412 protein-coding genes, 8 tRNA genes, 4 pseudogenes and 1 riboswitch (2 of these 425 cut by a window edge) are annotated in these 455,025 nt (G+C 68.2%); of the genes and pseudogenes, 175 read left to right on the top strand and 249 right to left on the bottom strand.

Annotated features, from left to right (window positions below):
* Both DDE10_RS03170 and DDE10_RS03165 read left to right on the top strand, forming a co-directional pair.
* Positions 1-346, top strand: the 3' end of a protein-coding gene (locus DDE10_RS03170) for a tryptophan halogenase family protein (protein WP_114951240.1). It extends 1,178 nt beyond the left edge of the window; the window shows 346 of its 1,524 coding nt (coding positions 1,179-1,524); the start codon falls outside the window, past its left edge; the stop codon is at positions 344-346.
* On the top strand, positions 343-1,794 hold the full coding sequence (locus DDE10_RS03165) for a tryptophan 7-halogenase (RefSeq protein WP_114951239.1): 1,452 nt from the start codon (positions 343-345) through the stop codon (positions 1,792-1,794). Before DDE10_RS03170 ends, DDE10_RS03165 begins: the two co-directional genes overlap by 4 nt.
* A 19-nt stretch (positions 1,795-1,813) precedes the next feature.
* On the opposite strand, the gene DDE10_RS03160 is transcribed toward DDE10_RS03165, so the two are convergent.
* Positions 1,814-3,055 (bottom strand): glycoside hydrolase family 172 protein, encoded by a 1,242-nt coding sequence (locus tag DDE10_RS03160; protein ID WP_114951238.1) that lies wholly within the window; start codon positions 3,053-3,055, stop codon positions 1,814-1,816.
* Positions 3,052-4,077 carry a glycoside hydrolase family 43 protein gene (locus DDE10_RS03155; RefSeq protein ID WP_114951237.1) on the bottom strand — a complete coding sequence of 342 codons (1,026 nt, stop codon included), beginning with the start codon at positions 4,075-4,077 and terminating at the stop codon, positions 3,052-3,054. The genes DDE10_RS03160 and DDE10_RS03155 overlap by 4 nt, the downstream gene beginning before the upstream one ends.
* Positions 4,078-4,208: 131 nt before the next feature.
* Between DDE10_RS03155 and DDE10_RS03150 the strand changes: the two genes are divergently transcribed.
* On the top strand, positions 4,209-5,267 hold the full coding sequence (locus tag DDE10_RS03150) for an aldose epimerase family protein (RefSeq protein WP_114951236.1): 1,059 nt from the start codon (positions 4,209-4,211) through the stop codon (positions 5,265-5,267).
* 15 nt (positions 5,268-5,282) lie between these two features.
* Here the strand turns inward: DDE10_RS03150 and DDE10_RS03145 are convergent, their stop codons facing one another.
* The 11 genes and pseudogenes from DDE10_RS03145 to DDE10_RS03095 form a co-directional block, all read right to left on the bottom strand.
* A complete protein-coding gene (locus DDE10_RS03145; protein ID WP_114951235.1) occupies positions 5,283-6,029 on the bottom strand; it encodes a FadR/GntR family transcriptional regulator in 747 nt (248 codons plus the stop codon).
* Positions 6,030-6,199: 170 nt separating this feature from the next.
* Positions 6,200-6,847, bottom strand: coding sequence for an HdeD family acid-resistance protein (locus tag DDE10_RS03140; RefSeq protein ID WP_162806245.1), 648 nt, complete (start codon positions 6,845-6,847; stop codon positions 6,200-6,202).
* A gap of 305 nt (positions 6,848-7,152) precedes the next feature.
* Positions 7,153-7,920 (bottom strand): nucleoside triphosphate pyrophosphohydrolase, encoded by a 768-nt coding sequence (mazG, locus tag DDE10_RS03135; RefSeq protein WP_114951233.1) that lies wholly within the window; start codon positions 7,918-7,920, stop codon positions 7,153-7,155.
* Between the two features lie 72 nt (positions 7,921-7,992).
* The gene (locus DDE10_RS03130) at positions 7,993-8,589 is read right to left on the bottom strand and encodes a retropepsin-like aspartic protease family protein (protein WP_114951232.1); all 597 of its coding nucleotides are present in this window, start codon (positions 8,587-8,589) and stop codon (positions 7,993-7,995) included.
* Positions 8,586-9,350 (bottom strand): MBL fold metallo-hydrolase, encoded by a 765-nt coding sequence (locus DDE10_RS03125; protein WP_114951231.1) that lies wholly within the window; start codon positions 9,348-9,350, stop codon positions 8,586-8,588. Before DDE10_RS03125 ends, DDE10_RS03130 begins: the two co-directional genes overlap by 4 nt.
* Before the next feature lie 12 nt (positions 9,351-9,362).
* Positions 9,363-10,139 (bottom strand): TatD family hydrolase, encoded by a 777-nt coding sequence (locus tag DDE10_RS03120; RefSeq protein WP_114951230.1) that lies wholly within the window; start codon positions 10,137-10,139, stop codon positions 9,363-9,365.
* Between the two features lie 20 nt (positions 10,140-10,159).
* Positions 10,160-11,752: pseudogene (gene metG, locus DDE10_RS03115) on the bottom strand (methionine--tRNA ligase); the annotation flags it as partial.
* 30 nt (positions 11,753-11,782) lie between these two features.
* Complete coding sequence (locus DDE10_RS03110; protein ID WP_114951228.1) at positions 11,783-12,769, bottom strand: DNA polymerase III subunit delta'; 987 nt, start codon at positions 12,767-12,769, stop codon at positions 11,783-11,785.
* Positions 12,766-13,383 (bottom strand): dTMP kinase, encoded by a 618-nt coding sequence (tmk, locus tag DDE10_RS03105; protein WP_114951227.1) that lies wholly within the window; start codon positions 13,381-13,383, stop codon positions 12,766-12,768. Before tmk ends, DDE10_RS03110 begins: the two co-directional genes overlap by 4 nt.
* Positions 13,380-14,555 carry a D-alanyl-D-alanine carboxypeptidase family protein gene (locus DDE10_RS03100; RefSeq protein ID WP_114951226.1) on the bottom strand — a complete coding sequence of 392 codons (1,176 nt, stop codon included), beginning with the start codon at positions 14,553-14,555 and terminating at the stop codon, positions 13,380-13,382. The genes tmk and DDE10_RS03100 overlap by 4 nt, the downstream gene beginning before the upstream one ends.
* 23 nt (positions 14,556-14,578) lie before the next feature.
* Positions 14,579-15,673, bottom strand: coding sequence for a lytic murein transglycosylase (locus tag DDE10_RS03095; RefSeq protein ID WP_284734412.1), 1,095 nt, complete (start codon positions 15,671-15,673; stop codon positions 14,579-14,581).
* 220 nt (positions 15,674-15,893) lie between these two features.
* Here DDE10_RS03095 and DDE10_RS03090 point away from each other — a divergent pair.
* The 6 genes from DDE10_RS03090 (at position 15,894) to DDE10_RS03065 (ending at position 25,587) form a co-directional block, all read left to right on the top strand.
* Positions 15,894-15,983: transfer RNA gene (locus DDE10_RS03090), tRNA-Ser, on the top strand.
* A 407-nt stretch (positions 15,984-16,390) separates the two neighbouring features.
* Positions 16,391-16,876: a YfiR/HmsC family protein gene (locus DDE10_RS03085; protein WP_162806243.1), complete on the top strand. Its 486-nt coding sequence runs from the start codon at positions 16,391-16,393 to the stop codon at positions 16,874-16,876.
* Positions 16,877-16,878: 2 nt separating this feature from the next.
* Positions 16,879-18,936 (top strand): TonB-dependent receptor plug domain-containing protein, encoded by a 2,058-nt coding sequence (locus tag DDE10_RS03080; RefSeq protein WP_114951223.1) that lies wholly within the window; start codon positions 16,879-16,881, stop codon positions 18,934-18,936.
* Entirely contained in the window at positions 18,936-21,251 is a 2,316-nt protein-coding gene (locus tag DDE10_RS03075; RefSeq protein ID WP_114951222.1) for a response regulator, read from the top strand. Before DDE10_RS03080 ends, DDE10_RS03075 begins: the two co-directional genes overlap by 1 nt.
* A 14-nt stretch (positions 21,252-21,265) precedes the next feature.
* The gene (locus DDE10_RS03070) at positions 21,266-23,509 is read left to right on the top strand and encodes an EAL domain-containing response regulator (protein ID WP_284734411.1); all 2,244 of its coding nucleotides are present in this window, start codon (positions 21,266-21,268) and stop codon (positions 23,507-23,509) included.
* A 77-nt stretch (positions 23,510-23,586) separates the two neighbouring features.
* Entirely contained in the window at positions 23,587-25,587 is a 2,001-nt protein-coding gene (locus tag DDE10_RS03065) for a response regulator (protein WP_162806240.1), read from the top strand.
* 78 nt (positions 25,588-25,665) lie between these two features.
* Here the strand turns inward: DDE10_RS03065 and DDE10_RS03060 are convergent, their stop codons facing one another.
* The 3 genes from DDE10_RS03060 to ftsZ form a co-directional block, all read right to left on the bottom strand.
* Positions 25,666-26,037: a response regulator gene (locus DDE10_RS03060; protein ID WP_284734410.1), complete on the bottom strand. Its 372-nt coding sequence runs from the start codon at positions 26,035-26,037 to the stop codon at positions 25,666-25,668.
* 205 nt (positions 26,038-26,242) lie between these two features.
* Positions 26,243-28,828: a PAS domain-containing protein gene (locus tag DDE10_RS03055; RefSeq protein ID WP_114951218.1), complete on the bottom strand. Its 2,586-nt coding sequence runs from the start codon at positions 28,826-28,828 to the stop codon at positions 26,243-26,245.
* Positions 28,829-29,032: 204 nt separating this feature from the next.
* A complete protein-coding gene (gene ftsZ, locus DDE10_RS03050) occupies positions 29,033-30,457 on the bottom strand; it encodes a cell division protein FtsZ (protein WP_284734409.1) in 1,425 nt (474 codons plus the stop codon).
* A gap of 262 nt (positions 30,458-30,719) precedes the next feature.
* Here ftsZ and DDE10_RS03045 point away from each other — a divergent pair, with 262 nt between their 5' ends.
* The 8 genes from DDE10_RS03045 to DDE10_RS03010 all read left to right on the top strand — a co-directional run bounded on the left by DDE10_RS03045 (position 30,720) and on the right by DDE10_RS03010 (position 39,094).
* Positions 30,720-31,190 (top strand): hypothetical protein, encoded by a 471-nt coding sequence (locus DDE10_RS03045; RefSeq protein WP_162806238.1) that lies wholly within the window; start codon positions 30,720-30,722, stop codon positions 31,188-31,190.
* Positions 31,191-31,199: 9 nt separating this feature from the next.
* On the top strand, positions 31,200-31,631 hold the full coding sequence (locus DDE10_RS03040; RefSeq protein WP_114951215.1) for a hypothetical protein: 432 nt from the start codon (positions 31,200-31,202) through the stop codon (positions 31,629-31,631).
* A gap of 218 nt (positions 31,632-31,849) precedes the next feature.
* Positions 31,850-34,636 carry a cyanophycin synthetase gene (cphA, locus tag DDE10_RS03035; protein ID WP_284734408.1) on the top strand — a complete coding sequence of 929 codons (2,787 nt, stop codon included), beginning with the start codon at positions 31,850-31,852 and terminating at the stop codon, positions 34,634-34,636.
* A 1-nt stretch (position 34,637) separates the two neighbouring features.
* Complete coding sequence (locus DDE10_RS03030) at positions 34,638-35,510, top strand: isoaspartyl peptidase/L-asparaginase family protein (RefSeq protein ID WP_284734407.1); 873 nt, start codon at positions 34,638-34,640, stop codon at positions 35,508-35,510.
* On the top strand, positions 35,507-36,319 hold the full coding sequence (locus DDE10_RS03025) for a cyanophycinase (RefSeq protein WP_114951214.1): 813 nt from the start codon (positions 35,507-35,509) through the stop codon (positions 36,317-36,319). Before DDE10_RS03030 ends, DDE10_RS03025 begins: the two co-directional genes overlap by 4 nt.
* A gap of 108 nt (positions 36,320-36,427) precedes the next feature.
* Positions 36,428-37,618: an acyl-CoA dehydrogenase gene (locus DDE10_RS03020; protein ID WP_114951213.1), complete on the top strand. Its 1,191-nt coding sequence runs from the start codon at positions 36,428-36,430 to the stop codon at positions 37,616-37,618.
* A 12-nt stretch (positions 37,619-37,630) separates the two neighbouring features.
* Positions 37,631-38,755, top strand: a complete 1,125-nt coding sequence (locus tag DDE10_RS03015) for a CaiB/BaiF CoA transferase family protein (protein ID WP_114951212.1) — start codon at positions 37,631-37,633, stop codon at positions 38,753-38,755.
* A gap of 84 nt (positions 38,756-38,839) precedes the next feature.
* Positions 38,840-39,094: a hypothetical protein gene (locus DDE10_RS03010; protein ID WP_114951211.1), complete on the top strand. Its 255-nt coding sequence runs from the start codon at positions 38,840-38,842 to the stop codon at positions 39,092-39,094.
* Positions 39,095-39,123: 29 nt separating this feature from the next.
* On the opposite strand, the gene DDE10_RS03005 is transcribed toward DDE10_RS03010, so the two are convergent.
* On the bottom strand, positions 39,124-39,705 hold the full coding sequence (locus DDE10_RS03005; protein ID WP_114951210.1) for a GNAT family N-acetyltransferase: 582 nt from the start codon (positions 39,703-39,705) through the stop codon (positions 39,124-39,126).
* The gene (gene rpmE, locus DDE10_RS03000; protein WP_114951209.1) at positions 39,702-39,932 is read right to left on the bottom strand and encodes a 50S ribosomal protein L31; all 231 of its coding nucleotides are present in this window, start codon (positions 39,930-39,932) and stop codon (positions 39,702-39,704) included. Before rpmE ends, DDE10_RS03005 begins: the two co-directional genes overlap by 4 nt.
* Before the next feature lie 104 nt (positions 39,933-40,036).
* A riboswitch (cobalamin riboswitch) is annotated at positions 40,037-40,235 on the top strand.
* 94 nt (positions 40,236-40,329) lie between these two features.
* Between rpmE and DDE10_RS02995 the strand changes: the two genes are divergently transcribed.
* The 4 genes from DDE10_RS02995 to DDE10_RS02980 are packed head-to-tail and all read left to right on the top strand — an operon-like array spanning position 40,330 to position 44,660.
* Complete coding sequence (locus DDE10_RS02995; RefSeq protein WP_114951208.1) at positions 40,330-42,186, top strand: TonB-dependent receptor plug domain-containing protein; 1,857 nt, start codon at positions 40,330-40,332, stop codon at positions 42,184-42,186.
* Positions 42,176-42,997 carry an ABC transporter substrate-binding protein gene (locus DDE10_RS02990; RefSeq protein WP_162806235.1) on the top strand — a complete coding sequence of 274 codons (822 nt, stop codon included), beginning with the start codon at positions 42,176-42,178 and terminating at the stop codon, positions 42,995-42,997. Before DDE10_RS02995 ends, DDE10_RS02990 begins: the two co-directional genes overlap by 11 nt.
* Positions 42,994-43,962 carry a FecCD family ABC transporter permease gene (locus tag DDE10_RS02985; protein ID WP_114951206.1) on the top strand — a complete coding sequence of 323 codons (969 nt, stop codon included), beginning with the start codon at positions 42,994-42,996 and terminating at the stop codon, positions 43,960-43,962. The genes DDE10_RS02990 and DDE10_RS02985 overlap by 4 nt, the downstream gene beginning before the upstream one ends.
* On the top strand, positions 43,959-44,660 hold the full coding sequence (locus tag DDE10_RS02980; protein ID WP_114951205.1) for an ABC transporter ATP-binding protein: 702 nt from the start codon (positions 43,959-43,961) through the stop codon (positions 44,658-44,660). Before DDE10_RS02985 ends, DDE10_RS02980 begins: the two co-directional genes overlap by 4 nt.
* 58 nt (positions 44,661-44,718) lie before the next feature.
* On the opposite strand, the gene fabZ is transcribed toward DDE10_RS02980, so the two are convergent.
* The 14 genes from fabZ to DDE10_RS02910 form a co-directional block, all read right to left on the bottom strand.
* Positions 44,719-45,207, bottom strand: coding sequence for a 3-hydroxyacyl-ACP dehydratase FabZ (gene fabZ, locus DDE10_RS02975; protein WP_114951204.1), 489 nt, complete (start codon positions 45,205-45,207; stop codon positions 44,719-44,721).
* Positions 45,207-45,830: an OmpH/Skp family outer membrane protein gene (locus DDE10_RS02970; protein WP_114951203.1), complete on the bottom strand. Its 624-nt coding sequence runs from the start codon at positions 45,828-45,830 to the stop codon at positions 45,207-45,209. The genes fabZ and DDE10_RS02970 overlap by 1 nt, the downstream gene beginning before the upstream one ends.
* Positions 45,830-48,553 carry an outer membrane protein assembly factor BamA gene (gene bamA, locus DDE10_RS02965; protein WP_114951202.1) on the bottom strand — a complete coding sequence of 908 codons (2,724 nt, stop codon included), beginning with the start codon at positions 48,551-48,553 and terminating at the stop codon, positions 45,830-45,832. The genes DDE10_RS02970 and bamA overlap by 1 nt, the downstream gene beginning before the upstream one ends.
* A gap of 76 nt (positions 48,554-48,629) precedes the next feature.
* Positions 48,630-49,760, bottom strand: coding sequence for an RIP metalloprotease RseP (rseP, locus tag DDE10_RS02960; protein WP_114951201.1), 1,131 nt, complete (start codon positions 49,758-49,760; stop codon positions 48,630-48,632).
* The gene (locus DDE10_RS02955) at positions 49,757-50,923 is read right to left on the bottom strand and encodes a 1-deoxy-D-xylulose-5-phosphate reductoisomerase (RefSeq protein WP_114951706.1); all 1,167 of its coding nucleotides are present in this window, start codon (positions 50,921-50,923) and stop codon (positions 49,757-49,759) included. Before DDE10_RS02955 ends, rseP begins: the two co-directional genes overlap by 4 nt.
* Positions 50,920-51,783, bottom strand: coding sequence for a phosphatidate cytidylyltransferase (locus tag DDE10_RS02950; protein WP_114951200.1), 864 nt, complete (start codon positions 51,781-51,783; stop codon positions 50,920-50,922). The genes DDE10_RS02955 and DDE10_RS02950 overlap by 4 nt, the downstream gene beginning before the upstream one ends.
* Entirely contained in the window at positions 51,780-52,448 is a 669-nt protein-coding gene (locus tag DDE10_RS02945) for an isoprenyl transferase (protein WP_114951705.1), read from the bottom strand. Before DDE10_RS02945 ends, DDE10_RS02950 begins: the two co-directional genes overlap by 4 nt.
* A gap of 83 nt (positions 52,449-52,531) precedes the next feature.
* Complete coding sequence (frr, locus tag DDE10_RS02940; protein ID WP_114951199.1) at positions 52,532-53,089, bottom strand: ribosome recycling factor; 558 nt, start codon at positions 53,087-53,089, stop codon at positions 52,532-52,534.
* Positions 53,076-53,816 carry a UMP kinase gene (gene pyrH / locus DDE10_RS02935; protein WP_114951198.1) on the bottom strand — a complete coding sequence of 247 codons (741 nt, stop codon included), beginning with the start codon at positions 53,814-53,816 and terminating at the stop codon, positions 53,076-53,078. The genes frr and pyrH overlap by 14 nt, the downstream gene beginning before the upstream one ends.
* Before the next feature lie 282 nt (positions 53,817-54,098).
* Positions 54,099-55,049, bottom strand: a complete 951-nt coding sequence (tsf, locus tag DDE10_RS02930) for a translation elongation factor Ts (protein ID WP_114951197.1) — start codon at positions 55,047-55,049, stop codon at positions 54,099-54,101.
* Between the two features lie 134 nt (positions 55,050-55,183).
* Positions 55,184-55,942 carry a 30S ribosomal protein S2 gene (rpsB, locus tag DDE10_RS02925; protein WP_114951196.1) on the bottom strand — a complete coding sequence of 253 codons (759 nt, stop codon included), beginning with the start codon at positions 55,940-55,942 and terminating at the stop codon, positions 55,184-55,186.
* A gap of 280 nt (positions 55,943-56,222) precedes the next feature.
* On the bottom strand, positions 56,223-56,669 hold the full coding sequence (locus DDE10_RS02920; protein ID WP_114951195.1) for a hypothetical protein: 447 nt from the start codon (positions 56,667-56,669) through the stop codon (positions 56,223-56,225).
* Positions 56,670-57,009: 340 nt separating this feature from the next.
* A complete protein-coding gene (gene pssA, locus DDE10_RS02915) occupies positions 57,010-57,888 on the bottom strand; it encodes a CDP-diacylglycerol--serine O-phosphatidyltransferase (protein WP_114951194.1) in 879 nt (292 codons plus the stop codon).
* 2 nt (positions 57,889-57,890) lie between these two features.
* Entirely contained in the window at positions 57,891-58,628 is a 738-nt protein-coding gene (locus tag DDE10_RS02910) for a phosphatidylserine decarboxylase (RefSeq protein ID WP_114951193.1), read from the bottom strand.
* Between the two features lie 281 nt (positions 58,629-58,909).
* Between DDE10_RS02910 and DDE10_RS02905 the strand changes: the two genes are divergently transcribed.
* The 3 genes from DDE10_RS02905 (at position 58,910) to DDE10_RS02895 (ending at position 62,672) form a co-directional block, all read left to right on the top strand.
* The gene (locus DDE10_RS02905) at positions 58,910-60,130 is read left to right on the top strand and encodes an NADP-dependent isocitrate dehydrogenase (RefSeq protein ID WP_114951192.1); all 1,221 of its coding nucleotides are present in this window, start codon (positions 58,910-58,912) and stop codon (positions 60,128-60,130) included.
* A gap of 207 nt (positions 60,131-60,337) precedes the next feature.
* Entirely contained in the window at positions 60,338-60,802 is a 465-nt protein-coding gene (locus DDE10_RS02900; RefSeq protein WP_114951191.1) for a nuclear transport factor 2 family protein, read from the top strand.
* Between the two features lie 67 nt (positions 60,803-60,869).
* The gene (locus DDE10_RS02895) at positions 60,870-62,672 is read left to right on the top strand and encodes a cation:proton antiporter domain-containing protein (protein ID WP_114951190.1); all 1,803 of its coding nucleotides are present in this window, start codon (positions 60,870-60,872) and stop codon (positions 62,670-62,672) included.
* A gap of 64 nt (positions 62,673-62,736) precedes the next feature.
* Here the strand turns inward: DDE10_RS02895 and DDE10_RS02890 are convergent, their stop codons facing one another.
* Positions 62,737-63,201: a hypothetical protein gene (locus DDE10_RS02890; protein WP_114951189.1), complete on the bottom strand. Its 465-nt coding sequence runs from the start codon at positions 63,199-63,201 to the stop codon at positions 62,737-62,739.
* Positions 63,202-63,283: 82 nt separating this feature from the next.
* Positions 63,284-65,944: an alanine--tRNA ligase gene (gene alaS / locus DDE10_RS02885; protein ID WP_114951188.1), complete on the bottom strand. Its 2,661-nt coding sequence runs from the start codon at positions 65,942-65,944 to the stop codon at positions 63,284-63,286.
* Positions 65,945-66,056: 112 nt separating this feature from the next.
* Between alaS and DDE10_RS02880 the strand changes: the two genes are divergently transcribed.
* Both DDE10_RS02880 and DDE10_RS02875 read left to right on the top strand, forming a co-directional pair.
* A complete protein-coding gene (locus DDE10_RS02880) occupies positions 66,057-67,085 on the top strand; it encodes a Vgb family protein (RefSeq protein WP_284734406.1) in 1,029 nt (342 codons plus the stop codon).
* Positions 67,082-67,465, top strand: a complete 384-nt coding sequence (locus DDE10_RS02875) for a c-type cytochrome (RefSeq protein ID WP_162806233.1) — start codon at positions 67,082-67,084, stop codon at positions 67,463-67,465. The genes DDE10_RS02880 and DDE10_RS02875 overlap by 4 nt, the downstream gene beginning before the upstream one ends.
* Before the next feature lie 6 nt (positions 67,466-67,471).
* Here DDE10_RS02875 and DDE10_RS02870 read toward each other — a convergent pair whose 3' ends face one another.
* Positions 67,472-68,725 (bottom strand): family 8 glycosyl hydrolase, encoded by a 1,254-nt coding sequence (locus DDE10_RS02870; RefSeq protein WP_114951186.1) that lies wholly within the window; start codon positions 68,723-68,725, stop codon positions 67,472-67,474.
* 2 nt (positions 68,726-68,727) lie between these two features.
* Positions 68,728-69,441: a hypothetical protein gene (locus DDE10_RS02865; protein ID WP_114951185.1), complete on the bottom strand. Its 714-nt coding sequence runs from the start codon at positions 69,439-69,441 to the stop codon at positions 68,728-68,730.
* A 239-nt stretch (positions 69,442-69,680) separates the two neighbouring features.
* Here DDE10_RS02865 and DDE10_RS02860 point away from each other — a divergent pair, with 239 nt between their 5' ends.
* Positions 69,681-71,705: an elongation factor G gene (locus DDE10_RS02860; protein ID WP_114951184.1), complete on the top strand. Its 2,025-nt coding sequence runs from the start codon at positions 69,681-69,683 to the stop codon at positions 71,703-71,705.
* A 29-nt stretch (positions 71,706-71,734) separates the two neighbouring features.
* Here the strand turns inward: DDE10_RS02860 and DDE10_RS02855 are convergent, their stop codons facing one another.
* Together DDE10_RS02855 and DDE10_RS02850 are read right to left on the bottom strand one after the other, a co-directional pair.
* Positions 71,735-73,075 carry a dicarboxylate/amino acid:cation symporter gene (locus DDE10_RS02855; RefSeq protein WP_284734405.1) on the bottom strand — a complete coding sequence of 447 codons (1,341 nt, stop codon included), beginning with the start codon at positions 73,073-73,075 and terminating at the stop codon, positions 71,735-71,737.
* 107 nt (positions 73,076-73,182) lie between these two features.
* On the bottom strand, positions 73,183-74,418 hold the full coding sequence (locus DDE10_RS02850; RefSeq protein ID WP_114951183.1) for a dicarboxylate/amino acid:cation symporter: 1,236 nt from the start codon (positions 74,416-74,418) through the stop codon (positions 73,183-73,185).
* A gap of 201 nt (positions 74,419-74,619) precedes the next feature.
* Between DDE10_RS02850 and DDE10_RS02845 the strand changes: the two genes are divergently transcribed.
* Complete coding sequence (locus DDE10_RS02845; RefSeq protein WP_114951182.1) at positions 74,620-75,273, top strand: LysE family translocator; 654 nt, start codon at positions 74,620-74,622, stop codon at positions 75,271-75,273.
* 28 nt (positions 75,274-75,301) lie between these two features.
* On the opposite strand, the gene DDE10_RS02840 is transcribed toward DDE10_RS02845, so the two are convergent.
* Positions 75,302-75,949 (bottom strand): glutathione S-transferase family protein, encoded by a 648-nt coding sequence (locus tag DDE10_RS02840; protein ID WP_114951181.1) that lies wholly within the window; start codon positions 75,947-75,949, stop codon positions 75,302-75,304.
* Positions 75,950-76,035: 86 nt separating this feature from the next.
* On the opposite strand from DDE10_RS02840, the gene DDE10_RS02835 reads away from it, so the two are divergent.
* The gene (locus DDE10_RS02835; RefSeq protein WP_114951180.1) at positions 76,036-77,259 is read left to right on the top strand and encodes a multidrug effflux MFS transporter; all 1,224 of its coding nucleotides are present in this window, start codon (positions 76,036-76,038) and stop codon (positions 77,257-77,259) included.
* An 85-nt stretch (positions 77,260-77,344) separates the two neighbouring features.
* On the opposite strand, the gene recA is transcribed toward DDE10_RS02835, so the two are convergent.
* The 8 genes from recA to dapA all read right to left on the bottom strand — a co-directional run bounded on the left by recA (position 77,345) and on the right by dapA (position 86,363).
* Positions 77,345-78,370 carry a recombinase RecA gene (recA, locus tag DDE10_RS02830; RefSeq protein ID WP_114951179.1) on the bottom strand — a complete coding sequence of 342 codons (1,026 nt, stop codon included), beginning with the start codon at positions 78,368-78,370 and terminating at the stop codon, positions 77,345-77,347.
* Between the two features lie 251 nt (positions 78,371-78,621).
* Positions 78,622-79,476, bottom strand: coding sequence for an alpha/beta hydrolase (locus tag DDE10_RS02825; RefSeq protein ID WP_114951178.1), 855 nt, complete (start codon positions 79,474-79,476; stop codon positions 78,622-78,624).
* A gap of 1 nt (position 79,477) precedes the next feature.
* Complete coding sequence (locus tag DDE10_RS02820) at positions 79,478-79,834, bottom strand: response regulator (RefSeq protein ID WP_114951177.1); 357 nt, start codon at positions 79,832-79,834, stop codon at positions 79,478-79,480.
* A gap of 36 nt (positions 79,835-79,870) precedes the next feature.
* On the bottom strand, positions 79,871-82,291 hold the full coding sequence (locus DDE10_RS02815; protein WP_284734404.1) for a hybrid sensor histidine kinase/response regulator: 2,421 nt from the start codon (positions 82,289-82,291) through the stop codon (positions 79,871-79,873).
* A 2-nt stretch (positions 82,292-82,293) separates the two neighbouring features.
* Positions 82,294-84,360, bottom strand: coding sequence for a M13 family metallopeptidase (locus tag DDE10_RS02810; protein WP_114951176.1), 2,067 nt, complete (start codon positions 84,358-84,360; stop codon positions 82,294-82,296).
* Positions 84,361-84,418: 58 nt separating this feature from the next.
* Entirely contained in the window at positions 84,419-84,979 is a 561-nt protein-coding gene (locus tag DDE10_RS02805) for a DUF2062 domain-containing protein (RefSeq protein ID WP_114951175.1), read from the bottom strand.
* Between the two features lie 17 nt (positions 84,980-84,996).
* Positions 84,997-85,479, bottom strand: a complete 483-nt coding sequence (gene smpB, locus DDE10_RS02800; RefSeq protein WP_114951174.1) for an SsrA-binding protein SmpB — start codon at positions 85,477-85,479, stop codon at positions 84,997-84,999.
* Entirely contained in the window at positions 85,479-86,363 is an 885-nt protein-coding gene (gene dapA / locus DDE10_RS02795) for a 4-hydroxy-tetrahydrodipicolinate synthase (RefSeq protein WP_114951173.1), read from the bottom strand. The genes smpB and dapA overlap by 1 nt, the downstream gene beginning before the upstream one ends.
* A 187-nt stretch (positions 86,364-86,550) precedes the next feature.
* Between dapA and DDE10_RS02790 the strand changes: the two genes are divergently transcribed.
* From DDE10_RS02790 to DDE10_RS02780, 3 genes are all read left to right on the top strand, one after another.
* Entirely contained in the window at positions 86,551-88,497 is a 1,947-nt protein-coding gene (locus tag DDE10_RS02790; protein ID WP_284734403.1) for a lytic transglycosylase domain-containing protein, read from the top strand.
* Between the two features lie 39 nt (positions 88,498-88,536).
* The gene (greB, locus tag DDE10_RS02785) at positions 88,537-89,022 is read left to right on the top strand and encodes a transcription elongation factor GreB (protein ID WP_114951172.1); all 486 of its coding nucleotides are present in this window, start codon (positions 88,537-88,539) and stop codon (positions 89,020-89,022) included.
* A gap of 201 nt (positions 89,023-89,223) precedes the next feature.
* The gene (locus DDE10_RS02780; protein WP_114951171.1) at positions 89,224-90,255 is read left to right on the top strand and encodes a S66 peptidase family protein; all 1,032 of its coding nucleotides are present in this window, start codon (positions 89,224-89,226) and stop codon (positions 90,253-90,255) included.
* A 51-nt stretch (positions 90,256-90,306) separates the two neighbouring features.
* Here DDE10_RS02780 and DDE10_RS02775 read toward each other — a convergent pair whose 3' ends face one another.
* The 5 genes from DDE10_RS02775 to DDE10_RS02755 form a co-directional block, all read right to left on the bottom strand.
* Complete coding sequence (locus DDE10_RS02775; RefSeq protein ID WP_114951170.1) at positions 90,307-90,681, bottom strand: hypothetical protein; 375 nt, start codon at positions 90,679-90,681, stop codon at positions 90,307-90,309.
* On the bottom strand, positions 90,678-91,160 hold the full coding sequence (locus DDE10_RS02770) for a hypothetical protein (protein WP_114951169.1): 483 nt from the start codon (positions 91,158-91,160) through the stop codon (positions 90,678-90,680). The genes DDE10_RS02775 and DDE10_RS02770 overlap by 4 nt, the downstream gene beginning before the upstream one ends.
* Positions 91,161-91,263: 103 nt before the next feature.
* Positions 91,264-91,980 carry a CPBP family intramembrane glutamic endopeptidase, BDIM_20840 family gene (locus tag DDE10_RS02765; protein WP_114951168.1) on the bottom strand — a complete coding sequence of 239 codons (717 nt, stop codon included), beginning with the start codon at positions 91,978-91,980 and terminating at the stop codon, positions 91,264-91,266.
* 61 nt (positions 91,981-92,041) lie between these two features.
* Positions 92,042-93,175 carry a helix-turn-helix domain-containing protein gene (locus DDE10_RS02760; RefSeq protein ID WP_114951167.1) on the bottom strand — a complete coding sequence of 378 codons (1,134 nt, stop codon included), beginning with the start codon at positions 93,173-93,175 and terminating at the stop codon, positions 92,042-92,044.
* Between the two features lie 54 nt (positions 93,176-93,229).
* Positions 93,230-93,697: an Lrp/AsnC family transcriptional regulator gene (locus DDE10_RS02755; RefSeq protein WP_114951166.1), complete on the bottom strand. Its 468-nt coding sequence runs from the start codon at positions 93,695-93,697 to the stop codon at positions 93,230-93,232.
* Positions 93,698-93,827: 130 nt separating this feature from the next.
* On the opposite strand from DDE10_RS02755, the gene DDE10_RS02750 reads away from it, so the two are divergent.
* Positions 93,828-94,442 (top strand): glutathione S-transferase family protein, encoded by a 615-nt coding sequence (locus tag DDE10_RS02750; RefSeq protein ID WP_114951165.1) that lies wholly within the window; start codon positions 93,828-93,830, stop codon positions 94,440-94,442.
* Positions 94,443-94,515: 73 nt separating this feature from the next.
* Here DDE10_RS02750 and DDE10_RS02745 read toward each other — a convergent pair whose 3' ends face one another.
* Positions 94,516-95,796, bottom strand: coding sequence for an epoxide hydrolase family protein (locus DDE10_RS02745; RefSeq protein ID WP_114951164.1), 1,281 nt, complete (start codon positions 95,794-95,796; stop codon positions 94,516-94,518).
* A gap of 245 nt (positions 95,797-96,041) precedes the next feature.
* Here DDE10_RS02745 and DDE10_RS02740 point away from each other — a divergent pair, with 245 nt between their 5' ends.
* Entirely contained in the window at positions 96,042-96,482 is a 441-nt protein-coding gene (locus DDE10_RS02740; protein ID WP_114951163.1) for a winged helix-turn-helix domain-containing protein, read from the top strand.
* 29 nt (positions 96,483-96,511) lie between these two features.
* Here DDE10_RS02740 and DDE10_RS02735 read toward each other — a convergent pair whose 3' ends face one another.
* From DDE10_RS02735 to aspS, 3 genes are all read right to left on the bottom strand, one after another.
* Positions 96,512-96,904, bottom strand: coding sequence for a hypothetical protein (locus DDE10_RS02735; protein WP_114951162.1), 393 nt, complete (start codon positions 96,902-96,904; stop codon positions 96,512-96,514).
* 53 nt (positions 96,905-96,957) lie between these two features.
* Positions 96,958-97,737 carry a polyphosphate kinase 2 family protein gene (locus DDE10_RS02730; RefSeq protein WP_114951161.1) on the bottom strand — a complete coding sequence of 260 codons (780 nt, stop codon included), beginning with the start codon at positions 97,735-97,737 and terminating at the stop codon, positions 96,958-96,960.
* Between the two features lie 80 nt (positions 97,738-97,817).
* On the bottom strand, positions 97,818-99,635 hold the full coding sequence (gene aspS, locus DDE10_RS02725; protein WP_114951160.1) for an aspartate--tRNA ligase: 1,818 nt from the start codon (positions 99,633-99,635) through the stop codon (positions 97,818-97,820).
* Between the two features lie 204 nt (positions 99,636-99,839).
* Here aspS and rnd point away from each other — a divergent pair, with 204 nt between their 5' ends.
* Together rnd and DDE10_RS02715 are read left to right on the top strand one after the other, a co-directional pair.
* Complete coding sequence (rnd, locus tag DDE10_RS02720) at positions 99,840-101,021, top strand: ribonuclease D (protein WP_114951159.1); 1,182 nt, start codon at positions 99,840-99,842, stop codon at positions 101,019-101,021.
* The gene (locus tag DDE10_RS02715) at positions 101,018-101,329 is read left to right on the top strand and encodes an I78 family peptidase inhibitor (RefSeq protein ID WP_114951158.1); all 312 of its coding nucleotides are present in this window, start codon (positions 101,018-101,020) and stop codon (positions 101,327-101,329) included. The genes rnd and DDE10_RS02715 overlap by 4 nt, the downstream gene beginning before the upstream one ends.
* 26 nt (positions 101,330-101,355) lie before the next feature.
* Here DDE10_RS02715 and DDE10_RS02710 read toward each other — a convergent pair whose 3' ends face one another.
* Genes DDE10_RS02710 through DDE10_RS02695 form a run of 4 tightly spaced genes read right to left on the bottom strand, consistent with a single transcriptional unit; the run spans position 101,356 to position 106,886 of the window.
* Positions 101,356-102,846, bottom strand: a complete 1,491-nt coding sequence (locus DDE10_RS02710; protein WP_114951157.1) for a Ppx/GppA family phosphatase — start codon at positions 102,844-102,846, stop codon at positions 101,356-101,358.
* Positions 102,847-102,861: 15 nt separating this feature from the next.
* Positions 102,862-105,030, bottom strand: coding sequence for an RNA degradosome polyphosphate kinase (locus DDE10_RS02705; protein ID WP_114951156.1), 2,169 nt, complete (start codon positions 105,028-105,030; stop codon positions 102,862-102,864).
* 1 nt (position 105,031) lies between these two features.
* Positions 105,032-105,652: an HdaA/DnaA family protein gene (locus DDE10_RS02700; protein WP_114951155.1), complete on the bottom strand. Its 621-nt coding sequence runs from the start codon at positions 105,650-105,652 to the stop codon at positions 105,032-105,034.
* Between the two features lie 13 nt (positions 105,653-105,665).
* Positions 105,666-106,886: a heavy-metal-associated domain-containing protein gene (locus tag DDE10_RS02695; RefSeq protein ID WP_114951154.1), complete on the bottom strand. Its 1,221-nt coding sequence runs from the start codon at positions 106,884-106,886 to the stop codon at positions 105,666-105,668.
* A gap of 116 nt (positions 106,887-107,002) precedes the next feature.
* On the opposite strand from DDE10_RS02695, the gene purM reads away from it, so the two are divergent.
* Genes purM through DDE10_RS02680 form a run of 3 tightly spaced genes read left to right on the top strand, consistent with a single transcriptional unit; the run spans position 107,003 to position 109,344 of the window.
* A complete protein-coding gene (gene purM, locus DDE10_RS02690) occupies positions 107,003-108,097 on the top strand; it encodes a phosphoribosylformylglycinamidine cyclo-ligase (RefSeq protein ID WP_114951153.1) in 1,095 nt (364 codons plus the stop codon).
* On the top strand, positions 108,090-108,698 hold the full coding sequence (gene purN, locus DDE10_RS02685) for a phosphoribosylglycinamide formyltransferase (RefSeq protein WP_114951152.1): 609 nt from the start codon (positions 108,090-108,092) through the stop codon (positions 108,696-108,698). Before purM ends, purN begins: the two co-directional genes overlap by 8 nt.
* Complete coding sequence (locus DDE10_RS02680) at positions 108,691-109,344, top strand: hypothetical protein (RefSeq protein WP_114951151.1); 654 nt, start codon at positions 108,691-108,693, stop codon at positions 109,342-109,344. The genes purN and DDE10_RS02680 overlap by 8 nt, the downstream gene beginning before the upstream one ends.
* A 42-nt stretch (positions 109,345-109,386) precedes the next feature.
* Here the strand turns inward: DDE10_RS02680 and ndk are convergent, their stop codons facing one another.
* From ndk to DDE10_RS02665, 3 genes are all read right to left on the bottom strand, one after another.
* Positions 109,387-109,809, bottom strand: a complete 423-nt coding sequence (gene ndk / locus DDE10_RS02675) for a nucleoside-diphosphate kinase (protein WP_114951150.1) — start codon at positions 109,807-109,809, stop codon at positions 109,387-109,389.
* 63 nt (positions 109,810-109,872) lie between these two features.
* Positions 109,873-110,598: a TonB-dependent receptor gene (locus DDE10_RS02670; RefSeq protein WP_114951149.1), complete on the bottom strand. Its 726-nt coding sequence runs from the start codon at positions 110,596-110,598 to the stop codon at positions 109,873-109,875.
* Between the two features lie 93 nt (positions 110,599-110,691).
* A complete protein-coding gene (locus DDE10_RS02665) occupies positions 110,692-112,164 on the bottom strand; it encodes a leucyl aminopeptidase (protein WP_284734460.1) in 1,473 nt (490 codons plus the stop codon).
* A gap of 228 nt (positions 112,165-112,392) precedes the next feature.
* Between DDE10_RS02665 and DDE10_RS02660 the strand changes: the two genes are divergently transcribed.
* From DDE10_RS02660 to rsmA, 4 genes are all read left to right on the top strand, one after another.
* Positions 112,393-114,597 (top strand): LPS-assembly protein LptD, encoded by a 2,205-nt coding sequence (locus tag DDE10_RS02660; protein WP_284734402.1) that lies wholly within the window; start codon positions 112,393-112,395, stop codon positions 114,595-114,597.
* An 88-nt stretch (positions 114,598-114,685) separates the two neighbouring features.
* Positions 114,686-115,978, top strand: coding sequence for a peptidylprolyl isomerase (locus DDE10_RS02655; protein ID WP_284734401.1), 1,293 nt, complete (start codon positions 114,686-114,688; stop codon positions 115,976-115,978).
* Position 115,979: 1 nt separating this feature from the next.
* On the top strand, positions 115,980-116,969 hold the full coding sequence (gene pdxA, locus DDE10_RS02650) for a 4-hydroxythreonine-4-phosphate dehydrogenase PdxA (protein WP_114951146.1): 990 nt from the start codon (positions 115,980-115,982) through the stop codon (positions 116,967-116,969).
* Entirely contained in the window at positions 116,966-117,814 is an 849-nt protein-coding gene (gene rsmA, locus DDE10_RS02645; protein WP_284734400.1) for a 16S rRNA (adenine(1518)-N(6)/adenine(1519)-N(6))-dimethyltransferase RsmA, read from the top strand. Before pdxA ends, rsmA begins: the two co-directional genes overlap by 4 nt.
* A 21-nt stretch (positions 117,815-117,835) precedes the next feature.
* On the opposite strand, the gene DDE10_RS02640 is transcribed toward rsmA, so the two are convergent.
* The 5 genes from DDE10_RS02640 to DDE10_RS02620 form a co-directional block, all read right to left on the bottom strand.
* Positions 117,836-118,357: a tetratricopeptide repeat protein gene (locus tag DDE10_RS02640; RefSeq protein ID WP_114951145.1), complete on the bottom strand. Its 522-nt coding sequence runs from the start codon at positions 118,355-118,357 to the stop codon at positions 117,836-117,838.
* 32 nt (positions 118,358-118,389) lie between these two features.
* A complete protein-coding gene (locus tag DDE10_RS02635) occupies positions 118,390-119,568 on the bottom strand; it encodes an RsmB/NOP family class I SAM-dependent RNA methyltransferase (protein WP_114951144.1) in 1,179 nt (392 codons plus the stop codon).
* Between the two features lie 21 nt (positions 119,569-119,589).
* A complete protein-coding gene (gene guaB / locus DDE10_RS02630) occupies positions 119,590-121,044 on the bottom strand; it encodes an IMP dehydrogenase (RefSeq protein WP_114951143.1) in 1,455 nt (484 codons plus the stop codon).
* Positions 121,045-121,061: 17 nt separating this feature from the next.
* On the bottom strand, positions 121,062-122,570 hold the full coding sequence (locus DDE10_RS02625; RefSeq protein WP_114951142.1) for a M28 family peptidase: 1,509 nt from the start codon (positions 122,568-122,570) through the stop codon (positions 121,062-121,064).
* Positions 122,571-122,661: 91 nt separating this feature from the next.
* The gene (locus tag DDE10_RS02620; RefSeq protein WP_114951141.1) at positions 122,662-123,471 is read right to left on the bottom strand and encodes an HpcH/HpaI aldolase/citrate lyase family protein; all 810 of its coding nucleotides are present in this window, start codon (positions 123,469-123,471) and stop codon (positions 122,662-122,664) included.
* 75 nt (positions 123,472-123,546) lie between these two features.
* Here DDE10_RS02620 and DDE10_RS02615 point away from each other — a divergent pair, with 75 nt between their 5' ends.
* Together DDE10_RS02615 and DDE10_RS02610 are read left to right on the top strand one after the other, a co-directional pair.
* Positions 123,547-124,527, top strand: a complete 981-nt coding sequence (locus DDE10_RS02615) for an SPFH domain-containing protein (protein ID WP_114951140.1) — start codon at positions 123,547-123,549, stop codon at positions 124,525-124,527.
* Entirely contained in the window at positions 124,524-124,979 is a 456-nt protein-coding gene (locus tag DDE10_RS02610) for an NfeD family protein (RefSeq protein WP_284734399.1), read from the top strand. Before DDE10_RS02615 ends, DDE10_RS02610 begins: the two co-directional genes overlap by 4 nt.
* On the opposite strand, the gene DDE10_RS02605 is transcribed toward DDE10_RS02610, so the two are convergent.
* Positions 124,945-125,484, bottom strand: a complete 540-nt coding sequence (locus DDE10_RS02605; protein WP_114951138.1) for a MarR family winged helix-turn-helix transcriptional regulator — start codon at positions 125,482-125,484, stop codon at positions 124,945-124,947. The genes DDE10_RS02610 and DDE10_RS02605 overlap by 35 nt on opposite strands.
* A 131-nt stretch (positions 125,485-125,615) precedes the next feature.
* Here DDE10_RS02605 and DDE10_RS02600 point away from each other — a divergent pair, with 131 nt between their 5' ends.
* Complete coding sequence (locus DDE10_RS02600) at positions 125,616-126,035, top strand: SRPBCC family protein (RefSeq protein ID WP_114951137.1); 420 nt, start codon at positions 125,616-125,618, stop codon at positions 126,033-126,035.
* 23 nt (positions 126,036-126,058) lie between these two features.
* Here DDE10_RS02600 and DDE10_RS02595 read toward each other — a convergent pair whose 3' ends face one another.
* From DDE10_RS02595 to DDE10_RS02585, 3 genes are all read right to left on the bottom strand, one after another.
* The gene (locus DDE10_RS02595; RefSeq protein ID WP_114951136.1) at positions 126,059-126,931 is read right to left on the bottom strand and encodes an alpha/beta fold hydrolase; all 873 of its coding nucleotides are present in this window, start codon (positions 126,929-126,931) and stop codon (positions 126,059-126,061) included.
* 113 nt (positions 126,932-127,044) lie between these two features.
* Positions 127,045-127,896 carry an ATP-grasp domain-containing protein gene (locus tag DDE10_RS02590; protein ID WP_114951698.1) on the bottom strand — a complete coding sequence of 284 codons (852 nt, stop codon included), beginning with the start codon at positions 127,894-127,896 and terminating at the stop codon, positions 127,045-127,047.
* Positions 127,897-127,950: 54 nt separating this feature from the next.
* A complete protein-coding gene (locus tag DDE10_RS02585; protein WP_114951135.1) occupies positions 127,951-129,075 on the bottom strand; it encodes an AI-2E family transporter in 1,125 nt (374 codons plus the stop codon).
* A 167-nt stretch (positions 129,076-129,242) separates the two neighbouring features.
* Between DDE10_RS02585 and DDE10_RS02580 the strand changes: the two genes are divergently transcribed.
* Together DDE10_RS02580 and DDE10_RS02575 are read left to right on the top strand one after the other, a co-directional pair.
* Positions 129,243-129,539: an autorepressor SdpR family transcription factor gene (locus DDE10_RS02580; RefSeq protein ID WP_114951134.1), complete on the top strand. Its 297-nt coding sequence runs from the start codon at positions 129,243-129,245 to the stop codon at positions 129,537-129,539.
* Positions 129,536-129,925 (top strand): ammonium transporter, encoded by a 390-nt coding sequence (locus DDE10_RS02575; RefSeq protein ID WP_284734398.1) that lies wholly within the window; start codon positions 129,536-129,538, stop codon positions 129,923-129,925. The genes DDE10_RS02580 and DDE10_RS02575 overlap by 4 nt, the downstream gene beginning before the upstream one ends.
* A 62-nt stretch (positions 129,926-129,987) precedes the next feature.
* On the opposite strand, the gene DDE10_RS02570 is transcribed toward DDE10_RS02575, so the two are convergent.
* Both DDE10_RS02570 and DDE10_RS02565 read right to left on the bottom strand, forming a co-directional pair.
* Positions 129,988-130,449, bottom strand: coding sequence for a hypothetical protein (locus DDE10_RS02570; protein ID WP_284734397.1), 462 nt, complete (start codon positions 130,447-130,449; stop codon positions 129,988-129,990).
* 78 nt (positions 130,450-130,527) lie between these two features.
* Complete coding sequence (locus DDE10_RS02565) at positions 130,528-132,177, bottom strand: phosphoenolpyruvate carboxykinase (RefSeq protein WP_114951133.1); 1,650 nt, start codon at positions 132,175-132,177, stop codon at positions 130,528-130,530.
* A 148-nt stretch (positions 132,178-132,325) separates the two neighbouring features.
* Between DDE10_RS02565 and DDE10_RS02560 the strand changes: the two genes are divergently transcribed.
* The 16 genes from DDE10_RS02560 to DDE10_RS02485 all read left to right on the top strand — a co-directional run bounded on the left by DDE10_RS02560 (position 132,326) and on the right by DDE10_RS02485 (position 151,463).
* Complete coding sequence (locus DDE10_RS02560; RefSeq protein WP_114951132.1) at positions 132,326-133,033, top strand: response regulator transcription factor; 708 nt, start codon at positions 132,326-132,328, stop codon at positions 133,031-133,033.
* Positions 133,020-134,585, top strand: a complete 1,566-nt coding sequence (locus DDE10_RS02555; RefSeq protein ID WP_284734396.1) for a sensor histidine kinase — start codon at positions 133,020-133,022, stop codon at positions 134,583-134,585. Before DDE10_RS02560 ends, DDE10_RS02555 begins: the two co-directional genes overlap by 14 nt.
* Positions 134,582-135,022 carry an HPr kinase/phosphorylase gene (locus tag DDE10_RS02550; RefSeq protein ID WP_114951130.1) on the top strand — a complete coding sequence of 147 codons (441 nt, stop codon included), beginning with the start codon at positions 134,582-134,584 and terminating at the stop codon, positions 135,020-135,022. The genes DDE10_RS02555 and DDE10_RS02550 overlap by 4 nt, the downstream gene beginning before the upstream one ends.
* Position 135,023: 1 nt before the next feature.
* Positions 135,024-135,992 (top strand): RNase adapter RapZ, encoded by a 969-nt coding sequence (rapZ, locus tag DDE10_RS02545; protein ID WP_284734395.1) that lies wholly within the window; start codon positions 135,024-135,026, stop codon positions 135,990-135,992.
* Positions 135,993-136,400: a PTS sugar transporter subunit IIA gene (locus DDE10_RS02540; RefSeq protein ID WP_114951129.1), complete on the top strand. Its 408-nt coding sequence runs from the start codon at positions 135,993-135,995 to the stop codon at positions 136,398-136,400.
* On the top strand, positions 136,397-136,663 hold the full coding sequence (locus DDE10_RS02535; RefSeq protein ID WP_114951128.1) for an HPr family phosphocarrier protein: 267 nt from the start codon (positions 136,397-136,399) through the stop codon (positions 136,661-136,663). Before DDE10_RS02540 ends, DDE10_RS02535 begins: the two co-directional genes overlap by 4 nt.
* 41 nt (positions 136,664-136,704) lie before the next feature.
* Positions 136,705-137,502: a TrmH family RNA methyltransferase gene (locus DDE10_RS02530; RefSeq protein ID WP_114951127.1), complete on the top strand. Its 798-nt coding sequence runs from the start codon at positions 136,705-136,707 to the stop codon at positions 137,500-137,502.
* A 58-nt stretch (positions 137,503-137,560) separates the two neighbouring features.
* A complete protein-coding gene (locus DDE10_RS02525) occupies positions 137,561-138,241 on the top strand; it encodes an META domain-containing protein (protein ID WP_114951126.1) in 681 nt (226 codons plus the stop codon).
* A 67-nt stretch (positions 138,242-138,308) separates the two neighbouring features.
* The gene (locus tag DDE10_RS02520; RefSeq protein WP_162806231.1) at positions 138,309-138,707 is read left to right on the top strand and encodes a hypothetical protein; all 399 of its coding nucleotides are present in this window, start codon (positions 138,309-138,311) and stop codon (positions 138,705-138,707) included.
* A gap of 70 nt (positions 138,708-138,777) precedes the next feature.
* Positions 138,778-140,448: a formate--tetrahydrofolate ligase gene (locus DDE10_RS02515; protein ID WP_114951124.1), complete on the top strand. Its 1,671-nt coding sequence runs from the start codon at positions 138,778-138,780 to the stop codon at positions 140,446-140,448.
* Positions 140,449-140,607: 159 nt separating this feature from the next.
* Entirely contained in the window at positions 140,608-143,226 is a 2,619-nt protein-coding gene (locus tag DDE10_RS02510; protein ID WP_114951123.1) for a winged helix-turn-helix domain-containing protein, read from the top strand.
* Positions 143,227-143,423: 197 nt separating this feature from the next.
* Entirely contained in the window at positions 143,424-145,601 is a 2,178-nt protein-coding gene (locus DDE10_RS02505; protein ID WP_284734394.1) for a TonB-dependent receptor, read from the top strand.
* 13 nt (positions 145,602-145,614) lie between these two features.
* Positions 145,615-147,690, top strand: coding sequence for a hydantoinase/oxoprolinase family protein (locus DDE10_RS02500; RefSeq protein ID WP_114951121.1), 2,076 nt, complete (start codon positions 145,615-145,617; stop codon positions 147,688-147,690).
* Positions 147,687-149,429: a hydantoinase B/oxoprolinase family protein gene (locus DDE10_RS02495; RefSeq protein ID WP_114951120.1), complete on the top strand. Its 1,743-nt coding sequence runs from the start codon at positions 147,687-147,689 to the stop codon at positions 149,427-149,429. Before DDE10_RS02500 ends, DDE10_RS02495 begins: the two co-directional genes overlap by 4 nt.
* Positions 149,430-149,472: 43 nt before the next feature.
* A complete protein-coding gene (locus DDE10_RS02490) occupies positions 149,473-150,615 on the top strand; it encodes a pepsin-like aspartic protease (RefSeq protein WP_162806229.1) in 1,143 nt (380 codons plus the stop codon).
* Positions 150,616-150,653: 38 nt separating this feature from the next.
* Positions 150,654-151,463 carry an avidin/streptavidin family protein gene (locus tag DDE10_RS02485; RefSeq protein ID WP_114951118.1) on the top strand — a complete coding sequence of 270 codons (810 nt, stop codon included), beginning with the start codon at positions 150,654-150,656 and terminating at the stop codon, positions 151,461-151,463.
* 56 nt (positions 151,464-151,519) lie between these two features.
* Here the strand turns inward: DDE10_RS02485 and DDE10_RS02480 are convergent, their stop codons facing one another.
* A complete protein-coding gene (locus DDE10_RS02480; protein WP_114951117.1) occupies positions 151,520-152,980 on the bottom strand; it encodes a DNA recombination protein RmuC in 1,461 nt (486 codons plus the stop codon).
* Between the two features lie 101 nt (positions 152,981-153,081).
* Between DDE10_RS02480 and DDE10_RS02475 the strand changes: the two genes are divergently transcribed.
* Complete coding sequence (locus tag DDE10_RS02475) at positions 153,082-153,561, top strand: hypothetical protein (RefSeq protein ID WP_162806227.1); 480 nt, start codon at positions 153,082-153,084, stop codon at positions 153,559-153,561.
* Between the two features lie 281 nt (positions 153,562-153,842).
* Here DDE10_RS02475 and def read toward each other — a convergent pair whose 3' ends face one another.
* The 4 genes from def to DDE10_RS02455 all read right to left on the bottom strand — a co-directional run bounded on the left by def (position 153,843) and on the right by DDE10_RS02455 (position 161,344).
* Complete coding sequence (def, locus tag DDE10_RS02470; protein ID WP_114951115.1) at positions 153,843-154,394, bottom strand: peptide deformylase; 552 nt, start codon at positions 154,392-154,394, stop codon at positions 153,843-153,845.
* A gap of 145 nt (positions 154,395-154,539) precedes the next feature.
* Positions 154,540-159,111 (bottom strand): beta strand repeat-containing protein, encoded by a 4,572-nt coding sequence (locus DDE10_RS02465; protein WP_162806225.1) that lies wholly within the window; start codon positions 159,109-159,111, stop codon positions 154,540-154,542.
* Between the two features lie 279 nt (positions 159,112-159,390).
* The gene (gene recR, locus DDE10_RS02460) at positions 159,391-159,987 is read right to left on the bottom strand and encodes a recombination mediator RecR (protein ID WP_114951113.1); all 597 of its coding nucleotides are present in this window, start codon (positions 159,985-159,987) and stop codon (positions 159,391-159,393) included.
* 103 nt (positions 159,988-160,090) lie between these two features.
* Positions 160,091-161,344, bottom strand: coding sequence for a DUF763 domain-containing protein (locus DDE10_RS02455; RefSeq protein WP_114951112.1), 1,254 nt, complete (start codon positions 161,342-161,344; stop codon positions 160,091-160,093).
* A 258-nt stretch (positions 161,345-161,602) separates the two neighbouring features.
* Here DDE10_RS02455 and DDE10_RS02450 point away from each other — a divergent pair, with 258 nt between their 5' ends.
* Positions 161,603-162,016 carry a DUF6491 family protein gene (locus tag DDE10_RS02450; RefSeq protein WP_114951111.1) on the top strand — a complete coding sequence of 138 codons (414 nt, stop codon included), beginning with the start codon at positions 161,603-161,605 and terminating at the stop codon, positions 162,014-162,016.
* A 62-nt stretch (positions 162,017-162,078) separates the two neighbouring features.
* Here DDE10_RS02450 and DDE10_RS02445 read toward each other — a convergent pair whose 3' ends face one another.
* The 4 genes from DDE10_RS02445 to DDE10_RS02430 form a co-directional block, all read right to left on the bottom strand.
* A complete protein-coding gene (locus DDE10_RS02445; RefSeq protein WP_114951110.1) occupies positions 162,079-162,480 on the bottom strand; it encodes an EF-hand domain-containing protein in 402 nt (133 codons plus the stop codon).
* A 222-nt stretch (positions 162,481-162,702) separates the two neighbouring features.
* Positions 162,703-163,692 carry a ribonuclease Z gene (locus DDE10_RS02440; RefSeq protein WP_114951109.1) on the bottom strand — a complete coding sequence of 330 codons (990 nt, stop codon included), beginning with the start codon at positions 163,690-163,692 and terminating at the stop codon, positions 162,703-162,705.
* Between the two features lie 10 nt (positions 163,693-163,702).
* A complete protein-coding gene (locus tag DDE10_RS02435; RefSeq protein WP_114951108.1) occupies positions 163,703-164,632 on the bottom strand; it encodes an oxygenase MpaB family protein in 930 nt (309 codons plus the stop codon).
* 89 nt (positions 164,633-164,721) lie between these two features.
* Positions 164,722-165,234: a GNAT family N-acetyltransferase gene (locus DDE10_RS02430; RefSeq protein ID WP_284734393.1), complete on the bottom strand. Its 513-nt coding sequence runs from the start codon at positions 165,232-165,234 to the stop codon at positions 164,722-164,724.
* Positions 165,235-165,499: 265 nt separating this feature from the next.
* Between DDE10_RS02430 and DDE10_RS02425 the strand changes: the two genes are divergently transcribed.
* Complete coding sequence (locus tag DDE10_RS02425) at positions 165,500-165,703, top strand: hypothetical protein (RefSeq protein WP_114951107.1); 204 nt, start codon at positions 165,500-165,502, stop codon at positions 165,701-165,703.
* Between the two features lies 1 nt (position 165,704).
* Here DDE10_RS02425 and DDE10_RS02420 read toward each other — a convergent pair whose 3' ends face one another.
* From DDE10_RS02420 to DDE10_RS02410, 3 genes are read right to left on the bottom strand one after another with little or no spacing between them, the layout of a single operon-like run.
* Positions 165,705-168,080 (bottom strand): TonB-dependent receptor, encoded by a 2,376-nt coding sequence (locus tag DDE10_RS02420; RefSeq protein WP_114951106.1) that lies wholly within the window; start codon positions 168,078-168,080, stop codon positions 165,705-165,707.
* On the bottom strand, positions 168,067-169,050 hold the full coding sequence (locus DDE10_RS02415; protein WP_114951693.1) for a FecR family protein: 984 nt from the start codon (positions 169,048-169,050) through the stop codon (positions 168,067-168,069). Before DDE10_RS02415 ends, DDE10_RS02420 begins: the two co-directional genes overlap by 14 nt.
* 39 nt (positions 169,051-169,089) lie before the next feature.
* Complete coding sequence (locus tag DDE10_RS02410) at positions 169,090-169,605, bottom strand: RNA polymerase sigma factor (protein WP_114951105.1); 516 nt, start codon at positions 169,603-169,605, stop codon at positions 169,090-169,092.
* A gap of 372 nt (positions 169,606-169,977) precedes the next feature.
* Between DDE10_RS02410 and DDE10_RS02405 the strand changes: the two genes are divergently transcribed.
* The 3 genes from DDE10_RS02405 to truA all read left to right on the top strand — a co-directional run bounded on the left by DDE10_RS02405 (position 169,978) and on the right by truA (position 172,589).
* Positions 169,978-170,670, top strand: a complete 693-nt coding sequence (locus DDE10_RS02405) for an outer membrane protein (protein WP_114951104.1) — start codon at positions 169,978-169,980, stop codon at positions 170,668-170,670.
* Positions 170,671-170,898: 228 nt separating this feature from the next.
* Entirely contained in the window at positions 170,899-171,804 is a 906-nt protein-coding gene (gene fmt / locus DDE10_RS02400) for a methionyl-tRNA formyltransferase (RefSeq protein ID WP_114951103.1), read from the top strand.
* Complete coding sequence (gene truA, locus DDE10_RS02395) at positions 171,801-172,589, top strand: tRNA pseudouridine(38-40) synthase TruA (protein ID WP_114951102.1); 789 nt, start codon at positions 171,801-171,803, stop codon at positions 172,587-172,589. Before fmt ends, truA begins: the two co-directional genes overlap by 4 nt.
* 9 nt (positions 172,590-172,598) lie before the next feature.
* On the opposite strand, the gene DDE10_RS02390 is transcribed toward truA, so the two are convergent.
* The 12 genes from DDE10_RS02390 to DDE10_RS02335 all read right to left on the bottom strand — a co-directional run bounded on the left by DDE10_RS02390 (position 172,599) and on the right by DDE10_RS02335 (position 188,357).
* Positions 172,599-174,530, bottom strand: coding sequence for an XrtA/PEP-CTERM system amidotransferase (locus DDE10_RS02390; protein ID WP_114951101.1), 1,932 nt, complete (start codon positions 174,528-174,530; stop codon positions 172,599-172,601).
* A 2-nt stretch (positions 174,531-174,532) separates the two neighbouring features.
* Entirely contained in the window at positions 174,533-176,107 is a 1,575-nt protein-coding gene (gene xrtA / locus DDE10_RS02385; RefSeq protein ID WP_114951100.1) for an exosortase A, read from the bottom strand.
* 77 nt (positions 176,108-176,184) lie between these two features.
* Complete coding sequence (locus DDE10_RS02380) at positions 176,185-177,402, bottom strand: TIGR03087 family PEP-CTERM/XrtA system glycosyltransferase (RefSeq protein ID WP_114951099.1); 1,218 nt, start codon at positions 177,400-177,402, stop codon at positions 176,185-176,187.
* Positions 177,399-178,466, bottom strand: coding sequence for a FemAB family XrtA/PEP-CTERM system-associated protein (locus DDE10_RS02375; protein ID WP_114951098.1), 1,068 nt, complete (start codon positions 178,464-178,466; stop codon positions 177,399-177,401). Before DDE10_RS02375 ends, DDE10_RS02380 begins: the two co-directional genes overlap by 4 nt.
* Positions 178,463-179,314, bottom strand: coding sequence for an XrtA system polysaccharide deacetylase (locus DDE10_RS02370; protein WP_284734392.1), 852 nt, complete (start codon positions 179,312-179,314; stop codon positions 178,463-178,465). The genes DDE10_RS02375 and DDE10_RS02370 overlap by 4 nt, the downstream gene beginning before the upstream one ends.
* Before the next feature lie 7 nt (positions 179,315-179,321).
* The gene (locus DDE10_RS02365) at positions 179,322-180,443 is read right to left on the bottom strand and encodes an ExeA family protein (protein WP_114951097.1); all 1,122 of its coding nucleotides are present in this window, start codon (positions 180,441-180,443) and stop codon (positions 179,322-179,324) included.
* 25 nt (positions 180,444-180,468) lie between these two features.
* Entirely contained in the window at positions 180,469-182,166 is a 1,698-nt protein-coding gene (locus DDE10_RS02360) for a hypothetical protein (protein ID WP_114951096.1), read from the bottom strand.
* Entirely contained in the window at positions 182,156-183,106 is a 951-nt protein-coding gene (locus DDE10_RS02355; protein WP_114951691.1) for a P-loop NTPase family protein, read from the bottom strand. Before DDE10_RS02355 ends, DDE10_RS02360 begins: the two co-directional genes overlap by 11 nt.
* Positions 183,107-183,114: 8 nt before the next feature.
* On the bottom strand, positions 183,115-184,644 hold the full coding sequence (locus DDE10_RS02350; RefSeq protein WP_114951095.1) for an XrtA system polysaccharide chain length determinant: 1,530 nt from the start codon (positions 184,642-184,644) through the stop codon (positions 183,115-183,117).
* Positions 184,645-184,697: 53 nt separating this feature from the next.
* A complete protein-coding gene (locus DDE10_RS02345; RefSeq protein ID WP_114951094.1) occupies positions 184,698-185,345 on the bottom strand; it encodes an XrtA/PEP-CTERM system exopolysaccharide export protein in 648 nt (215 codons plus the stop codon).
* A 265-nt stretch (positions 185,346-185,610) separates the two neighbouring features.
* On the bottom strand, positions 185,611-186,846 hold the full coding sequence (locus DDE10_RS02340) for a pyridoxal-dependent decarboxylase, exosortase A system-associated (protein ID WP_114951093.1): 1,236 nt from the start codon (positions 186,844-186,846) through the stop codon (positions 185,611-185,613).
* The gene (locus tag DDE10_RS02335; RefSeq protein WP_114951092.1) at positions 186,843-188,357 is read right to left on the bottom strand and encodes an acyl-CoA ligase (AMP-forming), exosortase A system-associated; all 1,515 of its coding nucleotides are present in this window, start codon (positions 188,355-188,357) and stop codon (positions 186,843-186,845) included. Before DDE10_RS02335 ends, DDE10_RS02340 begins: the two co-directional genes overlap by 4 nt.
* Positions 188,358-188,417: 60 nt before the next feature.
* Between DDE10_RS02335 and DDE10_RS02330 the strand changes: the two genes are divergently transcribed.
* Genes DDE10_RS02330 through DDE10_RS02320 form a run of 4 tightly spaced genes read left to right on the top strand, consistent with a single transcriptional unit; the run spans position 188,418 to position 191,213 of the window.
* Entirely contained in the window at positions 188,418-189,422 is a 1,005-nt protein-coding gene (locus DDE10_RS02330; RefSeq protein WP_162806222.1) for a GNAT family N-acetyltransferase, read from the top strand.
* 32 nt (positions 189,423-189,454) lie between these two features.
* Positions 189,455-189,733, top strand: coding sequence for an acyl carrier protein (locus DDE10_RS02325; RefSeq protein ID WP_114951091.1), 279 nt, complete (start codon positions 189,455-189,457; stop codon positions 189,731-189,733).
* A complete protein-coding gene (locus tag DDE10_RS23300) occupies positions 189,730-190,404 on the top strand; it encodes an alpha/beta hydrolase family protein (RefSeq protein ID WP_162806220.1) in 675 nt (224 codons plus the stop codon). The genes DDE10_RS02325 and DDE10_RS23300 overlap by 4 nt, the downstream gene beginning before the upstream one ends.
* Complete coding sequence (locus DDE10_RS02320) at positions 190,389-191,213, top strand: hydrolase 1, exosortase A system-associated (RefSeq protein WP_162806218.1); 825 nt, start codon at positions 190,389-190,391, stop codon at positions 191,211-191,213. Before DDE10_RS23300 ends, DDE10_RS02320 begins: the two co-directional genes overlap by 16 nt.
* A 37-nt stretch (positions 191,214-191,250) precedes the next feature.
* Here DDE10_RS02320 and trxB read toward each other — a convergent pair whose 3' ends face one another.
* A complete protein-coding gene (gene trxB, locus DDE10_RS02315) occupies positions 191,251-192,231 on the bottom strand; it encodes a thioredoxin-disulfide reductase (protein ID WP_114951089.1) in 981 nt (326 codons plus the stop codon).
* 143 nt (positions 192,232-192,374) lie between these two features.
* Between trxB and hppD the strand changes: the two genes are divergently transcribed.
* The 5 genes from hppD (at position 192,375) to DDE10_RS02290 (ending at position 197,562) form a co-directional block, all read left to right on the top strand.
* The gene (gene hppD, locus DDE10_RS02310) at positions 192,375-193,445 is read left to right on the top strand and encodes a 4-hydroxyphenylpyruvate dioxygenase (RefSeq protein WP_114951088.1); all 1,071 of its coding nucleotides are present in this window, start codon (positions 192,375-192,377) and stop codon (positions 193,443-193,445) included.
* A gap of 47 nt (positions 193,446-193,492) precedes the next feature.
* Positions 193,493-194,290, top strand: a complete 798-nt coding sequence (locus tag DDE10_RS02305) for a nucleotidyltransferase domain-containing protein (RefSeq protein ID WP_284734391.1) — start codon at positions 193,493-193,495, stop codon at positions 194,288-194,290.
* On the top strand, positions 194,287-195,549 hold the full coding sequence (locus DDE10_RS02300) for an alanine racemase (protein WP_114951086.1): 1,263 nt from the start codon (positions 194,287-194,289) through the stop codon (positions 195,547-195,549). The genes DDE10_RS02305 and DDE10_RS02300 overlap by 4 nt, the downstream gene beginning before the upstream one ends.
* A gap of 94 nt (positions 195,550-195,643) precedes the next feature.
* The gene (locus DDE10_RS02295; protein WP_114951085.1) at positions 195,644-196,213 is read left to right on the top strand and encodes a hypothetical protein; all 570 of its coding nucleotides are present in this window, start codon (positions 195,644-195,646) and stop codon (positions 196,211-196,213) included.
* Between the two features lie 125 nt (positions 196,214-196,338).
* Positions 196,339-197,562, top strand: a complete 1,224-nt coding sequence (locus DDE10_RS02290) for a cupin domain-containing protein (RefSeq protein ID WP_114951084.1) — start codon at positions 196,339-196,341, stop codon at positions 197,560-197,562.
* 80 nt (positions 197,563-197,642) lie between these two features.
* Here DDE10_RS02290 and DDE10_RS02285 read toward each other — a convergent pair whose 3' ends face one another.
* The 3 genes from DDE10_RS02285 to DDE10_RS02275 form a co-directional block, all read right to left on the bottom strand.
* Entirely contained in the window at positions 197,643-197,978 is a 336-nt protein-coding gene (locus DDE10_RS02285; RefSeq protein WP_114951083.1) for a hypothetical protein, read from the bottom strand.
* A 69-nt stretch (positions 197,979-198,047) separates the two neighbouring features.
* The gene (locus DDE10_RS02280; RefSeq protein WP_114951082.1) at positions 198,048-198,437 is read right to left on the bottom strand and encodes a hypothetical protein; all 390 of its coding nucleotides are present in this window, start codon (positions 198,435-198,437) and stop codon (positions 198,048-198,050) included.
* A gap of 39 nt (positions 198,438-198,476) precedes the next feature.
* Positions 198,477-198,553, bottom strand: a tRNA-Met gene (locus DDE10_RS02275).
* Positions 198,554-198,731: 178 nt separating this feature from the next.
* Here DDE10_RS02275 and DDE10_RS02270 point away from each other — a divergent pair.
* On the top strand, positions 198,732-199,154 hold the full coding sequence (locus DDE10_RS02270; RefSeq protein WP_114951081.1) for a DUF3775 domain-containing protein: 423 nt from the start codon (positions 198,732-198,734) through the stop codon (positions 199,152-199,154).
* A gap of 47 nt (positions 199,155-199,201) precedes the next feature.
* Here DDE10_RS02270 and DDE10_RS02265 read toward each other — a convergent pair whose 3' ends face one another.
* A complete protein-coding gene (locus DDE10_RS02265; protein WP_349356528.1) occupies positions 199,202-199,678 on the bottom strand; it encodes a 2'-5' RNA ligase family protein in 477 nt (158 codons plus the stop codon).
* 28 nt (positions 199,679-199,706) lie between these two features.
* A complete protein-coding gene (locus DDE10_RS02260; RefSeq protein ID WP_114951080.1) occupies positions 199,707-201,617 on the bottom strand; it encodes a potassium transporter Kup in 1,911 nt (636 codons plus the stop codon).
* A gap of 159 nt (positions 201,618-201,776) precedes the next feature.
* On the opposite strand from DDE10_RS02260, the gene ald reads away from it, so the two are divergent.
* Positions 201,777-202,880, top strand: a complete 1,104-nt coding sequence (gene ald / locus DDE10_RS02255) for an alanine dehydrogenase (RefSeq protein ID WP_114951079.1) — start codon at positions 201,777-201,779, stop codon at positions 202,878-202,880.
* Positions 202,881-202,901: 21 nt separating this feature from the next.
* Here ald and DDE10_RS02250 read toward each other — a convergent pair whose 3' ends face one another.
* The 8 genes from DDE10_RS02250 to ccmC form a co-directional block, all read right to left on the bottom strand.
* Positions 202,902-203,270, bottom strand: coding sequence for a glyoxalase superfamily protein (locus DDE10_RS02250; protein WP_114951078.1), 369 nt, complete (start codon positions 203,268-203,270; stop codon positions 202,902-202,904).
* A gap of 75 nt (positions 203,271-203,345) precedes the next feature.
* Complete coding sequence (locus tag DDE10_RS02245) at positions 203,346-204,041, bottom strand: tetratricopeptide repeat protein (protein WP_114951077.1); 696 nt, start codon at positions 204,039-204,041, stop codon at positions 203,346-203,348.
* Positions 204,041-204,448 carry a cytochrome c-type biogenesis protein gene (locus DDE10_RS02240; RefSeq protein WP_114951076.1) on the bottom strand — a complete coding sequence of 136 codons (408 nt, stop codon included), beginning with the start codon at positions 204,446-204,448 and terminating at the stop codon, positions 204,041-204,043. Before DDE10_RS02240 ends, DDE10_RS02245 begins: the two co-directional genes overlap by 1 nt.
* Positions 204,449-204,483: 35 nt before the next feature.
* A complete protein-coding gene (locus DDE10_RS02235; RefSeq protein WP_114951075.1) occupies positions 204,484-205,014 on the bottom strand; it encodes a DsbE family thiol:disulfide interchange protein in 531 nt (176 codons plus the stop codon).
* Positions 205,011-206,939 carry a heme lyase CcmF/NrfE family subunit gene (locus DDE10_RS02230; protein ID WP_114951074.1) on the bottom strand — a complete coding sequence of 643 codons (1,929 nt, stop codon included), beginning with the start codon at positions 206,937-206,939 and terminating at the stop codon, positions 205,011-205,013. Before DDE10_RS02230 ends, DDE10_RS02235 begins: the two co-directional genes overlap by 4 nt.
* Complete coding sequence (gene ccmE, locus DDE10_RS02225; protein ID WP_114951073.1) at positions 206,936-207,373, bottom strand: cytochrome c maturation protein CcmE; 438 nt, start codon at positions 207,371-207,373, stop codon at positions 206,936-206,938. The genes DDE10_RS02230 and ccmE overlap by 4 nt, the downstream gene beginning before the upstream one ends.
* On the bottom strand, positions 207,363-207,500 hold the full coding sequence (locus tag DDE10_RS02220; RefSeq protein ID WP_114951072.1) for a heme exporter protein CcmD: 138 nt from the start codon (positions 207,498-207,500) through the stop codon (positions 207,363-207,365). The genes ccmE and DDE10_RS02220 overlap by 11 nt, the downstream gene beginning before the upstream one ends.
* Entirely contained in the window at positions 207,497-208,219 is a 723-nt protein-coding gene (gene ccmC / locus DDE10_RS02215; RefSeq protein WP_114951071.1) for a heme ABC transporter permease CcmC, read from the bottom strand. Before ccmC ends, DDE10_RS02220 begins: the two co-directional genes overlap by 4 nt.
* A gap of 134 nt (positions 208,220-208,353) precedes the next feature.
* Here ccmC and DDE10_RS02210 point away from each other — a divergent pair, with 134 nt between their 5' ends.
* Both DDE10_RS02210 and DDE10_RS02205 read left to right on the top strand, forming a co-directional pair.
* Entirely contained in the window at positions 208,354-209,274 is a 921-nt protein-coding gene (locus DDE10_RS02210; RefSeq protein WP_114951070.1) for a DMT family transporter, read from the top strand.
* Positions 209,275-209,509: 235 nt separating this feature from the next.
* Complete coding sequence (locus DDE10_RS02205; protein ID WP_114951688.1) at positions 209,510-210,490, top strand: SDR family oxidoreductase; 981 nt, start codon at positions 209,510-209,512, stop codon at positions 210,488-210,490.
* A gap of 153 nt (positions 210,491-210,643) precedes the next feature.
* Here the strand turns inward: DDE10_RS02205 and DDE10_RS02200 are convergent, their stop codons facing one another.
* The 16 genes from DDE10_RS02200 to lon form a co-directional block, all read right to left on the bottom strand.
* Positions 210,644-211,693 carry a Glu/Leu/Phe/Val dehydrogenase dimerization domain-containing protein gene (locus DDE10_RS02200; protein WP_114951069.1) on the bottom strand — a complete coding sequence of 350 codons (1,050 nt, stop codon included), beginning with the start codon at positions 211,691-211,693 and terminating at the stop codon, positions 210,644-210,646.
* Between the two features lie 30 nt (positions 211,694-211,723).
* Positions 211,724-211,800 (bottom strand) — tRNA-His (locus tag DDE10_RS02195).
* A gap of 143 nt (positions 211,801-211,943) precedes the next feature.
* Positions 211,944-212,621: a response regulator gene (locus DDE10_RS02190; protein WP_114951068.1), complete on the bottom strand. Its 678-nt coding sequence runs from the start codon at positions 212,619-212,621 to the stop codon at positions 211,944-211,946.
* On the bottom strand, positions 212,618-215,305 hold the full coding sequence (locus DDE10_RS02185) for a sensor histidine kinase (RefSeq protein ID WP_114951067.1): 2,688 nt from the start codon (positions 215,303-215,305) through the stop codon (positions 212,618-212,620). Before DDE10_RS02185 ends, DDE10_RS02190 begins: the two co-directional genes overlap by 4 nt.
* A complete protein-coding gene (kdpC, locus tag DDE10_RS02180; RefSeq protein ID WP_114951066.1) occupies positions 215,302-215,892 on the bottom strand; it encodes a potassium-transporting ATPase subunit KdpC in 591 nt (196 codons plus the stop codon). Before kdpC ends, DDE10_RS02185 begins: the two co-directional genes overlap by 4 nt.
* Before the next feature lie 10 nt (positions 215,893-215,902).
* Positions 215,903-217,945 carry a potassium-transporting ATPase subunit KdpB gene (gene kdpB / locus DDE10_RS02175; protein WP_114951065.1) on the bottom strand — a complete coding sequence of 681 codons (2,043 nt, stop codon included), beginning with the start codon at positions 217,943-217,945 and terminating at the stop codon, positions 215,903-215,905.
* 13 nt (positions 217,946-217,958) lie between these two features.
* The gene (gene kdpA, locus DDE10_RS02170) at positions 217,959-219,677 is read right to left on the bottom strand and encodes a potassium-transporting ATPase subunit KdpA (RefSeq protein WP_114951064.1); all 1,719 of its coding nucleotides are present in this window, start codon (positions 219,675-219,677) and stop codon (positions 217,959-217,961) included.
* 12 nt (positions 219,678-219,689) lie between these two features.
* Entirely contained in the window at positions 219,690-219,779 is a 90-nt protein-coding gene (locus DDE10_RS02165) for a potassium-transporting ATPase subunit F (protein WP_114951063.1), read from the bottom strand.
* Complete coding sequence (locus tag DDE10_RS23705) at positions 219,776-219,898, bottom strand: hypothetical protein (RefSeq protein ID WP_284734390.1); 123 nt, start codon at positions 219,896-219,898, stop codon at positions 219,776-219,778. Before DDE10_RS23705 ends, DDE10_RS02165 begins: the two co-directional genes overlap by 4 nt.
* Before the next feature lie 652 nt (positions 219,899-220,550).
* The gene (locus tag DDE10_RS02160) at positions 220,551-220,865 is read right to left on the bottom strand and encodes a DUF167 domain-containing protein (RefSeq protein ID WP_284734389.1); all 315 of its coding nucleotides are present in this window, start codon (positions 220,863-220,865) and stop codon (positions 220,551-220,553) included.
* Entirely contained in the window at positions 220,862-221,155 is a 294-nt protein-coding gene (locus DDE10_RS02155; protein ID WP_284734388.1) for an usg protein, read from the bottom strand. The genes DDE10_RS02160 and DDE10_RS02155 overlap by 4 nt, the downstream gene beginning before the upstream one ends.
* Before the next feature lie 77 nt (positions 221,156-221,232).
* Complete coding sequence (locus DDE10_RS02150) at positions 221,233-222,774, bottom strand: ABC transporter permease/substrate-binding protein (RefSeq protein WP_114951060.1); 1,542 nt, start codon at positions 222,772-222,774, stop codon at positions 221,233-221,235.
* Entirely contained in the window at positions 222,771-223,526 is a 756-nt protein-coding gene (locus DDE10_RS02145; protein WP_114951059.1) for an ATP-binding cassette domain-containing protein, read from the bottom strand. Before DDE10_RS02145 ends, DDE10_RS02150 begins: the two co-directional genes overlap by 4 nt.
* 52 nt (positions 223,527-223,578) lie before the next feature.
* Positions 223,579-223,653, bottom strand: a tRNA-Val gene (locus tag DDE10_RS02140).
* Between the two features lie 121 nt (positions 223,654-223,774).
* A complete protein-coding gene (locus DDE10_RS02135) occupies positions 223,775-224,050 on the bottom strand; it encodes an HU family DNA-binding protein (protein ID WP_114951058.1) in 276 nt (91 codons plus the stop codon).
* 361 nt (positions 224,051-224,411) lie between these two features.
* On the bottom strand, positions 224,412-226,823 hold the full coding sequence (lon, locus tag DDE10_RS02130) for an endopeptidase La (protein ID WP_114951057.1): 2,412 nt from the start codon (positions 226,821-226,823) through the stop codon (positions 224,412-224,414).
* Positions 226,824-227,030: 207 nt separating this feature from the next.
* On the opposite strand from lon, the gene DDE10_RS02125 reads away from it, so the two are divergent.
* The 3 genes from DDE10_RS02125 (at position 227,031) to DDE10_RS02115 (ending at position 231,646) form a co-directional block, all read left to right on the top strand.
* Positions 227,031-227,546: a hypothetical protein gene (locus tag DDE10_RS02125; protein ID WP_114951056.1), complete on the top strand. Its 516-nt coding sequence runs from the start codon at positions 227,031-227,033 to the stop codon at positions 227,544-227,546.
* Positions 227,547-227,554: 8 nt separating this feature from the next.
* The gene (locus tag DDE10_RS02120; protein WP_284734387.1) at positions 227,555-228,283 is read left to right on the top strand and encodes a COG3904 family protein; all 729 of its coding nucleotides are present in this window, start codon (positions 227,555-227,557) and stop codon (positions 228,281-228,283) included.
* A gap of 273 nt (positions 228,284-228,556) precedes the next feature.
* Positions 228,557-231,646, top strand: a complete 3,090-nt coding sequence (locus DDE10_RS02115; RefSeq protein ID WP_114951055.1) for a DUF3857 domain-containing protein — start codon at positions 228,557-228,559, stop codon at positions 231,644-231,646.
* A gap of 72 nt (positions 231,647-231,718) precedes the next feature.
* On the opposite strand, the gene clpX is transcribed toward DDE10_RS02115, so the two are convergent.
* The 7 genes from clpX to DDE10_RS02080 all read right to left on the bottom strand — a co-directional run bounded on the left by clpX (position 231,719) and on the right by DDE10_RS02080 (position 240,370).
* The gene (clpX, locus tag DDE10_RS02110) at positions 231,719-232,975 is read right to left on the bottom strand and encodes an ATP-dependent Clp protease ATP-binding subunit ClpX (protein WP_114951054.1); all 1,257 of its coding nucleotides are present in this window, start codon (positions 232,973-232,975) and stop codon (positions 231,719-231,721) included.
* A gap of 87 nt (positions 232,976-233,062) precedes the next feature.
* The gene (gene clpP, locus DDE10_RS02105; protein WP_114951053.1) at positions 233,063-233,701 is read right to left on the bottom strand and encodes an ATP-dependent Clp endopeptidase proteolytic subunit ClpP; all 639 of its coding nucleotides are present in this window, start codon (positions 233,699-233,701) and stop codon (positions 233,063-233,065) included.
* A gap of 139 nt (positions 233,702-233,840) precedes the next feature.
* Positions 233,841-236,684, bottom strand: a complete 2,844-nt coding sequence (locus DDE10_RS02100) for a TonB-dependent receptor domain-containing protein (protein ID WP_114951052.1) — start codon at positions 236,682-236,684, stop codon at positions 233,841-233,843.
* Between the two features lie 323 nt (positions 236,685-237,007).
* The gene (locus DDE10_RS02095; RefSeq protein ID WP_114951051.1) at positions 237,008-237,988 is read right to left on the bottom strand and encodes a glycosyltransferase family 2 protein; all 981 of its coding nucleotides are present in this window, start codon (positions 237,986-237,988) and stop codon (positions 237,008-237,010) included.
* A 224-nt stretch (positions 237,989-238,212) separates the two neighbouring features.
* Positions 238,213-239,790 carry a trigger factor gene (gene tig / locus DDE10_RS02090; RefSeq protein ID WP_114951050.1) on the bottom strand — a complete coding sequence of 526 codons (1,578 nt, stop codon included), beginning with the start codon at positions 239,788-239,790 and terminating at the stop codon, positions 238,213-238,215.
* A 58-nt stretch (positions 239,791-239,848) separates the two neighbouring features.
* Positions 239,849-239,931, bottom strand: a tRNA-Leu gene (locus tag DDE10_RS02085).
* A gap of 181 nt (positions 239,932-240,112) precedes the next feature.
* Complete coding sequence (locus DDE10_RS02080) at positions 240,113-240,370, bottom strand: hypothetical protein (protein WP_114951049.1); 258 nt, start codon at positions 240,368-240,370, stop codon at positions 240,113-240,115.
* 162 nt (positions 240,371-240,532) lie between these two features.
* On the opposite strand from DDE10_RS02080, the gene DDE10_RS02075 reads away from it, so the two are divergent.
* Positions 240,533-242,185, top strand: a complete 1,653-nt coding sequence (locus DDE10_RS02075; protein ID WP_114951048.1) for a M28 family metallopeptidase — start codon at positions 240,533-240,535, stop codon at positions 242,183-242,185.
* Between the two features lie 101 nt (positions 242,186-242,286).
* Here the strand turns inward: DDE10_RS02075 and DDE10_RS02070 are convergent, their stop codons facing one another.
* Genes DDE10_RS02070 through DDE10_RS02060 form a run of 3 tightly spaced genes read right to left on the bottom strand, consistent with a single transcriptional unit; the run spans position 242,287 to position 245,320 of the window.
* Positions 242,287-243,255 carry a polysaccharide deacetylase family protein gene (locus DDE10_RS02070; RefSeq protein ID WP_114951047.1) on the bottom strand — a complete coding sequence of 323 codons (969 nt, stop codon included), beginning with the start codon at positions 243,253-243,255 and terminating at the stop codon, positions 242,287-242,289.
* Entirely contained in the window at positions 243,252-244,115 is an 864-nt protein-coding gene (locus tag DDE10_RS02065; protein WP_114951046.1) for a cupin-like domain-containing protein, read from the bottom strand. The genes DDE10_RS02070 and DDE10_RS02065 overlap by 4 nt, the downstream gene beginning before the upstream one ends.
* On the bottom strand, positions 244,112-245,320 hold the full coding sequence (locus tag DDE10_RS02060; protein WP_114951045.1) for a GNAT family N-acetyltransferase: 1,209 nt from the start codon (positions 245,318-245,320) through the stop codon (positions 244,112-244,114). Before DDE10_RS02060 ends, DDE10_RS02065 begins: the two co-directional genes overlap by 4 nt.
* Before the next feature lie 169 nt (positions 245,321-245,489).
* Between DDE10_RS02060 and DDE10_RS02055 the strand changes: the two genes are divergently transcribed.
* On the top strand, positions 245,490-246,320 hold the full coding sequence (locus tag DDE10_RS02055; RefSeq protein ID WP_284734386.1) for a phytanoyl-CoA dioxygenase family protein: 831 nt from the start codon (positions 245,490-245,492) through the stop codon (positions 246,318-246,320).
* Positions 246,321-246,360: 40 nt separating this feature from the next.
* Here DDE10_RS02055 and DDE10_RS02050 read toward each other — a convergent pair whose 3' ends face one another.
* The 12 genes from DDE10_RS02050 to DDE10_RS01995 form a co-directional block, all read right to left on the bottom strand.
* Complete coding sequence (locus tag DDE10_RS02050) at positions 246,361-247,995, bottom strand: long-chain fatty acid--CoA ligase (protein WP_114951043.1); 1,635 nt, start codon at positions 247,993-247,995, stop codon at positions 246,361-246,363.
* Positions 247,996-248,119: 124 nt separating this feature from the next.
* Positions 248,120-251,731, bottom strand: coding sequence for a DNA polymerase III subunit alpha (gene dnaE, locus DDE10_RS02045; RefSeq protein ID WP_114951686.1), 3,612 nt, complete (start codon positions 251,729-251,731; stop codon positions 248,120-248,122).
* Positions 251,732-251,806: 75 nt separating this feature from the next.
* A complete protein-coding gene (locus tag DDE10_RS02040; RefSeq protein WP_114951685.1) occupies positions 251,807-252,529 on the bottom strand; it encodes an ABC transporter ATP-binding protein in 723 nt (240 codons plus the stop codon).
* A gap of 8 nt (positions 252,530-252,537) precedes the next feature.
* Complete coding sequence (locus DDE10_RS02035; RefSeq protein WP_114951042.1) at positions 252,538-253,788, bottom strand: lipoprotein-releasing ABC transporter permease subunit; 1,251 nt, start codon at positions 253,786-253,788, stop codon at positions 252,538-252,540.
* Positions 253,789-253,936: 148 nt separating this feature from the next.
* On the bottom strand, positions 253,937-255,241 hold the full coding sequence (gene proS, locus DDE10_RS02030) for a proline--tRNA ligase (protein ID WP_114951041.1): 1,305 nt from the start codon (positions 255,239-255,241) through the stop codon (positions 253,937-253,939).
* A 485-nt stretch (positions 255,242-255,726) separates the two neighbouring features.
* On the bottom strand, positions 255,727-256,278 hold the full coding sequence (locus tag DDE10_RS02025; RefSeq protein ID WP_114951040.1) for a hypothetical protein: 552 nt from the start codon (positions 256,276-256,278) through the stop codon (positions 255,727-255,729).
* 75 nt (positions 256,279-256,353) lie between these two features.
* Positions 256,354-256,767 (bottom strand): hypothetical protein, encoded by a 414-nt coding sequence (locus DDE10_RS02020; RefSeq protein ID WP_284734385.1) that lies wholly within the window; start codon positions 256,765-256,767, stop codon positions 256,354-256,356.
* A 152-nt stretch (positions 256,768-256,919) separates the two neighbouring features.
* Entirely contained in the window at positions 256,920-257,825 is a 906-nt protein-coding gene (locus tag DDE10_RS23700; protein ID WP_284734384.1) for a hypothetical protein, read from the bottom strand.
* Positions 257,822-260,473 carry a hypothetical protein gene (locus DDE10_RS02010; protein ID WP_284734383.1) on the bottom strand — a complete coding sequence of 884 codons (2,652 nt, stop codon included), beginning with the start codon at positions 260,471-260,473 and terminating at the stop codon, positions 257,822-257,824. Before DDE10_RS02010 ends, DDE10_RS23700 begins: the two co-directional genes overlap by 4 nt.
* Entirely contained in the window at positions 260,470-261,276 is an 807-nt protein-coding gene (locus DDE10_RS02005) for a fimbrial biogenesis chaperone (RefSeq protein ID WP_114951039.1), read from the bottom strand. The genes DDE10_RS02010 and DDE10_RS02005 overlap by 4 nt, the downstream gene beginning before the upstream one ends.
* 187 nt (positions 261,277-261,463) lie before the next feature.
* Positions 261,464-262,234, bottom strand: a complete 771-nt coding sequence (locus tag DDE10_RS02000) for a hypothetical protein (RefSeq protein WP_114951038.1) — start codon at positions 262,232-262,234, stop codon at positions 261,464-261,466.
* 92 nt (positions 262,235-262,326) lie between these two features.
* Positions 262,327-262,854: a hypothetical protein gene (locus DDE10_RS01995; protein ID WP_114951037.1), complete on the bottom strand. Its 528-nt coding sequence runs from the start codon at positions 262,852-262,854 to the stop codon at positions 262,327-262,329.
* 323 nt (positions 262,855-263,177) lie between these two features.
* Between DDE10_RS01995 and DDE10_RS01990 the strand changes: the two genes are divergently transcribed.
* On the top strand, positions 263,178-263,783 hold the full coding sequence (locus DDE10_RS01990) for a helix-turn-helix transcriptional regulator (protein ID WP_114951036.1): 606 nt from the start codon (positions 263,178-263,180) through the stop codon (positions 263,781-263,783).
* 151 nt (positions 263,784-263,934) lie between these two features.
* Here DDE10_RS01990 and DDE10_RS01985 read toward each other — a convergent pair whose 3' ends face one another.
* The gene (locus DDE10_RS01985) at positions 263,935-264,177 is read right to left on the bottom strand and encodes a Rossmann-fold NAD(P)-binding domain-containing protein (protein WP_114951035.1); all 243 of its coding nucleotides are present in this window, start codon (positions 264,175-264,177) and stop codon (positions 263,935-263,937) included.
* A gap of 400 nt (positions 264,178-264,577) precedes the next feature.
* Here DDE10_RS01985 and DDE10_RS01980 point away from each other — a divergent pair, with 400 nt between their 5' ends.
* Positions 264,578-264,874 carry a hypothetical protein gene (locus tag DDE10_RS01980; protein WP_114951034.1) on the top strand — a complete coding sequence of 99 codons (297 nt, stop codon included), beginning with the start codon at positions 264,578-264,580 and terminating at the stop codon, positions 264,872-264,874.
* Between the two features lie 18 nt (positions 264,875-264,892).
* On the opposite strand, the gene DDE10_RS01975 is transcribed toward DDE10_RS01980, so the two are convergent.
* The 4 genes from DDE10_RS01975 to tpiA form a co-directional block, all read right to left on the bottom strand.
* On the bottom strand, positions 264,893-265,357 hold the full coding sequence (locus DDE10_RS01975; protein ID WP_114951033.1) for a DUF3833 family protein: 465 nt from the start codon (positions 265,355-265,357) through the stop codon (positions 264,893-264,895).
* Between the two features lie 114 nt (positions 265,358-265,471).
* Entirely contained in the window at positions 265,472-267,109 is a 1,638-nt protein-coding gene (pyrG, locus tag DDE10_RS01970; protein WP_114951032.1) for a CTP synthase, read from the bottom strand.
* A 183-nt stretch (positions 267,110-267,292) separates the two neighbouring features.
* On the bottom strand, positions 267,293-267,712 hold the full coding sequence (gene secG, locus DDE10_RS01965) for a preprotein translocase subunit SecG (RefSeq protein ID WP_114951031.1): 420 nt from the start codon (positions 267,710-267,712) through the stop codon (positions 267,293-267,295).
* A 130-nt stretch (positions 267,713-267,842) separates the two neighbouring features.
* A complete protein-coding gene (tpiA, locus tag DDE10_RS01960) occupies positions 267,843-268,595 on the bottom strand; it encodes a triose-phosphate isomerase (protein ID WP_114951681.1) in 753 nt (250 codons plus the stop codon).
* A 165-nt stretch (positions 268,596-268,760) separates the two neighbouring features.
* Between tpiA and DDE10_RS01955 the strand changes: the two genes are divergently transcribed.
* From DDE10_RS01955 to DDE10_RS01935, 5 genes are all read left to right on the top strand, one after another.
* Positions 268,761-270,704, top strand: a complete 1,944-nt coding sequence (locus tag DDE10_RS01955; RefSeq protein WP_114951030.1) for a peptidyl-prolyl cis-trans isomerase — start codon at positions 268,761-268,763, stop codon at positions 270,702-270,704.
* A 49-nt stretch (positions 270,705-270,753) separates the two neighbouring features.
* Positions 270,754-271,344 carry an anthranilate synthase component II gene (locus DDE10_RS01950; RefSeq protein ID WP_114951029.1) on the top strand — a complete coding sequence of 197 codons (591 nt, stop codon included), beginning with the start codon at positions 270,754-270,756 and terminating at the stop codon, positions 271,342-271,344.
* 54 nt (positions 271,345-271,398) lie between these two features.
* The gene (gene lexA / locus DDE10_RS01945; protein ID WP_114951028.1) at positions 271,399-272,067 is read left to right on the top strand and encodes a transcriptional repressor LexA; all 669 of its coding nucleotides are present in this window, start codon (positions 271,399-271,401) and stop codon (positions 272,065-272,067) included.
* A 91-nt stretch (positions 272,068-272,158) separates the two neighbouring features.
* Positions 272,159-272,560 carry an endonuclease domain-containing protein gene (locus tag DDE10_RS01940; RefSeq protein WP_114951027.1) on the top strand — a complete coding sequence of 134 codons (402 nt, stop codon included), beginning with the start codon at positions 272,159-272,161 and terminating at the stop codon, positions 272,558-272,560.
* Between the two features lie 210 nt (positions 272,561-272,770).
* On the top strand, positions 272,771-273,064 hold the full coding sequence (locus DDE10_RS01935; RefSeq protein WP_114951026.1) for a TFIIB-type zinc ribbon-containing protein: 294 nt from the start codon (positions 272,771-272,773) through the stop codon (positions 273,062-273,064).
* 46 nt (positions 273,065-273,110) lie between these two features.
* On the opposite strand, the gene DDE10_RS01930 is transcribed toward DDE10_RS01935, so the two are convergent.
* Entirely contained in the window at positions 273,111-275,240 is a 2,130-nt protein-coding gene (locus DDE10_RS01930) for a ComEC/Rec2 family competence protein (RefSeq protein WP_114951025.1), read from the bottom strand.
* A gap of 60 nt (positions 275,241-275,300) precedes the next feature.
* On the opposite strand from DDE10_RS01930, the gene gltX reads away from it, so the two are divergent.
* The 3 genes from gltX to DDE10_RS01915 all read left to right on the top strand — a co-directional run bounded on the left by gltX (position 275,301) and on the right by DDE10_RS01915 (position 279,650).
* Positions 275,301-276,755: a glutamate--tRNA ligase gene (gene gltX / locus DDE10_RS01925; protein WP_284734382.1), complete on the top strand. Its 1,455-nt coding sequence runs from the start codon at positions 275,301-275,303 to the stop codon at positions 276,753-276,755.
* 1 nt (position 276,756) lies between these two features.
* Positions 276,757-278,040: a citrate synthase gene (locus DDE10_RS01920; RefSeq protein WP_114951023.1), complete on the top strand. Its 1,284-nt coding sequence runs from the start codon at positions 276,757-276,759 to the stop codon at positions 278,038-278,040.
* 266 nt (positions 278,041-278,306) lie between these two features.
* Positions 278,307-279,650, top strand: a complete 1,344-nt coding sequence (locus DDE10_RS01915; protein ID WP_114951022.1) for a glycoside hydrolase 5 family protein — start codon at positions 278,307-278,309, stop codon at positions 279,648-279,650.
* Here the strand turns inward: DDE10_RS01915 and DDE10_RS01910 are convergent.
* The 6 genes from DDE10_RS01910 to DDE10_RS01885 all read right to left on the bottom strand — a co-directional run bounded on the left by DDE10_RS01910 (position 279,616) and on the right by DDE10_RS01885 (position 285,721).
* Positions 279,616-280,464 (bottom strand): class I mannose-6-phosphate isomerase, encoded by an 849-nt coding sequence (locus DDE10_RS01910; RefSeq protein WP_114951021.1) that lies wholly within the window; start codon positions 280,462-280,464, stop codon positions 279,616-279,618. The two genes, DDE10_RS01915 and DDE10_RS01910, sit on opposite strands and share 35 nt — an antisense overlap.
* On the bottom strand, positions 280,454-281,356 hold the full coding sequence (locus tag DDE10_RS01905; protein ID WP_114951680.1) for an ROK family protein: 903 nt from the start codon (positions 281,354-281,356) through the stop codon (positions 280,454-280,456). The genes DDE10_RS01910 and DDE10_RS01905 overlap by 11 nt, the downstream gene beginning before the upstream one ends.
* A gap of 95 nt (positions 281,357-281,451) precedes the next feature.
* On the bottom strand, positions 281,452-282,834 hold the full coding sequence (locus DDE10_RS01900) for a sensor histidine kinase (RefSeq protein ID WP_284734381.1): 1,383 nt from the start codon (positions 282,832-282,834) through the stop codon (positions 281,452-281,454).
* Positions 282,831-283,928 carry a DUF2336 domain-containing protein gene (locus tag DDE10_RS01895; protein ID WP_114951020.1) on the bottom strand — a complete coding sequence of 366 codons (1,098 nt, stop codon included), beginning with the start codon at positions 283,926-283,928 and terminating at the stop codon, positions 282,831-282,833. The genes DDE10_RS01900 and DDE10_RS01895 overlap by 4 nt, the downstream gene beginning before the upstream one ends.
* A gap of 118 nt (positions 283,929-284,046) precedes the next feature.
* Positions 284,047-285,249, bottom strand: a complete 1,203-nt coding sequence (locus tag DDE10_RS01890) for a hypothetical protein (protein ID WP_114951019.1) — start codon at positions 285,247-285,249, stop codon at positions 284,047-284,049.
* 169 nt (positions 285,250-285,418) lie between these two features.
* Positions 285,419-285,721, bottom strand: a complete 303-nt coding sequence (locus DDE10_RS01885) for an Hpt domain-containing protein (RefSeq protein WP_114951018.1) — start codon at positions 285,719-285,721, stop codon at positions 285,419-285,421.
* 70 nt (positions 285,722-285,791) lie between these two features.
* Between DDE10_RS01885 and DDE10_RS01880 the strand changes: the two genes are divergently transcribed.
* Positions 285,792-288,083, top strand: coding sequence for a coiled-coil domain-containing protein (locus DDE10_RS01880; protein ID WP_162806216.1), 2,292 nt, complete (start codon positions 285,792-285,794; stop codon positions 288,081-288,083).
* Between the two features lie 47 nt (positions 288,084-288,130).
* Here DDE10_RS01880 and DDE10_RS01875 read toward each other — a convergent pair whose 3' ends face one another.
* From DDE10_RS01875 to DDE10_RS01865, 3 genes are all read right to left on the bottom strand, one after another.
* Positions 288,131-288,391: a DUF1467 family protein gene (locus DDE10_RS01875; RefSeq protein WP_114951016.1), complete on the bottom strand. Its 261-nt coding sequence runs from the start codon at positions 288,389-288,391 to the stop codon at positions 288,131-288,133.
* Between the two features lie 8 nt (positions 288,392-288,399).
* Positions 288,400-290,037 carry a ribonuclease J gene (locus DDE10_RS01870; protein WP_114951015.1) on the bottom strand — a complete coding sequence of 546 codons (1,638 nt, stop codon included), beginning with the start codon at positions 290,035-290,037 and terminating at the stop codon, positions 288,400-288,402.
* A 95-nt stretch (positions 290,038-290,132) separates the two neighbouring features.
* Positions 290,133-290,912 carry a type III pantothenate kinase gene (locus tag DDE10_RS01865; protein WP_114951014.1) on the bottom strand — a complete coding sequence of 260 codons (780 nt, stop codon included), beginning with the start codon at positions 290,910-290,912 and terminating at the stop codon, positions 290,133-290,135.
* 173 nt (positions 290,913-291,085) lie between these two features.
* On the opposite strand from DDE10_RS01865, the gene DDE10_RS01860 reads away from it, so the two are divergent.
* The 8 genes and pseudogenes from DDE10_RS01860 (at position 291,086) to DDE10_RS01830 (ending at position 296,653) form a co-directional block, all read left to right on the top strand.
* Positions 291,086-291,412, top strand: a complete 327-nt coding sequence (locus DDE10_RS01860) for a TIGR02300 family protein (RefSeq protein ID WP_114951013.1) — start codon at positions 291,086-291,088, stop codon at positions 291,410-291,412.
* Positions 291,413-291,587: 175 nt separating this feature from the next.
* A tRNA-Ala gene (locus tag DDE10_RS01855) sits at positions 291,588-291,663 on the top strand.
* 439 nt (positions 291,664-292,102) lie between these two features.
* Positions 292,103-292,756 carry a (d)CMP kinase gene (cmk, locus tag DDE10_RS01850; protein WP_114951678.1) on the top strand — a complete coding sequence of 218 codons (654 nt, stop codon included), beginning with the start codon at positions 292,103-292,105 and terminating at the stop codon, positions 292,754-292,756.
* A 144-nt stretch (positions 292,757-292,900) separates the two neighbouring features.
* Positions 292,901-294,604 (top strand): 30S ribosomal protein S1, encoded by a 1,704-nt coding sequence (gene rpsA / locus DDE10_RS01845; RefSeq protein WP_114951012.1) that lies wholly within the window; start codon positions 292,901-292,903, stop codon positions 294,602-294,604.
* A gap of 209 nt (positions 294,605-294,813) precedes the next feature.
* Positions 294,814-295,092 carry an integration host factor subunit beta gene (locus DDE10_RS01840; RefSeq protein WP_114951011.1) on the top strand — a complete coding sequence of 93 codons (279 nt, stop codon included), beginning with the start codon at positions 294,814-294,816 and terminating at the stop codon, positions 295,090-295,092.
* 210 nt (positions 295,093-295,302) lie between these two features.
* Positions 295,303-295,388, top strand: a tRNA-Leu gene (locus DDE10_RS01835).
* 137 nt (positions 295,389-295,525) lie between these two features.
* Positions 295,526-295,717: pseudogene (locus DDE10_RS23695) on the top strand (DUF4172 domain-containing protein); the annotation flags it as partial.
* Positions 295,718-295,894: 177 nt separating this feature from the next.
* Entirely contained in the window at positions 295,895-296,653 is a 759-nt protein-coding gene (locus DDE10_RS01830; protein WP_284734458.1) for a Fic family protein, read from the top strand.
* A gap of 380 nt (positions 296,654-297,033) precedes the next feature.
* Here the strand turns inward: DDE10_RS01830 and DDE10_RS23295 are convergent, their stop codons facing one another.
* Positions 297,034-297,453, bottom strand: coding sequence for a hypothetical protein (locus DDE10_RS23295; protein WP_162806154.1), 420 nt, complete (start codon positions 297,451-297,453; stop codon positions 297,034-297,036).
* A gap of 87 nt (positions 297,454-297,540) precedes the next feature.
* On the bottom strand, positions 297,541-297,888 hold the full coding sequence (locus DDE10_RS01820) for a hypothetical protein (protein ID WP_114951008.1): 348 nt from the start codon (positions 297,886-297,888) through the stop codon (positions 297,541-297,543).
* A gap of 136 nt (positions 297,889-298,024) precedes the next feature.
* Between DDE10_RS01820 and DDE10_RS01815 the strand changes: the two genes are divergently transcribed.
* Together DDE10_RS01815 and DDE10_RS01810 are read left to right on the top strand one after the other, a co-directional pair.
* Complete coding sequence (locus DDE10_RS01815; protein WP_162806214.1) at positions 298,025-299,467, top strand: ABC transporter substrate-binding protein; 1,443 nt, start codon at positions 298,025-298,027, stop codon at positions 299,465-299,467.
* A gap of 2 nt (positions 299,468-299,469) precedes the next feature.
* A complete protein-coding gene (locus DDE10_RS01810) occupies positions 299,470-299,907 on the top strand; it encodes a DUF4112 domain-containing protein (RefSeq protein ID WP_114951006.1) in 438 nt (145 codons plus the stop codon).
* A gap of 19 nt (positions 299,908-299,926) precedes the next feature.
* On the opposite strand, the gene DDE10_RS01805 is transcribed toward DDE10_RS01810, so the two are convergent.
* Positions 299,927-300,358 carry a hypothetical protein gene (locus tag DDE10_RS01805; protein WP_114951005.1) on the bottom strand — a complete coding sequence of 144 codons (432 nt, stop codon included), beginning with the start codon at positions 300,356-300,358 and terminating at the stop codon, positions 299,927-299,929.
* A gap of 63 nt (positions 300,359-300,421) precedes the next feature.
* Complete coding sequence (gene nadC, locus DDE10_RS01800; protein WP_114951004.1) at positions 300,422-301,267, bottom strand: carboxylating nicotinate-nucleotide diphosphorylase; 846 nt, start codon at positions 301,265-301,267, stop codon at positions 300,422-300,424.
* A gap of 87 nt (positions 301,268-301,354) precedes the next feature.
* Here nadC and DDE10_RS01795 point away from each other — a divergent pair, with 87 nt between their 5' ends.
* The gene (locus tag DDE10_RS01795) at positions 301,355-301,795 is read left to right on the top strand and encodes a DUF6766 family protein (protein ID WP_114951003.1); all 441 of its coding nucleotides are present in this window, start codon (positions 301,355-301,357) and stop codon (positions 301,793-301,795) included.
* A gap of 14 nt (positions 301,796-301,809) precedes the next feature.
* Here DDE10_RS01795 and DDE10_RS01790 read toward each other — a convergent pair whose 3' ends face one another.
* The 16 genes from DDE10_RS01790 to DDE10_RS01715 form a co-directional block, all read right to left on the bottom strand.
* Positions 301,810-302,385: a DUF1003 domain-containing protein gene (locus tag DDE10_RS01790; protein WP_114951002.1), complete on the bottom strand. Its 576-nt coding sequence runs from the start codon at positions 302,383-302,385 to the stop codon at positions 301,810-301,812.
* A 42-nt stretch (positions 302,386-302,427) separates the two neighbouring features.
* A complete protein-coding gene (gene nadA / locus DDE10_RS01785) occupies positions 302,428-303,429 on the bottom strand; it encodes a quinolinate synthase NadA (RefSeq protein WP_114951001.1) in 1,002 nt (333 codons plus the stop codon).
* Positions 303,430-303,450: 21 nt separating this feature from the next.
* On the bottom strand, positions 303,451-304,194 hold the full coding sequence (locus DDE10_RS01780) for a DUF4230 domain-containing protein (RefSeq protein WP_284734380.1): 744 nt from the start codon (positions 304,192-304,194) through the stop codon (positions 303,451-303,453).
* Positions 304,176-305,042: an MBL fold metallo-hydrolase gene (locus DDE10_RS01775; RefSeq protein WP_114951000.1), complete on the bottom strand. Its 867-nt coding sequence runs from the start codon at positions 305,040-305,042 to the stop codon at positions 304,176-304,178. The genes DDE10_RS01780 and DDE10_RS01775 overlap by 19 nt, the downstream gene beginning before the upstream one ends.
* A 361-nt stretch (positions 305,043-305,403) precedes the next feature.
* The gene (gene grxD / locus DDE10_RS01770) at positions 305,404-305,730 is read right to left on the bottom strand and encodes a Grx4 family monothiol glutaredoxin (protein ID WP_114950999.1); all 327 of its coding nucleotides are present in this window, start codon (positions 305,728-305,730) and stop codon (positions 305,404-305,406) included.
* 23 nt (positions 305,731-305,753) lie between these two features.
* The gene (locus tag DDE10_RS01765; RefSeq protein WP_114950998.1) at positions 305,754-305,987 is read right to left on the bottom strand and encodes a BolA/IbaG family iron-sulfur metabolism protein; all 234 of its coding nucleotides are present in this window, start codon (positions 305,985-305,987) and stop codon (positions 305,754-305,756) included.
* Between the two features lie 13 nt (positions 305,988-306,000).
* The gene (locus tag DDE10_RS01760; protein ID WP_114950997.1) at positions 306,001-306,327 is read right to left on the bottom strand and encodes a DUF1476 domain-containing protein; all 327 of its coding nucleotides are present in this window, start codon (positions 306,325-306,327) and stop codon (positions 306,001-306,003) included.
* A gap of 94 nt (positions 306,328-306,421) precedes the next feature.
* Positions 306,422-307,417: an NADPH:quinone oxidoreductase family protein gene (locus DDE10_RS01755; RefSeq protein ID WP_114950996.1), complete on the bottom strand. Its 996-nt coding sequence runs from the start codon at positions 307,415-307,417 to the stop codon at positions 306,422-306,424.
* Positions 307,417-308,007, bottom strand: a complete 591-nt coding sequence (locus DDE10_RS01750) for a hypothetical protein (protein ID WP_114950995.1) — start codon at positions 308,005-308,007, stop codon at positions 307,417-307,419. The genes DDE10_RS01755 and DDE10_RS01750 overlap by 1 nt, the downstream gene beginning before the upstream one ends.
* 21 nt (positions 308,008-308,028) lie before the next feature.
* Entirely contained in the window at positions 308,029-308,622 is a 594-nt protein-coding gene (locus DDE10_RS01745; RefSeq protein ID WP_114950994.1) for a hypothetical protein, read from the bottom strand.
* Complete coding sequence (locus tag DDE10_RS01740; protein ID WP_284734379.1) at positions 308,619-309,467, bottom strand: N-acyl homoserine lactonase family protein; 849 nt, start codon at positions 309,465-309,467, stop codon at positions 308,619-308,621. Before DDE10_RS01740 ends, DDE10_RS01745 begins: the two co-directional genes overlap by 4 nt.
* Positions 309,461-310,438, bottom strand: coding sequence for an NAD-dependent epimerase/dehydratase family protein (locus tag DDE10_RS01735; RefSeq protein ID WP_114950993.1), 978 nt, complete (start codon positions 310,436-310,438; stop codon positions 309,461-309,463). The genes DDE10_RS01740 and DDE10_RS01735 overlap by 7 nt, the downstream gene beginning before the upstream one ends.
* 50 nt (positions 310,439-310,488) lie before the next feature.
* On the bottom strand, positions 310,489-311,145 hold the full coding sequence (locus tag DDE10_RS01730) for a CoA transferase subunit B (RefSeq protein ID WP_114950992.1): 657 nt from the start codon (positions 311,143-311,145) through the stop codon (positions 310,489-310,491).
* A 1-nt stretch (position 311,146) separates the two neighbouring features.
* Positions 311,147-312,058, bottom strand: a complete 912-nt coding sequence (locus DDE10_RS01725) for an HAD family acid phosphatase (RefSeq protein WP_284734378.1) — start codon at positions 312,056-312,058, stop codon at positions 311,147-311,149.
* The gene (locus tag DDE10_RS01720; RefSeq protein ID WP_114950990.1) at positions 312,055-312,762 is read right to left on the bottom strand and encodes a CoA transferase subunit A; all 708 of its coding nucleotides are present in this window, start codon (positions 312,760-312,762) and stop codon (positions 312,055-312,057) included. The genes DDE10_RS01725 and DDE10_RS01720 overlap by 4 nt, the downstream gene beginning before the upstream one ends.
* 127 nt (positions 312,763-312,889) lie before the next feature.
* Positions 312,890-313,189: an SCP2 sterol-binding domain-containing protein gene (locus DDE10_RS01715; protein WP_114950989.1), complete on the bottom strand. Its 300-nt coding sequence runs from the start codon at positions 313,187-313,189 to the stop codon at positions 312,890-312,892.
* A 124-nt stretch (positions 313,190-313,313) separates the two neighbouring features.
* On the opposite strand from DDE10_RS01715, the gene DDE10_RS01710 reads away from it, so the two are divergent.
* Positions 313,314-314,972, top strand: coding sequence for a thiamine pyrophosphate-binding protein (locus DDE10_RS01710; protein ID WP_114950988.1), 1,659 nt, complete (start codon positions 313,314-313,316; stop codon positions 314,970-314,972).
* A gap of 15 nt (positions 314,973-314,987) precedes the next feature.
* Here the strand turns inward: DDE10_RS01710 and DDE10_RS01705 are convergent, their stop codons facing one another.
* From DDE10_RS01705 to thiS, 4 genes and pseudogenes are all read right to left on the bottom strand, one after another.
* Complete coding sequence (locus DDE10_RS01705) at positions 314,988-316,964, bottom strand: protein-L-isoaspartate(D-aspartate) O-methyltransferase (protein ID WP_114950987.1); 1,977 nt, start codon at positions 316,962-316,964, stop codon at positions 314,988-314,990.
* Positions 316,965-317,063: 99 nt separating this feature from the next.
* Positions 317,064-317,456, bottom strand: coding sequence for a PIN domain-containing protein (locus DDE10_RS01700; protein WP_114950986.1), 393 nt, complete (start codon positions 317,454-317,456; stop codon positions 317,064-317,066).
* A gap of 5 nt (positions 317,457-317,461) precedes the next feature.
* Positions 317,462-317,704 carry an antitoxin gene (locus tag DDE10_RS01695; protein WP_114950985.1) on the bottom strand — a complete coding sequence of 81 codons (243 nt, stop codon included), beginning with the start codon at positions 317,702-317,704 and terminating at the stop codon, positions 317,462-317,464.
* Between the two features lie 26 nt (positions 317,705-317,730).
* Positions 317,731-318,724, bottom strand: a pseudogene (gene thiS / locus DDE10_RS01690) (sulfur carrier protein ThiS).
* A 51-nt stretch (positions 318,725-318,775) separates the two neighbouring features.
* On the opposite strand from thiS, the gene aroQ reads away from it, so the two are divergent.
* From aroQ to aat, 5 genes are all read left to right on the top strand, one after another.
* Positions 318,776-319,216, top strand: coding sequence for a type II 3-dehydroquinate dehydratase (aroQ, locus tag DDE10_RS01680; protein ID WP_114950982.1), 441 nt, complete (start codon positions 318,776-318,778; stop codon positions 319,214-319,216).
* Between the two features lie 90 nt (positions 319,217-319,306).
* Positions 319,307-319,795, top strand: coding sequence for an acetyl-CoA carboxylase biotin carboxyl carrier protein (gene accB, locus DDE10_RS01675; RefSeq protein ID WP_284734377.1), 489 nt, complete (start codon positions 319,307-319,309; stop codon positions 319,793-319,795).
* A gap of 39 nt (positions 319,796-319,834) precedes the next feature.
* Positions 319,835-321,181 carry an acetyl-CoA carboxylase biotin carboxylase subunit gene (accC, locus tag DDE10_RS01670; RefSeq protein WP_114950981.1) on the top strand — a complete coding sequence of 449 codons (1,347 nt, stop codon included), beginning with the start codon at positions 319,835-319,837 and terminating at the stop codon, positions 321,179-321,181.
* An 81-nt stretch (positions 321,182-321,262) separates the two neighbouring features.
* Positions 321,263-321,610: an arsenate reductase (glutaredoxin) gene (gene arsC, locus DDE10_RS01665; RefSeq protein WP_114950980.1), complete on the top strand. Its 348-nt coding sequence runs from the start codon at positions 321,263-321,265 to the stop codon at positions 321,608-321,610.
* Between the two features lie 69 nt (positions 321,611-321,679).
* Positions 321,680-322,393, top strand: a complete 714-nt coding sequence (aat, locus tag DDE10_RS01660) for a leucyl/phenylalanyl-tRNA--protein transferase (protein WP_114950979.1) — start codon at positions 321,680-321,682, stop codon at positions 322,391-322,393.
* 35 nt (positions 322,394-322,428) lie between these two features.
* On the opposite strand, the pseudogene DDE10_RS23690 reads toward aat, so the two are convergent.
* The 6 genes and pseudogenes from DDE10_RS23690 to DDE10_RS01630 form a co-directional block, all read right to left on the bottom strand.
* Positions 322,429-322,662 (bottom strand): annotated as a pseudogene (locus tag DDE10_RS23690) (DUF2155 domain-containing protein); the annotation flags it as partial.
* Between the two features lie 176 nt (positions 322,663-322,838).
* Positions 322,839-323,219 carry an NADH:ubiquinone oxidoreductase subunit NDUFA12 gene (locus DDE10_RS01650; RefSeq protein ID WP_114950978.1) on the bottom strand — a complete coding sequence of 127 codons (381 nt, stop codon included), beginning with the start codon at positions 323,217-323,219 and terminating at the stop codon, positions 322,839-322,841.
* Positions 323,220-323,230: 11 nt separating this feature from the next.
* Complete coding sequence (locus DDE10_RS01645; RefSeq protein ID WP_114950977.1) at positions 323,231-323,800, bottom strand: GNAT family N-acetyltransferase; 570 nt, start codon at positions 323,798-323,800, stop codon at positions 323,231-323,233.
* 13 nt (positions 323,801-323,813) lie between these two features.
* Positions 323,814-324,302 (bottom strand): DUF192 domain-containing protein, encoded by a 489-nt coding sequence (locus DDE10_RS01640; protein ID WP_114950976.1) that lies wholly within the window; start codon positions 324,300-324,302, stop codon positions 323,814-323,816.
* Positions 324,299-324,853: a cold-shock protein gene (locus DDE10_RS01635; RefSeq protein WP_284734376.1), complete on the bottom strand. Its 555-nt coding sequence runs from the start codon at positions 324,851-324,853 to the stop codon at positions 324,299-324,301. Before DDE10_RS01635 ends, DDE10_RS01640 begins: the two co-directional genes overlap by 4 nt.
* Before the next feature lie 99 nt (positions 324,854-324,952).
* Positions 324,953-325,495 (bottom strand): regulatory protein RecX, encoded by a 543-nt coding sequence (locus tag DDE10_RS01630; protein ID WP_284734375.1) that lies wholly within the window; start codon positions 325,493-325,495, stop codon positions 324,953-324,955.
* A gap of 181 nt (positions 325,496-325,676) precedes the next feature.
* Here DDE10_RS01630 and DDE10_RS01625 point away from each other — a divergent pair, with 181 nt between their 5' ends.
* The 7 genes from DDE10_RS01625 to rplA all read left to right on the top strand — a co-directional run bounded on the left by DDE10_RS01625 (position 325,677) and on the right by rplA (position 332,402).
* Positions 325,677-327,452: a fatty acyl-AMP ligase gene (locus tag DDE10_RS01625; protein WP_284734374.1), complete on the top strand. Its 1,776-nt coding sequence runs from the start codon at positions 325,677-325,679 to the stop codon at positions 327,450-327,452.
* 167 nt (positions 327,453-327,619) lie between these two features.
* Positions 327,620-329,959, top strand: a complete 2,340-nt coding sequence (locus DDE10_RS01620) for a putative bifunctional diguanylate cyclase/phosphodiesterase (RefSeq protein ID WP_114950974.1) — start codon at positions 327,620-327,622, stop codon at positions 329,957-329,959.
* Positions 329,960-330,127: 168 nt separating this feature from the next.
* Positions 330,128-330,203 (top strand) — tRNA-Trp (locus DDE10_RS01615).
* Positions 330,204-330,313: 110 nt separating this feature from the next.
* A complete protein-coding gene (gene secE, locus DDE10_RS01610; protein WP_114950973.1) occupies positions 330,314-330,511 on the top strand; it encodes a preprotein translocase subunit SecE in 198 nt (65 codons plus the stop codon).
* A gap of 17 nt (positions 330,512-330,528) precedes the next feature.
* Complete coding sequence (gene nusG / locus DDE10_RS01605) at positions 330,529-331,068, top strand: transcription termination/antitermination protein NusG (protein ID WP_114950972.1); 540 nt, start codon at positions 330,529-330,531, stop codon at positions 331,066-331,068.
* Positions 331,069-331,267: 199 nt separating this feature from the next.
* Positions 331,268-331,699: a 50S ribosomal protein L11 gene (rplK, locus tag DDE10_RS01600; protein WP_114950971.1), complete on the top strand. Its 432-nt coding sequence runs from the start codon at positions 331,268-331,270 to the stop codon at positions 331,697-331,699.
* Between the two features lie 4 nt (positions 331,700-331,703).
* Positions 331,704-332,402 carry a 50S ribosomal protein L1 gene (gene rplA, locus DDE10_RS01595; protein ID WP_114950970.1) on the top strand — a complete coding sequence of 233 codons (699 nt, stop codon included), beginning with the start codon at positions 331,704-331,706 and terminating at the stop codon, positions 332,400-332,402.
* 114 nt (positions 332,403-332,516) lie between these two features.
* On the opposite strand, the gene DDE10_RS01590 is transcribed toward rplA, so the two are convergent.
* Together DDE10_RS01590 and DDE10_RS01585 are read right to left on the bottom strand one after the other, a co-directional pair.
* On the bottom strand, positions 332,517-332,927 hold the full coding sequence (locus DDE10_RS01590) for a VOC family protein (protein ID WP_284734373.1): 411 nt from the start codon (positions 332,925-332,927) through the stop codon (positions 332,517-332,519).
* A 45-nt stretch (positions 332,928-332,972) separates the two neighbouring features.
* Positions 332,973-334,520, bottom strand: a complete 1,548-nt coding sequence (locus DDE10_RS01585) for an alpha-N-arabinofuranosidase (protein WP_284734372.1) — start codon at positions 334,518-334,520, stop codon at positions 332,973-332,975.
* A gap of 539 nt (positions 334,521-335,059) precedes the next feature.
* Here DDE10_RS01585 and rplJ point away from each other — a divergent pair.
* Together rplJ and rplL are read left to right on the top strand one after the other, a co-directional pair.
* On the top strand, positions 335,060-335,575 hold the full coding sequence (rplJ, locus tag DDE10_RS01580) for a 50S ribosomal protein L10 (protein WP_114950968.1): 516 nt from the start codon (positions 335,060-335,062) through the stop codon (positions 335,573-335,575).
* Positions 335,576-335,650: 75 nt separating this feature from the next.
* Positions 335,651-336,028 (top strand): 50S ribosomal protein L7/L12, encoded by a 378-nt coding sequence (gene rplL / locus DDE10_RS01575; RefSeq protein ID WP_114950967.1) that lies wholly within the window; start codon positions 335,651-335,653, stop codon positions 336,026-336,028.
* A gap of 88 nt (positions 336,029-336,116) precedes the next feature.
* Here the strand turns inward: rplL and DDE10_RS01570 are convergent, their stop codons facing one another.
* Together DDE10_RS01570 and DDE10_RS01565 are read right to left on the bottom strand one after the other, a co-directional pair.
* The gene (locus DDE10_RS01570) at positions 336,117-337,208 is read right to left on the bottom strand and encodes a phosphatase PAP2 family protein (protein ID WP_114950966.1); all 1,092 of its coding nucleotides are present in this window, start codon (positions 337,206-337,208) and stop codon (positions 336,117-336,119) included.
* Positions 337,209-337,255: 47 nt separating this feature from the next.
* The gene (locus DDE10_RS01565) at positions 337,256-338,710 is read right to left on the bottom strand and encodes a hypothetical protein (protein WP_162806212.1); all 1,455 of its coding nucleotides are present in this window, start codon (positions 338,708-338,710) and stop codon (positions 337,256-337,258) included.
* Positions 338,711-338,859: 149 nt separating this feature from the next.
* Between DDE10_RS01565 and DDE10_RS01560 the strand changes: the two genes are divergently transcribed.
* Positions 338,860-340,182, top strand: a complete 1,323-nt coding sequence (locus tag DDE10_RS01560) for an MFS transporter (RefSeq protein WP_114950964.1) — start codon at positions 338,860-338,862, stop codon at positions 340,180-340,182.
* 14 nt (positions 340,183-340,196) lie between these two features.
* Here the strand turns inward: DDE10_RS01560 and DDE10_RS01555 are convergent, their stop codons facing one another.
* Together DDE10_RS01555 and DDE10_RS01550 are read right to left on the bottom strand one after the other, a co-directional pair.
* Complete coding sequence (locus tag DDE10_RS01555) at positions 340,197-340,589, bottom strand: endonuclease domain-containing protein (protein WP_114950963.1); 393 nt, start codon at positions 340,587-340,589, stop codon at positions 340,197-340,199.
* A gap of 70 nt (positions 340,590-340,659) precedes the next feature.
* Positions 340,660-341,868 (bottom strand): hypothetical protein, encoded by a 1,209-nt coding sequence (locus tag DDE10_RS01550; protein ID WP_284734371.1) that lies wholly within the window; start codon positions 341,866-341,868, stop codon positions 340,660-340,662.
* A gap of 128 nt (positions 341,869-341,996) precedes the next feature.
* Between DDE10_RS01550 and DDE10_RS01545 the strand changes: the two genes are divergently transcribed.
* The gene (locus DDE10_RS01545; RefSeq protein WP_114950962.1) at positions 341,997-343,130 is read left to right on the top strand and encodes a cobalamin-independent methionine synthase II family protein; all 1,134 of its coding nucleotides are present in this window, start codon (positions 341,997-341,999) and stop codon (positions 343,128-343,130) included.
* A 33-nt stretch (positions 343,131-343,163) separates the two neighbouring features.
* On the opposite strand, the gene DDE10_RS01540 is transcribed toward DDE10_RS01545, so the two are convergent.
* Positions 343,164-344,060 carry an AraC family transcriptional regulator gene (locus DDE10_RS01540; protein WP_114951671.1) on the bottom strand — a complete coding sequence of 299 codons (897 nt, stop codon included), beginning with the start codon at positions 344,058-344,060 and terminating at the stop codon, positions 343,164-343,166.
* 144 nt (positions 344,061-344,204) lie between these two features.
* On the opposite strand from DDE10_RS01540, the gene DDE10_RS01535 reads away from it, so the two are divergent.
* Positions 344,205-344,930, top strand: a complete 726-nt coding sequence (locus tag DDE10_RS01535; RefSeq protein WP_114950961.1) for an SDR family oxidoreductase — start codon at positions 344,205-344,207, stop codon at positions 344,928-344,930.
* 54 nt (positions 344,931-344,984) lie between these two features.
* On the opposite strand, the gene DDE10_RS01530 is transcribed toward DDE10_RS01535, so the two are convergent.
* Positions 344,985-345,746 (bottom strand): NRDE family protein, encoded by a 762-nt coding sequence (locus DDE10_RS01530; protein WP_114950960.1) that lies wholly within the window; start codon positions 345,744-345,746, stop codon positions 344,985-344,987.
* Between the two features lie 228 nt (positions 345,747-345,974).
* On the opposite strand from DDE10_RS01530, the gene DDE10_RS01525 reads away from it, so the two are divergent.
* Entirely contained in the window at positions 345,975-346,148 is a 174-nt protein-coding gene (locus DDE10_RS01525) for a DUF1328 domain-containing protein (RefSeq protein WP_114950959.1), read from the top strand.
* Between the two features lie 63 nt (positions 346,149-346,211).
* On the opposite strand, the gene DDE10_RS01520 is transcribed toward DDE10_RS01525, so the two are convergent.
* The 8 genes from DDE10_RS01520 to DDE10_RS01485 all read right to left on the bottom strand — a co-directional run bounded on the left by DDE10_RS01520 (position 346,212) and on the right by DDE10_RS01485 (position 354,869).
* Positions 346,212-347,156 carry a fumarylacetoacetate hydrolase family protein gene (locus DDE10_RS01520; protein WP_114950958.1) on the bottom strand — a complete coding sequence of 315 codons (945 nt, stop codon included), beginning with the start codon at positions 347,154-347,156 and terminating at the stop codon, positions 346,212-346,214.
* A 14-nt stretch (positions 347,157-347,170) separates the two neighbouring features.
* The gene (locus DDE10_RS01515; RefSeq protein WP_114950957.1) at positions 347,171-347,740 is read right to left on the bottom strand and encodes a cupin domain-containing protein; all 570 of its coding nucleotides are present in this window, start codon (positions 347,738-347,740) and stop codon (positions 347,171-347,173) included.
* A 63-nt stretch (positions 347,741-347,803) separates the two neighbouring features.
* Positions 347,804-348,262 (bottom strand): hypothetical protein, encoded by a 459-nt coding sequence (locus DDE10_RS01510; protein WP_114950956.1) that lies wholly within the window; start codon positions 348,260-348,262, stop codon positions 347,804-347,806.
* Positions 348,259-349,416 (bottom strand): alpha/beta hydrolase family protein, encoded by a 1,158-nt coding sequence (locus DDE10_RS01505; protein WP_114950955.1) that lies wholly within the window; start codon positions 349,414-349,416, stop codon positions 348,259-348,261. The genes DDE10_RS01510 and DDE10_RS01505 overlap by 4 nt, the downstream gene beginning before the upstream one ends.
* A 3-nt stretch (positions 349,417-349,419) precedes the next feature.
* Complete coding sequence (locus DDE10_RS01500) at positions 349,420-350,322, bottom strand: VOC family protein (protein ID WP_114950954.1); 903 nt, start codon at positions 350,320-350,322, stop codon at positions 349,420-349,422.
* Between the two features lie 20 nt (positions 350,323-350,342).
* Entirely contained in the window at positions 350,343-351,458 is a 1,116-nt protein-coding gene (locus DDE10_RS01495) for an FAD-dependent oxidoreductase (RefSeq protein ID WP_114950953.1), read from the bottom strand.
* A gap of 2 nt (positions 351,459-351,460) precedes the next feature.
* Positions 351,461-352,438 (bottom strand): MBL fold metallo-hydrolase, encoded by a 978-nt coding sequence (locus DDE10_RS01490; RefSeq protein ID WP_114950952.1) that lies wholly within the window; start codon positions 352,436-352,438, stop codon positions 351,461-351,463.
* Between the two features lie 13 nt (positions 352,439-352,451).
* Positions 352,452-354,869, bottom strand: coding sequence for a TonB-dependent receptor (locus DDE10_RS01485; protein ID WP_114950951.1), 2,418 nt, complete (start codon positions 354,867-354,869; stop codon positions 352,452-352,454).
* Positions 354,870-354,983: 114 nt separating this feature from the next.
* Between DDE10_RS01485 and DDE10_RS01480 the strand changes: the two genes are divergently transcribed.
* Positions 354,984-355,883, top strand: coding sequence for a LysR family transcriptional regulator (locus DDE10_RS01480; RefSeq protein WP_114950950.1), 900 nt, complete (start codon positions 354,984-354,986; stop codon positions 355,881-355,883).
* 6 nt (positions 355,884-355,889) lie between these two features.
* On the opposite strand, the gene DDE10_RS01475 is transcribed toward DDE10_RS01480, so the two are convergent.
* Entirely contained in the window at positions 355,890-356,375 is a 486-nt protein-coding gene (locus DDE10_RS01475) for a MarR family winged helix-turn-helix transcriptional regulator (RefSeq protein WP_114950949.1), read from the bottom strand.
* A gap of 292 nt (positions 356,376-356,667) precedes the next feature.
* On the opposite strand from DDE10_RS01475, the gene ectA reads away from it, so the two are divergent.
* The 10 genes from ectA to DDE10_RS01425 all read left to right on the top strand — a co-directional run bounded on the left by ectA (position 356,668) and on the right by DDE10_RS01425 (position 366,629).
* Complete coding sequence (gene ectA / locus DDE10_RS01470; protein WP_432653696.1) at positions 356,668-357,144, top strand: diaminobutyrate acetyltransferase; 477 nt, start codon at positions 356,668-356,670, stop codon at positions 357,142-357,144.
* A gap of 15 nt (positions 357,145-357,159) precedes the next feature.
* Complete coding sequence (gene ectB / locus DDE10_RS01465) at positions 357,160-358,461, top strand: diaminobutyrate--2-oxoglutarate transaminase (protein WP_114950947.1); 1,302 nt, start codon at positions 357,160-357,162, stop codon at positions 358,459-358,461.
* 11 nt (positions 358,462-358,472) lie between these two features.
* Positions 358,473-358,877: an ectoine synthase gene (locus tag DDE10_RS01460; protein WP_114950946.1), complete on the top strand. Its 405-nt coding sequence runs from the start codon at positions 358,473-358,475 to the stop codon at positions 358,875-358,877.
* Positions 358,874-359,809: an ectoine hydroxylase gene (gene thpD, locus DDE10_RS01455; RefSeq protein WP_114950945.1), complete on the top strand. Its 936-nt coding sequence runs from the start codon at positions 358,874-358,876 to the stop codon at positions 359,807-359,809. Before DDE10_RS01460 ends, thpD begins: the two co-directional genes overlap by 4 nt.
* Positions 359,806-361,239: an aspartate kinase gene (locus DDE10_RS01450; RefSeq protein ID WP_114950944.1), complete on the top strand. Its 1,434-nt coding sequence runs from the start codon at positions 359,806-359,808 to the stop codon at positions 361,237-361,239. Before thpD ends, DDE10_RS01450 begins: the two co-directional genes overlap by 4 nt.
* A gap of 40 nt (positions 361,240-361,279) precedes the next feature.
* On the top strand, positions 361,280-362,515 hold the full coding sequence (locus tag DDE10_RS01445) for an MFS transporter (RefSeq protein WP_114950943.1): 1,236 nt from the start codon (positions 361,280-361,282) through the stop codon (positions 362,513-362,515).
* Positions 362,512-363,891 carry an MFS transporter gene (locus DDE10_RS01440; protein WP_114950942.1) on the top strand — a complete coding sequence of 460 codons (1,380 nt, stop codon included), beginning with the start codon at positions 362,512-362,514 and terminating at the stop codon, positions 363,889-363,891. The genes DDE10_RS01445 and DDE10_RS01440 overlap by 4 nt, the downstream gene beginning before the upstream one ends.
* Positions 363,892-363,952: 61 nt before the next feature.
* Entirely contained in the window at positions 363,953-365,200 is a 1,248-nt protein-coding gene (locus tag DDE10_RS01435) for a mechanosensitive ion channel family protein (RefSeq protein ID WP_284734370.1), read from the top strand.
* A 127-nt stretch (positions 365,201-365,327) separates the two neighbouring features.
* On the top strand, positions 365,328-365,831 hold the full coding sequence (locus tag DDE10_RS01430) for a DUF421 domain-containing protein (protein ID WP_114951669.1): 504 nt from the start codon (positions 365,328-365,330) through the stop codon (positions 365,829-365,831).
* 150 nt (positions 365,832-365,981) lie between these two features.
* A complete protein-coding gene (locus DDE10_RS01425) occupies positions 365,982-366,629 on the top strand; it encodes a glutathione S-transferase family protein (RefSeq protein ID WP_284734369.1) in 648 nt (215 codons plus the stop codon).
* 26 nt (positions 366,630-366,655) lie between these two features.
* Here DDE10_RS01425 and DDE10_RS01420 read toward each other — a convergent pair whose 3' ends face one another.
* Complete coding sequence (locus DDE10_RS01420) at positions 366,656-367,021, bottom strand: VOC family protein (RefSeq protein ID WP_114950940.1); 366 nt, start codon at positions 367,019-367,021, stop codon at positions 366,656-366,658.
* Between the two features lie 97 nt (positions 367,022-367,118).
* On the opposite strand from DDE10_RS01420, the gene DDE10_RS01415 reads away from it, so the two are divergent.
* The 5 genes from DDE10_RS01415 (at position 367,119) to DDE10_RS01395 (ending at position 373,488) form a co-directional block, all read left to right on the top strand.
* A complete protein-coding gene (locus tag DDE10_RS01415) occupies positions 367,119-367,676 on the top strand; it encodes a TetR/AcrR family transcriptional regulator (RefSeq protein ID WP_114950939.1) in 558 nt (185 codons plus the stop codon).
* Positions 367,677-367,747: 71 nt separating this feature from the next.
* The gene (locus DDE10_RS01410) at positions 367,748-368,278 is read left to right on the top strand and encodes a GNAT family N-acetyltransferase (protein WP_284734368.1); all 531 of its coding nucleotides are present in this window, start codon (positions 367,748-367,750) and stop codon (positions 368,276-368,278) included.
* A 69-nt stretch (positions 368,279-368,347) separates the two neighbouring features.
* On the top strand, positions 368,348-369,055 hold the full coding sequence (locus DDE10_RS01405) for an NYN domain-containing protein (protein ID WP_114950937.1): 708 nt from the start codon (positions 368,348-368,350) through the stop codon (positions 369,053-369,055).
* Between the two features lie 106 nt (positions 369,056-369,161).
* Positions 369,162-369,827, top strand: coding sequence for a dihydrofolate reductase family protein (locus DDE10_RS01400; protein WP_114950936.1), 666 nt, complete (start codon positions 369,162-369,164; stop codon positions 369,825-369,827).
* A 202-nt stretch (positions 369,828-370,029) separates the two neighbouring features.
* On the top strand, positions 370,030-373,488 hold the full coding sequence (locus tag DDE10_RS01395; RefSeq protein ID WP_284734367.1) for a class I SAM-dependent DNA methyltransferase: 3,459 nt from the start codon (positions 370,030-370,032) through the stop codon (positions 373,486-373,488).
* A 33-nt stretch (positions 373,489-373,521) separates the two neighbouring features.
* Here the strand turns inward: DDE10_RS01395 and DDE10_RS23290 are convergent, their stop codons facing one another.
* From DDE10_RS23290 to DDE10_RS01375, 5 genes are all read right to left on the bottom strand, one after another.
* Entirely contained in the window at positions 373,522-374,103 is a 582-nt protein-coding gene (locus tag DDE10_RS23290; RefSeq protein ID WP_162806209.1) for a hypothetical protein, read from the bottom strand.
* Positions 374,104-374,142: 39 nt separating this feature from the next.
* Entirely contained in the window at positions 374,143-375,021 is an 879-nt protein-coding gene (locus tag DDE10_RS01390) for an alpha/beta fold hydrolase (protein ID WP_114950934.1), read from the bottom strand.
* 288 nt (positions 375,022-375,309) lie between these two features.
* On the bottom strand, positions 375,310-375,858 hold the full coding sequence (locus DDE10_RS01385; RefSeq protein WP_114950933.1) for a VOC family protein: 549 nt from the start codon (positions 375,856-375,858) through the stop codon (positions 375,310-375,312).
* A 299-nt stretch (positions 375,859-376,157) separates the two neighbouring features.
* Positions 376,158-377,222: a 5-methyltetrahydropteroyltriglutamate--homocysteine methyltransferase gene (locus tag DDE10_RS01380; RefSeq protein ID WP_114950932.1), complete on the bottom strand. Its 1,065-nt coding sequence runs from the start codon at positions 377,220-377,222 to the stop codon at positions 376,158-376,160.
* A 22-nt stretch (positions 377,223-377,244) separates the two neighbouring features.
* Positions 377,245-378,045, bottom strand: coding sequence for a citryl-CoA lyase (locus DDE10_RS01375; protein WP_114950931.1), 801 nt, complete (start codon positions 378,043-378,045; stop codon positions 377,245-377,247).
* 289 nt (positions 378,046-378,334) lie between these two features.
* Between DDE10_RS01375 and DDE10_RS01370 the strand changes: the two genes are divergently transcribed.
* The 5 genes from DDE10_RS01370 (at position 378,335) to DDE10_RS01345 (ending at position 384,401) form a co-directional block, all read left to right on the top strand.
* Positions 378,335-379,480, top strand: coding sequence for a CaiB/BaiF CoA transferase family protein (locus DDE10_RS01370; RefSeq protein ID WP_114950930.1), 1,146 nt, complete (start codon positions 378,335-378,337; stop codon positions 379,478-379,480).
* A gap of 230 nt (positions 379,481-379,710) precedes the next feature.
* Positions 379,711-380,520 (top strand): IclR family transcriptional regulator domain-containing protein, encoded by an 810-nt coding sequence (locus tag DDE10_RS01365; protein WP_114950929.1) that lies wholly within the window; start codon positions 379,711-379,713, stop codon positions 380,518-380,520.
* Between the two features lie 525 nt (positions 380,521-381,045).
* Entirely contained in the window at positions 381,046-383,307 is a 2,262-nt protein-coding gene (locus DDE10_RS01355) for a TonB-dependent receptor (protein ID WP_284734366.1), read from the top strand.
* 13 nt (positions 383,308-383,320) lie between these two features.
* Positions 383,321-383,938 carry an NAD(P)H:quinone oxidoreductase gene (gene wrbA / locus DDE10_RS01350; RefSeq protein ID WP_114950927.1) on the top strand — a complete coding sequence of 206 codons (618 nt, stop codon included), beginning with the start codon at positions 383,321-383,323 and terminating at the stop codon, positions 383,936-383,938.
* A 28-nt stretch (positions 383,939-383,966) separates the two neighbouring features.
* Entirely contained in the window at positions 383,967-384,401 is a 435-nt protein-coding gene (locus tag DDE10_RS01345; RefSeq protein ID WP_114950926.1) for a nuclear transport factor 2 family protein, read from the top strand.
* 226 nt (positions 384,402-384,627) lie between these two features.
* Here the strand turns inward: DDE10_RS01345 and DDE10_RS01340 are convergent, their stop codons facing one another.
* Entirely contained in the window at positions 384,628-385,971 is a 1,344-nt protein-coding gene (locus DDE10_RS01340) for a hypothetical protein (RefSeq protein ID WP_114950925.1), read from the bottom strand.
* A gap of 473 nt (positions 385,972-386,444) precedes the next feature.
* Between DDE10_RS01340 and rpoB the strand changes: the two genes are divergently transcribed.
* The 4 genes from rpoB (at position 386,445) to DDE10_RS23280 (ending at position 395,889) form a co-directional block, all read left to right on the top strand.
* A complete protein-coding gene (rpoB, locus tag DDE10_RS01335; RefSeq protein WP_114950924.1) occupies positions 386,445-390,602 on the top strand; it encodes a DNA-directed RNA polymerase subunit beta in 4,158 nt (1,385 codons plus the stop codon).
* 142 nt (positions 390,603-390,744) lie between these two features.
* A complete protein-coding gene (rpoC, locus tag DDE10_RS01330) occupies positions 390,745-395,031 on the top strand; it encodes a DNA-directed RNA polymerase subunit beta' (protein ID WP_114950923.1) in 4,287 nt (1,428 codons plus the stop codon).
* Positions 395,032-395,105: 74 nt separating this feature from the next.
* Positions 395,106-395,252: a hypothetical protein gene (locus DDE10_RS23285; protein WP_162806207.1), complete on the top strand. Its 147-nt coding sequence runs from the start codon at positions 395,106-395,108 to the stop codon at positions 395,250-395,252.
* Between the two features lie 205 nt (positions 395,253-395,457).
* Positions 395,458-395,889, top strand: a complete 432-nt coding sequence (locus DDE10_RS23280; protein ID WP_162806205.1) for a hypothetical protein — start codon at positions 395,458-395,460, stop codon at positions 395,887-395,889.
* A 127-nt stretch (positions 395,890-396,016) separates the two neighbouring features.
* On the opposite strand, the gene DDE10_RS01320 is transcribed toward DDE10_RS23280, so the two are convergent.
* Entirely contained in the window at positions 396,017-398,659 is a 2,643-nt protein-coding gene (locus DDE10_RS01320; RefSeq protein ID WP_114950921.1) for a glycoside hydrolase family 3 protein, read from the bottom strand.
* Between the two features lie 31 nt (positions 398,660-398,690).
* Positions 398,691-399,431: a FadR/GntR family transcriptional regulator gene (locus tag DDE10_RS01315; RefSeq protein ID WP_284734365.1), complete on the bottom strand. Its 741-nt coding sequence runs from the start codon at positions 399,429-399,431 to the stop codon at positions 398,691-398,693.
* 146 nt (positions 399,432-399,577) lie between these two features.
* On the opposite strand from DDE10_RS01315, the gene araD1 reads away from it, so the two are divergent.
* Complete coding sequence (gene araD1, locus DDE10_RS01310) at positions 399,578-400,567, top strand: AraD1 family protein (protein ID WP_114950919.1); 990 nt, start codon at positions 399,578-399,580, stop codon at positions 400,565-400,567.
* A 149-nt stretch (positions 400,568-400,716) separates the two neighbouring features.
* Here araD1 and DDE10_RS01305 read toward each other — a convergent pair whose 3' ends face one another.
* Together DDE10_RS01305 and DDE10_RS01300 are read right to left on the bottom strand one after the other, a co-directional pair.
* Entirely contained in the window at positions 400,717-402,504 is a 1,788-nt protein-coding gene (locus DDE10_RS01305; protein WP_114950918.1) for an IlvD/Edd family dehydratase, read from the bottom strand.
* 10 nt (positions 402,505-402,514) lie between these two features.
* On the bottom strand, positions 402,515-403,654 hold the full coding sequence (locus tag DDE10_RS01300) for an aldose epimerase family protein (protein WP_114950917.1): 1,140 nt from the start codon (positions 403,652-403,654) through the stop codon (positions 402,515-402,517).
* A gap of 297 nt (positions 403,655-403,951) precedes the next feature.
* Here DDE10_RS01300 and DDE10_RS01295 point away from each other — a divergent pair, with 297 nt between their 5' ends.
* The 4 genes from DDE10_RS01295 (at position 403,952) to DDE10_RS01280 (ending at position 408,844) form a co-directional block, all read left to right on the top strand.
* Positions 403,952-405,268, top strand: coding sequence for a sugar MFS transporter (locus tag DDE10_RS01295; protein ID WP_114950916.1), 1,317 nt, complete (start codon positions 403,952-403,954; stop codon positions 405,266-405,268).
* Positions 405,269-405,270: 2 nt separating this feature from the next.
* Positions 405,271-406,887, top strand: coding sequence for an alpha-N-arabinofuranosidase (locus tag DDE10_RS01290; protein WP_284734364.1), 1,617 nt, complete (start codon positions 405,271-405,273; stop codon positions 406,885-406,887).
* 49 nt (positions 406,888-406,936) lie between these two features.
* Positions 406,937-407,905: an alpha/beta hydrolase gene (locus tag DDE10_RS01285; RefSeq protein WP_432653705.1), complete on the top strand. Its 969-nt coding sequence runs from the start codon at positions 406,937-406,939 to the stop codon at positions 407,903-407,905.
* Between the two features lie 141 nt (positions 407,906-408,046).
* Positions 408,047-408,844, top strand: a complete 798-nt coding sequence (locus DDE10_RS01280) for a hypothetical protein (RefSeq protein WP_114950914.1) — start codon at positions 408,047-408,049, stop codon at positions 408,842-408,844.
* Between the two features lie 90 nt (positions 408,845-408,934).
* Here DDE10_RS01280 and DDE10_RS23275 read toward each other — a convergent pair whose 3' ends face one another.
* From DDE10_RS23275 to DDE10_RS01245, 7 genes are all read right to left on the bottom strand, one after another.
* Positions 408,935-410,068 (bottom strand): hypothetical protein, encoded by a 1,134-nt coding sequence (locus tag DDE10_RS23275; RefSeq protein ID WP_162806203.1) that lies wholly within the window; start codon positions 410,066-410,068, stop codon positions 408,935-408,937.
* 175 nt (positions 410,069-410,243) lie between these two features.
* Positions 410,244-413,723 carry an indolepyruvate ferredoxin oxidoreductase family protein gene (locus DDE10_RS01270; RefSeq protein ID WP_284734363.1) on the bottom strand — a complete coding sequence of 1,160 codons (3,480 nt, stop codon included), beginning with the start codon at positions 413,721-413,723 and terminating at the stop codon, positions 410,244-410,246.
* 6 nt (positions 413,724-413,729) lie between these two features.
* Positions 413,730-414,407 carry a helix-turn-helix domain-containing protein gene (locus DDE10_RS01265; protein WP_162806201.1) on the bottom strand — a complete coding sequence of 226 codons (678 nt, stop codon included), beginning with the start codon at positions 414,405-414,407 and terminating at the stop codon, positions 413,730-413,732.
* A gap of 35 nt (positions 414,408-414,442) precedes the next feature.
* Positions 414,443-416,278 carry a DUF885 domain-containing protein gene (locus DDE10_RS01260; protein WP_114950912.1) on the bottom strand — a complete coding sequence of 612 codons (1,836 nt, stop codon included), beginning with the start codon at positions 416,276-416,278 and terminating at the stop codon, positions 414,443-414,445.
* A 17-nt stretch (positions 416,279-416,295) separates the two neighbouring features.
* A complete protein-coding gene (locus tag DDE10_RS01255) occupies positions 416,296-417,408 on the bottom strand; it encodes an alpha/beta fold hydrolase (protein ID WP_114951665.1) in 1,113 nt (370 codons plus the stop codon).
* A 97-nt stretch (positions 417,409-417,505) separates the two neighbouring features.
* Positions 417,506-419,704: a TonB-dependent receptor gene (locus tag DDE10_RS01250; RefSeq protein ID WP_114950911.1), complete on the bottom strand. Its 2,199-nt coding sequence runs from the start codon at positions 419,702-419,704 to the stop codon at positions 417,506-417,508.
* A gap of 68 nt (positions 419,705-419,772) precedes the next feature.
* The gene (locus tag DDE10_RS01245; RefSeq protein ID WP_162806197.1) at positions 419,773-420,756 is read right to left on the bottom strand and encodes a Leu/Phe/Val dehydrogenase; all 984 of its coding nucleotides are present in this window, start codon (positions 420,754-420,756) and stop codon (positions 419,773-419,775) included.
* Positions 420,757-421,063: 307 nt separating this feature from the next.
* On the opposite strand from DDE10_RS01245, the gene DDE10_RS01240 reads away from it, so the two are divergent.
* A complete protein-coding gene (locus tag DDE10_RS01240) occupies positions 421,064-422,203 on the top strand; it encodes a YkvI family membrane protein (protein ID WP_114950909.1) in 1,140 nt (379 codons plus the stop codon).
* Between the two features lie 242 nt (positions 422,204-422,445).
* Here the strand turns inward: DDE10_RS01240 and DDE10_RS01235 are convergent, their stop codons facing one another.
* Positions 422,446-424,287: a DUF885 domain-containing protein gene (locus tag DDE10_RS01235; RefSeq protein WP_114950908.1), complete on the bottom strand. Its 1,842-nt coding sequence runs from the start codon at positions 424,285-424,287 to the stop codon at positions 422,446-422,448.
* Positions 424,288-424,731: 444 nt separating this feature from the next.
* Between DDE10_RS01235 and DDE10_RS01230 the strand changes: the two genes are divergently transcribed.
* Positions 424,732-425,241 (top strand): hypothetical protein, encoded by a 510-nt coding sequence (locus DDE10_RS01230; RefSeq protein ID WP_114950907.1) that lies wholly within the window; start codon positions 424,732-424,734, stop codon positions 425,239-425,241.
* A 4-nt stretch (positions 425,242-425,245) separates the two neighbouring features.
* Here the strand turns inward: DDE10_RS01230 and DDE10_RS01225 are convergent, their stop codons facing one another.
* Positions 425,246-425,701: a hypothetical protein gene (locus DDE10_RS01225; RefSeq protein WP_162806195.1), complete on the bottom strand. Its 456-nt coding sequence runs from the start codon at positions 425,699-425,701 to the stop codon at positions 425,246-425,248.
* A 139-nt stretch (positions 425,702-425,840) separates the two neighbouring features.
* Here DDE10_RS01225 and DDE10_RS01220 point away from each other — a divergent pair, with 139 nt between their 5' ends.
* Positions 425,841-427,022 (top strand): glycosyltransferase family 4 protein, encoded by a 1,182-nt coding sequence (locus tag DDE10_RS01220; RefSeq protein ID WP_114950905.1) that lies wholly within the window; start codon positions 425,841-425,843, stop codon positions 427,020-427,022.
* Between the two features lie 18 nt (positions 427,023-427,040).
* Positions 427,041-428,549, top strand: a complete 1,509-nt coding sequence (locus DDE10_RS01215) for a helicase HerA-like domain-containing protein (protein WP_114950904.1) — start codon at positions 427,041-427,043, stop codon at positions 428,547-428,549.
* Positions 428,550-428,731: 182 nt separating this feature from the next.
* Here DDE10_RS01215 and DDE10_RS01210 read toward each other — a convergent pair whose 3' ends face one another.
* A complete protein-coding gene (locus tag DDE10_RS01210; RefSeq protein WP_114950903.1) occupies positions 428,732-429,070 on the bottom strand; it encodes a DUF2218 domain-containing protein in 339 nt (112 codons plus the stop codon).
* Complete coding sequence (locus DDE10_RS01205) at positions 429,067-429,702, bottom strand: PadR family transcriptional regulator (RefSeq protein WP_349356526.1); 636 nt, start codon at positions 429,700-429,702, stop codon at positions 429,067-429,069. The genes DDE10_RS01210 and DDE10_RS01205 overlap by 4 nt, the downstream gene beginning before the upstream one ends.
* A 121-nt stretch (positions 429,703-429,823) precedes the next feature.
* Here DDE10_RS01205 and DDE10_RS01200 point away from each other — a divergent pair, with 121 nt between their 5' ends.
* Entirely contained in the window at positions 429,824-430,591 is a 768-nt protein-coding gene (locus DDE10_RS01200) for a CDP-alcohol phosphatidyltransferase family protein (protein ID WP_114950902.1), read from the top strand.
* 17 nt (positions 430,592-430,608) lie between these two features.
* Positions 430,609-430,833: a DUF3072 domain-containing protein gene (locus tag DDE10_RS01195; RefSeq protein ID WP_114950901.1), complete on the top strand. Its 225-nt coding sequence runs from the start codon at positions 430,609-430,611 to the stop codon at positions 430,831-430,833.
* A 66-nt stretch (positions 430,834-430,899) separates the two neighbouring features.
* Here DDE10_RS01195 and rplS read toward each other — a convergent pair whose 3' ends face one another.
* The 4 genes from rplS to DDE10_RS01175 all read right to left on the bottom strand — a co-directional run bounded on the left by rplS (position 430,900) and on the right by DDE10_RS01175 (position 434,107).
* Positions 430,900-431,319, bottom strand: a complete 420-nt coding sequence (rplS, locus tag DDE10_RS01190) for a 50S ribosomal protein L19 (RefSeq protein WP_114950900.1) — start codon at positions 431,317-431,319, stop codon at positions 430,900-430,902.
* A complete protein-coding gene (trmD, locus tag DDE10_RS01185; RefSeq protein ID WP_114950899.1) occupies positions 431,316-432,062 on the bottom strand; it encodes a tRNA (guanosine(37)-N1)-methyltransferase TrmD in 747 nt (248 codons plus the stop codon). The genes rplS and trmD overlap by 4 nt, the downstream gene beginning before the upstream one ends.
* Positions 432,059-432,406 (bottom strand): hypothetical protein, encoded by a 348-nt coding sequence (locus DDE10_RS01180; protein WP_114950898.1) that lies wholly within the window; start codon positions 432,404-432,406, stop codon positions 432,059-432,061. Before DDE10_RS01180 ends, trmD begins: the two co-directional genes overlap by 4 nt.
* A 111-nt stretch (positions 432,407-432,517) precedes the next feature.
* Positions 432,518-434,107, bottom strand: a complete 1,590-nt coding sequence (locus DDE10_RS01175) for a serine hydrolase domain-containing protein (protein WP_114950897.1) — start codon at positions 434,105-434,107, stop codon at positions 432,518-432,520.
* Between the two features lie 92 nt (positions 434,108-434,199).
* Between DDE10_RS01175 and DDE10_RS01170 the strand changes: the two genes are divergently transcribed.
* Positions 434,200-435,120, top strand: a complete 921-nt coding sequence (locus tag DDE10_RS01170) for an NAD(P)/FAD-dependent oxidoreductase (protein ID WP_114950896.1) — start codon at positions 434,200-434,202, stop codon at positions 435,118-435,120.
* Between the two features lie 50 nt (positions 435,121-435,170).
* Here the strand turns inward: DDE10_RS01170 and rimM are convergent, their stop codons facing one another.
* Genes rimM through ffh form a run of 3 tightly spaced genes read right to left on the bottom strand, consistent with a single transcriptional unit; the run spans position 435,171 to position 437,819 of the window.
* On the bottom strand, positions 435,171-435,656 hold the full coding sequence (gene rimM, locus DDE10_RS01165; protein ID WP_114950895.1) for a ribosome maturation factor RimM: 486 nt from the start codon (positions 435,654-435,656) through the stop codon (positions 435,171-435,173).
* 3 nt (positions 435,657-435,659) lie between these two features.
* Positions 435,660-436,331, bottom strand: coding sequence for a 30S ribosomal protein S16 (rpsP, locus tag DDE10_RS01160; protein ID WP_114950894.1), 672 nt, complete (start codon positions 436,329-436,331; stop codon positions 435,660-435,662).
* Positions 436,332-436,358: 27 nt separating this feature from the next.
* The gene (gene ffh / locus DDE10_RS01155; protein ID WP_284734362.1) at positions 436,359-437,819 is read right to left on the bottom strand and encodes a signal recognition particle protein; all 1,461 of its coding nucleotides are present in this window, start codon (positions 437,817-437,819) and stop codon (positions 436,359-436,361) included.
* A gap of 225 nt (positions 437,820-438,044) precedes the next feature.
* Here ffh and dapF point away from each other — a divergent pair, with 225 nt between their 5' ends.
* Genes dapF through DDE10_RS01125 form a run of 6 tightly spaced genes read left to right on the top strand, consistent with a single transcriptional unit; the run spans position 438,045 to position 443,464 of the window.
* The gene (gene dapF / locus DDE10_RS01150) at positions 438,045-438,833 is read left to right on the top strand and encodes a diaminopimelate epimerase (protein ID WP_114950893.1); all 789 of its coding nucleotides are present in this window, start codon (positions 438,045-438,047) and stop codon (positions 438,831-438,833) included.
* Positions 438,830-440,179: a tRNA (N(6)-L-threonylcarbamoyladenosine(37)-C(2))-methylthiotransferase MtaB gene (gene mtaB / locus DDE10_RS01145; protein WP_114950892.1), complete on the top strand. Its 1,350-nt coding sequence runs from the start codon at positions 438,830-438,832 to the stop codon at positions 440,177-440,179. Before dapF ends, mtaB begins: the two co-directional genes overlap by 4 nt.
* Before the next feature lie 23 nt (positions 440,180-440,202).
* Positions 440,203-441,099: a signal recognition particle-docking protein FtsY gene (gene ftsY / locus DDE10_RS01140; protein ID WP_432653704.1), complete on the top strand. Its 897-nt coding sequence runs from the start codon at positions 440,203-440,205 to the stop codon at positions 441,097-441,099.
* Positions 441,099-441,752: an inner membrane-spanning protein YciB gene (locus tag DDE10_RS01135; protein WP_114950890.1), complete on the top strand. Its 654-nt coding sequence runs from the start codon at positions 441,099-441,101 to the stop codon at positions 441,750-441,752. The genes ftsY and DDE10_RS01135 overlap by 1 nt, the downstream gene beginning before the upstream one ends.
* A gap of 7 nt (positions 441,753-441,759) precedes the next feature.
* Positions 441,760-442,692 (top strand): ABC transporter ATP-binding protein, encoded by a 933-nt coding sequence (locus DDE10_RS01130; protein WP_114950889.1) that lies wholly within the window; start codon positions 441,760-441,762, stop codon positions 442,690-442,692.
* Between the two features lies 1 nt (position 442,693).
* Complete coding sequence (locus DDE10_RS01125) at positions 442,694-443,464, top strand: ABC transporter permease (protein WP_114950888.1); 771 nt, start codon at positions 442,694-442,696, stop codon at positions 443,462-443,464.
* A gap of 118 nt (positions 443,465-443,582) precedes the next feature.
* Here DDE10_RS01125 and DDE10_RS01120 read toward each other — a convergent pair whose 3' ends face one another.
* The 5 genes from DDE10_RS01120 to DDE10_RS23685 all read right to left on the bottom strand — a co-directional run bounded on the left by DDE10_RS01120 (position 443,583) and on the right by DDE10_RS23685 (position 447,294).
* Positions 443,583-444,209, bottom strand: coding sequence for a superoxide dismutase (locus tag DDE10_RS01120; RefSeq protein WP_114950887.1), 627 nt, complete (start codon positions 444,207-444,209; stop codon positions 443,583-443,585).
* Between the two features lie 245 nt (positions 444,210-444,454).
* A complete protein-coding gene (locus DDE10_RS01115) occupies positions 444,455-445,012 on the bottom strand; it encodes a tetratricopeptide repeat protein (RefSeq protein WP_162806193.1) in 558 nt (185 codons plus the stop codon).
* 130 nt (positions 445,013-445,142) lie between these two features.
* Positions 445,143-446,093 carry a transposase gene (locus tag DDE10_RS01110; protein ID WP_284734361.1) on the bottom strand — a complete coding sequence of 317 codons (951 nt, stop codon included), beginning with the start codon at positions 446,091-446,093 and terminating at the stop codon, positions 445,143-445,145.
* A complete protein-coding gene (locus DDE10_RS01105) occupies positions 446,081-447,091 on the bottom strand; it encodes a HEAT repeat domain-containing protein (RefSeq protein ID WP_114950885.1) in 1,011 nt (336 codons plus the stop codon). The genes DDE10_RS01110 and DDE10_RS01105 overlap by 13 nt, the downstream gene beginning before the upstream one ends.
* A gap of 71 nt (positions 447,092-447,162) precedes the next feature.
* Positions 447,163-447,294, bottom strand: coding sequence for a hypothetical protein (locus DDE10_RS23685; protein WP_284734360.1), 132 nt, complete (start codon positions 447,292-447,294; stop codon positions 447,163-447,165).
* Positions 447,295-447,732: 438 nt separating this feature from the next.
* On the opposite strand from DDE10_RS23685, the gene DDE10_RS01100 reads away from it, so the two are divergent.
* From DDE10_RS01100 to DDE10_RS01090, 3 genes are all read left to right on the top strand, one after another.
* Complete coding sequence (locus DDE10_RS01100; protein ID WP_284734359.1) at positions 447,733-448,794, top strand: phosphotransferase family protein; 1,062 nt, start codon at positions 447,733-447,735, stop codon at positions 448,792-448,794.
* Between the two features lie 634 nt (positions 448,795-449,428).
* Entirely contained in the window at positions 449,429-449,845 is a 417-nt protein-coding gene (locus DDE10_RS01095) for a hypothetical protein (protein ID WP_114950884.1), read from the top strand.
* 131 nt (positions 449,846-449,976) lie between these two features.
* Positions 449,977-451,359, top strand: coding sequence for a terminase large subunit domain-containing protein (locus tag DDE10_RS01090; protein ID WP_114950883.1), 1,383 nt, complete (start codon positions 449,977-449,979; stop codon positions 451,357-451,359).
* A 559-nt stretch (positions 451,360-451,918) separates the two neighbouring features.
* Here the strand turns inward: DDE10_RS01090 and DDE10_RS01085 are convergent.
* The 3 genes from DDE10_RS01085 to DDE10_RS01075 form a co-directional block, all read right to left on the bottom strand.
* Positions 451,919-452,104 carry a transposase gene (locus tag DDE10_RS01085; RefSeq protein ID WP_162806191.1) on the bottom strand — a complete coding sequence of 62 codons (186 nt, stop codon included), beginning with the start codon at positions 452,102-452,104 and terminating at the stop codon, positions 451,919-451,921.
* Positions 452,105-452,208: 104 nt separating this feature from the next.
* Positions 452,209-453,573 carry a DUF1593 domain-containing protein gene (locus DDE10_RS01080; protein ID WP_284734358.1) on the bottom strand — a complete coding sequence of 455 codons (1,365 nt, stop codon included), beginning with the start codon at positions 453,571-453,573 and terminating at the stop codon, positions 452,209-452,211.
* Between the two features lie 332 nt (positions 453,574-453,905).
* Positions 453,906-455,025: the 3' portion of a S9 family peptidase gene (locus DDE10_RS01075; protein WP_114950880.1), read on the bottom strand. It continues 851 nt past the right edge of the window; 1,120 of the gene's 1,971 nt are visible here — the last part of the coding sequence; the start codon falls outside the window, past its right edge; it ends in the stop codon at positions 453,906-453,908.

Below are 455,025 nucleotides of genomic sequence, written 5' to 3'. Positions count from 1 at the left end.
CCTGATCCTCCATTATCACGCGACGAGCCGGACGGATTCGGCCTTCTGGGACCATGTCCGGACCATGGCGGTGCCCGATTCGCTCCAGGAGAAGATCGAGCTGTTCCAAGTCGCCGGGCGGCTGGTCCGCTACACGCGCGGTCTCTTCCTCGAGCCGAGCTGGCTCGCCGTCTTCCTCGGCCAAGGCATCGTCCCGGCGAGTTGGGACCAGCGCGCCGAGGCGGTGGGCGAGGGGCCGCTCTCCGCTGCCCTCGACCGATTGCGCGGACGAATCGCAGAGGCGGTGGACAGGCTGCCCGATCATGCCGGCTTCCTTCGCGGTCCCGCGTGGGGCGGTGCCGCATGATCCGCCGCGACCGCGCCATCCGTTCGATCTGCGTCGTCGGCACCGGAATCGTCGGCCTTTCCGCTGGACTTGCCTTCGCGCGGGCGCTGCCCGGGATCGAAGTTACCCTGATCGAGTCGCCGGCCGATCCAGCGGCCCTGGCGGACCGATCGCCGGCGACGCTCCCGACCATCCATCTGTTCCACGCGGCGATCGGCTTGGACGAGCTCGATCTCATCCGCAGCGAGATCGCCCGTCATCGGCTGGGGGTCCGCTTCGAGGGCTGGCCGCCCGGCAAGCCGGCCTGGTCGCACGTCTTCGGAGACCATGGTCTCCCGGTGGACCGCATCCCGTTCCATCAACTTTGGCGGCGGCTTGAGGCGGCCGGAAAGGCACGGCCTTATCATCTCTATTCGGCCGCCGGCGCCCTCGCCGAAGCCGGCAAGTTCGTTCATCCCAGCGAAGACCCGGCCTCGCCATTCTCCCACTTCCTCTACGGTCTCTCCCTCGATCCGCAGGCCTATCGCCGCCGGTTGGCCGAGGCGGCTGCCGGTCTGCCGCGTTTTGCCGCCACCGGCTGGCAGGTCGAGCCTCGTGCCGACGGCGGCATGGCGGCGCTCGCACTGGACGGAGGGCAGCGGGTCGAGGCGGACCTGTTCGTCGACTGCACCGGTCCGAAGGCCGGTTTGCTGACAGCGGTCGGCGCGAGATTCGAGCCGTGGGACCAGTGGCTGCCCGGCGGACGCATCGTTTTCACCGAAGCGGCGTCGGCGGCGCCCTTGCCGGTGGACCTTATTCGCGCCGGATCGGACGGCTGGACCGCCGAATATCGGTTGCCGTCGCGCACATTGCACCTGTCGATGCACGATTTCAGCGCGCCGGACGGCGAGAGGGCAGGGGCGGCCTTCCGTCCCGGCCGCCGCCCCGAGCCGTGGATCCGCAACGTTCTTGCGCTGGGCGACGCGGCCGTGGCGCTCGATCCGCTCCACGGCGCGCCGCTTCATCTTGCCCAGGCGATGATCCTGCGCGCCATCGACCTGCTTCCCGGTCGAGACTGCCATCCGCTCGAGATCGCCGAGTTCAACCGCAGGACCGACCAGGAGGTGCTGCGGATCCTCGATTTCCAGACGCTCTTCTATCTACGCTCCGGCCGCACCGAGCCCTTCTGGGCCCGGATCGCCGAGGCCGCGCCGCCGCCTGGCCTCGGGCGCACGCTCGAGCAGTTCGCCCGGCGAGGTCGGTTGCCCTTCTTCGAGGAGGAGACGTTCGGGGACCAGGCCTGGGCGGCCGCGTTGCTCGGCCTGGGACTGCGGCCGGATGCGATCGACCCAGTCGCCGGCGGACCGGCGCTGGGACCGGTGGCCGATCATTCCGCGGCGCTGGCCGCGCGGCTGCAGGCGACGGTCGCCCGTTTTCCCGATTATCCGCGGCTGCTCGACCGCCTGCGCGCGACGCGCCGGCGCAGCTGACCGTGCGACACCGCCCCGCTCAGGGTTGCGCGGGCGGCGAAGGCGGTCGCAGGTCCGCGAGCCGCTCCGCCGCCGATGCGATCGGCGGCAGGCCGTTCTCGGGCCGATCCAGGTAGAAATAGGCGACGGCGGCGACGTCGTCGCTACGATAGTAATTGGTATGGCCATCGGGAAGCGACGGGTCCGACAGCGGCACGGGCGGCTGCCGCGTCAGCAGCTGCTGAAAATTGCTCCTGGAGCCGGGATCGATCGTCACCGGGATGAGCGGAGCACCGGCGCGCTGCAGGTCGAGCACGATATTCTTGCGGGCGCCGCCCATTTGCTGGAGCGCGACCTCGATCCCTTCGGCGAAGAAGATCGGATCGGGCACGTGGAACCGGTAGAAGGTCCAGCGGCCGCCGCCCTGCCAGGTCGCGACCGGCGCGCCCTGGTAGCGATTGACATAGGCGCCTTGGCCCCAGGCCGTGCCGATATAATCCTCGGTCCCGGTGCCGACCAGGGAGGCATGCTCGCCATCCTCGTCGAGGAAGATCTTCACTTCGCCTTCGCCCCACCAGGTGTCGCGATAGACAGGGTTGGTGAGGACGGTGACGCTTGCGCCGAGGAAGCGGCCGCGTCCTCTGATCCGGGGCAGGATCCGAAAGTCCCGCCCTAGGGTGGTCGCGCGGTCGCGGCTCCACCAGGCGTGGAAATAGAGAGCATCCTCGCTCTGCCTCTCCAGCCGGCGGAAATTGATGTCGTAGAAGATCAGGTTGACCTGGCGCGGCAATTCGTTGGTCACGACGATGCGTGCGCCCCGGCGGAAGGGCATCGGCAGGTAGGAGACGAAGGATCGACCTTCGGGGCTCGAGAGCAGCGCCGTCTCCATCGGCACCATCTCGCCGGCGCCATGAAGGAAGAAATCCCCCAGCGGGACCGAGACCGCCGGGCTACGGGCGCCGTCCCAGAAGATCTCGAGCTTGAGACCGCGTAGCGCGTCGGGGGCGCGATCCTCGATCGTCATCCACAGGCGGTCGATCGTGCCGGCGCCCTCGATGTCCGCGAGGACGAGCGACTGACCGACCGGGATGGTCTCGAAGGCATGCCCCTTGGCGCCGCGATTCTCCTGGCCGCCCGCGCCGGGCGTCGCCGCAGGATTTTCCGGGCTTGCCCAACGCGGAGACTCTCCCGCCCTGTACTCGTAGAGAGGGGATCCGTCGGTCTGTGCCGCCACGCCGGCGGAGGGCAGGAGTGCGAGCCACAGCCAGGCGAGACGGATCATCCATTCTCTCCCGGCCGCAGGCTTGGCGCGATCCGCGGCGTGTCGCCGTCCCAGCCGAGCGGCGCGATGTACATGTAGCGACGATTGTCGAAGCGCCGGCAGCCCCGCGTCGCGGCCCAGGCGTGGAATGAGATGAAATGGCGCCCGCCCAACTCGAACACGCTCTGATGGCCGGGCCCCGACAGACAGCCGGCCTCGCGGTCATTGTAGCTGTGCAGGATGGGATTCTCGGCGGCGTCGGTGCAGGGGCCCACCGGCCCGGAGCAGCGGGCATAGCCGATCGAATAGGGCGACAGGCGCTGATGGGTCTCCCAGCCGAAATGGTTGGCCGAGAAGAAGAGGATATAGCTGTCGCCTCGGCGGACCATCGTCGGCGCCTCGATCACATGCGCTTCCCAGTCGGTGTCGTTGCGCAGCAGCGCCACCGGATCGCCGATGACCTGGAGCCCGTCCGGCGACAGCCGCTGGACGAAGATGTCGGTCGGCAGTCCGAATCGCGGGTTGTTCCCGTCATTCTTGTAATAGAGGTAGAGCTGGCCGTCGGCATCGCGAAAGGCATGGGAATCGATCGTGCCGCCGGTCTCGGCCTGGCAGAGAACCGGCTCGGTCGCCTCGGAGACGAACGGCCCGAGCGGATCCGCGCTGAAGGCCGCGCCCAGGCACTGCAATTCGGACCGCCGGTCCTTGGCGGTGAAGTGGAGGACGAAGCCGTTCTCCACGGCGATCACCTCCGGGGCCCAGGTGAACCCCTCGCGCGCCCAGGGCGGGAGCGTCGGCATGGCGTCGTGGAGGCTTCCGTCCCGCTCGATCAGCTGCCAGTCGACGAGGTTGGTGGAGCGTGCCATCTGGACGTTGGCGCGGTGGCCCTGCGCGTTGGTCGCATAGGCCAGGAATGCGCCATCGTGCGGCAGGACGAAGGGGTCAGGAAAGTCGGTGCTGAAGACGGGGACGAAGGGCGGCTCGGCTTGGGCTGAATTTGCACCGGCCAGCAGGGCCAAGGCGAGCAGGAGAAGCTTTCGCACGATAAACTCCGATCGGCAGGTGCCCGGCGTCGGGACGCTGGCCCTGGTTTCAGGAGTCTATTATCATATTAAATGAGGATCGAAAGGGTGAGGGTGAAGATGGAAGGAAGGACGGCGCAAGGCACGGGCCGATGCTGAAGAGAGAGGTTTTCGGCACCGTCGACGGTGAGCCGGTGGAGCTCATCACGCTCTCGAACCGCCTCGGCATGCAAGTCGTCCTGCTGACCTACGGCGCCTCGATCCGCGCCGTGCACGTGCCGGATCGGGAGGGGAGGCTCGGCGATGTCGCGCTCGCTCCTGCCACGTGGCAGGACTATCTCGACAAGCCGCAATATTTCGGGCCGACGGTCGGGCGGGTGGCCAACCGCATCGCCGGCGGCCGCTTCGTCCTCGACGGCGTCGAGTATCGCGTGCCGGTGAATAACGGCCCGAACAGCCTGCATGGCGGAAGCCGCGGCTTCGACAAGGTGAATTGGGCGATCGTCGCCGAGGGACCGGGCGCCATGGTGACCCTGCGTCACGTGAGCCTCGACGGCGACCAGGGATTTCCCGGGGAATTGAAGGTAACCGCCACCTATCGGCTCGACGAGGCGGAGAATCGCCTCTCGCTCGACTATGCCGCCACTACCGACCGGCCGACGATCGTCAATCTTTCGAGCCACGCTTACTGGAATCTTGCCGGCGACGGCGCCGCTGCCGGCGCAATGGGCCATCGGCTGACCATGAAGTCGGACCATTATCTGCCCACCGACGCCAGCTCGATTCCGACCGGAGAGATCAGGCCGGTGGCGGGCACCGCCTTCGATTTTCGGGAACCGACAGAGATCGGCGCCCGCGTCCGCGACGGCAGCGACGAGCAGATCCGATTCGGTCGCGGCTACGATCACAATTGGGTGGTCGACCGCGACATCGCGGCCGAGCCCCGTCTGATGGCGCGGCTCGAGGACCCGGCGAGCGGCCGGGTAATGGAGCTCCTTTCCGATCAGCCGGGCCTGCAATTCTATTCCGGCAACTTCTTCGACGCCGGGACGGTGGGGAAGGCGGGTCGCCTCTATCGGATGGGCGACGGCGTCGCGCTCGAGCCGCAGATGTTCCCGGACACGCCGAACCAGCCCGCCTTCGGGTCGATCAGGCTCGCACCCGGTGGATCCTATCGCAACCGCATGGTCTGGCGTTTCTCCGCGCGGTGACCGCAAGCAGGCCTGTCAGCGACCGGCAACGGCCTTTCTCGGCTCCGGCTCAGGGGCGGCGGCTTCGGGCTGCGCGCTCGCCTCGTCGATCAGGCTCAGCACGTCGGCGATGAGCTTGCGCATGGCGGCGGCGGCGCGTTCGCCGTCGCCCTCTCTTATCGCGGCGAGCACGGCGCCGTGCTCGGCGATGTCGGCCGAGCGGCCGACGAAGCGATTGGTGAACTGGATCGACGTGTGCAGCGCGGTCCGGACCATCTCCTCGAACTGATGGAAGAAGGGATTGCCGGTGGCGTGGAGGATGGCGATGTGGAACTGGACGTCGGCCTCGAGCGGGTCGTCCTCGCCGGCCGCCGCGGCCTCCATCCGGCGGAAGCCCTCCTCGATCCCCGCGATCGCCTCGCCCGCGCCGATCCCGGCGGCAATCGCCGCGGCGGTCGGCTCGATGCCCAGCCGAAGCTGCGAGAAATGACGGAGCAGGTCGAGCGAGAATTTCCGTTGCAGCTGCCAGCGAAGCACGTCGGGGTCGAGCAGGTTCCACTTGTCGGGCGGTTCGACCACCGTTCCCAGCCTCGGCCGCGCGCTGAGCAGCCCCTTGGCGGAAAGCATCTTCACCGCCTCGCGGGTCACAGAGCGGCTGAGCCCGTAGGTCTTGGCCAGCTCGGCCTCGGTCGGAAAGCCCTCGTCATAGGCCCCGCCGACGATGGCGCGGCCCAGACTCTCCTGGAGGTCGTAGGTCAGGTTTCGTCCGGTGGGCGTACGCATGTCCGTCTCCGTGGGCGCCCGCAGCCGCCGTCGAGCGCATCCTATCCTCTGCGTCGGCGAAGGGAAGCGGCGAGAGCGGCTCATTGCCGGGGAGGGGCGGCGATCGCACGCCTCGCCCCCCTCGTCGCGGTCTCGCTCCGACGAGGGGTGGGGGACGTCGGACTTGGCGTTCAGCCTGGGAGAGGCGATGCGGCGCGATCGGGTTCGGGGTCGCGCCGGACGCTCAACGCGATCGAGACCAGGGCCACGCCTTCCATGATCAGCTCGATGGCGACGAACAGGCCGATCACCCACTGCCAGGACCGCCTCCAGGCGATCTGGGCTTCGGGCGATGCCAGGACTTCCGGCGAGGGCGGAAGGACGAGCTGATAGATGTAGAAGCCAAGGCCGATCGAAACGAGGCCGGTCGCGAGGATCACGATCTGCAATCCGCGATGGCCGCGCAGGCGGAAGGCCGACACCACGCGTACAAGGCCGGTGACCATCAGCGAGACGGCGATCACGAGCGTCAGCCAGAAAGCCGAAAAGGCCGGCATGAAGGCGAGCATCGCGCCGAACGCGATATAGACCAGTCCGACGATGACGTGCCAGATCAGCCCGGACCATTTCTTGTGGTGGAACGCGTCGAGGAGCTGGCCGAGGCCGGCAACCGCAGCGAGAATGCCGATCCAGAACAGGATGATGTTGGTAAGGGCGTAGGTCATGCCGAGGCCGATCACGCCGAGGACGATCATCAGCGCCCCCACCAGGAGCAGCCATCCTCGATTGACGCCCGCCACGGCGGTTGAAAGTCCCGGAGCGAAGGAAGAGCCGTTCATCTCATTTTCCTCCTGCTGGACGGTTTCGCGAGAGCGCGCTCGCGCCCGCATCAGGTCGGCCCCGCCGCGGCCGGTTGAGAACCTCCGGCGGTCCCGTCGGCGTTGCCATCCTTTCCCGACGGACGTGGCCGATGTCGTGGGGTCCGAGGCCGTGTGTCCCTAAGGCATCCAATCATTCTCCGGCCTGCGCGGATATCCGGGTAAGTACCGATCTTGGCGACACGGCGCGTGCTCGCGAAGGGTGCGGCGACGGCTGCCCCGGACTAAGAGGGCCGGTTCCAAGGCTCGCCTTCACTCAGCCGAACTCACACCATTGTCTTGGCCTCCTGCCAGAGCGCTTCCAGCTCTTCTATATCCATGTCTTTCAAGGACTTGATAGCTATCTTTTCCACCTGACGGAAACGCCGCTCGAACCGGGCCGTCGCCTCGCGAAGCGCCGTTTCGGGATTGACGTCAAGGTGGCGAGCGAAGTTGACGACGGCGAACAGCAGGTCGCCGACCTCGGCCGCGCGCTCCTCGTCGGTCTCGGCACGCTCGATCTCCCCCAGCTCCTCGTCGATCTTGAGGCGAGGTCCTTCCTGGTCCGGCCAGTCGAAGCCGACCCGCGCCGCGCGTCGCTGAATCTTCTCGGCGCGCTTGAGCGCGGGGAGGGCGAGCGCCACGCCGGCCAACGCGCTGCGATCCTCGTCGGCGACGCGCTCGGCCGCCTTGAGCGTCTCCCAGCCGGGACTTTGGGCCGCGTCGCCGAAGATGTGCGGATGACGGCGGACCATCTTGGCGGCAATGGCGGCGATGACGTCGCCGAGCCCGAAGGCGCCGAGCTCCTCGGCGATCCGGGCGTGGTAGACGACCTGGAGCTGGAGATCGCCGAGCTCGTCCTTCAGCGCCGCCATGTCGCCGCGCCGGATCGCATCGTCCACCTCATAGGCTTCCTCGATCGTGTAAGGCGAGATCGTCTCGAAGGTCTGCTCGCGGTCCCATTCGCAGCCGTTCACCGGATCGCGCAGGCGCGCCATGATCGCCGCCAGCTCGGCGAGGGCGGTCGAGGCCGAGGGGCTCTGTGCGCTAGGCATGCAAAAGTCCGATAATATACATTATGTAAAATCCGGATGGATCGGCAGGGCTGGAAAAGGCCCCCTTGCCGGTCACGATCGCATCACCAGCGTGCGCCCTTCGACGCTCCAGCTCGACAGGCTCGACAGGAAATTCATGCCGATCACGTTCATGTCGCCGAAGGCATCGGAGATATGGACGCCGACGTCCCGACGCTCGATCGTTCCGACCTTGAGCGTATCCGCGCGTCCTCGATCGACCATGACGATGCCGTTCGCGGTCCGCACCATCGCCTGGAAGCCCGTGCCCGGCGCGATGCCGACGCGGTCAGCGGTCTCGCGCGACAGGCTGGTCGTGGTGGCGCCGCTGTCGATCAGGAAGCGCACGGGCTCGCCATTCACCTCCGCGGTAACCCAGAAATGCCCGTCGGGCGCCTGCCGAATCCTTATCTCGCCGCCGGCGGTCTGCTCGACGCCGCCGCGGGTCTCGAGCAGCAGTCGGTTGCCGAGGGCCAGGAACTCGTCCTTCATCGTGAAGATGATGAAGGCGGCTGCGAAGATCAGCACCCATCCCGCCAGCATCTTCAGGCCCTGGGCCAGCGGGATCCGCCGCACGACCAAAGCGCTGCCGACGAGGACGAGGACGCCGAGGAGATAGAGGACGTGAACGGCTTGATCGCCGTCGCTCACAGGACGATCTCCTGATTGTCGTAGCCCGGCTCGACCCCCGCGGGCAGTTCGCCGAGCAGGCTGCGATAGTCCATGCTGTTGTCCATATGAGTCAAGATCGCCCGGCCCGGCCGAAGCCGTTCGATCCAGCCCAGCGCCTGCGCGAGATGGGGATGGGTCGGGTGCGGACGGCGCCGGAGCGTATCGATGACCCAGACGTCGACGCCTTGGAACAGTGAGGCCATGTCGTCGGTTAAGAGATTGAAATCGGTAGAATATCCGATGGACTTCCCACCGGCTTCGAAGCGCAGGCCCGCGCTGGTGATGGCGCCGTGCGGCTGGTCGGCGACGTCGATCGCGATCGGTCCGACGTCGAGCCTGTCGGGTAGCAGCCGGCCATCGACCATCGGCGGATAGCCGCCTTTCCCCTCGAACGCATAAGCGAAGCGGCTCGAGATCGTGTCCAGCGTCGCCTGGCGCGCATAGCCCGGGACCGGACCGCCGCGGTTGATGTAGATCCCGCGCAGATCGTCGATGCCGTGGCAATGATCGGCATGGTCGTGGGTCCAGATCACCGCATCCACCGTCGCCACCGCTGCATCGAGCAGCTGGTCGCGAAGGTCGGGACCGGTGTCGACGAGGACCTTCGTTTCCTCATGCTCGACCAGGATGGAGACCCGGCGGCGGCGGTTGCGCGGCTCGGCCGGATCGCAGGCACCCCAGTCGTTGCCGACCCTGGGCACGCCGAAGGACGTGCCGCAGCCGAGGATGCGCAGCCTAATGCCGACCTCCGCTCATATCCCCGCCTTGGTGAAGAGGCGTCTGAAATTGGCGCTGGTCGCCTCGGCGAGTGCCTCGATCGGCTCCCCGCGCAGCTCGGCGAGGAAGCGGGCCGTATCGGCGACGAAGGCGGGCTCGCACGGCCGCCCCCGATGCGGGACCGGAGCGAGGAAGGGCGAGTCGGTTTCGATGAGCAGCCGGTCCAGGGGCACGTCCCGCGCCGTCTCCTGGAGGTCGCGGGCATTCTTGAAGGTGACGATGCCCGAGATCGAAATGGAGAGACCGAGCGCGAGCATGCGTTCGGAAAAGGCGCGGCTGCCGGTGAAGCAGTGGATGAGAGCCGGAAAGGCCCCCTTCCCCATCTCCTCCTCCAGGATCGCGGCGCTGTCCTCTTCGGCGTCCCGGCTGTGGATGATGAGCGGCAGCTGCGTCTCGCGCGACGCGGCGATATGCGCCCGGAAGCTCTGCCGCTGCCGCTCGCGATCGCTATGGTCGTAATAGTAATCGAGCCCGGTCTCGCCGATGCCGATCACCTTGGGATGCGCCGCCTTGGCGACCAGGGTCTCGGCGTGGACATCGGGATGGAGATCGGCCTCGTGCGGGTGGATGCCGACCGACGCCATGACGTCATCCTCGCGCTCGGCGGTGCCGATCACGTCGTCCCATTCGCTGGCCCGGGTCGAGATGTTGAGCATCGCCTCAACCCCGGCGGCGCGGGCGCGGGCGAGCACGCCGGGCTGGTCGTCGACCAGGCCCTTATAGTTGAGGTGGCAATGGCTATCGACGAACATGTCTTCTCACCTGCTCCCGCTCAATTTCCCGCCGGCGCCTCGAGCCGCGGGAATATCGGCGCCGGCGCGGCCAGCCTGAAGCCCGAAGCGGCCAGCCGCTCATAGCTGCCGCCATCCTCCAGCGCGGCGAAGTCGCGTTCCCCTGCCGGAACGCCCATCGCATCGAGCAGCTTCGCGGAGGCGTCGGGGATGACCGGGGCGATGGCGACGGCGAGGTCGCGAATGGCGACGAACAAAGCGGCGAGCACGGCCTTCATCCGTTCCGGATCGCTCTTGCGCAGCGTCCACGGCGCCTGGCTGTCGATATATTGGTTGCAGGCGAACACCGCCTTCAGCCAGCCTTCGATCCCCTGCGACAGCTGCAGGCTCTCGAAATGCGCCGGAAGATCGCGGCGCGTCACGTCCGCGACCAGGGCCAGCAGCGCTTCGTCGGCGGGATCGCTCCTACCGTCCGTCGGTAGAACGCCGTCGCAATTCTTTGCGATGAAAGACAAAGTCCTTTGCGCCAGATTGCCGAAGCTGTTCGCAAGATCGGCATTGACCCGGTTGACGATCGCTTCCGGGCTGTAGCTGCCGTCCTGGCCGAACGTGACCTCGCGCAGCAGGAAATAGCGGAGCGGATCGACACCAAAGGCATTGGCGAGATCGTCCGGGTCGACGACGTTGCCGACCGATTTCGACATCTTCTCGCCGCGCGACAACAGCCAGCCATGGCCGAACACCTGCCTGGGCAGCGGCAGGCCCGCCGACATCAGAAAGGCGGGCCAGTAAACGGCGTGGAAGCGCACCACGTCCTTGCCGATGACGTGGAGATCGGCCGGCCAGAATTGTTCCCAGCTCGCTCCGCCCTCCGGATAGCCGATCCCGGTCAGGTAGTTGGTGAGCGCGTCGAGCCAGACATACATGACGTGATCGTCGCTGCCCGGCACCTTCACGCCCCAGTCGAAGCTGGTCCTCGAGATGGACAGATCCGACAGCCCGCCCTCGACGAAACGGAGCACCTCGTTGCGGCGGCTCTCGGGGCGGATGAAGTCGGGATGGTCGCGATAGTGCTGGAGCAGCCGGTCCTGATAGGCGGAGAGCCGGAAGAACCAGCTTTCCTCGACGGTCCAGTCGACCGGGGTGCCCTGGGGCGACAATTTCTCGCCGCTGTCCGCCTCGATCAGCTCCTTCTCGTCATAATAGGCCTCGTCGCGGACCGAGTACCAGCCCTCGTAGCGACCGAGATAGATGTCGCCGCGATCGGCCATCGCCTGCCACAGCGTCTGGCTGGCCTTGTGATGACCCGGCTCGGTGGTGCGGATGAATCGATCGAACGAGATGTTCAATCTCTCGTCCATCGCCTTGAACTGCGCCGACATTTCCTCGGCGAAGGCCGCCGGCGTGACGTCCCGCTCGCGCGCCGCCTGGGCCATCTTCAGGCCGTGCTCGTCGGTGCCGGTCAGGAAGAACACTTCCTTGCCGCGCATCCGCTGGAAGCGCGCGATCGCATCGGTCGCGATCGCCTCATAAGCATGGCCGATATGCGGCCGCCCGTTGGGATAGCTGATGGCGGTGGTGACGTAGAAGCGATCTGGCATGGCCGTGGCGACTAGCCGGGTTCGAAAGGGGGCGCAACAAAGCCACTTGCCAGGGACCGGCGATCAGGCGGCGCGGCGTTCCCCCTCGTGCGCGAGCGCCGCGAGCATCCCGCCCAGCTCGAACACCGTGCTCTGGACGTCGAGCGACAGGCGCCGCGCGCTGCCTGCGAGCCCGCTCGCACGCTCCCACAAAGCCAGCGCTTCGGCGAGCGCCGGACCGCGGCGCTGCTTCGCCATCGCCGCGATCAGCGACGGCGTTCGCGCGAGGAAGGCCTCGTAGCGCGGCTGCGCCGCCTTCCCGCTGAGCGCCGAAGCGAGCGCCGCCCGCTTGGCATTTGTCGGATCCCCCTCCTCCACCAGCGCGCGCATCGCCCGGTCGAGCGAGTCGATGTCGAGGCCGCGATAGGCGATCGCCCGTCCCGGTGCCCCCTCCCCCACGGCGACGAGGCCGGCAATCTCGGCCTCGTCGGCATCAGGCAAGGCGGCGCGCAGCGCCGACGCCATGACGTCATGGCCGAGCGGCGCCAGCCGCAATACCCGGCAGCGCGAGCGGATCGTCGGCAGCAGCCGCTCGGGTGCGTGGCTGACCAGCAGGAAAACGGTGCTCGGCGGCGGCTCCTCGAGATTCTTGAGCAGGGCGTTGGCGGCGTTGCGCTCGAGATCGTCGATCGAGTCGATAACCACCACGCGCCACGGCGACAGCGAAGATGTCGTCGCGAACAGGCGCTGCAGGCCGCGCACCTGGTCGACGCTGATGCTGCGCGCGAGTTCGGTGCCACCATCCTTGGTCAGCCGCTCCAGCCGCATCAGGTCGGGATGGCTGCCGGCGGCGGCGAGGCGCGCCGCGGGATGATCGTCGGGCACGTCCAAGCCGGTGCCGTGCAACGGCCCCGCCCCTTGCGCCAGCACCCGCAGCGCCGCCTTGTCGGCGAAAAGCGCCTTGCCGATGCCTTCGGCGCCGGCGATCAGCCAGGCATGGTGCAGCCGCCCGGCATCGAGGGCGGCGCGAAAGGCGGCGACGGCGTCGTCATGGCCGTAGAGCGGGGTCACAACAGATCCTCGAGGGCGCCGAGCAGACGCGCCGTCACCTGCTTCACGGCCCCGGACGCGTCGATCAGCCGGACGCGGTCGGGTTCGTCGGCGGCGATCTTCCGGAAGGCGGCGTCGACGGCGCGGTGATAGTCCGCCGAGCGTCCTCCGATCCGGTCGCTGCGGTGGTCGTCCCGGGCAAGCGCGCGCTCGATGCCTTCGGGAAGCACGAGAACCAGGGTACGATCCGGAAAACATTCGCCGATCCCGAAGCCGTTGATCGACCGCACCGCCTCCAGGCCGAGCCGACCGGCACCGCCCTGATAGGCCAGCGAGCTGTCGACGAAGCGATCGCTCAGGACCCACGAGCCGCTCTGCAGCGAGGGGCGGATGACCTTGTCGACATGATCGGCGCGGGCAGCCGCGAAAAGCAGGGCTTCCGCTTCGGCGCCCCAGCGATCGTCGGTGCCGTCCAGCAACAATCGGCGTATCGCCTCCGCCCCCGGGCTGCCGCCTGGCTCCCTCGTCTCGACCAGTTCGAGGCCGCGCTCGCGCAGAGCCGCCGCCAACGCCCTGACCTGGGTCGACTTGCCGACGCCCTCCCCGCCCTCGAGCGTGACGAAGCGGCCGATCACGCCAGGCCGAACAGATGCTTGAAGCCCGTCCAGATCCTGCCGAAGAAGCCTGCCTCGCCGATCGCCTCGGCAGCATGGAGCGGAGTCACCTGCGCCGGCATGTCGCCTGCCTGGACGACGAGGTCGGCGATATGCTGTCCCTGGGCGATCGGCGCCTTGACCGGCCCCTGGTAGACGATCCGGGCGCGGACATCCTGGCCGAGACCCGCCGGATACGTGACGGCGACCGCACGCGGCGCGACCAGCCCGACGGCCGCTTCGCTGCCCTGCTGGACCCGCGCCTCGCCGATGCGCTCGCCGGCATCGAGCAAGGGGCGCGACTGCCAGGCGCGGAAGCCCCAGTCCATGAACCGCACCGATTCGTTGGCGCGGCCGTTGAAGCTGTCGAGCCCGGCGACGACCATGACGATCCGCCGTCCGTCCTGCTCCGCCGACCCGGTGAAGCCGTAGCCCGCTTCTGCGGTATGGCCGGTCTTGAGTCCGTCGGCCCCGGCGACTCGGCCGAGCAGCGGATTGCGGTTGGCCTGGGTGATCGGCTGATTGCCGCCCATCGTGCGGCCCCAGGTGAATTCCCGAACCCCGTAATAGGCGCGATAGAGCCGCGGATGATTCCGGATCGTCGCGGCGGCAAGCGTCACGAGATCCCGGGCGGTGGTAAAGGTGACGCCATTGTCGGGCCAGCCGACCGGATTGCCCCAGTTCGAGTTGCGCAGGCCCAGCTCGCGCGACTCCCGGTTCATCAAGGCGACGAAGGCGGCCTCGGTGCCGGAGATGCACTCGGCAAGAACCACGGTCGCGTCATTGCCGGAAAGGGTGACGATCCCATGCAGCAGGTTCTCGACGCTCACTTGCTCGCCCGGCGACAGGAACATCGTCGATCCGGCCTCGGGCCCGTGCCAGCGCTGCCATGTCTCCGGCCGGACGGTACACATCCGGTTCGGCTGCAATTCGCCGCTGTCGATCAGCTCGAAGGCGACATGGGTGGTCATCATCTTGGCCATCGACGCCGGCGGGATGCGGCGATCGGCGTCCTTGGCGTAGAGCACCGCGCCCGAAGACAGGTCGAGCATGTAGGCGATCGGCGCCGGCGTTTCGAACGGCGGCGCCGCGGCCGCGGCCGGGAGGCTCAACCCTGCAAGAAAAAGAGCGATCGTCAGGGGCTTGCGCGTCATCTCTCTGTCAAAACCTCGATACTTCAGCGGGATACCGAATCGGCGAGCAGGCCGACGGTCAACGCGTAGAAGTTCGAGCAATTATAGTCGAGGATGGTGCGGTAATTGGTGGTGAGAAGATAGGCGGTCCGCCCCGGACCGTCGGGCTCGAGCAGGCTCGCCAGCGTACCGTCGGGCAGGCTGTTGGCGACGCCACGCCGGCGCCATTCTGCGGCGGATAGCCAGCGGCTGTGGCGCTCGTGCACCCGCGGGCAGCGCGGGGACTGCAGACGGGTGGCAATGGCGGCGCGGTCGAAGCCGGCGGGCACGCTGACCGCCACGCCCCAGGGGATTCCGGGGCGCCAACCGGCGCTGCGCAGATAGTTGGCGATCGAAGCGAGTGCGTCGAGATGGCTGCGCCAGATATCGGCGCGGCCGTCGCCGTCGCCGTCGACGCCGAGCCGGATATAGACGCTCGGCAGGAACTGGGACTGGCCGGTGGCGCCCGCCCAGCTGCCGACCAGCTGCGAGCGTGGGAAGCCCCGGTCCATCATCTTCAAGGTGGCGATGAACTCGCCCGTGAACAGGTCCCGCCGCCGGCCCTCGTAGGCGAGGCTCGCGAGCGAGTTCAGCAGGTCGAAGTCCCCGGTGATGCTGCCGAAGCTCGTCTCCTTGCCCCAGATGGCGACGAGCACCGACGGCGGCACGCCGTAGCGCCGGCCGATATCGTTGAGCCGCGCCGCATTCTCGGCGTAGCGCGAGCGGCCGCGGCTGGTCAGGGTCGGGGTGACGTGTCGCGCGAGATAGGGCGCGAATGCGGGGATCGCGCTCGAGCCGGCGGCGCCGCCGGGCTGGGCCCGATCGAGCTCGATCGTACGCGACGAGAAGGTGAGCGTCGGGAAGACGCGGTCGAGCGTTGCGCGGCTTACTCCGGCGCGCTGCGCCTCCGCCCGCAATTGCGGAAGGAAGGCCTGAAAGCCGGCCTGGCTGAGGCCGCTGCCCGACCCCTGCGCCTGCGCGGCCGCCTCGACCTCCACCTTGACCGGGCCCTCGCCGGATCCGCCTGGTTCGAAACGCGCGGCGGGCACGCCGATCACCAGCAGTGCCGATGCCACGATCAAAAGCTTACGCATGCTCATCCTCATCTGTCTTCGGCCTATATGGCAGGAGCTTGACCGGACGTGAAGGCGGGCGATCCCAGCGCGAACCGGCGATTTTTTGCAGCGCCTTGCCGCTGGGGACGAAGATGGCGTGCGCGCCCGAGCTTATGGTCGCGAAGGAAGGTCAGCCGGCCGCCTCGACGGCATAAGCCATCCCTCTTTGACATTTTTGGCGCCCCGGCGCTATCGCGACGCGCCCGGAGAGGTGGCCGAGTGGTTTAAGGCAGCGGTCTTGAAAACCGCCGTGGGTGCAAGCTCACCGTGGGTTCGAATCCCACCCTCTCCGCCAATCCGCGGCAAACACCCATGCCGAGCGTTCGCCGCAGTCGATGCCGCCGTGCCGGCGGTCTTTTCGGTCGACCCGCCATGGACCGGACGACCTTAGGGAACGCGCCGGGCCTACCCATCAGAGCCGGTGTGCAAGGAGATAGGAGGAGCCTTCGGCCACGTCTCGGCTTCACCCGGTCGATGCAAGGCCTCGTGCGCCGTCGGGCCGATCCATTCACGACCACGAGCCTTGGCCTCGCGAAGAACCGTCGCGGCGCGGCCCGGCACGTAAGTAGATATACCTAGACTAAGTCGCACTGAAATTTAGATTTTCTTCGTTAGCAATCGGGCTGCCAGTAGACACCAATCTCGGAGCCCGGGACGGCCGTGATACACTTTCGACTGCTCATCGCGTCCGCTGTGCTCGTCATGCCGACCCTCACAAGCAGCGCGGCCGCCCAACGCTCGGACAACACGATCCAGGTTCTAGGCCGTGCGCTCTCCTTTCTCGTTCCTCCCTTCTCGGGCTCGATCACGGTAGCCATCGTCTACGAGCCGGGCAATCAGGCTTCCGTCGCCGAGGCCGAGGCGATGCAGCGTGCGCTCCGCTCCGGGATAAGGGCCGGTGGAGTCACCCTGCGGCCGCGGATGGTGGCCTCGAACGCCTTGGCCCAGCTCGACGGCGCCCGCGTGGCGTTCGTCACGCGCGGCATCAATTATGGCCGGGTCTCTGCGGCTGCTGGACCGCGGTCCATCCTCACCGTCAGCTCCGATCGTCGCTGCGCGACCTCGGGCCAATGCGTCATGTCGATCAGCTCGGGGGGGAGGATCCAGATCCTCGTCAGCCGAGCGGCCGCCCGAGCCGCCAATCTTAGATTCAATACGAGCTTTCTCATGCTCGTCACGGAGGTTTGAAGATGCGCCGCACGTTTCCTCTGGGAGGAACCCGCCACTGGAGAGCGGCGCTGCTGGCATCGGCCGCGATCAGCGTCGCAGGGACGGCACGAGCGCAGGAGCTCGATCACCAAGGGCTCCAGGATCTCTTCGGCGAATCCGTGACGACGAGCGTCACCGGCCAGCCGCAACGGGCGTCCGACGCCCCTGCGGCGCTCCTCATCATCACGCGAGACGACATCAGGCGATCGCCCGCGCGCGATCTCGTCGATCTTCTGCGCGCCTATGCCGGCATCGACGTCTCCCGCTGGACGGCCAATCAGTCGGACGTCGCCGTGCGCGGCGGGGTGCAGCCGTTCAATCCCCGGCTGCTCGTCCTCGTCAATGGCCGCCAGGTCTATCTCGACCATTATGGGATGACCAACTGGGGCTCGATCGGCGTCGAGCTGGACGAGATCCAGCAGATCGAAGTCGTCAAGGGGCCGAACAGCGCCCTTTTCGGCTTCAACGCGGTTTCCGGGGTGATCAACATCGTCACCGTCAACCCGCTGACGACGCAGCGCGTCACGGCCTCGGCCGATATCGGCACCGAAGGCTATGCCCGCCTCTCCGGTTCCGCGGCCTTTGCGCTCGGCAGCGACTTCGGCGTCCGGCTCTCCGCCGGCTATAGTCGCTGGGACGAGCTGGACGCACTTGCGCGCTCCCCGCTCGCTCCTGCCAGCGATGCCGCCGAAGACCCGTTGCGGCTCCAGGTCGCGGGCGAGGTTTACGGCCAGCTCGGCGTTGGGACCCAGGCCGTGCTGAGCGGCCACTATTCCGAAACCCGGAGCAACGATTTCCTCCACGTCCTCCAGCTCAACCCGTCGCGCCAGAGGTTCCATGCGTTCGGCGGTCGCATCTCGCACGACCTCGGCTGGGGCGTTCTCGCGGCGACGGCCTACCGGAACGCGTCGGACATTCGGGGGCCGATCAGCTTCCCTCCGTTCGGTCTTCACTTGGACAATGAAGTCACCGTCCTGTCCTCGAAGCTCGTCGTCCCGGCGGGAACGTCCAACACCTTCGGGATCGGCACCGAATATCGGCACAACCGCCTGACGCAGCAGCCGGGCTATCCGGGGGCGACCGCCTATGACCTGTTGGCGGTCAGCGGCATGTGGGAGACCGCTCCGACCGAAGCGCTGACTCTCACCCTGGCGGGACGAGTCGATCATCTGCAGCTTCGGCAGATTGGCATCGTCGACCAGCCGACGATCTTCGACAAGACAGATTTCCGCCGATCGATCACCGAGTGGAGCCTCAATAGCGCTCTTCATTACCAGGTCGACGAATCGACGGCCTTGCGCCTGGTCGTCGCTCGTGGACTGCAGGCCCCTTCCCTGTTCGCCTTGGCCTCGCGCTTCGTGATCCCCACCCCGCTCCTGCCGGTGGTGGTCGCGGGCGACCCGTCGTTGAGCCCGTCAATCGTCTGGAGCGGCGAGATCGGGCTGTCGCACAGGATCGAGGCCGCGCAGATCCAGCTCGACGTGAACGCCTTCTTCAACCGTTCGGCCCACATCATGAGCACGCCGGCGGGCCAGATGCCGCCCCGCGCGACACCGCCCCAATATCCGTTCATCTTCTTCGACTTCGACAATGTGGGAAGCTTCCGCGCCCTCGGCATCGAGGCATCCGCGGCTCACCGGGGCGATAACGGCCTCTCCTGGCTCCTCGACTATACCTGGACCGAGTCCAGCCAGGAGCCGGCGCGACAATTCCAGGGCATACAGCTGCCGCTGGCGCTCGATCGCGCGACGCCCGAGCACAAGGCCAGGGTCCAGCTCAGCTATGAGCGGGGCCCTTGGCTGGGCACGGTCGCTGCGCGCTATAATTCCGCCACGTCGCAGGTCATCGCGCAGGGCTCGGGCTTGGAGCTCACGCGGCTTTCGCAAAGCCTCGCGGTCGACGCCAAGCTCGCCCTTCAGGTCGGCAGGAGCCTCAGCTTGGAGCTGAGCGGCGAGAATCTGACCGATGCCGCCTCCGTCGATCTGTCTCCTGTCCCGTCCGAGCGTCGCTTCTGGGCGACGGTGCGAGCGACGTTCTGATGCCGACCTTCATCGCAGCGGCGCCTGCGCTCGATGCCGCACGTCGCGTGCGTCGATTCTCGGATTGGCCGCTCATCGCCAAGTTCGGGGTCACGCCGGCGGTCGCGGTGCTGTTGCTGTTGGTCATGGCCGTGGTCCAGGTTTCTGCGCTGAGGAACGTCCAGGGGCACACCGACTATATCGTCCAGGTGGCGATGCCGGAGGCCGCTCGGCTGTCGGAGATCGCCGCCCGTTTCGAGACGGCCGACGCGGAGCTTGCCAGGCTCTTCATCAACGAGGCGGCCAATCCCGGCGCCGGCGATGTCGCCGCGCAAGCCGCCCGCATCAGGACGGATCTGGAGCATATCAGCGCGGACCTCGCCCGGCTCGAAGACAGCGATATCGGGCGGGCGAACCTGACTCAGCTCAAGGACGTCAGGACGAAGGTCGACGAATATTCCGCGACGGTGGACGTGGTCACGTCGATGCTCGGCGTGAACTTCGCCAGCGCGGCAATGATGCTCGAGCCGTTCCGCGAGAATGCGAAGCTTGTGTCGACGCGGATCGGCCAGATCGCCCAGCATGGCACGAACGAGGCTGCCCGTCGCGCCGAAGCCGTTCGTGCCCACGTGCTGGCGGTCGTCACCATCTTCAGCATACTCGCGCTTCTGGCCCTCCCCGCCATTGGCGCTGTCACCTTCATGGTCGGTTCGGCAACGGTGCGATCGATCCGAAAGATCGCCGACGCGACGTCGCGACTCGCCAACGCCGATTACGGAATCGAGATCACAAGTCTCGCGCGCCGCGACGAGTTGGGCGCGGTGGTGAAGGCTCTCGAAACCTTCAGGAACCAGGCATTGGAAGCCCAGCGCCTCGGCCGCGTCGAGCAGCAGAGCCGGGAGTTGGAGATTGCCAAGACCGCTGCGGAGACGGCCAGCCGAGCCAAGTCCGAATTTCTCGCCAATATGAGCCACGAGCTTCGCACCCCGCTCAACGCCATTCTCGGCTACGCGCAGCTGCTCGAACGGGACGGGGCGCTCGGCGAGAGGCAAACGATGGCGGCGCGCACCATCCACCAGAGCGGCTCTCACTTGCTCACGCTGATCACGGACATACTCGATCTGTCGAAGATCGAGGCCGGAAAGTTCGAGCTGTGTCCGGCCCCGATCAGCCTGCGTCCCTTCCTCCAGGGCATTGCCGACATGGTGAGAGTGCGAACCGAGGAGAAAGGGCTCGATTTCGACTGCAGCCTTCCGCAGGATCTCCCCGCCTATGTGACCGCCGACGAGAAGAGGCTGCGCCAGGTCCTGATCAACCTGCTGGGCAACGCGATCAAGTTCACCAGCTATGGGCAGGTCCGGCTGGAAGTCCAATCCCTTGCTACCGGAAGCGCGACCGCCACTCTGCGGTTCGCCGTCGCCGATAGCGGCGTCGGCATCGCCGAGGAGGAGCTGAAGTTCATCTTCCGCCGCTTCGAGCAGGTAGGCGACGCCGAACGGCGATCGGCCGGAACCGGCTTGGGCCTGAACATCAGCGGTCAGCTCATCGGGCTCATGAACAGCAAGATCCAGGTGTCCAGCCGGCTCGGTGAGGGCAGCCGCTTCTGGTTCGACGTCGAGTTTCCCCTGTCGTCCGTCGGCGATGACACGCCAGCCAACGCCCCGGATAGGATCACGGGCTATTCCGGCCGGCCGCGGACCATCCTCGTGGTCGACGACACGCAAGCGAACCGCGCCTATTTGGCGGACTCGCTCGGCCAGCTCGGGTTCCGGGTCAGCGAAGCCGAGAATGGACTCGATGGAGTCGAGCAGGCGCAGGCCCTGCAGCCGGACCTGATCCTCATGGACATCAGGATGCCTGTGATGGACGGCTTCGAGGCGACGCAAAAGATCCGCGAGCTGGAGTCCCTGAAATCGGTTCCGATCATCGTGATCTCGGCCAGCGCGACCCAGGACGTTCAGACTCGAAGCCTCGCCGCCGGGGCCAACGCATTCCTGACCAAGCCGGTCGAATATGACGACCTCGTCAAGGCCCTGGTCCAGCACCTCCGAATCAAGTGGGTCAGCAAGGGCGACGAAGAGGACAAGGCGGATCCCGGCCCGGATGCCGAAGAGATCGTCGAGATTCCCGAAGACCAGATCGAGTCACTGATGAAGATTGCGCTTTCGGGAAATATGAAAGCCATACGGAGGCAGGCTGATCACCTCAAGGAAATCGACGAAAGCTACCGTCCATTCGCTGACAAGATCCAGCAACTCGCAAGGACATACCAGTCATCAACGATTCTCAGCTTGATTGAGAAACATTCGAAGAAGAAGCAGATCGTCGAGCCATGAGCGGTACAACTACAATGCAGACGCCGAAAACTATCCTCATCGTCGACGATAATCCGATCAACCTCGGGGTACTCGTCGACCACCTCGAGGACCATGGCTACGAAGTGATCGTCGCGCAGGGCGGAGCGGAAGCGATCAAGCGGGCAGAATTCGTGCAGCCTGACCTGATCCTGCTCGATGTCATGATGCCGGGCCTCGACGGGTTCGAAACCTGCCGGAGATTGAAGTCGGGTGCGGCGACGAGCGCGATACCGGTCATCTTCATGACCGCGCTGATCGACATCCACGATAAAGTCGCGGCCTTCGCCGCGGGCGGCGTCGACTATGTCAGCAAACCGTTTCAGAACGAGGAACTGCTGGCGCGGGTTCGGACCCATATCGAGCTTCGCAGCGTCCAGCGCCGGCTGGCCGCGCAGAATCTGGAGCTTCAGAACGAGATGGGAGCAAGGCGCGCGGCCCAGTCGGCGCTGCGTGCCTCAGAGCTGCAATATCGACGCCTCTTCGAAACCGCCACCGACGGCATCCTGCTGCTGGACAGCCTTTCCGGCGAGGTAACCGATGCCAATCCGGCTTTCGTCGCCATGGTGGGATTGCCGCGCAATTTGCTGGTCGGCCGCGTGCTGAACGAGATCGGCAGCTTCCGCGCGGTCGGCGCAGCCAAATCATGCCTCTCGGACCTGCACGAATTCGGTTCGATCAAATATGACGACTGGGTTCTCCAATCCGGCGACGGATCGCCGATCGCCGTCGAGGTGGTCGGGAGCTGCTACGAAGCCGATGGCAGTCCCATCGTGCAGTTCAGCTTCCGCAACATCAGCGACCGCAGGGCCGCCGAGGCCCGCGCTCTCTACATGGCGCATCACGATGCCCTCACCGGCCTGCCCAATCGGCTTCTTCTCGCCGACAGGCTGAAGATGGCAATGGCGAACGCCCGCCGCAATCACAAGCGCGCGGCCGTGCTGATGCTCGACCTCGACCATTTCAAGCATATAAACGATTCGCTGGGCCACCATATCGGGGACAAGCTTCTCGAAGGCGTCGCCGCTCGTCTTCGCTCTTCGCTGCGAGCGACCGACACGGCCGCTCGCATCGGCGGTGACGAATTCGTCGTCATTCTGCCCGACCTCGAAAACGCGGAAGACCCCGCGATCGTCGCCGAGAAGATCCGTGGCCTCCTTGCCGACCCGTTCGTTATCGGAAACCTGGACTTGCGCATCGGCTGCAGCATCGGCGTGAGCGTCTATCCGGGCGACGGCGAAGATGGGGGCGCCCTGCTCCGGGCGGCCGACATCGCCATGTACCATGCGAAGGAAAGCGGAAGGAACACGCAACGCTTCTTCACGCCCGAGCTGAACGCCGCGGCCCAGCGCTGGCACCTGCTGTCGAACGATGTGCGGGGGGCGTGGTCGCGCGGCGAGTTCGTGCTTCACTACCAGCCGCAGATCTCGCTCGCGACCAAGACCGTTGCCGGCCTCGAAGCCCTGCTGAGATGGAACCACCCGACCGAGGGTCTCATCGCGCCGGCACAGTTCATCCCCATCCTCGAGGAGCTCGGGATGATGGCTGAAGTTGGCGCCTGGGTGCTTCAGACGGCCTGCCGGCAGAACGCGCAGTGGCAGCGACAGGGCATCCCGCCCGTGCGCCTCGCGGTCAATGTCTCGGCCCAGCAATTCTACCGGGGCGACATCGTGAAGACCGTGCAGGAATCGCTGAGCGCGGCGGGCCTGGAGCCGCACTGGCTCGAGCTCGAGCTGACCGAAAGTCTCAGCTTGGACGAAACCGACGTCACCGTCGGCACGATGCGCAGGTTGAAGGCGCTGGGAGTGACGCTTTCGGTCGATGATTTCGGAACCGGCTGGTCCTCGCTTTCCTATCTGCGCCGATTCCCGCTCGACCGGATCAAGATCGATCGGTCGTTCATGCGCGATCTCGCCACCCATTCGACGACGGCGACCGTGGTGCAGTCCATCCTGAACCTCGCGCGCAATCTCGGGCTCAACTGCGTCGCAGAAGGAGTCGAGACGACGGAGCAGCTCAGCTACCTGCAGGACGAACTCTGCGGCGAGATCCAGGGCTTCCTGTTCAGCGAGGCCCTGCCCGCTCATGACCTGCCAAGTCTGCTCACCTCGAGCGACTGGCTTCATCGCCTGATGTTGCGGCCCGAAGCCGAACAGGGGGCCGGCGTGCTCGCCAGCCTTGGCGAACGCGTGGGTTTCGCGACCCAGCTGACCGATGACCTCCGGGCGTCGGGGGCATGAACAACGTCGTTGATCACCCCGGCGCGGCCATTCGATTTCCTGGGATCAAAGATGCGGAAAAGCACGAGGGGGCGGCGATGAGCCATGCGGATTCAGCGGACGAGATCGTGCAGACGATCCTTATCGTCGACGACAACCCGGTCAATCTCGGCGTGGTCGTCGAACATCTCGAGGATCACGGCTTCGACATAGCCGTCGCGCAGGGCGGCGAAGAGGCCATCGGAAGGGCTGAGTTCGTACGGCCGGACCTGATCCTGCTCGACATCATGATGCCCGGGATCGACGGGTTCGAGACCTGCAGGCGCCTCAAGGACAAGGACGAGACCCGGGACATCCCCGTCATCTTCATGACGGCGCTGGCCGACGTCAACGACAAGGTCGCTGCCTTCGCCGCGGGCGGCGTCGACTATGTCGGCAAGCCTTTCCAGATCGAGGAATTGCTGGCTCGGGTGAAGATGCATCTCGAGCTGCGGAGGATCCAGAGAACCCTGCTCGACCAGAATCGGGAATTGCACGAAGAGATCGACGCGAGACGCGCCGCCGAAACGGCTCTGCGCAGCTCCGAGCTGCGCTATGGCCGCCTGTTCGAGGATGCGACCGACGCGATCGCCTTGATCGATCCCGAAACCGGCAGGGTGGACGAAGCCAATCCCGCCTTTCTCGCCATGCTCGGCTACGACCGCGCCGACTTGCTCGGTCGCCGCGACTGGGACGAATTGTGGCCGGACGAAACGCGCCAGTCGCTCCGTTCGGCGGTTGCCCGTGCGATGAAGGGCAGCACCGACCGCTTCTCGGCCTTCTGCCCGACCGTGACGAAGCAGCCGAAATGGTGTGATTTCGTGGTCACGCCGATCAAGACCGACGAGGGCGAAGTCGCCCAGATCCTCGCCATTGCCCGCGACGTCACCGAAGTTCGCGATCTCGAGGATTCCATCCGCCACGCGCAGAAGATGGAGGTGGTCGGGCAGCTTACCGGCGGCCTGGCGCACGACTTCAACAATCTCCTGGCGGTCATCATCGGCAATCTCGATCTCGTCGAGGAGGATCTCACCGACGAGACGCTCGCCGAGCCGGTCAGGGAGGCGATCGCTGCCGCACTGCGCGGACGCGATCTCAACCAGCAGCTTCTGGCATTCTCGCGTCGGCAGGCGCTCGCCCCTGTGTCGGTGAATATCAACGAACTGGTCTCGACCACGGGCAAACTTTCGGCGCGCACGCTCGGCGGATCGGTCGACGTGCAGCTGCAACTGTCCGATGCTCTCTGGTCCGCGAAGGTTGATCCGGCCCAGCTCGAATCGGCTATTCTCAACCTGCTGATCAACGGCCGCGATGCCATGCCCAATGGCGGCGCCATCGTCATCGAAACCGCGAATCAGACCGTCGGACCCGAGCAGCGTCTCTCGCGAGGGCTCGACCTCAGTCCCGGCACCTATGTCGTGATAACCGTAACCGATACCGGCGAAGGCATGTCGCCAGAAACCTTGGAGCGGGCGTTCGAACCCTTCTACACCACCAAGGGAGTCGGCGCGGGAAGCGGACTCGGCCTCAGCATGGTCTATGGATTCGTCCGGCAATCGGGCGGCCAGGTAAGGATCCGCAGCGAGGTCGGGCACGGCACCTCGGTTCAGCTTTACCTTCCCCAATGCCGGGACAGCATCACCGACCAGAGCGTCGACGATGAAGCCGAGGCCCTTTGCAGGGGCAAGGGCGAGACGATCCTGCTCGTCGAGGACGATGATGCCGTTCGGAAGGTCACGGCTCGGCAGCTCGAGCAGCTCGGCTACCGCGTCGTCATCGCTTCGAGCGGCGCCGAGGCCCTCGCCGCGATGGACGAGCATCCCAAGCTGGACCTGCTGTTCACCGACGTCGTGATGCCCGGGGGCATGAATGGTTTCGAGCTTTCTCAGGAGGCGACCAACCGATCGCCCGGGCTGAAGGTTCTCCACGCCAGCGGCTATACCGACAGCCTCGAGCTTCCGGTGAGGCCGAATGGCGAAACCGTGAGTCTTCTTCCCAAGCCGTATCGCAAGTGGGAAATGGCCGCCAAGGTGCGGGAGATCATAGACTGCGCAGCCTGATCTCTGCGAACCGAGGCAAAGATCGATTGGGCCGCTCCGGTTCCTCGCCTCGGCGGCCTCAAGGACGAAGCACCACGTTCAGCTCAGGTCGCCGAACAGGCGCTGAATCTTCGCTCTGAGGTCGGCTGCGCGGAAGGGTTTCACGACATAGTCGCTGACGCCGAGCGACACTGCCTTCTCGACGATCGAGCGCTCGCCCGATCCGGTTAGCATGATGACGTGCGGGTTGTTGGTGGCCGGGTCTTTCCGGATCCTGGCCAGAAGCTCCAAGCCGTCCATCTCCGGCATCGTGTAATCCGAGATGACCAACTGGAAGCGACCCGAGCGCGCGAGGGCGAGCGCCTCGACAGGGCTCGCCGTGCATCGAATTCCGGTAATGCCGAATCCCTCGAGAATGCGCTGAACCAAGGTTCGCATCTGTCCCTGGTCATCGACGATGATGACGTTCAATGCCGACGCTGAGGTCATGTCCGTTCCTGCGTTCCCGGCGATCCTTCCGCCTGTGCCAATTGTCCAGAAGCCTCATCGTTCCAGCGCCTGGGATTAGCCGGTGGTTCCCAGAACTCCAACCCACGTCCGTAGCGCGTCGGTACGTCGAGAATTTTCCCTGGCCCAGACGGGCGATTGCGAGGTCTCCCGAGGGGCATTTGTCAGCTCAGGCCGCTCGTGCCCGAGCCGCGTCGTCTCGGCCGCCTCGGTCGCCTCCTTGCAGCGTGAAGCCGATCGAGGTGCCGCCCTCCTGCCCCGGCTCCACCCACATGCGGCCGCCATGCGCCTCGACGATCGTGCGGCAGACGGCGAGACCGATCCCGGCTCCCTTCTCCTTGGTCGAGACGAAGGGCTCGAACAGCCTGAGCGCCACGCCTTCGGATATTCCGGGGCCGCGATCATCCACCCGGATCTCGACATCGCCTCGGACATTGACCGAGGCCTGGATGGCGATCTCGGGCCGGGTCGCCTCGTCCTTCATGGCCTCGATCGCATTGCGGATCAGATTCACCAGGACATGCTGGATCTGGACGCGATCGACGAGAACACGGTTCGCATTGCGCGGGATCGCAAGCTTCACCTGCACGGCGTTCTGCGGAAGGCCGGCGAGGGCGACACGGGCGGCATCGCCGATCAGTTGCGAGAGCGGCTCCGGCTGGCGTTCGAGGCGGATCAGGGCTGTCTTGTTCTGGATCCTGCGGACGATCCCGCCGGCGAGCCTGGCGCTCGTCTCGGCGCCGTCGAGCGCCGCCGTCACGTTCGGATCGCTGCCGGCCGGGCGGCGCGACAAAGCAAGCTTGAGGCCTTGGACGTAATTGGTGATGGCGGTGAGCGGCTGGTTGAGCTCGTCGGCCAGCGACGCCGCCATGGCACTTATCGCGCCGACCTGGGCGGCGTTGAGCAGTTCGGCCTCGAGCCGGCTGAGTTTCTCGGCCGATCGGGCCTCTTCGCTGTGATCGATATTGAGCCCGATCATCCGGCGACTTCCGTCCTCGTGGACGGCGAGCTTGCCCATGCCCATGATCGTGCGGACTTCTCCGCTCGGATGGACGACCCGGAAAGTGATCGAGAATGGCTGGCCGGTCGCCGCCGCCTCTTCGATGGCGCCGAGGGCTTCGTCGAGATCGTCAGGGTGAACCCGCGACTGCCATTCGGCGAGGTCCATTTCATCGGGTGCGTTCGACGAAAAGCCGAACATCGTGCGGCTGTTGCGCGACAGCAGCACGCGTCTTGTATCGAGATCATAATCCCACAGGCCGGCGCCGGCTGCGTCCTGAGCGAGCTTGATGCGCTCATTGGCCTCGACGATCCGCGCCTTCAGCGCCTTGAACGTGCCGATGTCGGTGCTGATCGCGACCATTCGGAGCGCGGCGCCGGAGACGGAATCGCGAGCGACCACCCGGCCGCGGTCGAGATTCCACTGCCACTGGCCGTCGCGCGCACGGATGCGATACTCGCACACGAAATTGTCCGTCCTTCCGGCCAGATGCTCGCGGATTCGATCCTTCAATCGGCCCTGGTCGGCGGGGTGGATGAGACGCAGGATCTGGCGAATCCCTGCCTCGAGCGGCATCTCGCCATAATCCAGGCGCTCGGCATAGCGGCGGGACAAGTGGATCTGGCCGGTGCGCAGGTTCCAGTCCCAGGTCCCGTCGCCCGACGCCTCGAGCGCGAGCCGCAGCCGCTCCTCGCTCTGGCGCAGCTCGGCATCGGCGGTGCGCTCACCGGTGAGGTCGCGAAAGAAGATCTGGAGCCCGCTCGGAATCGGCCGCACATTGACGGCGAACCAGCGGCTGCTGTCCGGGGAGAAGAACTCGAACGAAGCAGCGCAGCGTTCCTCGGCGGCACGCTGGAGCTCGGTCCCGGCGACCGTTTGGCGAAGTTCTGGAAGCAAATCCCAGACATTCTGGCCGAGGAGATCGGTGCCGTCCGACAGCGCCTGCCGGGCGTTGCCGTTCAGGAAGGTGACGTTGAATTGCCGGTCGAGCAGGAGCACGCAATCGGTCGAGCCTTCAAGGGCGTCGAGCACCGGCGGCAGCAGCTCGTCGAGAGGGCGTGGGGCCGCCGGCTGAACGGGTTTGCCACGGCGGCCGATCATCGGCGCGAGCGCGGCGGCGGTCGGTGCCTGCCCCTCTCCTTCCTGCTCGAGCGGCGTAAGCTCCGCGTCGAGCGCGATCCGGATCGCATCCGCCGCGGAATCGACGCCGAGATCCACCATCATCGTCGAGCGGTGCATTTCCACGGTACGCGGGCTCAGTCCGAGCCTGCGCGCCATCTCCTTGTTGGTCATGCCGGCGACGAGGCCGCGAAGGACTTGCATCTCGCGCTGCGACAGCGGCTGCAGGCGGCCCGCGGCCGCGCGCCGGGCCTCGTCGCGCTTCTTGCCCCGGCCGCCCCCGGCCAGAGCCCGCTCGAGCGCCGTGATGAGCGCTCGCTCCTCATAGGGCTTCTGGAGGAAATCGACGGCGCCGCTCTGAAGCGCCTGCACGGCGATGGTCACGTCGCCATGGCCGGTGAGCATGATCACCGGGACCGTCACGCCCGCTTCCGAAAGGCGATCGAGGACCTCGAGGCCGGAAAGGTCCGACATTCTGAGGTCCAGAAGAACGCACCCACCGTCGAGCTGCGCCTGTTCGAGGAACTCGCTGCCGCTCGCGTAGATGCGTGTCGAGTAGCCGTGGCTGGAGAGAAGAAAGCTGGTTGCGCCGCGGACTGACGGATCGTCGTCCACGATATGGATGGTTTGCGACATGACCTGGTGGAATCCCTGTAACAACGGCAGGAATATAGTTAATGCAGATCAGCGCTGTCGGAAACCTAGTGGAATATCTTACAGTGTTTGCCGCGTACCGTTCATCCGATGGTCATCGATTCTGTCCCTGGACAGTCATTGTTCCTGGTCTGTCTGAGCCATTACGGCCCCGGCACTGAGCCGGGGCCGTGATTGACCCTCCGATCAGGCGGCGTGGCGCCGATCGAGGAAGACCGGACCGCGGCGAGCGGTGACCGGATCGACCTCGCGACCGCGCTGGACGACGGCGCCGCGCGCGGCCATCGCCATCCGCTCGAACAGGCTCGGTCCGCGCATCGCCTCGGCGATCGCGCCCGGCGCCCGCGGTTGCGGCGGGCTCGGCGGCACCGGCCGCAGCAGTCGGTCGGCGCCGAGCAACAGCTCCTCCACCGGCTCCAGCTGCACCGCCTCGTCGAAATAGGCGCTCGTGGCAGGCTCCGGAATCTCGATCTCCGGCGGAGTCAGCACGATCTTCGGGGCGGGGACTGGCTCGGAAGCGGGGCGCACCCGCGCGACGGCGACCGGAGCCGGGGAAACTGCCGGTCTCGTCGAAGCGGGCGCCGGCTTGGCGTCGCGCACCAGCGCCCTCGCCGGCGCCTTTTCAACGATCTTCCTGAGCAAGGCAGCGTCGACCGCGGGCGCGGCGGCCGCCGCTTCGCCGTTGATGCCGGTGGCGACCACGGACACGCGAATGCGGCCTTCGAGCTCGGGATTGAAGGATGAGCCCCAGATGATGTCAGCCTCGGGATCGACGAGACCGCGGATATGGTTGGCGGCTTCATCCACCTCCATCAGGCGCATGTCCTGGCCGCCGCTGATCGAGATGAGCAGACCGCGGGCGCCGTTCAGTGATTCGTCGAGCAACGGATTGGCGATGGCGGCCTCGGCAGCGCGCAGGGCGCGGTCGTCGCCACCGGCCTCGCCGGTGCCCATCATCGCGCGGCCCATCTCGGCCATGACAGTGCGCACGTCGGCAAAGTCGAGATTGATGAAGCCCGGCATGGTCATCAGGTCCGTGACCCCGCGAACGCCCTGCTGGAGCACCTCGTCGGCCAAGTCGAACGCCTGCTTGAAGGTCGTGTTCGGGCTGGCGATGCGGAACAGGTTCTGGTTCGGGATGATGATCAGGCTGTCGACCTGCTGCTGGAGCGCCTGCAGCCCCGCCTCGGCGGCGCGCGCGCGTCGCTCGCCTTCGAACCCGAACGGCTTGGTGACGACGCCGACGGTGAGAATGCCCATGGCCTTGGCCGCGCGGGCGATCACCGGAGCAGCGCCGGTGCCGGTGCCGCCGCCCAGGCCGGCGGCGATGAAGCACATGTTGGCGCCTTCCAGGATCCGCTCGATCTCGGCGAAGGATTCCTCGGCAGCGGCGGCGCCGACTTCGGCCCGCGATCCGGCGCCGAGACCTTCGGTGGTGCGCCGGCCGAGCTGAAGAATACGATCGGCCGAAGAAGCGCGAAGCGCCTGCGCGTCGGTATTGGCGACGACGAACTCGACGCCGCTGACATTGCTGCGGATCATGTTGGCCACCGCATTGCCGCCGGCGCCCCCGACTCCGACGACAACGATACGCGGGCTCAGCTCTTCCATGCCCATAACTACTTCAATCATGTTGCCCCACTCCGAAGATGGTGTCGGCCACATGCCGACGCTGTTTTACGATGGATTAACCATATTGCGTTTGCCGGTTAACGGCATAGCCCCGTATGAATACTGGCGATGTACCGAGGGATTCCGGTTAACCGTAGAATCCCGGCCCCGTATCTATACGAATAGTCCCGGCAGCTCCGGCGTCATACCTGCCCCGTACGCGGCGTCGTGGTTAACGGCGCCCGGTCATGGGGTCGGGGACTTGGTTGAACATCCTTTCACCGGTAGCGGAGTAGCAGCGGTCGACGCCAGTGGCCGGCTGCGTCTGCCTTCGTCCGTACAGGCGACGATGAACCGGCGGGGCGCCGGCGGGACCCTGCTGATCGGCACGCATGACAGCGATCCCTGCCTCGTCGCCTATGAGCCGGCCTACGCCACTATCATCCATCTCGACATCGAGCGGCGCAGGATTGCCGAGCAGGCGGCCGCGCCGCACCTTCATCCTGCCCGCGCACGCCGGGCCTTCGGCTTCGTCGAAGCCGCCGATGTCGAGAGCGGCGCCGTCACCCTGCCCCCGCTGATGCGCCGCCGCGCGCGGATCGGCGGGAACGCGCTCATTCTCGGCACCGGCGGAACCTTCGAAATCTGGGATGCCGCCATCGCTCTCGAAAAAGGCGACGCGGACCTTCGCGAACTCGCCGCCTTCCATCTCGACACCAAGTTAGCTGCATAGGAGTTCCGAATGCGCCTCGACTGCCTGATTGGCCATCACAAGCCTCTCCCCGCCAACATCCGCAACCAGGGCTTCGAGTTCGGCACCTGCAGCCGCTGCGGCCGTGACATGGTGCGCTCGGGTCGTTCCTGGCGCGGGGTCCCGCGCGGCTTTCGCGTCGTCTGGCGCCAGTCGGCGCGCCGTGCCGCCGCCGCTCACGCCGCCGCTTCCGGGCGTCGCCGCCGCGGCGCCACACATGCGACCGGCCATGTCCCGGCACGCCGTCGGCCCGCCGGCCTGGCGCGCCGGGCCGTCGGTCTCGGCGATCTCCTGCGCGCCGCGATGCGGGTGCTTCTGTGGGCGGTCAGCGATAGATGGAAGGGTTTGTCCATGCGCGGCATCGGAATATGGATGCGCGCGCTGCCGGGCCGCGAAACCGCCCTTCCGCTGCCGCCCCCCTGAGACCCGCTCGGACATCGTTCGCGCCTGCTTTCGAAGAGGCCCGACCACCGCTCGTCCGACGCGGTAGTCGGGCCCTTATACCGTTGGGACAGGGCGGTTTTCTGATCTGGATCAAGACGATTGTTCCGGAACGCCAATGGTCGTCCGGCCGTTGTGCGCGATGAAGTCATTCGATCTGGCCACGGCCATGATCTTGCCTTTCATCCAGGGAGCTTTGCTTGTCGGACCAGTCCGTCTTCTTCGGCGCCTCGTCGGACGCCGTCACGCGCCTGCTCACCCAGCCGGTCCGGGTGCTCGAGACCGGCGTCTATCGGGGCCCTCATTATTACAGCCACACCCCGATGGTGCGGATCCAGCTCGACCTCGGCCGCATGGAAGACTGGCCCAGCGACAGGATCGAAGGCTTCGCCGATCGCCTGCTGGCGATGTTGCCGGGCCTCGACGCCCATGGCTGCTGCTTCGGCCGGCGCGGCGGCTTCGTCCGCCGGCTTCGCGAGGGCACCTGGCTTGGGCATATCTTCGAGCATGTTGCGCTCGAGCTCCAGACCATGGCGGGGGACCGCCTCACGCGCGGAAAGACCCGTTCGGTAAAGGGCCGGCCCGGCGTCTATAACGTCATGTACGCGTATCGCGACGAGGGCGTCGCCCTCGCCGCGGGACGCTGCGCGCTCGAGCTGGTCGATTCGCTCCTTCCGGCCGACCTTCGCGGGGTCGAGGACCTCGACCGAATCCATGCCGCGCAAGCCGAGTTCGACCTCGAGACGCGGCTCGCCGACCTTCGCCGGATGGTCAGGGACAGCAGCTTCGGCCCGACCACGCAGTCGCTGATCGACGCTGCACGCCGCCGCGGGATTCCCGTTATCCGTCTCGACGAGCGCAGCCTGATCCAGCTGGGCTACGGCTGCAGGCAGCAGCGGATCCGCGCCAGCATCACCGGACGTACCTCGCTGGTTGCGGTCGAGATCGCCGGCAACAAGGACCTCACCAAGAAGCTGCTTGCCGATTCGGGGCTGCCGGTCCCGCGCGGGACGGTCGTCCGCACGATCGAGGAAGCGTTGCGCCAGGCCAATCGGCTCGGCTTCCCGCTCGTCACCAAGCCGCTGGACGGCAATCACGGCCGCGGCGTCACCACCGGCATCGAAAGCGAGGCGCAGCTGCGCTTCGGCTTCGACCTTGCCCGACGCCACGGCCGCCAGATCGTGCTCGAGCAATATTTCCCCGGCCGCGATCATCGCATCCTCGTCGTCAACGGCCAGCTCGTCGCGGTCGCTGAGCGCGTCCCGCCGCAGGTCAAGGGTGACGGCACGCGCACGATCGCCGAGCTGATCGGCATGCTCAACGAGGATCCGCGCCGGGGCGAAGGTCATGAGAAGGTGATGACCAGGATCCGGGTCGACGAGCATCTGGTCGACCATATTGCTCGCGCCGGGTTGACGGTCGACAGCGTTCCGGCCGCCGGCGAGGTCGTCGAGCTTCGCGACACCGCCAATCTCTCCTCCGGCGGCAGCGCGATCGACCGTACCAACGATATCCATCCCGAGAATATCGAAATCGCCCGGCGCGCCGCCGCGATCATCGGGATCGACGTTGCCGGGATCGACTTCATCGCCCCCGACATCAGCCGTTCCGTCCGCGAAACAGGTGGCGGCATCATCGAGGTCAATGCGGCTCCCGGCTTCCGCATGCATCTTGAGCCATCGCAGGGCGCGCCGCGCGACGTCGCCAGCCCGGTCATCGACATGCTCTTCCCGCGCGGCTGCCGCGGCCGGATTCCGATCATCGCCATCACCGGCACAAACGGCAAGTCGACCGTCGGACGGATGGTCAATCATATCCTGCGCTATACGGGTCGCACGGTGGGCCTCACCTCGACGAGCGGCGTCTATGTGAACGACCTGCTCGTCGCAGAGGGCGATGCCACCGGACCGCGCAGCGCGAGCATGGTGTTGCGCGATCCCAGCGTCGAAGTCGCCGTACTCGAGACGGCACGTGGCGGTATCCTTCGCGAAGGCCTGGCTTTCGCCGAGGCCGACATCGCCTGCGTGCTCAACGTCGCCGCCGACCATCTTGGGCTCAAGGGCATCGAGACGCTCGAGGATCTCGCCCGATTGAAGTCGCTGATCACCGAGACGGTACCGCGAGACGGCACGACCATCCTCAATGCGGACGATCCGCTGACGGTGCGGATGGCGCGCCGTGCCGGCGGCAGCATCATCTGGTTCTCACTCCATGGCGGCGACGACATGCCCGAATGCCTGCGCCGCCACATCGACCGGGGCCGCACTGCGGTCGTGAGGGAGCCGGGCGAAGATGGCGGCTGTCTCGTCCTCCACAGCGGCGGCCGGCGCGAGGTGATCATGCCGGCAAGCGACATTCCGGCGACGATCCATGGCGCCGCCACCTTCAACATCGCGAATGCGCTCGCCGCCTGCGCCATCGCCGTCGCGCACGACGTGCCGCTCCTCACCATCCGGTCGGCCTTGTCGGGGTTCCGATCGAGCTTCGAGCAGAATCCGGGGCGGCTCAACGTCCATGACGCCCACGGCTTCCGGATCATCGTCGACTATGCACACAATGCCGCCGGCCTTTCCGCGATCGGCGACCTCATCGACGGGCTGCGCCACCGATATCAGCGGACGATCGGCGTCCTCTCCATCCCGGGCGACCGTCGCGACGAGGACATATTGGAGATGGGCCGGCTCGCCGCCGGCATCTTCGAGGAGCTTTATTTCCGGGAGGATCCGGGGACCCGCGGTCGCCCACGCGGGCAGATCATGAACCTGCTCAAACAGGGCGCGCTCGAATGTGGCGCCGATCCGGACCGTATCCGCCTCGTCACCGGCGAGCCCGAGGCGACCGAAGCGGCCCTGCGTGCCGGCCGGCCCGGCGATCTCATGGTGATCACGCCGACCGACGTCTCCGCGGCATGGAAGCAGGTTTGCGACTTTGCGCCCGCCGGGGCGACGGACAGCGCGGCCAGACGCCCTCTCTACGCGGCCGAATAGGATGATGCCGGGTCAGGGCAGATGGGCCCTCGCCGTCCACGGCGGGGCCAAGCTGATCGCGCCGGACGCGCGGGAAGGCAATCGCCGCGGTTGCCTGGCGGCCCTCGCCGCCGGGAGGACGGTGCTGACGCGCGGCGGCAGCGCGATCGACGCGGTCGAGGCCGCGGTCCGCATTCTCGAGGCCGATCCGACCTTCAATGCGGGCAAGGGGTCTGCGCTCACGGGCGAGGGCGAGATCGAGATGTGCGCTGCGATCATGAGCGGGGTCGATCTGGCGGTCGGGGCGGTCGGCGTGATCAAGGCGGTTCGACACCCGATCAGCGTTGCCAGGCTTCTCATGCCGGAGGACGAGATCCTCGTCGCCGGCCCCGGCGCACGGCGTTTCGCGGCCGAAAAAGGCGCCGAGCTGTGCGACCCCGAGGAACTGGTCGTTGAAAAGCAGCGCCGGGAGCTGGCCGAGCACGACACGGTCGGTGCCGTTGCGCTCGATACGGCAGGCAACCTGGCTGCGGCGACCTCCACCGGTGGCCTTCCCGGCGCGAAGCCGGGACGGATGGCCGACAGCGCCCTCCCCGGCTGCGGCTATTATGCGGACAATGCGATCGGCGCGCTGGCGCTCTCCGGCAAGGGCGAGGCGATCGCGCGGCTCGCCATCTCCTCGGAGGTCATCCGGCTGATGCCGGAAATCGGGCCGGAAGCGGCGCTGGAGCGCCCGCTGTCGAAATTGCCGCATCTCGGCGGCGACGGCGGCGGCATCGCCATCCGAAAGGACGGCGCGATCGGCTGGTGGCACAATAGCCCCCATTTCGCCGTTGCAACGGCAAGCGCCGCGCAGCCCGCCGGCCGCGTCTGGCTGAACAAGGACGAAGCATGACCGATTCGCGCCGGCAAGGCTGCCTGATCATCATCGGTGGAGGCGAGGACCGCGATCCGAAGGGGCGGCGGACCATCCTGCGCGAGGTCGCTCGAAAAATACACGGTGGCAAGCTGGTCCTCGCCACCGTCGCCAGCCATCAGCCGGAAGGCTATTTCGACGAGTATGAGACGGCATTCGGCGATCTCGACATCGGCGAGCTGGTCGAGCTCTATGTCGAGGATCGCTGCGAGGCCGGGGATCGCGACAAGCTCCTGGTGCTCGACGATGCCGCCGGCATCTTCTTCTCCGGCGGCGACCAGCTTCGCATCACCAGCCAGATCGGCGACAGCGGAATCGAGGCCAAGGTGCGGGCGCTGTTCGACCGTGGCGGCGTCATCGCCGGCACCTCCGCCGGGGCTTCGGTGATGAGCGACGTCATGCTTGTCCGCGGCACCAGCGCCGAGACCCATCGGATCGGTGATCTCCACATGGCGCCCGGCCTCGGACTGATCCGCGACGTCATCATCGATCAGCATTTTGCCGAGCGCGGCCGTTTTGGCCGGCTGATCGGCGCCGTCGCGCACAATCCGCGCATCCTCGGCATCGGCATAGACGAGGATACGGCGGCGTTGGTCGAAGGCGACCGCTTCGAGGTGATCGGCAGCGGCGCCGTCTATGTCGTCGACGGTGCGGGCGTCACCCACAGCAACGTTGCCGAGGCGGATCTCGATCGGGTCCTCTCCATGCACGGCGTTCGTGTCCACGTGCTCGGCACCGGCGACCGCTTCGACCTGCGCGAGCGAAAGCCGATCCCGGCACGCGAATAGCCTCGCGACGGGACGGCCGGCTGCGACCGCAGCCCGAAGTCCAGCCGCCCCCTTCCTTGATCGCCGCCGAACCGCTACCGCCCGCTCGAACTCGAGACGGGGAAGAAGATGGCGGAACCGACGATCAGGACCTTCGACTGGGCGGACCCCTTCGCCCTCGATGCGCAGCTTTCGGACGAGGAGCGGATGGTCCGCGACACCGCCGAGGCCTTTTCGCGCGAGAAGCTCCAGCCACGCGTCACCAGCGCCTATCTCGACGAGCGGTTCGACCGCGAGATCATGAGCGAGATGGGTGAGCTTGGCCTGATCGGAGCGACGATTGCGCCCGAATATGGCGGCGCCGGTCTCAATTATGTGAGCTACGGCCTGATCGCCCGCGCCGTCGAGCGCGTCGACTCGGGCTACCGGTCGGCCATGTCGGTCCAGTCCTCGCTCGTCATGCACCCCATCAACGCCTACGGCACCGATGAGCAGAAGCGGAAATATCTTCCGAAGCTGGCCACCGGCGAGTGGGTCGGCTGCTTCGGCCTTACCGAGCCCGATGCCGGCTCCGACCCCGGATCCATGCGCACGCGCGCCGGAAAGATCGACGGCGGCTACCGCCTGTCCGGCGCCAAGATGTGGATCACCAACTCTCCCATCGCCGACGTCTTCATCGTCTGGGCAAAGTCGGACGCGCATGACGGCCGGATCAAGGGCTTCATCCTCGAGAAAGGGATGAAGGGCCTCAGCGCGCCGAAGATCGGGGAGAAATTGTCGCTGCGCGCCTCGATCACCGGTGAGGTGGTGATGGACGGGGTCGAGGTGCCGGAGGAGAATCTTCTTCCCAATGTCAGCGGCCTCGCCGGGCCGTTCGGATGCCTCAACCGCGCCCGCTATGGAATCGCGTGGGGATCGATGGGGGCGGCGGAAGCCTGCTACGAGGCCGCCCGCCGCTATACGCTGGAGCGCAAGCAGTTCGGCCGTCCGCTCGCCGCCACCCAGCTCGTCCAGCTCAAGCTCGCCAACATGGCGACCGAGATTGCGCTCGGCCTGCAGGCGGCGCTTCGGGTCGGCCGCCGGATCGACGAGGGCGAGCTCGTTCCCGAGGCGATCAGCCTGATCAAGCGCAACAATGTCGGCAAGGCGCTCGACATCGCCCGCGTCGCCCGCGACATGCACGGCGGCAACGGCATCAGCGCCGAGTTCCAGGTGATGCGCCACGCCGCCAATCTCGAGACGGTGAACACCTATGAGGGCACGCACGACGTCCATGCCCTCATCCTCGGCCGGGCGATCACCGGCCTCGCCGCTTTCTGAAGCGAGGTCCGGATGGACAAGCCGCTCAAGGGCCTCAAGGTCGTCGAGCTCGCCCGCATCCTTGCCGGTCCGTGGGCGGGCCAGCTCCTCGCCGACCTCGGGGCGGAGGTGGTCAAGGTCGAGCGTCCCGGCTCGGGAGACGATACCCGGGCCTGGGGGCCGCCCTTCGCCGCCGACGGCGCCGCCGCCTATTTCCACAGCTGCAATCGCGGAAAGTGCTCGATCGCGATCGATCTCGAGGACGAGGAGGGGCAGGCCCAGGTGCGCGCGCTCGTCCGCGAGGCCGACATCCTGATCGAGAATTTCAAGGCGGGCGGCCTCGCCAAATACGGCCTCGATTTTGCCACTCTCGAGACGGTCAATCCTCGCTTGATCTACTGCTCGATCACCGGCTTCGGCCAGGACGGCCCCTATGCCGCCCGCGCCGGCTACGACTTCATGATCCAGGGCATGGGCGGGATCATGGACCTGACCGGGGAGCCCGAGGGGACGCCTCAGAAGATCGGGGTCGCCTTCGCCGACATCTTCACCGGCGTCTATTCGGCGACGGCCATCCTTGCCGCGCTGCGTGGGCGCGAAGAGACCGGGCGCGGCTGCCATATCGACATGGCCCTCCTCGACACCCAGGTCGCAGTGCTGGCCAATCAGGCGATGAACTATCTGGTGTCCGGCGAGGCGCCCCACCGCCTCGGTAACGCCCATCCCAACATCGCGCCCTATCAGACCTTCGCCGTGGCCGACGGTCACCTGATCGTCGCCGTCGGCAATGACGGCCAGTTCCGCCGGCTGTGCGCGCTGCTCGGCCGTCCCGAGCTCGGCGCCGACCCGCGATTCGCCACCAATTCCGACCGGGTCGGAAATCGCGCGGCGCTGACCGGCGCGCTCGAGCCGGCTATAGCCACCTATCGCCGCGATGATCTCCTCGCCGCCCTCGCCGGCGCCGGGATCCCGGCCGGGCCGATCAACGATGTCGCCCAGGTCTTCGCCGATCCGCAGGTTCTGGCGCGGGGCCTTCGGATCGATCGCGGCGGCATCCCCGGGGTCGCGTCGCCGATCGTGATCGATGGCCGGCGTCAGGTCGCGGACGCTCCCAGTCCTCCGCTGCCGCCAGGACCGCAGGGCAGCACGCACGACTGAAATGCAGCGCGAACAGGAAGTTGCGTTCGACTTCTGGTTCGTCTACCGCCCCCGTCTGCGTTCACCGGGGGTGGAGAATCATCTATGAGGAAGCTGGCTTTTCTGGCCGCGGGCCTGTTTGTTTCGACGGCTGCCTTGGCGCAGGATCAGAACGGAACGTCTGGTGAGGGCGGATCGCAGCAGCGCAATGAGGCGCAGCGGCCGACGAATGCCGAGAGCAATGCCGATAGCGAGCGTCTGATCTGCCGCATGGTCGCGCGGACCGAAAGCCGGCTGAGCCGGCGCCGTGAATGCCGCACCCGCGCCGAGTGGAACAATCTCAGCCATCTCGACGACTGAGGTGCGTCTGGTCGGTCCGCCGCGCCTGATCAGGCGCGGCGCCGCCGGAACAGTTCGATCGGCTCGCCGCGATAGGTCGCCGTCTCGCGCTCGCTGAAGCCGGCTTTCTCGGCGACACGGATCGAGGCGCCGTTACCGGCGTCGATGATCGCGACGACCTGCGGCGCGACCAGGGCCACATCGGCCCACTTGAGTCCGGCCGCGACCGCTTCGCTGGCATAGCCAAGGCCGTGCGCTCCCGGGGCGAAGATCCAGCCCATCTCGGGCAAGCCTTCGATGGACGGCTCCATCGCCCGCTTGAAATCGGCGAACCCGACCTGCCCGATCATGGCGCCGTCCTCGCGCCGCTCCACCGCCCAATAGCCGTAGCCGAGCACGGTCCAGAGGCCGGCAGCGCCGATGACGCGCCGCCAGGCCTCCTCGCGCGAAAGCGCCACGCCGCCGACGTGACGCATGACCAGGGGGTCGCTGAGCATCGCGGCCTGGGGCTCGAGATCCTCTTCGCGAAAGCCGCGCAGCACCAGCCGCGCCGTCTCGATCCGAGGCGCGGCACGATGGGGAATCCCGACCGTTTCCGGGCCGACGATCGGCCCGGAAGCGCCGATCGTCATTTCTTGCCGAGAGTCAGGCCGCCGAAGCGCTTGTTGAAGCGGGCGACCTGGCCGCCCTGATCGAGCATGCGGGAGCCACCGCCGGTCCACGCCGGATGCACTTTGGGATCGATGTCGAGCTGAAGCGTGTCGCCTTCCTTGCCCCAGGTCGAGCGGGTCTCGAACACGGTGCCGTCGGTCATCTGCACCTTGATCATGTGGTAATCGGGGTGGGTTCCGGTCTTCATGTCGTTGTTCTTTCGTGATTTTGGCTGGTTCCGACCAGCCTCGAGAGCAATCAGAGGGGCGATCTAGCGACTGCGGCCGAGATTGACAAGGTTCGGACGAACGCTCTAGCTCGCCGCGCGAAGGTGCCGCCCCTCGAAAGGCGGTGAAAATGGGAAGCCGGTGAGAATCCGGCGCTGTGCCCGCAACTGTAAGCGGAGAGCCCCTCCCCTCCAAGTGGGGAGCGAGCCATTTCGGGTCTTCCACCCGAGACGGCTCAGGCAAGGACCCGCGAGTCAGGAGACCTGCCTTCGCCGTCGTCCGCACCCGGCCGGGATCAGCCTGCGGTGCGTGGCGTCGGACGGCAACGGCCGTGCGGCTCCTCCGAGACGACAGTGAACGTCGTTGGAGGAACCGAACATGCTGCCTATTTCGATCATTGCTCTTGCCGCCGCGGCCCAGGCCGAGCCGGCGATCGTCGTCACCGCGTCTCGCGAGCCCTCGGCCGCGGACGCCGCACCGGCTTCAAGCACGATCCTGCCCGAACCCCTGATCGAGCGCCTGTCTCTGCCTTCGGCCGCCGACTTGCTCAGGCTGACCCCAGGCGTGTCCGTGGCGACCACCGGGCCGCGGGGAACGCAGACGCAGCTGCGCCTGCGCGGCGCCGAGGCCGGCCACACGCTGCTGTTCGTCGACGGCATCCGCTTCAACGACCCCGCCGCCGGCAACGAGCCGCGCTTCGAGCTGCTCTCGGCCGACCTCCTGGCGCGGCTCGAGATCGTCCGCGGACCGCAATCGGCTCTATGGGGCGCGGAGGCGCTCGGCGGGGTCATCGCGGCGGAGACGGCCGATCCCCTGCGCCGCCGCGGCTTCGACGGCCTTGCCGAATATGGAAGCCTCGACAGCGTCCGCCTGCTTGGCCGCGCCGCCCTTGGCAGCGAGACCACCGGCGTGACCGCCGCCGCCGGCTGGCAGAGCAGCGACGGCATAGACTCGTTCGGCGCCGGCGGTGAGCGTGACGGCTTCGATCAGCTCATGCTGAGCGCGAAGGCCGTCCACCATGCCGGCGCCGTCGAGCTGGGCGCGGTCGGTTACTGGATCGAGGGCCTCAGCGAGTTTGACGGGAGCGATCCCGTCACCTTCCTGCGCGCCGACACGCTCGACGAGACGGAGAACCGGATCGGCGCCGTTCGCGCCTGGGCGCGCGGGGAGTGGGACGACTGGTCGGCGCAGGCGGAGGTCGCCTATCTCGACAGCGCCAACCGCAATCGTCTCGACGACACGCCGGTCAATGCCACGTTCGGCGATCGGCTGAGCCTCGGCGCCCAGGTGACGCGGCAGATCGGCCGCCATCGGATGACCGCCGCGGTCGACCATCAGGCAGAGGATTTCCGCGCCCGTGACACCGGCTTCGGCGGCGCGACCGACCAGGAGCGCTCGCGTAGCCTGACCGGCCTGGTCGGCGAATGGCGGGCCGACTGGAACGACGTCGTCGCCACTGATCTCGCCGTGCGCCACGACAGCTTCAGCGCCTTCGCCGATGCGACCACCTTCCGCGCCGCCTTGCTCGTCCGCCCCGCCCGGGGCTGGGTCCTTCATGGCGCCTATGGCGAGGGGATCGCGCAGCCGACCTTCTACGACCTCTATGGCTTCTTCCCCGCCACCTTCGTCGGCAATCCGGCGCTCAGGCCGGAACGCTCCCGCGCCTGGGAAGTGGGCCTGCGGTGGCAAGGGCGGGACGTGAGCCTCGGGCTGACCGGCTTCAGCGCCCGACTGCGCGATGAGATCATCGACGTCTTCGACCCCGACACCTTCCTGTCCAGCACCGCCAACGCCGACGGCCGCAGCCGCCGGGACGGGATCGAGTTCGAGGCGGAATGGCGCCATGCCGAATGGCTTGTCCTCGGCGCAAACTACACGTTCATCGATGCCGGCGAGCAGCGCGTCTCCGGCACCGACCTGGTCAGGGAAGTGCGCCGCCCGCGCCATAGCGCCAACCTGGTCGCCCATGGCGAGAGCGGCCGCCTGCGCTGGGGAGCTTCGCTCGCCTATGTCGGAGCGCGCCGTGACACCGATTTCGATCTGTTCCCGGCTCGGACGGTGAGTCTGGGTGATTATGCGCTCGCCTCGTTGAATGTCGGCTGGCGCGTGCTGCCGCAGCTGGAGCTGTATGGCCGGATCGAGAATGCCTTCGACTCGGACTATCAGGACGTGGTGGGGTATAATACGGCGGGACGGACGGTGCATGCGGGTCTTCGCGTCGCTTTTGGCGATTAGCCTGGCGCTGGCGGCGGCGGCCTGCGACCCGGCCGTGCCGCCGGCCGCGGCCGTGCGTGCGGCCGCCCCGGTGCCCGCGGACCGGCCGATGCGCGTCGCCTCGCTCAATCTGTGCACCGACGAACTGCTGCTCGCGCTCGCCGCACCCGAGCAGATCGTCTCGGTGACCCATCTTGCCCGCAGCGAGGCGGAAACACCCTTGTGGCGGCTCGGGCGCCGCCATCGCCGCAACGACGGTACCCTGCTTTCGGTCGCTCCGCTCCGCCCCGACCTCGTCGTCACCGTGGGTGGCGGCGGACGCGATCGGCTGCGCATTGCCGAGCAGCTCGGCATTGCGACCCTCGACCTCCCCTTCTCGCAGAGCCTCGACGACGTCGAGCGGAGCATCAGGCGCGTGGCGGCGGCGCTCGGTCGACCGACGGCCGGCGAGGCGCTGCTGCAGCGGCTGGCGCGGCTCGAGGCCAGTCCCCCGGCGACGCGCCGCGACGCGCTCTGGCTTGGCGGAGGCGGGCGCACCTACGCCGCCCACGGCCTGGGCGCCGAGTGGATGGCGCTGGCCGGCCTCGCACAGCGACCGGTGACCGGCGATCGCGTCGGGCTGGAGACCCTCATCGTCAGCCCACCGGACGTGCTGCTGCGCAGCGACTATCGTGTCGGCCAATATTCCGGCGAACAGAAGTGGCTCGAACATCCTGCCGCCCGCCACGCCCGCGCCGGACGCACCCTCGCCACGGACGGACGGCGCTGGACCTGCATGGGTCCGCTCCTCATCGACGAGGTCGAGCGGTTGCGGCGGGAGCTCGCGCGGTGAGGGCCACGCTCTCCTTGCTCTCCTCGTTGCTGGTCGCGGCATTCCTCCTGTCGCTGCTGCTGCCTTGGGCGCCGCTCGCCGCCTTGTTCGAGCAGGATCGGGACCTCGCCTGGGGCGTGCTGGCCGAGCTCAGGCTGCCGCGCGCCGCGCTGGCGCTGATCTACGGCGCCGCGCTCGGCGCATCGGGTGCGGCGATCCAGGCGCTGTTCGCCAACCCGCTCGCGTCCCCGGACCTCACTGGCACGACCAGCGGCGCCGCGCTCGGCGCGGTGGTGACCGCCTACCTGATCGGCTTCTCTTCGCCGATCGCGCTGTCGGTCGGCGCGGTCGCCGGAGCGCTCGGCGCCCTGGCGCTGCTCCTGCTGCTCGCCGGCCCGCGCGCCGAGACCGCGACCCTGCTCCTCGCGGGGCTGGCGATCAGCGCGCTCGCCGGGGCCCTCACCACCCTGGCGCTGGCGCTCGCCCCCTCCCCCTTCGCATTCTACGACGCCTATGACTGGCTGATGGGTTCGCTCGCCGATCGCAGCCTCGCCCAGACCGCCTTTGCCGGTGTTCCGGCGCTGGTCATGATCGTCTGGCTGCTGCGGCTGGTCCGGCCGCTGGACAGCCTCGCGCTCGGCGAGGAGGTCGCCCAGTCGCTCGGGCACGACATATTGGGGCTGCGTATCCGCATCGTCTGCCTGACGGCCCTCGGGGTCGGGGCCTGCGTCGCGATTTGCGGCGCGATAGGATTCATCGGCCTGGTCGCGCCTATCTTCGCCCGACGACTCAGCCACAGTCATCCCGGCCGCGCAATCCTGCCCGCCGCCGCCATCGGGGCGCTGCTGCTCATCGCCGCCGACCTCGTCTCACGGCTGGCGCCGCTCGGCAGGACATTGCCGATCGGCGTCGTCACCGCTTTGCTCGGAGCCCCCTTCTTCCTGTGGCTGGTCGCCCATATGCGCTGGCGGCTCGGCGCGTCATGATGCGGCTCGAAGCGACCGGGCTCGCGCTGCCGGGGCGTCTCGACGAGACCGGGCTGACGCTCGCCGCCGGCGAGATGACCTGCCTCATCGGACCCAATGGCAGCGGCAAGACCAGCCTCCTCCACGCGCTTGCCGGCATCGGCCACCCGGCAGGCGAGGTGAGGATCGACGGCGCTGACCCCCGCCGTGCGATCGCGGCACGGCGCGCGCGGCTGATCGCCTACCTTCCCGCGACCCGAGAGCTTCGCTGGCCGCTGGCGGCGCGTGACCTCGTCCTTCTCGGCGGCGCCGACGAAGGGGAAGCCCTGGCGGCGATGTCCGACCTGGACCTCGAGGCGGTCGCCGACCGCCGCGTGGACCGTCTGTCGACCGGCGAGCGGAGCCGGGTCCTGATCGCCCGAGCGCTGGCGCCGCGGCCGAGACTGTTGCTGCTCGACGAGCCGACGGCGAATCTCGATCCGCTCTGGCAGATCCGGCTGATGGACATGCTGAAGCTCAGCCTGCGCGAGCATGACCAGACGGCGCTCGTCGCCATTCACGATCTCGACGCCGCCGCCCGCTTCGGCGACCGGCTGATCGTCATGGACAAGGGGCAGATCGCGGCGGACGGGACTCCTCAGGCGATCTTCGCCGGGCCGTGGATCGCGGATATTTTCGGGATCGAGAAGCGAGACGGCGTCTGGCAGCCGGCCGCGTGAGCTGAGGCTGCGCGCCGCTGCGGAGCGAGATGCCCTGGGCCGGGCCTGGTTTCGGCCCTCAATCCTTCGGCGGATCGGCGATCATCGCGGTGAAATTGGCCTCGGCGGCAAGCTTGTCGCCGATGAGGGCACGGCCTGCGAACTTGCAGACGCTGGCGCGCTTCTGGACGAACTCGACTTCCAGCCGGAGCAGAACGCCGGGTTCGACCGGTGTGCGGAACTTGGCGCCATCGATCGCCATGAAATAGACCAGCTTCCCCGTTCCCGAGAGTCCGAGCGATTCAACGGCGAGGACGCCCGCGGCCTGGGCCAGCGCCTCGACGATGAGAACGCCCGGCATGATCGGACGGTCGGGAAAATGCCCGGTGAAGAAGGGCTCGTTGATCGTCACCGCCTTGATGGCGACGATCTTCTCGTCGACGGTCAGTTCCTCGACGCGGTCGACGAGCAGCATCGGAAACCGATGCGGCAGCGCCGCCATCACCCGCCTGACGTCGAGCGGAGCTCGCGCGGACGGCGTGACGGCGGCGCTGGTCGGTTCCAGCATCAGCGGCCCTGCGGGCGCTGCTGCTGCTGTTGGGCCGGCTGCTGCGCAGGCTGTTGCTGCGGCGGCGGCGCGTTGACGTTGAACGCCGTCGAGTTGGCGTTCATCAGCTGCAGGACGGAATCGGTGATGTCGAGCGCCGGATTGTGGGCGAGCGTGGTGCTGACGTCGACGGCGAGGTTGGCGCCGCGCTGGCGGACGACCTGGCCGACCAGCGGGTCCATACGCTCCAGTATCTGCTGGACGACGAAGCTCTGATTGCGGCGCAGCTGCTCCTGGCGGGGGCCGAGCTCAGTCGCCGCGGCCTGCTGATTGGTCCGGAACGTCTGGATGCGCTGCTGGAGCGCCGCGTCGGGCTGGCCGCCCTGCGGCAGGGCGCGGAGCGCCGTCTCGATCGCCTGCTCCTCGGTCTGCAGCGGCGTGCTGAGCTGTTGGGCGCGCTGCTGGAACTGAGTGACCTGAGCCTGGAGCTGCTGCTGGGCGGCGACGCACTGCGTGCAGCTCTGCGCGATCCGGTCGCGATCGACGATGGCGACGATCGCCGGCGGGATGTTCTGCGCCTGGGCGGCCACGGGGGCGATCAGGGCAAGCGCGGCAACAGCCGCGCCGAAGGTGAGTTTGTTCATCAGAATGCGGTCCCTACGTTGAAAGTGAAGAGCTTGGTGTCGTCACCCGGCTCCGAGATGAGCGCCTTGGCAATATCGATCCTGAACGGGCCGAAGGGCGAATTCCAGTTGACGCCGAAGCCGACCGATACGCGCGGGCTCGGCGTGTTGCCGAGGAACACCTCGCGGAAGGGCTGGAGCACCTGCGTCTGCAGAAGATTGGTGCCGGCCGGGCAGCTCGCGCCTGTCGGAATCGGGGTCACCGTCGGGCTGGCGCCGCCGGTGGTGCACTGGCGCAGGCCCTCGGACGTCAGGACGTCGCGGAACAGCCGCGGATCGCCAGGCGGGATGTCGTTGGTGGCGGGGCGGCGAATGCCCCAGAGCGCGCCGACGTCGACGAAGATCGACGGGCGCAGTCCGAGGTCGCGGGCGCCGGCGCCGAGCGGGATCTCGAGCTCGGCCCGACCGAGATAATAGGCTCGGCCGCCGAGCGAGTCGTCGACGATGCTGTTGCGGTCGGTGTTGAAGGTCGGGTTGCCATCGTCGTCGAGGATCGGCGTTCCGTCGGGATTGGTCAGATAGAAGAGGCGCTGGATGCGCGGGCCGACGCCGCGAATGTCGAAGCCGCGGATCTGCGGGTTGCCGAGGAAGAACCGGTCTGTGAGGCGCACTGGATCGCGATTGGGGCCGCCATCCTCGAAGCTGTGGATGTAGCCCCCCTCGGCCGACACCGAGAAAATGAAGTTGTTCCAGACGTTCCAGTATTTCGCGGCGTTGAAGCGGCTGCGCAGATAGCGGGTGTCGCCGCCCAGGCCGGCGAAATCCTGGCTGAACAGCAGGCGCTCGCCGCGGGTCGGGCGGATCGAGTTGTTCAGGGTGCTGTAGAGCAGCGAATAGCCGACGCTTGAGGTCAGGCGATCGCCGATCACGTCGCACAGATAGCGGCCGGCGCGGAACGGATCGCAGACCGGCGGCAGCGGCCCTGACCCGTCGGGATCGGTGAAGAAGACGTCCTCGGACAGCGTCACCTCGTCGTAGACGAGGCCATAACGCAGGGCGAGGCTCAGATTCTCGGTGAGCGGCACGCCGGCGCGGAGCTGGCCGCCGGTGCTGACCTGCTCGTAGGTGGTCTCGCGATTGTTGTTGAAGAAGTTGAAGCTGTTCAGGTCGCGTCGGAAGATGTCGAAGCCGACGGCGATGTTGCGATCGAACAGATAGGGCTCGGTGAAGCCGAGCTCGATCGACTTCGAATAGCTCGAATAATTGACCGCGGCGCGCAGCTCCTGGCCGAGCCCGCGGAAATTCCGCTGCCGGATCGACAGGTTTACCAGGAACCGCTCGAGGCTGGAGAAGCCCGCGGAGAATTGCAGCTCGCCGGTGGCGCGCTCCTCGACGGCGACGCCGAGCACGACGCGGTCCGGCGCCGAGCCCTGCTCCTGGGTGATTTCCAGATTCTCCTGGAAGAAGCCGAGCGATTGGATGCGGTCGCGCGAGCGGCTGACCCGGACGCTGTTGAACGGATCGCCCTCGGCAAGGCGGAATTCGCGGCGGACCACCTTGTCCTGGGTGACGGTGTTGCCGCTGATGTCGATCCGCTCGACATAGACGCGCGGCGTCTCGGCGACCCGGAAGGTGATCCCCATGGTGAGGCCCTCGCGGTCGCGGTCATATTGCGGCCGCACGTCGGCGAAGGCGTATCCGAACAGACCGGCGAGCTCGTTGAGGCTGGTGACCGTGTCCTCGACCTGCTGGGCGTTGAACCAGTCGCCCTGCTCCATCGGCAGCGTGCGCTGGAGCTGCTCGGCGTTGAAGTCGCGAATGTCGCTCTGCACGCTCACCGGTCCGAACCGATAGCGATCGCCTTCCTCGACGACATAGGTGATGATGAAGTCGCGCCGGTCGGGCGTCAGCTCGGCGACGGCCGACACGACGCGGAAATCGGCATAGCCCTGGGTCAGATAGAATTGCCGCAGCTTCTGCTGGTCGAAGGCGAGGCGATCGGGATCGTAGGTGTCGTTCGACCCGAAGATGTTCCACCAGCGCGCCTCGCGCGTCGCCATCTCCTGGACGAGGCGGTTGTCGCCGAAGCGCTCGTTGCCGATGATGTTGATCTGGCGGACCTTCGAGCGCGGCCCCTCGTCGATCTCGAAGACGACGTCGACGCGGTTCTGGTCGAGCTCGACGATCTGCGGCTCGACCCGGGCGGCGTAGCGGCCCTGGCGCCGATAGAGCTCGATGATCCGGGCGACGTCGGCGCGGGCCCGGGAGCGGGTGAAGATCTGGCGCGGCGAAAGCCGGATCTCGGGGGCGATCTTGTCGTCCTTGAGCCGGCGATTGCCCTCGAGGATGATGCGGTTGATGACAGGATTCTCGCGCACCTCGACGACGATGTCGCCGGTGTCGACGCCACGGATCTGGACGTCGGCGAACAATTCTGTGGCGAGCAATTCCCGCAACGCCTGGTCGAGACGCTCGTTATTGTAGGGCTCGCCCGGCCGCAGCGCGGTGTAGGAAAGGACGGTCTCCGCCTCCAGGCGCTGATTGCCGGACACGATGAGGGTGCGGATGGTGCGGGCGGGCTCCGCCGCGACCGGCGAAGGCGCGGCGACGTCGGGGATCTGCGCCGTGGCCGCCGGCGGCGCGGTCTGGGCGCTCGCAGGCACGGCGAGGCCGCCGAGAACGGTGCCGACGAGGAGCGCCGCGCAATACTTCTTGCCTGTGGGAAATGCTTGGTTGGCCGTCACGCGTCCCCGCCCTTTGATTACTCACCGGCGGTCCGCCGGCCCGATCCCTGTCGTCGCTCGCCCTGCCCCAACAATCTCAGCCGATCAAGCCGCCAAGCCGGGTAAAGAGGCCAAAAGAGGCCAGGTCGTTGAACGTGACGAAAATCATCAGCGCCAGCAGCACCGCAAGCCCAGTCCTGAACGCCCATTCCTGGGCTTCGGCATTGAGTGGCTTACGCCTCACTCCTTCGATCGCGTAGAACAGCAGGTGCCCGCCATCCAGCAGCGGGATTGGCAAGAGGTTGATGAATCCGAGATTAATCGACACGACGATCATCAGCCAGAAGAAGTTGATCCAGCCGAGACTGGCCTGCTGGCCCGAGACTTCGGCGATCTTGAGCGGGCCGCCCAGTTCTTTCACCGAACGCTGCCCGGTCACCACCTGGCCGAGCGCGACCACCATCGTCTCGACCGTGTCGGCGGTGGCCTTGATCGCCGCGCCCGGAAGCTGGTGGAGCGGCAAGGTCGTATATTCGAACGAACTGGTCCTGAGGCCGATGACGCCGATCCGGGCCTCGTTGCCGAACTCGTCCCGCCTGACCTCCGCCCGCGAAACGGCATTCACCTCGACCCTCTGCCCTGCCCGCTCGACCACGAAGCGCATCGGCTGGTCCGGGCGCAAGCTGACATAGGAGACGAGGTCGGCGAAGGTATCGATCCGGTTGCCGTTCACCTCGAGCACCTCGTCGCCGGACGTGAATCCGGCAGCGGCAGCGGGACTGCCCGGCTGGACGTCGGAAACGATCGCCGCGCTCGATGGATAGCCCATCGTGGCGAAGACGATCATCAAGGCGACGACCGCGAACAGGAAATTGGTCAGCGGCCCGGCGAAGACGATGATGAAGCGCTGCCACACCTTCTTCGACTGGAAGGTCTCGGCGCGCTCGGCGGCGGGAAGCGCCAGCCACTCGTCGGACGGCGTGCTTGCCGGGTTCATGTCTCCCTTGAAGCGGACATAGCCGCCGAGCGGCAGCCAGCCGACCTTCCAGCGCGTTCCGCGCCGGTCGGTCCAGCCGAACATCTCGCGTCCGAAGCCGATCGAGAAGGCCTCCGCCTTCACGCCGAACCAGCGGCCGGCGAAATAATGTCCGAGCTCATGGATGAAGATGAGCGGCCCGATGACGAGCAGGAAGGAAGCGATCGTGAAGACCAAACCGGGGTTGTTCAAAGCGAGAACTTTCCTGCTGCATCGGCGGCGATCCGCCTGGCCTGCCGATCGATTTCGAGCACCTCGTCGATCGACGAAGGCGCGTCCGGATCGTAGCTTGCCAGAACCTCACCCACCACGGATGCGATATCGAGGAAGCCAAGCCGGCTTTCAAGGAAGGCGGCGACAACTATCTCGTTGGCGGCATTGAGAATAGCGGGCTTGGCACCGCCCTCGCGCAACGCCGTGCGGGCGAGGCCGAGCGCCGGGAAGCGCTCCAGGTCGGGCGCCTCGAAGCCGAGCGTCCCGATCCTGACGAGGTCGAGCCGCTCGCACTTTGTCTCCATCCGCTCCGGCCAGGCGAGCGTATAGGCGATCGGGATGCGCATGTCCGGCGCCCCCAATTGGGCGAGCACCGAGCCGTCGGCATATTCGACCAGCGAGTGGATCACCGACTGGGGATGGACGACGATTTCGATCGCCTCCTCCCCCACCGGGAAAAGATGGTAGGCTTCGATCAGTTCGAGGCCCTTGTTCATCAGGGTCGCGGAATCGACCGAGATCTTGGCGCCCATCGACCAATTGGGGTGGGCGACGGCTTCGGCCGGCGTCGCGCGGCGCATGGCCTCGAGGCTGCGGCAGCGGAATGGGCCGCCGCTCGCGGTCAGGATGATCCGCCGCACGCTCGTCGGATGCGCCCGGTCGAAGCATTGGTAGATGGCATTATGCTCGGAATCGACCGGTAGCAGGGTTGCGCCGCTGGCGGCGGCGGCGCGGGTCATCAGCGCGCCCGCCGAGACCAGGGCCTCCTTGTTGGCGAGGGCGAGCGTTCGGCCGTCCTCCAGCGCCCGCATCACCGGCTTGAGCCCGGCGGTGCCGACGATCGCCGCCATCGTCCAATCGGCGCCGGCACCGGCGGCGTCGATCGTCGCCGCCTCCCCGGCCTGCGCTTCGACGCCGGTGCCGGCGAGCGCGTCGCGCAGCGCCGGATAGGCCGCCTCCTCGCCGATCACCGCGAGCTGCGGCCTGAATGAGCGGGCGAGTTCGGCCAGCGCCGCCACGTCCCGGCCGGCTGTCAGCGCGACGATGTCGTACTTGTCGCGCTCGCCGGCGATGAGATCGAGTGTCGAGCGGCCGACCGATCCGGTCGCGCCGAGGATGGTCACGCTCCGCCGCTCGCTCACGCCGTCCACAGGCCCGCCATCAGCAGGAGCGTCGTCGCCAGCACCACCGCGAGCAGACCGTCCAGCCGGTCGAGGACGCCGCCATGGCCGGGAAGCAGCGTCCCGCTGTCCTTGACCCCGGCGCGTCGCTTTACCCAGCTCTCGTAGAGATCGCCCGCCTGAGCGATCGCCCCCATCGGCCCGCCGATCCATCGGAACAGCGGCTCGAGGTCGAAATACCAGGCGGTGAGCCAGCCGAGCAAGGCGGCGCCGGCGACGCCCCCGATCAGCCCCGCCCAGGTCTTGTTCGGGCTGATCCGCGGTGCGAGCTTCGGCCCGCCGATAGACCGGCCGGCAAAATAAGCGAAGATGTCGGTCGCCCAGGTGACCACGAACACCCAAAGGACGAGAACCTCCCAGACCCAGCTCAAGCTGACCATCGCGAAGGTCGGTATGCCGACATAGGCCATGCCGCCGATCATCGCGAGGCGGCGGCTGAGCAGGCCGATCAGCAGCGCCGCCAGCGCGACCGCGCCGAAGGCGAGCCAGTTCGGGCTCAAGGTCTGATCGTCGACGAACGCGACCATCGCCCCGCTCGCCGGATCGTACATCCAGTCGGCCGAGCCGGCGGGGTAGAGATATTCGGCGCCGACGAGCAGGATCGCCGCCAGCAAGGCAGCGCCGAGCCAGGCCCATAAGCGTGGCACGCGGTGCATGTCCGCCCATTCGACGATCATCACCGCGGCAGCGGCGGCAGCGAGCGCCCGGAACGGCCAGCCGCCGAGCCAGGTCGCCGCCACGGCGACCGCGATCATCGCGATCCCGGCGGCGAAGCGGGTCGGCAGGTCCGACCCCGGGACCGGCGTTCCGGCCTGGCTCACAAGCCGCCGTAGCGGCGCTCGCGCCGCGCATATTCGCTCAATGCCGCGCGCATCGCCTCGCCGTCGAAATCGGGCCACAGCGTGTCCACGAACAGCAATTCGGCATAGGCCGCCTGCCAGAGCAGGAAATTCGACAGCCTCTGCTCGCCCGAGGTGCGGATGAGCAGGTCGAGCGGCGGCAGGCCATGCGTGTCGAGCGCCGCCTCGATCCGCTCCTCGTCGATCTGGTCCGGCTCGAGCGTTCCGCGGGCGACCTCGCCTGCCAGCCGGCGCGTCGCCTGCACCAGTTCGCCGCGCGCGCCGTAATTGAGGGCGATGGCGACGGTCATCCGGTCATTGCCGGCGGTCCGTGCCACGGCATCGTCGACGAGCCTGGCCACGTCCGATTCGAACGCCTTGTGATCGCCCAGGATCTTGAGGCGGATCCCTTCCTTGTGAAGGCTGTCCAGCTCCTTCTGCACATAGAATCTCAACAAGCCGGTCAGGTCGCTGATCTCGGCCGCGGGGCGGCGCCAATTCTCCGAGGAGAAGGCGTAGAGGGTGAGGCATTCGACGCCCGCCTCGCCGGCGGCACGCACTGCCTTACGGGCCGCCTCGGCGCCTGCGCGATGGCCGGCCGAGCGCGGCAGGCCGCGCGCCTTCGCCCAGCGCCCATTGCCGTCCATGATGATCGCGACGTGGCGCGGGATCGCGGCGCCGGCCCCGGTCGCCTCCCGCCGCAGCTGCGTGTCCGGGCCGGCGGTCGGCGTCACCGCTGCAGAATTTCCTTGTCCTTGGCGGCTAGCGTCTGGTCGATCTCGGCGGTGGCCTCGTCGGTGAGCTTCTGCACCTCGGTCTCGCGGCGCTTGCGCTCGTCTTCGCTGATCTCGTTCTTCTTCTCGTCCTGCTTGAGCTGGTCGATGCCGTCGCGACGGACATTGCGCACGGCGATCTTCGCCTTCTCGCCATATTGGTGCGCGAGCTTCGACAATTCCTTGCGCCGTTCCTCGGTCATGTCGGGGATCGGCAGCCGGATATTCTGGCCGTCGATGATCGGATTGATGCCGAGGTTCGAGTTGCGGATCGCCTTCTCCACCGCGCCGACGTTGGAGCGGTCCCACACCTGCACCGACAGCAGCCGCGGCTCGGGCGCAGAAACCGTGGCGACCTGGTTGATCGGCATGTTGGAGCCGTAGACCTCGACCTGGATCGGATCGAGCAAGGCGGTCGAGGCGCGGCCAGTGCGAAGGCCGCCGAGATCGTGCTTCAGCGCCTCCACCGCACCATGCATCCGGCGCTGGATGTCGGCCTTGTCATAGCTGGGCATGGTTCCCTCCCTCATTCTGGACGATCGTGGCCGTGCCGCCCCCGCCGAGGACGCGGGCAAGGTTGCCACGTTCGCGGATGTTGAACACGACGATCGGAATATTGTTGTCGCGGCACAACGCAACCGCGCTCGCGTCCATGACCTTGAGATCCTCGGAGAGGACCTGGTTGAAGGTCACGCTCTCGTAGCGGCGCGCGCCGACGACCTTCTTCGGATCGGCGTCGTAGATGCCGTCGACGCTGGTGCCCTTGAACAGGGCATCGCAGCCCATCTCGGCGGCGCGAAGCGCGGCGGCGGTGTCGGTGGTGAAGAAGGGGTTGCCGGTGCCTGCCGCGAAGATAACCACGCGCCCCTTCTCCATGTGCCGCACCGCGCGACGGCGGATATAGGGCTCGGAGACGGTGGCCATGGGGATGGCCGACTGGACGCGGGTATCGACGCCGATCTTCTCGAGCGCGTTCTGGAGCGCCAGCGCGTTCATCACCGTCGCCAGCATGCCCATATAGTCGGCGCTCGCGCGGTCGAAGCCCTTGGCGGCGCCGGCAAGGCCGCGGAAGATGTTGCCGCCGCCGACGACCAGGCACAGTTCGTGGCCGTCTTCGCGCGCCGCCTTCACCTCGTCGGCCAGGCGGGCGACCGTGTCGGGATCGATGCCGAACTGGCCCTCGCCCATCAGCGCCTCGCCCGAAAGCTTCAGCAGGATACGGTTGAAGCGCGGGCGCGGCATGGGGCTGTCTTTCCCGGTCGTTCTGGGCTCGAGGGTGAGGATGGCGGGCACCTTAGTGCCAGTTCGGGCGGGGTGGAAGCGCTTTGCGCGGGCGGACGGGCACGCGGATGGCGCAGCCGGAAGTCAGCCCCTCCCCCCTTGCGGGGAGGATCGCGGCGGCTCTTTGATCCGCCCGGAGGACGGACCTGCCGCCGCGACGGGGTGGAGGTGCGCGGCGTGGCCGCGCGTCGGCCCCTTGGGGCGCCCCCCTTCCCGCCTCCCCCCAAAGGGGGAGGAGTAATGTCATGCCGCGCCGGCTTCCGCCTTCTGGCCGACGCCGGAAGCAGCCGCGACCTCGGCGGCGAAGTCGCTTTCCTTGCGCTCGATGCCCTCACCGAGCTGGAAGCGGACGAAATCGACCAGCTTGACGTCCTTGCCGAGCCGCTTCGCCTCGGCGGCGACGACGTCCTCGATCTTGGTCTTGTTGTCGATGACGAACAGCTGCGACAGCAGCGCATTCTCCTTGCGGAACTTGGCAAGCGCGCCCTCGACCATCTTCTCGACGATGTTCTCGGGCTTGCCGGACTCGGCCGCCTTCTCCTGCGCGATCGAGCGCTCGCGCTCGACCAGTGCCGGATCGAGATCCTCGCCGTGCAGCGCCAGCGGGTTGGCCGCGGCGATGTGCATGGCGAGCTGCTTGCCGAGCGCCTCGAGCGCGGCCTTGTCGCCCTCGCTCTCGAGCGCGACCAGCACGCCGATCTTGCCGAGGCCCGGCGCCGCCGCGTTGTGGACGTAGGAGACGACCACGCCCTGGGGCACCTCGAGCCGTGCGGCACGACGGATCGACTGGTTCTCGCCGATCGTCGCGATATTGTGGGTCAGCATCTCGGCGACCGTGCCGTGGCCCGGATATTGGGCGCGCGCCAGTTCCTCGACGTCGCCGCCGGTCGCCAGCGCGATCTGGGCGACATTGCGCACGAAGTCCTGAAACTGCTCGTTCTTGGCGACGAAGTCGGTCTCGCTGTTGACCTCGGCGACCGCGCCGATCGTGCCGACGACGGCGACGCCAACCAGCCCTTCGGCGGCGACGCGGCCGGCCTTCTTGGCAGCGGCGGCGAGGCCCTTGGTGCGCAGCCAGTCGATGGCGGCTTCCATGTCGCCCTGGGTTTCGCCCAGCGCCTTCTTGCAGTCCATCATGCCGGCGCCGGTGCGCTCGCGCAGTTCCTTGACGGTGGCGGCCGTGATCTCAGCCATGTCTCATATCCTCCAGGTCAAATAGCGTCGTTCGCCCCGAGCCTGTCAGAGGGCGCTCCTTCTCTCGTGAAGAAAAAGCGGGCTTCGACAGGCTCAGCCCGAACGGGGAGAGGCGCAGCCCCTCCCCTCATGTCTCAGGCGCTGGCCAGCGCCGCTTCGGCCGGCGGCTCGTCCATCGCGCCGATATCCTGGCCGCGGGCGGCGGCACCGCCCTGCTTGCCGGCGAGGACGGCGTCGGCGATGGCGTCGCAATAAAGGCGGATGGCGCGGCTGGCATCGTCATTGCCCGGCACCGGGAAGGCGATGCCCTGCGGGCTGACATTGGTGTCGAGGACGGCGACGACCGGGATGCCCAGCACGTTCGCTTCCTTGATCGCCAGCTCTTCCTTGTTCGCGTCGATGATGAACATGATGTCGGGAAGACCGCCCATGTCGCGGATGCCGCCCAGCGACATTTCGAGCTTGTCGCGCTCGCGGGTCAGCTGGAGGACCTCCTTCTTGGTGAGGCCTGCAGTGTCGCCGGCGAGCTGCTCCTCGAGCGACTTGAAGCGCTTGATCGAGTTCGAGATCGTCTTCCAGTTGGTGAGCATTCCGCCCAGCCAGCGATGGTTGACGAAATGCTGATTGCAGCGACGCGCCGCCTCGGCGATCGGATCCTGCGCCTGGCGCTTGGTGCCGACGAACAGCACCTTGCCGCCGGCGGCCGCGCTGGCGCGGACGAAGTCGAGGGCGCGCGCGAACAGCGGCACCGTCTGCGACAGGTCGATGATGTGCACCCCGTTGCGCTCGCCGAAGATGTACGGCTTCATCTTGGGGTTCCAGCGATGGGTCTGGTGGCCGAAATGCGCTCCGGCCTCGAGCAATGCCTGCATGCTGACGTCGGTGGACGCCATGTCGTTTCTCCTTCCGGTTCTACCTCTGCGGCGCCGAGAAGCCGGGCGTCCCGAAGGACCCTCCAGCCACCGGTATGATGGCATCCGCATGTGGAATGCGCGGGGACTTAAGGGCAGCGGCTCCGGAAATCAAGGTGATGGGAGCTACTCAGCAATCCGGTCGGCCCTCGCGCCGCTCGGCGGCGGCCCGGCCGCGCCCGGGCCGGTTACTTGAGCCGAATGGCGGAAGAGCCCTCCCCCGCGGGAACATCCGACGAGCTGGATATCGGGCGCCGAAGCGTCAGTGGCGCGAGTGCCGGTGCGAGAGGCCCCTGCGCCTGACCTCCTCGAGATGTCGTTGCTGCTCCTCCTTCGCCCATGATCGCGCGAGCGGCGAATCCGGATCGATCTTGGAGGTGCTCCGCGACGCGCTGCGCGATTCGGCCATGCGGTCCTTCCAGCCGCGGTGGTCGGCGGAGAGCCGATCCCGCGTCTTGCCCGCCGAAGCGGGCCGCCGGGGCGTCCTGGATGAGCGAGCGGCGCGGCTCAGCATCTGGACTGCGCGAACGCCACTGCAGATCGCGCAGAGGCCGCCGACCAGATAATAGATCCAAAGATTTTCGCTGTGCCGCACGTTGAGGGCAAGCCAGACCATGCCGCCGACGAAGAGGACCAGAACGAGGGCATGGACGATGAATGCCGTCGCTTCCTCCCTGTAATAGGTTCGGTCGGCGCGAAGCTTCGACATCTGTGCCCTTCATCCTCCTGGTGCGGACGTCCCGGCGCGTCGCACGTGGCCGCGACTGTCGCGCTTCATCCGCGCCAAAGGTTGCCCGAGCGCCGTTAAGAAGTGGTTCTCATCGGCCCACTTCACCCCCGGCGGCCCGTGTCAGGCGAGGTTTCACGTTCCGCTTGACAAGCGAACAAAAGGTGAACATTCTGTTAATTCAGGGTGCGGGCGGACCAAAAGGCCTGCTGAGCAGTTTCAACACGCTGACTTTGAAGGAGATTTCCGGTGGCCCATCTCGCCTCTATCCTGTTCTTCTCGGGCCTGCTGGTCGCGCTCGGCTTCGTCGCCGAGCAGATGCTCAGGGCGCATTGGGGGGCGATCGTCGCGGCGCTGGCTTATCCACGGAGTCCGGCGCGACCGGCGCCGCGTCCACGGGCGGCGCGGCGGGCGACGGCGAAGCCGCTGACGAACTCGCTGCCGCGGCGCGCAGCCGCCTGACCCGGGCATAGCTGGCGAGGCTGAAGGGGATCAGGGCAAGATAGAGGAAGGCCGCCGCGCTGAGCGCATGCCACGGCGCGGTGAACAGCAGGCCTCCGAACAAGGCGATGACGACGATCGCCTCGAGCCTGACGTTGCGCCGCAGCCGCAGCGAGGTCCAGGAGAAGGTGGCGACGCTCGAGATGACGAGGAAGGCGACGAGGGCGGCCCAGGGCGCGACCAGCCGGTAATCCTGGAGCCACGTCCAGCTACGGTCGCTGGCGAGCCAGAGATAGACCGGAAGCAGCAGCAGGCCCGCCCCGGCCGGTGCCGGCACGCCTGTCAGGAACCCGGCGGATTTGTGGGGCTGGTCTTCGGCATCGATGCGCGCGTTGAAGCGGGCGAGCCGTAGGGCCATGCACACGGCATAAGCGAGCGCGAACACCCAGCCGAACCGCGGCCAGTGCTGGAGTGACCACAGATGGAGGATGAGCGCCGGCGAGACACCGAAGGCGATGACGTCCGAAAGCGAGTCGAGCTCGGCGCCGAAGCGGCTCTGCCCCTTGAGCATCCGGGCGATCCGGCCGTCCATGCCGTCGAGGACGGCGGCGACGACCACGAACAGGATCGCGCGCTCCCAGTCTGCCGAGATCGCATAGCGGATCGCCGTCAGCCCCGAGCACAAGGCGAGCGCGGTGACGGCGTTGGGCGCGACGGCGCGCAGCGGGATGCCACGACGTTCCGTATCCCGCGGTGGCATGCTCACTGGGCGACGCCTTCGATCAGCTCGGAAACGCCGAGCCTGGCGATGATCGTCTCCCCGGCGACGGTGCGCTGGCCGAGCAGGACCTGCGAGGACGTACCCGACGGGAGATAGACGTCGACGCGGCTGCCGAAGCGGATCAGCCCGACCCGCTGCCCGGCGACCACGCGGTCGCCGGTCTTGATCCACGGCACGATTCGACGGGCCACCAATCCGGCGATCTGGGTGAAGGCCACCTTGTCGCCCTTCTCCCCCTGGACGAGGATGTGCTGGCGCTCATTGTCCTCGCTCGCCTTGTCGAGATCGGCGTTGAGGAACTTGCCGGCGATATAGACGACGCGGGTGATCGTCCCGCTGATCGGCGATCGGTTGATGTGGACGTCGAAGACGCTCATGAAGATCGACACGCGGATCATCGGTTCGTCGGCGAGCCCGTCCTCCCCGATCAGCTCGCGCGGCGGCGGCACCGTGGCGATCATCGTCACCAGCCCGTCCGCCGGTGCGACGATCAGCCCCTCCCCCGTCGGCGTCGTCCGGATCGGATCGCGGAAGAAGGCGGCGGTCCACAACGTCAGGCCGGCGGCGAGCCACCCGACCACGTCCCAGTCGATGATCCACCAGAACAGGACGGCGATGGCCGCGGCGACGACGACGAACTTGCGGCCCTCGGGGTGGACGCTCGGCATCCGATACCGGACGTTGGTAGTAACCAGATCGGGCTTTTCCAGCGATGTCATGGGAGACCTTTAGAACATCGTGCGGAAAAGTGGGAACCATGAATCGGCTATGGCCCGCCCGAGGTCCATAGCGATGTCCGGGGACACCGAGATCCGATCCTTTTCTCCAACAACGATGCGAGAACAGGGGACTAGAGCGAGCTGCGCGACTTCGATCGCGCAGGCGCACTAGGCGGAGGGGCGAAGCCAAACAACTACGCTCGGGGCCCTCGGTTGATCCCGCCGTCCTCACCGCCTACACGCGCCCCACACAACCCAAGGCAGGAAAGCGCATCTCCCACATGGCGAAGATCAAGGTGAAGAACCCGGTCGTCGAGCTCGACGGCGACGAGATGACCCGCATCATCTGGCAGTGGATCCGCGAACGGCTGATCCTGCCCTATCTCGACGTCGATCTCATCTATTTCGATCTCGGCGTCGAGAAGCGCGACGAGACGGACGACCGAATCACCGTCGAATCGGCCGAAGCGATCAAGAAGCATGGCGTCGGCGTGAAGTGCGCCACGATCACGCCGGACGAGGCCCGGGTCGAGGAATTCGGCCTCAAGAAGATGTGGCGCTCGCCCAACGGCACGATCCGCAACATCCTCGGCGGCGTCGTCTTCCGTGAGCCGATCGTCATCGACAACGTGCCGCGGCTCATCCCCGGCTGGACCGATCCGATCGTGGTCGGCCGCCACGCCTTCGGCGACCAGTACAAGGCGACCGACTTCCTCGTGCCGGGCCCCGGCAAGCTGACCATGAAGTGGACCGGCGAGGACGGCCAGGAGATCGAGCACGAAGTGTTCGACTTCCCCGGGTCCGGCGTCGCCATGGGCATGTACAATCTCGACGAGTCGATCCGCGACTTCGCCCATGCCTGCCTCAATTACGGGCTGCTTCGCGGCTGGCCGGTCTACCTGTCGACCAAGAATACCATCCTCAAGGCCTATGACGGCCGCTTCAAGGACCTGTTCGAAGAGATTTACGAGGCGGAGTTCAAGGACCGCTTCAAGGAAGCCGGCATCGAATATCAGCATCGGCTGATCGACGACATGGTGGCGAGCGCGCTCAAGTGGAGCGGCAAGTTCGTCTGGGCCTGCAAGAATTATGACGGCGACGTCCAGTCCGACCAGGTCGCTCAAGGCTTCGGCTCGCTGGGCCTGATGACCTCGATCCTGATGACGCCGGACGGCAAGACGGTCGAGGCCGAGGCCGCTCACGGCACGGTCACCCGCCATTATCGCATGCACCAGCAGGGCAAGGCGACCTCGACAAACCCGATCGCCTCGATCTTCGCCTGGACCGGCGGCCTCAAATATCGCGGCCGCTTCGACGAGACGCCCGATGTGGTGCGCTTCGCCGAGACGCTCGAGCGGGTCTGCATCGAGACGGTCGAGCAGGGCCAGATGACGAAGGATCTCGCCATCCTGATCGGCCCCGACCAAAGCTGGATGACGACCGAGCAGTTCTTCGAGGCGATCCGAGCCAATCTCGAAAAGGCGATGGGCAACTGGGCTTAGCCTCCTCTCTTTCTCCACTCGCGGGAGAGGGACAGCGGCGAAGCCGCAGGGTGAGGGAATGAAGTTGTAGCCGATCGGCGGCGGCCGACGCCGCCCGCCTGCCGCTTCCCTCACCCTTGCCCCTCTCCCGCATGGGAGCGGGGTGCCCCTTGCCCTCCTCCCCGACTCCCTGCACTCTTTGCGCGCAATCGGCGCAGGGAGGGGAAGATGAAGCTGAGACTGGCATATGTGGTCCTGGCGCTCGCGCTGGCGGCCCCGACGGCAACGCCGGCAGCGGGACAGGCGGCCGAGGCGTCGGCCCTCACCAACCGCCAGATCGTCGAAGGATTCATCGATCTCTTCTACCGCCAGGGACGTGTCCGCGAGGCGTTCGGGACCTATGTCCACGAGGACTATATCCAGCACAATCCGCTGGCGCCCGACGGCCGCGCCGCCGCCATCGCCGCGCTCGAGCCCTATTTCGCGAGCCAGCCCGACGCAGTGCGCGAAGTGCATCGGATCATCGTCGACGGCGATCTCGCCGCGGTCCATGTCCGCGCCAGGCAGAATCCGCAGGACCGCGGCTTCGCCATTGTCGACATCCTCCGGCTAGAGAACGGGAAGATCGTCGAGCATTGGGACGTCATCCAGGCCGTCCCGGAGCAGTCGGCGAATCCGCACCCGATGTTCTAGCCATACTGGGTCCGTTCGTCGGGCCCAAAAAGGCTGACAACAGGCCGACTTCCTGCATAAAGGTATCATGTCGACCGAATTCAGCGCTTCCGGCCTCAGCGACGCCCTCGTCGTGCTGGGGGCGGCCGGAATCGTCATCCCGACCTTCGCCCGGGTCCGGATCAGCCCGGTCATCGGCTTCATTCTCGTCGGGATCCTGGTCGGTCCTTCCGGCCTCGGCGCGATGGCGGCGGAGACGCCGTGGCTGCGCTTCCTCACCATCTCCAACCCGGAGGCGATCGAGCCATTTGCCGAGCTCGGCATCATCATGCTGCTCTTCGCGATCGGGCTCGAACTGTCCTTCCGCCGCCTGTGGGGGATGCGCCGTCTCGTCTTCGGGGTCGGCGCCGCCGAACTGGTGTTCGGCGCCGCGCTGATCGGCGTCTCCATCCACCTGCTCGGTACCAGCTGGACCGGATCGATCGCGCTCGGCCTCGCCCTTGCCCTCTCCTCGACTGCCGTCGTGCTGCCGCTGGTCGGCACCTCGAGCCCGGTCGGGCGATCCGCCTTCGCCATGCTGCTGTTCGAGGATCTGGCGATCGTGCCGATCATCTTCGGCCTCGGAGCGCTGGCGCCGCGCCAGCAGGGCGACCCCGTCTCGGGTCTGGTCACCACATTGATCGTCGGCGGCGCCGTGGTCGTCGCCATGCTCGTTCTCGGCCGGATCCTGCTGCCGCGCCTGTTCGCCCAGGCCGCGCGCACCAAGAGCCCCGAAATGTTCCTGTCGATCAGCCTGCTGGTCGTCATTACCGCGAGCCTGGCCACCGCCGCCGCCGGCCTGTCGCCGATCGTCGGCGCACTGATCGCCGGGATCCTCATCGCCGAGACCGAATATCATGGCGAGGTCGAGATCGTGACCGCGCCGTTCCGCGGCCTGGGCCTCGGCGTGTTCCTGATCAGCGTCGGCATGAGCCTCGATCTGCGCTTCATCCTCGGCGCCTGGCCGCAGCTCCTGCTCGCCCTCGTCGGCGTCATGCTCGCCAAGACCGCCGTCACCGCCTTCCTGCTGATGCGGCTCGGCGGTTCACGTCGGGCGGTGGCGGCCGAGGTCAGCCTGCTCATGGCCTCGCCGTCGGAGACGACGCTGATCGTGCTTGCCGCCGCGGCCGCGGCCGGACTGATCGGCCGTGACATTGCCGGCTTCTGGCAGATCGTCACCGCGATGGGCCTCACATTGACGCCGCTCCTCGCCAAGCTCGGCCGTTTCGCCGGGCGCCAGATCGAGGGCGACGGCGGCGGCGGCATTTCGCTCGCGCCTTCACGGGAGGAGCCGCGCGCGGTCATCCTGGGCTTCGGCCGCGTCGGACGCCTCGTCGCCGAGATGCTTTCGGTCCATGGCCGTCCCTACGTCGCCATCGATTCGAACATCGATGCCGTGACCGCGGCCCGGCGCGAGGGCTTTCCGATGATCTTCGGCGACGCCTCGCGCCCCGATTTCCTCGACCGGCTCAATCTCGGTCACGCGAGCGCCCTGATCCTCACCATGGACGATCCCGTCCAGGTGGTCCGGCTGGTCCGCAAGGTGCGCAGCTGGTGCCCGGGGCTCACCATCGTTGCCCGTGCCCGCGACGCAGAGCATGCCGCCGAACTCTACAAGGCGGGCGCCAGCGACGCGGTGCCTGAAACGCTCGAATCCTCGCTGCAGCTGTCCGAGGCGGTGCTCGTCGATCTCGGTATCGCGATGGGCCCGGTCATCGCCTCGATCCACGAGAAGCGGGCGGAGCTGCGTCAGCAGATCATGGAGATGGGGCAGATGGCGGAGGCGCCCCCGCAGCGCGGCCAGCGCCTGCGCGACCGCCTCGGCAAGAACGAACCCGAGGTCGCCGCCTAGAGCGATGAACCCACTCGGCTTGCTTCTCCGCAGGTGGCGGACACGCTAATCCCGAGGAAGCCGTTCACCTCTCACACCATTCCTGAAACCGCCTATGACGCAGCCGTGCCGAAAAACTCGCGGCCGCAAACCACATGGCGAAGCCGAGCCAATAGAAGTGGAAGAAGTGGTAGGTCGGTAGATAGTCGGGCAGGCGGAACAACTGCCAAGCCGATATTGCCAAGCCAAACAGCGCAAGGCCTTCCAGGACGGGCGACATATCGTCGTTCCAGAAGCTTCGTCGGTCAGGATCCAGCGCAACGGGGCCGAATGCGGCGAAGGCGAAGCGCGCGAAGGGGTAGGTCAGCAAGAGCAAGATCGGCCAGAAGACGAGCTCAAGCGGAAGGCCATCTCGGAAACACGCGCCTGCCGTCTCGCCCCCGCAGTGGTGACTAATCTCGGTCCAGCGGGAAAGGTGCCCAATGCCAAAGAGGCCGGACCAGAAGGCAAGTCCGATCGACCCCGCAACGATCCGGCTCCGTCGGCTCAACTCGAGGCGCCCTCAGCGCACCGTCGCGGACGCGGCTGGTCTGACGCGTCAACGATGCGGTCTGCGGCACGCCTTAGGGACATCAGGCTGCCACTGTCTCCATCTCGAGCATCGTCCGGATCGCGGCGAGCGCCTCGACCGCCCTGCCGCCGTCGGGGCCGCCGCCCTGGGCCATGTCCGGACGGCCACCGCCGCCCTGGCCGCCGACCGCCTCGACCGCCTTGCGGACGAGATCGACGGCGTTGCGGGTGCCGGTCAGGTCGTCGGTGACGCCGACGGCGATGCTGGCGCGGCCCTCATTGACAGCGACCATCGCCACGACGCCCGAGCCGACCCGTTTCTTGGCCTCGTCGACCAGGCCGCGAAGGCCCTTGGGATCCATGCCGTCCAGGACCTGACCGATGAAGCCGTGGCCGCCGACCTGTTCGGGCCCTGCCGCCTCGGCCCTGCCGCCGCCGCCGAGCGCCAGCGCCTTCTTGGCCTCGGCGAGCTCGCGCTCGAGCCGGCGCCTTTCCTCGACCAGGGCGGCGACCCGGGCCGGCACCTCCTCGGGCGCGGACTTGAGCGCAGCCGCCGCCTCCTTGAGCTTGTCCTCGCGCGCGGTCAGCCAGCGCCGTGCCGCCTCCCCGGTCAGCGCCTCGATCCGGCGCACGCCCGCCGCGACCGCGCTCTCGCCGACGATCTTGAACAGCTGGATGTCTCCGAGCGCGCCGACATGGGTGCCGCCGCAAAGCTCGACCGAGTAGCTGGCCTCTTCGCCCCGGCCCATCGAGAGGACGCGGACCTCGTCGCCATATTTCTCGCCGAAGAGCGCCATGGCGCCCGCCGCGATCGCCTCGTCCGGGGTCATCAGCCGGGTAGTGACCGGATCGTTCTCGCGGATGTGCCGGTTCACCTCCGCCTCGATCGCCTCGACGTCCTCGCGGGTCAACGCCTTGGGATGGGAGAAGTCGAACCGGAAATAGTCCGGCGCGACGAGGCTGCCTTTCTGGGTGACATGGGTTCCGAGCCGGTGGCGCAGCGCTGCGTGCAGGAGATGGGTCGCGCTGTGGTTGGCGCGGACCTTCGCGCGCCGCTCGGCATCGACCGAGAGATGGACGGCGTCGCCGACGGCGATCTCGCCTGACCGGATGACGGCATGATGAGCGTGGAGGCGGCCGAGCGGCTTGGAGGTGTCCTCGACGTCTGCCGCCAAGCCCTTCTCGCCGGTGATCGTGCCGGTGTCGCCCATCTGGCCGCCGCTTTCGCCGTAAAAGGGCGTCTGGTTGGTGACGATCGCGACCAGCTCACCGGCGCCGGCGCGCTCGACCCGCGCCCCGTCCCTGACGAGCGCGACGACGACACCCTCGCCATCATGGCCGGCATAGCCGGTGAAGTCGGTCGAACCTTCGGCCTCGGCGATGTCGAACCAGACCTCCTCCGAAGCCTTGGCGCCGGAGCCTTTCCATGCAGCTCGCGCTGCCTTCTTCTGCTCGGCCATGGCGGAATCGAAGCCGGTCCGGTCGACGGCAAGATCCTGCGCGCGCAGCGCGTCCTCGGTGAGGTCATAAGGGAAGCCATAGGTGTCGTAGAGCTTGAACGCGACCTCGCCGGCCAGCGTATCGCCCGGCTTCATCGCGGCCGTCGCCTCGTCGAGCAGCTTCAGCCCCTTGTCGAGGGTCTGGCGGAATCGGGTTTCCTCCAGCTTCAGCGTCTCCTCGATCAGCGGCTGCGCGCGGACCAGCTCCGGGAAGGCGGCGCCCATCTCGGCGACGAGGCTCGGCACCAGCCGGTGCATGAGCGGCTCCGCCGCGCCCAGGATGTGGGCGTGGCGCATCGCCCGACGCATGATCCGGCGCAGCACGTAGCCCCGGCCCTCATTCGCCGGCAGGACGCCGTCGGCGATGAGGAAGCCGGAGGCGCGCAGATGATCGGCGATCACGCGGTGACTGGCCTTGCGCTCGCCGTCGGTGGCGGTGCGGGTGAACTCGCCCGAGGCGGCGATCAGCGCCCTGAACGTGTCCGTCTCGTAATTGTCGTGGACGCCCTGCATGACCGCGGCGATCCGCTCCAGTCCCATGCCGGTGTCGATCGACGGCCGCGGCAGATCGCGGACGATCTGGTTGTCCTCCTGCTCGTACTGCATGAAGACGAGGTTCCAGATCTCGGTGAAGCGGTCGCCATCCTCGTCGGGCGAGCCCGGCGGACCGCCGGGGATGTGATCGCCATGATCGTAGAAGATCTCCGAGCAGGGGCCGCACGGACCGTTGTCGCCCATCGCCCAGAAATTGTCCTTGGTCGGAATGCGGATGATCCGGCTCTCGGGGAGGCCGGCAATCTTCCGCCACAGATCGAACGCCTCGTCGTCCGTGTGGTAGACGGTCGCGGTCAGCCGATCGGGCGAGATCCCCCATTCCCGGGTGATCAGGTTCCAGGCGAGCAGGATCGCCCGTTCCTTGAAATAGTCGCCGAAGGAGAAATTCCCCAGCATCTCGAAAAACGTGTGGTGGCGCGCGGTGTAGCCGACATTGTCGAGGTCGTTATGCTTGCCGCCGGCGCGCACGCACTTCTGCGAAGAGACCGCGGTCGAATAAGGCCGCGTCTCCTGACCGGTGAAGACGTTCTTGAACGGGACCATGCCCGCATTGACGAACATCAGGGTCGGGTCGTTCTGCGGGACGAGCGGCGCCGAAGGCACGATGCGATGCCCTTCGCGCCCGAAAAAGTCGAGGAAGCCGCGCCGGATGTCGTTGGTCGAAGTCATGGCGGGGATGTAAGCGACGCTCGCGGGTGCAGCAAGCGCGCATGCGGTGCCTTCCGGTCGCCTTGCCCGGGCGGTACAAGGCCGGAACAGTCAGCATCGGGAGAATCGCGACATGAGGTCCCTGCCCCTCATCGCCCTTATGACCGCCGCCTTGGCCGCTACGCCCGCCTGCGGCCAGGCCGCGCAACCGCCGGCCGCCGAGCCGGCCGCCACCCCGGCCGCGAGTGCGCCGCTGCCCGCCAATGTCCGGGTCTTCGAGGTGCCCGAGGGCAGCCGTCCGCACGACGTCGCGCCGGCGCCGGACGGGAAGATCTGGTATACCGGCCAGCGGCGCGGCACGCTCGGGATCCTCGATCCCGCCACCGGCCAGATCCGCGAGGTGCCGCTTGGCGAGGGATCGGCGCCGCATGGCGTCGTCCAGGGCCCGGACGGCGCCGCCTGGATCACCGACGGCGGCCTCAACGCCATGGTCCGCTATGATCCGGGCACCGATGAGGTCCGCGTCTTCCCGCTCCCGGCCGAGTTCCCGGACAGCAACCTCAACACGCCCGCCTTCGACGGACGCGGCCGGGTCTGGTTCACCGGCCAGAACGGCATTTACGGCCGGCTGGATCCGGCCAGCGGCGAGATGCGGGTGTGGCGCGATCCGGAGGGACGCGGGCCCTACGGCATCGCCGCGACGCCGGCCGGCGAGATCTATTACGTGTCCCTGGCCGGCAGCCATCTCGCCAAGGTCGATCTCGAGACCGGCGCGCCGACGATCATCGAGCCGCCGACGCCGCAGCAGGGCGCGCGCCGCGTGTGGTCGGATAGCCGGGGCAATCTGTGGATCTCGGAATGGAATGGCGGTCAGCTCACCCGCTACAGCCCTGCCACCGGCGAATGGAGGAGCTGGCGCCCGGAGGGCGAACGGCCCCGCGTCTATGCCGTCTATGTCGACGAGCGCGATCTCGTCTGGATCAGCGATTTCGGCGCCAATGCCGTCCTCTCCTTCGATCCAGCGACCGAGCGCTGGACGCGCTACCCCGGCAGCGGCGAAAATTCCAACGTCCGCCAGATCCTCGGTGCGCCGGGTAGGATCTACCTGCCCGAATCCGGGCTCGACCGGATCATGGTGGTGACGACGGCCGCCGCCTCGTGAGGCTCGCCGCCGCGCTGACCGGCGCCGCCTTGCTGGCGGGCGCAGCCTGCGGCGCCTCGCCTTCGACCGGCGCGCCGGACGGCGCGACCCTCTACCGCCGCCATTGCTACGCCTGCCACGCGCTCGAGCCGGGCCGCGACACGCCGGCTGGCCCGACCCTCCACGACATTTTCGGGCGCGCCGTGGCGGGCCGGGCCGCTTTCAACTACTCGCCCGCCTTGCGCCGGCTGGCCGCCCGGCAGCCGCACTGGACCGCATCGGCGCTCGACCGATTCCTCGCTGATCCGCAGGCGGTGGCGCCCGGCAACGAAATGGGGCTGGCTGGAATCGCCGACGAACGCGAGCGGCAGGCGCTGATCGACTGGCTTCGGGAGCGCTGAGGCGCGCTACCAGGCCCGGAACCGGCCCGAGGCGTGGAGCAAGGCGATGAACTCGATCATGCCGTTATAGTAGCGCCAGCGGCCGCGCGGCGGCTCCAGCGCCCATTGCGCCTCGACGAAGCGTCGAGCGCGGGAATGGCTGGCGGCGAGCGAGGCCGCGCCGTTGGCGGCGATCAAGGCTGACGATCGCTCGGCGCTGAGCGGCGTGCCGTCGATCCGGAACTGGTTGGCGTAACGGTCCATGCCCTGCGCCTCGAAGAAGGCCTGCAACCGATCGGTGCGCTCGATTGCGGCAGGATCGAGTCCCCACCAGGCATGATCGACCGACCAGTTCATCGCGCTTCGGAAGGCGTCGAAGCGGAAATCCTCATGCCCGTCGCGGACGTGCGGCCGGCCGTCGAACTCCGAATAATCGGGAGTGAGACCGGTTTCGGGGTGGGCGGCGCGTTCGAGCAGGAGCCGGCTGCGCCGCGCCGCCTCGTGCCAGAAGGCGCGATCCTCGTCGCGCCGCCCCTGCCATCCCGCCGCCCAGCGCGCCCACAGTTCGTAGAAGGCCGGCAAATGATAGGAAGGGTCGGTGAAGCGGGCGAAGCGGCCGTTCGGCACGAACACAACCTGGTGCGTCTCGCGGTCGAACATGTTGGTGACGCCGTCGACGACGCCGCCGTTCATCTCTTCCTTGTGAAGCATCGTATCGAGGATGGCGTTGGCCTGCGCCTCATAATCGTAGAGGCCGGCGCGGCTCCCCCAGCGATGCGCGGCAAAGAACAAGGCGGTTGCGAAATATTCCTCGCCGTCCGAGGCGGGCACGGCGTCGCGGGGACAGCCGCTGCGCGTGCATTGCCAGCGGAAATAGCCCTGGCGGGGCCCCGAGGCATAGCGCATGTGGCTGTAGGCCCAGTTCCACAGCGCGTCGAAGACGTCGCGCCGGTCCATCTGCACGGCGATCATCATGCCGTAGGACATGCCCTCGCTGCGGACATCGTCATTGCCGACGTCGAGGATATAACCGGTCGCACCGCTCGCGTTCGGGTCGCCGGGAAAGTAGACGCGGCTTTCCCCGTCCCCCTCGAACAGGGAGGACCAGTAGTGCCCCAGCTTCGCGTCTATCTCCGCCTCGCCGACTCCGAGATGCTCGGCGAACAGGTTGCGATAGCGGATGTCCGCGACCGTCCTGTACTCGGCCGAGGTGGGAGCCGGGGGCGTGGCGCAGGCGGAGAAGAAAGCCATGGCGACGAGGAGCATGACGCGGGCGCGCATGCTCAGTGCGCTGCTGTCGGCTTCAGCGTGACCCAGACCGCCTCGGCCGCGGCGATCAGCCTTCCGCCTTCATCGTGCAGGGCGGTACCGGCGCGATGCCGGCGGCCTTCGCTGCCGATCGGCCAGCCGGTGACGATGATCGGACGGCCGACCGGCGGCCGCGCCTCGATCCGAGCCGCCAGACGGCCAAGCAGAGCCAGCCCGGCCTGCGCCTGCACCGCGAAATAGCCGGGGCAATCTAGTGCCGCCCAGAGGAACTCGGAGCGGACCCTCCCCTCCTCGTCGGCCAGGTTCGAGGCCGGCGTCCACAAGGCGGCGACCGGAGGGGATCCAGGGTCGATCCTGCCGGGGAAGATGCGCAGCCCGTCGCCGGTGGCACGATCAGGCCCGCAGACGAAGCAGGCGGGAAAGATATGGTCGCAAAGGCCGGTAAAGCGCCTTTCCGCCATCCGCGCGGCATCGGCGGCCGGCGGCGGCGGCACGCCCACCATGACTTCCGCCTTGCGAGCGGTGGCTATCTCCACCTCGCCGTCGCGCAGGACGACCTCGTCGCCGCTCGTCTCCAGCGTCAGCGCCCGGCCCAGCGGCGGCGGCTTCCACAGGCTGACGACGCAGTCGCTGCCGCCCAGCGCTTTCGCCACCAGCCCCGCCGAATAGCCGCCATTGCCGCTGTCCGGCGGTCCGTGAAAGCGGCGATCGATGCGGATGTCGCGCATGATGGCAGCCTAAGCGGCGGCGAAGGCAAGGCCAAGAGGCGCCCGTGCCCTTCGGCGGAGTCGCTCGAGACGGGAATCGTCGCCGGCCCCTCCCCTTCGCCTGTTCCCGCCGCTTTTCAGCGAAACGTCGCGCCTTGCCCCTTGCACTTCCCGGCAAAGGGGTGAAGGCTGAGCCCTTCCCAAGGACGCGGCGCCGCGTCTTCTTCGCGGATCCGCCGCAGCGGACGAAGGAGACGATCATGCCCGGAAGAGCTGCAGGCACCAGAAATATCGCCCTCGTCGGGCCTGGCGGGGCGGGTAAGACCAGCCTCGCCGAGGCCCTTCTTTTCGCCGCCGGCGCGATCAGCCGCCAGGGATCGGTTGCGGACGGAAGCAGCGTCGGCGACGCCTCCCCGGAAGCCAGGGCCCGCGGCGGCTCGACCGAGCTCAACCTGATGCACTTCGATTATCTCGACGACCGCTATGCGCTGATCGATGCGCCGGGATCGGTGGGCTTCGCCGCCGATGGCGCGCTCGGCGTCGCGGCGTCCGACCTCGCCATCGTCGTCGTCGACCCGGATCCCGATCGCGCCCTGCTTGCCGAGCCCACGCTCCGCCAGCTGGAGTCGCTCGACATTCCCCACATCATCTTCGTCAACAAGATCGACCAGGCGCGTGGCTCGATCCAGACCCTGCTCGAGTCGCTCCAGCCGATGAGCGCGCGTCCGCTCGTTGCCCGATGGATCCCGATCCGCCAGGGCGAGAAGATCGCCGGCTTCGTCGATATCGCTCTCGAGCGGGCTTATTATTACCGCCCCGGGCAACCGTCCGAGCAGAAGGAGATTCCGGAGGATCTCGCCGATCGCGAAGCGCTGGAGCGGGCGCACATGCTCGAGCAGCTCGCCGATCACGACGACGTCCTGCTCGAGCAATTGCTCATGGACGAGGTGCCGGATCGGCAGACCGTCTTCGCCGATCTCAGCAAGGAGACCGGTCAGGGCCAGATCGTGCCGGTGCTGTTCGGCTCGGCGCTCAACGATTTCGGCGTCCGCCGCCTGCTGAAGACGCTGCGCCACGATGCCCCCGATCCGAAGGTGGCGGCGGAACGGCTGGGCACCGCCGCGGGCTGCGCCTTCGTCTTCAAGGTGTCCAACAGCGGCACGATGGGCCGGCTCACCTATGCCCGCGTCTTCGGCGGCGGTCTCAAGGAGGGAGCCGAGCTCCAAGGGCCCGACGGCCACTCCGTTCGGGTCGGCACGCTGTTCGCCGTCCAGGGCGACAAGACGGTCAAGCTGGGCGAGGCGCGCGAGGGCGACATCGTCGCCATCGCCAAGCTCGAAGGCGTCGGCGCCGGCGAGTGGCTGTCGTCGGGATCGGCGCCGTCCGTTCCCGAAGTCGCGCAGCCGACCCGCAATTACAGCCTCGCCATCGCCACCCGCGACCGCAAGGACGACGTCCGGCTGTCGACCGCGCTCCACAAGCTCACCGAGGAGGATCGGGCACTGCAGTGGGAGCAGGACGAGGCGCTTCACGAGACCCGCCTCAAGGGCATCAATGACGAGCATCTCAAGGTGACGCTCGAGCGGCTCAAGCGCCGCTACGGCGTCGCCGTCGACTCGCGCCCGCCCTCGGTCGGCTACAAGGAATCGATCCGCAAGACGGTCACTCAGCGCGGCCGCCACAAGAAGCAGTCGGGCGGCCACGGCCAGTTCGGCGACGCCGTCATCGAGGTGAAGCCGCTGCCGCGCGGCCAGGGCTTCCGGTTCGACGAGCGGATCAGCGGAGGCGTCGTGCCCAAGCAGTGGATCCCGGCGGTCGAGGCCGGCGTCCGCGACGCACTCGCCAAGGGACCGCTCGGCTTTCCCGTCGTCGACGTCGCCGTGACCCTGGTCGACGGCTCCTATCACAGCGTCGACAGCTCCGAGATCGCCTTCCGCACCGCCGGCCGGATCGGCATGTCCGAGGCGCTCGCCGCCGCGGCACCGCACCTGCTCGAGCCTGTGATGAAGGTGACGGTGGTCGCCCCGAACGGCGCGACGTCGCGGGTCACCTCGGCGATCGCCAGTCGGCGCGGGCAGATGCTCGGCATGGGCCCGCGCGAGGGCTGGTCGCGATGGGACCAGGTCGAGGCGCTGATCCCGGAGGCGGAAATGCAGGGCTTCGATGCCGAGCTCAGGTCGCTGAGCCAGGGCCTCGCCACCTATACGGCCGAGTTCGATCATCTCGCTGAGCTGAACGGAACCCTCGCCGAGAAGGTCGTCCAGCGCGAGCTGGAGCCGGCCTGAGCGTCACCCGTCGCGGCGCGTTCCGGGCTTCAGGACGGATGCGCCTCTGCGACCGCCGCTTCGTCGTCCATAGCTGACGCGGCGGGGCCTTCCTCCGCGGGTTCGCCGGCGGAAATGACCTGCGCCGCGACGAGATCGCCGATGACGTTGAGCGTCGTCCGGCACATGTCGAGGAAACGGTCGACGCCGAGGACGAGGGCGATCGCGGCGGGATCGATCCCGACCATCGCCAGGATGAGGGCGACGACGGGCAGTGAGCCCGCCGGCACGCCTGCCGTCCCGATGCCGCCGAGAATGCAGACCAGCATGACCAGCAACTGATCGCCGAGACTGAGCGGAACCCCGAAGAACTGCGCCAGGAAGATGACGGTGACGCCCTCGAACATCGCCGTACCGTTCTGATTGGCGGTGGCGCCCACGGTCAGGACGAAGCGGGCAACCCTCGGCGGCAGCCCCAGCTGCTCGTCCGCGACCCGCAGCGCCGTTGGCAGAGTGGCGTTCGACGAGGCGGTGGAGAAGGCCATCAAGCTCGCTTCCTGCGTTTGCCGGAAGAAGGTGATCGGGTTCTTTCGGCCCAGGGTCACGAGCAGCGCTGGGAAGACCAGGAACATCTGGATGCCCAGCGCCAGGAGCACGACTCCCACGTAAGCGGAGAGGCGCACGAGCAGCTCCCAACCGAAACTCGATGCCAGGTTGAACATGAAGCAGGCCACCGCATAAGGGGCGAGCTTGATGACGATGAGGATCAGCCGCATCGTCACGTCGAATAGGCCTTCGAACCCCAACTTCAGGGTGCGCGCGGCAGGCGTATCGGTCAGCAGGAGGCCGATGCCGAAGAAGAGCGCGAAGAACATGACCGACAAAATGGCGCTGTTGTTGCTCATCGCGGCGACGAGGTTGTTCGGGACGATACCGACGAGCGCTTCCACGCCGCTCGGCTGCTCCTGACCGGACTGCACGATCTCGTTTGCGCGCCCAGCCGACTGCGTCAGCAGCGATTCGGCAACCTCGCGCTCGACGCCTGCCCCCGGTTGGAGGAGGTTCACCACCGCAAGGCTCACGGCGACGGCGAGCGACGAGACCACAAGCGTATAAGCGAGCGTCCGTAGACCGACGCGCCTCAGTGACCGGACCTCGCCCATCTCCGAAATTCCGACGACGAGAGCGGAGAAGAGCAGCGGCACGACCAGCATGAAGAGCAGGTTCAGGAAAATGTCGCCGATCGGCGTCGTGACGTATTCGCGCGCGAAGCCCACCCATCGGGCGTCCGGCTGGGTCGAATAGACGATCAGACCAGCCACAAGGCCGACGACGAAGCCGACAAGCATCTTCAGATGAAGTGGCAGCCTGCGCGGCTCCGGCTTGTCCATCACGTCCTTCCTTCCCGACATCCCACGATAGGCCGGCCGGATCGGCCAAAGTTCAAATGCCGATCAGGTCGGTATCGATCCCGAGGGGCATGGCCAGAGGCGCCGCCCTAGACGTCGTCGGCCGATTCGAGCTCTTCGACGTTGAGGTCGCCGGTCATCCTCGCGACGGCGACCGCGACGGCGGCGTCCCCGGTGATGTTGGTGGTCGTCCGCATCATATCCATGATGCGGTCCACGCCGGCGATGAAGGCGATCGTCTCCAAGGGCACCCCGACGGTCGAGAATACCAGCCCCATCATGATCAGGCCGGCCCCCGGAATTCCGGCCGCGCCGATCGCGCCGAGCGTCGCGGTGATCATGATCATCAGATAGTCGCCGGCATCGAGCGTGACTCCGAAGATCTGGGCACCGAACAAGGTGGCGAGCCCCAGGTACATGGCCGTGCCGTTCATGTTGATGGTCGCGCCGAGCGAGATGACGAAGCTCGACACGCTGCGGCTGACCCCGAGGTTGCGCTGTGCGCAGCGAAGGGTGACCGGCAGCGTCGCATTGGACGAGGCGGTCGAATAGGCGACCGCCATCGCATCGATCATCCCGCGGAAGAAGTCGATCACACGCACCTTGGCGATGAAATGGATGATCGCCGAGTAGATGCCGAAGATGATCAGTAGACAGCCGAGATAGTTGAGCCCGACCAGCTTGGCGAGCGGGAGCAGTGCCTCGATTCCGAACGTGCCTGCCACCCAGGCCATGAGAGCGAAGACGCCGAACGGCGTGAGCTCCATCACCAGGATGGTCATCTTCTGCATGACGATGGCTGCCCCGTCCATGCCGCGGGCGACGAGGCTGCCTTCCTCGCCGGCCATGAGTATTCCAATGCCGAACAGCAGCGCGAAGACGATCAGCGGGAGCACATCGCCCCGAGCCATCGTGTCGACCGGATTTGCGGGTATCATCGCAAGAATCATGTCGGTGACGGACGTCGCAGCCGGCTCCGGCACGACCGTCCCCGCAGGCAGGGTCAGGGCCAGGCCGGTCCCGGGTGCAATGATCGTGCCCAGCGCCAGGCCGAGCGCGACCGAGGCGAAGCCGGTGATGACGAACAGCAGGAGCGCACGGCCGCCGACCTTGCCGAGCTTCCTGATGTCGCCGATCGCCGCGATGCCGGCGACCAGCGAGAAGAAGATCAGCGGCACCACCAGCATCCTGATCGCCCGGATGAAGAAATCGCCGATCCACTTGATGCTCTCGGCTCCCGGCCCCCAGATCCATCCCGTGACTATTCCGAGGACGAGGGCGGCGATCACGCGCTGCCAAAGCGGAATTGCAAACCAGGCCCTCATCCAATCTCCCCTTGTCCCGCCCCCGGCATTCCGGCGCGCAGGGGCAATCACTAGTGCAAGGCGCCCGGCGCGCAAGGGCGAGACGTCGGCCGGACACCGCGTACCCAGTGGCCCGGCTTCAGGGTCGGCACTGCCAGGGAGCCCGTGAGCAAGCCGAATTTCGAGGCTGATCGAGAAGCGGGCGGCTGCTAGACGGCGCCCATGCTCGAGCTAGCCGGAATCGCCCTCCTGCCGGACTGGCCGCTCTTCCTCGGCTTCGCGTTCGCGGGGCTGGCGCTGAACATCGTCCCGGGCGCGGACATGACCTTCGTCGCTGCCAGCGCCGCCCGCGGCGGGCGGCGGAACGGGATCGTCGCCGCCCTCGGCATCGGTGCCGGCGCGCTCGTCCACGTCGTCGCGGCGGTGCTCGGCCTTTCCGCCATCCTCGTTTCCTCGCAAGCTGCGTTCAACCTGATCAAATGGATCGGGGCCGCCTATCTGCTGTGGCTCGCCGTCTCGATGCTCCGGTCGCGTAGCGGCGTGTCCGCTGAAGGGACGGCGCCGCGCAGCTCCGGCCTTCGCCAGTTCCGGGCGGCGATGCTGGTCAACATCCTCAATCCCAAGGTGGCGCTCTTCTTCCTCGCCTTCCTGCCCCAGTTCGTCGATCCGGGTGCGGCCATCCCGGCGCTGCAGATCCTCTGCCTCGGCTTGTGGTTCGATCTGGTCGGAACGCTGGTCAACATCGGCGTCGCGCTCGCAGCCGCGAGCGCGGCGAGCAGGCTGAGCGCTCTCCAATGGGTCGGCCGCACCGCCCGCTGGGTGGCGGCGACGGCGATGGCGGGGCTGGCGGTGCAATTGGCGCTGAGCCGGCACTAACGATCCGCCCCGCATCGGGTGGCCCGACTCACCGATAGACGTAGGGGCCGCCCTTCTGAAGCGCCGCCGCATAAGCGGGGCGGGCATGGATGCGTTCGAGCCAGTCGATGAGATTGGGGCGCTCGGCGCCGAGCCCGGCGCGGTCGCGCGAGACTTCGAGCGGGAAACTCATCATGATGTCGGCGGCGCTGAACTCGTCGCCGGCGAACCAGGCGCGGTCGGCCAGCTCCCGCTCGAGCCAGTCGAGATGGCGCGCATACATGGCCAACAAAGGTGCCCGCGCCGGCCTGCCGAGAAGCCCGAGGCGACTGACCACGAGGAGGGCGAACAAGGGCGGCATCAGCGAGCCCTCGGCATAATGGAGGAAATGCCGGTAGCGCAGCACGGCCTCGCGATTGGCCGGTGGGCCCAAATGCCCTTCCGCCTTCTCGACCAGATATTCGACGATCGCGCCGGTCTCGGCGACCACCCGCCGCCCCTCCGACGCGGGCCCGGCGCCGGTATCCTCTATGACCGGCGCCTTGCCCAGCGGGTGCACCCTCGCCAACTCGGGGGGCGCCAGCATCGTCCGGCGGTCGCGCTGATAGCGCTGCACCTCGTAGGGGAGCCCCAGCTCCTCGAGCAGCCACAGGATCCGCTGGGAGCGGGAATTCTCGAGATGGTGAACGATGATCATGCCGGCGCTTTCATAAGTCGCCCGGGCCCAATAGGGAACTGCCGGGCCGCCCCGGCATATGCTCCCCGGCCTTGATGGATCCTGCAATGAGTCGCACTTCCCCCGCCCCATCCGACGCCCTGCGCCCCGGCTTCGCCGAGTTCGTCGTGCTGATGGCCGGGCTGATGTCGCTGAACGCGCTGGCGATCGACGCCATGGTGCCGGCGCTGCCGGCGATCGGCGAGTCGCTGGCGGTCGCGGCCGAGAATGACCGCCAGCTGGTCGTCGCCGCCTACATGTTCGGGTTCGGCACGACCCAGCTCATCTACGGCCCGCTGTCCGACCGCTTCGGCCGCAAGCCGGTGCTGGTCTTCAGCCTCGTCCTCTATATCGGCTTCTCGCTCGCCTGCGCGGCGGCGGCCAGCTTCACGCTGCTGATCGCGGCACGGCTCGCCCAGGGTGCCTCGGCGGCGGCGACCCGGGTGCTGGTCGTCTCGATCATCCGCGACCGCTACGAGGGGGCAAGCATGGCGCGGCTGCTCAGCCTCGTCCACCTCGTCTTCCTGATCATGCCGGTCCTCGCCCCGACCTTCGGCCAGCTGACCCTGCTGGTCGCGTCCTGGCGATGGATCTTCCTCGGCCTGGCCATCTTCGGCAGCCTGATGCTGGCCTGGGCGACGGCGCGGCTGCCCGAGACGCTGCGCGCCGAGCATCGCCGCTCGCTGTCGGCCGGAGACATAGCGAGGGCGGCGCACGAGACGCTCACCAATCGCCAGTCGCTCGGCTACACCCTTGCCTTCACGCTGATGATGGGGGCGCTGGTCGGCTATATCGTCTCGATCCAGCAGATCGTCTTCGACGTCTACGAGCGGCCCGAATTGATCGCCCTTGCCTTCGCCGGCATCGCCGTGCCGATGGCGGCCAGCTCCTATGCCAATAGCCGGCTGGTCGAGCGGATCGGCACCAGGCGGATCGCCCATCTCAGCCTGGTCCTGTTCACCGCCTTCGCGGCGCTCCACCTGGGCGTCGCCAGCTTCGGCGAGTCGTTCGCCGGCTTCATCCTCCTTCAGGGCCTGACGATGGCGGCCTTCGCGATCGGTTCGGCCAATTTCGGAGCGCTGGCGATGCAGCCGCTCGGCCATATCGCCGGCACCGCCTCGTCGGTGCAGGGCACGATCGGGACGATCGGCGGCGCGGCGATCGGGACCGCGCTGGGCCAGGCCTTCGACGGCACGCCCATGCCGCTTCTCGCCGGCTTCGCCGGCTTCGGCGCGGGTGCGCTGGTCGTCATCCTGCTGACCGAGCGCGGGCGGCTGTTCGGGATCGACTGAGCCGAGCCGAGACACGCCGAAAAAGGAAAGGACCGGCGCCGCCGATGAGCGGGCCGGCCCTTCCGTCAGTTCGGGAAAGAGAGGCTCAGACGTCGTCCTCTTCGGTCGGGCCGGCCATGAGCGCCTCGCCGACCTCTTCGGTCTTGCCGCGGATCGCCTTCTCGACCCGGAGTGCGATCTCCGGATTCTCCTTGAGGAAAGTTTTCGCATTCTCGCGGCCCTGGCCGATGCGGATCGAATCGTAGCTGAACCAGGCCCCCGATTTCTCGATCAGGCCCGCCTTGACGCCGAGATCGAGGATCTCGCCGAGCTTGGAGACGCCTTCGCCATACATGATGTCGAACTCGACCTGCTTGAACGGCGGCGCCAGCTTGTTCTTGACCACCTTCACCCGGGTCGCGTTGCCGACGATGTCGTCGCGATCCTTGATCTGGCCGGTGCGGCGGATGTCGAGGCGGACCGAGGCGTAGAATTTGAGGGCGTTGCCGCCGGTGGTCGTCTCCGGATTGCCGTACATGACGCCGATCTTCATTCGCAGCTGGTTGATGAAGATGACCAGGCACTTGGACTTGGAGATCGATCCGGTCAGCTTGCGAAGCGACTGGCTCATCAGCCGCGCCTGCAGGCCGACATGGGAATCGCCCATCTCGCCCTCGATCTCCGCCCGCGGCACCAAGGCGGCGACCGAATCGACGACGAGGATGTCGACCGCGTTCGAGCGGACCAGCGTATCGGTGATCTCGAGCGCCTGCTCGCCGGTATCGGGCTGCGAGACGATCAGATTGTCGATGTCCACGCCCAGCTTTCGGGCGTAGATCGGATCGAGCGCGTGCTCGGCATCGACGAAGGCCGCGACGCCGCCATTTTTCTGCGCTTCGGCGACGGCATGGAGCGCGAGCGTCGTCTTGCCCGAGCTTTCGGGACCATAGATCTCGACCACTCGGCCGCGCGGCAGGCCGCCTATTCCGAGCGCGATGTCGAGCCCCAGCGATCCGGTGGAAATGGTCTCGATCTCGATCGCCTCGCGCGAGCCGAGGCGCATCGCGCTCCCTTTGCCGAAGGCGCGGTCGATCTGCGCGAGCGCCGCGTCCAGAGCTTTCTGCTTATCCATATCGAGAACATTCCTGTCGGAAACGACTTTAAGTGACGCCACCATGGCTTGCTCCCCGTATTGCGTCCGCGCGATGGGTTCAACGCGTGATCACCTTGTACACAGTCTGTTCCACAGGAACAAGAGGGGAACTTATGGTGAGCCCATGCCGCTCCGGAGGCAGTGCCCGCCGCGCACTTCAAGGCTAGCAGCAAGCCGAATAAAATAATCGATTCCATCGCCGGCCCGCAGCCACGACTTCATGCACGCAATCAGGTTAAAGAGTTATCGCGTTGAATCCGCATATGCGTCAGCGCCTCCTTCATCGCTGACTCGAAATCCGGATGGACGAGGATGTCGTTGTGCCGAGCGCCCGGCAAAGTCGCGTCGAAGACGAGGCGGCCGACCGCATCGCGCAAGGCGTCGGTCCGTTCCGGCCGGACCAGCCGGTCGTCGCCGGCGGCGATGATGGCGACGGGTACCGACGAGCCGCGCAGCAGCTCGGCCGAGTTGATGTCGTGCCGGAAGAGGAGCGACACCGGCAGCCAGGGATAGAGCTGGCCGCCGGTGGCGGCGAGGGAATCGAACGGCGTCACCAGGATCGCGCCTGCGAGCGGGCGACGCGCGGCCAAGGCGGCGGCGACGCCGCTGCCGAGACTGACTCCGACCGCCACGATCCGGCCGGGACGGTAGCGGCGGACGAGCAGGTCATGGACGAGCGGCGCATCCTCGGTCAGTGCCTGCGCGGCCGCGATGCCCCCGCTCGGCGCATAGCCGCGATAGAAGAAGGCGGCGACGTCGTGATCCGGCTGAAGCTGGTGAACGATCTCGGCGACCCCTTGCGCGTTCGATCCGTTGCCGGCGAAGACCAGCAGCAACGTGTCGCTGCTCCGGCCGGCCCGCGCCGGGATGTGCAGGCCTTCCAGCCGCACGCCGTCGGCGGTGTCGAGGCCGAGCCTTTCGGCGCCGGGCGGCAGCGGGCCGGCGGGGGCCACCATGTAGGATGGAAACAGAAGGCGTTCCTGCTGGTGCCACATCGAGGCGACGACCGCGGCATAGGCGGCCACGACCAAGCTCAGCAGGATGAGGACCGAGAAGATCAGCGGCCGTCTCCTGCCGCGCGCCATCTCAGCCAGCCAGCGCCCGCTCCAGCGCCGGCTCGATCGCGTCGATCGTGTAGGGTTTGGACAGGACCGGCGCGCCGGAATGCTGCGCCGGCGGCGGCTCGACATGACCGCCGGTAGCAAGGACAAAGGGCTTGCCCGCCTCGACCAGCCGGTCGGCCACCGGCCAGACCTGCTTGCCGTCCTTCAACTGCACGTCGATGATGGCGACGTCGAAGCCGCCCTGCTCCACCCGCGCAATGGCCTCTTCGAGGCTCTCGCAGGTACCGACCACCTCGTGGCCCAGCGAATCGAGGAAATCCTCGAGCATCATCGCGATGAGCGGCTCGTCCTCGACGATCAGGATCGACTTCCCCGGCATGCCTCCGCCTTAGCGTCTGTTCCGCAAGAGAAAAGACTATTTTGCCGCTGCGCCTTCGGCAGCCAGCACGTCGCGCACCGTCTCGGCCAGCTTCTGGACCGAGAAGGGCTTGGCGAGGAAGGAGACGTTTGGAATGTCGATCGATTTCCTGAGCTGCTCCTCCGCATATCCGGAGATGAACAGGATGGGCAGCTCGGGATGGAGCTTGCGCGCGGCGCGGACGGTGGTCGGCCCGTCCATGGTCGGCATCACCACGTCGGAAATCATCAGGTCGACCTTGCCCTCGCGCTCCAATATCTCGAGCGCGGCCTCGCCATTCTCGGCGACGAGCACGGTATAGCCGTGGCGGACCAAGGCGCGCTCGGCGACGGTACGGACCATCGCCTCGTCCTCGACGAGCAGGACGGTGCCGCTGCCCCACAACTCGCCCGGCTTTTCCCTTGCCTTGGCGGCGGTCGGCGCCTCGCCCGGCTGGGCCCGGTGGACCGGCAGGTAGATGGTGAAGCTGGTGCCCTTGTTGGGCTGCGACTCGGCGAAGATGAAGCCGCCGGACTGCTTGACGATGCCGTAGACGGTGGAGAGGCCGAGTCCGGTCCCCTTCCCCACCTCCTTGGTGGTGAAGAAGGGCTCGAAGATCTTGCCGATGATGTGCGGCGGGATACCCGTGCCGGTGTCGCTGACCTTGAGGGCGGTGTAGTCGGCGATCGGCAGGATGTCGGTGCCCATCCGGCGGACGTCCTCGGCAGTGACGCTGTAGGTCTGCAACGTCAGCGTGCCGCCGCCCTCCGAGTCCTTGGCAACCATCGCATCGCGGGCATTGACGGCAAGGTTGACGATCACCTGCTCGAGCTGGCCGGGATCGGCCCGGACAGGGCCGAGGCCACGGCCATGCTTCACCTGCAGCGTGATCCGCTCGCCGAGCAGGCGGGTGAGAAGATGCGACACTTCGGCGACGACGTCGGGCAACTGGAGCACCTGCGGCCGTAGGGTCTGCTGGCGCGAGAAGGCGAGCAGCTGCCGGGTCAGGTTGGCAGCCCGGTTCGAGTTCGAGCGGATCTGCTGGATGTCGTCATAGTCGCTGTCGCCGGGCGTGTGGCGCATCAGCATGAGATCGCAGGTGCCGAGGATCGCGGTGAGGATGTTGTTGAAATCATGGGCGACGCCGCCGGCAAGCTGGCCGACCGCCTGCATCTTGGTGGCCTGGGCGATCTCGCGCTTGAGTCGCGCCTCCTCGCTATTGTCCTTGAGCGAGAGGAGAACGGCGGCGCTGCCGAGCCCGCGCGCGCCGGCGACGGTCATCGCCACCGGCTCCTCCGCATTGGAGCGCAGGCGAACGGCGAGGTCGCCGGAGAGCGGGCGTCCGCGGCCGAACCGCCGCACGGCATCCGAGACCGCCGCCTTGTCCTCGTCAACGACCAGGTCGCCCGGCCACGCCGGCCGCTCGTTGGCGGACAGGCCCGCCGCCTTGCGGAAGGCCTGATTGAGGAAAGTGAAGCGCCCGTCGGTATCGGCGAGCGCGAGACCGAGCGGAAGGCTGTCGAGCAAGGCGTGGATGTGGCCGTTCTCGTCCTCGCTCAGCCGCGCCCCCGGAATGTCGTCGAGCAGCAGGAAGAAGGAGAGGGAGTCCGGCGAGTCGGCGGTCGGCACCTGGATGATGCGCAAGGGCGGACCGCCCTTGCCCTCGGCCGCGAGATGGAACTGACCGCCCTCGGAGGCGGTGAGATAGTCGACCAGGTCTTTGCCCTGGACCGCTGCTCCTTCCTCGCCGCTGGCGCGGGCGGCGAAGGCACCGTTGGCGGCGTGGATATGACCGTCGCCGTCGGCGAGCACCAGCATCAGACCGGCATCACCGATCCGGCGACCCGCCTCTCCGGCCAGCAGCCGCTTCGCCTCGCTCGCCAAGGCCGGGCCTTCGACGCCGGTGAAGCGCCACAACAGATCCTCGCCGGCAGCGCGGACCTCGCCGCGAATGGCTCGACCGCCTGCATCGAATCGCGCGATCGCCGCGGCGCCGTCCCGGCGGGCGGCGCGCAACGCCTCGTGAAGGCGGGCGCGGGTCGCATCGACCTCGCAGACTTCGAGCGGCGAGGCGCCGCCGCCGAACCATTGTCCCCAGGCGGCATTGGCGCAGACGAGGCTGCCGTCGAGGGTCGTCATCGCCATCGCCGCGTCGCTGCCGGCCATGTCCAGTGCCGCCCGCAGGGCGACCCGGTCGATCCGTTCGATCGCCTCGGCTTCCGTAGCCGGACCCGCCGCTTCCGGCCGGCGAGCGAAATGGAGAAGGCCGGCGGTGCCCAGCAGCCCCGCTCCGAAGGCGCCGGCGAAGACGGGATCGCCGAGCGCCCACAGGAGCAAGGCGGCCGAGGCCAATGCCGCTGCGATCAGGACGAGGCCAGCGCCCGCGCGCCGGCGCGGCGCGGCGGTCGGAGGATGGATCAGGCCTGCCGCGCTTGCCACGTCTACCAGATGCTGACCCGCTGCCCGGGCGCCAGATAGAGCGTGTCGTCCGGATTGATCCGGAAGGCCGCATACCAGGGGTCGAGATTGCGGACGACCGCAGCCCGCTGCTCGGAAGGCGAATGCGGGTCGGTCAGCAGCCGCTGCAGCAAATTCTCCTCCCGATACTTGCGGCGCCACACCTGCGCCCAGCCCAGATAGAAACGCTGATCGCCGGTGAAGCCGTCGATCTCCCTCGCCTCGCGCCCGCCCAGCGCCATCCGATAGGCGTCGTAGGCGACGGTGAGCCCGGCGAGATCGGCGATATTCTCGCCCAGCGTCAGCCGGCCCTGGATGCGATGGCCGGGCAGCGGCTCATAGGCGTCATACTGGGTGACAACCTGGCCGGTCAGCGCGTTGAAGCGCTCGCGATCCTGAGGGGTCCACCATTCGCGCAGAGCGCCGGTCTGGTCGTAGCGGCTGCCCTGATCGTCGAAATGATGGCTGATCTCGTGACCGATGACGGCGCCGATCCCCCCATAATTAATCGCCGGATCGGCGTTGGGATCGAAGAAGGGCGGCTGCAGAATTGCCGCCGGGAAGACGATCTCGTTCCAGGTCGGATTGGCATAAGCGTTGACCGTCATCGGGGTCATGAACCACTCGCTGCGATCGACCGGGCGGCCGAGCTTGGCGAGGTTGCGCCGATATTCGAACTCGGTCGCGTTGAGGACGTTCTGGAGGAGGTTTTCGCGGCTGACCTGGACGCTGGAATAATCGCGCCAGCTCTCGGGATAGCCGATCTTGGGCGTGAAGGCGGCGAGCTTGGCTCGTGCCCGCTCGCGCGTCTCCGGGGCCATCCAGCTGAGGCCGGCGAGCCGGCGGTCCATCGCCGCGATGACATTGCGCACCAGCTCGTCGGCCGCCGCCTTGGCTTCGGGCGGGAAATGACGCTCGACATAGATGCGGCTGACGTCGTCCGACACCATCGACGTCACCAGGGTGACGCCGCGCTTCCACCGGTCCTCGATCTGCGGCGTGCCGTTGAGCACGGTGCCGTGGAAGGCGAAATGCGTGTTGACGAACTCGTCCGAAAGATAGGGTGCCGCATCGTCGACCAGCCGCAGCAGCAGATAGTCGTTGAGCACCCCCTGCGGCGTCTGCGCGATCAGGCGGGCGCTGCCGGCGAAGGCGCTCGGCTGCGACACCAGCAGGTTGGGCTGGTCACCGACGCCGATCGCGTCGAGGAATCGCGGCCAGTCGAAGCCGGGCGCGTTGGCGTTGAATTCGGTGCGAGCCCATTTGTTGTAGGTGCGCTCATCGTCGCGACTCTCGACGCGCGTCCAGTGGACCTCGGCGAGGCCGCGTTCGAAGCGCAGGACCGCAGCGGCCCGGGCGGCGGCGTCGCCCTCGCCGGCCAGCGTCAGCAGCTGGGCGAGATAGGCCTGATAGGCGTTGCGCTTCTCGGTGAAGGTCGCATCGTCGCGCAGATAATAATCGCGATCCGGCAGGCCGAGGCCGGACTGGCTCAGCCGCTGGATCATCTCGGTCGGAATGCGGTCGTCACTCGAGATGTAGCCGCCGAAGGGCCCGGTGACGCCACGGCGGAACAGGTTGCCGAGCTGGGTCGCCCACTGGCTGCGGTCGCGCACCGCCTTGATCTCGGCGATCAACGGCTGGATCGGAGCGATGCCGGCGCGCTGGATCGCTGCTTCGTCCATGAAGCTCGCATAGAAGTCGCCGATTCGTGACCCGGGCGTGCGCGCCGCTTCCTCGAGGATCGCGCGGGTCCGCGTCTTCGACAGATCGTCGAGCAGGGTGAACATGCCGTAATTGCTACGGTCGGCCGGTATCTCGGTCGCGCGCTCCCAATCACCGTTGGCGAAGGCGTAGAAATTGTCTCCGGGATCGACGCTGCGGTCCATGCCGGCGAGATCGAAGCCGAAACTGCCGATCTGCGGGGCGCCCGTGCCCGCGGGGGCGGCCGGTCCGGCGGCGGCCGCGGAGACGGTTTCGGGCTGGTCGGAGGGCGTGGTGTTGCAGCCGGCGAGGGCCGTGGAGGCGGCGAGGACGATCAGGATGTGGCGCATGAATGTTCCCGGAAATGTGGAGCGGTGAATGACGCCGGCGTTTAGCAGGAAGCCACCCTCATTCAATCGGCGCAGCCCGCCTCAGCGCGCGGCGCTTCCACTTTCGCCCGGTCCACCAGCGCCAGACCAGGATCGAGAGCAGATAGCCGATGAGCGCTGCCCCAAGACCGATGATGAACAAGCCCGAGATCAAGGCCGGCGCGGCATCGGAAAACGCCCATTTGAGCCAGCTGCCGACGCCCGCGCCGCGCTCGATCAGTGCGTAGAAGGAAGCGATGTCGGTGCGGAAGCCGAAGAAGCTGCCGAGCTCGAGCGAGGCGGCGATCAGAAAGGGCGTCGTCGCCGGATTGGTGAGGAAGGTCATCGCCGCGGCGACGGGGATGTTCGCCCGGAACGGAATGGCGAGCAGGGCCGATCCGACGATCTGGATCCCGGGAATGAGCAGGAACACGCCGACGAACAGGCCGGCGGCGACCCCGCGCGGAACCGAGCGGCGGGTGAAGCGCCAAAACTCGCTGTGCAGCACGCGCGTGCCGAAGGGCTTGAGCCAGCGGCTCTTGGCGAGCTCCTCGCGGTTCGGCGCGTTGCGCGCCACCCATTTGCTGATCCGCTCGACCATCTGATTTCGCGACGCGCCTATCCGTGTTGACGAAGGAGCCGCCCCTGCTCCCTCTTCCAGTCCTTTTCCTTCTCATATTCCCGCTTGTCGTGGTGCTTGCGGCCTTTCGCCAGCGCCAGTTCCACTTTCGCGCGTCCCTGAGAATTGAAATATATGGAGAGCGGGACGAGCGTCATCCCCTGGCGCGACACCGCGCCGAATAATTTCTCGATCTCGCGTCCGTGGAGCAACAGCTTGCGGGGCCGCTTGGGCTCGTGGTTGAAGCGGTTGCCGTGGCTGAACTCCGGGATGTTGGAGTTGATCAGCCAGGCCTGATCGTCCTTCACCTCGGCGTAGCTCTCCGCGATCGAGCCCTCGCCGCCGCGAAGCGACTTCACCTCTGTGCCGGTCAGCGCGATGCCGGCCTCGAACGTCTCCTCGATCGCATAATCGAAGCGCGCCCGCCGATTCTCGGCGACGATCTTCTTCTTGTCGAAAGTGGCGTGACGGGGGCGTGCCATCAGGAAGAACCCACCAGTCCTGCATGATCCAGCGCGGCGTCGACGGCACGGCGGCTCGCCTCGGAGGGAGGCGTCATCGGCAGTCGAGGCTCGGCGGGGAAATCGGGGTGGACACGGCTGAGCGCGTATTTGACCGGACCCGGTGAAGCGTCGCTGAACAAGGCAGCGTGGAGCGGATAGAGACGGTCCTGGAGCGCAAGCGCTTTCGTCCAGTCTCCGGCCAGGCAGGCCTCCTGGAATTCGCTGCACAGCCGCGGCGCGACATTGGCCGTGACCGAGATGCAGCCGATCCCGCCCATCGCCATGAAGCCCAAAGCCATGTCGTCATTGCCCGAAAGCTGGGCGAAATCCTCGCCGCAGGCGAGGCGTTGGGCGGTGACCCGGCCGAGGTTGCCGGTGGCGTCCTTGACCCCGACGACGGTCGACCGGTCGGCGAGACGACCCAACGTCTCGACCGAGATGTCGGCGACGGTGCGGCCGGGAACGTTGTAGACGACGATCGGCAGCGACGAGGAATCGGCCAAGGCGGCAAAATGGCGGTACAACCCCTCCTGGTTGGGGCGGTTGTAATAAGGCACGACGCACAAGGCGCCGTCGGCGCCCCGATCCTGCGCCGCCTTCATGTTCTCGCGCGCCGAGCGAGTGCAGTTGGAGCCGCAGCCGGCGATCACCGGGACCCGCCCGGCAGCCTGGTCGACGCAGACTTCGACCACCCGCCAATGCTCCTCGAAGCTCATCGTCGACGCCTCGCCCGTCGTCCCGCAGGGGACAAGGCCATGACTTCCTTGGTCTATCTGCCACTCGACGTGAGCCCGGAACGCCTGCTCGTCAAACGCTTCGTCGCGAAATGGCGTCACCAGAGCCGGGATCGAGCCCCTGAACATGGTCATCTCCTTCAACTCGGAACCCGGCATCGCCAAAGAAGAATCCGGCGGACATTCCGGGGAATGTTCAGGGTCTGATAAGGAGGGGGGCGTCATTCTGTCCAGCATGCACAAGAGAGCGGGTGTTCTTCTTCTCCTGGGGGTGTCGGTCGCAGCGGTCGCGGGAAGCGCCGTCGGGCCGATTCGCGTGTCCAATCCCGAACCGGCAGTCAGGCAGGCCTCCTTGCTACCGGTGGCGGCGGCCGTCGCGGCCCAAGCCGCGCCTGGCCCGTCGAGCGCGATCGCGTCCAGCATCGAGCGCTGGCGGAGCCTGCGCGGGAACGACAATCTTCCCTTCTCCTCTTACGCTTCCTTCCTGGTCGCCCATCGCGGCTGGCCCGGCGAGAGCGCGTTGCGCCGAGTCGCCGAGCGCCAGTCGGCCGAGCCCGGGGTTTCCTCGGCCGAGGCGATCCGTTTCTTCCAGGCCTTTCCGCCGCTGACCGCCACCGGCCATGCCGGCCATGCCTTCGCGCTTCTCTCCGGCGGCCGACCGGACGAGGCGCGCAATGCGGCGCGGGCCGCCTGGACCGCGGGCGTGCTCCCTGTCGCCGTCGAGCAGCGGATGCTCGGCGCATTCGGCGGAGCGCTGACGCCGCAGGATCATGATCGGCGCATGGACGCGCTGCTCGACAATGGCGACACCCAAAGCGCGCAGCGGACGCTCGCCTGGGTTTCGCCGGCGCGGCGACCGCTCTACGAGGCGCGACTGGCGCTCCAGGCCCGCGCGCCCGACGCCGCCTCGCGCGTCGCCGCTCTGGGCTCCGCCGGCGCCGGCGATCCCGGCCTGCTCATCGATCGCGCCAAATGGATGCGCGAGACCGGAAATTCGATGGGTGCGCGCGAACTCCTCGCCCAACCGCGGCGGCTGACGACGGCGCCGGCCAACCCCGAAAAATATATGGAGGCCCTGGTCACCATCGCGCGCGGCGCGGCCAACGACCGGCAATGGACGCTCGCCTACCAGATTGCGAGCCAGGTGGACGGCATCTACCCGACCGGCACCGACGTCAGTCAGAAGAGCTTCGGCGAGCGCGACGAATATACCAATCTGACCTGGTTGGCCGGCACGTCGGCCCTGCTCAAGCTCAACCGGCCGGCGGACGCGATCGGCATGTTCGAGCGTTATGCCCGGGCCGCGCAATCGCCGCAGACCCAGACGAAGGGGCTCTATTGGGCCGCCCGAGCGGCGAACCGCGCCGGCCAGACCGGCCAGTCCCGCACCCTGCTCGAGGAAGCGGCTGGCCATTACGACCAATATTACGGCCAGCTTGCCGCCGAGCGCCTCGGCCGCCCGCTGCCGGCGCCGACGCCGCCCGTCGCGGTGACGCCGAGCCCGGCGGAGCGCCAGGCCTTCTACAACCAGCCGATCGTCGCCGCCGTCCGCTATCTCGGGCAGATCGGCCAGTGGCGCGACCAGACCGACTTCGTCCGCGCGCTGGCCCAGCATGTCGACACCGACAATGAGCGGCTGATGGCGGTCCAGCTCGGCGAGCAGATCGGCCGGGTCGATCTCGGCGTGCTGGTCGCCCGCCAGGCGCGCACCGACGGCTCGTTCGAATATAAGCGCTGGGGATTCCCCGAGGTGCGGGTGCCGGCGGCCCAGCAACGCCACTGGACGATCGTCCACGCGATCACGCGCCAGGAAAGCCTGTTCGACCGCCAGGCGATCAGCCGGGCCGGCGCACGCGGGCTGATGCAGTTGATGCCGGGCACGGCCCGCGAGGTCGCCGGCCGGCTCGGAATCGGCTATGCGCCCGATCGTCTCACCGGCGACCCGGAATACAACGTGCTGCTCGGTTCGACCTACTTCAACCAGCTGCTGAACCAGTGGGGTGGCAATTATCCTCTGGCGGTGGCGAGCTACAATGCCGGCGCCGGCAATGTCCGCCGCTGGATCCGCGAGAATGGCGACCCGCGCACCGGCAGCATCGCGATGATCGACTGGATCGAGGAGATCCCGTTCTTCGAGACCCGCAACTACGTCCAGCGGGTTCTGGAGAATGCGGTCGTCTACGACCTCATGAATCCGAACCGGGCCGGCAGCCCTCCACAGAACCGCCTGTCCTACTATCTGGGCGAGCAGCAGCCGGGCTGAGCGTTCCCGGCGCGGGGGATCGGGGCTAGGGAAGGCGCGATGAGCGACCGCCCCAACTACATCACCCCCGCCGGCTATCGCCGGCTGCGCGAGGAATATGAGGCCCTGTTCGGCGGCGAGCGGCCGAAGCTGCTCGAGACGATCGCCTGGGCCGCGGCCAATGGCGACCGTTCCGAGAATGCCGATTATCAATATGGCCGACGGCGTTTGCGCGAGGTCGATCGCCGGATCAACTTCCTGTCGCGGCGGATGGCTGCCGCCAAGGTGACCGAGCCTGCCCGCCAGCCGGACCGGAGCCGCGCCTGGTTCGGGGCGACGGTGACCCTGGCCGACGAGGATGACAACCGCCGCACCGTCACCCTTGTCGGCGAGGACGAGGCCGACGCCTCGGCCGGCGCGATCAGCTGGTACTCGCCGATGGCCCGCGCGATCCGCGGCGCGGCGGTCGGGGATTTGCGGCGTGTGGTACTGCCGAGTGGCGAGAAGGAATATGAGGTGGTCGGGATCGACTATCCGCAGGGCTGAGACTAGGCGGCGTCTGCACCGAGGCAGCCGGCAGAAAGCGCCCCCGTGGCGCACCGTCGATGCGCGATCGATCACTCTCCTGTCCGCAATCTCTCCAGACCCGATGGGAATCGCCATGCGCCGGCTGCGTAGAGTGGCTAGGCTCGGCGGCTCCGACCGGAGAGAGTCGCGGTCGCGCGAGCGCTTTGATATGCGGCGTGGATGATCGATCGTCGAACCCTGATCCAGCTCCTCGGCGCCGCGATGGCGATGCCGGCCCCTGCTTTCGCGGCAACGCTTCCCGCCCGGCGCAAGCCGCCGCGCCTCCGGCCCGGCGACACGGTCGGCCTGGTCGAGCCCGCCGGCTTTACCGCCGATTCCTTCGATCTCGCCGTGGTCCTTGAAACCGTCCGGGCAATGGGTCTGGTGCCGCGGCCGGCGCCGCATCTGCTCAGCCGTTACGGCTATCTCGCCGGCCGCGACGAGGAGCGGGGCGGCGACCTGATGGCGATGTACCGCGACCCGGCGGTAAAGGCGATCTTTGCCGTCCGCGGCGGCTGGGGCTGCGCACGCATCCTGCCGCACCTCGATTTCGACGTGATCCGGGCCAACCCGAAGCTGCTGATCGGCTTCAGCGACATCACCGCGCTTCATCTCGCTCTGGCGGCCCGGACCGACTGCCCCACCATTCACGGGCCCAATGCCGCCAGCTCCTGGGGCGAGCTTTCGTGGGAATCCTTCCGCGGGCTCGTCTTCGAGGGAGAGACTCCGACCTACAGCACCCCGCCTGGCACCGAGGATCGCCTCGTCCAGCGATCGGGGCGGATCCGTACCTTCCGTCCGGGGCGGGCGACCGGGCCGCTCCTGGGCGGCAATCTCACCGTCCTCGCGGCGTTGGTGGGCACGCCTTACCTGCCCGACTTCGACGGCGCGATCCTCTTCATCGAGGATGTCGACGAGGCGGAATATCGGATCGACAGGATGCTGACCCAGCTCGCCCTCGCCGGCATCCTCGGCAAGGTCGCCGGCGTGGTGTTCGGCCAGTGCACCAGCTGCACGTCGCAAGGCTCTTCGACGGTCGGCTTCACCCTGTCGCAGGTGCTGGAGCAGCATCTGGCCCCGCTCGGCGTACCGGCCTTCCAGGGCGCCCTCATCGGCCATGTCGCCAACCAGTTCAGCATCCCGGTCGGTATTCCGGCCGAGATCGACGCGGAAGCGGGAACGATCCGGATCCTCGAGCCGGTCGTCGCCTGAACCCGTGGCCGCGCTGCCGCCGTGGAGGCGGCCGCCGACCTTCCTCACGTCTCAGCGCACGGCGATCCTGCGCAGCAGCCTGCCCTCGCGCGACATCAGGAAGGCGATGCTCGTGCCGCAGCTCGTGCAGCAGCCGCGCACATGCGCGTCCTGCGGAAGCGGCCGGCCGGCGACAAAATGGACCAGCAGCGCCTCCCCCTCGACCGAGGCATGGACCGAGAAGCAGTCGGGATCGCGATTGCGCTCCTGCGCGAAGAGGTCGAAGGCGCCGGAAAGCGCCGCCCTCCACTGCACCGACAGGCCAGCCACGACCTCGGGGCGGTCCGGCGGGCTCGGCGGCGACGCCGCTCCAACGAGCAGGAGCCAGGAGAAGGCGACGAGGATCGATCGACCCCGTGCCGCTGGTGCGCTCCGGCGCGAGGTCACGGACTGATCCAGTCCGCGTAACCGCCGAGATGGCGGTAACGCACCCATCCCGACCGGCACGGTCCGGAATAGGTTTCGGAGACCGAAGGCGCCGGCCCGAGGCCGCAGCCCGTCCGCTCGCCGGGCGCCTCGAAGACGATTCCGAACCAGTCGCCGCGGCGGATGCAGGCGAACACCGCTTCCCCGTCGGCAAGGCGGGCAAGCGCCCGCTCGCGTACCGAAGGTCCGGCGCGAACCGGGACGAGGCCATTGTGGCGGTCGGGGTTCATGATCGACGCGGTCGAGCAGGCGAGCGACGCGGCCGGGTCGCCGGCCATGATCGGCACCGGAACCCGGGGCGCCTGTCCCCGGGCAGTCGCCGGCATGCCCGCCAGCAGCAGCGCCGCCCACAGGATGCGGACCGGGTCTCGCCAGTGCCGTGTCTCGGGATGCGAGGGTGCGACGGCGGGCACTGCGATCGGCAGAATGGCGGTGGTCATCAGCCTTCCTTTGCCAAAACGACATGCCGCTCCGGCACGTGAACATGGGGTGAAGGTCGTGGCGGCGGCGAAACAAGGCCGCATGCCACCCAGGTCCGATCGTCTACACGGAAAGCAGGATCGAGTTTCCGAAATTGTGCAGGAAGACCGGAAGCAGGAGGCTGCCCGTCCGCACCCGCAGCCAGATTGCGATGAACGAGGGCAGCGCGGTCAGGGCCAGGGCCATCGGGTCGAGCGAGAAGGCACCGTCGGCATAGCCGAAGGCGTGGGTCATCCCGAACAGCAAAGAGGAGAGGATCGCGCCCCAGCCCCATTCGATCCCCAGGAACCGGACCCGGCCGGCGAAGGCTCGATCGAGCGCCAGCAGCAGGATGCCGCGATAGAAGATCTCCTCCTCGAGGCCCGGCATGGTGAGCTGGAAGGCGATTAGCTCGCGATCGGCTTCGCCGTTGGGAAAGGCCGCCGCGAGCGCGAGGAAGAAGGCGCAATAGAGGAGCACGACCGGGATGGAAGGCTTCAGGCTGCCGGGGGCATGGGCCAGGGTCAGTCCCACCTTGCGCCAGCCGAAGACCGGCAATGCCGCGATGGCCAGCGACGCCGCCAACGCGGCCAGCTTGCCCTGCCAGTTCCAGTCGCTCCCAGTGAACAGGTCGGGGATCGTGCCGTATCCGCGGGTGAGAAGGATGTCGTTCACGGCCACCAGCACGGCCGCGACCAGCAGCCAGCGCGGCGCGAATCCCTCGCGGTTGGACAGGCCGATCAGGCCTCCCGCCAGCAGGAGGAGACCCAGGGTCGCACCCAGTCCGATCAATCCGTTCACCCGTCCTCACCCCGTCGTCCAAGAGGACTTCCGACTAGCGGGCGACGGCCGGATCGGCTTCTCAAAACATGGCGGATCGCTGCTCGAAACCCGGCACGGGAGCCTTTTCACCTGCCGCTTCGTCGATTCCTTCCACTCGCGCCGCCTCGCGGAACCGGGAGGGCGCACACCCTTCCATGTCCCTGAAGACGCGGTTGAAGCTGGCGAGCGAGGCAAAGCCGCTGTCGAGCGCAACCGCGATCAGCTTGTCGCCGGATCGAAGGGGGTCGCGCAGGCGGCGGCGGGCTTCCGCCACCCGGTAATGGTTGAGGAAGGTGCGGAAGTGATCGAAGCCCAGTTCGTGGTTGATCAGCCGCCGGACGATTCGTTCCGGCGCGCCCATGCGCTCGACGAAGCCCGCAAAGGTCAGCTCGGAGTCGAGGAAGACTCTCTCCTCCTCGATCAGCGCCCTGAGCCGGGGGCGCAGCGCGTCCTCCTCAGGGAACATGTCCGCTCCGATCATCGGGGTCGTCGTCGCCGGAGGACCCACGATTCCGCCGAAGCTGAACGCCTCCGTCCGGATCGTCAGTAGCCGCGCCGCCAGCCACACACCGAAGCCGAGGATGGCGAGGTTCTGCGCCGACGAAAAGGCGATCGGTCGCCACGCGAAGCCGAACAGAACATCCGCCGCCAGGTCGACGAGGAGCTGGCCACCGAGCAGGATCGCAACCAGGATCCGGGCATCGTGCCGCCGCTGAACCAGGTCGCCGCCGCGTTCGGAGACCAGCCTCCAGACGAGATGGGCGACGATCGCGAAACCCAGGACGACGAGCAGATAGGACCAGTCGATGTCGGCCGCGGCGCTGCCGAAGAGCCCGCGGTCCATGGCCGCCATGAAGGCCCAGAGCAGGCCGACGGCCAGCACGGTGCCCCTGAGCCTGAACCGCGTGTCGAAGCAGGCCAGGCAGAACCACCAAAGGAAGACGACCGCGAAACCGCTGGCCAGATTGGCGGCCGCTCCAGCGACGCCGTCCGGGCGAAGCGAGGCCTCGGGCGTGTTGCCGGCGAGGAAACCGGAGAGGCAGAGAGCGAGCGGTGGAAACAGCCAGGCGGGCGCACCCAGCGCACGGCGCTGCCGGAACAGCAGCGACGCCAGGAGGAGGAGGATGGTGATCGCGCCGATCCGCACGGCGAGGTCGGCTTGCCCCAGGCTCATGAGTACCGGCTAGGGCATTCGGCGGACCGCAGCCATGGCCTTCGCGTCACCGCTCTACCTCTGGTCCACCGGGATACTCAGCCCGCGCTTGACGATACCCAAAGCGACATTCGTCGTGAACCGTCGGACATTGGCATTGTCGGCCACGAGGCGTCCCATGAGCGCATCGAAGCTCTCCGTATCCGGCGCCGTCACCACCGCCATGAAATCCGCTTCGCCGGTGACGTAATAGGCCTGCTGTACCTGCGGCTCGGCCGCGAGCCAACGGCGCAGCTGCGCAAGCAATTCCGGCCGCTCCCGCTCCACCTGAAGCGCGACGATGAAGAAGGTCGGTCGGCCGACCTGTTGCGGATCGACGACGGCGCAATCGCGAACGATCACGCCTTCCTCTCGCAGGCGGCGCAGTCGGCGCTGGATGGCGGAGACCGATAGCGCGACATGCTCCGAGAGGCGCTCGGCGGTCTGCGAGCTGTCCTCCTGGACGAGGTCGAGCAGCTGTCGGTCGTAGCGGTCGAGAACCATTTCGGCCGCATCATAGACCGCTTTCGCGGATTATCGCGGCACAATCGCCTCCGTCTTTGCCGTAGAACGGCATCGCCCAGGCTTATGGTCCTCTTCCTCTCAAGCTGCGACCATTCGAGGGAGAACCGGTTTGAAGCTTCTCTACCAGACGCACTCACCGTTCGCGCGCAAGGTCCTCGTCTTCGCGCACGAGGCCGGGCTCGCCGATCGTCTCCTGGTCGAGCCGCACGAGACGAGCCCCACCCGCTCGAACGACGCGGTGTTCGCGCTTAACCCGCTCGGCAAGGTGCCTGTCCTGGAGCGAGCCGACGGGCCGCCCATTTTCGACTCCGATGTCATCTGCGCCTATCTCGACACGCTCAACGAGGGCGAGAAGCTGATCCCGGCCGAAGGCGAGCGGCGCTGGCGGGGCCTGCAGATGCAGGCCGTCGCGCAAGGCATGGCGGACGCCGGTATCGCGGTCCGATGGGAAAGCGAGCGACGTCCGCCCGCTTTTCGCTTTGCACCGCTTCGGACCGGATACGAGCACAAGCTGCACATGGCCTATCGATGGCTCGATCGCGAGCTCGAGGTGCGCGAACGGCTGCATGTCGGGCATATCGCCCTGGCGACGACGCTCGACTGGCTGCTGTTCCGCGATCTGCCCAGCTTCCGCGACCACGCCATCTTGTGGCGCTGGTTCGTCGACATGACCGAGCGCCCGTCGATGCGGGCAACGCCGCTCCATGGCGAAACCCGCGACTAAGGAAGCAAGCGCCTGGGAAAGGATCTCGCGGCCTTTGCCCCGGTCTCGGCGAAATCTGCCGTCCGCGGCAGGTTCAGCGCAGCGGCCGGAAGGCGGCCCACAGGTCGGCGCTGAGCAGAGCGGGCTGTTCCCAGGCGGCGAAATGGCAGCCCACGTCGTGCCGGCTATAGTGGAGGAGCCGGGAATAGGTCCGTTCCGCCCAGCTGCGCGGGCATTGATAGAGCTCGTCGCGAAAAGCGCTGATCGCGACCGGGATCTCGACGCCGAGCGGCTGGAAGAAGACGGTCTTGTTTTCCCAATAGAGCCGCGCGGCCGAGATCGCGGTGTTGGTCAACCAGGTGACGGTGATGTTGTCGAGCACGTCGTCGCGGGTCAGGCCCTCGTTCTCTCCATCGAAGACGCGGGCGATCAGCTCGTAGCTCTTGAGATCGTGATCGAGGAACCAGGCGGCGAGCCCGATCGGCGAGTCGGCGATCCCGTACAATGTCTGCGGCCGGCTTCCCATTTCCTGCGCGTAGGCAAGGCCATGGGTGAAGAAGAAGTCGAGCCGTTCGAACGCGAAGAGCTCATCGGCCGACAGGCCGGGCGGCGGCGTGTGGCTGGGCAAGGCCTGCCAGATCTCGGGCGGCACGGCCGACGGCATGTTGGTGTGGATGGCGACCAGCTCCGGCGGCCGCTGCACGCCCATCGTCTCTGTGACGAGCGCTCCCCAGTCGCCACCCTGCGCGACGAAACGGTCGTAGCCGAGGCGCCGCATCAGCGTCGTCCAGGCGCGGGCGATACGCGGCGGATCCCAGCCGGTCCCGGTCGGCCGGGCCGAATAGCCGTAGCCAGGCATGGACGGGATGACGATGTCGAAGGCATCCGCGGCGCTTCCGCCATGCGCGGGCGGATCGGTCAGCGGCCCGATGATCTTCAACTGCTCGACGATCGAGCCCGGCCAGCCGTGAGTGACGATGAGCGGCAAGGCATCGGGATGCGGCGAGCGGACGTGGATGAAGTGGATGTCCAGTCCGTCAATCTCGGTGAGATATTGCGGCAGGGCGTTGAGCCGGGCCTCGCACCGACGCCAGTCATAGTCGGTCGCCCAGTAAGCGGCGAGCTTGCCGATGACGCCGAGCTGAACGCCCTGCGTCGCGTCTTCGACGGTCTCCCGATCGGGAAAGTTGGTCGCGAGGATCCGGCGACGAAGATCCGCGAGCGCTTCGTCATTGGTCTCGACCCGGAAGGGACGGATCGAAGCGCCCGGGTCGCGCACGTCGCCGCCGATCGCGAAGGCCGGCGGAGCCGCGGAGTCGTGGACCGGTGCGGCGGAAGTGGCGGGAAGCGTATTTTCGGGGACGGAACCGGACATGGCGCTACTCCTCGTCGGCAAGGGACAGGCGGGGGCCTGCCGGTTCGGGAAATGCGCTCATCCCCGCCGCCGAGCCCAGTTAGTCGGCATTTGCCGGCGTTAGATCGAATGAGCCCGACCGCCATCGGGCGTCGTCGGCGGCCCGGTCAGCGGCGGGACTGTCCTCGTCCCGGCGTTCGAGCTATGTTGACGACGAAGGCCCAGCGGTGCGAGCCGGCTCCGTCGGACCCGCCTGGAGACGGGACATGCCTCGACAGACGCCCTTCGCCCCCGCCCCTCCGATCGTTGCTTCTGAGCCCTTGGCGGCGGATACCGGCCCGCCGGCGCCGATCGGCTTCAGGGATCTCGTCGCCATTCCTGCGGCGCGGCTGCTGCTGCGGCGGCAGCGGCCGGTCAAGATCGGCGGACGCGCCTTCGACCTGCTCATCGTGCTGCTCCGCTCCCGCGGGTCGGTCGTCTCCAAGAACCGGATCATGCAGGCGGTGTGGCCGGGCACGTTCGTTGCCGAGGGCAATCTCCGCTTCCAGATGGCGATGCTGCGCAAGGCGCTCGGCCACGACCGCGACCTCATCAAGACCGTGATCGGCCGGGGCTACATGCTCGCCGACGAGCGTCGGCCCGAACCTTCGCGCAGCTGGACGCTCCAGCCGATCCGGGTCAGCTGGTGGCCGCTTCCGGCCCGCTGAAAGCCTCCGGGGTCGCCGGGTCGGCCTCCCTATCGCACGTAGCGGCCGGCGGCGGCGACCAGAGCGGTGCGGATCTCCGGGTCGGTGATGCGCATGTCGCGATCATGGTCGGCATAGCGCCGGAACCAGATATTGGCGCGGTGGGCGATCTCCTCGCTGACGAAGCCCTCCGCCGAATCGTAGAAGCCGACGGTGACGATCGCCCGACCCTCCTCGGTCTCGGTCAGCCAGGGATCGAGCAGGGGGACACCGGGGCCGCGCAGGTCGCCGCCATAAGCGCGCCGCTCGCCCGCCCAATCGCCCCCGTCATAGGCATAGCCGCCATAAGGACCGCCACCGCCATGATAGCCGTCGCTGACGCACCCGGCCGTCATGGCCGCGGCGGCTCCGACCAGGATCATCCTCATTGCGCGCAGCCGCATCGCCGGCCTCCCTGTTCTTGACGTTCAGGGCGGGTCTACCACCTTCCGCCGGCTCAATCGCGCCCTTGCAGAAGCTCGGCGGCGACCTGTTCCATTTCGGGACGGATAGGCGGCGGCTCGGCCGGCAGAGCGGCGCCGAGCGCGTCGGCGACATGACGCAGCGCGGCCATCCGTGCCGCCTTCTTATCATTCCCGTCGACGAGGCTCCACGGCGCCCAGCGCGTGTCGGTGCGGTCGAACATGTCGCGCAGCGCGTCGAGATAGGCCTTGCGCCGGCCGCGGTTGCGCAGATCCTCTTCGGTGACCTTCCACCTTTTCCACGGATGAGCGAGGCGGGCGCGGAAGCGCGCGTCCTGGGTCTGCTGGGTGACGTGGAAGAAGAGCTTGACGATCAGGGCCCCGTCGGCGGCGAGCTGCGCCTCGAACTCGTTGATCTCGTCATAGGCGCGGCGCCACTCCGCATCGGTGGCGAAGCCCTCGACCCGCTCGACGAGGACGCGTCCGTACCAGCTCCGGTCGAAGATCGCGATCTCGCCGGCGCGCGGCAGCCGCTGCCAGAACCGCCAGAGATAGTGGCGGGCCTTCTCCTCCTCGGTCGGCGCGGTGATCGGCCACACCCGATAGCTTCGCGGATCGCATTCCGCCGTCAGCCGCTGGATCGCCCCGCCCTTCCCGCTCGCGTCCCAGCCTTCGACCACGACGATCGCGCGGCGGCCATGGACATGGTTGGCGACGAACAGGCGGGAAACCTCTTCCTGGAGGTCCTTCAGGTCCTTCCTGTAGTCCCCTCCATAAGAGTCGCCGGCTTCATAGTCCCAGAGATTGATCGGCATCGGGCCGGCATATCGGCTCGGACGGCGATTGTCGAAGACCGTTTCCCCTCCCTGAAACCAGGGAAGGGAGATAGCGTGACCTATTCCGGCGCCACCGATCGCGCCGGGTCCTTGTCGGCGGTGCCCGAGGGCGGCACCAGGCGGATGTGGAGCTCGCGCAGCTGCTTGGCCGTGACCTCGCCGGGAGCGCCCATCATCAGATCCTCGGCGCGCTGGTTCATCGGGAAAAGGACGACCTCGCGCAGGTTCGGCTCGTCCGCGAGCAGCATGACGATGCGGTCGATTCCCGGCGCCGACCCGCCGTGAGGGGGCGCGCCGAACTTGAAGGCGTTGATCATGCCCGAGAAGTTGGTGTCGACATCCTCGCGGCTGTAGCCGGCGATCTCGAACGCCTTGTACATGATGTCGGGCCGGTGGTTCCGGATCGCACCCGACGAAAGTTCGACGCCGTTGCAGACGATGTCGTACTGGAATGCCAGGATATCGAGCGGGTCCTTCGTCTCCAGCGCCTCGATCCCGCCCTGCGGCATCGAAAAGGGATTGTGGCTGAAATCGACCTGCTTCCGCTCCTCGTCATATTCGTACATCGGAAAGTCGACGATCCAGCAGAAGTCGAACCGATTCCTGTCGATGAGCCCGAGCTCCTCGGCGACGCGGGTTCGTGCCGCGCCGGCGAGCTTGGCCGCCTGATCGGGCTTTCCGGCGGCGAAGAAGATCCCGTCGTCGGGGCCGATGCCGAGCGTCTCGACCAACCGCCGGGTCGCCTCCTCGCCATGATTCTTGGCGATCGGCCCGCCGAGCTCGCCGCCCTTCTGGGTGATGTAGCCCAAGCCGGCATGGCCCTCCGAACGAGCCCATTCGTTCATGTCGTCGAAGAATTTTCGGCTCTTCTCTGCGGTGCCCGGAGCGGGGATGGCGCGGACGATGCCGCCGCCTTCGATGATGCGGGCGAAAAGGCCGAAGCCGGAGCCGCGGAAATGGTCGGTGACGTCGGAGATCAGGACCGGATTCCTGAGGTCCGGCTTGTCGCTGCCATATCTGAGCATCGCCTCGCGATAGGGGATGCGCGGGAACTGGCCGGCCGGCGTCACCGAGCGGCCGTCGGCGAATTCCTCGAAGACGCCGGCGAGCACCGGCTCGATCGCGGCGAACACGTCCTCCTGCGTGACGAAGCTCATCTCGAAGTCGAGCTGGTAGAACTCGCCCGGCGAGCGGTCGGCGCGGGCGTCCTCGTCGCGGAAACAGGGCGCGATCTGGAAATAGCGGTCGAAGCCGGCAACCATGAGCAGTTGCTTGAACATCTGGGGCGCCTGCGGGAGCGCGTAGAACTTGCCCGGATGGACGCGGCTCGGGACGAGATAGTCGCGCGCGCCCTCGGGGCTCGACGCGGTGAGAATCGGCGTCTGGAATTCGGTGAAGCCCTGGTCGATCATCCGTCCTCGGATCGAGCTGATCACCCGGCTGCGCAGCATGATATTGTTGTGGAGCCGCTCGCGCCGCAGATCGAGATAGCGGTAGCGAAGGCGGATCTCCTCCGGATATTCCTGGTCCCCGAAGACCGGAAGCGGGAGCTCCTGCGCGGCCGATTGCACCTCGACCGCGTCGGCATGGATCTCGATCTGGCCGGTAGCGAGGTTGGGATTGGCCGCTTCGGCGTCGCGGCGGACGACCTCGCCTTCGACGGTGATCACCGATTCGACCCGCAGTCCCTCAAGCGTCTTGAAGGCTTCGTCGGCGACGTCGCTGACGATCTGGGTGATGCCGTAATGGTCGCGCAGGTCGACGAACAGCAGATTGCCGTGGTCGCGCTTGCGATGGACCCAGCCGGAAAGCTTGACCCGGGTACCGACATGCCCCTCCCTGAGCTCGCCGCAATTGTGAGTGCGATAGGCGTGCATCGATCCCGGTCTTTCCTTCGGTGTGGCTGAGAATGCGCGCCGCCACGGCCGCGCAGGGGCGCTGCTAACAGCTCCGCGCCCTCATTTGTCAAGGCGGCGATCGCCCGGCGAGAGCATCCACAGGCTCGAAAAAATGCGGTCGAGGGAAACCGCACCGCGCAAGGCGCTTTGTCAGACGGGGACGCGCCGCTATGAGGGCCGCCAATGCACATCCATCCCCTGATTACCGACACAGAGACCCTCGAGAAGCTCTGCGAACGTCTCGCCCGTGCCGACTTCGTCACTGTCGACACCGAATTCATGCGCGAGAATACCTATTGGCCCGATTTGTGCCTGTTCCAGGTCGCGAGCCACGAGGAGGCGGCGGCGATCGATCCGAAGGCCGAGGGGCTCGACCTCACGCCCCTGCTCAACCTGCTGGTCAACAACGAGCATGTGCTCAAGGTCTTCCATGCCGGCGGCCAGGACATCGAGATCATCTTCAACCTCACCGGCGGCACGCCGCATCCGATGTTCGACACGCAGATCGCGGCAATGGCGCTCGGGCTGGGCGAGCAGGTCGGCTATTCCAATCTGTGCGAATCGCTGCTCGGCCGCAGCCTCGACAAGGGCGCCCGCTTCACGGACTGGGCCCGCCGGCCGCTCGACCGCCGCCAGATCGACTATGCGATCGGCGACGTCACCCATCTGGCCGAGCTCTTCCCGAAGATGCTCGAGCGCCTCAAGCGCACCGGCCGGGGCGAATGGCTGGACCAGGAGATGGAGCGCATCTCGAACCCGGCCAATTATGTGAACGACCCGGGCCAGGCCTGGAAGAAGGTGAAGATCCAGAGCCGCAAGCCCGAGGTGCTCGGCCGGCTGAAGGCGCTCGCCGCCTGGCGCGAGCTCGAGGCGCGTTCGAAGAACCTGCCGCGCGGCCGGATCATGAAGGACGAGACGCTCGCCGACGTCGCCATGCATCCGCCGGCCCGGCAGGAGGCGCTCGGCCAGGTCCGCGGCCTCAGCGCCGCCTGGAAAGGCAATGACATCGGCGCGCGGATGATGGAGGTGCTCGTGAATGCCGATCCGCTGCCGGCTTCGGAGCTGCCGCCGCGCGAGGAGCGCTCGCCCGGACTGGGCCGTGAAGGCGCGCTCGTCGCCGACCTGCTCAAGCTCCTGCTCAAGATCCGCGCGCGCGAATCCAACGTGGCGCCGCGATTGGTCGCCCGGTCGGAGGAGCTCGAGCAGCTCGCCGCCGGCCGTCGCGAGGGTCTCGGCATCCTCCAGGGCTGGCGCTACGAGGAGTTCGGCCGCGACGCGCTCGACCTCGTCGAGGGACGACTCGCCTTCGCGATACGCGGGGGCAAACTGGTCATGACCCGAACCGAAGCGGAGACAATCGCATGAGACGAGCAGCAGCCGCGATCCTGGCGATCGGCGCCCTGACGATGACCATGGCCTGCACCACCGTGCCGGCGGAAGGCGAGGCGACCCCCGCCCCCGGCGGCGGCGGGACCTGCCAGGCCGACCAACTGGGCGATCTCGTCGGGCGGGCGCCGACGAGCGAGCTTGGCGCCGAGGCGATGCGGAGGAGCGGCGCGCGGGCGCTGCGCTGGATCCGCCCCGGCGACGCGGTGACGATGGATTTTCGCGAGGACCGGCTGAACATCCACCTGGATGCCGAGCACAAGGTGGAGCGCCTCGCCTGCGGTTGAACGCGCGCCGCGGGCCCCTCTAGACCCTAATTCCGTCTCGTGCGCCCGGCGTCGCGCCCGATCACCTTCTCCGGCTTCAGCCCCATCGCCGTAGCCAGCGTCTTGAGCCGGCGTTCGACGGTCTCGCCGATCAGCGCCGCTTCGCCCGCCGCGATCGTCAGGACCAGCCGGTCGCCATCGCGACTTAGCCGCGAGCGCTCGAGCCCGATCTCGACGCCGCCGCTGAGCCGCTGGCCGAGCCGGATGGCATAGCCCCAGTGCGACGCCCGCTCGAGCGACTCCGCCGGGCACAAGGCGGCGACCTTGGGATAAGGGAGCCGGCTGCCGCCGCCGAAGCTCGAGAACAGGGCCTGGGCGAGCATCACCCGGCCCGGCGCGTCGATCGCCACCCAATTGCCGTGCAACGCCATGTCGATTCCGCGCTCGGCGCGGAAGTCGGGATGCGCCGCCCAGGCAATGTCCGCGAGCAGGCAGGCGGCGAGACGCAGCCGCGCGCGCTCCGGCGGATCGTCGAAGACGGGCGCCAGCCAGGCATCGAGCCGCTCGCCATGCTGGACGAAGCGGCCGAGCCCGGCACCGACGTCCCGCGCGGCTTCGACCAGCGGATCGAGCCCCTGCTGCGCCGGCTCCAGGTCGTCGAAGAGCAGCCCCTCACGGATGCCGAAGCTGGACACGATCAGTCTGTCGGGCCGCAGGATCCGGATGAGTGCCTCGAGCAGCTGGTTGGCCCGCGCCAGCGTCGGGATTCGGCCGGCGGACAATGCCGGGATCGCCCGCAGCTGCTCGCGCGACATCCGGGCGATCTCTTCGCGAAGCTCGGCGGGCCGCGCCGGCGCCATCACATGCTGGTGTGTGATCGGCAAAGGATGGCCCGACACGCCCATCTCGACCGTAGCGAGAGCGCGCCAGCTGCCGCCGACCAGGTAGAAAGGACGCCCTTCCGCCGCCCGATCGAAGCCGGCGGCGGCGACCGACTTGGCGATTCTCTTGGCGAAGGTCGCCTCGCCGACTTCGGCGACCCGGTCGAGCTTGAGCACGCCGAGAGGCAGCGAGGCGCTGCGGCGGATGCGCCGCCCCCGCAGCTCGACCAGCTCGAGGCTTCCGCCGCCGAGGTCGCCGACGATCCCGTCGGCATCCGGGATGGCGGAGACCACGCCGAGGCCAGCCATTCGCGCTTCCTCGTCCCCGCTCAGGATTCGCGGCTCGAAGCCGAGCGCACCGACCCGGTCGAGAAAGGCGTCGCCGTTCGCGGCCTCGCGCACCGCGGCAGTCGCGACGACGCGCGTCCGCACCACGCCCATCTGGCGGGTCAGCAGCCTGAACCGCTCGAGCGCCGCCAGCGCCCGCGCCTGCGCCCCCTCGTCGAGCAACCCGGTCTCGGCAACGTCGCGGCCGAGACCGGCCATCACCTTCTCGTTGAAGATGATCGAGGGAATCCGCTTGGCGCCCGAATAGACGACGAGCCGGACGGAGTTGGAGCCGATATCGACGATGGCGACGGGACTGGAGGCGAACATGGCGACGGGCGAACGTCAGTGGCCGCGCGGAAGCTGCAGCTTCCGGGGAAAGGCGCCGCGCGACCGCAAGGCCGCACCGCGGCCGGATAGCGATGGGTTCGTCATGAAATAGTGGTGAAGATTGAACGGCTTGGCATCGTCGCCCGGGTTCAGCCGATGATAGAAGCCTTCCGCATCGAGACGCCAGCTCTGCTCGTTGTCGATCATGTTGGCGACCATCACCTGGTCGAGGATCTGCGCCTTCACCGTCTCATTCTCGATCGGCACCGCGATCTCCACCCGCCGGTCGAAATTGCGCGGCATCCAGTCGGCCGAGCTCAGATAGACATCGGCGCCCGGATTGGGCAGCTCGCCGCCATTGCCGAAGCACCAGATCCGGCTGTGCTCGAGGAAGCGGCCGACGATCGACTTGACCCGGATATTGTCGGAGAGACCTTCCACGCCCGGGCGCAGGCAGCAGATCCCGCGCACGACGAGGTCGATGTCCACCCCCGCCCGGCTCGCCTCGTACAGACGGTCGATGATGTGCGGGTCGACGAGCGAATTCATCTTCGCCCAGATGCCCGACGGGCGCCCGGCCCGGGCATGGTCCGCCTCGCGGTCGATCAGCTCGGCCAGCCGGTCGCGAAGCCTGGCCGGCGACATGGCGATCAGTTCGAGACCGCGCGGCTCGATATAGCCGGTGATGTAGTTGAAGATGTGAGAGACGTCGTGGCCGACGCGCGGATCGGCGGTGAAGAAGCTGAGGTCGGTATAGATGCGCGCCGTCACCGGATGGTAGTTGCCAGTGCCAAGATGGCAGTAGGTGCGGTAGCCGGCTTCCTCGCGCCGCACGACCATCGACATCTTGGCGTGGGTCTTCCATTCGATGAAACCGTAGACCACCTGCACGCCGGCGCGCTCGAGCGCCGCCGCCCACATCAGATTCTGCTCCTCGTCGAAGCGCGCCTTGAGCTCGATAACCGCGGTGACCGACTTGCCTGCCTCGGCGGCGTCGATGAGCGCTCGGACGACCGCCGATTGCTTCCCGGCGCGGTAGAGCGTCTGCTTGATCGCGACCACGTCCGGATCGCCCGCCGCCTGGCGCAGGAAGGCGAGGACCACGTCAAAGCTCTCATAGGGATGGTGGACGAGGATGTCCTTGGCGCGGATCGCCGCGAAGCAGTCGCCCCCATATTCGCGGATGCGCTCCGGGAAGCGCGGCGAGAAAGGAGGGAATTTGAGGTCCGGCCGATCCTCCTCGACGAGCAGCTGGAGATCGGCGATGCCGAGGAAGCCCGTCGATTCGAAGACCAGGGCCTCGCTCGCGTCCAGCCCTTCGCGGACCAGGGCGACGAGTTCCTCCGGCATGTCGGCGGCGAGCTTCAGGCGGATGACGCGGCCGCGCCGGCGGCGCTTGATCGCGGTGCGGAAGTAGCGGACGAGATCCTCCGCTTCCTCCTCTATCTCGATGTCGCTGTCGCGGATGATGCGGAAGGCGCCGCCGCCGCGAAGCTCATAGCCGGGAAAGAGCGTCTCCACCTGGCGGCGGATGACCGTCTCGATCGCGACGTAGCGAACCGCGCTGCCGGGAAGCCTGATGAAGCGCGGCAGCGTCGAGGGCACCATCAGCAACTCGCGGATCGGTTCCCCATCGGCGATCCGTCGCAGGTCGAAGATCAGCGAAAAGCCCTTATTCGGGATGAACGGGAAGGGATGCGCGGGATCGATCGCCTGTGGTGTGAGGACCGGGAAGATGTGATGGGCGAAATGGCGTTCGAGCCACTCCCCTTCCTCCCCTTCCAGCTCGTCGGAACCGACCACGGCGACACCGGCCTCGCGCAACAGGCCGCGCAGCGCCGACCACACTTCCTGCTGGGCCGCGGTCAGCGCGTCCGCCTCGGCGGCGATCGCCGCCAGCTGCTGGCCCGGATTGAGCCCGTCGGCCGACCTTTCCTCGACCTCGAGCAGCTGCTGCGCCTTCAGTCCGGCGACGCGGACCATGAAGAATTCGTCGAGATTGTTTCCGGAGATGGAGAGGAAGCGCAGTCGCTCGAGCAGGGGATGTGCGGGATTCGACGCCTCCTCCAGCACCCGGCGGTTGAAGGCGAGCCAGGAAAGCTCGCGATTGAAGTAGAGGGGCTCGCGCTCGGAAGGGCTCGCCGTCGTGGCGACCTCGGCAGGCGGAAGGGCGGGCCGGTCCATTTCAGGCGCGGTTCCGCGCGCGGCCGATCAGCCCGGCTTCTTCCAGCGCTCGCTTCGCCAGCGGCACCGTCATGCGCCGATGATGGGAAAGCGTTACCTGGTCCAGCACGTCCACGACCTCCAGCGCTGCCACGTAGGTCCGTTCGATTCGGGGAACGAGATATTCCGGCAGATCGGGCGGCGCGGCGATCCCGCGATCGCCGAGCCGCTTGACGACGAGCTGGCCGAGCAGCGCGTCGTCGGGCGGACCGATCTCGACCTGCGGCGTGGCGGCGAGCCGCGAAGCCAGATCCGGCAACGCGATGGACCAGCGCGGCGGCGGCGCGTCGGCCACGACCAGCAGCGGCTTACGACACGACTGAGCCTCGTTCCAGGCATGGAAGAGCGCCTCCTCGTCATGGCTTTCGGCATTGTCGAACAAGCGCCCGCCCGTCTTGCGGACGAAGATCCGGCCAAGAAGGCTCCGCCCAGACTTGCGCGGCCCCGTCAGCAAGGTCGCCATCACGGGCCAGAGCGCCCAGCGCCGCAGATGCTCGAAGGCGGCGCGGTTGCTCTCGGAAAGCAGGAAATCCTCCTCCCGGTCCGCCACCGGCCAATCGAGCGGCAGCGCGATCTGGTTCACCGATGCCCTTTCCTCAGCGGCTGATCCGCAGCGTATTGCCGCCGACCGCCTGGACCTGCCAACCTTGCGACTGGAGCGCCGCCTGCAGCGCGGCGGCATCTCCCGTATAAGTCACCCGCATGATCGAGGTTCCGCCCAGCGCCAGGCTGGTGGTGATGGCCGAGGTCACGCCGTTGACCCGGCTGACCGAGACCTCGGCGTTCTGCACCGATCCCGGATCCGGCGTCTCGACCTGGATGTTGAACGTCGCCGCGGGGGCGGACGGCAGGGTCGTCGTCGGCTCCGGCAGATCGAGGTCGATCACCGACTCCTCGATTTCCCGGCGCACCTCCGGCTCGATGATGACCAGGCTCGGATCGGGTAGCAGCAGCCCGGCGCCGAGCGCGCGCGCGTAGATCGCGTCCATCCGACGCACGCCTTCGTCCATCATCCGCGGCAGTTGCTCGCTGCCGGCGGCGCGAAGCGCGAACCGCCCGAGCACCTGGCCGTCAGGGCCGAAGCGCGCGGTGAAGGTGGCGATCGCCGGACCGCCGGGATAAAGGCGTCGCAGGGCGACCTCGGCAACGAGGATGTCGGCGGCGCCATATCGGTCGAGGACCATCCGCCACCAGCCGCGGCCGCGCCGACCGGTCTGGGCGCGGTTGAGGAGCAACGGATCGACGCCGGCGCCGGAGGTGCGGACATAGTCGATCGGAGAGCCCGCGGTCCTGAACTGCGCCCAGGCGCGCTGCCATTCGTTGCGGAACTCGAAGCTGTAGGGCGTGCTGCCGGTCGTCATCACCGGGATGACCAGCAGCGGTGCCGAGCGGCGCACCAGGCCCTGGACGCCGAGCATCTGCCCGGTGCGGGCTCGGTCGAACAGCACGCCGAGGCGGGCGATGTAGCGCGTCGGGCCGATCTGCTCCTGCTCGATGACGATCCCGGAGACGATGGAATTCAAGACCGATTCGGTCAGGCGCGGCGCCTGCGCGGCCGGACGGCCGGTGGTGCGCGACCACAACATCTTCCAGCCCTCGGCCTGAGCGCGGCGCCAACCCTCGACCCGCGCTCGCTCGGAATCCTCGGCGGAGACGTCGACCTCGATGCCGTTGACCTCGAGATTGCTGGTGCTGTCGATCGGCGGAATCCCGCGATCCGCGCCTTCCAGCTGCGCCTGAACCATCACGGTTCCGGCGACCAAAAGAACGAGGGCGACCGGAATCGCCAGAGCGGGAATAGTGCGAAGACGCTTCACGGGCGCCTTTTGGCCGGTTGATCGGTCGAAGCCAAGCCGCTTCTCGGCTCTCCGCCTGCGCGCAAGGGGGCAAAAGCGCTTTCCGTTTCGGCGAGAACCCCGTTAAGCGGCAGCGGATGAGCGAACCGGAATCCTACACCTACGCCAAAGCAGGCGTCGACATCGCCGCCGGCAACGCCCTCGTCCGAGCGATCGCGCCGCTGGCCCGGGCGACGGCGCGGCCGGGCGCGGACGCCTCGCTGGGCGGCTTCGGGGGCTTCTTCGACCTCAAGGCCGCAGGCTTCCGCGATCCGCTGCTCGTCGCCGCCAATGACGGCGTCGGCACCAAGCTCAAGCTGGCGATCGATCATGACCGCCATGGCGGCGTCGGCATCGATCTCGTCGCGATGTGCGCCAACGACCTCGTCGTGCAGGGCGCCGAGCCGCTCTTCTTCCTCGACTATTTCGCGACGGGCAAGCTGGAGCCGCAGGTCGCCGAACGGGTCATCGCCTCGATCGCCGAGGGTTGCCGCATCGCCGGCTGCGCGCTGATCGGCGGAGAGACGGCCGAGATGCCGGGCATGTACGCCGCCGGCGACTATGATCTGGCCGGCTTTTGCGTCGGCGCCGTCGAGCGGGGCGAGGCGCTGACCGGAGAGCGCGTCGCCGACGGCGACGTCATTCTCGGCCTCGCCTCGTCGGGCGTGCATTCGAACGGCTTCTCGCTGGTCCGGCGGCTCGCCGCCGACAAGGGCTGGAAGCTGGACCGGCCGGCCCTGTTCGACCAGGAAAGGCTGCTCGTCGACGCGCTGATGGAGCCGACGCGGATCTACGTGCGCTCCCTGCTCCCGGCGATACGCGACGGACGGATCGCCGCGCTCGCCCACATCACGGGCGGCGGCCTGCTCGAGAACGTGCCGCGCGTCCTGCCCGACCATCTCCATGCCGATATCGATGCCGGGAGCTGGCCGCAGCCGCGGCTGATGGCCTTCCTCCAGGCAGAGGGGAAGATCGAGCCGCCGGAAATGGCGCGGACGTTCAATTGCGGCATCGGCATGGTCGCCATCGTCAGGCCTGATGATGCCGCCTCGGTGACGGCCGCTCTGGCGCAGGCCGGCGAGACGGTGTTCGAGGTCGGCCGGGTCGAATCCGGCGCGCGCGGCTGCACCGTGTCCGGAAGGGCCGGAACCTGGTTCGGCCGCGAGGCCTGGAGCGCCGCCTTCCATGGCTGACAAGGTCCGCGTCGCGGTCCTCATCTCCGGGCGCGGATCGAACATGCTCGCGCTCGCCGAGCATAGAAGGCGCGATCACGACCGCTCCTACGAGATCGTCCTCGTCGCCTCGAACGTTCCGGAGGCCCGCGGGCTGGTGCTGGCCAGGCGGCTCGGGATCAAGACCTGGTCGCTGAGCCACAAGGGCCTCGATCGCCGCGCCTTCGACGAGCAGCTCGATGCCGCCCTGCGCTCCAACGAGGTCGAGCTGATCGCGCTTGCCGGCTATATGCGCCTGCTCTCGCCGGAATTCGTCGAGGGGTGGGAGGGGCGGATCCTCAACATCCACCCTTCCCTGCTGCCGCTCCACAAGGGGCTCGACACCCACCGGCGGGCGATCGTCGCCGGCGACGAATTTGGCGGCTGCTCCGTCCATGTCGTCACCGCGGATCTCGATTCCGGCCCGGTGGTGGCCCAGGAGCGCGTTCGGATCCTGCCGCGCGACGATGCCGACAGCCTTGCCGAACGGGTGCTCGAGGTCGAGCATCGTCTTTATCCGAAGGCGCTGGAGGACTATGCGAGGGCGCTGCGGGCGGCCGAGGAGGAGGCGCAGGATGAGTGACGAGCCGCCTCTGCCCGATCCCGCGACCGCTCCCACTCCGGCGAGCGAGGCAGCGCGGGTCCGCCGCCGCTGGCTGACCCTTGCCGAGATTCTGGGCGTCACCGCGGTGGTGATCTCGGGCCTCACCTTGTGGAACAACTACCAGCAGCGCACGGCCGAGGAGACGGAGCGGGTCGAGGCACGGGAGAAGAGCCGGGCCGCGTCGCGGACCTTGCTGCTCCGCGGAGTTCCCGATCGGACGGGATCCCGGCTCAGCCTCGCCCCGGCCGACGCGGCGCAGACCGTCCAGACCCAGACGATCGCTTTTCCCGCCGCCCTCGAGGTCGCGCTGGTCGAGACGGTCAGCGACGCCCGCATCGAGGCCGCGTGGTTCCGACGGCCGCTGGTCCGCGCCGCCGACGATGCCGGGCGGCAGCGCGGCGACCTCCGGCTGCCCGTGGCGATCACCACCCGCTTCTTCAGCGGCGGATCGGTCCATGAGGACGTCGCCATCTACGACGTCGGCTATCGGATCGAGGAGGGCGGCCTCCTCAATGGTGACGATGTGCGACTGCGCGGCCTGTCGCGGGTCGAGTCCGTCGCGCCCGCGCAGGCACAGGCGCGGCTGGACGCCCTGTGGCACGCACGGCGGCCCGCGCAGGACTGACCCGAGCGCCGCTCCCCGCGATGGTGCGGGGAGGCGTCCGGATCAGCCGACGATTTCTTCGGGCTTGAAGAAGAAGTCGATCTCGATCTTCGCATTTTCGAGGCTGTCCGAGCCATGGACGCTGTTTGCCTCGATCGATTCGGCGTGGGTCTTGCGGATCGTGCCCTCGTCGGCATTGGCCGGATTGGTCGCGCCCATCACCTCGCGGTTGCGGGCGACCGCATTCTCGCCTTCGAGCACCTGGACCACGACCGGGCCGGAGGTCATGAAGGTGACGAGATCGTTGAAGAAGGGCCGCTCCTTGTGGACGGCGTAGAAGCCCTCCGCCTGCTCCTTCGTCATGTGGATGCGCTTCGAGGCGACGACGCGCAGGCCGACCTCCTCCAGCATCCTGGTGATGGCGCCGGTGAGGTTGCGGCGGGTCGCGTCGGGCTTGATGATCGAGAAGGTGCGTTCGGTCGCCATGGCCGAGAAAGCTCCGTGTCTGGAGGGACGTGAATCGGCCGGGTCTCTAGAGAGCGGGGCGGGTCAGGGCAAGCCGCTCTGGTCCGTCGGAACGACGACGATATTGTAGGGCACATAGAGGAAGATCTCGGTGAGGCCGGCACGCATCCACTCCACCGGCCGGTCGAGCCCACTTGCGGTGACCGCATAAGCGGGACCGAAGCGCGCCGCCGTCGCCCGTGAATCGGCGGCGATGAGGTCGAGTATCTGTCCGCGATACTGGTCCGGGCCGACGACGGAGAGAGTCAGATCGCCCGACGCGCGCATTTCGGCGCGGCCATACGGGGGGACGGCCCGAACGAAACGCTGGATACGATCGATCGCGGCGGCGGCGTCGCCGCCGGCCCCGAGCCGGACCTTGGCGAGGAAATAGACCCGGTCAGTGTCCGGGCGACCGTCGTTCAGCAATTGCAGGTTGCGGTGATTGGCGAGGGTCAGCGGCTCGAGCACGAAATTGCCGGTCGCCAGCTCGACGCCCGATCGGCCGGCAACCTCGATCGCGCTGCGGACCATCGCCCATATCTCCTCGCGCCGCCGATCGGAGTCGCGGGTATCGCCGGCGATGGTCACCCCCATCACCGCAAAGTCGGCGGTGCGGCGTAGACCGATCGCAGGCCGGCTCTCTTCGAAATCGTCAGCCTCGCGGCGCGCGCCGGTGACGACGACCTCGGCCTCGGCGAGTTCCTGCGCCACCGCCTGGGCGGGCGCGAGCAGGACCAGCAACGAGGCCAGACGCGCGACCAGGATCATGACCCCCTCCCCCATCGACGGCAAGGAATGTCGCGCGCGCCGGCGCTGCGGTCAATGGATACTTCCCCGCCGCCGGAGAGCGGGAAATGGCCCTCAACCCTCGTGATTGTCGGCGATGTAGCGGTCGAGCAAGGCCACTCCGAAGCCGGTCGCGCCCTTGTCGTAGAGGTGCGCCGGCTTGTCGGCCCAGACGGTGCCGGCGACGTCGAGATGGGCCCATTTGACCCCCTCCTCGACGAAACGGCCGAGGAAGCAGGCGGCGGTGATCGAGCCTCCTTCCCTCCCGGCACTGTTCTTCATGTCGGCAATCGGCGAGTCCATGATCTTGTCATAGGCGTCGCCCATCGGCAGCCGCCACAATTTGTCCCCGCTCTGCAGCCCCGCCTGGGCGAGCCGGTCGGCGAGTCCGTCGTCATTGGCGAAAAGACCCGCATATTCATGGCCCAGGCTGATGATCATCGCGCCGGTCAAGGTGGCGAGATCGACCATCACCTCGGGCTTGTGCTGGCGCTGGACCCAGGTCATCGCGTCGGCAAGGACGAGCCGTCCCTCGGCGTCGGTATTGATCACCTCGATCGTCTGACCGGACATGGAGGTGACGATGTCGCCCGGCCGCTGGGCATTGCCGTCGGGCATGTTCTCGGCGAGCACGCACACGCCGACGACATTGGCCCTGGCCTTGCGCGTCGCCAGCGCGAGCATCGTTCCGGCGACCGCGCCGGCGCCGCCCATGTCCCACTTCATCGCTTCCATGCCCTGGGCCGGCTTGATCGAGATGCCGCCGGTGTCGAAGGTGATGCCCTTGCCGACGAAGGCGACGTTGCGCTTCGAGGCGTCGGCACCGTTCCAGCGCATCGCCAGCAGCCGCGGTGGCCGGACCGATCCCTGGCCGACGCCGAGCAAGGCACCCATACCGAGCTTGGCCATCGCCTTCTCGTCGAGCACCTCGATCTCGACTCCCAATCCCTCCAGCGCCTCGCGGCAGCGTTCGACGAACGTCTCGGGATAGAGGATGTTGGCCGGCTCTGTGACGAGGCGGCGGGTGAGGTCGAGCCCCGCCAGCACCGCCCGCTCTCGCGTCCACTCCGCCTCGGCGCCTGCGTCGGCGCCGACGATGATCACTTCCGTCAGCGTCGGCTGCTGCTTGCGACCGAGCCGGGTACGATAGACGTCATGCCGCCAGCTGCGGGCGGCCGCGCCGAAGGCGAGCCGCGCCGCCGAGCGGCCGTCTAGTCCGGTCGCGTCGACCACCAACCGCGTCTCGCCCGAGGTCAGCAGCCGCGCGGTCAAGGCGCCGCCGACGCGCTCGTGGATCGCCGGCTCGTTGCGCTTGGTGCCATAGCCGACCAGCAGCAGCCGTCGGGCCGTTTGGCCTTCGTCGATGAAGGTCTCGGCGATCGCGCCGACCTCCCGCTCGAAACGCTGCGCCTCGGCCGACCGCGCCGCCAGCGTCCGCGCCGCCTCGTCTAGGTCGGCGAGCCGCTCGTGCAGCATGTCCTCGCTGCGCACCGGAACGGCAAGGGCGTAGGCGCCCTCGGGACGCTTGGCGGCGAAACTGACCTTGATCACTGAGCTTGTCTCCCTCGGAGCGGCTGCGACGGCATCGTACGGGATAGGGGAACGCTTTTCCCGCGACAGCGATGCGACAACCCATTGCTGAAGCGGACGCTTCGCCCGCTCCAGAGATTGCGCCGCCATTGCAGGCGGCGGCCTCAGGTGCAATAGGCTGCGCTCGCTTGAGCAAGGGCGGGCACGCCTTGCCTCTTCAGGGCCGGACCCAGAGCAGCGGGATTTGTGACGACGCTTCGACTGATCTGCCGTACCGCGCTGCCGCTGCTGCTCGCCATTCCCTTCGCGGCGGCGGCGCAGGAACCGGCCGCGCCGGTGAGCGAGACTCCCGACCAGATCGCGTTCAGCGCCGATCAGCTCGCCTACGACCAGAATGCCGACATCGTCACCGCTTCCGGCGCGGTGCGGATGAACCGCGAGGGCTATCATCTCAGCGCCGACAGCGTTTCCTGGAACCGGGTGAACGGCGAGGTTCGCGCGGAGGGGGACGTGCGCATCATCAGCCCGGCCGGCGACGTCGCTTATGGCGACAGCGTGCTGCTCGAGGACAATCTGCGCGACGGCATGGTGCAGAATCTCCTGCTCGTGCTCGAAGATGGCGGCCGGCTGGCCGCGGTCCAGGCGCGCCGGGAGAATGGCTATACCACCCTCGAGCGCGCGGCCTATTCGCCCTGTACCGTGCTCGGGCCGGACGGATGCCCGAAGGAGCCGACCTGGCAGATCAATGCGGTGCGCGTCGTCCATGATCCGGTGCGCCATCGGATCAGCTACGAAGGCGCCAGCCTCAACCTGTTCGGAACGCCGATCATCGCCCTGCCCGGCCTTTCGCACCCCGACGGAAGCCAAGGCGGCGGCAGCGGGCTCCTCGTTCCCGACATCCGGTTCAGCCGCCGCAACGGCTTCGAGGTCAGCGTTCCCTATTATCTGCGCTTCAGCCCCAACCGCGACGCGACCCTGACGCCGCACGTTTATTCCGACGTGCTGCCGATGCTGGAAGGCGAGTATCGCGAGCTGAACTCGCTCGGCGCGTTTCAGCTGCGCGGCTACGTCACGCACGGCTCGCGCCTGCCGATCGACGATCCCTCGCCCGACCGGGACGAGGGAGTCCGTGCCTATGTCGAAGGCAATGGCCGCTTCCAGCTGAGCCCGACCTGGACCCTGACCGCCGCCGGACGCTACGTCACCGACCGCACCTTCCTGCGCCGCTACGACATCAGCCGCGACGACCGGCTGCGCTCCTTCGTCGAAGCCGAGCGGATCACTGCGAACAGCTATATCTCGGTCGCCGGCTGGGCGTTCCAGGGACTGCGGATCACCGACGTCGCCGGCCAGCAGCCGATCGCCATCCCCGCAATCGACGCTCGTTGGCGGCTCGACGATCCGCTCGCGGGCGGCCAGATCGAGATCCAGGCCAACAGCCTCTCCATCCTTCGCCCCGAAGGTCAGGACAGCCAGCGCGCCTTCGCCAGCGCGCGCTGGGAACGGCGGGGGATCACCTCGCTCGGCCAGGAGCTGGTGCTCACCGCCTTCGCCCGCGGCGACGTCTACCACGCCAACGATACCGAGCTGACCCAGACGGTCATCTATCGCGGCGAGGAAGGCTGGAACGGACGGTTCATCGGCGCCATCGCCGCCGACCTGCGCTGGCCATTGGTCGGCGAGTTCCTGGGCGGAACGCAGCGGCTGACGCCGCGCCTACAGTTCGTCGCCTCGCCGCCGACCGAGAATCTCGACATTCCCAACGAGGACGCCCGCTCGGTCGACCTCGAGGATTCCAACCTGTTCGCGCTCAACCGCTTCCCGGGCTATGATCGCTGGGAGGACGGCGTCAGGATGACCTACGGTGCCGACTGGGCGGTCGACCTGCGCGGCCTGTCGGTGCGCACCAATATCGGCCAGAGCTACCGGCTCAGCACCCGCGAGACGATCCTGCCCCCCGGCACGGGCCTGTCCGACCGCTTTTCCGACTTCGTCGGCCGGACGACGGTCCGGATCGGCCGCCGGGTCAGCTTCGTCCACCGTTTCCGGCTCGACAAGGACAATTTCGCGATCCGCCGCAACGAGATCGACGCCACCGTCGGCGGCCGCCAGACCTATGCGACAGTGGGTTATCTGCGCCTCGACCGCGACATCAATACTTCGATAGAGGACCTGCGCGATCGCGAGGAGGTCCGCGTCGCGGGGCGCGTCCGGTTCGCAGGCTACTGGTCGGTGTTCGGATCGGCGGTCGTCGATCTGACCAGCCGGCGGGAGGACATCTTCTCGTCCGCGGACGGATTCGAGCCGGTCCGCCATCGGCTCGGCATCCTCTACGACGACGATTGCATCGAGCTTGGCGTTACCTGGCGGCGCGACTATGAGACCACCGGGGACGCGCGACGGGGCAACACCTTCCTGTTCCGTGTCGCGTTGCGGAATTTGGGCCGCTAAGCTGTGGTTCAGCAAGGATTATGCAGGACTGGGGCCTGCCTTTATTGGAGGAATGATGAAGCTCGGTAGGTTCCCAAGAGCGGCCATATTGCTGTCTGCGCCCCTGCTGTCGGTGATCGCCGCGGCTCAAACCAGTCCGGGAAGCACCGGCCTCAACCTCCCGTCGGACATCCGGTTCGTCGGCAACCAGGAGCCCGGCGTCCGCAAGGCGACGGCGATCGTCAACGGCGAAGTCATCACCGAGACCGACATCGACCAGCGCCTGTCGCTGCTCATGGGCCCCAATCGCGACCAGCTCCCGGCCGAGGAGCTGCCGATGGCGCGCGCCCAGGTGCTGCGCAGCCTGATCGACGAGACGCTGCAGATCCAGGCCGCCGCCGGCGAGGAAATCACCGTCACCGATGCCGAGGTGAACCAATATTACGCCCGCTTCTCGCAGAGCAACAACCAGACGCCGGAGCAGATGTCCGCTTCGCTTCGCCAGCTCGGCTCCTCCGAGCGCTCGATGAAACGGCAGATACGCGGGGAGCTGGCCTGGCAGCGGCTGCGCGCCCGCTGGATCGAGCCCTTCGTCACCGTCGGCGACGAAGAGGTGCAGGAAATCATCACCCGCCTCAACGCCTCACGCGGCACCAGCGAATATCGCGTGTCGGAGATATTCATCTCCTCGACGCCGGAAACGACCGCGGAAGCGCGCAACAATGCCGGCCGCATCGTCCAGCAGATACGCGGCGGCGCCCCCTTCCCGGCTTTCGCGCGCCAGTTCTCCGAAGCCTCGACCGCCGCGCGCGGCGGCGATCTCGGCTGGGTCCGGATCGAGCAGCTTCCGCCGGAGCTGGCGGCGGTGGTGACGCAGATGCCGGCGGGATCCCTGAGCGAGCCGATCGAGGTCCCCGGCGGCTATTCGATCCTCGCCGTTACCGACACCCGGCAGATCCTCGTCGCCGACCCGCGCGACGCCGTGCTCAGCCTGATGCAGCTCTCGCTGGTCTCGACGAACCCGCTCAGCGAGGCGCAGGCCCAGGCGCGCGGCCAGCAGCTCGCCGAGGCGACCCAATCCATGGGCGGCTGCGGCGGCGCGGCGCAGGTGGCCAGCACGCTCGGCGCGGAGATGATCTCCAACGACCAGGTCCAGGTGCGCGATCTGCCGCCGGCGCTCCAGCAGATGCTGCTCAACCTCAACGTCGGCCAGGCGACTCCGCCCTTCGGCACGTCAGAGCGGATCAGCGTGCTGGTGCTGTGCGGACGCGACGATCCGCAGGCCGCGGGCGTGCCTTCCGCCGACCAGATCGAGGAGCGGCTGAGGGAGGAGCGGGCCAATCGCCGGGCGCAGCGTTACCTGCGCGACCTTCGCCGCGACGCTATCATCGACTATCGCTGACATGGCCCCCGCGCCGCTCGCAGTCTCGCTCGGCGATCCGGCCGGGATCGGCGCCGAGGTCATCGCCAAAAGTTGGGAAAGGCGGGACGCGGAGGCCCTGCCGCCTTTCTTCGCGGTCGGCGACGAGGGGGCCCTGAGCGCGGTCTGGCAAGGGCCGGTGGCGGTGATTGAGGAGCCGGCCGAAGCCGCCGCCGCGTTCGGCGAGGCGCTGCCGCTGATCCGAGTCTCCGACGCGACGATCCCTCCCGGCGGCCTCGACCTGATCGGCGCCCGTAACGCCCTCGACGCACTCGAGATGGCGGTCGGCCTTGCTCGCTCCGGCGCCGCCTCCGGGCTGGTCACCGGTCCGGTGTCGAAGTCGCGACTCTATCAGGTCGGCTTCGTTCACCCCGGCCAGACCGAATTCGTCGCAGAACGATGCGGCGTCGCCAGCGATCTCACCGCGATGATGCTGGCCGGCCCGACCCTGCGGGTCGTGCCCGTGACCACCCACATTCCCCTGCGCCAGGTACCGGAGTTGCTCAGTGCCGACCGGATCGTGTGCAAGGGCCGAGCGGCGATCAAAGGCCTCCAGCGCCAGTTCGGAATCGGGCAGCCGCGCATTGCCGTCGCCGGCCTCAATCCCCATGCCGGCGAAGACGGCGCGCTCGGCCGCGAGGAGATCGACGTCATCATCCCGGCCATCGAGCGCCTCCGCGACGAGGGCCATGACGTCAGCGGCCCCTTTCCGGCCGACGTCCTGTTCCATGCCCGCCGGCGCCGCGACTACGATCTTGCCCTGTGCATGTATCACGACCAGGCCCTGATCCCTCTGAAGACGCTCCATTTCGACGAAGGGATCAACGTCACCCTCGGGCTGCCGATCGTCCGCACCTCCCCCGATCACGGCACCGCCTTCGACATTGCCGGCCGTAACCTCGCCGATCCAGGCGCGATGATCGCCGCCATCCGCACCGCCGGGGAGTGCGCGCGGCGCCTGGCGCCGGCGTGAGCGCAGATCCCGGCGCCGGCCGTCTGCCGCCGCTGCGCGAAATCATCGCCCGCCACGGCCTCAGCGCGTCGAAGGCGCTCGGCCAGAATTTCATCCTCGACGAGCAATTGCTCGATCGCATCGCCGCAATTCCCGGCCCGCTGGCCGGCGAACGGGCCTACGAGGTCGGGCCGGGGCCGGGCGGCCTTACCCGGGCCCTGCTGCGCGCCGGTGCCGAACTGGTGGCCGTCGAGCGCGATCGCCGCTGCCTCGCCGCCCTGGACGAGACCGGCGCCGCCTTTCCGGGGCAGCTGCGCGTCATCGAAGGCGATGCGCTCGCCGTGGACGAGGCGATCGAGGCCGGCCCCGCCCATGTCGTCGCCAACCTGCCCTACAATGTCGGCACGGCCTTGCTCGTCCGCTGGCTCGGCGGCGAGGCCTGGCCGCCCTGGTGGAAGTCGCTGACCCTCATGTTCCAGCTCGAGGTGGCCGAGCGGATCGTCGCTCGTCCCGGCAGCGGCGCCTATGGCCGGCTCGCCGTGCTCGCCCAATGGCGCAGCCTGCCGCGCCTGGCGATGAAGGTGCACCGATCGGCCTTCGTGCCGCCGCCCAAGGTGATGTCGGCGGTGATCCACATCGTCCCCAAGCCGCAGCCCGAGGGCGTCCGCTCCGCCACCCTGGAACGGCTCACCGCCGCCGCCTTCGGCCAGCGCCGCAAGATGCTGCGCCGCTCGCTTCAGTCGCTGCCGGGGGCGCTCGAGGCGCTCGATCGGCTGGGCATCGACCCCTCGCGCCGCGCGGAGACGCTGAGCGTCGAGGAGTTCGTCACGGTAGCGCGGGAGTTGAGCGCCGCTCGCACCGGATGACGGCCGGGTCGCCCGCTTGCCTCAGTTCCGCCGCGGCGGCTCCGCAGCGGGGGGTACCTGCTCCGGGCGCTGGGCGGCCAGCGCCTCCGCGGGCGGACCGCGCTCGATCGCGGCAGCGAGCTGCTGGGCCTGCGGACAGGGCTGGCTGCACAGGGTGCGGAGCCGAGTCAGATTGGCCCGGGCGCGCTCGACGGCACCGCGCTGGACATAGGCCTCGCCCTGTCCGCCGAGCGCATTGACGTCGTTAGGCTCGAGCCGGAGCGCGTCGGCATAGAAGCCGATCGCCTTGCCGGGCAGGCGCTGCGACTGGGCGACCCGGGCGAGCGCGATATAGGCGTCGCGATTGCGCGGATCGACGGCGAGCGCGGTCTCGAGCAGGTCGATCGCCTCGTTATAGCGCGCGGCGGTCGTCTGCTGGCGGGCCTGCTCGACCAGGGCCACCGACTGCGGGTTGATCTGGTCGTCGGGCCGCTGGCCGAAGCCGGTGCTCGCCATGGTCGCGGCGGCAATCGCGACCGAAAGCGCAATAGGGGTCAGGCGCATCAAATACTCCATTCCACTCGCGGTGATACTTATCACGGGCGGCGCCACCGCGCGACGAAAAAGCCGTCCGTGCCGTCATGGTCCGGGCTGAGCAGCCACCCCGATCCCGCCGCACGTCCCGCCGCCATAATGAGCGGCTCCGGAACGAGCGATGAACGGCGCTCGAGACCTTGCGCCTGCTCCCTTCCCTCCTCGGCGAGCAGCGAACAGACGGCATAGACCAAATGGCCGCCCGGCCCGACCAGTTCCGCCCCGATACCGAGGAGCCGGGCCTGGAGCGCGGTCAGTTGTTCGAGCCGCCGCGGCGTCGTCCGCCACCGCGTCTCCGGGTTACGCCGCCAGGTGCCGGTCCCAGAGCAGGGCGCATCGACGAGAACGAGGTCGGCCGCCCCGGCCAGATCGGCGAGCGCCGCCCGCTCCCGTCCCGGATCGAGCAGCCGGCTCTCGACGATCGTCACCCCCGCGCGCTCGAGGCGCGGCGACATCCGGCCGAGCCGCCCACGGTCGGCATCGCAGGCCAGGATGCGCCCCTGCCCGCCCATCTCCGCCGCCAGCGCCAGCGTCTTGCCGCCGGCGCCGGCGCACAGGTCTACGACGAGGCCGCCCGGACGGGCGCCGGCGGCAAGACAGATGAGCTGGCTGCCCTCGTCCTGGACCTCGACCAGGCCGGTCTCCCAGGCGGGCAGCGTCTCGACGCGGGTGCCTTCGGGCATTCGCAGCCCCAGGGACGAATGCGGCGTCGGGGCGGCTTCGGGCAGTTCGGCGAGCGCCGTCTCGCGGCTGCCTTTCAGGCGGTTGACCCGGAGGTCGAGCGGCGCCCGCTCGAGCAGCGCCGACAGCGCCTCGGGCCCGATCAGCGGATCGAAGCGGTCGAGCAGCCAGGCGGGGGCAAGCCCCGCCGGCGCCGCTTCCTCGTCCGGCGACGGCGCGGCCGGCCCATGCGGCGAACCGTCGAAAAGGTCGAGCAGCGCCGGGTCCTCCCGCGCCAGGCCGAGCATTGCCGCGCGCCCGCTCGCCGGCACCTCGCCGGCCCGGCGGATGGCTCGGAAGATCAGGTCGCGCACCGCCCGGCGATCCTTGGACCCCGCATAGCGGCGCGTCCTGAAATAGCGGGCGATGAGCGTGTCCGCGGCAGCGCCGCCGCCCCGGGCCGCGGCGATGATCTCGGCGAGCAGCTCGATCGCCGCCTGGACGCGTGCGGCGGGGGTCATTGCTTGGCCCCGCCGGTCCTGTCAGCGGACGGGATAGTTGGGCGCCTCGCGGGTGATGGTGACGTCGTGGACATGGCTCTCGCTGAGGCCGGCATTGGTGATCCGCACGAACCGCGCCTTCTGGAGCTCGGCGATGGTGCGGGCGCCGGTATAGCCCATCGCCGCCTTCACGCCGCCGACCAGCTGATGGATGACGTCGCCAGCATGGCCCTTATACGGGACCTGCCCCTCAATCCCTTCGGGGACGAGCTTGAGCTGGTCCTTGATGTCTTGCTGGAAGTAGCGGTCGGCCGAGCCGCGTGCCATCGCGCCCAGCGAGCCCATGCCGCGATAGGATTTGTACGAGCGGCCCTGGTAGAGGAAGGTCTCGCCCGGCGCTTCCTCGGTGCCGGCGAGGAGCGAGCCGATCATCACCGCGGCGGCGCCGCCGGCCAGAGCCTTGGCGATGTCGCCGCTGGTACGGATGCCGCCGTCGCCGATGATCGGCGTGTCGGACTTTGCGGCTTCCTCGGCGGCATTCATGATCGCGGTCAGCTGGGGAACGCCGACGCCGGCGACGACCCGGGTCGTGCAGATCGAGCCTGGTCCGATGCCGACCTTGATCGCGTCAGCGCCGGCATCGATCAGCGCCCGCGCCGCCTCGGCGGTGGCGACGTTGCCGGCGACGACCTGGACCGCGTTCGAGCGGCGCTTGATCCGCTCGACCGCGGCGGCGACGTCGCGATTGTGACCGTGGGCGGTGTCGATGACGATGAGATCGCACTCGGCGTCGATCAACGCCTCGCTGCGCGCGAAGCCCTTGTCGCCGACGGTGGTGGCGGCGGCGACGCGCAGGCGCCCGGCCGGATCCTTGGTGGCGTCGGGATAGGTGACCGCCTTCTCGATGTCCTTGACCGTGATCAGGCCGATGCAGCGGCGATCCTCGTCGACCACCAGCAGCTTCTCGATCCGCCGTTGGTGGAGCTGGCGCTTGGCCTCCTCCTGGGTGACGCCGGGACCGACGGTGACGAGATTGTCCCGGGTCATCAGTTCGGAGACCGGCTGGCGCGGATTCTCGGCGAAGCGGACGTCGCGATTGGTGATGATGCCAACCAGGCGGCCATCCTTCTCGGTGACCGGGATCCCGGAGATGCGGTGGCGCTTCATGAGGTCGAGCGCGTCGGCCAGCGTCTCGTCCGGGGTCATCGTGATCGGGTTGACCACCATGCCGCTCTCGTAGCGCTTGACCGCCCGCACCGCCGCGGCCTGCTCCCCCGCGGACATGTTGCGGTGGAGGACGCCGAGGCCGCCCAGCTGCGCCATGACGATCGCCATGTCGGCCTCGGTGACCGTGTCCATCGCCGACGAAAGGATCGGGATGTTGAGGCTGATCTCGCGGGTGACCCGGCTGCTGGTGTCCGCCTGGCTCGGCACGACGTTCGACTCGGCCGGCTGGAGCAGCACGTCGTCGAACGTCAAGGCGAGAGGGATGTCCATCGATAGTCTGTCCGTCATCACCGCTGACCTTCCGCCGCCGGGGAATAAAGGGCCGGATCGGCGAGCCGCCGTCCGAGCGCGACCAGCAGGGTTGCATCCTCGGCGGCGCCGTCGAGGATGAGGTCCGGCCCGACCTCGTCCTCGGGACCATGATAGGGACCGGCGAGGAACTGGTTCAGCCGATCCATGTCGGAGATCGAGCCGCCGAGCAGGATCGCCGGTACGCCGAGACGGGCCAGTGCCCATCCGTCCTGCCGGGTGGCCATCGCATCGGCTTCATTGTCCGTGTCGAGCCGCCGTCCGACCGCGGCCACCGTCGCCTCGATCGCGGCATCGAGCGGAGCATTGCCGCGCCCGATCACCGCGACCGGCAGGCCGGCCGGATGGATGGCGACCGAATCGAGGTTGATCGCGGCGACGATAGACGGCAGCGGCACGACCGGATGGGTCGCGAAATATTCGGCGCCGAGCAGGCCGAGCTCCTCCGCGGTCGTCGCCAGGAACAGGATGTCGCGCGCCGGGCGGGGCTGCGCGGAAAGGCGGCCGGCGACCTCGATCATCACCGCGATGCCGCTGGCATTGTCGATGGCGCCGTTGCAGATCCGGTCCGGCTCGCCCTCCGGGCGGCAGGTGCCGAAATGGTCCCAATGGCCGAGATAGAGCAGGCTCTCGCCGCTGCTGCCGCTGCCGCGCAAACGGCCGACGACATTGTTGGTGGTGGAGGCACGGACCTCGGTATCGACGTCGACGTCGGCCCGGATCGGCAGGGTCACCGCCCGGAAGGAGGAGCCCGGCTGGTCGTTGAGCAGGCGGCCGAAATCGCCGCCGGCGGCCTCGACCAGCGCCTGGGCCGCCTCGAACGGCATCGCGCCGACCACCGGGGCGACGCGCTGGCTCGCGAGCTTGGTGGTGGTGCGCTGATAGTTGCGGGTGATGAAGCTCCACTGGATGTCGGCGCTGGTGATCGCGATCACCACCGCCGCGCCGGCCTCGGTCACCGCCGCCACCCGCTGCGTGAAGCTGGGGAAGCCGGGCACGTTCGGCCCCTCGAACAGGATCAGCACGACCGCGCCCTCGACATTCGCTCCGGCGAGTTGGTCGATGCCGCGCTCCGGCAAGCGGGCGCCGTGGCCGGCGAAGATCACCGGCGCGCCGCCGATCCGGGTCTCGGCGTCGCGGCCCTGGAGGGCGATATTGGCCTGGTCGAAGGGCAGCGCGCGTCCGTCGGCGATCCAGGTGACCTGGTGGCGGCGCGTCGTCCGCTCGACCAGTCCGACCGGCTGGAACCAGCTGCCATTCTCACCTGCCGGCTCCAGGCCGCGGGCGCGGAACTGCTCGGCGATATAGTCGATCGTGCGCTGCTCGCCCGGCGTGCCCGGCGCGCGGCCGCCAAAATCGTCGCTGGCGAGGATCTCGATATGGCGCCTGAGGTCGGCACCAGTGACCGGCGCATCGCTCTGGGCGGGTGCGGCGGTGGCGGAAATCAGGAGGAACGGCACCAGGCCGCGCAACAGCTTCGGAAACATGGCGCTGCTTAGGGAGCCAGCTTTTGGCTGGCAAGCGATTCGGGTTCTTGCCGCTCCTCTTCCGGGAGAGGGGCTCCAAGGAAGACCGGCGCTAGCGCCGTCCCTTCGCGATCAGCGCCTTGGCCTGCTCGACGTGCAGCAGCTCGATCATCCTGCCCTCGTGCCGTTCGGCCCCGCCGGTGGCGGAGGCGACGAGGCGCTGGGCCGCCTCGAGCTCGGCCTCGCTCGGCGCGAAGGCGCGGTTGACCGTGTCGATCTGGCTGGGATGGATCACCGACTTTCCGTCGAAGCCGTAGAGCCGGCCCTCCTCGCACTCCGCCTCGAGTGCGTCGCCTGCCTCGAGCCGGTTATGGACGCCGTCGAAGGCGGGGACGCCGCCCGCGCGCGCTGCCAGCACGATCCGCTGCAGCGCATAGACCAGGCCGCGCCGGCCCGAATCCGGCGGCAGACCCAGAGTGGCGGCGAGGTCGTTGGTGCCGGCGATCAGGCCGCGCGTCGCCGGAGCGATCGCGGCGGCGTCGACGACGCCGCGCGGGGTCTCGATCATCGCCAGCACCGGCTTGCCCATCAGCCAGGCCGCATCGGCGACCTGCTTGCTGGTCTCCGCCTTGGGCAGGACGACATATTGAATGGCGGCGCGGCGGACGGCGACGACGTCCTCGCCGTAATGTCGCGACCCTGTCGCATTCACCCGTATGGCGACCGGTCGGCCGCCAAAGCCTTCGGCGCAGGCCGCGATCACGGCCGAGCGGGCCTCGCCCTTTTCCTCCTCGCGCACCGAATCTTCGAGGTCGAGGATGACGAGGTCGGCGGGCAGCTCGCGCGCCTTGGCGACCGCGCGAGGATTGGAGGCGGGCAGGAACAGGAGGGAACGGCAAAGACGGAGGTCTTCTGGAGGCATGTCGCATCTCCGATTATGCTTGGATGATCCGCCGCCAGCGGACATGATGAGGCGCTGGCGGAGGGAGAAAAGACGATGGAACTGGCGATCCTGATCCCCTTGGCGTTCGTGCTCCTCTACCTGTTCGCGAGCGTGAAGATCGTCAAGCAAGGCTATCAGTACACGATCGAGCATCTCGGCCGTTTCACGGCGGTCGCCCGCCCCGGCTTCAACTTCTACCCCGCCATGCTCTACCGTGTCGGGCGCAAGGTGAACATGATGGAGCAGGTGCTCGACATTCCCGGGCAGGAGATCATCACCAAAGACAATGCGATGGTCTCGACCGACGGCGTCGTCTTCTTTCAGGTGCTCGACGCCGCCAAGGCCGCCTATGAGGTGTCCGACCTCTATCTCTCCATCATGCAGCTCACCACCACCAACCTGCGGACGGTGATGGGATCGATGGACTTAGACGAGACCCTGTCCAAGCGCGACGAGATCAACGCCCGCTTGCTGTCGGTGGTCGACCAGGCAACCGAGGCCTGGGGCCTCAAGATCACCCGCGTCGAGATCAAGGACATCCGCCCGCCCGCCGACATCATCAACGCGATGGGCCGGCAGATGAAGGCCGAGCGCGAGAAGCGGGCCGTGATCCTCGAGGCGGAGGGCAGCCGGGCCTCCGAGATCCTGCGCGCCGAAGGTGCCAAGCAGTCGCAGATCCTCGAGGCCGAAGGGCGCCGCGAGGCCGCCTTCCGCGACGCCGAGGCACGCGAGCGAGAGGCCGAGGCGGAGGCCAAGGCGACCCAGATGGTCTCCGAGGCGATCGCCGGCGGCAATGCCCAGGCCATCAACTATTTCATCGCCCAGAAATATGTCGAGGCGGTCAGCGAGTTCGCCCGCTCTCCCAATGCCAAGACGATCCTCTTCCCGGTCGAGGCGACCCAGCTGATCGGCACGCTCGGCGGCATCGGCGAGCTGGCGCGAAGCGCGCTGCGTGGCGACGAGGCCGCCGCGCCCGCGGCGGCGCCGCGAGCGCCGCGGGCCGGGCTGGGGCCGTTCGAGGGCCCCGGATCGTGAGCCTCGGCGGCATCGGTCTGCACTGGTGGTGGCTGATCGCGGCCGCCATATTGGGCATTCTCGAGATCCTGCTGCCAGGCGTGTTCCTGGTGTGGATGGCGGCCGCGGCGGCCGTGACCGGCATCGTCGTCGCGCTGCTGCCTTTGCCCTTCCCCTTCCAGCTCGCACTGTTCGGCCTGCTCGCCATGGCCGCCGTGTTCGGCGGGCGCCGCGTCTACGAGCGCAACCCGGTGCCGACCAGCGACCCCTTGCTCAACGATCGCACCGCGCGGCTGATCGGCCAGACGGTCCAGGTCGTCACCGCGATCGAGAATGGAGAGGGTCGGGTGAAGGTCGGCGACAGCGTGTGGACGGCCCGCGGCCCAGACGCGCCGGCGGGCGCCCGGATGCGAGTCACCGGCGCCGAGGGCGGCTGCCTCAGGGTCGAGCCGGTTCCGGCGCTGCCGTCCTGACCTCGCGCGAGGAAGCGAGCTTCCTGAGCAGCGATTCCAGGTTGGCGGCCTCCTCATCGGTGAGGTCCTCGAGTACCTGATTCTCGAACGCCATATCCTCGCGAAAGGCGTTCTCCGCCACCTTTCTTCCGGCGGCGGTCAGCTGGACGAGCGTGCTGCGGGCATCGTTCGGATCGGGAAGCCGTTCGACCAGGCCGGCCTTCTCGAGACGCCCGAGCCGGGCGGTGAGCCCGCCCGAGGAGATCATCAGCCAGCGATAGAGCTCGGTCGGACGAAGGCAGTAAGGCGCACCCGACCGCCGCAATGTCGACAGGACGTCGAACTCGCCGCTGTCCAGCCCGTGCTTCCCAAAGATCGCCTCGATCGGCGGACGCAGGTTGAGCGTGATCCAGCGCATCCGGCCGATGATCGCCATGCCCCGCGTGTCCAGGTCGGGAAGTTCGCTGGCCCATTGCGCTCGGCGCAGGTCGATCCCGTCCCGCGCCTCGACCATTTCTCTTGACATCAAGACATCCCTAATTATCTTGATATCGAGATAGCTTCCGCGACGTCATGAGGCAAGGCAGATCGACTGAACGGACGACCGCCCACCGGTCGCCGCCCGCCCAATTCATTCCCCCCGAAAGGAGCAACGCCATGAAGATCACCGTCGAAACCCGCATCGACGCGCCGATGGACGAGGTGTGGCGCGCCTACACGACGCCCGCCGACATCATGAAATGGAATGCGGCGTCGGACGACTGGCACACGATCGCCGCCACGGTGGATCTGCGCGAAGGTGGCGCCTTCTCCTCGCGGATGGAGGCGAAGGACGGCAGCATGGGCTTCGATTTCGCCGGGACATACACCAGGATCGTGCCGCACGAGCGGATCGACTATGCCTTCGGCGACCGCACCGCCGAGGTCGAGTTCGCGCAGCGTGAAGGCGGCGTCGACGTCAAGGTCGCGTTCGACCCCGAGGACAGCTATCCTGAAGAGCATCAGCGCATGGGCTGGCAGGCGATCCTGGACAGTTTCGGCCGCTTCGTCGAAGCCCGGCATCGCTCGGGAGGGTGATGGGTCTCGATGCGCCGGCGCAGTCAGTCCGGCGGGTGCTTCCGCCCGAGAAAATCCTTGGTCAGTGCCACCGCTTCCTCCAGGCAGGTCTCGAGCAGCCAATGGCCGCCATCGAGCATGTGGAGCTCCGCCTCGGGCAGGTCGCGCAGCCACGCGCGCCCGGCTTCTTCGGGCATGTAGCCATCCTGGGGCCCCCACAGGATCAGGGCCGGCGGCTCATGCTCGCGCAGCCACGCCTGATAGCGGGGGAACCAGGCCAGATTGGCCCGAAGATCGTAGATGATCCGCGCCGCATTCTCCCGCCGCCGGTCGGTCATCAGCGACCAGTGGAGCGTCCACAGGTCCGGCGGGATCCGTTCGGCGAGGTCGCTGCGGACGTGGTTCAGGAACTCGTCGCGAAAATGGTCGCCGGTGACGAGCTCGCGCAGCCGGGCGATGCCTTGCTCGCGCTCCAGCTTCCAGATGTCGCGAAGGCCTGCATATTTGGGGCCCATCGCGTCTTCGTAGATGTCGCTGTTCTGGACGATCAGCCCAGCGATCCGGCCCGGATCGCGCATTGCCAGACGCAGCCCGATCCAGCCGCCGAAATCGTGCAGATAGAGGACGACGCGGTCGACGCCGAGGCCGTCCAGGAACGCTGCCAGCAGCTCGGCGAAGCCGTCGAAATCATAGGCGAAGCCGGGCGGAGTCGCGCTGTAGCCCGAGCCGGGGAAATCGGGCGCGAGCAAACGCCAGCGATCGCCGAGACGGGCCATACAATTGCGGAACTCGAAGGACGAGCAAGGATAACCGTGCGGCAGCAACACGGCCGGAGCATCGGCCTGCCCCGCCTCGCGATAGAAGATGTCGACGCCTGCGACGGTCGTTCGAAGGTGGTGGACGGGAACGCCAGTCATGCTTCTCTCCGCGCCAAGGTGCCGAGCCAGCCGGTCTTCTGGACAATGCGTCGGGGCGCGGGCGGTTCAGGCGGACCTCGTCCAATCCACGCCGGCGCGCGACGAACGTACGATCAGAGGCGCGCCGCGATCCCGGCGGCGAGGCGATCGACGGCGCCCTCCGCGAGCGACAGGAACAGGCAGGGTTCGACCAGCTCGATCTCCTGGAGCCGCGCCGTGCCGTCATTGTCGGTGGCGAGGTCGACGCGCGCGTAGAGGGGCGATTCGTCGAGCGCGGCCATGACCCTCTCGGCGAGGCCGAGCTCGACCGGGTCCGGCGCCATGACGGCGGGCGAGTCGAACCCGCGCGGCGCGTTCGCGAGCGTCGGCGGCCGGCGGACGGCGTGGCTGAAGCAACCGTCGAAGAACACGAAGGAGCGCTCCCCTTCGGTCTCGAAGGCCCGGAGATAGGGCTGGACCAGCAGGTCATGCGCCTTCGCCAGGCGATCGAGGACCGGCTGGGCCACCCCGGCTTCGGCGATCGTCACGATGTGGGTCTCGTGGGCGCTCGCCGAGACCGCCGGCTTGACGACCGCGCGGCCCCAGCCACGGCGGCGCATCAGCTCGCCCAGATCGGCCGTCTCGCCGCGCCTGAGCCACTCGGTCGGCGTGACCGGAACGCCCCGGGCCTCCAGTTCTCGCAGATAGAATTTGTGGAGGTTCCAACGCAGCAACCGGGCGGGATTGAGCAGCAGCCGGGTACGCTCGACTTCGTCGGCCCAGGCCAGGAAGCGGTCAGGAGCGATATGGCTGTCCCAGGTCGAGCGGATGACGACGGCCTTCGCCGATCGCCACGCTCCGGCCGCATCGCTCCACACCGCTGGTTCGGCCGAGACGCCGACATCCGCGAGCGCGGCGACGAAGCCGCGGTCGAAGGGTCCGAGCTCGGGATAGTCCGAGCTGGTGGCGATGGCGACGTCAGCCACGCTCCCCTCCCTGTCGAACACTCGTGCCGAAGGTCGGCAGGGCCTTTCCTCGCCTCATGGTTCGGTCACAGGGGGCGGTGGGGCCGGCGGCGCGTCTCCGCTGGCGAGCACCTCCTGCTTGTCCTCCTCGAGATAGAGGCGGCGAACGAGCACCAGAACCACGATGGTCAGAGGCGTGGCGAGCAGCACGCCGGCGACCCCGAACAGGATGCCGGCGGCGATGATGCCGAAGATGGTGACGGCGGGCGGCAGGTCGACCATCCGGTTCTGCAGCAGCGGCATGACGAGATTGCCCTGCAGCTGCTGCACGGCAATGAGGACGCCGATCGTCCACAGGCCGGTATCGGTGCCTTGGCCGAACCCGAGGATCACCGCCGGGATCACGGCGACGAAGATGCCGAGATAGGGGACGAATTCGGCCAGGCCGGCGACGAGTCCGATCGCCCAGGCCGCCGGCACGCCGACCAGCCAGAGGCCGAAGCCGGTGCCGAGGCCGACGAAGATCATGCCCAGCGCCTGGCCCTTCAGCCAGTTGCGCAGCGAAACCGAGATCGCGTCGAGGGTCTCCGCTGCCGAGGCGCGCGCGCCCGGCGGGATCAGGCGAAGGAGGCCGCCGGCATAGAGGGCCGGCTGCGCGGCGAGGTAGAGACCGCCGACGAGGACGAGGACGAGCCCCGACAGCGCGCCGCCGAGCGCCGCCAGCGCGCCGGTGGCGACGTTGACGATCGTCTGTCCGCTGGGCGCCAGTCCCTGCGCACGCTCGAGCATGGCCGCGCCGATCGCGGAATTGCGGATGCTCCCCTGCACGCTCTCCCAGGCAGCGGGCAGCCGGGCCGCGAGCTCGGCGAACTCGGTGCGCATCGTCGTCCCGAAGAAGTAGAAGGCACCGCCGATGGCGGCGACCAGCCCCAGCACGACGAGGCCGAGTGACAGCGCGAAAGGGAGGCGCGTACGCGCGCGCACGGCATTGGTCAGGGTCAGCAGGATGAGCGAGACCAAGGCGCAGGCGAAGAGCAGCAGGAGCAGGTCGATGAGCAGCCACAGCACATAGGCCGCGGCGATCGTCGCAAGGACGATCGCGGTCCCGCGAAAGACGCGCCGCTCGAAATTGTCGCGCACCGTCCGCCAGGGCGTCTCCTCGCGGCTGATCTGGTCCGACTGCTCGGTGAAATTCGGCATCGGCCATCGCTCCCCTCGTCGCGGCTCCGCGGCGCGGACCGGCTCCTCGGCATATCAGCGTCCGCCGGTTGCACAAACGCTAGAATGGCCGGCACCGCAGCCGCTCTTGGCCTGCGGAGGGCAGCGGTAGATTGACTCCAATTCGACAATTAGCTAATCGTCGAATCATGGCGACCGTGTTCAAGGCCCTCTCCGATCCGACGCGTCGGCGCGTGCTGCAGCTGCTGCGCGACAGTCCACTGAGCGCCGGCGATCTGTGCGGCCATTTCGACGTGTCGAAGCCGACCATGTCGGCCCACTTCGCGGTGCTGAAGGAAGCCGACCTCGTCCATGCCGAGAAGGCCGGCAAGTCCGTCATCTACCATCTGAAGCTCTCGGTGCTCGAAGAGGCGCTGCTGGGCTTCGCCCATTCGTTCGGCCTGGGCGTCGAGGCGCCGTCGGCGAGCAAGGAGCCTGCGCGATGAAGAAGGAGCTTCTCACCGGTCTGGCCTGGGGCGGCGGCATCGTGCTGCTGGCGCTCGCCGCGTCCTTCGCCCGCGACCAGGGGCATATCGATCAGGACTCCGTCCTTCGGATCGTCATCGGCATGAATGGTCTGATGATCGCTTTCTATGGCAATCGCGCGCCCAAGGTGGTCGCTCCCACCGCCTGCGCCCAGCGCATCGCGCGGGTGAGCGGATGGGCGTTCGTGCTGAGCGGCCTCCTCTATGCCGCGCTCTGGGCCTTCGCCCCGATACCGGTCGCGATCTGGCTTGGAACGGCTGCGGTGGCGACGGGGATGGTCGTGACATTGGGCTATTGCCTGTGGGCGCGCGCACGGCTGGCCGCGGAGAGGCGGCCGCGGGCGTAGCGCCCGCTCTCCGTAGCCATCACCTCAACGGAGGTCGCATGAGGCGAAGGGGCAGTCGCCTCCTATGGAACCGGTAATGCTCTTCCGAGATCGGGATCGGCCCACTCCAGACGCGCCTCCGCCGAGAACAGCCGCTCCCGGCTGTAATATCTGAGCGGCCATTCCCGCCGCCCCTCCTCGCCCAGCAGCAGCGCGTTGACCCGCGCGGCCAGCCCGCCTGCCCCTTCGCTCCTCTTCAGGCTCCGGCGGACGCCGCGGATGAACAGCTGCGTGATCGTCTCGTGATAGCCCTGCGTCTCGTCGTTCACCCCGCCGACGCTTTCATTGTAGCGGCGGATGATCGCCGGAAGGTCGCGCTCCGGCAGTATCTCGGGACGCTCCAGAATGAGCCAGGCGCACGTGGCGAGATGAGCCTCGTGGGTCCAATCCGCCTTGGCCAGGGTACAGGCGAGCAGGCCCTCGCCGATGCGGCGGATCGCCGCGTCGTCGGCGAACAGGCGGGGCTTGTGGTCGGGTTCGATCATGTCGTCTTCTCCAGGCAAAAAGAAGGGAGCGCGCCGGTCGCCCGGCGCGCTCCCTGGAAGGACTGCGGATGCGGGGGCTCAGACCGGTTGGACGGCAGGCTCCCGCATTTGGGCGGTCTCGGCGGCGCCGGGAGCGGCTCCGCGCGGCGCGGCGTCGAGGACGCCCTGGTCGACATGATCCGCGAAGCGGGCGAAATTGTCGTTGAACAACTTCACCAGCCGGGCCGCGGTCGCGTCATAATCGTCCTTGTTCGTCCAGGTGTCGCGCGGGTCGAGGATGCGCTGCTCGACGCCCGGGACACTGACCGGCACGTCGAAGCCGAACCAGGGGTCGCGGCGGAACTGCACGCTCCTGAGGCTGCCGTCGAGCGCGGCGTTGAGCAGCGCCCGGGTCGCCTTGATAGGCATGCGGCTGCCGACGCCATATTTGCCGCCGGTCCAACCGGTATTGACCAGCCAGCAATCGACGCCGCCCTTGGCGATCCGCTCCTTGAGGAGGTTGCCGTAGACCGAGGGGTGGCGCGGCATGAAGGGCGCGCCGAAACAGGTCGAGAAGGTCGCCTCCGGTTCGGTGACGCCGATCTCCGTTCCGGCGACCTTTGCGGTGTAGCCGGACAGGAAATGGTACATCGCCTGGTCCGGAGTGAGCCGCGCGATCGGCGGCAGCACGCCGAAGGCGTCGGCGGTGAGGAAGATGACGTTCCTCGGCACCGGCCCCATATTCTCGGCCGAGCAATTGGGGATGAAGTCGATCGGATAGGCGCCGCGGGTATTCTCGGCGAGACTGGAATCGTCGAGGTCGAGCGCGCGCGTCACCTGATCGATCACCACATTCTCGAGCACCGTGCCGAACCGTTTCGTCGTCGCGTAGATTTCCGGCTCGGCCTCGGGCGAGAGCCGGATCATCTTGGCGTAGCAGCCGCCCTCGAAGTTGAAGACGGCGGTGTCGGACCAGCCATGCTCGTCGTCTCCGATCAGGGTGCGGCTCGCATCGGCAGAAAGGGTGGTCTTGCCGGTACCCGACAGCCCGAAGAAGATCGCCGTGTCGCCCTGGGGCCCGATATTGGCCGAGCAGTGCATCGGCATGACGCCCTCGGCCGGCAGCAGATAGTTGAGGATCGAGAAGACCGACTTCTTCATCTCGCCGGCATAGGCCGTGCCGCCGATCAGGATCATCCGCTCGCTCATGTTGACGGCGATCACCGTCTCGGAACGGGTGCCGTGGCGCTCGGGATCGGCCTTGAAGCTGGGCAGATCGATGATCGTGAATTCGGGCTCGAAGCCGGCCAGCTCTTCAGCCGCCGGACGCACCAGCATGGTGCGGATGAACAGGCTGTGCCAGGCCAACTCGTTGATGACGCGGACGCGGACGCGATGCTCCGGCTGGGAGCCGCCATGGAGATCCTGGACGAACAGGGTCTCCTTCTCGGCGAGCGCGGACAGGAAATCGGCCTTGAGCGCGGCGAACTGGGCCGGGCTCATCGACTTGTTGTTGTCCCACCAGATATTGTCGCCGGTCTCGGCGTCGCGGACGATGAACTTGTCCTTCGCCGACCGGCCGGTGTGGCGGCCGGTGGCGACGACGAGCGGGCCGTCCTTGGCGAGCATGCCCTCGCCGCGGCGTACCGACGCCTCGACGAGCGGCGCCGTCTCGAGGTTCCAGTGAAGCTCCGCCTCGGTGTCGATGCCCTGGTGCGAAAGCGCGAATGAAGGGACCCTGCTGGTCAACTCAACTCCCCTATAAAATAGTATAAGTGGCAGCCCGCAAGCGGGCCTCATCCATGGGCCGGCCATATCGGAGGGGCGGTGCCGCGTCAAAGGGTGGCGCCCCGCCGCGGCCGCCGCTAAACCCGCGTCGGGGAAGGAAAAGCGCAAGATGTCGGTGACCATCGCGCTCGTCGACGACGACCGCAATATTTTGACATCGCTGTCAGTCACCCTCCAGTCGGAGGGGTTCGTCACGCGCCTCTATTCGGACGGTGAAGCGGCGCTGAAGGCGCTCGTCGAAAATCCACCGGACCTCGCCATTCTCGACATCAAGATGCCGCGCATGGACGGGATGGAGCTGCTGAGGCGGCTGCGCGAGCGCTGCGACTTCCCGGTCATCTTCCTGACCTCGAAGGACGAGGAGCTCGACGAGGCGCTCGGTCTTGCGATGGGCGCCGACGATTATGTCGCCAAGCCTTTCTCGCAGAGGCTGCTGCTCGCCCGCATCCGGGCAGTGCTGCGCCGCACCGAGATGCGGGCGCGTCCCCCGGAGGAAAGCGAGGCGGCGGAAGCGATCGAGATCGCGCGCGGGCGGCTGCGCATGGACCCGGCGCGGCACCGGGTCACCTGGAACGGCGGCGACGTCACCCTGACCGTGACCGAGTTCATGATCCTCGAGGCGCTCGCTCAGCGACCCGGCGTGGTCAAGTCGCGCAACCAATTGATGGACGTCGCCTATCAGGACGACATCTACGTCGACGATCGCACGATCGACAGCCACATCAAGCGGATGCGCCGCAAGTTCCGCGAGGTCGATCCCACCTTCAAGGCCATCGAGACGCTCTACGGCGTCGGGTACCGCTTTGCGGAGGAGTGATGAGACCGAGCTGGGTCTGGGTCTGGGGCTTGGCTGGACGCGCCGCGTGTCGCTGCGCCACCGCATCCTCGCCGTCAACGTCTTCGCCATCATCATCCTCGCCGGCAGCCTCTTCTATCTCGACGGCTTCCGCAGCCGGCTGACCGAGGCGCGGCTCGAGCAGACCCGCTCCGAGACGGTGATGATCGCCCATGTCCTCGAGGCGATTCCGGCCGAGGCGCGCCAGCCGCTGCTCGTCCGCCTGGGCCAGGATCTGCGGGTGCGGCTGCGCTTCTACGACGCGACCGGGGCGAAGCGCGCCGACAGCTGGGCCGGCGCGCCGCCGACCTACGAGCTTCGCGACCCGGCGACGGAGGCCTGGTACCGAGACGTCGCCCGGGCGCTCGACAACGGCTTCGATGCGATCGTCGGCGCCCCCCGGCGGCCGCTGTTCGAGCCGCCGGCGATCGACCGCCTCGAAGCCTGGCCGGAAGGCGCGGCGGCGCTTGCGCAAGGTGGTCCCACCGTCGAGATCAGGCGCGCGCCCGAAGGCACGCCCTATGTCAGCGCGGCCGTGCGCATCGGCGGGACGGAGGCCGGCGTGCTCCTGCTCACGGTCAATGCCCGCGACATTCGCCGCGTCGTCCGCGCCGAGCGCTTCTCGCTCGCGCTGATCCTGCTCGGCACCGTCATCCTTTCGGTGCTGCTGTCGCGCTTCCTCGCCCGCACCATCGCCAACCCGTTGCGCAAGCTTGCGCTGGCGGCGCACCGGGTCCGGTTGGGCCGCGCCCGCGAAGTCGACGTGCCTCTGCTTCCGCGCCGCCGCGATGAAATCGGCCTGCTCGCCCGCGCGCTCCACGACATGACCCAAAGCCTGCGCCAGCGCATCGATTCGACCGAGGCCTTCGCCGCCGACGTCACGCACGAGCTCAAGAATCCCCTCGCGTCGCTGCGCTCGGCCGTCGACACGCTCGAGCGCGTCGAGGATCCGGCGCTGCGCCGGCAGATGCTCGACGTCGTCCGCGAGGACGTGGCACGGCTCGACCGCCTCGTCGTCGACATTGCCGAAACGTCGCGTCTCGACGCGGAGCTGTCGCGCGCGCGGTTCGAGCCGGTCGATCTCGGCCCGCTGATCGAATCGATGCTCGCCTCCTGGGAAGCGCGGGCCGGCAACGGCGTGCAGATCGCTTACGCCCGGCCGCGCGTCGGCACGGCGGTGGTGCTCGGCGACGAATCGCGTCTCGCGCGACTGGTCGACAACCTCGTCGACAACGCCATTTCCTTTTCGCCAGTCGGCGGCCTCGTCGAGATCCGTGCCGCCGCTGTGGCCGGGTCGGTGATCGTCACGATCGAGGATGAGGGGCCCGGCGTTCCGGCCGACTCGCGCGAGGCGGTGTTCAACCGCTTCCACAGTATCCGGCCGCCCGAGGATTTCGGCCGTCATTCCGGCCTCGGGCTGGCTATCGCCAAGGCGATCGTCGAAGGCCATGGCGGCCGCATCCTCGTCGAGGACCGGCATGGCGGGCGCCGCGGCGCCCGCTTCGTGGTCCGCTTTCCGGGAGCCCCGTCATGAAGTCACCGTCCCTGTCCTCGGAAACCGTGCATGCCTCCTGTGTCGCCATCGGCGGCAAGGGCGTGCTGATCGGCGGCCGCTCCGGCCGCGGCAAGTCGGACCTCGCACTGCGTCTGATCGACCGCGGCGCAGCCCTGGTCAGCGATGATTACGTGCTCGTCCGACGGATCGACGGCCGGCTGCTCGCCAGCGCCCCGGAGACGATCGCCGGCAAGATCGAGATCCGGGGGATCGGCATCGTCGACCTTCCGGCCGAACGCGACGTCCCGGTGGCGCTGATGGTCGATCTCGACGCCGATCCGGTGCGGCTGCCCGAACCCGGCGAGGCGCGGATGATCGCCGGCGTGAAAGTGCCGACGGTCGGCCTGGCTGCGCTTGAGGCATCGGCGCCGATCAAGGTAGAAGCGGCGCTCAAGCTCCTGGGGGTTCACAGCTGAATTGGCACGCGCGGACGATCCTTCGCGTATCCTGCTCGTCACCGGTCTGTCCGGTGCCGGCAAGACGACCGTGCTCAAGACGCTCGAGGATCTCGGCTGGGAAGTGGTCGACAACCTCCCGCTGTCGCTGGTGCGCCACCTGCTGGCAACGCCGCTGCCGGCGGGCGCCGACCGCACCCGGCCGCTGGCGATCGGGCTCGACAGCCGCACCCGCGGCTTCGACGCGGAGGGCGTCGTCAAGCAGATCAAGCGGTTGGCCAGGGAGCATGCGGCGGGGGTCGAGATGCTCTATCTCGAATGCCAGACTCCGGAGCTCCTTCGTCGCTATTCGGAGACGCGCCGCCGCCATCCGCTCGCGCCGGACCGGCCCGCCACCGACGGCATCCTCGAGGAGCGCGAGCTGACGGCGCCGCTCAAGCGCTGGGCCGACCATGTCATCGATACCACCGACAGCGATTCGAACCTGCTGCGCCAGCAGGTCCGCGATCGCTTCGGCGGCGAGGACGCGCCGACCCTGACCGTGATCTCCTTCGGCTTCTCCCGCGGCGTGCCGCGCAATGCGGATCTCGTCTTCGACATGCGCTTCCTGCGCAATCCGCACTGGCACAAGCCGCTGCGCGAGCTCACCGGGCTCGATCGGAAGGTGGCACAGCATATCGCCGAGGACGAGGTCTATGAGGACGCGCTCGAGCGCATCGAAGGGCTGCTGCTGACCCTCCTCCCCCGCTACCGGGCGGAAGGAAAATCCTATGTCTCGGTGGCGTTCGGCTGTACCGGCGGCCGTCACAGATCGGTACATGTCGCCGAACGGGTGGCTGGCCGGTTGCGTGCGGCGGGATTTTCGCCCACGGTGGCCCATCGCGATCTCGCCACGCCACCGCGCGACGGCATCGAGCGATCCGCCGGGGCGGAATCAGCTGGGACAGGTTCGACGACCAACGGGGCGGACGACGAATTTCAAGGTGAATGAATGATTGGTCTGGTGCTGGTTACCCATGGCCGACTCGCGGTCGAATTCGTCGTCGCGATGGAGCACGTCGTGGGGCCGCAGGAGAAGATCGAGCCGATCTGCATCGGCCCTGACGACGACATGGAGGCGCGCCGCGACGACATCGCCAAGGCGATCGCCAAGGTCGATGACGGCGGCGGCGTCATCGTCCTTACCGACCTGTTCGGCGGCACCCCGTCCAACCTCGCCATCTCGCTGATGAAGAGCGGCAAGATCGAGGTGATCGCCGGCGTCAACCTGCCGATGCTGATACGTCTCGAGGGCGCGCGAAAGACCATGGACGTCAAGGCCGCCGTCGCCGCCGCGCGCGAGGCGGGGCGGAAGTACATATCGGTGGCATCCGAGATACTCGGCGAGGCCGCCGCTTGATCAGTCGTACGGTCGAGGTGCGCAACAAGCGCGGCCTCCATGCCCGCGCCAGCGCGAAGTTCGTCACCATCGCCTCCGGCCTCGACGCTCAGGTCGAGGTCGAGAAGGACGGCACCAAGGTATGCGGGACCTCGATCATGGGGCTGATGATGCTCGGCGCGGCGATGGGCGACACCATCACCATCTCGGCCAGCGGCTTCGGCGCCGAGCAGGCGCTGGAGCAGCTGGTCGAGCTGGTCGAGGCGCGGTTCCACGAGGAATGACGCGGCCCGCCCCCACCGGGTTCTCCGGGCGCGACTGACCGATGCCGCGCCAGGTCACCGCTTTCTCCAATCCGCTCGTCAAGCAGGCGCGCGGGCTTCGCGACAAGAAGAACCGACGCCGCGAGGGCCTCTTCCTCGGCGAGGGCCTGCGCATCCTCACCGAGGCGCGCGAGGCCGGCCACCTGCCGGAGCTGCTCTTCTACAGCGAAGCCGGCCATCCCTTGCTCGACCGGCTGATCGACGAAACCGAGGCCAAGGGCGGCGAAGCGATCGAGACGAATGCGGACATCCTCCACAAGATCTCGGGCAAGGACAATCCGCAGACCGTGATCGGCGTCTATCGCGCCTTCGAGACCGGATTGGACAGGCTCGATAGATCGGCCTCGCCCTTGTGGATCGTCGCCCAGTCGCTTCGCGACCCCGGCAATATCGGCACCATCCTTCGCACCGGCGATGCCGCCGGCGCCGGCGGCCTCATCCTGATCGACGATTGCGCGGACCCCTTCTCGGTCGAGGCGGTGCGCGCCTCGATGGGCGCGCTGTTCACCCAGCGCATCGCCGCCGCCCGCTGGGAGGATTTCCTGCTCTGGCTGCGCGCCGGGAAGGGCCAGCTGATCGGCACCAGCCTCAACGCCAGCCAGGACTATCAGCAGCCTCTGTATGCATCGCCGGCCTTCATTCTGGTCGGCAACGAGCAGGCCGGGCTGCCGCCTGCCTACGAGTCCGAGTGCGACCTTCTGGTCAAGATCCCGATGCTCGGCAAGGCCGACAGCCTCAACGCCGCGATCGCCACCGCCGTGATGGTCTACGAGGTGGTCAACCAGTTCCGGCGGGGGTGAGAGATTTGCCGAACGGCCGTTCATCGACAGTTCCGGCAGCCGGGCCTATCCTGCCGTGATGCGTACCTTCCCCCTCCTCGCCTTGCTCGTTGCAGGATGCGCCACCGTGCCCGCAGGGCCGACGACTCCCTCGGAGTCGTTCCGCGCACTCGGCACCGAGCCGTTCTGGGCGATCAATATCGCCGACGGCCGGATGACCTTCGAGGCACCGGACATTGAAACTTTCTCCGTGCCGGCGCCGGCGCCACGCCGGACGGCTCAAGGCCGTCGCTGGGAAACGCCGCGCATCGTCCTCGATTCGCGCCCCGAAAGGTGCAGCGACGGAATGAGCGACCGCATCTACGCCGAGACCGTGCGCGCCCGCGTCGACGGTCGCGAGCTGAGCGGCTGCGGCGGCGACATCGTGCCGCCGGCGAGCCTGGCCGACACGCAATGGACGATCGTCGAGATAGACGGCCGCCCGGTGAGCGGCGAGACCTACCATCTGGGTTTCACCGGCGACCGGCTGAGCGGCCAGGCCGGCTGCAACCGCTTCTCCGGTCCCTATGCGGCCGGCGACGGAACGTTCATGCCGGGTGCGGTGATCTCGACCCGGATGGCCTGCCCGGAGCCGCGGATGGATCATGAGCGGCGGGCGCTGCAGATGCTGCAGGGGCCGGTGCGGATCGAGCATCCGGACGGCGACAGCCTGCGGCTTTCCGGCAATGGCGTGACGATGAGGCTGCGACGCGCGATCTGATCCGCCGGGTTCGTGACGCCGGCGAATCGTTGGGAACGGCCCGGGCAGTCGCGCGCTGTCGGGCGTCATGAGACGCCCCCGGATCACCATGCCGAAATGGCCTGCTTATGCGATGGCGGGCTTCGCGGCCGCCTGTGCCTATCCTGCCATCACGATGCCGCCGCCTGCCGCGGAGAATTATCGCGCGCTCGGCCAGGAGCCGGGCTGGAGCCTCGCCATCGCCGGCGGCCGCATGACCTATGTCGGCAATTATGGCGAGACCCGGATCAGCGCTCCGCGCCCCGATCCTGATCCGACGATGGCCGGACGCCGTTACGATACCCGGCGGCTCACCGTCGATATCGTCGAAGCACGCTGCAACGACGCGATGAGCGGCCATGGCTACGCACATCAGGTGACGGTCATCGCCGACGGCGCCCGGGTGCGCGGCTGCGGCGGCGAGCGGCGCGCTGACTGGGATGCTTGACGTCCCCTCCCCCTCCCTGCGCCAATCAGTTATGCATCCGTAACCGACACATACAAAATGAGGGGGACGGATGCCGAAGGACATCGAGATTTCGCGCGCCGCGAAGCTGCTTCCCATCAACGAGATCGCCGCCCGGCTCGGCATCCCGGACGAGGCGGTCGAGCCTTATGGCCGGACCAAGGCCAAGATTTCGCTCGATTGGCTCGCCTCCCGTCGCGGCCAGCCGCAGGGCAAGCTCATCCTCGTCACCGCGATCAACCCTACCCCGCCGGGCGAAGGCAAGACGACGACGTCGGTCGGCCTCGCCGACGGCCTCAACCGGATCGGGCGCAAGACGATCCTGTGCCTGCGCGAGCCCTCGCTCGGCCCCTGCTTCGGCATGAAGGGGGGCGCCGCCGGCGGCGGCTATGCCCAGGTCGTGCCGATGGAGGAGATCAATCTCCATTTCACCGGTGATTTTCACGCCATCACCAGCGCCCACAATCTCCTCGCCGCTTTGCTCGACAACCACATCCACTGGGGCAACAAGCTCGACATCGACGTTCGCCGGATCGTCTGGAAGCGGGTGATCGACATGAACGATCGTGCGCTCCGCCACATCGTCCAGTCGCTCGGCGGCGTCGGCAACGGCTTTCCGCGCGAATCCGGCTTCGACATCACCGTCGCCTCGGAGATCATGGCGATATTGTGCCTCGCCGAGGATCTGGCCGACCTTCGCGAGCGGCTCGGCCGCATCGTCGTCGGCTATCGCCGCGACAAGAGTGCGGTGACGGCGCGCGATCTCGAGGCCCAAGGCGCAATGACCGTCCTGCTCGCCCAGGCGATCAGGCCCAATCTCGTCCAGACGCTCGAGAACAACCCGGCCTTCATCCACGGCGGACCGTTCGGCAACATCGCCCATGGCTGCAACTCGGTCATCGCCACCCGCGCCGGGCTCGGCCTCGCCGACTATGTCGTCACCGAGGCCGGCTTCGGCGCCGACCTCGGCGCCGAGAAGTTCTTCGACATCAAGTGCCGCCAGGCAGGGCTGCATCCGGCCGCCGCCGTCATCGTCGCGACGGTGCGGGCGCTCAAATATAATGGCGGCGTTTCCAAGAACGATCTCACCTCCGAGAATGTCGCCGCGGTGAGAGCCGGCGGGATCAATCTCGCCCGCCATATCGAGAATATCCGTCAGTTCGGCGTCCCCGCCGTCGTCGCTATCAACCATTTCGGCACCGACACCGCAGCGGAGGTCGAGGCGGTACGCGAGATAGCCGCTGCCCATGGCGTCGAGGCGGTGCTCGCCACGCATTGGGCCGACGGCGGGGCCGGTGCCGAGGCGCTGGCCGAGCGGGTGGCGGCGATCGCCGAGGCGGGCGGAGCCCAGTTCGCGCCGCTTTACGACAGCGAACTCAGACTGTTCGACAAGATCAGCACGATCGCGACCCGGATCTACCGGGCCGACGAGGCGATCGCCAATTCGGGTGTACGCAATCAGCTCCACCAGTGGGAGCGGGACGGCTACGGCCATCTCCAGGTCTGCATGGCGAAGACCCAGTACAGCTTCTCGACCGACCCCGCTTTGCTCGGCGCGCCGAGCCACCATGTCGTGCCCGTGCGGGAGGTCCGCCTCGCCGCCGGCGCCGGCTTCGTCGTCGCCGTGTGCGGCGACCTGATGACGATGCCTGGCCTGCCCAGCGTGCCCTCGGCCGAAGGCATGGACGTCGACGAACGCGGCCTGATCGTCGGCCTATCCTGAGGCGCGGAGCCGCCTTGCCGGGCCGGCGCGGCGGCGGCTTCCCCTACGACGCCATCGAAGCTAGCTTCGCGGGCCATGCCCCCGATCCGGTCCAGCTCGATCCAGCCTCAGGCCGCGCCCGCGCCTAAGCCGACGGCACTGCCGGCGCCTGTCGGCAAGATGCGACCGCCGCGCCAGCGCATCTTCGCGTCGGTACGCGAGGCGTTGCTGCGCGAGCTCGACGAATCGCTCGGCGCCGCGCTCACCATCACCCAGTCGCCGGCCGGTTTCGGCAAGACGACGCTGCTCGGCCAGTGGTTCGAGCGGCTGCGCAGCCGCGAGGAGATCAAGGTCGCCTGGCTCAGCCTGGACGAGGACGATGGCGAGCTCACCCGCTTTCTCGCCAACCTCGCTCTGGCGCTCGAGGCGGCGGGCCTGGCGCTGGAGCCGGACGCGACCCGCCAGGCACCGTCGTTCAGCGAGGCCGCGCGCCGGCGCGAATCGCTGCGGCTGGCGATCGAGAAGAATGCCGGAATGACGGTGATCATCCTCGACGATTATCATCGGCTGCGATCGAACGAGGTCGACGAGGTGGTCGACTATCTCGTCCGCTCGGTCTCTTCCGGGCTCAACCTGGTGATCAGCACCCGCGATCGGCCGGAACTGCGCGTCGCCGATCTCGAGGCGCAGGGACTGGTCACCCATCTCGACGGCTCGAGCCTGGCGCTGACCCTCGAGGAGGCGGCGACCATCTTCCAGGGCCAGATCTCGCCCGAGGATCTCGCCGCCATCCACGCACGCACGGAAGGATGGGCCGTGGCGCTCCAGCTCGCCAAGCTCTGGCTCGACCGCGACCGGCGCCGCGAGAGCGAGATCGGCGCCTTTACCGGGCGCACCGACGCGATCGCGCGCTACTTGCTCGAGCAGGTCCTGAGCGATCTCGAGCCCCCGCTGCGCGACTTCCTGATCGAGACCTCGGTGCTCGACAGCTTCGATGCGGAGGCGGCCGACGCGATCCGCGATCGCCAGGATTCACGTCAGGCGCTGGCGGACCTTGCCCGCTTCGACGCCCTGCTCGTCCCGCTCGACGGCGCCCGGCGCTGGTTCCGCTATCATCACCTGTTCGCCGATTTCCTGCGCGAGCAGCTGCTGCCCGAGCGCGCGGTCGCGCTGCATCGGCGCGCGAGCGCCCGCTTCGCCGCCGCCGGCGATCTCCTCCAGGCGGTCAAGCATTCCCGGCGCGGCCATGATCTCGAGGGCGCGGTGGCGCTCGTGGCCGCCGCCGGCGGGTGGGAGATGGTGCTGCACCAGGGAATCGGCTTCACCCGCGGCCTGATGGCCCTGTTCACGCCGTCCGAGATCGAGGGGCAGCCCGATTTGCTTCGCATCCACGGCTATCTCCAGCTCAAATATGGCGAGCTCGACGAGGCCCGGCGCTGTATCGAGCAGGCGCGGGCGCTGACCGGTCCTGACGCCGACCGTGACGACACCGTTCTTACCGCCTTGCTCAATGCCTATGCGGACGAGGTCCACGATCCCGACTGGCTGCGGGCGCTGGGCGAGCGCATCGCGCTGCTGCCGGAAGACGACCATCTCGGCCGGGCGACGCTGAGCGCCGCGGCGGCGGTGGGCGCGCTCGGGGCCGGCGACTTCGCCCGCGCCGAGGCCGAGAGCAAGGCTGGTATCGCGGCGATGGAGGTGGCCGGAACTGCGCTCGGCTCCACCTATTGCCGCTTCCACTTCGCGCAGAGCCATTTCTATCGGGGCGACGTCGACGCCGCCGAGACCTGCATGCGCGAGGCGCTCGTCACCGCCGAGGAGAATTACGGATCGGACCGGGCTTTGAAGGCCGTCGGCAACAGCCTGCTCGGCCACGTCCTCTACTGGCGAGGCGAAGCCGAGGAGGCGCGGCGCCGGGTCGGCTCCGCACTGGGCGCGCTCGAGGCCCATGACAGCTGGCTCGATATCCTCGCGGTCGCCTGCTTCACGGCGGTCTCGCTCGCGGTCCGCCGCGGCGACCATGACGAGGCCGCCTCGCTGCTCGACCGCACCTATGCCATGGCCCGCAGCCGCAGCCTCGTTCAGCTCGAGGCCCTGGCGGATGCCTGGCGGGTCGAGAAGCATGTCGCCCTCGGCGACGTGGAGACCGCCAGCCAGCTCGCCTCGGATCTCGGCGTCGCGGATCGGGCCGGAGAGCCCGGGCCGCCGGACCGCTGGCGCGTGACCACCGCCTCCGGCCTCGCCCTCGCCCAGCTCCACCTTCGCGCAGGCCAGTCGGCCAAGGCGCTGCAGATCCTCAGACGGCTGCGTGACGTTGCGGTCGGCCAGGGGCGCGCGCTCGATTGCGCCCGTATCGATGCGCTCCAGGCCTGCGCGGCCCGCGCCCGCGCCGACACGACGGCGATGGTCGCCAGCTTCGTCCGCGCTCTCGATTATGCCTGCTCCCACCGGGTGCCCGGCGTGATCACCGGCTTCGCCATCGAGATCGATCCGATGGTGAATGCGGCGCTTCGTTCGGCCGGCGCCGAGCTGTCGGAGCCCCTGCGCGCCTTCGCCCGCCGGCTCCGGCCCGCCGCCGCCTCGTCTCCGGCGCGGGACGAGAGCCTGTCGAGCCGCGAGCTGGCGGTGCTCGGCCAGCTCTGCGTCGGCCGCTCGAACAAGGAGATCGGCCGCCAGCTCGACCTGTCCGAGAACACGGTGAAGTTTCACTTGAAGCGGGTCTACGAGAAGCTCGGCGCCCATTCCCGGTCCGCGGCCGTGTCCGCCGCGATGCAGCGCGGGCTGATCCGGATCGATTAGCCGAAGCGCCGCACCCAGCCACCCGATCGGGTAGGTAGCCGCGCCACCCGCTTCGCCACCACCCGTTTCGCCTCCGTTACCCTTGCCCGTTCCGGATTGGCATTTGCCCGCGTCCCCTGCATCTGGACGACGGGAGCAAGGGGGATTGGTCAAGAATGTTAGATCGAACGACGTCGCGTCTACTCGCCGGAACGATCATGCTGGGAGCCGCAGCGCCCGCCTGGAGCCAGGATCCGGCGCAGGCGCCGCAGGCCGCGGCCGATGAGGATCAGGAGATCGTCGTCACCGCCCGCTATCGCGAGGAACGGCTCCAGGACGTGCCTATCGCGGTCACCGCATTCGGCGAGCAGCAGATCCGGGATGCGAGGATCGATCAGGTCGGCGACTTCATCGGCCTGACGCCGAACGTCACCATCGCGCAGTCGGAAAGCTCCGGTCTCAGCGCCATCTCGATACGCGGCATCACCCAGGTACGCAATTCCGAGGCGCCGGTTGCAGTCGTCGTCGACGGCGTGCTGCAGAACAATCCTCGGCAGTTCGCCCAGGAGCTGTTCGACGTCGAGCGGATCGAGGTGCTGCGCGGGCCCCAGGGCGCGCTCTACGGCCGCAACGCGACCGGCGGCGCGATCATCGTCACCACCCGGCAGCCGACCAATGCCTTCGAGGGACATGTCCGCGCCGCCTACGGGACCGGAGACGAATATCTGCTCGAAGGCTCCGCAAGCGGCGCCCTCGTCGCCGATCGGCTGCTGTTCCGGATCGGCGCCCGCTACGTCGATCGCGAGGGCTATTTCGACAATATCTTCGTCGGCGACGAGCAGGATCCCTATCGCGACTTTTCGGCGAGCGCGCTGCTGCGCTGGCTGCCGACCGACACGGTGACGATCGATCTGCGCGGATCGCTATCCCGCACCCGCGGCGGCGCACTGGCCTTCTGGTACCAGCCGGCCAATCTCGCGGCCGACGGAGTCTCGCTCGACCCGGCCAACCCGTTCGACTTCACGCGCGGCGACGCCGACGAGGTCCGGCGGACCTTCTATTCGACCAATATCGGCCGCGACGATCGCGAGATCGAGGATCTGTCGCTCAAGGTCGACTGGGAGCTGGGCTTCGCCACCCTCACTTCGATCAGCGCCTATAACCGGCTCGAGGAGTTCGTGGCCGGCGACCAGGTGCCCTACACGGCCTCGCGCAACATCTTCGGGCTGGACGGGACCCAGACCCAATATATCGACATCGAGGCGTTCAGTCAGGAGCTCAGGCTGACCTCGTCCGCGCCCGGGCCGCTGCGCTGGATGGTCGGTGCCTATTATCTCGATGCCGACCGCTTCATCTCGTCCACCACCGGCTTCGACAGCGGCACCGGCATCGCCCGGGTAGAGCGCGCACCGCGCCCCGCGACCGCCGACAATCCGACCCTGAGCTTCTTCGGCGACGACAATCGCAACCGCAATTACGCCGTCTTCGGCAACCTCGCCTACGACATCCTTCCACAGCTCGAGGCGAGCCTCGCCCTGCGATACGACAAGGAGAAAAGGCGCCAGGACGTTTCGCCGTTCAACACCGGCGGCACGCCGGGCGGAGTCAACCGCGCCGAGTTCGACAAGTGGCAGCCGCGCGCGTCCCTCTCCTACCGGCCGACCGATGACGTCAATCTCTACGTGACCTATGGCGAAGGCTTCCGCTCCGGGCAATTCAACCAGAACGGCACCGCCGCCGCCGCCGCTGCGGTCGGCATTGCCGGCGTCTCCGACCTGGTACCGCAGGAGAATACGCGGACCTGGGAAGTCGGCACCAAGCTGCAGTTCGCCCGCCGTCGGGTCAGGATCGACGCCGCCGCCTTCGACACCGAGGTGACCAACCAGCAATATTTCGTGTTCATCGGCGCGATCGGCGCGCAGGTTCTGGTGCCGATCGACCGTGTCAGGTTGCGCGGTTTCGAAGCGCTGGCCACCGCCGAGATTGCCGGCGGCCTCTCGGCCTATGCCGGCTTCGGCTATACCGACAGCGAGATCAGGCGTTACCGCGTGACCCCCGCCGATGTCGGCAACCGGGCGCCCTATGTCCCCGAGACGACGATCAATCTCGGCCTTCAATACCGCACCCAGCTGACCGACGGTCTCGGCCTGTTCGCCCGCGCCGACTATCGCCGTCTCGGCCGACAATTCTGGGACCCGGAGAACACGACCGCGCGGTCGAACGTCAGCCTCGCCGATTTCCGGCTCGGGCTCGAGGATCCGGATGGGCGGTGGACCCTGACCGGGTCGGTCGAGAACGCCTTCGACGAGGTCTATAACAGCGAATATGTCTTGGGCGGTTTCGCCCATGCGGCGCCGCCACGGGTCTGGCGCATCGACCTGCGCTATAATTTCTGAGGCCCTGGCATCCATGTCCAAGCGTCTCAGAGTAGCGAGCGACGTCGGCGGTACCTTCACCGACCTGGTCTGGTGCGAGATCGACTCGAATACCGGCGCGGCCGGCCCGGTCCATTCGGTGAAGGCCGATACGACCCCGCCCGATTTCGAGGAGGGCGTGCTCAACTGCCTCAAGAAGGCGGCGGTCGATCTCGGCACCGTCGGCTTCCTCGCCCACGGCTCGACGGTGGTGATCAACGCCCTGACCGAGCGCAAGGGCGCGGTCACCGGGCTGGTGACGACCGCGGGCTTTCGCGACGTGCTCGAGATCGCGCGCGGCAACCGCCCCGATCTGTTCAACTTCAACTTCCGCAAGCCTGCTCCGTTCGTCGAGCGGCATCTGCGCCGCGAGATTCACGAGCGGACCAATGTCGCCGGAGAGGTCGTGCGCGAGCCCGAGCTCTCCGACCTCTATTCGGCGATGGCCCATTTCCGCGCCGAAGGCGTGGCGGCAGTCGCGATCTGCTTCCTTCACGCTTATGCCAATCCGGCCAACGAGCAGGCTGTCGCCACCTGGCTGCGCTCGCTGATGCCGGAAGCCTCGATCATCGCCAGTCACGAGATCAGCCGGGAATGGCGGGAATATGAGCGCACGTCGACGACGGTGCTGTCCGCCTATGTCGCGCCGGTCGTCGAGCGCTATCTCGGGGCGCTCCAGTCGAAGCTCGCCGCTTTGGGTCTGAAGGGTTCCCCCTACATCATGCAGTCGAACGGCGGCGTCGCCACCGTCTCGGCGGTCCGGCGCAACCCGATCACCATGGTCGAATCCGGTCCGGCTTCCGGCATCTTTGCCGCCGCTGCCTTGGGCCGGCTGATCGACGAGCCGGACCTGCTGGTCCTCGACATCGGCGGCACCACCGCCAAATGCGCCCTGGTCGAAGGCGGCGAGGTCAAGGTCGCGACCGATTACTATATCGACCGCGATCGTCGCCGGCCGGGCTATCCGATCCAGACGCCGGTCGCCGAGATCGTCGAGATCGGCAATGGCGGCGGCTCGATCGCCTGGATCGACGATGGCGGCAAGCTCCATGTCGGGCCGAAGTCGGCGGGGGCCCGCCCGGGCCCTGCCGCTTATGGGCGCGGCGGCGCCGATCCGACCACCACCGACGCCAATCTGCTGCTCGGCCGGATCGACCCGGATCTGTTCGTCGGCGGCGAGGTGCAGCCGGACTGGGACGCCATCGACCGGGCGTTCGCGCCGCTCGCCGAGCGCCTGGGCATGGACAAGGTCGAAGTCGCCGGCGGGATCGTCCGGATCGCCAATGCCAACATGGTCAACGCGCTGCGTCTGGTCTCGACCAACAAGGGATATGATCCGCGCGACTTCGCCCTGATGGTCTGCGGCGGGGGGGGCGCGATGCACGGCGTCGCGCTGGCCGAGGAGCTTGGCGTGCGGCGCGTCATCGTGCCGGTCAACTCCTCGGCCTTCTCCGCCTGGGGCATGCTGCTGTCCGACCTGCGCCGCGATTATCTGCGGACCCGGCTGATCGACCTCGATGAGAATTCGCACGAGGCCGTGGAAGCGCTGTTCGCCGACCTCGAGCAAGGCGCGGTCAGCGATTTCGCCGAGGACGGCGCCGAGGATGAGCCCTGGTTCGAGCGCTTCGCCGACATGCGCTATCTGGGCCAGGAGCATACCGTGAAGGTCCCGCTCGCGGGCAGCGGCGGCATCGCCGGACTGATCGAGCGCTTCCACGTCCTCCACGAGAAAAGATACACCTACCGCCTCGACGGCCACGTCCAGCTCGTCAACGCCCACCTCGTCGCCAGGGTCGAGGTCGCCAAGCCGGAGCTTCGCGAGCGTGCGTCGACCGGCGCCGCGCTCGCCGATGCCCGGCTGGGAAGCCGGCCGGTCGTGTTCGACCGCCACGGCAGCCACGAATCCGAAATCTATGACGGGCTGCAGCTGGAGGCCGGAATGACCTTTGCCGGCCCGGCCGTGGTCCAGGAGGCGTCGGCAACGCTGGTCGTGCCGCCCGGCTGCCGCGTCTCGGTCGACCGCTACGGCAATTATCACGTCCATCTCGGCGCGCCGGAGAAACGAGCATGACCCAGGATCCCTTCACGATCGAGATCATCAAGGAGGCGCTGGTCGCGATCGGCGACGAGATGTTCGGCGCGCTGATCCGCACCTCGATGAGCCCGATCATCTACGAGACCACCGACTTCGCGGTTGGCGCGACCGACGCCTCCGGCAATCTGATCGCCCAGGGCAATGGCGTGACAGGGTTCCTCGCGACGCTCGACACCGCCGTGCAGAGCACCCTGCTCCACCACCCCTATGCGGACTCGATCAGCCCCGGCGACGTGTTCATCACCAACAGCCCCTATGAGGGAGGCGGCACCCATCTGTCCGACGTCGTCATCCTGCTGCCCGTCTTCCACGGGACGAGGCTGATCGCCTGGACCGTCAACAAGGCCCATTGGACCGAGGTCGGCGGCGCCTTTCCCGGCAGCGCCTCCACCCAGTCGACCGACATCTTCCAGGAAGGGCTGCATTTCCGATTCCTCAAGCTCTACGAGGCGGGGCGGCTCAACAAGGCCATCGTCGAGATCATCCGCGCCAATGTGCGTCTGCCGGACAGCACGATCGGCGACCTCCATGCAGGCGTCGCCGCCTGCCGCGTCGGCGGCAACCGGCTGCTCGAGCTGGTCGACAAATACGGGTTGGATGCCGTGCTGGCGGCGATGCGCGACCTGCTCGACTATGGCGAGCGGATGACTCGGGCGGCGCTCGCCCGACTGCCGCAGGGCGTGTTCGAGGCGGAGGACGTCATCGAGGAGGACGGCGTCGGCGGTGGTCCCTTCACCATCAAGGTCAAGGTGACGATTGCAGGCGAACGGATGATCGCCGATTTCACCGGCACCTCGCCGCAGGCGCGCGGGCCGATCAACACCAGCCTCGCCGGGCTGGTGACCGCCGCCCGCTGCGCCTTCAAGGCCGTCACCGATCCCGTCATCCCGGCCAATGGCGGCTGCTTCCGGGCGCTCGAAGTGATCTGCCCGCCCGGAACCATCCTGTCGGCGCAGAGCCCGGCGCCGGTCTCCGTCTATTACGAATCGATGATCGCGGCGATCGAGGTGATGTGGCGGGCGCTGATGCCGCACGTTCCGGACCGGCTGCCGGTCGGCCATACGCGCAGCGTCGGGGCGACTTTCATCTCCGGTATCCACCCGCGCACGGGCCAGCTCTTCGTCATGGGCGAGCCCCTGCTCGGCGGCTGGGGCGCCTCCGCCGATGCAGATGGCGACAACGGCCAGTTCTGCTGCGGCAATGGCGAGACCTTCAACATTCCGATCGAGCTCGCGGAGAGTCGCTACGGCTTCGAGATCGACCGCTACGGCTTCCATGACGATCCCGGCGGCGAGGGCCGATATCGCGGCGGCAAGGGCGTCGTCCTCGACTATCGGATCACCGCCGATGAGGCGTTCCTCACCTTCTCCTCGACCCGCACCGCGTCCCGCCCCTGGTCGGCGGCGGGCGGCCGGGAGGGCTCGCATAACGGCGCACTCGTGCTTCGCGGCGACGGCTCGACCGAGGCTCATACGATGGTGACCGGGCTGCGACTCGCCAAAGGCGAGACCGTCCGTCTCATCACCGCAACAGGGGGCGGCTACGGTCCGCCCGCGCAGCGGCCGCGCGCCGCCGTCGAGCGGGACCTGAAGAATGGATTCATCACCCCTGCCCAGGCGGTGGAAGTGTTCGGGCAGCGGATCGAGGCGATGCCGGCCCGGCCGGACCCGGCGAAGGTCCGCGGGATGGCGGCCCCGAGGCAGGCGCAAGCATGACCGGCCCGGCCTGAGCCGGTCCACGAAGCAGGAGGAGAGCAAGATGGCTGAGCCGACCGTTCCCGTGGGCGGGGTGACCTTCCCGATGCAGCGGGGTCCCTACCAGAATAATGGCGCCAGCCCCTGGTACACCCAGACGACCCTCGGCACTCCGGGCCAACCGCTCAAGTTCGCGATCGACACCGGCACGAACATGGTGTGGACGACCTCGACGCTGTGCGCGCCGACCAGTTGCCAGCATTATAGCGGCGCCCGCTTCGACTATATCCAGTCCTCGACTTATGAGTGGGTGGACTGCATCCAGGTGCCCTTCAGCTTCGGCCCATGGGGCACGATGCAAGTGGAGACCGGGCAGGACGTGCTCGCTTTGCCCAACGGCTCCAGTCTGCCGCTGGTCCTCTATCTCTCCGCCGACTATTCGGGGCCGCAATTCGCCCAGCTCGACTGGGACGGCGGCATCGGCATTCCCTCTGGCAGCCCCTACAAGCAGGGCGACACCAGCTTCATCGTCCAGGACATGATGAACCAGGGCATGATCTCGCCCAACCTTCCGTTCGTCGCCTTCGACTGGGACGGCGGCAGCTCGAGCGGGAATTGCATCATCGGCGGCTACGATCCCGATGCCTATGATCCTAACCAGGGGCTGTTCCTGCCCTGGACGCCGTACACGCAGTTTGCCGGGGTCGAGTATATCTGGACCTGCGACCTCGCTTCCTACTCGGTCGGCGGCAAGACCATCGCCACCAACCTCCAGTTCGCGCTCGATTCCGGATCGTCGCAATTCAAGGGCGACAATGACCTGATGAACAACACGCTGCAGCTCATCCAGCAGATGGGCTCGCCGCCGGTCCAGCTCGCCTTTCCCGGCGGTGGCATGATCACGGTCACGTCGGACATGTACGAGGTCACCATCCAGGCCGGACCCGACCAGGGCCAGACCCTGCCCCAGTTCCAGCCGCTCGGCCTGACCGGCCTCGCCTTGGTCGGATCGGTGGTGATGGAATATTGCTACACCATCTTCGCCTATCGCGTCGTCCAGTGCGCGCCAGGGCGCTATTCGCTCGCGCCCTATGGGATGTACGTGTTCAACAAGCCGGGCGGGCCTCAGATCGTCTCGAACGGCGGGATCGCTTCCGCTCACCAGCTCGGCCAGCGCGAGGTCGTCCGCGGCAAGACGATGCCCTGAACCGTTCGCACCCTTCTCCATGAACAGGAGCTAAGATCATGACTTTGGCCGGTCTTTGGCAGAACGAATATGGCTCGCAGATGGACCTGGGGCTGTTCAACGACAATCTCATCATGGGCACCTATTCCTCGTCCACCGGCTCGACCGGCAAATATATGGTGATCGGTTTGCAGGCCACGGCCGATCCGACTGCCAATGCCGGCCAACCTGTCGCGCTGGCGATCGAATGGCATTCGATCGCCGGCGGCCAGGGCGATCCGAGCTGGAACTGGTCTTCGGGGCTGAGTGGACAGCTCAGCCTCCAGAACGGCCAGGAATCGCTCGTCCTCGCGCACGCGATGGTGGCGAGCAGCGATTTTCCGGACCTGTGCTCGGCCGGGACTTACATCGACAAGCTCACCTATACGCGCGTTTCCGGCGACGCCGCGAACGCGGTGGCCAAGCCCGATCTGTCGACGGCGCTCGACGATCCCCTCGCCGGCACGTGGCAGAGCAGCGACGGCTCCATCCTCCTCGGGCTCCAGATCTATCCGTACACCGGATCGCTGTTCGGCTGGATCGAAGGCCAGATGTCGATGAACGGCAACGTGTCCCCGGTCTACGGCGTCACCGACATCAACGCCGCCTCGGACGGCCTCTCGCTTCAGTCGGCGGCGATCACCGCCCTGCCGAACACGGCCGGCCCGGCCATTGCCTTCGCCGGCTGCCTCGATCTGTCCGGCGGGCTGCTCACCTTGCTCGACCTGACCAGCCAGTCGACCGCACCGAACGCCACTTACGTCCAGACCACGGCGACCCAGCTGACCTTCACCCGGATCGGCGGCCGCGAAAAGTTCGAGGGCGCCTGACGGCGCCTTTGTGGGGGGAGGCCCCTCCCCGCGCGTTCGCGGGGAGGGACCTTAACTCAGGAGCCGGAGCCCCGGACCGAGAGGGACTCCGCGTCTATCAGCAAGGGCGCTGCGGAATCCGCATGTCGGGGTAAAGCGTCCACCGGCTCGACCTCCCGGATCTCCCGCGCCCCGACGTCGACGTTCAACTCTTTGAAGCGCCGGCCGGTGACGAGCACGCGCGACTCGAACGAGCTGACGAACTCGTTATAATTGCGGACCGCCGTATTAAGGCCGCTGCCGACGGTCTTGAGCTTCTCCGCGGCGACCGCGAGGCGGTCGTACATCTCCTTGCCGAGGACTCCGACCTTTTGGGCCTCCTCAGCCAGCCTCTCCTGGCGCCAGATGCCTGCCACCGTGCGCGCCATCGGCAGGAAGGTCGACGGCCCGCAGATGATCACCCGCTTCTTCGCCGCCCGCTCCCACAGCTCGAGATCCGTCTCGAGCGCGGCGGAGATGAAATTGTCGCCGGGAATGTACATGATCACGAAGTCGGGCGCCTTCGGGAACTGCTCCCAATAGGATTTCCGGGACAGGGCTTCGACATGAGTCCGCAGGGCCCGGCAATGATCATCGAGATAAATCCTGCGCTCCTCCGCGTCGGCGCAGTCCGCAGCCCGCATATAGGCTTCCAGCGAGCATTTCACGTCGACGACGAGCTGCTGATCGCCCGGCAGGCGGATGAGGAAGTCGGGACGCAGCCTGCCGTCCTCGCCCTCCACCGAGACCTCTTCCTGGAAATCGACGAAGCTCGAAAGGCCCGATATCTCGATCAGGTTCTTGAACTGCTGCTCGCCCCAGCGTCCGCGTGTCTTCGGCGCCGCCCGCAGAGCATTCGCCAGCCGGGCGGCTTCGCTGCGCACTTCAGCCTGACCCAGCCTGACTTGCTCGACCGCCTCTCGAAGGCCGGCATAATGATCGACCCGCTCCTTCTCGACTTCTTTGAGTCCGTCTTCATAGCGCTTCAGCGTCGTGGCGACGGGTTCCAGCAGCGCCTTGATCTTCTCCTCATTCTCCTTGCCGGCATGGCCGAACTTTTCCTCTGCCCGCTTGAGGAACTTGTCGTGAGCGCCTTCGACCGCCTTTTCGGCCAGATCACCGAACCGTGTCTCGAGCTTGGACTCGATCTCCTTCAGCTGTGCAAGCTGCGCCTCGTGCGCCCGCTGGCGCTCCTGCTCGCCACGCTCGAACGCGGCGATGCGCGCAGCAAGCTCGGCAGCGCGCTGCCGCTCCTGACCGAGCGCCGCTTCGGCGGCTTCCACCCGCTCGGCCGTCTTGCGCTCAGCCGCGAGGTTAGCGATCGCCTCGCTGAACTTGCTGCGCCATTCCTCCGCTGCGGCGCGTGAGGCCTCACGCTCGTCCCGCGCATTCTGCAGTTCCTTTCTGAGCGGGGTCGTCGCGCGGGTGCCGAAGAACCAGCCGGCGACGAGGCCAGCGATCACCGCTAGCCCCAGCGCGACCAGAATAGCGAAATCCATGTACAACGAGCTCCCAGAACGAAGCGCGAACCTAGAGCAGCCGCGCTCGCTGCTCAAGCGATCAATCGGAACAGGAGGGGGCGGCGCGCTTTGTTGACGTCATGAAGCCAACGTCTGTGCTGGCGATGTCGTTCGCCCTCGGCATCGCCGCCTGCGGCAGTCCGCCGTCAGGCGACGCGCCTGCGGCGACCAACGGCCTGTCCGCCGAAGATGCGCCTTCGTCGCTTCCCGATGCGGATATCAACGCGTCGCTGGATCCGCTCGGGGCGCCGCCGTCACCTTTGGCCGAAGCCGGCAGCGACCCGCCCCGCTTCGTCGGTCGGTGGGCGGCCGAGGAAGGGATGTGCGCCACCGCCGCCTGGGAATTTGGCGCGGAGTCGCTGCGCACTCCGGCCGGGTCGGCTTGCCGCTTCACCGAGGTGAGGCAGGCGCCGGGCGGCTATGACGTGGCGGCGCGCTGCACCGCCGAGGGACCGGAGCAGGATGATGTGCTGGAAATCCGCTTCGCGGAATCGGCGCGGGCGATGCTGTTCGAATCGCAGAGCATCGCCGACACAGCGTTGGTCCGCTGCACCCCCTGAAGTGGAGTGCCGCTAAAGCGATTTGCAGTCGGACGTTATCGTCTGATGACTCGAAAATCGCGGCCATCCGATAAGCTGGAGCGCCGTTCCGATGCTATCGGAACGCAGCCTGCTCCAGAGCCTGTCCTGGTCGGGCGGAAGCGCCGTGACGGAACCGGTTTCGGTACAGGTCGAGGCGGCGAGGAGGGAGCGATGCTGACGCATCGTGATCGACGAGCGACGCTGATCCTGGACCGAAAGCGCCCCGCCGCCGGGGGCGGTCGCCCGACCGAGGACAGGCTCTAGGCCGCGCGGCGGCCGCCCATCTCACGGCGGGCCTTGATCAGCTTCTTCATGATCATATCGCGCTTCAACCGCGAGAGATGGTCGATGAACAGGACGCCGTTGAGGTGATCGATCTCGTGCTGGAGGCAGACGGCGAGGAGGCCATCGATCCACTCCTCCCGCTCGGTGCCGTCACGGTCGCGCCAGCGGGCGCGGACCCGGTCGGGTCGGAGCACCTCGGCATATTGATCGGGGACCGACAGGCAGCCTTCATTATAGGGCTGAGTCGTCTCCGACGTCTCCAGGATCTCGGGATTGACGAAGACGAGCGGGTTCCTCACGGGCTCCGCTTCCTCGTCCTCGCCTTCCGGCGGCTCCTGCAGGTCGATGACGAGCAGCCGCTTGGGCACGCCGACCTGGATCGCGGCGAGGCCGATTCCGGGCGCCGCGTACATCGTGTCGAACATGTCGTCGATCAGCTTCTGCAGATCGTCGTCGAAGGTCTCGACCGGGGTCGAGATCTGCCGGAGAACCGGATCGGGGGTCTCGTAGATGGGAAGCAGCGCCATGCTCCCAATTTAGTCGGCGGGTCCGAATTCTTCAAGGAAGGCGGAGCGATGCAGCGTCCCGCCTCTTCCCGGTCGAGGCCGCTCGAACGGGCGGCACCGCCCGCCGGGCGGGCCGCCGTCCGCGGTCTCTTCCTGATGGCTCGCGTCAGGGGAACCAGGGCGCCAGCACGAGCGGGTCGCCGGTCGCATCGGTGATGATGCCCGCGTCGACCCCGGTCGGCCAGCTCGGGAAACCGCCATTGATGAGGACGTTCCCTTGGCTGGCGAAGAAGGTCCCGAGATCGGCACTCGCCGTTCCGCCCTGATACTCGCCGTCGGGACTCCCGGCATAGCCGGGGAAGTAGAAATGCGCGTCCGATGAGCTCTGGTCGAAATAGATGGCGTCGAGGCCGAAATCGGCGCCGCTCGCATCGACGACATTGTCGTGCAGATCGAGGCCGAACTGCGAGAAATCGCCCGACGGCGCCGACACGCCGACGCCGGCATAGATGCCTGTGAAGGCGAAATCGCCGAGACCGCCGATGACGTTGCCATGCACCCGCGCCTCGAAGATGGCGGGATTGGCGGCACCGCCGCCCGACACCTGCATGAACAGTCCGGCAATGCCTTGGGCGATGTCGTGGATCCTGTTGTCGACGATATCGACGACATAGCTCGCATTGCCCGGTCCCGCCGTCTTCTCGAGATCGAGGAAGATGCCGTTGCCGCCGCCCGACGAGCCTTCAGACCCGTCGATGCCGTCGTCGAGACCGATGGCATTGTCCTCGATCCGGCCCTGCACCGCACCGCTCTGCTGGCTGTAGACCGCCGCCAGCGCATTGCCATGGGCGCCGAGGAAGCTGTTCTCCTGGAACAGATAGTCGACCTCGATATTGGAGCCGACGCCGCCGCCGATCAGGATCACGCCGCCGCCCGCATTGTTGGTGTTGGCGTGGCTGTTGTGGAACTGGTTGCCGGTGAAGACGAGGTCCTGGCTCGAGCTGCCGGTGGCGTTGACGAACACCTGGTCGCTGCGCGCGCCCTGAAACTCGACGCCGTCCACCTCGAGCGCGAGCGACGCGCTCCCGCCCGTCTGGACGAAGAGCGAGTCGTTGCCGTCGAGATGGTTGTGGCCGAAGATGGCCTGGTCGTCGGCGCTGTCGCGGATGACGACGTCGAGTGACCCCGAATTATGGACGATGTGGAGATTGTCCGCGCGGCCGCCGGCGATGACATTGCCCTCGAGCAGCAGATTGCCGGTGGCATTGGCGACGCTGACCGCGCTCTCGCCGAGGCCGAGGCTGGTGCCGTGACTGCCGGTCACCGCCGAATCCCGGATCGTGATGTCGGCCACCCCGACGGCGAGAATGCCGAAATTCGACGTGTTGCTGATCGCCATGTTCGACAGCGAAACGTTGGCGGTGTCGGTGATGACGATTCCGATGCCGTCGACGAGCGAACCGTCGGCGCCGCTCTTGCCGGTGATGGTGCCGCCTGATCCGGCCACCGAGCCGATTCCGGTGACGGTGAACCCGCCCGACCCGGCATTGTCGAGGATGATCCCGGCCGCGTTGCCGCCGCTCGCCGACGCGCTTTCCAGCGTGACGCCGGCGCTGGTCGAATCGCGGATCACCACCGCCGATCCCGTCGTCGCCGACAAGGTCGCGCTGCCGCCGCCGATCGCGACGCTGCCGCCATTCTGGACCGACAGCGCGATGCCGTCGGTAGCATCGATGTCGAGATCGCCGCCGACGGTGAGGCTGCTGCCGGCATTGTTGGTGAACTGGATGCCGTCGGCACCGCCCCCGGCGACGTCGATGTCGACCGTGCCGCCGAGCGAGAGGCCGCCGCTGCTATTGCCGTCGAAGCGGACCGCGTCGGCTGCTCCGGTCGCCAGGACGACATTGCCGGCGAGGCTGACCGCAAGCCCGGTCGATCCCGAGACGACCACGCCGCCGCCGCCATGGGCGCCGGCGATGAGGGTGCCGCCGGTGACCGCGAAGCTGCCGGAAAGGCCCGCGAGATCGATCGCGCCGCCGGCCGATGCGGTCGACTGGGCGGTGTTGAGCTGGACGGAGACGGTGCCGCCCTGGTCGATGTCGGCGATCTGGCCGGCACCGGTCTTGGCGACGTCGGCAACGGCTAGGGTGCCGACGCTGCCGCCGCCGTCGGCAATGCCGGCGCCGGTGGTCGTGCCGATGTCGAAGCCCGACAGGCTGTTGTCCTGGGCGAGCTCGACGCCATGGCCGCCGGGGCCGGTGGTGACGATGGTCGGCCGTCCGGTGCCGGACTCGATCAGATCCCCGCCGATGACGAGGTCCTGGCCGCCGCCGACCAGCACTTGGCCGTCCAGCAGGTTGATGCCGTCCGCTTCGGCATAGGTGCCGAGGCCCTCGCGAAGATAGACGGTCTCGCCTTCCGCGGGACCGTCGGGCGCGCCTTGCGCCGCATTGAAGGCGGCGAGGCTGGTATAGGGGTCGGCCTGGGTGCCGAGATTGGCGCTGCCGACGGCGCCGTTGTCGATGAACCAGACGCTGCTCTCGACATTGATGGTGACGGTAGCGGTATCGGTCTCGCCGTCGGCGTCGGTGATCGTGTAGGTGAAGCTGTCGGTTCCGGTGAAGCCTGGCGCCGACGTGTAGCTGAACGACCCGTCCGGATTCATCGACACCGTGCCGCCATTGGCGGAGACGCTGTCATAGGCGGTGACCGGGGTCTCGCCCGGATCGGTGCCGACCCCGGCATCGTCGCTGTCGTTGGCGAGCACGCCGCCGGCGGCGGTCACCGTGAGCGTCACGTTGCCGGTGGCGTCATAGGAATCGTCGACCGCGTCCGGGGGAAGATTGTCGCCGGCGCCGGTGATGGTGATGGTCACGTCCTGGGTGACGGTGCCGCCATTCCCGTCGTCTATCTCGATGACATAGGTCTGGGTCAGCACCTCGCCTTCGTCGAGGAAATCGATCGCACTGTCGTCGACGCTGAAATTCCACCCGACGCCGTCGCCGATCTGGTCGACCGGATCGAGGGTGAAGGTGCCGACATAGGAGCCGCCCTGCGGCGCGAAGCTCGCGCTGTGCGTATCGGAGAGATCGGGATCGTCGAAAGCGACCGTGCCGCTGTCCTGGTGGACGAAGGCATTCTCGTTCGGATCCCCGTTCGGAAATTCGGTCACCGAGCCGGAGGCATCGGTGCCGCCGGCATCGACGGTCGGCGCATCGTTCGCGCCGGTCACGGTGATGCTGATCGTGGAGCTGGACGAGGCGCCATGCTCGTCCTCGATCGTGTAGCTGACCAGCACGATTTCGCTCTCGCCGACAGCGAGATCGTCGAAGTCGCTGCCCGGATCGAACCCGACCTGGTTGCCGACCACCGAGGCGCTGCCCTGCCCGGCCGGCGCCGAGGCGGCGGCGACGGTCAGCACCGCGCCATTGTCGACATCGGTATCGTTGGCGAGGACATCGACCAGGATCGCCGCATTCTCGCCGGTCGAGGCGGCATCCGGATTGGCGACCGGACCGTCATTGGTGCCGGTGACGGTGATGCTGATCGTGGAACTCGAGGAGGCGCCATGCTCGTCCTCGATCGTGTAGCTCACCAGCACGATTTCGCTCTCGCCGACCGCGAGATCGTCGAAGTCGCTGCCCGGATCGAACTCGACCTGGTTGCCGACCACCGAGGCGCTGCCCTGCCCGGCCGGCGCCGAGGCGGCGACGACGATCAGCACCGCGCCATTGTCGACGTCGGTATCGTTGGCGAGGACATCGACCAGGATCGCCGCATTCTCGCCCGTGGAGGCGGCATCGGCGTTGGCGACGGGCGCGTCGTTGAGGCCGCCGATCGTGATCGTGAGCGTGCCGGTATCGGTGAGGCTGCCGTCGGACACGGTATAGCTGAAATTGTCCTGGACCGTCTGTCCCGCCGCCAGCGCCTGGGTCGAAGCGTAGGGCGTGTAGCTATAGGTTCCGTCGGCGTTCAGGGTGAGCGTGCCGAACGCGCCGTTGAAGCTGCCGGGCGTCACGCTCAGCGCATTGCCCTCGAAGTCGAAATCATTGTCGAGAACGCTGGCGCCGCCGCTGCTGTAGGTGCCGATATCCTCATTGGTGGCAGCGGCGTCGTCGATGGCGATCGGAGCATTGTTGCCGGTGAGGTCGATCACCGCGTCCGCGAATACGAGGCGCTCGACCCGGACCAGCAGGTCCGAACCGTCGGCGCCGGCGCCTCCGGCATGAACGATTGCCATGATGCCGAAGAGCGGGCCGTAGAAGCTGTATTCGAAGATCGAACCGGAATAATAAGCGGTGTCGAACCCGTTGCCGCCGTCGATGATGTCGTTGCCGCCGCCGCCGGTCAGGCTGTCATTGCCATCGCCGCCCTGGAGGATGTCGTGGCCCTCGCCGCCGTCGAGCGAATCATTGTCGCGGCCTCCGTCGAGTTCGTCCTGGCCAGCGCCCCCGGTCAGCGTGTCGTTGCCATCGTCGCCGAACAGCTGGTCGTCGTCCGCCTCGCCATGAGCGACATCGTTGCCGTCGCCGCCATGGATCTCGTCATTGCCGGTGCCGCCATAGAGGGTGTCGTTGCCTTCGTCGCCGTCCAGCTCGTCATGGCCGGACCCGCCATTGATGAAATCGTTGCCGCGCCGCCCTCTCAAGACATCGTTGCCGCCCAGGCCATTAATGATGTCGTCGAAATTGCTGCCGTTGATGACATTGTTGCCGTTGGTGCCGTTATAGGTAGGCATGTCTCTCCCCCCTTGGATTGCAATGCACGGTGGACGCGCCATCCCCAGAAACAAACAGCAATCGGAGGACTTGCCCGGCCGCTCCTAAACATTCCCCGTCCAGCAGAACCCACGGAGCCCCCAAGTGGAAGCCACGGTCCGGCGCGCCCCTCGACTTGGGCGGCGCGACTCGGCCCTTGTCCTGTCATGACGGAACAGAGTGACGCCGGCCGGGACGACTGTCCAGCCGGAATGGAGGCTAAATGAAGCCGATGACGAAGCTGTGACCGGAAGTCGAATTCAGGCGACGGGGCGCCGCGCCCGCAAAGCCTGAGCAAGTGTGCCTTCGTCGAGATAGTCGAGCTCGCCGCCGACCGGGAGACCATGGGCCAGCTGGGTCAGTCGCACCGGAAAAGTTTCGAGCCGTTCCGCCAGATAATGAGCGGTGGTCTGGCCCTCGAGCGTTGCGTTCATCGCCAGCACGACCTCGTCGATTCCGCCGGCGGCGATGCGGGACACGAGCTTGTCGATGGAGAGATCCTCCGGCCGGACGCCTTCCAGTGCCGAAAGCCGGCCGCCGAGCACGTGGAAACGCCCGGGGAAGAGGCGCGCCCGATCGAGTGCCCACAAATCCGATACTTCCTCAACGACGCAGAGAAGGCGTCCGTCACGCCGTTCGTCGGCGCAGATCCCGCACGGATCGGACGTGTCGACATTGCCGCAGACCGAACAGACCGAGAGGCGCTCGCTGACCCGCTCCAACGCCCGCAGCAGGGGGGTGAGCGCGGTCTCGCGCTTCTTCATGAGGTGCAGCACCGCCCGCCTCGCCGAACGGGGCCCGAGACCGGGCAGGCGGGCGAGCGCCTGGGTCAGCGCCTCTATTTCCTGGGAAGCCATGCCGGGGGAGATAGAGCGATTTCGCCCGGGAGGGAATCGTCCCTCGGTCCGGAAACGACGCCGACATCCAAACAGGCGCGAGCAGAGCGGCGGGGCGGTGCCCTCACCCGGCGCGGCGCCCGTCCTGGCCGCCTTCCCATCCGAACACCGACCGGCCGCCATATTCCGGCGAGCGCCGCCGCTCCTCCGCCAAATAGGCATCGACCGAGGGCCCGCTTGCGTGCCGCTCGAGCCGCCGCGCCTGCGCGTCGAGCCGACGGATCGCGTCGATCTTCTCCTCCTGCCCCAGCTTCGCCTTGCCGACCGCCGTCTTGAGCACGTCGATCGTGCGGTCGAAGACCTGGGTCGGCACCGGGAACGGGTGGCGGTCCTTGCCGCCATGGGCGAGCGAGAAGCGGGCCGGGTCCGAGAAGCGGCACGGGGCGCCGTGGATCACCTCGGCCACCATCGCGATCGAACGGACGGTGCGGGCCCCTACTCCCGGCACCAGCAGTAGCTCCGGGAAGTCCTTCGGGCCGAGTTCGGCCGCCGCCGCCAGGGCGCCGTGGAGTCGGCGGACGACGATATCCTCGGCGCGAACGTCGTGGCGGTCGGGCAGGAACAGGTCGGGGAGCAGCGGCTGATCCGCGGGCGCGGCCGCTACCACGCGGCGTTCGAGCGCAGCCGCTTCCCGGGCGAGCCGGTCCGGCCCGAGTTCGGCGAGCAGGCCGAGCTGCGCCTGGCGCGACGGCTCCGCCCGCCGGTCGACAAGGTTGACGATGATGCCCTCGGTCCGTCCCTCGATCGCCGCGTGCGGCGCGTCGACGAAGCTCTGGAGGCCCTCCGACAGCCAGTGATAGCGGCGCGCGCGCCGCGTCTCGCCGCGCATGCCCTGCTGGACGACCGTCCAACGGCCTTCGTCGGTGACGATGAATCCGTGGAGATAGAGGTCGAACCCGTCCTGGACGGCGGCACTGTCGACCTTGGCGACAAGGCGGCTGGCTCGGGCCAGCTCTTCTCCGTCGAACCCGCTCCTGTCGCCGGCGGCGATCAGCTCCGCCGGCGTGCGGCGCGAGTGGCGGCCGCGGCCGCCGCACACATGGACGCCGAGCTCTCCGGAGATCGGGTTGAGCCCGCGCTTGAGCGCGCCGATGACGCTGGTGGTGATTCCCGAAGAATGCCAGTCCATCCCCATCACGGCGCCGAACGACTGGAACCAGAACGGATGGGCAAGGCGCCGCAGCAGTTCGTCGCGGCCATAATGGTGCACGATCGCCTCGCAGATGACGGTGCCAAGCCGCGTCATGCGCTGGCCGAGCCAGGCGGGGACGCGGCCGCCATGGAGCGGAAGGTCGGCTCCGCCGGATCTCTGGGCCAATTCGGCCTCCCTGGAACAAGAAGCGAACGAATAGCAGCAACGAACCGCATCCGCCACCCTCGGGGAACCGCCTCGTCCCGATGCCGGTTCACGCCCGGCCATGACCGATCTCCCCCGACGAGCCGCAGGGCGAAGCCTTGGCGGCGCCCCCCGGCGAGCCAGCCGGATCGCGCCGCACCGCAGGATTGACGACCCCCTCTGGAACCGCCTTAGGGTGGGCGCGGTTGCTGGGTTGGACGGCTGACAGGAGGAATCGCCATGTCGAACCGCTTTGCCTTTGCCCTTGCCGCTTCGTTGCTGGGAACGACGATCGTCACCGCCTGCGCACCGGCCGACGGCCCCGATTCCGCCTCGACCCGCTCGGGCGATCGGCAATGCTTCCTTCCCGGCCAGGTCAACGGCTTCCATGCCGACGATGACGACCACGTCTACGTGACCGTCGGCGCCAACCGCATCTTCCGGCTGGAACTACTCGGCAGTTGCCCCGACGTGGACTGGCAGACCCGGATCGGAATTCGCAGCCGCGGCGGCGGAAGCTGGGTGTGCCAGGGCCTCGACGCCGAGATCGTGGTCCCCGACCGCAATTTTCCGCGCACCTGTCCGGTCGGCAATGTCCGCCGTCTCAGTGACGAGGAGGTTCGCTCCCACCGCGAGCGCCGCCGGAACGACTAGGATGCGGGCGCTGGTTGAGGCGTGGGCGGCCGCGGCCTTGCGGGCGCGGCCGCCCCTTCCCCTCAATGGTGGCGCGACAGCAGGGCGATCATCTCGGCCGGGCTGACCGTGCCGCTGCCGTCGGCATCGGCCTGGCCGAAGGCCGAGGCGACCCGCGCATCCGGATCGCCACCCGCCGCTCCGCCCGGCGAGCGCGACATCAGTTCGCCGAGCCAGGAGGTGAACTCCTCCTGGTTGAGCGAGCCGTTACTGTCGAGGTCACGGCGCGGGAACTCGCCCGCGACCAGGGTCCCGACCTCCTGCTCGGTCGCCGGCCGTGCCGAGGGCTGGGCGGGCGTCTCGGTGGCAGGGTCGGTGGCGGGCGGCGTCCCGCTTTCAGGCGGGCTGGGCGGCGACGAAGCGTCCTGGGCGACGGCCGGAGCGGCGAGCGCGAGCAGGCTCGTCAGGAAGACGGTGCGGATCATGATCTACTCCATGGAACGGATGAACCCGGCACCCCGCGCGCCGAGCCAATCCCCAACCGCTCCGCCACGGCACCGTTCCCCGGCGCCAGGGCGGGTCGTCGCGGGCCGACAACGGGCCGGCCACGGTCCGTTTCGGGGGCGAGACGGACCGTTCGGCCACGACGGCCGTTCCAGACACGCTTCAACCCGCGCAAGCGCGGAGAGGTTCCGATCGCGCGCGGCTCACGCCCCGCCGCGGAACGCCGCCTCCACCTCCGCGATCATCCGCGCCTCCTCGCCCTCGTAGCGCGGCGAGAAATGGAAAGGTTCGACTCGTCGCGCGCCGGCGGCGCGGGCGATCTCCCCGGCGGCGCGGGTGGTGAGATGGGCGCGAAGCCGCGCCTGGGCAGCGTCCTCCGCGGCGAAGCTCCCCTCGATGAACAGGAGGTCCGCACCGGCCGCGAGGCGAGCGATCGCCTCCCGGTTGGCGGGCGTATCCGCGACGTCGGTGACGTAGGCAATCTTCTGGCCCTCGCCGATCGTGACCAGCTCGCGCAGCGATCCGAGCGTGCCGGCGGTGCCGTCCGGCAGCGCGACCGGCCAGTCGTCGGGTCGGCCTTCGATCACCGCCCGTTTCAGCGCCTGCAGCCAAGGCCCGGCGGCAAGTCCGCGCTCGGCGAGACGATTCTTCCAGACATTGGCATGGGCCGGCTCGGCGACGGCGAATCCCAGGCACGGTCCATGATGCTCGAGCAGGGCCGCCCGGATCCGGAAGCCGTCGCCTTCGCCCACCATCCCGCCGCATGCCTCTCCATTCCGCTCGTCCTCGCGCGCGAACCTGCGCTTGAAGCGGAAGCGGGCGAATCGGGTGCGACCGCCCTCGTGCAGCTCGGTGACCTCGAACACCAGATCGCTGTCATACCGGTCGACCAGGTCCCATTCGTAGCCGAGCAGCTTATGGTGGACACGGGTCGCGAGACCGCGCGGCCCAGCCATGCGGATCGTCTTGTCGCGGCCGACCGACACGCGCAGCAACGCGTCGAATCCGATGAAATGGTCCATGTGCATATGGGTGACCAGCACATGCGTCACCCGCAGCAGGTCGCGCGGCGAAAGCGGCGACAGGTCGCCGAGGTCGACCAGCAGGGCTCCGCGCCGGTGGAGCATCTCGACGAACAGGCCGGGATCGCCGAAGCGGCCGTTGATCAGCCGCGGATGGAGGTTCGGGCGCATGCGCAGCCGTTCAGCGACGGGAGGACCAAAGATAATCGTCGGGCAGCCCCAGCCGGCGGCAAGCCTGGACGGCCGGCGACGAACGGATCATCATCCGATCGGCGGCGCCGGCGATCAGCTTCACCGCCCTGCGCTCCCAGCGTCGCAGCGACCAGGCCGTGCCGAGGCCCAGGCGCTCGCGTACCCAGTGCGGCAGCAGCTCGACCGCCGCCTTCAGCAGCAGACGCTGCAGCGGACGCGCCGCTCCGGGAAGGGCCGGCACCCGCTTCATGATGTCGAGAAACTCGTGGACGATCGGCGACGGCACGAGCCGCCCGCGCGCGCGCTCGAACAAGTCGGCCTGCTCGGCGGCGCAGCGCGGGGCGCCCACGGCGCCGTAAAGGCGGGCCGGCACCGCGCCCTCCGCATAGCCTGCATCGAGCTCGCGCTGGGAGAGCGGACGGACATAGGCCGAATAGGCGTTGAGAAAGCCGAAGCTCGCCGTTGCCTGGACCCAGTCGAGCAGTTCGGGATCGTCGGCGCGATAGGCCTGGCCTTCGCTGGTCCGGCCGGCGATCCTGCCGTGCAGCCGGCCCACGCCGGCGATCATCGCCTCGGCGCGGCTGCGGGCACCGTAGACGGTGATCATGGCGGCGAGCCCGGTCCGCTGCAGGCGTTCGAGCGGGCGGCGGCGGAAGCTGCTATTCTGCCAGACGCCGTCGCGCACCCGCGGCTCGGCGAGTTCGAGCAGGACGGCGGCGACGCCGCCGATGAAAAGGCTGACCGGGTTCCTGAACACCCGCCACGAGACCGAATCTGCGGCGATCAGGGCCGGCTCGTCGCGGGGCGAGGCGAAGTCGAAGGCCGGGCCGCCCTCCGGGGCCATCATCCTGGCGGCAAAGGCGTCCACCCCGCGCTGGACCGGGGAAGGCAAGGCGATCGCGCTGGTCGATCTGTTCATGTCTGTCCTTTCGCCCCTTCAACCGTGCCGGCGGTGCCCGGGTTTCATTTCGGGCGAAGGCGCGGCCGGGCTGGCCGGATGCGGCCGGATCAGCCGAGAGTCCCGGCCGCACGGCGCATGATCCAGGTCGGCACCGGCCGTTTCGGGTCGGTCTCGCCTTCGATCTCGAAGCCGAAACGGCGGTAGAAGCGGATCGCCCGCTCGTTATGCTGGATGACGGTGAGCCAGATCGGCTCGCCCGCGCCGAGCCAGTGCAGCGCGGCTTCCGTCAAGCGCGCGGCGAGACCCGAGCCGTGATGCGCCGGATCGACCATGAGCCAGTCGAGTTCGAGGTTGTCGGCGGCATGTCGGGTAGCGATGACGAAGCCGGCAAGGTCCCGCTCGACCAGGGCCGCGACCAGCCGCTGACGGTCGCTTGCCGCCGCGGCCATGGCAGTCGGGCCGCTGATCGCGACGACGTGGCGATTGGCGGCGATCTGCTCGGCGTTCATGCCTTCGCGATAGAAAGTGGCGTCGGTCGCAGCGCGGGTAAGCGCCGCGACTTGTGCCTCGTCCACCCGAGCGACGGCCGCTTCATCCTCGAACAGCGCGAAAGTGACCAAGTGCGTCTCCGCCAGCGGATCGCGGCTTCCATAGAGCCATTTGCCGTCAGACGGAATCGTCTGACGACTCGAAAATCGCAGCGAACCGTTTAGCTGGTGCGGCCGTTCCGTTGCTGTCGGAACGCTGCCCGCTCTAGCCGGTTGCCCGGGCGGAGCAACGCGTTCATGGAGCCGGCTTGTCCCGAAGCGGCGGCGGCGACGGCCGCCGCGGCCGGGGATGTCGACCCGCAAGTCGGGATTTGCCCGCGTAGAATAAGGAGTTGTCATGGCCGGAACGATCAAGCTGACCCTGACGGAGGACGAGGCCGAGATCATCGTCGACGCCCTCGACGTCGATCTCGAAGGTTATCAGGATTCGATCAAGGACGCCCGCGCCAATGGGCATCGCGGCGACGTCGCCACCTTCACCGAGGCCGTCGAGAGGATCAGCGCGGTGCGCGCCAAGATTCGTGGCGCGATCGACAGCTGATTCAGAATCGCATCTGCCAGCCCAGGCGCAGCGTGCGCGGCCGCAGCGGCGTGATCTGCCGCTGCTCGATGAGGGTAAAGGGCGATCCCAGCGCGAAGCGGTTGCCGACCTCGTCGAGCAGGTTGGTGAGGGTCAGCGAAAGCCCGTAGGGGCCGCGCTCCAGGCGGGCGCCGAGGCTGATGTCGACATATTCGCCCTGCGGCTCGCCCAGGAGCGCTCCGACGCCCAGTCGGGATTCGCCGACATAGCGAGCGGCGCCGGACAGATGCAGGTCGAGATCCTGCCCGACGGTCAGCGCATAATCCGCGGCAAGCCTGGCGCTGAAATCGGCGACGTTGGGCAAGGGGAAGCCCGCGACGATGTCGATGCTCGGCTGCGGGTTGGTCACCCGGCTGTCGTTCAGCAGGGCCGCCGCCTCCAGGCTCAGTCCCGGCAGCGGGCGCCAGCCCAATCGCATGTCGAGCGTGTAAATGCGCCCGTCGCCGATATTGGCGGTGGTGGGAAAGCCGCTCATCGTGATCGTGTCGGCCTGGATATCGGTCCAGCGCGTGTAGGCGAGCGACACGGTGGCGTCGAAGGCGCCGCGTCCCGGCTGGCCGTAGCGCAGCCCGGCTTCCAGGGTAGCGAGATCGTCGTTGCGGAAGCGCCGGATGAAATCGTCGGAAACGGCAAGCCCGCCCGGACGGAAGCTCTCCTGGTAGCGCGCGAACACCGTCATGTTCGGCGCGGCTTCGGCGGAAAGCCCGACCGAGGGAAGGAAGGCGGATTGGTTGCGGTCGGCCCTGGCACCGAGCAGGGGTTGCTCGACGACGAGCCGGATATCGAGCGACTCGCCGGCAGTCCGGGCATGGGCGAAGCGGCCTCCGGCGGTCGCGATCACGCCGGGGGCGAGGCGAACGCGCGCTTCGCCGAAAAGCGCCATCTCCTGCGCATCATTCTCGACCCCGGGAAGCGGCGACGGGCTGTCGGCATCCCCCACCTGGCGGCGCAGGTTCGAGCGGTTGCGGACGAAGCTCGCGCCGAGGATCCAGTCGATCACTCGGCCATGGCGGCCGCTGAGCCGGCTTTCCAGCGAGAGCAAAGTGACGTCATTGTCCTGGAAGAAGATGCGTGGGCTCTCGCCGTTCAGCGTCGAATCGAAGCGCTCGCGCACCTCGTGGCGCACCGCGCCGAGCGAGGTGACAAGGCTGAGATCGTCCCAATCCTTGCGTATCGTGAGGTCGCCGAGGAAATAGTCGCTGCCGAACGGCTGGGCGACGGCGCTCTCCCGAGTGAGCGGCGGTGCCCCGCGATCAGCGAACTGGCCGTCCTCGCCGCGGATCCGCTGGGCGGCGCCGCCGACATCGACAGTCCAGCCTCCGTCGGTCTCGAACCGAATCCGGGCGCGGCCGCCAAGGATCCGGACCCGGTTGACGTCGTCGAGCCCGCGGCCGGTATCGTCGACATAGCCGCCCTCGCTCGCACCGTAGGCGACGACGCGGAGCGCCAGCCGGTCTTCGACCAGAGGCAGGTTCGCCATGACCGCCCCGTCGGCGCCCGGATCGCCATGCTGGGTCGCCGAAGCGCCGAGCGAGAGCTCGGCCTCGACACGATCGGAGCGCGGCGCGCTCGGCACCACCCGAATGATGCCGCCGAGCGATCCGGCGCCGTAGAGCGTGCCCTGGGGACCGGCGAGGACCTCGACCCGCTCGATGTCGTAGAGCCGCAGGTCGGGATCGGGCGCATTGTAGTTGAGCCGGATATCGCCGAGATACTGGCCGGTGGTGGCCTGGATCGCGCCGCTGAAGCTCGAATCGGCGATTCCGCGGACGAACAGCTTGTTGCGGCCGGCGCCGAGATGAGTCGAGGCGACGACCGGGAGCCGCGCCACCAGTGCCTCGCTGCCGCGCAATCCCGTGCCCAGCTCCGGATCGTCGCCATGGACGATGTAGGCGCCGCCGGCATAGGTGGCGAGGCGGACGGGGCGCCGGGTCGCGGTGACGACGATCTGCTCCTCGATCTCCAGCGGCTCCGGCCGAGGCTGCGGCGGCGGCGCGGCGCGGGCCGTGCGGCGCGATAACGGGGGGGCGGGCGTCGCGGCGCGCCGCATGATCCGGTAGGTGCGGCCGTCCAGGGCGACGTGCCGGGCCGGGCTGCGCCGGAGCAGCCGCTGCAGCGCCTGATCGACGGTGAGATTGCCGCGCACGGCCGGCACGCGCTCGGCCGCGAGCCCGGGATCGGACACGCCGATGCTGATCCCGGCCTGACGGCCGAGCGCGACGATGGCGTCGCCCAGCCGCCCGGCTGGGACGTCCAGCCGGTGGCGATCGGCGGCTTCGGCAACCGATGTCAGGGACAGCAGGATTGCGGCCGCGACGGAGATCCTAGCGCGTCTCACCGGCTCCCGACTTGAGGATCCAACCTTCGTCGGACCGATCCGCCTCGACGCCGAGCAGGCCGGCGGCGCGATCGATCGTCGATTGCGGCTGTGGATCGAGGATGATCACCCCTGTGAACGGCTGACGCTCGACGACGGGGGTCGTCGCCACCGTCACGCCGAGATTGCGGCTGAGATCGGCCGCGACCTGTCCGACGGTCGCCGACGCATAGACGAGACGGCCGTCGCGCCACCCGGCTACCGCTTCCGGCTCGCGGTTCGACAGCTGCGCCCGACCGCCGGAATCGCGCCTCAACGTCATGCCCCGCGTGAGGTTCACCGCCTCGCCGTCCGGGTCGTACAGGACAGCGCCCTCGGCGACGCCGACCTCCAGCGATCCGCGATCGCTGACCACGTTGAAGACCGTGCCCATGTCGCGAAGCCTGGTGCCGGCAACCTCGACCTCGAACGGCCGGCGGTCGTCATGAACGACCGTGAACAGCGCTTCGCCCTGCTCGAGCCTGGCGAAGCGCGGCGCGTCGCGGTCGAGGCGCAGCCGCGTCGATCCGTTGAGATCGATCCGGCTCCCGTCGGCCAAGGCGACGCTGCGCCGCTCGCCTGCCCCGGTCTCGACGGCGTAGACTGATCGGTCGGGCGCCAGCGTGCCATAGCCGACGAGGCCGATCAGCGAGGCGGCGATCGCGCCGCCGAGCCAGCGCCGGCGGGTAAGGCCGTGGCGGGACGGGGCCGGCGCCGGCGCGCCGAAGAAGGGCGGGACGGGACTTACATGATCCGGCGCGATCCGCCGGGGCGGCGGCGCGAGCTCGCCCCAATCCTGGTCGGCGAGCGCGGCCTCTTCATAGGCGGCGGCGTGCGCCGGATCGGCTTCGAGCCAGGCGGTGAACGCCTCCCAGCCATCGGGGCCGGCGTCGCGCAGCCGCACGACCCAGTCTATCGCTTCGTCATATATCTGATCGTGCCGTACCGGCATCAGCGCCACCTCATCGAAGACATGACGGCGCCGACCGCATCAATCCGCATCCCATTGCCTCCGAAGATCGATGAGTGTGCGATAGGCCTTCTGCAGGTGCTTCTCGACGGCGCTGAGGCTGATGCCGAGCTCGTCGGCAATCTGCTTCTGGCTGGCGCCCTCGATCCGGAAGCGGCGAAACGCATATTCGGTCCGCTCCCCGAGCGCCGCCAGCGCGGCCTCCGCCGCCGCCAGCGCCTCGCGGGCGATCAGCACCCGCTCGCCCGAGGGCGCGTCGGAAATCCCGGCCATCGCACCGCCGGTCGAGTCGCTCCACTCCTGGTCGCGCGCTGCGCTGCGCAGCCCCGAACGGCGGCGGTCGATCATCAGATTGTTGGCGGTGCGATACAGATAGGCGAGCGGCTCCGCGATCGGTCCGCTCGCGCCTGCCGATGCCCGGATCCACAGCTCCTGGAGCAGATCCTCGGCGAGATCGCCGGCGCCGCGCGCGCGCAGGAAGCGCTGCAGCGCGGCCCGATGGGCAAGGAAAACGGCTTCGAGGCCGGAGGTCGTCATCGAATCAACGTCCGTTCCGAACTGCGCGAGCCGCCCCCGCCCTAGCGCTTTTCCGCAAGATGGGCTGCGATCCTGCGACCGCAAAGCCCTGAAACAAAACAGCCAGGCCTTCGCCCGATCGCTCGACGCTGGTCGCGCCAGGAGACGGTCGGGCACCGGCCTGTCTGGAAGGCGGCATGATTAGAGAAGCGGATCGCGCCTGTCCATCGGCGCCGATGCCATTGCGGGTTTGCCGCCGCGGCGCCGTCTGAGCTTCGGGTCCTCGGTCGATGCCCCCCTGAGCCGGGGACCTAACCCGTGCTGGAGCCGGGGGAAGCGCGCTCTCCCGCTCCAGCACGCCCTCAACCAGCAGATGATCCACAGGAGTCAGAGATGAAGTTCCATAAGCTCGCCGCCCTTTTGGCGGCGACCTGCATTGCCACGCCTGCTTTCGCCGAAGGTCTCGAAGGATTCCGCGCCGAAGCACGGGTCGGCTGGGAGAGCGCGCGCGCCTCGGCCACCGTGCCTAATCCGGACGACGACGAGGATGAGGATGGCGACGAGTTCATTACGGTGTCCGACAGCGAGAGCGGGATCAGCTACGGCCTCGAGATCGGCTATGACGCCCTCCTCTCCGATCGCATCCTGATCGGCGCCTATGGCGGCGTCGACTTCTCGGACTTCGAGCGCTGCGGCGAGCTGATCGCTGACGATCTCGCCTGCGTCAGCTCCGGCCGCACCTTCACCGCCGGCGTGCGGGCTGGCGTCGCCTTGAGCCCCTCCTTCCTGCTCTATGCGAAGGGCGGTTATTCCAACGGCCGCGTCGAGTTCGGCTATGACAGCGACATCGACGAGGAGGACGAGCTCGACGCCGACGTCCCCGAGGTCTCCGACAATGTCGACGGCTACCATCTCGGCGCCGGCGCCGAGATCGCGTTCACGCCGAACCTCTACGGCAAGCTGGAATATGTCTACACCAATTACGGCAACTTCCGCTTCCTCGGCGTCGAGGACGATGACGAGCCGACGGTCGGCATCAGCCCCAGCCGCCATCAGGTGATGGCCGGCATCGGCTTCCGCTTTTGAAGGTCGGGAGGGGGAGGCGCCGCGGCGCCTCCCCTTTCCACCCCTCTCCCCTTGCGGGAGAGGGACAGCGGCGAAGCCGCAGGTGAGGGTGACGGGCGTGCAAGGCGAAGGCCGCGCCCCTCACCCCGCCGCCGCGCGACGCCCCGCTCGCCAAGGGACAGGCTTGGCGCCATCCACATCTCGGAAACGCCCCTCCCCGACCCGATGCCGATGTTCTAGAGCGACGGCATGCGCCTCGCCTTCATGGGAACTCCAGACTTCGCCGTGCCGACGCTCGATGCCCTGCTCGGCGCGGGCCACGAAGTCGCCGCCGTCTACACCCAGCCCCCGCGCCGCGCCGGACGCGGCAAGGCGCTGACCCCCTCGCCCGTGCACTCCCGCGCGCAAGCCGCCGGAATCGAGGTGCGCACGCCGGCCACGCTCCGCGACGAGGTTGAGCAGTCCGCCTTCGCCGCACTCGACCTCGATGCGGCGGTGGTCGCGGCCTACGGACTGATCCTGCCCGAGCCGGTCCTGGCGGCGCCCCGGCTCGGCTGCCTCAATGTCCACGCCTCGCTGCTGCCGCGCTGGCGCGGCGCCGCGCCGATCCAGCGGTCGATCCTCGCCGGCGACGAGCGCACCGGCGTGTGCATCATGGGCATGGAGCGCGGCCTCGATACCGGCCCTGTCTTCGCCCGGCGTGAGACCGGGATCGACCGCAAGACCGCCGGGGCCCTCACCGCCGAGCTCGCCGCGATCGGTGGGGCGCTGATGGTCGACGTGCTCGACCGGATCGAGGCGATCGTCGCGGAGCCGCAGCCGGAGGCCGGGATCACCTATGCCGCCAAGGTCGACAAGTCGGAGGCGCGGCTCGACTTCACCCGGGCCGCCGTCGACGTCGAGCGCCAGGTCCGCGCCTTCAATCCGGCGCCGGGCGCCTTCTTCGAATATCAGGGCGAGAGGATCCGGGTTCTGGCGGCCGAGCCGGCCGGCCTCGGCGGCGCGCCGGGGACGGTGCTCGACCACGGCCTCGCCATCGCCTGCGGCACCGGCTCGATCCTGCCGACGCTCGTCCAGCGCGCCGGGCGGGCGGCGATGCGGCCCGACGAGCTGCTGCGCGGCTTCGTCATCCCGGTCGGCACGATCCTCTCGTGACCCGTTTCCGGCTCACCGTCGAATATGACGGCGCGCCCTTCATGGGCTGGCAGCGCCAGGCGCACGGCCCTTCGGTGCAGCAGGCGATCGAGGAAGCGATCGAAGCCATCACCCACGAAAAGGTGGTTCTCCATGCCGCCGGCCGCACCGATGCCGGCGTCCACGCTTTGGCGATGACGGCGCATGTCGACGTCGCCCGGCCGATCTCGGCCCATCGCCTGGCCGACGGCACCAACGCCAAGCTTCGGCCGCTGCCCGTGTCGGTGCTCGCCGCGCGGCCGGTGAGGGAGGATTTCCACGCGCGGTTCAGCTGCATCGGTCGCCGCTATCTCTACCGCATCGTCAACCGGCGGGCGCCGCTGGCGCTCGATCATGGCCGCGCCTGGCGGGTGCCGGTGGTTCTCCATGCCGATGCCATGCACCGCGCCGCCCAGCAGCTGGTGGGACGGCACGACTTCACCACCTTCCGGTCGGTCCAGTGCCAGGCCGAGAGCCCGGTCAAGACGCTCGACCGGCTGACCGTGCGCCGCCTCGGCGACGCGATCGAGATCGAGGCGGCGGCGCGCTCCTTCCTCCATCACCAGGTCCGCTCGATGGTCGGCTGCCTCGAGCTGGTCGGTCGAGGCAAATGGTCCGCCGCGGATCTCAAGGCCGCGCTCGACGCCCGCGACCGCGCGGCTCTGGGTTTCAACGCGCCTCCCGACGGCCTCTACTTCGTCGAGGCCGTCTATCCGGATGATCCCGCCGAGGCAGCGGCGGCCCCGGTCGAAACGGCGGAAGACTGAGGCTCGCGCTTACCCGGTCCGCCGGGCCCTCGCGGCGCCGGTACCCAGACCGAAGACGCGCTGCAGCGACTTCTCGAGCATGAGCAATTGCCAGAGCAGCCGACCATGGTCGGAGCGGCCGCGGCGATGGTCCTCGGCGAGGCCGGCGAGCACCGTAGAGTCGAACCAGCCGGTTTCCGCCAAGGCCGAGCCCTGCGCGACGGCGGCCGCCTCGTCGGCGAGCGGCCCGCGAAACCAGGCCGAGATCGGGGTCACGAAGCCCATCTTGCGGCGATGGAGGATCTCCTCCGGCAGCCGGCCGGCGAGCGCCCGCTTCATCAGCCATTTGCCGGTGCCCCCGCGCAGCCGCATCCGCACCGGCAGCCGGGCCGCGAACTCGACGAGACGGTGGTCGAGCAGCGGCTCGCGTGCCTCAAGGCTCACCGCCATGCTGGTACGGTCGACCTTGGTGAGAATGTCGCCGGGGAGCCAGATCTTGAGATCGGCATATTGCGCCCGCGACAGCGGATCGTCGGCCGGCGCACCGTCATAGGCGCTGACGTAGCGGCGCTCGGCCCGGTGGCCGGAGAGCGCCGCCCGGAACGCCGGGGTATAGAAACGGTGGCGCAGGGCGATCGGAGTCACCGCCACGCCGGCGGCATAGGCCTCGCCGCCGCCGCGGCCGAGCGCCTGCAGCGTCGTCTTCGCCCGCAGCCATTGCGGTGCCCAGTCGAGCTTCGGATAGACGTCGCCGATCGCGCCGAAGGCGCGGCGCAGCGGCGGCGGAAGCAGGCGCCGCGCCCGCGATTCGGCGGCGAACATGCGGTAGCGGCGATAGCCCGCCATCGTCTCGTCGGCGCCGTCGCCGGACAGCGCCACCTTCACCGATTCACCGGCGAGCTCGCACACCCGGTAGGTGGCGAGCGCCGAGGCGTCGGCGAAGGGCTCGTCGAACGCATCGGCGAGCGTGTCGATCAGCGGGAAATCGTCGGCGGCGGCGACCTTGCGGGTGCGGTGGCAGGTGGCGAACAGGCTCGCCACAGCCGCGGCATGGGCGGTCTCGTCATGGTCGGCCTCGTCGAAGCCGATCGAGCAGGTCTGGACGGCCTCGCGGCTCGCCTCGGCCATGAAGGCGACGACCGCCGAGCTGTCGACTCCGCCGGAGAGGAAGGCGCCGAGCGGGACGTCGGCGACCATGCGCGACCGGACCGCCGCGCGCAGCCGCTCGATCATCTCCTCCTCGAGCGCCTTCAGGCGGCGCCGTTCCGGGCTGGCGAAATCGACATCCCACCAGGCGGTCGGCTCCGGCACGGGCCGGCCGCGGCGGACGAGCAGGAAATGGCCCGCCGGCAGCTTGCGCACGCCCTCGACCAGGCAGGCATCGTCCGGGACATAGCCCAGTCCGAGATAGTCCTCGACCGCGTGGGGACTGAGCCGCCGCCGCATCGCCGGGTGGGCGAGCAGGCCCTTGAGCTCTGAGGCGAAGACCAGCGCGCCGTCGGGCAGCTCGCCATAATGAAGGGGCTTCACTCCCATCCGGTCGCGGGCGAGGAAGAGGGCGTCGGCCTCGGCGTCGTAGAGCGCGAAGGCGAACATGCCGTTGAAGCGGTCGAGGCAGGCGGGCCCCCATTGGCGCCAGGCGGCGAGGATGACCTCGGTGTCGCTTTCCGTGACGAAGCCATGGCCCCGCGCCTCGAGCTCGGCGCGCACTTCGCGGAAATTGTAGATCTCGCCATTATAGGTGAGCGCGAGACGGCGGTCGGCCGCCACCATCGGCTGGGCGGCCGCTTCGCTGAGGTCGATGATCGAGAGGCGGCGGTGGCCGAGGCCGACTCCCGGCGCGGTCCACACGCCGCTGCCGTCTGGGCCGCGATGGGCGAGACGGTCGGCCATCGCCCGCACCCGCGCCGGATCGACCGGCTTGGGCACGTCCGGATGGAAGATCCCCGCGATTCCGCACATGGCTAGAGCCTAGGTCCCGCGGCGCGATCGGCAAGCGCGTCGACCGGGCCGAGCGCCGTCAGGAAATCGTCGATGGCCGGACGCGGCGACAGCCCGGCCGCCGGCGCCCGCGCCGACACCAGCACGGCCACCGCCCGCTGCGGCCCGCCGAGCAGCCGTCTCCTCATCGTCTCCAGTTTCACCCCGAGCCCGCTCCCGGTCACGATATCGCCGACCCGGTAGAAGCTGACGACCTCGCGCACCACCCCGTGCGAGGCGATCCGCTCCGCGCGTCCGTTCAGCGGAGCCGCGGCCGCCGCCGTCCACGCCCAGCCGCTCCCGGATGGGGCGGCGCCCTGGCCGATCCGGATCAGCTCGCCGCCCTCGCCTTGCCGGGCATAAGCCGCGACGGCGAGGTCGACCTCGCGCCCGCGCGCGTCGCGGTAGCGCGCCATCCGGAACAGGTCCGCCCCGGCATAGGTCGGGCGCCAGTCGGCGCCCGGCGCGACCCGCTGCCAGCCCGGAACTTCGGGGAGCGCGAAGTCCGCCGCGACCGGCTGCGTCCCGGTGGCGGCGATCGCTGACGACCAGGCGACCGGCAGGGCCGCGAGCGCGAGCGCCGCCGCCACGGTCGGGACGATCGGGACGCGGCGGCCCTGGCTCAGCGCCTCGGGGTCGAACCAGGGCTCGCCGACGCCGCGGTCGAAGAAGCGCCAGCCGAGACCCAGGATGAGCGCGATGACGATCGCGAAGAAGATGCCGCCATAGACGACATGGTCGAAATCGGCGGCGAAGTCGGTGCTGGTGAGGTGGGCGATGTAGATCGTACCCCAGGCGCGGATGCCGTTGGCGAGGATCGGCACCGCGACCGACACCGCCATGAACGCGATCCGCCGGCGCCACGATCGGAAGCAGACATTGCCGACCAGCGCGCCGAGCGCGACCATCGCCACCAGAAACTTCACCCCCGCGCAGGCTTCCGCCACCTCGAAATAGCCGGTCGGGATGGTGACGAAGATCCCTTCGAGATGCGCCGGTACGCCGACCAGACCGAGCAGGACCATCGAGATCCGCGCCGTCACCGTCTGCATCGCCGGGACCAGCTCCTCGCCGATCGGCAGCAGGAACCACGCATAGAAGAGCGGAAATGCGAGGCCGAGCGCCACGGCGCGGCCGAGCAGCGCCACGACCAGTCCCTCGAGCATGAGCAGCAGTCCGGCATGGCGCGCGATCGCGAGCCCGCCCGCCTCGCCGAGCAGCCAGGCGCCGCCCCCGGCCGCGACCAGCAACAGCCCCGGTGCCCAGGCCGCCGGCCTCAGCCGGCGCAGCTCGGGGAGGCGCTGCCAGACCAGCCAGCCGATGATCGGCACGATCAGCAGGCAATGATTGAAGGTCGAGCTGTTCCACCAGATGGTCGCCAGCTCCGCTATCTCCCGTCGGAAGAGCAGGAGAAGCGCCACCGCGGAGAGGCAGAGCGCGACGAGATGCCGTTGCCAGACCTGGGCGCCCTTCTCCTCCCCGGAACGGGGAGAGGGACCGCCGAAGGCCGTGGAGGGAAACCAGCGTTCGAACCTGATAAGCTGTCCGAGGACCGGCATGACCGATGGGCCCCCTCCACCACCCGCCTGCGGAGGGCGGTCCCCCTCCCCATTTCGGGGAGGATGAAATGGCGCCGTCACGCCGCGGCCCTTTCGGCGTCCGGGAACACCATCGCTGCCAGAGGGGCAAGGCGTTGCTCCCAGCTGTAGCTTTCCACCATGCAAGCGCGGCCGGCACGACCGAGCGCCGCCGCATCCGTCGGCCGCTCGATCAATCCGCGGATCGCCGCCGCCATCGCCTCCGCACCGTCGGCGACGACGAGGTCCCGCTTCGGCTGCGCCTCGATGCCTTCGAACGCCGCCGGGCTGGCGACGACCGGCCGCGCCATCGCCATCGCCTCCAGCACCTTGTTCTGGATTCCTCGCGCGATCCGGAGCGGCGCGACGACGATGTCGGCCGCAGCTAGCCAGCTGCGCATGTCGGCGACGGCCCCGGTAACTTGGATCCGCTCACCGGCGAGCGCGCGCACCGCCGGCGCCGGGTTGCGCCCGGCGATGACGAAGCGGCCGATGGGCAGGCGCGGTAGCACTTCGGCGGCGAACCAGCGCACCGCGTCGACGTTCGGCGCATAATCCATCTGGCCGGTGAACAGGAGGATCGGCCCCTGCCCGCGCTCGTCGTCGGCCAGCGGCGGGAAATCGGCCGCCGGATCGAAGAAGACGAGGTCGATGCCGTTCGAAAGCGCCCGGATGTTCGGCAGGCCCGTCCGCTGCCGGAACAGGGCGGCCTCCGCTTCGCTGACGAAGGTGGTCACGTCCGCGCGCGCCGCGGTGGCGCGCTCGAATGCGGACAGTCGGCGGGCCTCGCGCTGATTCACCCAGCGCATCGGCCCGCGCCCGTCGGCGGCATATTGGGCGAACTTGTCGGAATCGACGTCGCCGAGATCCATGACGAAGCGCTGCGCCAGCCCGGATGGGACGAACTGCGCCATCTGGCCGGAAAAGGCGAAGACGGTACCCACATTGCCCTCGGCCAGGAGCCGCTCGACGAAGGCGCGAAGCCGTGGGCTGTCGAAGAGGGTGAGCGAGACCGGCTTGCTCTCGACCAGGGCACGCGCCCCGGCGGCCGCCTTGCCGGTCCTGCGGACCTCGACATGAGTTGCGCCGAGCCGGTTCGCCATCGCCTGGCGCAGCCCGGCCAGATGCGCGGCATCGGCCTCGTCGTCGGCGAAGCAGGCGAGGTGAACCCGGCCCAGCTCCCCCAGGGCGCGCAGCAGGTGCCAGGAGCGGATCTTGTCGCCGCGGTCCGGCGGGAAGGGAATGCGATGCGCGAGGAAGAGCAGCTCGCGATTCATCCGAGCCCCCGCGCGATCAGCGGACCGATCCGATTGGCGGCCCACAAGGGAAGTTTCTTCCAGAGCGCGATCTTGAGCCTGTATTTGGGGTCCTTCGGGTCGAGCTCGCGCGGCGCTCCGCCGGCGCCGGCGCGGACCGCATAGACGAGCGGCACTTCCTCGAAGCCCCAGATCTTCTTGCGCTGCCAGGGTCCGGTGCCGACCTTGGAACGGCCGAAATCGACCGTCCGGCAGCCCCGCCCGAGGGCGCGCAGCATGACCTCGAACCAGATCAGGTCATTGGCGCGGCAGGTTCGCGCCTCGCGCGTGCCGCCGCCCCAGAAGGGCAGGCACACGTCCTTGAAGTAGAAATTGAAGTGGGTCGCCACCGCATGGCCGTCATGCCAGACCGCGACGATCTCCGCCTCGCCCGGAAAGGCGTCGAGCATCGCCTCGAACAGGCGACGCGGGAAGACCGGCGTTCCGAGGTTGCGGACGCTTTCGCCATAGACGCGAAAATGGGCTTCGACATGCGCGCGGTCGGTGCCGACGGTCGTGAGCGGCGCGACGGCGAGCGCGCGCCGGACCTCGGCCCGCTGCCGGCGCGGGATCAGCTTGAGCAGCGTTTCCTCGTCCGCGGCCAGGCTGCGCTCGAAGCGCGACGCAAATCCCTCGCGGCGAGCGAATCCCTCCGGAACCGGCCCACCGCGAAGCTCGATCGTGCCGCAGCCCGCGGATTCGGCCGCCCTCCATCCGGCCTCGGCCAGCGCCCGCGCGGCGGTATCGCTCTCGGCGAGAATGCCGCCGCCGGTACCGAAGCCGGTCGAGACCAGAGCGTTGCCGAACAGAGGGGAACGCATCTCGGTCAACGGCAGGCAGCCGACGAGCGCCCCGCCTCGCTCGGCGACGAGATACTGGCCGCGCTGGCCGCAGCCTTGCTCGACGCCGCGGCCCCAGCCCGGGCGATGGAAGATCGTGCCCTCAGGATGCTCGGCGACGAAGGCGTCCAGTCGCGCAGCCTGGGCGGCATCCTTCGTGTCGATCGCGCGGACGGCAACGGCAAGGGCCGGAGCGGGTGCGTTCATGACAGCCTCGCGCGCTCGCTGGCGGCGACATGGTCGGTTCGCTCCCATTCATGGTCCCTAAGCAATTTCAGGAGCTTGGGCTTCATGACAGAGAGATTGGTGTAATGGCGCAGACGCGAACGCAGCAGCGCGTCGGCGATGCGCGGCTGATCCGGGTCGATCTCCCAGGGATGGAAGTAGAAGATGGCCGGCCGTCGGTCGGCGCGGTTCACCCGCCTGACAGCCCAGCTCGAGAAAGCGTAAGGGAGCAGGCGAAAGAAGCCGCCGCCTCCCGCCGCGAGACGGCGCCCGCCGACCTGGACCGTGGTCACCGGCAGCTCGATCAGCTCGGAGCCTGGGACCGGCCGCCAGGCGAAGCGCGGCGCCTCCGGCCAGCCATAATGATCGTGGGCGATCGGGGCGACGCTCGACGAATAGGCGTAGCCCTGGTCGGCGAGTACCGGATGGGCCCAGGGCGTGCGGGAATCGATCGAGAAGCTCGGCGCGCGATAGCCGGTCACCTTGTGGCCCGTCGCATCCTCGATCGCGGCACGAGCGCGGACGAGATCGTCACGAAACTCCGTCTCGGTCATCGTGAACACGCGGCGATGGTCCCAGCCATGGCTGGCAAGCTCGTGCCCCGCCTCGGCGATCCGTCGGACCAGCGCCTTGTGGCGCTCGGCGACCCAGCCCAGAGTGAAGAAGGTCGCCTTGACTCCGGCGGTCGCGAACAGCTCCAGGACGTTGTCGGTATTGCGCTCGACCCGTCTCGGCAGCGTCTCCCACGCGTCGCGCGCGATCACCGCCTCGAATGCGCCGACCTGGAACCAGTCCTCGACGTCGACGGAGAGGGCGTTGCGCAGCGACATGACCCGGTCAGGCCGCGTGCGTGCGATACGCCGCCTCCGGGTTCTCGACCCAGTCGACGAGCAAGGCAAGGACGTGGCGAAGGCTCGCTTCCTGCTCCTCCAATCTGGCCTCGAGCGCCGCAATGCGGCGCAGCAGCGCCGGATCGGCAAAGGCGACGGCCGGCGAGCTCGGCTCCGACGACTGCTCGTTGGCCGGCTCCGCGACGGCCTGCGGCCGCGCGCCGCGCAGCGGCAGGACCCTTTCCGGTTCCCGCTTCGGGGCGGCGGCAGGCTCCGGCTCCCGCTGCCGGACCGGAGCCGGTTCCGCCGCGGCCGCCGGCGAGTCGGTGCCGATGTCGGCGGCGACGGCCTCGACCGCCTCCGCTTCGATCGTGTCGAGCGCCTCCACCGCGGCGTGCAACATGAGCCGGTTGGCGAGCTGGTTGAGCCGCCGCGGAATGCCGCCGCTGTGGACGTGGAGCGCGGCGAAAGCGGCGGGGCTGAAGACGGGCTGCCCCATCCAGCCGACGATAGCGAGGCGGTGCCTCACATAGGCCTCGACCTCGTCGGCCGCCATCGCCTCGAGATGATGGAGGGCGATGACGCGCTGGCGGAGCTGCTCGAGACCCGGCGAGCCGATCTTGTCGCGGAATTCGGGCTGGCCGAGCAGCACGACCTGGAGAAGCGCCTTGCCAGCGATCTGGAAGTTGGAGAGCATCCGCAATTCTTCAAGCGCCGATACCGGCAGGTTCTGCGCCTCGTCGACGATCAGCAAGGTGCGCTTGCCGGCACGAACCTCCTCTTCGAGCCGCTGCTCGACGGCGTCGAGCAGCCGCGCCTTTTCGACGCCGCCGGTCGCGATGCCGAGCCCCTGGGCGGTCAGGCGGAGCATGTCGTCGCCCTCGACCTGGGTCGAGACCAGGCTGATGGCGTTGAGCCGGGCACGGTCGATGGTCGCCAGCAGGTGGGCGACCAAAGTGGACTTGCCGGCGCCGATCTCGCCGGTGATGACGATGAAACCCTCGCCCTGGGCCAGGCCGTAGCCGAGATAGGCCATCGCCTTGCGATGGGTCCGGCTCTCGAACCAGAAGCGTGCGTCGGGCGTCAGCTGGAAGGGCTGACCTGTCAGGCCGAAATGCTCGATATACATAGTCTCTCCCTGGCCCCTCGCCCCGTCAGAACGTGTATCTCAGGCCCAGCAGGCCGGAGAGAGCGGTGCTCGAAAGCGTGCCGTCGTCGGTATGATCGATGCCGAGCGCCGCCAGCAGTCGCATCCGGTCGAGGAGCAGCCGGCGCGTGTAGCTGGCGGTGGCGCCGGTGGTGAACACCTTGTCGAAATCGGCCTCGTCCGTGTCGAACCAATTGGCGTAGAGGTCGAAGTCGAGCTGCGAGCTGCGGCTGAGCTGGCGGCCGAGCGAGGCATAGACGCCGTAATTCTCGTCGGTGTTGCCGCCGAGCAGGTCGAAGTCCGGATCCTGGTCGGGCCGGCCGTAACGGCGGTGATTATAGCCGGCGCCGATGCCCCAGCTCCACAGGCCGCGCTCGCCCGAGACGACGAGGCTGGCGCCCCGCATCCGGAAGGTGCTGCCGCGCAGCGACTGCAACCCGCGGTCGAGGCAGGCGCCGCTGCCTGGATCGGCACCGAACACGCAGCCACCGAGGCTGCCGGTCAGAGGATTACGTACGACCTCAAATTCATCCGGCAAGTTGCTGAGATCGCTGACGATAAGATTGCCCGCCGTTTCCACGGTGTCGTAGACGACGACTCCGACGCCGGCCTGGGCGCTGAACTGATGAGAGAGCGAGCCGACGACGGTCGTGCCGCCATAGCGGTGGCCGGCGCGCACCTGCAGCTCGGTACGGGCGCTCGGCCGCCAGATCAGGCCGGCATCGTAGATGATGCCGCTGAGATCGTAGGTGAGCACGCGCGGCCGGTTCGGGTCCGCCACCGGACCGCCGTCGGGGCCGACGATCGGGTCGCCATTGGCATCCTCGGCGAAGTCGAGCTGGCTCGCTTGGATATCCTCGTAGCCGACGCCCGCGGTCAAGGCGAGCGTCGGCGTGACCGGGACGACGACGTCGCCGCGGACATAGGCGCCCTCGAACTCGTCGTCGAACTCGCTGTCATTCTCGCTGCGGGCATAGCCGGCGCCGACCGTCCAGCCGACCGGCAGCCGGCCCGGCGCCATGCCGACGCTGGCGGTGGCGCTATGGGTGACGGCGGAATCGATCTGGTCCGGCGCGGCGCCGTCCAGCATATCGTCGTCGATCGTCACATAGCCGAGCCGATAGGCGGCGTTGACCGCCACCGGGCCGGCATGGGTGGAGAGGGTCGGGCCGGCATAGGCGCCATAGACCTCGACCGCTTCGTCGCGGTCGGTGGTGCCGACGGCCCGGCCCTGCCCGCCGGTGCGGGTGGCGATCGCCCCCGCCTCCATCTGCAGCGCGCCGGGAACGACCTCGACGCCGATCTGGGCGATGCCCGAATGGACGTCCTGGTCGCCGACCTCGCCCGACCATTCGATGTTGCGCTGGTAGCGATAGCTCATCTGGACGGTGACGCGGCGGGTCTGCACCCGCCCATCCACGCCGGCGGCGACGCTGGTGTAGGTGAGGGTGTCGCCGCCATCCAGGTCGGCGCTGACCACCTGGGCGACTTCGAGATAGGGCCGGATCTCGGCGCGCGAGCGTCGCGCCCGTGACTGCGTCGGCGCCGCCTCCGCGGAACCGGCCTCGGCCGGCGGCGGCGCGTAGGACACGCCCGAAGGCGGCGGCCCGTCCTGGGCCTGAGCGGCGGTGCTTGCCGCGACGGCAAGGCCGGCGGCGAGCAGCAGCCGCCTGAGCGGCCTGGCGAGGTTCAGGTCAGGCCGCATCGTCTGAATGTCCGTAATAGGCCCCGAAATTGCGGCCGGAGACCGCCATGGCGGCGCCGTTGAGGATCAGGCTGAGATGGTCGCAGCCGACGAGCAGCCCCACCGTCTCGCGCAGGTCCGCCTCGGTGGTGCGGTCGGCGCGGACGACGACCAGGACCTGGCCGACATGACCGGCGAGCACCGTCGCCGGCGAAGCCATCAAAGCGGGTGGGGAATCGAACAGGATGAGCCGGCGCGGATTGCCTGCGACGAGGCGGCTCAGCACCTCGCGAGTCCGCTCGGAGGCGAGCAGTTCCGGGACGTCGTTCGCCTTGCGGCCGGCCGGCAGCAGCGAAAGCCCCGCCACGTCGGTGCGGATGACGAAGCGTTCCGGATCGGCGGAGGGATCGGCGAGCGCGTCGACCAGCCCGGCGCCGGCCTCGATGCCGAGGATCGACGGCAGGTTCGGCTTGCTGAAGTCGCCGTCGACCAGAAGCACCTCATAGGCGCGCTCGCCGGCGAGCGAGAGCGCCAGGTTGAGCGCGCAGAAGCTCTTGCCGTCCTGAGACTGGGCGGAGGTGACGAGGATCGAGCGCCTCTTCTCCTCCGGCTGCGAGACCCGCCGATCGATGCCGGCCAGCAGCTGGCGCTTGATCAGCCGGAACTCTTCCGCAAGCCCGGTCGAGGGCGAATCCGGAAGGAGATAGCCGGCGGCGGCAAGCCGTTGGCGATCGACCGTGGCGATTGCGGGAGCGCCGGCCGGCGCCGGTCTCGGCGTCGACGGCGGAACGGGCATGACCGGCGGCGGCACTTCGGCGGCCGCTGGAGGCGATGCGGGTGCCGGCGCGACCGCCGGCGGAGCCGCCATCGGGTCGGTGGCGGGGGTGCGGGCGCGAAGCGCCGCGCCGAAATCGTAGACTTCGGCGGCGCGCTCGATCAGCGAGATGCGGTCATGCTTCATCTTGTCCCTCACGCCACCGAGCTTCGCTGCCAGAATTCGACCAGGATCAGGATCGCGTAGCTCGCCGCCAGCGCCGCGCCCGCGCCTCCCAGCCAGATCAGCCGCTGCCGCCGGCGCGCCCGCTCCGGCGGCGTCACCACCTCGCTAAGCGTGCCCAGCACGGGCAGCCCGGTGACGGCGGCGAGCCGGCTCTCGGTCGGGAAGGTCGTCTGCAGCTGTCCCTTGACGAAAGCGGCGGCGATTCCGGCGCCCGCGGCGACGATCAGGATCAAGGTGACGAAGAGCGGCCGGTTCGGCGCCGCCGGGACGCTCGGGACGCTCGGCGGCTCGACGACCTGAATATTGAGCGGGCTGGTGCGGGTCTGCACGTCGCTGCGCAGCCGCACCTGCTCCCGGTTGGCGAGCAGCTGGTCATATTGCTGCTTCAGCACCTCATAGTCCCGATTGAGCCGGGTCTGCTCGGCCGCGAGGCCCGGCTCGGTCGCCTGGCGCGAGCCGAGCTGGCCGAGGTCGGACTGGAGCTGATTGCGCCGCGCCGTCATCGCCGCGAGCTGGGCTTCCCGCTCGGCCATCATCGCGCGCAGCGACACGTAGCTGGGATTGGGCATCCCGGCGGTGCCGCTGCGCCGCTCGGCGGCGGCATAGGGACGCAGCCGCGCGATCTGCTGGCGGGCGGCGATCACGTCGGGATGCTGCTCGGTCCAGCCGCGCGCGAAATTCTGGTTGAGCTGCGCCTCCATCGCGGCGATCTGGCCGCTGGCCGTGCTCGCCGCCTCGCCGATCCCCGGCATGGACTGCGGGGTCGCGGCGAGCTGGCCGCGCATCGCGTTGACCGCGCCCTGGGCCGCGACGATCTGCTGCTCGATATTGGCGAGCTCGGCGCGCGCCGCCGACATCCGCTGGTCGATCGTGCCGGTGCCGGGAAGCAGGCCCATGAAGCGCTGCTCGAACTCGACGCGGCGCTGCTCCGCCTCCTGCAGCTGGGTCTCGCGGCGGCGCAGCTCCTCGTCGAGGAACTGCAGCGACTGGCCGGTCTCGCGGCGGTCGCCGGAGAGATTCTGCTCGATGAAAAGGTCGATCAGGCCCTGGACCGTGCCGGCGGCGGTCCGCGCATTCTGGCCGTTGGAGAAGCCGGAGACGTTGGACCGGGCGGTGATCTCGATCATCCCGTCGGGCATCGCCATGATCACGATCCGGGTGCGCAGCGCCGAGACCACGCTGCTGAGGTCACGCTCGCTCGCCACCAGGCCATTGAGATCGGTACGACGCACCACCTTCACGAGATTCTCGTTCGAGGTCAGCGTCTGCTTCAGCCGCAGCAGCTGGTTCTGGCGCTCGTCCGGGGTGATGCCGATCTGGTTGGGCAGGATCGACTGCATCTGGACGAACAGCCGCGCCTTCGCCTCGTAGCTGTTCGGGATGAGCGCGATCACCAGCCAGCCGAGCAGGGCCACGCCCCAGGCCACGGCCATGGCCAGCCAGCGCCGCTGCCACACCTGGTGAATCGCGATCCGGAACTGTTCGTAGAGTCCATCCATCGGGAGCTTGTGTCCTTGTCAGGGCCGAGCGGGCCGCCTGGGGCGCAGGCGCCTCAGAACATGCTCTCCGGGATGATGATGACGTCGCCCGGCTCGAGCCGGACGTTGGCGCGCACGTCGCCGCGGCGCAGCAGGCTGGCGATGCGCAGGTCATATTCCCGCTGCTGCCCGCTCTCGCGGTCGACCCGGATGAGCCGCGCCCGATCGCCGGCGGCGAACTCGGAAAGGCCGCCGACCGCGATCATCGCGTCGAGCAGGGTCATGTTGGCGCGATAGGGAATCGCCGCGGGGCGCTCGGTGGCGCCGACGATGCGGATCTGCTGCGAGAAGGTGCCCTGCGGCCGATCGACCATCACCGAGACCAGGGGATCCTGGATATATTCGCCCAGGACGACGCGGATGTCCTCGGCGAGCTGGGCAGGGGTCTTGCCCACCGCCACCATGTCGGTGATCAGCGGCGTGGTGATGCGGCCGTCCGGGCGGACCTGGACGCGGGCACCGAGCTCGGGATTGCGCCAGACGAAGACGGTAAGCTCGTCGAGGGCGCCGATGATGTAATTCTCGCTGACCTGCTCGCCGCCGCCGACGATGCCGGCGGACGGCAGGCTCTGGCCGCTGCGGCCCGTGGAGGCGCAGCCGGACAGCAGGGCCGCGCCGGCCAGCAAGGCGAGGGTCAGCGGGGACTTGGCGGCAAGACGCATATTCGATCCTCTTCACCATCGAAGCGCCGCCCGAAGTCGTGGGCGGCGTCTGATCCCTCACCCGCTCCGGCCGTCCCTGTTCGGGATGGACGGGGCACAGGATTTGGGGTCGATATGGCGGCAAGAGGTAAAATTACGGTTATGAACAAGGCCCATTTCGGCACCGTCCCGATCTGGGACCAGGGCCGCTCGAGGCGTTAAATCTGAGGCATTTAAGGAGATGAACGACGTTGAGGATGCCGCTCTTCGGCTGCCTCAGGCGCCGTTACGCGCCGACCGGCATCTCCGTCGCCGAATGCTGGGCGAGGAAGGCCTGGGGACTGGCGGAAAGGCCGTAGGCCCCCGCCATGAAGACGGCGACCAGATCGCCGACATCCGCCCTCGGCATCATGGCGTCGTCGGCGAGCCGGTCGAGAGGCGTGCACAGGCAGCCGACGATGCTGACCTCCTCCTCGGCTTCCGCCCCGAAACGTCCGGCGATGGCGACGGGATAGTTGCGGCGGATCACCTGGCCGAAATTGCCGGAAGCGGCGAGCTGATGGTGCATGCCGCCGTCGGTGACGAGGAAGACCCTGCCGTGGCTCTCCTTGCGGTCGACGATCCGGGTCAGATAGACGCCCCCCTCCCCGACCAGCCAGCGGCCAAGCTCGATCGCGAAGGTGGAGCCGGAAAGGATCGCGGCGCGGGCCGCGAGCGCCTCGGCCAGGGCAGCGCCGACCGCCCCGACGTCGAGCGGCTTCTCGCCGTGGAAATAGGGAATGCCGAACCCGCCGCCGAGATTGACCAGCGGCGGCGGCGCGCCCGCCGCTTCCGCCAGGCTGCCGGCCAGCGCCACCGTCGCGCGCTGCGCCTCGATCAGCGCCGCTGGGTCAAGCGCCTGCGAGCCGGCGAAGATGTGGAATCCGCGCCACTCGGCGCCGGCGGCGAGGATTCGGCGGACGAGTGCCGGGACGCGCGCCGCATCGACTCCGAAGGGCTTGGCGCCGCCGCCCATGCGCATGCCGCTGCCCTTGATCTCGAAGTCGGGATTGACCCGGACCGCGATCCGGGGGGTCGTGCCGAGGCGCGCGCCGATCGCGATGGCGCGATCGACCTCCCCTTGCGATTCCGCATTCAGGGTCACCCCCGACCGGATCGCCGCCTCGAGGTCTGAGTCGCGCTTGCCTGGGCCGGCGAAGCTGACCAAAGCGGGATCGGCGCCCGCGGCGAGCGCGATGTCGAGCTCGCCCGCCGAGGCGATGTCGAGCCCGTCCACCTGCTTCGCAACATGCCTGAGTAGCGGCACGTATGAGTTTGCTTTTATGGCATAATGGAGATCGATGCCGTTGAAATGCTCGCGAAACGTCGCGATTCTGTGGCCGATCAGTGCGAGGTCGTAGACGAACAGCGGCGTATTCCCGGCCTCGCCGACGAGCGCGTCGGCGCGGCGGCCGCCGATCAGCAGCATGCCGTCGGCATCGGCGGCATAGCCGGCCGGTATCGCCCCCATCGGCTTGCTCATGCCATCAACTCGTTCTTCAGCTCCACACGGTCGAGCTTGCCGTTCGGACTTCGCGGCAGCGCGTCGCGCCAGACGATATGCGCGGGCTGCATAAAATTGGGTAACTGCCGCTTGAGAAAGGTTCTGAGCTCTTCCTCGCGCTCGCGGGCGGCGGGACGGGCGACGAGGACGATCGTCTCGCCGAGCCGCGCGTCGGGATAGCCGAGCGCCACCGCCTCCTGGACGATCCCGGAGGCGATCGCCGCTTCCTCGACCTCGGTCGGGCTGACGCGATTGCCGGCGGTCTTGATCATCCCGTCTTCGCGTCCGACAAAATAGAGCAGCCCCGCTTCGTCGCGTCGGACCCGGTCGCCCGACCAGACGGCGAGGCCGCCATGGGCCGAACCGGCAGGCGCCGGCTTGAATCGTTCCGCGGTGCGGGCCGGGTCTTGCCAATAGCCCTGGGCGACCAGCGGCCCGGCATGGACGAGCTCGCCTTCTCCGGCGCCCTCGATCGCCCGTCCGTCCGCGCCGGCGATCATGATCTCGGCAAAGGGGATGGCCCTGCCCATCGACTCCGGATGGGAATCGAGCAGTTCCGGCTCGAGATAGGTCGAGCGGAAAGCCTCGGTGAGGCCATACATCGAGTAGATGTCCGCGACCGGGAAGAGCTCGCGCATGCGCCGGATCACCGACGGCGGCAGCTTGCCGCCGCTATTGGTCAGCCGGCGCAGGCTCAACGCCGCGGCCGGTGGCCAGACCGCCTCGATCAATTGAACCCACAAGGGAGGGACGCCGGCCAAGGTACTGATATCATAGGCCTCGATGGCGCGTATCACGTCGCGCGCCGTCAGATATTCGAGCGGCACCGCGGCCCCGCCGGCGGCCCAGGCCGACAGCAGCTGGTTCTGGCCATAGTCGAAGCTGAACGGGAGCACGGCGAGCACCCGGTCCTCGGCCGACAGTCGCAGATAGGAAGCGACGCTGACGGCGCCGAGCCACAGATTGGCGTGGCTCAGCATCACCCCCTTGGGCCGCCCGGTGGAGCCTGAAGTGTAGAGCAAGGCGGCAAGCGCGTCGGGCGCGACGGAGGATGGCCCCAGCGCCTCGTCACCGCTGGACAAGGTGGCGGACTCCTCCTCGTCCAGCGGCCGGCAGGCGGACGGGACATCGTCCGGCTCGAGGGTCGCCAGCCGTGCACGGCCGGTGATGAGCAGCCGCGCGCCGCTGTCGGCGAGGATGTGGCCGACCTGCATGCGCTTGAGCAGCGGATTGATGGGCACGTGGACGAGCCCCGCCCGCGCCGCGGCAAGCGGCAGCAGGCTCGTCATCCGGCTCTTCGGGAGCCAACTCGCCACCCGGTCTCCCGCATCGAGACCCTGAGCTTTCAGTGCCGCAGCGAGCGTGCCCACCGCCTGCTCGAGCCCGGAATAGCTCAAAGTGCCCTCGCGCGTGTGCAGGGCCGGCGCATCGGCACTGCCGCGCAGGGTGAGATGGTCGAGCGGGCGGGGTGTGGGATCGGGGGCTTGCACTGGGGTTCCTTGCTGGCCCACAGCTTCTGCCGCAGCCGGGGAAGAAGGGAAAGGGCCAGGGTGTCGGCGGAGGTCGAGCTATTCGAGGACTGGGAAACGATCGCGGCCGACGCCGGCGGCCGCCTCGACCGCGCGTCCCAGCCAAGCGCTTACGCACGCCTTTCCTGGTTCCGGCTGATCGCCGAGCATTGCCCGCCCGCCGGCAAGCTGCTCGCGATCCGCGCCCGTGACGCGGCGCAGCGGACCTGGCTGTTCCTGGCGGTGGAGCATCCCCACGCCGCCGCCTTTGCCGCTTGGTACTCGCTGCGTTTCGATGCCGTCGGCGACCGCAGCGCCCCCCTCCTGACCGCGATCGCCGCGACGCTTCGCCACGGCGGCGTCGCCCGGGTCGAGCTGGCCCCGGTCGAGGATCCTGAACCGCTGCGCGCCGCCTTCGCCGCGGCGGGGTGGATCGCCTCCGTCACCGAGAAGACCGGCAACTGGATCGTGCGCACCGACGGCCAGGATTTCGAGACCTTCTGGGCGCGGCGGCCGGCGCGGCTGCGCAACACGGCACGGCGCAAGGCCAAGGCCGCCGGGCTCGATATCCAGATCTTCGACCGCTTCGACGCCGGCGCCTGGGCCGAATACGAGTCCGTCTATCGCGCCAGCTGGAAGCCCGACGAGGGCTCGTTCGGCTTCCTGCGGGCTCTCGCCGAGCAGGAAGGCGCTGCCGGCACGCTTCGGCTCGGTATCGCCCGCAAGGACGCAATGCCCGTCGCGGCGCAGCTCTGGCTGGTCGAGAATGAAGAGGCGACGATCCACAAGCTCGCCTACCGCGAGGATGCCAAGTCGTTGTCGCCCGGCACCATCCTTGGCGAAGCGATGTTCCGCCGCGCTCTCGATCAGGACCGCGTCCGGCTGATCGACTACGGCACCGGCGACGACGGCTACAAGGCCGAGTGGATGGAGGAGCGGCGGCCGCTCTGGCAGCTCACCGCCTATAATCCGCGCACCATCGCCGGCTTCGCCGGGGCGGCGAGGGCCTGGGCATCGGCGCTTGCCGCTCGTCGGCGAAGCCGGTAGGTCGCGCGGCGCAATGATGAAGAGGGCCGAGCATGGTCGCCGCCTTTGACGACGAACAGGAAATTGACGCGACGCTGCGCGCCGTCCTGGTGGACGTGCTGGGCCTGTCGGAGGAACGGGTTCGCGGCTTCGACGAGAGCACCCCTCTGTTCGGCGCGCTGCCCGAATTCGACTCGATGGCGGTGGCCGGCCTGTTGACCGAGCTCGAGGAGCGCCTCGGCATCCTTATCGAGGATCACGAGGTCGACGCCGACATGCTCGAGACTTTCGGCGCGCTCCTCACCTTCGCCCGGGCCAAGGCGCTGCAGTGAGCGCAGCGGCCCTCGCTTACGAGAGCTTTCGCAGCGACGGCCGGGATGAATGGATGATGCGGATCGGCGACCGCGAGGCGACGCCGATCCTGTTCGTCCCGCCCTTGTTCGAGGAAATGAACCGCACCCGCGCCTTGATCGGCGCCGTCATGCGCAGGCTGGCGGCGCGGGGCCATGCCTGCTGGCTTCCCGATCTCGCCGGCACCGGCGAGAGCGAGCGACCACTCGAGGCGGTCGGCTGGGGCGACTGGCGGAATGACGTCATGGCGGCGGCCGAACATGCTGCGGCGGCCGCTGGCCGGCGGCCTCTGATCGCCGCCTTGCGGGGCGGCGCCCTCCTCGACGATGCGGCCGAGGCGAACGGCCGCTGGCGAATGGCGCCGGTCGCCGGCGCCTCGCTCGTGCGGGATATGGTTCGCGCCGGCATCGCCGGGGTCGAATGGGCGGGCTATGCTCCGTCGGAGGCGCTCAAGGCCTCTATCGGTGCCGCCACGCCCGCGGAAGCGGCGCCGATGCGCGTCGCGCGCCTCGCCAGCGATGCCGGAGCCGCCGACGTCAAGCTGCCCGGGCCGGCCCTATGGCGGCGCTCCGAGCCCGGCGCCTCGGAAGAGCTCGCGGAGGCGATCGCCGCCGACCTCGCCCACTGGGGATCGGCATGCGCCGCCTGCTGACCTTCGCCTGCGACGCCGCGACGCTTGCCGCCACCCTCGACGCGGCCGCGGGGGAGACCGGCCTGCTCCTCGTCACCGGCGGGAGCCAGACCCGGGTTGGTTCTCATCGGATGAGCGAAAGCCTCTCCAAGTCGTTATCGAAAGCTGGAATTCCCTGCATTCGCTTCGACCGTCGCGGCGTCGGCGACAGTGAAGGCGAGGATCCGGGCTTCCGGGCCAGCGGACCCGACATCGCCGCCGCCGCCGCCGCCTTTCGCGACGAGCAGCCGCAGCTGCGCCGCCTGATCGGCTTCGGCCTGTGCGACGGCGCCACCGCTTCGGCACTGTTCGGCGACGCCGCCGGGCTGGACGGCCTGATCCTCGTCAATCCCTGGCTGGTCGAAGCCGCTTCCGGCGAGCCCCCGCCGGCGGCCATCCGCCGCCATTATCGGGAGCGGCTTCTCAGCCTGGACGGCTGGAAGCGGCTGCTCACCGGCGCAGTCGATTATCGAAAGCTCTTCAGAGGCGTTCTGAAGTCCGGGCAGACCGCGCCGTCGACGCTGGCTCAGGAAGTGGCGGTGGCGATGGCGCGGCACCGGCTCCCGGTGGAACTGATCCTGGCGACTGGAGACGCCACCGCCATCGCGGCCGAGGCGGAACTGAAGGCGCCGGTTTTCAAGGATCTGGCGGTAGGGGTGCAAAGGCTTGAGACGGACTCTCACACCTTCGCGAGGTCAGGCGACGGGGAAAAGCTGAGGGACGCGGTTCTCGAAGCGATGCGCCGTCTCGAAGATCTTGCCACTCCCCACGCCCGTTCGTCCCGAGCGTAGTCGAGGGGCGCACCCCTCCGGCCCGCCGCCGGCCGCCTCACGCCTCCTCGAGCGCCCTCGCCTCCTTGGTCTCGAAATCCATCTCGGCGAGGAACTTCTCGGCGTCCAGCGCGGCCATGCAGCCGGTGCCGGCCGCTGTGACCGCCTGGCGGTAGATCTTGTCCATGACGTCGCCGCAGGCAAAGACGCCGGGTATCGCGGTCCGACTGGTGCCGGGCGTGACCGGCACATAGCCGTCGGCGTCGAGCTCGAGCTGGCCCTTGAGCAACTCGGTCGCCGGCGAGTGGCCGATGGCGATGAAGGCGCCCTCGGTGTCCAGCCGCTCGATCGCGCCCGTCCGCGTGTCCCTGAGGTCGACCGCGACCAGGCCCTCGGGCTCGCCGCCGGCGACGAAATCGGCGACCTCACGGTTCCACATCACCTTGATGTTGGCATGGGCGAACAGCCGATCCTGGAGGATCTTCTCGGCGCGCAGCGAGTCGCGGCGGTGGATCAGGGTGACGTCATGGCTGTGATTGGTCATGTAGAGCGCTTCCTCGACCGCGGTGTTGCCGCCGCCGATGACGATCACCTTCTTGCCCCGATAGAAGAAGCCGTCGCAGGTCGCGCACGCCGACACGCCCTTGCCCTTCATCCGCTCCTCGGAGGGGATGTTCAGCCATTTCGCCTGGGCGCCGGTGGCGATGACGAGCGTGTCGCCGAGATAGACGGCGCCGCTGTCGCCGACCATGCGGAAGGGGCGCTGGGACAGGTCGACCTCGACGATATGGTCCCATTCCATGCGCGCGCCGACATGCTCGGCCTGCTTCTGCATCTGCTCCATCAGCCAGGGGCCCTGGATGACGTCGGCGAAGCCGGGATAATTCTCGACATCGGTGGTGATGGTGAGCTGCCCGCCCGGCTGGATGCCCTGGACGACGATCGGCGCCAGGCCGGCGCGCGCCGCATAGATGGCGGCGGTGAGGCCGGCGGGGCCGGAGCCGAGGATCAGCATGCGGGTGGAATGGGTGGCGGCCATCGGGGATGCTTTCTGAGGCGGAATGACAGGGTATCGACCGGAGGTAGGGTCCTGCCCCGCCCCGTGCAACCGTCATTTGCGGGGCCGTCCGGGCGCTGGTAAGAGCCGCCGCATCCAGCGAAATCCAGCACGAAGGCAGTGACATGACCGCCCAGGAAAATCCACTCGGCCTCGATGGCTTCGAGTTCGTCGAATTCACCGGCCCCGATCCCGCAGCCCTGGCCGGCTTGTTCGTGGCGATGGGCTTCAGTCATCTCGGCAACCATCGCTCCAAGAATGTCCGCCACTATGCCCAGGGCGACATCAACTTCATCCTCAACATGGAGCCGTCCGGACAGGCCGCCGATTTCCGCCAGGCGCACGGCCCCTCGGCCAACGGCATGGCCTTCCGGGTGAAGGACGCGAAGAAGGCCTTCGCGATGGCGGTCGAGCGCGGCGCCAAGCCGGTCGAGACGCCGCGTGGTCCCGGCGAGCTCGAAATTCCCGCGATCGAGGGGATTGGCGGCTCCTATCTCTATCTCGTCGACCGTTACGGCGCCGAGCAGATCTACGATGTCGATTTCGAGCCGGTGCCCGGCGCGGCGCGGGACGGCCGATCGGTCGGGCTGCACACGCTCGACCACCTCACCCACAACGTCAATCGCGGCCGGATGAACCATTGGGCGCAGTTCTACGAGCGCATCTTCAACTTCCGCGAGATCCGCTATTTCGACATCGAGGGTCAGCAGACCGCCTTGCTGTCCCGGGCGATGACCGCGCCCGACGACAAGATTCGCATCCCGCTGAACGAGAGCCAGGACGAGCATAGCCAGATCGAGGAGTTTCTCCGCGAATATAAGGGCGAAGGCATTCAGCATCTCGCGCTGGCCACCGACGACATCTTCGCCACCGTCGACGCGCTGCGCGCCAACGGCCTGCGCTTCCAGGACTCGCCGGAAACCTATTACGACATGATCGACGAGCGTCTGCCCGGCCACGGCCACGATATCCAGGCGATGCGCGACCGCCGCATCCTGATCGACGGCTCCCCGGAAACCGGGGAGGGCTTGCTGCTCCAGATCTTCACCGAGAACATGATCGGTCCGATCTTCTTCGAGATCATCCAGCGCAAGGGCAATGAGGGCTTCGGCGAGGGCAATTTCAAGGCCCTGTTCGAGTCGATCGAGCTCGACCAGATCCGCCGCGGCGTGATCCCGGCGAAGGAGAATGTCTGAGCGCCCAGGCCCTTGAACCCGGCCGCCTGCCGCTTGCGGCAGAGCGGGTGGCGGCGATCTCGGCGCTGCTCGCGGAAGTGGAGCGGGACCATCGCGTCACCCTGCTCTGGGCCATCGAGAGCGGCAGCCGGGCGTGGGGCTTCCCCTCGCCCGACAGCGACTATGATTGCCGCTTCATCTTCGTGCGGCGGACCGAGGCCTATCTGACACCCTGGCCCGAACGCGACGTCATCGAGACGCCGCTGGTCGACGATCTCGACGTGAACGGCTGGGATCTGGGAAAAGCGCTGCGGCTCCTGCTCAACGGCAATGCGGTCGTCATCGAGTGGCTGCGCTCGCCCCTCGTGTATCGCGGTTTCACCGGGTTTAGGGATGAGCTGCTTGCCCTCGCGGCGAAACATGCGCCGAGAGACAGGATCGGCCGCCACTATCTTCACCTGGGCGAGCGACAACGCCGGACCTACTTCGGAGACGGCAGGGCAGTTGCGGCGAAGAAGATCTTCTACGCCCTTCGCCCCGCCGCCGCCCTACGCTGGCTGCGCCTGCATCCGCAGGAAACGCTCCCGCCAATGCACTTTCCCACCCTCATCGAGGAGAGCGACGTCCCGGCAGACGTGTCCGGCATCGTCGCGGAGATGATCCGCCGCAAGGCCGAAACGCGGGAGCTCGGATCCGCGCCGCTGCCGCGGCCGGTGTCGGAGTTCGTCGATCGCGAGTTCGATACCGCCCGCGCTTCCTTCGAGAAGAAGCTGGCGCCGCCGGCGCGCGAGGCGCGCCGGGAGGCCGAATCCCTCTTTCGGAAGTGGGTCGCGCTCGCGGAAACGTCACCAGGAGATGGTGCGTGATCCTCGACTGGCGCATCAAGGGGCTGCCGCCGCGAGCGGAGGGCCTGTCGCCGGCGGAGCTCGTCGGGCTCGGCCTCAGCCTGCTGGACGGCGACCTGATGATGCCGGCGGCGATCGTCCGGGAGGAGGCGCTCGCCCGCAATGTCCGCGAGATGCAGGCCTTCGCCGATCGTCACGGCGCCCTGCTCTGCCCGCACGGCAAGACCAGCATGAGCCCCGAGCTGTTCCGGATGCAGCTCGAAGCGGGGGCGTGGGGCATGACCGCGGCGACGGCGCATCATGTGCGGATCTACCGCCGGCTGGGCATCGGCCGGGTCTTCCTCGCCAACAGTCTCGCCGGCCGTGCCGACCTCGAATTCGTCGTCGGCGAACTCGCCGCCGATTCCGCCTTCGACTTCTACGCCCTCGTCGATTCCCCGGCCACGGTCGATCTGTGGGAAAAGGCGGCCCGCAAGGCCGGCCTCGCTCGGCCGGTGCAGCTGCTCGTCGAGACCGGCATGGCGGGCGGTCGCGCGGGCGTGCGCAGCGTCGGCGAAGCGGTCGAGGTGGCGCGCCACATCGCCGGCGCCGCGCCCTGGCTGGCGCTGCGCGGCGCCGAGACGTTCGAGGGGATCCACCCGGCCGGTGCGGACGGGCGGCTGGGCGCGGCCGACATGATCGACGTCGCGATCATCGCCGCGCACGACATGATCCGCGAGGGCCTGCTCGCCGAGGGGCCGCTCCTCCTCTCCGCCGGCGGTTCGGCCTTTCTCGACCTGTGCGCGGCGAAGCTGCCGGCGCGAATCGAGGGACGCGAGGTCGTCCGGATCATCCGGCCCGGCTGCTACGTCACCCACGACAGCGGCTGCTACCACCGCATCTTCGCCGGTGGCCTGCCCGAATCCGCCCCGCCAGGCGCCGATTTGCCCCGCCTCGCCCATGCCCTCGAGGTCTGGGCGCCGGTCCTGTCGGTTCCCGAGCCTGGCCTCGCCATCGTCGGCGCCGGCAAGCGGGACTTCTCCTACGATCTCGAGCCGCCCATCCCGCTCCATGTCTATCCCATTGGGAACACGGGAAAACTGGAACCAGCCGACGGCTTGTGCGTTACCCGTTTATGGGACCAGCATGCCGCTCTTTCGATGCCCGATAGCGCGCTGACGGTCGGGGATCTGGTCGGCTTCGGCATCTCGCATCCCTGCGCCACCTTCGATCGATGGCGCGCCTTGCTGACGGTCGATCGCGATTATCGGGTGACCGGTGCCGTCACCACTTTGTTCTGATCGGCACGGGTTGCACTGACGGCTCGCGCCGGTAAGCTTCCCCCCGAGAGGCGGCCGGAGCCGCCCCCACTTCACCACCACCAGAGGAGCCATGATGAACTTTCGCAACTCACTCGCCGCATCCGCGCTGGCCGCGGCTCTGCTTCTGCCCGCCGCCACCGTCGCCGCGCAGACCGCCGCGCCTGCGGCCGCCGCTCCGACCATCCAGGTCGGCGCGACCGTGAAGGATCCCCAGGGCGGCGAGGTCGGCCGGGTCGCCTCCGTCGACGGCGAGTTCGTCGTCGTCCAGACCGATCGTCACGCCGCGCGGCTGCCGGTCTCCTCCTTCACCCCGACCGCGGAGGCGGTGCTGTTCGGCCTCACCCGCGATCAGCTCAACGCCCAGCTCGACCAGGCGATCGCGCAGGCACAGGCCTCGATCGCCGTCGGCGCCGTCGTCCACGACCGCGAGGGGACGCCGATCGGCCCGATCCAGGCCATGGACGCCGAGACCATTACCGTCTCGGTCGGCGAGCAGCCGGTCCGGCTGCCGCGCTCGTCGGTCGCACCCGGCCAGGCCGGGCTGCGGATCGGCGCCACCCTCGCCGAGCTTCGGGCGCAGATCCCAGCCTCGTCGGCATCGACCGAGGCCGCCGGCGAAGGCGCCGGGTCGGACGGCAACTGATCCGATCGGAAGGGCCGGCGCTGCAGCCGGCCCTTCCGTCCTCTTTCCGCTGGGCATAAAGGATATTCCGCTTCCGGCGGCCCTGGCGGCCCGATAGAGATGCCTTCCGTAGCGGGGAGGCATGGATGAGCGCACAATCGGGTCGGTCGAAACTGTCGGAGATGGACGCGGCCGCGCCGGCGCCGCGCTGGGAGGAGGATGCGCTCGGCTTCCTCATCGCGCCGGAAACGCACGAAACCTTCTTCGAGCATTATTACGAGCGCGACGCGCTGCTCACCGCCCGCGGCGAGCCGACCCGCTATGCCGACCTTCTGACGCTCGAGACGCTCGACCATTTCATCGCCAGCGCGGATCTTCGCGAAGGCATGATCGATCTCACCAGCCACAAGACGCGGATCGAGCGCGACACCTATGTCGACGAGCGCGGACGGATCAGTGCCGTCGGGGTAGCCGAGAATTATCTGGCGGGGGCGACCATCATCCTGCCCCACCTCCACGACTCGCTTTTCAATCTCGGGGAATTCTGCCGGTCGCTTGAGGAGGTCTTCTCCTGCCACGTCCAGACCAACGTCTATCTGACCCCGTCGGGCAATCAGGGCTTCGCCACCCACTTCGACAATCACGACGTGTTCGTGATGCAGATTTCGGGATCGAAAGCCTGGCGCCTGTACGGTGTGCCGGTCGAGATTCCCTATCGCGGCGAGAATTTCGAGCTCGGCCGCTACGAGCCAGGCGAGGTTACCCGCACCTTCACCCTCGAGCCGGGCGACTGCGTCTACATCCCCCGCGGGATGATGCACGATGCCGAGAATGTCGGCGACGAGCCGTCGCTGCACATCACTGTCGGACTGATCACCAAGACCTGGGCCGATCTGCTGCTCGAGGCGATCTCGGAGCTGGCGCTGGCCGAGCCGGACTTTCGCCGCTCGCTGCCGCCGGGCTTTGCCAGCCGCGACTTCGATCGTGATGTCGCGCGCCGGCATTTCGACAAGCTGACCGCACTGATCGCCGAGAAAGCCAGCATGGACGGCGCCTTCGACCTGCTCGCCGACAATTTCCTGCGCGGCCGCCGTCCCAACGTCGCCGGCTTGGTGGCGAGCGCCCACCGCTTCACGCCGGAGGATCGCTTCCGCCGGCGCCGCTTCGTTCCCTGGAACGTCGCCGACGACGACGGCAAGATCGTGCTGATCGGCCCCGGCGGCGACCTCGATTTCAAGGCCGAGGATGGAGACGCGCTCGACATCGCCTTGTCTGGCGAGCCTTTCCGGGCCGACGCCTTGCCCGGAAACGATCCGGTCGAGATCACCCGGATGCTGTGGGCCGCGGGGTTTATCGAGCGCGTGGACTGACGCTGCCTGGCGCGCCTAATGAAAAGCGGGCCCGCCGTCATGGCGGGCCCGCTTCAAGTCCCTATGCTGGTCAGGCCGTCTCAGCGCCGGCCGCAACCCGGGCGGTCGGCATTGGCACCGCTGTCGGAGTCGCTGGTGCCGTTGCCGCGGCCGCGGCCGGCCGGATCGGCGTTGGAGCCCGAATCATTGTCGCTGCAGGCGCGGTAGCGGCGGGTGCCGCGTCCATTGCCGGCGCGATCGCCCGAATCATTGTCGGTCAATCCGGTGCGGTTGGCCGGATCGCCCGGATCGCCGTCGGTGATCTGGAGCGCCTTGGCGCTGCCGCCGAGCGCCACCATCGCGCCGCCGCCGATAACGGCGCCGCCGACCACGCGCGTCATGAACGAGCGCCGGCTGACCTTGCGTAAATCCTTCATAGCGATGCCCTCCCCGTGGAAGACATCACTTACGCTTCAAGCCGCGAATTCACAACGATTTTCGCGGCCTTAGCGGCGAGATTGGACCGGGATCGCGCGGCCGCGGCAATGGTGGCGGACCGCTTCGACCAAAGCGAAGTCGCCCGCCTCGCGGGCCATTCGCTCGCCCTCCTCGCAATCGCCGAGGCGGACGGTCTCGCCGACCAGCTCGCCGAGCGCCCGGCCCTGATTGGCGAGCCTGTGTCGGCGGTCGGCGTCGGCGGTGGCAAGGTCCTGCTCCACCCGCCGCTGCGCCTCCGCCTCGCGCCGCATCGCCTGGTCGTTGGCCGTGGCCCAGCCGGTCCACAGGCTGCGAAAGTTCGGCTGGGACGGCTCGGGCGCCGGCGCCGGCGATTGGGCGTGCGCCGGGGCGCTCGCGGCCAGCGCGGCGATCAGGCAGGAACGGACCAGAGAACGCATGCTTCTCCCTCGCAGCCGGAGAAGCACAGCGAACCGATATGGTAGCGGAGGAGGGACTTGAACCCCCGACACGCGGATTATGATTCCGCTGCTCTAACCAGCTGAGCTACTCCGCCCCATCGGCCGGCGCCGGCATTCTCCCGGGCGCGCCGCGGCGCTATAAGAAGCACCGGACCAGCGGTCAACTGGAGTGCCCACGGCCGGAATTCAACCCCGAAAGATGCGTCGCCTCGGTCCGGAACCCGCTGCCCCCGGTGTCGTTTCGTCGGGGAACCAGCGCAGGGAGAGGCCCGCATGGAATTGCTGACACCGCTAGAGACGCTGTGCCGTCTGATCCTTCGAGCCAAGGAGCTCGAGGCGCAGGTGCCCGCGCAGGATCCGGACGAGGATGCCGACGATGTCGACGACCTCGACGATGACGGCGATCAGGCGCTGTCGACGCTCGAGGACGAGCTCAACACCTCGGTCGAGGAGGAGGTCACGGCGGTACTCGACGACCTCGCCGATGACCAGCTTGTCGAGACCGTGGCCCTGGCCTGGGTCGGCCGCGGCACATACGACGCCTCCGAGTGGGAGGACGCGGTGGCGGAGGCGACCGATCTCGATGCCGACGAAAGGATCGACGAGCTGCTCGACATGCCGCTGCTGGCGTCCCACCTCGAGGCGGGGCTCGCGGCGTTCGACTATAGCTGCGAAGGCGTCGGCCAGAACGATTGAGGCAGGACGCCTATCGTCGGGATGATGGCACTTTGTCCTGCAACGCCCTACCCGCGGAACGGATAGTCCCTCACCTTGTCCCACGGCCCGTCCCGGTAGCGCCACGTCGCGAGCGCGCGGACGGCAAGCGGACGAGGCTCGAAGGTTGCGCGCAGTTGCTGCTGCAATTGCCGGGCCAACCGCGGCTCGACCTTGTTCTGGACGGTGACATGCGGCCGCCACGGCGCCTGGTCCTGGGGCGTCAGCAGGCCGTGCAGCGTCTCGGCGAGCTCGGCGTGGATCGCCTCGAGCGCATCGCTGACGACCCTGAGGGCGGTGCCGCCGCCGAGATCGACGATTCCGGCGATTGCCGCGCGCGGCGGCGGGGCGGCCGCCACCTGGGCCAGCCGCGCGGAAAGCTCGCCCTCGGCGCTCGGCGGAAGCTGCCGGAACAAGGTGAGATGGGCGGGGACGCGGTTGAGATCGGCGGGATAATGTTCGCGCCGCATCTGCTGGATCCAGCCATCATCGCCGGGGCCGAACAAGGCGGTGACGATCAGCGGCGCGGCCAGCTCAGACCTCGACCTGGGCGCCGAGCTCGACGACGCGATTGGGCGGCAGCCTGAAGAACTCCATCGCGCTCTCGGCGTTTCGAAGCATCCAGGCGAACAGTTTCTCCCGCCACAGCGCCATGCCCGGCCGCTCCGAAGCGATCAGGGTCTGCCGCGCAAGGAAGAAGCTGGTGTCCATCATCTTGAACTCGGCGCCGCAGCGTTCGACCTTCGCCAGCGCCGCCGGGATGTCGGTTTCCTGCATGAAGCCGTAGCGGATGATCAGCCGATAGAAGCCGCTGCCCAGCTCCTCCAGGTCGAAGCTCTTGTCGCGGTCGACATAGGGCACGTCCTCGATCCGAACGGTGAGCAGCATGACTCGCTCGTGCAGCACCTTGTTGTGCTTGAGATTGTGGAGCAGCGAATGCGGCACCCCCTCGGTCGAGGTGGTGAGGAAGACGGCGGTGCCGGGCACCCGCACCGCGCTCTTGCCGGCGGACTTGATGAAGATCGGCAGCGGGATCGCCGCCTCGTCCATCCGCTCGATCATCAGCTTGCGGCCGCGTGCCCAGGTGGTGAGCATGGTGAAGCCGATCAGGCCGATGAGCAGCGGGAACCAGCCGCCATCCGGAATCTTGGTCAGGTTCGCCGCAAAGTAAGTGATGTCGACGATGAAGAAGATGGCGAGCAGCGGGACAGACGCCCAGGACGGCCATTTCCACAGCGAGAACAGCACGACCGCGAGCAGGCAGGTGTCGATCAGCATCGCCCCGGTCACGGCGACGCCGTAGGCGGCGGCGAGGTTGCTCGAATTCTGGAAGAACAGCACCAGCATGATGACGAGCACCATCAGGGCATTGTTGATCACCGGGATGTAGATCTGCCCGGCCGCCCGCGCGCTGGTGTGGGTGATCCGCATCCTCGGCACGAAGCCGAGCTGGATCGCCTGGTGGGTGACCGAGAAGGCGCCCGAGATCACCGCCTGGCTCGCGACGATGGTGGCCAGGGTGGCGATGAACACCAAAGGCAGGCGAAACCATTCCGGGGCGAGCAGGAAGAAGGGGTTGGTGACCGTCGCCGGATTGTCGATGAGCATCGCCCCCTGCCCCATGTAATTGAGCATCAGCGCCGGCATGACGAACAGGGTCCAGGCGTTGCGGATGGGCTTGCGTCCGAAATGGCCCATGTCGGCATAGAGGGCCTCGGTACCGGTCACGGCCAGCACGACCGAGCCCAGGGCAAGGAAGCCGAGCCATTTGTCGATGAGGAAGAAATTGAGCGCATACCAGGGGTTGAGCGCCCACAGGATGTCGGGATGCTTGACGATGCTGAGCGTTCCGAGCACCGCCAGGGTGGAGAAATAGACCAGAACCACCGGGCCGAACATGGCGCCTACCCGGGCCGTGCCGGTGCGCTGGATCAGGAACAGGCCGACCAGGATGGCGATGGCGATCGGGATGACGAGCGGCTGCAGCCCGGTCTGGACCACCGTCAGCCCCTCCACCGCCGACAGGACGGAGATGGCCGGCGTGATCATGCTGTCGCCGTAGAAGAGCGCACAGGCGAAGACGCCGAGCAGGACGATGCCGGTCGACCAGCGCACATTGGCCTTGCGAGAGATGAGGGCGAGCAGCGCCAGGCTGCCGCCCTCCCCCTTATTGTCGGCGCGGGTAAGGATGGTGATATATTTGATGCTCACCACCAGCATCATCGACCAGAAGATCAGCGAAATAACGCCGTAGACCTGGATCCGGTTGATCGGCAGCGGGTGTGCGCCGGCGAAGGTCTCGCGCAGCGCATAAAGCGGGCTCGTGCCGATGTCGCCGAATACGACGCCGAGCGCGAGCAAGGTCAGGCCGACGATGCTGCCTTGCGGCGCATGGTGCCCGGCGGAATTCTCCGCGGGCGGAAGGGTGGCGGCGCTATCGCTCATCGGTCAGGATCGGAAGAACGTCCGACTTTCCTCTATTGGCGCCCTGACCGTGCCAAGACGGCGCGCGGGTTAGCACCGCCCGACTCCCTTCGCAACGGACGACAACCCCCATGCGCGGCGGTATAGCCCGTCCATTCGCCCAGATACAGGGAGTCCCCTATGCGCGTCGGTGTCCCAAAAGAGATCAAGATCCACGAATATCGCGTCGGCCTCACCCCGGCCTCGGTCGCCGAGCTGGTCGCCGCCGGCCATGAGGTCGTCGTCGAAACCAGCGCCGGTGTCGGCATCGACTTTTCCGACCAGGACTATCTCGACGCAGGCGCGACGATCGCGCCGACCGCGGCAGAGGTGTTCGCCGCCGCCGACATGATCGTCAAGGTCAAGGAACCGCAGCCGCAGGAGATCGCGCTGCTGGAGCCGCGCCACGTCCTGTTCACCTATCTGCATCTCGCCCCGGATCCGGAGCAGACGCAGGGGCTGATCCGGTCAGGCGCCACTTGCATCGCCTATGAGACCGTCACGGCCGACGATCGCTCGCTGCCGTTGCTCAAGCCGATGTCCGAGGTCGCCGGCCGCATGTCGATCCAGGTCGGCGCCCATTATCTCGAGAAGGAGCAGGGCGGCCGCGGCGTCCTGCTCGGCGGCGTCCCCGGCGTCGCCCCGGCGAAGGTGACCATCCTCGGCGGCGGCATATCCGGGGTCAACGCCGCCCAGATGGCGGTCGGCATGCGCGCCGACGTCACCATCTACGACATCTCCAATGCCCGCCTCGCCGAGCTCGACATGTTCTTCGGCAGCCAGATCAAGACCGCCTACGCCTCCCGCGCTGCCATCGCGAAGGCGGTCGCCAAGTCGGAGCTGGTGATCGGCGCGGTGCTGATCCCGGGCGCCGCCGCGCCCAAGCTGGTCACCCGTGACATGCTCGGAACGATGAAGCGGGGATCGGTCCTCGTCGACATCTCGATCGACCAGGGCGGCTGCTTCGAAACCTCGCGGCCGACCACCCACAGCGATCCGGTCTACGAGGTGGACGGGATCATTCATTATTGCGTCGCCAACATGCCGGGGGCGGTCGCCCGCACGTCGGCCTTCGCGCTCAACAATGCCACCCTGCCCTTCGTGCTCAAGCTCGCCAATCTCGGCGCGCCGGAGGCGATGAAGGCGGACCCGCATCTCGCCAACGGGCTCAACGTCTCGGGCGGGAAGATCCGGCACCAGGCGGTGGCGCAGGCGCTGGGGCTCCCGTTCGAGAAGGCCGCCTAGCCCGGGGTCCCGCCCCGCCCGCTAGACGGCGGCTGGTTCGGTGAACTTGATCTGGTTGCCGAAGGGGTCGACGATCCGGAAATCGCGATTGCCCCAGGGCCTGCGCTCGAGCGGCTGAGTGATCCGCGCACCCCGCGAGCCGAGGTCCGACTCGAGCCGCTCGATCTCCTCGACGAAGATATGCAGCGAGACCGGCGTCGACGCATCGCCGTCGCTGAACAGATGCAGCGCGACATCGTCTCTCTGCACCACCGCATAATTGCCCTGGGGCATCCGGCTCATCGTGCGGAACCCTAGCTGCCCGTCATAATAAGCGAGCGCCCGGTCGAGATCGTCGACCGGAAGCTCGGGGGCGGCGCGAACGAGCCGGGGCGCCGGGGCGGCGGTCATCTCATTCTCCTCGTCCGGAGCCTCGAGCGGACGAGAATAGTGGAGACGAGAGACCTTGCCTACTGCTCGTCGAGGCTAGCGGGGCGGCGGGGACGGCGCCGGAGCCGGAGCTGGACCCGGCGCGGATGCACTCGGCGCCGGCGCCAGGCCCTGCATCGCCCGCGCTTGCTGGAGCGCCTGGATCTGCTGCTCGACCATCGGCCGCCAACTCGCGTCGGCAGGCGCATCGGCGAGGATCCGGCGCCAGAGCTGCTCGGCCTGGTCGAAATTGCCCGCCTGGGCGAGCGCCAGGCCGAAATAATAAGGCGGCGCCGGATGCTCGGGCGCGATCCGCTGCGCCCGACGGAACGCCATCTCGGCCGCGGGCGTGATCATGCCGTCGGCATGGGCGACCAGGGCGGAGCCGAGCCCGACCCACAGGTCCGGATCCTGCGGCGAGTCGCGAAGGCCGCTCTGGATCACCTGGACGGCGCCCTGGGTGTCGCCGCGGCGGGCATAGCCTTCCGACATGGTCAGCCAGAAGGAGGCGCGGTCGAACTGGCCCATCATCTCGCCGCGGGTGCGGGCGAAGTCGCTATCGGGCACCGGCTGACGCTCGGGCGGCGGCTTGGGGCTGCCTTCCTGGGCCGGCCGCCCCTGCATGGCGTAACCGGCGAGGGCGACCAGCAGGGTGGCGCCGAGCAGCTGCAGCGCGGCCTTGTCGCGGCGGAAGAAGGGCCACAGAGCCGCCGCGGTGAGGGCGGCGAGCACCAGTATCGAGACCCAACCCATCAGCCGCGCCTCCGACGGAAGCGCTTGCGGGCCAGCCAGACGCCGAGGGCGACCAGCAGAACCGGCGCTGCCCAGAGCGGCCAGGTCACCGGCTCGAGCGGCGGATCATAAGTCACCCAATTGCCGTAGCGCGCGACCAGCCAGTCGCGGATCTGATCGGGCGTCTCGCCGGCCTCGATGCGCTGGCGAATCAGCGCGCGCATGTCCCCCGCCATCTCCGCATCGCTGTCCGCAATCGACTGTCCCTGGCAGACGAGGCAGCGCACCGTCTCCATCAGCGCCTTGGCCTGCCGCTCCTGCGCAGGGTCCGCCAGCTGGGTGTGGGCATAGCGGGCCGCCGGCATGAGCGAATCGGCGAGCGCCGGGGTGGCTGCGAGGGCAAGGCAGGCAAGGAGAGCGCTTAGCATGCCCCTCCCTGAGAGATTCTTCGGGAAGATGCCCCTCATCGCGCGGCCTCCCAGGCGGCGGCCAGTGCGGGCACGTCCTGCGGATTGATCGCGCCGATATGCTGGTGACGGATGATGCCGTTGCCGTCGACGATGAACGTCTCGGGCACGCCCGCCGAGCCTAAGGCGAGCTGGACCTGGCGGTCATTGTCGGCGCCGATCGTCGCGAACGGATCGCCATAGGCGCGCAGGAAGGCGGCGAGGTCCTCGGGGCGGTCGCGAACGGCGATGCCGTCGATCGGAATGCCGCGGCGGGCGAGCGCGTCGAGCTGCGCGGCCTCGGCCCGGCAGGGGATGCACCAGCTGGCGAAGATGTTGACCAGGCGCGGCTGGCCGCGGCGCAGGGTCTCGCTCGACAGGCCCGGGCGGCCGCCCAACGCCGGATCGAGCCGGAATTCCGGCACCGGTTGGCCGATCAGCCGCGAGGGCACGGTTCTCTGCGACGGCGAATAGAGGCTGACGGCGAAGACGGCGAGGAAGACGGCGAAGACCGCGAGCGGTGCCCACAGGATGAGACGGCGGCTCATGCCAGCGCCTCCTGGAGCCGCGGCTGTGGGCTCTTGCGCCGCAGCCGCCCGATCAGGGCGAGCAGACCGCCGAGTGCGACGAGGCCGCCGCCGAGCCAGATCAGGGTCACGAACGGCTTCCACCAGAGGCGAAGCTGCCAGCGCCCCTGCGCGTCCGGCTCACCGATGGCGACGTAGAGCTGGCCGTCCCACACGGTCGCGATCGCCGCCTCGCTGGTCGGTGTCGGCGGTGTGCTGAACATCCGCGCCTGCGGGGCGAGCGCCACCGGCCGGCCGCCGCCGCGGCTGGCGGTGAGCCGCGCCTCAATCGCGGTCCAATTGGGGCCGGCGACCGGCTCGACGCTCTCGAAGCGGACGCTGAACGGGCCGACCCTCATGATCTGGCCGGGGCTTGCCGCCACCAACGTCTCCTTGGTGAAGGCAGCCTCGGAGGCCATGCCGGCCAGGGTCACGGCGATGCCGAAATGGGCGACGACCATGCCCCAGATGAAGAGCGGCGTCCGGCGCAGGTTGCGCTTCCACAGGGGCGCGAGGCTGGCCACGCCGACCCCGGCTGCGAGGACGAGGCCGAGCAAGGGCAGGATGCGGATTCCGGGGACGAGCAGGACCACGAGGAGCAAGGCCGCCGCCGTCACCAGGATCGGCACGGCGAGGCGCTGCGCCAGCGCCTTCAGACGATCGCTCCGCCAGCGCAGCAGCGCGCCGACGCCCATCACCGCGACGAGCACCAGGGCGATCGGCCCGGCGGCGGCGTTGAAATAGGGTGGGCCAACCGAGAGCTTCTCGCCGGTCACAGCTTCGACCGCGAGCGGATAGAGCGTGCCGACGAAGACCACGCCCAGGATCGCCGACAGCAGCAGGTTGTTGACCACCAGCGCGCCTTCGCGGCTGACGAAGTCGAAGCGCGATCCCTCCTTCACCGTGCCGACGCGAAGACCGAACAGCGCCAGTGCGCCGCCGATATAGAGGAGCAGGAGGATCAGGATGAAGGCGCCGCGGCGCGGATCGACGGCGAAGGCGTGGACGCTGGTGAGGATGCCCGATCGCACCAGGAAGGTGCCTATCATAGACATCGAGAAGGCGACGACGGCGAGCATGACCGTCCAGGCCCGCAGGCCGTCGCGGGTGGCGAGGACCGTGACGCTGTGCAGCAAGGCGGTGGCCGCGAGCCAGGGCATGAGCGAGGCGTTCTCGACCGGATCCCAGAACCACCAGCCGCCCCAGCCCAGCTCGTAATAGGCCCAGTAGGAGCCGGCGGTGATTCCGAGGGTGAGGAAGATCCAGGCGCCGAGCACCCAGGGCCGCATCGCCCGGGCGAAGGCGGGGCCGACGTCGCGGGTGATGAGCGCCCCAACCGCGAAGGAGAAGGCGACCGAGATGCCGACATAGCCGAAATAGAGGGTCGGAGGATGGAAGGCGAGACCGGGATCCTGGAGCAAAGGATTGAGGCCGTTGCCCTCGACCGGAACCGGCGACAGGCGGGTGAAGGGATTGGAGGCGAAGAGCAGGAAGGCGTAGAAACCCAGCCCGATCGCCGCCTGGGCGGCCAGGGTGGCGATCAGCGTGTCCTGGCGCAGGCGCCGCTCGAGCAGGGCGACGGCTCCGCCGGCGACCGCCAGCACGGTAATCCAGAGCAGCATCGAGCCTTCGTGATTGCCCCAGGCGCCGGCGAACTTGTACAGCCAGGGCTTGGCCGAATGGCTGTTGGCGGCGACCAGCTGGACCGACAGATCGGTGCGCAGGAACAGCCAGATGAGCGCGAGGAAAGCGATGGCGGCGAGCACGCCCTGCGCCACCGCCAGCGGCCGGACGACGCGCAGCAGCCCTTCGCCGCCCGGCCTGAGCGCGGCCGCGCCGAGGAAGAGCTGCAGCAGCGACAAGGATGCCGCCAGCCACAAGGCCGCAAGCCCCCCTTCAGCGATCATTCGAGCGATTCCGTCTTGTGCTGGCCCTGCGGCCCGAGCTGCGGGGGCATGTAATTCTCGTCATGCTTGGCGAGGATCTCCGTGGCGACGAAGCTGCCGTCCGGCTGAAAGCGGCCTTCGGCGACGACACCGCTATTCTCCTGGAACAGGTCGGGCGTGATTCCGGTGAAGCGGACCGGGATGGTCGACTCGGTCTCGTCGCCGACGACGAAATCGATGGTGACGCCGTCGGGATGGCGCCGGATCGAGCCGCCCCGGACCATGCCGCCGATGCGCACGGCACGATCGAGGGGAAGGCCGCGGCGCTCGACGTCGGCGGGTGCGTAGAAGAAAGCGGCCTGGTCGCGCATCGCCGACATGGCCAGCAGCACCGCGCCGACCACGGCGACGAGGGCGACGACGAGCAGGACGAGACGCTGGTTCTTAGGCTTCACGGCCCCGCCCCAGCTTCTCCGCTTCCTTCTCCGCACGCCGCATCGCGACCCAGCTCCACACGGTCAGGCCGGCGATTCCGGCCACCGCCACGATGTAGGCGCCGATGACGAAAGGCCAGTGGTTCATTTCGCCGCCATCCGCTTCATCCGCGCCTCGATCTTGTTGCGGGCGAGCTCGGCACGCATCCGCATCAGCACGATCGCGCCGAACAGCAGTCCGAAGCCCAGAGCGGCGCCGAGCAAGGGCCACAGCATCGGCCCGGCAATGGTCGATGTGCCGCGCACGAAGCTGATGCTCTGCCCCTGGTGGAGCGTGTTCCACCACACCACCGAATAATGAATGATCGGGATATTGACCGCGCCGACGAGCCCGAAGATCGCGCTCACCCGTCCTTCCCCGCCTTTGTCCTTCTCGGCCGCCGCGAGTGCGACATAGCCGAGATAGAGGAAGAGGAGGACCAGCATCGAGGTCATCCGTCCGTCCCACTCCCAATAGGTGCCCCAGGTCGGCCGACCCCACAGCGATCCGGTGGCGAGGCAGACGAAGGTGAAGGCCGCGCCCGGAACCGCCACCGCCCGCGCGGCCACGGCAGCGAGCGGATGGCGCCAGATCAGTTGCATCAGGCTGGCGAACGCGATGCCGGTCCAGCCACCCATGCCCAGCCAGGCGGCGGGAACGTGGACGTAGAGGATGCGCACGCTCTCGCCCTGCAGCCGCTCGGGCGGCGCGTAGAACAGGCCGAAGGCCAAGGCGACGAGGATCAGCACGGCCCCGGACCAGCCCAGCCAGGCCGTCAGGGGTCGCGCCAATTTGAGGAAACGGGTCGGATTCGCGTAGACGTGCATCGGTCGGCGCCCCGTGTAGCCGAGGCTTGGCCAAACCGGAAGATGGTGGAACCAAAAGGGCAAGTCGGCGTTGCGGGGACCCGCCGCCCCTCCCCTTGAGCTTTGGCCTTTCCTCGCGCAGGGGGGCGAGCTTCATGGACGTTTCCGTCGCTCAGCCGCCGGCGCAGAGCCGCCCGCTCGGGATCGCCGCCCGGCTCGGGGCGGCGCTCGCCTTCGCGGTGATGGCGGCGATGATCAAGCTCTCCCACGAGGCCGGGATCGGGCTCGCGGAGATCGCCTTCTACCGCTTCGCCTTTGGGCTGCCGCCTTTGCTCGCCTGGATGGCGGCGACCGGCAATCTCGGTGCGTGGCGGACGAAACGGCCCTTCGCCCATATCGGCCGCGCCGCGATCGGGCTGACGACGATGGTGATGGGGTTCAGCGCGCTGGGCTACCTGCCCCTCGCCGAAGCGACGACGATCAGCTTCGCGGCGCCGCTCTTCTCGGTGATCCTGTCGGCGCTGGTCCTCGCCGAGCCGGTCGGCCGTCACCGCTGGAGCGCGGTCGCCCTGGGCCTCCTCGGCGTCACCATCGTGATGCAGCCGAGCGGATCGGCGCTGCCGCCGGAAGGGCTGGCGCTCGCGCTGGGCGGCGCGCTCGGGGTCGCCGCGGTCACGATCACCATCCGCCAGATCGGCCGCACCGAGAGCACGCCGACCACGGTCCTGTGGTTCACAGGGCTTTCGACCCTGGTGCTGGGCCTGCTCATTCCCTTCTACGGCGAGGCGCATGCGCCGTCCGAATGGCTGATCCTGGCGGTGATGGGGCTGACCGGCGGCATCGGCCAATTGTGCCTGACCGCCTCGTTGCGCTTCGCGCCGGTCGCCGTGGTGGTGCCGCTCGATTATGTCCAGCTGCTCTGGGTGGTGCTGCTCGGCTGGCTGATCTGGAGCACCCACCCGCCGGCGACCACCTGGGCGGGCGCCGCCGTCATCATCGGCAGCGGCCTCTACACCATCTATCGCGAGCACCGGCTGGGCCGCGACAAGCCGCACCGGGCCGGGCTCGAAGTCTGATCCGTCCGGCCTCACCGAATAAAATAATCGAAAATACCTAGGGTCGGCAAAGGGCGGAGATATCGCTCTAGCCGCTAGTATATTGATTCGGTTCTATTTTCTGCTCGCCCGCTGCGGCAGCGGGTGCCCCAGGGAATGCGTGGACTTCGACCGGCGCGTGCACGACCCGCGCCCGTTTTTCGAGGCGCAGGCACCGCATTCGACCCGCCGCGCGTTGCGCAGGGAGGAGATGGACATGGCAGCTTCGAAAGACCTGAAAGTGGTGATCACCGGCGCGTCGAGCGGGATCGGCGCAGCGACGGCAGAGGCGTTCGCCCGTGAGGGCGCGCGGATCGTCCTCGCGGCGCGCAGCGCGGAGGCGCTGGAGGCGGTGGCCGAGCGCTGTCGCCAACATGGCGCGGAGGTGCTGACGGTTCCCACCGACGTCACCGACGCGGCGGCCGTGGCGGCGCTCGCCCGGGAGGCGCGGAACCGGCTCGGCGGGATCGATCTGTGGTTCAGCAATGTCGGCGTCGGTGCGGTCGGCAAGTTCCACGAAGTGCCGATCGAGGCGCATCACCGCGTCATCGAGTCGAACCTGATCGGGCACGTCAACGACGCTCATGCGGTGCTGCCGATCTTCCTCGAGCAAGGGCGCGGCACCTTCGTCAACATGATCTCGGCCGGAGCCTTCGTGCCGGCGCCCTGGGCCGCCGCCTACAGCGCGAGCAAGTTCGGCCTGCGCGGCTTCTCGCAGGCGCTGCGCGGAGAACTGTCCGCCTATCCCGACATCCACGTCTGCGACGTCTATCCGACCTTCGTCGACACGCCGGCGATGCGCCATGCCGGCAATTATGTCGGACGCGCGACTTCGGTGCCGCCAGGCGTGCTCGATCCTCGCACCGTCGCGAAAGCGGTCGTCCGGCTGGCCGATCGCCCCCGGCCGACGACGGTGCTCGGTGCGCCCGCGGCGGCGATGAAGCTCGTCCAGCTGCTCGCCCCGAATGCGGGCGCCGCCGCGATGAACCTGTTCATGCGCCTCTATTTCGAACGCGCCGGGCGCGCAGCGGTGAGCGCCGGCAACCTCTTCGCCCCGCCCGCCGACGACGGGCAGGTGGACGGCGGTTTTCGCAAGCCGCGGCAGAGGCGTGCCGCCGCCGCGGTTGCGGCGACCCTTGGGGTCGGCGCGATCGTCGGAGGAATATTGTGGAGCCGCCGCCGGGAAGCGGCGGGTTAGCCGAGACGACCGGCATCTCCATCGCCACGCAGGCCGGGCGAAGGACGCGGGCGCCGAGGCCGAGGCAGCTTCGGTCGCTTCGCTCAGGGTCGGCCGATCGCGGGATCCGGCGGGATGGCGAGGGCCCGGACGGGAGCCTCGCCCTGCCCCGGCTCAGCCGCGTCCGATCAGGCGCCGGGCCATGTCGTCGGCGACCGCAGCAGCGTTGCGACCGGTGGCGATGCTTTCGTCCCAGATCGTCTCGAGCCGCCCGGGGATCGCCTCGATCCGTCCGCGGACGGTATCGGCGTCGCCGTCGCCGACATATTCGGTCGAGACGTTGATGATGCCGCCGGCATTGATGACATAGTCGGGCGCGTAGAGGATGCCGCGCTGGTGGATGCGGTCGCCATCCTCGGGGGTGGCGAGCTGATTGTTGGCGCCGCCGGCGACGACGGTCGTGCGCAGGCGCGGGATCGACTGCTCGTCCAGGATGGCGCCGAGCGCGTTCGGGCTGACCACGTCCGCCTCGAGGAAGAGCACCTCGTCCGGCGCGACCACGGTGCCGCCGACCTCGTCGGCAAGGCGGCGGGCGCGATCGCCATCGATGTCGGCGATGCTGAGCCGGGCGCCATCGGCCGCGGCGCGGCGGGCGACCCCGCCGGCGACGCTGCCGGCGCCCTGGAGGGCGATATGGACGCCCGCCAGGCTGTCACGGCCGAGCGCGCGCTTCGCCGCGGCGCAGATGCCGAGATAGACGCCGTAGCTGGTATGGGGCCCCGGATCGCCGCCGACCTCGCCCTCGCCCACCGGCAGGCCGGCAACGTGGCGGGTCTGCTTCGAGATGGCGGAGAGGTCGGCAACGCTCATGCCGACATCCTCGGCCGTGACGTAGCGGCCGGCGAGCGCCTCGACGGCGCGGCCGAAGGCGGCAAGCATCTCCGGCGTCTTGGTCCGCTGCGAATCGGCGAGGATCACCGCCTTGCCGCCGCCGAGGGGCAGGCCGGCCATCGCATTCTTGTAGCTCATGCCGCGCGACAGGCGCAGCGCATCGACGACGGCGTCGCCGGACTTGGCATAGTGCCAGAAGCGAACGCCGCCGCCGACCGGGCCGAGATGGCTGGAATGGATCGCGATCAGCGCGCGCAGGCCGCTCTCCCGATCGTGGATGAACTGGACGAGCTCATGCTCGTCGAAATCGGGAGAATCCCAAAGCGAATCCATTGATTTTCCTGTTTCCCCGCAGGGGGATGATGGGGCGACCGACGGGACTTGAACCCGCGACCCTCGGTACCACAAACCGATGCTCTAACCAGCTGAGCTACGGTCGCCATGCATGTGATGCTGCGGGCACATAGGAGCCGGGGTGGTCCAGCGTCAAGGATCGGAGTCGCCCTGGCTGAGGATCGCGAAGATGCGCTTCGCACCTTGGCAGCCACCGTCAGCTTTCGGCGCATCCATGAGAGCGCCTCGCCTACACGACCAGGCGATATCCGATGCCGGGCTCGTTCCGGATCAGGCTCGGCGTCGACAGATCCGGCTCCAGCTTCCTGCGGACGCCGCGTGCGGCGACGCGGAGATATTCCACATCGCGCTCATGAGCCGGGCCCCAGACGGCGCGGAGCAGCTGAGCGTGCGTGACGACCCGACCTGCATGGCGGGCCAGTTCGGCGAGAAAGCCATATTCCTTGGGTGCCAGATGGATTTCTTCGCCGGACCGGGTGATGCGGCGGGCCAGGAGGTCGATCGTGACGTTGCCGGCGGTGACCACGGGGGCGTCCGTCGCGAGGCGATGGCGGAGCGCGGTGCGGATACGGGCGAGAACCTCCTCGGTGTCGAATGGCTTCGTGACATAGTCGTCGGCGCCGAGATCGAGCGCGATGACCTTCTGGTCGGTCGCCTCTCGCGCCGAGATGACGAGCACGGCGGCGCCGCCGGCCTTCATCAGAGGCACCAGCTCCAGGCCATCCCGATCGGGCAGGCCGAGATCGAGCAGCACGGCCACCGGCTTATCGATCTGGAGCGAGGAGAGCGCTTCCCTCGCATTCTCGGCTTCCACGACACGGTAGCCGGCGCGCTCCATCGCGAGCCCGAGCAATCGGCGGATTGCGCGCTCATCGTCGACGATGAGTATTCTTTGTTCGCCGGTCATGCCGTCGCGCCGGTCTTCACGAGAAGGGTTTCGGGGAACCGGATCATGAAGCAGGCGCCGCGCGGATCGTCGCGATTGAGGGCGGCGACGCCCAGACCCATGGCTTCGGCGAATCCCTTGACGATGGCGAGGCCGAGGCCGGTTCCGCCCTTGCGATCGGAGCCCTCCATCCGGGTGAAGGTCTCGAACACCCTGGTCTCGTCGCCCGGCGGCAGCCCGGGGCCCTGGTCGATGACGGACAGGCTGATGCCGTCCCGCATCCTTCGCGCCGTGACTTCGATGGGTGTCCCGGCATCGGCATATTTGGCGGAATTCTCCAGCAGGTTGATCAGGCAATGGTGGAACAGCTGCGGATCGACTCGGACGAGCGGAAGCTCCGGCGAGACGTCCAGCTTGATCGCATGACCTCCCAGCTGCCGCTTCAGATCGTGCGCGGCAGTGGCGACGGCATCCGTGAGGTCGACCGGCTCGAGGGACAGGCGCAGGGCTCCGGCCTCGATCCGCGCCATATCGAGCAGGTTGGCGATGAAACGGTTGAGCCGTTCGGCCTCGGCGTGGATCGAGGCGATCAGGTCGGGATCGGCCACCTCGGACTGCTTGAGCTCGGAAATCGAGCCGAGGATGGTCGTCAGCGGAGTCCGCAGATCGTGACCTACGGAGGAGAGCAGAGCTGCGCGTAGACGGTCTCGCTCCTTCAGCTGGGTGATCGTGGACATCTCCGCTGCCAGCCCGATCCGCTCCAGAGCCAAGGCGGCCTGGTCCAGCAAGCTGAGAAGCAGCGGGAGCTGATCGGATCGGATCGGATCCCCGCCCTGAGCCCTGGCCAGGCCGAACACGCCCAGCACGTTCTCCCCCGCTGCGAGCGGATGGAACAGCCAGTCGGAAGCCGTCAGCGTCTCCGACCCGCGGCCGGCCGGCTGCCTGTGCTCGAACGCCCAGTGCGCCGCGGCCTGCTCGATCGTCTCCAGGCGGTTTTCCGGCGGCACCGCGGAGACAAGCTCGAGGCCCTTCTTGCTCGGGAGCAGGAGGACGGTGTCGACCTCGAGCAGCCGGCAAACCTCACCGCACAGGATCGTCCCCAGTTCGTTGCGGTCGGTGGTCGTCGTGAGGGACCGGGCGAACCCCGCCAGAACGGCGTTCTGGCCGGCGCTGCGCTGTGCCAGGTCGGCCTGCGCCCGGATGCGCGCGGCGAGCTGGCTGGTCACGAACGCCACGCCAAGCAGCACCAGCACGGTCAGGATATTCTGCGGATCCTGGATCGTGAACGTGTAGAGCGGCGGGATGAAGAAGAAATTATAGGCCAGCGAGGAGAGAAGGCTGGTGAACAGGCCCGTGCGGAGCCCGTAGCGCGTCGCGGCGGCCATGACCGGAATGAGGAAGAGAAGGCCGATATTGGTGATGCTGCCAAGCGCGTAGATGGTAGCGCCGGCGGCGGTGACGAGTGCCACCAGGGCGGCTGAAAGCCCGTAGCCGCTCGGTCTACCCCAGGCGTCGGCGGAGCGGTCGATCTTCTTCGATGGCGGCGGCGCCGTCCCCTGCGGCTCATCGAAGGGAAGAACGTGGACGGTGACGCCGGGCGTTTCACGGACGAGCCTGTCGACGACCGAGCCATGGCGAAGCTCGAACCACCGCGAGCGGGCCGATTTGGCGACCACCAGCTGGGTGGCTCGGGCTTCCTCGGTGAAGCGCTTGATGCCTTCAACGACGTTGGTCGCGGGCACGGACGCGACTTGCGCTCCCAGCTGGCTGGCAAGCCGCATCGTCGCGGCGAGGCGCCGCTGCTCGTCCTCGCCGAACCGGGCGCTGCGCGGCCTCTCGATATGGACGGCGGTCCACGGTGCCCGCTGCGCATCGGCGATGCGCTTGGCCGCCCGTACCAGCCCCTCGGCGCTCGCAAGCTCGCTCACGGCCACGACGATCCGCTCGCCGCCTGCCCAGGTGCCGGCCAGGGCATGGGCGCGAAGGTAATCGAGCATCTGGGCATCGACGGCCTGGGCGGCGCGGCGCAGGGCAAGCTCGCGAAGCGCGGACAGGTTCGACTTCGAAAAGAAGTGGCCGAGCGCCCGCGTCGCCTCGTGCGGAATGTAGACCTTCCCTTCCTTCAGCCGCTCGATCAGCTCGTCGGGCGGAATGTCGACCACCTCGATCTCGGCATTCTCGAGCACGCGGTCCGGCACCGTTTCACGAACGCGAACCTTGGTGAAGGACGCGACGACATCGTTCAGGCTTTCGAGATGCTGAATGTTCACGGCCGAATAAACGTCGATGCCGGCTGCAAGGATTTCCTCGACGTCCTGATAGCGTTTCGGATGGCGGCTACCCGGGGCATTGGTGTGGGCGAGCTCGTCGACCAGGACCAGGGCCGGTCGCCGCGCGAGGATGGCGTCGATGTCCATCTCGGCGAGGGTGCGCCCTTGATACTCGATCTCGCGACGCGGGACGATCTCGAAGCCCTCGACGAGCGCTTCGGTCTCGACCCGGCCGTGAGTCTCGACCACGCCGACGACGACGTCCAGCCCGCCGCGACGGCGGTTGGCGCCGTCGCTCAACATCTCGAAGGTCTTGCCGACGCCCGGTGCGGCGCCGAGAAAGAGCTTGAGACGGCCGCGGCCCTCCTGCGCGGCTTCGCGCAGAAGGGCCTCCGGGGAAGGACGCGGGATTTCGCTTGGGGCGCGCCGGTTCACGGCCGCGATTGTGGCGCCATCCGGTCCAGCTGTCGATTGAGCCGCAACACATTCACATGGGATTCGCCGAGCACGCCCAGAGTAGGGTGATCGATCGACCGTTCGACCAGCTGGCGCAACGCCTGCGGCGGCATCCCGCGCGCCGAGGCGATGCGATCGACCTGCGCCATGGCCATTGCCGGCGAAATGTCCGGGTCGAGGCCTGAGCCCGAGGCGGTCGCCATGTGGGCGGGCACCGGTCCGGTGACACCGTCGGCGCGCGCGGCGGCGACCCGCTCGACGACCGCCGCCTCGAGATCGGCGGACGTGGGACCGAGATTGGAGCCCGATGAGGCTGACGCGTCATAGCCGTCGCCAGCGGCAGAAGGGCGCGGGTGGAAATAGCGGGGCGAGACGAAGCCCTGCCCAACCAGCTCCGACCCGACGATGATGTCGCCTTCGCGAACCAGGCTGCCATTCGCCTGATGCGGGAAAACGGCCTGAGCGATGGCGGTGATCGCGAGCGGGTAGATAAGGCCGGTGATCAGCGCCAGCAGGACGAAGATGCCGATCGCCGGGCGAAGCGCGCCTTTGATGTCGTTGCTCATAGGTCTTTCCTTAAGCGAGGCCGAGGCCGTTGACGGCGATGTCGATGAGCTTGATGCCGATGAACGGAGCGACGATGCCGCCGACCCCGTATATGGCCAGGTTGCGCCGCAGGATCTGCGCGGCGGGCGCCGGGCGGTACCGGACCCCCTTGAGCGCCAGCGGCACCAGTGCCGGGATGATCAACGCATTGAAGATGATCGCCGACAGGATCGCGCTTTGCGAACTTTCCAGCCCCATGACGTTGAAGATGCCGAGGCTGGGATAGAGGATGACGAAGATCGCCGGGATGATCGCGAAATATTTGGCCACGTCGTTCGCCACGGAGAACGTCGTCAGGGCTCCTCGAGTCATCAGCAGCTGCTTGCCGAGGCCTACGACCTCGATGAGCTTGGTCGGGTCGCTGTCGAGATCGACCATGTTGCCCGCCTCGCGCGCCGCCTGGGTGCCGGTGTTCATGGTGAGCCCGACATCGGCCTGAGCGAGCGCCGGAGCGTCGTTGGTGCCGTCGCCGCACATGGCGACGAGGCGTCCTCCGATCTGCTCGCGCCGGATCAGGGCCAGCTTGTCCTCGGGTGTCGCCTCGGCGAGGAAATCGTCGACGCCTGCCTCCGCCGCGATCGCTGCCGCCGTCATCGGGTTGTCGCCGGTGATCATCACCGTTCGTATGCCCATGCGCCTGAGCTCGGCGAAACGCTCGCGCATGCCGGCCTTGAGGATGTCCTTGAGGTGAAGGATGCCGAGGAGGCGCCCGTCACGCTCGACGGCAAGCGGCGTGCCGCCGGATCGGGCAATCTCCTCGGTGATCCGGCGAAGCTCCGCCGCCGCAGCGCTGTCGGCCGCGCCGGGCGTATGGGCCAGGATGGCATCGACCGCGCCCTTGCGGATACGGGATCCGTCGACCTCCACGCCGGACAATCGAGTCTGGGCGGTGAACGGATCGAACTTGGCTTCTTGCGGCAATTGCCGTTCCGGCAGGCCGTATCTCTCCCTTGCCAAAGCGACGATCGAGCGACCCTCGGGCGTCTCGTCGGCGAGGCTGGCCAGATACGCGGCCTCGGCCAGCTCGGTGGCGGAGACGCCGCTCACCGGCCGGAACTCCGTCGCGCGGCGGTCGCCGATCGTGACCGTACCGGTCTTGTCGAGCAGGATGACGTCGATGTCGCCGGCCGCCTCGACGGCCCGGCCGGACTTGGCAAGCACGTTGAAGCGCACCAAGCGGTCCATGCCCGCGATTCCGATCGCCGACAGCAGGGCGGCGATGGTGGTCGGGATGAGCGTGATCAGCAGCGCCGCAAGCAAAGGCACGGCGATCGAGCCGCCGGCATAGGCCGCGAAGCTGGGGATGGTCGAGACCGCGATCAGGAAGATGATGGTGAGTCCGACGAGCAGGATCGTCAGCGCAATCTCGTTCGGCGTCTTTTGGCGCTGGGCGCCTTCGACGAGCGCGATCATCCGGTCGAGAAAGCCCTGTCCGGGTTCCTGTGACACGCGCACCTTGATCCAATCGGAGATGACGCGGGTACCCGCCGTCACCGCCGAGCGGTCTCCGCCCGCTTCGCGGATCACCGGGGCGGACTCGCCGGTGATCGCCGCTTCGTTGACGGAGGCCACGCCTTCGACCACCTCGCCGTCGGCAGGGATCAGGTCGTTGGTCTCGACCAAGACCCGATCGCCCGCCATCAGCCGGGTGGCGGGGACACGATCCCAGACGTCGCCGACGCCGATGAGCTGCTTCGCCCACAGCTGCGCCTTCGTGTCGCGCAGCGAATCGGCCTGGGCCTTGCCGCGCCCCTCTGCCAGCGCTTCGGCGAAATTGCCGAACAGCACCGTCAGCCAGAGCCACAAGACGAGCTGGACCTGGAAGCCGATCGACGCCGCCACGTGACCGGAAGCGAGCAATACGGTGAGCAACAGCGCCACGATCGCGGTCGCGAACATGACCGGGTTGCGGACCAGCTGCCTGGGATCGAGCTTGCGGAAGGACCCGACGATGGCGGGTCCCATCAGCTCCCAGCTGAAGACCGACAAACGCTTTGGAGGATGGTAGGACATGAGTTCGCCCTCTTCAGAAGGTCTGCCCGCGCAGCATCGCGAGCTGCTCGGCACCCGGCCCGAGCGCGAGGCTGGGCAGGAAAGTGAGACCGCCGACGATCAGGATCAGGCCGACGAGCAGCCCGACCCAGAGCGGTCCCGTGGTCGGGAACGAGCCGGCACCGGCGGGAATCGGCTTCTTGGCGGCAAGCGAGCCGGCGATGGCGAGTGCCGGGAAGATCACGAAGAACCGCCCGAGGAACATGGCGATGCCGAGCGTCAGCCCCCAGAAATCGTTGGAGGCGGTGAGCCCGGCGAAGGCCGAGCCGTTATTCCCGGTGCCGGATGAATATGCGTAGAGCATCTCCGACATGCCATGCGGGCCGCTGTCCTGCAGGCCCTCCAGGCCCTGCAGCATGACCGAGGCAAGCGCGGTGAAGCCGAGGATCGACAGCGGCAGGATGGCGATGGCGAGCACCGCCAGCTTGATCTCGCGCGCTTCGATCTTCTTCCCAAGATATTCGGGCGTACGGCCGACCATCAAACCCGCGACGAAGATGGCGAGAATGGCGAAGAGCAGGAAGCCGTAGAGACCGGCGCCGACGCCGCCGACGATGATCTCGCCCAGCTGAATGTTGAACAGCGGAATCAACCCGCCGACCGGCGTGAAGCTGTCGTGCATCGAATTGACCGCCCCGCAGGAGGCGGCGGTAGTGACGGTGGCGAACAGAGCCGAGGCAGCAGGCCCGAAACGAGTCTCCTTGCCCTCCATGTTGCCGCCGGAAGGATCGACGCCCGCCGCATGGTGGATGGGGTTGCCCGAGGCCTCGGCGATGTAGGCGCTCGAGACGCCGGCGGCGAACAGCACCAACATCGCGGCGAGGATGGCCCATCCCTGCTTCGTGTTGCCGACGGCCCTGCCGAACGTCCAGGTGAGCCCCGCGCCAAGCGCGAAGATCGACAGCATCTGGACGAGGTTCGAAAGATCGCCGGGATTCTCGAACGGGTGCGCCGCGTTGACGTTGAAGAAGCCGCCGCCATTCGTGCCGAGCATCTTGACCGCAACCTGCGAGGCCACCGGTCCCAGGGCGATGACTTGCCCGGCTCCTTCCATCGTCGTGGCGGCAACCGATCCGGCAAGCGTCTGCGGAACGCCCAGGAAGACCAGAAGGAGCGCGTAGACGAAGCAGGAGGGCAACAGGATGTAGAGCGTGATGCGGGTGAGATCGGCCCAGAAGTTGCCGAGCTCCCGGGTCTCCCGGCGTGCAAAGCCGCGGATCAGGACGAAGGCGATCGCGATCCCGGTCGCCGCCGAGACAAAATTCTGGACCGTGAGGCCGAGCATCTGGACGAGGTGCGACATCGTCGTCTCGCCGCCGTAGCTCTGCCAATTGGTGTTGGTGACGAAGCTGATGGCGGTGTTGAACGCGACCGGATGAGCGACGCCGGAAAATTCCTGCGGGTTCAAAGGCAGCACGCCTTGCACACGCTGCAGCGCGTAGAGGAACAGGATGCCGATCGCATTGAACAGGAACAGCGCGACCGCATAGCCGCGCCAGCCCTGCTCGCGCGCCGGATCGACGCCGCCGACCTTGTAGAGCAGCCGCTCGACCGGCCCGACGATCGGGCTCAGCCAGGTCCGCCGCCCTTCGTAGATTGCGTGCAGCCACAGGCCGAACGGCTTCGCCATCGCCACGGTGAGGACGATGAAGCCGCCGATGAGGATCCAGCCCTCGGGCGTCGTGTTCGCCATGACGGGGTCCCTTCAGAAGCGCTCGGGCCGCGCGAGCACGGCCACGAGGTAGAGGAGGAGGAAGATCGCGGTGAGGCCGCCCAGCCCGATGTCGAGCGTCATGCGCCGGACTCCTCACCGCCTGCGCCCGGCTCGAATCCGGAGTCGCCAAGCAGCGCGAGGTAGAGGAAGCCGAGCAGCGTCATCCCGAGGATGATGCCGAGCCAGATGAGGTCGGTCATGATCGTCCCTTCTGATCGGAAGCTTGCGGCCCGCGTCGCCGGGACGGTCGCTTCGGCGATGTCCTGGATGGCGCCGCCTTGTGCGGCCTCGACCGCGCCGAGGCCGATATCGACAGGGGCGACATGGACGGTGAGGTTGCGTCGGTCGACCTTCGCTCCGATCGACTCCTCGACACGCCAGCCGCAGGGGCATGTTCGAGGTTGATCGTGCGCCGCGGCACAGCCTTGTCGTTGGACAGCGAGATGCCGCGGACGCGGTCTTGCGACGCCAGCGCGACCCCACCGGCGATGGTGGCCGTCGGCCCAGCTTCCTCCTCCTGCGCGAAGGCGGGCGAAGAGAAAGCAAGGCCGATGGTGCGAAGGGGCGCGAAGCAGGCGCGAGACACGAAAGGTCCTCTCGGTTCCCGGACGCGGAGACGTCCGACCCGGGACCGATTGCGCCTAACCTGCGTTAGGATGCTATATGTGTTGGTCCCTGCCCGCGTAAAGATCGTGTAAAGTCGGACGGATCGTTGAGACAGCCGGGGCCCGGATCGACCTGTTTCATGCAGCTCGAGCCTCGATCTCCACATTAGCACCCCCGCATTGCCCGTTCCCTCCAGGAGGAGGGACTTGAAGATCGACATCGGCGGACGGCCTCAGGCGGCTGGCACTATCCCTTCGGCATCAGGCGGTTCGACAGCGCTTCAGCCGAGAGTCCTGCAAATCGGACGATCTTCAACCGCGCCTTTTCGCCGGAAAGGATGGAGACGGACGAGCGGGAAAGACCGAAATGCTCGGCCAGGAAGGCGACCAGCGCTTCGTTGGCGGCGCCGTCGACCGGCGGCGCGGCGAGCTTGACGGCGAGTGCAACGCGGCCGTCGCCGGTGTCGACGAGGCCAGCGAAGGCGCTACGCTTCGCCCGCGGCGTCACCCGGACGGCGACGCGGACTCCGTCGCCTTCCGAAGTCCAGGGGAGCTGGCTCAATTGATCGTGATGACCCCGTCCACCGCCCGCCATTCGGCCGGGCCGATGAGATGGTTGTGGGCGACTCGAACCGAATGGAGCGCCGCCTCGACCTCGCGGCGCCAGTGGTCGAGGAAGTCGCGCAGCACCGGGAACCGGGGCGCGACGTCGTAATGCTGATAGACGAAGAGCTGCAGGAGCGCGGGGTGATCGGGCATGTAATAGCTGATCTCGACGGTGCTGAGGCCATAGCCCTGGAGCTGCCGCCGGAAATCCTGATCGGAAGCATTCAAACCGAATTCGCTACGCACGTTACGGCTCCTTCTTCAGTCCTTCCCTCAATTCAACTCGCGATCCTTTGTCGGGTTTCTTGGTAACCCGCGCATGGTTAACAAGCCTGAAACGGATCGAGGAGACAAGCCGCTTCGAGCGGGGTGCGCTTGTCCGAATCACGATCGACGAGCAGGTTCGCGCGCCGCATCCGCTCGACCTGGATGCGGCCGATCAATGGCGCCAGCGCCTCGGCGAAGCGGGAATCCCCTGCCCGGCCCGGCGAGACCAGCACGAGCGCCTCGTAGGAGGGCAAGGCTCGACGCGGATCGGCGAGCAGGACGAGGTCGAGCGCGGCGATGCGGCCATCCGAGGAGAAGGCGGTAATGACGTCGGCCGAGCCGTCGGCGATCGCCCGGTACATGAAGGTCGGGCTGTAGGATCGCTGCTCCGCGAAGGCGATGCCGTAGGCGTCGCGGACCGACCGCCATTCCGGCCGGGTCAGGAATTCGAGGTCGGCGCCGAGCCGAAGCCGCGGCGCGGCGCGGGCGAGGTCGTCGAGCGAGGAGACTCCCAGCGCCTCGGCGCGATCGCGCCGCATGGCGAGCGCATAGGCATTCTCGAAGCCGAGTGGGCCGAGCAGACGCACGCCGTCGCGCTCGTCAAGTTGGCGAGCCAGGATCGCCCGCATCTGCCGCGGCGGCGGCGCCTCGGCGCGGCCGAGAATGTTGGCCCACAAGGTCCCGCCATAATCGACATAGACCTGGATATCGTCGGCGGCGAGCGCCTGATAGGCGACGGTGGAGCCGAGATTGTCGCGGCGGCGGGTGCGGTAACCCGCTGCCTGGAGCCGGCGCTCGATGGCGCTCGCCAGGATATACTGCTCGGAGAAGTTCTTGGCGCCGATCGTCACGGTCTCGCCGCCGGGGGCGGCGCCGCCGGCGGGCAGCAGCGCCGCGCCGACCAGCGCCAGCGTCGCCGCGGCACCGGCCCAGACGCGCAGCGGCCTCCGCCGCGCCAGTCCGGATTCGACCAGGGCGAGCAGGCCGTCGACGAGCAAGGCGAGCGCCGCCGCGGCAGCGCAGCCGACCAGCACGCGCACCCAATTCTCGGTCTGGAGGCCGGAGAAGATGAGGTCGCCGAGGCTCGGCTGGCCGACCGTCGTCGCCAGCGTGGCGGCGCCGATCGTCCAGACGGCGGCGGTGCGGATGCCGGCAAGGATGACCGGCGCGCCGAGCGGAAGCTCGACCATCGTCAGGCGCTGGCGCCGGGTCATGCCGAGGCCATTGGCGGCCTCGATCAGGCTCGGCGCAATTCCGCTTATGGCGGCGACACCGTTGCGGAGGATCGGCAGCAGCGCATAGAGGCTGAGCGCGATCAAGGCGGGCAGGAAGCCGAGCGCCGGCACGGCAAGGCCGGTCGCCTCGCCCAGGATTAGCAAAGCGGGATAGAAGAGCGCGAGCAGGGCCAAGGCCGGTACCGTCTGCACGAGGCCCGCAAGGGCGAGCAGAGGCGTTCGTGCGCGGCCATCGGCGGCCGCCCAGATGGCGAGCGGGAGCCCAACGAGAATGCCGAGCGCGATAGCGCAGGCGGACAAGAGAAGGTGTGACCGGACGAGCGTGGGCAGCGCCGCCAGCGCCTCCGACAGAGCCGGGTTCATGCCGGCCCCGCCAGCCCGGCAAGCCGCGCTGCCTGCCGCCGGGGCACTTCGACCAGGGCCGCCACCTCGGGATCGTCGCTGCCGCGAAGCAGCACCGCCGGCGCTGCGTCGGCACGAATGCGACCGGCGATGAGTACGACGATGCGGTCGGCGAGCAGCAAAGCCTCGGCGAGATCGTGGGTGACCATGATGGTGGTGAGGCCGAGCCGGTCGTGAAGGCCTCGCCAGCTGCGGCCGAGCGCATCGCGGGTCACCGGATCGAGGGCGCCGAACGGCTCGTCCATCAGGACCAGCTTCGGCCCCGCCGCCAGCGCGCGGGCGACGCCGACCCGCTGCGCCTGTCCACCCGAAAGCGACGCCGGATAGCGGCCGGCAAAGTCGCGGGGCAGCGCGACCAGATCGAGTAGCTCGGCCACTCGCCCCTCGCGGCCGTCCCGATCGCCGAGCAGCCGGGGAACGATCCAGACATTATCGGCGACCGACATGTGCGGGAACAGGCCGATATCCTGGAAGACGTAGCCGATGCTCCGCCGCAGCGCCGGGGCCTCCAGGGAGCGCACGTCGCGTCCGTCGAGGCGGACCGAGCCCTCGTCCGGCTCGACCAGCCGGTTGATCGTCTTGAGCAAGGTCGTCTTGCCGGAGCCGGAGGGGCCGACCAGGGCGACGAACTCGCCCCGGCCGACCTCGAACTCGACGCGGTCGAGCGCCGGGCGTCCGGCGTGACGGCGCGTGACCCCGGATAGGGCGATCAGCGGCGGCTCAGCCGTCGTCCCGCTCCGCTGGAGAAAAAGGAAAAGGAAGGCGTGGTGGGCGCGGCAAGGATTGAACTTGCGACCCCTGCGGTGTGAACACAGTGCTCTACCACTGAGCTACGCGCCCACGCCTTCGAGCCGATCCGATGTGGTCGTCCGATCGGGTTGCCGGCAGATGGTGCCGCAACAGGCCGCGGTCAATAGCGACGGCGCCGAAGGCTGTCCAGCGGGCGCGGACGCCTGCCGGGTCAGCCGTTGACGGCATCCTTGAGGCCCTTGCCCGGCTTGAACTTGGGCTGGGTAGATTCGCGAATCTGCATCGGCTCGCCGGTGCGCGGGTTGCGACCGGTCGACGCCTTGCGGCGCGAACAGGAGAAGGTGCCGAAGCCGACCAGGCGGACCTCGTCGCCCCGTTTCAGGGCATCGGTGATCGTCTCGAAAACCGCCTCGACCGCTCGGGAAGCCTCCCCCCTGCCGGATCCCGTCACCTCAGCGACGTGGCCGATGAGCTCCTGCTTGTTCATCTCTCCCGAACCCCTGCTTCCCGAATGACTCGCGGCTAGTCGCCGTCGTCCATTTAAAGGCCATGAGGGGGGAGAGAGTCAAAAGGAAAGAGGGTGAACGGGCCGCCGGCTCTTCCTCCCCGGCCTTTGCCGGGGATGTTCGGGTGCGGCTTGCCCCGCAAGCCGCAGTCCTGCCGGAGCAGGGCGGCCCGAACATGACCGCGTGAAACGCGGTGGAGGGGCACTTGCGGCGCTAGAACCCCCTCCACCATGATCAGGTGGGCAGTGCCCCGCACTGCCCAACCATGTCCGGGGGACATGGCGACCTGATCATTTGGCATGGTCCCCCTCCCCGCGAAATCGCGGGAAGGATTGGACTACGTCAGTGCCGGATCGAGCCCGCCGGCCTGTCCTCGCCGTCGCGGCCGAGCTCGGAGGGCGGGATCGCGGCGAGATCGTCGGCCTCGGTCCAGACGATCGGCACGACCGGCGTCGCCAAGGCATGGACGAGCACCTCGTCGACATGGCTGACGGTGACGATCTCCAGCCCTTCCTTGATATTGGCCGGGATCTCGGCGAGGTCCTTCTCGTTCTCGGCCGGGATCAGTACCTTGGAGATGCCGCCGCGCAGCGCCGCGAGCAATTTCTCCTTGAGGCCGCCGATCGGCAGGACGCGGCCGCGCAAGGTGACCTCGCCGGTCATGGCGACGTCGCGGCGAACCGGGATGCCGGTCAGCGTCGAGATGATCGCCGTGACCATGCCGATGCCCGCGGACGGCCCATCCTTCGGCACCGCTCCCTCGGGCAAGTGGACGTGGATGTCCTTGCGGCCGAACAGGCTCGGCTTGACGCCATAGCTGGGCGAGCGCGCCTTCACGAACGAGAAGGCGGCCTGCACCGATTCCTGCATGACCTCGCCCAATTTGCCGGTGGTCCGGATCTGGCCCTTGCCGGGCACGGTCACCGCCTCGATGGTGAGCAGCTCGCCGCCGACCTCGGTCCAGGCGAGCCCGGTAACGGCGCCGATCTGGTCCTCGGCCTCGCTCATCCCGTGGCGGAACTTGCGCACCCCGACGAATACCCCGAGATTGTCGGGCGTGACGGTGATCGCCTCCGCCTTCCCCTCGAGGATCTGGCGCAGCGCCTTGCGCGCAATCTTGGCGATCTCGCGCTCGAGCGTGCGCACGCCGGCCTCGCGGGTGTAGAAGCGGATCAGCGCGCGCAGCCCCTCCTCGGTCAGCGTCAGCTCGCCTTCCTTGAGGCCGTGCGATTCGATCTGCTTGGCGATGAGATGGCGCTTGGCGATCTCGACCTTCTCGTCCTCGGTATAGCCTTCGAGCCGGATGATCTCCATCCGGTCGAGCAGAGGCTGCGGCATGTCCATCGAGTTCGCGGTGGTCACGAACATGATGTCGCTGAGGTCGTAGTCGATCTCGAGATAATGATCCTGGAACTTGCTGTTCTGCTCCGGATCGAGCACCTCGAGCAGCGCCGAGGCAGGGTCGCCGCGGAAATCCTGGCCGAGCTTGTCGATCTCGTCGAGCAGGAAGAGCGGGTTCGACGTGCCCGCCTTCTTGAGGTTGCTGACGACCTTGCCCGGCAGCGAGCCGATATAGGTGCGGCGGTGGCCGCGTATCTCGGCCTCGTCGCGGACGCCGCCCAGCGACTGGCGGACGAACTCGCGTCCGGTCGCGCGCGCGATCGAGCGGCCGAGCGAGGTCTTGCCGACGCCGGGAGGGCCGACCAGGCACAATATCGGGCCCTTGAGCTTGTTGGTGCGGGCCTGGACGGCGAGATATTCGACGATCCGCTCCTTGACCTTCTCGAGGCCATAATGGTCCTCGTCGAGGATCCGCTCGGCCTCACCGATGTCGTGCTTCAGCTTCGACTTCTTGCCCCAGGGGAGGCCGAGCAGCACGTCGAGATAGTTGCGCGACACCGTCGCCTCGGCGGACATCGGCGCCATCGCCCGCAGCTTCTTGAGCTCGGACTGGGCCTTGCCGCGCGCTTCCTTGGACAGCTTGGTGCGCTCGATCTTCCGGGCGAGCTCGGCGAGCTCGTCGCCTTCCTCGCCCTCGCCGGCATTGCCGAGCTCGCGCTGGATCGCCTTCAATTGCTCGTTCAGATAATATTCGCGCTGGGTCTTCTCCATCTGGCGCTTGACGCGCGAGCGGATCTTCTTCTCGACCTGGAGCACGCCCAGCTCGCCTTCCATGAAGGCGAAGGCCATTTCGAGGCGCCGGACGGCATCGAGCTCCGCGAGCAAAGCCTGCTTGTCCGACACCTTGATGTTGATGTTGGCGGCGACCGCGTCGGCGAGCTTGGACGGCTCCTCGATCTGGCCCAGCTGGACCGCGGTCTCGGCCGGGAGCTTGCGGTTCAATTTCGAATAATTCTCGAACTGCTCGACGACCGAGCGCATCAGCGCCTGGACCTCGGCGCCGTCGGGCTCTTCGCCTTCGATCAAGTCGATCTCGGCGGCGAGATGGGTGCCTTCCGGCTTCAGAGCCTTCAGCGACGCGCGCTGGCGGCCTTCGACGAGGACGCGCACGGTGCCGTCGGGGAGCTTGAGGAGCTGCAGCACGGTGGCGACGACGCCAAGGTCGTAGAGCGCCTCGCGGTCGGGATCATCCTCGGCCGGATCGAGCTGCGACACCAGGAAGATGCTCTTGTCCGCGGCCATCGCGCTTTCGAGGGCGGCGACGGACTTGTCGCGGCCGACGAAGAGCGGGACGATCATGTGCGGGAACACCACGATGTCGCGAAGGGGAAGGACGGGATAGGTCGTGCTCATCGATACTCCACTCTCGTGCGCCCGTGCTTTCGTCGCCGCATCGTCGGTGTTCGCCGCACGACGCTTCGTTCGGAACGCTTGTCCCGTCATATGGGGCCATTGCCTTCGCGCATCAATGAAGGCCGTTCAGGCGCGGGGCAGTCGGCCTTAGCAATTGACCGCCTCAGGGCCGGGGTCTAGAATTTTCATCCTGTTGGGGAGGTTTCGATGTTTCGTGCGCTCATCATCGCCGCGCCGCTGATGCTGGTCTCTACGACGCTGCCGCTGGCGTCACCCGCGCTCGCGGCGCAGTCCGACGAGAATCAATGCCCGACGTCGAACGAGCGCCGCAGCCGCGGCCGCGCGATCGGCGGCATGCTCGGCAGCATGGCGGGGATGTTCGGCGGCCGCGTCGGCGGCGCTGCCAGCACCGTCACCTCGATGCTTCCGGTCGGCGAGCTGCTCGGCGAGGCGATCGCTAGCCTGCTCGACCAGTGCGAGCAGCAGAAGGCGGCAGCCGCGACCGAGGAAGCGGTCCGCGGCGGCGTCGGCACGACGGTCGAGTGGGAGAGCGAGACACGTCCGGGCGTGCGCGGCCAGTCGGTCGTCACCGCCCAGGCACCTGAAGCCGGTGGCGGCGACTGCATGACCGTCACCGACATCGTCATCGTCGACGGCGAGGAGACCCGCGCGCCCAAGCAGATGTGCCGACGGCCGCCGTCGACCCGCTACGTTCGCGTCTGAGGAGAGACATGCGCAAATTCGCGTCCCTGCTCGGCCTGGCCGCGCTCTTGTCGGCGCAGGCCGCGCAGGCTCAGATGGATCCGAGCAATCCGAGCTGCCCGACCAGCCTGAACGTCTCCAACTATCGGGAGATGCGATTCACCCCGCAGGAGGTGGACGGCCGCCGAGTCCTCCTCGCCGAAGGCTATATCGACGACGGCACCGCCGAGCGGCTGCAGGCAGCGCTCGATGCCAATCCGGAAATCAACGAGATCTGGTTCCGTTCTCCCGGCGGCGATGCGCGCGAGGGCAATGAGGCCGGCCGGATCATCCGCGACAACGGCATGATCACCCGCATCCCGCAGGGATGGACCTGCTTTTCCGCCTGCAACTTCATGTTCATGGGCGGCATGGCCCGGTTCGTCGATCCGGGCGGGATCTTCATGGTCCACATGTTCACCCATACCCAGGACCGGGACGCGATCCGGGGTAGCGTCGCCCGCGGCGAGGACAGCACGATCGGCCTCATCGCCGAGGTCGAGCAGAGCTCCGCCTTGCTCGCGACCCAGGACAACGACTTCCTGATCCGCATGGGCGTCTCTCGCGACCTGCTCACCAACGTCATGTACCAGGTGCCCTCGGTGGCGAACGCCCAGAGCCGCGAGACCCGGCGCTGCCTCAGCCAGCAGGAAGTGCTTCGGTACAATGTCGCCACCGAGATCATCGAGCAGGACCGTCCGGGCGGCAACGCGAAGTAGGCGGCACGGCCGCCGTTCCGCCAAAGGCCATAACGCGAACGCTGCTACATACGACCGCGCCTTTGTCGCACCGCGCTGTTCCTGCTCGCGCCCGCCATTCTCCACGGCAACGACGCGTCGCAGGCTCCGGCGGTAGGTGCCCACTGCCCCGCCTGTACGAAAAGAAGAAGCGTCGCGGTCAAGATTCCAGGAGGATCATCGCCGCGCGATCATCTGCCCCCACTTGAGTTTCGTCAGAAGAACGGCATTCTGAGCTCCGCGATCGGGGGGCTCATGCTGCGCTACATCTTCATTCTTCTGCTCGTCCTGGCGGCCGCGCCGACGGCGGCTCGCGCCCAGGCCGAACCCACTATCGCGCCGGCCCCGGACTGGGTGGAAGCGCGCGCCCTGCCCGATCCCGATCCCGCGCGTCGGGACCGGCCCGGACAGATCCTGCTGGTCGACGCCCAGACCTATTATGGGCCCGACGCCCACGAATATTATCTCGAGATGGCGGCGCTGGTGCAGACCCAGCAGGGCCTCCAGGGCTTCGGCGACATCGTGCTGCCGTGGCGGCCCGAGCAGCAGGACCTCATCGTCCACAAGGTCCGGATCATCCGCGGCTCGAACGTCATCGACCTGCTGGCGCAGGGACAAACCTTCACCGTTCTGCGCCGCGAGAACAATCTCGAAGCGGCGATACTCGACGGCGTCCATACCGCGGTGATGCAGGCCGAGGGGCTTCTCGTCGGCGACGTCCTCCACTTCGCCTACACGATCCGCCGCCGCGCCGGCGCCCTCCCGCTCCGCGGCGAGAGCTTCTTCGCGCTTCCCTACGGCTCGCCGATCGAGCGCTACCATATCCGCCAGATCTGGCCCGAGGGCGTGACCATGCGCTGGCGCGGAACCGAGCGGATGGACGCCGCGCAGACCCGCCGCACGCCGCTGGGGACCGAGTTGAGGCTCGATCTCGAGGATGCCGAGGGACCGCTGCCGCCGGAAGGCGCCCCAGGCCGCTATGCCCTTCCCACGATGTTCCAGATCACCCAGTTCGCCGGCTGGGAGGAGATCAGCGCCCTGGTCGCACCTTATTACGAGGAAGCGAGCCGGCTGTCCCCCGATTCGACGCTCCGTGCCGAGGCCGAGCGGATCGCAGCGCAGCATGCCGCACCCGAAGCCCGGGCGATGGCGGCGCTGCGGCTGGTCCAGGACGACATACGCTATTTCGCCGTCGTCATCGGCGACGGCAATTATCTGCCCGCGCCCGCCGCGGAGACCTGGTCGCGCCGCTACGGCGACTGCAAGGCCAAGACGGTGATGCTGGTCGCCCTGCTGCGGGCGCTCGGCATCGAGGCCGAGCCGGTGCTCGTCAGCGCGCGGATGAACGACGGGCTCGACCAGCGATTGCCTCAGATGGGCCAGTTCGACCATGTCATCGTGCGGGCCCGGATCGGCGGCCGCTCCTACTGGCTCGATGGCACCAGGACGGGTGACCGCAGCCTCGCCGTGCTCTCCTCGACGACGCTCGGCTGGGGGCTTCCCGTCCGGCCCGGTGGCGCGGCCCTCGAGGCCCTGCCCTACACGCCGCCGGCAGAGCCGCTGATGAGCTACGCCGTCACCTACGACGCGGCGAGCGGCTTCGGAGAGACGACACCGTTCGTCATCGAGACTATCTGGCGCGGAGACATGGCGATCGCGATCCGAACGGGCGTGTCGCAGATCGGCCGGGAGGAATATCTGCGCCAGACGCGGGAGGCGACCCTCGACCTCGCAGGAACCGACGAAAGCATCACCGACGCCACCCTCGACGACGACCCCGAAGCGGGCACCTTCACGCTCGTCGTCAGGGGCAGGTTGAAGATGAACTGGGGCCGCAATCCGGGCGTGACCTCCCATCGCTTCCGCTTCGACAACAGCACTATCGATTGGGATGCCGATTTCGAACGGCCCGACGGTCCATACCAGGACGCGCCCTACGCGCTCTCGGCGCCCGGCTTCATGGAGATGGTCGAGACGATCATCCTGCCGCAAGGAGGCCGCGGCTTTTCGATCGAGGGCGAGAGCTTCGAACGGGTCGTCGCCGGCACCCGGCTCAGCCGACGGCTGCGCATCGCCGACGGACGAGCCGTCTCCCGCACGCGCTTCCAGCATGTCGCGCGGGAGATTCCGGCCGAGGTGGCGCGTGCGAGCGTCGCCGCGCTGCGCGAGATCACCGACGACAGCGCCTTCCTCATCGCTTCGGCAGCCGTGCCGATCCAAACCGCTTCGTCGGCAGACGAGGGCGACGAGGCTTCGCCCACGACCGCCTCGAGCCTCGTCGAGGCAGGCTATCGCAAGATGGGCGCGGGCCAGCTGGAGGAAGCGCTCGCCGATTTCGATCAGGCGCTCACGCTCGCACCCGACTGGGCCACCGCTCATGCCAATCGCGGCATCGCGCTGGTCCATCTCGGGCGACTCGACGAAGCCGGCGCCGCGCTGGCGAACGCGATGCGCCGGGACCAGAGCACCTTCGTCGTCCATCAGGGATATGGATTGCTTCACCTCGCCCAGGGCCATCCGGAAGACGCGGCGCGTTCACTAACTCGATCGATCGAGCTCGATCCGGACAATCGCTACAGCCTCGGCCGCAGAGCGGAGGCCTATCTGCGCCTCGGACGCCTCGACGCCGCGATGGCGGATCTCCAGGCGATCCTGGGCCATGAGCCCGGACATGTCGGCGCGCTCGTCCTCAAGGCCCAGATCCATGCCATGCGCGACGAAGCGGACGAAGCGGCGGCCGCCTTCGCCGCCATCCCGGCCGAGGCGAACAGCGATCCATGGCTGCTCGGGCAGCGCGCGCAGGTGATGGCGGGCCTCGGCCGACCAGAAGAAGCGCGAACGGCCCTTGCCGAGGCCCTTCGGGCGCTCGACTCCCACGCCGTCACGGCCGGTCTTCAGCCCTACGAGGTGCAGGCCGTCCGGGCCCAGCTCCTCGCCGACGCCGGCGACGCCGAAGGCGCGGTGAACGCGATCAGCGCAGCGCTGGCAGTGGAACCCGAGAATCGGCTGCTGCTCAACTCGCGCTGCTGGATCAGGGGGACCCTCAACGTCCAGCTCGACGAAGCGCTCGCCGATTGCGACGGCGCGCTTCGTTCCGAAGCCAATGCGCCGACCCTCGACAGCCGTGCGCTGGTCAAGCTTCGGCTCGGGCGAACCGAGGAAGCGATCGCCGACGCCGACGCGGCCCTGGCGCTCCAGCCGCTTCAGGCCGCCTCGTTGTATGTCCGCGGGGTCGCGCGCATCCGCAGCGGCGCGCGTGAAGCCGGGGAGCAGGATCTTGCCGCGGCACGGCGGCTGCAGTTCGACATCGACAGCGAATATCGGCGCTACGGAATCACGCCCTGAGCGGCCGAGGACGCAAACGAAAACGGGCGCGCCCGGCCGGCGCGCCCGTTCGAGACAGAAGCGATTTTACGCTCAGGCGGCGTCTTCGGCCTTCTTCGCGTAGATCCGCACCGGCTCCTTGCGGCCTTCGACCACGTCCTTGTCGATCAGCACCTCGTCGACGCCGTCCATCGAGGGCAGGTCGAACATCGTGTCGAGGAGGATATTCTCCATGATCGACCTCAGGCCGCGGGCGCCGGTCTTGCGCTCGATCGCCTTCTTCGCGGTCGCGATGAGGGCGTCGTCGGTGTAGCTGAGCTTGACGTCCTCCATGTCGAACAGCTTCTGATACTGCTTGACGAGGGCGTTCTTGGGCTCGCGCAGGATCTTGACCAAAGCGTCGGTGTCGAGGTCCTCGAGCGTCGCGATCACCGGCAAGCGGCCGACGAATTCGGGAATCAGGCCGAATTTCAGCAGATCCTCCGGCTCGGTATGGCGAAGCACCTCGCCGGTCCGGCGCTCGTCCGGTGCGGCGACATGGGCGCCGAAGCCGATCGACTTGCCCTCGAGCCGGTCGCCGATGATCTTCTCGAGGCCGGCGAAGGCGCCGCCGCAGATGAACAGGATGTTGGTCGTGTCGACCTGGAGGAATTCCTGCTGCGGATGCTTGCGGCCGCCCTGCGGCGGAACGCTCGCGGTCGTGCCTTCCATCAGCTTCAGAAGCGCCTGCTGGACGCCCTCGCCCGACACGTCGCGGGTGATCGAGGGGTTGTCCGACTTGCGGCTGATCTTGTCGATCTCGTCGATATAGACGATGCCGCGCTGCGCCCGCTCGACATTGTAGTCGGACGACTGGAGCAGCTTCAGGATGATGTTCTCGACATCCTCGCCGACATAGCCCGCCTCGGTCAGCGTGGTCGCGTCGGCCATGGTGAAGGGCACGTCGAGGATCCGCGCCAGCGTCTGGGCGAGCAGGGTCTTGCCGCAGCCGGTCGGGCCGACGAGCAGGATGTTCGACTTGGCGAGCTCGACGTCGCCGCCCTTCGCCCCGTGAGCGAGACGCTTGTAATGGTTGTGGACCGCGACCGAGAGCACCCGCTTGGCGTGGTGCTGGCCGATCACATAATCGTCCAGCACCTTGCAGATCTCCGCCGGCGTCGGGACGCCGTCACGGGTCTTCACCAGCGCGGACTTGGTCTCCTCGCGGATGATGTCGTTGCAGAGCTCGACGCACTCGTCGCAGATGAACACGGTCGGGCCGGCGATGAGCTTGCGCACCTCGTGCTGCGATTTCCCGCAGAACGAGCAATAGAGGGTGCTCTTGCTGTCGCCGCCGCTGAGCTTCGTCATAATCTTCCTTCAGACCGGATTCCGGTCCGCCTTACACATCCGCCGGCATCCTGACGGCAAATTAGCACAATCACAATGGCCTAAAGGTTAAGCCGCCTTGGCCGCTTCCTCATCCGAGGGAACCGGCCGCCGCTCGAAAACCTCGTCGACCAGCCCGAACGTCTTGGCCTCGTCCGCCGAGAAGAACTTGTCGCGCTCGACATTGCGCTCGATCTCCTCGAGCGCCTGGCCTGTATATTTGGCCATGAGCTCGTTCATCCGGTGGCGGATCCGCAGGATCTCCTTGGCCTGGATCTCGATGTCCGAGGCCATGCCCTGGGCGCCGCCCGACGGCTGGTGGATCATGATCCGCGCGTTGGTGAGCGCGACCCGCATGCCGGGCTCGCCGGCCGAGAGGAGGAAGGCGCCCATCGAGGCGGCCTGGCCGATGCAGACCGTGCCGACCTTGGGACGGATATATTGCATCGTGTCGTGCATCGCCATGCCCGCCGTGACGACCCCGCCCGGCGAGTTGATGTACATGTAGATGTCCTTCTTCGGATTCTCCGACTCGAGGTAGAGCAGCTGGGCGGTGACCAGCGTCGCCATATGGTCCTCTACCGGCCCGGTGACGAAGACGATCCGCTCCCTCAGCAGGCGCGAGTAGATGTCGAAGCTGCGCTCGCCGCGGTTCGATTGCTCGATGACGATCGGGACGAGGCCGCCGATAATGTCTTCATGGTCCATAAGGGGGGGAGAATCCTGACTCGTTGGGATGCGGTGAACATCGGAGCAAAGCGGCGCAGGTTCAAGCCCCCGCGCCCGCCTTGCGCCGAGGGATGCAACGCCGCTCGCGCCGTTCGGCTCCCGGCGCCCTCCCCGCCCCTCACATGCGGACGCTGGCCCGGGCATAGATGAAGGTGCCGGGGACGTCGTAGGTGGTGGGATCGAAATTGTTGAGCCCGCAGGTGATGCAGGGCGGCGGATCGACGTCGAACAGGTTGTTCGCGCCGAGCGCGAAGCCGAAGCGATCGTCGATCTGCCAGCGCAGCTGGACGTCGGTGTAGAAGCGCGAGCCCAGGCGGCCGCCATTCTCGTCGACGCCGCTGATGTAGCGGCCGGTCAGCGAGGCGCCGAAATCGTCCAGGCTCCAGTCGAGGATGCCGGTCGACTTGAACTTCGGGAAGGCCTGGTCGGGACTGCCCTGCTCGGTGCCCTCGCGCTCGATCACGGTCACGCCATCGGTCGACGGGACCGCCAGGCTGTAGTTGAACAGGAAGGTGCTCGCCCAATAGAGGCCGAAGGTGCCGGCCCCGGTCTCGGCGGTGCGGAAATTGAGGACGACGTCGAGGCCGTCCGTCTCGATGCTCGACACGTTGAGGAGGAAGTTCTCGATCCGCGCGATCTGGCCCGAGGCGGTGCGGGTGATAGTGTCGCAGCTGAACTCGTCCAGCGTGGTGGCGCAGCGGCCGAGCAGGACGCCGCCCGGAATCGCCTGGATGGCGCCGTCGACCCGGATGTTGAAGTAATTGGCCTCGATCGAGAGCCGCGGCAGGAAGGAAGGACGCCAGACCATGCCGGCACCCCAGCTTTCCGAAGTCTCCGGCTCGAGCGTGTCATTGCCGCCGGTCAGCACCGAAATTTGCGGGTTGAGCTGGGTGTAGCTGCCATCGGCGGGCACGCCCTGGGCGATGCAATTGGCGCGCACGGTGGCGGAATTGTTGAAATTCTCCGGCGCGGTGCTGTCGCTCGAGCAGGGATCGGAGATCTCCTGGTCGAAGCGCGACGGCGTCCCGAACAGTTCGCCGATGCTCGGCGCGCGGAAGCCTTCGGCCCAGCTGCCGCGGAACAGCAGGTCCTCGATCGGCTCCCAATTGACGCCGGCGCTGAACGTGGTGGTCGATCCGGAGGTCGTATAATCGGAGTAGCGCGCGGCCCCGGTCAACTCGAGCCGATGGAAGAAGGCGGTGTCGGCGAGCAAAGGCAGGCGAAGCTCGGCATAGGCCTCGTCGACATTGTAGCTGCCTCGGGTCGGCTGGGCCGGAATGTCCGAGCCCAGGCCCGCGGCGACGATCGGATCGGGATCGAACCGGCCGCTGAGGTCGCGATGCTCGACGCCGAAGGCGATGCTGGCGGTGCCGCCCGGCAGCTGGAACAGGCCGCCGCTGACATTGGCGGAGACGTCCCAAATCTCCTGACGGCTGCTGTCGCGCTGGGTGAAGGCGACATATTCGAGCATCGCCGGAGTGATCGAGCCGAGGCCGCCGAAGATGTTGAACGGCACGCAGGGCGCGGTGCAGGCGGCGAGCGGCCCGAGCGCGCGGGCGAGATTGGCGGCGTTGATGTTGCCGCGGACCTCCTGCTCGGCATCGTTGCGGCCCCACAGCCCGTTCACGTCCCAATACCAGTCGTTGCCGAGCAGCTGGAAATCGCCCTCGAGCGTGCCGGCGACATAGTAAGTGTCGACCGTCTGGTCATATTGGCGCGGCCCGCCCTCGACGACGCGGCGGCCGATGAAGGCGTAGGTGCCGGGCTCGAGCGTGACTCCGAACGGGTTGAAGGGATTGGTCGCGTCGATCGAGATGGTGTCGAGCAGATTGCCGTTGCCGGCGTCGGGCCCGACGAAGAGCGGCAGCGGCGCCGCCTGGTTGCGCGAGTTGCGCCGGTTGTAGACGCCACGCAGGTTCAATTCGGCGAAATCGCCGAACTGCTGGGTCACGTTGACGAACCCGCCATAGCGCTCGAGCGGGATCTGGATGAAGTTGAACGGCGCGAAGTTGAAGCGGTCCGGCGTCGTGAAGGCGCGGAAATCGCTGGTGGGATCGGTCGGATCGAGAGGATTGAAATCCGGGCGTCCGGTCAGCACCGGCGCGCGCAAGGTGAGGTCGTTGTCGAGCACGATGAAGCGCCCGTTAGGCGTCCCCGAGCTGCACGAGGCGTCGCAGGCGGTGGCGCCGGGGGTCGGGAAGAGCGAGATCGAGCGGTTGCCCGATCCGATCGGTTCCTGCCGGACATAATTGCCGCCGATGACGATACGGGTCCCGCTCTCGCTGGAGCCTGTGCCCCAGCTCAGCTGGAGGTTCTGCGAGGCGCCGTCGCCCTCGTCCATCACGCCGAACTGGGCGGAGGCGCGGAAGCCCTCCTGCTGCCGGCGGGTGATGATATTGACGACGCCGGCAATGGCATCCGAGCCGTAGATGGCGGAGGCGCCGGACTGGAGCACCTCGATCCGCTCGATCATGCTCTCGGGGATGGCGTTGAGATCGGTCGATCCCGGGACGCCGCTCGCCGAGGCGGCGTTGACGAAGCGCATGCCGTCGACCAGCACCAGGGTCCGCTTCGAGCCGAGGAAGCGAAGATCGACCTCGGCGGCGCCGGCGCCGACACCGCCGCCATCCGGCGGATTGCCGAAATTGCCGCTATTGTTGAACCGGCTGTTGAGCGCACCGCCGGCGCTGGGCAGGCGCTGGAGGACGTCGGCGGCAGAGGTGAGACCGGTGCGGTCGATCGTCTCGCGATCGAGGAAGATGACCGGCTGGTCCTGATCGAGCGGATCGCGGCGGATGCGCGAGCCGGTGATGAGGATCGATTGCTCGCCCTGCGCCGCCTGGCCGTCGGTGGGCGCTGCCGCCTCGTCCTGGGCATGCGCCGGACCGGCGAAGATGGCGGTCGCGGCGGCGATCGCGAAGGTGGCGGCTCCGGCTCTCAAGGTGCACGAGAGATTGGTCATGTCCCTTCCCCTTCGAAGGGCCGATGGCGGACCGCGCCGCGGCCGTCCGCAAGTCGGCCGCAGCGGATGATACAGGAAGCGGCCGAGTCGAGCGCGGGGGCAGGAAAGAAATAATAGAGACGTTGCCGAAAGGATACAATTGTCCAGCCGGTGGGGACAAGCGATGTCCTACCAACAGACCAAAGTCGCGACCGGGGCGGTACTGCTACTGAACTGCTACAGCATTCGCCGCATATCCCGAACGGGCAATAGCGGCGCAGGCTCTTCTTGCATCCCGTAGCCTGCGGACGCGGCCGGCCCGACGACGCGGCCCCTGCCCGACTTCAGCGCCGATCGGCGCCTGGGGCCGGCAGGCCGAGATAATGGAGGCGGCGAATCTCGCGCCGGCCGCGGGTGACGGTGTCGAGGATGAGGCCGGCGAAGAAGCTCAAGGCGGCGAGCAAGGTGAGGCCGGTGACAAGGATCGCGGTCGGAAAGCGCGGCACCAGGCCGGTCTCGATATAGGTGAGGATGAGCGGAACGGAGAGGACCACCGCCAGCGCCAGCAGGAACAGGCTGAAGCTGCCGTAGAAGATGACCGGCCGCTCGATGCGAAACAGGTTGAGGATCGTCTTCATGATCCGCCAGCCGTCGCGATAGGTGGACAGCTTCGAATGCGATCCCTCGGGACGGGCGCCGTAGACGGTGACCACCTCCCCCACCGGCATGGCGAGCTCGAGCGCATGGACGCTGATCTCGGTCTCGGTCTCGAAGCCGCGCGCGAGTGCCGGGAAAGACTTGGCGAAGCGGCGCGAGAAGACCCGGTAGCCGGAGAAGATGTCGCTGAAGCTGCGGCCGAACAGGCTGGCGAGCAAGGCGTTGAACAGCCTGTTGCCGATCCGGTGGCCGCGGCGATAGGCCTCCTCGACCTCGGACTGGCGGGCGCCCACGACCATGTCGAGCTGCTCGTCGATCAGCTTGCGGATCAGGGTCGGCGCGGCGGAGGCGTCGTAGGTCGCGTCGCCGTCGGCCATGACGTAGATATCGGCCTCGATGTCGGCGAACATCCGCCTCACGACATGGCCCTTGCCCTGCATGCGCTCCGAGCGGACGATCGCGCCCGCTTCGGCGGCGACGTCGCGGGTGCGATCGGCGCTGTTATTGTCGTAGACGTAGATGAGCGCGTCCGGAAGCGCCGCGCGGAAACCCGCGATCGTCTGCGCGATCGCCGCCTCCTCATTGTAGCAGGGCAGCAGCACGGCGATGCGCGGCAGCCCGGCGCGGCTCGCCGGGTTGAACTGGGCCTGGGGGTTCGGAACCGACATGGCGGCCGCTCTAGCCGGGAAAGGTGAGCTTGTCTTTAAGACGAGCGGGATGTCGCGGCATGAGACGCCTCCCCTCACGGTAGAAGCCTCCCCCTTGATGGGGGATGTTGGTGGGGGTGGAGTTTCCGCCGGCACTGAGCGCGTGGGGTCTCCACCCCACCCAACCCTCCCCATCAAGGGGAGGGCTTAGGCAGTGAAGGCGACGGCGCCGCGACGAAGCAGCCTCAGCTCTTCTTGGCGGCCTTCTTCGCCGGCTTCTTGGCCGGGGCGGCTTCGGCTTCGGCGGCGGGCGCCTCTTCCTTGGCGGCCTTGGGCTTGGCGGCCTTCTTCGCAGGCTTGGCCTCGGCCTCGGACTCCGCGGGCGACGCCTCGGCCTTGTCCTCCGCCTTCGCCTTCTTGGCGGCCGGCTTCTTCGCCTTGGGCTTGGCGCCATGATCGTGATCATGGTCGCCGCAGCCGGGGCCGTGGACATGGCCTTCCTCGGCCTCGATCGCCGCCTCGAGCTCGTCGCGGCTCACCGATCGCTCGCTGATCTCCGCTTTCTCGAACAGGAAGTCGACGACCTTGTCCTCGAACAAAGGCGCGCGCAGCTGGGCGGCCGCCATCGGCTCGTTGCGCAGATATTCGACGAACTTCTGCCGATCCTCGGGCCGATATTGCTGGGCGGCCTGCATGACCAGCTGGTTCATCTCCTGCTGGCTGACCTCGACGCCGTTCTTCTGGCCGATGTCGGACAGGAGCAGGCCCAGGCGGACGCGGCGCTCGGCGATCCTGCGATAATCCTCGCGCTCCTTCTCCATCTCGGCGCGGGCGGCCTCGGCATCCTCCTCGTGGCTCGCCTCATGCTCGAGCTGCTGCCAGATCTGGTCGAACTCCGCCTCGACCATCGATCCCGGGACCGGAAAATCGTGGGCGGCGGCGAGCTGGTCGAGCAGCTGACGCTTCATGTGGGTGCGGGTGAGGCCGTTCAGCTCCTGCTCGACCTGGTTCTTGAGCAGCTCGCGCAGCTGGTCGATGCCTTCGAGGCCCATCGACTGGGCGAACTCATCGTCGGCCTTGACCTCGCGCGCGACCTGGACCTCGTTCACCGTCACCTCGAAGGTAGCGCCGCGGCCCTTGAGATAGTCGACCGGATAATCCTCCGGGAAGGTGACCTCGAGGACCTTCTGCTCGTTGGCCTTGGCGCCGACCAGCTGGTCCTCGAAACCCGGGATGAGCCGGCCGGAGCCCAGCTCGACCGACATGCCCTCGCCCTTGCCGCCTTCGAACGGCTCGCCGTCGACCTTGCCCTCGAAATCGATGACGACGCGGTCGCCCAGCTCGGCCTTCTTCGCGGCGGGGGCCGAATCATAGCTCTTCTGGCCGGCGGCGAGCCGGTCGACGGCTTCGTCGATCGCGGACTCGCCGGCCTCGACGCGGAGCCGCTCGATCTTGAGGCCCTCGATCTTCGCCTCGGGCACGTCGGGAAGGGTCTCGAGCTCGACCTTGATCACGGCGTCCTTGCCGGGGCCGCCTTCCTCCAGCTCGACGCTCGGCTGCATCGCCGGGCGAAGCTTCTGGTCCGCCATCAGCTTCTGCACGCCGTCCTGGACGGCGCTCTGCAGCGCCTGCTGCTCGAGCGCGGCGCCATGCATCTTGCGGACGAGATTCGCCGGGACCTTGCCGGGCCGGAAGCCGGGCATCCGCACCTGCGGCGCGATCGTCTTCAGCTCCTGGTCGACGCGGGCGTCGATGTCCTTGGCGGGGATGGTGATCCGAAAGGCGCGCTTCAGCCCCTCGTTCAACGTCTCGACAGTCTGCATGGGTTGGTTCGAACCTTCAAATCACAGGAAAAAGGTGCATCGCATCCGGCGGCGCGGCTGGTGCGGGCGGAGGGACTCGAACCCCCACGGTTGCCCACTTGGACCTAAACCAAGCGCGTCTACCAGTTCCGCCACGCCCGCCGGGCCACGGCAAGGCGGCGTCTATAGCAGCGATGGGGCTGAGAGCAAGGTGGCGCGAAGGGGCGGAACAGACCGGGCGCGACGCCCGAGCGGGGCACGACCGGCCAGGCGCCCGGCGGCCGCGCCGGTTGCGCCGGATCGGGCGTTCCGAGGCGTTGCGCCCTACCCCGCCGGACGACGCTCAGGCGGCGTCGGCGAAGTCCTGGAGCGGCGCCGACCCACGGCGACGGACGAGTCCAACGCCCCAGGTGCCCGCGTCGGCGAGCGGAAGCGCTGTCCCGCAGAAGCCGCACTCGGCGGTCAGCCGACCGACATACCAATGGGTGCGGCCGCAGCCGGGGCAGTGGTTCACCTCATTCTCGCGATACACGACGTGATAGCCGCGCAGCGACGGATCGTGGGGATATTCTCCCGTCTTGCCGAAAATCGAAACCAACATCGTCTTCACTCCCTTGTCGCCCCTGCCCCAGCGACGAGTCGTTCTTTTCCATCGACGAGTTGAACGCAAGCTGACTGAGCCGTTCAGCTCCGGGCCGGCAGTTGTCAGTCGCGCCGTTCTCCCCTAGGCCGAGACCATCCACCGCCCCCGGAGCTTTTATCGATGAAGTTCAAGCCGTTGCTGGCCGGAATGGCCGCCGCTTCGCTGACCCTATCGGCTCATGCCCAAGGGCCTGCGACGGCACCGCAATTTTCTCCCGATGCCTTTCGCGGCCATGTCGCCTTCCTCGCCGACGACCTGCTCGAGGGCCGCGAATCGGGGACTCGCGGCTACGACATCGCGGCGCGCTACGTGGCCACCCAGTTCGAAGCGCTCGGCCTGCGCCCGGGCGCAGGCGATTCCTGGCTGCAGCCGGTCCGGTTCGTCCGCTACCAGAGCGGGGCCGGCTCGCGCCTCACCGTCGGCGGCCGCAGCTTCACCCAGGGCCGCGAGATTCTCGTTCGGCCCAGCCCTAGCCCCGAAGCGACCCGCATCGAGGCGCCCCTTGTCTTCGCCGGCTACGGCCTCGACCTGCCGGCGCAGGGCCATGACGATTATGCCGGTCTCGACGTACGCGGCAAGATCGTCGTCGTGCTGAGCGGCTATCCCGAGGGCACCGCCAGCGACGTCGGCGCCCATCTCACTTCCGAAAAGGCCCGCATGGCCGCGGCGCGCGGCGCCGCCGGATTGATCACGGTGCGGAGCGACGCGGAGGCGGAGCGGCTGCCCTGGGAGCGGCTCGTCGCTCATTCCGGCCGGCCGGGGACCACCTGGGTCGGCGAGGACGGCCAGCCCTTTTCCGTCCACGGCCTCGGCTTCAGCGCGACCGTCGACCGCCCGGTCGCCGAAGCCCTGTTCGCCGGCGCCCGGCGGCCGCTGTCGGCGGTGCTCGCAGAGGCGGCCGGAGGTGACCGACCCGCCGGCTTCGCGCTGGCCACGACCGCGCGGGCCGAACGCGAGCCGGCCGAGGCCGGCCGCTTCACCAGCCCGAACGTCGTCGCCGTCCTGCCCGGCACCGACCCGGCCCTGGCCGACGAATATGTGCTGCTGATGGCCCATCTCGACGGCCTCGGCGTACGCACGGGCGGAAACGAGGGCGAAGATGCGATCCGCAACGGGGCAATGGACAATGCTACTGGCGTCGCCACCCTGATCGAGGTCGCCCGCCAGATGACGCGGGACGGCAACAGGCCGCGCCGCCCGATCCTGTTCGCCGCGGTGACCGCCGAGGAGGTCGGGTTGCTCGGCTCCGAATATCTCGCCCGCCACCCGGTGACGGACGGGCGCGTGGTCTCGGTCGTCAATCTCGACATGCCGATCCTGACCTACGATTTCGAGGACGTGATCGCGTTCGGCGCCGAGCACAGTACGCTGGGTCCGGTCGTCGAGCGTGCCGCGGCGCGGATGAACGTGCGGCTGTCCCCCGATCCGCTGCCGGAGCAGGGACTGTTCACGCGTTCGGACCATTACGAGTTCGTCCGGGTCGGGGTGCCGTCGGTCTTCCTGATGACCGGCTTCGGCGGCGAGGGGCAGGCGCGCTTCACCCATTTCCTCGCGGAGGAATATCATAGTCCGAAGGACGACCTCGCCTTGCCCTTCGACTGGCAGGCCGGGGCCCGTTTCGCCCAGTTGAACTATCTCATCGCCCGCGAGATCGCCGATTCTGAGGAGGCGCCGCTCTGGTATGCCGACAGCTTCTTCGGCGGCGCCGTCGCCCGCGGACAGCGGCTGGCGCAGCGGCCCGGAGCCGGCGAGGGCGGCGCCCGGGCACGCTAGGCCGGATGCTCTGATGGCACCGGATCATCCGGTCCAGGGGCTTGACATGTCGCGATTTCCGAATCGTCGGGTGATCCCATCCGACTAGAAATCGTTCTGGCTCACGCCGCCCGGCGGGCTTCCATCATCTCGCCACGGATCCGGGTCAGGGTGGTGAAGGTGCCGCCGATGCGGTCGCGGAAGAAGTGGAGCACCTGCTCGATCGCGTCCAGGAAGGCCTGGAGCTGCGCCTCGCTTCGGACATAGGGCGTATGACCCGGCTCGAGGCTCGGGCTGTGATAGGCCAGGGTGAAGGTGCGGTGGCCGCGGCGGACCATCGACTCGATGAGCCGGCATTGCTCGCGGGCAGAGACCCCTTCCGGGGTCAGCCGCGAGCGGGCGATGAGCCGGCTGCGGGCGAGCAGGCCGGGCAAGTGCAGGCGCGCTGCCCGAGGCGAATCGAACAGCCATTCGAGGCGCGGGCCAAATCCCGCCGCCGCGCCGAAGAAGCCGATCGTCAGCGGCACCTCGAGAATGCCGCCCGGCCGATCGAGCCAATAAGGTTCGTCGGGCGTGCCGCGAAAGTCGGGGCCGCCGTCGCCGCGCAGATCGGTATGCGGCAGTCCGCTGCAATCGACCTGATAGCCGAGCGCGGCGATCGCCTCGAGCGTGCTCGGCCCGAAGCCGTAGCGCCCGGCCTTGAACACAATGGGCGCGGTGCCGAACGCGTCCCGGATCGCGGCCGTGATCGTCTCGATCTTCGCCCGCTCCAAGGCCGGCGGAAGATTGCAGTGATAGGAGTTGCGGCGAGTCACCTCTTCCTCGTGCGGCGGAGTCACCCATGGGTGGAGGTGGGCGCCGATCTCCGCCCGCCCGTCGGCGACCAGCGCGCCGAGGAAGTCGGCGGCCGCCGGATTGGTGGCCACCGGATAGTCGACGACATAGGTGGGGACGATGTCGAACCGGTCGTAGAGACGGTGCGCATGCGCCTGGGCGGGGATCGACCGGGTCGCCGTGGCCGTGCGGCTGAACGGCTTGTCCCAGTCGAACTCCTCCTCGGTATCGACGACGATGGCGAGGCGCGGTGTCACCGTCCGTCCAGGCCCGTCACCCGCTTCGCCTTCTCGATGGCGCGGTAGCCGAGGGACTTGAGATGGTTCTGGCTCGGGAAGCGTCCGGGCGAGGCGGGACGAAGTCCGGTGCGGCGGAGCAGAGCGTTCATTCGCCGCGCATATTCCTCGCGATAGCTCCACTCGGACCGCCACGTGATCGACAAGGAGATCGACACCTCCGGGCCGTTCTGGACCCAGTGCGGCGCCTTGACCGGAACGTAGAGGGCGCGGCCGGGATCGAGCTCGAACGGCGTGCCGCAGCCCGCAAAATCGTCCCGCCAGCCGAGGTTGCGGTGGCCGCCGTCGTGAAAGGCCTCGTGCGCCTCGGCGGACACAAGGGACTCGTCGTCGGCGGGAAAGACGGTCATCGTCTTGCGGCCGCGTATCTGGAGCAGGATGTTGTGCTCGGGGTCGAAATGGAACGGCGTCACCGCTCCCGGCGAGGAGACGAAGATGAAGCCTTCCCGCTTCAGCATCGCGCCGGTGGTCGGACGGACCGTGTCCTCGAGCTCGGCCAGAATCTCATGAAGCAACGCGCGATAGACCGGGTCCTGCTCGACGAACTTGAGCACCATCCACGAGCCGCATTGCTCGATCGAGCGAAGCGTCTCCTCGGCCGAGAGGCCGTTGGCCGGAGTCTGGGCGGGGTCCAGCCCGACCGGCAGGTCGCCGCGATTATATTCGGCGTCGACCGGGCGGATCCGCCGCGCCAGCTCGACCAGCGCGTCGAGCTCGAGCAGCGGGTGACCGACCAGTCCGTGGTCGAGCAGGATCGGCCGCTCGGGATAGGCGCCCGAAAGCGTCTCGCGCGCGGCGCCCGCAAAGGCTTGCTTGGTCATGCCTGTTCCTTTCCGGCGAGCCGCCGTGCGGCGCGCGACGCGATCTCGAGGCTGCGGCAGATGAAGTGGACGAGGCCGCGCCGTGGGCCGCTCAGCCGAACCGTGACGCGGACGATGCCGCGACGACCGGACCAGAGGCTGTCGATCATCGGGTGATTCTCGGCGGCGCAGCTGTCCATCCAGCCGATGTCGGCGCGATCGAGCACGGCGAGATTCTCGAGCTGGACGAGGACTCCCGGCGAGAAGCGGGCATAATCCTCGTCGAAGGCCGTCTTGAAGGAGAAGCTGCCGGGCGGCGCGAGGAAATTGACGAGCATCGCGATCGGGTGTTCGCCCAGGTCGAGACGCAGGAAATGGAGGCGCCCCCGGGTGCGCGCACCCGCGACGGCGGCGCGAAAGAAGGCCTCCTTGCGCGGGTCGCAAGCAAGCGCGCTGCCCGCCTCCCCTTTCCACCCGGCCTGCTCGAGCGCGAGGAAGGCGTCGCACCAGCTTTCGAGATCGTCGCCGTCGCCAAGCGTGCGCGCACGCACCGGCCCGAGCTCGCCAAGCCGGCTTCGAAGCCGCCTTATCTCCTTGCGCTTCTTCGGCCGGACCTGGCGCTCGTAATAAGCTTGCGGCTCGAGGTCGCTGGCGAGGAGGGCGCGGACCTCGCGATGGACGGTGGCGCAGGATCGCCCGCGCGCCGCCGCCGCGGCGGCGAGGCCGCGATGGACCGGGCCATTCTCGCTGATGTCGCGCAGGTGGATGAAGTTGGGCGCCCAGGCGGCACCGTCCAGGGCGTCGAGCAGGGCCGTCCAGAAGCCCTGCTCCTCGCCGCGGCGGACCAGCGGGATGCCGAGGAACATGTTGTGATGCCACCAATTGGCGACATGGCGGACGGGCGTGCGGCCATAGTCGGCGCCGATCGCCGACATGAAGATCCCGATCAGCCGGCCGCCGCGTCTCACCTCGAGCAGGCGGACACCTTCATCGGCGCCCAGCGCGTCCAGCGAGGCCGCCACGAACCAGGATTCGGCAAAGCAGTTCGGCTCGGCGGCATCGTCGGCCAAAGCGGCCCATTCCGGTTCGAGCCCGACGAGCGCCTCGGCCGGATCCCGCACCGTCACCGTCGTCGTCTCCTGGGCGAGGGCGGACGCGATCGTGCCGGCAGCGGCATCGTGGAGACGTGCGGAAGGGCCGGCGGAGTCCGCGGCCGGGATCGCCATCTTCGCTGCCGGAAACATGCAGGCGCGATAGCGCCAAGAGGTAAAGGAAAGGTGGTGCGCCGGCGGGGCTCCGCCGGTGCCAGGTCGACGCATGTGCAGCCGAAAGCGTCTCGCCAGCGCCCAGCAAGCGGGTAATATCAGGCAGCAGGACAGCCTCGGGAGCCCAAAGGTGTCGCCATCGCCGCAGCAGGATCATGACTCCGCCACTATCCTGGGCGGCCTGTATGGCGACGGCGTCATCGCACTCCAAGGGGCCTTCAGCGCCGACTGGGCCGACCGGATGCGCGAGGATATCGAAGCGCTGTTCGCCGAAGCGAAGGCGGTACCGGGCGGCGCGCTGCCCCGGGGCCCGGAACGCTTCTACGTCGAGGTCCATCCGGAGCGGATCCGGGGCTTTGTCGACATCGTCACCCATCCCTGGTTCGTCGCGGTGTGCGAGGCGGTACTTGGCCCGGACTACCGGATCGTCGAAATCGGGTTCGACATCCCTTTCCCGGGCGCGGCGGACCAGCCCTGGCATCGCGATTTCCCCTCGCCGGAAGCGACGCTGAAGGGACGGCGGCTGAACTCGCTGGCGTTCAACCTGACCGCGGTCGACACCGTCCCCGAAATGGGCGCCTTCGAGATCGCCCTGGGAACGCAGTGGGACGACCTGTCCGATTATGCCAACGGCATGTTCCCGCCCAAGGCGCTGTATCCGCGCTATTGCGAGCGCCGGGTGCGAAAGCTGCCGCGGCGCGGCGACATCTCCGCCCGTTCCGCCCTCACCATCCATCGCGGCACCGCCAACGTCTCCGACTCGGCGCGGCCCGTCCTGGTCGTCGGCGTCGACGCGCCCGACGCGACCAATGCGCATCACCATGACCTCCAGGTGACCCGGGCCTATCTCGACTCGCTTCCCGCCCGGGTCAGGGACCATCTCACCTGCCGGGTCGTCGACCGCCTCCAGACGGTCGTCCAGCATCATGTCATCGAGGGGCTGATCGAGCCGGACTATTGAGCGCACGGTCAGGCATCGCCCGGATCAGGCATGGCCCGGATCAGCCTTGGGCCGCCTCCGCGATCGGCTGCGCCGCGTCGTCCCCGGTCTCGAGCCGATAATCCTTATACCGCTCGCGCAAGGCCGTCTTGAGCAGCTTGCCGGTGGCGGTGTGCGGCAGGCTGTCGACGAACAGGATCTCATCAGGAAGCCACCAGCGAGCGACATGATCCTTGAGATGATCGCGGATCGCCGCTTCGTCGACGTCGCTGCCTTCCTTTCGGACGACCAGGAGCAGTGGCCTCTCGGCCCATTTCGGGTGCTGGACGCCGATCGCCGCTGCCTCGGCGACGCCGGCGCAGCCCATCGCCGCATTCTCGAGCTCGACCGAGCTGATCCACTCGCCGCCGGACTTGATCACGTCCTTCGAGCGGTCGGTGATCTGCATCGTTCCGCAGGGGTGGATGACGGCGACGTCGCCGGTGTCGAACCAATTCTCCTCGTCAACGCAATCTCCCTGCTCGTCCTGGAAGTAGCGCTTGATGATCCAGGGACCGCGGATCTGCAGCCGCCCCGAGCTTTTGCCGTCCCGCGGCTGCTCCCGCCCCTCGTCGTCGACGACGCGCAGCTCGACGCCGAACGGGACCCGTCCCTGCTTGCAGACGAGATCGACCTGCCCGCCGAAATCCATCTCCGCCCAATCGGCCGGCGGCGAGCCGATCGTGCCGATCGGCGACGTCTCGGTCATGCCCCAGGCGTGGCCGACCCGGATGCCCATCCTCATCAGCCGCTCGATCATCGCACGGGGCGCGGCCGAGCCGCCGATCGTCACCAGGCGGAGATGCTCGGGCTTCCTGCCGGTGGCATCCATGTACTGGAACATGCTCAGCCATACCGTCGGGACGCCGGCGGAATGGGTGACCTTCTCCTCATTCATCAGGCTGCACAGCACCGCCGGATCGTTGACGGCCGAATAGACGAACTTGACCCCGGCCATGGCGCCCGCGAACGGCAGCCCCCAGGCGGCGGCGTGGAACATCGGCACGATCGGCAGCGCCACCGCCTGCGCGGACAGATCGAAGCAGGCCGGGGCGATCTCGGCCATGGCGTGGATGACCGACGAACGGTGCTCGTAGAGCACGCCCTTGGGATTTCCAGTGGTGCCGCTCGTGTAGCAGAGCATGCAGGGCTCGCGCTCGGAGCCCTCGACCCACCGATAGTCGCCCTCGAACGGCGCGATCAGCGCCTCGAAAGAGTCGGGGCCGTCGCTGTCGAAACAGACATAATGCGCGATCGACGTCCATTGCGGCCGCAGCCGGTCGACGATCGGCTGGAAGGCCTTGTCGTAGAGCAGGACCTTATCCTCGGCGTGATTGGCGATGTAGACCAGCTGCTCGTCGAACAGGCGCGGATTGATGGTGTGGATCACCCCACCCATCCCGATCGTCCCATACCAGGCGACGAGATGGCGGCTGTGATTCATCGCCAGCGTCGCGACCCGCTCGCCGCGCCGGATGCCGAGGCTCTCCAACGCCTGGGCCAGCCGACGGGCGTCGCGCCCGATTCCGGCCCAGTTCGTTCGCGTCGTGGTGCCGTCGGCCCACCAGGTGACAATCTCGCGCTGGCCATGCTCGCGCTCGGCATGCTCGATCAGCCGCGGCACGCGAAGCTCGAAATCCTGCATCCCGCCCAGCATCTTCGCCTCTCCTCGCAAGTCGTTATCGAGCGAGCATATCCGCCTCGCCCGCGCGACGGAAGCGACGCCTGGCGACGGCCTTGCCGCGGATACTGATCCGCAACGCACCCGGGGCGGCAGGCGATTAGGAGACGAGCGCGAGCCTCGGCGGCTCGACGACCGAGAGGCGGACGGCGGCGACACCCTCGAGCCGTTCCAGGCGGGCGGCGAGCTCGGCATCGACTTCGAAGTCGCGGCCGAGGACGATCTCGGCCTCGCCGACCTCTGCCCTCGCCCGCAGGCGGAGCTGGCCGTTGCCGCCGCGATGGCCGGCGACCGCCTCGGCGAGGCGCGGCAGCACGTCCGGACCGGCAACCTCGACCTCGATCTGCATCCGGGTGCGGCGGGACAGTCCCTCGAAGGTCTGCACCGATCGGATGGCGACTCGCGGCGTCTCGTCGCCGGGCCGCCGGTCGAGCTCGACGTTGAGCAGGGCGCAGGCGCCCGCCTTGGCCGCGGCGGCGACCTGCTCGGCGACCGGATCGTCGAAGATGCTCGCCTCGAACTGGCCGGAGGGGTCGGAAAGGGTCGCCATCATGTAGCGGCGGCCGCGCGCCGAGGTGCGCCAGCGCGTGTCCTCGACCAAGGCGGCCATGACAGCGCCGCTGCGGCCGCCTTCGGCCGACGCCGGCAACGCGCACAGCTGCGCGAAGCTGCGGGCGCCATGCGCCTCGACGAGGTGGCGGTAATTGTCGACGGGGTGGGCCGAGAAATAGAAGCCGAAGCTCTCTTTCTCCTGGGCCATGCGCTGGGCCAGCGTCCACGTCTCGCTCACCGGCATGCGGATCGGGACGACGTTGGCCGGCCCTTCGCCGAACAGGCCGCCCTGCCCGCTCTCGCGCGCATCGGCCGCGCTGGACGCCGCGGCGAGGATCGTCTCGGCGGCGGCGAAGACCGCGGAGCGCTCGGAAATGTCGTCGAAGGCGCCGCCGCCGGCAAGGCTCTCGATCTGGCGGCGATTGAGCAGTCTCGGGTCGATCCGGCCGGCAAAGTCGTCCAGGCTTCGGAACGGCCCGTTCGCCCGCCGCTCTTCGACGAGCAGCTCCATCGCCCGCTCGCCGACGCCCTTGAGCGCGCCGAGCGCATAGCGGACGGCGAGGCCCTCCCCTTTCTCCGTCTGCGCCTTCTCGACCGAGAATTCGGCCTCGCTCGCGTTGATCGACGGCGGCAGGCAGGGCACCTCCATCCGCCGCATGTCCTCGCAGAAGATGGCGAGCTTGTCGGTCTGGTGCATGTCGAAGCACATCGAGGCCGCGTAGAATTCGACCGGATGGTGCGCCTTCATCCAGGCGGTCTGGTAGGCCACCAGGGCGTAGGCGGCGGCGTGGCTCTTGTTGAAGCCGTAGCCCGCGAACTTGTCGATCAAGTCGAACAGCTCGTTGGCCTTGGGCGCGGCGATCCGGTTTGCGGCGCAGCCTTCGACGAAGCGCGAACGCTGCGCGTCCATCTCCGCCTTGATCTTCTTGCCCATGGCGCGGCGCAGCAGGTCCGCCTCGCCGAGGCTGTAGCCGGCGAGCACCTTTGCCGCCTCCATCACCTGCTCCTGGTAGACGAAGATGCCGTAAGTCTCCTCGAGCACCTTCTCGAGCATCGGATGGGGATATTCGATCGGCTCGCGGCCGTTCTTGCGGGCGCCGAAGCTGGGGATATTGTCCATCGGGCCGGGCCGGTAGAGCGAGACGAGCGCGATGATGTCGCCGAAATTGGTCGGCTTCACCGCGGCGAGCGTGCGCCGCATGCCTTCCGATTCGAGCTGGAACACGCCCACCGTCTCGCCGCGCTGGAGCAGGGCATAGACTTCCGGATCGTCCCAGGCGAGCCGATCGAGATCCGCCTCGACGCCCCGCTTGCGCAGCATGTCGACCGCCTTGCGCAGCACCGACAGGGTCTTGAGGCCGAGAAAGTCGAACTTGACGAGGCCCGCGCCCTCGACATGCTTCATGTCAAACTGGGTGACCGGCATGTCCGAGCGCGGATCGCGGTAGAGCGGGACGAGCTCGTCGAGCGGGCGGTCGCCGATGACGACGCCGGCGGCGTGGGTCGAGCTGTGCCTGGGCAGGCCCTCCAGCTTCATCGCCAGATCGAACAGCCGGCGGACGTCGGCGTCGCCGCGATATTCCTCGGCGAGCTCCGAGACGCCGTTCAGCGCGCGCTCGAGTGTCCACGGATCGGTGGGATGGTTGGGAACGAGCTTCGCCAGGCGATCGACCTGGCCATAGGGCATCTGCAGGACACGGCCGGTGTCCTTGAGCACGGCGCGCGCCTTCAGCTTCCCGAAGGTGATGATCTGCGCGACCTTGTCGGCACCCCAGCGCTCCTGGACGTAGCGGATCACCTCGCCGCGCCGGGTTTCGCAGAAGTCGATGTCGAAATCCGGCATCGAGACGCGCTCGGGATTGAGGAAGCGCTCGAACAGCAGGCCGAGCTTGATCGGATCGAGATCGGTGATGGTGAGCGCCCAGGCGACCACCGAGCCGGCACCGGAGCCGCGGCCGGGGCCGACCGGGATGCCATGCTCCTTCGCCCATTTGATGAAGTCGGCGACGATCAGGAAATAACCCGGAAAGCCCATCCGGACGATGACGTCGATCTCGAAGTCGAGGCGGGCGAAATATTCGGCATAACGCTCCTCGAGCGATGAAGCGCCAGCCCCTCCCCCTTGTCGGGAGGGGTCGGGGGTGGGGGTGCGCGGCTCCGCCGCGTGCCGGCCCTCCGGGCCGGCACCCCCCTCCCTGCCCTCTCCCACAAGGGAGGAGGGTCGATCCTGATAGCGCCGAAGCCGTGCGACGAGTCCGGCATGGGCGTCGCGGCGCAGCTGGTCGGCCTCGGCGTCGACGTCGCCCGCGCTGCGCGGCAGGATCGGCTTGCGCTTGGGCGCCCCGACGGCGCAGCGCCGCGCGACGATCGCGGTGTTGGCGATCGCCTCGGGCAGGTCGGCGAACAGGCTGCGCATGTCCATTGCCGGCTTCAGCCAGGCTTCGGAGGACGAGCGGGCGCGGTCGTCGCGGTCGATCTGGCTCGACTGGGCGATGCACAGCATCGCATCATGCGCGCGGTGGAAGGCGGGCTCGGCATAGGCTGCCGGATTGGTCGCGACCAGCGGCAGATCGCGGGCGTAAGCGAGGTCGATCAGGCCGGCCTCCGCGGCCTGCTCGACCGGATCGCCGCGCCGGCTGAGCTCGACATAGAGACGCGCGGGGAACAGCGCCTGAAGCCGGTCGGCGAGGGCCGCCGCCTCCTGGTCCTGGCCGTGCGCGACCAGGCGGGCGAGCGCCCCCTCCCCGCCGCCGGTGAGGGCGAGGAGGCCGTCGGTGCGCCCGGACATCGATTCGAGCGTGACATGCGCTTCCTCCTCGACCGGACGATCGAGATGGGCGGAGGAAACCAGCCCGCATAGATTCCGGTAACCGGCCTCGTCCTGCGCGTAGAGGGCCAGCCAGTCGACGATGATCGGCTTGCCCGCCGGGGTGCCGGGCCGGGCGACGCCGAGAAAGGTGCCGATGACCGGCTGAACGCCTTCGCCGAGGCAGGCATCGGTGAAGGCCATGGCCGCATAGAGGCCGTTGCGATCGGTCAGCGCCGCCGCCGGGAATTCCAGCTTCTTGGCCTGCTTCGCCGCCGCCTTCGGATCGATCGCCCCTTCGAGCATCGTGTAGCTGGAGAAGATTCGAAGCGGGACATAGGGGGCCGAGGACATGGACCGGTTATGGTCGGTCGGCGGCGCCGGGAAAAGGCTGGACGGCGGATTGTCCACAGGAATCGCGGGGGAGCTTTACTCCAGCCGGCCGTCGTGGAGCCGCAGCACCCGGTCCATCTTGGCGGCGATACGCTCATTGTGCGTCGCCACCAAAGCGGCGCTGCCCTCCTCGCGGACGAGGCGGAGGAATTCCGCGAAGACGATGTCGGCGGTGGCTTCGTCGAGATTGCCGGTGGGCTCGTCGGCGAGGACCAAAGCCGGCCGGTTCGCCAGCGCCCGGGCGACGGCGACGCGCTGTTGCTCGCCGCCGGAGAGCTTGCTCGGCCGATGGGTCAGCCGCTCGGCGAGCCCGAGGACTCCGAGCAGCGCCTCGGCCCGCGCCTGCGCGTCGGCGCGGCTGGCGCCGCGAACGAGCTGCGGGATGATCACGTTCTCGGCCGCGGTGAAGTCCGGCAGCAGATGGTGGAACTGATAGACGAAGCCGAGAGTGTCGCGGCGGACGCGGGTGCGGTTGGCGTCGCTGAGCTCGGCCACCTCCTCGCCCCCGATCCGGATCGAGCCTTCGAAGCCACCCTCGAGCAGGCCGACCGCCTGCAGGAAGGTCGACTTGCCCGAACCGGACGGCCCGAGCAGGGCGACGATCTCGCCCCGGCGGACGTCGAGGTCGATGCCGCGCAGAACGTCGATCCGCACTCCCGCCTGCTCGAAGCTGCGGCGAAGACCGCGGACGGCGAGGACGGCGTCGGGGCCGGGCGTGGCGGAAGGGCGCTGGCCGGCGCGTTGAGCGGCGTCAGTCACGGCGTCGCTCACTCATAGCGCAGCACCTGGACCGGATCCGTGCTCGCCGCCTTCCAGGCTGGATAAAGCGTGGCGAGGAAGCTCAGAACCAGCGCCATCGCCACGATCGCGGCGACCTCGAACGGATCGGTCTTGGAGGGAAGCTCGGTGAGGAAGCGGACCGACGGATCCCACAGATTCTGGCCCGTCACCCACTGGACGAAGCGCACGACCGCCTGGCGGTAGGAGAGGAAGAAGGCGCCGAGACCCACGCCGGCGAGAATGCCGAGCACGCCGATGGTGACGCCGACGGTCATGAATACCTTCATCAGGCCCGACCGGGTCGCCCCCATCGTCCGAAGGATCGCAATGTCGCGGGTCTTGGCGCGGACCAGCATGATCAGCGAGGAGAGGATGTTGAACACCGCGACGAGGACGATGATCGACAGGACGACGAACATCGCCACCCGTTCGACCTGGAGCGCCTCGAACAAGGCAGAGTTGAGCGAGCGCCAGTCCTGGACGACCGCGCGGCTGCCCAGCGAGGCGGAGAGCGGCGCCAATATCTCCTGGACCCGGTCGGCGTCGGTGGTCGTGATCTCGATCATCTGGACGGCGTCGCCCATCAGCAGGAAGCTCTGCGCCTCCTCGATCGGCATGACGACGAAAGCCCGGTCGAAATCGTAGAGGCCAACCTCGAAGATCGCGGCGACCCGGTAGTCGACGATGCGCGGCACGGTGCCGAACGGCGTCGTGCGCCCCTGCGGCGAGACGATGGTGATGCTGCTGCCGACATGCAGGCCGAGCAATTGGGCGAGCTGGGAACCGATCGCGACATTGTCGCTGCCCGGCCGGAGCTCGGCGAGCGAGCCGGCGAGGACGCCGCGGGTCATCGTCGGATTGGCGAGGATGTCCGCGCGCGGAACGCCGCGCAGCAGGATCGCTTCGACCCGGCCCTGGTTGGTCGCCATCAAGGGCTGCTCGATCAGCGCCGACGCGTCGGTCACGCCCGGCGTGGCGCGCGCCCGTTCGAGGATCGGCCGCCAATTCTCGATCCGGTTGCCATAAGTCTGGATGACGGCATGACCGTTGAGGCCGACCACCTTGTCGAACAGCTCAGCGCGAAAGCCGTTCATCACGCTCATCACGATGATCAGGGCGGCGACGCCGAGCATGACCGCGACCAGGCTGATGCCGGCGACGAGGAAGATGAAGCCCTCGCCCTTCCCCGGCAGCAGATAGCGCCGGGCAATCATCCGTTCGTAACGGGAAAGCAGCACTGCCCTCACCCTCCCCTCGCTGGCGCGATGGGCCCCTCCCTCTCCCGAAATGGGAGAGGGGCTGGCCCCGCGCGCCCTTCAATCCCTCTCCCCTCGCGGGAGAGGGAGGGGCCCGCCTGCCGCAGGCAGGTGGGAGGGTGAGGGCCCGTCACTCCGCCAGCCTCGCCAGCGCGCTTTCGAGGCTCAATTCCTCGCGCTCGCCGGTGGCGCGGCGCTTCAGCTCGACGACGCCTTTCTCCAGCCCCTTGGGGCCGACGACGAGCTGCCAGGGCAGGCCGATCAGGTCCATGGTGGCGAACTTGGCGCCGCCGCGCTCGTCGCGATCGTCGTAGAGTGTCTCGACGCCGGCGCCCTGAAGCTTGCCGTACAGCTCGTCGGCGGCGCTGGTGACGTTGCCGTCGTCGGCGCGCATGTTGACGAGGCCGACCTTGAAGGGGGCGACGCTCTCCGGCCAGACGATGCCGCTCGCGTCGTGGCTTGCCTCCATGATCGCGCCCATCAGCCGCGAGACGCCGACGCCGTAGCTGCCCATCTGCGGATGGACCTGGCCGCCGTCCGGAGTCTGGATGGCGAGCCCCATGCTGGCGCTGTACTTGGTGCCGAAGGCGAAGATGTGACCGACCTCGATGCCGCGGCGGCTGCGCAGCCGCTCGGCCGGGACCGGGCAGTCGGCGACCTTGGCATGCTCCTCCTCCTCCATCGCATAGAGTCCGGTAAGGCGAGCGATGGTCGAGGCGTCGGCGGCGAGCAGCTCCTCGCGCGACACCTCGTCGATGGCGGCGTCGTAGAAGAGCGCGCTCTCCCCGGTATCGGCGAGGATGTGGAATTCGTGGGAAAGGTCGCCGCCGATCGGCCCGGTCGGCGCCCGCACCGGCACCGCCTGCAACCCCATTCGCGCGAAGGTGCGCAGATAGGCGACGAACATCGCCTCGTAGCTGGCCTTGAGACCGGCCTCGTCCAGGTCGAAGCTGTACGCATCCTTCATCAGGAACTCGCGCCCGCGCATCACGCCGAAGCGCGGGCGGATCTCGTCGCGGAACTTCCACTGGATGTGATAGAGGGTGCGCGGCAGGTCGCGATAGGAGCGGACGGCGTCCCGGAAGATGCCGGTGATCATCTCCTCGTTGGTGGGACCGTAGAGCATCTCGCGGTCGTGCCGGTCGGTGAAGCGGAGCATTTCCGGCCCGTAGGCGTCGTATCGGCCCGACTGGCGCCACAGGTCGGCCGACTGGACGGTCGGCATCAGCAACTCGACCGCGCCAGCCCGGTCCTGCTCCTCGCGCACGATCTGCTCGATCCGCTTGAGCACGCGAAGGCCGAGCGGCAGCCAGGCATAGATGCCGGCGGCGGTCTGCCGGATCAGGCCGGCGCGGAGCATCAGCTTATGGCTGACGATCTGGGCGTCGGCCGGCGTCTCCTTCATGACAGGCAGGAAGTAGCGAGTGAGGCGCATGAGCGGGCATGGTTCCAGTGCGAAAGGGTGCCCGGTCTCTACGGGCGCGTCCGGATCAAGGCAACCGCGCCGGCGCCCGAGCGCCCCTGGATATGTCGCGATTTCCGAGTCGTCCGGATGATCCCATCCGACTGGAAATCGCTCTAGTTGCGAGCGCCTATCAGTCTAGTCCTGCAACCCTTTGTGGCAACGGCGCCACAGCGGCCCGCAAAGTGTCCGGCAGATGAACAAGGGCGTGACAATGGCGGCATCCCTCCATACCGTGTTTTCCACGCAACCAAGGACTTATGGCCTGGTTCGGGGAGCTTCGGCCCCGCTTCTCCTTTGCGAGGTAGGAGGGGTGCGCGGGACGAAGCGTCACAAAGGGGGTAGACGGCTCACGCCGTCTTACGGGTGCCCGGCTCGAAAGAGCCGGGCACTTGTCGTTTGGGCGCCTTCCCCAGTCGCTCGGGCAACGAGGTCGGATGGTCTCGGAGAAACCGACATCACTCGACGCGCGCGTGGGCGAACCAGGCCACGCGGATCTGCTCGCCTCTGACATTGTGGCCGACCAGGTTGAGCCCGGTATTCGCCCAGACCGGATCGCGCCGGCGGTCGGCGAGCGCGCGGCTCTCGATCACCGCGGCAAGGCCGAGCACGGCTTCCTCGGGATTTTCGGCCGACCAGCGCTCGAGGACGTCGCGGGTGAAGACGGTGATGGCGGTGGAAGCGAGGTCGCGGCGATGCTCTGGATCCACCGCGCAGCGATACCAGGCGAAGTTGCCGCGCAACTGGGCGAAATATTCGAGATAGACGGTAGCGACGGCGATCAGCCTCCCGTCGCGATAGGCGGCGGCGGCGAGCTGGCGGACTCGCTCGTCCGCGCCCGTCCTGGGCGGGAGCAGGTTCAATCGATGCCAGAAGGCGATGGCGTCCGCCTCGATCGCCGGGTCGGCAAGCCGCCACGCCGGGCGCAGGTTCAGCCCGGGATCGGCGTCGGCGAGTCGGCGACCCGACCAGCCACCATCCTCGGGGCTACTCTCATGCTGGTGCGACACGTGCTCCCCCCTTCAGATCGGGAAGCACAGACTAGCGAAAATTCGAGCGCCGAGCACTCGGCCGCGTCGACCGTCTCAGACGGGCTGCAGCCGCAGGTCGAGGCGGTCGGTGTCGAAGCCTTGCGCCCCCGGAGTCGCGCTCAGCACGCGAGCGCGATTGCGAGGGCCGGGCGAGCGGCTGAGCACGGCCTGTCCGGAGCCGTTGAGAACGACCTGATCTTCTCCCGCAGAGATGACGGCGCCCTGCATCGATCCGGGTTCGTAATTGACGACGAGCTCGTAGCCGCCCGGCGCGTTGCAGAACTCGTTGATCTGCCCGAGCGGGACACCCTGGGGCGCCTCGCCGACAGCTCCCAGCGGCCTGAACCGGATTTCGCAGACGACCGGGACGGTCAGGCTGAGGTTAAATCCAAAGGTTTCCGCGCCGACCGACGCGGGGGACGCAGTGAGAGCCAAGGCCGTCGCGCCCAGCACGATCTTACGAAGCATACGCACCTCACCGTTAACGAAAGTCTTCGTCAACGGGGGAAGTAACGCCGGAATCTTTGGAAATGGTTAAGGTCGAATCGACCGCGACAAGGCTTCCGTCGTGGTTAAAGCACTATTCACCGTCAAAGCTACCGATCAAGTCATTCGCGAGATCAGAGCGGCGAGACGGCGACCGAAATGATGTCGCGATAGATTCCGGCGCGACGGTCGGAGACGTCGCCGATCTGGAAACGGACGGCGAGCGAGTCCTGATGCATGTTGGGCGTGGTCCCGGTATACTCGCCGCGTCCGCCCGAAAGCGTGATCGACTGGCCGCCGAGGGCGAGGCCATAGGACACGAACCAGTCGGTACCGGGCAGGACCAGACGGCCGTTGTTCATCGATTCGAGCGTCAGCTTGTAGGGGCCCGTGCTCTGGACCCGCAATTGCAGCGGCACTTCGGCCACGCCTTCCTGGAGCTCGCCGAGATCGACCTGCGCCTGACCGTTGTTGAGGCGGAAGGCCCCCGACAGGCCCAGCGTCGCGGACGGAAGCACGTCGACGCCAAGGACGAGTTGGCGGCTGGTGATCGGAACGCCTTCCAGATCCTCCGCCTGGAGCTCGACGCGCTGCTCGTGCAGTCCCGATCGGGACAGGCCGGCCTCGTCGACGATGAGGCGGTACTGGACGACCTGCTGGCCGCGCGGCGGCACGGCGACGCTGCGGCGGCTCACTTGACGCCGGGTGCGACCGCCGACCGGTGTCGCGTCATAGCCGCCGAAAAGGTCGACCACGCCGTAATTGGCGCGGCCACCCGAGATGGAACGCAGGCCGAACGGCTCCTGATCGAGGATGAAGATCGGGTAGAAGACGCATTCCGCGTCGCCGTCATTGGTGAAGATGAGGTCGAAATTGCCCGACGGCTCGTTGTTCGCGAAAGGATCGTAGCCGTTGATGATCCAGCTCGAAGGGTTGGCGTCTATACGCAGGCGACACGAGGCCTGCTGGGCCTGGGCCGGAATCGCCAGCAGCAGAGCCGCGGCGGCGGCGGCGGCGATTTTCAATGGATGACCCATCATCGACTCTCCTGAGCTGGTCTGCCGAACGTTACCACTTCGAGATTGACGAGGCCGTCTGAATTTTGCGGCACCTCGAACTCGAAGGTCCGCGGATCCCCGTAAACCTCGACACGGTAGCGTCGCCCGGGCAGCAGGTTGGCGATGGCGAAACGACCGACGGAATTCGTGAAGAAGGGCACCGGTTCCGTGACCGGCTCGCCGATGGCGGTCACGCGCCCGCCGACCAGCGAGACCGGCTGGTTGTTCGGGAGGCGCAAGGTCCCGATCGCGCTGACGAAGGCGTCGGTGCCGACGCGATAGGCATAGCCGCTTCGATAAGGCGGCCGCACCCGGACCACGCCCGGCCCGACATCGTAGCCGGCGGGCGGATCCTCGACGTCATACTGCACCGACTGGCGGATATAGGAGCCGAGGAAGTTGTTCACGGCCGCGCCAAGGTCGCCGCTGCGCCCGATATAGTCGTTGCTGGCGAGCGACTGGCCGGCCACGACGCTGCGGTCGCCGAGATTCTCGTGCGGATAGAGCAGCATGAAGCTGTCGTTGATCCGCCGCCCGACTCCAAACACGCCATCGGCGAACGCGATCGAGGTGCCGACGCGCGCGGTCGTGACATTGAACTCGCCGAAGGAGGAGAGTCCCTGGCCGAAGGCGGCGTGACTGATCGAGGCATCGAACCGGTTGGCCGTATAGTCGGCAAAGGCCTGGCCCGTCAGATCGCCATCCTGGCGGGTGACCACTCCGCCGAAGCCCAGGCTGCCGAGCTGGTTCAGCCCGGTCTGGACGTAGGAGAGCTCGGCCGTGTCGGTGCTGCTCTGGTAGCGCGCCTCGGCACGGCGTCGGTAGCCGGGTTGGAACACCACCGCGACGCTGAAGCCGAGGCCGTTGGTATCGGCGAAGGCCGTCGGATATTTGGTATAGTCGATACCGCCGCGAAGGCTCCATTCGGGCGAGATTCGGTAGTTGAGCTGCGCGCCCATACGGTAGCTGTTGCCGACGGTATCGCGGCCCCGGATGTAGGACGCGTTGAGCAGCAGGGTCAGATTGTAGCTGATCGACCGCGTATACTGGCTGCTGAGGCTCCACGAGGTCGAGTTCAGCGCCTCGGGATTGCCGAGGCTGGCGAAGTTGCGCGAGAGATAGTCGGCGCGGATCGTGAAGGTGTCGATCAGGCCGCCACGGTCGATCAGGTGATCGTAGGCGACGCCCGCGGAGAAACCCTCGCCGACGTCGCGCGAATGGCTGAGGCCGCCATCGACAAGGATGCGGCCGCCGTTGCGAAGAACGAACTGGGTCTGGCCGGTAAGGGTCTGCACCTGCCGGCTGGCCTGCAAGCCGACGCCAATGGCCGGCCGGTTGAAGAAGGCCTTGCGGAAGAAGCCGGAGAAGGCGACCGGGCCATCATAATCGGGCGAGCGGCCGAAGGTCCGGCTGGTCGGGCCGATATAGGCGGCATATTCGTAGTCGCCCGGATCGAGATCGATCGGGTCGAGATAGGATTGGTAGTTCAGGTTCTGGACGAAGCCGCTGCTGTCGCGGACCTCGATCTGGATGTCGTTGCTGCCGGTGAGCAGCGGCAGCGAACTGAAATCATAGGATCCGGGGTCGAGCCGCAATTCCCGGTAGAGCACGCCGTTGCGCAGGAAGCGCACCGTCGATTCCCGCTGAAGGACGAGCTGCCGGTTCGCCTGGAGGACGGCCGAGCGGAAATCGTTGAAGCGGCGGCGCTGGCGCAGGACGCCGATGCCGCCGATCTGGACGAATGTCTGCTGCCCGCGCGTCTCCGGATCGAGATCGCCGAGAAACCAGCGGCGGAACTCCTCCGGCTGGTCATAGACGAGCCGCGCATAATTGCGTTCGAACTGGTAGCGCGAGGCATTGAGGCCGAGTTCCTCGGCGAACTCGCCGTCGCCTTCGAACACCACTTGCCCGAATCGCAGCGCGCCGTTGAAATTAAGGGTCGGCCGGGTGAGGTCCTCCCTCTCCCAGAAATAGCTGCCGACGACGTTGACGTTGAGGTAGCCGGAGAAGCCCGCCGGCTCGAGCGCGACATCATCGCGGTCGTCCGCGGGCGGCGAGAAGAGCTGCTCGACCGCGCGCTGGCTGGGATCGATGAGCAAGACGACGACGGAAAGGCTGCCCGGATCATATTCGAGCGAGACGCCGGTCGCCGCCAGGTCCTCGACGGAAAAGGTGGTCAGCGTCCCGAGCTGGCCGGCGATGCTCTCCTGCGCAGGCGGGTTGAGCAGCGGACGGATCAGCCGCAGGAACGTCTCGGTCTCGACGAGCAGCCGATCATCGTAAGTCAGCCGGACGGGTATGTCGCCGAGATTGCGGTTCCGGAAGGTGAGCGGCACCGTCATGTCGATGTCGCGCTCGTAGGGATTGATGTCGGGCCGACCGTGACGTCCGATCGGCACACGCTGCTGGCCCACCGTCGGCAGCGGCACGCTCGTCTGCGGCTGATCCGCGGGCGAACCGTCCGGCGCGGCCGGCGCCGCACTCTGCGGCGGGCGCACTTCCTGCGCCGGCGGCGGGGCCGGCGGCTCCTGCCGCGGGTTGGGCAGAGGCACCGAAACCTGGGCATGGCCTTCCGCCGCCCAGAGGGCGGACAGCGCGACCGCGCAGAGAAGGCGGACCGACCGCGTCACCGTATGAAGCTGAGTCGGATGGGCTCCGAGCCGAAGGCGTCGACCAGCGGCAGCCGGAAGGTACGCTCTCCGAGCGCCGGCACGTAACCGGTGCCGAGGGTGCGATTGAGCTCTTCGGGCGTCACTTCGATCCGCACCCGCTCGCCGGTGGCGCTGGTCCCTTCGAAACGCCAGCCGAGCCCGGCCATCATCGCATGGCGACGACCGCTATTGCGCAGGACGACCTCGACGCCGGGCACGGTCGGCGGCAGCGGCGCCCCCTCGCTCTCCGCCGGCGGCTGGAACTGGATCGGCCGGACGGCAAGGGCCTCGACATTGGGGGTCGCGCCGGGAGGGGCGACGACGACGAGCGCCTTCATGTGGTAGACGATCTGGACCTGGGCGCCGACGCCTTCGGCGGCCGACGGGTCGAGCGACACGGGAAGCTGCCGCACGGCGACATAATAAGCCTGGGAGGCGGCGAGATCGGCGTCGCCGACCCATTGCAGTCGGACGACCTGGCGCCCGCCCGGCGGCAGCACGCCCTGCGGCGGGAAGACGAGGAATTCCTCGTCGGCCGGCGTCTCGACGATGTTGCCGTTCTCGTCGAAATTCATGCGGGTGATACGGGTCTCGAAAGCGAGGTTCGCCTGATTGAGATTCTGCACCTCGAGCCGCGCGACCGCATTGGAGCCGCGGGTCTCCATCTCGAGGACCATGGGCGAGACGCGCATGGCATAAGCGGTGGCGGAAGCGATCACCGCCAGCACCATCGCCGCAAGGGCCGCGCGCCAGGCGCGAGAGATATACAGATACGCTTTCATCTTCCCCATCCCGCTCGAGAAGCCGGCAACCGAGGCACGGCAGCCATTGGCGCGCCCGTGCCGGTCTGCCGGTTCATCGCCCCAGGAACGCGGCCCCCCACCCGTTCCGGCCGATGCCCTAGCCCGCGAAAAATGAAGGAAGGGGAAAGAACGCGCTTTCCCCTTCCTCCTTGGATCGAGCTTTCGATCAGAGCGCCTGCAGCGTGAGCGTCAGGGTGTCGGTGTAGTTGCCGGCGACCAGGGCCTTGGCAGCGACCGGAGCCTCGATCTCGAGCTCGAAGTCCGAACGCCACGCGCCCTGGCTGATCGTGTTGCTGCCCTGAGTGGTCGCAACGTTCAGCGCCTGGCCCTGGCCGGGGCCGACCTGGTTGAGGCCGATGCCGGTCCAGGACGCCGCCACCTGGTAGGGGATGTTCGCCTGGAACTCGTCGCTGTCATAGCCGCCCGGGTTCGCGTTCACCATGCCGGCATTGCCGTTGGTCTTGGCGAGCGAGACGGTGTTGTTGAAGTTGCAGCCCGCGGTCAGGCTCTCGATCTCGGCCTCGGCCGGGCCGACCATCTCGAACGCGTCGCTGACATTCTCGTTGTTGCCGGTGCGGACACCGATCACGCCGAAGTTGATGTTGCGGGCGCTGGCGCTGTTGCCGGCGTAGAACGAGCAGTCGCGATTGACCGAGCCGCTCAGGTTGAAGGCGACGCTCACCGTCGGGGTGGCCGTCTCCGAATCCGACGGAGCGTCGGCGGTGGCGGTGTAGCGGGTGCCGACACCGAACAGGATGGCGCCCTCGAATGCCGCCTGGGCGAGACCGCCGAGGAAGCCGCTCGGGTTGGTCAGCGTGACACCGCCGAAGACCGGAACGGTTGCGGCATAATGGCGCTGGTTGGTCTGCGCAGCGGCGGTGCCGGCAAAGGCGACCATGGCGATGGCGGCGACGGTGCCGCGGAGGATCTTCTTCATGACTGTCTTCCCTCTTCAGTGGCCGGCCGGCGGAATTGCCGGGGAGGCCGTCTCAACTTCACTTCTCGGGCGTGCGGAGAGAGCCGCCGCCGTCAGCTGGGCGTGATCGTTATCTCGATCGTCTCCCCGTATTCGCCGGCCAGAAGTCCGGCTTCTCCCGAAGGCCGTCCCAACGAGACGCTCAGAGCGAGCCCGTCGGTGGCGATGCCGCCTTCGCTGGAGATCGTGCGTCCGGCGCCCCTGAGTTCGCGGCCCTCGAACGTGCGTTCGACGACCGACGCCTGCGGGCGGCGGACCGGCATCATCACCCCGATCGTGTAGGGGAGCGTGCCGGAATAAGGCCCCTGGCCCGACGGCATCTGGAGATGCGCGAGACCGCCGTTGCGGGCCTGGATGCTCATGTTGAAGGGAATGTTGCAGCTCAGCTCGACCCGCGCCGTCGCCCCGAGGCCGGCGCGATTGATGTTGCCAAAGTCCATGTCGGAGATGCTGCCCATCTGGCAGCGCTCGGAAATCCTTCCCTGCACCGCCAGGTCCAGCGAGCGGACATTCTCGATGTCGGCAGCTGCGGCGGACGCAGGCAAAGCAAGAACGGCCAGCGCCGCAAGTGCGATACGCATCTGTCTTCCCCAATACTGGCCGGCGGAGGCGAGGGCGTAAGCTGCCGTCGGCGATCGGGAGATGCGCGTCGAAACGTGCTTCCCCCCCCAAAACGTAAACAAAGAATTACCGCGACTCGCCGGGTTGGCGCATCCTCAGAATTGATGAGACCACACCGATAGCGGCGGCGGCGGGCACGCCGGCTCAAAGTGGGACGGGGGCGCAGCCGTTCGTTACAGGCGCGAATCAACCGATTTTGCGGTGGTTAAACCGGCATTAACAGTTTAAGTGTTTGATTGGGGAAAGAGCCGGCCTGTCCGGCCGGTCCGCACGGGGGGCAGGCTTGAACGACTATCAGATCGCCGGCTCGATCGCCGCCGGCAAGCGCCACATCGCCGTCGCCACCGCCGCGCTTGCCTGCCTGGACGCGCATATCCGGCCCATGGCCATCGTCGACGAGGAGTTGAGGCTGCTCTGGACGAACCAGCGCGCCAGCGATCTCTTCCGCGAGACGACGGAGCTGGACGACCGCGGCGGCTTCCTGACACTGGAGAATCCCGACCATCACGCGCGGCTGACGGCGCTGGTCAGCCGGAGCGGGCCGGATCTGATCACCTATTGCATGCCGCTGGCGAGCGGCGCCGGTCACCTGCTGATCCGCGCCCGGCGCCTCGACTGCGGCGAAACGGTGATGTTCGGCATCCAGATCACGCGCACCGACTCCGACGATCACGACATATATTATGACCTGGACAAGGCGTTCGGACTGACCGCCGCCGAGCATCGGGTTCTGCTGGCCCTGCTCACGGGCAAGGACGCCGATAGATTGACCCGTGATCTCGGCGTCTCGATCGAGACGGTGCGGACCCACATTCGCAACATCTATGCGAAGCTCGACGTGAATTCGCGCGAGAAGCTGTTCGCGAAGGTGCAGCCGTTCAGGATCTGAAGGCCCTCGCCGTCAGCGAACCCTCGCGCCGCCGCAAGCACGCTGATCCAACGCAGTCGGGGCTCGCCGCGGCTCGCACTCGCAGCGGGAAGCTGGCCGAGACATACCGGTCCCGGAGAACCTTCGGCCACGGGTAGCGATCGGCTCGGGGTCAGGGCATCCGGCCGCGGACTCGCGCGGCGAGGGAGCGGAGCCGATCGACATCCTCCGGCCAGACGGCCACCTCGGCCTCGATCATCAGCGCGACACTCTCGAGCTCGTGACGGACGATATTGACCCACGGATCGTCGCCGCCGGGGCCGAGCATGTCGGAGGCGCGCTGAAGCAGAGTCTTGAGCGAGGGGTCGAGCCCGGGCGCCTGCGCGGCGCGCTTCATCTCTTCAGCGAGTGCCATGGCCAACCGCGCAATCGAATCCGAATGCCCTCGCCTGCGCGCCCGACGTCGAGGCGCTTTGGCATCCAGGGGAAATAAACCAGCGAACATCACCAATATTGGTGAGCCGCCTGGGTGGGTCAAGCCGCGCCATGAACTCGTCATCTCCTTGCCCGGACCGGCGCTCGCTTTCGCCTATAGTCCCGCCGCGCCGATTGTTTGCCTCGCCCGAAGGCCGCATGCCGACGCGCCATCCGGGCCATCGTCCCGAAACGGCACCCCTTCATCTCACACGGATCGTTAGCGATTCCTTTACGCCGACGTCACGACAATGGCGGCCTGTGCCCGACCGCCGAATCGGCCGGCGGTGGCGCCGTCGGCGTCGAGGGCGGATCCGGCTTTGCCTTCACGGAGACGCGAAGTGTTCGAAATCGAGGTCCAGAACGAGACCACCCAGACCCAGCAGACGATCCGCTTCGTCGCGGTGCCGCGCATCGGCGAGGGCGTCCGCCTGCAGGACGTGAACGGCTTCTGGACGTCCTACGACGTGCTCGACGTCTGGTACCAACGCTCGGCGTTCGGCGACGTCTGGGTCCCCTACATGCATGTCCGCAAGTCCGCGGAGATGGCTTCGGGACCGGCAGGCGGCGGCGACTATGAGCGGGTGCCTTCGCCGATCGCCGACGAAGCGCAGGTCGATGCGCGCAGCGCCGCCTGAAGCGTCCCGATACCACGATCAGTCGACCCGGCGGATCGTCTCCTCATAGGTGGCGACGGTGAGGCCGAAGCGGCGGAAGGTCATCCGGTTGTGGGCGGTTCGGCCGCCGCGATGCAGGGTGATGGTCTGGTCCACCGAGATGTTCTGATTGGTGCGGTAGCGCAAGCGAAGGACATTGCCTTCCATCTCGCCGGTCACCGGCCCACGGCCGTCGGTGACGGTGCCGGTGAACCGGTTCGGGCCGCTTCGCACCAGCCGCCAGCTGCGGCTGCGCGGCGGCTTGCCTTCCTCCTCCACCACCTGGTCCATGATCAGGGCGCCGTCCCGCGCCATCCGGCCCTGGGTGCGCACGCGCACCCGGTGCGGGCGCGACAGGATCATGTCGACGGTGCCGACGCTCTCCATGCGGCCGACGAAGAAGTGCTCGGGAGGCGGCGGCGCCGCCGACTGGACGACCAGCAGCGCGCCAATGAATGCCAGCATGCCCAAGAAGCGCCCCCTTCCCTGCAACCGCGATCGTCGCCGCGACCTTTGCGGGCAGGCTAACCGAGCGCGCTGGTCCTGGCCAGCACCAGCGGGCGCCGGAGCGGACCGTGGCTAGACCAGCCGGCTCTGCTTCACCGCCGCCTGGATGAAGCTGGCGAAGAGCGGGTGGGGATCGAAGGGTTTGGACTTCAGTTCGGGGTGGAACTGGACTCCGATGAACCAGGGATGGTCGGGCCGCTCGACGATCTCCGGGAGCTCGCCGTCGGGGCTCATGCCGGAGAAGACGAGGCCGCCCTGTTCGAGCGCTTCCTTGTAGTGGATGTTGACCTCGTAGCGGTGGCGATGGCGCTCGCTGATCGTGTCGGAACCGTAGATGGAGCGCACGACGCTGTTGCCGGCCAGCTTCGCCTCATAGGCGCCGAGCCGCATGGTGCCGCCGAGATCGCCGCTCGCCTCGCGCTTCTGCAAGCCCTCCGCGCTCATCCACTCGGTGATCAGGCCGACCACCGGCTCGTGGCATTCGCCGAACTCGGAGGAGCCGGCACCCTCGATGCCGGCGGTGTTCCGCGCGCCCTCGATGCACGCCATCTGCATGCCGAGGCAGATGCCGAAGAAGGGCACCTTGCGTTCGCGGGCGAAATGGACCGAGGCGATCTTGCCCTCGCTGCCGCGCTCGCCGAAGCCGCCGGGGACGAGGATGGCGTGCATCGGCTCCAGCGCCGCCGCGATCTCGGATTCGGCGCTCGAGAACAATTCGGCGTCGAGCCACTTGATGTTGACCTTGACCCGGTTGGCGAGACCGCCATGGACCAGCGCCTCGGTCAGGCTCTTATAGGCGTCCTGCAGGCCGACATATTTGCCGACGACGCCGATCGTCACCTCGCCTTCCGGATTGAGCAGCCGGTCGAGCACGTCGTCCCAGCGGGCCAGATCCGGAGTCGGCGCGTCGTCGATGCCGAAGGCGTGGAGGACCTCCGAATCCAGCCCCGCCTCGTGATACTGGGCCGGCACCGCGTAGATGCTGGCGGCGTCGAGCGCGGGAATGACGGCCTCGGTCCGGACGTTGCAGAACAAGGCGATCTTGGCCCGGTCGCTGTCCGGCAGCGGCCGATCGCAGCGGGTGACGAGGATCTCCGGCTGGATGCCGAGCGACGTCAGCTCGCGCACGCTGTGCTGGGTCGGCTTGGTCTTCAGCTCGCCGGCGGCGGCGATATAGGGGACGAGGGTGGTGTGGATCGAGACGGTGTCGCCGCGCCCGACCTCGTTCCTCAACTGGCGGATCGCCTCGATGAAGGGCAGCGATTCGATGTCGCCGACGGTGCCGCCGATCTCGCAGATGATGAAGTCGCATTCCGGATCAATGTCGGCCCGGATGAAGTCCTTGATCGCGTTGGTGACGTGCGGGATCACCTGGACAGTCGCGCCGAGATAGTCGCCGCGCCGCTCGCGCTGGATGATTCCCTGGTAGATCCGGCCCGACGTGACGTTGTCGCTCTGGCGTGCGGGCACGCCGGTGAAGCGTTCGTAATGGCCGAGATCCAGGTCGGTCTCGGCACCGTCGTCGGTGACGTAGACCTCGCCGTGCTGATAGGGAGACATCGTCCCCGGATCGACGTTGAGATAGGGATCGAGCTTGCGCAGCCGCACCTTGTAGCCGCGCGCCTGGAGAAGCGCCGCCAGACTGGCGGCCATCAGGCCCTTGCCAAGAGATGAGACCACGCCGCCGGTGATGAAAATGAACCGCGCCATGGGAGGGCAGGCTTAAGCGGAGGGCGAGGATTCGGGCAAGCCGCCGAATCGATTTTTTATTCCGGATAAAGGGCGTGAACGGGCTCGGCCCGAGGGAAAGGCGGCCTTTCCGGCCGCAATATGCCGGGTTTCGGGCCTTCCGCCGCCGCGATCGAGGAAGCGAGGCCGGCGGAAATCGGAAACCTATTGCGCGATCGGAACGCCGCTCTGATTGCCCTGGGCGGGCGCGGCCGGCGTCGCGGGCGCCGCGGCGGGGGTGCCGGGCTGGGCGCCGGGAACGGCCTGCGGGTTCGGCGTGAACGGGCTCGACTGCCGCTCCGTGGGAGAGCCAGCGGGCGCCGGCGCCGGCGTCGCCAGGCTCGGATCGATCTCGCGCGGGCCGCGCGTGCCGGCGGCGAGAGCGGCGAGAACGATCGACAGGATGACGAAGATGGTCGCGCTGATCGCCGTGGTGCGGGTCAGGAAATCGGACGCCCCGCGCGCAGTCATCAGTCCCGACGGGCTGCCGCCGGTGAGCCCGCCGCCCTCCGAACGCTGCATCAGGATGACCGTGATCATCACGATGGCGACGAGCGTCTGGACGATGAGGATGAAGGTGAACATGCGGGGGCTTTCCGGAAAGGCAGGTCGGCGCGCGACTTAGGGTATCGCAGGACGCTTCTCAAGGGCGGGGTTAGCGCAGGAGCCTCCGCGCGGCGAAGGCCCGGCAAAAGCGCGGGGACGAGCACCCGTCTCAGGACCGCGCCGCGGCCTCGATGATGGGGACGAAAAGGTCCGCAGTGAGACTGGCGCCGCCGACGAGGGCGCCGTCGACATCGGCCACGGCGAAGATCTCGGCGGCGTTGTCGGCCTTGACCGAGCCGCCGTAGAGGATCCTGGTCCTTTGCCCGGAATCGCCGAAACGGCCGACGAGGTGACGGCGGATCGCCGCATGCATTTCGCCGATGTCGGCGGGTGTGGCGACGTTGCCGGTGCCGATCGCCCAGATCGGCTCGTAGGCGAGGACGAGCTCGCCCTCCTCCCACGAGTCCGGGAGCGAGCCTTCGAGCTGACGCTCGACGACGTCGACATGGCTGCCGGCGGCACGATCGAGCGCGCTCTCGCCGACGCAGACGATGGTGACGAAGCCGTGACGCAGCGCGGCGACGGCCTTGCCGCGCACGGCGACGTCGCTTTCCTGCTGCTCGGCGCGGCGCTCGCTATGGCCGACGATCGCCATGCGGCCGCCGGCCTCCTTGATCATCGCGGCCGAGACGTTGCCGGTATGGGCGCCGCTCTCCTCGGCGTGGCAATCCTGGGCGCCGATGACGATGGCGCCGCCGGCCCGGGTCACCGCCGGGGCGATCAGGGTGAAAGGCGGGCAGACGGCGACGTCGACGCCGCCCGCGGCACGGGCCGCCTCGGCGATCGCGTGCAGCTCGGCGAGCTGGGCCAGGTTGCCGTTCATCTTCCAGTTGCCGGCGACGAGCTTGCGGCGGACGTGCATCGATCCTCCTCGATTGATCCGATGCCGCATAAGCGGGTTCGCCGGAAAACGGGAGAGGCGAATGTCGGCGGCGGATCCGCGGTCGGACGGCTCCGACCGGCCCGAGCTTGCCGCGGCCCGGCGGCTTTCCTATGAGCCGCGAAACCGTTTCGAGGACCTTCATCCATGGCTGCTACCCGTCGCTTCCGTTCCTGGACCGCCGGAGCGATTCTGTTCCTCGCCTTGCTCGCCATGGTGGTGACCGGATTCGGCACGGGCGGCATTGGCGACCTGGGCAGCCTTTCCGGCGGCGGCTCCGGCACGCCGCTGGCGCGGGCCGCGAGCGGAACGCTCACCGAGCAGGAGGTCAACGACGTCATCAGCCGCGAATATCGGCGGGCGCGCCAGGAGCGCCCGGACCTCGGCATGGCGGAATTCGTCGGCCAGGCCTTCACCCCCATCGTCGACCAGCTGGTGCTGGCGCTGGCGGTGCAGGCCTTCGGCCAGGATCAGGGCCTCACCGTCTCCGATGAGATGATCGACCGCGAGATCGTCAACATCCCGGGCTTCCGCAACGTCGCCGGCCAGTTCGACGCGAGCATCATGCGCCAGGCGCTGCAGGCGCAGAACATCACCGAGCCGCAGCTGCGCCAGGACATCGCCCGATCGCTGATGCAGCGGCAGCTGCTCGGCCCGATCGCGCGCGGTGCCGCGGTACCGGAAGGCCTTGCCCGTTCCTACGCCGATCTGCTGCTCGAGCGCCGCCGCGGCACGATCGGCGTCGTCCCCACCGAGCTTCTCCAGGCCGGCATCGAACCGACCGATGCGGAAGTCACCGCTTTCTATCAGCGCGCCCGCGGCCGATTCGTCGTCCCGGAGCGACGAGTCATCCGCTATGCGATGATCGGGCCGGAGCAGGTCGCCGCACAGGTGCGCGCCACCGACCAGGAGATCGCGGCTCATTATCAGCAGAATGCCGCCACCTACGGCCCGCGCGAGACCCGCGACCTCCAGCAGATCGTGCTTCCGGACCAGGCGGCGGCGCAACGCTTCGTCCAGGCGGTTCGCGGCGGCACCAGCTTCGTCGCGGCGGCCCAGGCGGCCGGCTTCAGCGAAGCCGACATCAGCTCGGCCAATCAGACCCGCGAGCAATTCGCCGGGATCACCACGCCCGAGGTCGCCAATGCCGCCTTCGCCGCGGCCCAGGACGCCGTCGTCGGCCCGATCCGCAGCCCGCTCGGCTTCCATGTCGCCCGGGTCGAGCAGATCAACCGCAGCCCGGCGCGGCCGCTCGAGACGGTGCGCGCCGAGATCGTCCAGGCGATCGAGCAGCGCAAGCTCGCCGAGGCGCTCGCCGGGGTCGTCGGCCGTGTCGAGGAACGGATAGCGGACGGCGCGAGCCTCGAGGAAGCGGCCCAGTCGGAGCGGCTCCAGATCGTCACGACCCCGGCGATCACCGAGACCGGCCAGTCGCCGGACCAGCCCTTCACCGTCCCGCCGGAGCTGCAGCCGCTGCTGCGCAGCGCGTTCGAGATCGATGCCGAGGATCCCGAGCCGGTGGTCGAGCAGATCCAGCCCAACCAGCGCTACGCCCTCGTCGGGATCGAGCGGGTGGTGCCGGCCGCACCGCCGCCGCTGCCCCGGATCCGCGACCAGGTCCGTGCCGAGCTGATCCAGCAGCGGGCGCTCGAGCGCGGGCGCGCGATTGCCGACCAGATCGCCCAGCGCATCAACGGCGGAATGGCGCCGGCGGAAGCCTTCGCCCAGGCGCAGCCGCGCATGCCGGCGCCGGAAGCGCTCGAGATGCAGCGCCTCGACATCAGCCGGGCGGGCACGCAGACGCCGCCGCCGCTGCTCACCTTGTTCAGCCTGCCTCAGGGCCGGGCGCAGGTGATCCCGGCGCCGAACGGCCGCGGCTGGTTCGTCGTCCACCATGCCCAGCGCACGCCCGGAGACGCCTCGAGCCGGCCCGAGCTGATCGCGACCACGCGCAACGAGTTCACCAGCTCGGCGGCAGCCGAGATGGCCGAGCAGTTCGCCCGTGCGCTCGAGCGCAGCGCCGAGGTCGAGCGCAATCCCGAGGCGATCGAGGCCGCGCGCCGCCGGCTGGTCGGCGGCCTGGCGGAGTAAGGACGGCGCGGGCGCCCCTTCCCTGCGCCCGCCCGTCGCCCGTCGCGCGATGATCCTGGTCGTCGACAATTATGACAGCTTCACCTGGAACCTCGTCCAGTATCTGAAGGAGATCGGAACCGAGGTGCGGGTGGAGCGGAACGACGCGCTGACCGCAGCCGAGGCGCTGGCGAGCGGCGCCGCCGCCATCCTGATCTCGCCCGGCCCCGGCACGCCGGAGCAATCCGGCATCTCGCTCGACGTCGTGGCCGCCTGCACGGCGGCGCGGCGGCCCTTGCTGGGCGTCTGCCTGGGCCACCAGGCGATCGGCCGGCATTTCGGCGCCCGGCTGGTCCGCACGGCACCGATGCACGGCAAGACGAGCGCGGTCCGCCACGACGGTACCGGCCTCTTCTCCTGCCTGCCCTCGCCGTTCACCGCGACCCGCTATCATTCGCTCGCGCTCGATCCCGGCGACCTGCCGGACTCGCTCCTCGTCAACGCCACCGCCGAGGACGGGACGATCCAGGGCCTGCGCCACCGCGCGCTGCCGATCCACGGCGTCCAGTTCCACCCGGAAAGCATCGCCAGCGAGCATGGCCATGCCCTGCTGAGACGCTTCCTGGAGCTTGCGCGAGAGGCCGAAATCGCAGGCGCTTGACAGCCTTCTCCCTGTTCCGTACACGTTCCGTATACGTTCCAGAGGGGGACCGACATGCTGACCCGCAAGCAACACGAGCTTCTTCTGTACATCAACGAGCGCCTGTCCGAGACCGGCGTGTCGCCCTCGTTCGAGGAGATGAAGGACGCCCTCGACCTCAAGTCGAAGAGCGGCGTCCACCGGCTGATCTCCGCTTTGGAGGAGCGCGGCTTCATTCGCCGGCTGGCCAATCGCGCCCGAGCGCTCGAGGTGCTGCGGATGCCGGAGACCAAGGCTCCGGGCGCCGCCGCCGGCGTCGGCAGCCAGGCGGGCGTTTCGCAGAGCCTGCCACGTGCCGCCAACGACATCATGGACATCCCGCTTCACGGCCGGATCGCCGCCGGGACGCCGATCGAGGCGCTGCAGGGCTCCGAGACCTTGCCCGTCCCCGCGGCCCTGCTCGGCCCGGGCGAGCATTATGCGCTGGAGGTGGCGGGCGATTCGATGGTCGAGGAAGGCATTCTCGACGGCGACTATGCGCTCATCCGCCGCCAGGACACCGCCCGCGACGGCGAGATCGTGGTCGCGCTGATCAACGACGAGGAAGCGACGCTGAAGACCTTCCGGCGCGAAGGCCAGATGATCCGCCTCGACCCCGCCAACCGCCATTACGACCCGCAGCGCTACGCGCCCAACCAGGTCAAGATCCAGGGCAAGCTGGCCGGACTCCTGCGGAGATATTGAGGGGGCGGAGGCGCTTTCGTTCCCTCCCCTCCCCTCCTAAGCCCTCCCCTTGATGGGGAGGGTTTGGGTGGGGTGAGCGCCGGAGTCGGGAATGATGGTCAAATACCGCCCTCCAGAAGGCAGTACAGCGCGAGCCCGCGGACTCCGCAGCATTCCCACCGAGGCCGAGAAGGCCATGTGGAACCTCCTGCGCGCCAATTTTCGGGACATGCATTTTCGGCGCCAGGCGCCGATCCGGCGGTTCTTCGCGGATTTCGTGTCACATCGCGCTCGGCTCGTGATCGAAGTCGATGGCGGCCAGCATGGGGGCGAGAAGGATCGTCGCCGGACGCGGACGATCAATGGTCAAGGCTATCGCGTGGTTCGATTCTGGAACAGCGATGTGCTCGGCAACGACGACGGCGTCGCAATCGCGATTGCCGAAACCTTGCAGGAGCGCCACCCCACCCATCCCTCCCCATCAAGGGGAGGGCTTAACAAGGGAGTGCCGTAGCGCGTTTCAGCCTGATCTCCTGGCGTTGTACCAGCCGGCCTCCGCCTCCCCCGCCTTGCGCCTCCCGTCGCCCGTCCCTAGCTAGACTCTGCGGACCGGGCCCCTCTGGCAGCGTCTACGCTGCGATGTCGGACCGCGGAGCCATGCTCGGGGCGTCTTCTCTTCCGTTGGCGCGCCGACCGGTGACACGACACGGATCAGGAGCCTTCGATGACCGACAATCCCGCCATGAACTGTCCCGTCTGCCGCGTGCCGCTCGTCATGAGCGAGCGCCAGGGAGTCGAGATCGACTATTGCCAGCAATGCCGCGGCGTCTGGCTGGACCGAGGCGAGCTCGACAAGATCATCGAGCGCAGCGCCCGCGATCTGGCGCCGCCACCGCCGCCTCAGCAGAGCGCGCCGCCGCTGCATCAGCCGCGTCCGGGCCGCCACGATCATGACCGCGACTATCATTACGGCCACAAGAAGCGGCGCAAGTCCTTCCTCGAGGAGCTGTTCGACTGACCTCGCGACGCTCGCGCGAGCGGACAGAGTCGGCCGTTCCCCGGGATCAATCTGCCCAGGGGTGACGGCCGACCTGGCCGGCGACGGTCGCCAGCCGCGGCCGTTCGCCGAGCGTCAGGCTGAAGCCGCCGGTGCGGCGCAGGAAAGCGCGGTCGGCCCTCAGCCAGCGCGGCGCGCAGGCGCGCGGCAGCAGGCGGTCGGCGATGACGATGTCGGCGGCGGCGCAGGCGCGCACCATCTGGTCCCAGCGAACGAAATGGCGCGAGCGGGTGACCAGGATCCGCCAGCGCCGGCCGACACGATCGACATAGACGGCGCACAGCTCCGGGCTGCAGGCGACGGTCGGCAGCCCCTCGAGCTCGCGATATTCGGGCTCGGCCCCGGCCAGCTCGGCCAGCGTCTCGCGGACATAGTCGCCGGCTTTGGGCCGCAGCAAGGCGAGGCCCCCGGTCGGGGTGCGCAGGACGAGGTGCCGGCCGTCGCCGGTGGCGATGACGTCCGGCGGCGGGACGCTGAACGCCCATAAGGCACCGATCGCGGCTGGAAGGATGCCGAGCCGGCGCCATCCGGTTCGCCACAGGCAGATCCACAAGCCCCCGGCAACGATCAGAGCGAAGGCGCCGCGCGGCATTGCCGGCAGCAGCGCCACCGCCCCCGGCGCGTTCGCCGCCGCATGGGCGAGCCAGACCAGGAAGGCGAGCGCCCTCCCGGTCAGCCACCAGGCCGGCGCCCCCAGGCCAACCAGGTCGAGCAGCAGAGCGAGCGCCTCCAGCGGCATGATGACGAAGGTGGTGAGCGGGATGGCGACGATATTGGCCGCGGCGCCGTACAGCCCGGAGCGGTGAAAATGGAACAGGGCGATCGGCGTCAGCGCGAGCTCGACCGCGAGACCGGTCAGCGCGAGGCCGAGCAGGAAGCGGCCCGTCCGCGCGGCGGCGCCTTCGTCGCGGCGGGAGAGCAAGGCCTGGATACGCGGATTCTCGTGCAGCGCGACGATCGCCACGATAGCGGCGAAGCTCAGCTGGAAGCTCGGACCGGCCAGCGATTCGGGCCAGAGCAGGAGGACGGCGAGCGCGCCGACCGCGACGAGGCGCAGGGTCAGCGCGTCGCGGCCGAGGGCGATGCCGGCGAGGACGAGCAAGGCGGCGATGCAGGCGCGCACCGTCGGCACCTCCGCGCCGGTGAGCAAGGTATAGGCGATCCCGGCGACCGCTCCGGCGAATGCGGCGATCACCACCAGGCGGAAACGCAGCGCAAGAGCCGGGCTGAGCGCGAGCAGCTTCAACGTGAGCAACATCACCGCGCCGACCGCAGCGGTAAGATGGAGGCCGCTCACCGACAGCAGATGGGCGAGCCCGGATCGGCGCATCGCCTCCGCATCCTCCTCGGGAATGCCATATTGGTCGCCCGTCGCCAGGGCCGCGGCGATTCCCCCCTCGGCGCCGCCGCCGATCGAGTCGCGGACATGACTGGCGAGCGCGTCCCGCCATCCGGCGATCCGGGCGCGCCACCCCCGCGAATCGGGCGGTGCGACGATCTCGATCTCCAGCGCCCGTCCGGTCCCGCCGAGCTGCTGGAACCAAGCGGCGCGGGCGAAGTCGTAGGCGCCGGGCGCGGCCATGGGCGGCGGCGGCATCATCCAGGCGCGCAGCCGGATCCGGGCGCCGGCGTCGAGCCCGGCCGGCACGTCCTCCTCGTCGACATTGACCCGCAGCCGGGCGGCCAGAGCGCGATCGTCGGGGGCGACGACCAGCCGCCGCGTCCCCTCGGCAGCCATTCGCTGCACGCTCACGACCAGCGCCGTCGTCTCGACGAGCCCATCCCGTGCCAGTCTTGGCGCCGTCACCCGTTCGGCCTTCCACCAGACATGGCCGCAGCCGATCGCCGCGGCGATGGCGAACAGGCACAGGGCCCGGCCGGCACGCGTCGCGCCGGCGAAGGCGCCCGCGCCGAGCGCGAGCGCCGCCGCGCCGGCAAGGACCGCGATCCAGCCGTTTCGGTCGGGCAGCCAGAAATAGAGAGCGATGCCGAGGATGAGGCCGACCGGCAGCCAGAGCGGCAGCTGGTCGCGTTCCGACTCGAATCGGCGCTCCATCGACGCGGCCAGGCCCCGGGCCGCCAGGGCCGCGCGCGCTGCGAGAGAGGGGCCTGTTTTCGCCGGCGCGAGCGTGCTCATGGCTGCCGGCTTCCGCCGGGCTGACTCCCTATGCTAGGGCCCCTCGCGTCCCCGGTCGCCATGACCTGTGCATCCTTGGAGAAAGCCTGCGTGAGCGCAAGCCAAGTCGTCACCCGCTTCGCGCCGTCCCCGACCGGCTTCCTGCACATCGGCGGAGCGCGCACCGCCTTGTTCAACTGGCTCTATGCGCGCCATCATGGCGGCCGCTTCCTTCTCAGGATCGAGGATACCGACAAGGCGCGCTCCACCCAGGCGGCGATCGACGCCATCCTCGACGGGATGAGCTGGCTCGGCCTCGACTGGGATGGAGAGACCTATTTTCAGTCGCATTTCGCCGAGCGCCATGCCGAGGTCGCCCACCAGCTGCTCGAGGCCGGCCACGCCTATCGCTGCTACATGACCGGCGAGGAGCTCGCCGCCGCGCGCGCCGACGCCGAGCGCGAGCGCCGGCCGTTCCGCATCCAGAGCCCCTGGCGCGAGCGCGGCGCCGGCGAGGCGCCGGCCGACCAGCCTTGCGTCATCCGGCTGAAGGCGCCCCGCGAAGGCGAGACGGTGATCGAGGACCAGGTCCAGGGCCGGGTCGCGGTCCAGAATGCCGAGCTGGACGACTTCATCCTGCTTCGCTCGGACGGTTCGCCCACCTACATGCTCGCCGTCGTCGTCGACGATCACGACATGGGCGTCACCCACGTCGTCCGCGGCGACGACCATCTCAACAACGCCTTCCGCCAGCTCGTCATCGTCCGCGCCATGGGTTGGCCCGAGCCGGTCTACGGCCACGTCCCGCTGATCCACGGCCCGGATGGCGCCAAGCTGTCGAAGCGGCACGGCGCGCTCGGCGTCGAGACCTATCGCGACGAGCTCGGCATCCTGCCCGAGGCGTTGTTCAACTATCTGCTCCGGCTCGGCTGGGGCCATGGCGACGACGAGATCATCGCCCGCGACGATGCGGTCAGCTGGTTCGATCTCGGCCATGTCGGCCGGTCGCCGTCACGCTTCGACACCAAGAAGCTCGAGCATCTCAATGCCCATTATATCCGCGCTGCCGATCCCTATCGCCTTGCCAGCCTGATCGACCACAAGGTGGAGGGCGCGCTCCGCCGGGGGCTCGACGCGAGGGACATCGATCTGCTCGCGCGGGCGATGCCGCAATTGACGCCACGTGCGAAGGATCTCAACGAGCTGGCCGACGGCGCCCTCTTCCTGTTCAGGCCGCGCCCGCTGGACATGGACGAGAAGGCCTCGTCTTTGCTAGACGGCGACGCGCGGGACCTGCTCGCCCTCGTACACGACGCCCTCGGGCGACTGGAGACGTGGGATGCCGAAACGAGCGAGCAGGCCGTGCGGGAGGTGGCTGAGGCACGAGCGGTGAAGCTCGGCCAGGTGGCGCAGCCGCTGCGGGCGGCGCTCACCGGGCGGGCGACCTCGCCCGGTATCTTCGACGTGCTTGCGTTGCTCGGGAGGGAGGAAAGCCTCGCGCGCATCGCCGACCAGATGACCAGGAAGGAAAATTGAGATGGCGGACAAGGCCAGCCTGACGATCGACGGCAACGGATTCGATTATGACGTGCGGTCCGGCACGACGGGCCCGGACGTGGTCGACATCCGCAAGCTGTATGCGCAGACGGGCGTGTTCACCTACGATCCCGGCTTCACGTCGACCGCAAGCTGCCAGTCCCAGATCACCTATATCGACGGCGACAAGGGCGTCCTTCTCCACCGCGGCTATCCAATCGACCAGCTCGCCGAGCATTCGACCTTCATGGAGGTCGCCTATCTGCTGCTCAACGGCGAGCTGCCGAAGCAGGAGGAGCTGGAGAGGTTCACGCGCACGATCACGCGCCACACGATGCTGCACGAGCAGCTCGCCACCTTCTATCGCGGCTTCCGCCGCGACGCCCACCCGATGGCGATCATGTGCGGCGTCGTCGGTGCGCTGTCGGCCTTCTACCATGACAGCACCGACATCACCGATCCCAAGCAGCGGATGATCGCCTCTCACCGGCTGATCGCCAAGATGCCGACGATCGCGGCCATGGCCTACAAATATTCGCTCGGCCAGCCGTTCATGTACCCGCAGAACGACCTGTCCTACACCGGCAACTTCCTGCGGATGACCTTCGGCGTCCCGGCCGAGCCCTTCGAGGTCAATCCGGTGATCGAGCGGGCGATGCGGCGCATCTTCATCCTGCATGCCGATCACGAGCAGAATGCATCGACGTCGACCGTCCGGCTGGCGGGATCGTCGGGCGCCAATCCGTTCGCGTGCATCGCCGCCGGGATCGCCTGCCTGTGGGGCCCGGCCCATGGCGGCGCCAACGAGGCCGCGCTCAACATGCTGCGCGAGATCGGTCGCCCGGAGCGTATTCCCGAATATATCGCCCGCGCCAAGGACAAGGAAGATCCGTTCCGGCTGATGGGCTTCGGCCACCGGGTCTACAAGAATTACGACCCGCGCGCGAAGGTGATGCAGAAGACGGCGGAGGAGGTGCTGAACGCGCTCAATATCTCGGATCCGGTGCTCGACACCGCCCGAGAGCTCGAGCAGATCGCGCTCAAGGACGACTATTTCATCGAGAAGAAGCTCTATCCCAACGTCGATTTCTATTCGGGGGTCATCCTGTCGGCGATCGGCTTCCCGACCGAGATGTTCACCGCCTTGTTCGCCCTCGCCCGCACCGTCGGCTGGGTCGCCCAGTGGAACGAGATGATTTCCGATCCCGACCAGAAGATCGGCCGCCCTCGCCAGCTCTACACCGGCTCCGCCCAGCGCGACTACCTGCCGGTCGATCGGCGCTAGGCGCCGTTGGAGGCGTACCGCGCCTCCGGAGAATGCCCTCCGAGCGCCAGACAGTCTCGGCGCGGCGCCGATCGCGGCGCCGCGCCTCCTTGTTCTTGCCGTGCTCTCGTCCGCGCCATGCACGATGCGGTTCCGGAACAGGATCTGGAGCCGGATTTGGCGCGGCTGCCGGCCCTGCCGCGGTCGGGGATGGTGCTCGCCGATATTTCCGCTCTATAGTCCAGCGCTGTCATAGGGGCACGAGCGCCGGACGCAGGAGGGGAGCAATGTTCACGAGACGATCGATGATGATCGCCGGCGCGGCGGCGTTGGCGGGCTGCGCGGCCGGGCCCGGCCTGGCGTCGCCGGTTGACCGCACCCTCGTGCGCCGCGAGGGCATGCGCTTCACCATCGGCGGCGAAGCCTATCATTATGCCGGCACCAATATGTGGTACGGCGCCTATCTCGGCGCCGACGCGGCTTACGGCAACCGCCCGCGGCTGGCCCGCGAGCTCGATCGGCTCGCCGCCCTTGGCATCACCAACATCCGCGCCCTCGCCGGTTCGGAGGATTCGCCGCTCCGCAACTCGGTCAAGCCAAGCTTCCGCGACCGCGGCAGCGACTACAACCAGGCCCTGCTCGGCGGGCTCGACCATTTCCTCGCCGAGATGGGCCGGCGCGGCATGCGCGCGGTCCTCTATCTCACCAATTTCTGGGAATGGTCGGGCGGGATGGCCACCTACCTCTACTGGAACAATGGCGGACGCTTCATCGACATGAACGACCCCGCCCATCCCTGGCCGGAATTCCCCGATTTCGTCGCCGGCTTCTATTGGTCGCCGGAAGCGGTCGCGATGTACCACGATTATATCCGCGCCGTCGTCGGCCGGATCAACACGGTCACTGGAATAGCCTATGCCGACGATCCGACGATCATGGCCTGGCAGCTCGCCAACGAGCCTCGGCCCGGCGGCAGCGAGGCGATCGGCCGCCCCAATCTCCCCGCTTTCTATCGTTGGGTCGAAGGCACGGCCGCGCTGATCAAGTCGCTGGACCCGAACCATCTCGTCTCGACCGGAAGCGAAGGACTGAAAGGCTGCCTCGAGGATGCCCAATGCGTCATCACCGAGCATTCACCCGATTCGATCGACTATCTCACCGCTCATATCTGGCCGCAGAACTGGGGCTGGGCCGATCCGCAGGACCTCGCCGGGAGCTGGCCGCGCTGCGAGGCGCTGGTGCGCGACTATATCGTCCGCCACGTCGCACTGGCGGAACAGCTCGGCAAGCCCCTGGTGATCGAGGAGTTCGGCTTCCCGCGCGACGGCGTCAGCTACGATCCGGCCGCGGCGACCAGCTTTCGCGATCGCTATTACGGCCTCATCTACGAAGCGGTCGAGGCCAGCGTCGCGCGAGGCGGGCCGCTGGCCGGATCGAATTTCTGGTCCTGGAACGGCGAAGGGCGCGCGCAGCACGAGGATTGGCGCTTCCGCAACGGCGACATTTCCTATCTCGGCGACCCGCCTCACGAGCCGCAAGGGTGGTACGGCGTGTTCGACGGCGACGAGAGCACGCAGCGACTGATCCGCGGGCATGTCAGGGCGATCGGCGCGGCTCCGGCGCAAACCTGATCTCGCTCCCCGCATAAGCGAGCAGCAGCTCGGCCGAGGGCGGCACGGCGAGCTCCGCCTGCCCGCGCATCGTCCACACCGATCCCGGCTCGAGCGGGCGTCCGTCGAGGCTGGCGCCTGCCTCGAGCGGGATCACCCAGACCGGCGCCAGGCCGTCGCCGCCGATGATTCCGGCGGCGTCCCGCCAACGCTCGACGACGAAGGCAGCGCCCGAGGCGAGGGCATCGCGGCCGGGGGCGATCGCGCGGGTGCTCCCGGCGGCGCGCCACGGCGACGGATCCGCGGCGGCGATGCCGGCGTCGAGATGGAGCTCGCGCGGGCGGCCATAATCGTAGAGGCGGTAGGTGAGATCGAGATTCTGCTGGATCTCGAGGACCGTCAGACCGGCGCCGATCGCGTGGACGGTTCCCGCCGGCGAATAGAAGAGGTCGCCGGCGCGGACCGGCCTCCAGTCGATCAGCCGCTCGATGCTGCCGTCGAGCGCGGCTGCACGGAGCGCCCCGCGCGAGACGGCCTCGCGCAGGCCGAGACCGATGGCGGCGCCGGGATCGGCCCGCAGCACCAGCCAGGCTTCGTCCTTGCCGCGGCGATGGCCCGAAGCGCGGGCGGCGCGATCGTCGGGATGGACCTGGATCGACAGCTTCTCCGACGTGAACAGGTATTTGACGAGGAGATCGGCCTCGTCGCCGGCCGGATCGGGGAACCAGACCTCGCCCACCGGCTCGCTTTGGGCCTCCGCCCCGGTCCAGCCGGGCAGATCGCGCCGTCCCCACGGCTTTCGCACCAGCCGGCGCGGCAGCGGCTCAGCCATCATGACCCATGTTCCCTTTGCCTCCGGACAACACGCCCTGAGCGAGCGCGATCCCGCCGCATGGCCCGGCAAGGCCGCCGAGCCCCGGAGCCACGACATAGTCTCCCGGCGGCAGAGGGAAATAGTCGGCGAGGCTGGCGGCAAGCGCCTCGCGGATGCGCGGGAACAGATGCGGCTGCGCCTCCATGACCCCGCCGCCGAGCAGGATCCGGCGCGGCGCCGCGACGAGCGCGAGGCCGTGGCACAATTGGGCGAGCGTGTGGGCGACGAGGCGCCAGACCGGATGGTCGGCCGGCGCCTCGGCGGCGGGGTGACCGAGCCGCGCCTCGATGGCGGGCCCCGAGGCCAGCCCCTCGACGCAGCCGCCGTGGAAGCTGCAGAAGCCGGGCCAGTCGTCGCCCGGCGCACGCGCCACGCGGACATGGCCGGCCTCGGGATGGGAAAAGCCGCCGATCGGCCTGCCGCCGCAGACGATCCCGACGCCGACGCCCGTGCCGACGGTGACATAGGCGAAGCTGTCGAGCCCGCGGGCGGCGCCCCAGAGTCCCTCGGCAAGGGCGGCGCCGTTGACGTCGGTATCGAAGGCGGTGGGGACGGCATATCGGCGCTCGAGGCGGCCGGCAATGTCGGCGCCTTGCCAGCCCGGCTTGGTCGTCGCCTTCATCCGACCCCAGCCAGGAGACGATCGGTCGATGTCGATCGGCCCGAAGGACGCGATCCCGAGCGCGGAAAAGCCATCCTCCGCCTCCCGCCATCGATCGAGAACGGCTTCGATCGCGGCCAAGGTCCGCTCCGGCGCCTCGGTCGGGATCCGCCGCTGCTCCGCGATCTCGTCGGGTCCGCGCCCGAGCAGGCAGACGCATTTGGTGCCGCCGAGCTCCACCGAAGCCATCATCCTGTCGGCCAAATCCCCCTCCCTGCCTCCAACGGAGACTGGCCGCGCGCCATCGCCTTGTCCAGCAGGGAGAGGAAGGCCTGCCTCCTAATCGCTTAGAGCGACTTCCTCGACGGCAATGTGAAGGTGAATCGCGACCCCTGCCCCGGCGCACTGTGGACCGAGACGTCGCCGCCCATCGCCCGGGCGAGCCGGCGGGCGATGTAGAGACCGAGACCGGTGCCGCCCGGCTCGGCCGGATCGACCCGCTCGAACTTGTCAAAGATGCGCTGCTGGTCCTCGTCGGCGATGCCCTTGCCCTGGTCGGCGACGATGACGGCGGCGAGATCCCCTTCCCGATCGGTCCGGATCCAGACCTGCCCGCCTTGCGGCGAATAACGGATGGCATTGTTGATCAGGTTCATCAGCACCTGGAGGGCCCGGGTGAAGTCGCCCGTCGCCGGCAAGGCCTCGTCCGAGGCCGGCGGATCGATCTCGACGCCGAGATCGGCCGCGCGCACGGCGAGGAGCCCCGAGGCGCGGCGCGCAAGATCGGCGAGATCGACCGCTTCGGCCTCCGGTGCGAAATCGGGCCGCTCGATCGCCTGGAGATCGACGAGATCGTCGACCAGCGAGAGCAGATGGCGGCCGGCGGCGGCAATGTCGGCGGCGTAGCCGGTATAATCGTGCCGCAGCGGCCCTTCCGGCTGGGCGCGGAGCCGCTCGGCATTGTCGACGATAGCGGCCAACGGGGCGCGGAGCGCCTGGTCGAGCCGCTCGCCGAACGCCGAGGCGCGCTCGCCTCCCGCCAGTGGCTGGGGCACCGTGCGGCCGGACGGCATCGACACGGCGGCGCCGCGGAAGCCGGCGAAACGACCCATGCCGTCGATCAGCGGGACCCCGGAGAGCAGGTAGCGGCCCTTGCGGCCGGCCCGCAGCTCGGCGACCTGGCCATCGAAGCGCTTGTGCTCGGCCAGCGCGGTGAGGATCGGCAGCGCCCCGCTCTCGCCTTCGCGGAAGCGGAACAGGCGGGTCAGCTGCTGACCGATCAATTCGGCCGAGGCGCGGCCGAGCCCGGCGGCGGCGGCGCCCGACAAGGCGGTCAGCCGAAGCGCCTCATCGGTTTCCCAGGTCCAGTCGGCAGAGGCGCGAAGGAAATCCGCCTCGCGTTCTTCCGTCGGGGCCGGAGCGGCGGGCTGGGCGGCACGCTGGCCCCAGCCGGTGATGGTGAGCTCGACATCCTCGCCGACCGGCTCGGCACGCACCCACAAGTCGATGTCGCGATCGCCGTCGGCGGCGATGGCGGCGCGGGAGACGGTGATTCCGAGCCGTCGCGCAAGCCGGGCGAGCGCGGCGATCTGGGGCACCGACAACATGCCTGCCTCCCCGCCCCCGGCGCGGGCGTTGAGCTCGGCGAGCGGCGCGTCGGCAGCGACCAGGCGGCCCGCGGAATCGACACGGCCGGTGACCGGGCGGTCACGCTGGAGCTCGGCGTTCACGCCGCCTCCGCGGCGGAGCCGCGGGCCCGCGTCGAGATGCGGGCGACGCTGGCGCGATAGGCCGGATGGGCCTGCCAAAGCCGAAGCACCTCGCGCGCCGAACCCTCGTCGATCGTGTCGAACAGCTCGAGCTGCGCCGCGGCGGCGTCGCCTTCCGCCCCGGAGAAGAGCGGACCGCGGACGTTGAGCCCGAGGAAGACCGAGGCTGCGGAATCGCGATCGACACCGGCGGCGCGGAGCAGCAAGGCAGGGCCGCGGCCGCGCGGGTCCGACAGGACTTCCCAGGCGGCGACCGAGTCGAGCCCGCACAGCACGGCGATTCCGGCAATGAAGAAGGGCAGGATGCCATCGCCGATGATGCGGCCGAGGGCGCCGCCGTCGAGGCGGCCGGCGCGGTGAAGCCGGCGGGCGAGCTGCATCGCCAGCGCCTCCAGGCTCTCGCCTTCGTCGTAACCGGCGATGACCGCCGCGGCCGATTCCTCGACCGCGGCATCGACCGACGCGATCAGATGCTGCTGGACGACATATTGGCGAAGCGCCGCGGCGATCAGCCAGACCAGCCGATGCTGGAGATCGGCCGGGAGCTCGACCCGCGCCATGGTCGGCTCCTGGAAGCGGTCGAAGCGGCGGCTGCGGGCGATGATCAGGGCCATCGCGTCGGCGGCGATCCCCTCGTCCGCATCGCGGACGAGCTCGAACAGCAATTCCTCTTCGAACTCCCCGGCGCGCGCCTTCCAGAAACGATGCTCCTCGACGCGGCGGACGAGCACCATCATCAGCTCGGCATCGCGCAGGGCCGAAGCGCGCTCGAGGATCGGCAGCGCGATCGGGACATGGGCGGAGGACAAAGCGGCGTGGAGCGATTCGTGATCGGCGAAACGGCGGGCGAGCCGGGCGCGCAGATCGTCTTCGATGGCATGGACCAGGCGGCTAAGGAGACCGGCGGCGGTGAGCCGCTGCCACTCGGTCAGCCGGGCCTGGTCGGGCAGCAGCAGATCGGTCGCGGCGACGGCAAAGCGTTCCCGTGCCGCGGCCAGCAGCAGGCGCGCAGCATCGCTCTTTCCGTTTCGCCGGCCAGGTCCCGGTTCGCCCATCGAATCCCCTTAGTCGGCATAGGGTTAAACTGTCGTTAGCCGCGACGGCGAGAGTCGGCGAGTAAATCGCAGGCCACGCGACCCGCTGCGCTGCCATGGTTACCCTCGGAACGACGGCTCAGGCCGGCGGCGATGGTTTCCTTCGTCCGTCATCTTCCCCGTGATGCGACTCGCGCTGAGCCCAGAAGAACGAGCCAGCCGCAAAGGCGAAAAGGAGGGCCAGGCCGGCGTGCCAGAAGCCGGTCAGGGCGAAAGGCAGCATCAGCCAGACCAGGGCCTTGCGCTCGGCCAGGAACGGCGCGCCGCGCAGCTTGCGACCCTCGGTCTCGATGCCGAGCGCGATCAGGAAGGCCAAAGTCGTGAAGGCGAGCAGCACCATGCCCCAGCCAAAATCCGGCAGCAGGGCATAGGACAAGGCGATCAGCGCTCCGGCGGAAAGCACGGGGAGCAGATAGGACCACCAGCTGCGTCCGATATCGTCCTGCATGCGAAGCCGCGCGAGCCGGTCGGCGATGCCGTCGAGCGGCGTGGCGAGGATCATCAGGATGAGTCCGGTCCACAGCCAGCCATAAGCGAAGGCAAGGGCGCCCGCGCCTGTCAAAGCCGCCGCCGCGGTGCCGATCGGGCGCGCGCCGACGGCGCTGCCGAGCAGGAACAAGGTGGCGAATCGCTCCAGCGGCGCCAGCAGGCGCGACGCCCAGCTGCCGCCTGCCTCGCCGGCCGAGGCAAGGATCTGGCGCTCGAGCGCCGCCAGGTCCGCCCGGCTGTCGAGGATGGCGACGGGACCGTCGGCGGCGCGGTGGCCCGCACCGGCCTGGAGCGTCCGGCGCAGCAGGGTCGACTGAAGGTCCCAGTCCTGGAGCATGGCCGCGGTATCGCGCAGCACGGCGCCGTCGACCGCGGCGAGGCCCGCCCAGCGCGACGCGGCATCGATGCGTTCGTACGGCTCCCCGAAGGCGCCGTCGGGAACGGTGAGGACCGTAGCGCCATGGCCGCGGGCGAGCTGGCTCAGCAGATCCGGATCGGCGACCGCACCGTCGGCGATCAGGATCAGGCGATCATGAGGGTCGACCGCCTCCGCCGCCTCTTCGGCGCTGCGGGCGAGCTGGACCGGCAGCCGGTCGCGGCGGAGCCGCTCGACGGCGACGTTGAGGTCGGCCGGGATCCGCTCGACGAACAGGATCACCCGCGAGGCGCCCGCCGCCGCGGCGAGCCTGACCTGGCGCTCGATCACGGTGCGCCCGGCCAGCGGCAGGGTCGCCCGGAGCGCGCCCGGCTCGGCCGATTCATGATAGGCGGCGATCAGCGCCGTCAGTGCCACCCGCATTCCTCCGCAACGGCGCGCGACCCTAAGCGCGTGCGGCGGGCGATGCAAAGCGAGCGTGGCCGCACACGTGAACGACATTGAGATGCGGCATCAGCAAATGCGGAGAATACCCTGTCCCCGCTGGATAAGACTATGCGCGGATATTGCGAGCGTGGTCTGCCGGCTAAGCTCCGGCGAAGTCGTCGATCGCGGCGCCGATCTTGCGCAGCACCACCGGATCGCCCGGAGCCCCGTCGAGCGCCTCGTCGGCGAGCGCGCCGAGTCCGCTCGCGCCGAAGCTCGCCGCCAGGCTCTTCAAGCGGGCGGCGGCGATGACCCAGTTCGCGTCGCAGCGCGCGCGGCCGAGGAGGTCGAGCAGGCGCCCGGCGCTCTCGATGAAGGCGAGCCGAAGCTCGGCCATTAGCGTGCTGTCGCTGCCGACGGCCGCGGCGAGCGAGGCGTTCAGGGCTCCCGGATCATATGCCATGCCCCGGAACTAAGCCGAACCGTGTTAAGGGAGAGTTTCATCGCCGTACCAAAATGGTAGAGTCGCGACCATGAACATGGGGGCCGAGCGGGCCGAAGCGCAGCCGCAGGACGGGAACGGGTGGATGGGGAACGATGTCGCCCCCGTCGCCGAATCGTCCGATCTGCTTGTGAACGCGTATGCCGAGGAGGCCCCGCCGCCGCGATCGACGGCCAGCCGGCTCCTGGCTGCGTTGCTGGTCCTGCTCGCGCTCGCCTGGATCGGTGCGATCGGCTACGCTCTTTCGCTTTCATCGCCAGGCACCGACGCCGGTGCTTGGACCGGCTGGATCGCGACGGCGAGCGCGCCGCTCATCCTCCTCGCCCTGGTCTGGCTGATCTTCGGCCGCAGCTCGCGCCGGGAAACCGAGCGATTCACCCAGGCGGTGGCGCTGATGCGCCGCGAGAGCCAGACGCTCGAGTCGGTGCTCGCGATCGTCGGCGAGCGGCTCGAGGATAATCGCGAACGGCTGAGCGACGAGGCGGCCCGGCTGATGGCGCTCGGCGAGGAGGCCTCGGACCGGCTCGGCCGAGTCACCCATTATCTCTCCCGCGAGACCGCCGAGCTCGACCGCAAGGCGCAGGCGCTCGACCAGGCGGCAGCAAGCGCCCGCGTCGACATCGGCGTGCTGATCGGCGATCTGCCCCGCGCCGAAGCCCAGGCCCGGGCCGCCGCCGAAGCGATGAAGAATGCGGGGCTCAGCGCCCACGAGCAGGCGGCGGCGCTGGAAGGCCAGCTCGCGGCGCTCGCCGCGCGCGGCCGGGAGGCGGACGAAGTGGTCGGCGGCACCGCGCAGCGGCTCGGCGCGCAAATCGCCCGGATCGAGAGCGGCGCCGGCGCCGCGACGGAGCGGATGGACCAGGCGGCGGCGCAGATGAATGCCGCCGTCGACAGCGCGATGGCGCGCGCGGCCGAGGCGGTCGAGCAGACCCGCGCCGGGGTCGACAATCAGGGTCAGGCGATGCTGGCGATGGTCGAGCAGAGCCGGGCCGCCTTCGAGGAAGCCGGCGCCGAGGCGAGCCGGCGGCTGTCGGAGCGCCTCTCCGAAGTCGGCGCCACGCTCGATCGGCTGGCCGGACAGCTCGCCGCGCAGGAGGCAACGACGCGCAACCTGGCCAGCGACCTCTCCGATCATCTGGAGAAGGTCGGCGTGCAGCTGGCGGCGATCGGCGAGAGCGGAGAGAGCCAGAATGCGCGCCTCTCCCAGTCGATCGGAGCCTTGACCGATGTCGCCCAGGCCCTCCAGCGCGAGCTGGATCAGGGGCAGGCGCGCTCCGGCGAGCTGATCGATCGAGTCCACGATCTGGCGGGCGCGATCGAGCGCGTGGCAGGGCAGTTCAGCCAGCATCTGCCGACGGCGATGGCCGCCGCCGAGGCCCAGGCCGGCCGCACCGCCGCGGCGGCGCAGGCGGCGGTGCCTTCGGTCGAGGCCATCCAGGCCGCGGCGGCGCTGGCCGCCGAGGCCATCACCGAAAGCGAGGCGAGCATCGAGCGCCAGCGCGACTCGCTCGATGCTCTGGTGACCCAGGTTCGCCACGGCACCGCCGAGGCCGAGGAGCGCCTGCGTGCCCTCGACGGCATCGTGCGCGACGCCGACGGCGCCGCCGGCCGGCTCGTCCAGGAGACGGGGCCGCAGCTGGTCGAGGCGCTGGTCCGGGTCCGCGAAACCGCCAATCAGGCTGCTGCCCATGCCCGCGAGGCGATTGCATCGGTCATTCCCGACAGCGCCGCGGCGCTCGCCAAGGCCAGCCGCGAAGCCGTCGAGACCGCCATCTCCGATCCGGTCGAGGACCAGCTCGCCGAGCTGGCCGGCGCCGCCCAGCGGGCGATGGCGGTGGCCCGCCAGGCCAGCGAGCGGCTCACCCGGCAGCTGCTGGTGATGAGCGAGACCGCGGCGGCGGTCGAGGACCGGATCGCCGAGGATCAGGCGCGGCGCGAGGAACAGGCGGCCGAGAATCTGACTCGCCGCGTTTCCCTGCTGATCGAGGCGCTGAACTCGACCGCGATCGACGTCGGCAAGATCCTCTCCAACGAGGTCGATGACGGCGCCTGGGCCGCCTATCTCAAGGGCGACCGCGGCGTCTTCACCCGCCGGGCGGTACGGTTGCTCGATTCGGGCGAGGCGCGCGAGATTCAGCGCCACTATGAGGAGGAAGCGGATTTCCGCGACCAGGTGAACCGCTACGTCCACGATTTCGAGGCGATGCTGCGCCGGCTCCTCGCCGAGCGCGACGGCGCCACGATCGGCGTCACCCTGCTCTCCTCCGACATGGGCAAGCTCTACGTCGCCCTTGCCCAGGCGATCGAGCGCCTGCGGCGATAGATCGGTCATCCTTCCCCTGTAGCGGGTCAGGAATTCGGCCTATTTTTTCAGCGCGACCAGTCGAGCGCGTCGATGCCGATCCAGCCATAGACGTAATTGGCGTAGAACAGGCCGAACAGGATCGTCGCCACGATCGTCGTCCACATGGCGACGCGCCCGAAGTCGAAGGCATGGGGCGCGCTCTCCGCATGGCCCACCTGGACCTCGGCCCCCTCCTCCTCGCTGGTGCGAACACGCCAGGGCAGGACGAGGAACAGGCTCAACGTCCAGAACAGGACGTAGATGGCCAGGATCGAGGTCCAGCGCATGGGTGAATTCAGACCCTGAGCAGGAGGACGGAGACGACCGGCTTCTTGCCGGTCCATTCGGTCGCGACGCGGCGGACGGCGAGCCTGACCTCCTCGCGCAGCCGCTCCTCGGCGGACTGGCTCTTGCCCACGGCTGCGGCCGCCGCGGCGCCGGCAGCCTCGATGAAGGCCTCGCGATCCTCCTCGACCGGGATGCCCTGCAGGTCGATCCGGACCTCGCCGGCGAGGCGCGAATCGCGGTCGAGGGCGACGGCGACCGAGATCAGTCCGGCGAAGGAGAGCTTGCGCCGTTCGTTCATCGTGCTGCCGTCGGCGGGAAGAATGATGTCGCCGTCGAGGACGAAGCGACCGACCGGCTCCTCGCCGAGCTTGACCGGCCCGTCCGGCGCCAGCCGGACGAGGTCGCCATTCTTCTGGACGATGCCGTGCGGGATGCCGCGGGCGCGGGCGAAGCGGGCATGCTCCATCATGTGGCGCATCTCGCCATGGACCGGCACGATGATCTCGGGCCGGATCCACTGGTACATGGCGGCGAGCTCGGGCCGGCCGGGATGGCCGGAGACATGAACGGGTGCCTGGCGATCGGTGATCATCTCGATGCCCTTCGACGCGAGCTCGTTCTGGATGCGTCCGATGGCGATCTCGTTGCCCGGTATCTGCTTGGACGAGAAGACGACGAGATCGCCGCGGTCGAGCTTCAACTTGTGCTGGTCGAAGGCGATCCGGGCGAGCGCCGCACGGCTCTCGCCCTGGCCGCCGGTGGCGATGATCATCACCTCGCGCCGCGGCAGCTTCATCGCCGTCTCGAAATCGATCACCTCCGGAAAATCGGTGAGATAGCCGACGCTCTTCGCCACCCGCAGGATCCGCTCGAGGCTTCGCCCGGCGATGCAGACCTGCCGGCCGGTATCCTGGGCGACGTGGCCGAGCGTCTTCAACCGCGCGGCGTTGGAGGCGAAGGTCGTGACGAGGACGCGGCAGTCCGCGTCCTGGATCACGTCATCGAGGCCCTGTCGAACGCCGAGCTCCGATCCCGAAGCGGTCTCGACGAAGACGTTGGTCGAGTCGCAGACCAGGGCAAGCACGCCCTGGTCGCCGATCGCACGCAGCTCCGCCTCGGTCAGCGGATCGCCGATCTGGGGGGAATCGTCGAGCTTCCAGTCGCCGGTGTGGAAGATCCGGCCGTAGGGCGTGTCGATGAGCAGCGCATTGCCCTCGGGGATCGAATGAGCGAGCGGGATGTAGCGAAGCCCGAACGGCCCGAGGGCGAAGTCGTTCAGCATGTCGACGACGTGGAGCTTGACCTCGCCGGTCAGCCCTTCCTCCTCGAGCTTGCCGGCGATCAGCCCAGCGGTGAACGGCGTCGCGTAAAGCGGCACGCCGAGATCCGCCGCGAGATAGGGGATGGCCCCGATATGGTCCTCGTGGCCGTGGGTGAGGACGATGCCGAGCAGGTCGGCCCGCCTCTCCTCGATGAAACCGAGGTCGGGCAGGACCAGCTCGACGCCAGGATAGGCCGGGTCGGCGAAGGTCATGCCGAGATCGACCATGATCCACTTGCCCTGGCAGCCGTAGAGATTGACGTTCATGCCGATCTCGCCGGAGCCGCCGAGCGCGAGGAAGAGGAGTTCGTTGCCAGGTTTCATGGAAGGCCTTTGCCGTCGTTCCGGCCAAAGCCGGAAACTCGTTTCAGTTCCGATCGGGAAGTGAGCGGACCCGGCAGCCGCCGGGACGGCCCGTCTCAGCCTCCTGCGATCCGTGCATGGAGCATCGCCAACCCCTGGATGGTGAGATCGCCTTCGATCGCGTCGAACAGGTCGCTATGCTCGTCGAACAGGGTCGCCAGGCCGCCGGTCGCGATCACCCGGACCGGCCGGCCGATCTCCGCCTTCATCCGCTCGACCAGCCCCTCCATCATCGCCACATAGCCCCAATAGATGCCGATATGCATCTGGTCCTCGGTGGTGCGGCCGATGACGGTGGTGCTTTCGGGCGCCTGGATGGCGACCCGCGGCAGGCGCGCGGCGGCGGCGACGAGGGCGTCGAGCGACAGGTTGATGCCCGGCGCGATGATCCCTCCCTTGTAGGCGCCGCTATAGTCGACGACGTCGAAGGTGGTCGCCGTGCCGAAATCGACGACGATGAGGTCGCCTTCGTACAAGGCGTGGGCGGCGATGGCGTTGAGCGCCCGGTCCGCGCCGACCGAACGCGGCTCGGCGACGTCGAGCGCGATCCCCCATTCGACTGGCGCCTGACCGGCGATGAGCGCTTCCACGCCGAAATATTTCTCGGCGAGGACCTGGAGGTTATGGGTCGCCCGCGGCACGACGGTGCCGAGGATGACCGCTGCGACATCCTCGCGCGCGAAGCCTTCGAGCTGGAGCAACTGGTGGAGCCATACCGCATATTCGTCGGCCGTGCGCCGCGGATCGGTGGCGATCCGCCAGCGCGCCCGGATCACGCCGTGCTCGACGAGGGCGAAGACGAGGTTGGTGTTGCCGGCATCGATGGCGAGAAGCATGGCTGCCCCTTAGGACGACGGCGCGAGCTTGGCGAGAGGTTCGGGACAGCCGCCCGCCTGCGGCGGTCCGCTTTGACAGCGCCCCTCCCCTTGTGGCAAGGCGCGCGCCGATCGGGTCCGTGCCCCGTAGCGGCGGCCGGGCTGAAGTTTCGTCAAATGGAGAATTTTCACCCATGGTGAAGCCTGAGTGGGGCACCAAGCGGACCTGCCCCAAATGCGCGACCCGCTTCTATGACCTCGGCAAGGACGATCCCGTCCACTGCCTCCAGTGCGGCGTCTCCTGGTATCCGGAGCCGGTGCTCAAATCGAAGCAGCCTTTGCCCTTCGAGGCAGCCAAGGCCGACGTCGAGCCGGAGAAGGAGGATGCCGACCTGGCCGCCGACGATCTCGACATCGACGTCGACAACGAGGCCGAGGAGAATCCGGACGACGAGGTCGATCTCGGCGGCGACGACGATATCGGCGTGCCCGGTGCCGGCGACGACGAGGAAGAGGTCTGAACCCTGCCCGGCGGCCGCCCCATCGCGGCCGCCTGCCGAAATCGAATTTCGGCACGATCGATGGGCTTGCGGACCGGCGCCGGGTCTCTTAAATGCGGCGCATCACCAGAGGGGACGCGGTGCCCGGCATCGCGTCCCCGCTCGTTCCGCCGGGGAGAAATCCCGCTGGAATCTCGGGGCCGTAGCTCAGCTGGGAGAGCGTCGCAATGGCATTGCGAAGGTCAGGGGTTCGATCCCCCTCGGCTCCACCAGCCTTCGCCCCTGACGGGGCTGCGGCTGGCAAGCCAGCTCGGAGCCTGTAAGGCGAAGGCTGCCCACCGAAGCTGCGCAGCAGCGTAGGAGGTCGGGTGCCGGAAAGGCTCTCGACCAGCGGCTGTTCATCTTGTTCTCGATCCCGATCGCCGATGTTGACGTCGGATCGATGCACTTCGTCTCCATCCTCCAGACCATCGGCCATCCGGATAAACTTTATACTTGTCTCTGTGCGGACGTTCGGACTCGGCGTCCCCGCGCACCAAGCGGCTTCGCTGATAGCGCTGCTACCCTCCCCGTCACTCAAAGCGTCACACCCACGGTCCGCCTTGCCTTCGCCTCGCTGATGGATCCCGCCGCTGGCGCGCATCGTTCGCCGGGACTATGGAACCCGACCATGTCACCGACCTGCTCCCACCGCGCCCGGTACGCGCGGCCATGATCATCGCCGTCGACGGGCCGGCGGCGAGCGGCAAGGGAACGATCGCCCGCGCGCTCGCCGGCCATTTCGGCCTGCCGCACATGGACACCGGGTTACTCTATCGCGCGGCCGCGCTGAACCTGCTCGGCATGGGCGGCGATCCCGAGAGCGAGTTCGCCGCGGCACGCGCCTGCGACCTCTCCCAGATCGACTTCGACGATCCCGAATTGCGGAGCGAGACGGTGGGCGGCGTCGCCTCGCGCATCTCCGCATACCCGCTCGTGCGCGAGGCCCTGCTCGAGCGCCAGCGCCGCTTCGCCGGGCAACCGGGCGGCGCCATCCTCGACGGCCGCGACGTCGGCACCGTGATCGCGCCCGCGGCCGAGGTGAAGCTGTTCGTCACCGCCAGCCCGGAGGTCCGCGCCCAGCGGCGTTATGCCGAGCTTCGGCGGATCGGGTTGGACGTCCATTTCCCCGACGTGCTCGCCGATATTCGCGCGCGCGACGAGCGCGATCGCAGCCGCGCCGCCGCCCCGCTGCAAGTGGCTGAAGATGCTGACTTGCTCGACACGAGCGACATGACTATATCGGCCGCCGTCCAGCGAGCGATAGCGCTCGTGGAAGCTCGAACAGGGCAAAGCGCGCAGGAGACGGCGGGGCCGGCCTCCTGACGCGCTATTTCTGCTTGAAGCGTTCCGCGTGCCCCCGGTCGAAGGACGCCGCATCCGGCATGGGGCCGCTGCGGCAGTCGGATCAAAAGACCGTCGGAGACAACCGGCGGCCGGCAAAGAACAAGTAGAAGGACGAGCTCTTTTATGGCCTCAACGGCATTTCCCACGCGCGACGATTTCGCGGCGCTCCTCAATGAAACCCTCGGCGGCGAGAAGGAAGGCTTCGAAGGCCGCGTCGTCACCGGCACCGTCACCGCCATCGAGAACGACATGGCCGTCATCGACGTCGGCCTCAAGTCGGAAGGCCGCGTGCCGCTGCGCGAGTTCGCCGCGCCGGGCCAGAAAGCCGAACTCAATGTAGGCGACCAGGTCGAGGTGTTCGTCGACCGGATCGAGAACGTCCAGGGCGAGGCGATGCTCAGCCGCGATCGCGCCCGCCGTGAGGCCGCGTGGGACAAGCTCGAGACGGAATATGCCGCCGGCAACCGCGTCGACGGAATCATCTTCGGCCGCGTCAAGGGCGGCTTCACCGTCGATCTCGGCGGCGCCGTGGCCTTCCTGCCCGGCAGCCAGGTCGACATTCGCCCGGTCCGCGACGTCGGCCCGCTGATGGACCTGCCGCAGCCGTTCCAGATCCTCAAGATGGACCGCCGCCGCGGCAATATCGTCGTGTCGCGCCGCGCCATCCTGGAAGAGACCCGGGCCGAGCAGCGTTCGGGTCTGATCCAGTCGCTGACCGAAGGCCAGGTGGTCGACGGCGTCGTCAAGAACATCACCGATTACGGCGCCTTCGTCGACCTCGGCGGGATCGACGGCCTGCTCCACGTCACCGACATCAGCTACAAGCGCGTCGGCCACCCGTCCGAGGTTCTCAACATCGGCGACACGGTGAAGGTGCAGATCATCCGCATCAACCGTGAGACCCAGCGCATCAGCCTCGGCATGAAGCAGCTCGAGAGCGATCCGTGGGAAGGCGCGTCGGCCAAATATCCGATCGGCGGCGTGTTCCAGGGCCGTGTCACCAACATCACCGAATATGGTGCCTTCGTCGAGCTCGAGCCGGGCATCGAGGGCCTGGTCCACGTCTCCGAGATGAGCTGGACCAAGAAGAACGTCCATCCCGGCAAGATCGTCTCGACCAGCCAGGAGGTCGAAGTGGCGGTGCTCGAGGTCGACGAGGAGAAGCGCCGGATCAGCCTCGGCCTCAAGCAGGCCCAGGCCAATCCGTGGTCGGCCTTCGCCGACAAGCATCCGGTCGGCACCGAGGTCGAGGGCGAGGTCAAGAACGCCACCGAGTTCGGCCTGTTCATCGGCTTGGACGGAGACGTCGACGGCATGGTCCACATGTCGGACATCGCCTGGGGCGTGACCGGCGAGGAAGCCTTGAACCTGCACCGCAAGGGCGAGACCGTGAAGGCGGTCGTCCTCGACGTCGACGTCGAGAAGGAGCGGATCAGCCTCGGCATGAAGCAGCTCGAGCGCGGCGGCGTCGCCAAGGGCGCGTCGGCGGGCGGCGGCGTCGGCAAGAACGAGACCGTTACTGTGACCGTTCTCGAAGTCCGCGACGGCGGCCTCGAGGTCCAGGTCGGCGACGACGGCGCCACCGGCTTCATCAAGCGCACCGATCTCGGCCGCGATCGCGACGAGCAGCGTCCGGAGCGCTTCCAGGTCGGTCAGAAGTTCGACGCGTTGGTGATCGGCTTCGATCGCTCGAAGAAGCCGAACTTCTCGATCAAGGCGCTCCAGATTGCCGAAGAGAAGCAGGCGGTTGCCCAATATGGCTCGTCCGACTCGGGCGCGAGCCTCGGCGACATCCTGGGCGAGGCGCTCAAGCAGAAGCAGGGTTGATGAAGAGCGGGCGGGCGCGCGAGGCGCGTCCGCCCGCCTTTCTCCGCCTGTTTTGCTAGCGCATTTGAATTGCTCGCATTTTCGCGACGCCAGGTTATTGCTTTTTGCAGGGTTCGGTGCGACTGTGCCAGGGCCGTGTCGGGTTGGGGGACTTCGGCGGTCCGTACGGCGAAGCATCCAGGGCCCATGATAAGGAACAGGGGGGTACCGTGATCCGGTCCGAACTCGTCCAGAAGCTTTGCGAAGACCATCCCGACCTCACGTTGAAGGAGGTCGAGCGGGTCGTCTCGGCTTTCTTCGATTCGATTATCGAGCAGCTGCAGAATGGCGGGCGCGTGGAGCTTCGCGGCTTCGGCGCCTTCTCTACGCGCGGTCGCGACGCCCGCAAGGGCCGCAATCCTCGAACCGGCGAGCCGGTCGACGTGTCGGCCAAGAAAGTGCCCTATTTCAAGCCGGGCAAGGAAATGCGCGAGCGCCTGAACGTCTGATCGTTCGGGCCTTCGGCCACCCTTTTTCATCCAACCGATCCTGGACGCCGCCCGCGGCGCATCCATCGTCATCCTGGCGAAAGCCTGGGCCCTCATTTCCTTTGCGGCTCGGCGCGGCGAGAGACTTCCCAGCGTTGCTGGAATGACGAGGAGGGGAGCCGCCGAACCGGCGCTTTCGCCCGCGCCTCGAAGCTGGCATGTCGACGCTGTGCGGACGTGGCGGAATGGTAGACGCTGGAGACTTAAAATCTTCTGCCCGCTAGGGCGTGCGGGTTCGAGTCCCGCCGTCCGCACCAGGACCCGATTGCTCACTCATCGCTGTCGGTCCAATCATCCATCTTGGACCGCGAGCGAATCTCTCATGAGCGGAAACGTCTAGCTTATACCTCAGATTCTGATAGAATATGAGTTATAAATAGGCGGCTTATAGCTCATGGCTTGGAATTGGAAGCATCCGGATTGGCCGCAGTTCCGCTGGAAGAGCGTTGCGCTCGCCCCGCTGGAAGCGCGCTTTCTCCTGAATGTCGGCGAGCATGTCGGCTCGGTCAAGCATGTCGGCGGGGATGAGCGCCGCACGCTTCTGATCGATATCCTGACCGGCGAGGCGTTGAAGACCTCGGAGATCGAAGGCGAACTGCTCAACCGCGACAGCGTTCAGGCCTCCTTGCGCCGTCAGTTCGGGCTGGAGGTAGATCGGCGCCGCATCCCGCCTGCCGAAGCCGGGATCGCCGAGATGATGGTCGATCTCCATCGCGGTTTCGCAGAGCCTCTCTCCCACGACATGCTTCATGCTTGGCACCGGATGATCGCCAGCGGCCGGCGCGACCTGAAGCGCGTCGGCGCGTATCGCAGGCATGCGCAGCCCATGCAGATCGTCTCCGGCTACGTGCACAGGCCAAAGGTGCATTTCGAGGCGCCGCCCTCGGACGCCATGGAACGGGAGATGGACGGCTTCATTGCCTGGTTCGCGCACACCGCGCCGAATGGCGCGGATCCGCTACCGGCGCTGACGCGTGCCGGGCTCGCCCACCTCTACTTCGTGACCATCCACCCTTATGAAGACGGCAACGGCCGCATTGCCCGCGCGCTCGCCGAGAAGGCTCTGGCGCAGGCCATCGGCCATCCCAGCCTCATGGCGCTTTCATCGGTCATCCAGCGCAAGCGCAAGGCATATTACGACGCGCTCGAGGCGAACAATAAGGACATCGGGGTCGAAGGCTGGCTCGTCTATTTCGCTGAGACGGTGCTGGAGGCGCAAGCGCACACGCAGCGCCTCATCGACTTCCTGATTGCCAAGACCAAGCTTTACGATCGCTTCAGGGACCAGCTGAACGAGCGGCAGGCGCGCGCCGTTGAGCGGATGTTCGGGCAAGGGCCGGACGGATTCACCGGCGGCTTGAACGCCGGCAACTACATCACCATCAACGGTGCGTCCCGCGCGACGGCGACGCGCGATCTCGCGGATCTTGTCGAGAAGGGCGTGCTCCTCGCCAGCGGCGCCTTGAAGTCGACCCGCTACGCGCTCAATTTGGGCGACGTGCACGCTTGGAGCGAATTCTAGTCGGATGGGATCATCCGACGACCGGAAGTCGCGACATATCGAGCCTCTAGACCGGATGATCCGATGCCATCAGATCACAATCCGGTCCAAGGCGTTGCCCCCAGCGCGCTGCAAGAGAATTCCGCGAGCCGGTCGCAAAAGCCTGCGCAATCGTTCGCATCCTGGCGATTTTCGACTTCGAACGCACTTTCGATCTGGCGAGTCAGCGCCGCTGGTTTCGGCTATCGACGGCCTCACATATGGCTGCGACGGCAGGGCATCAGGATCAACGTCAGGAAGTCGCAGCGGCTGAATCGTGAAGAGGGCCCGCTTCATGGGCCTGGGCGACCTGCACCAGCGAGGACGCGACCCCCGCCCCGTCGGCGCGTCCTGCCAGCCTCCTACGAGCCCGATCGACGCGGCGGCTTGCGTCCGCCGCCGCCCGGCCTTCCACTTCCGCCCGGGCGTCCGCCGGGGCCGCCGCCGGGCCTGGGACCCCGCCCCTGGCCTCCCGATCGCGGACCGGAGCCGCGCGGCCCCTGCCCCGCCGGCGCCGGCCGTCGCTCTTCCCTTGCCGCCGTCGCCGGCGCCACCGAATAGCCTTCCTTGAGCAGGCGCGAGAAACCCGCGCGCACACTCGCCGCCACCGTCTTCTGCACCTCGTCGGGCAGGTCGCCAAAGGTGGTGTTGGCGTGGATCGCGTTGAGATCCCGAAGGAGGCTGTTCGGCAGTCCCTTCGAAGCCGCCTTCAGCGCGACGAAGGAATCGAGCACGGCGGAGACGATGATCTCCTGCATCACGTCGGTGGCGGACTTGGTCATGGGTCCCCCATATTGCGGGGCGGCCGGGCGGTCATCTGGATTCGGCCGGCAGGGCGGCGGGGACGTCAACTTTACGGCCCGGACCGCCTAGGTCGGGAGCGTTTCCAGGCCCGCCCGAGTCGCCGTCCATTCGCAGCGGGTCAGGCTGATCGGGTCGAGGAACATGCCGCCCATGGTGATGCCGATCTGCCAGCGCACCTGCGCGTGGACCGGGCCGATACCCGGCACCTCCAGGATGACGTAGCTTCCGATCCGCGCCGGCTGGGCGCATTCCGCCATGAAGCCGCAGGTGGAGACGTTACGGACCCGGACCTCGACCGTGTAGGCATCGCTCGACCGCATCTGCGTCTCGTGCGCGACCGCCAGCCGCGGCGAACGTCGCGGCTTGTGCAGCGGATCGACCTCGAAGGGGACGAAGTTAGGGTCCTGCTCCATTGCGCACCTTTAGCTTTGGACATGTGAAGGAGCGGTAAAGCCGTCCTGACGCGGCCCGCTTGTTGATGCCGCCGGAAACGGCTTTAGAGGATGCATCGGCGAACGACCCGAACTGGCGACCGAACGAGCGAAAATGGTGATCCTCCCTCCCCTGCGTGCGCTCCTCCTTGGCGCGGTGCTCGCCTTGGCCGGTTGCGGCGACACCCAGACCGGACCGATCCAGGTCAGCGCGATCGGCGGGCCGCCCGAAATGCACAATCCCAATCTCGAGACGACGGATGCCACCGGCGCCTTCCTGCTGGAGGCCACGGCCCAGGGCCTCGTCCGCTTCGATGCGCTGGGGGAGATCGAGCCGGCGCTGGCGCAGAGCTGGATCGTGTCCGACGACGGCCTGCGCTACACGTTCCGGATACGGCGCGCCTCCTGGCCCGACGGCAGCCGGGTCACGGCCGAGCAGGTCGCCGGTCGGGTGCGGGCGGTGGTGAGCCGGGCGAGCCGAAGCCCATTGAAACCGGTCCTCGGCGCGATCGACGATGCCGTGGCGATGACCGACCAGGTTCTGGAAATCAGCCTCAAGGGGCCCCGGCCCAACCTGCTGCAGCTGCTCGCCCAACCCGAGATGGCGATCTTCGTCGATGGCCGCGGCACTGGTCCCTATCAGCCGGGCGAACAGGAAACGGGGGCGATACGGCTCTCGGTGCCCAGGCCGGAAGATGACGAGGCCGACGCCCCTGACCTGCCCGATCTGTGGCTGCGCGGCGAGCCGGCGGCGCAGGCGGTGGCCCGGTTCACCGCGGGTGATGCCGATCTCGTCGTCGGCGGCAATGTCGGCAACCTGCCCTTCGCCCGGGCCGGCCGCCTGAGCGACCAGCGGCTCATCTTCGACCCGGCGAACGGTCTGTTCGGCCTCACCTTCGCCTCGGCCGAGGGCCCGCTGGCCGACCCAGCCGTGCGCTCGGCCCTCAGCATGGCGGTCGACCGAGACGGCCTGCTGGCGACGCTGGCCGTTCCAGGACTGCAACCCCGTCTCTCCCTGCTGCCTGCGGTCGAGGAGAATGTGCGTCCCCAGACGCCTGACTGGAGTGCCCAGCCGTTGCCGATGCGCCGCGAGCTCGCGTCGAGAGCGATCTCGGCGCTCGACGCCCCCTTGTCCGTCCGCATCGCCATGCCCGACGGGCCCGGCTATCGCCTCGTCTTCGCCCATCTTCGGCGCGACTGGCGCCTGATCGGCGTCGAGGCGACGCGGGTCGCGGCCGGCGCGCCCGCCGAGCTCAGGCTCCTCGACGAGGTCGCGCCGGCAATCCTGGCCAGCTGGTATCTGAGGCACTTTGCGTGCGATTCGTCACCCGTCTGCAGCACCGAGGCCGATCAGGCGATGGAGGCGGCGAGAATTGCGGCGACCGGCGCCGAGCGCCGGGCCCAGCTTTTCCAGGCTCATCAGCTGCTGTCCGTAGCTACCGCCTATATCCCGTTGACCTCGCCGGTGCGCTGGTCGCTCGTGTCGACGCGGCTCACCGGATTCCGGCCGAACCCGTTCGCGCGCCACCCGGCCGGCACCTTGCTGGCGTCGGACGGCTGAACATGGCGATCGACCCGGACGAGTTCGCCCGCGCCGCCGATCGCCTGCCGATCGGCCGCGATCCCGCCTCGGTCCGGCGGCGGATCGAGGCGATGGAGGGGCTGCTCGAGCGGGCCTTCACCGTTCCCGGGATGAATCGCAGGGTCGGAGTCGACGCGATACTTGGCTTGGTGCCGGTGGTGGGCGATGTCGTCGCGGCGGCGATGGGCGCGTGGCTGATCTGGGAGGCCCGCAATCTCGGCATGTCCAAGTTCCAGATCGCGCGCATGACCGGCAATCTCGCTTTCGACACCGCATTGGGCGCGATTCCGATCGTCGGCGACGTCTTCGACTTCCTCTTCCGTTCGAACAGCCGCAATCTCAGGATCATGCGCCGCTGGCTCGACAAGCATCATCCCGAGACGCGGACGATCGAGGGCGAAGTGCTGCACCGGCGCTGAGGACGGGCAATCGGCCGCCTCATGCGGTGGGCCGGTCCGCCGCGCCCGTCCGTTTCCCCAGCCACTCGGCCGCGTCCCGGCGGAACAGCATCACCGCCGAAGCGATCATCAGCGCCAGCACGAGCGTCGCGATCAGCGAGGCGGCGTCGCCGCGAAAGCCGATGCGGAGCAGCTGCTGACCGAAGCTCAGCAGACTGACCGCGACCAGCGCCAGGTAGATCCATTTCGCCACGCGGCTGGCGCGCCGGGCGATGAGGTACCAGAGCAGGGCGTAGATCAGCGTCGAGACGACCGCGGCGGCCAGTACCAGTACTGGCGCGACATCGCGAAGCGCCGGATGGACCGCCAGCCGCGCCACCGAAGTCTCCCACGCCAGCCCGGTATTGACCAGCCCGAGGACGACCATGGCCAGGAACAGGCGCTCGAACAGGATGATCGATCTTGGACGCATGGATCTGCTCCCCCTCTTGGATGACCGGTGTAACGGCGCCGCGGCCGGCGGCGCAATCCTCGGTCAGGCGGCGGTGAAATCGAGGCCGATGTCGACGGCAGGCGCCGACTGGGTGATCCGCCCGACCGAAACGTAGGTCACGCCGGTCAGCGCCGCCTCGCGGATGGTGTCGAGGGCAAGGCCGCCGCTCGCCTCGGTCGGTACCCGGCCTCCCACCATCGCCACCGCCTCGCGCAGCGCTGCCGGCCCCATATTGTCGAGCAGCAAATGGGTCGCCCCGGCGCCGATGGCCGGCTCGATCTGGTCCAGATGATCGACCTCGACGATGATCCGCTCGATACCCGCCGCGACCGCCCGCCTGACCGCTTCGCCGACGCCCCCCGCGATCGCGACATGATTGTCCTTGATCATCGCCGCGTCGTCGAGCCGCATGCGGTGGTTTCGGGCTCCCCCCATCCGGGTCGCATATTTCTCGAGCGCGCGCAGGCCCGGAATGGTCTTGCGCGTATCGAGAAGGATGGCGCCGGTGCCGGCAATCGCGTCGACGTGGCGGCGCGTCGATGTGGCGACGCCCGAAAGGTGCTGGAGGATGTTGAGCGCGGACCGCTCGGCGGTGAGCAGCGCCTGCGCTCGCCCTTCCACCCGGAGCAGGATCCGGCCGGTCTCCGCGCGCTCGCCGTCCTCGACGGCACGCTCGATCAGAACCTGCGGATCGAGCGCCCGGAAGAAGGCCTCGGCGATCGGCAGACCGGCGACGACGATCTCCTCGCGGCTGCGCATCGACCCGGTGAAGCGCGCCGCGATGGGAATGACGGCGGCCGACGTGATGTCGCCGCCCTCGCCGAGATCCTCGGCGAGAGTTGCGGCGACGAAATCGTCGAGATCGAAGCGATCGAGCGCGAAGGTCACGAAGGGCGAGTAAGCGAGCTCCGCCCATGAAACAAGCGGGCGGGGCGCAACGTTGCGCAGTCGGAACGTTACATATGGAGAACGGAAATGCGCCGCTACGCTTATGGCTGGATCACCCTCGCCTTCTTCCTTGTGTCGATCGGGCTCCACTGGCTGTTCGGCTGGTATGCCTATGTCGAGGAAGCCGCCGAGCACGGCCAGTCGCCTGAAGTCTCCTCCTATCTGGTCGAGATGGGACGCGACACGTTCGAAAACTGGCAGTCCGAATTCCTCCAGCTGATCTGGCAGGTCGTCGGCCTCGCTTACTTCCTCTATGTCGGCTCGCCCTCGTCCAAGGAGAATGACGACCGGATGGAGGCCAAGATCGACGCTTTGCTCAGGATCAATGGGGGCGAGGACGGTCAGAAGCTGATCGACGATCTCGACAGCCACTATCTGCGCACCCACGGCCACGCCCAGCCGCACGGCCATGACAGCGAGGTGGCGAGTGCCGGCGGAAGCGGCGTGAAGCACGTCGCGGCCCGGTAGCGGCCGAGCCGGGCTCAGGAGACCGTGGAGGAGCCCTTCTCGTCGATCGCATCCAGGACCGCTTCGGGGGCGACGTCGCGCTCCAGCTCGTGGACTTCGGCGTCGGCCGCCTCGCTGACGCCGAGGCGATCGCCGATCGCGCGGACCATACGCACGATCTTCGTCACCTCATGCTCGGTCAGGAGGTTGATCTGCAGGTCGAGATCGTCGCGTCGATCGGCCGCCGCCATCATCCGGTTCTGGCTGATCAGGACGAAGGTCGAAAGGAAGATCGCCTCGACCGACGCGATCATCGCCAGCACGACGAAGGTCGGATCCCAAGGCGTCAGGCCGGTCCAGCCCAGATTGGCCACGATCCAGAAACCGTAAGCAGCGAGGTGGAGATAGACGAAGCGCATGCTGCCGGTGAAGCGGGTGATCGCCTGTGCCACGCGCTCCTCGGCGCGAGCCTCCGCTTCGTCCCGACGGCGCCGCTCGCGAAGCGCTTCGATGTTGCGCAGCAGCGCGCTGTTCAGGCTGTCGGGCTGCGGCGGCGCAACGGTGGGGCCGCCGTCCGACCGAGCGCCGAACTCTTCACCGGATCCGGTCACTCGCGCGCAACGCGCGGCGCCCCTGATCGTTGCAGGCGCCTCTCACGCCTCGGCGAGGATCGGCCGGCCGACATCGCCCTTGCCGACCGTGGCCGCCGCCATGTCCAGCATCCGCTCGAGCGGCTTCCTCGCGGCGACGCGCAGCGCCTCGTCCATCTCGATCCGCGGCTCGAGGTCGCGCAGCGAGAGGTAGAGCTTCTCCATCGTGTTGAGCGCCATGTACGGACACATGTTGCAGTTGCAATTGCCGTCCGCGCCGGGAGCGCCGATGAAATTCTTGTGCGGAGCCGCCTTCTCCATCTGGTGGATGATGTGCGGCTCGGTCGCGACGATGATCGTCTCCGATGGCGAGGTGAGCGCATAGCTCAGGATCGCCGAGGTCGATCCGATCTCGTCGGCATGGTCGAGTATGTGCGCCGGGCACTCGGGATGGGCGAGTACCGGCGCGAGCGGGTGCTGTGCCTTCAGTTTCAGCAGCTCAGTCTCCGAAAAGGCCTCGTGGACGATGCACACGCCGGGCCAGAGCAGCATGTCGCGGCCGGTCTTGCGCGCCAGCCAGCCGCCGAGATGCTTGTCCGGGCCGAAGATGATCTTCTGCTCGCGCGGGATCTGGGCGAGGATGGTCTCGGCCGACGAACTGGTGACGATGATGTCGCTGAGCGCTTTCACCTCCGCCGAGCTGTTGATGTAGGTCAGCGCGATATGGTCGGGATGGGCCTCCCGGAAGGCGCGGAACTGGTCGGGCGGGCAGCTGTCCTCCAGGCTGCAGCCGGCATCCATGTCGGGCAGGACGACGATCTTGTCGGGCGACAGGATCTTGGCGGTCTCGGCCATGAATCGGACGCCGCAGAAGGCGATGACGTCGGCGTCGGTCGCCTGCGCCTTGCGCGAGAGATCGAGGCTGTCGCCGACGAAGTCGGAAATGTCCTGGATCTCCGGGGCCTGGTAATAATGGCCGAGGATGACGGCGTTGCGCTCGCGACGCAGGCGGTCGATCTCGGCGCGCAGGTCGAGACCCTTAAGGCTGATGGTCGGTGCGTTCATTTCTACCCTCCCGCGGCGCCGTCAGGATCCGGCCCGCCTGTCGCGCACGGCATCGTCGATCCGCCGCGGCCGGTCCAGATAGGAAGCTTCCTCCCGGCCCGACGGATCCACGAACCGCACCGACACGCTCGCGTCAATCCCTGCCGATCGAAGCGGCAGGGCGAAGCTTCTGGCCACCAATCGCATCGCCGCGTCGCGCGCCAGCCCGGTCGGCGTCCGAGCCCGAGCCTGGCGCATGAGTTCCTGCTGAGCGCTCCGGCGATTGGCCTGATCGAGCGCCCGTTCGGCATCGGTGAGCGCCATCACGATGCCGCCCTCCGAATATTCCTGAACCTCATTGAAATCGATCTGCGGCCCGCTGATTTCAAGGGGCGGCAGCGTGACGGCCAAGGTTCGCGTCGCCGCGTCCCAATCGAGATTCTCGCGGCGCAGCCGGGAAAGGTCGACCCCGTACCGCACCGTCCCCGGCATGATCAGGGTCTTGCGGGCGGTGAGGCCGAGCCGCGTCTCGCTCGCCGACGCCACCGCCACGAACCGGCCGGCGAAGGTGGCGAGCCGGCCCTGGTCGCGGACCGACAGCAAGGTGGCATGGGCGACGGCGAGCGGATCGGCGATGGGCGGGGCCCGCTCCGGCCTCAGCGCGAAGCCGAGCAGACCGCCGAGCAGCAGCGCGACGATCGGCGGCAGGACCAGCACCAGCGGGATACCTCGAATCCGCCGGCCCGGCGCCGAGGTCTCGGCTTCGCTCAGGCGGCGACCGCCCACGCCCCATCCTTCGCCCGCACCCGGCCGCGCCGCTCGAGATCGACGAGATGCGCCAGCACCGACCGCTCGGCCGCCGGATGGAGGCGCGGATCGATGTCGCGGTACATGGTCCTCACCATGTCGGGCACATGCTCCACCCCCGCTTCGATACGATCGAGGATCTGCTTCTCGCGCATCCGCCGATGGGCGACGAGGGCGCGGACGTGGCGGTGCGGCTTGTCGACCGCCGGTCCATGCGCGGGAAGGTAGATCGCATCGCTGCGCGCCAGCAGCCGGTCGAGGCTCGCCATGTAATCGGCCATGTCGCCGTCCGGCGGCGACACCACCGTGGTCGACCAGCCCATCACATGGTCGCCGGTGAAGAGAATGCCGGAGCCGGCAAGGGAGAAGCAGAGATGATTCGAGGTGTGACCGGGCGTCGCCACTGCCTCGAGCGTCCAGCCGGGGCCCCGCGCCGTCTCGCCGTCGGCAAGAACGCGGTCGGGGAGATAGTCGAAGTCGAACGCGGCATCGGCGCGTGGACCCGAATCCTCGATCGCCAGCGGAGCGCAGCCGATCACCGGCGCTCCCGTCGCCGCTGCCAGCGGCCGACTGGCCGGGCTGTGGTCGCGATGGGTGTGGGTGCACATGATTGCCGAGATCGTCTCGCCCCGCGTAGCGGCGAGGATCGCCTCGACATGCTCCGGCAGATCGGGGCCGGGATCGATCACCGCCACTTCGCCGGATCCGACGACATAGGTTTGCGTGCCGGTGTAGGTGAAGGGCGACGGATTGGCCGCCAGCAGCCGGCGCACTTGCGGCGCGATCTGCTCGACACGACCGGGAAACGCCTCGTCCATGCCGGTCATGTGGCATCGGTGCGGGTCGAAGTGAAGGGCGGCCTATTTCCGATCGGCCGTGACCCCTGTCCTCTCCGACAGGTGCCACGAGGATGGGGGCATCGGGGATAGGCTCGTTCTGCGCGAGGCGCTCGCATGACCAATGGAGGTTTGAAGCGGAAGTGTCGGAAGATCTTACACGCGGCGTAAAGGTTAATGCGTCTTCATCATCGAAGGCCGCAGGAATCCGCGCATCTTCCGGATTGGCACAGGCCATGCAACCGTGTAGACATCCACACGGTTCCACTCGAGAGGGCGGGTCAGCGCACGTTTCCGGTCGCGCGGCCCGCCCTGATTTTTTGGTGCGTAACGCGACGCTGGCGAGAGCCGATCAGGCTCCGGCGATCTGGCTGTCGGTGAAGAGCTGCTTGAGCTCGCCCGCCTCGAACATCTCCATCATGATATCCGATCCGCCGACGAACTCACCCTTCACATAGAGCTGCGGAATGGTCGGCCAGTCGGAATATTCCTTGATGCCCTGGCGGATCTCCGGGTCCTGGAGGACGTCGACCGTTTCGAACGACACGCCGAGATGGTCGAGGATCGCCACCGCGCGGCTGGAAAAGCCGCATTGCGGGAACAGGGCCGTCCCCTTCATGAACAGGACGATGTCGTTATTCTTTACAATCTGGTCGATGCGCTCATTGGCCTGGCTCATCGCCTTGCTCCTTCTATTCGGGTTCACGCCGGGACGGACGTGGTCAGCTTCAGCGCGTGCAGCTCCGTTCCCATCCGTCCGCCGAGCGCCTCGTAGACCCGTCGCTGCTGCATGACGCGAGACTGGCCGCGAAAGCTCTCGGCGACGACGCGCGCCTCATAATGATCGCCGTCGCCGGCCAGATCGACGATCTCGACGAAGGCATCGGGAATGCCCTGCCGGATCAGCGCCTCGATCTCGTCCGCCGCCATCGCCATCGTCCGTCGCGCCTCAGCCCTGGGCTTCGATGAAGTGGCGGCGGGCCTCGACGGTCTTGTGCTCGAGCGCCTGGCGGATCGCGGCGTCGTCGATCTCGACTCCGGCCGAGGTAAGGTCGCCGAGCAGCTTGCGGATCACGTCCTCGTCGCCGGCTTCCTCGAAATCGGCGCGGATGACGTCGCGGGCATAAGCGTCCGCCTCCGCCTCGGTCAGGCCCATCTTCTTCGCCGCCCATTGGCCGAGCAGACGATTGCGCCGGGCGACGACCTTGAACTGCATCTCCTGGTCGCGGGCATATTTGGTCTCGAAGGCCTTCTGGCGGTCGTCGAAGGTGGTCATGGCTTCCCTTTGCTCCTGTCAGGAGGTCAGATAGGCTCAGCCGATGGCCGGCGCAACGGCCATCGGCTCCCGCGCCGGACGCATGGGTGGCCGGCTAGAGGGTCACCACCAGCTTTCCCACCGCCTTTCGCGCCGCCATGTGCGCGATCGCCTGCGCGCCCTCGGCGAGCGGCCAGGTCCGGCTCACCTTCGGTGCGATCTTCCCTTCGTCCCAGAGCCGGAACAGCGTGCGGACATGGGCGGCATTCGCTTCGGGAGCCCGCGCGGCGAAGGCGCCCCAGAAGACGCCGCGCACGTCGCAGCTCTTGAGCAGGGTGAGGTTGAGCGGCAGCCTCGGTATTCCGGCCGGAAAGCCGATGACGAGGTGGCGCCCTTCCCAGGCGATCGACCGCAGCGCTGCCTCGGTATAGTCGCCGCCGACCGGATCGTAGATCAGGTCCGCTCCGCCCGGGCCCACCGCAGCCTTGAACGCGGCGGCGAGCGCCTTCGCCCCTTCCTTGTCGAACGGGCCAGCCGGGTAGACGAGCGTCTCGTCGGCCCCTGCCGCCTTCGCCGCCGCCGCCTTCTCCTCTGAGGAGACCGCGGCTACCACCCGTGCGCCATAGGCCGTGCCGAGCTCGACCGCGGCGAGCCCGACTCCGCCCGCGGCGCCGAGCACGAGCAAAGTCTCCCCCGGCTTCAGTCCACCGCGGTCGAGCAGGGCATGGATGGTCGTGCCGTAGGTGAGGATGAGCGCCGAACCCTCCTCGAAGCTGCGATCGGCCGGCAGCGACAGCGCCTTGGCGGCATCGACCAGGACCTTTTCCGCGAGGCCGCCATGGCCGAGCATCGCGATCAGCCGGTCACCCGGCGACCAGCCGATGACCCCTTCGCCCACCGCCTCGACCGTGCCGGCGATCTCGCCGCCCGGCGCGAACGGCCGCGCCGGCCTGAACTGATATTTGTCCTCGATGATCAGGACGTCGGGATAGTTGATCGCGCAGGCCCTGACCCGGACGAGCAGCTGGCCCGCGCCGGGCGCCGGATCCTCCAGCTCGGCGAGCTCGAGCGTCTCGGGGCCGCCGGGCTGGCGGGACAAGAGGGCCTTCATCAGCGATTCTCCTCAGACAGGGGCAAAAACTCGTCCAACTGCTCAGGTCGGATGACCCGCCGCGGCCAATAAGCGCGGCGAAGCCCGACGAACAGCAGCACCGCAAGGCCGGCAAAGAGGGCGACGATCAGCCACATCCACCAGAGCCCCTCCGCGATCGCGCCGCCGAGCAGCAGGAGGGCGATCAGCGCGATGCCGCCGACCGTCCACGCCATCTGGAACAGGAGGGCCGGCAGGCTCGGGCCCCGGAGGACGCTGCCGCCGTCGGCGAACACCCAGCCGGCGAAGCGGCGCATGACCGGGCCATAGCCGCCCATGGCGTGGTTCATCGGCACGATCGCGAGTGACCCGCTGGCCTGCCTGCGCCAGATCCGGGTCTCGTAGCCGGTCGGTCGATGTCGCCCCGGATAGCTCGCGATCCTGATGCAGGTGACGTCCCCCGGCACGAGGGCGAGCGTGCCGCCACCATCGCCGCCGAGGACGAGGATGTCGCCCTCGAGCCGAACCTGCGCCATCGCGCCGCGCAGACCCGCCCGCCGCATCGCGCGGCTCAGCGGCACCGTGAAGGCCGGCTCAGCGGCGGCGCTCATGGGCCTCCGCGGCGGCGGCCCTCACGGCCGCTTCGCCTCCGGCGGAAATTCGCGGTCGAGCTCGTCGAGGCGGGCGACGCGCCTCGGCCAGCGGTGGCGGAAAGTGTCGCGCAGCGCCCACGCATTGCCGGCAAGCGCCGCTGCGGCGACCAACCACCAGAGCCAGTTCTCCCCGAACCAGGCCCAGACGAGGGTCGCCAGCGCGAGAAGCCCCAGCGATCCGTTGATCAGCAGCAGGTTGATGCTGGCGGTCAACAAGCCGGGACCCCGCATCACCCGCTCGAGACCGCCGCGATCGGCGACCCGCCCGGCGAAGGCGCGGATGGTCCGTGCATAGGCGATCGGATCGATCGGGATCAGCAGCAGCGGCTCAGAGGCGCCGGCGCGCCAGATCTTGGTCTCGTGGAGCGGGCGGCGGCGCCCTCCGACGAAACGGACGACCCGCATCCTCTCGACCGCTTCGGCAGGGATGATGACCGACCGGCCTCCGGGATCCCGAATGGTCAGGACGTCGCCCTCCAATCGCACCATGGCCCGCATCCCCGTCAGGCCGCTTCGGGCGAGCGCGCCGAGCAGGGACGCTTCGAAGGCCGGCCCCTTGACCGGCGCGTTCACCGCGCCGCCTCTGGGAAAGGCGGAAGCTTGCCGATGTCGGCGGGCTCGTGCTGGATGATCACGCGCGCGCCGAGATTGCGGGCGATCCGGTCGAACCGGTCCATGCTGGCGAGGCTGTCGGCGCGGTCATGGTTGAACGGCGGCACGCCGCGATTCTCGACCTGCTCGGTGAAATGATAGACATCGCCGGTGAGCAGCACCGGCCCGGAGGCGAGGCGGACCAGCAAGGCATGGTGACCCGGCGTATGGCCGGGCATCCTCAGCAGGACGACGCGGCCGTCGCCGAACACGTCATGATCGCGCGTGAGCGCCTCGACCTGCCCGCCGCCGGTCAGCCAGTGCGCGAGCGCCTCGGCCGAGTCCCGATCTGGCGGATTGGGCGAGCGCAGCAACTCGAGATCGCCGGCGCCCATCATCAGCCTGGCCTGCGGGAAGTGCCGCGCCTGGCCGGTATGGTCGAAATGCCAATGGCTGATCCCGATCAGCTCGATCTGCTCCGGCCGGATATCGAGCTCGCGCAGCTGATCGACCAGGCTGCGACGAAGCCGCAGCGTCTGCTGGGCATTGCTGAAGCCGCTGCCCACCAGCGCATCGGTGAGGCCGGTGTCCCACAGCATGTAGCGGTCGCCGTGTCGGATCAGATAGCAGCTGCCGACGACATCCTTCGGCCCCGACGGATATTGGTAGGTGTCCGAGAAGAAGGCGCCATACTGGTTGATGACGAACTCGCCGCAGTCGAGCCGCCACAGTGAGACCTCGGCCGCGGGTGCCGCCGTCGGCTGAGGCGCCTGCGCCGCGGCCAGCATCATCCAGGCCGCCGCCGCTCCGATCATCCTCTTCAGCATGGTTCGCCGCCTCCCCTCTCTTTCGGCGAGACATAGGAGGGATCGTGGGCGAAGGGCAATCGCTCGCCGGCGGCGAGCGCGCGCAGGATCGCGGCAAAATCCGTTCGGCAGCGAAAGCCGAGCTTCGCCTCGGCCAGCGACGGATCGTAGACCCGGTCGACATGGTCGGGCAGGCGCCACCCCGCTCGCGCATAGAGCTCCGCCGCCTCCGGGAAATGGCGGGCGATCGCCGCCGGCGCATTCTCGATCAAGGCCTCGGCCTCGTCCGGCTCGAAGGGCGGCGGGGCCGAGACGATGAAGGTGCCGAAGCCGATCGCCGGCGCCCGCTCCAGCGCGGCGAGATGGGCTGCGGCCGCATCCTCGACGGTGAGCCGGCGGTGCAGGAACTCGTTCGCCTTGATGTTGGGGCCCGTCAGGTGGCGGTGGGTGTCGTCCTCTTCCGGAAAGAAGCGGCTCGTCCGCAGCACGACCGCCGACAGCCCATGCTCCCGGTGGTGGAGCCGGCACAGATGCTCGGCCGCAAGCTTGGTCACTCCGTAGATGTTGCGGGGCTCGAGCGGGGCGAGGCTCTCGTCGAGCCATGCCGCGCGGCGCGCGCCGCCGGCGCGGCCGGCGCGAATGGCTTCGGAGATCATCAGCGAGGTGGTCGAGGTGAAGACGAAGCGGTCATGGCCCGCCGCGACCGCTTCCTCGAGCAGGTTCAGCGTCCCGGTGACATTGACCTCGACGAAGGCCCGGAGAGGGTAGCGGGCAATGTCGGGCTTGTGGAGCGCTCCGCCGTGGATCACGGCCTCGATGCCGCGCTCGGCGAACAGGCGCGCGACCAGTGCCCGGTCGGCGACCGAGCCGACGACGTCGGTGTCGGCGCCCGGCGCGACGTCGAGGCCGGTCACCGCATGGCCAGCCTCGCGCAGGCGCGGCGCGAGGTGGCGGCCGAGCCAGCCGGAGGAGCCGGTCAGCAGGATCCGCATGGCAGCGCCTCGTCCGGGTCGCGGCGACGTGATCGGAACGCCGGTTCGGCTCAGCCGGCGACGGCGGCGGCCAATCCTTCGTAGCGGGCGGTCGTCTTGGCGGCGACCTCCTCCTCGGTCACTCCGGGCGCCAGCTCGATCAGCCGGAACGGGCTTTGATGATCGGGCCGCTGGAAAACGCACAGATCGGTCACGATCATGTCGACGACATTCTTGCCGGTGAGCGGCAGCGTGCATTCCGGGATGAACTTGGCATCGCCGTTCTTGGAGACATGCTCCATGACGACGATGATCTTCTTGACGCCGGCGACGAGGTCCATCGCCCCGCCCATGCCCTTCACCATCTTGCCCGGGATCATCCAGTTGGCGATGTCGCCCGCTGCGGAGACCTCCATCGCGCCGAGCACGGTGAGGTCGATATGGCCGCCGCGGATCATCGCGAAGCTCGCCGCCGAGTCGAAATAGCTCGACGAGGGCAGCTCGCTGATCGTCTGCTTGCCGGCATTGATCAGGTCGGGATCGACTTCGTCGTCATAGGGAAACGGACCGATCCCGAGCATGCCGTTCTCGGACTGGAGCGTGACCTCCATGCCGGCCGGGATGTTGTTGGCAACCAACGTCGGGATGCCGATGCCGAGATTGACGTAATAGCCGTCGCGAAGCTCCTTGGCCGCGCGCGCGGCCATCTGGTTGCGATCCCAGGGCATCTCAATTTCCTCCTTGATCCGACCAACGCCTGTCGACCGGGAAAACATCGTCGAAATCGCCTTGCAGCGAGGGGCCGTAGACGGGGTTGGAGAGCATGAACCAGCCATTGCCCCACATTTCGGCAAAAGGCGTGCTCGCGGCAGCCTGCCGCCGCCGCGGCACGGCCAGGTCCTCGGCGTTGAACAGGTCGGAAAAGTCGCCGAGCTGGTCGCCCGCCATGGCGATCACGCAGAAGCGCGTCGCGACCGCGGCGCGGCGCGGGTCCTTGGCCGAACCGGGCGCGATATCGCCCTTCAGCCACAAGGTCTCGCCAGGACGTGCCGGACCGAGTCCCGCCGCCTCCAGGGCCGCCTGCGTCTGGGCGGCATTTGCCGTCAGACGGTTGCTGTTGAAGATGACGGTGACGCCGGCCTCGCGGACCGCGCTCAGCGCATCGACGGCGCCGGGCACCGGTGCGACGGCATTCGCCCCGGTCTGCTCCCACCGGTTCCAGATCCCCTCGTCATAGGACCGGGCGCGGTACGCCTCGTCATATTCGTAGCCGAGATTCTGGATCGCGGTCTCGTCGACGTCGAGGATCACCGCCAGCGGCTTGTCGCCGCAGGCCAGGAAACGCGGCGCCTCGAGGGTCGAGCCGGGGGCGAGGACGACGCTCTGCGCCGGACGCGCGCGGGCGGCGGCGAGGACATGATCGCGAAAGGCGGAATAGGCCTGCAGGCTCGATGCGGCGCTCTCCCCCGATCCGTACAGCCACTGCATGGCGGGCGGCACGGTCGGCGCGGCAGCGGTCGCGCTTTGCGGGCTAACCGCCGGTGCCGTCGCGCACCCCGCCAAAGCGAGCGCGGCCGCCAATCCAATTCCCCTCCCTGCACTCAGGGAGGGGAGAAAGTCGAAGCGCGCCTCGATCGTCACGCGGCTTCCCGCTGCCGCGTCGTCCGGAACTCGATCTTCTTGTCGTAGGGCGCGCCGAGGATCATCCGCTTCACGTAGATGCTCGGCAGGTGGATGCAGTCGGGGTCGAGGCTGCCGACCGGCACGATCTCCTCGACCTCGGCGACGCAGATTCGGCCCGCCGTCGCCATCGGCAGGTTGAAGTTGCGGGTGGTCTTGCGGAACTGGAGATTGCCGGCCTCGTCGGCGCGCCAACCCTTCACGATCGACAGGTCGGCGCGGATGCCGCGCTCGAGGATGTAGGTCTCGCCGTCGAAATCCTTATGCTCCTTGCCCTCGGCGACGATCGTGCCGACGCCGGTCTTGGTGTAGAAGCCGGGGATGCCGGCGCCGCCGGCGCGGCAACGCTCGGCGAGCGTCCCCTGCGGGCAGAACTCGACCTCGAGCTCGCCGGCCAGATATTGCCGCTCGAACTCCTTGTTCTCGCCGACGTAGGAGGAGATCATCTTGCGGATCTGGCGGGTGCGCAGCAGCTTGCCGAGGCCTTCATTGTCGATGCCGGCATTGTTGGAGACGAAGGTGAGATCCTTGACGCCGCTGTCGCGGATCGCGTCGATCAGGCGCTCGGGAATGCCGCACAGGCCGAAGCCGCCGGCGCAGATGGTGATGCCGTCGGAAAGCAGCCCCTCGAGCGCCGCCGCCGCGTCGGGATAGATCTTCTTCATGTTCGCTCCCTCGGTTCGCGGATGCGATAGTCAGACGGAGCGGTTGCGGTCAAGGCAAGTTGAATCAGGTTTCAAGTCTAACGGGCGGAGCTGTCGCCCCGCCCGCGTTGGACGTCTCGCGAGAAATTCAGCCCTTGAGCTTGGCGAGCACGCCCTGAAGCTGCATCGCGTTCGACATGTCGCCTTCGACCTTGAGCTTGCCCTGCATGAAGGCGGTCATGCCGTCGAGCTTGCCGTCGGCCATGGCCTCCCAGTCGGACCAGGCGACCTTGATCGTCGTGTCGGCCGGGCCGTCCTCCTCGGTCACCTGCTGGGCGGCGCCATCGAGCATGACCACACCCTGATCGCCGAAATCGAGCTTCACCCTTTTCCCGGGCAGGAAGGCGTTCGCTTCGTTCAGCTTGGCGGCCATTTCACTCTTCTGCATTGCACTCTCCCTCGGTGACACCGGCAATTCCTGGCCACGCTCCCCGCTTCGGGTCAAGCATTAACAATCCTGTCAGTATCGCGTGGGGCTGGAATCCGCGGCCGGACACCATTACGCGGACGCCATGACAGAAAAGCGCAGCGGCGGACGGATTCTCGTCGACAACCTCGTCGCCCAAGGGTGCGACCGGATCTTCACCGTGCCGGGCGAGAGCTTCCTCGCCGTGCTCGATGCCCTCCACGACACGCCGGCCATCGATCTGGTCGTCTGCCGCCAGGAAGGCGGCGTCGCCTATATGGCGGAGGCCGACGGCAAGCTGACCGGGCGGCCTGGAATCGCCTTCGTGACCCGCGGGCCCGGCGCGACCAATGCCTCGATCGGCGTCCATGTCGCCTTCCAGGATTCGACGCCGATGATCCTGTTCATCGGCGACGTCGCCCGCGGCGACCGCGACCGCGAGGGCTTTCAGGAGGTCGACTTCGCGGCGATGTTCGGCCCGCTCGCCAAGTGGGTCGCCCGGATCGAGGACCCGCGCCGCATTCCCGAATATGTCGCCCGCGCTTATACGACGGCGGTGGCCGGCCGGCCCGGCCCGGTCGTCCTGGTCCTGCCCGAGGACATGCTCGTCGAAGAGGCCGAGGCCACCGACCGGCCGCGCGCGCCGCGTTTCAGCCAGGCCGCCGATCCGCTCGCCGTCGGCGCGATGATGGACCTCCTCAAGGATGCTGCCGCGCCCGTGGCGATCGTCGGCGGCGCAGGCTGGTGCGGCGGCGCCTCAAACCATTTCCGCGAGTTCGCCGAGCGGATCGGCCTTCCCGTCGCCGTCGCCTTCCGCCGCCAGGACGCGATCGCGAACGACAGCCCGGTCTATGCCGGCAATCTCGGCTACGGCCCCAATCCGAAGCTGGTCGAGCGGATCAAGGCCGCCGACCTGCTGCTCGTCGTCGGACCGCGCCTCGGCGAGGCGACGACGGACGGCTACAGCCTGGTGACGCCGGATCATCCCGACCAGCTCCTCGTCCACGTCCATCCCGATCCCGAGGAGCTCGGCCGCGTCTACCGCACCGATCTTCCGATCTGTGCCGACATGTACGAATTCGCGGAGCTGTGCAGCGACTGGGAGGAGGAGGTGCTCTCCTTCTCGACCGGCGCCGAGGCCCATCGCGAATGGCTCGACTGGAGCGCGCCCAAGCCGACCGGCGCGGCGCTCGATCTCGGCCAGGTGGTCGCTGCGATGCGCGAGCGGCTTCCCGCCGACACGATCATCTGCAATGGCGCCGGCAACTTTTCCGGCTGGTGGCACCGTTTCTGGCATTACGGCCCCTGCCCCAGCCAGCTCGCGCCGACCAACGGCTCGATGGGCTATGGCACACCGGCCGCGGTAGCGGCGTCGCTGCGCTGTCCCGATCGCCAGGTGGTCGTCGTCGCCGGCGACGGCGATTTCCTGATGAACGGGCAGGAGCTGGCGACGGCGATCCGCTACGGCGCGAACATGCTCATCCTGGTCGTCGACAATGGCAGCTACGGCACCATCCGCATGCATCAGGAGCGCGAATATCCCGAGCGGGTCGTCGGCACCGATCTCGTCAATCCGGACTTCGCGGCGCTTGCCCGCGCATATGGCGCCTGGGCGGAGACGGTCGAGCGGACCGAGGATTTCACCCCGGCGCTCGAGCGCGCGCTCGGCGAGAAGGGCGTGCGTCTCTTCCACCTGCGCACCGACGTCGAGCAGATTTCCAGCGCCACGACGATCACCAAGATGCGGGAGCGCGCGCGGAAATAGCGCTCTCCGAACGCATCAGAGCCCGAACGGGTAGGTCTCGTCCTCGCCTTCCCGGGGCTCCGGTCCGATCGGCGTCACCGCCCGGGTTTCGTCGTACCAGACCCAGCCATCGAACTGGCTGGGCAGGATCGCCTGGGCATAATGGCTCCAGCGCTCGGTCTCGGGCCGATAGATGACGCCGATGAACCGCTCGAGCCGCGGCTCCATCAACGACTCGCGCAGCACCTCATGCCCGCCCTCCCGAAGATCGAGCAGGAAGCGCGGCACGCCGCTGTCGTGGCAGAGCCGCTCGTAGCTGCCCGGGAGCGAAGGCCGCACCGTCTTGACCTCCATGGCGGCATCCCAGTCGGTCGCCGCGGCGACGGTGCCGCCATGGGTGCCGAAGCCGATCAGCCGGGCGCGCTCGCCGAACCGCTCCTTCACCAGCTGGCCGATATTGAGCTCGTCGCGGATCTGGCCCATCTCGGTGAAGGCGGCATTGCCGATATGGCTGTTATGCGCCCACACCACCGCCTTCGACTGCGGTCCCTTGGCCTCGAGCAGCTGGCAGAGCGTCTCGAACATGTGGGTGTCGCGCAGGTTCCAGCTCTCCGGGCCGCCATGGTACATCGCCCGGTAATAGGCCTCGGCATTCTTGACGAGCCGGGCATTGGCGGCCGCGTCGAGCCACTCTTCGCCGTCTTGGTCGACATAGTCCCAACGCTTGCGCTGGAGCTCGCGCAGCATCTCGAGCACCGGCGCCTCGCAACGCGCGTAGCCCTCGCTCATGGCGAGCCGTCCGTAGAGCGCCGGATCCCGGCTCCACGGCTGCAGGCAGCCATAGCGCTCGCGCGCCAGCTTTGCCGCCTCCGGATCGACATCCTCCAGATAGTCGATCACCGCCCGCATCGAGCTGCCGAGATTGTAGAGGTCGAGCCCGTAGAAGCCCGCCATCGCGCCCGGCGGGCATCCGGCATTGTGTTCGCGCAGCCAGCGGATGAACGCATCCACATCGGTGTTGCGCCACATCCAGGTCGGAAAGCGCTGGAACGCCGCCTCCTCGCCTTCGCGGCGGGGGCGATGGCGGACGTAGCGATCGATGAAGGCGGCGTCGGGCCAGTCCGCCTCGACCGCGACGATGTCGAAGCCGTGCTCGGCGATCAGCCGCTTCGTGATCGCGGCGCGGGCGCGATAGAATTCGGATGTGCCATGGCTGGCCTCCCCGAGCAGCACGACGCGCGCATCGGCGAAGCGATCGAACAGGGCGCCGAAGTCCGGCTGGTCGACGTCGGACAGTGGCTCCGCCGCCTGGCCGATCTGATCCTCGATCGATCGCGGCGGCGCCGAGCCCGGCCCGGATCCGCCGTCGCGCCAGCCATGCTCGCCGATCAGCGGCACGAATCGCACCGGGCCGAGATCCTCCTGCTCGAAATCCTCCTCGCCGAGCCGCCGCACCTTGACGAGATGCTGGACTGCGGCCGGCTCCCCCACCGGCATCACCAGGGTGCCGCCGGTCGAAAGCTGGCGCATCAGGACCTCTGGAATGTGGCTGCCGCTGGCGGCGGCAATGATCGCCTCATAGGGCGCCTCGCTCGGCCAGCCCTTGGAGCCGTCGCCCTGGACAATCTCGACATTGTCGTAACCGAGCCGCTCCATCCGCGACCGCGCCAGCTCGGCCAGCTCCGCGTGCCGTTCGATCGCCACCACCCGATCGGCGATCCGGCTCATCACCGCGGCGGCGTAGCCGGACCCGGCGCCGATCTCGAGCACCCTGTCGCCGGGCGCGATCTCGGCCGCCTCGATCATCAGGGCGACGATATAGGGCTGCGAGATGGTCTGCTCCGCCTCGATCGGCAGCGGCGAATCCTCATAAGCCTGGGCGGCGAGATCGTCGGGCACGAATTCGTGGCGTGGAACCTCGCGCATCGCGGCGAGCAGGTGCCGGCTCGACAGGCCGCGGCCGGCGATCTGCCGCTCGACCATCTGTTCACGCTCACGGGTGAAGTCGGGCATGTCCGAGACTCCCCTCGGGACAAGAACCGGCGACGCGCCGCGCCGTTCCGGGCGCGGGCGCGGGCGGCGCTCACCCGCCGGTGAGCCGGCGATTTGGGATCAACAGCTCCAGGTCTCGAGCTTCAGGTCGGGAATTCCCCTGAAGTCGGCGGCGTTCAGCGTTACCAGGACGGCATCGTGCACGATTGCCGTCGCGGCAATCAGACGATCGATAATCCTTGGGCGGGAATAGCCGCATCGCTCGACGATCCGGGCATAGATCGATGCCTCCGCGCCGGTGAGCGGCAGCTCGGCATATTGCGAAAGGAGCAGGTCCAGCCGAGCTCGGATGGGGGCGGCCTCGTCGCCGGCACGAAACACGCCTCCTTCCAGCTCGACGCGCGTCAGCACCGAGATCATCGGATGCGTGGGAAGGGCCGCGATGCGCGCGGAAATGACGGGATGGCCATCGCGCAAGTGAATGGCGACATTCGTATCGATGATCGCTAGCACCAGGGTCAGAGACCCGGCCGCTCGGGAAACTCAATCGTCTCCCGCTCCTGGACATGCGCCGGCTTCGGCAGCTTTTCGAGCGCCTCTACCAGTTGTCGAGGTGTCAGCTTGCTGCGGGGCCGAATGGTCAGCACGTCCCCGCTGCGGATGATCTCGACGTCCACTTCGCCGCCGAAGGCAACTTCCTTGGGAAGCCGCACTGCCTCGCTGTTCCCGCTTCGGAAGGTGCGGCTGTGAGTAACCTTCATCGTTCGTATATACGTGTAGATACGGCTCAGATCAATCCCGCCAGCGGGCTCGACGGGTCGGCATAGCGTCGCTGCCCCATGCGGCCCGCGAGATAGGCGAGGCGTCCGCCCTCCACCGCGAGCTTCATCGCCCGCGCCATCAGGATCGGATCCTTCGCCTCGGCGATGGCGGTGTTCATCAGGACGCCGTCACAGCCCAGCTCCATGGCGACGCTGGCGTCGGAGGCGGTGCCGACGCCGGCATCGACCAGTACCGGCACGTTCGCCCCCTCGACGATGAGGCGGATGGTCACCCGGTTCTGGATGCCGAGGCCGGAGCCGATCGGCGCGCCCAAGGGCATGATCGCCACCGCCCCCGCTTCCTCGAGCTGGCGCGCGGCGATCGGATCGTCGACGCAATAGACCATCGGCAGGAAACCTTCCCTGACGAGAATCTCGGTCGCGCGCAGCGTCTCGCGCATGTCGGGATAGAGCGTCTTCGCCTCGCCGAGCACCTCGAGCTTGACCAGGTCCCAGCCGCCGGCCTCCCGCGCGAGGCGCAGGGTGCGGATCGCATCCTCGGCGGTGAAGCAGCCTGCTGTGTTGGGCAGATAGGTATAGCGTTTCGGGTCGATATGGTCGGTCAGCAGCGGCTGGCCCGGATCGGAGATGTTGACGCGCCGCACCGCCACCGTGACGATCTCCGCGCCCGATGCCTCGACGGCCGCCGCATTCTGCTCGAAATCCTTATACTTGCCGGTGCCGACGATGAGCCTCGACGTGAAGCTGCGTCCAGCGACCTCCCAACGATCCTCCAAAATCTCAACCTCCGCCCACGAATGTGACGATCTCAAACTCGTCGCCGTCCTCGACCCGCACCTCGCCGAGCGTCGAGCGCGGGACGATCTCCAGATTTCGCTCGACCGCCACCTTGGTCGGCTCGAGCCCCAGCTCGAGCGCCAAATCGGCGATGGTCAGCCCGTCGCGCACCCGCCGATGCTCGCCGTTGACGCGGATCGAAAGCGTGCCGTCCTGAATCATCTTCTGCCTCGCCTTTGCGCTTGCGGGATGGGCGTCATATAGGTGCCGGCCATGGCAACGCCACCGCTCATCTACGTGCTCAACGGGCCCAACCTCAACCTGCTCGGCCTGCGCGAGCCGGAAATCTACGGCTCGGACACCCTCGACGACATCGCCGAGCGGCTGGAGGCGCGCGCGGCCGAGCTCGGAGTCACCCTCGACATCCGCCAGTCCAATCATGAGGGGCATCTGGTCGACTGGCTCCAGGAAGCCCGGCTCAAGGGCGCCAAGGCGGTCATCCTCAATCCCGGCGGCTACACCCATACATCCGTCGCCATTCACGACGCGATCAAGGCGATCGCGCTGCCGGTGATCGAGGTGCATCTGTCCAACCCCCATGCCCGCGAGAGCTTCCGTCGTCGCAGCTTCGTCTCGCCGGCCGCCAGGGGAACCATCGCCGGTCTCGGAGCGCTGGGATACGAGCTGGCTCTGGACGCGGCGGCCCGTCTCTGACAGGGAGCGCCGGTTCCGCCGCCCCGCCGCGCCCCCGATCAATTCGGCCGCGCCGGCCGAAGGGTGGCCAACAGGGGAAATGAGGATTTCATGAGCGAAGAGAAGCGATCCGACGGGACGATGCGAGTCGATACCGACCTGATCCGCCAGCTCGCCGACCTGCTGACCGAGAAGGATCTCACCGAGATCGAGGTGGAGGATTCCGATCGTCGCATCACGGTGAAGCGCCAGCTGACCATCACCACCGCCCAGGTAGCGGCGCCCGCGGCCGTGGCCGCGCCGGTCGCGGCGGCGGCGCCGGCACAGGCCGCGGCGCCCGTCACCGAGGAGAGCGCGGCCAGCCACCCGGGCACGGTCAAGTCGCCGATGGTCGGCACCGTCTATCTGTCGCCGGAGCCGAACTCTTCGCCCTTCGTCGCACCCGGCGTGAAGGTCGCGGCCGGCGACACCCTGCTGATCGTCGAGGCGATGAAGGTGATGAACCCGATCACTGCGCCGAAGGCCGGCACGGTCAGGCAGGTGCTGGTCCAGGACGCCCAGCCGGTCGAATATGATCAGCCGCTGGTGATCATCGAATGACCCCCACGCCCGCTCTCTCCCACCGGACGAGGCGCTGAGATGGCCATCCAGAAGGTCCTGATCGCCAATCGCGGCGAGATCGCGCTGCGCATCCACCGCGCCTGCCATGAAATGGGCATCCGCACGGTCGCCGTCCATTCGACGGCCGACAGCGATGCGATGCACGTGAGGCTGGCCGACGAGACCGTGTGCATCGGGCCGCCGCCGGCGAACGAATCCTATCTCAACATCCCGAACATCATCTCGGCGGCCGAGGTCGCCCATGCCGATGCCATCCATCCCGGCTACGGCTTCCTTTCGGAGAATGCCCGCTTTGCCGAGATCGTCGAATCGCACGGCATCATCTGGATCGGCCCCAAGCCCGAGCATATCCGGGTGATGGGCGACAAGGTCGAGGCGAAGCGGACCGCCGCCAAGCTCGGCCTGCCCCTGGTCCCCGGCTCGGACGGCCCGGTCGAGGGACCCGAGGAGGCCCGGCTGGTAGCCGCCCAGACCGGCTACCCGCTGCTCGTCAAGGCGGCCTCTGGCGGCGGCGGCCGCGGCATGAAGATCGTCCGCTCCGAGGCGGAGCTCGACAGCCAGCTCAGCCAGGCCCGCAGCGAAGCCAAGGCGGCCTTCGGCGACGACACCGTCTATATCGAGAAGTATCTCGGTGATCCGCGGCACATCGAGTTCCAGGTGTTCGGCGACGGCAAGGGCAATGCCATCCACCTCGGCGAGCGCGACTGCTCGCTGCAGCGGCGCCACCAGAAGGTGCTCGAGGAAGCCCCCTCCCCGGTCATCTCGGCGGAGCAGCGCGAGCTTATGGGAGGCATCGTCGCCAAGGCGATGGCGGAGATGGGCTATCGCGGGGCGGGAACGATCGAGTTCCTCTACGAGAATGGCGAATTCTTCTTCATCGAGATGAACACGCGGCTTCAGGTCGAGCATCCGGTGACCGAGGCGATCACCGGCCTCGATCTGGTTCGAGAGCAGATCCGCATCGCCGACGGCGAGCCGCTGACTCTCCGCCAGCAGGACGTCGAGTTTCGCGGCCACGCGATCGAATGCCGGATCAATGCCGAGGATCCGCGCAGTTTCGCCCCCTCGCCCGGACTCGTGCGGCATTTCCACGCCCCCGGCGGCCTCCACGTGCGGGTCGATAGCGGCCTTTATTCCGGCTACCGCGTGCCGCCTTATTACGACAGCATGATCGCCAAGCTGATCGTTTGGGGCTTCACCCGCGACGGTGCGATGCGGCGGCTTCGCCGGGCGCTGGAGGAGTTCGTCGTCGACGGCGTCAAGACGACCATCCCGCTCCACCAGGCGCTGATCGAAGATCCCGAATTCCAGCGCGGCGACTATACGATCAAATGGTTGGAGGAGTGGCTGGACCGTTCGGAATAGCCGATCGCCGGCCGACCAGCGATTCCGCCGGCCGGTGGATAGCGACTAGGCACCTCGGATAGGCATGAAGAGAGCAGCCGGATGAAAGCCACCATCTATCACAACCCGAAATGCGGGACGTCGCGCAAGACGCTGGAGATACTGAGAGAAGCCGGCGCCGACGTCACCATCGTCGACTATCTCAAGCAGCCCCCGAGCCGGGCGGAGCTGCGACGGCTGTACGAGCGCGCCGGCATCGCCCCGCACGAGGGCCTGCGGTCCAAGGAGGCGCTGGCCCGGGACCTCGACCTCGTCGAGGGCCATGTCAGCGACGAGGCGATCCTCGATGCGATGGTCGAGAACCCGATCCTGATCGAGCGGCCGCTTGTCGAGACGGAGAAGGGGGTCCGTCTCTGCCGTCCCCAGGATCGGGTCCGCGAGATCCTCTGAGAAGGCCGCACCCTGCGCGCAGGGCGGCGCGGGACTGGAACCGTCCGCGGCACCGCGTAGAGTGGCGGCGTGTCGGTTCTGGATCCTGATCTCCTGCTGCGTGCCTACGCGATCGGCGTCTTCCCGATGTCGGACAGCCGCGACGCGCGCGAGGTCTACTGGGTGGAGCCGCGGCGTCGGGCGATCCTCCCGCTCGACCGCTTCCATCTCTCCCGATCGCTCCGCAAGCGCCTGAGATCAGGCGAGTTCGAGGTGACGCACGACCGCGCCTTCGAAGAGGTCGTTCGCCACTGCGCCGACCGCGACGACACCTGGATCAACGAGCCGATCGAGCGCAGCTACAACCTCCTGCACAGCTCCGGTCATGCCCACTCGGTCGAGGCCTGGCACGAGGGCGAGCTGGTCGGCGGCCTCTACGGCGTCCGACTCGGCGCCGCCTTTTTCGGGGAGAGCATGTTTTCGCGCCGCACCGACGCTTCGAAAGTCACGCTCGCCTGGCTGGTCGCCCGGCTGATCGTCGGCGGATTCCAGCTGCTCGACTGTCAGTTCATGACCGATCATCTTCGCCGGCTCGGGGCCGTCGAGATCGATCAGAAGGTCTATCTCGCGCTATTGGCCTCGGCGCTCGGCGCGGGCGGTTCCGCCGCGGGCGCGGCCGGTGCTTCGGCGGCCGGGGTGGGCGCGGCCGAGTTCGGCGCGCTCGACCGATTGCTCGCCGGTCGGCCGGCCGGCTCGCCGCCCTCGGGATGCGTCATCGCGCAGCTCTTGGGCCAAACGTCGTAGATCGGATGCTCGACGACGTTCAATGACGGCGTTTCCTTGTAGAGCCAGCCGGAGAAGACCCGCTGGAACTGACCCTGCGGGGCGCGGACGTCGACCTGGACGAAGGCACCGGTCAGCTGCTGGATTTCCCACGGCGCCGTCGTCTCGCAGGCGCGAAGGCGGACGATGACGTCACCGACGCGCAGCGCCTGGCCCGGCCGCAGGCTGATGTCCCGGGACAGCCCGTTGCGCTTGTTGAGGAGCCCGAGAACGGCGACGCGCTCGCCCATCGGCGTCGTGCCGGGCGCCACGGCCGTCACCGTCTGCGGCACGTCGACCGTCTCGATGAGCTCGTTGTCGACGCCGGCATTGCGCTCCGGCGCCCCGCTTGGTCCGCAGCCGCCGAGCGTTGCGAGCCCCGCGAGCAGGGCCGCGCCGAGGCAGGTCTTGCCGCGCGGACCCATCCCTATTCGGGCGTCCAGGCCTGGTAGTCGCCGCTCGCCGCCTGGCGCCGCCCCCCGCGCTCCAGCGCTCCGGACGGCCGATAGGCCTGGGGCGTCCCGGTGAGGTTCGGTACCGGCTCCTTGAGGAACCTGGGCGGCGGCGGCAGCGCCTTGTCCGGGACGTCGTCGATCTGCCGGGTGAGCCAGGAATACCATTCCGGCGGAACGCGGCTGACGTCGTTGGACCCCTTGTACATCACCCAGCGGCGATCGCCGTTCCGGGAGGTCATGTAGAGGTTGCCGAGATGATCCTCGCCAACCTTGTTCCCGTGGCGCCAGTTGAACAACGCCGTCCCGGTCGACGCGCCTTCCCACCAGGTGAAGAGATTCTTGAAGAAGCCCATGGCGGACGCGCCTAGCCCCGACCGAGGGGAGCGCGCAAGTCATCTGCCGTGCCGTTCGGCGAATCCGGCTGTGCGGCGGCGCGCGCGAGCGCGAGATAGATGCTGTCGCACCAGATGCCGCCGATGTTCCAGGTGCGCGCCGCCCGCCCCGTTTCGACGAACCCCAGTCCGCGCAGCAGCCCGAGCGAGGCCTGGTTGCGCGGGTCGACGTCGGCGGTGATGGCGGGAATGTCGGACCGGGCGAAAATCCTCGGGACGAGCGCCTGCAGCGCCTCGCGGGCATAGCCGCGCCGCCATTGGCTGCTGTGAAGGATGAAGCCGATCTCGGGCAGGCGCCAGCAGCCCGCCTTGCCGATCACCCTCCCCGCAGCCTCGACGACGTAATCGTCGCTGGCCGACGCCGGAGCGCAAAGCATCTCCGAGAGCCAGAGCCGGGTCTCCTCGATGCTCTCATGTGGAAGCGTCGACCAGAAGCGCATCGCTTCGCGGTCGCTGAGCACCGCATGAATATCGTCGAGATCGCCGGCGCGCGCGCGCCGCAGCCTCAAACGCGGCGTCTCGATTTCATCGGGGTCGCTCATCGGTCCGGACCGCTCAGCGCGGCCAGGTGACGGTGTCGCCCTCGGTGATGCCGAGCTCGGCCGCGCGGCCGCCGCGCAATTCGAGAACCGCCGCCACCGGCTCGCTCGTGCCGACCGACTCCTCGGACAGGGGAACCGTGTTCGCGGCGATCAGCGCGATCGTGCCGTCGGCGCGGACGAACAGCATGTCGAGCGGGATATAGGTGTTGCGCATCCAGAAGCTGGCCGGGCGCGGAACCGGGAAAGGGAAGATCATCCCCTCGTCGGGGCCGAGCCTTTCCCGATACATCAGGCCCCTCGCCTGCTCGTCCGGCGTCCGGGCGACCTCGACGGTGAAACGGTGCACGCCGGCTTGCGTGCGGATCTCGAGCGGGACCAGGTCGAGCCCGGAGGGTGCGGTACGGGCCGCCGGCGCCTGCGAGGCATTGGCCGCATGTTCGGCGCGGCAGCCGATCAGCGCGGCCGCGAGGCCGAGCGCGACCAGGAACGAACGGGGTTTCAACGGCCCTCCACCTCCACGGCGAGCGGCCCCTTGCGACCGACGGCGATTCTCGCGCGCAGCGGCTGTTCCGGAACGAGGTCGTTGAGGCCGCCCCGGCGGACCGTCTCCATGTGCACGAAGATATCCTGCGTCTCATCCTCGTCGCGCACCAGGAAGCCGTAGCCGCGCAGGCGGTTGAACCATTTGACCCGGACGAGCTCGAACGCCCCCGCCTCGTCGAGCAGGGCCGCCGGATCGATCCGGTCGTTGGGTGCGCCGGCATTCCGGCCCAGCTCCGGAACGATCGCCTTGCTGAGATCGATGTTGATGACCTTGCGGGCCTGCAGGCCGCGCTCCTGCTCCGCCACCAGGCACTCGACGATGGCGCCTTCGGGAAGGCTTCGGCGGTCATGCTCCTTGAGCACGCTGAAATGGACGAGGATGTCGCCGCCCGCCTCGTCGCTGACGACGAATCCGAAGCCGCGGGTGGCGTCGAACCATTTGACGGTGCCCGTCAGCCGGCGAAGCGTCTCTTCTTCGCGCGTCGGCGGAGAATCCGCGGGAGCGGACATTGTGCTTGCAGCCATTTCCTGACGCGACATGTTCAACGGCCAATCAACCATGATCTACCGTAGAAGTACCACGGTTTCGGTAATTGTGAACCATCTCCTTTAGCCACTGTCCGCTTCCGGGACTTCTCCGGGCCTGGACCTTGCCAGCCGCCGCGCGAGGTCGAGCGGGTGCCCCGCCCGCAGCAGGGCGGCGAGCGCCTTTTCCCGTGCCTCGGGCGTCGGCTCGTCGCTGGCGAAGGGGCCGATCCGCCGGCGGCGGGCAAAGCGAAGGGCGGCCTCCCAGGCCTGGTCGCGGGCGATCGCCTTCGCCTCGGCGCCATCCTCCTCGCCGACGCCCGCCGCTCTCAGCGCCTCGGTGACCCGGCGCAGCCCGTAGCCGCGCCGGCCAAGCGCTGCGGCGCGGGCCTCGGCGAAGCTGCGGTCGTCGACATAGCCGAGCGACGCCAACTTCTCGACCAGCCTGTCCACCGGCGGCTCGCCGGCGCCCTCCCAGCCGCGCTCGCGCAGTTTGCGGGTCAGATAGGCGGCGAGACGGGCGCGAGTCGTGGCGAAACGGCCCGCATAGCTCAGCGCCGCCTGTTCAAGGCCCGCTTCGTCGTATGGCGGGCGCCCTTCTCGTCTGCGGCGCGGTTCCATCGCCATGTTTGTGCCACAGTCGGGCCGGATTATGAACGCGCCTCGCATCTTAGAGCATACATCGTGCGTGGCCGTGTGAGGGGATTGCATTCGTCGCCTGGCAGCCGCGAGGAGGAAGCGATGTCGAAGCATCGAATCCGGACGCGTTGCGCCCGCACCTACTTTCCCGGGCACGGTTAGCCCGTAGATGAGGACAGATCGAGACGTGATGGATCATGAAGGCCGGGGGGCCTCACCCCTTCAGCCGACTCCGACCGATGATGACCTGCCGCGGCGCTACGCCGATTTCGAGACGATGCCGGAGGCGCTCGATTATGCGGCGCGGGGTCTGCGCGGGCTGAATTTCCACGATGCGCGCGGCCAGCTCGTGCGCCCCTACCCGTTTGCCGAGTTGCGTGAGGACGCGCTTGCGGCGGCCCATCGGCTGATCGCGCGCGGCGTCCGCCCCGGCGAGCGCATCGCTCTCGTCGCCGAGACCGCGCCCGAGTTCGTCGCCTTGTTCTTCGGCGCCCTCTATGCCGGCGCCTGGCCGGTGCCGTTGCCGCTGCCGACCTCGTTCGGCGGCCGCGACGCCTATATCGACCAGCTCGCCACCCAGCTGACGAGCTGCGATCCCCGCTTGCTCCTCTATCCCGCAGAGCTCGACACCTTCGCGGCGGCCGCGGCGGCCGCCGCCGGGGTGGAGAGCCAGGACTGGTCGGCTTTCGCCCTGGACGACGCCGAGCCGACGGCGCTGCCGAAGGCGCAGCCCGACGACATCGCCTATCTGCAATATTCGAGCGGATCGACCCGCTTCCCGCACGGCGTCGCCGTCACCCACCGCGCGTTGCTCAGCAACCTCGCCGCCCACGCCCACAGCATGAAGATCGGCCCCGGCGATCGCGGCGTCTCCTGGCTGCCTTTCTATCATGACATGGGGCTCGTCGGCTGCATGCTGTCGATCGTCGGCAACCAGATGTCGGCCGACTATCTGAAGACGGAAGATTTCGCCCGCCGCCCGCTCGCCTGGCTCGACCTCGTCAGTCGCAACCAGGGCACGACGATGAGCTATTCGCCGACCTTCGGCTACGACATCTGCGCGCGGCGCGTGTCCAGCCAGATGGATGTCGCCGAGCGCTTCGATCTGTCGCGCTGGCGGGTCGCCGGCAACGGCGCCGACATGATCCGGCCCGACGTCATGCAGGCTTTCGTCGACACCTTCGCCGCGGCCGGTTTCAAGGCGTCGAGCTTCCTGCCGAGCTACGGCCTCGCCGAGGCGACGCTCGCCGTCTCGGTGATGCCGCCGGGCGAGGGCATCGTCGTCGAGATGGTCGAGGAGACCCTGCTCGCCGGCGGCGGCCCCGGCGAGCGCGACCGCCCGCAGCGCTACCGGGCGGTGGTGAATTGCGGCAAGCCGGTGCGCGACATGGAGGTCGCGATACGCGGCGACGACGGCAGCCGCCTGTCCGAGCGCGAAGTCGGCAAGGTCCATTGCCGCGGCACGTCGGTGATGGTCGGCTATTTCCGCGACGAGGAGGCGACCGCCGCCTGTCTCGATGCCGACGGCTGGCTCGACACCGGCGACATGGGCTATCTTTCGGACGGCTATCTCTACATCGTCGGCCGCGCCAAGGACATGATCATCATCAACGGCAAGAATCACTGGCCGCAGGATATCGAGTGGGCGGTCGAGCAGCTTCCGGGCTTCAAGGCGGGCGACATCGCCGCCTTCTCGATCACCACGCCCGGGGGCGAGGAGACGCCCGCGGTGCTGGTCCAGTGCCGCACGTCCGATGCCGCCGAACGGGCACGGCTGCGCGGTGCGATCCGTGAGCGGGTCCGCGCGATCACCGGGATAAATTGCGTGGTCGAGCTGGTTCCGCCGCGCTCGCTGCCGCGGACCAGCTCGGGCAAGCTGTCGCGGGCGAAGGCGCGCAATCTCTATCTTTCCGGCGAGATCCAGACCTACGACATCGCCGCCTGAGCCGGCGCGGGGCGGCGTAGGCGCGGCAGCGTCGCCGCTGATACCGGTAACAAGCGACAGGAATCAGCCACTTTCGCCTGTGCCGCGGAAAAGCGGCTAACGCTTCCCTAACGCTTTGCCGGTAAGGATGCCGCTCGGGGGACCGGGGGCGACCCCCTGAGGGGATCATGACGGCCAGGAACCTGCCCAAACTCGACTGGAGGGTCGTCTTCAACCGCGCCGCGCCGCCGGGCAGCCGCGGCTGGGGCCGGGTGCGGGCGGCGCAACTCGTCGAGATGAGCCGGGCGATGGAGATCGCCGCCTGGGGCCAGACCCTCAACGCGCTCATCATCGCCTATATGATGATCGGGCGCGCTCCGGGCCATCATATCGCCCTCTGGCTGGCCGGTCTCATCCTGCTCATGCACCACATCTCGCGCACGCGCTCGCGCCTGCGCCGGCGCCCGATCCACTCGATCCCGCGCAAGACGCTGAACGTCGCCGCCTATCACAGCGTCCTGTTCGGCTTCGTCTGGGGCTTCCCCGCCCGCTATTTCTTCGAGTTCGCCAGCCACAGCCAGCAGCTCGGCATCTGCGTCATCACCGCGACGATGATGGCTGGCGCCGCCTTCATCTTCGCGCCCGTCCCCGCCGCCGCCGCGCCCTACGTGCTCGTCATGGGCGCCGCCGCCACGCGGATGCTGATGACCTCGGATTCGCTCCTCGTCACCGCGATCGGTCCGATCTACACCGCCGTGATGCTGTTCATGGTGATGGTGAACGGCCGCGCTTTCATCCAGCGCAAATGCCTCGATCTCGCGCTCGAGGAGCGCCAGGAAGCGGTGAGCCTGCTGCTGCGCGAATATGAGAGCAGCGACGCCGACTGGCTGTGGCAGACCAATGCCAAGCTCGCCTTCCAGAACGCGTCCGCGCGCTTCGCCCGCGCCGTCGGCCGGGACGTCGAGGCACTTGAAGGCAGCTCGCTGGCCGAACTCCTGAAATCGGTGCCGAGGACGGACCAGAATCTGCGGCGGACCCTCGCCGCCGCGGAGGCGGCGATCGCGCGCCGCCAGCCGATCACCGATCTGGTGCTGCCGGTGCCTTGCGGCGACGAGCTGCGCAGCATCGAGCTGTCGGCGCGGCCGGTGTTCAGCAAGAGCGGCCGCTTCACCGGCTATCGCGGCGTCGGGGCTGACGTCACCGAGGCTCGGCGGGCCGCCGACCGGATCGCGCACATGGCCCGCCATGACGCCCTGACCGGTCTGCCCAACCGGCTGCAGTTGCTCGACAATCTCGAATCGGCGCTCGCCGCGGCGCAAGCCGGCGGGGAGCAATGCGCGGTGCTGCTGATCGATCTCGACCGGTTCAAGTCGATCAACGATTCCCTCGGCCACGTCGCCGGCGACCACCTCCTCCAGCAGGTGGCGCAATGCTTCGAGACGGTGATCTCGGACGAGATGACCGCCGGGCGCCTCGGCGGCGACGAGTTCGCGCTCGTCGTGCCCATCGTCGAGAGCCGTGGCGAGCTCGAGCAGCTCTGCCTCGCTTTGGTCGGCGCGCTGCAGGGCCCATTCCTCTATCGCGAGCAAAGGCTGTTCGTCGGCGCCAGCATCGGCGTCGCCATCGGACCGGACGACGGCGACAGCGTCGAGGAGCTGGTGCGAAGCGCCGACCTCGCCCTCTACCGGGCCAAGGACGGCGCCGGCAACGACATCAGCTTCTTCGACGCCTCCTTCCAGGCACGGGCCGAAGAGCGTCGCCGGATCGAGCTGGCGCTGCACGGCGCCGTCGATGCCGGCGAGTTCAGCCTGCACTTCCAGCCGGTGGTCGAGGCGGGCAGTTTGGGAATCCACAGCTTTGAGGCGCTGCTGCGGTGGAACAATCCCGAACTCGGTCAGATCTCCCCGGCCAAGTTCATTCCGATCGCCGAGGAAACCGGCATGCTCGGCCGCATCGGCGAATGGGTGCTGCGCACGGCCTGCCTCGAAGCGGCGAGCTGGCCCGCGGAGATCTCGGTGGCGGTCAACGTCTCGCCCCGCCAATTGCGCGACCCGGGCTTCATCGTCACCCTCGTCTCCGCGCTGACCCAGGCGCGCCTTGAGCCGAAGCGCCTCGAGCTGGAGGTGACCGAGACGGTCTTCCTCGAATTGAGCGACGCCACCCAGAAGATGCTTCAGCAGATCCAGAGCCTCGGGGTCGGCCTGGCGATGGACGATTTCGGCACCGGCTATTCCTCCCTGGGCTATCTGCGCAAGGCGAAGTTCGACAGCCTCAAGATCGACCGCAGCTTCGTCCAGGCGATGTCGGCGACCGACCCCGAGAGCACCGCCATCATCCGGGCGGTCGTCGCCCTCGCCGGCAGCCTCGGCATGAAGACGGTGGCGGAGGGCGTCGCCACCGACGAGCAGCTCGAGCTCGTCCGCACCCTTGGATGCGACCGGGTCCAGGGCTATATCTTCTCCAGGCCCGTCTCGGCTTCCTCGGCGAGGGCGATGCTGGGCCGGAACCGGAAACGGGCGGCGGCCTGAACTCATGTCCTCGCAGGGGCATGCGCCGGAGGGAATGGGGCAGCCTGGCTCGCCTCGCCACCCTGCGGAAACGGCCGCCTTTCGGCCTCTTTCGCGAGGGAGGGGACGGAGGTTTTCGGCCTTGCGCTGTCACAGGCGCACGGCTAAGGACCCCCCACTCTGGCTCTTAGGAGTGTAGCTCAGCTGGTAGAGCATCGGTCTCCAAAACCGAGGGCCGGGGGTTCGAGTCCCTCCACTCCTGCCATTCCCGCCTGATCGGCACGGCCGGCTTCGGAGGGATGGCAAGGCCACGGCGGCACCGGAGACGGCAGCCGCTTGCGGCCTTATTCGCGTTGATTTCAAGAGGTTGAGAACGTGGCGAGAGTCAGTCCAGGCGAGTTCCTGAACCAGGTCAAGGTCGAGGCCGCGAAGATCGTCTGGCCGAGCCGCAAGGAAACCACGATGACCGCCTTGATGGTGGTGATCATGACCGCGCTGCTCGCCTTGTTCTTCTTCGGGGTCGACACGGCGTTCAGCTCGATCGTCCAGGCGCTGCTCGGCCTGCTCAGCTAGGGGTTGCAAGAACAGGCATGTCACGCTGGTACATCATCCACGCTTATTCGGGCTTCGAGAACAAGGTTCGCGACGCGATCATGGCCGAGGCGACCCGCCTCGGGCTCGATCGGCTGGTCGAGGCCGTCGAGGTTCCCACCGAGAAGGTGACCGAGGTCCGCCGAGGCAAGAAGGTGACCTCGGACCGCAAGTTCTTCCCCGGCTACGTTCTCGCCAAGCTGCAGATGAACGACGACGTCTATCACCTGGTCAAGAACACGCCCAAGGTGACCGGCTTCCTCGGCTCGAGCGGCAAGCCTCAGCCCATCTCCGACACGGAGGCGGCGCGCATCCTCAACACCAAGGACGAGGCGGCCGCGGCGGCGCCGAAGACCAAGGTCAGCGTCGACTATGAGATCGGCGACAACGTCAAGGTCCTCGACGGCCCGTTCGCGAGCTTCAACGGCATCGTCGAGGAGCTCGATTTCGACCGCGGCCGGGTCAAGGTGTCGGTGTCGATCTTCGGCCGCGCGACGCCCGTCGAGCTCGAGTTCGAGCAGGTCGAACGCGTGAAGTGATCTAGCCGTCATCCCGGCCAAAGCCGGGATCTCGCTTCTTCTCCAAGGGAAGGGAGATTCCAGCTGCCGCTGGCATGACGACGAAGGAGTTTCCGGCCAAAGCTGGAAAAACCCCGCCGAGACACCATCTCGGCGGACCATCGCGGGAGGCGGCCTTCGGGCCTCCGTCTGGACCGCTAAACTTGAAAGAGAGTGAGCAATGGCGAAGAAGATAACGGGCTATATCAAGCTCCAGGTGCCTGCGGGCGCCGCCAATCCGTCGCCGCCGATCGGCCCGGCTCTGGGTCAGCGCGGCGTCAACATCATGGAATTCTGCAAGTCGTTCAACGCGGCGACCGGCGAGCTCGAGAAGGGTATGCCGATCCCGACGGTGATCACCGTCTATGCGGACCGCAGCTTCTCGTTCGAGACCAAGACTCCGCCGGCCACCTTCCTCCTGAAGAAGGCCGCGAAGATCCAGTCGGGCGCGAAGGAGCCGGGCAAGCAGACGATCGGCCGCGTCACCCGCGCTCAGCTGCGCGAGATCGCCGAAGTCAAGATGAAGGACCTGAACGCCAACGACATCGACGCCGCGGCGAAGATCATCGAAGGCTCCGCCCGCGCGATGGGCCTCGAAGTGGTGGAGGGCTGATCCGATGGGGAAGCTGAGCAAGAAGCAGAAGAAGCTGGCCGAGGCGGTCGACACCCAGAAGCTCTACGCCGTCGACGAGGCGATCGAGACGCTGAAGGCCAACGCCACCGCCAAGTTCGACGAGACGATCGAGGTCGCCTTGAACCTGGGCGTCGATCCGCGTCACGCCGACCAGATGGTCCGCGGCGTCGTCACCCTGCCCGCGGGCACCGGCAAGACGGTGCGCGTCGCGGTGTTCGCGCGCGGCGACAAGGCCGAGGAGGCGAAGAATGCCGGCGCGGACGTGATCGGCGCCGAGGACCTGATGGAGACCATCCAGGGCGGCACGATCGACTTCGACCGCGTCATCGCGACGCCCGACATGATGGGCATCGTCGGCCGGCTCGGCAAGGTGCTCGGTCCCAAGGGCCTGATGCCGAACCCGAAGCTCGGCACGGTCACGCCGAACGTCGCCGAGGCGGTCAAGGCCGCCAAGGGCGGCCAGGTCGAGTTCCGCGTCGAGAAGGCGGGCATCATCCATTCCGGCATCGGCAAGGCGAGCTTCTCGAACGAGGATCTGCGCCGCAACTACGACGCCTTCGTCGACGCGATCGTCAAGGCCAAGCCCTCGGGCGCCAAGGGCAAGTACGTCAAGAAGATCGCCCTGAGCTCGACCATGGGCCCCGGTCTCAAGATCGACGCAGGCGACGCGGCGAGCGCCTGATCCTTTCGACGGGCAGAACAAGCAGAAGGGGCCGGGTCATTCCGGCCCCTTTTTCTTTGGGTGTGCCTGAAGGCAGGGGCGATGAAGAGGGGCAATGGCGAAGCGCGCAGCGGATCAGTGATGCGGCGGATCATCCTCGCGCGCCGGTCGGCCAATCCGGACGAGCACGCCGTCAGGATCGCCGACCGCGAATTCGTAGGTGCCCCACGGCTTGCGATGGGGCGCGCCCTCTTCGACGATGATGTCCCGGACGCGATCGGCAACGGCATCGACATCATCGCAGAACAGGAAAAGGCCGTGCGAGTTGCGCTCCGGTATCACCCAGCCGGCCTCGGCGGGGCGCAATATGATCTGCCAGCCCTTGCCGTCCGCCATGATTCGGAAGCCCGCGTCTCCGGCGACCACGGATAATCCCAGGCGCTCGTAGAAGGCTTGGGACGTCTCGATGTCGTTGCACGGCAGAATCGGGGTGACCTGGTACTGCGTCATCGCCGAACGATGCCAGAGCCGCGGCTCCAGCGCCATGGCTTCGGAACGCCCTCGCCCGCCGCTCCCCGGAGGTTTGGATAGTCAGCCGACGCGCAGCACCACCACCGACTTGGCCGGCAGCCGCACCTCGAGCCGCTCGCCGAGCCAGCGCGCCCCGTTGAAGGGCACCGGCCGCACCGTCTCCGGCGCGCCGAAGCTGTTAACCGAATCCATCCGCTCGGCGGTCAGCAGCCGCCCGGAGAGCGCCGCCTGCCCTCGCCCGGCCAGCGCCAGCGACACGATGGCCTCCTCGTCCGGATCGACGTTGACCAGGGCGACGTGCACCGCTCCTGCCGCGTCGCGCGCGGCGGTGACCTCCACGGCGGGCTGGCTGACGTCGCCGACGACATAGTCCGGGCTGGTCACCTGCGCGGGCAGCGCCTGCGCGCCCTGGAAGGGCGTGAACATCTCGAAGGCGTGGTAGGTCGGGGTCAGCACCATTCGCTCGCCCCTGGTGTGGATCATCGCCTGGAGCACGTTCACCATCTGGGCGATGTTCGCCATCCGCACCCGATCGGCATGGCGGTGGAAGATGGCGAAGTTGAGCGCGGCGATCAGCGCGTCGCGCAGGCTGTTCTCCTGCTGCAGGAAGGCGCTGTTGGTGCCCGGCGTCGGATCGTACCACGATCCCCATTCGGCGACGATGAGGGCGAGCCGGTTCTCCGCATCGTGGCGGTCCATGACCGCGTCATGGCCGACGATCAGCTCTTCCATGCGGCGGGTGCGCTGGAACGTCTGCGCCCACGCCGCCTCGTCGAACCCGACCGCCGCGCCCTTCGTCGTCCAGTCGCCGGTCGGCAGCGTATATTGATGAAGCGACACCGCGTCGAAGCCGCGCGGATCGCGCACCAGCGCCTCGGTCCAGCCGTGATCGTCGCCGGTCGCGCCGCCGGCAATGATGCGCGGCCCCCCTTCCTCGCGCAGGAAGGTCGCGAACCGCCGGGCGAGCGGCGCGAACTCGGCGGCGGTGAGATTGCCGCCGCAGCCCCACATCTCGTTGCCGATGCCGATATAGTCGACCCGCCACGGCCGCTCGCGGCCATGGGCGCGCCGCAGCTGGGCAAGAGTCGATCCGCTCGGCGAGGTCACATATTCGAGCCACTCGCGCGCCTCGCCGGCCGTGCCGGTGCCGACATTGACGTTGAGATAGGTCTTCGCCCCGATCAGCTCGGCGAAGTCGAAGAATTCGTGCGTGCCGAACCGGTTTCGCTCCTCGGCATTGCCCCACCATTTGTTGAGCGTGACCGGCCGCCGGTCGCGCGGTCCGATGCCGTCGCGCCAGCGATAGATGTCGGCGAAGCAGCCGCCCGGCCAGCGCACCACCGGCACCTTGAGGCGCCGCAGCGCCTCGACGACGTCGCGGCGGAAGCCCCGGATATTGGGGATGGACGAATCCTCGCCGACCCAGATGCCGTCCTCGATGCCGGTGCCGAGATGCTCGGCGAACTGGCCGTATATCTCGGGCGCGATCCGAACCCCTTCGGCCCGCGCGTCGATGCTGGCGCTGGCGCGGATCTCGGCCTGGGCCGGCGCCGCCACCCAGGCGAGCGCGGCCGCCACCGCCCACGCCATTCCGAATCGTCCAGCCATCGCTCCCCTCCATATTGTTATCGCTAACATTGCTATCTGCTCCTCTGCCGGGAGCCAAGGCTCGGTTGCCTGATGCGGGATATCGCGCGCGGAGGCGCTGAGGCGCGAGGGACAATCAAAAGACCGGCGCGCCTCTCTTCTTCGCGAGCGGCGAAGAAGCGCGGCCTTCCCCGCGGCTCCGCGTCTCCGCGAATCCTGAAGCCGGGCCCAGGGACATTGACTTTCCTGGGCAAGTCCTTAGATGCGCGGCTTCGCTCGCCGGCGCTGCCGGCAAGCACCGTCCGAGACAGCGGGTGCCCCTCGGGGCTTAATCTCCCGCCTAGACGGGGAAAAGATTTCCGGGCGGCCGTGCAACGGCGCATTCGGATGACTGCCGCGAGTCCTTGGGCTCGGGCCGCTTTCTCCCCTTCGGACCTTTCGGCGCGCGGGTTTCCGCGCGCCTGCCCTCCGAAAGCGGGGGTCTTCGTGCGTCCGGCGGATCGTCCGCCGGGCGAAATCGGTCCCGGCGACGCGTTCGCCGGAACCTTGAGGGAGTTAGCATGGATCGAGCTCAGAAGAGAGAGCAGGTCGCTGAACTCAAGCAGACTTTCTCTGAGACCGAGGTCGTGGTCGTCACCCGCAATCTCGGCCTGACGGTGGCGCAGTCCACCGTGCTCAGGAATCGGATGCGCGACGCCGGCGCCCGCTACAAGGTCACCAAGAACACGCTCGCTCTCATCGCCGTCGAAGGGACGCGCTACGCGCCGATCAGCGACATGCTGACCGGCCCGACCGCGCTTGCCACCTCGTCCGATCCCGTCTCGGCCGCCAAGGCCGCGGTGGACTTCGCCAAGACCAACGATCGTCTCGAGATCGTCGGCGGGGCGATGGGCGACACCCTGCTCGACGCGAATGGAGTGAGGGCGCTCGCCGAGCTTCCGTCGCTCGACGAACTGCGCGCCAGGATCGTGGGCCTCATCCAGGCACCCGCGACCAAGGTCGCCCAGATCGTCCAGGCGCCGGCGGCCCAGCTCGCCCGCGTGATGCAGGCCTATGCCGACAAGGAAAACGCCTGACCGACCTTGGTCCCGGCAAGCGCCGGGGCTTCAACCGAATGAACTGGGGCACATGCCCCTTAGTGGAGACTGAAAATGGCAGACATCAATGCGCTTGTTGATCAGCTTTCCGAGCTGACCGTTCTCGAAGCCGCCGATCTCGCGAAGGCGCTCGAGGAGAAGTGGGGCGTTTCCGCCGCTGCGGCCGTTGCCGCGGCTCCGGCCGGCGGCGGCGCCGCGGCCGGCCCGGCCGAGGAAGAGAAGACCGAGTTCGACGTCATCCTCACCGGCGATGGCGGCAAGAAGATCAACGTGATCAAGGAAGTCCGCGCGATCACCTCGCTCGGCCTCGGCGAAGCCAAGGCCCTGGTCGAGGGCGCGCCGAAGGCGATCAAGGAAGGCATCTCCAAGGCCGAGGCCGAGGAGATCAAGAAGAAGATCGAGGAAGCCGGCGGCACCGTCGAGCTGCGCTAATCGGCCACTGGATCGTCTCCGGACGAACTTTGTCGATCTTACGAGAGGGGCGGCCTGCGGGTCGCCCCTTTTCATTCGGCCGTCCGGCTCAGGCCGGAAGCGGCGCCGGCCGGAGCGTCCGCCGCTCGGCGGCCGGTATCAGGCGGTCGACGATCCGGCCGCTGGCGATCCAGATCAGCACCGCGCCCGCGATCCCGGCGGCGCCGTCCACGGCATAATGCCAGTTGAGATAGACCGAGCCGATCCAGATGAGCGCTGCGTAGAAGGTCATCGCCACCCCGAGGCCGCGATGGGCGCGGAAGCTGGCGAGCGCGAACAAGGCGGCGATCGCATTGTGCACCGACGGGACGGCCGAGATGCCGGCGCCCACCACCAGCACCGGCGAGTCGAGGTTCTGCAGCAGATAGGCCTGATTGCCGAGCGAGGTCAGATAGACTTGGCCGCCGCCAGCCGCCTCCAGTCCCGATTGCACGCTGCGGAAAGGCGCGGCGCCGGCCGGATCGACCAGGACCTCGTAGAAGGCCGGGCCCGCCGCCGGAACCAGGAAGGCGCAGACTGCACCGAGCAGGATCCAGACGGCGGCATAAGCGAGCATGTACTGGCCGCGGGTGCGCGTTCCCGCGCACAGCCCGACGAAGCAGAGGCCCAGGGTCGTCGGCATGAACCAGCTGTGATAGATGGCGTCGAAGAAGAAGGTGACGCCCGGCGATCCGATCGCAGCGTGGAGCCATGCCCCGGGATCGGTGCCGAGCAACGCCCGGTCCAGCGCCGCGAGCTGCGGATCGAAATGGAAGCCGGCGGCGGGCAGGATGCGCTGCTTGTAGGCGTTGAAGGCGGGGAGCAGCAGCAGGAACAGCGCCACCGGCCAGGCGAGCGAGAATAGTCGATCCTCGCGCCAGCGCTTCGCCAGCGCCGCGCGCACCGCCGCCGCGGGGCTCGCCTGCCAGCGGCTGCCGATCCCGGCGCGCGCCAGTTCGAGCAGGGCGAAGCATATCACCGCGCCGATCGCGATCATCGCGGCGAAGCTGATGAAGGTACCGGTCAGCCTGGCATATTCGATCGGGGCGACCCGGCCGTCCACGGTCACGAAGACGGCGAAGGGTAGGACCAAGGCGAAGCAGGCGGCGGCGCAGGCGCGCTCGCCGGCCGCGATTCCCGTCATCCGGCCGCGCCCGCTCATGCTCTTCTCTTAGACGGCGCGGCTTGCCGGGAGGTAAAGGCGCGGCCTTATTCCGCCGCGACCGCGCCGCGGACGTGGATCACCGCCCATGGGTCGGCATGGATGCGGCGCCAGCCCCGCTCGCCGTCGAGCCGCACGACCAGCGGCGCTCCCGGCTCGAGCATCGTCCAGCCTATGTCCCAGCGGGCGACGGCGCGGCGGAAGGCGGCGAGATCCCCGTTCACGATCGCCTGGTGCTCGACCAGGAAGGCGTCGCCATACATGTCGGCGCGGCCGTCTATATAGGGGCGGATCCCGGCGAGGATGAGCGGACCGCCGAAGCCGTAGCTGTTGAGCACCGGCCGCCGCCGAAGCTCGGCGGGCACCGCGGCGATTGCTTCGAGCGGGTTGGACGCGCTGCTGGCCCGCTCGAGCGGCGCGGCGAGGCGGCCCGCCGCGATCGCGGCAAGACCGGCGGCGAAAAGGACCAGCAGCCACGGCGGCGCCGGCCTGGGCCGCCGCCCCTCGCCTTCCTCGCCCTCGCCGGATCGGGCGAAGGGCTCCGCCAGGACGAGCACGGCGACGATCGCCAGCACCGACTGGTGACGGACATGCTGCAGAGCCAGCCAGACGAGCAGCAGGAGCAGGACGAGCCGCAGCGGCCGCACCCGCACCCGCCGCACCACCAGCACGAGCAGGGTCCCGGCGAGCACGGCGAGGAAGAGGAGGTCCTCGGAAAAGCTGACCGGTCGCCACTCGCGGATCAGCGGCAGCGATTCCATGCCGCTGACCTGGATCGGGAAGAGCAGGCCTTCGAGTCCGTGCGGCGTCGCGATCGCGGCGAGCAGGGAGGCCGAAGCGAACAGCGCCCAGCCGATCAGGGCGCGGCGGCGATCGGCCGTGCGGACCAAGGCCTCCAGCCCGAACCAGGCGAGCAGGACCAGCCCGAACACGAAGCTGCCGTGCAGGTTCGCCCAGACGAGCATGATCAGGGCGGCGGCCAGGCCCGGCGCCCGCCCGGCGTCGCGCGCGCGGAGCAGCACCACCAGCCAGCCGGCGAGCAAGGGCCAGGCGAGGACGTGCGGACGCGCCAGGATCGACGGCGTCAGCACGATGAACAGGAGGATCAACGCCGCGACCATCTGCGGCATGGCCAGCCGCCGGCGAAGCTCGAGCCCGACGATGAGGAACAAGGCGATGACGGCAGCCGCGTTGAGCAAAGCGAGGCCGGCCCAGCCGCCGAGGCTCAGGGCCCCGGCCATCAGCACTTCCGCCAGCCATTCGTGCGCGGTCCAGGGGGCGCCGGCGAAGGTGAAGGAGAAGGGGTCCGCCTGCGGCACCGCGCCGCTGTCGAGGATCAGCGCTCCGGCGGCGAGGTGCCAGCTGGTATCGCCGTCGTTGAACGGCGCGCGCGAGAAAGCGAGGAAGCCGAACAAGGCGAGGCAAAGGCCGAGCAGCGCGATCAGGCCCGCGGGCAGTCCGCTCCGCACCTTTCCCCTCGCCGCCGTCTCGGCTCCAGCCACGTCTCTCCCCTTCCCCGCTCAGACTGGTCCGGCGGCGGCCGTTTGGCAACCGGAACGAACGTCACGGCGGTCCCGCCATTGCCAACCGTAAGCTGCGCCTACAATATCCGACCGCGACCGGTTCAACGCCGGCGCCGGAGGGGACGGACATGCCAGCACCGGAAGCGACGCCGCCCTTCGCCCCCGCCCGCCCTTTCGAGCGGTTCGCCAGCCGCTCGCCGGTCTGGGCGCTGATCCTGCTTACCGCGATCAGCACCTGCGGCTTCATCGACCGGATCATCATGAACGTGCTGGTCCAGCCGATAAAGGCGGAGTTCGCGCTTACCGATACGGAGGTGGGCCTCGTCGCCGGGCTCGCCTTCGCCATCCTCTATGTCCTCCTTGGGATCTGGGTGGCGCGGATCGCCGAGCGGCGGCGGCGCCTCACCCTGATCGGCATCGGCACCTTCCTGTGGTCGCTGGCCACTGCCGCCTGCGCCTTCGCGACCAGCTTTCTCACCCTCGCACTCGCACGGGTTGGGGTCGGCGTCGGCGAGGCGGTCGGGCTCCCCGCCGGCCAGTCGGTGGTCTCCGACTATTTTCCGAAGGAGAAGCGGACCAGCGCGTTGGCGGTGCTGTTGCTCGCGCCGCCGCTCGGCGCCTTCATCGGTTCGGCCGGCGGCGCCACCATCGCCCAGCTCTACGGCTGGCGCATGGCCTTCCTCATCGCCGCAATTCCGGGCCTGCTTCTCTCGGCTCTCGTCCTCTTCACCGTCGCCGAACCGCCGCGCGGCCAGCACGACCGGCTCGGCGCCGATGCCGACACGGTGCCGCCGCTCGCCGCGGTCGTCGCGCGGATGTGGCGGCGCCACGCCTTCCGTCACCTGCTCGCCGGTTCGACCGTCGCGTCCCTCGTCGGCTTCGGCCTCAACGCCTTTCTCGCCGCCTTCCTGTTCCGCCGCTTCGGCTTCTCCGTCGCCGAAGCCGGGGTGATTGCCGGCCTCATCGCCAGCGCCCCTGCCACGATCGGCGTGCTCGGCTCGGGCTGGCTGACGGACCGCATCGCCCGGCGCGACGCGCGCGCCTACGGCTTGCTTCCGGGCGTCTCGCTGCTGCTGGCGGCGCCGATCTACGCCCTCGCCGTCACCCGCGAGACGCCGGCGGCGGCGATCGCCTTGCTCGCCGTCGCCGCCTTCGTCCAATATACCTATCTCGCTCCAGCCCAGGGCGTGTTCCAGAACCTCATGCACCCGCGCATGCGCGCGACCTCCACCGCTATCGTCCAGATGATCTACGCCCTGATCGGCGGCGGGCTCGGCCCGCTCCTGGTCGGCGCCCTCAGCGACGCCTTCGCCCCCGATTCGACCCCGGCCGGCTCCAGCGCCGGCCTCGTCGCCGCGATGGCGGTCACCACCGCCGGCTACCTCTGGGCCGCCCTCCACTTCCTCCGCGCCACCAAACGCATCCGCGAGGAACTGGAGCTGCCGCTGTAGCCCACTCGTCCGTGCTACTTCCTCCCCGGCCTTTGCCGGGGAGGGGGACCGGCGGAGCCGGTGGAGGGGGTGCGCGAAGCGCACACTTCCAAGATCCGTAGCGAGACGCCTTCGATGTTCGTCATGATCTCCGCGGCAGGGAAACGGAGCGTTAGGATCCGCTTTTCCGCCATCCAGTCATCCCGCCTTTGATCGCGAGCAGGATTGTCGCCCATGTCATGTGAGCAGCCGTCCACCTCGATCACCACCCCCGCCGATCGACAATAGAAATCGGCGAAATAGGGCCCGAGGGGCCGCTGTCGGCGGAACTTGAACCCGCCGGGGCGGCTACGCAGATGCTGCCAAAGAATGACTTCGGGCGGGCTCATACTCCGCCGAAACTGTCGCGCTCGCTCGATCTTGTTCATCGCGCCCGAAGTACCCCTCCACCAAGCTACGCTTGGTCCCCCTCCCCGGTAAAGACCGGGGAGGATTTAGTTACAGGGCGTCCCTTTTCCGCGAGATCACATAGCTTTCGTCGTTGAACCACAGGCCGCGATGGCGCTGCAGCACCTCGCGCGTCGCCTCGAGATAGTCGCTGCCCTTCATCGCCGCCTCGAGCCTCTGGTCCTCGATCTGGGCGACATAGGCGGCGTCGTTCCAGGCCGCGAACAGGGTCGAGGTGCCGATCGTCGACGAGACCTCCTGTATCTCGTTCGGCAGCGCGTGCATGTCGTAGCGGAAGATCGAGCGGGCGTCGGAATAAGCGTTGAAATTATAGTCGCGCGCGGCCCGGCCGAGTTCGTCCCTGGTGGCGGCGAGGAGGTCGCGGCGGCGCGTCTGGAACGGGTCCTCGTCCGGCCAGATCCGGCGGATGATCTCGAGGCCGGGGTCCTGGCCATAGGAATGGATCCCGATCAGCCGCCCGCCCGGCCGCAGCGCCTGCGCCAGCGGAGCCACGACCTTCTTGGCCTTGAATGCGGTCGAGGCGCGGGCGCGATAGGGCTGGGAGGCGATGACCAGGTCGAAATCCGCTTGCGCCGCGCCGCGCCGGGGAATGACCGAATCGAGCAGGAAGCGCTGGTCCTCGCGATAGAGGATGAGGACGACCGGCTTCTCGTAGACCGGATTGCCGCTTTTCGCGCTGATCCGCGCCCGCCAGTCCTGGGCGAGGAAGGGCTGCAGCTCGGTCACCTGCTCCTCGAAGTCGGCCGAGGTGGTGCCCCTCAACGGCACCTCCTTCCACACCATGCTGCTCGCCGCGGCGACCGAATGCGTGTTCAGCCACGGCGCCTCGGCATAATAGAGATTGGTGAGGACGAGCACGGTCGCCGGATGCTCGAAGAAGCGGTCGGGCATCTTCTCGAGCGTGAGGCGGATGTCCTCGAGGCTGATCTCCTTGGCGACGATGTAATGCGGCATCCAGGTGAAGCGCTTGTGCATCATCCGCATCACCCGGCTGAGCACGGTGCCGTCGCCGACGCCGGCATCGAACAGCCGCACCGCCGGCGGCCGCGGGTGGATGGACGACAGCTCAAGATTGACCCGGCTCGCGACCACCCACTTCTCCGAGCAGGTGTTCACGAACATCAGATATTTCTGACGATTGTCGAAGAAGCGGAAATTCTGGTCGGGCGGGAGTTCGCCCGCACCCGGGCGCGGGCGCGCCGGCTTGTGATCGGACCTGGCGGACGACAGCGTCTCCATTCGCCTTGCTCCTCTCCCGCCGTTCCGGGCCTCACTTCGCTATACGAAGTTGACTTCGCATATCGAACTTCTAGCCTGATGGCCAGAGGACAGCCTGCCCCTTAGGCTGAGCTCGAGCGAGAGCGGACATGGCGATGACGAACAGCGACGGATTCCTCACCACCCATACCGGCAGCCTCCCCCGCCCCGAGCGGCTGATGCGGATGATGTTCGCGCGCGAGGAAGATGTCCCGGTCGAGGCCGAGGCGCTCGACCGGGCGGTGGCCGAGGCGGTCGCCTTGATGGTCGATCGCCAGGTCGCCGCCGGCATTGCGATCGTCGGCGACGGCGAGATGTCGAAGCCGAGCTACGCCACCTACATCAAGGACCGGCTCGACGGCTTCGGCGGCGAGAGCGGCAGCTACAGCTTCCAGGATCTCGACGATTTTCCCGGTACACGGGCAAAGGTGTTCGGCGATGCCGGCCGCGCCCGCCGGCGCGCGCCTGCCTGCACCGGCCCGATCTCGGTTCGCGACATGGAGGCGCCCCGGCTGGACGCCGAGCGCCTGGTCGCCGCCGCCGCCGGCCGGCCGACCTTCATGAGCGCGGCCTCGCCCGGCGTCACCGCCCTCTTCTTCCGCAACGAATATTATCCCGATCACGAATCCTATCTGTTCGCGCTCGCCGACGGCCTCCGGCACGAATATGAGACGATCGCGGCGGCCGGCATCACGCTCCAGATCGACTGTCCCGACCTCGCCATGGGCCGGCACGTCCAATATGCCCATCTCGACCTCGCCGGGTTTCGAACCGCGATCGGCCTCCACGTCGCCGCGCTCAACCATGCGGTGGCGAACATCCCTGCCGATCGGTTGCGCATGCACCTGTGCTGGGGCAATTATCCGGGGCCCCATCATTGCGACGTGCCGCTCGCCGACATCATCGACATCGTCTGGACCGCGAAGCCGTCTGCAATCCTGTTCGAGGCCGCCAATCCCCGCCACGCCCACGAGCATGCTCTGTTTGAGGCGGTGAAGGTGCCCGAGGACAAGATCCTCGTCCCCGGGCTGATCGAGCCCCAATCCACCTATATCGAGCATCCCGAGCTCATCGCCCAGCGCCTCTCCCGATACGCGAACCTGGTCGGCCGCGAGCGCGTCATCGCCGGCGTCGATTGCGGCTTCTCCATCCATGTCGGCAGCGGCGGCCTCGATCCGGAGGTGGTGTGGGCGAAGCTCGCCGCCCTGGCCGAGGGTGCCGCGATCGCCAGCCGCCGCTTTTGATCCGTCAGCGCCAGACGGATCGGATCGTGCCGCTCACACCGCGCCCACATAATCCTCCCCCGCCTGCAGACGCTCGATGTCGCGCCGCGGCGGCGCGCCGAACAGGCGGCGATATTCGCGGCTGAACTGCGACGGGCTGTCATAGCCGACGGCGAAGCCAGCCGATCCGGCATTGGCGCCGCCGGCCAGCATCAGCCGCCGCGCCTCCTGGAGGCGCAGCTGCTTCTGATATTCGAGCGGCGTCATCCTCGTCACCGCCTTGAAATGCGCATGCAGCGAGGAAGCGCTCATCCCCGCGGCCGCGGCGACTTCGTCGATGCGCAGCGCGTCGCGAAAGCGGCTGCGGATCCAGGCGATGGCGCGGGCGACCCGGGCGAGGCGGCTGTCCGCCGCCGCCATATGCCGCAGCATCGCCCCGTGCGGCCCGTCGAGCAGCCGGTAGAGGATCTCGCGCTCGATCAAAGGTGCCAGCGCGGCGATGCTCTCCGGCCGGTCGAGCAGCTTGACCAGCCGGCAGACCGCATCGACCAGGTCGGGATCGCCCGGATAGACCGCCAGCGCCGGCAGGTCCGCCGGTCGCGGCTTTCGGCCCTCGGCGATGACCAGGTCGGCCAGCGCCGCCAGGTCGAGATCGACCTTGCAGCATAGATAGGGCTCGCTCGGGCTCGCCTCGATCACATGCCCGACCAGCGGCAGGTCGACGGACACCAGCAGATAGCGCGAGGCGTCGTAGACGAGGCTGTGGTCGCCGATCGATACGCGCTTGGAGCCCTGGGCGATCAGGCAAAGCGAGGCTTCGTAGACGGCGGGCACCGGCACGGTGGGATGATCGGATCGGACCAGCCATAGCCGGCTCATCCGGGTTCCGCTTACCCCTGGATCAGGTGCGTGGCGCCGGATGAGCGCGGCAAGTTGGGAGAGGCTTTCCATGCTCTTGCTTCTCACGCCGCCGAGCAATTCCGCAAGCTTGGCCCGCGCGAATTGGAGGATCGTGCAAGCAATCCGGCCGATCGCTCTAACGCTTCCCGCTCCTTGGGAGGCATTTCGGGGTCACCCCGAACGAAAGGAGTGACCATGACTGGAATCACCGACAGGATCGTACTCGTCACCGGTGCCTCGAGCGGCATCGGCGAAGCGACCGTCCGCGAGCTCGCCGCGGCCGGCGCACGGCTGTTCATCGGCGCCCGCCGGACCGAGCGGCTCCAGGCGCTGGCGGAGGAGCTGGGCGAGAAGGTCGCCTGGCACGCGCTCGACGTCGCCGACCCCGCCAGCTTCGATGCCTTTGCCGCGGCCGCCGAGGCCCGGTTCGGCCGCGTCGATGCGCTGGTCAACAATGCCGGGATCATGCCCTTGTCGCCGCTCGCCGCCCTGAAACGCGACGAGTGGAAGCGGATGATCGACGTCAACATCCACGGCGTCCTCAACGGCATCGCCGCCTTGCTGCCGCGCTTCCTCGCTCGGCGCTCGGGCCACTTCGTCAACGTCGCCTCGGTCGGCGCCCACATCGTGCTGCCGACGGCGGCGGTCTATTGCGGCACCAAATTTGCGGTCTGGGCGATCACCGAGGGCTTGCGCCAGGAGCATGACGAGATTCGCGCGACGATCATCTCGCCCGGCGTCGTCGATACGGAGCTCGGCCACGACATCACCGATCCGGACGTGGCGGCCGGCCTCCAGCAATGGCGCAAGAAGGCGCTGACTCCCGACGCCATCGCCCGCGCCATCCGCTTCGCCCTCGAGCAGCCGGACGGCGTCGACGTCAACGAGATCATCGTCCGCCCGACCGCCGCGGACATGTGAGCCAAGGTGCCCCTCCCTGCGGGAGGGGCATCGCCGGCGGCCGGCGCGAACGGCCTAGCCGGCCCAGGAGAAGTCCAGCGCCGTCTCCCCCACCGTCTCTCCAGCGGCGTCGAAGCGGCGCTCGACGATCGTCCCCCGGCCCTCCGTGTCCACCGCCACGACGGTGCTGCACCTTGTCCCGTAGACGGGGTGGCGGATGAAGATCGGCGACTGGGCCGGCTCGAAGGGCGCATCCGACGGCACCGCCGAAGCGATCCCGACATCCGGCAGTCTCTCTTCGCCAAGGCCCTCGAGCAGAGCTTCCGGGCCTGCGGCGCCGCCGACGATCCAGTCGAGCAGGATCGCCTTCAGCCGCAAGGTCTTCGGCCAGGGCTCGTCGAGCGCACCGTTGGACAGACCGTAAATCCCCGGCGCCAGCCGGCTGCGGAGGGTTTCGGGCCGGTTGGAGAGGAAGCGCGCCTCGCCGGCATCGGCGAAGATCAGGTTGAACGGGTTGAACGTGGAAAGGTCCGCCCGGTCGGGATCGGCAAACCGGCCCTCTCCGGCCAGAAGGTCGGTGACGAGGGCGCCGCGCGAGGAGCGGCCTGGCTCCGGCGTGCCGAAGCCGCGCAAGTTGGTGACGACGGCGAACCATCCTAGCTCGGACACGCCCATCCATGTCCCGCCCGACTGCCGGTCGCGTCCGGCGATCAGACGGTCCGGCCGCGCCCAGCGTGCCAGCGGGTCGGCCGGCCTGGCATGAAGCTCGTCGCGATTGCCGGCCGCAACCAGCCGCCAGCGGGGATGTGCGCACCATGCGAAGGCCAAGACACACATGGCCCGTCTATCGCCGCCCCTGGGCCGGCTTGGCAAGCGGCCCGCCGCCGCAGGAACGTCGTCCGCCCCCGAACCCGATATCTGAACCAAGGCCGCTCCGCCTCGTTGGCACGAAATGGAAGAAGACAGGCTCGAGTTTCATGGGCAGCGCGGCCGGGATCATCGTCTCGAAGCTTGCCTGGTCACTGGCCTCTTGATGCCGATCTTGCTGAACGGGAGGACTGGAAAATGCTGAAATGGGCCGTGATCTTCGCTGTTATTGCCCTGGTTCTGGCGGTGCTTGGCTTTGGCGGCCTCGCCGGGGCCTTCATCGACATCGCCAAGATCCTGTTCTGGCTGGCGGTGATCATCGCCGTGATCATGTTCGCGCTCGGCTTCATCGCCTATCGAAAGGTGACCTGAGGCTTGGCGAGGCCCGCGGCGCTCGCCGACGGCGTTTCGCCGCCGCGCGGACGGCAGCGCGCCTCAGCCCCCGACCACCCGCTGGTCGATGACGCCGAAAAGCGATCGGCCGTCGCGAGTCCTGGCCTCCATCCGCACCCGGTCGCCGAAGCGCATGAAGCCGGTTCGCGCTTCGCCGCTGTCGACGATCTCGATGCCGCGCCGCTCGGCGATGCAGGATGAGCCGACGTCCCGGAAATTGGCATTCGAGACGGTGCCGGAGCCGATCACCGTTCCCGCGACGAGGGCGCGGGTGCGGGCGGCGCGGGCGACCAGCTCGTGGAAGCCATATTGCATCGGCGCGCCATTGGCGGCGCCGAAGCGCTCGCCGTTCCAGTCGACGTGAAGGTCCAGGCAGACCCGCCCGTCGCGCCACTGCTCGCCCAGCTCGTCCGGCGTCACCGCGAACGGCGCCATGCTGCAATGGGGCTTGGCCCAGACCCAGCCGAAGCCGGTTCGCATCTCCGGACCGGCGAGCGCGCGCAGCGACCAGTCGTTGATCTGCACGATGAGCTTGAGGTGCCCCATCGCCGCCTCGGCGGACGTGCCCATCGGCACGGCATCGACAATCACGCCGAACTCGCCCTCGAAGTCGATGCCGAGATCCTCGGACGGAAAAGGCACGTCGTCGTTCGGGCCGTAGAAGCGGTCCGACGCGCCCTGATACATCAAGGGGAAGTCGATCTTCGGCTTCTCTATGCCGAACACCTTGTCCATGAGGTCGCCATGCGCCGGATAGGCGCTGGCATCGAGCCACTGCCAGGCGCGCGGCAGCGGCGCCGCCAGCCGCCGCGGGTCGAGCGCGTCTGGAAAGTCGCCGATCCGCGACAGCTCCGGCGCCACGGAATCCCAGCGCTCGATCGCCTGCTGCAGCGTCGCGACCGGCGCCGGCGCGTAGCGGTCGTGAGACGGCGAGACGAGGATCAGCCGCCCGTCCGGCGTTCCGTCCTTGAGCGTCGCCAGGATCATCGCACCTTTTCCCCTTACTTCCTCAGCGCTTCGTCATATTCGCCGTCGATCAGGATGAAGGCGATCCGGCAGTTCCGGTCGGAGCGGTTGGCCCAGCCATGGTTGGTGCCGCGCTGCACGACGATGTCGCCGGCCCGCACCACTGTCTCGCCCTCGTCCATGATGAGGACGAGCTCGCCTTCGAGCACGATGCCATAGTCGATCGTCTCGGTGCGGTGCATGTGGGCATGGCGCGAGCCTTCGCCGCTGTGCGAGGCGGCCCCGGCGGCCCCGACTTCGGCGAAATGGGCGCGTGCCTGCTCGGCCGTCGTCTCCGCCAGGCCGGGATCGTCGGGCGGGATGTCGAGCACGCGGATGCGGGTGCCGTTCTTCGGCGGGGCGAGCCTGATCCCCTCCTCGGCCGGCTCGCCCGACGCGGCGTCGATCGGCGCCGGCGTGGCGCGCGTGTTCCAGACCTCGTGGAACACCGGCCCGCTCTCGCCGCCGATACGCTGGACCCGCGGCACCGGCCCGTCCTCCTGGATGATCGCCCGGCCCGCCGGATCGTGCCCCGTGATCACGCGGCGGACTTTTCTCGTTTCCATGTCATTCTCCCGTGAACACTGCCGATCCTCCCCTTGCAGGGGAGGATCTCGTTACATCCTCTTTCAGCCCAGCATCCGCCGCAGACTGAGCGCGGTCACGGCGGCGCCCAGCGCGCCGCCGTAGATCAGCTTGATCGCCAAGGCGGGCGACCACCCCATCATCACGCCCCCGGATATCCACGCCGCCGCCGCCCAGAAGACGCCCCCAACCATCAGGGCAAGAAGCGCATGCGCCAGCGAACGGGCCATCACCGACCCCGCCGAAGGCACGCGACGCGTCCGCCCCAGCCTGCGCCGCGCCAGCAGCCCGGGCACCAGGGTCGCCATAAGCCCGATCGCGAAGCTCTGCGGCAGGAAATCCATGACATAGCCGCCCACGCCCCAGACCGCGACCGCCTGCCAGGCGTCGAACGCGAGCAGGAAGAAGGCGAGGCTGAGGACGGCATTGATCGCGCCGCTGACCAACGCCTCCCGGCCGATCCGCAGGTCGGTCGGCGGCGGGCTGCCGGCCAGCGCGCTCACGCCGTGCGGCCGCCCAGCGTCTCGGCGAACCAGTCGGCGATATAGTCGCGGCCGAACGCCATGTTGTCGGCGCCGACATGCTCGACCCCGCCTTCGCGTTCGGTGAAGATCTTGAGCTCGCGCCGCGGCGCGTTGACCAGCTGCTCGTAGGCCTGATGCGCATAGTCGACGCTGATCTGGCGATCGCTGGCGCCGTGGGTGACCAGGAACGGCACCTTGATCCGGTCCATGTGCCCGTTGAGGTTCATGTCGGCGCTCTTGCGCTGGAAATCCGCCATATCGCTCGCGCCGAACACCCACATCACATGGTTCCAGTAATGCGGCACCGGATTCTCGCCTTCGCGCCTGAGCCTCTTCTGCTGCACTTCGGCCCAATTGTGGTTCGCGCCCCAGCAGGCGCCGCTGGCGAAGCGGGGCTCGTAGGCGACCGCCCGCGGCGCGAAATGCCCGCCCAGCGAGATGCCGGTCATCCCGATTCGCGCGGCATCGGCTTCCGGCCGCCCTTCAAGCCAGTCGATCGCCTTCGACGCCCAGAGCTCGCTATGGGGGATCGCCGGCAGTCCCTGCAGCCGGAGCGCCTCCCCGGTGCCGGGCTGGTCGACGCAGAGCGTGGAGATGCCCCGCCGCGCCAGCGCCTCCGGCAGCCGCGACCAGAAGAGCAGCTCCTTGCAGCTGTCGAGGCCATTGCAATAGACCACGACCGGGTGCGGCCCTTCCCCCGCCGCCCGCGTGTAGAGCGCCGGCATCGTCCCCTGGTCGAGCGGGATCTCCACGCGCTCGCGATTGATCCGGCCGAGCCCGGTCGACCGATCGAACGCCTCGCGCGCCCGCTTGTAGGTTTCCGGCCGGCCGGGGTGCCCGTGCCCCTGCATCCGCTCGGCGACGAGCGTGTAGAGGGCGGCGCGCTCGAGCTTGTCCGACGCGGAGAAGGCGCGTCCCTGCGCCTCGTCCTCGTCCGCCAGCGCGATCAGCCTGTCCGCCATCGCCACCCATTGCGCCATGAACTGGGGCGTGCCGGCATCGGCGCCACTGTCCGCCGCATCCTTGATCGGCCGGCACATGTCGATGATCTCGCCGATCTGCGCGCCGCTCTCCATCGCGATCGCGACGGACAGGTTCCAGATATAGTTCGGAAAATACTCGAACAGGGCCACGCGTCAGATCCCCGCCGGCCGGAACAGGCAGGGATCGGCCTCGGGCTTGGGCATGGTCTGCGGCCCGCCCGTGCCCACGCCCCATTGGTCCATCACCAAGGGCGCCGGCTCGTACACCCGGTCCTGGTGATGCTCGAAATCGACCTCCTCCAGCTCAGCGGTATATTCGACGGCGAAGCCATTGGGCGTGCAGAAATAGCTGAACGTATTGTTGCCGGCGGTGTGCCGGCCCGGTCCCCAGCGCAGGTCGGTGCCGCTCTTCCGCAACCGGTTGGCGCCGCGCATCATGTCGTCGACCGTCAGCATGTCGTAGGCGACATGGTTGAGGCAGGGCGGCCCGGGCAGCAGGGCGATCCGGTGATGCGCCGAGTTGCACCTCAGGAAGCACATGAAGTCGCCGAGCCAGTCGGACACCCGGAAGCCCAGCACGTCGGTGAAGAACTTCACCATCGCCTTGTGGTCGGGCGAATGCAGAACGATGTGGCTGATCTTGACCGGCATGCCCTCCCAGCGCGCCATCGCCCTCTTGTCGAGCGGCGCTACGTCGGCCGAGACCTCGAACGGCAGGCCGTCGGGCGAGAAGAAGCGGAAGCCGTAGCCCCCGCCCGGCGACGTCAGGTCCCGGGGGGCGTGGACGATGGTGCATGCCGCTTCGGCAACGCGCCGATGCAGCGTCTCGACATCCTCCCGGCTGTCGGCGGCGAGCGCGATCACCTCGATGCAGTTGGTCCCGCTCGCATGCAGCCGCAGGACATGATGCTCGTCATGGCCGTGCGTCTTGAACCAGGCGAGGCCCTCTTCGGCGGCGACCTCGACCAGGCCCCAGTCGTCGGCGTAGAATTTCCGCTCCGCGTCGAAATTCTCGACGCCGTAGCCGACATAGCGGATTTCGGTCACTCGGCTCATCACATTTCCTTCGGCTACGGTCAGATCGGCTGGGCGGTGACCTGGAACATCTCCGCGGTCGCTCTGGCATTGTCGACCGGCGGCCCCTGGCCGAGCTGGCCGCGGCAGATCGCCAGCGAATTCTCGACGATGTAGCGGCAGCGCTCGAAGCGGCGGCCGCGATAGGCGGCGAAGGCCTGCGCCGGTGTCTCCCCGGTCGAGATTTCCTCGGCGAGCACGATCGAATCCTCGATCGCCATGCCGGCGCCCTGGCCGAGATGCGGCGTCGTCGCGTGCACCGCGTCGCCGAGCAGGACGATGCGTCCCGAATGCCAGGGGCCGTCCAGCATCAGCGTCTCGAGCGGCCGGTAGACGACGCCCTCGTCGTCGGTGATCGATTGCGCGAGCTCGCGGATGGCGGGAGCGGCGGCGGCCAGCCGCGCGCGCATCCGCGCCGCCAGGCCCTCGCGCGGATGACGCGGATTGCCCGGCTCCGGCGTGGTCACGTACATGTACATGAGCTCGCGGCTCATCGGCACCAGGCCGATCCCGGTCGGGCCGTTATAGACGTGGAGCGCGTCGAGATCGGCCGGCCGCGGGAGATTGTAGCGCCACACCGCCTGGCCGGTATATTCCGGCTGCGGCGCGTCCGGCAGGATCAGAGCGCGGGTCTGCGAATAGACGCCGTCGGCGCCGACGACGAGGTCGAAGCGCTCCTGGCTGCCGTCGGAGAAGGTGACGCCGACGCCCTCCCCGTCATCGGCGATCTCCACGGCGGTGATTCCCAGCCGCACCTCGGCGCCGGACGCCCGCGTCCGGTCGCCCAGCACCTTGTGCAGCGCCGGTCGGGCGATGCCGACATTGGCGGGATAGCCTTCGGTGAGGCGCGGCGATGGAACCAGGGCGACCTGGGTCCCGTCCGGCGCGTGCACCGCGACCTTGTCGAAGCCGACCGCGGCGGCGAGATACTCGTCGAGCAGGCCGAGCTGCTTCATCGCCCGGATGACATTGGCCTGCTGGATGATGCCGACGCCGTAGACCGACCAGTCCGGGTCCTTCTCGATCACGATGACGCGGTGGCCGTGCCGGCGCAGCGCGATCGCGGCGGTGAGGCCGCCGATGCCGCCGCCGACGACGAGGATGTGGAGTTCGCGCACGGTCAGAAACCCTCGAGATCGTTGGCGATGACGACCGGCCCGTCATAATGCTCGGCGATCTCGCGCAGGTAAGCCAGATGGGCGGGGCTGCCCGTCTCCGCGCCGACGAAATGGGTGACGACGACCGCGCCGACCCCCGCTTGCGCCGCCAGCCGGCCGACGTCTCCCGGCAGCAGATGATGGTTGCGCAGATGCGCCTCCATTCCGGCCGCCGCTCGCGGGTCGAGGTCCGGCGATGCGAGCCTCACCTTGGCGATCGTGTCCTCGACGTCCATCATCTCGGCGACGAGCAGGTCGGCGCCGCGCGCCAGTGCCTCGACCGCCGCGCTCGGGCCGGTGTCGCCGGTATAGACGATCGAGCGCCCGGGCAGGTCGAAGCGCAGGGACAGCGACTGGTACCGCGCGGCGAGATCGCTCCCCGGAGCGAAGCTGTAATGGCTGTTGCTGCGCGCCCGGATCGTCATCCCGTCGAGTGCGACCGTCGCGCCGTCGCGCAGCTCGGTCACCTCGACCTGTCCCCGCGGATCGGCCTGGGGCGTGCCCGGCACGCCGTAGCCGGCGGTCGTCCCCGGTACCATCGACGCGAGCAGCCCGTCGACCAGAGCCGCCGTGCCGGGCGGGCCGTAGATCCTGAGCCGGTTGGGCGCATTGGTCTGCCAGCGCAGTCCGAGCAGCCCGGCCAGTCCGGCGGTATGATCGAAATGGAGGTGGCTGACGAACACTGCCTGGATCCGGTTCGCCGGGACGCCCGCCTTGGCGAGCTGGCCGGCCGTACCGTCCCCCGCATCGATCAGATAGGCCCGACCGCCGTTCAGCAGCAGATTGGCGGGCTGGGACCGGATCGGGCTCGCGATCGGCCCGCCGCGGGTGCCGAGCGTGATCCAGCGATCCTCCTGGGGCGGCCGCTCCGGAGCCGGACCTTGAGCGGCGAGCAATGCCGTCGGCAGTGCCAGCAGCAACAGGAACAGGGAACGCCTCATCGCGATCGACCCTTCAGAACCGGTAGCCGATCCGGACGCCGTAGGTGCGCGGCGCGGTGGTGATGTACTGCAGGCTCGACGCCGCATTGTAGATCGGCACGTTCACCAGCACCCGCTCGTTCTCGATGTTGCGGACGAAGGCGGCGACATGCCAGCTCTCGTCGCTCGGTCCGAACATGATCTGCGCGTTGGTGGTCCAGCTGTCCTGGACCAGCTCCTCGGGCAGGAAGTCGACCTGCACGTAGCGCTCGCTCTTATATTGGGTGTCGACGCTGCCGATCAGCTGGAAGCGGCCGATGTCGATCGTCTGCTGGACGCCGAGATTGACCGTCCATTTCGGCGCGTTGAAGGCCGGGAAGCCCGAGCAGTCGATCGTCCACACGCCGCCGGCAAGCGTCGCCGGGCAGCCGGTCAGCGGCGGCGCGCCGGAGGCGCTCACCGGCTCGGTATAGACGAAGCTGTCATATTCGCTGTCGAGATATTGGACGTCGGCGCTGAGCAGAGTGTTCGGCAAGGGCAGGAACTGCGTCTCGATCTCGACGCCCCTGATCGTCGACTGGCCGATATTCTGGCTGAACTGGCCCTGGTTGCCGCGCGCGTCCACGCCGATGCGGCCGATCTGCTGGTCGCTATAATCCCACCAGAAGGCCTCGAGGTTGAACTGAAGCCGGTTGTCGAGCAGCCGGTTCTTCATCCCGATCGTATAGGCGGTGATATATTCCGGATCGTAGGTCTCGCGCCCGGCGGACAGCGAGAAGCCGCCCGAGCGATAGCCCCGCTCGACGCTCGCATAGAGCAATGAACGCGGCGCGAGGTCATATTCGAGCCCGGCGCGCCAGGTCACCTCGCCATTGCTGAACCCCGAATTCACCGGCGTCACCGGACGGGTGAGTATGGCGCCGGTCGTGCCGATCGGCCGCGCCTGGTCGGGCGGCGGGATGATGAAGGGCGGCTGCAGTTCGGTGAAATCGTCGGTCACCGGCAGCAAGGGCACATTCGGGCAGCTCGGCACGCCGAACGGGTTGCGCACGGTGCAGACGACGACGAACACGTCCGCCTGGCCGTCGAACCTCTTGCGGTCATGGGTGTAGCGAAGGCCGCCGACCGCGCGGAGACGGTCGGTGACGTTCGCGGTCAGCCGGCCGAACGCCGCCCAGGATTCGGTGCTCGATTCGAACTCCTGATAGGCGTTGATCGCCTGCTGGGCGAAGGTGTAGTCGCCCTCGACCTGCTCGTCGAAATAATAGAGCCCGACGATGTAGTCGAGGAAGCCGATCCGGTCCCCGGCCAGCCGCGCCTCGACGCTGAACTGCTCGTCCTCCTCCTGGATATAGCCGATGAAGGCGGGGTTGCCGAACTTGTAGTCCAGGCTGGCGCGGCGCCACGCCGGGATGATCGTGAAGGTGCCGATCCCGGTGTCCCAGGTCACCTCCGCATTGAGGCCGTAAAAGTCGTTATCCTGGTAGATGTCGGGATCGAGCGGGGCGGCATTGCGCCCGGAGACGCCGAGGAACAGGGTCTGGCGATAGGCCTGCGAGGCCGGATCGAACAGGCCGGTCGAGCGGTCGAGCCCCGAGGGCACGAAGCTGTAGGCGCCGGTCGGGAAGTTGAAGGCGTAGCGGCCGCCATAAGAGGAGCCGATGCCCATGCCGCCGGTATGACTGTAGTCCCCGGCGATCCGCACCGTCAGCTCGGGCGTGAGCTCGGCCAGGAACTGGGCGCGCAGCGCCTGCGTCTCCTCGTCCGAGCTGCCGTCCGAGAGATAGCCGTCCCGCTCGACGAGGTTGCCGGAGATGCGGAAGGCGGCGCTCGCCCCGATCGGCACGTTCAAGGCGCCCTGCAGGTTCAGCGCATCGTAATTGCCGTAGGAGACGGTGGCGAAGCCCGAGAACGCGCCGAGCTCCGGCCGCGCCGGCAGGATGTTGATCGCGCCGGCGGTGGCGTTGCGGCCGTAGAGGGTGCCCTGCGGCCCCTTCAGCACCTCGACCCGCTCGAGATCGTAGAAGACGCCGGACGTCGAGGTCGGGCGGCCGACATAGACGCCGTCATAATTGAAGGCGGTCGCCGGGTCCGAATAGCCGTTGACGGTGAAGTTGCCGACGCCGCGCAGGAAGATCGAGGTATTGGCGCCGCCGGCGGCCTGGACGTTGAGCGACGGCACGATCGTGCCGAGGTCGGTCGCCTGGGTGATGCCTCGCGTCAGCACCTCGTCGCCGGCGACGACGTCGATGGCGATGCCCGCGCGCTGCGCCGATTCGGCGCGGCGCTGCGCGGTGATGACGATATCGTTGATTCCCTCGTCCGACGCCGCATCGCCCGGTGCGGGATTGGAATCGCCGCTGATGTCCTGGACCGGCGCGTCCTGCGCCAATGCCGGCTGGCTGGCCAGAGCCAGTGCCATTGCGGTTCCGATCCAGGCGGCCTTGCGCATCCCCGTCTCCCTTCATGCTCATTGTCCTTGAGCTTGGATGCTGGGGTCGCAGACGCAGCTTCATCAGTCCAATTTTTTGTTTTTCTGGTTATCCACAAATGCTATCGATGGTTCGTGCGCCTCGACAGCTTCGATCTCAACCTCCTTGTCGCCTTCGACGTGCTGCTCGAGGAGCGCAGCGTCACCCGCGCGGCGCGGCGCCTCAACGTCACCCAATCGGCGATGAGCGCGTCGCTCAAGCGGCTGCGCGAGGCCATGCAGGACGAGATACTCGTGCAGCACGGCAAGCGCATGATCCCGACCGCGCATGCGCTGAAGCTGGCGCCGGAAATCTCTGCCGCGATCCTCGCCCTGCGCAGCCTGATCTCGGCGGGGACCGCCTTCGATCCGGCCACCTCGCAGCGCCGCTTCAGGATCGAGGCCTCGGACTATATCACCACCGTCCTGATCGTGCCCTTGCTCACCGTGCTCGCGCGGGAGGCCCCCGGGATCGCCCTCGATCTGTCGCTCCCGTTCGAGGGCAGCGCCGAGCGCCTGGCGAACGGCGATCTCGATCTGCTGCTGACGCCCGAGCAGTTCATGCGCCAGGAGCATCCGCGCGAGCTCCTGTTCGAGGAACGCCACGTCGTTGTCGGCTGGTCGGGCAACCCCCTGCTCCACCGCCGGATGACCGAAAGCGAGTTCTTCGACGCCGGCCATGTCGCGGTCAGGATCTCGGATCGCGACACCTTCATCGAGAGCGTGCTGCGCGATTATGGGCCGCGCCGGCGGATCGAGGTGATCGCCCCGTCCTTCATCCAGGCGCCGTGGCTGCTCCCCGGCACGCTCCGCCTCGCCTTGATGCACGAGCGGCTGGCGAGGCTGGTCGCGCCCGGCCTTTCGCTCGCGATCGGCGAACCACCCATCCCGCTGCCGGTGATGCGAGAGATGATGCAGTTCCACGCCGCCCGGGCGAAGGATCCGGGCCTCGAATGGCTGCGCGCCCGGCTGCGGGACCTCGCGGTCCGGGCCTGAACCCGTTCAGATCGCCGAGCTGCGGTCGATGGCGCCCGAATCGAGCAGCGGCGCGGCGTCGTGGTCGGTGCCGAGGACATCGGCGAGACGGCCGAGGCCGGCGAGGATCATCGCCTGCTCCCAGTCCGGCAGCGCCGCGAAGCGCTCGATGAAGCGCGTCTGGAGCGTGTCCGGCGCCGTCTCGATCTTGCGCGCACCGGCGCTCGTGAGCGCCAGGTTCACGCGCCTCTTGTCCTGCGCGCTGCGCTGCCGGGTGACCAGCCCGCTTTCCTCGAGGCGGTCGACGATATTGGTGATGGTCGCCTGGCCGAACTGGAGCGCCGCGGCCAGTTCGGTGGGCGTGACGTCTTCCCGCTCCCCGATCTCGTGAAGGACCAGGAGCTGCGACGGAGTCAGTCCGGTCGCCACCGCCAGCTGGCGGTTGGCCAGCTCGGAGGTGCGCAGGATCCGCCGCAGCGCCTTGAGGGCGGCGATGGTGAGCGCGTTGTCCACCGGCCATCGGTAACTCGCCGGGACGGCGCGGCCAAGCGGGATAATCCAACATGGATGGAAGCATTCTCCTTCGGAATGTGAATGGGTTGGGCGGAGCAGGCCGGCTGGTTGCAATAATCCCACACTCTGCTAAAGCTGCGCCACACCAGTCCGATCCCGATATTCATTTCACACAGGAGCCTTATTGGTTCGGTTTTCGAACCTTATTCCTTTGACTATGTCGATCAAAACCCGCTTTGCCCCTCCGACGCCAACGGAGGACGGCGCCGAGCCACAGACTGTCACGCTGAGATTGCCGCGGGCCGAGGACGGTCCCCACGTCACCGCGCTCATCGCCGCTTCGCCCCCGCTCGACATCAACTCCGCTTATTGCAACCTGCTGCAATGCACGGACTTCCGCGAGACGTGCGTGCTGGCCGAAAGCGGCGGCAGGCCGATCGGCTGGGTCTCCGCCTATCGGCCGCCCGCGGACCGCGATCGGCTGTTCGTGTGGCAGGTTGCGGTCCATCCCGACGCCCGCGGCCTGGGGCTCGGCCTGCGCATGCTCGAGGCCCTTCTCGAGCGCCCGGCCAGTGCCGGCGCGCGGTCTCTCGTCACCACCATCACCCGCGACAACCAGGCTTCCTGGCGCCTCTTCGAGGCCCTCGCCCGGCGGCTCGGCGCGACGATCGACTCCTCGCCGCGCTTCGATCGGGCCGCCCATTTCGGCGGTGCCCACGCGACCGAATGGGAAGTCCGCGTCGCTCCGCTTTCCGACCTTTCCCGATAATAGGAGACCCCTTTGATGACCCTTCTTCCCCGGCCGAGCTTGGCCGCGCCGACGCCCGCCATCTACGACCGGCGGGAATCCCGGGTGCGCAGCTATTCCCGCGCCATGCCCCGGCAGTTCGCCAAGGCCGAAGGCGCCTGGCTGATCGATGACGAGGGCGGCCGCTACCTCGATTTCCTTTCCGGCTGCGCCTCGCTGAATTACGGCCACAATCATCCGGTCCTGAAACAGGCTCTGCTCGATTACATCGAGGCGGACGGGGTCGCCCACGGGCTCGACCTCCACACCACCGCCAAGGAGGCGTTCCTCGAGGCGCTGGAGGAGGTCGTGCTGGCCCCGCGCGGGCTCGATTATCGCGCAATGTTCACCGGCCCGACCGGCACCAACGCCGTCGAGGCGGCGATCAAGCTGGCGCGCAAGGTGACCGGCCGCGAGCTCGTCATCGCCTTCACCAACGGCTTTCACGGCATGACCCTCGGCGCGCTCGCCTGCACCGGCAATGCCGGCAAGCGCGGCGGCGCGGGCGTGCCTTTGTCGCACGTCTCCCACGAGCCCTTCGAATCCTATCATGGCGAAGGGTTGGACACATCCGCCTTGCTGGAGCGGCGGCTGGCCGATCCGTCGAGCGGCCTCGATGCGCCCGCGGCCATCATAGTCGAGACGGTCCAGGGCGAAGGCGGCCTCAACGCCGCCTCGCCGGAATGGCTGCGCGCGATCGCGGCGATCGCCCGGCGGCATGGCGCGCTCCTCATCGTCGACGACGTCCAGGCCGGCTGCGGTCGCGCCGGGGGCTTCTTCAGCTTCGAGCAGATGGGCTTCACGCCCGACATCGTCACGCTCGCCAAGTCGCTGTCCGGCATGGGGCTGCCCTTCGCGCTGACCTTGTTCAGGCCCGAATTGGACGTCTGGTCGCCCGGCGAGCATAACGGCACCTTCCGCGGCAATAACCACGCCTTCGTCACCGCGACCGCCGCCCTGCGCCATTTCTGGGCCGATCCCGCCTTCCGCGACGACGTCGCGCGGCGGGCCGGGCTGCTGGAGGCGCGGCTCGATCGGATGGCCGAGCCTTTCGGATTCTCGACGCGCGGACGGGGCATGATGCGGGGGATCGACGTCGGATCGGGCGAGACCGCCGCGGCGGTGACGGCCGCCTGCTTCGCGAAGGGCCTGATCATCGAGACGAGCGGCCCGAACGACGAGGTCGTCAAGGTCCTGGCGCCGCTCGTGATCGACGACGCCCTGCTCGCCGCCGGCCTCGACATCCTCGAGCAATCGCTCCGCGAGGAGCTCGCCCCCACCCTTTCCGCTGCCGCCTGAAGGAGACGATCATGATCATACGCAAGCTCAAGGACATCCGGTCGAGCGACCGCAACGTGAAGTCGGACGGATGGGAGAGCGCTCGCCTGCTGCTCGCCGACGACGGCATGGGCTTCTCGTTCCACCTGACGACGATGCGTGCCGGCTGCGAGCTCAGGATGCACTACCGCAATCATCTCGAGGCGGTGATGGTGCTGAAGGGCACCGGGTCGATCGAGGATCTCGACACGGGCGAGGTCCATCCGTTGCGGCCGGGCGTGCTCTATGCCCTCGACAAGAACGACCGGCACGTCGTCCGGCCGACCACCGACATCCTCACCGCCTGCGTGTTCAATCCGCCCGTCACCGGCCAGGAGGTGCACGACGAGACCGGCGCCTATCCGGCGGCGCAATCGGACCGGGTGGCGGCGGAATGAAGCTTCGAAAGCAGGCCTTTGAGGATATCTATCCGTCCCGCCACGCGGCCGAGCCGGAAATGCTGGAGCGCCGGGATCCGGTCGTCTTCGGCGACTGGCGTCCCGGCTCGCCGCTTTCGCGCGAGCAGGTCGAGCGCTTCGACCGCGAAGGCTATCTCGTGCTCGAGAATGTCCTCGATCCCGCCGAGCTGTCGGCGCTCGATGTCGAGATGCGGCGCCTGCTCGGCGACCCCGGCACGCTCGAAGCCGAGACCGTCGTCAGCGAGCCCGGCAGCAGGGAGATCCGCTCGATCTTCGCCATCCACCGGCAAAGCCGGCTGATCGGCAGGCTGGCGGCGGACGAGCGGCTGGCCGGGCTGGCCGCCTTCCTCCTCGGCGACGACGTCTACGTCCACCAGTCGCGGCTCAACTACAAGCCGGGTTTCAAGGGCAAGGAATTCTATTGGCATTCCGACTTCGAGACCTGGCACGCGGAAGACGGCATGCCACGCATGCGCGCGCTCTCCATGTCGGTGCTGCTTGCGGAGAACACGCCGCTCAACGGGCCGCTGATGGTGATGCCCGGCTCGCACCGGACCTACGTCACCTGCGTCGGCCAGACTCCGCCGGATCATTACCGGATGTCGCTCAGGAAGCAGGAATATGGTGTTCCCGACGAGCTCAGCCTCGCCACGCTCGCCCATAGGCACGGGATCGAGGCACCGACCGGCAAGCCCGGAACGATCATCCTGTTCGACTGCAACATGATGCACGGCTCCAACGGCAACATCACCCCCTTTCCGCGCGCCAACGCCTTCCTGGTGTTCAACGCCGTGTCGAACCGGCTGCAGGCCCCGTTCGCGGCGGACCGGCCGCGGCCGCCCTTCGTCGCCGAGCGCGACTTCGCGCCGATCGCGCCCCAGGCGGGCCCGCTGGACAGGCTGGCGGCATGATGAGCGGGCACAGCGTCGAAAAGATCGGCGGCACGTCGATGGCCGCCACCTCGACCCTGTTCGAGAATGTCCTGATCGCGGGGCGGACGGGGCGGCGACTATATGATCGCATCTTCGTCGTCTCGGCCTATGCCGGGATGACCGACCTTCTGCTCGAGCACAAGAAGACCGGCGAGCCGGGCGTCTTCGCCCGCTTCGCCGGCGGCGATCCCGGCTGGCGCGAGGCGCTGGATCGGGTCGGCGCCGCGATGCGCGAGCGCAATGCCGGCATGTTCGCCCGCAGCCAGAGCCGGGAGCAGGCGGACGGCTTCGTTCACCGGCGCGTCGGGCTCCTGCGGGCCTGCCTCGACGATCTCGATCGCCTCCGCGGCCACGGCCGCTTCTCGCTCGACGAGCAGATGGAAACGGTGCGGGAGATGCTCGCCGGGCTCGGCGAGGCGCACAGCGCGCATTCGACGGCGCTGCTGCTGGGCGACCGCGGCGTCGATGCGGCCTTCGTCGACCTCACCTTGTGGCGCGCGGACGATCGGGCGAGCCTGGACCGGCGAATCCGCGAGGCGCTTGCGCCGATCGACGTCGCCAGCCGGATGCCGATCGTCACCGGCTATGCCGGCTGCGAGGGCGGGATGGTGCGCCGCTATGCGCGCGGCTATTCCGAGATGACCTTCTCGCGGATCGCCGTGCTGACCGGCGCCCGCCGCGCCATCATCCACAAGGAATTCCACCTGTCGAGCGCCGACCCGAAGCTCGTCGGCGACCGCGCGCGCAAGATCGGACGGACCAATTACGACGTCGCCGATCAGCTCGCCAATCTCGGCATGGAGGCGATCCACCCCCGTGCCGGCCGCGGCCTGCGGCAGGCGCGGATTCCCTTGTGCGTCAGGAACACGTTCCAGCGCGACGACGAAGGGACGTTGATCTGCGGCGACTACGTCTCGGCGGAGTCCCGGGTCGAGATCGTCGCGGGCCTGCGCGAGCTCCACGCCCTCGTCTTCTTCGAGCAGGACATGGTGGGCGAGAAAGGCTATGACAGCGGCATCCTGGAGGTGATCGCCCGCCACGGCGCCTGGATCGTCAGCAAATCCTCCAACGCCAACACCATCACGCACTATCTTTCGGGCAACGCCGAAGCCGTGACGCGGATCGTCTCCGATCTCGAGGCGGGCTTCCCCGGCGCGCGCGTCACCGCCCGCCCCTGCGCGATGGTGGCCGCGATCGGCAGCGACATATCGGCGCCCGGGCTGATCCCGCGGGCCCTCGACGCGCTGGAGCAGTCGGGAATAGCGGTCCTCGCCCTTCAGCATCAGGTCCGCAACGTCGACGTCCAGTTCGTCGTCGAGCGCGAGACGTTCGATGCCGCGGTACGCGCTTTGCATGCGGCGCTCGTCGAGGAAGCCGAGCCCGGCATGAGCGGACTCGCGGCCGCCTGACCCTTGCGGAACCTTTGCGCCGCCTTGCTCCTTTCTGTGCGTGCTGAACGCCGTTTCCGCCGTCCGCAGCCTGCTGCTCGCCATCTTCATGCTCATGGCGGGCGGCGGCTTCATGGCGACGCTGATCGCCATCCGCCTCGAGCAGGCCGGCGGCAGCGCCCTCGTCGTCGGGATCGTCGGCACCGCCTATTTTCTCGGGCTGGTGCTGGGCTCGACCCGCGCCGGGTCCCTGGTCGCCCGCGTCGGCCATATCCGCGCCTTCGCGGCCTTCGTCTCGCTCTTTTCGGCAAGCACCCTCACTTATGCCGTCCACCAGGACCCTCTGCTCTGGTCGGGCCTCCGGCTCGTCGACGGCTTCTGCGTCGCCGGCGTCTATGTCTGTCTCGAAAGCTGGCTGAACGAACGATCGGAATCGGGGACGCGGGGGATGGTGCTCGCCGCCTACATGATCGCGCTCTACGTCGGTCAGGCCGCCGGCCAGTTCCTCCTCAACATCGGCGGGACGAAGCCGTCCATCCCGTTCCTGGCGGCCTCGATCCTGATCTCGCTCTCCGCCATCCCCGTCGCCCTCACCCGGATCCACGCGCCGCCGCTGCCGAGCGGCGCGACCCTGCCGATGCGGGCGCTCTTCGCCATCTCCCCTTTGGGCGTCGTCGGCGCCGCGCTCACCGGGGCGATGCTCGGCGCCTTCTACGCGCTCGGGGCCCTGTATGCGCGGCGGATCGGGATGGAGCTGTCCTCGGTCGCCCTGTTCATGAGCATCGTCATCTTCGGCGGCGTCGCCCTGCAATGGCCGCTCGGCCTGCTCTCGGATCGGTTCGACCGCCGCCGGATCATCGTGCTTGCCTTCGCCGGGACGCTTGCCGCCGGGCTTGCCCTCGCTTTGGCCGCTCGGCCCGGGCTGCCGCTCCTGGCGCTCGGCGCGCTCTTCGGCGGCCTGAGCTTCGCTCTTTATCCACTGTGCGTGGCCCATGCCAACGATCACCTCTCGCCCGATCAGCGGGTGCCGGCGAGCGGCGGGCTGGTTCTCACTTATTCCGCCGGCGCGGCCGCCGGCCCGCTCGCGGCCGCCGCCTTCATGACCGCGGCCGGTTCCCCGGGTCTCTTTCTCTTCGTCGCCGCCTGCGCCGGCGGCGGCCTGCTCTTCGGGCTCTGGCGCCAGATCCGCCGCTCGCCGGTCCCGGCCGCGCAACAGCGAAGCTATCAGATCCTGCCGCGCACGACCCCCGTCTCGGCCGTGCTTGATCCCCTGGCGACGAGCGAGGAAGCCTCATGAACCACGACAGCCAGCCCGCGCTGGTCGGCGCCGAAGTCCCGGCCGGACATCCGGAATCGGTTCCGGGGCCGGTGCTCCACCGCGCGATTGCCGCCTCGGCCCTCGGCAACGCGACCGAATGGTTCGATTACGGCATCTACGCCTATGGCGTCGTCTATATCTCGGCCGCCTTGTTCCCGGGGGAGGCGGCCGAGGCGACCCTGTTCGCGCTGGCCACCTTCGCCATCTCCTTCCTGGTCCGGCCGTTCGGCGGCCTTTTCTGGGGGCCACTGGGGGACCGCTACGGCCGCAAGACGATCCTCGCCTTCACCATCGTCCTGATGTCGGTGGCCACCGTCGCGGTGGGCATGATCCCCTCCTACGATTCGATCGGCTTCTGGGCCCCGGCCCTGCTGCTCCTCCTGCGGATGGTGCAGGGTTTCTCCACCGGCGGCGAATATGGCGGCGCCGCGACCTTCATGGCCGAATATTCGCCGGACGACCGCCGCGGCTTCTATGGCAGCTTCCTCGAGGTCGGCACCCTCGCCGGCTTCTCCTTCGGCGCCCTTTTGATGCTCGGTTTCTCGCTGCTGCTCGGCGAGCAGGCGATGTACGATTGGGCCTGGCGCATTCCCTTCTTCTTCGCCGCGCCGATGGGACTGATCGGGCTCTATCTTCGCTCGAGGATGGAGGACACCCCGGTCTTCCGCGAGATCGAGGCGCGGCACGAGACCGAGCCTGCGGCCTCGACCGAGCTGCGGCACCTGGTCACGCGCTACTGGCGGCCGCTCGTCGTCATGGGCGGCCTCGTCGTCGCCCTCAACGTCGTCAACTACACGCTGCTGAGCTACATGCCGACCTACCTGCAGCGCCGGCTCGGCCTGGGCACCGATGCCGCCTTGATCGTGCCCATCGTCGGCATGCTGTTCATGATGGTCTTCGTCCCCTTCTTCGGGGGCCTGTCCGACCGGGTCGGGCGAAAGCCGCTCTGGTGGATTTCGCTGGGCGGCCTCTTCGTCGGCGTGGTGCCGCTCTATTTGCTCATGGCCAGCGGCTTCGGCGGGGCGATCGTCGGCTTCGCCCTGCTCGGGCTGCTCTACGTACCCCAGCTGGCGACGATCTCGGCGACCTTTCCCGCCATGTTCCCGACCCACGTGCGCTTCGCCGGCTTCGCCGTCTCCTACAATGTCGCGACCTCGCTGTTCGGCGGCACCGCCCCGGCCTTCAACAGCTGGCTGATCGGCCGCACCGGCGACGAGCTGATGCCGGCCTATGTCATGATGGCGGCCTGCCTCGTCGGCATGGTCGCCTTGCTCCGCACGCCGGAGACGGCCGGCCGGTCGCTGCGCGGCACCGCGCCGCCCGGCCTGCGCGCCCCGTCCTTGGCGGCGGCGTGATCACGCGCGCGCTTCGGCCGCGATACCCGTTCGTCGATAGAGGGAGGAAGACATTTTCCAGTTGATCGAGGCCGCGCGCCTCGCCGATCCGCTCGTTCAGGCGCTGGTCGCCGCCGGCCTTCTCGTCGCCGCCGCCCTGATCGGCAACTGGATCGCCAAGGAGGTGCTGCTGAGGGCGCTCCGCATGGCGCTCGCGCGGACGAACGGCGATTTCGAGCGCGAGTCGTTCCTGCGCATCGTCCGGCGCCTCGCCAATCTCGTGCCCGCCACGATCGTCCAGATCGGCATCGCGGCCGTTCCCCATCTGCCGACGACGCTCGTCGCACTCGTCCGCAACGTCACCACCGGCTTCATGATCCTCACGCTCGCGCTCGCCATCGGCGCGGCCCTCGATTGGGCCAACGCGCTCTATGTGCGCCGGGCGAGCTCGATCAGCCGGCCGATCAAGGGCTACCTCCAGGTCCTCAAGATCGCCGTTTTCTCGGCGGCCGTGATCCTCGTCGTCGCCGTCCTGGCCGATCGGTCGCCGCTCCTCCTGCTGTCGGGCCTTGGCGCGATGGCAGCCGTCCTGATGCTGGTGTTCAAGGATACAATCCTCTCGCTGGTCGCCTCGGTCCAGCTTTCCTCGAACGACATGGTCAGGCTCGGAGACTGGATCGAGATGCCGGACTTCGGCGCCGACGGCGACGTCGTCGATATCGCGCTCCACACCGTCAAGGTGCAGAATTGGGACAAGACGATCACCACCATTCCCACCCATCGCCTGATAAGCGAGCCGTTCCGCAACTGGCGCGGCATGGTCGAATCCGGCGGCCGGCGCATCAAGCGCGCCTTGACGATCGATCAGAATTCGATCCGATTCCTGGAGCCGCAGGAGATCGACCGCCTCCGCCGCCTCTCCCTCCTCGCTCCCTATCTCGAAGCGAAGGAAGCCGAGCTCGCCTCATGGCACGCGGCGCGGCCGGGCCTCGAGCGCGATCGCGTCAATGCGCGCCGCCTGACCAACATCGGCACCTTCCGCGCTTATGTCTCGGCCTATCTCGCGTGGCGGGACGACATCTCCAAGACGATGTTCATGCTCGTCCGCCAGCTGCCGGCGGGTCCCTCCGGGCTGCCTGTCGAGATCTACGCCTTCGCCGCGAGCACCGATTGGGCCGAATATGAGCGCATCCAGGCGGATGTCTTCGACCACCTCATCGCCATCTTGCCCGAATTTCGGCTGAGGCTCTTCCAGCAGCCGACCGGCCTCGATCTCTCCGGCGCCTTCGCGTCCGAAGACGGCCCGCATCTGCGACGGATCGCGGGTTGAGCGTCGCGCCGGCTTCCGCTTCGGCGGGCTCCGCTCGGCTCCGACGACCGCCGGAGCCATTCCGCCTGCCGACGGGCCCGCTCGGCCGGGGAAGGAACCGGAAGACGGATGTCGCGCGTTGATCGGCATGCTCTTCGACGGTCTCCAGGGATTGCTTCGCGTCGTCCTGATCTCGCTGCTGGCTTATGCCTGGCTCGTGCTGGTCCTGCGCCTGTCCGGCAAGAGGTCTCTCGCCAAGCTCAACGCCTTCGATCTGGTCGTCACCGTCGCCTTGGGCTCCACCCTCGCGACCGTCCTCCTGTCGAAGGACGTTGCCTTTGCCGAAGGCGCGGCCGCCTTCGTCATGCTGGCCGGCCTGCAGTGGCTCGTGTCGAAGCTTTCGATCTCGTGGCGCTGGTTCGGCCGCCTGGTGAGATCGCAGCCGAGGCTGCTGATGGAGGACGGCGCCTATCGCTCCGCGGCGATGGCGGCCGAGCGCGTCACCCCGGCCGAGATCGACTCGGCCGTCCGCAATGCCGGGATCGGCCGCCTCGAGGACGTGGCCGCCGTCATTCTCGAGACCGACGGAAGCCTGAGCGTCGTCGGCCGGGCCGAGGGCGAGCTGACGGCGCTGCGATCGGTGCGCCGCTGAGCCCGGGCAGGGCCGTCGCCGGCCGCCCGGCGCCGCACCGTTCGCCGACAGGATTGCCGCGCCCGCCGACTTCCCGCCGCGCGCCGCATTGCGCTTAGGGGATGGGTCGGCGACACGGGGAAGGAGGCGCCGGCGGCGGGGAGAGAGATGATGGCACTGACGGTGTGGACCTATGACTGGGTCCCCGGGGGCGAGAAGGGGCCGCGCGGCTATGTCCGCGACCTGCGGCTGCGATGGGCGCTCGAGGAAGCCGGGCTCGAGCATTCGGTGCGCAGCGTCCCCTTCGGCGATCGCGGCCCCGAGCATTTGAGGCATCAGCCCTTCGGCCAGGTGCCCTTCCTCACCGACGGCGACCTCTCCCTCTTCGAGAGCGGGGCCTGCCTGCTCCACCTCGCCCGCAAGAGCGAGAGGCTGATGCCGCGCGATGCCGCCGGCGAGGCCGAGACGCTGCAATGGGTCGTTGCCGGCCTCAACTCGATCGAGATGGTGAGCGTGCCCTGGTGGTTCCTGTCCTTGTCCTCCGGCCCGGAAAACGGGCTGACCGGCTGGCTGCGGATGCGCCTCGCCCATCTCGAGGCCGTACTCGGGTCGCGCGAATGGCTCGCCGCCGGTCGCTTCACCGTCGCCGACCTGCTCATGGCGGATATCTTCCGGGTCCCCGCCTTGCGCGAATTCGCCGCCTCCCCTGTCATCGACGCCTATGTGGAGCGCGCCTGCGACCGCGACTCGTTCCGCAAGGCGCTCGCTAGCCAGCTCGCGCATTTCGAGGCCGCGGACGAACGCCGGGCCGCATCCTGACGGGCAGACGTCGAGCCGCCCTCCGCTCAGCCGTCCTTGAACGCGAACAGCTCGACGAGATTGCCCGAAGGATCCTCGATCAGGATGGCGCGCCCCGCCCCGCCGGCGCTGACGTCGCCCCGGAAGCGGGCGCCGAGGCTCCGCAGCCGGGCGACGAGCGGGTCCAGCGCATCGACGACGATCATGATCCGGTTCCAGCCGCCGGGCTCCGGCGTCCCGCCGGCCTGCCCGCCGCTGCCGGCGCCGGGCGCGCTCAGATAGAGCGTGAGATCGTCCCGCCGCAGCGCGGCGAACCGTCCCGGATTGTGCGTCTCCCGTGTGAAGTCGAGCATGCGCTCGTAGAATGAGACGGCCTGATCGACGTCTGTGACGATGTACCGAGCCGAGGCCATACCAGTCTCCCTCGCAGTGGACGGCCGGCGCGACGGCCGTTATCGAACGGCCTCGTTTCACATCTGGAAACGAAACGCAAGCGTTTCACAGGGGTTCATGGACAGGCGCATCGAAAGGACGATAGCGAAGGCGCGGGAAGCGGCCCTGGACGTCCTCGCCGATCGCGGCTTCGCCGCCTTCACCATGGAGGCCGTCGGCGAGCGCTCCGGCATCGCCAAGAGCACCCTCTATCGCCACTGGCCCGATCGCATGGCCCTGCTCGCCGACGCCCTCGAGACGCTCAACGTGCAGCCGAAGCCGCGCGAGCCGATCGGCGAGGGCGCCTTCCGCGACCGCGTCATCGCGCTGGTCGGTCACCTCGCTTCGGTATTCGAAGGCTCGCGGGTCGCCCGGGTCATGCCCGCCCTGGTCGACGCCGCGACGCATCATCCGGAGGTCCGCGATTTCCTGCACGCCTACAGCGCCGCGCGCCGCCGGACGCTCGTCGACCTGCTCGCCCGCGGTGTGGCCTCCGGCGAGCTCGCCGCCGATCTCGACCCCGATCTCGCCGCCCTCGCGCTCAGCTCTCCCGTCTTCTACTGCCGCTTCCTGACCCCCGCCCCCTTCCCCGCGGCGCACGTCTCCCAGCTGGTCGACCTCGTCCTCCGCGCCTGATTCTGACGCCATATGCTCCCGCAATCGCTCGAACCCCGTGCCCGCGCTGTTCGCCGATGCTATCGAGCCTCGTGCCCGAAGACGACCCGCCCTTCCTGATCCGCCCGCTCCGCCGATCGGACCTGACCGCCGCTTTGGCGATCCAGGCCGAGAGCTATCCGTCATTCCTCCAGGAGGACGAAGCGGCTTTCGCCAGCCGTCTCGACGTGGCGGCCTCCTACTGCCTGGCCGCGACACGGGACGGAAAGCTGTTCGCCTATCTCCTCGCCCACGGCTGGCCGAGCGGCTCTCCTCCCCCAATAGGCGCCGTCCTGCCGCGCAACCCGACGAATGAGGTCCTGTACATCCACGACCTCGCCGTTTCCGCCTGCGGCCGCGGGTCGGGGATCGGACGCGACCTCGTCGCGCGCGCCTTCGGGCTCGCTGCACGCGATGGCCTCCAGGCGGCGGAGCTGATCGCCGTCGAAGGCGCGGCGGATTATTGGCGCAGTCTCGGCTTCGTCGAAGCCGCGCCGTCGGAATCGCTTGCGGCCGAGGTCGCCGGATACGGTGCGTCGGCGCGATGGATGACGCACGAAATTCGCAGCGCCCCTACGGGCTAGCGCTCTCCCCTCCCCCCGGCCGCCGCCGCGCCCCATTGCGGACGCGGCCCTGCGCTGCGATGAGCAGCCATGGTCGACCGCAGCCGCTCCCCCAACATCGCCTTGCTCATCGATGCCGACAATGCCTCGCCGCAGACGCTCGAGCAGGCGCTCACCCTTCTCGCCGAGCTCGGCACCGTCAACGTCCGTCGCATCTACGGAAACTGGAGCAAGGCGGCGCTCAAGGGCTGGGCGCAGATGACCCACCTCTACGCGCTCGAGCCCCAGCAGCAGTTCGACGTCACCAAGGGCAAGAGCGCCACCGACATGAAGATGACGATCGACGCCATGGACCTGCTCGCCCGCGGCCAGGTCGACGGCTTCGGCATCATGTCGAGCGACAGCGATTTCATGCCGCTGGCGATGCGCATCCGCCAGGACGGCCTTCCCGTCTACGGCTTCGGCACCGCCAAGACCCCGATTTCCTTCCAGCAGGCCTGCACCCGCTTCATCGACGTCGGCGCCCTCGTCGACCGCAAGGCGGACGAGCCGTCCACGGCCAGGCCGGCGGTCGATCCGGCCCTGGTCGATCTGCTCGGCGACGCGATCAGGGCGTCGGACCGCGACGAGCGCGGCTTCGCCAGCCTCTCCGAGGTCGGCCAGCGGGCGAGCGCCCGCTCCTCGTTCGACGCGCGAAGCTACGGCTATAACCGCCTGTCCGAGCTCGTCCGCGCCATCCCCAATTTCGCCACCGAGAAACGCGACGACGGCCGGGTCTATGTGAAGCGGGTCCGCTGACAGGGATCCTGCGGGGCGCCCGCGGTAAGACGCATCCGATCTCGAACGGCGTGCACGGCCGCCGCAATCGTGCGACGGTATCGAGCGCCCTGGTAAGGAGAGATCGATGCGCAAGATCATCGGAGCCGTGTTCGTCTCGCTCGACGGCGTCATGCAGGCGCCCGGCGGTCCGGACGAGGACCGCAGCGGCGGGTTCGAACTCGGCGGCTGGCTGGCGCCGTTCTGGGATGAGGAAAGCGACGCGGGACTCGGCAACCTGTTCGCTTCGCCCTTCGATCTGCTGCTCGGCCGGCGGACCTACGACATCTTCGCCGCCTATTGGCCCTATGTCACCGGCGAGGCGAAGACGATCGGCGAGCAGTTCGACCGCGCCCGGAAATATGTCGTCACCGGGTCGGATCGGCCGCTCGACTGGCAGAACAGCCATCGCCTCGCCGGCATCGACGCCATCGCCGAGCTGAAGCAGGGCGAGGGACCCGATCTCGTCATCCAGGGCAGCAGCACCCTCTATCCGCCTTTGCTCAGCGCCGGCCTGATGGACCGGCTGATCCTCAGGACGTTTCCGGTCATCCTGGACCGGGGCAAGCGCTGGTTCGGCGAGAACATGGCCCCGGGCGCGATGCGAATGGTCGAGCACCAGGTGACTCCCGGCGGCAACATCATCGCCACCTACGAACCAGGCGGGAAGATCGAGCCGGGCAGCTTCGTGACCGACGAGCCCACTCCCGCCGAGCTCAGGCGCCGCGAGAAGGTGAAGGAAGGCACCTGGTAGACGCCCTTCGCCCGTCGAGCCTGGAGGACGCGCCTGCCCGTCCTGCTCGTGCCGATGTGGCGCGCCGAAATCAGCAACCAGGAGATACATTGACACAATCCTAGCCGTTCGCACAATCTCCGCTCAGCCGCGAAGCCGATGGCACCTGCCCGCCACCTCTTGCGACCCGACGCCGACGCCCTAGACTGCCCCCATGGGGGAAATGTCCGAAGCCGATACGTTCATCGCCCAGTGGCGCGACACGGGCGGATCGGAGCTCGCAAACACCCAGAGCTTCATCAATGGCCTGTGCCGCCTGATCGGCGTCGAGCCCCCACACGGCAGCCGCACCGACGATGCGCATAACGACTATGTCTTCGAGCGCCGCGTCTTCCAGGACAATGGCGACGGTACGCTCAGCTTCGGCCGAATCGACTGCTACAAGAAAGGCGCCTTCATCCTCGAGGCCAAGCAGGGCAGCGAGGCCGACCGCGCCGCCGCCGCGCGCGGCGAGGACGATCTCGACCTGTTCGGCCAGACCGCCTCGGCGCGGCTGAAGCGGGGAACCGCCCGGCGCGGCACCCCCGGCTGGGCCAAGGCGATGACCCAGGCCAAGGGCCAGGCGGAGCGCTACGCCAAGGCGCTCCCGGCCGACCATGGCTGGCCGCCTTTCCTGCTCGTCGCCGACATCGGCTATTGCATCGAGGTCTATGCCGACTTCTCCGGCACCGGGAAGGCCTATGCCCAGTTCCCGGACCGCTCCCGCTACCGGATCATGCTCGACGACCTGCGCGATGCCGAGGTGCGCGCGCGGCTGGCGGCGATCTGGGACGCCCCTTTCAGCCTCGATCCGGCGGCCCGCGCGGCACGCGTCACCCGCGAGATCGCCGACCTCCTCGCCACCGTCGCCCGCCGGCTGGAGAAGCGCGGCCACGCCCCCGAGCGCACCAGCGGCTTCCTCATGCGCCTGCTGTTCACGATGTTCGCAGAGGACAGCAACCTCATTCCTGAGAAGAGCTTCACCGAGCTGCTCAGGAACCAGCGCACCGCGCCGCACCATCTCGAGCACCAGCTCTCCGCGCTTTGGGCGGCGATGGACCGCGGCGACTTCTCGCCGGCGCTCGGCGTCCCGCTGAAGCGCTTCAACGGCTATCTGTTCAAGGACCGCACCGCGATCCCGCTCGAGGCCGAGGAGCTGGAGGTGCTGATCCAGGCGGCCGAGCACCGCTGGACCGAGGTCGAGCCGGCCATCTTCGGCACCCTGCTCGAGCGCGCGCTCAACCCGAAGGAGCGCGCCAAGCTCGGCGCCCATTACACGCCCCGCGCCTATGTCGAGCGCCTCGTCGGCCCGACAATCATGGAGCCGCTCCGCGCCGATTGGGCGGGCGTCCGCGTCGCCGCCTCGGAGCTGATCGACCAAGGCAAGGCGGACGAGGCGCGTCGCACCGTCGAAGCTTTCCACACGAAGCTGGCCCAGACCCGGGTGCTCGATCCCGCCTGCGGCACCGGCAACTTCCTCTATGTCGCCATGGCGCGGATGAAGGAGCTGGAGGGCGAGGTCCTCGACTTGCTCGTCGATCTCGGCGACGACCAATATCTCGCCGAGCTCACCGGGCACACCATCACGCCCGAGAATTTCCTCGGCATCGAAATCAACCCCCGCGCCGCCGCCATCGCCCAGCTCGTTTTGTGGATCGGCTACCTGCAATGGCATTTCCGGGTGAACGGCCGGGATCGCCCCCCGCCGGAGCCGATCCTGCGCGACATCCGCACCATCGAGAATCGCGACGCCCTGATCGAGTGGGACGACAAGGTCACCGAGCGCGACGAGCATGGTGCGCCGGTCACCCGCTGGGACGGCGAGACGATGAAGCCGCATCCGGTGACCGGCAAGCCGGTGCCGGACGAGAATGCGCGGGTGGAGGTCTATCGCTACGCCAATCCTCGGGCGGCGAAGTGGCCGAAGGCGGATTTCATTATTGGAAACCCGCCGTTCATTGGAAAGGTCGGACTGCGCGCAGCTGTAGGAGATGGGTACTTCAACGCACTATTCTCGACAACAGACGTGCCGGAAAGTGCTGACCTCGTCATGCACTGGTGGAACAAGGCTGCGAATGTGGTTCGTCGTGGGGAAGCAAAACGCTTCGGCCTCGTTACCACCAACTCCATCACTCAATCCTTCAGCCGACGGGTCGTGAATAAGCACGTCGACGCCAAAGACCGCTTAAGCCTCCTCTTTGCAATCCCCAACCATCCTTGGGTCAACGAGAGGGATGGAGCGGCCGTGCGCATCGCAATGACCGTTGGAGAGAAAGGGACTGGACGCGGAAGGCTTCTCGAAGTGGTAGACGAGAGTGGAGCCCCTGAGCAGATTACGTTTGATACTCAGGATGGCTTGATCAGTGGCGACCTCCGAGTCGGCGCTGACGTTGCGCAGGCCGCTCCCCTACGGGCGAACGAGCGCATCTCCTCCCTCGGCTTTGCGCTTTACGGGAACGGCTTCATTGTAGATGACGATGAAGCGCGGCGCCTTGGAAGAGGAATAGACCCAATAGCGGATCAACTAATTCGAGAATATAGAAATGGGCGAGACCTCACAGCAAAGCCGAGGAACGTCTTCGTTATCGACGCCTTCGGCTACAGTGAAGATCAATTGAGGATGGATGCGCCGACCATCTACCAACATCTTGCACTTCACGTTAAGCCGGTGCGAGATTCAAACAGACGTGATTCTATAAGAGATAACTGGTGGATTTTTGGGTGGCCACGACCTGAAATTAGAAAGGCTCTTCAAGGACTCGATCGTTTTATCGTGACTGTTGAGACAATGAAGCATAGGATATTTCAATTCCTACCCAGCAAGATTGCCCCGGACAATAAGCTTACAGTCATAGCTACGTCCGACGCTTACCACATCGGTGTGCTTTCCAGCAAATACCACGTGACATGGGCGTCGGCCGCCGGGGGGCGGCTCGGGATGGGGGACGATCTGGTCTATGTGAAATCGCACTGCTTCGACCCCTTCCCCTTCCCCGCCGACGTTCCCGAGCCGCTCAAGGCCTGCATCCGCGCCGAGGCCGAAGCGCTCGACGCCCTGCGCAAGCGCGTTCTCGCCGAGCATCCCGACCTCACCCTCACTAGGCTCTACAACGTGCTCGAGGCACTGCGCGAAGGCCGCGCGCTGACGCCGCAGGAGCGCGACATCCACGACCGGGGGCTCGTCTCGCTGATCCGCCAGCATCATGATGAGATCGACGAGGGCGTCGCCGACGCTTATGGCTGGGGCGACGAGCAGCGCGCCGGCACGCTCGGCGAGGAGACGATCCTCGCCCGCCTCGTCGCGCTCAACAAGGAAAGGGCGGCGGAGGAAGCGCGCGGCCTCGTCCGCTATCTGCGCCCCGAATATCAGGATCCCGGCTACCGCACGCCGGTCGCGGCGACGCTCGATCTCGGGGAGGCCGCCGCGCTCCCGGCGAGCAACGTCATCCCCTGGCCCGCGACCCTCCCCGAGCAGGTCGGCGCCGTCCAGTCGATCCTCGCCGCCGCTCCCGCCCCCCTCGCCGCCCAGGACATCGCCCGCAGCTTCAAGGGCAAGCGCGCCGCCACCGTCCGTCCCGTCCTCGACGCCCTAGCTGGGTTGGGCATGGCGCGAAGGCTCGAAGACGGACGATACGCGGCCTAGAACCTTAGCGTGACTACTTTCCGCCCCAGCGGTCTAAATTCTGGGTCGATCGCGGCGGGGTTTTATAAGCATCCACGGAAAAATGATCTCACGTGGCATTCGGCCGCTAAATGAGTGGCCGGTGTTGGTGATATGCCAAGCGCCACCGCCATTGGTGCCAAATCCGGGGATACACATCATCTTTCGATCGTTGACGAGATCTTTCCACAACGCCCAGATGAGAATGTGCTCAAGTTCCTCGGTGATGCGGCGCGTCACCCGGGAGGTGTTCTTGAGTCGCCCGAAATCGACATGTCCGATACTGAGAAATGTCTTCCGCTTACGGCCGCGTAGTTCCGCCGCAGTGGGATGATTATCGAACCGACGGTCGAGCCGATCTGTGATGCCGATGTAGGCGATCGTTTCACGCTTGGTGGCCAAATGGTGATCCCAGGAGATCGCATAGAGATATCCAGGTTTTTGCTGGGCGCGGGCTATCGGCGCCTCTACGTCCGAGGCGCCCCAAGGCTCGGGAGCCGCCCATTCGATCGAGATCGGTCGATAGGCCGGACTGCAAATTACGTCTGCAGGTTCGCCGCCCAGATCAGCGGGCTTGAAACCATAAGGCTGCACCATCTTTGCCTCCGTTTCAGATTCATTCGTCGCCCCGTCACGTCAATAGCCCGCTTTATGGTCCGCGATAGCGTCGGGCCTTGATTCCTTGGCATCCCGGCTCTGGGTCGCTCGCGCCCCATCCGTCTCCGCCCGCTCCACCAACTCCCGCACCATCCCATTGAACACCGCCGCCTGGCTCAGGCTGCACACATGCCCTGCCCCCGCAATCCGTGCCCGCCGCCCGTGCGGGAGGCCATAGGCCAGCGCATCCCCCGCCAGCTGCCGCCAGGGCGTGTCCCGCTCTCCCGTCACCACCAGAACGGGCGCATAGACCGCCTCGAGGTCGGCGACGATCGGCCGTAGTTCGTGCGCCGCGCCGGCGGCGAGATCCCGGCCCTCATAGGCTTCCAGCATGACGTCGAGCGCGCGGCGCGCCTCGCCGGCCTCGCCGCGCATCAGCGGGTGACGCCGCCACAGCGCCCGCACCCGGTCGATCCGGCCGGCTTGTGCGAGCGCGGCATAGCTGGAGAGCGGGATCGCCTCCTCGCCGCGCGGGCCGGGCGCGAATCCGTCGAGCGGCGCCCCGACCAGCACCAAGGCGAGCACGCTCTCGGGATGGTCGAGCGCGAAGCGCAGCGCCACCCGTCCCCCCTGCGACAGGCCGACCACGACCATCGGACCGAGCCCGAGCGCGCGTCGGACTTCGACGAGGTCGTCCATTTCCCGGGCGATGTCGGGCGGCGCGGTCGAGCGGCCGAAGCCGCGCCGGTCGATGGCGATCGGGCGGTGGCGGTCGGCCAGGCCCTCGATCTGCGGCGCCCACACCCGCCGGTCCATCGCCCAGCCGTGGAGCAGGAGGATCGGCGGCCCCTCCCCCGCCTCCTCGAGCGCGATCGCTCCGCCCGGAACGGGGATTTCGCGGGTGCGGATGGCGATCAACGCGAGCGCTTCCTCTGAACGCCAGGGTACGCGCCCGCGGTGCCGCCCCCTCCGCGATCGTAGCCGACGGACGAGCGCCCGCCGGCCCACCTCCTCACCGTCGCCCCTGCGTAGCCTGTCCTGAGCGACGCCGCAGGCGGCGTCGAAGGGGCAGCGGCCCAAGCGGAGCCGGCGACGCGCGGTGCGGGTGAACCCTCAGCATGGGCCCCTGCCTGCGCAGGGGCGACGAATGGACGATGTCTCACTCCGGCATGCTCATGGCGTCGGCTGGAGCGCCCGTCTCCCCCCTCAGGCGGCCTCGTCGTGCCGGAACATGTTGTTGATGCTGTGGTCGCCGCCGAGCCAGCGTCTCAGCTCGGCATGGGCGTCCTCGCGCCGCTTGGCGTTGATCCGGTCGGCCTCGGGCGCGTCCATGGTGAACTCGACGATCATGCCGTTGGGGTCCTTGATATAGACCGACCGGCAATAGCCGTGCTCGAGGGTGAAGGTGTCGGGCTCGCTATAGCCGGCCGCCCGGATCCGCCCCTCTATCGCCTTCTGCGTCTCGGCATCGACGTGGAGGGCGATGTGGTGGAAGGGGGTGTCCGGCATCTTCGGCCCGAACAGGGCCTGGTCCTCGGCGCTGGCGAACTGGAAGAAGGCGAGCGCGCTGCCGTCGGCCAGCCCGAAGAAGCAGTGGCAATAGGTCCGCTCGGCGCCGAACAACTCGTCCTTCTCGCACCAGGTCGCGACCAAAGGCAGGCCGATCACCTCCTCGTAGAACTTTCGCGTCGCCTCGAGATCCTTGGTGACATAGGCGGTATGATGCAGGCGCGTCGGCAGCTTGGCTTCGCTCATTCCACTCTCCCTCTCCCTCGCGGCGGAGCGGCAGGCCCGCTCACGGCCATCCTCTCGCAGGCTATCACAGCCCCGGAAATGCAGCAATTCGTTTTGCGAAGATTTCTTCGCATATCGAAGTCTCTCGGGCCTTGCCTCCTTCTTCTAAGCCTCCCCCTTGATGGGGGAGGTTGGTGGGGGTGGAGTGCATTGACGGAATCAGCGCCGGCCGAAATGCCAGCCCACCCGACCCTTCCATCAAGGGGAGGGCCTAGCGGAAAGGGAAGGCGGTTGTGATTGGAGGAGGCGAACTCCGCCCCCTATCCCACCGGCACTCCGGCCGCCGCCGCCATCGCCGCCTTCGCCTCCAGCTCCGCCCGCACGATCGCCGCGCCCTTGGCCATCGCGGCCATCTTTCCGTACGCGACCTCGCGCGGGAGATATTTGAGGCCGCAATCGGGGGCGACGATGATCCGCTCGGGCGCCACATGGGGAAGCGCCCGGCGGATACGGCCGGCGACCGTCTCCGGCGTCTCGATCTCGTGGGTCGACAGATCGAGCACGCCCAGGATGATCGTCTTGCCCGGAAGCGTCTCCAGCACCGAGCAGTCGAGATGCGACTGCGCCGTCTCGATCGACACCTCCTTGACTGCCGAATCCGCCAGCTCGGGGAGGAAGGAATAGCCCTCCGGCCGCTCGTGGATGAGCGCGGCATAGCCGAAGCAGATGTGGAGCGCCGTCCGTCCCTCGATCCCGTCCAGCGCCGTGGCGAGCGCGTCGACGCCATAGGCCCGCGCCTTTTCGGGCCGCGCCTGCATGTAGGGCTCGTCGATCTGGACGATGTCGGCGCCGGCGGCGAACAGGTCCCTGATCTCCGCATTGACGGCGACGGCATAATCGTGCGCCATCTCGGCCTCGTCGCCATAGAAGTCGTTCTGCGCCTGCTGCGCCATGGTGAACGGCCCCGGCACGGTGATCTTGATCGTCCGGTCGGTATGGGCGCGAAGGAACTGGACGTCGCGCACCTCGACGGCGTGGCGGCGTCGGATCCGCCCGGTCACCCGCGGCACCGGATTGGGCTCGCCGCTGCGGTCGAGCGCCATTCCCGGATTGTCGAGGTCGACGCCTTCCAGCGCGGTGGCGAAGCGGTTGGAATAGCTCTCCCGCCGCATCTCGCCGTCGGTGATGATGTCGAGCCCGGCGCGCTCCTGGTCGCGGATCGCGAGGAGGGTGGCATCGTCCATCGCCTGCTCGAGCCAGTCCGGCGCCACCCGCCACAGCTCCGTCGCGCGCACCCGCGGGGGGAAGCGGCCGGCGAGCTTCGCCCGGTCGATCAGCCAGTCGGGCTGGGGATAGGATCCGACGAGGGACGTGGGCAGCAGCATCCTTGCCTCCTTCTCTTTGCGTTCAGGGCGCTTCGGCCGGATCCGGCCCGTCATAGTCGATCGCGGCCGCCGCCTCGCCCGAGAGGATGAAGCCGATCGGCCGCTCGCTTTCCTCCTGGAGGTGGGCGACCAGGCTGGCGGTGCGCGCGAGCAGGGAAATGCCCTTGAGCGCCGCCAGCGGAAAACCGACGTCGAGCATCACTGCCGGGATCGCCCCGTTGACGTTGATCGGCAGCGGCCGGCCGAGGACCTCCGGAAGCACCCGCTCGACCGCCCGCAGCATCCCGACATGCTCGGCCTCGGCGCCCTGCTCGGCGGCGAGCGCGAGCAGGAGATTGCCGCGCGGGTCGCCGCCCGAATGGAGCGGATGGCCGAAGCCGGGGATCGCCTTCTTCTCGGCCCGAAGCGCCGCCACGCCCCGCCGCGCCGCTTCCTCCGGTTCGATCCCTTCGCTTCGCGCCCTCTCGACCAGCCCGTGGAGGAATCGCCCGCACGCCTCGGCGCTGCCGAGCACCACCGATCCGCAGCCGAGCAGCCCCGCCGCGACCGCGCCCTGGAACGCCTCCGGCGCCGCCGCATAGGTCATCCGCGCCGCCACCACGCTCGGCACCAGCCCGTGCTCGGCGATCGCCGTCAGCACCGCATTGGCGAAGAAGACCTGGCGCTCGTCCGGATCCTGGCCGGTCACCAGCAGCCAGAAATAGCGGGTGAAATCCATCCGGCCGATCACCTCGCCGCACAGGTCGCGCCCGCGGACGGTGATCGTCTCCGCCGTCGCCGTCGAGATCGCGCTGGAGCGCTGGTCCTGCTTGCCTATTCGCATCGTACGTCCGTCTTTCTCTGCTCCCCTCCCCCTTGTGGGGAGGGGCCGGGGGTGGGGGTGCGCGGCGATGCCTCGCGCGGGCCGGGGGCCCGCACCCCCCTCTCCACCTCTCCCCCACAAGGGGGGAGAGTGCTTGCCCCGAGGATGAGTAACATGCCGTCAGCCCTAACCCCGCCACACCTCCTCTTTCAACATTCGCATTTCGAAGTTGTTTTCGCTATCCGAATTTTTCTATAGGAAGAGCGGGTCGAGTTGGGCGGCCGGTCGCTGCCTGGCCGGGAGGTAATCGATGGCGCAAGTGCTTCGCGACGTCCGGGTTCTCGAGATGGGGACCTTCATCACCGGGCCGGCGACGGGCATGCTGCTCGCCGATCTCGGCGCCGACGTCGTCAAGATCGAGCATCCGGACGGCGATCCGTTCCGCGCCTTCAAGGGCGGGCTCTACAGCCCCCATTTCCAGACCTACAACCGCAACAAGCGCAGCATCCGGCTCAACACCAAGCAGCCGGCCGACCTCGCCGCGCTCGACCGCCTCGTCGCCGACGCCGACATCTTCATCCAGAATTTCCGGCCCGGCGTCGCCGACCGCCTCGGCGTCGACGCCGCGCGGCTGCGCGCGATCAATCCGCGCCTCGTTTATTGTGCGATTTCGGGCTTCGGCCCTTCCGGCCCGGACCGCGACCGCCCGGCCTTCGATACCGTCGCCCAGGCCGCGAGCGGTTTCCTGCGCCTGCTGGTCAATCCCGAGCATCCCCGCGTCGTCGGCCCCGCCATCGCCGATTCGATCACCGGCTTCTACGCCGCCTACGGCATCTTGGGCGCCCTCCACGAGCGCGAGCGGACCGGCCGCGGCCGCCTCGTCGAGGTGTCGATGCTGGAGGCGATGTGCCATTTCAACCTCGACGACTTCACCCATTATTTCGCCGCCGGCGAGGTGATGGGACCCTATAGCCGCCCCCATGTCTCCCAATCCTACGTCTTCCGCTGCGGCGACGGCGGCTGGATCGCGCTGCACATGTCCTCGCCGGCCAAGTTCTGGGAAGCGCTCGCCGAGGCCGTCGGCCGCCCCGACATGCTCTCGCTCCCCGAATTCCGTGACCGCGACGCCCGTATCGCCCATTACGAGGAGGTCGTTCGCTTCCTCGCCCCGATCTTTCTCACCCGGTCGCGCGCGCAATGGGAAGAGCGCCTGCGCGCCCTCGAAGTCCCCCATTCGGCCGTCTTGAGCTCCGAGGAGGTGCTGGAGACCGGCCAGATCCGCCACCTCGAGATGGAGGTCGAGGCCGACCATCCCGACATGGGCCGCTTCCGCACCATCCGCTCCCCCGTCTCCTTCGACGGCGAGCGCAGCCTCGAAATCCGCCCGCCCCCCGTCCTCGGCGAGCATGACGAAGAGCTGCTCGGCCCGCTGCGCGGTCAGGAGGCGGCGGAATAGCAGTCCCTGTAATTCCTCCCCGCGATTTCGCGGGGAGGGGGACCGCGCGAAGCGCGGTGGAGGGGCCCCTTTCCACCCGCGCCATCCTTCGAAGAAGAGCCCCCTCCACCACCCTTCGGGTGGCCCCCCTCCCCGGCAAAGGCCGGGGAGGAAAAGGCATTCCCCGAGGCCCCGCTGGCCTCCCTCCCGCCGCCCGTCTATAGCGCACCGACAAGCGAGAGACGGATCGAATGGGGCGGGAACCGAAGCAGCGGCAGGATTCGGAATATCTCTCGACGCTCGAGCGCGGCCTGTCGGTGCTGCGCGCCTTCAACCAGAGCCGCCCGGAGATGCAGCTGAGCGAGGTCGCCGCCGCGACCGGGCTCAATCCTGCCGTCGCCCGCCGCTGCCTCAATACCCTGGTCCAGCTCGGCTATGTCGCTCAGCACGGCCGCCGCTTCCTGCTCCGGCCCGAGGTGCTCGTCTTCGGCTCCGCCTTCCTGGCCTCGATGAACATCGAGGAGGTGGCCGGGCCCCATCTCCAGGCGGTGCGCGACGAGACCGGCGACAGCTCGTCCATGGCGGTGCTCTCCGGCCACGACATCCTCTACATCGCCCACGTCTCGACCAACCGCCGCATCCGCCTGGGCGCCGGCGTCGGCACGCGCTTCCCGGCTTATGCGACCTCGCTCGGCAAGGTGCTGCTCGCCTTCCAGGACGATACCGATCTCGCCGCCTATCTCGACGCGGCCGAGCTGCCGCGGCTGACCGAGAATACGATCACCTCGGCCAAGGTGCTGCGCAACCGCCTGCGCGAGATCCGCGCCGACGGCTTCGCCTCGGCCCAGGACGAGCTCGACTACGGCATCGTCTCGGTCGCCGTGCCCGTCTTCGACAAGGACCGCCGGGTCGCCGCGGCGATCAACTGCTCGACCTCGACCACCCGCATCTCCCGCGAGGACCTCGTCGCCACCCGCGTCCCCCTCCTCCAGCGCGCCGCCCGCGAGATCGAGGACGCCCTCAGGCGCTGGCCCTTCCTGTCCCATTCGCTGCGGCCGTAGGGGCGCTGGGGGCTGGGGGCTGGGGACTGGGGATTGAATGCGCAGCGTGAACGCCCTCCCTCGCGTAAACCCTTCCTTTATTAAGCCCTCCCCTCGATGGGGAGGGTTGGGTGGGGTGGACTCCCCACAGGCACTGAGCACCCATTCTGTCTGATCCGCCCCAGAAGGCGCACATCGGCAATCCCCGCGCACGCGGAAACGCCACCCCACCCAAACCCTCCCCATCAGGGGGAGGGCTTTCTCTCCCCATTCCCCATTCCCCATTCCCCATTCCCCATTCCCCATTCCCCATTCCCCATTCCCCATTCCCCATTCCCCATTCCCCATTCCCCATTCCCCAGTCCCCAGTCCCCAGTCCCCAGTCCCCCAACCGTATGCCTCGCCCACTTTTCGGAATGCGAACTTGACTTCGATAATCGAAGTTCATACCCCTTTGCCCTATAAGAAGGCATGATCCGCCGCCGCCGACGAGCGGCCCGCGCGCCTGCGGCAATGGGGGCATGCCCGACATGGGGAGGGTCGCGCATGAAGACGGCTTCCACGCGCCTGCGGCGCCTGATCGGGGTCTCGATGCTGGCGACCCTGGCCGCGGCCGGCACGGCCCGGGCCGAGACCGGGGCCGCCGAAAGCGCGACCGCCGCCGCCGCCCAGGGGGAGAGTGCGCAGGACCCCGCCGACCCGGCCGCCGCGCCGCTGGAGGTCCGCGACGAGAACGACATCCTCGTCACCGCGCGCCGCCGCTCGGAATCGCTCCAGGACGTGCCGGCGGCGATCACCGCCTTCACCAGCGAGAACATCGAGGCGGCCGGCATCGAGCGGCCGGCCGACTTCGTGAACCTCACGTCGAACGTCCAGCTGGTCGAGACCCAGAATGCAGGGACCTCGTTCATCATCATCCGCGGCATCACCCAGGCGCGCAACAGCGAGCCTTCGGTCGCGGTGATCATCGACGGCGTCCAGCAGGTGAACCCGTCGCAGTTCAACCAGACCCTGTTCGACATCGAGCAGATCGAGGTCCTGAAGGGCCCGCAGGGCGGCCTCTACGGCCGCAACGCGATCGGTGGCGCGATCGTCATCCGCACCCGCCAGCCGAGCGACACGTTCGAGGGCCAGGCCACGGTCGGCGTCGACAACGGCTTCGGCTATTATCTGCGCGGCACCGTCAGCGGTCCGATCTCCGACACCCTGCGCTTCCGCGTCTCCGGCGCCTGGTACGACACCGAAGGCTTCATCCGTAATACCTATCTCGGCGAGGATGCCGATCCGGTCGAGGATCTCAGCCTGCGCGCCACCCTCTTGTGGACCCCCACCGACAGCTTCAGCGCCGATCTTCGCGCGTCGATGAACCAGCTGCGCACCCAGGCCCTCTATTTCAACATCGTCGCCGACGTGAACGACACCAGCCTGCCGGTCCGCGTGAACAATGCCGGCCAGAACGACCGCGACATCTACAACGTCTCGCTGCGGCTCAATTACGAAACCGATTTCGGCACCTTTACCTCGGTCACCTCCTACGACACGCTCGAGGAGATACTGACCGGCGACCAGTTCGACTTCCTTCCCATCGAGGAATCGCTCTTCTTCCAGATCCTCGGCTTCGATCTCACCCAGTCCCAGTTCCTCGACGTCGAAGCGATCAGCCAGGAAATCCGGTTCACCTCGCCCGAGGACCGGCGCCTGCGCTACATAATCGGCGCCTATGCCATCGACACCAACCGCTACATCTCGACCGGAAACATGGTCGATACCGGCAACGGCGTCTTCCCGGTCTTTCGTACCCCCAGCACCAATCCGCTGAACCCGCAGGCCTCCTTCCTCGCCGACCGCCAGGACAATTTCGCCTGGGCGGTGTTCGCCAACGCCTCCTACGAGATCTCCGATCAGTTCGAGGTCGACCTGTCGCTCCGCTACGACCGCGACCGGCGCCGTCAGACCACGCTGACGCCGCCCGCCTTCCTGCCCAACGTTCCGGGGTTCCCGCCGGTGGCGCAGACCGGCGAGGTGCGCCGCGTCGTGTTCGACGACTGGCAGCCCAAGGTCACTCTGACCTGGGAGCCGACGCCGAACCTCACCGTCTATGGCGGCTACAGCCGGGGCTTCCGCAGCGGCGGCTTCAACCAGACGGGGGTCGGCGTCGTCGCCTTGGCCAACGGCTTCGTCGGGGTCGAGGACATCTATCTCGACGAGACCGCCGACACGTTCGAGATCGGCGCCCGCGCCCAGCTGCTGAACCGGCGGCTGACGCTGAGCGCCAACGCCTTCACGACCAAGTCGGAGAACAGCTATTTCTTCGTCTTCCTCGCCGCCAATTCCACCCAGAATCTCGGCAACGTGCCCGAGGTGCGGCTGGAGGGCTTCGAGCTCGAGGCGCGGGCGCGGATCGCCGAGGGCTTCGACGTCAATGCCGGGCTCGGCTACACGTGGAGCGAGATCAAGGCCTTCCCCGATCCGTCGGTGATCGGCAACGAAGCGCCGCTCATCTCGCGCTACACCTGGAATCTCGGCGCGCAATATCGCGGCGATCTCGGCACCAGCGGCCTCGGCCTGCTCGCCCGCATCGACTATCGCCGCACCGGCCGGACCTGGTGGGACGTGCCGAACAGCACCGTCCGCCGTCCGGTCGACCTCGTCAACGCCCGGCTGGGCGTCGAGGGCGAAAACTGGTCGCTGACCGCTTTCGCCGAGAATCTGTTCGACGAGACCTACAATGCCGAATTCTCGCCCGGCGGCTTCGTGTTCAAGGCCCGGCCGAGGCGCTATGGTGCGGAGCTGATGTTCCGCTTCTGAAGGGAGAGTCTGCGTGCCGCGTATCCTGGTGCTCTATTATTCGAGCTACGGCCATGTCGAGACGATGGCGCGCGCGGTCGCGGAGGGTGCCGCGAGCGTCGAGGGCGCCGAGGTCGCGGTCAAGCGCGTGCCCGAGCTGGTGCCCGAGGAGGTCGCGCGCGGCGCCGGCCTGAAGCTCGCCCAGGATGCCCCCTTCGCCGACCCGAACGAGCTCGGCGATTATGACGCGATCATCGTCGGCGCGCCGACGCGGTTCGGCAACATGGCCGCCCAGATGCGCAACTTTCTCGACCAGACCGGGCCGCTCTGGGTGAAGGGCGCGCTGGTCGGCAAGCTCGGCGGCGCCTTCACCTCCACCGCCAGCCAGCATGGCGGCCAGGAGATGACGATCACCTCGATCCACACCACCCTGCTCCATCACGGCATGATCATCGTCGGCCTGCCCTATAGCTGGCCCGGCAACTCGCAGATGGACGAGATCAGCGGCGGCACGCCCTATGGCGCCAGCACCATCGCCGGCCAGGACGGCTCTCGCCAGCCCAGCGCGAACGAGCTCGAGGGCGCCCGCTTCCAGGGCCGCCACGTCGCGACGCTTGCCGCGCAGATGGAACGTGGCCGCCCAAGTCACTGATATTCCTTTTGAGAAGGAAATCGATCTCATGCTCGAGCCCAAAAAAACGAATATTTTAAAGGCGGCCGCGCCGGCGCTGGACGAGGCCGCCTTCAAGACCTGGCTCGACGCCTATAAGAGCGCCTGGGAAGGCCGCGATCCCGACGCGGCGGCCCTCCTGTTCAGCGAGGACGCGACCTATCAGGAGGCGCCCTGGGACGCGCCGATGGCGGGACGCGAGGCGATCCGGGCCTATTGGGCGCGGGTGACCGCGGGCCAGCGCGACGTCGCCTTCGGCTATGACGGCCTCGTCTGCAGTGGCGACGAGGGCCTGTGCCACTGGACCGCCTCCTTCCTCACCGACCCCGGCGGCGACCGCATCCAGTTCGACGGCATCTTCCGCTGCCGCTTCGACGGCGCCGGCCAGGTCGCCACCTTCCGCGAATGGTGGCACATGAAGCTCACCCCCGCGGCGGAGCTGTAGCGGGACTGGGGACTGGGGACTCGGGATCGGAGGCAATCCCCGCCCTCACCTTCCCCTCCCCCATGGGGAGTTCAGCGGCTCTTTGGCCTGTCCGGGGGACAGGCCTGCCGCTGAACTGGTCGGGGTGAGGGGGTTCTGAGTTCCGGGATACTCTCGAACGCCGAACACCCCCACCCTGGCCCTCCCCCTCGAGGGGGAGGGAAAGAAGGGTGGAGGCGATTCCAGCTCAGGCCCGCTCCAGATCCCCGTGGAGCCGCGCCTCGACGGTCTCGAGCAGGCCCGAGGTGCGGTCGACCGGGAACGGCTCCAGCGCCTCTTCGCCGGGGAGTCCGACCTGGAACGAGGCGGAGGTGCGGCCCTCGCTGCCGTCGGGCAGCCGGTAGCGCGCATCGGCGACCACCACCGGCAGCACCGCTTCGCCCTCGCCGGTCTTGGGCAGCGCCAGCGCGGCCTCGACCCGGGCGCCGTCTCCGGCCGCGATCGTCACCTCCGAAAGCTTGGCGTCGGCCGGCGGCTCGATCAGCATCCGCTCCATCTCGGACTCGGCGGCCGAACCGGCGGCGAACATCCAGGTCGAGATGCGCACGTCCTCGGCCGGGACCGATCCGGTATTGCCGACGGTGAGCTCGAACTCGACCCGGGTCTCGTCGCCGGTCGTGCCGGCGCGGATCGGCCGCATCAGGAATTCGAGCCACGGCCGGCCCATCGGCGCCCGCGAGTCCGCGGCCAGCGCCTCGACGTCCGCGGCATCGGGCTCGGTGATCTCGACATGGTCGGCCGAAGCGACGGCCTCGGCCGGCTCTTCCCACGCCATCGACGAGTCGGCGGCCGGAGCGACGGCCGCGGTCGGCGCGACATAGGGCTCGGGCTCCTGCGCGATCGCCGGGGTGGCCAGCGCCGCCGCGGCGGCGGCCGGAGTGAAGTAAGCGAGGTCCGGGCGAGCCGGCGACGCCGGCTCCTCGACCGGATGATATTCGTCCTCATAGACCATCTCGTCGGAACGGCGACGGCGGCGCATCAGCATCCACGCGAACAGCCCCAGGCCGGCGACGCCGAGCGCGACGAGCAGCCACGGCCAGGCGCCGGTTCCTTCCGCCGGCATTTCGGTGGTCGCGGCAGGAAGATCGGCCGGCGGCGGGAGATCCACCGGCGGCGGCAGCGCGGCCGGCGGCGCCGGCGGCAAGGCGGTCTCGGCCACCGGAGCGGGCGCCGGAGCCCGAGCGGGCGTGTCGGCGGCCGGGGCCGCGCGGGCCGGAGCGCTCGTCCGGCGGGTCGCGGTGCCCGTCTCGGCACGCGTCCGGGCCGGCTCGGTCCGGGGCTGGGTCGCGGCCGGCGCTTCGGCGGCCGGGGCGGCTTCGATCCGCGGCGCGGGCGCCCGAACGACCGGCGGCGGCGCCAGGCTCACCGGTGCCGGTGCCGGCGCCGGTGCCGTCGCGGTCGGCGGCGGCGCATCGACCAGCGGCGGCGGCGACGCGGCCGGAGCCTGCCCGGAGGCGGGATTGAGGGGGAGAGCGATGCCGGCCAGGAGCAGGGCGATCGCGGTGCGATGGGTGCGGTTTGACTGTTTCATGACAGGACTAGAATGATTTTGGCGGCAGGCCGGGCTCCGTCCGCCGCACGAGTCCGAGCCGAAACGCCGGATTCGCGCGCCCAATGGAAGAATGTGGACTGGACAACGCTGGACTCCGCCGCAAACGGCCGCGAACGCCAACGCCGCGACTCAGACCGGTCCACGGCCGCGCCGGCGGCGTGAGGCGTTCGCCCGCCGCGCCTTGCCCGAGGGCTTTACATCACCCTGCCCCGCCCCTATATCGCGCTCCTCACCACAGCCTTTCGGAACAGGATGCGTCCTCGCGCCGCGCATTCCACGCATTGATCGGTTGGGGTTTCACAGGACGCTGAAGCTGCGGTTTTCCAGTTCGGAAGCCTGCGGCTTTTTGCGTTTGAGCGCTGCAGAGATTTTTGCATCCCGGTCCGTCCGGGATGTCGGCAGAACCAGATCCCGGCTCCTCGCCGGGACAGGGCAGAAGGCAGAAAACCCACATGGCGACCAAGGCAGCCCCGGCCCCCGAGCACCGCACCACCGCGTCCAAGCGCATCCGCAAGATCTTCGGCAACATCCACGAAGTGTCGGAGATGCCGAACCTGATCGAGGTTCAGCGCGAGAGCTACGAGCAGTTCCTCCGCTCGCGTCCGCAGGACGGCTATGTCTCCGGGCTGGAAAAGACGCTGCGCTCGGTCTTCCCGATCCGCGACTTCGCCGGCACCGCCGAGCTCGACTTCGTCCATTACGAGCTCGAGGATCCCAAATACGACGTCGACGAGTGCCGCCAGCGCGGCATGACCTATGCCGCGCCGATGCGCGTCACCCTGCGTCTCATCGTGTTCGAGGTCGATCCCGATACCGAGACCCGCTCCGTGCTCGATATCAAGGAGCAGGACGTCTACATGGGCGACATGCCGCTGATGACGAAGAACGGCACGTTCATCGTCAACGGCACCGAGCGCGTCATCGTCAGCCAGATGCACCGCTCGCCGGGCGTGCTGTTCGACCATGACCGCGGCAAGACCCACGCCTCGGGCAAGTATCTCTTCGCCGCCCGCGTCATCCCCTATCGCGGCTCGTGGCTCGACTTCGAGTTCGACGCCAAGGACATCGTCAACGTCCGCATCGACCGCAAGCGCAAGCTGCCGGTCACCGCCCTGCTCCACGCGCTCGACATGTCGAGCGAGGAGATCCTCAACACCTTCTACGACCGCGTCACCTATGTGCGCGGCGCCAATGGCTGGCAGGTGCCGTTCGTCGCCGAGCAATGGCGCGGCCAGAAGCCGATGTACGACATCGTCAACGGCGATTCCGGCGAGATCGTCTTCCCGGCCGGCCAGAAGATCAGCCCGCGCGCGGCCAACAAGGCGGCCAAGGATGGGCTTGCCAACCTCCTCATCCCGACCGAGGAGATTTTCGGCCGCTATTCCGCCTATGATCTCATCAACGAGTCGACCGGCGAGATCTACATCGAGGCCGGCGACGAGGTTTCCCCTGAGAATCTCGAGAAGCTCGACAAGGCCGGTATCGACCGGATCGAGCTGCTCGACATCGACCACGTCAATACCGGCGCCTGGATGCGCAACACGCTGAAGGCGGACAAGGCCGAGGACCGCGACCAGGCCCTCGCCGACATCTATCGCGTCATGCGCCCCGGCGAGCCGCCGACCCGCGAGACGGCCGAGGCTTTGTTCGCCGGCCTGTTCTTCGATCCGGAGCGCTACGACCTGTCGGCCGTCGGCCGCGTCAAATTGAACATGCGCCTCGATCTCGACGCCGAGGACACGGTGACCACCCTTCGCAAGGAGGACATCGTCGCCGTCGTGAAGACCCTGGTCGGCCTCAAGGACGGCAAGGGCGAGATCGACGACATCGACAATCTCGGCAACCGCCGCGTCCGCTCGGTCGGCGAGCTGCTCGAGAACCAGTATCGCGTCGGCCTGCTGCGCATGGAGCGCGCGGTGAAGGAGCGCATGTCTTCCGTCGACGTGTCGACGGTCATGCCGAACGACCTCATCAACGCCAAGCCGGCGGTGGCCGCGGTGCGCGAATTCTTCGGCTCGTCGCAGCTGTCGCAGTTCATGGACCAGACCAACCCGTTGTCCGAGGTCACCCACAAGCGCCGCGTCTCGGCGCTCGGGCCGGGCGGTCTCACCCGCGAGCGCGCGGGCTTCGAGGTCCGCGACGTCCATCCGACCCATTATGGCCGGATCTGCCCGATCGAAACTCCGGAAGGCCCGAATATCGGCCTGATCAACAGCCTCGCCAGCTTCAGCCGGGTCAACAAATACGGCTTCATCGAGACGCCGTATCGCAAGGTGATCGACGGCAAGGTGACGTCGGAGGTCGTCTATCTCTCCGCGATGGAGGAGGCGAAGCACACCATCGCCCAGGCCAATGCGGAATTGAACGAGGACGGCAGCTTCTTCGAGGAGATCGTCTCGTCGCGGCGCGCCGGCGACTTCCTCATGGCCCCGCGCGACCAGATCACCCTGATGGACGTGTCGCCCAAGCAGCTCGTCTCGGTCGCCGCCTCGCTGATTCCGTTCCTCGAGAATGACGACGCCAACCGCGCGCTGATGGGCTCGAACATGCAGCGCCAGGCAGTGCCGCTGGTCCGCGCCGAGGCGCCGTTCGTCGGCACCGGCATGGAGGAGACGGTCGCCCGCGATTCCGGCGCGGCGATCGCCGCCCGCCGGGCGGGCTATGTCGACCAGGTCGACGCCGCCCGCATCGTCATCCGCGCGACCGAGGACGTCGAGGCCGGCAAGTCCGGCGTCGACATCTACACGCTGATGAAGTTCCAGCGCTCGAACCAGAATACCTGCATCAACCAGCGTCCGCTGGTGAAGAAGGGCGACTTCGTCCGCAAGGGCGACGTCATCGCCGACGGTCCCTCGACCGACATGGGCGAGCTCGCGCTCGGCCGGAACGTGCTCGTCGCGTTCATGCCGTGGAACGGGTACAATTTCGAGGATTCGATCCTGATCTCCGAGCGGATCGTGAAGGACGACGTCTTCACCTCGATCCACATCGAGGAGTTCGAGGTGATGGCCCGCGACACCAAGTTGGGGCCGGAGGACATCACCCGCGACATCCCCAATGTCGGCGAGGAAGCGCTTCGCAACCTCGACGAGGCCGGCATCGTCTATATCGGCGCCGAGGTCGAGCCGGGCGACATCCTGGTCGGCAAGATCACGCCGAAGGGCGAGAGCCCGATGACTCCGGAGGAGAAGCTCCTGCGGGCGATCTTCGGCGAAAAGGCCTCCGACGTGCGCGACACCTCGCTGAGGCTGCCGCCGGGCGTCGCCGGCACGATCGTCGAGGTGCGCGTGTTCAACCGGCACGGCATCGACATCGACGACCGTACCCGCGCCATCCAGTCCGAGGAGAAGGACCGGCTCAGGAAGGACGCCGAGGACGAGCGCGCCATCCTCAAGCGCTCGACCTATGCGCGGCTTCGCGAGATGCTGCTCGGCCAGACCGCCACCGCGGCGCCGAAGGGCGTCAAGAAGGGCGGCGCGATCGACGCCGAGGCGCTCGACTCGGTCGAGCCGCACGAATGGTGGAAGTTCGCGGTCAAGGACGACAAGCGCCAGGCCGATCTCGAGGCGGTCCGCGCCCAGTATGACGAGGCCGAGGCCGCGATCCGCCGGCGCCTGGACGACCGCATCGAGAAGCTCGAGCGCGGCGACGAGTTGCCGCCGGGCGTGCTCAAGATGGTCAAGGTGTTCGTCGCGGTGAAGCGCAAGCTGCAGCCGGGCGACAAGATGGCCGGCCGCCACGGCAACAAGGGCGTGATCAGCCGCATCCTTCCGGAAGAGGACATGCCCTTCCTGGAGGACGGCACCCCCGCCGACATCGTCCTCAATCCGCTCGGCGTGCCGTCGCGCATGAATGTCGGGCAGATCTTCGAGACCCATCTCGGCTGGGCCGCGCGCGGCCTCGGGCTGCAGATCTCGGCGATGCTGGAGGATATCCGCCATCGCGCCGAGGGCCTGAACAGCGGCGACGTCGGCAAGGTCCGCGAGAAGCTCAAGGACATTTACGGTCCGAACTACCATGCCGATCTCGACGGCCGCGACGACGACCATCTGATGGAGCTGGCTTCCAACCTCGTCGCCGGCGTGCCGATGGGCACCCCAGTGTTCGACGGCGCCAAGGAAGCCGACGTGTCGGCGATGCTGAGCATGGCTGGCTTCGACGAGAGCGGCCAGGTCACCCTGTTCGACGGTCGCACCGGCGATGCCTTCGACCGCAAGGTGACGGTGGGCTACATCTACATGCTGAAGCTACACCATCTGGTCGACGACAAGATCCACGCCCGCTCGATCGGCCCGTACAGCCTCGTCACCCAGCAGCCGCTGGGCGGCAAGGCCCAGTTCGGCGGACAGCGCTTCGGCGAGATGGAGGTGTGGGCGCTCCAGGCCTATGGCGCCGCCTACACCCTCCAGGAGATGCTGACGGTGAAGTCGGACGACGTCATCGGCCGCACCAAGGTCTACGAGGCGATCGTCAAGGGCGACGACACGTTCGAGGCCGGCATCCCGGAGAGCTTCAACGTGCTGGTCAAGGAGATGCGCTCGCTCGGCCTCAACGTCGAGCTGAACAGCATCGTCGACACCGACGACGACCTCGCCGAGGCGGCGGAATAAGGAACTCCTCCCTCTCCCCTTCAGGGGAGAGGGCCGGGGAGAGGGGAAAGCGGGCCCGCCGGCACCGACATCCCCCTCTCCTTCGCCGCTGACGCGGCTCTTCCTCTCCCCTGAAGGGGAGAGGCGCTAGAGGAAGAAAAAGATGAACGAACTCACCAACTTCGCCAATCCGGTCGCCAAGCCGGAGACGTTCGACCAGATCAAGATCGGGATCGCTTCCCCCGAGCGGATCCGCAGCTGGTCGTTCGGCGAGATCAAGAAGCCGGAGACGATCAACTACCGGACGTTCAAGCCCGAGCGCGACGGCCTGTTCTGCGCCCGCATCTTCGGTCCGATCAAGGACTATGAGTGCCTGTGCGGCAAGTACAAGCGCATGAAGTACAAGGGCATCGTCTGCGAGAAGTGCGGCGTCGAGGTGACCGTCTCCAAGGTCCGCCGCGAGCGCATGGGCCATATCGAGCTGGCCGCGCCGGTCGCCCACATCTGGTTCCTGAAGTCGCTGCCGAGCCGCATCGGCCTGCTGCTCGACATGCAGCTCAAGCAGCTCGAGCGCGTCCTCTATTTCGAGAGCTACATCGTCACCGAGCCGGGTCTGACCCCGCTCGAGAAGTTCCAGCTGCTCACCGAGGACGAGCTGCTCGACGCCCAGGACGAATATGGCGAGGACGCCTTCACTGCCGGCATCGGCGCCGAGGCGGTCAAGCAGATGCTCATCGACCTCGACCTCGAGGGCGAACGCGAGCAGCTGCTCCAGGAGCTGGCCGAGACCAAGTCGGAGCTGAAGCCCAAGAAGATCATCAAGCGCCTGAAGGTCGTCGAGTCCTTCCTCGAATCCGGCAATCGCCCGGAATGGATGATCCTCGACGTCGTCCCGGTCATCCCGCCGGAGCTGCGTCCGCTCGTCCCGCTCGACGGCGGCCGCTTCGCGACGTCGGACCTCAACGACCTCTACCGTCGCGTCATCAACCGCAACAACCGCCTGAAGCGGCTGATGGAGCTGCGCGCGCCGGACATCATCGTCCGCAACGAGAAGCGCATGCTGCAGGAGGCGGTCGACGCCTTGTTCGACAATGGCCGCCGCGGCCGCACCATCACCGGTGCCAACAAGCGTCCGCTCAAGTCGCTGTCCGACATGCTTAAGGGCAAGCAGGGCCGGTTCCGCCAGAACCTGCTCGGCAAGCGCGTCGACTATTCGGGCCGCTCGGTCATCGTCACCGGTCCGGAGCTCAAGCTCCATCAGTGCGGCCTGCCCAAGAAGATGGCGCTCGAGCTGTTCAAGCCGTTCATCTACTCGCGCCTCGACGCCAAGGGTCTCTCCATGACCCTGAAGCAGGCGAAGAAGTGGGTCGAGAAGGAGCGCAAGGAAGTCTGGGACATCCTCGACGAGGTGATCCGCGAGCATCCGGTGCTGCTCAACCGCGCGCCGACGCTCCATCGCCTCGGCATCCAGGCGTTCGAGCCGGTGCTGATCGAGGGCAAGGCGATCCAGCTCCACCCGCTGGTCTGCGCCGCCTTCAACGCCGACTTCGACGGCGACCAGATGGCCGTGCACGTCCCGCTGAGCCTCGAGGCCCAGCTGGAAGCGCGCGTGCTGATGATGTCGACCAACAACATCCTCTCGCCCGCCAACGGCAAGCCGATCATCGTGCCCTCGCAGGACATGGTGCTCGGTCTCTATTATCTGTCGATGGAGCGTGAGGGCGAACCCGGCGAGGGCTCGCTGCTGGCCGACATGGCGGAGGTCCATCAGGCGCTGTTCAACCGCACTGTGACCTTGCACACCAAGATCGTCAGCCGCGTCCCGCAGACGGACGAGCAAGGCAACACCCACATGAGGCGCTTCGAGACGACGCCGGGCCGCATGCTGCTCGGCGAGACGCTCCCGAAGAGCCACAAGGTGCCGTTCGAGACCGTCAACCGTCTCCTCACCAAGAAGGAGATCGCCGACGTCATCGACATCGTCTACCGCCACACCGGCCAGAAGGAGACGGTGCTGTTCGCCGACGCCATCATGGCGCTGGGCTTCCGTCACGCGTTCCGCGCCGGCATCTCGTTCGGCAAGGACGACATGATCATCCCGCACGAGAAGGAGACCCTCGTCGAGGAGACCCGCAACCTCGTGAAGGATTACGAGCAGCAATATCAGGACGGCCTGATCACGCAGCAGGAGAAGTACAACAAGGTGATCGACGCCTGGAGCCGCTGCGGCGACCAGGTCGCGAACGCGATGATGGAGAAGATCAAGGCCCAGCCGAAGGACGAATCCGGCCGGATGGCGCCGATCAACTCGATCTACATGATGGCCCATTCGGGCGCCCGCGGCTCGCAGGCGCAGATGAAGCAGCTCGCCGGCATGCGCGGCCTGATGGCCAAGCCGTCGGGCGAGATCATCGAGACGCCGATCATCTCGAACTTCAAGGAAGGCCTCACCGTCCTCGAATATTTCAACTCCACCCACGGCGCCCGCAAGGGTCTGGCCGACACCGCATTGAAGACGGCGAATTCGGGCTACCTGACCCGCCGTCTCGTCGACGTCAGCCAGGATTGCGTCATCGTCGAGGAGGATTGCGGCACCGAGAACAGCCTCGACATGCGTGCGATCGTCCAGGGCGGCGCGGTCATCGCCTCGCTCGGCGAGCGCATCCTGGGCCGCACCCCGGCCGAGGACATCGTCGACGACAAGACGGGTGAGACGATCGTCCGCGAGGGCGAGCTGATCGACGAGGCCGCCGCGCTTCGAATCGACGAGCTCGGCATCCAGTCGGTGAACATCCGCTCGCCGCTGGTCTGCGAAAGCGAGATGGGCGTGTGCGGCCGCTGCTACGGGCGCGATCTCGCCCGCGGCACGCCGGTCAATATCGGCGAGGCGGTCGGCGTCATCGCCGCCCAGTCGATCGGTGAGCCGGGCACCCAGCTGACGATGCGGACCTTCCACATCGGCGGCGCCGCCCAGCTCAACGAGACGTCGAGCCTCGAGGCGGCGGTCGACGGCACGATCGAGCTTCGCGATCTGCCGACGATCATCGACCCGCGCGGCCGGCGGATCGCCATGGCCCGCAACGGCGAGCTCGCCATCGTCGACATGGACGGCCGCGAGCGGGCGTCGCACCGCATTCCCTACGGTGCGCACCTGATGGTCGACCATGGCCACATCGTGACCAAGGGCGACCGCATCGCCGAGTGGGATCCGTTCATGATGCCGGTCATCACCGAGAAGGGCGGCGTGGTGAAGTTCCAGGATCTGATCGAGGGCAAGACGCTCACCGAGCAGACCGACGAGGCCACCGGCATCGCCCAGCGCGTCGTCACCGAGTATCGCGGCACCAGCCGGGCGAAGGAGGATCTGCGTCCGCGCATCACCCTCCTCGACGAGTCGAGCGGCGAGGCCGCCCGCTACATGCTCGCTCCCGGCGCGATGCTGTCGGTCGAGGACGGCCAGCGCGTCGAGGGCGGCGAGGTTCTCGCCCGCGTCTCGCGTGAAGCCGCCAAGACCCGCGACATCACCGGCGGTCTGCCGCGCGTCGCCGAGCTGTTCGAGGCGCGCAAGCCCAAGGAGAATGCGATCATCGCCAAGGTCTCCGGCCGGATCGCCTTCGGCAAGGACTATAAGGCCAAGCGCAAGATCGCGATCATCCCCGAGGAGGGCGGCGATCCGGTCGAGTATCTGGTGCCCAAGTCGAAGGTCATCGACGTGCAGGAAGGCGATTTCGTCAAGCGCGGCGACAATCTGATCGGCGGCTCACCCGATCCGCACGACATCCTCGAGGTGCTCGGCGTCAAGGCACTGGCGGAATATCTCGTGTCGGAGATCCAGGAGGTCTATCGTCTCCAGGGCGTGAAGATCAACGACAAGCATATCGAGGTGATCGTCCGCCAGATGCTCCAGAAGGTCGAGATCACCGAGAGCGGCGACTCCACCTTCCTGGTCGGCGAGCAGGTCGACCGGCAGGAGATGAACGAGGCCAATGCCAAGCTGAAGGCGCAGAAGAAGAAGCTGGCCGAAGGCAAGCCGGTGCTGCTCGGCATCACCAAGGCGAGCCTGCAGACCCGCAGCTTCATCTCCGCCGCCTCCTTCCAGGAGACGACCCGCGTCCTCACCGAGGCTTCGGTGCAGGGCAAGATCGACAGCCTGGAAGGCCTCAAGGAGAATGTCATCGTCGGCCGCCTCATCCCGGCGGGCACCGGTGCGGGCATGAAGCGGATGCGGGTGACGGCCTCGTCGCGCGACGCCGCCCTTCGCGCCCAGCATCGCGCCATCCAGGAGGCCCTCTACGCGCCGAACAGCGCCGCCGAGGAGCATGAGGCCGAATTGGCCCAGGGTCTGGAAGCGGCGATCAACGCCGATCCCCTCGCCGAGGTGACGGCGAGCGGCCACGGCACCGACGCCGATGCCGGCGACTATCTGAAGGCTGCCGCCGAGGAGGAGTGATCCTCCCCGCCACGGCAAGCCACGAAGCGCCCCGCCGAGCGATCGGCGGGGCGTTTTCGTGAGGAGAGACAGGGATGAAGGAAGCACTGACCCTCGTCATGCTGGTCCTGCTGATCGCACCGGTCCTGCTCGGCGTCCGGCGGGTGCGGCGGATGCTCGATCAGGCGGCGAAGAGTGCCGCCAAACCTCGACCGACGGACGACGACTCCGGCCCCGCCTGACCGCACCGACGAGCAAACACCCCCCTTCCGTCGCCCCTGCGAAGGCAGGGGCCCAAGCTGAGCTGCCGAAAGCTGCGGCGCGAACGACTAGGCGGCATGGGCCCCTGCCTCCGCAGGGGCGACGAGGGTTTGTTTCTCACGCTCCCCTCAAGACCGGCAGCGGCCGATTGTCGAAGGGCCCAAACCGAGGCATCCTGACATTGCGATGAGATCGATCCTGCTTCTAGCAGTCGTGGTCGCAGGCTGTGCGACGCCGCTTCCCAGCCCCGCCCTTTGCGATATGCCGCCGCGCGTTGCCGGCTGGAACGGGACATCGGTCAACTGGACCGGTGTCGTGATCAGCGCACCGTCACACGGGATCATGCTTGCCTGCGAGCACCATCTGAGCGGTATCGCAATGGACTGGGACGACGAGACCATCGGAGCATCGAGGTTTGAGCAGGCCCTCCGCGCGCATGCTTTCGAACCAGGCTTGCTCCGCATCGAGGTGGAAGGTCGCCTGGGACGATCCTACGGACCTGGTCCTTTCGGACTGTCGCAGGATCCGCCCCTGCTGAGGCTCGACGCTGTCAGCAGCGTCGAATGGTTACCGATGACCCAGGAGGAGGTGGCTCGTCGCCTCGACCAAACTCGCTAGCGGACACCCCCTTCCCCGTCGCCCCTGCGAAGGCAGGGGCCCAAGCGGTGCCGGCGAACGCCGCGGCATGGGCAGAGAGTCGGCAGGGGCCCCTGCCTTCGCAGGGGCGACGAAGGGTTCGCGAACCCTATTCCGGCAGGACCGCCGTCCCGGCGATGGCGAAGCTCGCAGCCACACCCGCGGTCTCGGGGAATCCGGCGCGGACGTTCGGCTGGCCGCCACCGATCCAGAGATCGACGCGGCCTGGCACGAGCCGCCGCACCCCCTGCTCGTCGACCAGGCTCAGGGTGCGCTCGTCGAGGGTGAAGGTGACCCGCTCGGTCCGCCCCGGCTCGAGCGGGATCCGCCTGACGCCGGCCAGGGCGCGGATCGGTGCGCCTTCGACACCCGGCCGGCTCAGATAGAGCTGCACCACCTCGTCGCCGGCGCGGCTGCCGGCATTGGTGACGTCGACCGAGATCTCCACCGTCTCGCCGGCGCGGACCCGGGCGCGGGAGAGACGGGGCCGGCCGTAGGCGAAGCGCGTGTAGGACAGGCCGTAGCCGAACGGATACAGCACCTCGCCGCCGAAAAAGCGGTAGGTCCGCCCCACCATGCGATAGTCGGCGAAGGGCGGCAGATCGTCCGCCGAGCGGTAGAAGGTGACGGGCAGCCGCCCCGCCGGGCTGAAATCGCCGGCAATGGCGCGGGCGACCGCGTCGCCCCCCTGCCCGCCCGGATACCAGGCCTCCAGGATCGCCGCGACGTTTCGGTCCGCCCAGTTCACGGCGAGGGCGCTGCCGTTCATCAGCACGAGGATGACAGGCGTGCCCGTCGCCTGCACCCGCTCGAGCAGCCGCTGCTGGGCCGCCGGCAGGTCGAGGCCGGTGCGGTCGCCGCCCGAAAAGCCCTCGACCGGCAGCGGCATCTCCTCGCCCTCGAGCTGGGCGGTAAGGCCGGCGACGAACACGACGAGGTCGGCCATGTGCGCGCCCTCGACCGCGGCGGCGGCCTCGGGATCGCTCGGCACGCTCCACAGCAGCCGCTCGTCGCCGTCCGGCTGGCGCTGGAAGGCCTCGACCCGCAGCTTATGGGTCCGGCCCGCCGCGAGGGTCACGCGGCCGGTAGCGACCGAGGGCCGCCAGTCGACGCCCCAGGCATCGACGATCAGCCGGTCGTCGACCCAGATCCGGTAGCCGCCGTCGGCATCGTAGCGCAGCACATAATCCCCGTCCTCGGGCGCGCGCAGGAAGCCGGTCCAGCGCACCGCCCCGCTCTGCATCTCCCCCGACCAGGCGAAGGCGATCTCGGGCACCACGGCCGAGCGGACAGGCGCGCCGGCGAGGTCGCGACCGGCGAAATGCTCCGCCCTCGCCCCCCGGCGCCGGCAGCCGGCATCGGCGCAGAGCGCCGATCCGGGCACGGGGACGAGTGACGGACCGACCAGCCCCGATCCCGCGAAATGGCTCACCTGCGCGTCCGGGAAGCGCCGCCGGATCCCGCCCAGCACCGTCACCGGCTGCGACGGCTCGCCATTGTAATTGCCGACCAGGGCGGCGCGGCTGTCGGCGTTCGGCCCGATCACCGCGATCCGGCGGGGCGCGGCACGCAGCGGCAGCAGGTCGCCCTCGTTCCTCAGCAGGACCAGCGATCGCTCGGCGGACGACAGTGCCAGCGCGCGATGCGCGTCGGTGTCGTAGTCGCGGGCGGTGATGCCCGGAAAGACCCGCGCCGGATCGTCGAACTGGCCTAGCCGCATGCGCGCGGTGAACAGCCGGACCAGCGACCGGTCGATGACCGCTTCGTCGAGCAGGCTGCCTCGCACGGCCCGGACGATATGGTCGATCTCGCTCGCGCCGCCGCAGATCAGGTCCATTCCCGCCTCGAACGCGGCGGCGACGCCCGCCTCGGGCGTCGCGCGATAGCCGTGATGGTCGGCGCGGTAGATGTCGGCGACCGCCTCGCAATCCGACACGACATAGCCGCCGAAGCCCCATCTTTGCCGCAAATAGGTGGTCAGCAGCCGCTCGCTCGCGCAGGCCGGCACGCCGTGGACGGCATTGTAGGCACACATCAAGGATTGCGCCCCGCCCTCCATCACTGCCGCGCGGAAGGCCGGCAGATAGGTGTCGGCGAGATCGCGGGCGGTGGGGTGGATGTCGTCGCGGTGCCGGCTCGCCTCCGGGCCGCTATGCACCGCGAAATGCTTGGGAGTGGCGACGGTGCGGAGATAGGAGGGGTCGTCGCCCTGAAGGCCGCGGACGAAGGCGATCCCGAGGCGCGAGGTCAGATGGGGATCCTCGCCATAGGTCTCCTGTCCCCGTCCCCAGCGCGGGTCGCGGAAGATGTTGATGTTCGGCGACCAGACGGTGAGGCCGCCGAACCAGTCGGACCCGCCGAAGCGGTGCCGTTCGGCCAGATGCTTGGCCCTGAACTCGATCCCGATCACGTCGGCGACGGCCTCGACATGCTCGGCGTCGAAGGTCGCCGCCAGCCCGATCGCCTGGGGGAAGACGGTCGCATGGCCGGCGCCGGCGACGCCGTGCAGCCCCTCGTTCCACCAATTATATTCGCGTATCCCCAGCCTCGGGATCGCGGGGGCATCGTTGACGAGCTGCGAGGCCTTCTCCTCCAGCGTCATCCGGCCGACCAGGTCGCGCGCCCTTTCCTCGAACGATCGATCGGTATCGCGATAGGTCGGCACGCTGGCGCCGGGCAGCTGGGCCGCGGTGGGCACTCCGCCCGCCGCCGCCAGCGCGGCCCACAGGACGATCAGTCCGCGTCTCCTCATCGGCCCCCTTCCCTCTTCCCGATCGTGATTCTCACATCGAGGATTGCGTGTCGTCGAGCGCCAGCTCGACGAGCAGGCGCATCGCCGCGCTCGCCGCCTCGCCGTCCCCGGCGACGATCGCATCATGGACGCGGACATGGTCCGGCAGCGGATCGCGGGGCAGCGCCCGCGCCCTTTGCTTGAACTGTGTGGTCCAGCCCACCGCCGCGGCGATGCTGGCGCTCAAGGTGATCAGCGCCTCGTTATGCGTCGCCTGGAGGATGGCGTCGTGAAAGTCGCGGTCGGCGGCGCGCCCGGCATCGGTGCCGAGCGTGTGGCGCCGCATCCCGGCGATCGCCGCCTTCATCGCCTTGAGGTCGTCCTTGTCGCGGCGCTCCGCGGCCAAGCGGGCGGCCGCCGGCTCGACGATGGCGCGCAGCTCGAACAGGTCGCGCACGAAGCCGATATCGGGCTCGCCGGAGAAGGCCCAGGCCAGCACGTCGGGGTCGAGCAGGTTCCAGCGGCTCCTCGGCAGCACCCGCGTCCCGGCCTTGGTGCGGCTTTCCACCAGCCCCTTGGCGGTGAGCACCTGGACCGCCTCGCGATAGGCGCTGCGCGACACGTCGAGCGCCGCGGCGTGGGCGATCTCGCCGGCGAGCCGCTCGCCCGGCGCGATCCGGCCGGAGACGATCGCGGTGCCGAGATAATGGGCGACCGCGCCGCGAAGCCGGCGCCCGGTGCCGTGTCGCGCCGCGCCGCGCGGGTCCGGCTCGGATTTACGCTGCTGCGGCACGGGCGATCGACCTCCGGCTGTTGGGCCTTCCTTCTGCAGCATCGATGGCCAAACTCAAGTTCCGGGGGCTTGAAGCGCCGAAAAATATGTCTGACTAAACGGAATGGAGAAAGTGGCCGCGGCGCGGCTGTGCGGAGGCAGGACCAATGGCGTTGCGGCTCGTCCAGTATCGAGGAAAGGACGGAGCGCGGCGGGTCATCGCCGCGCGCGAAGACGAGGCGAGCTTCGTCGCCGGCGCCACCGACATCCGCTCGCTGGCGGCCCGCGCGATCGCCGACGGACTGGGGCTCGCCGAGCTGGTCGACCGGATCGGACTCGAAGGCTCGGTCGATCTGGAGGCCGAGCTTGCCGCCGGGACTCTGATCGCGCCGATCGACCATGACGATCCGGCGCACCTGACCCTGACCGGCACCGGCCTCACCCATCTCGGTTCGGCCGAGGGCCGCGACCGGATGCACCGCCAGGCCGCGGCCGAGGGCCAGACCGATTCCATGCGGATGTTCCTCGAAGGCGTCGCGGGCGGGAAGCCGGCGCCGGGCGCGGTCGGCCAGCAGCCCGAATGGTTCTACAAGGGCGACGGCACGATGCTCGTCGGCCCGGGCGGCATGCTGGATATGCCCGCTTTCGCCCAGGACGGCGGCGAGGAGCCCGAGCTCGCCGGGCTCTACCTTGTCGGCCCCGACGGCACGCCGCACCGGCTCGGCCTGTGCCTCGCCAACGAGTATAGCGACCACGTCACCGAGCGGCACAATTATCTGTGGCTGGCCCATTCGAAGCTACGCCAGGCCGCGCTCGGCCCCGAGCTGCTCGTCGGCGATCCGCCCGAGGACGTGCGCGGCTCGAGCCGGATCGTCCGCGACGGCGCGATCCTGTGGGAGAAGCCGTTCCTGACCGGCGAGGCGAACATGTCGCACAGCCTCGCCAATCTCGAGCATCACCATTTCAAATATCCTTTGTTCCGCCGCCCCGGCGACGTCCACGTCCATTTCTTCGGCACCGCGACCCTCTCCTTCGCCGACGGCATCCGCACCGAGCCCGGCGACATTTTCGAGATCGAGGCGCCCCCCTTCCGCCTGCCGCTACGCAACCTCCTCGCGCGGCGCCCCGAGGAGGCGGTGACGGTGCGGAAGCTCTGACCCTCTTCGTCTTCCTGGCGATCCCCCGCGTCATCCTGGCGAAAGCCAGGATCTCCCTTCTCATCACCTTCCCGCGAAAGCAGCCTCAAGGCATTGAGATCCCAGCTTCCGCTGGGATGACGAAGGAGGGGCTGACGCCTGGACGGTCGCTAATGATTGTCCCGCGGCAGGCCTCTGGTCTGGGCGATGCGCTGATAGGCCTCGGCGCCTTCCAGGATCGCGCCTTTGCTTGGCTGGCCGACGAGCGCCCGCTGGATCTCCTGCCACGGGGTCTGCGATGGCGGATAGGGATAGCCGCCTTGCGCCTCCAGCGCTTGGCGCCGCTCGGTCAGCTCGTCCTCGCCCAGCAGCACGTCGACCCGGCCCGCTTTGAGGTCGACGCGGACCCGGTCGCCGGTCCGCAGCAAGGCGAGCCCGCCATTCGCCGCCGCCTCGGGCGAGGCGTTGAGAATCGAGGGGCTGCCGCTGGTGCCCGACTGGCGGCCGTCGCCGATGCACTGGAGGGCGTCGATGCCCGCGGCGATGAGATAATCGGGCGGGCGCATGTTCACCACTTCCGCGGCGCCCGGATAGCCGACCGTCCCGGCGCCCCGCATGACCAGCATCGTCTCGGGCGTGATCGCCAGCGCCGGGTCGTCGATCCGGCGGCGATACTCCTCCGGCCCGTCGAACACGACCACCGGCCCTTCGAACGCCTCCGGATCGTCGGGATCGGAGAGATAGCGGTCGCGAAAGGAGTCCGAGATCACGCTGGTCTTCATGATCGCCGATTCGAACAGATTGCCGGTGAGGACGATGAAACCGGCATCGGCCATGAGCGGACGCTCATAGGGCCGGATCACCGCCTCGTCCTCGATGAGCGCGTCCCGGTTGTTGTCTCCGATCGAGCGGCCGTTCACCGTCAGCGCGTCCTCGTGGATGAGCCCGTGGCGCATGAGCTGGGCGATGACCGCGGGTACCCCGCCGGCGCGGTAGAAATCCTCGCCGAGATATTCGCCGGCGGGCTGGAGGTTGACCAGCAGCGGCACCCGGTGTCCCTTGGACTGCCAGTCCTTGAGCGGCAGCTCGACGCCCATCTGGCGGGCGATGGCGATGACGTGGATCGGCGCGTTGGTCGATCCGCCGATCGCCGAATTGACCCGGATCGCATTGTCGAAGGCCGCGGGCGTGAGGATGTCGGAGGGCTTCAAATCCGCCTCGACCATCTCGACGATCCGCTTTCCGGTCCGGTAGGCGATCTCCTGCCGGTCGCGATAGGGCGCCGGGATCGCGGCGGAGCCGGGCAGCGACATGCCAAGCGCCTCGGCGAGCGCGTTCATCGTCGTCGCCGTGCCCATCGTGTTGCAATAGCCGGTCGACGGTGCCGAGGAGGCGACCAGGCGGATGAAGGCCGCGGCGTCGATCTCGCCGGCGGCGAGCATCGCGCGCGCCCTCCACACGATCGTGCCCGATCCCGTCCGCTCGCCCTTGTACCAGCCGTTGAGCATCGGACCCACCGACAGGGCGATCGCCGGGATGTTCACCGTCGCCGCCGCCATCAGGCAGGCCGGCGTCGTCTTGTCGCAGCCGATCGTCAGCACCACGCCGTCGATCGGATAGCCGTAGAGCGTCTCGACCAGCCCGAGATAAGCGAGGTTGCGGTCCAGCCCCGCGGTCGGCCGCTTGCCCGTCTCCTGGATCGGATGGACGGGGAACTCGATCGCGATTCCGCCGGCTTCGCGAATGCCCTCGCGGACCCGTTCCGCCAGCACCAGATGGTGGCGGTTGCAGGGCGACAGGTCCGATCCGGTCTGGGCGATGCCGATGATCGGCTTTCCCGATTGCAGCTCCTCGAGGCTCAGCCCGAAATTGAGGTAGCGCTCCAGATAGAGGGCGGTCATGTCGACATGGCCGGGATCGTCGAACCAGGCCCGCGATCGCAACGGACGTCTGCTCATGCCTGGGTCCTCAAGGCAGCGTCGACACGCGATAGATCATCACGTGGCGATAGGTCGTCCCCGGATCGACCCGCGCCGAGGGGAAGGCCGGCTGGTTCGGCGAGTCGGGGAAGGTCTGTGGCTCGAGCGCGATGCCGTCGCCCATGCGGTAGAGATGCCCGCCCTTGCCGACGAGGGTCCCGTCCAGGAAATTGCCGGTATAGACTTGCAGCCCGGGTTCGGTGGTGAGCACTTCCAGCACCCGGCCCGATCCCGGATCCTCGAGACGCGCCGCCAGCCCGGGCTCCGCGGTCCGTCCCTTGTCGAGCGCAAAATTGTGATCGTAGCCGCGCCCGATCCGGATCTGCGCGTCGCGGCCGTCGCGTATGTCCTGGTCGATCGGACGTCCTTCGCGGAAATCGAACACCGTCCCCTCCACCGGCCGCAGCTCGCCGGTCGGGATGAGCCTTTCGTCGACCGGCGTGAAGGCGCGCGCCGGGATGGTCAGCCGGTGCCCGGCGGTGCCGCCCGGCGCCCCCTCGCCGGCGAGATTGAAGATGGCATGGTTGGTGAGGTTGACGATGGTCGGCGCGTCGGTCGCCGCCTCGAAGGCGATGCCGAGTTCGCCCGCCTCGTTGAGCGTATAAGTGACCGTGACCTCGAGCCGGCCGGGATAGCCCTGGTCGCCGTCCGGGCTGGCCAGAGCGAGCACCACCCGCGCCACCGGCCCGTTGTCCACCGAGACGATCCGCCAGTTCCTCTTGTCGAAGCCCTCGGCCCCGCCGTGCAGCGAATTGGTCGTGTCGTTGGCCGACAGGCTGTAGGTCCGGCCGTCGAGCGCGAACCGGGCGCCGGCGATGCGGTTGGCGTAGCGGCCGACGGTGACACCGAAATAATTGGGCCGGCTCTGATAGCTTTCGACATCGTCATGGCCGAGCACGACGTCCGCCAGCCGGCCCTGCCGGTCCGGCGCGCGCAGCGACTGCAGGGTCGCGCCGTAGCTCAGGATCCGCGCCGAGACGCCGGCCGCATTGGAGAGGGTGACCGCCTCGACCCTCGTCCCGTCGGCGAGCGTCCCCGCGCTCGAGCGTTCCGCTTCCGTCGCCCGCGCCGTGCCCGCCCAGGCGAGCATCGCCGCCGCGGCGACCACCGCCCCCCTCGCCATCCCCATCCTTCTCTCCCGCACGTCATGGCCGTTGACGGCCTTCCGCGCATTTTATAGTCAGACAAAAAAAGAGCAAGCAACTGACCCTAAAGTAGCAGGATCGCGCTGAGGCGTTGGTTGCACGGGCCGTACCCTCTCCCCCCTTGTGGGGGAGAGTTGGAGAGGGGGGTGCGCGACATTGTCGCGCGCCGGCCGGAGGCCGGCACCCCCACCCCGGCCCTCCCCACAAGGGGGAGGGAGGTTCGGCGCGGTGCTTCATAACGCGATCCCCGGCCAAATCGGGGACGCCAGGGGGAGGACGATATGGGCGCCGCACCGGTGACTCCGCCAGCAGCCGGGTCCGGAGCGCTCGCGCGCGCCGACTACACCCCTGCGCTGACCTTGCTGGCGAGCCTGTTCTTCATGTGGGGCTTCATCACGGTCATCAACAATGCGCTGCTGCCGCACCTGCGCAGCGTGTTCGTGCTCGACTACACCCGGACCACGCTGATCGAGAGCGTCTGGTTCATCGCCTATTTCGTCGCCTCCATCCCGTCGGCGAAGCTGATCGAGCGGATCGGCTACCAGCGCGCCATCGTCGTCGGCCTTGCTATCATGGCGGCCGGCGCGCTGATGATGGTGCCGGCCGCCTGGCTGCCCTCCTACGGCTTCGTGCTGGTGGCCCTGTTCGTCATCGCGAGCGGCATCACCCTGCTCCAGGTCGCGGCCAACCCGTACGTCGCGGTGATCGGCCCGCCCGAGACCAGCTCGTCGCGCCTCAACCTCGTCCAGGCCTTCAATTCGCTCGGCACGACATTGGCGCCTCTGTTCGCCGGCTATCTCATTCTCGGCCGTTCGACTGGCGGCACCGCCGAGGCCGGCGTCCAGCTGACCGAGGCCGAGCGCTATGCCGATGCCCAGTCGGTGATCCTGCCCTACATCATCGTCGCCGCCGTCCTGGTCCTGCTCGCCATTGTCATCGCGCGCTTCCCGCTGCCGGCGATCGGACGGGCGACGCAGCGTGTCGCGCGCGCGCAGCGCGAGGCGCTGTCGCTGTGGCGGCACCGCAATCTCGTCTTCGGCGTGCCGGCCATCTTCATCTACCTGATCGCCGAGATCGGCGTCGCCAACCTGTTCATCAACTTCGTGTCGCAGCCGGACATCGCCGCGATCACCCACGAGCAGGCCGCCCGCTATCTGGCCCTGCTCTGGGGCGGGATGATGGTCGGCCGCTTCCTCGGCAGCGTGCTGATGAAGCGCTTCGCGGCGGAGCATGTGCTCGCCGCCTTCTCCGTCGGCGCGCTGGCGGTGACGCTCGTCACCACCTTCGCCCACGGTCCGATCGCCATGTGGTCGCTGATCCTGGTCGGCTTCTTCCACTCGATCATGTTCCCGACCATCTTCACGCTCGGGATCAAGGGCCTCGGGCCGTTGACCGAGGAAGGCGCCGGGCTCCTCATAATGGCGATCGCCGGCGGCGCGCTCGTCGTCGTCCAGGGCTGGCTCGCCGATCTCTACGGCCTGCAATGGTCGTTTCTGCTGACCGCGGCCTGCGAGGTCTATGTCCTGTTCTACGCGCTCTGGGGCTGCCGGCCGACCCACGCTTTGCCCGACCCGGAGCCGGAGCCGGAGGCGGCATGATCATGAGGATGACACGCAGCGCCGCGGGCTGGGCCTTCGCTCTCGCCGCCTTCATCGCCCTGGCCGCGGCGGCGGCGCCGGCCGCGGCCCAGCCGCAGGGCGGGGACGAGGCGATCGCCCTCGCCCTTCGCCCCGGCCAGGAGGGGCCGACGATCAGCCGCCACCTGTTCGGTCAGTTCGCCGAGCATCTCGGCACCGGCATCTATGGCGGAGTCTGGGTGGGCGAGGAGTCGCCGATTCCGAACGTGCGCGGCATCCGCAGCGACGTCGTCGCGGCGCTGCGCGCGCTGCGCGTGCCCAACGTGCGCTGGCCGGGCGGCTGCTTCGCCGACGAATATCACTGGCGCGACGGCATCGGCCCACGAGCCCAGCGGCCTACCACGCTCAATCCCAATTGGGGCGGAGTGACCGAATCCAACCAGTTCGGCACCCACGAATTCTTCGACTTCGTCGATCAGATCGGCAGCGAGGCCTATGTCTCGCTCAACCTTGCCACCGGCTCGCCGCGCGAGGCGGCGGAGTGGCTCGAATATATGACGACGCCGCAGCCGACGCGGCTCGGGCGGGAGCGCGCCGCCAATGGCCGCGCGGACCCCTATCGCCTCCTCCTTCTCGGCCTCGGCAACGAGAGCTGGGGCTGCGGCGGCGCGATGAGCGCGGACCATTATGTCGAGGAGATGAAGAGCTACGCGCGCTTCGCCCGCAACTTCAATCCGGATCAGACGGGCGAGAATGCCATGCGCCGCATCGCCGTCGGCCCGGACGGGGCGAGCACGGCTTATACCGAGGCGGTGATGCAGGCCTGGCGCGACAAGGTGTGGAGCTGGGACATAGAAGGCATCTCCCTCCATTATTACACCACCGGCGGCTGGCCGCCGAGCTACGACAGCGCCCGCTTCGGCACGCGCGAATATGCCGCCCTGATCGCCGAGACGCTCAATATCGACCGGCTGATCTCGACCCATGCCGCGATCATGGATCGCCATGATCCGGAGAGAAGGATCGGCCTCTATGTCGACGAATGGGGCGTCTGGCTGGCGCCGCTGCCGGGCACCAATCCCGGCTTCCTCCAGCAGCAGAGCACATTGCGCGACGCCGTCATCGCCGCGCTCAACCTCAACATCTTCGCCCGTCATGCCGAGCGGGTCCGAGGCGCCAACATCGCCCAGATGGTGAACGTGCTGCAGCCGATGATCTTCACCGACGGCCCGCGCATGGTGCTGACTCCGACCTATCACCTGTTCCGGATGTACGTGCCGTTCCAGGAGGCCCGCTTCGTCCCGCTGCAGCTCGCCGCTGGAACCTACCGGCACGGCGACCTCAGCTTGCCGCGCCTCGACGCGATCGCGGCGCGCGCCGCCGACGGCGCGCTGTGGCTCGCCGTCACCAATGTCGATCCCGAGCGCCCGGCAAGCTTGTCGCTGAACGTGGAAGGGATGCACCTGCGCTCGGCCGCCGGCGAAGTGCTGACCGCGCCGCGGGTCGATTCGCACAACAGCCTCGATGCCCCCGATGCCGTCCGGCCGCGGCCGATCGCGGCGCGGGTGGACGGGACCGCGCTTCGCCTCGATCTGCCCGCAACATCGGTGGCCGTGCTCCGCCTCGAGGCCGAGCGGTGACCGGCGTGGCGCCGACCCGACCGGCAACCTCCAGGAGATAAGCGTGACCATCCTGCGCCTGTCGAACCCGGTTTCCGATCGGCTCCGGCGCGCGGCGGTGCCCCTCGCCGCCGTCGCCCTCGCCGCATCGCTCGCTTTCGCTTCGCCGGCGCGGGCGCAGGACGACCGGATGATTCCGACCGAGATTCCGAGCCAGCCCGGTGCGCTGACGCTCGACACCGGCCCTCTGCCCGGTGCGACCGCGACCGAGACCTGGCACCGCCAATATGGCAGCCTGTTCGCGCGCAACGTCACCGTCGCGACCCTGACCCCCTTCCTCCCCGATCCGGCGCGCGCGACCGGCGCCGCCGTGATCGTCGCGCCCGGCGGCGGCTTTCGACAGCTGTCGATGGAGAATGAAGGCTGGAACGTCGCCCGCGCGCTGGCCGAACGCGGCGTCGCCGCCTTCGTGCTCAAATATCGCCTGAACCCGACACCGGCGGACATGGAAGGATTCGAGCGCTCGATGCGCGAGATGTTCGCCGGCGCCGCACGGCCGCCGCGGCCGTCGCCTGACGAGGCGATCGCCGGCATCGCGCCGCAGATCGCCGACGCGCGCGCCGCTTTCGCCCTCGTCCGGTCGCGCGCCGGGGAATGGCGCATCGACCCCGACCGCGTCGGCATGGTCGGCTTCTCGGCCGGAGCGATGCTGACCCTGGCGACCGCGCTCACCGAACGGGGCGCCGGCCCCGCCTTCATCGGCAATATCTATGGCCCGATCTCGTCGGTCGCCGTTCCCGCCGACGTGCCGCCGATGTTCGTCGCCCTCGCCGCCGACGATCCCTTGTTCGGCCAAGGCGGCTTCGGGATCGTCGAAAGCTGGCGGGCGGTCGGGCGGCCGGTCGAATTCCACCTCTACGAGCAAGGAGGCCACGGCTTCGGCATGTATCCGAAGCCGACGACCAGCACCGGCTGGTTCGATGCCTTCGTCCGCTGGCTCGGGATGCACCACTATCTAGAGCGCCGGCCCGCCGCCTGAGGTGGTCCGGCGCCGGTGCGCCACCCGGTCCGATCGCGGCCGCTCCTGGCCGCCGCTCGCTTGTCAAAGGTCGGACGCCCGATTATTCCCGCCCCCTAGCTTCGGGCATCCGGTCCCGCGCCTCCCGCCAGCGAAGACCCCTTGCTTCAGCCGAGCCCCGTCCCCGCCCCTAGCTTCGTCGAACGGCTGCGCCGCCGGGTCGATCGCCGCGCGCTCGCCATCGGCCTCGCCGTGGCGATCGAGGTGCTCATGCTTCTCCTCCTGCTCTCGGTCGGCGCGGTCAGGCTGCCCGGGACGGAGGAGGAGCGGACCCCGAATGTGCTGACCTTCGAGTCCGCCGAGGCTTCCCAGGAAGCGGCCGAGGAGGCCGAAGCCGAGCCCGAGCAACAGGCGGAGACGCCGCCCGCTCCCGACCAGCCCGACACGGAGCAGCCGCGGCCGCCCCAGCCCGCCGAGCCGGCGGAGACCCCGGCCGCGCCCGGAATCATGCCGGTCCCGCCTGCGCCGCCGCTGCGGACCGACATTCCGGGCGACGCCCTCCGCCCCGCCCCCGCCCGGCCGGCGCCGTCGGCGCCCCGCGTCTACGGACCGGTCGACACCGGCCGTCCCGCTTATCTGCGCGACACCGAGCGGGTCGGCACCGCCCCCAATGGCGAGCCGCTCTACGCCGCCGCCTGGTATCGCGAGCCGCGGCCGGAGGATCTGCGCGCCTACCTCTCCACCGCCCGCGGCCCAGGCTGGGGCCTCATCGCCTGCCGCACCGCGCCCGATTATCGCGTCGAGGGTTGCGTCCCGCTGGAAGAATATCCGGCCGGATCGCAGATCAACCGCGCCATCCTTGCCGCCGCCTGGGAGTTCCGCGTCCGCCCCCCGCGCCGCGGCGGCCGGTCCCTGGTCGGCGCCTGGGTGAGGATCCGGATAGACTACGAGATCAGGTAGGGGCAGGCGGCCACGGGAAGGTACGCCCCCCTCCCCATCATCCTGGCGGAAGCCAGGATCTCTCTTCCCTTCTCCTCCTGTCTTCCGGCCTCAGCGCGTCCGGCCGAGCTGTTCGGCCTCCGCTCCGTCCGCCCGGCCCTCCGCCGCCCGCTCCCCGCCCGGACACTCCCCGTCCCGCCGTCCGCTGACGCTGCCCACCCCGAGTACGATCTTCGCCCGCCGCGAGAAGGTCAGCGCCTGCCACCGCCCGCTATTGCCGATCGCCGTGCGGCTCCTGAGGAAGGTCAGGTGGAGCAGCTCATATTGCTCCTCGTCGATCCGCCCCCAGTCGATCAGGCAGCGCCATTGCGCGACGTTCCAGGCAAAGTCGCGCGCGATCCCGTCCTGGTCGATCGTCCCGGCCAGCCCCTCATACCAGGCGAAGATGGCGCGCAGCCGCGGCCAACGCTCCGCCGCCGGCATCGCCGCCAGCTTGCGCCGCAGCCGGGCGATATCCTCGTCCGGCGGGAGACGGTCCTGCTGCACGACCGTGTCGATCGCCCAGCGCACCGTGCGCATCGTGATCGGCCCGGACGGGAAGACCCGCACCAGTTCGTCCCGGACCTCGAGCAGCAGCTGCACATAGGAGTCCGCCTGGACCTGGAGCATGGCATCGCTCTCGAAGATCGCGGTGAGCTCGGCGGCCAACACCGGATCGAGCCGCCCCTGCGCATCGTGCGCGGCGAGGATCGCCGTCCGGCACCGCTCGCGCACCGGCACCGCCAGGCAATCGCGCGAGAAAAGCAGCGGGCCGTAAGTCGGGGCAAGATCCGCCAGCGCCCGCCGGAAGCGGCGACGCGAGCCGAAGCCGTCCCTCCACGCCTCGAGCACCGGCTGCAGGCTGCCGGTGCCGTAATTGCGTTGCGCCATGCCGACCGAAATGAGCTGGCTGTCGAAATTGCCGACCGGCATCGCCCAGCAGCCCATCGTCTCCGGGATCGACGTCTCCGCCATCCGCTCGAAGATCGCCGCCCGGTCCAGCCCGATCCGCGCCAGCTCCGCCGCGGCGCCGGGATCGATGCGGATGAACTGCGGAACGCCCTCCCGGCTCGGCACGTCGCCGACGCGGCGGCAGGTGCGGGCGATTTCCTCCACGGTTTGGGCACGGGCCGCGGGCGCGAGGAGGAGGGCGCAGAGGAGCAGGGTCACGAGCGTCGGGATGCGGGCAATCGCGCGGCCTGGCACGTCCAAAGGTCCCCCGGAGATCGTCGAAGCACCCACCTTAGCTCGGCAGCGGCCAGAGAGGAGTCACTATGACAGCGGCGGCATCATTCGAGGAAGCGCGCTTCGGCCGCCGCTGTGGCGAATGGTCCCATTAGAGCTGGTCACCGAGCTCCTTGTGGTTGCGAGAAGAAGATGCCTATGCCTGCGGGCTCAGCGTCTCTTCGGTGAGCGCATGGAGGCGGCGGCGATATTGGACGACGGCCTCGGCTTTCACCGGCCCGTAGCCGCGAATCTCGTCAGCGAGGCCGAGAATGGTGACCGCCTGTCGATGATTGCCCGTCGACAGGGTCGCGAGAACCCGCTCCACAAGCTGCTCATACTCGGCGATGAGCGCCCGTTCGAGCCGCCGCTCTTCGGTATGGCCGAAAGGATCGGCCCATGTGCCGCGGAGACGCCGCCCCCTGGCGAGCAGCTTCAGGACGGGTCTAATGGCTTCGGGAAATTGGCCCTTGCGAGGTCGGCCATTGGCCCCTTTCGCAGTGAGGATCGGTGGGGCCATGTTGAGCGCCAGCTTGGCGCCTTTCCCGAATTCTTCCTCGATCTCGGCCCGCAGCGACGGATCCGTGAGCAGGCGGACCACCTCATATTCGTCCTTGTAGGCGAGCAGCCTGGCATAGTTGCGGGCGACGACGCGCGCCAGTTCCTCGGAGCCGGGCACGACCTCGGCCTCACGGGACTGCGCGCGTCCGACCAGCAGACGGTAGCGGGCGGCCAGCGTCTCGCCCTGGTAACGGACGAGGTGGGCGTTGCGGTGCTCCACGATCTGCGCAAGCGTTTCCGGCACCGGTTCGTGCGATCCGGCTCCACGCCCCGGAGCAAGCGCCGCGAGTGCCCTCTCGTCATGGGCGTGTAGCCGTCCCAGCTGGAACGCCGTCAGGTTTTCCCGTACTGCCATGCCGTTCAGGCGGATGGCCTCCTCGATCGCGCTGGCAGACACCGGCAACAGGCCCGCCTGGGATGCGGCGCCGAGCAGGAAGGACGTGGCGGTGACGCCCTGGCCGAGCAGCGAGGTCGTGAGCCTGGCTGCGTCGATCCTCATCATGGCGCTGCCGTCGACGAGCGCGCCCAGCCGCTCGATCAGGCGTGCGCGCCCAAGGTCGAAATCCCTCACGAACTGGAAAGCGACGGTGGGCACCACTTCCGTGTTGACCACGGCCCGAGTCCGCCCCCTTGCGAGCGTCGGCGCCACGTCGCTCCCGAGCGCGGCGACGAGGTCGAAGGCGATCAGGACGTCCGCCTGACCTTTTCCGATCCGTTGCGCCGGTATCTCGCCGGCCGTCTTCGCCACCCGCACATGACTGCACACCGAGCCGTTCTTCTGCGCCAGCCCGGTCATGTCGAAGAGGGAGGCGGACTTGCCCTCCAGATGGGCCGCCATGCCGATCAGCGCGGAGGCCGTAATCACTCCCGTGCCGCCAATTCCGGCGATCATCAGGTTCGCGCCGTCCCGGACCGCGGGTCGCGGGAGCCGCTCGACGAGGGACGGATCCAGCTCGGATATTCCCGAGCTGCGCTTCCTGCCGCCGCGCACGGTGATGAATGACGGGCAGAAGCCGTTCGCACAGCTATAGTCCTTGTTGCAGCTTTCCTGGTCGATCCGCCGCTTGGTGCCAAACGCCGTCGGCACCGGCTGGATGGAGACGCAGGTGGATTGGACGGAGCAGTCGCCGCAGCCTTCGCAGACCGCCTTGGCGATGAACATGCGCTTGGGAGGGTCGGGGACCTGCCCGCGCTTGCGACGGCGCCGTTTCTCGGCCGCGCAGGTCTGTTCATAGATGAGGACCGTGGTGCCTTGCACATCCCGCAGGCGCAGCTGCACCGCCTCCAGTTCGTCGCGATGATGGAGCCTGACGCCGGAGGGCAAGCCGGTGCCGCGGTGACGGCCGGGATCTTCGCTGACGACGACGACTTCCCTGACGCCCTCGGCGGCGACCTGCCTGACGATCTCGGCCACGGAGATCGGGCCGTCGACGGGCTGGCCGCCCGTCATCGCGACAGCATCGTTATACAATATCTTGTAGGTGATGCCGATGCCGGCGGCGACCGCGGCGCGAATGGCGAGCAAGCCCGAATGGTAGTAGGTGCCGTCTCCCATGTTCTGGAAGATGTGCGGCGCGTCGGTGAATGGGGCGATCCCGATCCAGTTGGCGCCCTCGCCTCCCATCTGGCCCGAGGGGAGAGCTTCCTTCGGCCGGACCAGGGCCGCCATGGCGTGGCAGCCGATACCGGTCATGGAAAGGCTGCCCGGCGGAATGCGCGTCGACCGACTGTGCGGACAGCCGGAACAGAAGAATGGAGCCCTGCGCGGGGTGGCGTCGGATCCGTCGCCGGGAGGGTCGTTCTCGATGTCCTGGTCGCCGAATCCCAGGGCGGCACCAATGCCGAGCCGCGCCAGCCGGCCGGCGATCGCCCCGGCGATGTCGCCGGCTTCGAGCAAGGTGGTTGAGGAGAGGAGCCGACTCCCTTCCTCGTCGCGCTTCCCGAGAAGAAGCGGGCGGTCGGGCGCGTTGAACAAAATCGCCGCAGCCTGCTCCTCCAGAAAGCTCTTCTTCTCCTCGATCACGAGGAGCGCTTGGTGACCTGCCGCGAACTCGGCCAGGCCCTCGGGCTCCAGCGGCCAGATACAGCCGACCTTGTAGAGCGATATCCCGATCCGGGCCGCTTCGGCGTCGTCAAGATTCAGGCGCCGGAGGGCTTCGCGGACGTCGCCAAAGCTCTTGCCGGCTGCGACGATGCCGAGCCTGGGCCGTTCGGCGCGAAAGACGGTTCGGTCGATGCCGTTGGCGCGCACGAACGCGCGCACGCGCGGGAGCCGTTCCTCGAGCGCGATCTGCTCGTCCCGCTGAGGATTATATGGGCCGAGCCGCCCGTGAACGCCCTCGGGCGGCAGCGGGAGGTCGGGCTCGACGATCTCCAGGCGCTCGCATTCCAGATCGACCGTCTGCGTCTGCTCGGCCGTCTCGTTGACGCATTTGATGCCGACCCAGGCGCCGCTGTAGCGGGAAAGCGCGAATCCCAGCAGGCCGAAGCGCAGGATCTCCGATGCGTCGGCCGGATAGAGGGACGGGATCAGGCTGGACGCCATCGCCTGTTCGCTCTGATGCGCGACGGTAGACGATTTTCCCGGATGATCGTCGCCATAGAAGCAGAGCACTCCGCCCAGCCGGCTAGTGCCGCCGCTGATATTCCCGTGCTTGAGGGCGTCCAGCGCCCGGTCCACGCCCGGTCCTTTCGCGTACCAGGCGGCGAACACGCCTTCGTGACGCGCGCCGGGCATGAGGGGGACTTGTTGCGTGCCGTGCACGGCGGTGGCGGCGAGCTCCTCGTTGACGCCCGGCTGAAAATGGACGCGGGCGGACGAGAGGCTGTCGCGGGCCTGCCAGAACATTCTGTCGAGCCCGCCCAGGGGAGAGCCGCGATAGCCGGACACGAAGCCCGCGGTGTTGCGCCCGCTTTCCCGGTCACGAGCCGCTTGCGAGAGGAGCACGCGGACGATGGCCTGGCTTCCGCTGATGAGGACGCGCCCCGAGCGGCGGCACCATTTGTCGTCCAGCTTCGTCGCGGCGCCGAAAGGCGCTGGCGCATTGGTTGCGCGGTCCAGCGCCATGTCGCGCATGAAGCTCTACCGGCCTGATTTCTCGAGCGATCCCGCCGGGGCACCCTGCGCTTCGGCATGTCCCTCGAGCAGATCGACGACGCTTTTTTCACTGGATGCGAAGACGGAGACGATGCGGCAAGGTTGGTCGCCCACCGCAACATAGGCATGCCCCATGCTACTGTCGAAGAAGATGGAGTCCCCCGCCTTGAGATAGGCCGGCGTATAGGTGTCGGTATAGATCGCCAGCTCACCCTCGATCACGAACACGAATTCCTCGCCGTCGTGACGGTGGAATTCACCAAACTCCTCCAGAGTTCGGGCGCGGACTTCCGCGACGATCGGGGTGATGGCCTTCTTCAGAATGTCATAGGCCTGGTAGAAATAGGTGCCGTTCTTCGACGACACTTTTTCGCCCTCGCCGGCCCGAGTGATGCTCCGGCGGCAGCTCGCCTCCGCCGGCGCGAACTGGTGCGTCGGGGAGCCGAAGAAGTCCGCGATGTTGAAGTCGAGTGCCAGGCTGATCCGCAGCAGCCGGTCGATGGTCAGCTCCGTCTTGTCGGTCTCAATCTTGGACAGAGTGGAAAGCGGCAGGCCGGTCTTCTCGCTGACCTGCGCCAGCGTCCATCCGCGTTCGTTCCTGAAGTTGCGAAGGGCCGCTCCCGGCCGCACCAGTGGCCCGATCTCCGGCTTGCGTTCGGACATAGACTTTCTCCCGAATATTGCTCGATCCGATCTGCTCATGATCGCGCGCGACTTTGGTCAATATAAGTATCGATGACGTTCTGGAGCATCGTCAGCGGCACCGGACCGGCGGCAAGCCCCGCCGCATGGAAGGCGCGCAGGTCGAAACTGCCGCCCAAAGCGGAGCGCGCGCGATCCCGAAGCCTCAGCCATTCGGCCTTGCCGACCATGTAGCTGCACGCCTGGCCCGGCCAGACGCAATAGCGCTCCACCTCGTTGACCGCGAGCGGGCGCGGGATGCCGTTCTCGGACATCCACTCGACCGCCTGCTCACGTGACCAGCGGAGGCTGTTCACGCCCGTGTCCGCAACGAGCCGGCATGCGCGCAGCAGGCTGGTCAGGACATAGCCGATCCGGCCGGCATCGTCGCCGTCGTACATGCCAAGCTCTTCGGCGAGTTGCTCCGCATAGACCGCCCACCCCTCCCCGTAGCCGGGAGACCACAGGATCGTGCGGATCGCGGGCACGCGCGGGCCTTCCAGCAGGAAAGCCTGCTGCAGGTGATGGCCTGGTTCCGCCTCGTGGAAGACCGTGGACGCGAGCAGCCATCGCGGCCACGCCCCGGTGGTCGCCAGATTGACATAGAAGGTGCCGGGGCGGGAGCCGTCCAGGGAGGGATCCTCGTAATAGGCCGGCGGCGCACCGCTCTCGAGCAAGGGCGGCACCCTGCGCACGTCCACCGCTATCCTGGGAACGCTGCGGAAGGCACGCAGCGCCTGTTCGCGGAACGCCTGGATCCGGCTGCGGATGTCGGACATCAGCCGCGCGCGACCATCGTCGTCATCGGGATAGAGGAAGCGGGGATCCGAATAGAGAGCCCCGACGCGCTGGGCGAGGGTGCCGGTCGTGAGGCCCTGCGCCCGCAGCAGGCGATCCGCCTCGGCAGTCAGCTGCTCGACCAGGTCTCGCCCGGTGGCGTGCACTGCACCCGGGGAAAGCGAGGTCGTCGTCGCATTGGCGAGGCTTGCCCTGTAATAGGCCTCGCCGTCGGGAAGCCGCCAGACGCCGGCCTCGGGCCGCGCTCGGGTCTCGAGTGACGACAGGGCCTCGATCTGGCGGCCGAGGGCCGGAACGATCGTGGTCGACCATATGTGTCGCGCGCTTTCGTGGAAGTTCAGGGGCAGTCCCGCGCTTTCCAACCGCGTCCGGAAGGCGATCAGGATCGGCGACTGTTCCGGCGCGGTGTCGCGCAGGTCGGTCAGCTGAGCCTTCGTTCGGGCAAGGATAAAGTCGGGCGGCGTGGCGCCGAGGCCCGCATCGTGGCGCAGACGCTCCCGCTCCTGGTCCAAGGCCGTTGCAAAGCCGCGCATGCGGGACAGGAAGGCTTCTGCGTCCGGCACTTCGCCCAGCGGATGCCTGCTCGCGAGGAATTCGGGGACGGACGCATAGGCACCACTGAGATGCGAGAGGACGTACGGCCTCGGCTCCAAGGCGGATCCGTACGAGAAGCGCCCGATCTCCCGCTCGGCTCGGAGGAAGTGGCGGACGGCGTCCAGGTGAAGGCGGTCCTCCGGCGCGACGGCCGCATCCGTCATCGTTTCGACCGCGCCTAGCTGATCGCTTATTCTCGTCTTGACGGCTCCGGAAGCCGCCAGCGACCGGTCGTCCAGGAGCCATCGAAGCCGGCTCGAGGAACCGGTGTCCAGGCCCAGCCGGGTGGCGAGCTCCGGCGAATGCCGCACACGCTCGTCCATCAGGCGCTGCAGCAGCGCGCCGGACGTCGTCCCGCCTGTTGCCGATTTGGCCGAGGCCGCACCGGCCAGTCCCAGCCCGGTGGCCACCATCCCGCGCATCACCTCGCGGCGACTATGGAGAGGACCGTGGGCCTTCATCACGGGGAGGCGCTCCTTCACTGGCTGGCGCTTCGCTCGTCGGACGGCGGGACGTCGCCGGCCGCTGCGGCCAGCGAACGGACTTGGGTGGCCAGCTGCACGAGGACCCTGCCGGGTTCTTCGAGGTGCATCATGTGCGCCGAATCACGGAACCAGATGAGCTGCTTGTGAGGGGCACTGAGCCGCGAGAACCAATCCGCCGCGATGCTGGAGGGAGTCTGATAGTCGTACCGCCCGGCGAAGATGAAGACCGGGCAGTCCAGTCGGCTCACGCTTCGCAGGTCCAGTTGCCACAGTTCGGGAAGGAGCCGGACGAGCGTAGCCCCGGCCTGACCGCGCGCGGTCAGATCGGCTTCGGAATAGAGGGGAGAAAGGCGGGCGGCGTTCTGCTCATAGTCGAGGTCGGTCCGGCCCCAGGTCAACCCTCCATAGTGATTCACCCAGCGGCGCTGGGTGAGGATCTCCTGAGGCGTGACGGCGCGATCGGTCGGCGGGTAAGGCGCAATGGCCTCCAATTGGGCAATCGCCTCCTGGTTCGCGTCCGCGCGAGCCTGCTGGAGGGCCCACGCGTAGCCGACCCTCTCGTTCGACTGACCGTGGATGACTTGGCCCATGCCGATATAGGCATGAAGCCAGTCCGGGTGCCTTTGGGCGATGGCGAGCCCGATGACTGATCCCCAGGAGTGCCCGAGGACGAAGATCTTCGACTTGCCGTACCGGTCCCGCAGATGCGAGACGAGTTCCTCGCCGTCGGCGATCATGCGCTCGACGGTGATGGTGGGGACGACCGAGGACATGTCGTTCGCCGCCGCGGTCCTGCCCGCACCGCGCTGGTCCCACTGCACGACCGTGAAATAATCTTCCCAGGGGGATTGATAGAGCCAGCTCGCCGGCATCTCCGGCGCGCCCGGACCGCCGTGGATGAAGAGAAGGATGGGATTGCGCCGGTCCCGCCCGCGCACGGAAATCCACTGGCGGATGCCGCCTATCTCTACCGCTCGCGTCTCCTCGATGCCGCGCGGCTGCACGATGCGGTACGCATCGCCGATGATCTGCTGGGCCGTCTCCCGGGATATCGCCGGCATCGGCTGGCCGGGAGCCGAAGGCTGCGCGCCCGCGCTCGCCCCCATCAAGAAGAGCCCGACCGCCGCAAGCAGGGCCTGCAGCCGTGCCCACTGGAGCGGCGGCGCGCTCGTCTTGTTACGCTCTCCCATCAGCTGCCCCCTCTCAGAAGTTCCTGGCGATCGAGACGCCGATGGTCCGCGGAACGTTGACCGTGTAGCGGTCGAAGGCGATGGGGCTCCCGTCTCGCACGCCCGAGAAACTGTTCCGACTGAGCTGCGCGCGTTCATCGAACAGGTTGCTGACGAACAGGGACGTCGAATAGCGTCCAAAGTCGACTCCGATCCTGAGGTTCACCAGAACATATTCGTCCAGCGGCAGCGCACCCGGCCCAAGGTTGCTGATGCGGTCACCGACAAATTGAACGTCGCCGCGGAGGTAGAGCTGGCTGTCGGCGCCCAGCTGCTTGGTCCAAGTCGCGTTGGCGGCCGCGCTGAATTCCGGAACGTCGGGAAGCCGGGTGCCCGGCGTGGCGAAGCCGGCGACGCCCGGCGCGAGCGAGCGCAGCGTCGCATCCGTATAGGTGACCTGCCCCCCGATCGAGAGCTGGTCGGTCAGGCGGCCATTCAGTTCGAGCTCGAATCCGCGGCTGCGGGCCGTTCCGGCGTTGAGGAAGCCGTTGAATCCGTCGCCTCGGCTCACATTGAGTTGAATGTCCCTCCAGTCAATCCAGAAGATGGAGCCCGCCAGGAGCACCGCACGATCGAGCTGGATTTTCGCGCCCAGCTCGTAGTTCCAAAGGGAATCGGACCTGAACGTGGGCCCCACGTCGATCGTGCAGCCGGGCCCGCATGGCGGAAGGCCGGCATTGACGCCGCCGATGCGGAAGCCCTGCGCCGCCTGGGCGTAGACGAGGATGCCGCCGGGGGGCTCATAGGACAGGTTGAACCTGGGGGTGGTGGAGGACTCGCTGAAGTTTCCCGAAACCTCGCTTCGCCCGCCGAGTGCCGGGCCATCCGACAGCCGGGCGGCGCTGCGTTCGACCTGGGAGAGGCGGGCGCCGACCGTCGCGGTGAGCGCCGGCAGGATTTCGTAGCCGATCTCCGCGAAGCCGGCCACCTGCTCGACCTGGGTGTCGATCGACGCATAATAGAGATTGCCGCCGGGCGTTTCCGCCGGCGGCACGCCCGCCACGTTGATGGTCTGGACGAATTCCTCGTCCCGATTCAGATAAAAGGCGCCGACGAGCCAAGTGAACGGGCCGCTCGAGGTCGACGCGAGACGCACTTCCTGCGCGAAGCTTCGCGCCTCGTAGGACAGGATCGAAGCGCCCCTCGGAATGCCGAAGCCCGCCTCGAGGAAATAGTCGATATCATTCTCGAACGCCCGACGCCGATCAAAATAGGATGAGGAGGAGGTCAGCCGCCCGACGGACAGATCGAGGTTGACGGTGAGATTGGCGGTGCCGAGCCGGTCGTGGAAGGGCTCGGGCGCGCTCTGGTTGAGGGCGAGTTCGGGATAGGCGTCGGTGGCACGGTTGTAGGCCTCGATGTCCGTCTCCTGATAGGCGCCGGTCAGGATGACGTCGAGATTGGTGCCCGGACGGGCGCGGAGCGCGATCCTGCCCCCGTAGGTGTCCTCCTCGTTGATGTCCTCTTCCCCGGAGAAGCCGTTGTCGATGAAGCCGGAATTATGGATCGCGTAGCCGACGGCGCGGATGGCGACCGAATCGGAGATGGGGACGTTGACCCATCCGTTCGCGCTCCCGTTGAGACCGCCTTCCTCCGTCGCCGATCCGAGCAGCTGGCCGTAGCCGGCCACTTCGTCGAACCTCGGCTGATTGGTGATGATCCGGACGGTCCCGCCGAGCGAGCCGCTGCCGTACAGCGTTCCCTGGGGGCCCCTCAGCACCTCCACCCGATCGATGTCGTACAGCCTCAGGTCCGGCTGGGACGATCCCTCCGTCACCGGGGTCTCGTCTATATAGACCCCGACCGTCGATTCCTTGCCGGTGTCGACATCACCTCCGGTCGAGACGCCGCGGATGAAGATCTGGGAACGGCCGGGTCCGTCGTCCAGGAATGACACGCCGGCGATGGACCGGGCGTAATCCGCGAAGTTCACCGCACCCGTTCGAGCAAGCTCTTCGCCGCCGACCGCCTGTATGCTGAACGGCACGTCGGCAAGGCTCTCGTCCCTCCGGGTCGCCGTCACGACGATCGTGGTGTCGTCCTCCTGCTCGGCGGCGGACGCCGCGGGCTCGGCTGCTCCGTCCTGAGCCAATGCCGTCTGCGGCCCCAGCAGGGCGATCGTCAGCAGCGATGCGGAAATCAGCCTTCGCCGCCGAGCCCAGGTCCCTTGCATGCGCCCCTCCTCCGATTCTCGTTATGGGAAACTATTTCGCAACAGAGAACAACGGAAAACACCTGTTGTCAATGCGCCGATCGGCCGATGAGTTCGCGCGCCATCTCTTCCGCCGCGACTTCCGGCCGCCGCCCTTCGACTCTGCTGCGTTCGAAGATCTCGAGGAGCCGGGTGCGAATCGCCGCCAGGGCCTCCGGCAGGGGGCGAGACGACGACCTTGCTCGCCCGGGCATTCGGGAGGTGGCTTCGAGGCCGCTGATGATGCCACCGGCGTTGATCACATAATCGGGCGCGAACAGGATGCCGCGGGATGCCAGCGCGGCACCGGCTTCCGGGCTGGCGAGCTGGTTGTTTGCGGAGCCGGCGACGGCTCTCGCCCTGATCTCTTCAGCCGTTTGCGGCGTGACGACCCCGCCAAGAGCGCATGGGGCGAAAATCTCGACGTCCGCTCGGTGGATGTCTGCCGGGGCGCAGGGCGTCGCCCCCAGCCGGTCCGCCGCGGCCTGGACGAGGTCTGCACGGATATCGGAGACGACCAGTGTCGCCCCTCCTTCGTGAAGCCGCTCCGCAACACCCCATCCGACGGCGCCAAGCCCCTGCACCGCAACGCGAACGCCCTCGAAGCTGTCGGTGCGGAACTGCGCCTGCAACACCGCCCGGAGGCCGTGAAGGACGCCGACGGCGGTATGCACCGAAGGATCCCCCGCATCCTCGGACGTTCCGCCGACGAATGGGGTGACCTCCTTGATGGTCTCGATGTCGGCCATGCTCATGCCGACATCTTCCCCGGTTGCGAAATGGCTCCCGATCCGGTCGATGAACCGACCATAAGCGTGCAGCAGCTCGCGCGACTTCAGGCGCCCCGGATCCCCGATGATGACGGCTTTGCCTCCGCCAACCGGAAGGCCGGCGAGGGCGGACTTGTACGACATCGATCTCGACAGGCGGAGCGCATCGTCCATGGCCTGAGAGGGGGCCTCATAGGCTTTGAAGCGGGTGCCGCCCGCTGCCGGACCGAGCGCCGTCGAATGGATCGCCACTATCGTCTGCAAACCGGCTTTCCTGTCGGAGAAGAGGCATATCTGTTCATGATCGTCGAACTCGTGAGATTCCCAAGCGAACATTCCCGCCTCCTGACTTCGATCTTCAGTGAAGCAGGATTCTCTCGTTGGGAAAAGCCGTAAATGGCCGCTGAGCTCGTCTCCTGCACCAGAATTTCATTATCATACTGTTTATAGAGGATAAATATCATCTCGGACTGTGTCGCAGCGTCGAGAATCGATTGGCAGCAGGCCTGATGGTCGGAAAAAGTCGTTTTCGGATCCGAAAACATCGTCTACGCCGGTAGACGGAGGTCGGATGGCGCAGCTAAATTGGTTCAGTCGGTTCCTGGGGCCGGGGCTCGCGTTCAAGGCGGCGGTCATCGGCGGCGGCTACGCGACCGGCAGGGAACTCGCGACGTTCTTCGTTCCCCATGGAGCCTGGGGAGGCGTGCTGGGGCTCCTGTTCGCGACGGCGATCTGGAGCCTCGTCTGCGCATTGACCTTTCTATACGCGTTCAAGACCGCCAGCCGAGACTACCGGACCTTCTTCGGCCATCTCCTCGGCCCCTTCTGGCCGATATACGAAATCGCGTGGTTCTTGGCGCTCCTGCTGATCCTCAGTGTCTATGCGGCCGCCGCGGGCGAGATCGGCGCCGCCCTGTTCGCCTGGCCGAATCTGTGGGGCGCCCTGTTGCTCATCGCATCCATCGTCGTCGTGACGGCGTGGGGCAATCGCTCGGTCGAGCGACTGTTCAACTGGGTCTCGATCCTTCTGTACGGCACCTATGGAGCCTTCCTGGTCCTCGCTTTCGTCAGGTTCAGCGATCCCATCGCCGCCGCATTCTCGGATCCGACCATCGGTCCTGGTTGGCTGGGTGGCGGCCTCACCTATGCCGGCTACAACATCATCGGCGCGATCGTGATTCTTCCCGTCACGCGTCACCTGCTCTCCTCGCGAGACGCCGTCATAGCCGGAGTGGTCGCAGGCCCGCTTGCCATGCTTCCGGCGGTCCTGTTCTTCGTCGCGATGATAGCCTTCGCGCCCGCCATCGCGGATGAATCGCTCCCCTCGGAATTCCTGTTGAACCAGCTGAACATGCCGGCCTTCCGGGCGGTGTTTCAGATTATGATCTTCTTCGCGCTCCTGGAGAGCGCAACGAGCGGGGTCCATTCCATCAACGAGCGCATCGCGCAATCCGTAGCCCGGCGGAGCATGAGCCTGACGCCTTCCCTCCGCGCGGCAGTCAGTCTGGCGACATTGTGCGTCGCGGTCTTCATCGCCGGGCATTTCGGGCTCGTCGCGCTGATCAGCGAGGGCTACCCTTGGCTGGCGCTGGCCTTCCTGCTGATCTACGTCCTTCCGCTCTGTACCATCGGGGTGCGATGGCTCATGACCCAGCACGTTTCCCGCGAGGCGCGAGCCGCTGGGAAAGGTGTGGAAGATCCAGGATCATGAGACCGCGCTCACATTGCCGTCTCAGGTCCGTGACGCGAAAGAAGCGGGCGTAGCTCCTACGCCCTGCACGCATGTCCACTCCTCGGAATGACCGAGGATGCTCGAAGCGGCCGCCGTCAGCGCGAAGCGGACTTCCTGAATACCGAACTCCTCAAGGCGATCGCCCTTTCCGCCCGCAATTGGATCGACCGGGGCGCGGGACGATCGGGTGAGTACGGGCGCTCCCGATCCCAGCCTCTCCCCTACACACCCGCGACCCACCTCTCGACCTGCGCCTCAAGCACCGGCAGCGGCACCGAGCCCTGCCCCAGCACCATGTCGTGGAACCTCTTCTGGTCGTAGCGCGCGCCGAGCGCCGTCCTCGCCCGATCGCGCAGCGCCAGCATGTGCTGCATGCCGACCTTGTAGGAGGTCGCCTGGCCGGGCGTGACGAAGTAGCGGCGGATCTCGGAGCGGATCTTGCCGATCGGCTGCGGCGAGTTGGCGGTATAAAATTCGAGCGCCTGGGCCTCGCTCCAGCCCTTGGCGTGGATGCCGGTGTCGACGACGAGGCGGATGGCGCGCCAGATCTCGCGGCCCAACCGGCCGAAATCGCTGTAAGGATCGGTGTAGAAGCCCATCTCCTTGGCCAGCCGCTCGACATAGAGTCCCCAGCCCTCGCCATAGGCGCCGTAGAAGCTGTGGTTGCGGAATTGCGGCAGCCCGCTCATCTCCTGCGCGAGCGCGATCTGCATGTGATGGCCGGGCCACCCCTCATGATAGGCGGTGCCCTCGATCTCGTAGAGCGGCGTCGCCCGCGTGTCGGCGAGGTGGACGTAGAAGATGCCCGGCCGCGAGCCGTCCGGCGCGCTCGACGAATAATGGGCGGCCCCGCCCGGCTCCTCGCGGAACGGCTCCACGCGCCGGACGACCAGCTCCGCCCGGGGCAGCCGGCCGAACTGCTCGGGCAGGCGCGCCTTCATGCCCGCCAGATAGGTCTCCGCCAGCTGGAGGTAGCGGGCGCGGCCCGCCTCGTCGTTGCTCACATAATAACGATCGTCCTCGCGCAGGTGGACGAAGAAGTCCTCGAGGCTGCCGGCGAAGCCGATCCGGCCCTTCAGCACCTCCATCTCGCCCCGGATCCGCCGCACCTCGGAAAGGCCGAGCTCGTGGATCTGCTCCGCATTCATGTCGGTGGTGGTCTGGAGCTTCAGCATCGCCGCGTAGAAGGCGGCGCCGTCCGGAAGCGCACCGGCGCCCCCTGGTTCGGCGCTCGCTTCGGCGCGGTCCGCTTCCAGCCAGGCGCCGAGCCGTTCATAGGCCGGCTTGACCGAGCCGGTCAGCGCCTCGGCGACTTGGGCAACCAGCCGCCGCTCGCCCGCTTCGTCGACCTTGCCCGCCTCGCGAAGCGCCGCCGCCTTGGTCTTGGCGTCGGCGAACAGGGCGGAATCGGCGCCGCCGTCGAACGGCGCGCCGGTCGTCAGCCGCCGCACCTCCTCGATCGACTGGTCGTAGGCGAAGCGCGGCATCCGGATGCCGGTCGCGGCCGACGCCCGCGCCCGGCCGAGATGGGTGTCGATGACCGGCCCGAGCGCCGCCAGCCGCGCCGCATAGGCTTCGAGGTCGGCCGGCTCGTCGACCCGGTGCTGGTTGATCAGGAAGTTGGGAAGGCCGGTATGGGGGCCGCTGCGGTCGAACACATAATTGTGGCCGCGCCAGCGCACCCAGGTCTCGGCGCGGTCGAGCTCCAGCGCCCACATGTCGTAGGAGATGCGCGCATTCTCGCCGAGCGCCTCGCGGTCGAAGCGCCGGCGCATGTCGGCGACGCTTCGCCGCATCGCGTCGAGCCGCGCCGCCGTGGCGGCCTCGCTCGGATCGCTGAGCTGGTCCTGCTTGTCCTTTCGGCCGAGCTGGGTGAGCTGCTCCGGGTCGAGCTGGAGCTGGGCCTCGAAGGCGGCGTCGAGGAAGGCGGTCAGCTCGGCATCCGCCGCCGCGACTGCGCCCGCCGCGGCCGGAGCCGGCCTGACTTGCGCCCACGCCGTCGAGGGCGCCGCCAGCCCCGCCGCCGCAATCCCCAGCCCGAACTCGCGTCTCGTCAGCTTCACTGTACTGCCTCCGCCTCGTGATTCCGATCTTCCACGATCCGCTCTAGACGGGGATCGGCGGCGGTCAAACGGGCTGGGTTCCTCCGCCCCTAGTGATGGACACGCAGGGTGTGGCCAAGCTCAACCTGGGCGCCGAGCGAGTTGACGCAGGCAGCTTCGGACTCGCAGAGCTAGCCCCCTCTCCCTTGAGGGAGAGGGTCGGGGTGAGGGTGTATGATCGCCTGCGAGTAATAACCAAAGCCGAGCACTTCCACCCATGAGCAGGTCGCCGTGCCCCCGGCACGGCTGCGAACGTCCGGGGGACGTTCGCACCTGCACATCCCCCTCCAGGGGGAGGGTGTCGCAAGCGATGACGCACCGCATGCCGCCGCTCCCCTCGCCCGCCGTGCCATCGCCACGCCGCCGCAGGTTCCGCCGCCGCCGCCTCCCTGTTAGGCTTGGCACATGCGCCGCCTCCTGCCGATCGCTGCCTCGCTCGCCGCGTTGCTGGCGCTGCTCGCCACCTTCCTCTTCCTCCGTTCCGGCCCAGCTGGCTGGGAGCGGTCGGTGACGCGCAATCCCCAGAACGATGGGGTAGCCCACGACTTCCGTCTCCGCTCGCTCGACGGCGACGCGCTGCTCGCGCTTCGCTGCACGCCGCATGCGCCGATCGAGGCCGTGGTGACCGCGGACGACCCGCTCGGCCCGGACGGGGATCCGCCGCGAACACGCCGGGCGCGCCTCGCCCTCGACGGCGAGCCGGCTTCCGAGCGAGAGGTCGGCGTCGCCGTCGGCGCGATCGGCCTCACTCAAGGCGATCCGGAACAAGCGCGGGCCTTCGTGATCCGGCTCGGTTCCTCGCATCGCCTCGATGTCGCGCTCGACGCGGCGGCGGACGGCGGCGGCTTCGTCGCCTCTTTCGCCACCGTCGGGGCGGACGATGTCGTCGCCGAGCTGCGGCAATATTGCCTGTAAGCCTTCAGCGGCGGAAGCCGTCGCGGCCGGTCAGTTCGTCGAGGAAGCAGTCGAGCTTGAGCTTCCAGCCGTAAGCGCAGGCCGCTTGCCGCTGCGCCTCGCGCCAGCCCGGCGGCGGCCGGCGATGGCAGGCCATTCCGCACCGCACCGCCGCGCGCATGTCCGGCGCGTCGCGGCTCAACGACCAGAGCGGCACCCAGCAGGGATTGCCGTAACGGTCGATCAGCGCCCAGCCATTCTCCTGCGCGACGACCTCGACCCGCGTCCCGAACGACACCGGGACGCTGTGCGTGCCCCGGCGAGCGGCGCGGGCGAGATGGGGAAAGCCCTGGCACCTCATATGGGTCGCGAGGAAACGGACCTCGCCGCCGCCGGCCCGGACTTGCTGCAGCCAGCTGCGCCGCTCCATCTCATGGCGAACGATCGAGCCGACGACGAACGCCATGGTCAGCACGACCACGATCGCCGCCCCGATGCCTCCGCCCCTCCCGCGCATCCGGCGAGGGTACATGAAACCGATACGAGCGCAACTTGCGCACGGACGGCCTCGCCTCCCCCGCCTTTGCCTTTCGGCGGCGCTTTCCGCTATCGGCCGCCCAATGGACATCTCCGACCTTCGCGTCGCCATCTTCAGCGGCAATTACAATTATGTCCGCGACGGGGCCAATCAGGCGCTGAACCGCCTCGCCGACTATCTGCTGCGCCAGGGCGCGTCGGTGCGGGCCTATTCGCCGACGGTGAAGGAGCCGGCTTTCCCCGCCCGCGGCGACCTCGTCCACATTCCCTCGGTGCCGATCCCCGGACGCTCCGAGTACAAGTTCGGGTTCGCGCTGCCGCGGCGGGTCCGGCTGGACCTCAAGGCCTATCGGCCCCACATCTTCCACGTCGCCAGCCCCGAGATACTCGGCCACCGCGCCGTCACGCTCGCCCGCAAGTGGGATTTGCCGGTAGTGGCCTCGGTCCACACCCGCTTCGAGACCTATCCGCGCTATTACGGCATGGCCTTCATGGAGCCGGCCGTGCTCGCCGTGCTGCGCCGCTTCTACCGCCGCTGCGACGCCATCTTCGCCCCGTCGGACTCGATGGCCCAGCTGCTGCGCGACCAGCGGATGAACTACGACGTCGGCATCTGGACGCGCGGCATCGACCGCGAGATCTTCCACCCCGGCCGGCGCGATCCCGAATGGCGCCGCTCGCTCGGCATCGAGGACGACGTTCCCGTCGTCGGCTTTGTCGGCCGGCTCGTCATGGAGAAGGGCCTCGACGTCTTCTCCGACACGATCGACCGGCTGACCCGGCGGCAGGTCCGGCACAAGGTGCTGGTGGTCGGCGAAGGCCCGGCCCGCGAATGGTTCGAAAGACGGCTGCCCCAGGCCATCTTCGTCGGCTTCCAGGGAGGCCCCGATCTCGGCCGCGCGGTCGCCTCGATGGACATGCTGTTCAACCCTTCGGTGACCGAGACCTTCGGCAACGTCACCCTGGAGGCGATGGCGGCCGGCCTGCCCGTCGTGGCGGCGATCGCCACGGGCAGCGAGAGCCTTGTCACCGACGGTGTCACCGGCCGGCTGATCCGGCCGGGCGCCTGCGACCAGTTCTGCGAGGCGCTGACCCATTATTGCCGCGATCCGGAAGCGCGCCGCAAGGCCGGTCTGGCCGGCTGCGAGTTCAGCCAGCATTATGGCTGGGACGAGGTCAACCAGGAGCTGGTCGACGCCTATCTGCGGATCATCCGGCAGCACGGCTCGGGGGGCCGCCAACCCCGTCACAGCCCGGTGCCCTGAAGCGGGGGAGCTTACGTCATGGATGAGCAAAGCCTGTTCGTCGGCCAGGGCGGCCTCGGCCCCGCGCGGCTGCGCCTCGACCATGCCAATCGCCACGGCCTCATCGCCGGCGCGACAGGCACCGGCAAGACCGTGACCCTGCAGGGGCTCGCCGAGGGTTTCTCGCGCGCCGGTGTCCCGGTCTTCGTCGCCGACGTGAAAGGCGACCTGGCCGGCCTCGCCATGCCCGGCGATCCCGGCCAGAAGGCGCACGAGGCCTTCACGCGCCGCGCCGCCGAGATCGGCCTCGGCGACTATGCCTATGGCGACGTGCCGGTCATGTTCTGGGACCTGCTCGGCGAGCGCGGCCATCCGATGCGCACGACGGTGTCGGAGATGGGGCCGTTCCTGCTGGCCCGCCTGCTCGGGCTGAACGAGACCCAGCAGGGCGTGCTCAACATCGCCTTCACCCTCGCCGACGAGCAGGGGCTGCTGCTCCTCAATCTCGACGACCTCCAGTCGATGCTCGCTTTCTGCGCGGAGCAGGCGCCGGCGCTCTCCGCCCGCTACGGCAATATCGCCAAGGCCTCCGTCGGGGCCATCCAGCGCCAGCTCCTCGCCTTCGCCGCGCAGGGCGCCGATCGCTTCTTCGGCGAGCCGGCGCTCGCGATCGAGGACTTCCTCGTCTCCGACGAAAGCGGCCGCGGCTGTGTCAGTATCCTCGCCGCCGACCGGCTCATCGAGCGGCCCATGCTCTACGCCACCTTCCTCTTGTGGCTGCTGTCGGAGCTGTTCGAGACGCTGCCGGAGGTGGGCGACACCGACAAGCCCCGCTTCGTCTTCTTCTTCGACGAGGCCCATCTGCTGTTCGACGACGCCCCGGACGCGCTCCGCGAGAAGGTCGAGCAGGTCGTCCGGCTGATCCGCTCCAAGGGCGTCGGCGTCTATTTCATCACCCAGAATCCGGGCGACATTCCGGACGCCGTCGCCGGCCAGCTCGGCCATCGCTTCCTCCACGCGCTTCGCGCCTACACGCCCGCGGACCAGCGCGCGATCCGGGCGGCGGCCGAGACTTTCCGCCCCAATCCCGCGCTCGACGTCGCCACCGCCATCACCGAATTGCGGACCGGCGAGGCGCTCGTCTCGCTGCTCGACGCGGACGGCGCGCCGACGCCGGCCGACCGGGTGCTGGTGCGCCCGCCGGCAAGCCGCGCCGGGCCGCTCAGCGACAAGGAACGCGCCGTGCTGGTGTCGCTGTCGCCGGTCGGCGATCGCTACGACCGCACGCTCGACCGCGAGAGCGCGCACGAATTGCTGCAGGCGCGGGCGGCGAAGGCGGCCGCCACCACCGAGGCTGCCCGGGCGGCCAAGGCGGAGGAAAAGGCACGGCGCGACGCCGCCCGCGCCGAGCGCGAGCGCCAGCGCGACGCGCCGCTGCACGAGCAGATGGCGCGCCAGCTCGGCCGCTCGGTCCAGCGCCAGCTCACCAACCGCATCGCCGGCCAGATCGTCCGCGGCCTGTTCGGCGGCCTGTTCCGGGGACGCTGAGGCAACTCGCCGGCGATCCTCCCCCTCAAGGGGAGGGGGACCGCCCGAAGGGCGGTGGAGGGGTGTCAGCGATGGTGTCTGACACGGCGTCCGCCGCAAGAGTGGCTACGCTGACACCCGTCCACCAGCCTGCGGCTGGTCCCCCTCCCCTTAGAGGGGAGGATCGAATCGGGCTCCACTCGTCAGTGCGGTTCCGACCCGTCCATCCACTCGAACTTCAGCGGCGCCTCGCGAAAGGCGAAGCGGTCGAGGTGACGCGCCACCGCGCCCTTCAGCGCTTCGAGCTGGCCGGGTGCCGAGGCCTGGATCCGGCATTCCAGCACTTCCGCCTGCGCTTCCATCGTCACCACGCCCTCGCTCGGCCAGTCGGCGCCGCGGGCGTCGCGGGGGAAGACGATCCTCCCCCGCTCGGCATCATATTCGACGTCCAGATTGTGCTGCCAGTGCTTGCACAATTGCTGGAGATAGCGGCTGCCCGACGCGGTGGGCACCCGCGCAACACTCTGAGTGGCTTCGCTCATTTCAGCCTTTCGATCTTCTGCGCCGCGTCATCGAGGATGGCGGCGATCTCGTGCATGGTCGCCTCGTCGACATCGTCGCGGGTGACGCGATGCCACAGGGCCGAGAGCAGGTTGCCGACGGCGCGCTTGATCGGCGGACCGCCCGCCTTGCGCTGGTCGCTGCCGAGATCGTCGAGCCGGGCGAGCAGGGCCTCGACCTCCTCGGCTTTCTCGGCGAGATGCGCCTGCCCTTCCGGCGTCACCGAGAACGCCTTGCGCTGGGCCTCGCCGGTCTCCTTCGCTTCCTCGATCAGACCCATGTCCTGGAGCAGAGTGAGCGTCGGATAGACGATCCCGGGGCTGGGCGCATAGACGCCGTGGGTCATCTCCTCGATCGCGCGGATTAGGTCGTAGCCGTGGCGCGGCTGATCGGCGATCAGCTTGAGGAGCACGAGCCTGAGCTCGCCGGACTCGAACATCCGGCGCCGGCCGCGATGGCCGCGCCCGCCCCGGCCGCCGCCGCCGGACCAGTCCATGTCCCAGTCGCCCCAGCCCTTGCCCCAGGGCCCGCCGCGGCCGCCGAAGCCCATCGCCAGAAGCCCTTCCGGAAAACCGCGCGGCCCGCAGCCGTGCATTCTGAACCGCATACCCATATCATTCTCCTCGAAAGTAGCACTGAGATATATCTTAGATACAGGCACGTCAAGATATATCTTGGAGCGTCGAGCCGTGCGGCGCGTTCGCGTGGCGAGACGAGGGAGGACAGGAGCGCGCATGGACGAATCCCCCGCATCCCAGCGCTCCCCCGCCGGCATCGCCGCCGCCTGGTTGGTCCACGCCTTCACCGCGACCGGCGCCGTGATCGCCATCCTCGCCTTGATGGCGATCGACCGGGGCGATTGGCGGCTCGCCTTCCTCTGGCTCGGCGTGGCGCTGGTGGTCGACGGCATCGACGGCAGCTTCGCCCGCTGGGCGAGGGTCAAGGAACGGGCGCCGCGGATCGACGGCACCGTGCTCGACCTCGTCATCGACTATCTCAATTATGTGTTCGTCCCCACGGCTTTGATCTGGAAGGCCGAGCTGGTGCCGGCCGGATCGGCCTGGTGGCTGGCGGCCTTGATCCAGCTCGCCTCGCTCTACGTCTTCGCCCGCGCCGACATGAAGACCGAGGACCATTATTTCCGCGGCTTTCCGGGCCTGTGGAACGTCGTCGCCCTCTACCTCTTCGCCGTCCAGCCCGGTCCGGGGGCCGGCGCCGCCATCGTCCTCGTCTTCGTCCTTCTCTCCTTCGCGCCGATCCACTTCGTCCACCCGTTCCGGGTACGGGACTATGGCTTCTGGTCGCCGGCGCTCGCCACCTTCTGGGCAGCGGCGACGGGTGCGATGCTGTGGCCCGACTGGCCGGCGGCGGTCGAGCGCGGCCTCTTCCTCGCTTCCGCCGCCTCGGCGATCCTGCTGGTCCTGCTGGGTCTGGTCCGGACGTTACGCGGCCCGCGAGGAACGGTGGGAACAGACGGGGAACATGGAACGTTCCTGCCCTAGACAGACAGGAGCTTGCCATGACCGATACTGCCAATCCCAAGGCCCATCCGCAGGGCAATGCCGAGAAGCCGCCGGAGGAGTGGACGACCGGGGACGAGCCGATGACCGGCGCCCAGGCCTCCTATCTGAAGACGCTGAGCGAGGAGGCCGGCGAGGGCTTCGACGACGGCCTCAGCAAGGCCGACGCCTCGAAGCGGATCGACGCGCTGCAGGCGGCGACCGGACGCGGCCGGGACGACTAATTCGACCCCAAGACAAAGGGGCGGCCGATCGCTCGGCCGCCCCTCCTTGTTCCTGCTTCGAGGCGATCAGCCTTCGGCGCTCTCGGTCTGCGGGGTCGCCGTCTCGGCGGTCTGCTGACTGGTGCGCAGGTCGCGGCGCTCGGCGATGCGCGCTGCCTTGCCGGTGCGGCCGCGCAGATAATAGAGCTTCGCGCGGCGGACGGCGCCGCGGCGGACGACCTCGATCGAATCGACGTTCGGCGAGTAAAGCGGGAAGACGCGCTCGACGCCCTCGCCGAAGCTGATCTTGCGGACCGTGAAGGAACTGCCCAGGCCGCGATTGGCGCGGGCGATGCAGACGCCTTCGAAATTCTGGATCCGGGTGCGCTCGCCCTCGACCACCTTCACGCCGACGCGCAGCGTGTCGCCGGGGCGGAATTCGGGGATGGGCTTGGCCGACGTGAACTGCTCGATCGCCTCGGCCTCGAGCTGCTGGATGATGTTCATTTGCGTTCGCTCTCTTCTTCGCGCTGCGCGCCAGAGGGCGGTGGCCTTCGCGCGTCCCCGTGACGCTCGATCAGGTCCGGCCGCCTTAGCCGTGTCTCCTCTACCGCCTTCGCTTTGCGCCAGGCGGCGATCTTCGCATGATCCCCCGATCGCAGCACTTCGGGGATCCTGCGCCCTTCCCATTCATAAGGTCGGGTATAATGCGGATATTCGAGGAGGCCGCTTTCGAAGCTCTCCTCCTCCCCGCTGGTCGGCGCGCCCATTACCCCGGGAAGCAGCCGAACGCAAGCGTCGAGCAGGACGAAAGCCGCCGTCTCGCCGCCCGAAAGCACATAGTCGCCGACCGAGACCGGGACAATGGGCCGGGCCTCGAACAGCCGCTCGTCTATGCCCTCGAAACGGCCGCACAGGATGCCGACGCCCGGCCCCGTCGCGAGCGCGCGGACGAGCGCCTGGTCGAGCGGCCGGCCGCGCGGCGACATGGCCAGCAACGGTGCGCCCGGCCGGCGCTCCAGCACCTGGTCGACCGCCCGCGCCAGCACGTCGGCCCGCATCACCATGCCGGCGCCGCCGCCGGCCGGCGTGTCGTCCACCGATCGATGCTTGTCGGTGGCGAAGTCGCGGATCTGGACCGTCTCCAGCGACCAGATCCCCTCCGCCAGCGCCCGCCCGGCGAGGCTGTGCCCGAGCGGCCCCGGGAACATGTCCGGATAGAGGGTGAGGATGGTAGCGGCCCAGGTCATCTTGATCGCCGCCTGATCATGAAGACGATCGACGAGGCAACACTGCTCGATATCACGCCTATCACAAAGGGCATGGCAAGGGCTGCAGTTGCGACGAAGGCGCTGGGCCCATTATCGAGATGTCCTTGCGCCTCCCATTGCGGCACTACCTCCGCGATGACCCATCGTTCGGCGATGGAGAAACTCGACAGCCCGGCCAGCCAAGTCAACGCCATGGGGAAGGCGAACGCCGCAAGCACAATGGCTGGCGCGGCGCGGACCCACTTCCGGACGAGCATCAAGAGAAGCGACGTCACCGCGCCTCCAGCGAGCACGCCTGAAAGGAACAACAGAACCAAGCCCATCTCAGCCGCCGTCGGTAACTGGCGCGGAAAGCGCAGATCCGGGAAGCTCGGATGCGGGCGGCTGCAGCAGGGACAGCAGGCGAATGCGAGGACAGGCGGGGCTCCGCCTTCTCACTCGACCGGCGCCGCCCGCAGGTTGAGCTCCTGTATGCCGGCCGGATCGGTCGGGGCGAGCAGCAGCTCGCCGTCGAGCCGGCCGCGCTCGCAGGTCCAGGCGAAGCGGCCGGAGAGCGCGCCGGTAGCGGTGATCGGCGCGTCGGTGCGGCACTCGCCGAGGATGAGCTTCATGCCGGCGAAGTCGCGCGCCCAATCCTCGGCGCTGCGGTCCATCAGGAAGTTCATCGCCAAGAGCTCGCCGGCGGGGCCGACATTGCCGGCCCGGTACATCGCCCCCGCAGCACGGTAGCCGACAGCCAGCGACTCGGTGACCGGGATCGTTCGGCGCGGCAGCTGCCCCGCCTCGTGCAGAGCCAGCGCCGCGTCCCAGACCGCCGGAACCGGCGCCGCATAGGTCCGGCTGGCGAAGGCGAACAGGCCGACCCCCTGCTCGGGGAGGAGCAGCAGATAGGAGCCGTAGCCGGGATATCCGCCGCTATGGGACAAAGCGGTGCCGACGTCGCAGTCGGCGACCACGCGAAAGCCCATGCCGTAGGCGCCAGCCTGCCGGCAGGCTTCCTCTCCCGTCTCGCCGGGTCGCTGGCCGAGCGACGGGAAGTTCAATCCCTGGGCGAGCTCGCGCACGCTCGATCGGCGGACCGGTCCGGCCTCAACACCGTCGCTCGGCGGCCAGGCGGAGAGCAGGAAAGCGGTCCAGCGGGCATAGTCGGCGGCGCTGGTCTCGACTCCGCCCATCGCCCCGAACGCGCCGTGCGCCATGTCCGGATCGCGGGTCCAGGTCCCGTCGTGCCAGCGATAGCCGATCGCCCGCCGCTCGGCCGGAGATTCGGCGACCTCGTAGCCGGTCGACATCATGCCGAGCGGCCGCATGATCTCGTCCCGGATATACTGGTCGTAGGGCCGGCCCGAGACGTTGGTGATGATCCGCCCGAGCAGGGCATAGCCGAAGTTGGAATATTCGAAGGCGGTGCCTGGCGCGCGGGTGAAGGGCACGCCTTCCGCGAGCATGCGGGTGAACTCGGCCTCGGGCAGCACCTGCTGGCGATCGCCCCACGGATTGTCGGTGACGAAGCCGCCGGTGTGCGAGAGAAGGTCGCGGACCCGGATGCGCGGCGAATCCGCGGTCGGATAGCGCCAGCCGCGCATCTCGGGCACATATTCCTCGGCCAAAGCGTCGAGCGACAGCCGGCCCTCGTCGCGCAGCTTCAGGATGGCGAGGGCGGTGAAGGCCTTGCTCATCGAGGCGATGCGGAACAGCGATTCGCCGGTCACCGGGCGCCGCGCCTCCAGCTCCTGGACGCCGGACGTGCCGAGATGGACGAGCCGCCCGTCGCGGACGATGCCCCAGACCAGGCCGGGCACGTGACGCTCCTCCTGAAAGCGGCGGAAGCCGGCGTCGATCCGCTCGAGCAGAGGCGCCGGGATGGCGGCGCCGGCCGCAACCGGGGCCGGCTGGCTCGGCTGGGCCGGCTGGACCGTGGTCGGATTCGGGGCCGGGGCCGGGGCCGGCTGAGCCTGCTGGGCCGCGGCCGGGGCGGCGATCGCGAGCAGGGCCGCACCCCTCAGGATTGTCGTTCGAACCATCACCCTCCCCTCCACCTTGTGCCACCGGCTTATCCGGCCCGCGCCGCCTTTTCCACTTGGAACAATCGGCGGCTCCTGGCGCTGGAGGGCGGATGGACGATCAAGCGCTCGACTGCCTCATCATCGGCGGCGGCCCCGCCGGGCTCACCGCCGCCATCTATCTCAGCCGATTCCACCTGCGCGTGCGCGTCGTCGACGAAGGTCGCAGCCGCGCCGGCTGGATCCCCTGCACCCGCAACGTCCCGGGCTTCCCCGACGGGATCGCCGGCGAAGAGCTGCTCGACCGGATGCGCGCGCAGGCCGAAAAATACGGCGTCGCCTTCACCCGCTCCCGGGTCACCCGGCTGGACCGCGCCGAAGACGGTTTCACCGCCGAGTGGGGCGCCGGCACGGCGACCGCCCGCGCCATCCTGCTCGCCACCGGCATCCGCAACCGCCGGCCCGACATGGACGAGGAGCTGCACGACGAGGGGCTCGCCCGCGGCCTGATCCGCTACTGCCCGATCTGCGACGGCTTCGAGGTAACCGACCGCAAGGTCGGGGTGATCGGCAGCGGCAGCCACGGCGTCGCCGAGGCGGTGTTCCTGCGCAGCTACACCGCCGACGTCACCCTGATCGCCCCGGGCGAGGCGCACAGCCTGTCCGCCGACGACCAGGCCCGGCTGCGCGATCATGCCATCCTCGCCCTGGACGGCCCCGCCCGCGGGGTCGCGCTCCAGGAGAATTGCATCGTCGTCGAGACGGCGCAGGGCCATCACGCCTTCGACAGCGTCTATCCGGCGCTCGGCTCGGACATCCACAGCGAACTTGCCGAGCAGGTCGACGTCGCCACCAACGGCGAGACCGGCTGCATCTCCGTCGATTCCCACCAGCGCACCAACGTCCCCGGCATCTACGCGGCCGGCGACGTCGTCATCGGCCTGGACCAGATCAGCCACGCCATGGGCGAAGGCGGCGTCGCCGCGACGACGATCCGCAACGACCTCGCCAAGAGAGCGCCGCTGGACCGCTGAAGCGGCTCCCGATCCGAATGGGAGGTCGGCGGGCCGGCGATGGCCGGCCGTCAGGCGAGGAAGACGGGGTCGGCGACGATGCGGCCGCCGCGAAGGTCGGCGATGCCGTCGCGGAACGGGATCATCGCCCGCTTGCCGTCCGGCCGCTCGATCTCGAGGATGTCGCCGGCGCCGAAATTCTCGACCGCGACGACGGTGCCGAGCGGCTCGCCCGCTTCATCGAAGCAGGCGAGTCCGATCAGGTCGGCATGATAATATTCGCCCTCGCCCAAGGGCGGCAGCTCCGAGCGGGGCACAGTCAGCAGCTGGCCGCGAAGCGCCTCGGCGGCGTTGCGGTCGTCGATGCCGCGGAAGCGGGCGACCGCGCCGCCGCCGCCTGCGCGCACCGACACCAGCTCGAGCGGCCGCCCGCCGGCGAACAGGCGCTTGTGCCGCTTGAGGCTGTCGGCGCCCTCGCCGAACAGCTTCAGGCGCACCTCGCCGCCGATGCCGTGCGCGCCGGCGACGGCGGCGAGGGTGACCTCGGGATCGCCCAAGGCCTATTGGGCCTTCTCGGCCCCTTCCTCGGGCGCGGCTTCGGCCGAACCCTCGGCGGGCTCGGACGCCGACTCGCCGCCGGCGGCCGGCTCGTCCGCCTGCTCGGCCGTCTCGCCCTCGGCGGGCTGCTCGGCCGACTCGCCCTCGTTGGTGGCCTCCTCGGCCGGCGCGGCCTCCTCGGCAGGCGCGGCTTCTTCAACAGGCGCAGCCTCCTCGGCAGCCGCGGCCTCTTCAGCAGGCGCGGCTTCTTCAGCAGGCGCGGCCTCTTCAGCAGGCGCGGCCTCCTCGGCAGGCGCGGCCGCCTCGGCAGCAGCCGCCGCGGCGGCCTCGGCAGCCTCGGCCTCGCGGGTGGCGCGCTCCTCGGCGCGCTCCTTGGCCTTGTCGCCCGGCTGACCCTTGTTCGGGTTGCTGCGCGCCGCGCGCTCGAGGATGCCGGCGGCATCGAGGAAGCGGTGGACGCGGTCGCTCGGCTGGGCGCCGACCGACAGCCAATGCTTGATGCGATCGGCGTCGAGCTTCACCCGCTCGGGATTATCCTTGCCGAGCAGCGGATTGTAGCTGCCGACGCGCTCGATGAACTTGCCGTCGCGCGAGTTGCGCGCGTCGGCGACGACGATCTTGTAATAGGGCCGCTTCTTCGCGCCGCCCCGGGAAAGCCGGATTGCTACTGCCATTTGTTCGTCCTTTCTGAGACCTGGTGACTATTTCTTGAAATTCTTCGGGAGGTTGAACGGAGCGCCGCTTTGCCCGCCCGGAAGCCCCGGGAAGCCGCCCGGCGGCAGCGCGCCGCCGCCGGGCATCCCGCCCATACCGCCCATGCCGCCGCCGCCGAACAGGGCGCCCAATTTGCCGAGACCGCCCATCTTGCGGATCTTCTTCATCGCGGTGGACATCTCCTGGTGCATCTTGAGGAGCTTGTTCACCTCCTGCACGGTGGTGCCCGATCCCTTGGCGACGCGGATCTTGCGCTTGGCGTTCATCAGGTCGGGCTTCAGCCGCTCCCTGGGCGTCATCGAGCCGATGATCGCATCGAGACGGCCGAGCACATTGCCTTCCAGAACGCCGCTCTGGTTGATCTGGTTCTTCATTTTGCCGAGGCCGGGCAACATGCCGGCGAGCGCGCCGAGGCCGCCCATGCGCTGCATCTGGCGAAGCTGGTTGCGAAGGTCGTTGAGGTCGAACTGGCCCTTCGCCATCTTCTTGGCGAGCGCCTCGGCCTCCTCGACCTGGATCGTCTCCTGGGCGCGCTCGACGAGGCTGACGACGTCGCCCATGCCGAGGATGCGGCCGGCGATCCGCTCGGGATGGAAGGGCTCGATCGCGTCGATCGCCTCCCCGGTGCCGGCGAACTTGATCGGGCGGCCGGTGACCGCGCGCATCGACAGCGCCGCGCCGCCGCGGGCGTCGCCGTCCAGCCGGGTGAGGACGACGCCGCTCAGCGCGATCTCGTCGGAGAAGCTCTTGGCGACGTTGACCGCGTCCTGGCCGGTCATCGCGTCGGCGACGAGCAGCACCTCCTGCGGCGCCGACACCTCGGCGACGGCCTTCATCTCGTCCATCAGCGCCTGGTCGACGTGAAGCCGGCCGGCCGTGTCGAGCATCAGCACGTCATAGCCCTGCAGCTTCGCCGCATTGAGCGCGCGGCGGGCGATCTCGACCGGCGACTGGCCCGGCACGATCGGCAGGGTCGCGACCTCGGTCTGGCGGCCGAGCACGGCGAGCTGCTCCTGCGCCGCCGGACGGGCGACGTCGAGCGAGGCCATCAGGACCTTCTTGCGCTCCTTCTCGGTCAGCCGCTTCGCCAGCTTCGCCGTCGTCGTCGTCTTGCCCGAGCCCTGGAGGCCGACCATCATCACGACGACCGGCGGCACCGCGGCGAGCTCGAGCCCGGCCTCCTCGGCGCCGAGCATCTCGACGAGGGCGTCATGGACGATCTTGACGACCTGCTGGCCGGGCGTGACCGAGCGCAGCACCTGCTGGCCGACCGCCTGCTCCGTCGCCTTGTCGACGAACTCGCGGACGACGGGCAGAGCGACGTCGGCCTCGAGCAGGGCGATCCGCACCTCTCGCATCGCCGCGCGGACGTCGGCCTCGGTCAGGGCGCCGCGGCCGCGCAGGCGGTCGAACACGCCGCTCAGGCGATCGCCCAGACTCTCGAACATCGTCACGCTCCTTCGCTCGTTCGCCGGGTGGACCGGTCGCCAAAACGCAAAAGCGCCGGCGGGCGAAACCTCGCCGGCCAGCGTGCGCGCGTGGCGCTTCAGCACTCACCCGTGATCGGGATGTGGGCGCGCATAGCGGGAGAGACAAGGGAAGGCAAGGCGGGGGGCAGGAGATCAGCGCCCGCGGTGGACTTGGCCCCATCCAGCACCTAGATCGCCTGCGCAATGACCCGCTTCCGCAAGATGCACGGCCTCGGCAACGATTTCGTCATCCTCGACGCCCGCGAGGGCGCGGTCGAGATGGACGCGGCGCGGGCGCGGGCGATCGCCGACCGGCGCACCGGCGTGGGCTGCGACCAGCTCATCCTGCTCGGCCCCTCCGACGTCGCCGACGTCAGGATGCGGATCTGGAACTCGGACGGGGGCGAGGTCGAATCCTGCGGCAACGCCTCGCGCTGCGTCGCGCTGATCGAAGGCGGCGACGTCACCATCGAGACCGCCGGCGGCATCATTCGCGGCCAGGCCAACGGCCAGGGCGCGGCGGTCGAGATGGGCGAGGCCCGTTTCGGCTGGGACGAGATCCCGCTCGCTTATCCGATGGACACGGCTAACATGCCGGTCGCCTGGGAGGATCTCGCCGATCCGGCCGCCGTCAATGTCGGCAACCCGCACATCATCTTCTTCGTCGACGATGCCGCCGCGGTTGAGCTCGAGCGGCTCGGCCCGCAGATCGAGCACGACTCGCTCTTCCCCGAGCGGGTCAACGTCAACATCGCCTCGATCGAGGGCGGCATCGTCCGGCTGCGGGTGTGGGAGCGCGGCGCCGGCCTCACCCTCGCCTGCGGCACCGGCGCCTGCGCCACCGCGGTCGCGGCGATCCGCCGCAAGCTGGCGACCAGCCCGGTCGAGGTGCGCCTGCCGGGCGGCACGCTCGAGATCGCCTGGGCGCCAGGCGAGACGATCCGGATGAGCGGCCCGGCCACCCACGTCTTCACCGGCGAGCTGCCGGGATGACGGGACCGGAGATCATCACCCTCGGCTGCCGGCTGAATGCCGCGGAGAGCGAGGCGATGCGGCGGCTCGCCGGAGGCCAGGACGATCTCGTCATCGTCAACAGCTGCGCCGTCACCAACGAGGCGGTCCGCCAGACCCGCCAGGCGATCCGCCGGGCCAGGAAGGCGCGGCCGGACGCGCGCATCGTCGTCACCGGCTGCGCGGCCCAGGTCGAGCCGGAGATCTTCGCGCGGATGCCCGAGGTGGCGCGGGTGCTGGGAAACCGGGAGAAGATGGCTTCAGGATCGTTCGTGCCGAGCCTTTCGACGCCGGCGGCGGCGCCCGGGACGGAGTCGGAAGCGCGCCCCTCGACTTCGCTCGGGACGAACGATCGTCTTTTTTCCGCGCAGGCCGAGGTCCGGGTCTCCGACATCATGGCGGTGCGGGAGCAGGCGCCGCATCTTGCCGCGGCTTATGCGGAACGGACGCGCGGGTTCGTCGAGGTGCAGAATGGCTGCGACCATCGCTGCACCTTCTGCATCATCCCGTTCGGCCGCGGCAACAGCCGGTCGGTGCCGGCCGGGCTGGTGATCGACCGGATCAAGGCGCTGGTCGGCGAAGGCCATCGCGAGATCGTGCTCACCGGGGTCGACGTCACCAGCTACGGCCCCGATCTGCCCGGATCGCCGAGCCTCGGCCTGCTCGTCGAGCGGATCCTGCGGCACGTGCCCGACCTGGAGCGGCTGCGGCTGTCGTCGCTCGACTGCATCGAGATGGACGCGCGGCTGTTCGACATCGCCGTCGGCGAGCCGCGATTCATGCCGCACCTCCATATGAGCTTTCAGGCCGGCGACGACCTCATCCTCAAGCGGATGAAGCGGCGGCACCTGCGCGCCGACGCGGTCGAGACCGTCACGCGGCTCAAGGCGAAAAGGCCGGAGATCGCGATCGGCGCCGATCTCATCGCCGGATTCCCGACCGAGACCGAGGCGATGCACGCGAACAGCCTCGCCCTCGTCGAGCAATGCGACATCGTCTTCGGGCACATCTTCCCTTATTCGCCGAAACGGGGCACGCCGGCGGCGCGGATGCCGCAGGTCGATCCCGGCACGGCGAAGGCGCGGGCGCGGCGGCTGCGCGAGGCGAGCGCGCGGCGCCGGGCCGCCTGGCTGCAGCGCCTGGTCGGCACCCGCCAGCGGGTGCTGGTCGAGCGGGCGGAAGCGGCGGCCTCGGTCGGCCATGCCGAGAATTTCGCGCCGGTGCGGGTCGCCGGCACTCCGGACGTCAAGACAAGAGAAAAAGGCAGCATCGTGGACGTGACCGTCATCGCCGTCGAGAATGACCAGTTGATCGGGGTGGCCGCGTGACCGACCTGCCCTGGTACGAACGCATGCGCGCCGGCTTCCGCAAGACGTCGGACCGGCTCGGCGACAATCTGACCGGCCTGCTCAACAAGGCCGCGCTCGACGAGGACTCGCTCGAGGCCATCGAGGAGGCTCTGGTCGCCTCGGACCTCGGACCCGAGACGGCGGCCAAGGTCCGCGCCCGGCTCGCCGAGGAGAAGTTCGAGCTCGGCGTCACGGAGCAGGCGGTGAGGCAGGTCGTCGCCCAGGAACTGGAGAAGATCCTCCGCCCGGTCGCCGAGCCGCTCGAGATCGACGCCTTCCCGCGGCCGCAGGTGATCCTCGTCGTCGGCGTCAACGGGTCGGGCAAGACGACGACGATCGCCAAGCTCGCCCACCTCTTCCAGGAGCAGGATTATTCGGTGCTGCTCGCCGCCGGCGACACATTCCGGGCGGCGGCGATCGAGCAATTGCGGATCTGGGCGGACCGCGCCGGCGTGCCGGTGATCGCCGGGCCGGAAGGCTCGGACAGCTCCGCCATCGTCTTTGACGGCGTCAAGAAGGCGACCGCCGAGGGCATCGACGTGCTCATCGTCGACACCGCGGGCCGGCTCCAGAACAAGAAGAACCTGATGGACGAGCTCGCCAAGATCCGCCGCGTGCTCGGCCGGCTCAACCCGGCCGCGCCGCACGACGTCGTCCTCGTCCTCGACGCCACCACGGGACAGAACGCGCTGAGCCAGATCGAGGTGTTCAGGGAGGTGGCCGGCGTCACCGGCCTGGTCATGACCAAGCTCGACGGCACCGCGCGCGGCGGCGTCATGGTCGCCGCCGCCGACCGCTACGGGCTTCCCATCCATGCCATCGGCATCGGCGAGGGCATGGACGACCTGCGTCCGTTCGACCCGGCCGAAGCGGCGCGCGCGATTGCGGGAGCGGCCTGATGAACGTCGAGACCAAGGAAACGCCGCGGCCCGAGCCCGATGCCCCGGCCGGCCCGAGTGCGGGCGCGCGCCTGCTCATCGACCTCGGGCCCCTGCTCGCCTTCTTCCTCACCAACTTCTTCGCGCCGGTTCCGGATTCGCTGAAGGTGTTTGTCGCCACCGGCGTGTTCATGGTGGCGATGATACTGGCGATGCTGATCTCGCAGATCCGCTATCGCCACATCTCGCCTCTGCTGTGGTTCTCGGGGATCATGGTGGTGATCTTCGGCGGCCTCACCATCTGGCTGCACAACGAGACGTTCATCAAGATCAAGCCGACCATCTACTATCTGTTCGTCGCCGGGATCCTGCTGTTCGGCCTCGTCACCGGCCGCAACCTGCTCAAGCTGGTGCTCGGCACCGTCTATCCGGGCCTGTCCGAGCGCGGCTGGTACCTGCTCACCCGCAACTGGGTGGGTTTCTTCGTCACCATGGCGGTCGCCAACGAGGCGATCTGGCGGATGACCTCGACCGACACCTGGATCGCGCTCAAGCTGTGGCTGTTCCTGCCGGTCACCTTCCTGTTCATGATCGCCAACGTGCCGATGCTGATGCGGCACGGCTTCGCCCTCGAGGAATCGCCGGAAGAGCCGCCGGTCCCACCGACCCAATAGGAGGAAGATGTTGGAGCCTGTGCTTTCGATCAGGGGACTGAGCAAGACCTATGCGTCGGGGCTGCAGGCGCTGAAACCGCTCGACCTCGACATCGCGCGGGGCGAGATCTTCGCCCTGCTCGGGCCGAACGGGGCCGGCAAGACGACGATGATCAGTATCGTGTGCGGTCTGGTCACCCCGACCAGCGGCACCGTCACCGCCGACGGCCACGACATCATCCGCGACTATCGCGGCGCCCGGCGCAAGATCGGCCTGGTGCCGCAGGAGCTGCATACCGACCAGTTCGAGGCGGTCCGCGACACCGTCGCGTTCAGCCGCGGCCTGTTCGGCTGCCCGCCCGATCCGGGCCGCGTCGAGCAGGTGTTGAGGGACCTGTCGCTCTGGGACAAGCGCGACACCCGCATCCGCGAGCTGTCCGGGGGCATGAAGCGCCGGGTGATGATCGCCAAGGCGCTCGCCCACGATCCGCAGATCCTGTTCCTCGACGAGCCCACCGCGGGCGTCGACGTCGAGCTCCGGCGCGACATGTGGCAGCTGGTCCGCCGGCTGCGCGAGGGCGGCGTCACCATCATCCTCACCACCCATTATATCGAGGAAGCCGAGGAGATGGCCGACCGGGTCGGCGTGATCAGCCGGGGCGAGCTCATCCTCGCCGAGGAGAAGACCAGCCTGATGCGCAAGCTCGGCAAGAAGGCGCTGACCCTGCAGCTCGCCGAGCCGCTGGCGGTCCTGCCTGCCGAGCTCGCCGAGTGGAAGGTCGAGCTCAACGACGGCGGCCACGCCCTCCATTACGAATTCGACGCCAAGGCCGATCGTACCGGCGTGCCCTCGCTGCTGGCCAAGCTGCGCGACCTGGGCATCGGCTTCACCGACCTCAACACCCACCAGAGCTCGCTCGAGGAGATCTTCGTCAGCCTGGTCAGCGAGCGGAAGGATTGAGATGAGCGGCTTCAACGCGCATGGCGTCTGGGCGATCTACCGCTTCGAGCTGCACCGCTTCCGCCGCACCCTGTGGACCGGCCTGGCGGTGCCGGTGATCACCACCTCGCTCTATTTCATCGTGTTCGGGGCGGCGATCGGATCGCGCATGGCCGAGATTGACGGCGTCGACTACGGCACCTTCATCGTGCCCGGGCTGATGATGCTCTCTCTGTTCACCGAGAGCATCTTCAACGCCTCCTTCGGGATCCACATGCCGCGCTTCACCGGCACCATCTACGAATTGCTGTCGGCGCCGCTGTCCGCCTTCGAGACGGTGCTCGGCTATGTCGGCGCGGCGGCGACCAAGTCGATGATCGTCGCCCTGGTCATCCTGGCGACGGCGAACCTGTTCGTCGACGTCCACATCGCCCATCCGTTGCTGATGATCGCCTTCCTGCTGCTGATTGCCGCGACCTTCTGCCTGTTCGGCTTCATCATCGGCATCTGGGCGAAGGGCTTCGAGCAGCTGCAGGTGATCCCCTTGCTGGTGGTGACGCCGCTCACCTTTCTCGGCGGCGCCTTCTACTCGATCGACATGCTGCCCGAGCCGTGGCGGACGGCGACCCTCTTCAACCCGGTCGTCTATCTGATCAGCGGCTTCCGCTGGACCTTCTTCGGCACCGCCGACGTCGGCGTCTGGGTGAGCCTGGGGGCGACCTTCGCCTTCTTCCTGGCCTGCCTCGGAATCGTGTGGTGGATCTTCCGGACGGGCTACCGGCTGAAGGCCTGACTTGGCCCTCTCTCCCCTTCAGGGGAGAGAGATGGAGAGAGGGGGAGTCTCGGCGGGTGGCGTCACTTCCCCCCTCTCCCTAACCCTCTCCCCTGAGGGGGAGAGGGGATCTTGGGCCTCAGCCCTCCTGATCGGCGCGGGCGATGCCGTTACCGTCGAGATTCTGGGCGACGAACTCCCAGTTGACGATATTGCCGAGCACCTTCTCGGCAAAGTCCGGGCGGGCGTTGCGATAGTCGATATAGTAGGCGTGCTCCCACACATCGAGCGTGAGCAGAGGCTTCATGCCGTCATAGGCGACCGGCGAATCGGCGTCGTGGAGCGAGGTCACCTTGAGGCTGCCGCCGTCGAGCACCAGCCAGGCCCAGCCGTTGGAGAAGTGGCCGACCGCCTCCTCCTTCAGCTTGCCGAGCAAAGCGTCGGTCGAGCCGAAGCCCTCGTCGATCAGCTCGGCGAGCCGGCCGGTGGGGCGCTGGCCCTGGGCCGGGGCGAGGCACTGCCAGTAGAAGCTGTGATTCCAGATCTGGGCGCTGTTGTTGAACAGCGGCTTGTCGCCCTTCTCCTTGGCGGCGAGGATCACCTGGGAGAGCGACGCGCCCTCCAGCCCCTTGTCGCCGACCATGCCGTTGGTCTTGTCGACATAGGCCTTGTGGTGCTTGCCGTGGTGGAATTCGAGGGTCTCGGCCGACATGTACTCGCCGAGGGCGTCCTTGGCGTAAGGCAGATCGGGAAGGCGAAAGGCCATGACTGATTCCTCCTCTTTTCGGGTGCGGTCTCCCGCTACCCCGGAGAGGAAGGCGGTGCCACCTCCTTTTTTTCGTTCGGGGGCGAGGGCGGCGACGCCCACAGGGCCTTCCGGCAGAAGCTGACGCAAGGCATCATCCCCGCGGAAGCGGAGAGTGAGCGACCGAGGCCCGACTTCGGACACCGAACCCCCTCACCCCGACCCTCTCCCCAAGGGAGAGGGAGGGTGACGGCGCAGCCGGCGCGTCAGTTGCTGACGACGCGGAAGCGCTGGAGCTCGACGCGGGGGTCGCGCCAGTCGGGGCTGAGCTCGCTCGCGCGGCGATAGTCGTTATAGGCGGCGCGGACGTTGCCGAGCGTCTCGTTGGCGATGGCGCGGCCGAAATGGGCGACGGCGGGCCGCCGCGTCTGGCGATCGATCGCGATGGTGAAGAGCTGCAGCGCCTCGTCGGGATTGCGCTCCATCCGGATCAAAGCCGCGCCCTTGTTCAGATAGGCCTCGGGCTGATCGGGATCGAGGCGCATCGCCGAGTCGAAATCGGCGATGGCCGGCTCGACCTGGTTTCGGCGGAGCCGCAGGATGCCGCGATTGACGTGGGTCGCCACCGTGTCGTGGAGCGACAGGCTCTCACCCTGGAAGGCCTCGTCGCAATAGGCCATGTCACGGGCCGTCGGCGACATCGGGGAATCCGCCGCCTCGAAGCACATCCGGGCGGAGCTGCTCCCGACGACGGTGATCGCTCCGAAGGCGGGAACCGAACTCGCCGCGAGCAAGGCAGCGAGCATGTACGTGCACCTAGCCATAGTCGACTCCTTCAACCACAGCCCACCGCCGATGATTGTACCACCTTTGCGGGCGGTGCGCCAACGGGAGAGTGTAGGGGGCAACACCCCTCCCCCGCCCTTCGGGCGGTCCCCCTTCAGGGGAGGATACTCAGGCGGCGGGCTGGAGGGCGGGCGTGGGGGCCGTCTCGATCCAGCCGCGCAGGGCCTCGAGCCGCGCAGCCTCCCGCCTCGCCATGGCAGCGACGAGGCGGGAGTCGCCGCGCGCCGCCGCCTCGAAGGCGGCGATGCGCCCGTCGAGGTCACGAGCGGCGGCGGCGCGTGCGCGCAGCGCGCACCAGCGGATGCGGTCGCTCGGGTGGCGAGCCGCGAATTCGGCGATCAGGTCCATTCCGTCCTCGCCGCCATAATGGGCGGCGAGCGCGAGCATCGGCTCCAGCGAGGTGCGGGTGAGGATGCCCTCGACCTGGCCGCGCTCGACGTCGAAGCGATACTGGTCGCGGAAGACCGAGCTGTGCGACGCCTCGAGGATGTTGAGCGAGACCGACAGGGCGTCGGCCGGCAGCTGCAGGTGGACGTCCCGGTGGGCGCGGTAGAGCATGACCTTGCCGGGCTCGAGCCGCGACTTCTCGACGAAGCGCAGGTTCACGCTCTCGCCGGGATAGCCGACCACCTCGCCATACTCATATTCGTAATAGTCGCTCCAATAGCCGGGCCCGAAATAGCCGACGGTGAGGAACGAGAAATTGTGGTCGTGCGGCACCCCGTAGAAGAAGGGATCGGTGCCGCTGTGGCGGATGACGCTGTCGCCCAAGGCCGGCCAGACGTTGGCGCGGATGAAGTATTTGCGGGCGCTCATGTGGAGCATGATGACCTGGGCGCTGTACTGGTTGTCGCGCACCTGGCCGGCGCAGCTGCGCTTGAGCTCTTCGATCATCAGGTCGGCGAGAAACGTCCGGTTGTTGGCGAGCTTGCGCAGCGCCGGCCCGAAGGCGGCGAAGCCGTCCTCGTCGCGGCCGTCGAAGCCCGCAGTCTCGAGCTGTTCGATCAGCTCGGCCAGCTCGATCGTCTCGTCGGTCTCGGCCTCGATCAGGCGGGGCATGCCTGCCCCTCTCCGGCCGGCGCCGGCACCGGCGCCTCCTCGTCCGCGAAGAAGAGATCGAGCGTCTGGCGGGCGGCGGCGCGGACGTCGGGATGCGGATCCGTCTCGGCGAGCCGGCGCAGCGACGGCAGCGACCCCTCGGCGTCGAGCGCCAGCATCTCGCGCATGACGTGCCAGCGGATGAAGAAATGCGGGCTGGCCAGCGCCTCCCGAAGCACCGGCAGAGCATCCTGGCGGTCGAGTGCGCGGAGCAGCGACGCCATCATCTGCAGCCGGGCGCCGGCCTCGTCGGTGCCGGTGGCGCCGATGCAGGCCAGGCTGTCGCTGTCATATTCGAGGGCCACCGGCGCGCAGCCGGTCCGGGCGACGGCGTGGAAGAACAGGATGTCGGCTTCGGCATGCTCGATGACGAAGCTTTGCTGGCGGCCGTCGACGAGCAGCTCCTCGCCGTCGGCGATACGGCGGCGCTCGACCAGCCGGCAGGCGCCCGCCGCGGCGAAGGTGAAGGTCCCGGGGACCGGCGGCGCCTCCCACAGGGAGACGATCGCGCCGCCGGCATGGATGAAGCGCAGCAAAGTGAGGCAGCCGGTGAAGTTGATCGAGGCGGCGCCGGTCCGGCCGGACTTCTTGGCGGCGAGGGCATCGAGCCCGGTCACGCCGAGCGAGATGGACAAATCGGGATGGTGATAGAGGAGCAGGCTATTCTGCACCTCGGTCGAGATCGGCTGGAAGGGCGGCCGGAAGAAGGGATCGGTGCGGCAGGAGGCGATCAAATCCGCCATCAGCGCCTCGACGTCGTCGCCGCGGTCCATGAAGCGTCGGGCGGCGGCGATGAGCCTCTCCGGCGTGCGATCGCGCATGTCGATGAGGTCGCGCTCGAGCCCCGCCATGAGCGGGTGGGCGCTCCACCGGCGGGCGACCGCGTCGAGGCCGGCAAATGAGGCATCCTGGGCGGCGCCGTCGGCGAGCCATCGCGCGAGAGCGGTACCGGCGATCATCGCTTCATCCCTGTCCCCGAGGGCAGAAAAGGAGCGGGGGCGCCGCGGCGCCCCCGCTCCGATCAGTTCCCTCAGATCAGATAGAGCAAAGCGAGGAAGACGCCGAGGCACACCGGCCCGCCGACTTCCTTCTGCTTGAGCGACCCATGCATCCCGACGCTGGTGCGCAGTTCCGGAATGGACGAGACGTCGATCTTCTTCATCAGGTTTTCCCCTCTGTGAGTCAGTACCGACTGGAGGCGGGGCGGGCACCTGCGGCTCGGCCAAGAAACCGCCGGCTGAATGGCTCCGGCCCCTGCCCGGCCCTGAAAGGGCTGGAACGGGAGGCCGGTTCGGCCGGGACGGCGACCACCTTCCTCGTCCCCATAGTCCCGGGCGCGCAGGGAATATGTCGCATGGTTACGGAAAAATTTACCATGGTGGGGGGTGAAATGGTCCGGGCGACAGGATCACCTTCCTCTCCCCCTTGGGAGGATACAGAGGGGGGTGCGCGACTTCGTCGAGCGCCGGCCGGAGGCCGGCACCCCCACCCCTCCCCACAAGGGGGAGGGGCCGAAAAAAGGGGGCTTCGGACCGGGCGCTTTACCCTCCCTCCCCGACCGGCTAGCCCGAGGCTCAGGGTCCGGAGCGGGAGTGGTCGAGTGGACAAGAGCGCCCTCAATGTCGGCACCGGCGAGGTGCGCAGCGCCCACCGCTTCGACCCGGTGCCGCTCGAGGCGTGGATGGAGTCGCATGTCGAGGGCTTTGCCGGGCCGTTGAGGATCGAGCAGTTCAAGGGCGGCCAGTCCAACCCGACCTACAAGCTGGTCACGCCGGACCGCGACTATGTGCTGCGCCGCAAGCCGCCCGGGCCGCTGCTGCCGGGCGCCCATGCCGTCGACCGCGAATATCGGGTGATCTGCGCGCTGGCCGGCCAGGGCTTTCCGGTCGCCCGCAGCTTCGGCCTGTGCCTCGACGAGAGCGTCATCGGCACCCCCTTCTACGTCATGGAGATGGTCCAGGGACGGATCTTCTGGGACCCTGCTTTCCCCGAGATCGCCGCCGCCGAGCGGCCGGCCTATTTCGACGCGATGAACGCGACCATCGCCGCGCTCCACCGGATCGATCCGCAAGAGGCGGGGCTCGGCGACTATGGCAAGCCCGGCAATTATTTCGCCCGCCAGATCGCCCGCTGGTCGAGACAGTATCGCGAGGACGAGGCGGCGGGCCGGATCGCGGCGATGGACCGGCTCGGCGAGTGGCTGCCGGCGAACGTGCCGCCGGACGAGCCGCAGCCGCGGATCATCCACGGCGACTTTCGCTGCGACAACATGATCTTCCACCCCGAGCATCCGCAAGTGATCGCCGTTCTCGACTGGGAGCTGTCGACGCTCGGCCATCCCCTCGCCGACTTCAGCTACCATCTGATGATGTACCGGATGCCGGACGCCCTCGCCGGCCGCGACCTCGCCGCGCTCAACCTGCCGAGCGAGGCCGACTATGTCGCGGCCTATTGCCGCCGCACCGGCCGGGACGGCATCGCCGACCTCGATTTCTACATGGCGTTCAACCTGTTTCGCCTCGCGGGCATCCTCCACGGGATCAAGGGGCGGCTGATCCGCGGCAACGCCGCCTCCGCCCACGCCGCCGAGATGGTCGAGAAGCTCGAGCCGCTGGCCGAGCTCGCCTGGGCGCAGGCGGTGAAGGCCGGGGCGCGGGAATAAAATAGTCGAATTTAGGCGGGCGGGGACTGGTGGGAGCGCGGGCCCCTCCCATCGGGCTTGACTTTGTTCCCGTTTTGTGCAAGCTACCGAAATAGTAAATGTCCGAATTGCGCCCGGGGTCGACCCGAGGGCGGGCGGACGTCGCGCAATCCGGCCGGGTAGGCGTGCCGCGGTGCCCTCGCGAAGCTTCGTTCGGCTCGGGCTCTGCTTTTTTTCACGCGAAGACGCGAAGACGCAAAGGGCGTCTCGATCTCCTCCCGCGTCATCCCAGCGAAGGCTGGGATCTCTCTGACTTCATGAAGAAAAACGAGATCCTGGCGTTCGCCAGGATGACGAAGGAGGGGGGCGCCGGCTGGGCCCTCTCCTTCATTCCGCGAAAGCCGGAACCCAGAACAGGGGGGCCGACAGCCGGGCACTGCGGCGCATTTCCGCAACGGTCTGTGCGCTTGAGCCCCAGCCCTTCGGCGCGCTTAGGACAGGCAGTCGCCGGGATGACCAATAGGGCTTTGCCGAGACACCTCTTGGTCCCTTCGCGTCTTCGCGGCTTCGCGTGGGATCATGCGGGGCGTCCGAGCGCACGGCAATTGTCTGAGGGGGCGCTCCCACCCCATCGAACATCGAGAAAGGACAGAGCATGGCCAAGGCACGCGGGCGGCCCAAGGGGTCGCGCAACAAGCTCACCAACGAGGCGAAGGAGGCGATATTGATGGCCTATGACAAGCTCGGCGGGGTCGAGCGGCTGGTGGAGTGGGTGGAGAAGGACGAGGCCAACGAGACCCTGTTCTGGACCAAGATCTTCACCAAGCTGCTGCCGCGCCAGCCGATCGAGCCGGCGCCCGCGCCGGAGGAACTGCCGCCGGTCAAGGGCGCGCTGATCTGGCGGACGCCCGCCTGGGCGAAGGCGGCGCAGAGGAAGAGCCGGCTGAAGGCGGGCACGGCCGCGCCGGCCGCGACCGCCGAGGCGGAGGCGTTTCCGAAGCCGGCAAAGGCGAGGTCCAAGACAGCGGAAGAGAAGCTCGCCGAGATACCGTGCGGCTGGGACGATCTGTGAGCGGAGCGGGTGCGAAGGCCGGCGGCCGCCCGATGACCGCGACGGACGCAGCGACGGATCTCGCGACCATGGAGGCGCCATCCTCTGGTCGCGGCGCCGCGACCCGGACGGACACAGGGGCGGCCACAATAATGCCGACCCGCGAGCCGGCTTCGCGCGGAGGGTCCGGCGCCAAAGGCGCGCGCGCGTCCGGGCGAGCGGCGAAGGCGGCGGAGCGACCGATCGCGCTCGGCTACGATCCGCGGCACCAGTTCATCGGCCTGCACCTGCGCAAGGAAAGGTGGGCGGTGGCGGTGGCGCATCGGCGGGCGGGCAAGACGGTGGCGTGCATCGCCGACCTGATCAGCAAGGCGAGCACCTGCCGGCGCAAGGACGGGCGGTTTGCCTATATCGCGCCGCAGCTGAACCAGGCGAAGGACATCGCCTGGCACTATCTCCTGGAATATACCGAGCCGTTCGCGCCGCGGCGCAAGGTCAACGCGTCGGAGCTGTGGGTCGAGCTGCCCAACAACCGCGCCCGCATCCGCCTCTACGGCGCCGACAATCCGGACCGGCTGCGCGGCCTCTATCTCGATGGCGTGGTGCTCGACGAATATGGCGACATGGAGCCGGGCATGTGGGCGCGGGTGATCCGCCCCTTGCTGTCCGACCGCGAGGGCTGGGCGACCTTCATCGGCACGCCGAGGGGCAAGAACGCCTTCTGGAAGATGTGGAAGAAGGCGGGGAGCGATCCCGACTGGATGCAGCTCACGCTCAAGGCCTCGGAGACGCGGCTGCTCAGCGACAAGGAGCTGGCCGATGTGCGCAAGACGCTCGACGACGAGGAATATGCCCAGGAATATGAGTGCAGCTTCGATGCGGCGGTGCGCGGCGCCTATTGGGGCAAGGAGATTGCGGCGGCCGAGGCGGCCGGGCGGATCGCCGAGGTGCCGTTCGACCCGGCGCTGCGCGTCCATACCGCCTGGGACCTGGGCATGGCGGATTCGACGGTGATCTGGCTGTTCCAGCCGCACGGCCTGGCCGGCGAGACGCGGGTGATCGACGTCATCAAGGGCGAGGGCGTCGGCCTCGACTGGTATGCAAGCGAGCTCGACCGGTCGCGCGAGCGGCACGGCCGCGCCGGCGGCACCTGGCTGTGGGGCGACCATTTCCTGCCGCACGACGCCGCGGTGCGCGAGCTCGGCACCGGCAAGAGCCGGATCGAGACGCTGCGCGAGCTCGGCATCCACGCGACGATCTGTCCGAACCTGCCGGTCGAGGACGGTATCCAGGCGGTACGGCAATTGCTGCCGCGCTGCTGGTTCGACCGGACGCGCTGCGCGCGCGGGATCGAGGCGCTGCGCATGTACCGGCGCGACTATGACGAGCGGCGGCAGGAATATGGGCTGCGGCCGGTGCACGACTGGACCAGCCATTATGCGGATGCGTTCCGCTATTTCGCGGTGGGATACCGGCCGCTGCCGGCGAGCGCGTACCGGCCGCGCAGGAAGATGAGGCTCGGGTGGATCGCTTGAGACTTCAGGCTCGGGGCGTTCGCGCGAAATAGTGTGTAGCGGCATACGAAGCCAATGCCGGCTTTGCTGAGCCGGCTGCCCCACGCCGATCCGAGATTGGTAGCTTATCTCGCGTGGCAGTTCGCAAGGCGCGGATCGCCTCGACACGCGAACCGTGCGTTCGGCAGCCAGTGCACAAAAAATGCGCTGTCACCGATTCAGGATATGGACGGCTCGCTGGAACGCGCCGGCGGGAGAATTAAGTATCGTGTCCCCGTAAGTGGTGCGCTTCAATCACTTCGAAGAACTCGCTCGCAGCGAAGCCAGTGCGTTTTCGATCATTCTGAGAAATTCTGATCGGCTACTGCCTTGCATGCCTTCATCCGACGCTCGCATATACGCCTCTTTATCGTCTCGCCACGATTCAAGCATTTTGATTTTTTCGTCGGAACTCAAATCGGCGTCGTGCAGGAGCTCAGTCGGCGTCTCATATCTGCCATGGTAAGCCAAAATGGTCCTCCTCGGATTGAGATTCCATCAACGTTGAGTTCGCCCGCAGGCTCCGCCGCCTACAGCAGCGTCATTTTGCGCGCAGCCTCTCGGCGCACTCCGGCACCAGGATCAGGTGCACGTGATTGTCCATCATGCTCCAGGCCAGGCAGCGCACGCCGGCATGGGCGCAGCCTTCGCGCAGCCGATCGAGAGAGAGCCTGCGGTCGCGGTCGCCGAAGAAGGTCGGCAGCCGCCGGTCGCCGCGCTGCGTCACATGGTGCGCGGCGCCGGGCACCACGATGCGGGCGAGGATAGCGATGACTCGTCACATGGCGGAAGACGAGCCGTCGGCAATTAGTATTGTGTCCCCGTAATCAATTAGGGCTCGACCGTCACCACGACCCGTTCGTAGCGCGTCAGCGGCGGGCTGCCTTTGTCGGTCACAGCGAGAATGACGTGCAGCGTCTCACGCTGCCTCACTTCGGGCGCGGTAATCCAGACACCGTCCGCGTTCTCGGCCCCGATCGAGAGGTCGCCGTGCCAGCTTCCGGGTTCGGGATAGTGGAACCAGTAATAGGTCAGGCTGTCGCCGTCCGGGTCGCTGGTGCCACGGGCGCTGAGGCCGAAGGCCTGCCCGGACCGGACGGTGATCGCATTCGCACCTTGGAGCCTGACGACAGGCGGGTGGTTGGCTTCGCCATAGGGCCTGATCGTCCAGTCCATCCGCGCGGCGAAGTCGTTCTGGAAGGCGTCGCGCCAACGCCATAGCGTCGCTCGCGCGCTGGTCTCGACCACTTCGCCGGGACGAAGCGAGCGGCCATATTCGGGCCGCAGCGGCGGGCCATAGGCGTCCTCCGCGTTGGTCCAGATCGGCCGCGTCTCGGGATCGAAGATCACGCCGGCGACCGCGTTGTTCGAATTGTCGGACATCGGCGCGGGCGCATAGAGCCGATAGCGCCCGCCCCAACCGCCCCATGCGGGGTTCTCGGGTACGCTCAAGCCGTTCGGGATCAGCGCGAGAAACGCTGGCGTATCGCCTTCCACGCTCCACGCAACATCGGGATAGGCGGCGCCGAGCGCTCCGTGATCCTGCTGGATGTTCTCGGCCAGCCAGCGGTTGCTGATCGTCGCGTTGTCGATTCCCTCGATGACGTGGTTGATCCCGCCCCAAGTCGCGCTGCCATAATCCCCGCCGGGCGTGACGATGTAGTTCACCTCGGGAAACTCGCGGCGGATCCACGGGCCGGCATCATCCTGGTCGGAGATGGCATAGACCCACAGCTTGCGGGTGAGCCGGGCGACCTCTTCCGGCGAGCGAGTCTCGCGCAGGCGGTAGAGCGCCTGTGCCAGCGTGTTGATGCCGCCCCAGGCGTTGACCCAGAGCGGGCGGTCGTCATCGTCCAGGATCGCCGCGACGAGCGCGACCGAGCCGGGCGAGTCCATGTCGTCTCCGACCCCGGTCATGCCGTATCGCGGCTGCCCTTGGGAGACGAGCGCGGCGAGCGCCTCTTCGGCGGGATAGTCCGGGTCGTGCAGGCGAAGATTGGGCAAGACCTCGCCGTAGGTCTCAATGATCGCGCGTATCGATTCCGGGGCGACCGAGGTGCGCTTCCACACCGAGGTGGTGGCAACGAGGCCCTCGATGTCGATCTCATTGCTGTAGAGCAACAGGCGGATCAGGCTCTGTGTGTCGTCGGGATCGGCATCGATGTCGGTCAGGACGAAAAGACGCGATTTCGACACATCTTCCGCTCGAGACGGTCCCGATTGGGCCGAAGCCGCTGCGGCGGCGCAGAGACAAATCGCGGCGATGGCCAGTCGAAACATCGTTTCCCCCCCTGCGTGATAGCGCTACCATCATCTCGGCCGACTGCCATTGCTGTCAAGCCGATCCAGGGTGAGGCGAACTCCGATAGGCGCTCGACCACGGCTTTGCGGTTTTATCGCTGAAGGATCGGGACGGGCGCTTATCGGACAATCCGGTCCTCAAATCACGAGGGCATCCGCTGTCCAACGGCATGCCTTGAGCTTCGTCGTGCGGATCGGCCTCTGCCTACCGTGATGAGCGACGCCCCCTACCGCGCCCCCTCCCCCAGCAAATGCTGCTGCCAGAACATCAGGCTCGTCCAGAACTGGTAGTCCGCATTCTCCTTCCTCGCGAAGCCGTGGCCTTCGTTCTGGCCCAAGAGGTGCCAGGCGGTGCGGCCCTGACTGCGGACGGCCTGGACGATCTGGTCGGCTTCGGACGCCGGGACGCGAGGATCGTTGGCGCCGGTGACGACCATGAGCGGGATGTCGAGCTCGTTCACCCGGGTGAGCGGGCTGATCCGGAGCAGCGCCTCGCGCTCGGTACACTCGTCGCCATATTCGACGCGCCTGAGGTCGCGGCGGTAGCTCTGGGTGTTCTCGAGGAAGGTGACGAAGTTGGAGATGGCGACGATGCAATTGGCAGCCTTGAGGCGCTCGCCGTAGAGGATCGCCGAGGCGTAGCACATATAGCCGCCATAGGAGCCGCCGGTGACGGCGATGCGGTTGCGGTCGAGGGCGGGATCGGCGGCGAGGCGGTCGAGGAAGGCGCCGATGTCGCGGACGCTGTTCTCCCGCTGCGCCGGGCCGTTGTCGAGGCCGACGAAGCGCTTGCCGTAGCCGGTCGAGCCGCGGACGTTGGGGAGGAAGAGGGCGACGCCGAGCTCGTTCAGCAGATAATTGTTGCGGCCGAGGAAGCCCGGGCGCGCCTGCGCCTCCGGGCCGCCATGGATGCTGACGATGAGCGGCCGCGGCCCCGGAAAGCGGGCGGCGTCCGGGCGGTAGAGGAAGCCGGAGACGCGCTCGCCGTCGAAGCTCCTGACCTCGACGAGCTCGGGCTCGACATTGACGTCGGGGTCGAGGCCGCCGGTCTCGCTCTGCGTCCAGCGAGTGACGGCGAGCGTGCGCGGATCGACCGAATAAGCGTCGGCGGCGCTGCGGGCCGAGGTGAAAGTGAGGCCGATATCGCCCCAGGGCGCGATCTCGAGGCCGCCGATCAGGCCCGCCGGGAGCCCCTCGACCAGGCGGGTGCGGCCGGTGGCGGGATCGAGCAGGCGCAGGCGTGACATGCCGGCTTCGTTGGCGACGAAGGCGACGAAGCTGCCGTCGGGGGCGATGTCGAAGCTGTCGACGTCCCATTCGAGATCGGCGACGACCGGGGTGAAGCGG

It is taken from the genome of Sphingosinicella terrae (assembly GCF_003347635.1).
Lineage (GTDB): Bacteria > Pseudomonadota > Alphaproteobacteria > Sphingomonadales > Sphingomonadaceae > Allosphingosinicella > Allosphingosinicella terrae.
The sequence above is the reverse complement of the archived record's forward strand: the minus strand, read 5'-3'. Positions and strand labels throughout refer to the sequence as shown.

What these genes read in the sequence shown, in the direction of transcription:
- DDE10_RS01585 (WP_284734372.1), bottom strand. Translation starts at nt 334,520, where the DNA reads ATGGCTGGACGATTCGGAATGGCGTGGGCGGTGGCGGCCGCGCTCGCC.
- DDE10_RS01255 (WP_114951665.1), bottom strand. Translation starts at nt 417,408, where the DNA reads ATGGGGGCGAGCGCGGGCGCGCAGCCTTCGGCTCCCGGCCAGCCGATG.
- DDE10_RS01110 (WP_284734361.1), bottom strand. Translation starts at nt 446,093, where the DNA reads ATGCCCCGCCTGATCGAGGCCGAGACCGACGAGACGATCGAGCTGGCC.
- DDE10_RS01440 (WP_114950942.1), top strand. Translation starts at nt 362,512, where the DNA reads ATGAACCACGACAGCCAGCCCGCGCTGGTCGGCGCCGAAGTCCCGGCC.
- DDE10_RS03120 (WP_114951230.1), bottom strand. Translation starts at nt 10,139, where the DNA reads ATGTTCGTCGATAGCCATTGCCACCTCAACTATAAGGGCCTGGTCGAC.
- DDE10_RS02550 (WP_114951130.1), top strand. Translation starts at nt 134,582, where the DNA reads ATGAAGTCACCGTCCCTGTCCTCGGAAACCGTGCATGCCTCCTGTGTC.
- guaB (WP_114951143.1), bottom strand. Translation starts at nt 121,044, where the DNA reads ATGGACATCCCTCTCGCCTTGACGTTCGACGACGTGCTGCTCCAGCCG.
- DDE10_RS03015 (WP_114951212.1), top strand. Translation starts at nt 37,631, where the DNA reads ATGGACAAGCCGCTCAAGGGCCTCAAGGTCGTCGAGCTCGCCCGCATC.
- DDE10_RS02620 (WP_114951141.1), bottom strand. Translation starts at nt 123,471, where the DNA reads ATGCCTCCAGAAGACCTCCGTCTTTGCCGTTCCCTCCTGTTCCTGCCC.
- DDE10_RS02635 (WP_114951144.1), bottom strand. Translation starts at nt 119,568, where the DNA reads ATGACCCCCGCCGCACGCGTCCAGGCGGCGATCGAGCTGCTCGCCGAG.
- DDE10_RS02530 (WP_114951127.1), top strand. Translation starts at nt 136,705, where the DNA reads ATGCCGCGCCAGGTCACCGCTTTCTCCAATCCGCTCGTCAAGCAGGCG.
- DDE10_RS01135 (WP_114950890.1), top strand. Translation starts at nt 441,099, where the DNA reads ATGAACGTCGAGACCAAGGAAACGCCGCGGCCCGAGCCCGATGCCCCG.
- rnd (WP_114951159.1), top strand. Translation starts at nt 99,840, where the DNA reads ATGCACATCCATCCCCTGATTACCGACACAGAGACCCTCGAGAAGCTC.
- DDE10_RS23700 (WP_284734384.1), bottom strand. Translation starts at nt 257,825, where the DNA reads ATGATGGGTCATCCATTGAAAATCGCCGCCGCCGCCGCCGCGGCTCTG.
- DDE10_RS02855 (WP_284734405.1), bottom strand. Translation starts at nt 73,075, where the DNA reads ATGGACAAGCCGGAGCCGCGCAGGCTGCCACTTCATCTGAAGATGCTT.
- DDE10_RS01735 (WP_114950993.1), bottom strand. Translation starts at nt 310,438, where the DNA reads ATGCGGATCCTGCTGACCGGCTCCTCCGGCTGGCTCGGCCGCCACCTC.
- DDE10_RS01920 (WP_114951023.1), top strand. Translation starts at nt 276,757, where the DNA reads ATGGCGGACAAGGCCAGCCTGACGATCGACGGCAACGGATTCGATTAT.
- DDE10_RS02260 (WP_114951080.1), bottom strand. Translation starts at nt 201,617, where the DNA reads ATGAGCGATAGCGCCGCCACCCTTCCGCCCGCGGAGAATTCCGCCGGG.
- DDE10_RS02390 (WP_114951101.1), bottom strand. Translation starts at nt 174,530, where the DNA reads ATGTGCGGAATCGCGGGGATCTTCCATCCGGACGTGCCCAAGCCGGTC.
- DDE10_RS01710 (WP_114950988.1), top strand. Translation starts at nt 313,314, where the DNA reads ATGACAGAAAAGCGCAGCGGCGGACGGATTCTCGTCGACAACCTCGTC.
- DDE10_RS02770 (WP_114951169.1), bottom strand. Translation starts at nt 91,160, where the DNA reads ATGACCACCGCCATTCTGCCGATCGCAGTGCCCGCCGTCGCACCCTCG.
- DDE10_RS01695 (WP_114950985.1), bottom strand. Translation starts at nt 317,704, where the DNA reads ATGAAGGTTACTCACAGCCGCACCTTCCGAAGCGGGAACAGCGAGGCA.
- DDE10_RS02805 (WP_114951175.1), bottom strand. Translation starts at nt 84,979, where the DNA reads ATGGTCGAGCGGATCAGCAAATGGGTGGCGCGCAACGCGCCGAACCGC.
- DDE10_RS02410 (WP_114951105.1), bottom strand. Translation starts at nt 169,605, where the DNA reads ATGACGACCTCCGGCCTCGAAGCCGTTTTCCTTGCCCATCGGGCCGCG.
- DDE10_RS02065 (WP_114951046.1), bottom strand. Translation starts at nt 244,115, where the DNA reads ATGACCAAGCAAGCCTTTGCGGGCGCCGCGCGCGAGACGCTTTCGGGC.
- DDE10_RS02125 (WP_114951056.1), top strand. Translation starts at nt 227,031, where the DNA reads ATGTTTCGTGCGCTCATCATCGCCGCGCCGCTGATGCTGGTCTCTACG.
- DDE10_RS02295 (WP_114951085.1), top strand. Translation starts at nt 195,644, where the DNA reads ATGAACTTTCGCAACTCACTCGCCGCATCCGCGCTGGCCGCGGCTCTG.
- DDE10_RS01115 (WP_162806193.1), bottom strand. Translation starts at nt 445,012, where the DNA reads ATGGCTAGGTGCACGTACATGCTCGCTGCCTTGCTCGCGGCGAGTTCG.
- DDE10_RS01105 (WP_114950885.1), bottom strand. Translation starts at nt 447,091, where the DNA reads ATGATCGCCGGTACCGCTCTCGCGCGATGGCTCGCCGACGGCGCCGCC.
- ald (WP_114951079.1), top strand. Translation starts at nt 201,777, where the DNA reads ATGCGCGTCGGTGTCCCAAAAGAGATCAAGATCCACGAATATCGCGTC.
- DDE10_RS02910 (WP_114951193.1), bottom strand. Translation starts at nt 58,628, where the DNA reads ATGACATCGCTGGAAAAGCCCGATCTGGTTACTACCAACGTCCGGTAT.
- DDE10_RS02020 (WP_284734385.1), bottom strand. Translation starts at nt 256,767, where the DNA reads ATGCTTCGTAAGATCGTGCTGGGCGCGACGGCCTTGGCTCTCACTGCG.
- DDE10_RS02845 (WP_114951182.1), top strand. Translation starts at nt 74,620, where the DNA reads ATGCTCGAGCTAGCCGGAATCGCCCTCCTGCCGGACTGGCCGCTCTTC.
- DDE10_RS01885 (WP_114951018.1), bottom strand. Translation starts at nt 285,721, where the DNA reads ATGGCATATGATCCGGGAGCCCTGAACGCCTCGCTCGCCGCGGCCGTC.
- DDE10_RS01555 (WP_114950963.1), bottom strand. Translation starts at nt 340,589, where the DNA reads ATGAACAAGATCGAGCGAGCGCGACAGTTTCGGCGGAGTATGAGCCCG.
- DDE10_RS01380 (WP_114950932.1), bottom strand. Translation starts at nt 377,222, where the DNA reads ATGCTGCTGCCCACGTCCCTCGTCGGATCCTATCCCCAGCCCGACTGG.
- DDE10_RS01365 (WP_114950929.1), top strand. Translation starts at nt 379,711, where the DNA reads ATGGGGCGGGAACCGAAGCAGCGGCAGGATTCGGAATATCTCTCGACG.
- DDE10_RS01460 (WP_114950946.1), top strand. Translation starts at nt 358,473, where the DNA reads ATGATCATACGCAAGCTCAAGGACATCCGGTCGAGCGACCGCAACGTG.
- fabZ (WP_114951204.1), bottom strand. Translation starts at nt 45,207, where the DNA reads ATGCTGGAACCGACCAGCGCCGCCGTCACGCCGTCCGCGCGAGCTCCG.
- DDE10_RS01915 (WP_114951022.1), top strand. Translation starts at nt 278,307, where the DNA reads ATGTTCACGAGACGATCGATGATGATCGCCGGCGCGGCGGCGTTGGCG.
- rplK (WP_114950971.1), top strand. Translation starts at nt 331,268, where the DNA reads ATGGCGAAGAAGATAACGGGCTATATCAAGCTCCAGGTGCCTGCGGGC.
- DDE10_RS01775 (WP_114951000.1), bottom strand. Translation starts at nt 305,042, where the DNA reads ATGACCGGCATGGACGAGGCGTTTCCCGGTCGTGTCGAGCAGATCGCG.
- DDE10_RS01260 (WP_114950912.1), bottom strand. Translation starts at nt 416,278, where the DNA reads ATGAAGGCCCACGGTCCTCTCCATAGTCGCCGCGAGGTGATGCGCGGG.
- DDE10_RS01425 (WP_284734369.1), top strand. Translation starts at nt 365,982, where the DNA reads ATGGCACTGACGGTGTGGACCTATGACTGGGTCCCCGGGGGCGAGAAG.
- DDE10_RS02220 (WP_114951072.1), bottom strand. Translation starts at nt 207,500, where the DNA reads ATGAACCACTGGCCTTTCGTCATCGGCGCCTACATCGTGGCGGTGGCC.
- DDE10_RS01935 (WP_114951026.1), top strand. Translation starts at nt 272,771, where the DNA reads ATGACCGACAATCCCGCCATGAACTGTCCCGTCTGCCGCGTGCCGCTC.
- DDE10_RS02625 (WP_114951142.1), bottom strand. Translation starts at nt 122,570, where the DNA reads ATGTTTCCGAAGCTGTTGCGCGGCCTGGTGCCGTTCCTCCTGATTTCC.
- rpsB (WP_114951196.1), bottom strand. Translation starts at nt 55,942, where the DNA reads ATGGCGTCCACCGACGTCAGCATGCAGGCATTGCTCGAGGCCGGAGCG.
- DDE10_RS01130 (WP_114950889.1), top strand. Translation starts at nt 441,760, where the DNA reads ATGTTGGAGCCTGTGCTTTCGATCAGGGGACTGAGCAAGACCTATGCG.
- DDE10_RS02585 (WP_114951135.1), bottom strand. Translation starts at nt 129,075, where the DNA reads ATGCCGAATTTCACCGAGCAGTCGGACCAGATCAGCCGCGAGGAGACG.
- DDE10_RS02115 (WP_114951055.1), top strand. Translation starts at nt 228,557, where the DNA reads ATGCTGCGCTACATCTTCATTCTTCTGCTCGTCCTGGCGGCCGCGCCG.
- DDE10_RS02230 (WP_114951074.1), bottom strand. Translation starts at nt 206,939, where the DNA reads ATGATCGCTGAAGGGGGGCTTGCGGCCTTGTGGCTGGCGGCATCCTTG.
- DDE10_RS01485 (WP_114950951.1), bottom strand. Translation starts at nt 354,869, where the DNA reads ATGCGCAAGGCCGCCTGGATCGGAACCGCAATGGCACTGGCTCTGGCC.
- DDE10_RS02505 (WP_284734394.1), top strand. Translation starts at nt 143,424, where the DNA reads ATGCTGGGAGCCGCAGCGCCCGCCTGGAGCCAGGATCCGGCGCAGGCG.
- araD1 (WP_114950919.1), top strand. Translation starts at nt 399,578, where the DNA reads ATGGCGTTGCGGCTCGTCCAGTATCGAGGAAAGGACGGAGCGCGGCGG.
- DDE10_RS01300 (WP_114950917.1), bottom strand. Translation starts at nt 403,654, where the DNA reads ATGGGGATGGCGAGGGGGGCGGTGGTCGCCGCGGCGGCGATGCTCGCC.
- DDE10_RS01200 (WP_114950902.1), top strand. Translation starts at nt 429,824, where the DNA reads ATGGACGAATCCCCCGCATCCCAGCGCTCCCCCGCCGGCATCGCCGCC.
- def (WP_114951115.1), bottom strand. Translation starts at nt 154,394, where the DNA reads ATGGCGCTGCTTCCCATCTACGAGACCCCCGATCCGGTTCTCCGGCAG.
- DDE10_RS02440 (WP_114951109.1), bottom strand. Translation starts at nt 163,692, where the DNA reads ATGCGCCCGAACCTCCATCCGCGGCTGATCAACGGCCGCTTCGGCGAT.
- DDE10_RS23280 (WP_162806205.1), top strand. Translation starts at nt 395,458, where the DNA reads ATGAGATCGATCCTGCTTCTAGCAGTCGTGGTCGCAGGCTGTGCGACG.
- DDE10_RS02240 (WP_114951076.1), bottom strand. Translation starts at nt 204,448, where the DNA reads ATGCTAAGCGCTCTCCTTGCCTGCCTTGCCCTCGCAGCCACCCCGGCG.
- DDE10_RS01370 (WP_114950930.1), top strand. Translation starts at nt 378,335, where the DNA reads ATGGCGCAAGTGCTTCGCGACGTCCGGGTTCTCGAGATGGGGACCTTC.
- DDE10_RS03005 (WP_114951210.1), bottom strand. Translation starts at nt 39,705, where the DNA reads ATGACGATCGGCGCTTCCGGGCCGATCGTCGGCCCGGAAACGGTCGGG.
- DDE10_RS01540 (WP_114951671.1), bottom strand. Translation starts at nt 344,060, where the DNA reads ATGGAAAGCCTCTCCCAACTTGCCGCGCTCATCCGGCGCCACGCACCT.
- DDE10_RS03040 (WP_114951215.1), top strand. Translation starts at nt 31,200, where the DNA reads ATGCGCCTCGACTGCCTGATTGGCCATCACAAGCCTCTCCCCGCCAAC.
- DDE10_RS01985 (WP_114951035.1), bottom strand. Translation starts at nt 264,177, where the DNA reads ATGGCACTCGCTGAAGAGATGAAGCGCGCCGCGCAGGCGCCCGGGCTC.
- DDE10_RS01345 (WP_114950926.1), top strand. Translation starts at nt 383,967, where the DNA reads ATGCTCGAGCCCAAAAAAACGAATATTTTAAAGGCGGCCGCGCCGGCG.
- DDE10_RS01520 (WP_114950958.1), bottom strand. Translation starts at nt 347,156, where the DNA reads ATGATCCTGGCGACGCTCAAGGACGGAACGCCGGACGGGCGGCTGATC.
- DDE10_RS02425 (WP_114951107.1), top strand. Translation starts at nt 165,500, where the DNA reads ATGGCCGGAACGATCAAGCTGACCCTGACGGAGGACGAGGCCGAGATC.
- DDE10_RS23290 (WP_162806209.1), bottom strand. Translation starts at nt 374,103, where the DNA reads ATGGTGCAGCCTTATGGTTTCAAGCCCGCTGATCTGGGCGGCGAACCT.
- accC (WP_114950981.1), top strand. Translation starts at nt 319,835, where the DNA reads ATGGCCATCCAGAAGGTCCTGATCGCCAATCGCGGCGAGATCGCGCTG.
- DDE10_RS02005 (WP_114951039.1), bottom strand. Translation starts at nt 261,276, where the DNA reads ATGAAAGCGTATCTGTATATCTCTCGCGCCTGGCGCGCGGCCCTTGCG.
- DDE10_RS01430 (WP_114951669.1), top strand. Translation starts at nt 365,328, where the DNA reads ATGCTCTTCGACGGTCTCCAGGGATTGCTTCGCGTCGTCCTGATCTCG.
- DDE10_RS01240 (WP_114950909.1), top strand. Translation starts at nt 421,064, where the DNA reads ATGGCGCAGCTAAATTGGTTCAGTCGGTTCCTGGGGCCGGGGCTCGCG.
- DDE10_RS01930 (WP_114951025.1), bottom strand. Translation starts at nt 275,240, where the DNA reads ATGAGCACGCTCGCGCCGGCGAAAACAGGCCCCTCTCTCGCAGCGCGC.
- DDE10_RS01950 (WP_114951029.1), top strand. Translation starts at nt 270,754, where the DNA reads ATGATCCTGGTCGTCGACAATTATGACAGCTTCACCTGGAACCTCGTC.
- dapA (WP_114951173.1), bottom strand. Translation starts at nt 86,363, where the DNA reads ATGTTCAGGGGCTCGATCCCGGCTCTGGTGACGCCATTTCGCGACGAA.
- DDE10_RS03010 (WP_114951211.1), top strand. Translation starts at nt 38,840, where the DNA reads ATGAGGAAGCTGGCTTTTCTGGCCGCGGGCCTGTTTGTTTCGACGGCT.
- DDE10_RS01940 (WP_114951027.1), top strand. Translation starts at nt 272,159, where the DNA reads ATGATGGTCAAATACCGCCCTCCAGAAGGCAGTACAGCGCGAGCCCGC.
- DDE10_RS02095 (WP_114951051.1), bottom strand. Translation starts at nt 237,988, where the DNA reads ATGTCGGTTCCGAACCCCCAGGCCCAGTTCAACCCGGCGAGCCGCGCC.
- DDE10_RS02135 (WP_114951058.1), bottom strand. Translation starts at nt 224,050, where the DNA reads ATGAACAAGCAGGAGCTCATCGGCCACGTCGCTGAGGTGACGGGATCC.
- recA (WP_114951179.1), bottom strand. Translation starts at nt 78,370, where the DNA reads ATGGATAAGCAGAAAGCTCTGGACGCGGCGCTCGCGCAGATCGACCGC.
- DDE10_RS02995 (WP_114951208.1), top strand. Translation starts at nt 40,330, where the DNA reads ATGCTGCCTATTTCGATCATTGCTCTTGCCGCCGCGGCCCAGGCCGAG.
- DDE10_RS03160 (WP_114951238.1), bottom strand. Translation starts at nt 3,055, where the DNA reads ATGATCCGTCTCGCCTGGCTGTGGCTCGCACTCCTGCCCTCCGCCGGC.
- DDE10_RS02500 (WP_114951121.1), top strand. Translation starts at nt 145,615, where the DNA reads ATGTCCAAGCGTCTCAGAGTAGCGAGCGACGTCGGCGGTACCTTCACC.
- DDE10_RS02270 (WP_114951081.1), top strand. Translation starts at nt 198,732, where the DNA reads ATGGAATTGCTGACACCGCTAGAGACGCTGTGCCGTCTGATCCTTCGA.
- ftsY (WP_432653704.1), top strand. Translation starts at nt 440,203, where the DNA reads ATGCGCGCCGGCTTCCGCAAGACGTCGGACCGGCTCGGCGACAATCTG.
- DDE10_RS01305 (WP_114950918.1), bottom strand. Translation starts at nt 402,504, where the DNA reads ATGAGCAGACGTCCGTTGCGATCGCGGGCCTGGTTCGACGATCCCGGC.
- DDE10_RS02150 (WP_114951060.1), bottom strand. Translation starts at nt 222,774, where the DNA reads ATGAACCCGGCTCTGTCGGAGGCGCTGGCGGCGCTGCCCACGCTCGTC.
- DDE10_RS02445 (WP_114951110.1), bottom strand. Translation starts at nt 162,480, where the DNA reads ATGATCCGCACCGTCTTCCTGACGAGCCTGCTCGCGCTCGCCGCTCCG.
- DDE10_RS01125 (WP_114950888.1), top strand. Translation starts at nt 442,694, where the DNA reads ATGAGCGGCTTCAACGCGCATGGCGTCTGGGCGATCTACCGCTTCGAG.
- DDE10_RS02900 (WP_114951191.1), top strand. Translation starts at nt 60,338, where the DNA reads ATGAAGCTGAGACTGGCATATGTGGTCCTGGCGCTCGCGCTGGCGGCC.
- DDE10_RS02375 (WP_114951098.1), bottom strand. Translation starts at nt 178,466, where the DNA reads ATGAACGCACCCGCTCCGGCCCTTGCCGTTGCCGTCCGCGCGATCGAC.
- DDE10_RS01120 (WP_114950887.1), bottom strand. Translation starts at nt 444,209, where the DNA reads ATGGCCTTTCGCCTTCCCGATCTGCCTTACGCCAAGGACGCCCTCGGC.
- DDE10_RS03075 (WP_114951222.1), top strand. Translation starts at nt 18,936, where the DNA reads ATGCCGACCTTCATCGCAGCGGCGCCTGCGCTCGATGCCGCACGTCGC.
- DDE10_RS02575 (WP_284734398.1), top strand. Translation starts at nt 129,536, where the DNA reads ATGAAGAAGGAGCTTCTCACCGGTCTGGCCTGGGGCGGCGGCATCGTG.
- DDE10_RS02370 (WP_284734392.1), bottom strand. Translation starts at nt 179,314, where the DNA reads ATGTCGCTGCGCAACGCCCTCTCCGTCGACGTCGAGGACTGGTTCCAG.
- DDE10_RS23685 (WP_284734360.1), bottom strand. Translation starts at nt 447,294, where the DNA reads ATGAAGAAGATCGACGTCTCGTCCATTCCGGAACTGCGCACCAGCGTC.
- DDE10_RS01205 (WP_349356526.1), bottom strand. Translation starts at nt 429,702, where the DNA reads ATGGGTATGCGGTTCAGAATGCACGGCTGCGGGCCGCGCGGTTTTCCG.
- DDE10_RS02515 (WP_114951124.1), top strand. Translation starts at nt 138,778, where the DNA reads ATGCCGAAGGACATCGAGATTTCGCGCGCCGCGAAGCTGCTTCCCATC.
- DDE10_RS01720 (WP_114950990.1), bottom strand. Translation starts at nt 312,762, where the DNA reads ATGAAGAAGATCTATCCCGACGCGGCGGCGGCGCTCGAGGGGCTGCTT.
- DDE10_RS02510 (WP_114951123.1), top strand. Translation starts at nt 140,608, where the DNA reads ATGCGACCGCCGCGCCAGCGCATCTTCGCGTCGGTACGCGAGGCGTTG.
- dnaE (WP_114951686.1), bottom strand. Translation starts at nt 251,731, where the DNA reads ATGTCCTCGGCCCCCTATGTCCCGCTTCGAATCTTCTCCAGCTACACG.
- DDE10_RS02825 (WP_114951178.1), bottom strand. Translation starts at nt 79,476, where the DNA reads ATGGCGCGCGGCAGGAGACGGCCGCTGATCTTCTCGGTCCTCATCCTG.
- DDE10_RS02060 (WP_114951045.1), bottom strand. Translation starts at nt 245,320, where the DNA reads ATGGCGATCCCGGCCGCGGACTCCGCCGGCCCTTCCGCACGTCTCCAC.
- DDE10_RS01910 (WP_114951021.1), bottom strand. Translation starts at nt 280,464, where the DNA reads ATGATGGCTGAGCCGCTGCCGCGCCGGCTGGTGCGAAAGCCGTGGGGA.
- DDE10_RS02740 (WP_114951163.1), top strand. Translation starts at nt 96,042, where the DNA reads ATGCCTCGACAGACGCCCTTCGCCCCCGCCCCTCCGATCGTTGCTTCT.
- DDE10_RS01515 (WP_114950957.1), bottom strand. Translation starts at nt 347,740, where the DNA reads ATGGAAACGAGAAAAGTCCGCCGCGTGATCACGGGGCACGATCCGGCG.
- DDE10_RS02580 (WP_114951134.1), top strand. Translation starts at nt 129,243, where the DNA reads ATGGCGACCGTGTTCAAGGCCCTCTCCGATCCGACGCGTCGGCGCGTG.
- DDE10_RS02415 (WP_114951693.1), bottom strand. Translation starts at nt 169,050, where the DNA reads ATGCCGGTACGGCACGATCAGATATATGACGAAGCGATAGACTGGGTC.
- DDE10_RS02490 (WP_162806229.1), top strand. Translation starts at nt 149,473, where the DNA reads ATGGCTGAGCCGACCGTTCCCGTGGGCGGGGTGACCTTCCCGATGCAG.
- rpsA (WP_114951012.1), top strand. Translation starts at nt 292,901, where the DNA reads ATGGCCTCAACGGCATTTCCCACGCGCGACGATTTCGCGGCGCTCCTC.
- DDE10_RS02570 (WP_284734397.1), bottom strand. Translation starts at nt 130,449, where the DNA reads ATGATCGAACCCGACCACAAGCCCCGCCTGTTCGCCGACGACGCGGCG.
- DDE10_RS02705 (WP_114951156.1), bottom strand. Translation starts at nt 105,030, where the DNA reads ATGGACCGGCCCGCCCTTCCGCCTGCCGAGGTCGCCACGACGGCGAGC.
- aroQ (WP_114950982.1), top strand. Translation starts at nt 318,776, where the DNA reads ATGGCAACGCCACCGCTCATCTACGTGCTCAACGGGCCCAACCTCAAC.
- DDE10_RS01755 (WP_114950996.1), bottom strand. Translation starts at nt 307,417, where the DNA reads ATGAAGGCCCTCTTGTCCCGCCAGCCCGGCGGCCCCGAGACGCTCGAG.
- trmD (WP_114950899.1), bottom strand. Translation starts at nt 432,062, where the DNA reads ATGACCTGGGCCGCTACCATCCTCACCCTCTATCCGGACATGTTCCCG.
- DDE10_RS02235 (WP_114951075.1), bottom strand. Translation starts at nt 205,014, where the DNA reads ATGAGCCGCCGTCTCATCCTGTGGGCACCGCTCGCGGTCTTCGCCGTC.
- dapF (WP_114950893.1), top strand. Translation starts at nt 438,045, where the DNA reads ATGACCCGCTTCCGCAAGATGCACGGCCTCGGCAACGATTTCGTCATC.
- DDE10_RS01530 (WP_114950960.1), bottom strand. Translation starts at nt 345,746, where the DNA reads ATGTGTGTCTTGGCCTTCGCATGGTGCGCACATCCCCGCTGGCGGCTG.
- DDE10_RS03145 (WP_114951235.1), bottom strand. Translation starts at nt 6,029, where the DNA reads ATGCGTACGCCCACCGGACGAAACCTGACCTACGACCTCCAGGAGAGT.
- DDE10_RS01375 (WP_114950931.1), bottom strand. Translation starts at nt 378,045, where the DNA reads ATGCGAATAGGCAAGCAGGACCAGCGCTCCAGCGCGATCTCGACGGCG.
- DDE10_RS03085 (WP_162806243.1), top strand. Translation starts at nt 16,391, where the DNA reads ATGCCGACCCTCACAAGCAGCGCGGCCGCCCAACGCTCGGACAACACG.
- DDE10_RS01415 (WP_114950939.1), top strand. Translation starts at nt 367,119, where the DNA reads ATGGACAGGCGCATCGAAAGGACGATAGCGAAGGCGCGGGAAGCGGCC.
- DDE10_RS23705 (WP_284734390.1), bottom strand. Translation starts at nt 219,898, where the DNA reads ATGACCGACCTCATCTGGCTCGGCATCATCCTCGGGATGACGCTGCTC.
- grxD (WP_114950999.1), bottom strand. Translation starts at nt 305,730, where the DNA reads ATGAGCCAGGCCAATGAGCGCATCGACCAGATTGTAAAGAATAACGAC.
- DDE10_RS02980 (WP_114951205.1), top strand. Translation starts at nt 43,959, where the DNA reads ATGATGCGGCTCGAAGCGACCGGGCTCGCGCTGCCGGGGCGTCTCGAC.
- DDE10_RS02000 (WP_114951038.1), bottom strand. Translation starts at nt 262,234, where the DNA reads ATGAAGAAGATCCTCCGCGGCACCGTCGCCGCCATCGCCATGGTCGCC.
- DDE10_RS01450 (WP_114950944.1), top strand. Translation starts at nt 359,806, where the DNA reads ATGATGAGCGGGCACAGCGTCGAAAAGATCGGCGGCACGTCGATGGCC.
- tsf (WP_114951197.1), bottom strand. Translation starts at nt 55,049, where the DNA reads ATGGCTGAGATCACGGCCGCCACCGTCAAGGAACTGCGCGAGCGCACC.
- DDE10_RS01645 (WP_114950977.1), bottom strand. Translation starts at nt 323,800, where the DNA reads ATGAGCGACCCCGATGAAATCGAGACGCCGCGTTTGAGGCTGCGGCGC.
- DDE10_RS02210 (WP_114951070.1), top strand. Translation starts at nt 208,354, where the DNA reads ATGGACGTTTCCGTCGCTCAGCCGCCGGCGCAGAGCCGCCCGCTCGGG.
- DDE10_RS01955 (WP_114951030.1), top strand. Translation starts at nt 268,761, where the DNA reads ATGGCTGCTACCCGTCGCTTCCGTTCCTGGACCGCCGGAGCGATTCTG.
- rplA (WP_114950970.1), top strand. Translation starts at nt 331,704, where the DNA reads ATGGGGAAGCTGAGCAAGAAGCAGAAGAAGCTGGCCGAGGCGGTCGAC.
- DDE10_RS03150 (WP_114951236.1), top strand. Translation starts at nt 4,209, where the DNA reads ATGCTGAAGAGAGAGGTTTTCGGCACCGTCGACGGTGAGCCGGTGGAG.
- DDE10_RS03100 (WP_114951226.1), bottom strand. Translation starts at nt 14,555, where the DNA reads ATGACGCGCAAGCCCCTGACGATCGCTCTTTTTCTTGCAGGGTTGAGC.
- DDE10_RS01320 (WP_114950921.1), bottom strand. Translation starts at nt 398,659, where the DNA reads ATGAGGAGACGCGGACTGATCGTCCTGTGGGCCGCGCTGGCGGCGGCG.
- DDE10_RS01830 (WP_284734458.1), top strand. Translation starts at nt 295,895, where the DNA reads ATGATCGCCAGCGGCCGGCGCGACCTGAAGCGCGTCGGCGCGTATCGC.
- DDE10_RS01195 (WP_114950901.1), top strand. Translation starts at nt 430,609, where the DNA reads ATGACCGATACTGCCAATCCCAAGGCCCATCCGCAGGGCAATGCCGAG.
- ectB (WP_114950947.1), top strand. Translation starts at nt 357,160, where the DNA reads ATGACCCTTCTTCCCCGGCCGAGCTTGGCCGCGCCGACGCCCGCCATC.
- DDE10_RS02730 (WP_114951161.1), bottom strand. Translation starts at nt 97,737, where the DNA reads ATGCCGATCAATCTCTGGGACTATGAAGCCGGCGACTCTTATGGAGGG.
- DDE10_RS01210 (WP_114950903.1), bottom strand. Translation starts at nt 429,070, where the DNA reads ATGAGCGAAGCCACTCAGAGTGTTGCGCGGGTGCCCACCGCGTCGGGC.
- rpoC (WP_114950923.1), top strand. Translation starts at nt 390,745, where the DNA reads ATGAACGAACTCACCAACTTCGCCAATCCGGTCGCCAAGCCGGAGACG.
- pdxA (WP_114951146.1), top strand. Translation starts at nt 115,980, where the DNA reads ATGGCCCCCGCGCCGCTCGCAGTCTCGCTCGGCGATCCGGCCGGGATC.
- DDE10_RS02075 (WP_114951048.1), top strand. Translation starts at nt 240,533, where the DNA reads ATGAAGTTCAAGCCGTTGCTGGCCGGAATGGCCGCCGCTTCGCTGACC.
- pyrH (WP_114951198.1), bottom strand. Translation starts at nt 53,816, where the DNA reads ATGCCGCGCCCGCGCTTCAACCGTATCCTGCTGAAGCTTTCGGGCGAG.
- DDE10_RS01620 (WP_114950974.1), top strand. Translation starts at nt 327,620, where the DNA reads ATGACGGCCAGGAACCTGCCCAAACTCGACTGGAGGGTCGTCTTCAAC.
- DDE10_RS01550 (WP_284734371.1), bottom strand. Translation starts at nt 341,868, where the DNA reads ATGGAGACGCTGTCGTCCGCCAGGTCCGATCACAAGCCGGCGCGCCCG.
- purM (WP_114951153.1), top strand. Translation starts at nt 107,003, where the DNA reads ATGAGCGAACCGGAATCCTACACCTACGCCAAAGCAGGCGTCGACATC.
- DDE10_RS01905 (WP_114951680.1), bottom strand. Translation starts at nt 281,356, where the DNA reads ATGATGGCTTCGGTGGAGCTCGGCGGCACCAAATGCGTCTGCCTGCTC.
- clpP (WP_114951053.1), bottom strand. Translation starts at nt 233,701, where the DNA reads ATGGACCATGAAGACATTATCGGCGGCCTCGTCCCGATCGTCATCGAG.
- DDE10_RS02325 (WP_114951091.1), top strand. Translation starts at nt 189,455, where the DNA reads ATGGTCGCCGCCTTTGACGACGAACAGGAAATTGACGCGACGCTGCGC.
- DDE10_RS02495 (WP_114951120.1), top strand. Translation starts at nt 147,687, where the DNA reads ATGACCCAGGATCCCTTCACGATCGAGATCATCAAGGAGGCGCTGGTC.
- DDE10_RS02380 (WP_114951099.1), bottom strand. Translation starts at nt 177,402, where the DNA reads ATGAATCGCGAGCTGCTCTTCCTCGCGCATCGCATTCCCTTCCCGCCG.
- DDE10_RS02520 (WP_162806231.1), top strand. Translation starts at nt 138,309, where the DNA reads ATGAGACGCCCCCGGATCACCATGCCGAAATGGCCTGCTTATGCGATG.
- DDE10_RS01250 (WP_114950911.1), bottom strand. Translation starts at nt 419,704, where the DNA reads ATGCAAGGGACCTGGGCTCGGCGGCGAAGGCTGATTTCCGCATCGCTG.
- DDE10_RS02465 (WP_162806225.1), bottom strand. Translation starts at nt 159,111, where the DNA reads ATGCCTACCTATAACGGCACCAACGGCAACAATGTCATCAACGGCAGC.
- DDE10_RS01215 (WP_114950904.1), top strand. Translation starts at nt 427,041, where the DNA reads ATGGATGAGCAAAGCCTGTTCGTCGGCCAGGGCGGCCTCGGCCCCGCG.
- DDE10_RS01545 (WP_114950962.1), top strand. Translation starts at nt 341,997, where the DNA reads ATGGCGATGACGAACAGCGACGGATTCCTCACCACCCATACCGGCAGC.
- DDE10_RS01525 (WP_114950959.1), top strand. Translation starts at nt 345,975, where the DNA reads ATGCTGAAATGGGCCGTGATCTTCGCTGTTATTGCCCTGGTTCTGGCG.
- DDE10_RS01895 (WP_114951020.1), bottom strand. Translation starts at nt 283,928, where the DNA reads ATGGGCGAACCGGGACCTGGCCGGCGAAACGGAAAGAGCGATGCTGCG.
- DDE10_RS01170 (WP_114950896.1), top strand. Translation starts at nt 434,200, where the DNA reads ATGGACGATCAAGCGCTCGACTGCCTCATCATCGGCGGCGGCCCCGCC.
- DDE10_RS01975 (WP_114951033.1), bottom strand. Translation starts at nt 265,357, where the DNA reads ATGCTGGCATTCATTGGCGCGCTGCTGGTCGTCCAGTCGGCGGCGCCG.
- DDE10_RS02810 (WP_114951176.1), bottom strand. Translation starts at nt 84,360, where the DNA reads ATGCGCCACATCCTGATCGTCCTCGCCGCCTCCACGGCCCTCGCCGGC.
- DDE10_RS02365 (WP_114951097.1), bottom strand. Translation starts at nt 180,443, where the DNA reads ATGTATATCGAGCATTTCGGCCTGACAGGTCAGCCCTTCCAGCTGACG.
- kdpB (WP_114951065.1), bottom strand. Translation starts at nt 217,945, where the DNA reads ATGTCCTACCATCCTCCAAAGCGTTTGTCGGTCTTCAGCTGGGAGCTG.
- DDE10_RS02320 (WP_162806218.1), top strand. Translation starts at nt 190,389, where the DNA reads ATGCGCCGCCTGCTGACCTTCGCCTGCGACGCCGCGACGCTTGCCGCC.
- DDE10_RS01795 (WP_114951003.1), top strand. Translation starts at nt 301,355, where the DNA reads ATGCGCCGCTACGCTTATGGCTGGATCACCCTCGCCTTCTTCCTTGTG.
- DDE10_RS01180 (WP_114950898.1), bottom strand. Translation starts at nt 432,406, where the DNA reads ATGGGCTTGGTTCTGTTGTTCCTTTCAGGCGTGCTCGCTGGAGGCGCG.
- DDE10_RS01730 (WP_114950992.1), bottom strand. Translation starts at nt 311,145, where the DNA reads ATGCCCTGGGATCGCAACCAGATGGCCGCGCGCGCGGCCAAGGAGCTT.
- DDE10_RS01810 (WP_114951006.1), top strand. Translation starts at nt 299,470, where the DNA reads ATGGCGATCGACCCGGACGAGTTCGCCCGCGCCGCCGATCGCCTGCCG.
- DDE10_RS03140 (WP_162806245.1), bottom strand. Translation starts at nt 6,847, where the DNA reads ATGAACGGCTCTTCCTTCGCTCCGGGACTTTCAACCGCCGTGGCGGGC.
- DDE10_RS01290 (WP_284734364.1), top strand. Translation starts at nt 405,271, where the DNA reads ATGAGGATGACACGCAGCGCCGCGGGCTGGGCCTTCGCTCTCGCCGCC.
- DDE10_RS02120 (WP_284734387.1), top strand. Translation starts at nt 227,555, where the DNA reads ATGCGCAAATTCGCGTCCCTGCTCGGCCTGGCCGCGCTCTTGTCGGCG.
- DDE10_RS02200 (WP_114951069.1), bottom strand. Translation starts at nt 211,693, where the DNA reads ATGGATTCGCTTTGGGATTCTCCCGATTTCGACGAGCATGAGCTCGTC.
- DDE10_RS02050 (WP_114951043.1), bottom strand. Translation starts at nt 247,995, where the DNA reads ATGCTGGGCGGGATGCAGGATTTCGAGCTTCGCGTGCCGCGGCTGATC.
- alaS (WP_114951188.1), bottom strand. Translation starts at nt 65,944, where the DNA reads ATGACTTCGACCAACGACATCCGGCGCGGCTTCCTCGACTTTTTCGGG.
- DDE10_RS01220 (WP_114950905.1), top strand. Translation starts at nt 425,841, where the DNA reads ATGGACATCTCCGACCTTCGCGTCGCCATCTTCAGCGGCAATTACAAT.
- lon (WP_114951057.1), bottom strand. Translation starts at nt 226,823, where the DNA reads ATGAGCACGACCTATCCCGTCCTTCCCCTTCGCGACATCGTGGTGTTC.
- DDE10_RS01765 (WP_114950998.1), bottom strand. Translation starts at nt 305,987, where the DNA reads ATGGCGATGGCGGCGGACGAGATCGAGGCGCTGATCCGGCAGGGCATT.
- DDE10_RS01715 (WP_114950989.1), bottom strand. Translation starts at nt 313,189, where the DNA reads ATGCAGAAGAGTGAAATGGCCGCCAAGCTGAACGAAGCGAACGCCTTC.
- DDE10_RS23295 (WP_162806154.1), bottom strand. Translation starts at nt 297,453, where the DNA reads ATGACCAAGTCCGCCACCGACGTGATGCAGGAGATCATCGTCTCCGCC.
- DDE10_RS03165 (WP_114951239.1), top strand. Translation starts at nt 343, where the DNA reads ATGATCCGCCGCGACCGCGCCATCCGTTCGATCTGCGTCGTCGGCACC.
- tpiA (WP_114951681.1), bottom strand. Translation starts at nt 268,595, where the DNA reads ATGCACGTCCGCCGCAAGCTCGTCGCCGGCAACTGGAAGATGAACGGC.
- DDE10_RS02760 (WP_114951167.1), bottom strand. Translation starts at nt 93,175, where the DNA reads ATGAGCCTGGGGCAAGCCGACCTCGCCGTGCGGATCGGCGCGATCACC.
- DDE10_RS02540 (WP_114951129.1), top strand. Translation starts at nt 135,993, where the DNA reads ATGATTGGTCTGGTGCTGGTTACCCATGGCCGACTCGCGGTCGAATTC.
- DDE10_RS03025 (WP_114951214.1), top strand. Translation starts at nt 35,507, where the DNA reads ATGACCGATTCGCGCCGGCAAGGCTGCCTGATCATCATCGGTGGAGGC.
- kdpC (WP_114951066.1), bottom strand. Translation starts at nt 215,892, where the DNA reads ATGAGCAACGACATCAAAGGCGCGCTTCGCCCGGCGATCGGCATCTTC.
- DDE10_RS02595 (WP_114951136.1), bottom strand. Translation starts at nt 126,931, where the DNA reads ATGACTGGCGTTCCCGTCCACCACCTTCGAACGACCGTCGCAGGCGTC.
- ccmC (WP_114951071.1), bottom strand. Translation starts at nt 208,219, where the DNA reads ATGCACGTCTACGCGAATCCGACCCGTTTCCTCAAATTGGCGCGACCC.
- greB (WP_114951172.1), top strand. Translation starts at nt 88,537, where the DNA reads ATGAGCGACCGCCCCAACTACATCACCCCCGCCGGCTATCGCCGGCTG.
- DDE10_RS02450 (WP_114951111.1), top strand. Translation starts at nt 161,603, where the DNA reads ATGTCGAACCGCTTTGCCTTTGCCCTTGCCGCTTCGTTGCTGGGAACG.
- DDE10_RS03080 (WP_114951223.1), top strand. Translation starts at nt 16,879, where the DNA reads ATGCGCCGCACGTTTCCTCTGGGAGGAACCCGCCACTGGAGAGCGGCG.
- DDE10_RS01090 (WP_114950883.1), top strand. Translation starts at nt 449,977, where the DNA reads ATGCCGACCCGCGAGCCGGCTTCGCGCGGAGGGTCCGGCGCCAAAGGC.
- DDE10_RS01590 (WP_284734373.1), bottom strand. Translation starts at nt 332,927, where the DNA reads ATGGCGCTGGAGCCGCGGCTCTGGCATCGTTCGGCGATGACGCAGTAC.
- aspS (WP_114951160.1), bottom strand. Translation starts at nt 99,635, where the DNA reads ATGCACGCCTATCGCACTCACAATTGCGGCGAGCTCAGGGAGGGGCAT.
- fmt (WP_114951103.1), top strand. Translation starts at nt 170,899, where the DNA reads ATGCGCCTCGCCTTCATGGGAACTCCAGACTTCGCCGTGCCGACGCTC.
- tig (WP_114951050.1), bottom strand. Translation starts at nt 239,790, where the DNA reads ATGCAGACTGTCGAGACGTTGAACGAGGGGCTGAAGCGCGCCTTTCGG.
- DDE10_RS01875 (WP_114951016.1), bottom strand. Translation starts at nt 288,391, where the DNA reads ATGCGCTGGACCTCGATCCTGGCCATCTACGTCCTGTTCTGGACGTTG.
- accB (WP_284734377.1), top strand. Translation starts at nt 319,307, where the DNA reads ATGAGCGAAGAGAAGCGATCCGACGGGACGATGCGAGTCGATACCGAC.
- mazG (WP_114951233.1), bottom strand. Translation starts at nt 7,920, where the DNA reads ATGCCTAGCGCACAGAGCCCCTCGGCCTCGACCGCCCTCGCCGAGCTG.
- DDE10_RS02345 (WP_114951094.1), bottom strand. Translation starts at nt 185,345, where the DNA reads ATGCGTCTTGCCGCCAAGTCCCCGCTGACCCTCGCCTTGCTGGCCGGC.
- DDE10_RS02280 (WP_114951082.1), bottom strand. Translation starts at nt 198,437, where the DNA reads ATGCGTTCTCTGGTCCGTTCCTGCCTGATCGCCGCGCTGGCCGCGAGC.
- DDE10_RS02605 (WP_114951138.1), bottom strand. Translation starts at nt 125,484, where the DNA reads ATGTCAAGAGAAATGGTCGAGGCGCGGGACGGGATCGACCTGCGCCGA.
- DDE10_RS02475 (WP_162806227.1), top strand. Translation starts at nt 153,082, where the DNA reads ATGAAGCCAACGTCTGTGCTGGCGATGTCGTTCGCCCTCGGCATCGCC.
- cmk (WP_114951678.1), top strand. Translation starts at nt 292,103, where the DNA reads ATGATCATCGCCGTCGACGGGCCGGCGGCGAGCGGCAAGGGAACGATC.
- DDE10_RS02920 (WP_114951195.1), bottom strand. Translation starts at nt 56,669, where the DNA reads ATGTCGAAGCTTCGCGCCGACCGAACCTATTACAGGGAGGAAGCGACG.
- recR (WP_114951113.1), bottom strand. Translation starts at nt 159,987, where the DNA reads ATGGCTTCCCAGGAAATAGAGGCGCTGACCCAGGCGCTCGCCCGCCTG.
- DDE10_RS02285 (WP_114951083.1), bottom strand. Translation starts at nt 197,978, where the DNA reads ATGAAGGATTTACGCAAGGTCAGCCGGCGCTCGTTCATGACGCGCGTG.
- DDE10_RS02525 (WP_114951126.1), top strand. Translation starts at nt 137,561, where the DNA reads ATGCGTACCTTCCCCCTCCTCGCCTTGCTCGTTGCAGGATGCGCCACC.
- DDE10_RS01355 (WP_284734366.1), top strand. Translation starts at nt 381,046, where the DNA reads ATGAAGACGGCTTCCACGCGCCTGCGGCGCCTGATCGGGGTCTCGATG.
- DDE10_RS02735 (WP_114951162.1), bottom strand. Translation starts at nt 96,904, where the DNA reads ATGCGGCTGCGCGCAATGAGGATGATCCTGGTCGGAGCCGCCGCGGCC.
- mtaB (WP_114950892.1), top strand. Translation starts at nt 438,830, where the DNA reads ATGACGGGACCGGAGATCATCACCCTCGGCTGCCGGCTGAATGCCGCG.
- DDE10_RS01805 (WP_114951005.1), bottom strand. Translation starts at nt 300,358, where the DNA reads ATGCGTCCAAGATCGATCATCCTGTTCGAGCGCCTGTTCCTGGCCATG.
- DDE10_RS01175 (WP_114950897.1), bottom strand. Translation starts at nt 434,107, where the DNA reads ATGGTTCGAACGACAATCCTGAGGGGTGCGGCCCTGCTCGCGATCGCC.
- DDE10_RS02190 (WP_114951068.1), bottom strand. Translation starts at nt 212,621, where the DNA reads ATGACCGGCGAACAAAGAATACTCATCGTCGACGATGAGCGCGCAATC.
- rpsP (WP_114950894.1), bottom strand. Translation starts at nt 436,331, where the DNA reads ATGGCAGTAGCAATCCGGCTTTCCCGGGGCGGCGCGAAGAAGCGGCCC.
- ffh (WP_284734362.1), bottom strand. Translation starts at nt 437,819, where the DNA reads ATGTTCGAGAGTCTGGGCGATCGCCTGAGCGGCGTGTTCGACCGCCTG.
- DDE10_RS01560 (WP_114950964.1), top strand. Translation starts at nt 338,860, where the DNA reads ATGCCAGCACCGGAAGCGACGCCGCCCTTCGCCCCCGCCCGCCCTTTC.
- DDE10_RS02715 (WP_114951158.1), top strand. Translation starts at nt 101,018, where the DNA reads ATGAGACGAGCAGCAGCCGCGATCCTGGCGATCGGCGCCCTGACGATG.
- kdpA (WP_114951064.1), bottom strand. Translation starts at nt 219,677, where the DNA reads ATGGCGAACACGACGCCCGAGGGCTGGATCCTCATCGGCGGCTTCATC.
- clpX (WP_114951054.1), bottom strand. Translation starts at nt 232,975, where the DNA reads ATGACGAAGCTCAGCGGCGGCGACAGCAAGAGCACCCTCTATTGCTCG.
- purN (WP_114951152.1), top strand. Translation starts at nt 108,090, where the DNA reads ATGGCTGACAAGGTCCGCGTCGCGGTCCTCATCTCCGGGCGCGGATCG.
- DDE10_RS01860 (WP_114951013.1), top strand. Translation starts at nt 291,086, where the DNA reads ATGGTGAAGCCTGAGTGGGGCACCAAGCGGACCTGCCCCAAATGCGCG.
- DDE10_RS01265 (WP_162806201.1), bottom strand. Translation starts at nt 414,407, where the DNA reads ATGTCCGAACGCAAGCCGGAGATCGGGCCACTGGTGCGGCCGGGAGCG.
- DDE10_RS01705 (WP_114950987.1), bottom strand. Translation starts at nt 316,964, where the DNA reads ATGCCCGACTTCACCCGTGAGCGTGAACAGATGGTCGAGCGGCAGATC.
- DDE10_RS02245 (WP_114951077.1), bottom strand. Translation starts at nt 204,041, where the DNA reads ATGGGTTGGGTCTCGATACTGGTGCTCGCCGCCCTCACCGCGGCGGCT.
- DDE10_RS01740 (WP_284734379.1), bottom strand. Translation starts at nt 309,467, where the DNA reads ATGCTGAAGAGGATGATCGGAGCGGCGGCGGCCTGGATGATGCTGGCC.
- nusG (WP_114950972.1), top strand. Translation starts at nt 330,529, where the DNA reads ATGTCACGCTGGTACATCATCCACGCTTATTCGGGCTTCGAGAACAAG.
- DDE10_RS02340 (WP_114951093.1), bottom strand. Translation starts at nt 186,846, where the DNA reads ATGAGCAAGCCGATGGGGGCGATACCGGCCGGCTATGCCGCCGATGCC.
- ndk (WP_114951150.1), bottom strand. Translation starts at nt 109,809, where the DNA reads ATGGCGACCGAACGCACCTTCTCGATCATCAAGCCCGACGCGACCCGC.
- DDE10_RS02860 (WP_114951184.1), top strand. Translation starts at nt 69,681, where the DNA reads ATGCCCGGAAGAGCTGCAGGCACCAGAAATATCGCCCTCGTCGGGCCT.
- DDE10_RS03030 (WP_284734407.1), top strand. Translation starts at nt 34,638, where the DNA reads ATGATGCCGGGTCAGGGCAGATGGGCCCTCGCCGTCCACGGCGGGGCC.
- DDE10_RS02880 (WP_284734406.1), top strand. Translation starts at nt 66,057, where the DNA reads ATGAGGTCCCTGCCCCTCATCGCCCTTATGACCGCCGCCTTGGCCGCT.
- DDE10_RS02755 (WP_114951166.1), bottom strand. Translation starts at nt 93,697, where the DNA reads ATGGTTCTCGACCGCTACGACCGACAGCTGCTCGACCTCGTCCAGGAG.
- arsC (WP_114950980.1), top strand. Translation starts at nt 321,263, where the DNA reads ATGAAAGCCACCATCTATCACAACCCGAAATGCGGGACGTCGCGCAAG.
- DDE10_RS02360 (WP_114951096.1), bottom strand. Translation starts at nt 182,166, where the DNA reads ATGCGGCCTGACCTGAACCTCGCCAGGCCGCTCAGGCGGCTGCTGCTC.
- DDE10_RS01500 (WP_114950954.1), bottom strand. Translation starts at nt 350,322, where the DNA reads ATGAGCCGAGTGACCGAAATCCGCTATGTCGGCTACGGCGTCGAGAAT.
- DDE10_RS01295 (WP_114950916.1), top strand. Translation starts at nt 403,952, where the DNA reads ATGGGCGCCGCACCGGTGACTCCGCCAGCAGCCGGGTCCGGAGCGCTC.
- xrtA (WP_114951100.1), bottom strand. Translation starts at nt 176,107, where the DNA reads ATGCCGGTCCTCGGACAGCTTATCAGGTTCGAACGCTGGTTTCCCTCC.
- DDE10_RS01095 (WP_114950884.1), top strand. Translation starts at nt 449,429, where the DNA reads ATGGCCAAGGCACGCGGGCGGCCCAAGGGGTCGCGCAACAAGCTCACC.
- rplS (WP_114950900.1), bottom strand. Translation starts at nt 431,319, where the DNA reads ATGAACATCATCCAGCAGCTCGAGGCCGAGGCGATCGAGCAGTTCACG.
- gltX (WP_284734382.1), top strand. Translation starts at nt 275,301, where the DNA reads ATGACCTGTGCATCCTTGGAGAAAGCCTGCGTGAGCGCAAGCCAAGTC.
- DDE10_RS01995 (WP_114951037.1), bottom strand. Translation starts at nt 262,854, where the DNA reads ATGCGTATCGCACTTGCGGCGCTGGCCGTTCTTGCTTTGCCTGCGTCC.
- DDE10_RS02350 (WP_114951095.1), bottom strand. Translation starts at nt 184,644, where the DNA reads ATGGATGGACTCTACGAACAGTTCCGGATCGCGATTCACCAGGTGTGG.
- DDE10_RS03095 (WP_284734412.1), bottom strand. Translation starts at nt 15,673, where the DNA reads ATGAGCATGCGTAAGCTTTTGATCGTGGCATCGGCACTGCTGGTGATC.
- DDE10_RS01490 (WP_114950952.1), bottom strand. Translation starts at nt 352,438, where the DNA reads ATGAGGCGTTCCCTGTTCCTGTTGCTGCTGGCACTGCCGACGGCATTG.
- DDE10_RS02850 (WP_114951183.1), bottom strand. Translation starts at nt 74,418, where the DNA reads ATGAGGGCCTGGTTTGCAATTCCGCTTTGGCAGCGCGTGATCGCCGCC.
- DDE10_RS01535 (WP_114950961.1), top strand. Translation starts at nt 344,205, where the DNA reads ATGACTGGAATCACCGACAGGATCGTACTCGTCACCGGTGCCTCGAGC.
- DDE10_RS02480 (WP_114951117.1), bottom strand. Translation starts at nt 152,980, where the DNA reads ATGGATTTCGCTATTCTGGTCGCGCTGGGGCTAGCGGTGATCGCTGGC.
- DDE10_RS01230 (WP_114950907.1), top strand. Translation starts at nt 424,732, where the DNA reads ATGCGCCGCCTCCTGCCGATCGCTGCCTCGCTCGCCGCGTTGCTGGCG.
- pssA (WP_114951194.1), bottom strand. Translation starts at nt 57,888, where the DNA reads ATGCCACCGCGGGATACGGAACGTCGTGGCATCCCGCTGCGCGCCGTC.
- DDE10_RS02905 (WP_114951192.1), top strand. Translation starts at nt 58,910, where the DNA reads ATGGCGAAGATCAAGGTGAAGAACCCGGTCGTCGAGCTCGACGGCGAC.
- DDE10_RS01760 (WP_114950997.1), bottom strand. Translation starts at nt 306,327, where the DNA reads ATGACCACCTTCGACGACCGCCAGAAGGCCTTCGAGACCAAATATGCC.
- DDE10_RS02485 (WP_114951118.1), top strand. Translation starts at nt 150,654, where the DNA reads ATGACTTTGGCCGGTCTTTGGCAGAACGAATATGGCTCGCAGATGGAC.
- DDE10_RS01650 (WP_114950978.1), bottom strand. Translation starts at nt 323,219, where the DNA reads ATGGGCTTCTTCAAGAATCTCTTCACCTGGTGGGAAGGCGCGTCGACC.
- DDE10_RS01400 (WP_114950936.1), top strand. Translation starts at nt 369,162, where the DNA reads ATGCGCAAGATCATCGGAGCCGTGTTCGTCTCGCTCGACGGCGTCATG.
- DDE10_RS03055 (WP_114951218.1), bottom strand. Translation starts at nt 28,828, where the DNA reads ATGTCGCAAACCATCCATATCGTGGACGACGATCCGTCAGTCCGCGGC.
- rpmE (WP_114951209.1), bottom strand. Translation starts at nt 39,932, where the DNA reads ATGAAGACCGGAACCCACCCCGATTACCACATGATCAAGGTGCAGATG.
- DDE10_RS01340 (WP_114950925.1), bottom strand. Translation starts at nt 385,971, where the DNA reads ATGAAACAGTCAAACCGCACCCATCGCACCGCGATCGCCCTGCTCCTG.
- DDE10_RS02840 (WP_114951181.1), bottom strand. Translation starts at nt 75,949, where the DNA reads ATGATCATCGTTCACCATCTCGAGAATTCCCGCTCCCAGCGGATCCTG.
- pyrG (WP_114951032.1), bottom strand. Translation starts at nt 267,109, where the DNA reads ATGGCGCGGTTCATTTTCATCACCGGCGGCGTGGTCTCATCTCTTGGC.
- DDE10_RS03065 (WP_162806240.1), top strand. Translation starts at nt 23,587, where the DNA reads ATGAGCCATGCGGATTCAGCGGACGAGATCGTGCAGACGATCCTTATC.
- DDE10_RS02250 (WP_114951078.1), bottom strand. Translation starts at nt 203,270, where the DNA reads ATGACCGCCGCCCCGGCGCCCCGGCTCGTTCGCGCCGCCCCCGAGCTT.
- DDE10_RS02205 (WP_114951688.1), top strand. Translation starts at nt 209,510, where the DNA reads ATGGCAGCTTCGAAAGACCTGAAAGTGGTGATCACCGGCGCGTCGAGC.
- hppD (WP_114951088.1), top strand. Translation starts at nt 192,375, where the DNA reads ATGACCGCCCAGGAAAATCCACTCGGCCTCGATGGCTTCGAGTTCGTC.
- frr (WP_114951199.1), bottom strand. Translation starts at nt 53,089, where the DNA reads ATGCCCAGCTATGACAAGGCCGACATCCAGCGCCGGATGCATGGTGCG.
- DDE10_RS01635 (WP_284734376.1), bottom strand. Translation starts at nt 324,853, where the DNA reads ATGTCCGCTCCCGCGGATTCTCCGCCGACGCGCGAAGAAGAGACGCTT.
- rplL (WP_114950967.1), top strand. Translation starts at nt 335,651, where the DNA reads ATGGCAGACATCAATGCGCTTGTTGATCAGCTTTCCGAGCTGACCGTT.
- DDE10_RS02165 (WP_114951063.1), bottom strand. Translation starts at nt 219,779, where the DNA reads ATGACGCTCGACATCGGGCTGGGCGGCCTCACCGCGATCTTCCTCCTC.
- DDE10_RS02615 (WP_114951140.1), top strand. Translation starts at nt 123,547, where the DNA reads ATGGAACTGGCGATCCTGATCCCCTTGGCGTTCGTGCTCCTCTACCTG.
- DDE10_RS02780 (WP_114951171.1), top strand. Translation starts at nt 89,224, where the DNA reads ATGATCGATCGTCGAACCCTGATCCAGCTCCTCGGCGCCGCGATGGCG.
- DDE10_RS02355 (WP_114951691.1), bottom strand. Translation starts at nt 183,106, where the DNA reads ATGAAGCATGACCGCATCTCGCTGATCGAGCGCGCCGCCGAAGTCTAC.
- DDE10_RS02745 (WP_114951164.1), bottom strand. Translation starts at nt 95,796, where the DNA reads ATGTCCGGTTCCGTCCCCGAAAATACGCTTCCCGCCACTTCCGCCGCA.
- DDE10_RS01820 (WP_114951008.1), bottom strand. Translation starts at nt 297,888, where the DNA reads ATGGAGCAGGACCCTAACTTCGTCCCCTTCGAGGTCGATCCGCTGCAC.
- lexA (WP_114951028.1), top strand. Translation starts at nt 271,399, where the DNA reads ATGCTGACCCGCAAGCAACACGAGCTTCTTCTGTACATCAACGAGCGC.
- DDE10_RS02820 (WP_114951177.1), bottom strand. Translation starts at nt 79,834, where the DNA reads ATGCCGGGGAAGTCGATCCTGATCGTCGAGGACGAGCCGCTCATCGCG.
- DDE10_RS02945 (WP_114951705.1), bottom strand. Translation starts at nt 52,448, where the DNA reads ATGGACGGCAATGGGCGCTGGGCGAAGGCGCGCGGCCTGCCGCGCTCG.
- DDE10_RS02405 (WP_114951104.1), top strand. Translation starts at nt 169,978, where the DNA reads ATGAAGTTCCATAAGCTCGCCGCCCTTTTGGCGGCGACCTGCATTGCC.
- rpoB (WP_114950924.1), top strand. Translation starts at nt 386,445, where the DNA reads ATGGCGACCAAGGCAGCCCCGGCCCCCGAGCACCGCACCACCGCGTCC.
- DDE10_RS02870 (WP_114951186.1), bottom strand. Translation starts at nt 68,725, where the DNA reads ATGCGCGCCCGCGTCATGCTCCTCGTCGCCATGGCTTTCTTCTCCGCC.
- DDE10_RS02435 (WP_114951108.1), bottom strand. Translation starts at nt 164,632, where the DNA reads ATGAACAGATCGACCAGCGCGATCGCCTTGCCTTCCCCGGTCCAGCGC.
- DDE10_RS03020 (WP_114951213.1), top strand. Translation starts at nt 36,428, where the DNA reads ATGGCGGAACCGACGATCAGGACCTTCGACTGGGCGGACCCCTTCGCC.
- DDE10_RS02970 (WP_114951203.1), bottom strand. Translation starts at nt 45,830, where the DNA reads ATGAACAAACTCACCTTCGGCGCGGCTGTTGCCGCGCTTGCCCTGATC.
- DDE10_RS01395 (WP_284734367.1), top strand. Translation starts at nt 370,030, where the DNA reads ATGTCCGAAGCCGATACGTTCATCGCCCAGTGGCGCGACACGGGCGGA.
- DDE10_RS01870 (WP_114951015.1), bottom strand. Translation starts at nt 290,037, where the DNA reads ATGAAACCTGGCAACGAACTCCTCTTCCTCGCGCTCGGCGGCTCCGGC.
- DDE10_RS02560 (WP_114951132.1), top strand. Translation starts at nt 132,326, where the DNA reads ATGTCGGTGACCATCGCGCTCGTCGACGACGACCGCAATATTTTGACA.
- DDE10_RS01270 (WP_284734363.1), bottom strand. Translation starts at nt 413,723, where the DNA reads ATGCGCGACATGGCGCTGGACCGCGCAACCAATGCGCCAGCGCCTTTC.
- DDE10_RS02710 (WP_114951157.1), bottom strand. Translation starts at nt 102,846, where the DNA reads ATGTTCGCCTCCAGTCCCGTCGCCATCGTCGATATCGGCTCCAACTCC.
- DDE10_RS02670 (WP_114951149.1), bottom strand. Translation starts at nt 110,598, where the DNA reads ATGATCCTGGTCGCGCGTCTGGCCTCGTTGCTGGTCCTGCTCGCGCCC.
- DDE10_RS01420 (WP_114950940.1), bottom strand. Translation starts at nt 367,021, where the DNA reads ATGGCCTCGGCTCGGTACATCGTCACAGACGTCGATCAGGCCGTCTCA.
- DDE10_RS02100 (WP_114951052.1), bottom strand. Translation starts at nt 236,684, where the DNA reads ATGACCAATCTCTCGTGCACCTTGAGAGCCGGAGCCGCCACCTTCGCG.
- DDE10_RS02835 (WP_114951180.1), top strand. Translation starts at nt 76,036, where the DNA reads ATGAGTCGCACTTCCCCCGCCCCATCCGACGCCCTGCGCCCCGGCTTC.
- nadA (WP_114951001.1), bottom strand. Translation starts at nt 303,429, where the DNA reads ATGAACGCACCGACCATCAGCCTTAAGGGTCTCGACCTGCGCGCCGAG.
- rplJ (WP_114950968.1), top strand. Translation starts at nt 335,060, where the DNA reads ATGGATCGAGCTCAGAAGAGAGAGCAGGTCGCTGAACTCAAGCAGACT.
- DDE10_RS01880 (WP_162806216.1), top strand. Translation starts at nt 285,792, where the DNA reads ATGAACATGGGGGCCGAGCGGGCCGAAGCGCAGCCGCAGGACGGGAAC.
- DDE10_RS03070 (WP_284734411.1), top strand. Translation starts at nt 21,266, where the DNA reads ATGCAGACGCCGAAAACTATCCTCATCGTCGACGATAATCCGATCAAC.
- DDE10_RS01385 (WP_114950933.1), bottom strand. Translation starts at nt 375,858, where the DNA reads ATGAGCGAAGCCAAGCTGCCGACGCGCCTGCATCATACCGCCTATGTC.
- DDE10_RS02080 (WP_114951049.1), bottom strand. Translation starts at nt 240,370, where the DNA reads ATGTTGGTTTCGATTTTCGGCAAGACGGGAGAATATCCCCACGATCCG.
- DDE10_RS02895 (WP_114951190.1), top strand. Translation starts at nt 60,870, where the DNA reads ATGTCGACCGAATTCAGCGCTTCCGGCCTCAGCGACGCCCTCGTCGTG.
- DDE10_RS01865 (WP_114951014.1), bottom strand. Translation starts at nt 290,912, where the DNA reads ATGCTTCTCGCCATCGATGCCGGCAACACCAACCTCGTCTTCGCCCTC.
- DDE10_RS23285 (WP_162806207.1), top strand. Translation starts at nt 395,106, where the DNA reads ATGAAGGAAGCACTGACCCTCGTCATGCTGGTCCTGCTGATCGCACCG.
- DDE10_RS01570 (WP_114950966.1), bottom strand. Translation starts at nt 337,208, where the DNA reads ATGAGCGGGCGCGGCCGGATGACGGGAATCGCGGCCGGCGAGCGCGCC.
- DDE10_RS02600 (WP_114951137.1), top strand. Translation starts at nt 125,616, where the DNA reads ATGAAGATCACCGTCGAAACCCGCATCGACGCGCCGATGGACGAGGTG.
- DDE10_RS02290 (WP_114951084.1), top strand. Translation starts at nt 196,339, where the DNA reads ATGAGCGCACAATCGGGTCGGTCGAAACTGTCGGAGATGGACGCGGCC.
- ftsZ (WP_284734409.1), bottom strand. Translation starts at nt 30,457, where the DNA reads ATGGAAGAGCTGAGCCCGCGTATCGTTGTCGTCGGAGTCGGGGGCGCC.
- DDE10_RS01405 (WP_114950937.1), top strand. Translation starts at nt 368,348, where the DNA reads ATGGTCGACCGCAGCCGCTCCCCCAACATCGCCTTGCTCATCGATGCC.
- thpD (WP_114950945.1), top strand. Translation starts at nt 358,874, where the DNA reads ATGAAGCTTCGAAAGCAGGCCTTTGAGGATATCTATCCGTCCCGCCAC.
- DDE10_RS02680 (WP_114951151.1), top strand. Translation starts at nt 108,691, where the DNA reads ATGAGTGACGAGCCGCCTCTGCCCGATCCCGCGACCGCTCCCACTCCG.
- DDE10_RS01625 (WP_284734374.1), top strand. Translation starts at nt 325,677, where the DNA reads ATGAGGACAGATCGAGACGTGATGGATCATGAAGGCCGGGGGGCCTCA.
- smpB (WP_114951174.1), bottom strand. Translation starts at nt 85,479, where the DNA reads ATGGCACGCCCCCGTCACGCCACTTTCGACAAGAAGAAGATCGTCGCC.
- trxB (WP_114951089.1), bottom strand. Translation starts at nt 192,231, where the DNA reads ATGGCCGCCACCCATTCCACCCGCATGCTGATCCTCGGCTCCGGCCCC.
- DDE10_RS01630 (WP_284734375.1), bottom strand. Translation starts at nt 325,495, where the DNA reads ATGGCGATGGAACCGCGCCGCAGACGAGAAGGGCGCCCGCCATACGAC.
- DDE10_RS01750 (WP_114950995.1), bottom strand. Translation starts at nt 308,007, where the DNA reads ATGAGCGCCGCCGCTGAGCCGGCCTTCACGGTGCCGCTGAGCCGCGCG.
- proS (WP_114951041.1), bottom strand. Translation starts at nt 255,241, where the DNA reads ATGCGCCTCACTCGCTACTTCCTGCCTGTCATGAAGGAGACGCCGGCC.
- DDE10_RS02865 (WP_114951185.1), bottom strand. Translation starts at nt 69,441, where the DNA reads ATGCGCGACATCCGCATCGATCGCCGCTTTCACGGACCGCCGGACAGC.
- DDE10_RS02640 (WP_114951145.1), bottom strand. Translation starts at nt 118,357, where the DNA reads ATGCGCCTGACCCCTATTGCGCTTTCGGTCGCGATTGCCGCCGCGACC.
- secG (WP_114951031.1), bottom strand. Translation starts at nt 267,712, where the DNA reads ATGTTCACCTTCATCCTCATCGTCCAGACGCTCGTCGCCATCGTGATG.